Source organism: Pseudomonas sp. FP1762, assembly GCF_030687105.1.
GTDB classification, from domain to species: Bacteria; Pseudomonadota; Gammaproteobacteria; order Pseudomonadales; family Pseudomonadaceae; genus Aquipseudomonas; species Aquipseudomonas siliginis.
Genome location: NZ_CP117458.1, coordinates 4,056,233 through 4,511,651, shown reverse-complemented (window position 1 = coordinate 4,511,651; position 455,419 = coordinate 4,056,233). Strand labels below are relative to the sequence as shown.

Below are 455,419 nucleotides of genomic sequence, written 5' to 3'. Positions count from 1 at the left end.
CGCGATGCTCACGCACCGCAACCTGGTCGCCAACATGCTGCAATGCAAGGCGCTGATGGGCTCCAACCTCAACGAAGGCTGCGAGATCCTGATCACGCCGCTGCCGCTGTATCACATCTATGCGTTCACCTTTCATTGCATGGCGATGATGCTGATCGGCAACCACAACATCCTGATCAGCAACCCGCGCGACCTGCCGGCGATGGTCAAGGAACTGTCGAAGTGGAAGTTCAGCGGTTTCGTCGGTCTGAACACGCTGTTCGTGGCGCTGTGCAACAACGAAGGTTTCCGCAAGCTGGATTTCTCCGCGCTGAAAGTTACCCTGTCCGGCGGCATGGCCCTGCAACTGGCGGCGGCCGAGCGCTGGAAAGCCGTGACCGGTTGCGCCATCTGCGAAGGCTACGGCATGACCGAAACCAGCCCGGTGGCCACGGTAAACCCGATTCAGCACATCCAGATCGGCACCATCGGCATTCCGGTGCCGTCGACCCTGTGCAAAGTCATCGACGACGCCGGTGTCGAGCAGCCGCTGGGCGAAATCGGCGAGCTGTGCGTCAAAGGCCCGCAAGTGATGAAGGGCTACTGGCAGCGTCAGGAAGCCACCGATGAAATGCTCGACAGCGACGGCTGGCTGAAAACCGGTGACATCGCGCTGATCCAGCCGGACGGCTACATGCGCATCGTCGATCGCAAGAAAGACATGATTCTGGTGTCTGGCTTCAACGTCTATCCGAACGAACTGGAAGATGTGCTGGCGACTTTGCCGGGCGTGTTGCAGTGCGCGGCGATCGGTGTGCCGGACGAGAAATCGGGTGAGGCGATCAAGATTTTCATCGTCGCCAAACCGGGCGTGACCCTGACCAAAGAGCAGGTCATGGACCACATGCGCGCCAACGTCACCGGCTACAAGGTGCCGCGCTCGGTGGAATTCCGCGACGCACTGCCGACCACCAACGTCGGCAAGATCCTGCGCCGCGAGTTGCGGGATGAAGAGCTGAAGAAGATCAAGGCCAAGTCTGCCGCGTAAATAAAAAGCCCCGCAGATGCGGGGCTTTTTGTTGGGAAAGATTGGTGATTTGCAGCGTCTGGTAAATTCTACCCCCTCACCCCAACCCTCTCCCCCAAGGGGGCGAGGGGGAAGGGAGCCGATCTTCAAGCTTTTCAGAACCTGAGTTCGGCTCGATATTTCAGGTCGGCGTATTCCGTAAGAACAACCCGGTCGGTCCCCTCTCCCTCTGGGAGAGGGCTAGGGTGAGGGGAAGGGCTGACGCCACAAATCCTACTGACGAAACGGCGCAAAATTCACGTTGGTCCCCGCCGGTCGCATGTCCTGCAGATAAGAATCCTTGTCCGCACTCAATTCCAGGCTCAGCGCCGCCTTGCGCTTGCCTTCGTTGCGAATCACCAGCCCTTCGAGCTTTTCGCGCAGGAACACCGTCGGCACTTTCAGGTGCAGCAACTCATCGGTGGCCGGGGTGTGCAGCAGCAAGTGAATCCACTCGTACTGACCGATGGCCAGACGCGACACCGGCAGGTCGAACCACCAGATATTGCGGTTGCGGTTCAGTTCGGCGAAGTGGCAGTTGTTGGTGCCGAGCACGGCGCCGCCCAGTTCCTGGTTGCGACGGGCGATGGCCTGGGTTTTATTGAGCTTCATGACATTCCTGCGAATCGGTGTGCCGGGCTCAGCGCCCGTAGGCTGAGCATTCTCGGGGCAACGCCGGCAAACATAAAGCGCAACCTGCGCGCCACGACGAAATGCCGGCAAAATAAATGAAACTCGGCGCAAAGCGCACCGGTCAATCGTTACGTAATGACTTTTCTTCCCTATATGCATCACGGAGAAACACCATGAGTAGCACAGGCGATAAAGTAAAAGGCATGGCCAACGAAGCCGTCGGTAACGTCAAGCAAGGCGTCGGCAAGGTCACTGACAACGACAAGCTGCGCGCCGAAGGCAAGGTTCAAGAGAAAAAAGGCGAAGCCCAGCAAGCGGTTGGCAACGCCAAGGACGCTGTGAAAAAAGGCGTCGACAAGGCGTAAGCGAGCCTTGAACGAATCACACGAGCGGCCATCCAAGGATGGCCGTTTTTGTATCAGAACCCTGCGGTTATCCGCCGAAGGATCGCCAAGTAGGCTACCTTGAGGTAAAAAACGGCCCCTGAGTCGCCACGACTTCAACCTTTTGCGGCGCAAGGAGACGCGAATGATATTTCCGGACATGAAAGGTCTGCCCCTGCACCGGGTGATGGTGCGCACGGTCACTGAGTTCGTCGATGACGAAATGTCGACCTACGCCTCGGCGCTGGCCTACCAGATGCTGTTCTCGCTGTTTCCGTTCATTCTTTTCCTGATTGCCCTGATCGGTTTCCTGCACCTGCCGGACTTCTTTTCCTGGCTGCGTCTGCAATCTGAACTGGTGCTGCCACCGCAGGCACTGGAGCAGGTCAACCCGGTGATCGACCAGTTGCAGCAATCCAAGGGTGGCCTGCTGTCCATCGGTATCGTGATCGCGCTGTACACCGCGTCAGCCGGCGTGCGCCTGATGATGAGCGCAATGAATGCCGCCTACGACGTGGTTGAAGGCCGGCCGATCTGGAAGCGTTTCCCGTTGTCGATCGTCTACACCGTCGGCATCGCCGGCATGCTCTTGATCGCCGCTGCGCTGATGGTGCTCGGGCCACAGGTGATGGGCTGGATTGCCGCACAAGTGGGACTGGAATACTTCATCGTCACGGTGTGGACGATCGCCCGCTGGCCGGTGATCGTGATTCTGATGATGGTCGCGGTGGCGCTGATCTATTACGTGATGCCCGACGTCAAACAGGAATTCCGTTTTATCACCCCAGGTTCGGTGCTGGCTGTGGTGGTGTGGATCCTCGCCTCGCTGGGTTTTGCCTTCTACGTGAAAACCTTCGCCAACTACAACGCGATGTATGGCAGCATCGGGGCGATCATCGTGCTCTTGCTGTATTTCTACATTTCCTCCGCAGTCCTGTTGCTCGGCGCGGAGATGAATGCAGTGATCGAGCACATGTCCGCCGAAGGCAAGGAAAAGGGCGAAAAAGCCCCTGGCGAGCCTGACGAATCCCCCAAACAACACGTCTCGGGCCTGGGGCGCGATCATTCGCTCAAGCCGGACACTGATGAAGCGCGACCATGATTCGTGAAATTCTGAAAATGGGTGACGAGCGCCTGCTGCGCATCGCCGCGCCGGTACCACCGGAAATGTTCAACAGCGCCGAGCTCTGGCAACTGATCGATGACATGTTCCAGACCATGGAAAGCGTCGGCGGCGTTGGCCTCGCGGCGCCGCAGATCGGCGTCGACCTGCAACTGGTGATCTTCGGCTTCGAACACAGCGAGCGTTACCCGGATGCTGAAGCAGTGCCGCAGACGATCCTGATCAACCCGCTGATCACGCCGTTGAATCCGTTGATGGAAGAGGGCTTCGAAGGTTGTCTGTCGGTGCCGGGCCTGCGCGGCGCGGTGGAGCGTTATCAGCAGATTCGCTACGAAGGCTTTGATCCGAAGGGCGAGCCGATTGTGCGAGTGGCCTCGGGGTTTCATGCACGGGTGGTGCAGCATGAATGCGATCACCTGATCGGCCGGCTGTATCCGTCGCGGATTACCGATTTCAGCAAGTTCGGCTTTACCGAAGTGCTGTTTCCGGATCTTGATCCCAACGCTGACGACTGATTGTCAGAACACCATCAACCCCTGTGGGAGCGAGCCTGCTCGCGAACGCGGAGTATCAGAACCAAATTCGGCGCTGACACACCGCATTCGCGAGCAGGCTCGCTCCCACAGGGTTTCAGCGTAAATCTGCGGGATTGAGTCCCATCGCAATCATCGGCTTGCTCCGCGCGTACCGGCTCAACCGCTCGGCCATCGCCTGCGGCAGCGGCGGATCGAAGCTGAACCCGCGTCGCTCATAAAACCCGCGCAAATCCGGATGGCAAAACAGCCACACCGGCTCGTCCACCTGGGCAACCGCCGCTGCGATCAACTGCGCAGCGACACCTTGTTCCCGATACAGCGGATCAACAAACAACCCCGTCAGCCAGTGTCCGCCCGAGACTGGCCGCAGACACAGCGCCGCGACGATCTCGCCGCGCCTTGCCACCCACAACTGCGCCTCGCGCACGGCTTTCATCGACGATTGGTGGCGGCGGTAGAACTTGTTCATCAGCGGCCACAACGATTCGTCGAGCTGGCTGTAGTGGATGTCAGACATGGTTCGGGCTGTCGCTGCGAAAAGCGCCGATTATAAAAGAACGCGCGCTTCGGGATAGGTGTATACCTGAACTCACACCCCTGTGAGTGGAGTACCGATCATGTCCAAAGGTATGGATTCAAAGAAAGCCGCGAAGAAGAAGCCGGCCAAGACCGCGATTGAAAAACGCGCGGAGAAGAAAGCCAAGAAGGTCGATATTTTCGGCCATTGATCAAACCATGCGGAAGCCCGGTTCACGGGCTCCCGCCTCGCTGGCGAAAACGTCCGTTTTCACCACACTGTTTCCCGCGCTGAACCGTTTCTTGTGCAAAAAATGCCAGATACTGGCCGACTAGTGGCCTTGCGCCCGGCGTTCGGCTGGCTATGCTTGCAGGTAACTAACCATGTCGACCGTCATGCCACCAGGCCGACGGCACAGGTTGGTCCGTGATTCATGCTGCCAGAGTGCGCAATTCAAGGCACCAACACTGAACCAACAAGGAGCGTCACTTAAATGGAAGTTCTTCTACGCGTTAGGGCTGGCCCGCATGCGGGCTATCAAGAAAAGGATGTCTTGATCAGAGCGTCGCTGCACGACGCATCCGATTGATCATCATTTATCACCTGACAACTTCCTCCCGTGGGGGAAGGCGTGTGCCTGTTCTGTGGAACGTAGTGATGGATCTTGCAAGACCTGAACTTTCATCAAATCAAAAGAACGCGCGGAAGGTGATACAACCATGTTCAACCTACATCACAAGGCTGACCTGCGGGAAATCGAGCGCTTCAGCTGTGCGCTGACTGAGGCCAACGCGAAAATCGAAGCGATCAGCCGCTCGATGGCGATGATCGAGTTCACTCCGGACGGCATCGTTCTCGACGCCAACGAGAACTTCTGCAAGACCATGGGCTACAGCGCCGATGAAGTGCGCGGCAAACACCATCGGATCTTTTGCGAAGAAAGCTTTTATCGCAGCGAGGACTACGCGAAGTTGTGGCGCGACCTGGCCCGTGGTGAACCGCTCAGCGGTACTTTCCTGCGTCTGAACAAGAGTGGCCGGGAAATCTGGCTTGAAGCCAGTTACATGCCGGTATTCGGTCCCGACAAACAGGTCAGAAGTGTCATCAAGGTTGCGGCGGACATCACCGCACGCATCAACAAAGAACATGAAGAAGAAGCCATGCTCGCGGCGATCGGCCGTTCCATGGCGGTGATCGAGTTTACCCCCGAAGGCCATGTCATCCGCGCCAACGACAACTTCCTGCAAACCATGCAGTACGCGCACCCTGAAATTGTCGGCCAGCACCACAGCCTGTTCTGTCATCGCGCCGAAGCCGAATCCGCGCAGTACAAGGCGTTCTGGGCTTCGCTCAATCGCGGCGAATATCACTCGCACCGTTTCGAGCGCAAGAACAAGTCCGGGCAGATGGTTTATCTGGAGGCTTCGTATAACCCGCTGTTCGACGCCAAGGGCCGCTTGTACAAAGTGGTCAAGTTCGCCAGTGACATCACCAAGCAGATGACCACCCTGCAAAACGCTGCGGAATCGGCCCACAGCACCTCGGTACAAAACGACGCCTGCGCGCAAAAAGGCTCACAAGTCGTGCAGCAGACCGTGCAGATCATTCAGGACATTTCCCGCGATCTGAACGAAGCGGCGGTGAGCATCGATGCGGTCAGCAAACAGTCGGACATCATCGGCACCATCGTCCAGACCATTCGCGGCATTGCCGATCAGACCAACTTGCTGGCGCTCAACGCCGCGATCGAAGCCGCGCGTGCCGGTGAGCATGGACGCGGTTTTGCCGTCGTCGCCGATGAGGTACGCAGCCTCGCCGCGCGGACCAGTCAGGCCACTCTGGAAATTGTCGACGTGGTGCGCAAGAACCACGACCTGTCGCTGAGCGCAGTGTCGAGCATGCAGTCGAGTCTGAGCCGAACCGGGTTGGGCGTGGAGCTGGCGAACGAGGCGGGCGAGGTGATCCTCGAGATTCAGCAAGGCTCGCGGCATGTGGTGGATGCGATCAGTCAGTTCAATGAAACCCTGCAATTGAACTGAGCTGTTTCAACGTCACCAATAACCAATGTGGGAGCGAGCCTGCTCGCGAAAGCGTTATGTCAGCCAGCACATGCCTTTCTGACACGACGCCTTCGCGAGCAGGCTCGCTCCCACAGGTGAGTCCTGTGTAGGCCGTCAGCGATGCGCAATGTTCTCCAGCGCCAGATTACGCGTACGCGGGCCGAACCAGCCGATGGTCAGCATCACGATCAGCATGCTGCTGACGATGAACGCCAGTACCCCCGGCGTGCCGAAATTATCCAGGAACATGCCGATCAGCAGACTGCTGAACACCGTCGACAAGCGACTGAACGAATAGCAGAACCCGACCGCGCGGGCGCGGATGTTGGTCGGGAACAGCTCGCTTTGATAGGAGTGATAACTGAAGCTCAGCCAGGCGTTGCAGAAGGTGATCATCACCCCGCAGAAAATCAGCCCGAAGGCGCTGGTCTGCAGGGCGAACAGGGTGCCGAAGGTCATCGCGCCGAGCGCCGAGCCGACGATTTGCCATTTGTTCTCGAAACGGTTGGCGAACTTCACAAACAGCAACGGCCCGAGCGGGTAGGCGAGGGTGATGATGAAGGCGTACATCAAACTGTGGGTGACGCTTACGCCCTGGCCTGAAAGCAGCGCCGGCAACCAGTTGCCGAAACCGAAGAAACCGATCGCCTGAAAGATATGAAAAACGATCAGCATCAACGCGCGGCGGCGGTAGGGCGGCTGCCAGATATCGGCGAAACGGCCCTTGCCTTCGACATCGACCGGCACCGGTTCCGGCGCATCCAGCGCTTTGCCGTAATCCTTGGCGCAGCGCGCTTCGAGATGGTCGAGGATCCGATTGGCCTCATCGAAGCGACCGTGTTGCGCCAGCCAGCGCGGCGATTCCGGCAGACGCTTGCGCAGCCACCAGATAAACAGCGCAAACACCGCGCTGGCCAGCACCACCCAACGCCAGCCGGACACCCCGAACGGCGCTTGCGGCACCAGCCACCACGACATCAAGGCCACCGCCGGCACCGAGAGGAACTGCACGAAAAACGCAAAGGCGAACGCCGAGCTGCGCATGCGTTTAGGGACCAGTTCCGAGAGGTAGGCATCGATCGTCACCAATTCGATACCCAAGCCGATGCCGACCAGAAAACGCATGCCGATGATGCCCAGCGCTGAGGTCTGAATCCCCATCAGGACTGTCGCCACCGTGTACCAGATCAGCGCGAAGGTGAAGATTGCCCGGCGACCGAAGCGATCCGCCAACGGACTGAGCAGACTGGCGCCGAGGAACAGGCCGAGGAACGTCGCCGAGGCAAACGCCGCCTGATCGGAGAAGCCGAACACCCCCTGACTGCCAGTGGCGAACAGGCCGTCGCGAATCAGCCCGGGACTGATGTAGGCGGTCTGGAACAGATCGTAGAGTTCGAAAAATCCACCGATCGACAGCAGCGCCACCAGGCGCCAGATGGTGGCGACGGCGGGCAGACGGTCGATGCGGGCGGAAATCTCGGCGGCGCGTACCGGGTCGATGCCGTCGATGTGCGCGGCGGCGGAAGCGTGAGCAGTCATAAGCTGATCCATTTTTTATTGATGGAAAAGCTTAGCCTGCTATCGGAATTGATGGATTGTGAATATCAGCGGTTTACCCGGTCAAACCGCTGATTTCTCGCAATATCTGCTTACGAATTAGCGATTTATGCCGCCGCGGCAGAATCCGGCAGCGCCCAGTTCGGCAGGCCGAAGATCCGGTCGAACAGCCAGTTGAACACGAAGGTGTAGCACGGGATGAAAATGATCAGTGCCAGATCCAGCAGGAACGCCTGCACCAGACTGATGTTCATCCACCACGCGATCAACGGAATCAGAAACACGATCAGCGTCAGTTGAAAGCCGACGGCGTGGGCGATGCGCCGTTTGACCGTACGGGTGCGCGAGATCTGGCGACTTTCCCAGCGCTCGAACAACGAGGTGTAAATGAAATTCCAGGTCACGGCGATACTGGTGATGATCACCGCCAGCGGCCCGGTGCTGCCCGGCGACGTGCCCGATAACAGTGCCAGACCGAGGGCCGAGAAGGTCATCCCAATCACTTCGTAGAGCGACACGTAGAACAGTTTGCGTTTCACGCCTTGCATGCAGATTTGCCTCTTTCTTGCCGAATGTTGGCCAGCAGGGCTGGCGAAGGCGGCGAAAGATAGCTTCAATAGACCTGACAGAAAAAGTCGGTAGCTTTCAGTTTTATTGATAGGTGAGGCATTTGAATTTCAGCAGCGACAGCATCGAATTATTTCTCGCGGTGATCGAACGCGGCTCGTTCTCCGCTGCCGCGCGGCAGTTGGGCAAGGTGCCCTCCGCGGTGAGCATGGGCATTGCCAATCTTGAAGCGGAACTCGGTTACCCGCTGTTCGACCGCAGTCATCGCGAGCCGCAACCGACGGCGATGGCGCAGTCGTTGGTGCCCCACGCGCGACTGATCGCCGAGCAGCTCAAGCAGCTGCAGGTGCACGCGGTGGAGCTGTCGCTGGGGCTGGAAAGCAGGTTGTCGATTGGCGTGGTTGCGGACATGGATCGGCGCCGCTTGCTGGCAGCGATCAAGGTGATTGCCGAGCGGCATCCGTTGCTCGATATCGAAGTGCTGACTGCGCCACAGGATGATGTGCTGGCGATGTTGCACACTGGCCGGGTCAGCGTGTGTCTGGCGTTTGCCGGGTTAAGCGTCAATGCGCTGGAGCGGTTTCAGTTTGTCGGCAGCGAACGCATGATCGCGACGCTGGCGGCGGACAGCCCGTTGTTGCAGGGGCGGGATGTGTTTCTCGAAGATCTGGTGCAGGTGCGGCAGATCATCGTCGCCAGCCGCGACTTGCCGATCAGCGAAACGCGGCCATTGGTGGCTGAATCCTACTGGCGTACGGACAATCTCGAGACGGCGATGGAAATGGTTGAAGCGGGATTGGGCTGGGGGAATTTTCCGCTGTCGGTGGTGCAGCCTTGGCTGGACGCGGGACGCTTGAAGCGGCTGAATTTTCGCAACATCGAAAATGGCTTGGTGCTGCCGGTGCATGCGGTGTGGCTCAAGAGCCAGCCCTTGCAGAAGGGCGCCCAGGCGTTGGTCGACCTGCTCAGCCATTGAGTTTGGTAGAGATCCCCTGTGGGAGCGGGCCTGCTCGCGAAGGCGTCGTGTCAGCTGTATCAATGCTGACTGACCCACCGCTTTCGCGAGCAGGCTCGCTCCCACAAGGGTTGTGTTTCAATTCAGCATTTGTGAAGGGTCAGGTACTCTCGCGCACCTTCAGCTCAAACCCCATATCCTCCACCGGCCGCGCCACTTTGTTGCCCGCCATTAACGTGAGCATCTGCTCCGCCGCGCGCCGGCCGATCGCCTCGCGCGGGGTGTTGATGCTGCTCAGGCGCGGCACCATGTGTTCGGACATCGGCAAATCATTGAAACCGAGGATCGCCACCTGCTCGGGAATCTTGATGCCGTTACGCAACGCTTCCAGCAGCGCACCCTGGGCCAAGTCGTCGTTGCCGAAGAAAATCGCATCAACATCGGGATGCGCCGCCAGCAATTGCAAAAACAACTCGCCACCCAGACCCACAGACGAAGCACGCGGTGTCAGCACTTCCAGATCCGGGTCGTAACGGCCTGCCTTCTGCAACGCCTTGCGGAAACCCTCACCGCGCAGCAGGGTGCGCTGGTCCAACTGCGCGCCGATGTACGCCAGACGCTTGCGTCCACGAGACAGGAGATGTTCGGCGGCAGTTTCGCCCGCGCTCAATTGTGAAAAACCCACGCAATTGACTCCGGCAGCACTGTCCAGCTCCATCATGTACACGCAAGGAATGTTGCTGGCCTCGATCATCCGCCGCGAACTTTCCGTGCGATCAAACCCGGTCAGCAAAAAGCCGCGCGGCTGATAGGCCATGTAATTGCGCAGCAGGTTTTCTTCTTCATCGCGCGAATAGTGGAAGTTGCCGATCAGCACTTCGAAGCCTTTGGGCGTCAGCACCCGATGAATGGCTTCCAGCGTGTCGATGAACAGCAGGTTGGACAGTGACGGCACCAGCACCACCACCGAATGGCTCTGCGCCGAGGCCAGTGCGCGGGCGGCGGGGTTGACCACATAGTTGAGTTCAAGCGCAGCTTTCTGCACTTTTTCCACCAGTTCGGTGGCCACCGTGCTTACCCCGCGCAAGGCGCGCGAGGCAGTGATCGGGCTGACGCCGGCCAGGCGGGCTACTTCGTTGAGGGTCGGACGGCCGGTGGTGCGGGTATTTTTATCGTTCTTGGGGGAGGTCATCGGGCGGCTTGCCAAACAAAAATCAAGGCACTAAGGTAGCGCTGTCCTGATGCAGCTGCAAATGCGTGAGCGCGGTCCTGCCTGATCTGTGCTCTTTGGCGTCGGGAACAAACCTGCTGCAACCCAAAAAAACGACAAGAAGGCGTCGGCAACTTCTGCCTGTGCACTAGAGTCATAGCTAGCAAAGGTAGCGCTGTCTGCGCGCTGAGGTGTTATATGAGTCATCCCATCACCGCCCTGGTCATCATGGGCGTTGCCGGTTGCGGCAAGACGTGCGTCAGCCAGGCCCTGTGCCATTTGAGCGGCGCCACTGCCATTGAAGGCGATACTTTTCATCCGGCCGCGAACATCGAAAAGATGAGCGCGGGGATCCCCCTGAACGACGAAGACCGCGCCGGCTGGCTCGACAGCCTGTGCGATGAACTGCGTCGCGTCGATGCCCAAGGCCAGCGCCCGGTGTTGACCTGCTCGGCCCTTAAACACAGTTACCGCGAACGTCTGCGCAGTGCCTTGCCGGGCCTGGGTTTCGTGTTTCTTGAATTGACTCCGGAAGTCGCCGCCGAGCGCGTATCGCACCGCCCGGGCCACTTCATGCCGGCGACGTTGATCGAAAGCCAGTTCGCCACCCTCGAATCGCCCAAGGGCGAGCCGCTGACTCTGCCGCTCAATGCCTCGATTCACAGCGTTGAAGAGCTGGCCCTGCAGGCTCACGTCTGGTGGCAGGCCAACGGCCTGAAACAGGCGATATGAGCATGTTGAAAAAGACAGCGCTGTCCTCCCGACTTCTGTTCAACCCGCTTTAATAACAACAACAATCCAGGAGACACCCCCCATGTTCGGCATGTCCCACGAGACGTTCCTGCTGCTCGATGCAGTGGTCACGGTAATCGGCCTGATTATCCTGATCACCAAATTCAAGATTCACCCTTTTATCGCCCTGACCATCGCCGCCGCCTTCCTCGGCCTGACTTCCGGCATGCCGATCAATACCATCATCAAGGCGTTCCAGGACGGCTTCGGTGGCGTGCTCGGTTTTGTCGGCATCATCCTCGCCCTCGGCACCATGCTCGGCAAAATGATGGCCGAATCCGGCGGCGCCGATCAGATCGCCCAGACCCTGATCCGCGCCTTCGGCAAGGACAAGGTGCAGTGGGCGATGATGTTCGCTGCGTTCCTGGTGGGCATTCCGCTGTTCTTCGAAATCGGCTTCGTGCTGCTGATTCCGCTGGTGTTCATCGTCGCGCGCCGCACTGGCGTATCGATCATCAAGATCGGTATCCCGCTGCTCGCCGGCCTCTCTGCGGTGCACGGTCTGGTACCGCCGCACCCGGGCCCGCTGCTGGCCATCGGCGTGTTCGGCGCTGACATCGGCAAGACCATTCTGTACGGTCTGATCGTCGCGCTGCCGACCGCCATCATTGCCGGTCCGATCTTCGGTACCTTCATCGCCAAGCACATTCCTGGCCACCCGAATCAGGAGCTGGTCGATCAACTGGCCCGCGAAAACGATTCGGCCAACCTGCCGAGCTTCAGCATCACTCTGGTCACCGTGCTGTTGCCGGTGTTCCTGATGCTGCTGAAAACCTTCGCTGACGTAGCGCTGCCGGACGGCAACTTCTTCCGCATCTGGATGGACATGATCGGCCACCCGATCTCCGCACTGCTGCTGGCGCTGCTGCTGTCGCTGTACACCTTCGGCTACAAGCAGGGCATCGGTTCCAACCAGATGCTCAAATGGCTCGACGCAAGCCTGGCGCCTACCGCTGCGATCATTCTGATCATTGGTGCGGGCGGTGGCTTCAAGCAGATGCTGGTGACCAGTGGCGTGGGTGACGTGATCGGCCACATGGCGGTCAGCGCGCAGATCTCGCCGATCCTGCTGGCCTGGCTGGTGGCGGCGGTGATCCGTATTGCAACCGGTTCGGCGACCGTGGCGACCATCACTGGCGCCGGCATTGTGGTGCCGGTTGTCGGCATGATTCCGGGCGTCAACCGTGAGCTGCTGGTGCTGGCCACCGGCGCCGGTTCGCTGATCCTGTCCCACGTCAACGACGCCGGTTTCTGGCTGGTCAAGCAGTACTTCAACATGACCGTGGCCGAAACCTTCAAGACCTGGACCGCGATGGAAACCATTCTGTCGGTAGTGGGCCTGGGCTTTATCCTGCTGTTGTCGCTGTTCGTTTAAGCGGCAGTTTGCAGGCACAAAAAAACCGCAATGATGCGGTTTTTTTGTGGGTGGATTTCGTGGTTCACCCAAAACCAATGTGGGAGCGAGCCTGCTCGCGAAGGGGCCAGGTCAGCCAGCCAATATGCTGACTGACCCACCGCTTTCGCGAGCAGGCTCGCTCCCACAGGGGGCAGGTGTCAGGCAGGAGATTTCGGATTGAGGCCATCCGCGCGGAACATCCCGCGAATCCCGCGCACGGCCTGACGAATGCGGTCCTGATTTTCGATCAGGGCGAAGCGCACGTGATCATCGCCGTACTCACCAAAGCCAACACCCGGCGAGACGCAGACCTTGGCCTCGGCCAGCAGTTTCTTGGCGAACTCCAGCGAACCCAGATGCGCATACGCCTCGGGAATCTTCGCCCAGACATACATCGACGCTTTCGGATTCTCGACCATCCAGCCCAGCTCATGCAGGCCCTTGACCAGCACGTTGCGCCGCTGACGATACTGCTCGGCGATGTCGCGCACGCACTGTTGATCGCCTTCCAGCGCGGCAATCGCCGCCACTTGCAGCGGGGTGAACGTGCCGTAGTCGTGGTAGCTCTTGATCCGCGCCAGGGCGCTGACCAGTTCCGGGTTGCCGACCATGAAACCAATGCGCCAGCCGGCCATGTTGTAGCTCTTGGACAGGGTGAAAAACTCCACCGCAATGTCCTTGGCCCCTGGCACCTGCATGATCGACGGGGCTTTCCAGCCGTCGTAGACGATGTCGGCGTAAGCCAGATCGTGGATGACCAAAACGTCGTACTGCTTGGCGAGCGCGATCACCCGTTCGAAGAAATCCAGCTCCACGCACTGCGCGGTCGGATTGGACGGGAAACCGAGGATCATCATTTTCGGCTTGGGGATCGAGCCGCGAATGGCCCGCTCCAGCTCATCGAAGAAGTCCACCCCCGGCACCAGCGGCACCGAACGCACCTGAGCGCCGGCAATCACTGCGCCGTAAATGTGGATCGGATAGCTCGGGTTCGGCACCAGCACGGTGTCGCCCTGATCCAGGGTCGCCAGCATCAAATGCGCCAGGCCTTCCTTGGAACCGATGGTGACAATGGCTTCGCTTTCCGGGTCGATATCGACTTCGTAGCGCTGCTTGTACCAGTTGGAAATCGCCCGGCGCAGGCGCGGAATGCCCTTGGACGTCGAGTAACCGTGGGTGTCTTCACGCTGGGCGACCTGCACGAGTTTTTCGACAATGTGCGGCGGCGTGGCGCCGTCGGGATTACCCATGCTCAGGTCGATGATGTCTTCACCACGGCGGCGAGCGGCCATCTTCAGCTCGGCGGTGATGTTGAACACGTAAGGGGGGAGTCGATCTATGCGCGCAAAGCGGCGCGGCGAACCTTGTTCGGCCATTGTTGCCTCGGATAACGTAAGCGCCCGGAACCGTCCGAGCGACGCTGGTCACTGCGGTGACCTGTGGCGGAAGATAAGGGCAGTGATGGCATACTGTCCAGCGCGGTTGTAAACATTTTTTTCAAGGAAAATCGGTCAATGGAATTCACCAGCGGCTTCTTGCTGAGCCTTTCGCTGTGCCTGGATATCGGCGTAGCCAACATCGCGATGATCACCCTGGCCATGCAGCGCGGCTACTTTCAGGGCTTCGCTCTGGGCCTGGGCACCTGCGTCGGCGACCTGATTTACGCGGTGCTGGCCTTGGCCGGCATGACCGTTTTGCTGCAATACGAAACCGTGCGCTGGGTCCTGTGGATTGGCGGTTCGGCGCTGCTGATCTACTTCGCGGCGAAGATGATTTATTCGGCGATCCACCACGAAGCGTTGCTGGCGGAAACGGCGGAAGTGGGGCAGAACTCCCATCGCAAGGAATTCTTTCGCGGCATCTTCCTCGCGATGTCGTCGCCGAGTGCGATTCTCTGGTTTGCTGCGGTCGGCGGCACATTGATTGCGCGATCCGGTGGCGGTGGTCCGTTGAGTTCGGCGCTGTTTTTGGGCGGCTTTCTCTGCGCCGGGCTGCTGTGGTCGGCCGGTCTGTGCTTCGCGGCAAGCCACGGCGGCAAGCTGCTGGGCGACAAGCTTTTGCGCTACTCCTATCTGGCATCGGCGGCGATCTTCTGCTATTTCGCGGTCTACGTGATCGTTTCCGGGTACAACGAGTTTGTCGGCTCGGGCGCCGTCGAGCAGTTGCATGCGCTGTAAACGTGCGAAACGGATCGGGCTTTCTATACTCCCAGCCGAACCCACTTTTGCGTTCTGAGGAGTCGCGTCATGGATGAACAACCACGCGTCGAATTGGCTGGGCCGCGCTTCGAACACGGGCAATTTCTGCTGATTGCCGGTTTCGGCGGGCGATTCACTCAGGGGACCACCGACAACATTCCCGCGTTGTGGAAAAAACTGATCCCGCACTTGGGAAAAATCCCCGCGCAAGTCAATGAAGTGACCTACGGCGTTTGCTGCAACGCGGACGGCGAGGGCGGTTTCGAATACATCGCCGGGGTGCAGATCGACAAGCTCGACGACCTGCCGGAGAAGTATCGCTGGGTTGAAATCCAACCGCAGCAGTACGCAGTGTTCGAGCACAAAGGGCCACTGGCGCAACTCCCCGACACCTTCCAGTACATCTGGAACACCTGGCTGCCGCAGTCCGGCCACGAAGCGGCGGATGCCCCGGAATTCGAGCGCTATAGCGAGGATTTCAACCCGAAGCTCAATACCGGCACCCTGGAAATCTGGCTGCCGATCAAGGCCTGAGCGGTGTAACAATCGAGGCGGAGCATGTCCGCCCCGGTGGTTCTGCTTTATGCTGGCGGGCCTTGTTTCCACAGATTTTTGAGCTGCCATGAACACCGTGATCCGCAACGTCAGCGCCGCCGACCTCGACCGCTGCTACGCCATCGAAACCGACGCCTATGAAGGCGACGAAGCTGCTACCCGCGAAAAGATCGCCACGCGCATCGCCACCTGGCCGGACGGCTTCATCGTCGCCGAGGTGGACGGCGTGGTCGCCGGTTTCATCAATTCCGGCGCGGCGTTCGACGTGCAGATGTCCGACGAGGCCTTCAAGGAGCTGATCGGCCACGACCCGAAAGGGCCGAACGTGGTGATCATGTCGGTGGTGGTGCACCCGGATTACCAAGGGCAGGGCCTGGCCAAGCGCCTGCTCGGCGAATTCATCGAACGCATGCGTGCGATGGACAAAGCGACAATTCATCTGATGTGCAAAGAGCAACACATTGCGTTGTACGCCGGGTTTGGCTTTGCTTACATCAAACCGTCGGAGTCCGACCACGGCGGCATGGCGTGGCACGAGATGATCCTGACCCTCTGAAGCCAACACCTATCGAAACTGCCTGATCGTTCCCACGCTCCGCGTGGTAATGCAGCCGGGGACGCTCCGCGTCCCAAAACCGTGACGCAGAACGTCACAAAGAGGCGTTCCCACGCGGAGCGTGGGAACGATCAGGGGATACTCAGAAGAACAGCCCCATCCGCCGCTCGTAACCGATCCGGCCCTTGTACGCCTCGCCGCTGTCGACATAGCCATGCTTGGCGTACAGCGCAATCGCCGCCTCGTTATCAGCGTCCACCGACAATTCCAGTCCTTTGATTTCCGGCCATGCTTCACGGGCGACAGCGGGCAGCGCTTGCAGGCAAGCCTTGCCGTAACCCTTGCCCTGTGCTCGGCGATCGACCTGCAGCGCATGCAACGTGGCGCTGTGTTCGTCGGCCCAGTCGGGCAACACCGGCGGGCGCTTGAGCAGCAGAAACGCTACCGGTACGTCGTCCGCCAGGAGGGCAAAACCCTTTACGCCGGGGCCGGGTTTCGACAGCAGGGTGTGCAAGGCACCGTGGATGTCGCCGGAGAATCTGATCTGCTCGGGGTGGATTTCAATGGCCTCGACTTGCTGACGCTGCAAAGGGCTGAGGCTGTCGTAAGGCACGAGTTGGGCTGACACGGGAATTTCCTTTTTCCTACAAAGAGTGAGCCTCGGATTCTAGCGAGATTGTCGTCGGCGAAATTTTTTTGTTTGCCCTGTCGATCCGCGCATTGGGCAAACGACTAAGGGTGTCTTCACAACAAAAACCACGGAGAACACCATGAGCGCACAAAGCGAGATCCAGACTCTGATCAACACCTATCGCGAAGCGGTAATGGCCAAGGACGTCGAGAAAGTCATGGCCCTGTACGCCGACGACATCGTCTCGTTCGATGCGATCAAGGCCCTGCAATTCAAAGGCAAAGCGGCGTACCGCGCGCACTGGGTCGAGTGCATGGAAATGTGCCCCGGCCCGCACATCTTCGAGTTCCACGAAATCGCCATCGAAAGTGCCGACAACATCGCTTTCGCCCATTGGGTAGCCAACTGCGGCGGCACCAATGACAAAGGCGAAACCCAGAGTTGCTGGATGCGTGTCACCGCCTGTTACCGGCAAATCGGCGGGGCGTGGAAGATTGCCCACGAACACTGGTCGGCACCGTTCGATCCGATGAGCGGCGCGACGCTGTTCGATGTGCAGCCCTGATCTTCAGCCATAGTTGATCCGTTCGAATCAGGAGATCGCCATGAAATACCTATGCCTGGTCTACAGCGATGAACGCCTGCTGCACACCTCGCCCGACAGCCCGGAGGACGCCGAATGCTGGGCCTACGCCGAGTCGATTCAGGGCAGCGGGCGGATGATCGCCGCCGAAGCGCTGGAGTCGGTGCAGACTGCGACTACCGTGAGAATGCGCAACGGCAAGTTGTCGATCACCGATGGGCCTTTCGCTGAAACCAAGGAGCAACTGGCCGGTTTCTACCTGATCGATGCCAAGGATCTCAACGAAGCGATCCAGGTCGCCGGCAATATTCCGGCAGCGCGGGTGGGCAGCGTTGAAGTGCGCCCGGTGCGGCAGTTGAATGTCTGACGTCAGGGCGCGGGTCGAGCAGGTCTACCGCGAGGATTCGCGGCGGATTCTGGCCACGCTGATCCGCCTGCTCGGTGATTTCGACCTCGCCGAAGAAGCCTTGCACGAGGCGTTCTTCGTCGCGGTCGAGCGCTGGCAGCGCGACGGCGTGCCGGACAACCCGCGTACCTGGCTGGTCTCGACCGGACGTTTCAAAGCCATCGATGTGCTGCGCCGGCGCGCGCGGTTCAAGGCGTCGCAACCGTTGCTGCTGGCACAGCTCGATGAGCTGGAACAGGCTGACTGGAGTGGCGAAGACGTGGAAGACGATCGCTTGCGGCTGATCTTCACCTGCTGCCACCCGGCACTGGCGGCGGATGCGCAGGTGCCGCTGACCTTGCGCGAAGTCTGCGACCTCACCACCGAGGAAATCGCCCGCGCTTTTCTCTCGGCGCCTGCGGCGATTGCCCAGCGTATCGTCCGCGCGAAAGCGAAGATCCGCGACGCGAAAATCCCTTATCAAGTACCCACGCTGAACGAATTGCCCGAGCGCCTGGACAGCGTGTTGCGGGTGATTTATCTGGTGTTCAACGAGGGTTATTCGGTATCGGTCGGCACTGAGCTGACCCGCGAGGACCTGACGCGCGAAGCGATTCGCCTCGGGCGCCTGTTGATGGAGTTGCTGCCTGAGCCGGAAGTCATGGGGCTGCTGGCGCTGATGCTGCTGCACGAATCACGTCGACCGGCACGAACCTCGCCGAGCGGTGAACTGGTATTGCTCGACGATCAGGATCGCTCGTTGTGGGATGCCGGGTTGATGGCTGAAGGCTGCGCGCTGGTCGAGCGCGCGCTGAGTACGCGACGCTTCGGGCCATATTGCCTGCAAGCGGCGATTGCAGCGGTGCATGCGGAAGCGCCGTCGGCGGCGGAAACGGACTGGGAGCAGATTGTCGGTCTGTACGACGTCTTGCTGCGTGCAGTGCCGTCGCCGGTGATCGAGCTGAACCGCGCGGTGGCGGTGGCCAAGCGGGATGGGGCGTTGGCCGGGTTGTTGGTGATCGAAGGGATTCTGGCGCGGGGCGAGTTGCAGGATTACCACTTGGCGCATTCGGCGCGGGCGGAGTTTTGCCGGCAATTGGGCCGAGTGGAGCAGGCGCGGGCAGCGTATCAGCGGGCGCTGGAGCTGACGCGGCAGGAGCCGGAGCGGCGGTTTATCGAGGGGCGACTGAGGGACCTGGGTTGATCTGGAAGCTGCGTCGGTGCGGCTGGCCCTTTCGCGAGCAGGCTCGCTCCCACAGGTGAGCGCATTTCAAGTGTGGGAGCGAGCCTGCTCGCGAATGGCAGCACCGCTTATTCGAGCATCTTGCTGAGCAACCAGCTCCCCGCCGGCCCCGGCGGATACAAGCGCGACCACAAGGCGTCGACAAACACCGGTTTCGGCCAGCCGCGCACGTCGAGCTCTATCAGCAAGTCATTGGCATAGCGCTGTACCAGCCACCTCGGCAACGGTGCCCAGCCAAAGCCTTTTTCCGCCATTTCCAGCAGCATCAGATAACTCGGCGCCGACCACACCCGGCCTTTGCCACGACTGTCATACGGATTGACGATGGTCGCCAGGCGCAGCTCGCGATGTTGCTCGAGAATCTGCTGATCGACATGCTCAAGCTTCGCCAACGCATGCTCGCGGCTGACGAACAAGGCAATCTCCGTGCGCTCGGCCACCGTCGAGGTCACAAGGTCCGGCGGGTAGCTGTCCTGCATTTCCGCGAAGGCCAGATGCGCCCGGCCACGCTGGACCAGTTCGATCAGGTCTTCGCATTCGGCAATCAGGCACTCCAGCTCAAGCTCCGGATAACGCTGCTCGAAACCCACCAGTGCCGCCTCGAAACGATACGACTGATAAGTGTCGGAAATCGCCACGGTCAGCTTCGGCTCGATGCCCTGCGCTAATTGCCGCGCGCTCATTTCCAGACGACTGGTGGCGGCCAGAATCGCCTCGGCTTTTTGCAGCATGACGTGGCCGGCGGGAGTGAGTGTTGGTTTGCGGCTGCTGCGGTCGAACAGCTGCAAATCCAGATCAATCTCCAGACTGGCGACCGCCGCGCTGATGGTCGACTGACTGCGCCCCAACTTGCGCGCCGCCGCTGAGAACGAGCCTTGCGTCGCTGCCTGGACGAATGCCAACAGCACTTCCTGCGAAGCCATGAACTATCGCCTTGATCGATGGTTATTGGTTTTGAAGTATCGGTATTCAGTTGGATCATGGCAACCATCGTCAAACAAGGAGTCAGGCCATGACTGTCCACAAGTCCATTACCGAACGGGTTTTGCAGGCGGTTGGTTTCGAATTTCTCGCGATTCTGATCTGCACACCGTTGCTCGCCTGGATCATGCAAAAACCGCTGCTCGACATGGGCGCGGTGACCGTGTTGATCGCGCTGTTGGCGCTGGCGTGGAATGTGGTGTTCAACCGTTTTTTCGACCGTGCTCTGGCGCGGATGAATCTGGTGCACAACGCCTGGGTCCGTGTAGTGCATGCGCTGTTGTTCGAGGGTGGGCTGATCTTGATGGGCGTGCCGCTGATTGCCTGGTGGCTGTCGGTCAGCCTGTGGCAGGCGTTGTTGCTCGACATTGGCGTGTTGCTGTTCTTCCTGCCGTACACCTATGTCTATCACTGGGGTTATGACGTACTGCGCGAGCGCTTCATGACCCGCCGCGCATGTGAAAGCTGAGGTAAACCTGTGGTGAGGGGATAAATTTCCTCACCACAAAGGTGAGTCATCGGGCACAAAGTCAGAGAAACATGCCGCCGGATGCTTCGACCCGCTGACCGTTGATCCACTGTCCACCCTCTGACAGCAGCAGCGCCAATGCGCCGCCAATATCATCCGGCAGCCCCACACGACCCAGCGCAGTGTTGCTGGCAACCATCGCGTTGACCGCGCTGTTGTCGCGCACCGTGCCACCGCCGAAGTCGGTTTCAATCGCACCCGGCGCCAGGATATTCACGCCAATCTGCCGCGCCCCAAGCTCTTTCGCCTGATATCGCGTCAGCACTTCCATCGCACCTTTCATCGCCGCATAGGCGCCGTACCCCGGCAGGCTGAAGCGGGTCAGGCCGCTGGAGATATTGACGATGCGCCCACCGTCATTGATCAGCGACAACAGTTGCTGGGTCAGGAAAAACGGTCCTTTCAACTGCACGTTCATCAGCAGATCGAACTGCTCCGGGGTGGTTTCGCTGAACAGCGCATGCACGCCGACCCCGGCATTGTTGATCAGGAAATCAAAGCGCTGACGCTCAAAGGTTTGCCCCAATACCTGTTCAACCTGCGCGGCAAACGCGGCGAAGTGCTCGCTGCGGCCGACGTCCAGCTGCAGCATCGCCGCTTTTGCGCCGAGCGCCTGCAATTCAATGACCAGCGCCTGGGCCTCGTCGGCGCGGCTGTTGAAGGTGCCGATGATGTCGATGCCTTGCGCGGCGAGGTGCAGGGCGGCGCTGCGGCCCAGGCCACGACTGGCGCCAGTGATCAGTGCGATTTTGCGGTTCATGCTGACTTCCTCGATTGCGTTGAGTGGGGATGGAAGAAGTTTATTTATCCGCCCTGAGGTGATAAACACGGCAAAAGCGGAATCACTGATCGGCTCAGCCGAACAATCACCGGGGCTTGTCATGAACAAACTGGAACTGCTGCGCACCTTCGTCCGGGTCAGCGAACTGTCGAGTTTCACCCTCGCCGGGGAAAGCCTCGGCCTGCCGCGCTCCACGGTGTCCGAACAGGTGCAGGCGCTCGAAGCCTTGCTCGGCACGCGGCTGTTGCAGCGCACCACGCGCAAGGTGCAGGCCACTCAGGATGGACTGGTGCTGTATGAGCGCAGCAAGGACTTGCTTTCGCACATGGATGAGATCGAAGGGCTGTTCCGTCAGGACGAGGCTTCGCTGACCGGGCGCATCCGCGTCGACATGCCGAACATTCTCGCGCGACGTCTGATCCTGCCGCGCCTGCCGGAATTCATGGATCGCCACCCGAATCTGCAGATGGAAATCAGCAGCACCGATCGCCGTGTCGATCTGCTGAGCGAGGGTTTTGACTGCGTGTTACGCATCGGCGCGCAGCCGGATCAGTCAGTGGTCGCCCGGCATCTCGGCGACTTCCCGATGGTCAACTGCGCCAGTCCCGCTTATCTGCAACGCTACGGCGTGCCGCAGACCATCGAGGATCTGGCGCAGCATCGGCTGGTGCATTACGTCGGCGTACTGGGCTCGCGTTCGGAAGGGTTTGTCTATGAGGAGGGTGGCGAAGTGCGGCGCGTAGCGATGGCCGGCAGTGTCACGGTCAACAGCACCGACGCCTATGAAGCGGCGTGCCTTGGCGGCTTCGGGCTGACCCAGGTGCCACGTACCGGCATGCAGCCGCATCTGGAAAATGGCGAACTGGTGACCGTACTGCCGCAACACACCGCACCGCCGATGGCGATTTCGTTGTTGTACGCGCGGCAAAGGCATTTGCCGCTGCGGGTGCGGGTGTTTATGGATTGGCTCGGCGATGTCGTTCGTTCAACGCTCTGACTTCTCACCTTGGCCCGAACTGTGGGAGCGAGCCTGCTCGCGAAAGCGCCATGTCATTCAACATTGATTTATCTGACACACCGACTTCGCTAGCAGGCTCGCTCCCACAGGGAGGGCTGTGTTGTGTGTGGGATTTGCGCTCAATAATCCCCGCGCTTGCGAAACGCCCAACGCCCGGCAATCACGGTGAACGTCGCCACCAGCGCGACCAGCACCCAAAATCCATGCGGGTCCTGCGACAGCGGTACACCCCCCACATTCATGCCGAAAAAACCGGCGATGATGTTGATCGGCAAGGCCAGCACCGTCACCACCGTCAGGGTGAACAGCGTGCGGTTGCTTTGTTCGTTGAGGTTGGCGGCGATCTCTTCCTGCAGCAATTTGATCCGCTCGCCGAGGGCGGTGAGGTCGTTGATGATCAGCGCAAATTCCTCGGTGGATTTGCGCAACTCCTTGACGTCCTCCTTCTGCAACCACGGCGGCGGACGATTGAGCAAGCGCAGCAACGACCCCGGCTCCAACGCCAGCAGCCGTTGCAGGCGCACCAGCACGCGACGGTTGGCGCCAAGTTCGGCGCGGTTGGTCGACAGGCGTGAAGACAGCAATTCGTCTTCGACCTGATCGACACTCAGGCTGGTCTTGCGCACGATCTGCGTCAGCACCTCACCTTGATCGCGCAGCAGATGCACGAGCAATTCCGAGGGCGAGCGAAAGCACTCGCCGGCCTTTACCGACGAGCGCAATTTATCTACCGAATGCAGCGGTTGCAGGCGCGCGCTGACGATCAGTTTGCTGCGCACGCAGACCCACAGCGTCGACACGTCGGAGGAGACCATGCTGCTGAGGTTGAACACCACATCGTTGACCACCGCCAGCAGCGCCGAATCGACATGCTCGATGCGTGTCGAACGCGAACCTTCGTGCAACGCCTCGAAAAATTCCTCGGGCAATTGCAGATGACTTTTCATCCAGCGCTCGCACGCGGCGTGGGCCAGGTTCAGGTGCAGCCAGAGAAATTCATCGCTCTCACCGTCATCCTGCAAACAGCGCAACGCCGTCGCCGAATCGATCTCGCGACCGCGCTCCCCGGGCAGAAAACGAAAGCCGTAGAGCAAGCCAAACAGGTCCGGGTCGCGATGGCTGATATCGAGGCTGTGGTTCATGGCGGCTCGCTGCGAGGAGGGTGTCTGGGGCAGGATTTTCAGGTTCACCGGAGCGGCATCATCGCAAGCTCACATGACCGTTTTGTGACAGCAAAATGACTGCAAATCAAAGCGTTACCGGCTGTCGGAAGTTTCTCAAGGAAGGCTCTGGCATGCCGATCACAGGTGAGTTAGGTTGCGCGCCATTGGCCTTGGTCATGGTACGTCGACAGGGAGGTCCGGCCATTTTTCACGTCCGTTCGGGCGTGCCTCATCCCTGCTTCGAGTACCTTGCAATGCTGCAAAAATCCCTGAGAGCGCAAATTCTCGCCCTGTTGAGCGGCAGTCTGCTGGCGATGCTGTTGATCGCTCTGGCCTGCTTTCATTTCCTCTCCAACGGCGTGCAAAGCTACAGCCAGTTGATCGCCGGCCCGCTGCACACTTCGCAACTGATCGATGAAGCCAACCTGCAATTCAAGGTGCAGGTGCAAGAGTGGAAAAACGTTCTGCTGCGCGGCAAGCAACCAGCGGATCTGGCGAAATACTGGAGCCAGTTCGAAGAGCGTCAGCGCGACGTGCAGAACATTCTCGGCGAACTGGCCGGCCAGAAAGGCATCGAGGCCAATCTCAAATCCCGCATCGAACGCTTGCGCGACGAGCATCGCCAGTTGGGTACTGCCTACCAGAAAGGCCGCGATGCCTACGTGGCTGCCGGTGGTGATCCGAGCGCCGGCGACGCAGCTGTCAAAGGCGTCGACCGCGCCACCAGCGAGCAGATGAGTGCATTGGTTGCCGAACTGCGCGAGCAGGGCACCGCGCAGTCGGCATTGATCAGTGCCAGCGCTGAGCGTACCGTGTGGCTGGGCCTGTTGGTGATGCTCGCATCAGGCTTGCTGATCGGTCTGCTGAGCCTGTGGCTGGTCAGCCGCAACCTGATCGAGCCGATCCGCAAACTCATCGATTACGTCACCCGCTTGAGCCGTGGCCAGTTGGCTGAACGTGTTGTCAGCGAGCGTCGCGATGAGCTGGGCAACCTCGCGGCCGCAGCGAACACTCTGCGCGATTTTCTGGCGGACACCTTCACTCGCTTGCAACGCAGCGCCGGTGATCTGGACAGCGCCAGCGGCGAGTTGAACGCCATTGCCACGACCATGGCCGGCGGCACCAGCGAGCAATTCAACCGCACGGATCAAGTGGCCACGGCGATGAATGAAATGTCCGCCACGGCGCAGGAAGTCGCCCGTCACGCCGCCGATGCCGCGCGTGCTGCGGACGATGCCGATCAGTCGGCGCAGCAGGGTGAAAAGGTCATGCAGACCACCATCCATTCCATCACGCAGATGCGCGGCGAAATCGCCAACACCGCCACGGTGATCCGTCGCCTGGAAACCGACAGCGGTCGTATCGGCAAGGTGCTGGAAGTGATTCGTGGCATCGCCGAACAGACCAACCTGCTGGCGCTCAACGCGGCCATCGAAGCGGCGCGGGCGGGCGAGGCCGGGCGTGGTTTTGCCGTCGTCGCCGATGAGGTGCGCAACCTCGCTCAGCGCACGGCGGAGTCGATCATCGAGATCAACCAGATCATTCAGAACGTGCAGACCGGCGCTGTCGATGCCGCGCAGGCCATCGAGAGCGGCCAGGCACGCAGTGATGAAAGCGTCGAACAGGTGACCCAGGCCGGCGCGATGCTGGAGCGCATCACCCTGGCGGTGGAGGCGATTCGCGACATGAACCGGCAGATCGCCACGGCCGCTGAGGAGCAGACTTCAGTGGCCGAGGATATCTCGCGCAACCTGACTGAAATCACCGCGATTGCCAGCACCAACCTGGACAACGTGCAGCGCACCGAAAGTGCCAGTCAGAATTTGCATGGGTTGTCGGGGCAGTTGAATGAGGTGACGGCGCGGCTCAGTGCCTGATTTTGGCTGGCGGTTTGTCAGCCCCTCACCCTAACCCTCTCCCGGAGGGAGAGGGGACTGACCGTGTTGATTGTTCGAGATTCGCCGACCTGAAATGCCGAGGCGTACTCAGGCTGGTAGTCGTTTGTGATGGCTTTTTAATTTTGAGGCGAACTCAGGCTCCGAAATTTCCCCGATCTGCTCCCTTTCCCCCTCGCCCCCTTGGGGGAGAGGGCTGGGGTGAGGGGGATCGAGTTCACAGAACACACAAAGTTTGCGCCTCAATCCGCAACCACAAAAAAGCCGCACGATCGTTAAATCGTGCGGCTCTTTAACAGCGGTCTATCAAGTGTCTTGCTTGTCGCTCAGCACTTTACCGGTGGTGGCATCAAAGTCCACGTCGAACTCTTTGCCGTCAGCAGTTTTAAGTTCAACTTCATACTCATAACCATTGAAGTGGTTATCCAGGTCGGTGTCGGTAATCGTTGCGCCCGGGTGCAGTTTCAGTGCTTCGGCGTTCATCGATTCCAGCGACTTGATTTTGCCGTCCTTGACCAGTTGCGGGATCTGGTCGATGCGAACATCAGCCTGAGCCAGGCCAGCGGTGAGGGTCAGGGCAGCGGCGGTAAACAGGGCAGTCAAAGTTTTCATCGGTTCATTCCTTGGCAGTGCGTTGAAGTGGTTGATCTGTGTAAGTGGGTTCAGATTAACCAGCGCAACTTAATTCACCCTTAAATCTCTGCTCCGCGATAAAACTGCTCTTTGCGGGAGCGAGCCTGATCGTGAAGCAGGCGACTCGATAACAAGTCAGAAACCGTTCTTCTTCAAAACATCGTCAATGCTGCCAGCCGCCGGACGCTTATAAAACTTCAACAGTTCACTGGCGCGGTTGGTAAAGATGCCGTCGACACCCGCTGCCATGACTTTCTCGTAGTCCACCGGCTCGTCGACCGTATAAACATGCACCAGCATGCCCTGATCGTGGGTGTACTGATTCATCCACGGTTGCACCAGGTCGGAATAGCTCTGATCACCACCATGAGTCAGCTTCGCCGAAGGGCCGGTGCCGATCGCGCCCTGGGCCTTGGCGTAATCGACCCATTGCTTGAATTCCGCTTCTGACTTCGGTTCCTGCTTGCCGTAGAAAACGTTTTTGTCTTTCTCGCCGGACGCGGCAAACGTCACAGCGGATTTAGGTTCGATGCTGCCTTCGCCTACCCATAACAGGAGGATCTTCGGCACTTGCGGCATTTCCTTTTCCAGCAATTGCAGGCTGTTCTTATCGAAGGTCTGCAGGATCACCTTGCCTTTGCCCTGACCGACGCCCAGCGCACTTTTCGCCAGTTTCGAACCGGCCGGGCTCAGCCAGCCGCGATCCTGTAGTTTTTCCTTGAGGTCATGTTCTATGCCGGGAAACAGCTGCGGCTCTTTGGTTTCGATGTACAGGCCCGGCTTGTGCTGCGGGTTGGCGCGGGCGATGTCGATGATTTCATCGAGGGTAAGAATTTTCAGCCCGGCGTAGGAAGGTCGCGCGCGATCCGGGTATTTAGTGTTGAACCAGCTGCCGGCATCGAGGGTTTTCAGTTCGGCCATGGTGAACGCGGTGGCCGGGCTGTCCTTGCGCTCGGGGAATTTGCTGGCGACGTCGGTGGTGCGTTGCAGGTTGTCGTCGTGCAGGGCGAAGAGCACGCCGTCCTTGCTGCGCTGCAAATCCATTTCCAGGTAATCGGCGCCGAGGTCACGGGCCAGTTTGTAGGCCGCAGCGGTGGATTCCGGGGCATCGAACGACGCGCCACGGTGGGCAATCACCGCCGGATGCGGAATGCCATGGGCGGCAGCGATTGCCTTGGGCTCGGGGTGGCTGGCGGCATGCGCCTGACCGAGGCCGAACAACAGACTCAGCACCAGAGCGCTTCGGGTAAAAGTGGCAGGCATGGTCGAGTTCCTTTCGCAGGTTTTTTTCGAGACGTACCTTTTAACAATTGACGCGCCGCAGGGCTATCGCCAGACCGACATAAAGCGAGCAAAACGGAAATTTCCTGCACTTTTGTGGCGCTGTTTGCAGTACGCTTGCCCACGGCAGACGCCCCGGCAGAGGGCGCACCGCTGCGTTGCCCTGCGTGTAAACCATCATCATCTTTCGTGAGGTTTACCATGCGCATCACCTCCCAAATCATCTGCCAGGCCGCCGACGATCTCAAAGGCTTCGTTGGCCTCAACCGCAAGACCGGTCAGTACATCGTGCGCTTCAGCGAAGATTCGTTCGGCATGGACGTCGCCGACGACGGCATCATCCCCGCCAGTGAATTCGTCTGGGCACCGCTGTCGGACACCACCATGACGCTCAAGCGCGAGTTGATTCAGTTGCTGCTCGATCAACACATCGACGACCGCATCAACATCACCGAACCCTTACGGGTTTACATGAGCAAGGTTGAAGTGCCGGAGATTGTTGCGGTGCGGAGTCTGGTGCGCGGTTGAAGTTTTGCTGTGTGGTTGCGGGCCTCTTCGCGAGCAGGCTCGCTCCCACAGGGATTTCGTGAACGCCACAGATCCAATGTGGGAGCGAGCCTGCTCGCGAAGGCGACCTTAGTTCTGGCACACGTGAGCGTGCAACTCGCTGGTCAGTCCTTCGATGCGCTCGGTGAGGGTTTTCGTCATTTCGGTAAGGCGGGTGTTTTGTTCCAGCAATGCCAGCAATTGCGCGGAATTCTTCGCCGCCTCTGCCTGACGTTCGGTATTGGCCAATGCCAGAGCTTCGCGGTGCTGCGCATCGGCGTCGGCCTGCGCTTTGTCGCGCGCGGCCTGACGGGTTTGTGCAAGCAGGATCAATGGCGCGGCGTAGGCCGCCTGCAGGCTGAAGGCCAGGTTCAGCAGGATGAACGGGTAGACGTCGAATTGAGTCACGCCCCATGCGTTGAGGCCGATCCATACCGCAACGATCAAGGTTTGCGCGCCAAGGAACAGCGGCGTGCCGAAGAACCGCGCAAAGGCTTCGGCGCGCAGGGCGAAGGCATCGTTGCCGAAGGTCGTATTCAGGTGCGCGTGGGGGCGGTGAAAGCGCAGGTGATCGATGGGGGCGTTGGATACTTCGGGTTTTTCGTTATTCATGGGGCACTCGGCGGGGCTTGGGACGTGTCGTCACTATAGCTCTGCGTTGTGGCGGCCGATCTTCGCGGGCTGCCCACGAAGGTCGCGACTCGTTCTATCGACCCTGCACAAACCTCAATTTGGCACCCGCTCATTGGCAAACATGCTCACCGCATCCACCGCCTCACTGGCGCCGTCGCGAATCTGCAGAATCACCGTGCCGGCCTGATTGGCCAATTCCACACCTTCTGCGGCGCGGTCGCGGGTGCCTTGCATGCTTTTGATCGCTTGCCGCGTTTCACTCTGGATCAGACTGATCATGTTCGAGATCTCGGCAGTAGAGCCGCTGGTGCGCGCTGCCAGTTGCCGCACTTCATCGGCGACCACGGCAAAGCCGCGACCCTGTTCACCGGCGCGTGCCGCCTCGATGGCCGCGTTGAGGGCGAGCAGATTAGTCTGATCGGCGATCGCGCGGATGGTGTTGACGATGGCGGTGATCTGCTCGGAGCGGTCGCCCAGTTGCGCGATCAGCGTTGAGGACTGGCTGATGTCCTCGGCGATTTCGCGCATTTCGCTGGCTGCCTGTTGAATCACTTGCGTGCCTTGCTCGGCGACTTTTCGCGTTGCTACCGAGATGTGGTAAGCGGTGCTGGCACTGCGCGCGTCCTGCTCGTGCTGCTCGACACGAGCGGTGACGTCAGACGCGAACTTCACGACTTTGTACAAGCGCCCCGAAGCGTCATATACCGGGTTGTAGTTGGCCTCCAGCCAGACGATCTGACCGCGCTTATCCACGCGCTCGAACTGTCCGTGGAAGAACTCGCCCTGATTCAGGCGCCGCCAGAAATCCTGATAGGCGCCGCTGTTGACCAGCGCCGGAGTGCAGAACAGGCGGTGATGCTGGCCCTTGAGCTCTGCGAGGCTGTAACCCATGCGCGTGAGAAAATTCTGGTTGGCGGTAAGAATATTGCCGTCGAGATCGAACTCGATCACCGCCATCGCGCGATCGATCGCCTGCAGCTTGGCGTTGGCCTCGTTCTCCTGCTGCACCTTGGCGGTGACATCCATCGCGTACTTGACCACTTTGATCACCCGTCCCGACGCATCCTTGATCGGGTTGTAACTGGCCTCCAGCCAGATCGGCTGGCCTTTGCTGTCGACCCGTTCAAAAGTGCCGGACTGGAACTGACCGTTTTTCAGGCGCGACCACAACTCGGTGTATTGGGCACTGCGCCCGAACTCAGGTGTGCAGAAATGCCGGTGCGGCTGACCAATCGCTTGGGCAGCCGTGTAACCCATGGTCTTGAGGAAATTGTCATTGGCACGCAACACCACGCCATCAAGATCGAACTCGATCACCGCCATCGAACGGTTGATCGCTTCGAGCATCGCGGCCTGGTCAAAAACGGTGTGTTGCAGTTCAGCGAGGGCGGCTTTCTGGCGATTGAAAAACATGCTTGCGGTACTCGGGAAGTGGGGAAAATCAAAAGAATTCAGTCCCTATTCCTGCGCCGGCAAACCGAAATGCACAGGCGGCATTCGGTGGTGACTGCTCAATGCCAACGTTCCGTTACTGGCAGATGGCTACTTATACAAAACTTAATAAAGTTGTACAAGAAAGGAATTTTTCGCGAGTTTGTATAACTTTTTACGAAATTAGTTGTACACGGCTCGACGAGCCGGTGATTCACCGCTGATACAGTGCCAGGAACATCTCCAGCGCCGACTCGGCAACTGCATTCTGCGCGTCTGGATCAAGGGCCGCGCGACCCAGCGAGATCTGCGGCCAGAACGCGAATGCCTTGAGCAAACCTTGTACTTGATGCGCGGCAAATTCTGGATCGACCGGTTTGAGCCGTCCGTCGGCTTGCGCCGCGCGTATCCAGACAGTCAGTGCTTCCTCGCGCTCGCCCATGCGCTCGATCATGTTCTGCGCACGTTCAGGGGAGTGAATGGTTGCGGCAATCGCCACCCGGGCGAGGGTGAGAAAATTCTCGTCGGCCATCATCTGCACTTTTTCTCGCAGCATCTGGCGCAGTTGTTCGTGCAGTGGTTGCTCGCGGTTGTAGCTCACCGATGGCTCGGCAATGATCCGTGCCCACAACTGATTCAGGATCTCGGCGAACAGCTCTTCCTTGCTCGGGAAGTGGTTGTACACCGTCCGCTTCGACACGCCGGCCGTAGCTGCGATCTTGTCCATGCTGGTGATTTCGAAACCGTGGTCACGGAATTCGGCGATCGCCGCCTGGATGATGGCTTCGCGTTTGCGGTCAGTGAGGCGTTGTGGCGCGGTCATGAGCGGGCTTCGGCAGAGTGGAATGAAATTACACTCGGCAGTTTACTTGGCGCCGGCTTTGATGCAACCTAGAAACTACACCGCTCAGTGTAATGTTGCGTTAATCCTCGCACCTTACAAACCAGAGCGTTTGGCCTTTGCGTGCAGCTTGGCCATTTTCATTTCCCGTGGAATACCGTGCAGCACACGGTTTTTCGGAGTCGTTCAGTCATGGCCAATCCAGTCTCTCTCCCGGATAACACTCCCACGCCTGAAGCCTCGCGACAGGATCAAGGGCTGTTTCGCAATCATGCGCCGGTGCAGCGCGAAGGGCTACGCAAAATGCTGCGGATCATGTGGAACATGATTTTCCACAAACCGCGCAACACCCGTCCGACCGCCGCCATCCCTGTGCAGCCGCTGACCCGTGAAGATCTGCTCGCAGCGCCCAATCACAGCGTTTACCGCTTGGGGCACTCGACGCTGTTGCTGAAGATGCGCGACAAATTCTGGATCACCGACCCGGTCTTCGCCGAGCGCGCCTCGCCGGTGCAATGGGCGGGTCCGAAACGTTTTCATCAGCCACCGATCAGCATCGACGAACTGCCGCCGATCGAAGCGGTGATCCTCTCGCACAACCATTACGACCATCTCGACTACGAAGCGGTACTCAAACTCGCCGCCAAAACCACTTACTTCCTGACTCCGCTGGGCGTGGGCGACACCCTGATCAAATGGGGCATCGACGCCAGCAAGGTGCGCCAGTACGACTGGTGGCAGGGCACCGAGATCGCCGGTATCCGCTTCGTCGCCACCCCATCGCAGCACTTCTCCGGCCGTGGCCTGTTCGACGGTAACAGCACGCTGTGGGCGTCGTGGGTGATGATCGACGCCGACACACGAATCTTCTTCAGCGGCGACAGCGGTTACTTCGACGGCTTCAAACGCATCGGCGAACAATACGGCCCGTTCGACCTGACCCTGATGGAAACCGGCGCCTACAACGTCGAATGGCCCCACGTGCACATGCAACCGGAAGAAACCCTGCAAGCCCACATCGACCTCAAGGGCCGCTGGCTCTTCCCGATCCACAACGGCACCTTCGACCTGGCCATGCACGCCTGGCACGAACCCTTCGACCGCATCCTCGCCCTCGCGTGGGAACGCAGTATTGCGATTACCACACCGCGAATGGGGGAGGCGTTCAACATTGCGCATCCACAACGGGGGAGTGCGTGGTGGATGGCGGTTGAAGAGGAGAGTGATGCGGTGGTACAGAACGCATGAATCCGTTCAGTTGGTGAGGGGCGTCCCCCTCGCCAGCTTAATCAGCCATCGCAAAATCCCCACGCCCCACCGATTCCCCTGCCATACCCTGCGCCCTGACACTGCGCCCCGGTGCGAACCCCGGAAAGAACACCAACCCCTGCGCTTCAAACCGATAAGCCAGTGCCAGTCTCGCGGCGTCCGCCACTTCCTGCTGCGCTTCGAACCGCTGGATATCTGCCACCGCCACCTCGGCCTCGCGCGACAGTTGTTCAACGCTCCAGCCCAGCATGGCGCGGGCCTGGACGCAGTGGGTCGGGGTGAACTGGAAAAGGGCAATGCGTTCGAGGACGTGGTTCATCGCAAGAGAGGCCATGGTGTGCTCCGGGCTCAAAAGTGCTGATTGAAAATGTACTGTGTTTTTGTACAGTTGTTTTCGGCCGGGATCAAACGCATTTTTCGAATTTGCCTAGTTCGTCGGCTCCAACCAGACGGACGGTGCCTGTCCCAGCACACGCCGAAACATCGTCGAAAACGCCGCCGGGCTCTCGTAGCCGAAGTCCAGGGCAATCCGCGTCACCGCTTCCCCCGCCGCCAACCGTGCCAACGCCTGCACGACGCACGCCTGCTGGCGCCACTGACGAAAGCTGAGCCCGGTCTGCTGCCGAAACAATCTGTTAAAGGTACGCAAGCTTATGTGTAACTGGTCGGCCCAATCCTGCGGCGATTGATGGGTATTGGGCATGTTCAGAAAGGTCTGACACAGACTGAGGAGCTTTCCTTCGGCTGGCATGGGAATGTGTAGGGGAAGGGGCGCGCTGCGTGTCAGTTCATGCAACAGCAGGTTGATCAGCACACCGTCGCGTTCAGTCTCTTCGTACATGAGCGGCACTTCCGCCGCTTCCATCAACAAATGCCGCAGCAGCGGCGACACATTGAGCACTTGGCAGTCCGGCCCCAGATCCACTTTGCCCGGTTCGATATACACGCTGCGCGTGCTCACCCCGAGCATCAACACCTCATGGGCCACGCCCGGCGGAATCCACACCGCGCGTTGCGGCGGCACCACCCAATTACCGTTTCGGGTGCTGACCTGCATCACGCCCGTGGCGCCGTAGAGCAATTGCCCACGGCGATGCGTATGAAACGGGAGTAGGTGGCCGTGGGAATAATCGGTACCGATGGCCACGACCGGGCGAGGTGTGTCATCGAGCTGATTGATCGAAATATTGCGCATCAGGCGTGTTCCAGCGATTGGCGTAAACGCGAACATTATTGGCCCAACTACTGAAGCCGGCCAGTGCATCACGCTCTAATGTCCTGGGCTCCCCCGATCCTGGACGCCCACCATGTTCTACCTCCTGCTTACGCTGTTCGGTTGCCTCACCGGCATCAGCGCCGTGCTCTTCGGTTTCGGCGGCGGCTTCGTAATCGTGCCGCTGCTCTACCGCATGCTCACCGCCAGCCACGCAGCAGACGACCCCATCGCGCAATCGGCCATGCACATCGCCGTGGCCACCTCGACCTGCGTGATGATCGTCAACGCCCTGATCGCCACACGCAAACACCAACGCGCCGGCAATCTGCTCCGGGACTACCTCTGGCCATTGGGCGGGTTTATCGGCGTGGGCGCGGTCGTCGGCGCCATCGCTGCGATGTGGGTCAGCGGCCAAGTGATTCGCTACGCCTTCATCGCCTACCTGGGCGTGACCATCGTCGATTGCCTGCTGCGTCGCGGATTTCTCACCCAGTCCCAGACGACAATCCCACGGCGACTGACCTCAACAGAAACATCCGCCGGCGGCGTAGGCATCGGCGCCATCGCGACCTTCCTAGGTGTAGGAGGAAGCGTCATGACCGTGCCGCTGCTGCGCCGCTGCGGGCTGAGCATGTCGCAAGCGACGTCCATGGCCAATCCGCTCAGCGTGCCGGTAGCGCTGGCCGGGACGCTGACGTACATGGCGCTGGCCGGTTTCACCGAGGCTGATCTGGGGGGTTGGTATATCGGGTATGTCAATGTGCTGGCGTTTGCGCTGCTGACGGTTGGCTCGTTGCTGGGGATCAGATTGGCTGCGCGGTGGATTGGGCGGATACCGGATCGGGTGCATGCCTGGATCTATATTGGTTTGCTGATCGTGGTGCTGCTGAGCATTTCGCTCAAATGAATCGTTGATTGGCGCAGGCGAAAGAAATCAGAATCAGCGGCAGAGCGTTGCCTCCAGTCTTCAGCAGAGAACCAGGATGTTGATCTTCAATTGCACCGAAGCCGCCAGCAAGTTTTTCAGCCGTGTTCATAAAGGCCAAACGATCACGCCGGTGGACACCAAACCGCCGTCATCAGTTATTGAGGATGATGAGCTGAACGGCGCGGACGAACAGTGGTTGGTTCATGCGATCACTGTGCAGCGCAAACATGTGTTGTTGGTCCTGCACATCAAAACCCGCTATTGCGTGATCCTGGCTGATGCCAAAAAGGCCGACGCCGAAGGGTTTGTAGCGTGGTTTAACGAGCGTTGGCGCGAAGGTCTGATCCGCGATGCAATCAATCATGACCTCATGCAATGGGTTGATGCGGGGACAATGACCGATCGTCTCGAGCTGAGTCGCGAGTATCGTTTTTATCGCCGTGGCCATCGCAGCGCACAAAAGCACATCGAACAAGTCGCCTGGTTTTTCGAGGATTGCGCGGCAGAGTGGGGCTGTTTGCCCCAAGGCGAACGTGCAGCTATCGGTTTCGATGCGCGGATGAACTCGCAAATTCGAAACACCAAGGACCGAAAAGATTACTTTCGCCCTGATGAAGAAATGCTCGCTCATTGGCTGCGCCAGTATTGCGGAGTGGAAGATCTGGGCGTTCAGGCTGCAGTTGAGCGACGCAGGGAGGCGGAGCGGGAGATTCGAGCGTTTGAAGAAGGGGCACGCATCAACTGAGCGTCACTCCAACCCCGGCGCTTCACGAATAATGAAGTGATCCAGGTTCTCGATATTGGCATTGAAGACCTCGAAAGGTTTTTCGGGGTTCTTCTTGCCGGGCACCTGCTTCAACTCCGGCGTCACCCCATAGAAGAAACAGAACAACGTCTTGTCGCTATCCACCGCGTGCTTGATCTCCTCCAGAAAGGCCTTGCGCTTGCGGTAGTTGTCGATCAGCTTCTTGTTCAGATAAACGCTGACCGGATACGGCTTCTTCTTACTGTCCTCGGGCTTCTTGAACCAGACCTTGTCCTCGAAGTCGATCCGAAAACTGGCACTGTGGAAGTCCTCGATCTTCTTGATCCGCCCCCAGTAAATCAGCCCCTTGTTGTCCGTCAGATATTCGATCTTCTTGAAGAACGAACTGTACGGCGCCGTATGCTCGCCGACCTTCAACGGCATGCGCTTGAGCAAATCCTTGTCGGCGAAGTTGGAAACAAAACACTCCACCGGATGCGCAAACACACTGGTCTTGTCCGGCGCCGACTCACGACTCGCCGACTCTTTACCATTGCCCGCCGCCGCCCGCACCGAGTCATCGCGCAACACATCCGCCGCCCCCGCTGGCGCGACAGGCTTGCGCACATACTCACGCCGGGTCAGCAACAACTCCGATGGGAAATGCTCCTCACGCCCGTCATCCACCTCGCCATCCGCCGTCTCAACGCCAGAAGCCGACGCCTTCAAACTCACATACGGACAACCCGCCACATGCTGCGTGGTGGGCAGATTCTTGAAGTGCGGCGTGCGCACGTAATTCACATTCTTCGCGTTGAACGTACCCAACTCATTGGAAGCCTCGAACGCCGAACGACAAGCATCGCTGGGGCACTGGAAGTGTTCCTTCGCCGAGTCAAACGCCACCGTCTCATCGAAATTGAGATCGCGAACGTCATAGATCGACAACTTGTCGTCGAGGCTGAGGCAGTAGGCGAGATCGAATTTCATGGTGGGGCTCGGATCCTTGAGTGGGGGAGGGGTATTAATAGCGGGAGGCGGCGCGGGTTGCACTGATTGTTTTCAGGATGATGCGGGATTTGTGGGAGGTAGCGTGCTGGCGACTCCTAGCATCAACCAGATTTCAATACTCACACCGCCATTGCAGGTTACGCATCACCCTGTGGAGAGGGAGCGTGCTCCCGCTGGGCTGCGGAGCTGCCCCAAGAACAGCAAATACGGTTGGTCAGATAAACCGCGATTATTCCTTTTCGAGTCTTCCTACGTTGTCATACAGCAAAGCAGTGAAAGCCTCTCTGTCGTCAGAATGGTGGCAGCGTCGATGACAGTTTGGGCACAGCGCTACGGTGTTGCTCTTCAAGTCCGTCCCGTTGTCCGACAAATGCTTAACGTGGTGAACCTCAAGGTAAGGTTCTCCATTCATTTCAAAAGGACCTGTTTGTCCACATCCCTCACAGACACCCTTGGCGTTGAACAGAATCCAATCTTTGACTTGGGATATGCGGGCATAGGTTTTGATTGTCCTGACGATTTGCTGGGGTATCTGCGCACCCTCTGGCCCACTCACAAAATCACGATGTTTCGCTCGTTGTACATTTCGAAGTGATGATTCTTCTTGCGTGGAAGGTGTACCGGAATCCAGCGTAATAAGACCTTTCGATTCTAAGATTCTGATCAGGCGCGCAGTAATCCCTGAACCGAGATTCACCTTTGGTTTGTAGCTAGAGATCGTTTTCAGCCCAAGATCTTCGAACAGAGCGGTAATGTTCTGCAGTCGATAGTCGATCGACTTGGTGTTTCGCCCGGCGAGTACGCCGCTCTGCAGACGCCTGTGCTCCGAGGACTTATTAAATTTTTGATCATTTGCGTAGCGGGCCTGAATATCGAGATAGCCATCAACCGAAGCTTCAAGCTCCTCATCCGTCCAGCCACTATTTTCCTTTTCCGTATCCATAAAATCGCCGAGGGTTGAAAACCCTCGGACGATACTGAGTGGCCATTACTGTTGTCTACGAAAATTCCTACAAAAAATAGCGACGGATCTCGCATGTGATCCTACAAGCGTATCGCTTACCCCATTGAATGCTTCGACGACTGAAACGTCTAAGCGAACCTCCTTCACCAAGGTTTCGTCGCGGTAGCTTTTTGCGGTATTTGATCGCTCAACAGATAGGGCATGTCTCGCAGTCGAATCCAACCTTCGTTTTGCCAATGTAACAGACTCAGAGACATCTCTGGCCAATCTAATAAACTCAGCATCGGTCGATTTAAATGTCCCGAAGGTTCAGCATCGTGCAATGTCGGCACCACCTGATGAGTCAGCCACTCACGCAACAATTGATTCCCCGGAACATAGTGATACACCAATAATGCGTATACAACTGATTCGCTTATCATCAGTTGCTTGTCGGGTTGCTGGAAATACTCAATCCACAAAACGCGACGCTGATCTTAATCTAGTTTGTTGACCACGCGCTCACTCAAATGGATACCCATCAATCGACCAGTATCGCGGGCACAGAACAAGGGCTGATCTTCCAATAGGAAGGCGTGAAGAGCGAGATGGTGGCGGGAAAAGACGGTTACAGGCAGAGTATCAGAAATTACTGCGCCATGATTCTGGGTTGGGTGAAGCTTTGGTTGTTCAGGTATATCCATTACCTCTTCGCTAGATTTTGGCAGGCCTGACCCAACATAGATTACACATAAGAAATCCCAACAAGCAGTGCAACGACATAATTGACGCATGAACCTTCAAAGGCGATAGCGTGTATTGTAATTGGCAAAGCTCTCTACGGTAGGCGTTTCTTAGGCGCCTGTATAAAATAATATCAGTAAAATGGTTTTTTTGAAAGATAGGGCTTTTGTTCAAAACTTGTAGAAGTAATCATCTGTTGATGATGCTGGTTTGATGCTTAGAGTTAGGGGTTGTAAGATTAACGGTCTGTTTTTAGTTGCCAGTGAATCTGATACCTGGCGGTAGAAATTATCTCGTCAAAAGATCTCGCTTGAATATTGGGTTCGTTATTTTCCGTTGGGTAATTCGATGATTTTTTTCCGCCTATTATTAGTATTTCAATTTTTTTATTTATATTTTGTTTTAATGCGTGTCGGTAGCTCGCTGCTTGAATGTAGTCAGAGTGATTTATGGGGTGTGAAGGTCTTTTAAGCTCGATTAACAAATAGTCACCATACATATTTTCATGTAATAATAAATCTGGTCGAGAAGAACCATTTGTACCTGTAAAAGATTTTTCAAGATGGTTCTCTATTTGGCGCTTTAGTGTGATATTTGAGCTGAATAGGGAGTATGTCGAGCCTAGTATCCATAGGTTGTTTTCTATCGCGGTATGCATTTCTTTTTCAAGTGTTCTTGGATTTAGTGCGAGTGACTCCAGGTGATCGAGAAAAGTAAGGCGAGATTTTGCGTTTTTGATAAGTCTAGAGACTTCGTTCAGTCCAAAGTCGTTGAGGGATTCCGCGATGTTAACGATATCAGCTCTGTCAGTGGTTGCTATATGTTTTATGATCGCTTTGTAGTCTGTGTTTTCCAGTGCATATAATGTGGTTTTTATAATATTTTCTATTTCTTCTATTGGTGTTTTGAAGTGTTTTGTTAGTATCTCTTTAATTGCTAATCTGGCTATCTGGTGGTTGTCGTTCGGTAACGATGTTAGCCTGTTTTTAAGGATGGTTTCTAAACGGGTCTGTAAGTTTTTAGCGAGGTTTTTTGCCGGTAAGTATCCAGAGATTCGAGGGTGTTCGATTGATTCTAAGGCGTTTGATATACACTGCATGCGAAACTCTATCGACGCCTTGGTTCTGGCTGACAGTGCGCCCTCTCTTAACTCTCGGTTGAAGTTTGCTTTACTGTATGGTGTGGACGTTTTTTCAAAATCAAGCATTTTTAGATAAGCATCTATGGACGCTTCTAGTTCTAGGTCATTCCAATCATGTATGTTGTTAATCAAATTATTGTCTCAAGCAGTTTTTATTGATTCGGGCGAGGGCTGTAAGGCTTTTTTCTTGAGTCTTCACCGTTAACCCCCAAGTATCGCCACAGCATTGGATGCACGTAAAAAAAAGATGATCTTTTTACTTCGCTTTCTGAAATTTCAGGATCGTTATCTTGGCTCCATATAGTAGATGAGTAACTATCTCTTTTTACGCCGACTATTCCCACTTTGTAGAGGTTGCGCAACAGTTGATTCAGGAAGGTAGATCTAGATATAGTGTTGTCTTGGACAAGTGATCGCGCAAGTAGCGCCATTGGATCTTTCGGGGATTTTTCATTAATGGCTAATTCAATTGCAATTTCTTCAATTTGTTCTCTGGTGATTTCTGAATGTTTGAATCCATCTTTTCTTTTTTTAAGTATCTCGCAATAGCTTCCTAAGAGAGGGAAGTCACCAAACCATTCATGGCATAACGAGTTGAATCTCTTCTTCGAATAAGTTATTTCAGCGTCTCGTATCATTTTTGCAGTTATTTTTGGATGGCCTTGTGCTTGTTCCAAACATTCATTCATGAACAAAATCGCATCTCGAGGTCGCATTAGCGTTCTATCAAGCATGAAGTCTAATGATCTTTCGCTACCCACATGAGGTGGGAGTATGTCCTCGGATTTTACTCGGTCTTGGGTATATGCTTGTCGAATCATAAGGCTCGTGCGCTTGTCTAACATTTCCTCTATTTGTTCTTTGTTCCATTTTATCCGTAAAAACATATCCTCATATTTTTCTTCTTGGAAACCGGCATCTCTTGTTCGGTCAAATACTCGGCCAAGCAAATCAAGTCTGAGTGCGACAATGATTTTAACAGGACTTACTTTCCTGAAAGTCTTTATTGTTTCTATCAAGGCCCGAATAAGTCGGTAACGCATCTCGTCTTCGACCCAGTTATCATCTAGCTTGTCGATGATGATGAAAAATTTTTGTTGGCTGTCGTTAAATATATCTTGAGCTAATAAGTTTATGACGTTATTAAGGTCTTGGACTTGTACTTTGTTTACAATGGCCTGGGCGCGACTGCATATTTCTTGTTTTGACTCTCTCGTCAGTTTTTCTGCTCCTGAGGCGGTGATTGGGATTCCGAGTGCGTTTAGATCTATATCTCCTTTAAGTTCATTCTCCAGCTTGGTTGTTAGCTCTCTGATTCTTGTGTCTGTTTCAAGCCAAAATTTATCTCCCCATTGACGGAGGTAGTTGATGGCTTTTTCTTTCTTTTGGTCTCTTCTGAAAATTTCAGAAAGGCGTGCTAAAAACGTTCTGTTAGAGTTTTCGTTGGTGATTTTAAATTTGTTTTTTATTAACTCTACGGATAAAACGTGTCGCCATAGGAGTTGGTAGAATAAGTCGAGGTTTACTCCTAAGCTTTCAAAGAATGTAAGTATGTTTGAATTGGATATATAGCTGATAGATAGCTCTTCTGGAAGAAGTTCTATTACATGCTCTTCTTTTTGTTTTATTTTTTCCAATAAGGCACTTTTGCCGGCACCAGTTCTCCCAAGAGCAATGCATCTAGGATTATGAATCTCTGTTAAGACTTCAAAGTCACCGGTATCGAGAAAGCAGTCTTGCAGAAAGCGATGGTCGTCCTCTGCGCTCATAGCGCCTACAGACATATGCTTTTTATATTTGAACTGTGGAGCGGGGTCTTTTTTTTCGATGCCCATATCGTTCTCCAATAAAAAAGCCCCGCGTTTGCGGGGCTTTTTAGCTTTCCCGACAAAAAGTAAGGTTAGCTTTTATAGCATGGGGTCATATTGCCATCAATCCCAGCTCAACGCCCCACCAGTCTGATACTCAATAACCCGCGTCTCAAAGAAATTCTTCTCTTTCTTCAAGTCCATAATCTCACTCATCCAAGGGAACGGGTTAGTCGTCCCTGGATACTCTTCCTTCAAACCGATCTGCGACAAACGACGGTTAGCGATGAATTTCAGATAATCCTCCATCATCGCCGCATTCATACCCAACACCCCGCGAGGCATGGTGTCACGGGCGTATTCGATCTCCAGTTGCGTACCCTGCAGGATCATCTGGGTCGCTTCTTCCTTCATTTCGGCATCCCACAGGTGTGGGTTTTCGATTTTGATCTGGTTGATCACGTCGATGCCGAAGTTCAGGTGCATGGATTCGTCGCGCAGGATGTATTGGAACTGCTCGGCGACGCCGGTCATTTTGTTGCGGCGGCCCATGGAGAGGATTTGGGTGAAGCCGCAGTAGAAGAAGATGCCTTCCAGAACGCAGTAGTAGGCGATCAGGTTGCGCAGCAACTCTTTGTCGGTTTCCGGGGTGCCGGTTTCGAACTTCGGATCGGAGATCGAGCGGGTGTACTTCAGGCCCCAGGCTGCTTTCTTCGCGACCGATGGGATCTCGTGGTACATGTTGAAGATTTCGCCTTCATCCATGGCCAGCGATTCGATGCAGTACTGGTAGGCGTGGGTGTGGATCGCTTCTTCGAAAGCCTGGCGCAGGATGTACTGGCGGCATTCCGGGTTGGTGATCAGGCGGTACACGGCCAGGACCAGGTTGTTGGCAACCAGGGAGTCGGCGGTGGAGAAGAAGCCGAGGTTGCGCATCACGATGCGGCGCTCGTCGTCGGTCAGGCCTTCCGGGTTTTTCCAGAGGGCGATGTCGGCGGTCATGTTGACTTCTTGCGGCATCCAGTGGTTTGCGCAACCGTCCAGGTACTTCTGCCAGGCCCAGTCGTACTTGAAAGGTACGAGTTGGTTGAGGTCGGCGCGGCAGTTGATCATGCGCTTTTCGTCAACGGCGACACGGGCGGAGGCGCCTTCGAGTTCGGCGAGGCCTTCGGCGACGTCGAGGGAGTTCAGTGCAGCCTTGGCGCGGGCCACGGCGGCCGAGTCGTCGGCGGTGACGGCGCGGGCTTCCAGCGCTGCGGCGCCGCCGGCGTTGTCGAGGCGGTCCATGTTGGCTTCGCTTGCGTGGCCGGCGTTGGCGCCTTTCACGGTTGCGATTTCACTGTCTTCTTTATCGAATTCGTCCCAGCTCAGCATGACGTGTCGTCTCCTGCGTGAGGGCTTGTGCCCGTGTGAAACCTGATGGGTTGGTTTTTCACACGGCCAAACAAGCCGCGTTGGATGTCGTTTTTTGCAGCGCTGCACGCAGGCAAATAAACAGAAATTTTGACGGGTTCCGAGAGCCTCTGATGGGCGCAATCAGCGTCGGGCACTGTTGCGGGGCTTCAGAATGGCTTTTGCTCCCTGTAAGGGAATATTGCTGACCCGTATGGGGCGGCATTATAGGGAAATTTTTACCGGCGTGGTGCGGCGAATCGGCTCATGGCGAGGCCGAGGAGGGGGTGGATTTCGGTCCGACCGAGGGATTACAGGGCTTTGCGCGGAATCGACCCGAGCAGATTTTTTTTCGTTAATTTTTTGGCAGGTGGTTTTTTGTTTAAAAAATAGCCAGAAAATCGGGTTTTTCACTATATCTAGTGTTTTGCAAGCCTTTTTCGCGGTTCCAGACACAACTGAGCCCGACCGTAGCCGGGCTGGAATCGACCCTCAATGTAGCGCTGAGCGATCCGATTCGGTGCAGTCTGGTTCAGTTCGTGCAGCCATTGCCCATGATGCTGTAGCGCAGGATGTGGCGTTGGCCTTTGGAGTCGTCGTATTCCATTTTCGCCGGTACTACTTCGCAGACATTTGGTACTTCGCTCATCGATACAACTTTGGCGATGTCCAGATGTGTGGAGTAAGTGTATTCCTCGATTACCGGTTGTTGCTGTGCGACATCAGTCGGGACCTCGTCTGCCATGGCGGTTGCGCACAGACTGCTGAGGGCCAGAACCAATAAAGCTTTCATTTCTAATTCACCTTTTTGAGGTCGAGTGGGGTCACGCAACCTTTTTAGGGTTGCGTGTGGAGCTTGAGTAGTTGATGCGTTACTTGGAGCGCTGGATTAACGGCCTTCGTGGGGGCTGTAACGTTGTTAATCGCGGTTGCCTTGTTGGCGAGGTGAATTTTAGGGCGGTGGGGCCGGGGTAAACAGAGCGGGTTTTGATAAACACTTTTGGCATATTTGGTAACAATCCCCCAAACACCCCATTCCCTGTAGGAGCTGCCGAAGGCTGCGATCTTTTGACTTTGATCTTGAAAACAGATCAAAAGATCGCAGCCTTCGGCAGCTCCTACAGGGGGGGCGCGTGCAGGGGGAGGCTTGTTACTACCATCGTCGAATGGTTCTATGGGCCCCACCCGGCTACAACAGGGTCATACAAAAACAACTATTACACCGAGGTAGGAAAGATGAGTGCGGCTTCTCTGTATCCCGTTCGTCCCGAGGTTCTGGCAAACACGCTGACTGACGAGGCGACCTACAAAGCCATGTACCAGCAGTCGGTCGTCAACCCTGACGGCTTCTGGCGCGAGCAAGCCAAGCGTCTGGACTGGATCAAGCCCTTCACCACGGTGAAACAGACCTCGTTCGACGATCACCATGTCGACATCAAGTGGTTTGCCGACGGCACCCTGAACGTTTCCTACAACTGCCTCGACCGTCATCTGGCCGAGCGCGGCGATCAAGTCGCGATCATCTGGGAAGGCGACGATCCTTCCGAAAGCCGCAACATCACCTACCGCGAACTGCATGAGCAAGTGTGCAAACTGGCCAACGCCCTGCGTGGTCAGGACGTGCACCGTGGCGATGTGGTGACCATTTACATGCCGATGATTCCCGAAGCCGTGGTCGCCATGCTGGCCTGCACCCGGATCGGCGCGATTCACTCGGTGGTGTTCGGCGGTTTCTCGCCGGAAGCCCTGGCCGGTCGCATCATCGATTGCCGTTCGAAAGTGGTGATCACCGCTGACGAGGGTATTCGTGCCGGCAAGAAGATTTCCCTCAAGGCCAACGTCGACGACGCCCTGACCAACCCGGAAACCAGCAGCATCCAGAAAGTCATCGTGTGCAAGCGCACCGGTGGCGACATCAAGTGGAACCAGCATCGCGACATCTGGTACGAAGACCTGATGAAGGTCGCGGGCACCGTTTGCGCGCCGAAGGAGATGGGCGCCGAAGAAGCGTTGTTCATCCTTTATACCTCCGGCTCCACCGGCAAGCCGAAGGGCGTGCAGCACACCACCGGCGGTTATCTGCTGTATGCGGCGATGACCCACGAACGCGTGTTCGACTACCGTCCAGGCGAAATCTACTGGTGCACCGCCGACGTCGGCTGGGTCACCGGTCACAGTTACATCGTCTACGGCCCGCTGGCCAACGGCGCGACCACCGTGCTGTTCGAAGGTGTGCCGAACTACCCGGATATCACCCGGGTGGCGAAGATCATCGACAAGCACAAGGTCAACATCCTCTACACCGCGCCGACCGCGATCCGCGCGATGATGGCCTCGGGTCAGGCTGCCGTGGAAGGCGCCGATGGCAGCAGCCTGCGCCTGCTCGGTTCGGTAGGTGAGCCGATCAACCCGGAAGCCTGGGACTGGTACTACAAGAATGTCGGCAAGTCGCGTTGCCCGATCGTCGATACCTGGTGGCAGACCGAAACCGGCGGCAACATGATGAGCCCGCTGCCGGGTGCCCATGCGCTGAAGCCGGGGTCGGCGGCGCGTCCGTTCTTCGGTGTGGTGCCGGCGCTGGTCGACAACCTCGGCAACATCATCGAGGGCGAGGCTGAAGGCAATCTGGTGATTCTCGATTCGTGGCCAGGCCAGGCGCGTACGCTGTACGGCGATCATGATCGTTTCGTCGATACCTACTTCAAGACCTTCCGTGGCATGTACTTCACCGGTGACGGCGCGCGTCGCGATGCCGACGGTTACTACTGGATCACCGGGCGCGTAGACGACGTGCTCAACGTCTCCGGCCACCGCATGGGCACCGCCGAAATCGAAAGCGCGATGGTCGCGCATCCGAAGGTGGCCGAAGCTGCGGTGGTGGGTGTGCCGCATGACATCAAGGGGCAGGGCATCTATGTCTATGTGACCTTGAAGAACGGCGAGGAGCCGACCGAGCAATTGCGCCTGGAGCTGAAGAACTGGGTGCGCAAGGAGATCGGCCCGATTGCTTCGCCGGACGTGATCCAGTGGGCGCCGGGGCTGCCGAAGACCCGTTCGGGCAAGATCATGCGCCGCATCCTGCGCAAGATCGCCACGGCGGAATACGACGGGCTGGGCGATATCTCGACCCTGGCGGATCCGGGTGTGGTGCAGCATTTGATTGATACGCACAAGACCATGAATGTTGCTTAAGCGTTAGAAGCATAGGAGCCCTGTCCGGTAATGCCGGGCGGGGCTTTTTTATGGCTGTGAGGTTTGTGGTAGCTGGGAGGGCCTCTTCGCGAGCAGGCTCGCTCCCACAAGGAAACGGGCGCATTTCAAATGTGGGAGCGAGCCTGCTCGCGAAGGCGATCTGTCAGACACCGCAGTAGTCAGCTGTAGGAAACCGCAACACCCCAACCAATAATTATCGATCTCCCCCGTCAGACCTTTCCCGCTGTTACCCGCCACAACCCAATGTGTAACCGCCCGCGCCAAACCGGGGCGAAGGGAAACGCGGTGCGCCGTTTTAGAGCCTCCAAAGCCCTGCTGAAAAATAAGACATAACGCTGCGCTTGCCGGATTAGAAGGGTTTACGAATAATAGGCCCGCAACTTGCAATATGTATCGGTTCACTGTCTTTTGCTCTTGCATGAAATTGCAGGGCTGTCAATGAGCTCAAACCGCTTTCTCGGTGCATCTGTAATTAGTTGTCGCATTGAAGAAATATCGGCTTCGGGCCTGTCGTTAGAATGCCGATCACTCGCTCATCGTGGCTGACGTTGAAATCGCCTGCGGTTCCAATGGGAAATTTCCGTCGATGCGCAACCGATTTCCGATTCACCCATTCGCATATTGGGCTGTCGCTCACTCTGCCGTTTTTGCCCTTTACCGATGGAGTCCCAAGATGAAGAAACTTGTGCTGCTTGGCGCCCTGGCACTGTCCGTGCTGTCGATGAATGCCTTCGCTGACGAAAAACCGCTGAAGATCGGCATCGAAGCGGCTTACCCTCCATTCGCTTCGAAAGCACCGGACGGCAGCATCGTCGGTTTCGACTACGACATCGGCAACGCGCTGTGCGAAGAAATGAAGGTCAAGTGCGTGTGGGTCGAGCAAGAGTTCGACGGCCTGATCCCGGCTCTCAAAGTGCGCAAGATCGACGCGATCCTGTCGTCGATGTCGATCACCGAAGATCGCAAGAAGTCGGTCGACTTCACCAACAAGTACTACAACACCCCGGCGCGTCTGGTCATGAAGGCCGGTACTCAGGTCAGCGAAGGTCTGGCTGAGCTGAAAGGCAAGAACATCGGCGTACAGCGTGGCTCGATCCACGAGCGTTTCGCCCGCGAAGTTCTCGCTCCATTGGGCGCCGAGATCAAGCCGTACGGCTCGCAGAACGAAATCTACCTCGACGTGGCTGCCGGTCGCCTCGACGGTACCGTGGCTGACGCTACCCTGCTCGATGACGGCTTCCTGAAAACCGACGCCGGCAAAGGCTTCGCGTTCGTTGGCCCGGCCTTCACCGACGTCAAATACTTCGGCGACGGCGTAGGTATCGCGGTGCGCAAGGGCGACGCCCTGAAAGACAAGATCAACACTGCCATCGCGGCCATCCGCGAAAACGGCAAATACAAAGCAATCCAGGACAAGTACTTCGCCTTCGATATCTACGGCAAGTAACACGTCTCTGCGACAAGTCCGAAATGGCGCAAGCAACAGAATCTCTGCGGTTTGCGCCATTTTTTCATCCCAACTTTCGAGGACCTGAATCATGTTGAAAGGCTACGGGGCTGTCATCCTCGATGGCGCATGGCTGACGCTTCAGCTCGCCTTGTCGTCCATGGCTCTGGCCATCGTTCTCGGGCTGATCGGTGTCGCGTTGCGCCTGTCGCCGGTGCGCTGGCTGGCGTGGCTGGGCGATCTGTATTCGACGGTGATCCGCGGCATTCCCGATCTGGTGCTGATCCTGCTGATCTTCTACGGCGGTCAGGACTTGCTCAATCGCGTCGCACCGATGCTCGGCTATGACGACTACATCGACCTGAACCCGCTGGCCGCCGGTATCGGTACCCTCGGTTTCATCTTCGGTGCGTACCTCTCGGAAACCTTCCGTGGTGCGTTCATGGCGATCCCCAAGGGCCAGGCCGAAGCGGGCATGGCCTACGGCATGAGCAGTTTTCAGGTGTTCTTCCGGGTGATGGTGCCGCAGATGATTCGTCTGGCGATTCCCGGCTTCACCAACAACTGGCTGGTACTGACCAAGGCCACCGCGCTGATCTCCGTGGTCGGTCTGCAAGACATGATGTTCAAGGCCAAGCAGGCGGCGGATGCCACGCGTGAACCTTTCACCTTCTTCCTCGCAGTGGCGGCAATGTACCTGGTGATCACCAGTGTTTCGTTGCTGGCATTGCGTCACCTTGAGAAGCGCTACTCGGTAGGCGTAAGGGCGGCTGATCTATGATCTTCGACTACAACGTCATCTGGGAGGCACTGCCGCTGTACTTCAGCGGCCTGCTGACCACCCTCAAACTGCTCGCGCTGTCGCTGTTCTTCGGTTTGCTCGCGGCGTTGCCGCTGGGGCTGATGCGCGTCTCGAAAAACCCGTTCGTCAATGGCGCCGCGTGGCTGTACACCTACGTGATTCGCGGCACGCCGATGCTGGTTCAGCTGTTCCTGATCTACTACGGTCTGGCCCAGTTCGAAGCGGTACGCGAAAGCTTCCTGTGGCCGTGGCTGTCCAGCGCAACGTTCTGTGCCTGCCTGGCTTTTGCCGTGAACACCAGCGCCTATACCGCGGAAATTATCGCCGGCAGCCTGAAGGCCACGCCGAACGGTGAGATCGAAGCGGCCAAGGCCATGGGCATGTCGCGCTTCAAGCTGTACAAGCGCATCCTGCTGCCGTCGGCCCTGCGCCGGGCGCTGCCGCAGTACAGCAACGAAGTGATCATGATGCTGCAGACCACCAGTCTGGCGTCGATCGTGACCCTGATCGACATCACTGGCGCGGCACGTACCGTCAACGCGCAGTTCTACCTGCCGTTCGAGGCGTACATCACTGCCGGCGTGTTCTACCTGTGCCTGACCTTCATTCTGGTCAAGCTGTTCAAACTGGCCGAGCGTCGCTGGTTGAGCTACCTCGCGCCACGGAAGCACTGATATGCAACGCATCGACCACGTATTGCCGTGGAGCCACCTGGGCAGCGAGCGCAAGGTTTCGGTTTTCCGGTTCGGTGAGGGCGAGCGCAAGGCCTACATCCAGGCCAGCCTGCACGCCGATGAACTGCCGGGCATGCGCACCGCCTGGGAGCTGAAAAAGCGCCTCGGCGAACTCGAAGCCCAAGGCTTGCTCAACGGCGTGATCGAGCTGGTGCCGGTGGCCAATCCGATCGGCCTCGGGCAATTGCTGCAAGGCAATTTCCAGGGCCGCTTCGAGGCGGGCAGCGGCAAGAATTTCAATCGTGATTTCGTCGAGCTCAGCGCGCCGGTCGCGGCGGCGCTGGGCGAAAAACTCGGTGATGATCCCCATGCCAACGTGCGCCTGATCCGTCAGGCAATGGCCGACCACCTGGCCGGATTGCCTGAAGCAAGCAGCCAGTTGCAAGGCATGCAACGTGTGCTGCTCAGCCACGCCTGCACCGCCGATGTGGTGCTGGATCTGCACTGCGATGCCGAAGCCGCGCTGCACATGTATGCGCTGCCGCAGCACTGGCCGCAGTGGCGTTCGCTGTCGGCACACCTGAACGTCAAGGTAGGTTTGCTCGCGGAAGATTCCGGCGGCAGCTCCTTCGATGAAGCCTGCTCGTTGCCATGGCTGCGCCTGTCGCGGCAGTTCCCCGAGGCGCAGATTCCGCTGGCGTGTCTGGCGACGACGATCGAGCTGGGCGGGCAGGCCGACACCGGCCGCGTCGAAGCCGAGGCTTATGCTGAAGGCATTCTGGCGTTCCTTGCCGAGCAAGGTCTGATCACCGGCGAGTGGCCGGACCCGGCCTTCGAACCGTGCGAAGGCATGCCCTTCGAAGGCACCGAATTGTTGTTCGCACCGCACCCCGGTGTGGTGAGTTTTTCCCGCAGGCCTGGCGAATGGGTCGAGGCGGGCGATGAGATTTTTCAAGTGATCGACCCTGTGTCCGATCGGGTCAGCACGGTATGTGCTGGTACGTCCGGGGTGCTGTTTGCCATTGAACGGCTGCGCTATGCCCAACCCGGTTTCTGGCTGGCCAAGGTGGCGGGGCGCGAAGCGCTGCGTCACGGGCGCTTGCTCAACGACTGACTGACTGTTTTTGTGAGAACCGACCGCATGTACAAACTTGAAGTCCAAGACCTGCATAAACGCTATGGCAGTCACGAAGTGCTCAAGGGCGTGTCCCTGAAAGCCGCCGCCGGCGATGTGATCAGCATCATCGGCTCCAGTGGCTCCGGCAAAAGTACTTTCCTGCGTTGCATCAACCTGCTCGAGCAGCCGCACGCCGGCAAGATCCTGCTCAACAACGAAGAGCTGAAACTGGTGGCGAACAAGGATGGCGCGCTGAAAGCCGCTGATCCAAAACAGCTGCAACGCATGCGTTCGCGCCTGTCGATGGTGTTCCAGCATTTCAATCTGTGGTCGCACATGACCGCGATTGAAAACATCATGGAGGCACCGGTGCACGTGCTCGGCGTACCCAAGTACGAAGCGCGCGAAAAAGCCGAGTACTACCTGAACAAGGTTGGCGTGGCCCATCGCAAAGACGCGTTCCCGGGGCACATGTCCGGCGGCGAACAGCAGCGCGTGGCGATCGCCCGTGCGCTGGCAATGGAACCGGAAGTGATGCTGTTCGACGAACCGACTTCGGCCCTCGACCCGGAACTGGTCGGCGACGTGCTGAAAGTCATGCAGGCGCTGGCGCAGGAAGGCCGCACCATGGTCGTGGTGACCCACGAAATGGGCTTCGCCCGTGAAGTGTCGAACCAGTTGGTGTTCCTGCACAAAGGCGTCGTCGAAGAAAGCGGCAACCCGCGCGAAGTGCTGGTCAACCCGCAGTCGGAGCGCTTGCAGCAGTTCCTGTCGGGCAGCCTGAAATAAATCAGGGCTGCCGTTGTGCACCAGATTAGGTCATGCTTCGCGATCTTCTGGCTGGCTCAGATCCCTGTGGGAGCGAGCCTGCTCGCGAAAGCGGTACAACAGCCAGCAATTATGTTGACTGGTACACCGCCTTCGCGAGCAGGCTCGCTCCCACATTCTGATCTTCACCGGTTTCAGGATTTGTATTCATTTCCGGGCTAGCATTGGCCCATGCCTTCATCACCGTTGTTCGTTTCGGATTGCCCGCCCATGACTGCCCATCGAATTGGTTTCCTGATTTGGCCCAGCACTAAAGCGTTGACGCTGGCGCTGGCGGAGGAGGCCTTGCGTGTTGCGCAGCGGGTGCACCCGGACGTGGTTTACGAACTGTCGTTCTTGCAGGCCGAGCCGCAGAGCGAAGGTGCCTGGCAATTGCCCGGCGAGCCGTGGGCCGGCAAGCTCGAGAATTTCCAGAAACTGTTCCTGCTCGCTGACGAGCCACCGACCACGCTCGCGCCGGCGCTGAGCAGTGCGCTCAAGCAACTGGTGCGTGCCGGTTGCGTGATCGGTGGTCTCTCGGCCGGTGTCTATCCGCTGGCCCAGCTCGGTTTGCTCGACGGTTATCGCGCCGCCGTGCACTGGCGCTGGCAGGACGATTTCGCTGAGCGCTTCCCGAAAGTCATCGCCACCAGTCATCTGTTCGACTGGGATCGCGATCGTCTGACCGCTTGCGGTGGCATGTCGGTGCTCGACCTGTTGCTGGCGGTGCTGGCCCGCGATCACGGCGCGGAACTGGCCGGTGCGGTGTCGGAAGAACTGGTGGTCGAGCGCATCCGCGAGGGCGGTGAGCGTCAGCGCATCCCGTTGCAGAATCGCCTCGGCTCCAGCCATCCGAAGCTCACCCAAGCGGTGTTGCTGATGGAAGCCAACATCGAAGAGCCGCTGACCACCGACGAAATCGCCCAGCACGTGTGCGTATCCCGTCGGCAGCTGGAACGGATCTTCAAGCAATACCTCAACCGCGTGCCGAGCCAGTACTACCTGGAATTGCGCCTGAACAAGGCCCGGCAGATGTTGATGCAGACCAGCAAGTCGATCATCCAGATCGGCCTCTCGTGCGGCTTCTCCTCGGGGCCGCATTTCTCCAGCGCCTATCGCAATTTCTTCGGTGCCACGCCGCGCGAAGATCGCAACCAGCGGCGCAGCAGCAGCCCGTTCGAATTGTCGTCAGTGCCGCCGGAGCGTGGCTGAGCGCGGATCGACCCTCAATCGATTTCCATGCCGCCGGAGAAATCATGGAAATCCTCAATCGTCTGATACGCGGTGTCGTTGCTCGACTGCTGCTCCAGCAGGCGCAATTGATACGCCGCCTCATACCGCTGCAGGCGCTGCAAACTTTCGGCAGTCAGCGGGTTGTCGCTGAAGTCGTATTCGGTCAGCACGTCGCCGGGCTGTAAAGGAAACTCGCCCGGCAACTCGGTGATCGCGTTTCCGGACAAGTCCGCGTACATCAATCGAGGCAGTTCGAACAGGCCGTCAGGCACCTTGCTCAAGGCACAGTTGCCCAGACGCACATCGGTCATCTGCGGGAAATGACTCAGATCCGGAGCGATGTTGAGCGGATTGTCGCTCAGGTCCACCGAACTCAGGTTTCTCAGCGTTGCGAATGCTCCTGCGGTCTGCGCAGTCAACGTGATCTCACTGCCCGGCAGATATAGGCTGCGCAGCCTTTCCATGGCGAAAATCGGGGCGGGAATCTCGCCCAGCGGATAATTGCGGATGTCGATGCCTTTGAGCTTCGGGAACAGCTCCAGCAGACGATCGATCCGAGGCGCAGCGGACGCTGTGGTGGTCAGCTTCAATTGTTCGATGTGGTCGAAACGCGCGGTCAGCGGCGGCAGCTCACCGGTAAACGACAACTCGCAGCTGACCCTTGGCCCTGTCAGGAACGAGGGCGCACGGCGCAGGTCGTCTTCGAGGTTTTGCCTGAAGTGCTGGCGGTTGAGTCTTTCCCTGGCTGCCGCTTCGGTCGCAAGCGGCATCTGCGTGTCAGTATCGTTGGGAGTCTCGTTGGCCCAGGTATCCAGGCGTTCGAGCAGGCTGGTGAGCTCGGTTTTGCGGCGCATCAGCTCAACACGTCCATCGGCCAGCGTGCCCGCAAGCTTGTAGACCAGATCGTTGGCATCGAAGCCGAACAGCGATGGATAAAGGCTTTGCGCCAGATCGATGTCTTGCTGTTGGACCCAGACACCGAAGTTGTCAGCCTTGGCCTGAAATGCGGCCTTGATCCGTTCTCTGGAAGCAACCGACAACGGGTTGCCGCCCAATTCAATACCGCGATCGGAATACTGCGTCAGTTGCGCCGGCAATTCGCTGATGTTGTTGTCGCTCAGCAACGCGACTTCCAGGTGCGGCAGCTGTTCCAGCCCGGCGGGAACGCTATCGATGCCGGTGTTGATCAGGTCGATGAACGTCAGGTTCTGCAGGGTCGATAGATCGGGCGGCACCTGCAGAGGGTTGCTATACAAGTCCAGAGATTTCAATCGGGTCATCGTGGACAGGATCGCTTGTCCGGCAGGATCCAGAGTGATCTGGCACTTGCTCAGCATCAATCTCTCAAGCAACGGCAGGCTTGGCAACGATTGGGGTATCCGGCCCAAGGCGAAATCCTGCAGTTCCAGTCCGCGCAGGCCGCTGAAGCTTCGGAAAAACCCATCTGGAATGTTCAGCCCCGGATTGCCCTGAAGGTTGAGATGCGTGATGTGGCTGAAGTCAGCGGTCAGTTCCGGCAATTCGCCGGTGAATGTCGCATCGGCTTCGAAAGTATTGAACCGCAGGGCTGAGTTTTCGTTTTGCCGGCCGCGCCAGAGTTTCTCAAGGTCGCTGCTGAATCTTTGTCTGGCGGCGAGTTCTGCAAATCTTTCCGGCGCAGTCCAGGGCAGCTCTGTCGAAGGGTTGTTGACCGGCAAGCGCGCGCTCCATGTGTTGAGATCACTGGTCATGCGGGCGATTTCCGCCTCCCATCTGATCAGTTGCGCCGTGCCGGTCTGTAATGTCCCGGGCAGGCGATAAATCATGTTGATCGCAGCGTTTTCGCCCAGTCGCGGGAACAGTCTCTGCGCTATGGCAATGTCAGCCGATGCCGGCTTGATCCGGAAGTTGCGCCCTTGTGCGGCGTAGTAGCGCTTGACGCGCTCGCGGGCATTCATGGAGAGAGGATTGTCGTTCAGATAGACGCTGTCGGCCCGCTCGGGATGCAAACTGAAAACAGCGTCGGGCAGCACGGTTATCTGGTTGTTATTGAGATGGAGCTCTCGCAGCAGCGGATGCTCGGCGATGCCCTTCGGCACGCTCGTCAGTTCGCTATGGCCGAGCGAGAAGTTCGTCACCTTGGGCAGGATTGTCAGGTCTGGCGCGTTTGTCAGGGGGTTATGGCTCAGATCGAGCAACCGCAACTCGGGCAGCGCGCCAAGTACCTGCTGCCCGGCAGGGGTAAGCGTCAGCGCGCAGTCATTGAGTTTGAGCTCTTTGAGATAGTGCAGACGGCTGACGAATGAAGGGATGTCATAGAGTGTGAAAGCTTTCAGTTCCAACATCTGAAGATTCGGGAACAAGGCAGCGAACGGCTCCAGTCCCGCGATCGTCACGTTGCCCGCCAGCTTGAGGCTGGTAACGTGATCGAAGTTGACCGTCAGGCGCGGCATTTCGCCGAGGAACTTGAGGTCTGCCGCGAAAGAAGTCGTGCGCCTGCCGGTACCCATCGATCTTTCGCCCCAGAAATCCTTTATCAATTGCTTGAAGTCCGAGCGTGCGGATCGTTGCGCCAAACGCTCGCTTGCGCTCAAGGCCTGACCGGTAACCGGGTGCGCAGACGGCGTTGCCAAGGCCCAGCGGGTCAGGTCATCGCGCATCTGTTGCTGTTCTGCTTGCCAGCCAAGCAGCTGTTGGCGACCGTCGGCCAGGTCGCCGGGCAAGTCGTAAATCATCTCGCTGGCCTCTTGCTTGTTCAAACCGGGAAACAACTGCCGGGCGAGGCTCACGTCCGGCTCGGCCGCCAATACGTCGAAGTCGTTGCGATGGAGGCGGTAGTAGTTTTTGATCTGGTCGCGGGTGGCGGCCGATAGCGGGTTGTCGGCAAGGTCAATGCCGTCACTGCGCTCGGCGGGGAGGTCGAACAGCGCCTCGGGCAGTTGCGTGATGCGGTTGCCTGCGAGCACTGCGGTTCGCAACCCCGGATGGCTGGCCAGTCCTTCGGGAACGACGGTCAGCCCGCAGTTGGACAGATCGAGATAGATCAATTCGGGCAACAAATTCAGGTCGGGGAACGTACCCAACGGATTGTCGCTCAGGTCCAGTGAGTCGAGGCTGCCAAGTGACAGCAGCGCAGCCTGATTTTCCGGGGTCATGACCACGCCACAATTTTTCAGCTCCAGATCGCTCAGTTGAGGCAGTTTTGCTTCGCCCAGCGCAAGCGGTCCCAGTTCGAAACCGTTCATTTTCAGCTTGGCAAGGTTGGGGAAGCACTCCACGAAGCGCAGGGCAGCGGTGCTATTGGCGGTGCCGGTGAGGTTCAGCTGCGTCGCGCGCTCGAGACCGGCGCTGAGTATCGGCATATCCCCACTGAACGTCGCCGTTGCCCTGAGTTCTTCAAGGCGCGGGTACAGGGGCGGGCTGCGCCAGAATTGCTCGATCTGTTGCGCAAAGGATCGCCGGGCCTCCGGTTCGCGGGTTTGCGCCTCGAGGGGAAGACGTTCCCCCGACTCAGAGGCGGTCACGGTGGCCTGGTTGATCCATTGACTGAGTTCGAGATTCAGCACGCCGAGTTCATTTTCCCAGCGGGACAACTGTGCGCCGCACTCCGCCAATGGCCCGGGCAATCGGTACAACACCTGTGTTGCGCCTTCCGTGTCGAGGGATGGAAACAAGGCGATGGTGCGTTGCAGATCTTCCTGCACGGGCCGGACGCCGAAGTGCCTTCCGGTGTGCTCGTAGAACACTTTTACCCGCTCGCGAGAAGCCGCCGTCAACGGATTATCGGCGAAGGTATAACCATCGCTGAGGGAGCTTGCCAGGTTGAAAAAACTGTCCGGTATCCGCGTGATGCGGTTGCGATCGAATTGCGCCGAAATCAGGCGCGGATGATCCAGCAGATCGTCGGGCACCGTGTGAATGCCGGTATCCGACAGGTTCACGTAGCGCAATGAAGGCAGTGTGTGCAGGTCCGGAGGCAGGCCCAGCGCATTGCCTTGCAGATCGAGCAGGGTGAGCTGCGGCATGGCCGCGAGCACTGACTCTGTGACCGTCGTCAGACTGATCCGACAATTGCGTAAGCGCAATTCGCGCAGCGAGCGCATCGAAGTCAGTGCTTGCGGCAGGCTCGACAGATTGAGATTGCGCGCATCGATATTCTGCAACTGGCTGAAGGACTGCAGAAAGCTGTCGACGGAGGTGGTCATCGGGCTGCCATCAATGGCGAGCGAGGTGATATGACTGAAGTCTGCTGACAACACGGGCAACTCGCCCATCACCGCAGGTGTAAGGCGCAAGGCGTATCCGGCGGCAAAGCCCCGGTGATTGATACCCGTGACGTGCTCCCGTCTCCAGGCTTTGAGCAATTGCTCCCGTAGCAGCCTGCGATTCTGGATTTCGGCGCGCTTCTCCAGCGAGGTGAGCGCCGTGCCGGTTTCCGGGCGCACGGCGGGGGGATTGTTGGCCCAGACATGCAGTTCGTTCTGCAATTGCAGGTAGTCATTTTGCAAACGAAGCATTTCGGCGCGCGGGCCTGGGGGACTGCTTCGCATGCTTTCGGCGAGGAAGCGCACTTCATGGTTCGACATGCGTGGATAGAGCACCCGGATGTCTTCTTCGAGGGTGTGCGGCTGGTAAGCGGGGCGTGGCGGACGCGGAGCATGGGCGTAACCGTCGGTACCGAGCAGGCGCAGGGTGTCGACAGCCGGCGCTCGGGACGGCGCATCGGCAATCACCTGACGCCACTCGTTGCGCTCGAGCGTGCGTTCACGAATGGCCGCCTTCAGCGCCTGACCCTGGCCGATCCGCATGTCCAGGCTCTGGCGCTCGCTGTCGGGCAATGCGTACAACAGGCTGGAATAGAAATCAGCGAACGAATGCAGCTGCTGCCCACGATCGTCATAAGGTTGGTATTGGCCATCGTCGCGGCGAACCAGCACCTTGTATTCGGGCGCATCGTCACGGCCGATCGTGTCCAGTAACCGGCCCTCGTAGCGCCCGCCGCGGATTTCGATGCGTACATCGCCGCTCCAGCCCGGCAACAATTTGAGGCTGTGCAGCGCCAGAGAATCAGAGTCGTGATTGCTCACCGAATCCAGCTCAAGGCCCTCATATGCGCGGGCAACGCGCACCTCCTCACTGGCCATCTGCATGAGTGCCTGCTGGCGCGGGGGCAATCGTCCTTCGCTGATCTGCAACAATTCGCTGCCGGTCGCGGTATCGAGCAGTTCGCGGGTAATGCTGGCCGGCAATTGGGGAGGGTGGGTCTTGAGTCGTGCCGCCAGCGGGTCGTCGAGGTGCTGAAGGGCTTGATAGCGCGACTCGAACAGCGCGCTCGTGTTGCGTCTGGCGAGGTCGGCCACTTGCTTGCGCAGGTTCTGGCTGCGGACCTCGATGGACGGCGTCGGTCCGGCGAAGGGCTCGTCCAGCAAGGCTTTGATCTGCGTCTCGTCGAGGGCTTGGAGCAGGGTTTTGAGCACGTCGCCACCGGCCAGCGTGTCGTGGCGTAGTTCGATCACCGGCAGGCTTGTGTCGGCAGACGATTGCCACAGTTGCTCGCCTTGGCGATCGAGCAGACGCAGGCATGTGTCGCCTGGCCAGCGACCGTATTCGCTGAGCACCTGCAGTTGCATGGCCGGGTCGGCGCGCAGAAAAATTTCAGCGTCATCGCTGTCGAGCTGGTCGATGAAGCGTTGCAATTGCTGATCGATCTTGAAGCGCTGGATACTGTCGGCCAGCAGCGGCGGGACCTTTTCCTGCTCGACATGCATTTTGCGCAACGCGTCTTCGCTGGTTCCGCTGATCTGCAGCACGGTTTCGCGCTCGCTCGTGGACAAGCTCTCGACCGCAGGGCCGATTCGGCGCAGCGCAGTTGCGCCATCCCACTCCAGCGGTTGCTCCAGTTCAGTGTGCCAGGCACCTTCGCCATTGTGGCGCAGCACCGGTTGGTATGCGTCGGGGCGACTCGGATGTTCGATGCGGTACTGCCCCGGCACCTGACTTTCCGTGACCGCAAAGTGCGCATCCTCCAGTGGCAACAGGCGCTTGTCTTCATGGGTATGCAGACCCAGTGCATCGGGTTGCGAATCGGCACTCGGGCGCTGCGGATGTTTGTAGCGTTCGAGATCCGGTTGCCAGTAGCGGGTGTCACCATTGGCCAGTTGTACCGGTTTGAAGCGGTCGATGAACGCCACGATTTCCTTGGGCAATACCTTGCGAAACTCGGCCGCGCCAATCGCACCGCCGACGGCGAACATGCCCAACTGGATCATCGATTCCACGGTGCCCATCAAGTGTTCGACCGCTTCGGTCGTGCGCCCCTGCGCCCACTCGACAATGCCTTCGAATACTTCATCGAGCATCTGATAGGCCATGTACGCCATCATCGCTTCACCGAGCACCGGCACGAACGGCGCGACGATCATCGCCGCGGTCTGGGCGATGGAAGAGAGGATGTTGACCAGCGAATCCCAGAATGCCCAGCGCGCCCTTTGATCAACCAGGGCAGTCGGTACGGCAATGGTTCGGGCGTCATTGAAAATCTTGTTCAGCTTTGCCTGGTACAGGTGCTGCCAGACATCGTCGTAAAACGGCGTCAGCGCAGTCTGCAGGTCGGGCCGCTCCACCGGGGCTTCGCGCCACGCCGGCAGCGGGTCGCCGGGTTCGTGCGGATGCCAGCGGATTTCACTCAGCCGGCTGTTGAGAGTGCTGAAGAAGAAACCGCGCTGGTCGTGGTTGACGAAGCGGCTGAAGAACTGCTGATAGTCCCTGGAGCGCAACTGGCGCGTCAGTTCCACGACCATTTCCAATGGCGAGGCGTACTCCTTGAACGGATGTTCGGGGTCATCCGGGACATAGGCGACGACGCGCGCTGCATTGCGCGTCATGTACAGGTCCGGGGCGAATACCACGATGCCGGTCAGCGGTGCGCAAAGCATCGTCATGTCATGACACAGCAGCGGGGCGCCATGCACATGCAGGCCTTTCATGCCGTCTAGCATGGCCTCGATCATGCGCACCGCGTTTTCCGAGACATCGCGGTTCATCCTCGCCCATTGCAGGGCAGACTTCATCGCGGCCTTCTGGCTGGCGTCGATCTTGCCGCGCAAGACCGACGCGACCATCGGATCGGAATAGCCCAGATTGTCTTCCAGACTGGCTTTGTATTTCGCGCCGATATCCAGTCGACGGCACAGTTTTGTGAAAGCGGAAATGCTCAGTTTCGCCTTGATCTCGGGCAGTGTTTCAAACTGTCCCGTAGCCGAGGGCGCGCGGGTGAATGTCGACTCGGCTTCGAAGGCGTCGTCTTCGGTTTCCCTGTCTTCGAAGTTATGCAGCGCCGCCTCAAGCAGTGACACGGACCAGGCGCGGGCGCCGGTGCGGATCGGAAACCACGGGGTGGTGGCGGGAATGTACAGGCGCACGTAGGTGTTTCTGACATCCAGCTCCAGATCGAAGCAGCGTTTCAGCTCGGCCTTGAGCAGGGGCTCGGCGAAAGCCGCAGCGTCCTGCAAGTGTTCCAGGCTTTTATCGACCCGGCTCTGCGCGCTGATATGCGCCGCCCCAAGGCTTTTCATCAGCGCGTGCTGTTCGGCTGGCGCGTTCTTGAGCGCGGCCGGCTGTTGCGGGAGGCTGCTTTTCAGTGCTTCTCGCCGAATGGCTGAGGTGTCGCCCAGCCAAGCGGGAATCGCGTTTTTCAGTGGTTGGTAATGTTCGTCCGCATGTTGCGCGTCATGTGCGGCATCCGGGGTTGCCGATGGGGGTGCTTCAGACAAATGCATGGCCATTCCTTGGCGTTGGGAAGAACCCTCAGCAAATCAGCAGCAAGCGCCCCCCGTGCGGTAGATATTTATGTCTTTGCCGTGGGGGCTGGCTTGGTATCCTGCGCGGCCTGCCGCAAATCGGCCGCGCCCGGTAAACTGCGCCTTTGCGACGCTATATGTCGCATTGCCGTAAACCCGGGAAAATCCGGGGTTTGCGCTATAAGAAGTTGTCGCTTGGCGACAAGGCCGGGCACCCAACTGTCCTTACAATCCCCTCATCGCTCGCCAGTTCCAGGCGGGTGTTCCTCTTCAGGAGACTCCGATGTCCGTTGAGCACGCTGCGGTACAACGCGCCGATTTCGACCAGGTAATGGTTCCCAACTACGCGCCTGCCGCTTTCATTCCGGTGCGTGGCGCCGGTTCCCGGGTCTGGGATCAGGCCGGCCGCGAGCTGATCGACTTCGCCGGCGGGATTGCCGTCAACGTCCTGGGCCACGCGCATCCGGCGCTGGTCGGCGCGTTGACCGAACAGGCGAACAAGCTGTGGCACGTGTCCAACGTGTTCACCAACGAACCGGCCCTGCGTCTGGCGCACAAGCTGATCGACGCCACGTTTGCCGAGCGCGTGTTCTTCTGCAACTCCGGCGCCGAAGCCAACGAGGCCGCATTCAAGCTGGCCCGTCGCGTCGCATTCGACCGTTTCGGCACCGAGAAATACGAAATCATCGCCGCGCTGAACAGCTTCCACGGCCGTACCCTGTTCACCGTCAACGTCGGTGGCCAGTCGAAGTACTCCGACGGTTTCGGCCCGAAAATCACCGGTATCACCCACGTTCCCTACAACGATCTGGCCGCGCTGAAAGCCGCGGTGTCCGAGAAGACCTGCGCGGTCGTGCTGGAACCGATCCAGGGCGAGGGCGGCGTACTGCCGGCCGAACTGGCTTACCTGCAAGGCGCCCGCGAACTGTGCGACGCGAACAACGCGCTGCTGGTGTTCGACGAAGTGCAGACCGGCATGGGCCGCAGCGGCAAGCTGTTTGCCTACCAGCATTACGGCGTGACCCCGGACATCCTCACCAGCGCCAAGAGCCTGGGCGGCGGTTTCCCGATCGCGGCAATGATGACCACCGAAGCGCTGGCCAAACATCTGGTCGTCGGCACCCACGGCACCACTTACGGCGGCAACCCGCTGGCCTGCGCCGTCGCCGAAGCGGTGATCGACGTGGTCAACACCCCTGAGGTGCTGAACGGCGTGAACGCCAAGCACGACAAGTTCAAGACCCGCCTGCAACAGATCGGCGAGAAATACGGCCTGTTCACTCAGGTGCGTGGTCTCGGTCTGCTGATCGGTTGCGTGCTGAGCGAAGCGTGGAAAGGCAAGGCCAAGGACATCTTCAACGCCGCCGAGCAGGAAGGCCTGATGATTCTCCAGGCTGGCCCGGACGTGATCCGTTTCGCCCCGAGCCTGGTGGTGGAAGACGCCGATATCGACGCCGGTCTCGACCGCTTCGAACGTGCTGCAGCGAAGTTGACGCAAGCCTGATGGACCTTTCGGCGCCTGGAGTTTTCCGGCGCCGAACCAATTTTTGATACCGGGCACATCCACCTGTTGGATTGAACCTGTGGTGAGGGGATTTATCCCCGATGGGCTGCGCAGCGGCCCCAGATTTTTGGGGGTGCTTCGCCCCCCAGCGGGGATAAATCCCCTCGCCACAAGTCCCATTCCTGCATCGATCTTTATGTGGGCCCGGTTTTTTCTGTGAATATTGAAGAGAAAGGAGTGACACCATGCTGGTGATGCGCCCCGCGCAAATGGCTGATCTGGGCGAGGTACAGCGTCTGGCTGCGGACAGCCCGATTGGTGTCACTTCCTTGCCGGATGACGTGGAACGTCTGAGCGACAAGATCGCCGCGAGCGAAGCCTCGTTCGCCGCCGAAGTGAGCTTCAACGGTGAAGAGAGTTACTTCTTCGTCCTCGAAGACTCGAGCACCGGCAAACTGGTCGGCTGCTCGGCCATTGTCGCTTCCGCCGGTTATTCGGAGCCGTTCTACAGCTTCCGCAACGAGACTTTCGTCCACGCCTCCCGCGAGCTGAAGATCCACAACAAGATCCACGTGCTCTCGCAGTGCCACGACCTGACCGGCAACAGCCTGCTGACCAGTTTCTATGTGCAGCGCGAACTGGTCGGATCGCCGTGGGCCGAGCTCAATTCCCGTGGCCGTCTGCTGTTCGTCGCCAGCCATCCTGAGCGTTTTGCCGATTCGGTGGTGACCGAGATCGTCGGTTACAGCGACGAGAATGGCGACTCGCCGTTCTGGGATGCGATCGGACGTAATTTCTTCGACCTCAACTACGCCGAGGCCGAGCGCCTGTGCGGGCTGAAAAGCCGCACCTTCCTCGCCGAGCTGATGCCGCATTACCCGATCTATGTGCCGCTGCTGCCGGACTCCGCCCAAGAGGCGATGGGCCAGGTGCACCCGCGTGCGCAGATCACTTTCGACATCCTGATGCGCGAAGGCTTCGAAACCGATCACTACATCGACATCTTCGACGGCGGCCCGACCCTGCATGCACGGGTTTCCGGGATCCGTTCGATCGCCCAGAGCCGCGTGGTGCCGGTGAAGATCGGCGAGCCAGTGAAGGGTGCCGGGCGTCAGTACCTGGTGGCCAACGCGCAGTTGCAGGATTACCGCGCGGTGTTGCTTGAGCTGGATTACGCGCCGGGCAAACCGGTGACGCTGGATATGGAAGCGGCCGAAGCCCTGGGCGTCGGTGAAGGTGCCAGCGTGCGCCTGGTGGCGGTTTAACGCCTTAGCGAGTTTCACGGGTGGCGCGAGCGGCCCGTTTGAGGAGATAGCATGATTGTTCGTCCCGTACGCAGCAGCGATTTATCCGCGCTGATCGACCTGGCCCGCAGCACCGGCACCGGCCTGACCACATTGCCGGCCAACGAAGAGCGCCTGACCCACCGGGTCGGCTGGGCCGAGAAGACCTTTCGCGGCGAAGCCGGGCGTGGCGATGCGGACTATCTGTTCGTGCTCGAAGACGATGACGGCCGCGTGGTGGGGATTTCCGCCATCGCCGGCGCGGTTGGTCTGCGCGAGCCCTGGTACAACTTCCGCGTCGGACTGACGGTCAGCGCTTCGCAAGAGCTGAACATCTACCGCGAAATCCCGACGCTGTTTCTGGCCAACGACCTGACCGGCAATTCCGAGCTGTGCTCGCTGTTCCTGCACGCCGATTATCGCAACGGCTTGAACGGCCGGATGCTATCCAAGGCGCGCATGCTGTTCATCGCTGAGTTCCCGGCGCTGTTCGGTAACAAGATCATCGCCGAAATGCGTGGCGTGTCCGATGACGCCGGGCGCTCGCCGTTCTGGGAAAGCCTCGGCCGGCACTTCTTCAAGATGGAATTCAGCCAGGCCGATTACCTGACCGGCGTCGGCAACAAGGCGTTCATCGCCGAACTGATGCCGAAATTCCCGCTGTACACCTGCTTCCTTTCGCCGGACGCGCGCAACGTCATCGGCCAGGTGCACCCGGACACCGAGCCGGCACTGGCCATGCTCAAGAGCGAAGGCTTCAGCTATCAGGGTTACGTCGACATCTTCGACGCCGGGCCGGCCATCGAATGCGAAACCAGCAAGATCCGCGCGGTGCGTGACAGCGAAGCGCTGGTGCTGGCCGTCGGCACGCCGGGCGATGACGCCACGCCGTTCATCATCCACAACCGCAAGCGCGAGGATTGCCGCATCACGGCTGCCCCAGCGCGCTTGGCTGCGGGCACCCTGGTGGTCGATCCGCAGACCGCGAAACGTCTTCAACTCAGCGCCGGCGATCAGGTTCGCGCCGTGGCGCTGTCCGCTGCACGGGAGTCGAAATAATGAATTCGCTATACATCGCAGGTGAGTGGTTGGCCGGTCAGGGCGAGGCCTTTCAATCTTTGAACCCGGTGACCCAGCAAGTGCTGTGGGCGGGCGAGGGCGCCACTGTCGCGCAGGTCGAATCGGCGGTGCAGGCCGCTCGTCAGGCCTTTCCCGGCTGGGCGCGCCGTACGCTCGAAGAGCGCATCAGCGTCCTCGAAGCTTTCGCCGCGTCGTTGAAAAACCACGCTGACGAACTGGCTCGCACCATCGGCGAAGAAACCGGCAAACCGCTATGGGAAGCTGCGACCGAAGTCACCAGTATGGTCAACAAGATCGCGATTTCGGTGCAGAGCTACCGCGAGCGCACCGGGGAAAAGAGCGGCCCATTGGGCGACGCCACCGCCGTGTTGCGCCACAAGCCGCACGGCGTGGTCGCGGTCTTCGGCCCTTACAACTTCCCCGGTCACCTGCCTAACGGTCATATCGTCCCGGCGCTGCTGGCCGGTAACAGCGTGCTGTTCAAGCCCAGCGAACTGACACCGAAAGTCGCCGAGCTGACGGTCAAGTGCTGGATCGAAGCCGGCCTGCCGGCAGGCGTGTTGAACCTGCTGCAAGGCGCGCGGGAAACCGGTATCGCTCTGGCGGCGAACCCGGGCATCGACGGTCTGTTCTTCACCGGTTCGAGCCGCACCGGCAATCACCTGCACCAGCAATTCGCCGGGCGTCCGGACAAGATTCTTGCGCTGGAGATGGGCGGTAACAACCCGCTGGTGGTCGATCAGGTCGCTGATCTGGACGCGGCGGTGTACACCATCATTCAGTCGGCATTCATTTCCGCCGGCCAGCGCTGCACCTGCGCCCGGCGTCTGCTGGTGCCGCAAGGCGCGTGGGGCGACAGCCTGCTCAAGCGTCTGGTTGAAGTCAGTTCGACCATTGAAGTCGGTGCCTTCGATCAGCAACCGGCGCCGTTCATGGGCTCGGTGATTTCCCTCGGCGCGGCAAAAGCGCTGATGGATGCGCAAGAGCAATTGCTGGCCAACGGCGCGGTGGCGCTGCTGGAAATGACTCAGCCACAGGCGCAGTCGGCCTTGCTGACTCCGGGCATTGTCGATGTGACGGCCGTGGCTGAGCGTCCGGACGAAGAACTGTTCGGGCCGCTGCTGCAAGTGATCCGCTATACCGATTTCGGCGCGGCGATCACTGAAGCCAACAACACTGCTTATGGACTGGCCGCCGGTTTGCTCTCCGATTCCGAAGCGCGTTACCAGCAGTTCTGGCTGGAAAGCCGCGCCGGCATCGTCAACTGGAACAAACAGCTGACCGGTGCCGCGAGCAGCGCGCCATTCGGCGGTGTCGGCGCCTCGGGCAACCACCGCGCCAGCGCCTATTACGCAGCGGACTACTGCGCATACCCGGTGGCGTCGCTGGAAACCCCGAGCCTGGTGTTGCCATCGGCTCTGACGCCTGGCGTGAAAATGGCGTAGCGCCCATTCGCGAGCAGGCTCGCTCCCACAGGTTCAGTGGTGTTCACACATTTTGTGTCCAACCTAAATCCTGTGGGAGCGAGCCTGCTCGCGAAGGCCGCGCCTCGGTCGCAAAGAATAGTTACTGAAGCCTATAACAACAGATTCTCGTGGAGCCTCGCTGATGAAATCCTATGAAGTCAATTTTGACGGTCTAGTGGGGCCGACCCATAACTACGGTGGTCTGTCCTACGGCAACGTCGCCTCGCAGAGCAACAGTCAGCAATCCTCGAACCCGAAGGAAGCGGCGCTGCAAGGTCTGGCAAAAATGAAAGCGCTGATGGACATGGGCTTTCAGCAAGGCGTGCTGGCTCCGCAGGAACGTCCCGACGTGGCGGCGCTGCGCCGTCTGGGCTTCAGCGGCACTGACGCGCAGGTGATCGAGCGCGCCGCCAAGGAAGCGATGCCGCTGCTGGTCGCCAGTTGCTCGGCGTCGAGCATGTGGGTGGCCAACGCCGCCACGGTCAGCCCGAGTGCCGACACCGCTGACGGCCGCGTGCACTTCACCGCCGCCAACCTCAATTGCAAATATCACCGCAGCATCGAACACCCGACCACCAGCCGCGTGCTCGGCGCGATGTTCGCCAATCAACAGCACTTCGCCCATCACGCCGCTTTGCCGGCAGTGGCGCAGTTTGGCGACGAAGGCGCGGCCAACCACACGCGTTTCTGCCGTGAGTACGGCGAGGCGGGCGTCGAGTTCTTCGTGTTCGGCCGCAGTGCGTTCGACAACCGCTTCCCGGCGCCGCAGAAATACCCAGCACGCCAGACCCTCGAAGCCTCGCAAGCCGTGGCGCGTCTGCACGGTCTGCGTGACGAAGGCGTGGTCTACGCGCAGCAGAACCCCAACGTCATCGATCAGGGTGTGTTCCACAACGACGTGATCGCCGTGGGCAACGGTGAAGTGCTGTTCTATCACGAGGACGCGTTCCTTGAGACCGACAAGATGCTCGCCGAACTGCAAGCCAAACTGGCCAAGGTCGGCGGTAACTTCCAGTCCGTTTGCGTGCTGCGTTCGGCAGTCACCGTGGATGACGCGGTGCGTTCCTACCTGTTCAACAGCCAGTTGCTGTCGCGTGCCGATGGTTCGATGCTGCTGATCGTGCCGCAGGAATGCCAGGCCAACGAACGCGTCTGGGCTTATCTGCAAAGCCTGACCAGCTCCGGCGGAATGATCCGCGAAGTTAAAGTCTTCGATCTCAAGCAAAGCATGCAGAACGGCGGTGGCCCAGCGTGCCTGCGTCTGCGCGTGGCGCTGAATGAAACCGAACTGGCGGCGGTCAACCCAGGCGTTATCATGACGGCCCCGTTGTACGGTTCGTTGACCGCATGGGTTGAAAAGCACTACCGCGACCGCCTGAGCGAAACCGATCTGGCGGACCCGCAGTTGCTGCTTGAATGCCGGACGGCACTGGATGAACTGACGCAAATCCTTAAACTGGGCGCGGTTTATCCCTTCCAGATCAATTGATCGCCAGCGCGCTGCCTGAACGTGGCGCGCGGCGTGTCACCCCAAGAGAGTAAAAACATGAGCGATTCCCTGCAGCTGATCCTTGAAGACACCGACGGCACGCAATTGCAAACCTCGTGCACCCGCGTTGCGGTCATGTGGCAAGGCAAAGAGCTGTGGATCCAGCAGGACGGCCGTGGCCAGCTGCTGATCGGCGTGGACGTCGAGGAAGGTGACGAAGAGTACGCCAACCTGCTGCTGCGCCCATTGGCGACTAATCTGGTAAGTCTGCAACTGGAAATGGAACCGGCTGACCTCGGCGCTGACGAGGATCACGTACACGGCCCGGATTGCAACCACGACCACTAAGGAAACCGCTCTATGCTCGCCCTCGGCAAACTGCTTGAACTGACCCTCGCCGGCCGCGAACCGGCGGAGAAGACTCAACTGACTGTCGAAGGCGTGCGCATGCGCTGGTTGAGCGAAGGGGCGCTGGAAGTCCGGCCCCCGGAAGCGCGCGACAATGGCCTGGACCTGCTGCTGTCGGCAGGCATCCATGGCAATGAAACGGCACCGATCGAGTTGCTCGATCGGCTGCTGCACGACATCGCACGCGGCGATCTCAAGCCGCGCGCACGCATTCTGTTCCTGTTCGGCAACCCGGAAGCGATTCGCAAGGGCGAGCGTTTCGTCGAGCAGGACGTCAATCGACTGTTCAACGGTCGCCACGAACAAAGCAGCGGCTCGGAAGCGTTGCGCGCCTGTGAGCTGGAACGGCTGGCGGCGAGTTTCTTCAGCAAGCCCGAGCGCCAGCGTCTGCACTACGACCTGCACACGGCGATTCGTGGGTCGAAGATCGAACAGTTCGCCTTGTACCCGTGGAAGGAAGGGCGCCAGCATTCCCGTCGCGAACTGGCGCGCCTGCGCGCCGCCGGCATGGAAGCAGTGCTGTTGCAGAACAAGCCATCCATCGTCTTCAGTTCGTACACCTACGACAAACTCGACGCCGAAGCTTTCACTCTGGAACTGGGCAAGGCGCGGCCGTTCGGGCAGAACGATGGCGTCAACGTCTCACTGCTGGAAACCCGTCTGAAGCAGATCATCGAAGGCACTGAGCCGGATACAGAAGAAGGGCTGGACGGTTTGCAGCTGTTCAGCGTGGCGCGGGAAATCATCAAGCACAGCGATGCGTTCCGCCTGAATCTGCCGGCGGATATCGAGAACTTTTCCGAGCTGGAGCCGGGTTATGTGTTGGCCGAGGATCTGGCCAATACCCGCTGGGTGATCGAAGAGCAGGGCGCGCGGATCATCTTCCCCAACCCCAAGGTCAAGAACGGCCTGCGCGCCGGCATTCTGATCGTCCCGACCACCGACGAAAACCTCGCCTGACGTTCCGATTAACGCGAAGCACTGTGGGAGCGAGCCTGCTCGCGAATGCTGACTGTCTGCCAACTTCTTTGGTGGCTGACACGGCGCCTTCGCGAGCAGGCTCGCTCCCACATTTGAATTCGGGTGGGGCTTAAGTCCCCACCCGGCCTGGTGCAGTCAGACCGCTACAGCGCGCGGCTCCGTGCGACGCAACGCGCGAATCTTCTGCAACGTATCCGCGCAAGTCCGCGCCGCTTCCTGACCCTTGTGCACAAAGTGCTCGAAGAAGAACTTCTGATGCTCTTCGCCCGAATGGAAGTGATGCGGGGTCAGCGACACCGAGAACACCGGCACTTCGGTTTCCAGCTGCACCTGCATAAGGCCGCTGACCACCGATTGCGCGACGAACTCGTGGCGATAAATGCCGCCGTCCACCACCAAAGCGGCGGCGACGATGCCGGCGTAACGGCCAGATTTGGCCAGCAGCTTTGCGTGCAGCGGCATTTCAAAGGCGCCGCCGACTTCAAAAAAATCGATGTCCGCTTCCTGATAACCCTGCACCAGCATTTCAGCGACGAAGCCTTTGCGGCTCTGGTCGACGATTTCCTTGTGCCAGCAGGCCTGGATGAACGCGACGCGCTCGCCTTGTGGGTGTTTGCTTTTGCTGTCGATAGCGGTGGGTTGCATGTTCTGACTCCTGTTTGTGTGAAAAACAGGGCGTTATGAATCGAAAGGGATGCAAGGGTGCGAACGCAGGCACGGATGCACGCGGACGGCCCTTTGGCGTCGATCCCGTTCTCTCTTCATCCGGACTATGACCGTCGGCCCCGGAATCACACCGGGTCTGCTGACCTTGCCGACGCACCCGACTCAAGTCGTGTGCAGCGCCAAGCGCTCGCGGGCTATGCGCATTGCGCGCAATTACCGCCGGTGGGGAATTGCACCCCGCCCTGAGAACGTTTCGCCGCCCATAGGCGGGCGGCGGCAAGTTTGTAACACATATTTCCCGGCCATGCACATGACACTGCGGGAGCGAGCCCGCTCGCGAAAGCGGCTTCACATTCAACGAATATGCTGACTGTTACTCCGCTCTCGCGAGCAGGCTCGCTCCCACATGGGCTTTGTCTGCTCGAGGAAGAATGGGGTTTTTCCGCGTTCAAGGGTTGATTAATCTGCGCGATGACCGCAGTAATCCCACTTCACAAAGGGATTTCCCCATCTGACCAGAGGCCAGGTTCATGAGCGTTATCGATCTTCGCAGCGACACCGTCACCCAACCGACTCCCGCCATGCTCGACGCGATGACCGCAGCGGACACCGGCGACGATGTGTACGGCGAAGATCCGACGGTCAATCGCCTCGAGGCTGAACTGGCCAAACGCCTGGGTTTTGCCGCCGCGCTATTCGTGCCGACCGGGACCATGAGCAACCTGCTCGGCCTGATGGCGCACTGCGAGCGTGGCGACGAATACATCGTCGGTCAGCAGGCGCACACCTATAAGTACGAAGGTGGCGGGGCGGCGGTGCTCGGTTCGATTCAGCCGCAGCCGCTGGAGGTGCAGGCCGACGGTTCACTGGATCTGGATCAGGTTGCGGCCGCGATCAAACCGGACGATTTCCACTTCGCCCGCACGCGTTTGCTGGCGCTGGAAAACACCATGCAGGGTAAAGTGCTGCCGCTGGAATATCTGGCGCGCGCGCGACGCTTTACTCAGGAACACGGCCTGCAATTGCACCTGGACGGGGCGCGTTTGTACAACGCGGCGGTCAAGCTTGGCGTCGATGCCCGGGAGATCACCCAGCATTTCGATTCGGTGTCGGTGTGCCTGTCCAAAGGCCTCGGCGCACCGGTCGGTTCGGTGCTGTGCGGTTCCGAGCAACTGATCGGCAAAGCGCGGCGTTTGCGCAAAATGGTCGGTGGCGGCATGCGTCAGGCCGGGTTGCTCGCGGCGGCTGGCTTGTACGCGCTGGATCATCACGTCGAACGGCTGGCGGATGACCATGCCAACGCGCAGTTGCTCGCCGAGGGTCTGCGTGAGGCCGGTTTCGTCGTCGAACCCGTGCAAACCAACATGGTTTATGTGCAAATGGGCGACAAGGCCGCAGCACTCAAGGACTTTGCCGGCGAACGCGGGATCAGGCTCAGCGCCGCTGCGCGCTTGCGCATGGTCACGCACATGGACGTCAGCCGCGCGCAAATCGAGCAAGTGATCGCGACATTCGTCGAGTTTTCACGCAAGTGACAGCGTCAGCCGTCCAATTGACCGTTTCTATCGTATAAACACGCTGTACCCCGCGCGCAGGGCCGATATAATGCGGCCCTTTGCCGTCGCTTCGTCTCATGACGTTTCGAACAGGCCTTTGGCCGCAGCCTCCGTGGAAGAACCTAATGAAAAGCGCAGAAATCCGTGAAGCCTTCCTTCGCTTCTTCGAAGAGCAAGGCCACACCCGTGTAGCCTCCAGCTCTTTGATTCCGGGCAACGACCCAACCCTGCTGTTCACCAACGCGGGGATGAACCAGTTCAAGGACTGCTTCCTGGGCCAGGAAAAACGTGCGTACACCCGTGCCACCAGCAGCCAGAAATGCGTGCGCGCCGGCGGCAAGAACAGTGACCTGGAAAACGTCGGTTATACCGCGCGTCACCACACGTTCTTCGAAATGCTCGGCAACTTCAGCTTCGGCGACTACTTCAAGCACGACGCGATCACCTTCGCCTGGACCTTCCTCACTGGCGTGCTCAAGCTGCCGAAGGAAAAGCTCTGGGTCACCGTCTACGCTACCGACGACGAAGCGTATGACATCTGGACACAGAAAATCGGTGTGCCGGCCGAGCGCATGATCCGCATCGGCGACAACAAGGGTGCGCCGTACGCTTCCGATAACTTCTGGACCATGGGCGATACCGGCCCGTGCGGCCCGTGCACCGAGATTTTCTACGATCACGGCGAGCACATCTGGGGCGGCCCGCCGGGCTCGCCGGAAGAAGATGGCGATCGCTACATCGAAATCTGGAACAACGTGTTCATGCAGTTCAACCGCACCGCCGACGGTGTGTTGCATCCGTTGCCAGCGCCGTCGGTGGACACCGGCATGGGCCTGGAGCGGATCAGTGCGGTGATGCAGCACGTCAACTCCAACTACGACATCGACCTGTTCAAGAACCTGCTCAAGGCTTCGGCTGAAGCGATCGGCTGCGAAAACGGCGATCAGTCGTCGCTCAAAGTCGTTTCCGACCACATCCGTTCCTGCGGTTTCCTGATCGCCGACGGCGTGCTGCCGTCCAACGAAGGTCGCGGTTACGTGCTGCGCCGGATCATCCGTCGCGCCTGCCGTCACGGCAACAAGCTCGGCGCCACCGGCAGCTTTTTCTACAAGATCGTCGCGGCGCTGGTCGCCGAAATGGGCGAAGCCTTCCCGGAACTGAAGAAGCAGCAAAGCAACATCGAGCGCGTCCTCAAGGCTGAAGAAGAGCAGTTCTCCAAGACACTGGAGCACGGCCTGAAAATCCTCGAGCAGGATCTGGCCGAACTCAAAGGCACCGTGGTGCCGGGCGACGTGGTGTTCAAACTCTACGACACCTACGGCTTCCCGATGGACCTGACCGCCGACATCGCCCGCGAACGCGGCTTGACCGTTGACGAAGCCGGCTTCGAGCGCGAGATGGAAGCGCAGCGTGTTCGCGCGCGTTCGGCCAGCTCTTTCGGTCTGGATTACAACACCCTGGTCAAGGTTGACGTGGCCACCGAGTTCACCGGCTATGCCGCCACTCGCGGCTCGGCGAAAATCGTTGCCATCTATAAGGATGGCCAGTCGGTCGACGTGCTGAGCGAAGGTCAGGAAGGCGTGATCGTGCTCAACCAGACGCCGTTCTACGCCGAATCCGGTGGCCAGATCGGCGACTGCGGTTTCATTCAGGCCGGCGACAGCCGGTTTGACGTGCGCGATACCACCAAGACCGGCGGCGCATTCCTGCACCACGGTGTGCTGGCCTCGGGCAGTCTGACCATCGGCGCACCGGTGGAAACTCACGTCGACGCCGAAGTACGTCACGCCACCGCGCTGAACCACTCGGCTACTCACTTGCTGCACGCCGCGCTGCGTCAGGTGCTGGGCGAGCATGTGCAGCAGAAAGGTTCGTTGGTCGACAGTCAGCGCCTGCGTTTCGACTTCAGCCACTTCGAAGCAATCAAGCCAGAGCAGATCAAGCAGCTGGAAGACATCGTCAACGCCGAGATTCGCAAGAACTCCGCCGTTGAAACCGAAGAAACCGACATCGAAACCGCTAAGAACAAAGGCGCCATGGCGCTGTTCGGCGAGAAGTATGGCGACAGCGTGCGCGTGCTGAGCATGGGCGACTTCTCGGTCGAACTGTGCGGCGGTATCCACGCCAACCGTACCGGCGACATCGGCCTGCTGAAAATCATCAGCGAAGGCGGTGTGGCATCGGGCGTGCGTCGTATCGAGGCAGTCACCGGTGCTGCGGCGCTGGCCTACTTGAACGCGGCAGAAGAACAACTCAAGGAAGCGGCCAGCCTGGTCAAGGGCAGCCGCGACAACCTGATCGACAAGCTCTCGGCGGTACTGGAGCGCAACCGTCTGCTGGAGAAACAACTCGAGCAGTTGCAGGCCAAGGCAGCCAGCGCGGCGGGCGACGATCTGTCGGCCTCGGCGGTGGACGTAAAGGATGTGAAGGTGCTGGCTGCCCGTCTGGACGGTCAGGATGGCAAGGCGCTGCTGGCGCTGGTCGATCAGCTGAAAAACAAACTCGGCCGCGCAGTGATCCTGCTCGGCGGTGTCCATGAGGAAAAGGTCGTACTGGTTGCAGGCGTAACCAAGGACCTGACTGGCCAACTCAAAGCCGGTGATTTGATGAAACAGGCTGCTGCGGCAGTGGGCGGGAAGGGCGGTGGTCGTCCGGACATGGCGCAGGGCGGTGGTGTCGATGCCGCTGCGCTGGATGGCGCACTGGCGCTGACCGTTCCATTCGTCGAGCAGGCTTTATAAGACGGCTCGCCAGGCCCGCAGTCTAGTGGCGGGCCTGGCGACTGTTCGAAAGATTATTGGGCGCCCTTCATGGGCAGAGGCGGCTTTGAAATGGCTTTGATCGTACAGAAATTTGGAGGCACCTCGGTCGGCACTGTCGAGAGAATCGAGCAGGTCGCCGACAAGGTTAAGAAATTCCGCGATGCCGGCGATGACCTGGTGGTTGTGCTGTCTGCAATGAGCGGCGAAACCAACCGTCTGATCGATCTGGCCAAGCAAATCAGTGGCGAGGCGCAACCGGTTCCGCGCGAGCTGGACGTGATCGTCTCCACCGGTGAGCAGGTGACGATTGCCCTGTTGGCCATGGCGCTGATCAAGCGCGGTGTGCCGGCGGTGTCGTACACCGGTAATCAGGTGCGGATCCTGACCGACAGTGCGCACAATAAAGCGCGTATCTTGCAGATTGATGACCAGAAGATTCGCGGTGATCTAAAGGCTGGTCGCGTGGTGGTTGTCGCCGGTTTCCAGGGTGTCGACGAGCACGGCAACATCACCACCCTCGGTCGCGGCGGTTCCGATACCACCGGCGTGGCACTGGCTGCGGCCTTGAAAGCGGATGAATGCCAGATCTACACCGACGTCGACGGTGTCTACACCACCGACCCGCGTGTGGTGCCGGTCGCTCAGCGTCTGGACAAGATCACCTTCGAAGAGATGCTGGAAATGGCCAGCCTCGGTTCCAAGGTCCTGCAGATCCGTGCGGTGGAATTCGCCGGCAAGTACAACGTTCCGCTGCGCGTACTGCACAGCTTCAAGGAGGGTCCGGGCACCCTCATTACTATTGATGAAGAGGAAACCATGGAACAGCCGATCATTTCCGGCATCGCTTTCAACCGCGATGAAGCCAAGCTGACCATCCGTGGCGTGCCAGACACCCCGGGCGTGGCGTTCAAGATTCTCGGCCCGATCAGTGCCGCGAACATCGAAGTCGACATGATCGTGCAGAACGTCGCGCACGATAACACCACCGACTTCACCTTCACCGTGCACCGCAACGACTACCAGGCTGCACAGACCGTGCTGGAAAACACCGCTCGCGAGATCGGTGCCCGTGAAGTGGTTGGCGACACCAAGATCGCCAAGGTCTCGATCGTCGGCGTCGGCATGCGTTCTCACGCAGGCGTGGCCAGCCGCATGTTCGAATCCCTGGCAAAAGAAAGCATCAACATCCAGATGATCTCGACTTCGGAAATCAAGGTTTCCGTAGTGATCGAAGAGAAGTACCTGGAACTGGCCGTGCGCGCGCTGCACACGGCTTTCGAACTGGATGCTCCGGCCCGTCAGGGCGAGTAATCCGATTCTGTGAAGGGCGCGGTCTGACCGCGCCCTTTATTTTTGAATGGCGCGAGCCCCGGAACTGTTCTTTTGCTCGCGCTGGTCAATACTCAGGCATGTAGGGCTACGATCGCTGCGGTTGTAGGTCGGGTGCCTTTTTTTTGCAGACTGTTGTCCCTGAAATGAATGGCGTAAGGAGAAAGGTATGCTGATTCTGACTCGTCGGTGCGCGGAAAGCCTGATTATCGGTGACGGCGAAATCACCGTGACCGTGCTCGGCGTCAAAGGAAACCAGGTGCGTATCGGCGTCAACGCTCCGAAAGAGGTTGCGGTGCACCGTGAGGAAATTTACCTGCGTATAAAGAAAGAGAAGGACGAAGAACCAAGCCATTAATTTTTATCGATTTTTATGTTTGCAAACGGGGAAGAAGCTGGTTAATATACGCCCCGTGTTGCGGAGAGCTGGCCGAGTGGCCGAAGGCGCTCCCCTGCTAAGGGAGTACACCTCAAAAGGGTGTCGGGGGTTCGAATCCCCCGTTCTCCGCCATTATTTGCTTAGTACGTCGTAATCTGGCTTCTTCTGTAAGTTGTTGAAATTACTAGAAAAAGTGTTTGACATAGAGATTAGACGGCCTATAATGCGCGGCAACAAATGCACTCGTAGCTCAGCTGGATAGAGTACTCGGCTACGAACCGAGCGGTCACAGGTTCGAATCCTGTCGAGTGCACCATTTAAGAGTTATTTGCTGTAAGGTGAGTAACTCGGCTTCAGCCAGTTGTGGTCTGGTCTAAAAACACAAAATGCACTCGTAGCTCAGCTGGATAGAGTACTCGGCTACGAACCGAGCGGTCACAGGTTCGAATCCTGTCGAGTGCACCATATACCAAGAAGCCCGCGTTTAACGCGGGCTTTTTGCTGTCCGGGATTTGGCTTTTCCCTTCACGCAGCCTCTTTCATCAAAATCAATTTGAGCACTGCGGCCTCGCTTGAGGTCGTAACGATAGCTCGTGGTCGATGTGCGGGTGTTGATCTTGTCGGGCTTGCCCAGTGCGCTTTCGACGTCCCGCTGACTCATGCCGGCAATCACTCGACGGTTGATGATCGCTTCGCGCCGCTGTCTGTTGTCGATCAGGTTTCCACATTTATGTTCAGTGCCGCCGACGATGCCCGGTTCGCGTCCGCTGTCTTTCATGCCGGTCACAGCTTCGTGATTGAACTCCGGCATGATTGCGACCCAGCCGGGTGAATACGGGTGGACCTCCTGAGTTGAGAGTTGCTCGCCAGTTGCGCAGCTCATCGACGTAAACGTGACGCTGCCGTCAGCAGCCTGGCAGCGATGAAGTGTGGTGGCGTTGGCAGGCGTGATGTGGAGCAGGGCGGTCAGTAGAAAAAGCGCTGGTTTTGCTGGCATTCGATGTCCTCCATGACGATCTAAGCTCAAGGGTAGTCGCTGCTTTTTGCATTGCCGGTGTGTTTTCTTTTCAAGATGAGTCGTCGCATTTGCACGGGTCAGGCAGGCGCTCAGGTTTGTTTCGCAAGCGCTTGTTTCAGCCGTGATTTTTTCAACGTTTTAAACCGTCAGGCGTGTATCATTGCGCCCGTCAGCCCCGCCGGGGCTTATGGAAAACCTCCATGGACTTACCCAGTAGTTGTTCAGTAAACCGTTTCACCAATCATGAATTGACTGATTGATCCTTCCGGCGTGCCCCGCTGCTGGGAGTGGAGTTCGCCTATGTCCGAAATCGAAGTAAAAAAAACACAGGAAAGCCTGCAGGACCGCCTGGCTCAGGTCGTCGAGTTGCTGCAGCGCCAGCGTGTCGTTGAAGACCTGACTCATCGCCAGGAAGGTCCGCACCACGACCGCGTGGAAAACCTGGTTCACCGGCAAAACCTCGTCGAGCTGCAACGCAAGCTCGATGATCTGCACTCCGCCGACGTCGCCTACATTCTCGAAGCCTTGCCGCTGGACGATCGCCTGACGCTCTGGCAACTGGTCAAGGCCGACCGCGACGGCGACATTCTTCTCGAAGTATCCGATTCCGTCCGTGAAACGCTGATCGCCGACATGGACGATCACGAGCTCCTGGCTGCCGCCAAGGACATGGACGCCGACGAACTCGCTGACCTGGCCTCCGAGCTGCCGCGAGACGTTGTCCATGAGCTGATGGAGAGTCTGGATAACCAGCAGCGCGAACGCGTGCGCTCGGCGCTGTCCTATGACGAGGATCAGGTCGGTGCGCTGATGGACTTCGAGATGGTGACGATCCGTGAGGACGTCAGCCTTGAAGTGGTTCTGCGCTATCTGCGTCGCCTCAAAGAGCTGCCCGGTCATACCGATAAATTGTTCGTGGTCGATTACGACGGCGTGCTCAAGGGCGTGCTGCCTATCAAACGTCTGCTGGTCAACGATCCGGAGAAGCAGGTCGCGGAAGTGATGGCCAGCGATCCGGTGAGCTTCCACCCGGACGAAGATGCCTACGACGCTGCTCAGGCGTTCGAGCGTTACGACTTGATCTCGGCGCCGGTGGTCGACAAGAACGGCAAGCTGATCGGCCGTCTGACCATCGATGAAATGGTCGACCTGATCCGTGAGGAAAGCGAAAGCGAAGTCCTCAACATGGCCGGTCTGCGCGAAGAGGAAGATATCTTCGCCTCGGTGTGGAAATCCCTGCGTAACCGTTGGGCGTGGCTGGCGGTGAACCTGATCACTGCATTTGTGGCATCGCGGGTGATCGGTCTGTTCGAAGGTTCGATCGAGAAATTGGTGGCACTGGCGGCGCTCATGCCGATCGTGGCGGGTATCGGTGGCAACTCCGGTAACCAGACCATCACCATGATCGTGCGCGCCATGGCGCTGGATCAGGTCAGCACCGGCAACACTTCGCGCTTGATGCGCAAAGAGCTGGCGGTCGGTTTGATCAATGGTCTGGTCTGGGGCGGGGTGATCGGTGTGGTCGCGTACATGCTCTACGGCAGTTGGTCACTCGGCGTGGTAATGACGGCGGCGATGACACTCAACCTGTTGCTGGCGGCGTTGATGGGGGTGTTGATTCCGATGACGCTGGCGAAGATGGGCCGCGATCCGGCGATGGGTGCCAGTGTGATGATCACCGCAATGACCGACAGCGGTGGCTTCTTCATCTTCCTCGGGTTGGCGACAATCTTCCTGCTCTGACCTTGTGCAATGAAAAGCCCGTCAAATCGACGGGCTTTTTTGTGCCTGCCAAACAAATACGGGCGCAAGTACAAGTAACGGTGGCGAGGGGATTTATCCCCGCTGGACTGCGCAGCAGTCCCATTGTTTTTGGGGCTGCCATGCAGCCCAGCGGGGATAAATCCCCTCGCCACACTCCATTGCCAAGCGGCCATCTGTCATATCGCGGGCAAAAAAAAGCCAGCAATCATGCTGGCTTCAATATGTTCGGTATAACTCAGGACGCGTCTGCGGCCATTTCAGCGTCGTGGGCGATCAGCGACACCAGGGCGTTCTGCTGACGGTGCGACAGCTGACGGAAGCGCTGCAACAGCTCGCGCTCGTGCAGCGACAGCTCCGGGCTGTCCAGGCGCATGCTCAGCTCTTCGCCCAGTGCGCCTTCCTGAATAAGACTCTGCTCAAGGCGCGCAATGATTTCGGAGTTCATGCTGCGATGATGATTGCGAGCCACCTCGGCAATGCGTTCACGCATTCCGTCTGGCAGACGTACGACAAACTTGTCAGCCGTACGGCTGGAATAAATTGCCTGTTTCAATGGGCGCATATATTTAACCGGTTAGTTCAGGGGAGCGGTTCTCGGGATTGGCCGCAGGATGTGTGGTAGGACAAGCATCCGGACCAATTGGTTCAACCTGAATTGTTAAGAGGCCGGCATCATGCCTCAAAATTGCCAGATCATTGGCGTCAATTCTGTGACAAATATTGAGCCGGGTAAAGGCGTAATGCCAGCACCAGTTGTCAGAAATGCGGACTGGTTGGAAAACTTTCCATCCTTCCGTATCGCTGCCCGCTTTCGCATGCACATCTGTTGATGTCCGAAGACCTTAGAACGTGCATGCTATGCGGCTCGCTATTCTTGATCCCTATGTGTACAGGATAGTGGCAATTTGCCGATTTACTAGAGGCAGGACCCGTCGGAGGGCGTTTTCGGGATGGATGGCAAGCTTTTTTACCTGATGGGGCCGTCCGGTTCGGGCAAGGACAGCCTGATCGAAGCAGCGCGTGAGCCACTGCGTGAGTTGAACTGTGAAGTGATGCGCCGGGTGATTACCCGATCGGCGGAGTCAGTCGGCGAAGATGCAATCGGCGTGACGCCTGAAGAGTTCGACCGGCGACAGCACGCTGGCGCTTTTTCCTTGGCTTGGCAAGCCAACGGCCTCTCATACGGCATTCCAACGGAAATGGATGAATGGTTGCAAGCGGGCCGGCACGTACTGGTTAACGGGTCGAGAGCGAACCTGCGTCAAGCAATGGAGAAATATCCAACGCTGGTGCCGGTTCTGCTGACAGTCAACGATGAGGTCCTGCGCAAGCGCTTGCTCAGCCGTGGTCGGGAAACCCCTGAGCAAATTGACGCCAGACTCGCGCGTAACGCACTGTTCAAAGACCGAAGATCCAGCGACAGCCCCGTTAATCAGATCGACAATTCGGTTGATCTTGCTGAAGCTGTCTCTGCATTGATTGAGCTGATCCGGCTCAACGCAGAACCGGATCGAACTTGATCTTGCGCCCTGCAATCAGCGCCAGCACAAACAGCACCGCAAACACGCCACAGCCAACCAGAGGCAAGGTGACTTCCGTCTCCTCGAACAGCGCCAGGTGGGTAACGCCACTCAGTAAAGCGAGGATGAGAAATCCTGTCGCCGATTTGGACATGTTGTACTCCTGAAGATATTTCAAAAAACCAGACGTTCGGTGATTGGCGCCGAGGCTTGCTCAGGCTCGCTGACCATTTGTGTAGAAGCGTCGCTGCGCTCACTCAACACTGCCCACTGCGGTGCTTTCTGCACTTGCAGGTAATGCGGCATGCGCTGCGCCACTCGCTGCTCAACGTCAGCCTTGGGAAAAAAATGTGATCCGAGCAAGAAAGCCAATGCCGCTGCGTTTGCAAGCAAGAGGGTGCTGTTCATGGCACGACGCTCCAAATTGTTCTTTTTGATAGAACAGTCATAGCAGTCGCCGTGCCAACAGTGTAACGGCTGATAAGTCCTTTAAAAACAAGGGTTTGTTAAGGTTTTTCGGGCGGCGCTGATTGCAATCTGCAATGACCGCATTTCCGCGCAGTGCAATTTGCCCGGTAAAAGTTCCCGCAATCTTCCAGGGCGCTTGCCTACACTTAAAAAGCCCTACGGACGACATGACAAAACAGGGGCCGGCCGTTAACATGCACGCCGTCTGTCGCGCCGCGTACAGCCCGCTTCAATCAGTGTCTCAGTAGCTCAATTGGATAGAGCATCCCCCTCCTAAGGGGAAGGTTGCAGGTTCGAACCCCGCCTGGGACACCACTTCTTGAAAACGGAAAGCCCCGTCGCATTTATCCATTGCGACGGGGCTTTTTGGTTTGGTCGACGAACAGGCGTTTTGCACTGTTACAAACTCCGGGGTTCCACCTCTGCGGTTGCAGCGGATCATTCTGCGCCGGTGCTGACTGACGATCAGTCGCCGTTCAGTTCGACTTTGCCGAGAGTGCTGCTGACGTCGGTGACATGCCGACGGCCGTGGACTTCGTAAGTAGTCCCGCTCGCCTCGACGCCCGGCTTGCGCACGGCCAGTTGGGCGAATAACCCCGTCTTTTCGCTGTAACTGCCGAACCAGTCAATCAGCGCCCCGATGTAGCATTCGCCGCCGATCATTACCGGCAAATCGGCGATCTTTTCGATGGTGTAGTGCCTTGGACCGTAGCTGTAGTAATCGTCGTCTCCGGCACCCGTGGGAGGAATTGGGCAAAGGGGCGCGTCAGGGTTTGAGTCCGATGCGATTTTCATTGCCTGGGTGATGGCTTGGTTGAGTGCCCCGTGCAGATCCGCGTCAAGCTCGTAGGTGCTGGTGCCATCCTCTTTATGTTGAGTCGTGGGCACCTGCAGGGCGTAACTGTAACGCACGGACACCGTCGGCACCTGACGGTTGACCTTCAGCGGATTGAGCAGATACAGGTTGTCGACACCGTAGGCGCCGTTTCGGTAGGCGGCATAGATTCTGTCGTGAAGCTTGATCCAGCTGATTGCCTGATTGGCGCCACGGTCGTTGGTGTAGAACAGCGAGCTTTCCGGCTCGACCGATCTCTTGACGAACCGCTCGCCCTTGCGGCGCCAGGTTTCCACGTAGGTGAACAAGCCGGTGCCGCCTGCGTATGTGTCGACGATAAGGTCGCGCTGGCCATCATGGTCCAGATCCAGCAGTGCGTAGGAAGACCGTCCGGTCTCGGCGGCGCCGTCGATGCTTGAGGCGTTCAATGCTTTCCATTCGTCCTCGCTCACGCCTTTGGGACGCGACTTGGGGAAGTTGGTTTGCTCGCCGTAGCTGTCGACTGGATCGCCCGCGAAAGATGTCTGCGAAGACTCGAAAGCCCGTGCGGCCAAGGCATGTTCCAGGGCAAATTCCGGGTGGTTTTTGCTCTCGGCACGAATGCTTTCCTGCAGATCGTTCATCGCCTGAACATCCACGGCGTCCGGCTGCCACATTGCGGCTTGCGTCCACTGTGCCTGCAATGCTTGCAGGCGCTGGCGGTAGCTGCCATCCAGGCAAGCGACATCGACTGCGCAGGCATTGCGGGTTTTCAGCCAGGCGCGCTGGGTGCGCTTGAGCTCAGGTTGCGTCGCTGTGGCAGTTGTCAGCAGTTGGCGATACAGCGTGCCCATCTGCGCGTCTAGCTCATACAGCGATTTATTCGCGCAAATCATGTTTTCCACGTCGTTCGACGCTTTTTTGCAATCCATCGCCGCCGCTGTCGCTTGCTGGATAAAGACAAGCAAACACGCTGACAGGATGTAGCGTCCCTTGATGTACACGATTCAGTCCTTATGCAAATCCTTGAGCAGGCGCGCAGAGTAATACTCCAGGCAACATTCTTGAAGCACCACCCTCAGGCCCGGGCATTTTTGGCCGATAACCCGAACGGTGAGTTCAGACTCCAGCGAAATCGCTTGATGGCGCATGGCCTCCGGCTATCATCTGCGCGCCTGAAATCGCCTCGGTTCGTTTTCTTCAATTGCCTGGAAATCCTTGATGTCGTCGTATCACCAAAAAAGCTTTCTGATCGTCGATGATTTTTCCGATTTCCGCAGTTCCGTGCGTTCGATGTTGCGTGAGCTCGGCGTCAAGGATGTCGATACTGCCGACACTGGCGAGCAGGCGCTGAAGATGTGTTCGCAGAAGTCCTACGATTTCATTCTTCAGGACTTCCACCTCGGCGACGGCAAGAAGAACGGCCAGCAGGTGCTCGAAGACCTGATGTCGGAAAAGCTCATCAGCCACGAAGCCGTTTTCGTCATGGTCACCGCCGAGACCAGTCAGGCGATGGTGCTCAGCGCGCTGGAGCACGAGCCGGATGCGTACCTGACCAAGCCGTTCAACCGTTCCGGGCTGGCCCAGCGCCTTGAGCGTCTGGAGCAACGCAAGACTTTGCTCAAACCGATTCTTCAGGCCCTTGATCGCGGTAAGCCGGTCGAGGTGCTCAATGCCTGTATTGCCTTGTGCAAGCAGGACATCCGCTATTCGCCGCTGTGCCTGCGTTACCGCGCCGATGCGCTGCGCGACATGAATCAGAACGAAGCGCTGGAGCGACTCTACGACGGCATCATTGCCGACCGGCCGTTGCCGTGGGCCTTCGCCGGATTGGGCAAATTATTGTTCAAGCGCGGGCAGGTCTCGCAGGCCAAAGAAGTTTATGAAAAAGCCTTGAAAGTCTTTCCGATGATGCCGGCGCTGTATGACGGCATGGCTGATGTGCTGGTGGCCGAAGGCGACAGCAAAGGCGCGCAGCGAGTGCTGGAAGAAGCGATCCGTCTGTCGCCGCTGGCGGTGCGCCGTCAGGCTCTGCTGGGCAAACTGGCGATGGCCAACGAAGATTTCGAAACCGCCTCGCGGGCTTATCGTCAGGCCGTGGCGCAGGGCGCGCAGTCGCGTTTCAAGGACCCGGAAAGCAATCTCGGCCTGGCGCACGCGCTGATCAGCAAGGGTAGCGATCGCGGGCTCGACACGCGTACGCGACTGGAGATCAACACCACCCTCAGCGCTGTGGCCAAAGAAAACCCGAGCGACCCCGGTCTGCAGATTCGCGCGCGTTTGATGAAAGCCACCAGCCTGTTGCTCAACGACGCCGAAACCGCCGACAAGCTCACCGAACAGGCGCTGATGCGCCTCGATGGCATGGAGCAATTCATGAGTCCCGAGGCGGCGTTGCTGGTGGCCAAGCAGTTGCAGATGCTCGGTCAGGCCGAGGCGGGCACTTCGATGCTCAAGAGTTGCGCGGAGATCTACGGTGATGACCCGGCGGTGATGAAAGACATTGCCAAGCTCACCGACGATCCGACGATTCTCAGTTCGAGCAACGCTGCGGCCGACCTCAACCGCCAGGGCGTGCGCGTGTACAAGACCGGCAATCTGGTCGAGGCACGCGAAGTGTTCCGCAAGGCGCTCAAGCTGCAACCGAAAAACATCAGTATCGCGCTGAACCTGGCCCAGTCGCTGCTGCACGGCACTGACACCAGTGTGCCGTCGGCGGAGCTGGAAGAATGTCGGGCCTGCCTGAAACTGGTGGGCCTGATGCCCGACACCGACGCGCGGTTTGCGCGTTATCAGAAGCTGAAAAGCAAGGCGTTTGGCGAATGAACTCAATAGATCCGGCGCTGGATTTTTCCACGGTGATTGCCTCCACCGTTCACGACATGAAGAACTCTCTGGCCATGCTGATGCAGGCGCACAGCCAATGGCTGGCGCGTCTGCCGAAAGAGCTGCGCGACGGCTCGGAGCAGGGCGTGATCGACTTCGAGTTCGCCCACCTCAACGGCATGCTCGTGCAGTTGCTGGGGCTGTACAAACTTGGCGTGAATCAGTTGCCGCTGCAGCCGGCGTATCACGAACTCGACGATTTCATCGAGGCGCAACTGGCCGCGCATCAGGAAGTGTTTGCCAGTCGCGGCATCATCGCCACCTATGAAGTCGATCCGTTGAGCCCGCTGGGTTTCTTCGATCGCGAGCTGATCGCCTCGGTGCTCGGCAACTGCATCAACAATGCGATTCGCTACGCCCGCGAGTCGTTGCTGATTACTGTCAGCGACGAAGCCGGGCAACTGGTGTTGAGCATCAACGACGATGGCGACGGCTATCCGGCAGAGATGCTCGAGCGTCAGGCCGATTATGTGCAGGGCATCAATCACAGCAGCGGCAGCACCGGCCTCGGTCTGTATTTCGCCAATCGCATCGCGGCGCTGCATCAGCGCAACGGCGTGGAAGGGCGCACCGAAATCAGCAATGGCGGGCCGTTGGGCGGTGGGGTGTTCAGCCTCTACTTGCCCTGAGGTCTGGTGTAGGAGCTGCCGAAGGCTGCGATCTTTTGATTTTAAAAAGCAAGATCAAAAGATCGCAGCCTCGTTGCACTCGTCAGCTCCTACGTCTCCTGCACAAGATCGGGATTTTTGTGGGCGCTGCTTGATATTCCGAACAGCCGCAGCCTATTTTGTCCGGGTCGCCGTTCGCGGCTCGCACAACAACAAGGATTGCGTCATGACAACCGATGGCCAGGGTTCACTCGCGCAGCGATTGACCGGCATTGATGAGATTGAATGTGTCACCCCGGATCTGAACGGTGTGCCACGGGGCAAGGTGATGACCGCCGAGGGTTTCCTCGAAGGGCGGCGTTTGCAGTTGGCGCGGGGTGTGCTGCTGCAATGCATCATGGGCGGCTATCCGCCGGCGCGGTTCTATGGCAGCGATGACGGCGATCTGGCGCTGGTCGCCGATCCTGCGCAGATTCACCGTTTGCCCTGGAGCGACGAGCCGCGTGCCATGGCGATTTGCGACGCCGACGAACTGAGCGGGGGGAGCTCAAGTCTCTCGACCCGTGGCCAGCTCAAAGCGGTCATCGCCCGTTACGCCGCGCACGGTCTGGCGCCGGTGGTGGCGACCGAACTGGAATTTTTTGTCTTCGCACCGAACACCGATCCGACTCAGCCGTTCCGTCCGCCGGTGGGCCTCGACGGCCGCCGCGAGGATGGCCAGTCGGCCTTCAGCGTCAGTTCCAACAACGGCCTGCGGCAGTTCTTCAGCGAAGTGTATAAATGCATGGCCGCCCTCGGCCTGCCGCGCGACACGTTCATGCATGAAATGGGCGTCAGCCAGTTCGAGATCAATCTGCTGCACGGCGATCCGCTGCTGCTGGCCGATCAGACGTTCCTGTTCAAGCACCTGCTCAAGGAGGTCGCGCTCAAGCATGGCCTGAGCGTGGTGTGCATGGCCAAACCGCTGGCGCACACGCCGGGCAGTTCGATGCATATTCACCAGAGCATCGTTGAGATCGGCAGCGGCAAGAATGTCTTCACTGACTCGAACGGCGAGCCGACGTCGATGTTCCGCCACTTCATCGGCGGGCAACAGGCAGGCCTCGCCGATTTCACCGCACTGTTTGCGCCCAACGTGAATTCCTATCAGCGCCTGTGTCATCCGTACGCGTCGCCGAACAATGCCTGCTGGTCCCATGACAATCGCGCCGCCGGCTTGCGTATTCCCGCCAGCTCGCCGGCCGCACGTCGGGTCGAAAACCGCTTGCCGGGCGCCGACGCCAATCCGTATCTGGCGATCGCCGCCAGTCTGGCCGCGGGTTTGCACGGCATCGAACAGGAGCTGGAGCCGAGCGCGGCAATCCAGGGGGAGTTCGCCGTGCCGGATAATCTGGCCTTGCCGTGTACCTTGCACGCCGCGCTGGAGCGTCTGAAACGTAGCCAGTTGGCGAGGGAACTGTTCGGGTCGGAGTTCATCGAAGGCTACATCGCTTCGAAGACCATGGAGTTGACCAGCTTCTTTGATGAAATCACTCCCTGGGAGCGCCGTGTGCTGGCTGCCCAGGCCTGACGTATCGCTGCTGCCGGGCTGTCGTTCTGACCGCCCGGTATTTACTGCAAGGAGCCGCTCGGAACGCCGATGCGCCAAATCTGGAAATCCTTTCGAGCGCTGTATTTCGCCTCGCTGATGATGTTGATCGGCTCAGGCCTTCTTTCTACTTATCTGGCTTTGCGTCTGGCCGCCGACAATGTCGACGGGCTGTGGGTCGGTGCGCTGATGGCGGCCAACTATTTCGGTCTGGTGCTGGGCGGCAAGATCGGCCATCGCCTGATCGCCCGGGTCGGGCATATCCGTGCCTACTCGGCGTGTGCGGGGATCGTCGGCGCGGCGGTGCTCGGTCATGGTCTGGTGGACTGGCTGCCGGCGTGGCTGGTGCTGCGGACGATCGTCGGTCTGGGCATGATGTGTCAGTACATGGTCATCGAGAGCTGGCTCAACGAGCAGGCCGATGCCAATCAGCGTGGCCTGGTGTTCAGCGGTTACATGATCGCCTCTTATCTGGGCCTGGTGCTGGGCCAGCTGATTCTGGTCATGCATCCCGGCCTCGGGCTGGAACTGCTGATGCTGGTGGCGCTGTGCTTTGCCCTGTGCCTGGTGCCCGTGACGCTGACTCGACGGATTCACCCGGCGCCTCTGCACCCCGCGCCGATGGAGCCGCGCTTCTTTATCAAACGTGTGCCGCAATCGCTGAGCACGGTGCTCGGCGCCGGTTTGATCATCGGTTCGTTCTACGGTCTGGCGCCGCTGTACGCCTCGCAACAGGGGCTGACGACCGAACAGGTCGGTCTGTTCATGGGTAGCTGCATTTTTGCCGGCTTGCTGGTGCAGTGGCCGTTGGGCTGGTTGTCCGACCGTTATGACCGCGCGCTGCTGATCCGCTGCTTTGCCGGGTTTCTGGCGGTGGCGGCGTTGCCGTTGGCGATCATGCCGCAGGTGCCACTGGAGGTGCTGTTCGTCGTCGGCTTCTTCTGTTCGCTGGTGCAGTTCTGCCTGTATCCGCTGGCGGTGGCGTTTTCCAACGACCACGTCGAAGGCGATCGCCGGGTGTCGCTGACCGCGATGTTGCTGGTGACCTATGGCGTCGGCGCGAGCATCGGGCCGCTGCTCGCGGGTGTGCTGATGAAGTTTCTCGGCAGTCAGAGCCTGTATGCGTTCTTCAGTTTCTTCGCGCTGGTGCTGGTCTGGCGGATTCGTCCGAAAGCAGTGACCAACCTGCATCAGGTCGACGACGCACCGCTGCATCACGTGGCAATGCCGGACAGCATGTCGAGTTCGCCGCTGGTGGCGGCGCTCGATCCGCGTGTTGATGAGCAGGTGGTGCAGGAGCAGATGGTGCAGGATCCGGCGCCGGTCACTCCTGAGCCTGAGCCCGAAGTGCAGCCGGATGCAGTCGTTGAAACCGAGCAGGACAGCGGCGATGACGACAAGCCTGCGCCGGATATCAGTGGTGGCAGGCCCTGAGCCGAAGATAAACACCGGCGCATAAAAAAGGGCAGTCCCGCACAGGACTGCCCTTTTTATTTGTCGCTGCGACTCAGAGATCGTCTTTGTCGAAACGCCGTGCTTCACGCTGCAACTGGTAAACGAAACGCTCGACGTTGCGCGCAGCCTGGCCACTGATGTTGTGGAAGCGCAGACCGGCGAAGGTGATGTTGAGTTTTTCTTCGAAGTGCAGGTAGCGCAGCTCGACCGATGTTGGCTGATTGCCGAACAGCGGCGGGGCGATCAGGCGGTCGTAGACCTGGCCCAGTTGCAGGCGGTCAGTGATGTCGCCTTCGAAGCGGAATTTGCAGCCAGTGGCGGAGATATCCAGCAGCTTGCCGTGCAGAGGAACCTTGAGCTTTTCGCCGCCCAGTTCAACGCTGACCAGGTCGGTGAGTTTCAACGCAGCGCGGAAGGCGTTGCGGCGCTGGTGGTAGACCACTTCGCTCGGCAGGTCGCCGGTGTAGAAACGGTCACCGTCGGATTCTTCGATGTTCAGCGTGCCGTTGCATTCCCAGGCGATGCGCACGCCGTCATGAAAGCCTTCGACCTTGAACGGCTCGCCAGCCTGGAGGAAGCGTTCGCCATCGCGTGGGATCATTTCGTCCAGCGCGATCGTTGCGGTTTCGCGGTCAACCTTGATCAGGTAACTCTGAAAGCGCTGGCTGCGTTCATGGAAGGTGATGATCAGCGGATCGTGGCTGTCTTGCAGCTGGCGCAGGTTGCTGGAGATTTCCAGTGGCGTGGTGAGCACCTTCGGAGGCTGCGGAGCATCATCCGCGCTTAGGGTGTTGGACACGGTTCTTCAATCTCCAGACAAAATAAGACGACTGGCCAGTATTTTGCCAGCATGTTGCGCAGGTGGATAGTGCAGGGTCAGCGAATGGCTCATGCCTGGCTGAGCGTTCGCGGCTTGACCGGTTTGGCAAAGGTCCCGCTGGCGTCGTAAAGCGCTGGCGGCTCACCGCCGGTGAGGATCTTCAGCTGGTTGGCCGTAGTCGCCTGCTGGATCTGTATCGACTGGCCATTCTTGATGTTGGCCGCCTGGCATTGAGCGATCAGCGCGGTCAGGGCATCGCCCTGGGTCAGCAACTGGTCGCCAATGCTCGACTGGCTGGCCAGTTGCTCAAGACCTGTGCGATCGGTCGGCAGGTTGAGGCTGGCGAGGATTTCGCTGCGCTTGCGGCCATGCTGCTCGAGCAGAATGATCAACGCTTGCTTGGTCGCCAGAATTTCTTCCAGCAACGGCATGTCACGACCATGCAAAGCGAGGGATTCGGTTTGCAATAACTCCAGCAATTGTTGCGCTGGAGCAAAGTCGTCGTTGATCAGTTGCAATAAGTTAGTGTCGTGCATGGCTGGCCTTGGGGTTTAAGCGTCCAAAAGCCTGGCGCCGGCAAAAGCCTAGCGCTGGGCTTCGAAGTTGAGCAGTTTGCTGGCTACACGGTTGCTGTCGACTTTATAGCTGCCATCGGCAATCGCGGCTTTCAACTCGGCCACACGGGCTTTGTCGACAGCAGGCTGATCGCGCAGCTTGTCAGTGACCTTCTGCAACTGTTGAGCCTCATTGCTGAGGTGTACCGACTCCCCGCTTTTGGCGACATTGGCCTGTTCGGCCTGGGTATTCAGCGGCGCGGAGGGGCTGTTTTCAGCGCTTTCCTTGGCGTTGCTGGTACGTGTGCTGCCGGTTAGTGACGAGGAACTGTTCAATCGGTTGAAATCGATAACCATGATAAAAAACCTCTGGGAATTTGGACGCTTGCCATGTTTTCGGCTATCCCCTGAAAAACTTTAGGCCCAATCAACCATAAGCTTGCATGCGCCGTTGCGAGACCTGCTGCGGCACAGTTTAGGGAAGCGACGGGATCGGCGCCAGTTTTCTCCACGAGGCTTTTACATGGCCACTTCGACCTGTCCCGGCGCAATCACCTGCGCCTTGATAACTCTTTGAGAATTAAGGTTTTTTACTCGAATCTGTTCTTTCATGCCGCCATTGGAGAGCGCTTCCCCCGGCATGCGTACGGCAAGGGTGCCGCTGCGCGCAGTGATCACCACCTGGTCACCCTTGCGGACCACTTCGGCCTGTTCCAGATGCACCAGTGTGATGACCTGATCGGCGACCGTTGGTCGGGTAAGTTTCTGCCCGATCGCTTCGTCGACGGAGGTCAGGAAACCCTGGTTGATCGTGCTGACGTCGCGCTCGCGCAAGGTCACATCCTGCGGCTCGATAATGCCGGCGCGTTTCAGCGGACGAGTGGTCGTCACGATCTCGCGAAACAGGCGGACTTGAGCGGGTACGAACACCGTCCAGGGCGAACTGCCTTCGCAGCGAACCTTCACCGTGACGCGGCCCAGCGGGCGTGCCGGGCTCTCCAGCGTGGCTGTCAATTCCTTGTCGCACATGGGCATGCGCATGCGCGGGTCGAGCTGGTTGACTTCGATTTCGTAGCGGCCTTCGGTTTGACTGGAAGCCAAATAGTCTTCTACGGTGAATTCAAGAAAGCCCTGAGTCACGCCGATAAGCATATCAGGCAAGGTAACCGCATCTGCATGGGCAGGACTGCCAGCAAGCAAGCAGCAAACGGCGGACACCGCGCAAAGCCCTTTGCGAAGGGAAGATGTCAGGCGTCGGGAAAATGTCGTTTGAGCGTTCATACGAGTTAAAAAGCAAGCGCCGTGCCGTTTAGCAATGAATGTGCGTCGCAACAACACTTGGCGTTGGTGTAGGAGTCTGGGCATGGCTGGTGTAATGGATTCGGTGAACCAGCGCACGCAACTGGTAGGGCAGAATCGCCTCGAGCTGCTGTTGTTCCGTCTCGACGGGCCGCAGCTCTATGGGATCAACGTGTTCAAGGTACGGGAAGTGTTGCAATGCCCGTCCCTGACGTTGATGCCCAAATCCAGTCCTGTCGTGTGCGGGGTAGCGAATATACGGGGAGCGACCATTCCGATCCTGGATCTGGCAATGGCAACGGGCTCCGGTGCGTTGAAAGACAAGAACAGTCCGTTCGTGATCATCACGGAGTACAACACCAAGACCCAGGGTTTCCTGGTCCGCTCGGTGGAGCGCATCGTCAACATGAACTGGGAAGAGATCCATCCGCCACCCAAGGGTACCGGTCGCGATCACTACCTGACCGCTGTGACGCGGGTCGACAACCAGTTGGTCGAAATCATCGACGTCGAGAAGGTGCTGGCCGAAGTGGCGCCGACGCCGGAAGCGATTTCGGTGGGCGTGGTCGATGTCGAGACGCAGACCAAGGCGTTGTCGCTGCGGGTGCTGACGGTCGATGACTCGTCGGTGGCGCGCAAGCAGGTCACGCGTTGTCTGCAGACCATCGGTGTCGAAGTGGTGGCGCTGAACGACGGCAAGCAGGCGCTGGATTACCTGCGCAAGCTGGTCGACGAGGGCAAGAAGCCGGAAGAAGAGTTCCTGATGATGATTTCCGACATCGAGATGCCGGAGATGGACGGGTACACCCTGACGGCGGAAATCCGCGGCGACGCACGCATGCAAAAGCTCCATATCATCCTGCATACTTCGTTGTCGGGGGTATTCAATCAGGCGATGGTGAAGAAAGTCGGTGCTGATGACTTCCTGGCCAAATTCCGTCCTGATGACCTCGCATCCCGGGTAGTCGACCGGATCAAAGCAGCAGATATCAGCTAGGGACCTTCTGTCCCTGGCGGTCAACACGATTTAAGAGGCGGCATCATTGTCTACGGGTAATTTGGATTTCGAACAGTTCCGGGTCTTCCTGGAAAAAGCCTGTGGCATTCTGCTCGGTGAAAACAAGCAGTATCTGGTCTCGAGCCGTCTCAACAAACTGATGGAGCAGCAAGGCATCAAGTCCCTGGGTGAGCTGGTGCAGCGCATCCAGACCCAGCCGCGCAGCGGTTTGCGCGAGCAGGTGGTCGATGCCATGACGACTAACGAAACCCTGTGGTTTCGCGACACCTATCCGTTTGAAGTCTTGAAGAACAAGGTACTGCCGGAAGCGATCAAGGCCAGCCCCAACCAGCGTCTGCGGATCTGGTCGGCGGCCTGCTCGTCGGGACAGGAACCGTACTCGCTGTCGATGTCGATCGACGAGTTCGAGCGCAGCAACCTGGGTCAGTTGAAGATGGGTGTGCAGATCGTTGCCACCGATCTGTCGGGCCTGATGCTCAACAACTGCAAGACCGGCGAGTACGACAGCCTGGCGATCGGTCGCGGTCTGTCGCCGGAACGCCTGCAACGCTACTTCGACCCGAAAGGGCCGGGGCGCTGGGTGGTCAAGGCGCCGATCAAGAGCCGGGTGGAATTCCGCTCGTTCAACCTGCTCGACAGCTATGCGGCGCTGGGCAAGTTCGACATCGTGTTCTGCCGCAACGTACTGATCTACTTCTCTGCCGAAGTGAAGAAGGACATCCTGTTGCGCATTCACAGCACGTTGAAGCCGGGCGGGTATCTGTTCCTTGGCGCTTCGGAAGCGCTGAACGGATTGCCGGATCATTACCAGATGGTTCAGTGCAGCCCGGGGATTATTTACAAGGCGAAATAAGCGGTTTGCGCTGATACAAAAACGGGAGGCCCGCAAAGGCCTCCTTTTTTTATGCCCGAATTTTTTTCCACGAAACCCCTGTGGGAGCGAGCCTGCTCGCGAAAGCGGTCTGTCCATAAGACAGTTGGCGCCTGACACGCCGCCTTCGCGAGCAGGCTCGCTCCCACAGGGATCTGCGCTGACCTGGCAACGACGGCAAGCGGCAGAAAAGCGGCATCCGGCGGTAACCGGTTGCCGCTTTTCTGGCATTGCCGCTTTGCCTGTCAGGCGCAAAGCCCCGGAATACGGGGCTTTGATCATTTGGCACGGCGCTTGCTAAAGCTCAGATACGAAAAACCGGTCACCTGAAGGTTCCCGACATGAGCATCAGCTTCGACAAAGCGCTGGGCATTCACGAAAAGGCATTGGGCTTCCGCGCCCAGCGTGCCGAAGTGCTGGCCAACAACATCGCCAACGCCGACACCCCGAACTACAAAGCGCGGGATCTGGATTTCTCCAAAGTGCTCGAAGCACAGACCGAGAAGACCAAGACCGGCGGCCACTTTGCCCTGAACATGACCAACAGCCGGCACATCGAGGCTGAAGGGCTGGGCAATGGCGACGAGTCGCTGATGTATCGCACGCCGATGCAGCCTTCGATCGACCAGAACACCGTCGACGCTCAACTGGAACAGTCGAACTACGCGGAAAACGCTGTCGGCTTCCAGGCCAGCTTCACCTTGCTCAACAGCAAATTCAAAGGGCTGGTGTCAGCCCTGCGCGGAGAATAATCCATGTCCCTGTCCAGCGTTTTCAACATTGCCGGCAGCGGCATGAGCGCGCAGACCACGCGTCTGAACACCGTGGCTTCGAACATCGCCAACGCCGAAACCGTTTCGTCGAGCATCGACCAGACCTACCGCGCCCGTCATCCGGTGTTCGCCACCATGTTCCAGGGCGGCCAGGCCGGCGGCAGCAATTCGCTGTTCCAGAACCAGGACGCGGCCGGGCAGGGCGTGCAGGTGCTTGGCGTCGTCGAAGACCAGAGCAATCTTGAAGCGCGCTACGAGCCGAACCATCCGGCCGCCGACGCCAAGGGCTACGTCTACTACCCGAACGTCAACGTGGTGGAAGAAATGGCTGACATGATTTCCGCGAGCCGCTCGTTCCAGACCAACGCGGAAATGATGAACACCGCCAAAACCATGATGCAGAAAGTACTGACCCTCGGTCAGTAATAAGGGGCGACTGCCATGAGCGTTACGGATACCACCAGCAGCCTGAGCATGAACGACATCCTGGCCAACTCGTCGAAGAAGGCCAGCAGCACTACGTCGGGCGGCATCGCTTCGGCGACCAACAGTGCCACCGGCGGCCAGGCGCTGGGCAAGGATGCATTCCTGCAATTGCTGGTCACCCAGCTGAAAAACCAGAACCCGCTCGACCCGCAGGACAACAGCGCCTTCGTCGCGCAGTTGGCGCAGTTCAGCAGCCTTGAAGGCATCACCACGCTGAACTCCACTGTCAGTGGCCTTGCCGGCAACTACAACTCGTCGCAGGCGCTGCAAGCGTCGTCGCTGGTCGGTCGCAACGTGATCGTGCAGACCAACACCGCCCAGCTCGATGACCCGAGCAAAGGCCTGACCGGTTCGGTCACCGTGCCTTCGTCGATTGCCGGCGGCACCGTGACCATCACCGACAAGGACGGCAAGACCGTGCGCACCATCGACCTGGGCAGCCGCGCTGCCGGCGATGCCAGTTTCACTTGGGACGGCAAGGACACCGCCGGCACCGTGGTTCCGGTCGGCACTTACACGTTCAAGGCCAACGCACCGATCAACGGCACCGCGACCGACCTGGCGACCTACCTGCCGGCGACCGTCAACAGCGTGACGATCAGCCAGACCGGTGGCGAGCTGATGCTCAACCTGGCCGGCAAGGGCACCGTTGCCCTGTCCAAAGTACAAACCATTGGTATATAGAGCCGACTAACCCGGCACGAAGGAGTGGAACATGTCTTTTAACATCGGCCTTAGCGGTCTCTATGCCGCCAACAAACAACTCGACGTCACCGGCAACAACATCGCCAACGTCGCCACCGCCGGTTTCAAATCCTCGCGCGCAGAATTCGAAGACGTCTATTCGTCGACTCGTCTGGGCAGCGGCAGCAAAGTGATCGGCAACGGCGTGCGCCTGGCCAACGTTTCCCAGCAGTTCACCCAGGGTGACATCAACAACACTGGCAACGTGCTGGACATGGGCATCAACGGTTCCGGTTTCTTCACCATGAGCAACAACGGCTCGATTTCGTACACCCGTGCCGGTACGTTCAAGGTCGACAACGCCGGTTACATCACCAACACCGACTACACCTCGCGTCTGCAGGGTTACGGTGTGGATGCCAACGGCAAGATCATCAACGGCGTGTTGACCGATCTGAAGATCGACACTTCGAACCTGGCGCCGAAGTCGTCTTCTGCGGTGACCTCGAGCATCAACCTCAATTCGTCTTCGCCAGTGATCGTTGATACCGGCGCCAGCGCCGTCAAGTTTGATCCGTCGAAGCCTGAGACTTACACCAAGTCCTTCAGCACACCGATCTATGACACCCAGGGCAACGCCCACGTCATGGACCAGTACATGGTCAAGACTGGCGGGAACACCTGGAAGGTTTACACCCTGGTCGATGGCCGTAACCCGGACGCTACCGGCAGCAACCCTGTGACCACTGCGCCGGTTGCTTCGACATTGTCGTTCGACAGCTCCGGCAAGCTGGTTCAGGTGAGCACGCCTAACCCGGCGGATCCAGCCAACCCGATCATCAGCAGCGATCTGAAGATGACTGGCTGGGTGCCGGGCACTGTGACCAATGGCGTGTTTACGCCTAACGGCGCGGCAGCGAATCCGAATGGCGTGACCATCTCGATGGCCAACACCACTCAGTACAACGCTGATACCTCGCGTACGATCCCGACTCAGGATGGTTACGCCACTGGCCAGATCACTAACCTGACCATCGACGGCACCGGTACGCTGTTTGCCAACTTCAGCAACAACCAGAGCAAAGCGATTGGTCAGGTTGCACTGGCCAGCTTCACCAACGAACAGGGCTTGCAGGCTGTCGGTGGCACCAGCTGGAAAGAGACGTTCGCTTCGGGTATTCCGGGCTACGACGCGCCGAAGACCGGTACGTTGGGTGAGGTGGTGTCCAACTCGCTGGAAGAGTCGAACGTTAACCTGACCAATGAGCTGGTTGATCTGATCAAGGGTCAGAGCAACTATCAGGCGAACGCCAAGACCATTTCGACGCAGAGCACGATTATGCAGACCATTATTCAGATGACCTGATTCGGGTTTCTGACTGGTTTTTTGGGCCCCTCGGTTTTGAGGGGCTTTTTTTTTGGTCGTGGCGGCCTTTGGGCCGACCAGGCTGTTGGGTTTTGGGTGAATATCCGTTGCTTCGGTAGCGGCTGCTGGCGGTTTCGCCTGACGGCGACTTACTTTTTTACAAGCGCCTAAAAAAGTAAGCAAAAAACGCTAGCTCCTGCGTTCGGCCCTCGCAGGCTCGGGTTCCTTCGCTGCGGGATCGATCCGGGCGCAGCGGCTCCGGTTTGCTTCGCTGCACCTACTTCCGCTGTGTCTGGCTGCGCCAGACGGTCGCTGCGCTCCCACGCCCGGATCAATCCCTCCGCTCAGCCTTCCGACGTCGCCCGTAGATCAAAAGCACTCGAGCTTGCGCTCATTGTTGAGTGGGGCGGCTTTGCCGCGGGCAGCTGCGCTGCTTTGCCTTTTTGTGGGAGCGAGCTTGCTCGCGAAGGCGGCCTGTCAGCCGACCTGTTCTTGAAGTGGTACCCAATCCAACTGTAGGAGCTGCCGAAGGCTGCGATCTTTTGATCTGGCTTTTGCTTTTGCTTTTGCTTTTGCTTTTGCTTCGGCTTTGGCTTTTGATCCGGCTTTTGATCTTTTGCCCCTTCGGCAGGCTTCGTTACGGGATCGATCCGGGGGTGGGAGCGCAGCGACCGTACGACGCAGTCGTACACAGCGAGTGTAGGTGCAGCGAAGCCAACCGGAGCCGCTGCGCCCGGATCGGTCCCGTAACGAAGGTACCCCGAGCCCCAGCGAGCGGGCCGTACGCCGGGGCAAAGCCTTTTGGGTTACCTTTTTGGCGTCTGAAAAAGGTGACTCGCTGTAAGAGCGAAACCGCCAGCCGCAGCACCGAGAAAACGGATATTCACCCAAAACCCCAAGAGCCTGGTCGGCCCAGAGGCCGCCAAGGCCGCCAAAAAACAAAACCCCCAACAAACCTGAAGTCTGTCGGGGGTTTTCTTTTGTCTCGAGATCCCAGGCGTCTCGCAACGCCTGGTCTCAGCTCAGCTTATTGGCAAGCTTCGCAATCCGGCTCGTCGATCGCGCAGGCCTTTGGCACTGGCGCCGGACCTGCCGGAGCGGCCAGGACCGAATCGTCGCCGTGGTTGCCGCCGCTGGAAACAGCGTTCAGCTTACCGGTGTTGATGGTCGACTTCTCGGTGCTGGTCGCGGCCAGGGCACGGAGGTAGTAAGTGGTTTTCAGACCACGGTACCAGGCCATGCGGTAGGTCACGTCGAGCTTCTTGCCCGATGCGCCGGCGATGTACAGGTTCAGCGACTGGGCCTGGTCGATCCACTTCTGACGACGGCTGGCGGCGTCAACGATCCACTTGGTGTCCACTTCGAACGCGGTCGCATAGAGCTCTTTGAGTTCTTGCGGAATGCGCTCGATCTGCTGCACCGAACCGTCGTAGTACTTCAGGTCGTTGATCATCACCGAGTCCCACAGACCGCGAGCCTTCAGGTCGCGAACCAGGTACGGGTTGATCACGGTGAATTCGCCAGACAGGTTCGATTTCACGTACAGGTTCTGGTAGGTCGGTTCGATCGACTGCGAAACGCCAGTGATGTTGGCGATGGTCGCGGTCGGTGCGATGGCCATGATGTTCGAGTTACGGATGCCTTTCTGTACACGGGCGCGAACCGGTGCCCAGTCAAGGGTTTCCTTCAGGTCGACATCGATGTACTTCTCGCCGCGCTGTTCGATCAGGATCTGTTGCGAATCCAGCGGCAGGATGCCCTTGGACCACAGCGAACCGTTGAACGTCTCGTAGGCGCCGCGCTCGTCGGCCAGGTCGCAGGAAGCCTGGATCGCGTAGTAGCTGACCGCTTCCATCGACTTGTCGGCAAACTCGACGGCAGCGTCGGAGCCGTAGGCGATGTGCTGCAGGTACAGAGCGTCCTGGAAGCCCATGATGCCCAGACCGACCGGGCGGTGGCGGAAGTTGGAGTTCTTCGCTTGCGGCACCGAGTAGTAGTTGATGTCGATCACGTTATCGAGCATGCGCACGGCGGTGTTCACGGTGCGTTGCAGCTTGGCGGTATCGAGCTTGCCGTCGACGATGTGGTTCGGCAGGTTGATCGAGCCCAGGTTGCAAACGGCGATTTCGTCCTTGTTGGTGTTCAAGGTGATCTCGGTGCACAGGTTCGAGCTGTGGACCACGCCGACGTGCTGCTGCGGGCTGCGCAGGTTGCACGGGTCCTTAAAAGTCAGCCATGGGTGGCCGGTTTCGAACAGCATGGACAGCATCTTGCGCCACAGGTCTTTGGCCTGGATGGTCTTGAACAGCTTGACCTTGCCCGGGTACTCGGTCAGCGCTTCGTAATACTCGTAGCGCTCTTCGAAGGCTTTACCGGTCAGGTCGTGCAGGTCCGGTACTTCGGATGGCGAGAACAGGGTCCACTTGCCGTCATCGAAGACACGCTTCATGAACAGGTCAGGGATCCAGTTGGCGGTGTTCATGTCGTGGGTACGACGACGATCGTCACCGGTGTTCTTGCGCAGCTCGATGAACTCTTCGATGTCCATGTGCCAGGTTTCCAGGTAGGCACACACAGCGCCTTTGCGCTTGCCACCCTGGTTCACGGCCACAGCGGTGTCGTTCACTACTTTGAGGAACGGCACAACGCCTTGCGACTTGCCGTTGGTGCCCTTGATGTACGAACCCAACGCACGAACAGGCGTCCAGTCGTTGCCCAGACCGCCGGCAAATTTCGACAGCATGGCGTTGTCGTGGATCGCGTGATAGATGCCCGACAGGTCATCCGGCACGGTGGTCAGGTAGCAGCTCGACAGCTGTGGACGCAGGGTACCGGCGTTGAACAGGGTCGGGGTCGAAGCCATATAGTCGAACGAGGACAGCAGGTTGTAGAACTCGATCGCACGGTCTTCTTTCTGCTTCTCTTCGATCGCAAGGCCCATGGCCACGCGCATGAAGAAGATCTGCGGCAGCTCGAAACGTACGCCATCCTTGTGGATGAAGTAACGGTCGTACAGGGTCTGCAGGCCCAGGTAGGTGAATTGCTGATCGCGCTCGTGGTTGATCGCCTTGCCCAGTTTTTCCAGGTCGAAGGTGGCCAGCACAGGGTTCAGCAGTTCGAACTCGATACCTTTGGCGATGTAGGCCGGCAGTGCCTTGGCGTACAGGTCGGCCATTTCGTGATGGGTGGCACTTTCGGCGACTTCGAGGAAGTTCAGGCCTTCGGCACGCAGGGTGTCCATCAGCAGGCGGGCGGTAACGAACGAGTAGTTCGGCTCGCGCTCAACCAGGGTACGGGCGGTCATCACCAGGGCGGTGTTGACGTCGGTCAGGGCCACGCCGTCGTACAGGTTCTTCAGGGTTTCGCGCTGGATCAGGTCGCCGTCGACTTCTTCCAGGCCTTCGCAGGCTTCGGTAACGATGGTGTTCAGGCGGCCCATGTCCAGCGGCGCGAGGCTGCCGTCGGCGCGGGTGATGCGGATCGACGGGTGAGCGTTGACCGCAGCTTCGGCCGGAGCGTGGGCAGCGCGTTCTTTCGAACGGCCGTCACGGTAGATCACGTAGTCGCGAGCGACTTTCTGCTCGCCGGCACGCATCAGGGCCAGTTCGACCTGGTCCTGGATTTCTTCGATGTGGATGGTGCCGCCCGATGGCATGCGACGCTTGAAGGTCGCAGTGACCTGTTCGGTCAGGCGCGCAACGGTGTCGTGGATTCGCGACGAAGCGGCAGCGGTGCCGCCCTCAACTGCGAGGAACGCTTTGGTGATAGCGACGGTGATCTTGTCATCGGTGTAAGGAACGACAGTGCCATTACGCTTGATCACGCGCAGCTGGCCAGGCGCGGTGGCTGCCAGATCCGAAGTCGAATCGGCGGCCTGCGGCAAGGTGCCCTGCGGGTTCTCGCGAGTTGTGTCGGTTTGCATGGGGGGTGGTCTCCACATTCTCTATGTTTGTTTGGCACCGTCATGGTGCTCACCGTTCTGTACCGAAGCACTGCAACCGACGGGCGTCGGCATTACAAACTTCGGAACAGTAGGAAAAAGGCTGCAACGCCGCATCCTTGCCGAAGTTTTGGTTACGAGCCGAAGCTCGCCACCGGATTCCTTCGCGGGTGGCAGTCATGACTGCAACACCCATACCGTTTTGTCCGTTTCGGACCAAATAAAACGGTGCCATCCGCCAGTGCGGTTTGGGCTTGAAAAAACTCGCTTGTTCTACCGGAAACCGGCCATAAAGCACTTGAGTTTCAGGTCTGAAATGTGGTTGGGCGTTTTAGGTGAAAACCCTATATGTAGGGTCTCCGTTTTCGCCGTGCTACAAGATAATGCGTTTCAGGGGGGGATTGCAACGTACTACCTGTGGATAAGCCTGTGCGTAATTTGTGTAAGAAACAGGGAAAACGCGTGTAGGCCGCGAACCTGCTGAGCCAGACCGTTTGTCACTGTTTTTTTGCCTGGAAAAACGCTTCAGCGGTTTTTTAAGGGCGCGAACCCTATCACAGAATTCCGCCTTGTCCGAACGCATTTACCGACTTGTTTTCCGGGTGGCCGGCGTTTATACAATCGCTGGGTGCACGGGCATTTTTATCCTCCTGAAACATGACAGATGATCGGGAGATACACGCAGGATTGTGGGAGCGAGCCTGCTCGCGAATCGGTTGACCACTGAGCATTCAGGTTGAAGCAACAGACGCTTTCGCGAGCAGGCTCGCTCCCACAGGTTTTGTCCGTGTCAGGCGATTGTCTTTCTTCTTTTAATAAAAACAGCAAGCAGAGGTCACCGGTGGAGCAACAAACCTGGCAGGTATTGATCGTCGAGGATGACCAGCGACTGGCCGAGCTCACCCGCGATTACCTGCAAGCCAATGGCCTGCGCGTGGAGATCGAAGGCAACGGTGCGCTGGCGGCGGCGCGGATCATCAAGGAGCAGCCGGATCTGGTGATCCTCGATCTGATGCTGCCCGGCGAAGATGGCCTGAGCATCTGCCGCAAGGTGCGCAGCCAGTACGACGGGCCGATCCTGATGCTCACCGCGCGCACCGATGACGCTGATCAGATCCACGGCCTCGACCTCGGTGCCGACGACTATGTGTGCAAACCGGTGCGCCCGCGCTTGTTGCTGGCGCGCATCCAGGCGTTGCTGCGACGCAGTGACACACCGGAGCCGGTCGCGGAAAAATCCCGGCGGTTGCAATTCGGTCCACTGGTGGTCGACAACGCATTGCGCGAAGCCTGGCTGAGCGACAACGGCATCGAGCTGACCAGCGCCGAGTTCGACCTGCTCTGGCTGCTGGTGTCCAATGCCGGGCGGATTCTTTCCCGGGAAGAAATCTTCACTGCATTACGCGGCATCGGCTATGACGGCCAGGACCGCTCGATCGACGTGCGCATCTCGCGCATCCGCCCGAAAATCGGCGACGACCCCGATCATCCGCGCCTGATCAAGACCATTCGCAGCAAAGGCTACCTGTTCGTCCCTGAGGCCTGCGCAGACCTGGCGCTGTGAATTCGATCTTCCTGCGCATCTACGGCGGCATGTGCGCCGCGCTGATTCTGGTGGCGGTGCTCGGCGTGCTGGCGCTGAACCTGCTCAATCAGGTGCGCAGCGAGCAATATCGCGAACGCCTGGCCCACGGCACCTTCTCGCTGATGGCCGACAACCTGCAACCGATGAACCAGACCGAACGCCATCGCGCGCTGCTGGTGTGGGAGCGGCTGCTCGGTATACCGCTGACGCTGAAGAAATTCTCTGAAACCGACCTTGATCTGGCCCAGCGCACCCGTGTCCTGCGCGGTCAGGCGCTGGTCGAGCAAACCGGGCCACATGCCGCCAAGGTCTATCGGCTGATCAGCGAAAAAGAGCAGCTTGTACTGGTAGGAGAGGTGCAGCAGATCAGCGAGCAACTGGCTCGGGCGACTATTTACCTGCTGGCCGATGAACTGGTGCGGGTGCCGGTGGGTGAGCAGCCCAAACGTCTGGCGCAGATAAAACAGGAAAAGGGTTTTGGCTTCGATCTGCGACTGGTCACGGTAAATGACGCCGACATGGACGAAGACCAGAGCCGCCGCGTGGCCGAGGGCGATACGGTGATGGCGCTGGGCAAGGGCGGCGATTCGATCCGCGTGTTCGCCGGCATGGTTGGTACGCCGTGGGTGCTGGAAATCGGCCCGCTGTACCAGATGAATCCGTACCCGCCGGAATGGCTGGTATTGATTGCCGCGCTCGGTCTGACGCTGATCGGTCTCATCGTTTATCTGCTGGTGCGTCAGCTTGAGCGACGTTTGCGCGGCCTCGAAGCAGCGGCCACGCGCATTGCCAAGGGCAGCCTGGAAACCCGTGTGCCGGCGCGCGGCGCTGACTCTGTCGGGCGGCTTGCGTCGGCGTTCAATGGCATGGCTGAGCACTTGCAACAGTTGCTGGCGATCCAGCGTGAACTGGTGCGCGCGGTGTCTCATGAACTGCGTACCCCAGTGGCACGGTTGCGTTTCGGGCTGGAAATGATCGGCACGGCCACCACCCCGCAGGCACTGGAGAAATACCGTGAAGGCATGGATCACGACATCGAGGACCTCGACAAGCTGGTCGACGAAATGCTCACCTACGCACGACTGGAGCAAGGCTCGCCGGCGCTGACTTTCCAGCGAATCGATCTGGATGCGCTGGTCAATCAGGTGATCGCAGAATTGGCGCCGCTGCGCGCCGAGGTCACGGTGCAGCGCGGTTTGTGTCTTTCATCTGCCGACAATGACGGCGCCTGGGTCGAGGCCGAACCGCGTTATCTGCACCGAGCGCTGCAGAATCTGGTGGGCAACGCGATGCGCCATGCGCATTCGCAGGTGACGGTGAGTTATCAGGTCGGCCAGTTGCGCTGCCGGATCGACGTCGAGGACGACGGGCCGGGCGTGCCGGAAGTGGCTTGGGAGCGGATCTTCACGCCGTTTCTGCGCCTCGACGATAGCCGCACGCGCGCCTCGGGCGGGCATGGTCTGGGGTTGTCGATTGTGCGGCGGATCATTCACTGGCACGACGGCCGCGCGATCATTGGCAAGAGCAAGAGCCTGGGTGGGGCGTGTTTCAGTCTGAGTTGGCCGAGGAATCAGGAGCGCCGCTGAGATTCGGTATACCGCCTTCGCGAGCAGGCTCGCTCCCACATTTGAAATGCAATCCCCTGTGGGAGCGAGCCTGCTCGCGAAGGCGCCATAACAGACAATGCAAATCCTCAGGCTTGAATACTGACCAGGCTCAACAACTGCCCATCCTGCACTCCGAACTGCGCTTCCAGCTCCGATCCGTTGCGCCATTCGCTGGACAGATCCGTCAACAACCGCAGCCTGACCTGTCCCGCCTCAGTCCATTCCAGCACTTCGGCATGCTCGAAATAAAAGCGCTGCTGCACGATCGGGTACAGCGCCTTGAACAAACTCTCTTTCACCGAAAACGTCAGGGTCACCCGCAGCGCCAGTTGCTCCTGAGAACCCGCCGCCATGCGTTGCAGTTCCGCTGGCGTGAGGATTTCCCCGGCCAAGCGTTCGGCGCGCTCATGGCTCAACAGGTTTTCCAGATCCATGCCCAAGCCGCGCCAGTGCTGCTTGTTGGCAACAATCGCCGCCGCACGGCCGGTGCTGTGAGTGATCGAACCGCAGATATGCGCCGGCCACACCGGGGCGCGGTCTTCGCCGATCGGCGGGACGATATACAGGCCTTCGAGTTGTTGCAGCGCGGCCCGGGCGCAGATGCGTCCAGCGAGAAACTCGGCCTGGCGCTTGGCCACCGAGCGCTGAATGCTCGGCGGCGCCAGCACAGCGCTGCGCTGGAAGTCATCGCCAAGCAGGCGTGCCGGGTCGAAGTGAGTACTGAGCAGCACGGTATCGGCCAATACCGTCGGCAACGGCCAGTGGCTGTCGAGCGCAGTGCAGCAGGCGGGCAGGGCGGGGGTGAAGTTCATGGCGGGCATTTTGCCGGTTAGTCGGGGCGAGGTCGAGATCGGCGGTGAAGCCTTCGCGAGCAGGCTCGCTCCCACAAGGGATCTTCTGGGCGACAGATATCCGGTGTGGGAGCGAGCCTGCTCGCGAAAGCCGCGCCTCGGTCGTTACTGACTCAACCGAAAATCTTCTTGAAGAACGCCTGCATATCCGCCCACGACTTCTCATCCGCCGCCTTGTTGTAACCAATGTCCGGCCCGCCATGCTCGCCATGGCTCAAACGATCGGCATCCGGATTGCTGAAACCATGCTTGGCGCCATCCAGACTGACGAACTTGTAGTCCGCCCCGGCCTTGTCCATTTCTGCCTTGAACGCGGTGACATTGTCCTGAGTGACCATGCTGTCCAGCGCCCCATGCTCGACGAGGATTTTCGCCTTCACACTGCCCGGAGTCGCCGGGGTCTTGGTCGCCAGCGCGCCATGGAAACTCACCACACCGGCCAGCGGCACACCCTGACGCGCCGCATTCAGCACCACGGCGCCACCGAAGCAATAGCCGACGGCGGCGATTTTGTTCGGGTCGGTCTGCTTTTGCTTCTTCAACAGATCGAGCCCGGCGGCGAACCGTTTACTGGCGGCATCGGCATCCTTGGTCGCTGCCTGCATGAAGGCCATGGCGTCTTTCGGGTGCTCGGTGTTCTTGCCTTCGCCATACATGTCGATGGCCAGCGCGCTGTAGCCGAGTTCGGCGAGATCCCGCGCGCGGCGCTTGGCGTAATCGTTCAGCCCCCACCATTCGTGGACCACGACAACGCCGGGGCGTGGGCCTTTGATCGCGTCGTCATAGGCGTAGTAGCCGATCAGTTGGCTGCCGTCGGCGCTTTGGTAGGGGATTTCTTCAGTCTTGATCGCAGCCTGGGTAAGGCTGCTGACTGCCAGCAAAGTGAGGGCGAGGAACAGGCGCATGGTCGGGTGTCCTTATTGAAAGTGGTCAGAACAGCCTAGTCGATCTGGTTCAGGTCAGGTTCAGAGACGGTTCAGGGGCCGTACAGGGGCGGCTCAGTAACCTTGCGCCATACCCAAACAGCACTGTGAAAGAGGAAATACCCATGACTCGTTTAAACAAATTGCTGCTGGCTTTTACCCTGTTAGGCTCCAGCATCGCGGCGAATGCCGACGACACCAGCAACTTCGCCGGCCTGACATTCGGCCAGACCAGCGACAAGATCGACAAGTCCCACGCGCTCAACAACAACCTCGGCAACCCCAACGTCACTGGGGCCATCGACGGCAACAACACCTACGGCATGCGCCTCGGTCAGCAAAACAGCCAGGGCCGCTACTACGCCACCTATGACAACGTTTCCGGCTCGCACAATGGCGTTAAACTGCGCCAGGAAAATCTGCTCGGCAGCTATGACCTGTTCTATCCAGTAGGCGGCAGCACCAAATTGTTCGGTGGCGCCACGGCCGGTCTGACCAAACTGACGCAGGATTCGCCCGGCTTCAGCCGTGACAGCGACATCGGTTACGCCATCGGTGGCCAAGTCGGTGTGTTGCAGCAAGTTTCGCAGAACACCTCGGTGGAACTCGGTTACCGTTACCTTCGCAGCAACGCCAGCACCGAAATGAAAGAAAGCGGCGGCAGCAAACAGGGCTCGCTGGACTTGACCGGCAGCGCGCAGACCTACCTGTCGGCCAACTACTATTTCTAAGCGGTTGTCGCAGTTTGAAGTGTGGGAGCGAGCCTGCTCGCGAAAGGGGTGTATCGGCCGACACTTGCTTGGCTGATCCACCGTATTCGCGAGCAGGCTCGCTCCCACAGGTAGTTGCCTGGAGAGTTCAAGTGATAGGGAGAAAGGCATGAAACTGTTGGTCGTCGAAGACGAGGCGCTGTTGCGTCATCACCTGCAAACCCGTCTGACGGAGAGCGGTCATGTGGTCGAGTCCGTGGCCAATGCCGAGGAGGCGCTGTACCAGACCGGCCAGTACAACTTCGATCTGGCGGTGATTGATCTCGGCCTGCCGGGCATGGGCGGCCTCGACCTGATCCGCCAGTTGCGCTCGGGCGGCAAGACCTTCCCGATCCTGATCCTCACCGCGCGCGGCAACTGGCAGGACAAGGTCGAAGGGCTCGCCGCCGGTGCCGACGATTACGTGGTCAAGCCGTTCCAGTTCGAAGAACTCGATGCGCGCCTGAACGCATTGCTGCGGCGCTCCAGCGGCTTCACCCAGTCGACCATCGTCGCCGGGCCGTTGCTGCTCGACCTCAATCGCAAACAGGCCAGCCTCGATGAACAACCGCTGGCGCTGACCGCTTACGAATACCGCATCCTCGAATACCTCATGCGCCACCATCAGCAGGTGGTGCCCAAGGATCGCTTGATGGAGCAGCTCTATCCGGACGATGACGAGCGCGATCCGAATGTCATCGAAGTGCTGGTCGGCCGTCTGCGCCGCAAGCTCGAAGGCCCGGCCGGGTTCAAGCCGATCGACACCGTGCGCGGCCTCGGCTACCTGTTCAATGAGCGCTGCACTTGATCCGTTCCCTTCGCGTACGCTTGATGCTCGCCGCCACCACGTTGGCGGTGTTGTTCATGCTTGCCTTGCTGCCGGCGATGCAGGGTGCCTTCAGCCTTGCCTTGCAGGACTCGATCGAGCAACGTCTGGCCTCCGATGTCACCACATTGATCTCCGCCGCCCGGGTGGAAAACGGTCGGCTGGTGATGCCGTCGCAATTGCCGGACGAACGCTTCAACCTCACCGACTTCCGTTTGCTCGGCTATATCTACGACCGCGACGGCAAACTGGTGTGGCGCTCGAAAGCCACCCAGGAAGAGCAGATCAACTACAAACCGCGCTACGACGGTCTCGGCAATGAGTTCGCGCGGATTCGTGAAGCCAGCGGTCAGGAGTTCTTCGTCTACGACGTCGAAGTCAAATTGCTCGGCGGCAAAAGCGCGGCATTCAGCATCGTCGCTCTGCAACCGGTGCGTGAATACGAAACCACCCTCGAAGGCCTGCGGGAAAATCTCTATCTGGGCTTCGGTGCGGCGTTGCTGGTATTGCTGGCGCTGCTATGGATCGGCCTGACCTGGGGCCTCAAGGCCTTGCGCCGTTTGAGCCAGGAACTCGACGAAATCGAAGGCGGCACCCGCGAAAGCCTGACGGAAAAACACCCGCGTGAACTGCTGCGCCTGACCGGCTCGCTCAACCGCTTGCTGCTCAGCGAACGCCAGCAACGCAGCCGCTACCGCGACTCCCTCGACGACCTCGCCCACAGCCTGAAAACCCCGTTGGCGGTGCTGCAAGGCGTCAGCGAAGACATGGCCCAGCGCCCCGAAGACCGCGACCAGGCCTGGGTTCTGCAAAGTCAGATCGAACGCATGAGCCAGCAGATCAGCTACCAACTGCAACGGGCCAGCCTGCGCAAAAGCGGCCTGGTGCGCCATCAGGTGCGCCTGCAACCGGTGCTCAAAAGCCTTTGCGACACGCTGGACAAGGTCTACCGCGACAAACACGTACGCGTCACCTTTGATCTGCCGGAGCACTGCTACGTGCCGATCGAGCAGGGCGCCTTGCTGGAAATGCTCGGCAACCTGCTGGAAAACGCCTATCGCCTGTGCCTCGGCGCAGTGCGGGTCAGCGTGCGCGAGTCCTTGGCCGGGATCGAATTGTGCGTCGAGGACGATGGGCCGGGTGTGCCACTCGATCAGCGCGCGCGGATTCTCGAACGCGGCGAACGCCTGGATGCCCAGCATCCGGGGCAGGGCATCGGGCTGGCGGTGGTCAAGGACATCATCGAAAGCTACAACGCCCGTTTGGCCTTGGGTGATTCACCGATGGGCGGGGCGGCGTTCAGGATTGATTTTCCTGCGGTGTGATTGCGAGCTGCCCTCACCCTAACCCTCTCCCAGAGGTAGAGGGGACTGACCGAAGTGTCTTTGGAAAATTATCGACCTGAGCGGTTTGCAGCGAATATGGATTCAATAGAGAGCTTGCAGGTCGGCGTATTTCTCAAGCATCCCCCAATCAGTCCCCTCTCCCTCCGGGAGAGGGTTAGGGTGAGGGGCTTTTGATTTAGCGCCTCATTGCTCCTGCGCCCGATAAGCCCCCGGTGTCAGCCCCGTCCATTTCTTGAACGCCCGATGAAACGCCGAAGGCTCAGAGAACCCGAGCTGCTCGGCAATCTGTTGCAACGACAGCTCCGCCCGACCCAGATGGTAGATGGCGATATCCCGCCGCAGCTGATCCTTGAGTTCCTGAAAACTGCTGCCTTCCTCGCGCAAATGCCGGCGCAAGGTTTGCGGGCTGATATGCAGATGCGCGGCGACGGCTTCCAGATCCGGCCAACTCGCAGCGTCGCGACTGAGCAAGCGGCGCAGACGGCTGCTCAGGCTGTCGCCGTCGTCCGGGCGTGAGAGCAGGTCGGCGGGGGAGCGTTCGAGAAAATGCTTGAGCGTGCGTTCGTCCTGCAACAGCGGCATGGCCAGATAGCGACTGTGAAACAGCAGGCTGCTTTGCTCGGCATCAAAGGTCAGCGGGCAGGGGAACAGCAGGTCATATTCGCTGCCGTGCTCGGGGCGCGGATAGCTGAAGGTTGCCTGCTCCAGGCGTATCCGCTGGCCGATCAGCCAACTGCCGAGGCGGTGCCAGATCACCAACAAACTCTCGCTGAGAAAATGATCCGGGTCCCACCACTGCGCGTCGTCCAGACTCAAACGCACCCATTCGTCTTCGCGACGCAGGGTCAGGCGTGGAGCGTCGGGGAACAGGCTGTAAAACAACAAGCCACGTTGCAGAGCTTTCTCCAGGTTACGGCAGTGAATCGAGGCGTGGCACATCATGGCGAAGCTGCCGGGCTTGCTCGGGGCGTTACCGAAACCCAGGTATTCGTCGTCCAGCGCCAGCCACAGCCCTTGAATCAGCCGGGTGAACTGCTCAGGGGCAATCCGCGCGCGGGGCTCGTCGAGCAACTCCGGGCTGATCCCCAGTTGCTGTAACAGGCCTGAATAATCCAGGCCGCGCCGGCGCGCACCGCCAAGGGCGGCACGGGCGAAATGGCTGGCGATGGTGCGTTCGCGCATAAGCGGCAATCCTTGTTCAGGCACCGATCGTAATGGCGGGCCGGCAACGCCACAAGGCGGATTTCCGCCAAATTGCAGGACGCTGAACGCTCAGTTGGCGGAAATCCGCCATGCCTCAAGTCGCTGATTGGTGACAGGGAACTCCCGCAGGCCCTGATATCAAAAGGCTTGCTGCCATTTGCACCAATCTGGCACGACGTTTGCGATACAAGCCACAGAAGCGTGCACTTCTTCCGCCCGGGAGGATGCCGTTCCAACAACAAATCCCTCCAGTGCAGGAGGGTTCGCAATTAAGGTTCGGCGCTCGACAGATGGATGTTGCCGCTGGACGCTTGAGGAAACCTGCAATGACGACTCGTCAGCCACTGTACAAATCCCTGTATTTCCAGGTGATCGTTGCCATCGCCATCGGCATCCTGCTCGGTCACTTCTATCCGCAGACCGGTGTGGCCCTCAAGCCACTGGGTGACGGCTTCATCAAGCTGATCAAAATGGTCATCGCCCCGATCATCTTCTGTACTGTTGTCAGCGGCATCGCCGGCATGCAGAACATGAAGTCGGTAGGCAAGACCGGCGGCTACGCGCTGCTGTACTTCGAAATCGTTTCGACCATTGCCCTGCTGATCGGTCTGGTCGTGGTCAACGTTGTGCAACCGGGCGCCGGCATGCACATCGACGTCACCACCCTGGACGCCTCGAAAATCGCCACCTACGTGACGGCCAGTAAAGACCAGAGCATTGTCGGTTTCCTCCTCAATGTGATCCCGAACACCATCGTCGGCGCGTTCGCCACCGGTGACATCCTGCAAGTGCTGATGTTCTCGGTGATCTTCGGCTACGCCCTGCATCGCCTCGGCTCGTACGGCCGTCCGCTGCTGGACATGATCGATCGCTTCGCCCACGTGATGTTCAACATCATCAACATGATCATGAAACTGGCGCCACTGGGTGCGTTCGGTGCCATGGCGTTCACCATCGGTGCCTACGGTGTCGGGTCGCTGGTGCAACTGGGCCAGTTGATGATCTGCTTCTACATCACCTGCGTCCTGTTCGTCGTGCTGGTGCTGGGTGCGATCTGCCGGGCTCACGGTTTCAGCGTGTTCAAACTGGTGCGCTACATCCGTGAAGAGCTGTTGATCGTACTGGGTACGTCCTCGTCGGAATCGGCACTGCCACGCATGCTGATCAAGATGGAGCGTCTGGGCGCGAAGAAATCCGTCGTGGGTCTGGTGATCCCGACCGGTTACTCGTTCAACCTCGACGGTACTTCGATCTACCTGACCATGGCCGCCGTGTTCATCGCTCAGGCGACTGATACGCACATGGACATCACCCACCAGATCACTCTGCTGCTGGTGCTGCTGCTGTCCTCCAAAGGCGCGGCAGGTGTGACCGGTTCGGGCTTCATCGTTCTGGCCGCGACGCTGTCGGCCGTAGGTCACCTGCCGGTTGCCGGTCTGGCGCTGATCCTCGGTATCGACCGTTTCATGTCTGAAGCCCGCGCGCTGACCAATCTGGTCGGTAACGCTGTAGCGACCATCGTCGTGGCCAAGTGGGTCAAGGAGCTGGACACCGATCAACTGCAGACCGAGCTGGCTTCCGGCGGTCGCGGTATCTCCGATGAGCGTGAAGAAGACGACCTGGGTGTGGCTGAAGGCCCAACCCCGAGCAATGTGAAGTAAGCATCGCTTGCACAGAAAAACCCGCTTCGGCGGGTTTTTTCTTGCCCGGAATTTGAGCGCAACGGTCACACCTGCTGACATTTGCGGTGATTGCCGCATCGCCGATGGCTGCCTAGGCTGAGTACATCGCCCAAGGAGTTCGCCCATGTCTGCACCGCTGGCCTCACTGAAGATTCTCGATTTCTCGACCTTGCTGCCGGGGCCGTTCGCCTCGCTGCTGCTGGCGGACATGGGCGCCGAGGTGCTGCGCATCGAATCGCCGACGCGAATGGATCTGCTGCGGGTGCTGCCGCCGCATGATGGCGGGGTCTCAGCCAGCCACGCTTATCTGAACCGCAACAAGCGCAGTCTGGCGCTGGACCTGAAACAGCCCGAAGCGCTGCAGATCATCAAGCAACTGCTGGGCGAGTACGACATCGTCCTCGAGCAGTTTCGCCCCGGGGTGATGGAGCGTCTGGGCCTGGGTTATGAAGCGTTGAAAGCGATCAATCCAAAGCTGATTTATGTGTCGATCAGCGGTTACGGCCAGACCGGGCCGTACAAGGAGCGCGCCGGGCATGACATCAACTATCTGGCGCTGGCCGGGCTGGCTAGCTACACCGGTCGCGCCGACAGCGGGCCGTTGCCGCTGGGCATGCAGGTGGCAGACGTGGCGGGCGGCTCGCTACACGGCGTGATCGGCTTGCTGGCAGCGGTGATTGCCCGTCAGCAAACCGGGCAGGGCACCCATCTGGATGTGAGCATGACCGACTGCGCGTTCAGCCTGAACGCCATGGCCGGCGCTGGCTATCTGGCCTGCGGCGCGGAACCGGGCCGCGAAGATCAGATGCTCAATGGCGGCAGCTTTTACGATTATTACCGCACCCGGGATGGGCGCTGGATGTCGGTGGGCAGTCTGGAGCCGGCCTTCATGCAGCAATTGTGCACGGCGCTGGGCCGGCCGGAGCTGGCGGCGCAAGGGTTGTCGCCCAGGCCCGAGCAACAACAAGCCTTGAAAGAGGCGTTGCGCATCGAATTCGAGCGGCACGATTTTGCAGAACTGTGTGAATTGTTCGCCGGGGTCGATGCCTGTGTCGAGCCGGCACTGAGTCTGGGCGAGGCGTTGCGCCATCCGCAGTTGCAGGCGCGGGAGCTGGTGACTCAGGTGCCGCGCGGCGATGGCACGACGCAGGCGCAGATGGCGTGTCCGTTGAAATTTTCTGAGGCGTTGCCGGAGCCAAGGCATGTTGGCGCGGGGTTGGGGCAGCATACGGACGAGGTGTTGGGGGAGTTAGGGTTGAGTGCTGAGCGGATCGCCGAGTTGCGTTCGGCCAGGGTGATTCTGTAGCGCTCATGCCGCCGCCTTCGCGAGCAGGCTCGCTCCCACATTGAAATGCATTCCCCTGTGGGAGCGAGCCTGCTCGCGAAGGGGCCCGCCGATACTCTACAAAACTGTCATTCCACCCGCATTTCACCACTGAACACCAGCGTACTGCGGCAGCGCCGGCACAGATACCGCCGCCCTTGCCGCACCAGGCCATGACGCTGGGCGGTAAACGGGAAATCACTGTCGGGGCACGGGCATTTGTAGATATAGCGGGTCACGCTGCGCCGCTTGATTTCATAGGTGTGGCAGCGATCCGGCGGCAGTTCGTAGACGCCGCGCATGATCAGTTGCCACTCCTCGCCATGGGGCTGGATGCGGTCGCCGAACAGTTGATGAGCGATCAGGTGGGCGACTTCGTGGGCCACGGTCTGCTTGAGGAAGTGTTCGGTGTTTTCCCGGTACAGCTGCGGGTTGAAGCGCAGCAGGTTCTCGTGCAGATGCGCGACACCGGCTTTCTGCCCGCGCAGCTTGAGACTGACCACGGGGCGTTTGAAGGAGCGTTTGAAAAAGGATTCAGCGAGTTGGTAACAATCTTCGACGCGGGTATTGAGTTGCTCGGGCATGCTTGATGGATCTCCAGAGACGCCGAGTATGCCGCAACCCCGGCGACTTGCGAATCGCCGACCTGCCGAATGGTCGTCGCTCCAACGAGAAGGCCGCCTTGCGGCGGCCTGTATTGGCAGATGTTGTTTTTCTCAGGGAGGAAACAGGTCAGTTGGTATAGACCGGCCCGACACCCAGGCCCCAGACAATCACGGTGAACGCCATGATCGCCACCAGCACCACCAGCCCAACCGCGAGCACCGAGCTGGAAAACAGAAAGCCTTCATCCGAAGGGATGTTCATGAACGTCGGCAAGCCGACATACAAAAGATAGACCGTGTAGCAGATGGCCGCCGTACCGACGATCATCCCCAGCCACATGTGCGGATACAGCGCCGCCAAGCCGCCGACGAACAACGGTGTCGCCGTGTAAGTGGCGAATGCCACGCAACGGGCCAGGCTTGGATTGGCGTCATAGGTGCGCGCCATCCAGTGCACGAAGGCGCCCATCACCGCGACCCCGCCGAGCATCGCCAGGTACGACATGATGGTCATCCACAGAGCGCTTTCAAACGTGAGCATTACCGGCGCGCGGTTGCCGATCACCCAGCCGACCTGGGTCGTGCCGATGAACGCCGAGACAGCGGGGATCGCCGCCAGAATCAGCGTATGCGTCAGGTACATGTGGCTGATGCTTTCCTCTTGGTCGCCACGGATCTCCTTCCATTCCTGATCGGGGTGGGTAAACAGTCCCACTACGTGATGGATCATGCCATTCACTCCTCTTGTCATTGCCATCGCCCCCCAACGGAGCGCCTACGGGCCAAGATGGCCGAGCAAATACAGGTCTTCAGATGTGTGCGACCTTATGTCGCAGTATAGAAAGGACTCCAACGCACCGGTATGCCGGGCTTAGAGCAAATCGCGCTGTAAACGGGATGGATAATCGCCTCGGGGTCTTGCGCGGGAAGGCATTTTTGGGGTTGAAACACTTTTTGTGGCGAGGGGATTTATCCCCGTTCGGCTGCGCAGCAGTCGCCAGCCCATTCAGCGCGCAGTGTCAGGCATTACGAGTTCCCAGGTTTTGGGGCTGCTTCGCAACCCAGCGGGGATAATTCCCCTCGCCACAGATGCTTCGCGCTACCAGGGTTTTTGCGTAAAATGCCGGCCTTTCGTCACACCTCACGGATTTCGCGTCATGGGCACTCTTACGGTCAACCAGAACAAACTGCAAAAGCGCCTGCGCCGCCTGGCCGGCGAAGCGGTCGCCGATTTCAACATGATCGAAGATGGCGACAAGGTCATGGTCTGCCTGTCCGGGGGCAAGGACAGCTACACCATGCTCGACGTGCTGATGCACCTGCAGAAGGTTGCACCGATCAAGTTCGACATCGTCGCGGTGAACATGGACCAGAAACAGCCGGGCTTTCCCGAGCACGTGCTGCCGGCCTACCTGAAAGAACTGGGCATCGAGTACCACATCGTCGAGAAGGACACTTACTCGGTGGTCAAGGAACTGGTGCCGGAAGGCAAGACCACCTGCTCGCTGTGCTCGCGTTTGCGTCGCGGCACCCTGTACACCTTTGCTGACGAAATCGGCGCGACGAAAATGGCCCTCGGTCATCACCGCGACGACATCGTCGAAACGTTCTTCCTCAACATGTTCTTCAACGGCACCCTCAAAGCGATGCCGCCGAAGCTGCGCGCCGACGATGGCCGCAACGTGGTGATTCGCCCGCTGGCTTACTGCAACGAGAAGGACATTCAGGCCTACTCGGACTTGAAGCAATTCCCGATCATCCCGTGCAACCTTTGCGGCTCGCAGGAAAACCTGCAGCGCCAGGTGGTCAAGGAAATGCTTCAGGACTGGGATCGCAAGACCCCGGGCCGTACCGAATCGATTTTCCGCAGCCTGCAGAACGTGGTGCCGTCGCAACTGGCCGACCGCAACCTGTTCGACTTCACCAGCCTGAAGATCGACGAAACCGCGGCTTCGCGTTTCGTCAATGTCGTCAATCTGTAAACACCTTCAAATGTGGGAGCGAGCCTGCTCGCGAAAGCGGTGTGTCATTCAACTGATTGGTTGACTGAGACTCCCTCTTCGCGAGCAGGCTCGCTCCCACATTGGTTTCTTCGCTTCATTCAATAGGAGAGGGCATGCGCGATTACAAGTGGCTGCACGAATACTGTCTGAACCGTTTCGGTTCGGCGGCTGAACTGGAAGCCCATCTGCCCGTTCCCAAGACCCCCGCACAACTGCGCAAGATCCGCGACGACCGCTACCTCTCGACCATGGCCCTGCGGGTTTTTCGCGCCGGGCTCAAGCACAGCCTGGTCGACGCCAAGTGGCCGGCGTTCGAAGAAGTGTTCTTCAAGTTCGATCCGGAAAAAGTCGTGCTGATGAGCGCCGAGCACCTTGAGCGGCTGATGCAGGATGCGCGGATCATCCGCCATCTGGGCAAGCTGAAAAGTGTGCCGCGCAATGCGCAGTTCATTCTCGATGTGGAAAAGGACAAGGGCAGCTTCGGCGCATTGATCGCCGACTGGCCGGTGACCGATATCGTCGGCCTGTGGACGTACCTGAAAAAGCACGGCCACCAACTTGGCGGGCTGTCGGCGCCACGCTTTTTGCGCATGGTCGGCAAGGACACGTTCGTGCCGAGCTACGACGTGGTCGCGGCGCTTAATGCGCAGAAGATCGTCGACAAAGTGCCGACCAGCCAGCGCGATCTGGCGACGGTGCAGAACGCGTTCAACCAGTGGCATGAGCAGAGTGGCGGACGGCCGATGAGCCAGATTTCGATGATGCTCGCCTATACCGTCAACCATTAAAACCGCGTCGCTGCATTCGCGAGCAGGCTCGCTCCCACCTCTGGAATGCATTCCCTGTGGGAGCGAGCCTGCTCGCGAAAGCGGTTGGTCAGGCGACGCTGATCTCGCCTTCGCCAGCCAATTTGCGATTCAACTGATAGCGCCAGCGCACATACAGCAGCGCCGAGCAGAACACCGCCAGGCTCGCGGCCATTTCCAGCAGGCCGAACAGCTGCCGGTTGGGGTCGTACGCCGCCAGAGCGCCTTTGATGAAGTACAGGTTCACCACAAAACACATCCACGAATGGCCACGGGCGCTGCCCATGATCATCGCCGGGGCGAGGACCAGCCACGGGATCAGTTCGACCAGCAGAATCACCCAAGGCCGCGCGCCATGCAGATCGGCGAACAGCAGGTAATAAACAGCGAGCAGACCGGCGAGGGCGAAAAAGCTCAGCAGGCTGAGCACGCGCATCGCCTTCACCCGTGGCTCTAGCCACTCTATCGAGGGCAGGACTTTCGGCTTCTTCGCCATCAGCCCACCAGCTTCTGTGCGGTTTTCGCCAGGCGCAGACCAAGTGCGCGACACAGCGCCACTTCGTGCTGATCAAGACCGTTCTTGCCGTCGGCACCGGCGTGATGGCTGGCCCCGTAAGGCGTGCCGCCACCTTCGGTTTCGAGCAGGGCCGATTCGCTGTAGGGCAGGCCGGTGATCAACATGCCGTGATGCAACAGCGGCAACATCATCGACAGCAGCGTGGTTTCCTGACCGCCGTGCAGGCTGGCGGTGGAGGTGAACACGCCGGCCGGTTTGCCGACCAGCGCGCCGGTCAGCCAGAGGTTGCTGGTGCCGTCGAGGAAGTACTTGAGCGGCGCGGCCATGTTGCCGAAACGCGTCGGACTGCCCAAGGCGAGGCCGGCGCAGTTCTTCAGATCATCGAGGCTGGCGTAGAGCGCGCCTTCAGCGGGAATCTCCGCCGCTACCGCTTCGCATTCGGTGGAAATCGCCGGCACTGTGCGCAGACGCGCTTCCATTCCGGCCTGCTCGATGCCACGGGCGATTTGCCGGGCCATCTCGTTGGTCGAACCGTTGCGGCTGTAATAGAGAACCAGAATGTACGGCGTGCTCATGGCAACAACTCCAGCACGTTTTCCGGTGGGCGACCGATGACGGCTTTGTCGCCTGCTTCAAGAATCGGCCGCTCCATGAGTTTCGGGTGCGTGGCGATGGCGTCGATCAGCTGCTGCTCGCTGAGGCTGGCGTCGGCCAGGTTCAGGGTTTTGTATTCGTCTTCACCGCTGCGCAGCAGCTGTCGCGCGCTGATCCCGAGCTTGCCGAGCAGGGCCTTGATCTGCGCGGCGCTGAGCGGCGTTTCCAGGTAGCGCACGACATTCGGATGCAAGCCGCGGGCTTCGAGCAGTTCCAGCGCGCCGCGGGATTTCGAGCAGCGCGGATTGTGATAAAGCGTCAGATCGGTCATGGCGGGTCGCTTCTGGCGTAAAGTGGCGGCTATTCTAACTGTGCGGCGCGCAATCCAGAACCGTCAGAGGCGATGGGTCGCAGGCGCTTTCGAATTTTCACAAGGAACACGACATGACACGGCGATTGGCAGCGGCATTGACGATTCTCGGGGCGTTGATGCTGGGGGGCTGCGGTAATGATTACGGCATCGACCAGAACGGCCAGAAGGTAGCGTCCGAACGTCTGGACAAGCAGTGGGTGGTGCTCAATTACTGGGCCGAATGGTGTGGCCCATGCCGCACGGAAATTCCCGAGCTGAATCATTTGGCTGATGAGCTCAAGAGCAAGAACGTCGGGGTGTTCGGGGTCAATTTCGACAACGTGCAGGGCGCGGAATTGAAAGAGGCGAGTGAAAAGCTCGGCATCAAATTCACCGTGCTGGCGCAGGATCCGGCCGAGCTGTTCGACCTGCCGCGCAGTGAGGCGCTGCCGGTGACGTTCATCATTGATGACAAGGGCAAGGTGCGTGAGCAGTTGCTGGGTGAGCAGACGGCGGCGGGGGTAATGGCGAAGCTGGAGGCGTTGCAGGCTACGAAGTAAACCGCCAGAAGCCCCTCACCCCAGCCCTCTCCCGGGGGGAGAGGGGGCCGACCGAGGTGTCTTTCGTCGTACATCGACCTGAGACACCGAGTTGATTATGGTCCCGTCAGACAGGATCCAGTCGATTATGGATTCGGCGAAGAATTACCACGTCGACATAACTCTTCAATATCCCCCAATCAGTCCCCTCTCCCTCTGGGAGAGGGCTAGGGTGAGGGCCTTGGCGATCCAGGGCGGATCAACCCTCTTCCAGCCACCAGCGCAACGGTTTGCCTTGAGCCGGCCAGAAGCGTATCTGCTCGATTGGCGAAATGTCCCAGCGCTCGACTTTTTCCAGCGCCTGCAAGAAGCGTTGTTCCTGCTCCATCAGCGCCGGGGCGCAGAGCTTGCGGGTCTTGCCGATCTTGCCGAAGCTCAGCTTGTCGCCGTCCTGCGTGTACGGCGCGAACCAATGATTACAGCCGCCGTTGCCGTAGGCGCGGCCGTCATCGCCGAGGGTCACGGTCAAATGGCTGTAATCCATCAGTGGCCGCTCGCCGATCCATTCCAGAATGTAGCTGCGGTTGTGCTGCAGTTGTACCGGCTCTGCGGCGCAACCAGCCAGGCCGACACCGATCAGTGCGGTCAGGGCGAGGCGTTTCATCATGCAGGCTCCTGGCATTTCGGGCACAGGTGCTTGTCGCCAGCGGTTTTCCAGCCGAGCTCGGCGATGCGCGCAGTGGCGGCGGGTTTCTCGGCGGTTTTGCCGAGTTTGGCATCCACGGCGAATTCGAAACTCAGCTCTTTCGCGCAGCTGTCGCAGTTGACCTGCCAGGTGTGAATGGCCAGTTCGCCAAACACCGGGCCTGTGGTCATTGCGGTCCATTGGCCTGGCGGATTGATCAAGTGGCGGACCGTGTCGACGGTCAGGCGCATGGACAAATCCTTGCTGCCTTTGAGGGTGACCAACAGGGCATCGCCGATGCGGATCGAGCCACCGTTACCGGTCACCTGATAGCGGCCCGGAACGAGGGCGCGGCATTCGGTGAGGGTGTGTTGCGGGTTCATCAGGGTGTAGCGGAAATCGTGTTCGACCATGGGTCCTCCAAATATGCGCGACATGCTAGCACGGGCTCGATTGCAGAATGATGCACGCGTGCGACCTTCGATCCGGTTCAAATGCGCCGACAGTCATGGCACACTGCCGGCCCCCGAATCTGAAGGAACGGAACATGGCGCTGATCGAATGTTATGAATGCAAGCGGAGCATCAGTTCCGAAGCGCTGGTGTGCATTCACTGCGGCGCGCCGATGGCCGAACATGTCGCCATGCAGGCGCAATCGACGGCGGCACCGGTGCAAGCCGCGACGATTTCCTTCGGCAGCCTGCCACGCAACAACGCAGTGCCCGAGGCGGTTGTGCCGCCAGTGTCCGAGCCTTTACCCAAAGTGATGCCGGCAGCGGCGGGGCGTCGCCGTCGTCAGCAGGCTGCGGAACAGGCGCGCCAGGAACAACAACCGCTCAACGCCGATGGCAGTCGCCCGGTGGAGGGCTGGCTGAAAATCATGGTGTTTCTGTTGCCAGCGTTTTTCGTCTGGTTCCTGCTGCGCAACGGCCATTCGAGCAAGCAGCGCCTGCTCGGTTTTGGCTGGCTGGGCTTGCTGATCCTGGCGTCTTCGCTGTCCAAGTAAAACGGTTCAACCCTCGACCTGGTTCTGCGGCGCACCTGCCGCCCAGGTCGCGATGTTGTGCAGGGTGGTCGCGGCAATCGCGCCCAGTGCTTCGCGGGTCAGAAACGCCTGATGCGCGGTGATGATCACGTTGGGAAACGTCAGCAGACGCGCCAGCACATCGTCCTGCAACGGCAGGTCGGAGCGATCCTCGAAAAACAGCTGCGCCTCTTCCTCGTAAACATCCAGCCCCAGATACCCGAGTTGACCGTCCTTGAGCGCGTCGATCAGCGCCGGCGTGTCCACCAGCCCGCCACGCCCGGTGTTGATCAGCATCGCCCCCGCCTGCATGTGCGCCAGTGAATCGCGATTGATCAGGTGCTTGCTCTGCTCGTTGAGCGGGCAATGCAGGCTGATGATCCGCGACTGCGCGAGCAACTCCGGCAGGCTCAGATAACGTGCGCCCAACGCCAGCACCTCGGGATTGGGATACGGATCGTAGGCCAGCAATTCACAGCCGAAGCCGTGCATGATTTTCGCGAAGGTCGCACCAATCTGCCCAGTGCCGACGATGCCGACGGTTTTGCCGACCAGATCGAAACCGGTCAGGCCATGCAGGCTGAAATCGCCTTCGCGGGTGCGGTTGTAGGCACGGTGCAAGCGACGATTGAGGGCGAGGATCAGCGCCACCGCATGTTCGGCCACGGCATGCGGCGAGTAGGCCGGCACACGCACGACGGCCAGGCCGAGGCGTTTCGCCGCCGGCAGGTCGACATGGTTGTAACCGGCCGAACGCAGGGCAATCAGCCGCGTACCGCCAGCCGCGAGGCGTTCGAGCACCGGGGCGCTGAGGTCGTCATTGATGAACGCGCAGACCACCTCGTGCTGCTCGGCCAGCGCCGCCGTATCGAGGCTCAGTCGCGCAGCTTGAAAATGCAATTCGAGCCCGGCCGGGCAGTCGGCGCCGAGAAAGCTGTCGCGATCGTAGGTCTGACTGCTGAAAAAGATTGTGCGCATGAATCCTCCTGGAACATCGACGCGGGCCGCAATGGCCCGCGACAACTGTAGCGCTTTGCGCGTGCAGCGCCTTGCCGTGGATCAGGCGCTGATGCGCGCCTGCGCCGCGAGTCGATTGATCGAGCGCTCCAGTTCATCCAGCGCGGCGGCGGCTTTCGGATCGTCCTGCTTGAGCAGGGTTTCGCTGCGCTGGCAGGCGGCGCGCAGTTGTGGCACGCCGCAATAACGGGTGGCGCCATGCAAACGGTGCACGCGTTCGAGCAGGGCATTCTGGTCGTGGCTGTCACGGGCGGCGCGAATCGCTTCGCGGTCGGCTTCCAGCGAGGCCAGCAGCATGGCGAGCATGTCTGCCGCCAGATCCGCTTTGCCCGCCGCCAGGCGCAAGCCTTCTTCGTGATCGAGCACCGGCAGTTCCTGCTGACTCGCCGCGCTGTCGCCGTTGCGCTCCGGCGCCTGATTGCGCAGGGCCAGTCCGGTCCACTTCAACACCACCTGCGCCAGTTGCCGCTCGCTGATCGGTTTGGTCAGGTAGTCGTCCATGCCGCTTTGCAGCAGCGCGCGTTTTTCGTTGGCCATGGCGTGGGCAGTGAGGGCGACGATCGGCAGCGGCGTGCAATGCCGCTCGCTTTCCCACTGGCGAATGGTTTCGGTGGTCTGGCGACCGTCCATGCCCGGCATCTGCACGTCCATCAGCACCAGATCGAAAGATTCGCTCTGCACGGCTTTGACGGCCGCGTAACCGCTTTCCACCGCGAGCACTCGAGCGCCCATGTCTTCGAGCAGGGTCTGCACCAGCAACAGATTGGCCGGGTTGTCGTCGACACACAGCACGCGCGGCGCACGGCTGGACAGCGGCTCGCCCGGTTCGCTGCGGGTCTGGCGCGGATTGACCAGATCGGACAACGCCCGGCGCAGCTTGCGCGTACACGCCGGTTTGGCTTGCAGCTGGCTGTGCGGGTTGGGCACCGACAGATGAAACAGCGTCTGTTCGGTGGTCGGGCACAGCACCAGCACTTTGCAGCCCAGATGTTCAAGGTCCCAGATGTGCTGATTCAAACGCTCCGGGAGCATGTCGTTGCTGGTGATGCCGATCACCGCCAGATCGATCGCCTGATCGGTCTGATGCGCGCCGGTAACGCCATTGCTCAGGCTTTCCAGGGTATTGAACGGCGTAACTTGCAGTCCGCAGTCTTCCAACTGATGTTGCAAGGCCTGACGCGCCAGTTCGTGATTTTCCAGCACCGCCACGCGGCGTCCGAGCAATGGCGCGGCGGGCAGGTCTTCGGCGTCGTCGCGAGTCTTGGGCAGGCTCAGGCTGATCCAGAATTCCGAACCTTCGCCCGGGGTGCTGTCGACGCCGATCTCGCCGCCCATCTGTTCGATCAGACGCTTGGAAATCACCAGCCCCAGCCCGGTGCCGCCGGGTTGACGCGACAGCGAATTGTCGGCCTGACTGAAAGCCTGGAACAGCGCGCGGACATCCTGACTCGACAGACCGATGCCGGTGTCCTGAATGCTGATGCGCAGTTGCACGCTGTCTTCGTGTTCGTCTTCGAGCATCGCCCGGGCGACGATGGTGCCTTCGCGGGTGAACTTGATCGCGTTGCTGACCAGATTGGTGAGGATCTGCTTCAGGCGCAGCGGATCGCCGACCAGCGACAGCGGCGTATCGCGATAGACCAGGCTGACCAGCTCGAGCTGCTTGGCATGCGCTGCCGGGGCGAGAATGGTCAGGGTGTCTTGCAGCAGGTCGCGCAGGTTGAACGGAATGTGATCGAGCACCAGTTTGCCGGCCTCGATCTTCGAGAAGTCGAGAATCTCGTTGATGATTCCCAACAGGCTGTCGGCAGACTTTTCGATGGTGCCCAGATAGTCGAGCTGGCGCGGGGTCAGTTCGCTTTTCTGCAACAGGTGAGTGAAACCGAGAATGCCGTTGAGCGGCGTGCGGATCTCGTGGCTCATGTTGGCGAGGAATTCGGATTTGATCCGGCTGGCTTCCAGCGCTTCTTTGCGTGCCAGGTCCAGTTCGATGTTCTGGATCTCGATGGTTTCCAGATTCTGCCGCACGTCTTCGGTGGCCTGATCGACGCTGTGCTGCAATTCTTCGCGAGCATTCTGCAGGGTGCCGGCCATGCGGTTGATGCCCGAGGCCAGTTCGTCCAGCTCCTGGCTGCCGAGGGGCGGCAAGCGGGTTTCCAGATGACCGTCCTTGAGCTGCGCAACTGCTTGTTTGATCTGGCTCAGCGGACGGTTGATGGTGCGGCCCATGCGCAACGCGAGGAGGGCGGCGCCGGCAAGTCCGGCGGCGATCAGCAGCAGGCTGGCGAACAGGCTGCGATAGCCGCGCAGCAACATGCCGTTGTGCGACAGCTCCAGCTCGACCCAGCCGAGCAGCCGTTCGGATTCTTCGGGAATGATTTCACCGGCGAGGTTGCGGTGCTTGCCGAACACCGGCATCAGATAGCGCGTTGCGTCATTGCCGCTGCGTCGTTGCAGCAGCGCGCTGTCGCCGCTCGGGGCCTGATTGAGCATGGTCGGGCCGGCGTGGGCCAGTGGCGAGCGGTCCGCCGCGAGGAAGGTCACCGCGCGCACGTCGGGTTGTTCAAGGGACTGGGTGGCGATGCGTTCAAGTAGATCGGCGTCGCCGTGGCCCATCGCCGGCGCCACCAGTGGCGCCAGTTGCTCGGCGATCATTTCGCCGCGCTGCATCAATTGGCTGTGCAGGTCGGTCTGCTGCGTCCAGGTGAAATAGCCACCCAGCACCAGCGCCATCAGGCTGGTCGGCAACAAGGTCAGCAACAGCACGCGACCTTTGATTCCCAGTTTCTTGAGCACGCCTATCTCCCGCATCCCGCTGATCTGTTGACACATGCGTGCATCCGGCACGCGACATGGGCGCAGTGTAGCGATTTGCAGGCGGGCAATCTTGCGGAAAATGCAGCGCCGCCGACGCACTCGTTCGTCCGACAGGCCAAGCTTGTGTTGCCCGCTGTCGGACAATCTTGAATAATCCGCCAACTGAGAATTACTTGCAGATACTCATGACTCCTGTTTCCGTTGGCCAGCCACGCATCCTTTCCATTGAAGACGACCCGGTCCTCGGCGCGTATGTGCACGAGCATCTGGGCCGCAGCGGTTTTCAGGTGACCTGGTGCCAGAACGGCCAGGAAGGTCTGAACATCGCCCAGCGCCAGCCTTTCGACGTGGTGCTGATGGATATTCTGCTGCCGGGGCTCGATGGTCTGCAGTTGTTGACGCAATTGCGGCAGAGCCATTCGACGCCAGTGTTGCTGATGTCGGCGCTGGGTGCCGAGGCCGACCGCATCAGCGGTTTCCGCCTCGGCGCCGATGACTATTTGCCCAAACCGTTCAGCATGGCCGAGTTGCATGTGCGCATCGAAGCGATCCTGCGCCGGGTGGCCCTGGATCGGCGCCCGCCTGCGGTTACCGCTGCGGTGGTCAGCGGCACCCTGCGTTTCGATGACGAACACTGCGACGTGTTCTTCGGCGAGCAAGCGGCCGGGTTGACCCGCAGCGAATTCCGTCTGCTGGAAACCCTGCATCGCAACAACGAGGAGGTGCTGAGCAAAGCCTTCCTTTATCAGCATGTCCTGCAACGCGGCTTTGCGGCGCACGACCGCAGCCTCGACATGCACATCAGCCAGATCCGCCGCAAACTCAAAGCCATCGGTTACACCGAGCGCGAAGTGCGCACGGTGTGGGGCAAGGGCTATGTCTTGAGCGGCGCCGATGAAACTGTCTGAACTGCCGGGGCGGCATTCGCTGTTCTGGAAACTGGCGTGCCTGCTGGTGGCGTTCTGTCTGCTGATGATCTGGTTGAGCTGGTCGTGGGGCCGCTACATGGAGGAGCGCAATCAGTTCCTCTCCAGTGACGCCCGCAGCACCCTCAGCCGTTATGCCGCGCAAGCCGAACAGGCGTGGCAGCGCGGCGGGCGCAATGGCGTCGATGACTGGTTGCAGAGCATGGAATTGCGCGAGGCAAGTTGGGTCGGCGTGATCGGCGCTGATTTGCAGTCGCTGAGCAATCAGCCGTTGAACGCCGCGGAGGTGCAGCACCTGACCTTCCTGCGCGGCCTCGACTGGCCGATCCACAAGAAGGGCCGACCTTGGCTGCGGGTACCGTTCCCGCAGGATCCGGCCGCCGGCATTCTGGTCATCGAGTTGCCCGAGCGCTTTGTTCCGGGCAAGTACCGGGTGTTCTGGCGGGTGATCACCAACGGCGTGATTCCCGGGCTGTTCACCCTGTTGCTCTGTGTCGGCCTGTATCGCCTGCTGGTGGTGCCGCTGAACAACCTGCGCGAACAGGCCAACGCCTGGCGCGCCGATCAGTTGAACGTGCGCCTGTCGAGCGGCATCACCCAGCGCCCGGATGAACTCGGTGAGCTGGCGCGGGCCTTCGATTCCATGTCCGAGCGCCTGCAAAGCACAGTCGCCTTGCAGCAGCAGTTATTGCGCGACTTGTCCCACGAACTGCGCACGCCGCTGAGCCGTCTGCGTGTGGCCAGCGAAAGCGAACAAGGTCTGCCGCAGCTACGCGAGCGCATCGGCCGCGAGGTCGACGGCATGCAGCGGCTGGTCGAAGACACCCTGCAACTGGCCTGGCTCGACACCGACCGCTCGCCGTTACCAAATGAAGCGATCCAGATTCAGGCACTGTGGGAAATGCTCACCGACAACGCCTGTTATGAAAGCGGCTGGCCGAGCCTGCAATTGCAATGCTCGGTCGAAGCTTCGTGTTGGGTGCGCGGCAACCTCAATACCCTCGCGCAAGCGCTGGAAAACATCCTGCGCAACGCCATTCGTCACTCGCCCGAGGGCGGCATCGTGCGTCTCGATGCACGGCGCGATGGCGAGTATTGGCATTTGTGGCTGGAGGATGAGGGCGGCGGCGTGGCTGACGAAGATCTGCAGCGGATCTTTTCGCCGTTCATTCGATTGGACGGATCGAGACCCGGGGATGGTGGCTTTGGCCTGGGCTTGAGCATTGCGCGTAATGCGGTGCAGCGCCAGGGCGGGTTGCTCTGGGCGCAAAACACCGGGGCGGGGCTGCGGTTGAATTTGCGCTTGCTGGCGGATGATGGCGTCGCCCATGCGGACGCCTTCGCGAGCAGGCTCGCTCCCACAATGGCTGTGCATTCACCGCAGATCGCATAAGCAAAATTCATCCCCTGTGGGAGCGAGCCTGCTCGCGAATTCAAGCATCACCACAAGAACTGAGTGTTACTCAAATAAAAGTCGCACCACTGGCGCGACTTTTATTTGCTTATTCCCATAAACCATAAGCACCGCACTTTGCGTGATATGGCCTGCGCGGGTTTGCCGGTATGATAGGCGCCCCCGCACGTCTGGATTGCGAATACGCCATGACCTTGCAGTACCCAACCATCGCCGATTGCGTCGGCAACACGCCGCTGGTGCGTTTGCAGCGCCTGCCCGGCGCCACCAGCAACACCCTTTTGCTCAAGCTCGAAGGGAACAACCCGGCGGGTTCGGTCAAGGACCGCCCGGCGTTGTCGATGATCACTCGCGCCGAGTTGCGCGGGCAGATCAATCCCGGCGATACGCTGATCGAGGCGACCTCCGGCAACACCGGCATCGCGCTGGCGATGGCCGCTGCGATCAAGGGTTACAAGATGATCCTGATCATGCCGGACAACTCCAGCGCTGAGCGTAAAGCGGCGATGACTGCTTATGGCGCCGAGCTGATTCTGGTGACTCAGGAAGAGGGCATGGAAGGCGCCCGTGATCTGGCCCAGCGTATGGAAGCCGAAGGCCGTGGCAAGGTGCTCGACCAGTTCGCCAATGGCGACAACCCCGAAGCGCACTACACCACCACCGGCCCGGAAATCTGGCGTCAGACCCAGGGCAGCATCACCCATTTCGTCAGTTCGATGGGCACCACCGGCACCATCATGGGCGTGTCGCGCTACCTCAAAGAGCAGAGCGACAGCGTGCAGATCGTCGGTCTGCAACCGATGGAAGGCTCGGCCATTCCCGGCATCCGCCGCTGGCCGCAGGAATACCTGCCGAAGATCTATCAGGCTGACCGCGTCGATCGCATCGTCGACATGGCGCAAAGCGAAGCCGAAGACGTTACGCGGCGTCTGGCCCGCGAAGAAGGCATCTTCTGCGGCGTGTCCTCGGGCGGCGCGGTGGCAGCGATGCTGCGCCTGTCCAGAGAAGTTGAAAACGCGGTGATCGTCGCGATCATCTGCGACCGTGGCGACCGTTACCTGTCGACCGGCATTTTCGACGCGCCGAACTGATGGCCAAACACGAGAGAGGCCTGCGCTTCCAGCCCACCGGCGGCAGCAAGGCGCCACAGATCCCGACCGGCAAAAAGCAGCGCTTGAACATCGAGCGCCTGGCCAATGACGGTCGCGGTATCGCGTTTTTCGAAGGCAAAACCTGGTTCGTCCTCGGCGCCCTTGCCGGTGAAGAGGTCGAAGCGCGGGTGCTCGGCGCCCACGGCAAAGTGGTCGAGGCGCGCACCGAACGCGTGTTCAAGGCCAGCGAGTTGCGGCGCCCGGCAGCATGCCCGCACTTTGGCCGCTGTGGCGGTTGCAGCGTTCAGCACTTGCCCCACGACGAACAGCTCGCCCTGAAACAGCGCATGCTCGCCGAGCAATTGTCGCGGGTGGCCGGTCTCGAACCTGAAGAGTGGGCGGCGCCGCTGAGCGGCCCGGAATTCGGTTACCGTCGGCGCGCGCGCATCGCCGTGCGCTGGGACATGAAGGCAAAAAAACTCGAAGTGGGTTTCCGCGCTGCCGGCAGTCAGGACATCGTCGCGATCAGCGAATGCCCGGTGCTGGTACAGCCTTTGCAACCGATCATGACCCGCTTGCCAGAGATGCTGCGGCGCTTGAGCAAACCGCAGGCGCTGGGCCATGTCGAGTTGTTCAGCGGCTCATCTCTGGCGCTATTGCTGCGGCACATGGCGCCGTTGTCCGAAGCGGATCTGAGCATTCTCAAGGATTTCTGCCAGTTCCATGAAGCGCAGTTGTGGCTGCATGGCGAAGGTGAACCGCAACCGGTCGAAGCCGGTCAGAGCCTCGGCTATCGCCTGGAACAGTGGGATCTCGAGCTGGCGTACCGGCCGGGTGACTTCGTTCAGGTCAACGCCGGGGTCAACGAAGCGATGATCGCTCAGGCTCTGGACTGGCTTAAACCGACGGCTGAAGAACGCGTGCTCGACCTGTTTTGCGGGTTGGGAAATTTTGCGCTACCGCTGGCCAAAAGCGTCCGTGAAGTGGTGGCGGTGGAGGGTGTGCAGACCATGGTCGAGCGTGCCGCTGCAAATGCCATCAGTAACAATTTGCATAACACAAAGTTTTTTCAAGCCGATTTATCCCAGCCTTTGAGCGATGCCCAGTGGATCGGAAACGGCTTTTCTGCGGTACTCTTGGACCCACCGCGTGACGGTGCTTTCGAGGTGGTGCGCAAGCTCGCGACCCTGGGTGCCAAACGGTTGGTATATGTGTCGTGCAATCCGGCCACGCTGGCGCGCGACACGCAGGAATTGATCAAGCAGGGCTACCGGTTAAAACGTGCCGGGATTCTCGATATGTTTCCTCAGACGGCACATGTCGAGGCCATGGCGTTATTTGAAGCGAGCCAGGACGGCTCGTCTGAATCCGTCTGATCTGTCCGCGCAGCGCTCGCCTGAGCCCCGCGAGCGCGAACGGACGCTGAGGATCAGCGATTTGACGCATTGAATCTGCGTCGTAGGGAAGGTAAAGCAGCATGGTACAGGTGAGAGCACACCAGCCGATCAACACCGACGGCAGTATCAATCTCGAGGCCTGGCTCGATCACGCGGTCAGTGTCGATCTGGCACTGGATCGCGAGGCCTTGAAAGAGGCCTGCGAGTTCGCTCGCGAGGCCGAACAGCAGTCCAACGCGAAGAAGAATCTGTGGGCCGAAGGCTCCGGCAGTTTCAGCACTGGCCTTGAGATCGCCGAGATCCTCGCCGACCTCAAGCTCGACCAGGATTCGCTGGTCGCCGCCGTTTTGTATCGCGGCGTGCGCGAAGGCCAGATCGAGCTGGCGGCCATCGGCCAGCGCTTCGGTCCGGTGGTGGCCAAGCTGATCGACGGCGTGCAGCGCATGGCGGCCATCAGCGCCAGTCTCAGCCCACGGCAATCTATGGTCATGGGCACCCAAGGGCAGGTCGAGAACCTGCGCAAGATGCTCGTGGCGATGGTCGATGACGTACGCGTTGCGCTGATCAAACTGGCCGAACGCACCTGCGCCATCCGTGCGGTGAAAACCGCCGACGATGAAAAGCGCAACCGCGTCGCTCGCGAAGTCTTCGACATCTATGCGCCGCTGGCCCATCGCCTCGGCATCGGTCACATCAAATGGGAACTGGAGGACCTGTCCTTCCGCTATCTCGAACCCGATCAATACAAGCAGATCGCCAAGTTGCTCCACGAGCGGCGGCTGGACCGCGAGCGCTTCATCAGCGACGTGATGACCCAGCTCAAGGACGAACTGCAGGCCACTGGTGTCGATGCCGACATCAGCGGCCGGGCGAAACACATCTACTCGATCTGGCGCAAAATGCAGCGCAAGGGTCTGGAATTCAGCCAGATCTATGACGTTCGCGCCGTGCGCGTGCTGGTGCCGGAAATGCGCGACTGCTACACCGCGCTCGGTATCGTCCACACCCTGTGGCGCCACATCCCGAAAGAATTCGACGACTACATCGCCAACCCGAAAGAGAACGGCTATCGCTCGCTGCACACGGCGGTGATCGGCCCGGAGGGCAAGGTCCTCGAGGTGCAGATCCGCACCCACTCCATGCACGAAGAAGCCGAACTCGGCGTCTGCGCGCACTGGCGCTACAAGGGCACCGACGTCAAATCCGGCTCGAACCATTACGAAGAGAAAATTTCCTGGCTGCGTCAGGTGCTCGAATGGCATGAAGAGCTGGGTGATATCGGCGGTCTGGCCGAACAGTTGCGCGTCGACATCGAGCCCGATCGGGTTTACATCTTCACTCCCGACGGACACGCCATCGACTTGCCGAAAGGCGCGACGCCGCTGGATTTCGCCTATCGGGTGCACACCGAAATCGGCCACAACTGCCGGGGCGCGAAGATCAACGGGCGTATCGTGCCGTTGAACTACAGCCTGCAGACCGGCGAGCAGGTCGAGATCATCACTAGCAAGCACGGCACGCCGAGCCGCGACTGGCTGAACCCGAACCTCGGTTACGTCACCACCTCGCGCGCGCGGGCGAAGATCGTTCACTGGTTCAAATTGCAGGCTCGCGATCAGAACGTTGCGGCCGGTAAAACCCTGATCGAGCGCGAACTCAATCGCCTCGGCCTGCCGGCGGTGGATTTCGACAAGCTGGCCGAAAAGGCCAACATGAAAACCGCCGAAGACATGTTCGCCGCCCTAGGTGCCGGCGACCTGCGTCAGGCGCATCTGGTCAACCTTGCGCAGCAACTGGTTGAACCGGAGCGCGGCAACGAGCAACTGGAACTGATCCCGCGCAAGGCGACCGGTTACAAGCCGGGCAAGCGCGGCGATATCCAGATCCAAGGCGTCGGCAACCTGATGACGCAGATGGCCGGCTGCTGCCAGCCGCTGCCGGGCGATGCGATTGTCGGTTACATCACCCAGGGCCGGGGCGTGAGCATTCACCGTCAGGACTGCGCCTCGGTGCTGCAACTGGGCGGGCGCGAGCCGGAGCGGATCATCCAGGTCAGCTGGGGGCCGGTGCCGGTGCTCACCTATCCGGTGGACATCATCATCCGCGCCTACGACCGTTCCGGGCTGCTGCGTGACGTCTCGCAGGTGCTGCTCAACGAGCGCATCAACGTGCTGGCGGTCAACACCCGCTCGAACAAGGAAGACAACACTGCGCTGATGTCGCTGACCATCGAGATCCCCGGTCTGGATGCGCTGGGGCGGTTGCTGGGGCGGATTTCGCAATTGCCGAACATCATCGAAACGCGGCGTAACCGTACCCCGTGATGCAATTGATTGTTCCCTGTGGGAGCGAGCCTGCTCGCGAAGAGGGCGTGTCAGTCGACATCTTTGTTGCAGACACAGCGCTTTCGCGAGCAGGCTCGCTCCCACAATGGTTTTGTGGTGAGACAGAAAAATGATGTACAGCCTCGAAGACCTGCTCCATCTGATGTCCCGTCTGCGCGATCCGCAGTTCGGTTGTCCGTGGGACATCAAGCAAACCTACGCGACCATCGTCCCACACACCCTCGAAGAAGCCTATGAAGTGGCCGATGCCATCGAGCGTGGCGATCTCGACCATTTGCAAGGCGAGTTGGGCGATCTGTTGTTTCAGGTGGTGTATTACAGCCAGTTGGCCAAGGAAGAAGGGCGGTTCGAATTTGCCGGGGTGATCGACAGCATCACGCGTAAACTGATCCGCCGTCATCCGCATGTGTTCCCGACGGGCGACCTGTACGCGCCGCTCGACGTGCCGCGCTTGAGCGAAGAGCAGGTCAAGCAGCGCTGGGAAGAGATCAAGGCCGAAGAGCGTGCCGAGAAAGCCTCGGCGCCCGAGCAGTTGTCCTTGCTCGACGACGTGCCGGCCACCTTGCCGGCACTGTCGCGCTCAGCCAAGTTGCAGAAGCGCGCCGGGCAGGTCGGTTTTGACTGGCCGGACGCTTTGCCGGTGCTCGACAAGGTGCGCGAAGAGCTCGATGAAGTGCTCGAAGCCATGTCCGAAAACGATCCGGTGGCGGTGGCCGACGAGATCGGCGATCTGCTGTTTTCCGTGGTCAATCTGGCCCGGCATCTGAAGGTCGATCCGGAAACCGCCTTGCGCGGCGCCAACGGCAAGTTTGAAAGACGTTTCCGTTTTATCGAACAGGCATTGCGCGACACCCACCGTCCCATGGAAGATTGCACCCTCGAAGAGTTGGACGCCCTGTGGGGCGAAGCCAAACGCCAGGAAAAGAATGAGCCCAGCTGCGGCTGAGCCGTTGCCCAAGTGAGTAAGCATTGATGAGCCTTTCCCTTCGCGACCAGTTGCTCAAAGCAGGCCTGGTCAACCAAAAGCAGGCCAAGCAGGTCAGCAAAGACAAGCAGAAGCAACAGCGCCTGGCCCACAAAGGCCAGGCCGAGCTGGACGATTCGCAGCAGCGCGCCGCCCAGGAAGCCATGGCCGAGAAGGTCAAGCGCGACCAGGAGCTGAACCGTCAGCAGCAGGAAAAAGCCGAGGCCAAGGCTCGTGCCGCGCAGGTCAAGCAGTTGATCGAAGTCTCGCGTCTGCCCAAGCTGACCACCGAGGACTACTACAACTTCGTCGACGACAAGAAGGTCAAGCGCATCTCGGTCAACACGCTGATGCGCAACAAGCTCAGCAGCGGTTCGCTGGCGATCGTGCACCACAACGGCGGCTATGAAGTGATTCCCCGTGAAGCGGCGCTGAAGATCCAGGAGCGCGACCCGCAGCGCATCGTCCAGCTCAACGTGCAGACTGAAGAGGTCAACGCTGAGGACGATCCGTACGCGGCGTACCAGATCCCTGACGATCTGATGTGGTAAATCCACGGCTGTAAAAACGACGAACCCCGCTCATGGCGGGGTTTGTCGTTTTCAATGCTGTGGTTGCCTCAGGCAGACTTCAGCTCTCGTTGCTGTTCTTGCATTTCCAACTCGGCCTTGTAGTTATGCGCATCGATCTCGTTGTGGAACATGCCGACCAGCAAGTCTTGTTGATGCACATCCCAGATACGGATGCCGGCGGCCAGGCCTTCGTGGGACATGTGTGAATCGTCGCGTTCAGTTACTTTTACAGTCATCTGCTAGCTCCAGATCTCAAGTTACTGCACCAAGGCGTGTGCAGGACTCTGTTATAGGATTTGTTAGTCAGCTAAGTAAACTGCCGATTGGCGCAAGGTGTTGTTGCGGAATTCGCAACAAAGCTGCAGGCCGCGTAAACCGCGACATTCGGTCGCAGGGTAGTAAGTTTCATGACAGAAGTTTCATCTCCAGAACACACTGAAACCCACTGTGGGAGCGAGCCTGCTCGCGAATTCGGTGGGTCAGACGACGACAGGGTGACTGGAATATCGCCTTCGCGAGCAGGCTCGCTCCCACAGGTTTTATCTTGAAATGCGGGGAGTTTTTGACCTGCCAAAAAAAACGCCCCGAACCAGTCGGGGCGTTTTCATGTGTGGCTCAGCAGCGGGAAATTATTTGCCTTCCCAGCGCTTCAGCACCAGCGTGGCGTTGGTGCCGCCGAAGCCGAAGCTGTTGCTCATCACGGTGTTGATGGTGGCGTTCTCGCGGGTCTTGGTCAGCACCGGCAGATCGGCCACTTCCGGGTCGAGCTCGTCGATGTTGGCGGAGCCGGCGATGAAGTTGCCTTCCATCATCAGCATGCAGTAGATCGCTTCGTGCACGCCGGCGGCGCCCAGGGAGTGACCGGACAGGCTCTTGGTCGAGCTGATCGCTGGAGCCTTGTCGCCGAACACTTCACGCACACCTTTCATTTCCGCAACGTCGCCGACCGGAGTCGAAGTGCCGTGGGTGTTCAGGTAGTCGATCGGGGTGTCGACGGTGGACAGCGCCTGCTGCATGCAGCGGATCGCGCCTTCGCCGCTCGGGGCAACCATGTCGTAGCCATCGGACGTTGCGCCGTAGCCAACGATCTCGGCGTAGATCTTCGCGCCACGGGCCAGAGCGTGTTCCAGCTCTTCAACGACAACCATGCCGCCGCCGCCAGCGATGACGAAACCGTCGCGGTCCTTGTCGTAGGCGCGGGAAGCTTGTTCCGGGGTGTCGTTACGCTTGCTGGACAGGGCGCCCATCGCGTCGAACAGGAACGACTGGCTCCAGTGCTCTTCTTCACCGCCACCGGCGAAGACGATGTCCTGCTTGCCCATCTGGATCTGTTCCATGGCGGTACCGATGCAGTGAGCACTGGTGGCGCAGGCAGAAGCGATGGAGTAGTTCAGGCCCTTGATCTTGAATGGCGTGGCCAGGCAAGCGGAAACGGTGCTGCTCATGGTCCGCGTTACACGGTACGGGCCAACGCGTTTCACGCCTTTCTCGCGCAGGATGTCCAGCGCTTCCATCTGGTTCAGCGTGGAAGCACCACCGGAACCAGCGATCAGGCCGGTACGCGGGTTGGACACTTGCTCTTCGGTCAGGCCGGAGTCAGTGATGGCGTCTTTCATGGCCAGGTAGGCGTAAGCCGCTGCATGACCGACGAAGCGATAGATCTTGCGATCGATCAGCTCTTCAAGGTTGAGGTCGATGGAGCCGGAAACCTGGCTACGCAGACCCATTTCAGCATATTCCGGGTTGAACCGGATGCCAGGGCGGCTTGCACGCAGGTTAGCGGAGACGGTCTCTTTGTCATTGCCCAGGCACGAAACGATGCCCAGACCAGTGATAACGACGCGGCGCATGCGAATAACCCTTAGAAGTTGTCAGTGGAGGTGAACACGCCGACGCGCAGGCCTTCGGCGGTGTAGATTTCGCGTCCGTCGACACTGACCGAACCATCGGCGATGGCCATGTTCAGCTTGCCCTTGAGGACGCGTTTGATATGAATGTTGTAAGTGACTTTCTTGGCGGTCGGCAGCACCTGACCGAAGAATTTCACCTCGCCCGAACCCAGCGCACGGCCGCGGCCCGGCAGGCCTTGCCAGCCCAGGAAAAAGCCGACCAGTTGCCACATGGCATCCAGACCCAGGCAGCCCGGCATTACCGGATCGCCTTCGAAATGGCAGGCGAAGAACCACAGGTCAGGGTTGATATCCAGCTCGGCGACCAATTCACCTTTGCCGTACTTGCCGCCTTCTTCGCTGATATGGGTGATGCGATCCACCATCAGCATGTTCGGGGCGGGCAGTTGCGCGTTACCTGGGCCGAACAGCTCACCGCGACTGCAGCGCAGCAGGTCTTCCCGAGTAAAGGCGTTTTGTTTGGTCATGCGAGCTCCTCAATAATCCCATGCGGCAGGTGGGGCAGATCTTCCCGACCGTTCAAGGCATTCATGCCTCGAACCGGCAGCCTACTCATAGACTATTGCGTTGTGGTGAAAGTCACAGCACCAAGGACATGAATGTACACTTGTGCACTGAAATTTTTAATCAAGCCCCTTTTGGGGCTCGTTCGGGTGCCTAAGACTGCCGCACTTTCGCTTTTCACGCCAGTCGCAGATGGTCGAAAGGCCCACACTACGACACCCAGCGCTGCAAAATCTGCTGCAGGTCATTGCGTTTGAACGGCTTGGCCAGGTAATCGTTCATCCCCGCTGCCAGACAGGTTTCGCGATCGCCCTGCAAGGCGTTGGCGGTCAGCGCGATGATCGGCACATCGCGGCGTCCGGGCAGGTCGCGGATCTGCCGTGTGGCCTCGTAGCCGTCGATGATCGGCAGCCGGCAGTCCATCAAAATCACTTCGAACTCGCTGCCCTCGGCACTGCGCACCGCCTGCGCGCCATCGGTCGCCACACTGACGGCAAAACCCAGACTGCGCAGCATCGCTTCGATCACGGTCTGGTTGACCGGGTTGTCTTCGACCAGCAACACATGGCGTCCTTCACCCTGACCACTACCGTTCGGCGCTCGCGGCGCGGCCAGCGCTGGCATTGCCTGCTTATATAGCGCCAATGGAATTTCCAGAGTGAATACCGAACCGCGTCCTTCCTCACTCTGCGCGCGCAACGTACCGCCCATGCGTTCGGCCAGAGTCCGTGCGATCGGCAGACCAAGACCGGTGCCACCGTAACGACGGGAGATCGAACTGTCGGCCTGCTGGAAGGCATTGAACATCAGCTCCAGACTTTCCGAAGAAATGCCGATGCCGCTGTCACGCACCGAGCAGGTGAACCACAGCAGTTCATGGTCCAGCGACTGCCATTGCGCCTCGATGCTGACCCGGCCCTGCTCGGTGAACTTCAAGGCATTGCCAACCAGGTTGACCAGAATCTGCCGGATCCGCGTCGGATCGCCCTGCACCTGCAAGCCGCGCATGTCGTCGGGAATGCGCAGATTCAGTGCCAGGCCTCGCTGCACCGCGCTGTGCTGGAACGATTGCGCGCAGGCGCCGATCAGCTCGGCGAGATTGAACGGGATGTGCTCCAGCTCCAGCTCCGAACGCTCGATTCGCGAGAAGTCGAGAATGTCATTGATGACCTTGAGCAAGTGCTCGGTCGACTCCGAAGCAAGCGCGGCGTATTCGACCTGCTCCTCGGTCATCTCGGTGGTTTCAAGCAACTGCAACATGCCCAGCACGCCGTTCATGGGCGTGCGCAGTTCATGGCTCATCATCGCCAGAAAGTCGGATTTGGCGTTGTTGGCCTTCTCCGCTTCTTCGCGGGTCTGGATCAGTTGCGCCATCGCTTGCTGCTGTTCGCGACTGGCCTGCTCCAGCGCTTGGGCGAGGTTGTTGATGTGTTGTGACAGTGCGCCCAGTTCGGTGTCGTCGACAATCGGCAGCGGGGTTTTGTAATCGCCTTCCTGAATCGCCTTGACCGCATCGCCAATGTCACGGATCGGCTGCGACAGACTGCCGGCCAGACGACGGGCGACGACGAAGGTGAAGAGCAGGGCGAACAGCGCGAGAATCCCGGCCTTGAACAGGATCTCCTGCTGGCGCTGACTGAAAGCGTCATTGGACAGCCCGACGATCACTCGCCCGAGATAATCCTCGCCGGCGGCGCTGTTGCTGACTTTGCCGTCCTGGAAGAAATCGTTGTGCAAGGCGATTCGTTGCAAACGCACTGGTGCCTGGAACACTTCGACCTGATGCGGGCGACTGTGGCTATCGGCCGGTTGTTCGACGTACACCAGAATCCGGTTGGCGCTGTCCTGCACTTCGAGAAAACGCACGATGGGCGTGGCGAGTGTCGCCTTGAGCAGGCTTTCCAGCACTTCGTTGTTGCCGGAGATCACCCCGTATTCCGTGGCAGGCGCCAGTTGGTTGGCAATCAACTGGCCAGTGTGGTTCAGCTCCTGACGCAAATCCTGAATGCGGACGAAGGTAAAGAAACTGATCAACAGCAACGTCAGCAGCAGCGCCGGGCCGAGGCTGATCATCTGCGTGCGGGTGTTGATGTCCCAACGGCGGCGAAAATTCATGGGCGGCGCTCTCCTTCGGCCAAGGCACTGGCGACAGATGCTTCATTCAACGGTTCGATGCCTAAGGAACGAGCCACCTGCGTATTACTTGAGACTTTGAAACGAGCGGGGTAAAGCGCTCGCGGCCAGGCGCTGGTGGGCTGATCGAGCAAATGGTCGAGGACCGCCAGCCAGTCGCTCTGGTCGCTGTAGGTACTGGCGAGGCTGCCAGCGCGAACGAATGCAATGTTGGGGCCGATCAGCGCAACCTGACGCGAGTAGCTGCTGAGCAGGAGGTTTTTCGCCGTCTGCGAGTTGTACAGGTCGGGATCGTCGAGGCCGAGCAAGACATCGCTGCTTTTCAGCACCGCTTGCAGCGGACGGCTGTCGTGAATGTTGTCCCAGCGCTGACTGACAATCTCCAGGTTCAATGGCCGCGCAGCCACGCGCAATTCGTCGAGCAGGAACTCGCCGTGTTCATCGAACAGCACACCGACCCGCCGGGCCTGCGGCAAGATCCGCCGGATCAGTTGCAATTGCCGGCTCAGCGGTGGGTCGCTCCAGAGCAGACTCAGGCGCGCCGGTTGGGCATCGGCGAAACGCTGGCGCGCCTGCAAGCGGCTGATGCGCAACACCAGTGTCGATGGGCCTTGTGAGTCTTGCAGACGCCAGTCGAGGCTGGGCAGGTCGAGCAGAATCAAGCGCAGACTGGCCGGTAATTTGCCCGGTGCCGGCAAACTGGCCAGCGGCTGGAACCGCACATTGTCGGTCGGGCGCAGTTCACTCAGTGCTTGTACGAAAGCCTGCACGCCGGGGCTTTCCTCGGCGCCGGTCAACAAAATATCCGCCGCTTGCACCGCGACCCCGTGCAGCCACGCGGTCAAGAACAGGCAGAGCCCCGCCAGCCAGTGGCCAAGGGTTGGCGTCTTCCGTGACGGGCCGTTGCGCATCCTAGAACTCCAGCTCGGCACTGAAATACATTACCCGGCGTTCATCGTAATTATTGTCGACGAAGGTATTCGGCTGATGATCGAGGCGCTGTTGCAGCACGCCGGCCAATTGCAGCTGAGCTTTGCCAATGGCGATGCGTTTGGCGATGCGCGTGTCGACGCGTTCGAAGCGATAGCCGTTGAGCGCGTTGTCACCGTAATAGAAGAGGGCGCTGTTCCAGCCATGGCCCCAATTGCGCAGCCAACCGGCGGAACCGCTGTTGCGCGAGGTCAACTGCTGATCCAGCGGATTGCTCGCCTCGGCGTCGACGAAGGCGTAGGTCAAACGCAAACGGTCGGCGCTATTGAGGCGCCAGTCGAGTTGCGTTTCGGTGCCGCGAAAGCGCGAGCTGTTGGCATTGCTGGCGATGTACTGATTGTTGCGCAGCGGCTCGCTGATCATCCCAGTGATTTCGTCGTAGAACAGCTTCACGTCGACGGCCAGTCCGAGCTCGGCGAAGTAGCCGTTGTAGCCCAATTCCCGCGAGCGCATGTGTTCCTGATCGAGATCGCCGGGGCCGCGGGTCTTGACGAAATAACGCGCCGACGACTGGCCATAGGCCGAGGGTCGCAGGTTGCTGACCTGATAGCTCCAGTTGACGTTGTTTTCGAACATGTCCGGCGAACGGATCGCCTCCGAGTACACCGCGCGCAGGCCGTGACGCGGGTTGATCAGGTAGTTGACCGCGAAGCGCGGGGTCAGCGAACTGCCGATCAGTTGCGTGTCTTCGAACATCGCACCGCCCTGCACCAGCCAGTGCTCGGTAGCGCGCCATTCCAGTTGGCCGAAGGCGCGCCAGGTGGTGTCGTCGAGGGTGCCGTTGAAGTAGGTTTCGGAGTCGGCGCGGTCGTAGCGGTAATTCAGGCCGCTGACCAGACGCAGGCTGTCTGCCAGGCTGAGGGTGTCCTGCAGTTCGAGGTCGTAACGCGACTCGCGGGCGCTCTGGTCGATATCGCCGCACAAGGTCTGGCTGGCGCCGTTGCGCCATTGCTCGAGCACTTGATTGGCCAGCGCCATTTCCTGCGGCGTGCCGGGCGCCGCGCCGGGGCCGGTGAACCGGGTGATGTTGCGCGCCAGCCGTTCGGTGTAATTCGGGTTGAGCTGCCACAGCTGCGTCAGTTCAGGACTGAACGACACTTCGGCATCGCAGGCGCGCCAGACCTGCTGGCGATCCCAGTGCTGCGCCGAACCTTGCACATAGAGGCTGTGTTCGGGATTGATGTCGAGGTTCCAGCGCACCGAACCGGCGTAATCCTTGGCCACCACGTCGGAATTGTTCCCGGCGTCGGTAATCCCAGAGAACACCGGGCGGTAGGTATAAGGCCGCTGATTGCTGCCGTCTTTGGCGTTGAGCTGCCATTCGAGTCTTTGATCTTCATTGAGATCATGGCTGACCGCCAAGCTCAGACGGTTCAAGCGCCGACTGTCGCGATAATCGGCGCCGTTGCGGTCGCTGTCGAAACCGTCGTCTTCCTGGCCGGACAGCGACAGGCGCAGATCGCCGCCATCCCAACCGGTGCCCTGACTGGCATAAAAGTCGTTGATGCCACGCTGGCCACGGGTGATCTTCAGGCGCGTGCCGTGGCTGTCGGCCGGGTGGCGAGTGATGATGTTGATCACCGCCATCAATGCGTTGGCGCCGTAGCTGACAGTGTTCGGACCGCGAAACACCTCGATCCGCTCGATATCTTCCATCGCGACCGGAATATCGCTCCAGTCCACCGTCGCCAGCCCGGCGCGATAGACCGAACGGCCATCGATCAACACCTGCATGCGCCGTGCTTCGCTGGCGTTGGTGCCGTGGTAATTCACCGCCGGCTGATTGCCGTTGATGCTGCCAACCATCATCCCCGGCACCAGTCGCAGTAGCTCGCTGATGTCGCGGGCACCGCTGGCGCTGATCAATTCGCTGTCGAGAACGGTCATGCTCCCGGGCACTTCCGCCGGCGTCTGCTTCAGCCGCGTGGCCGTGAGTACCTGCGGCAGCGTCTGGCTGTCGACGAACAGATCGTCCGCCAGCACTAGCGGGCTGAACAGCAGCGCCAGGAGCAGCGGCGAGCGCGGGGGAGGAGGGCCAGAAAACACGACACAGCCTGCAGAGAGAAGAATTGGCGCGCATGTTAACCGAGGGCGGCGACTTTTCCAGTGACGTTGCAGGCATTTTCCTAGGTTTTATTGGTCTTCTTCCTACAAATGTCGGTAATTGTTGCTGGGGCTGGCCGCCATCGGGTCGCCCCGTATAATGCCCGGCATCGCCACTGGTATGGATTAACGGATTGCATATGACTGAACAGCGCCCGATTGCGGTCCTGGGAGGCGGAAGTTTTGGTACCGCCGTGGCCAATCTGCTGGCCGAGAACGGCCATCAAGTCCTTCAGTGGATGCGTGACCCCGAGCAGGCCGAGGCCATCCGGGTCAATCGCGAAAACCCGCGTTACCTCAAAGGCATCAAGATTCTCCCGGGCGTGACTGCTGTCACCGACCTGCAAGCCACTCTCGATGCCTGCGATCTGTGCTTTGTCGCGCTGCCATCCAGCGCGTTGCGCACGGTACTCGCCGCCCACGCCGAGCGCTTGAGCGGCAAGATGCTGGTCAGCCTGACCAAAGGCATCGAAGCGCAGACCTTCAAGCTGATGAGCCAGATTCTCGAAGAGATCGCCCCGCAGGCGCGCATCGGCGTGTTGTCCGGGCCGAACCTGGCGCGGGAAATCGCCGAGCACGCACTGACCGCCACGGTGGTCGCCAGCGAAGACGAAGAACTGTGCAAAGCGGTGCAAGCCGCCCTGCACGGTCGTACCTTCCGCGTTTACGCCAGCGCCGACCGTTTCGGTGTCGAGCTGGGCGGGGCGTTGAAAAACGTTTACGCGATCATCGCCGGCATGGCGGTGGCGCTGGAAATGGGCGAGAACACCAAGAGCATGCTGATCACCCGCGCCTTGGCCGAGATGACCCGCTTTGCGGTGAATCAGGGCGCCAACCCGATGACCTTCCTTGGTCTGGCCGGGGTTGGCGATCTGATCGTCACCTGTTCATCGCCCAAGAGCCGCAACTATCAGGTCGGCTTCGCCCTCGGTCAGGGCTTGAGCCTCGACGAAGCGGTGTCGCGTCTCGGCGAGGTCGCCGAAGGGGTCAACACCCTCAAGGTGCTCAAGGCCAAGTCCCAGGAAGTCGGCGTGTACATGCCGCTGGTCGCCGGGCTGCACGCGATCCTGTTCGAAGGACGCACGCTGGAGCAGGTGATCGGTCTACTGATGCGTGCCGAGCCGAAAACCGACGTCGACTTTATTTCCACCAGCGGTTTCAACTGATTCAGCTGTTACACGGACAGGAAGCAAGCCATGAACGATCCGAAAAGCGAAACCCAGTACGAATCCATCCTCCTGCGGGTGTTGTGGATGATCGTTTATCTGCTGGTCTGGCAAGTCGCGCAATTCATCCTCGGCGCGGTGGTATTGGTGCAACTGATCTACCGCCTGATCTACGGCGCACCGAGCGCCAGCCTGATGAATTTCGGCGACAGCCTCAGCCAGTTCCTCGCGCAGATTGGCCGCTTCGGCACGTTTCACAGTGACCAGAAGCCCTGGCCGTTCGCCGACTGGCCGGCGCCGCGCACCCCGGAAGGTGAAGCGCCGCACACCGTCGCCCCGGCCGCGCATCCGGTGCGCGATGAGGAGCCCAAACTATGAAACTGTGGGTATTGCGTCATGGTGAGGCGGTGCCTCACTCGAAGATCGATTCCGAGCGCGAGTTGACCGAGCATGGTCGTAAAGAAGTCCTGAGCAGCGCCGCGCATCTCATGGGCCAGCCGCTGACGGCGATTTACGCCAGCCCTTATCTGCGCGCGCAGCAAACCGCGCAGATCGTGCGCGACGCATTGGGTTTCGAGCCGGAGATTCGCACGGTCGAGTGGCTGACGCCGGATAGCGATCCGGACAAGGTCGCCGAGCAATTGGTGTCCGTCAGTAATGTTTTGCTGGTCAGCCACAACCCGTTGGTGGGCAACCTGCTCAGCTATCTGCAGCACGGCGCCGGACATCCGCCGGAGCGGGTGAGTACGGCGGGGCTGGCGGAGCTTGAGCACAGCGAGCTGCTGATTGGCTCGATGAAGCTCAATAGCCTCAAGCACCCTTAACGCCATATCCCTGTGGGAGCGAGCCTGCTCGCGAAGGCGGCGTGTCATTCACCCTTTTTTGGGGCTGACATACTGCATTCGCGAGCAGGCTCGCTCGATGAAGCTCAACAGCCTCAAGCACCCTTAAAAGCAAAGATCGCAGCCTTCGGCAGCTCCTGCATTGGAATGCATTCCTCTGTAGGAGCTGCCGAAGGCTGCGATCTTTTGATCTTGTTTCTTTTGGTAAAAAATTCAACCAAGCACTTGCTTGGTTGACTACGCTTGCTCCAGACCAAAAAAACAGGAGCGAGTCGCATGTCTGCCGCCTTCCGTTTGCCGCTGGACGTGTTCTACGAACGGGAAGCCCGGCACCCGCGCCAGCGCTTTCTTGTGCAGCCCATCGGCGGCGGTCAGGTCGAGACGCTGACGTGGGCCGATGTCGGCCATCAGGCCCGCTGCGCCGCGCACTGGTTGCGCGCGCGGGAGCTGCCGCCCGGCAGCCACATTGCGCTGATCTCGAAAAATTGCGCGCACTGGATCATCGCCGACCTGGCGATCTGGATGGCCGGGCATGTGTCGGTGCCGCTGTACCCCAATCTCACCGCCGAGTCCGTGGCGCAAGTGCTGACTCATTCGGAAAGTGCGCTGGCGTTCATCGGCAAGCTCGATGACTGGGCAGGCATGGCGCAAGGCGTGCCGGCGGGCCTGCCGACCATCAGCCTGCCGCTGCATCCGCCAGGCGAGTTCGATTACAGCTGGGCGGACCTGCAGAGCTGTTCGCCAATCCAGGACGATCCACGCCCCGCCGCCGGACAATTGGCGACGATCATCTACACCTCCGGCACCACGGGCCTGCCTAAAGGCGTGATGCACAGTTTCGCCAATCTCGGTTTCGCCACCAGTCGCGGCACGCAGCTGTTCGGGCTCAACGAGAACGATCGGCTGCTGTCGTATCTGCCGCTGTGCCACGTTGCCGAGCGCATGTTTGTCGAATTGGCCTCGATCTATACCGGGCAGACAGTGTTCTTCGCCGAAAGCCTCGAGACTTTCATCACCGATCTGCAGCGCGCGCGGCCTACGGCAATGTTCGGCGTGCCGCGTATCTGGACCAAATTCCAGATGGGTGTTTACAGCAAGATCCCGGCGCAGCGCCTGGATTTTCTCCTCGGGCTGCCCTTCATCGGCAAGCGGGTCGGGCACAAAGTGCTCGCCGGGCTCGGCCTGGATGCCTTGCGCGTAGCGTTGTCCGGCGCCGCGCCGGTACCGCAGACCTTGCTCGCCTGGTATCAGAAACTTGGCCTCGATGTGCTGGAGGTGTACGGCATGACCGAGGGCTGCGGCTATTCGCATATCTGTCTGCCGGGGCGATACAAACAGGGCTGGATCGGCCAGCCGTGCCCGGAAGTCGAGGTGCGCATCGATGAGTCCGGCGAAGTGCAGGTGCGCAGCCAGGCCAACATGCTCGGCTATTTCAAGGAACCGCAGAAAACCGCCGAGACGCTGACCGCAGACGGCTTTCTGCGCACCGGCGACAAGGGTGAGCAGGACAGCGAAGGGCGCCTGCGCCTGACCGGGCGACTCAAGGAAATCTTCAAGACCAGCAAGGGCAAATACGTCGCGCCAGCGCCGATCGAAAACCGTCTGGCCGTGCATTCACGCATCGAGCAAGTATGCGTGGTGGGCGATGGCCTGAGTGCACCGCTGGGGTTGTGCGTGCTGTCGGCGGTCAATCAGCAAGAGCCTCGTGCCAGCCTGCACGCGAGCCTGGAAAAATTGCTGCAGGAGGTCAACGCCGCCCTCGACAAGCACGAACGCCTGCACCGACTGGTAGTGGTCAAGGACAGTTGGGCGGTGGACAACGGCTTCCTCACGCCGACCCTGAAAATCAAACGCAACGTCATCGAAGACCGCTACGGCGCGCGTTTCGAAGAATGGAGCGCGCGCAGCGAGGCAGTGCTGTGGCAGGATTGAGCGTCGATTACAACAACAAAGGAAGTCTGCGATGAGCTTGTGGCGTACTACTCCCGACATTGAACAGTTGAACGCAATCCAGAAGAACACCATTGGCGAAGTGCTGGATATTCGCTTCGAAGCCTTCGACGAACAGTCGCTGACCGCGAGCATGGTCATCGACCATCGCACCCACCAGCCTTACGGTCTGCTGCATGGCGGCGCATCGGTGGTGCTGGCGGAAACCGTCGGCTCGATGGCCAGTTATCTGTGCATCGATGCCAGCAAATTCTATTGCGTCGGCCTGGAGATCAACGCCAACCACTTGCGCGGCTTGCGCAGCGGAAGGGTGACGGCGGTGGCCACGCCAATTCATATCGGCCGCACCACGCATGTCTGGGACATCCGTTTGACCAGCGACGAAGGCAAGGCCAGTTGCGTGTCGCGCCTGACCATGGCGGTGGTGCCGCTGGGGGAACAGCCGCCGCTGCGTTGACAGGTTGTAGATCAAAAGATCGCAGCCTTCGGTGTTGTGGTCTTTTGCTTGCGAAGCGTCTCCACCACCATTTCTGGCAGTTATGGTCATTGCTGCGACGCCGGCTCTTGCGGACAATCATCGCCACGATTCCCGCTCATGGATTTGCCCGCATGTCGCAACCGATCTTTTTCGCCCACGCCAACGGCTTCCCTTCGGGGACCTATGGCAAGTTGTTCGCGGCGCTGGCGCCGGAGTATCGGGTCGCGCATCTGGAGCAGCATGCCCATGACCCGCGTTTTCCGGCGGACGACAACTGGTACAACCTGGTCGATGAACTGATCCATCACCTCGAGCAGCAGGAGCAGCCGGTGTGGGGCGTCGGCCATTCTTTTGGCGGTCTGCTGCATTTGCACGCGGCGTTGCGTTGTCCCGAGCTGTATCGCGGCGTGGTCATGCTCGACTCGCCAGTACTGACCCGCACTGATCAGTGGGTGATTCGCGCGGCCAAGCGCTTTGGTTTCATCGACCGGCTGACACCCGCCGGGCGCACCCTCGGGCGGCGTGAAGAATTCGCCGATCTCGACAGTGCACGCAGTTACTTTTCCGGCAAAACCCTGTTTCGCGGCTTCGATCCGGAATGCTTCGATGCCTACCTGCAACACGGTTTGCATCAGGTCGACGACAAGCTGCGTCTGCGTTTTGACCCGGCCACCGAAATCAGCATTTATCGCGGCGTGCCGCACACCAGTCCCGGGCGCACCCGCCAGTTGCAGGTGCCGCTGGCCATCGTGCGCGGGCACAAGAGCCGCGTGGTCATGCGCCATCACACACGTTTCGTCTCGCGTCTGCCCCAGGGCGAGGCGCTGAGCATGCCTGGGGGGCATATGTTCCCGCTGGAGCGCCCGCAGGACACGGCTCGGCTGCTCAAGAATCTGTTCATGCGCTGGGAACAGCGACAGAACAAGGATTGCGCATGAGCCCGACCTGCGAAGAAGTGCGCCTGAACCTGCCGCACATCGAATTGGCCGCGCATATGTTCGGCCCCGAGGACGGCTTGCCGGTGATCGCGTTGCACGGCTGGCTCGACAACGCCAATAGCTTCGCCCGGCTGGCGCCCAAGCTTGATGGCTTGCGCATCGTCGCGCTGGACATGGCCGGCCACGGTCATTCCGCTCATCGACCAAGCGGCGCCGGTTATGCCTTGTGGGACTACGCCCATGATGTGTTGCAAGTCGCTGAACAACTGGGCTGGAAGCGTTTCGGCCTGCTCGGGCATTCGATGGGCGCGATTGTCTCGATGGTGCTGGCCGGTTCGCTGCCCGAGCGCATCAGCCATCTCGCGCTGATCGACGGCGTGATTCCTCCGACAGACAAGGGCGAAAACGCTGCCGAACGCATGGGCATGGCCCTGCAGGCGCAACTTGATCTGCGGGAAAAGCGCAAACCGGTCTACACCACCCTCGAGCGTGCCATCGAGGCGCGGATGAAAGGCCTGGTGGCGGTCAGTCGCGAAGCCGCTGAACTGTTGGCCCAGCGCGGGTTGATGCCGGTGCCCGGCGGTTACACCTGGCGCACCGACAATCGCCTGACTCTGCCATCGCCGCTGCGCCTTACTGAAGAACAGGCGATGGCGTTTGCCTCGCGCGTCAGTTGCCCGGCGCGTCTGGTGGTCGCGGCGGATGGCATGCTGGCCAGGCATCCTGAGTTGCTGGAGCGTCTACCCTTCAGCCACGAACAGTTGCCGGGCGGGCATCATTTGCACTTGAATGACGAGGCTGGCGCAGGTCTTGTAGCAGACTGTTTCAATCGCTTCTTCGCCATGCCTTGACTTGCAGCGGGCAACTGTCGAGGCTGGGCGGGTTGAAATGGGAGACAAACTCGATGGATTTCTATACCGCTGCGACCCCGACCCGCCCAGCCATGACCGTCCGGTGAGGCTGACTATGCGGTCACTCAGTCTCTTCGCGCTGTGCTGCTTCAGCTCCTTGTCCTTCGCTGCCGATGTGCCGGGCAGCCAGGATCTGCAAATCGTGCCGCGTCTGGCCGATGCTCAGATCGTCGACTATCGCCCGGCGGCCGAGCTGGAGCGCATCTACCCGCTGGGCTCGATCCGCAAGATCAGCGGCCAGTTGCGGTTCGACGGTCAGGTCACCGCCCGCGGCCAGACTACCTCGGTGACCTACGAGTTGCCGCCGGAACATTCCGCCACCGAAGCCTTTACTGCCGCCCGCGAAGCCCTGCAACAGCAGGATGCCGAATTGCTGTTCTGGTGCCAGGCCCGCGATTGCGGCGAAAGCAGCCTGTGGGCCAACGAGGTCTTCGGCAACGCCAAGCTGTATGGCTCTGACGAGCAACAGGCTTATCTGTTGTTGAGGCTGGCGGCGCCAAAGGACAACACGCTGGTGGCGCTCTACAGCATCACTCGCGGCAATCGCAAAGCCTATCTGCATGTCGAGCAATTCGAGGCTGCGGCGCCCTTGGGCGAATTGCTGCCGACCTCGGCGACCCTGCTGCGTCAGTTGAAAAGCACCGGCGAGCTGGATTTTCCGAAACTGGTCGATGAACCGGATGCCACCTGGCTGCGCCTGATTTCCCGTGGTCTGAATCTCGACACGACCTTGCGGGTTACGGTTTCCGGGCCCAAGGCCGAAGCCTGGCGCCAGGCGCTGATCAATCAGGGCGTACGGGCGGCACGTCTGGAAGCCGGCAATCTCGAAGGCTCTGGCCTGCGCATCGACTTGTTGCGATAAGCTGTGCCGGGCGAGCACGCACACAGTGTTCGCCTACTCTTTCGCTGACTGACTTTGCCGGGACTTCCCATGCTCAATAACGATCGCCTGCTGGTGCAGATTCTGCTGCTGGTGTTGTTTGGTGCCAGCCTTTGGGTGATGGCGCCGTTCTGGTCGGCGCTGTTCTGGGGCGCGGTGCTGGCGTTTGCCAGTTGGCCGCTGATGCGTTTGCTCACGCGCTGGCTCAATGGCCGCGAATCGCTGGCCGCGTTGATCCTGACACTGGGCTGGATGTTGCTGGTGGCGGCGCCACTGGTGTGGCTGGGTTTCAACCTCGCCGATCATGTGCGCGATGCCACGGCATTCATCAAGGATGTGCAGGTCGACGGTTTGCCGGAAGCACCGACCTGGCTTGGCAGCGTGCCTTTGGTTGGTGAGCGGCTGGTGTCGATGTGGGATAGCATCGATCAACAGGGCGCGGCGTTGATGGTCTCGATCAAGCCGTATCTGGGGCAGGTCGGCAACTGGTTGCTGGCACGCAGCGCGCAGATCGGCGGGGGGATTCTCGAGCTGACGCTGAGTCTGGTGTTCGTGTTCTTTTTCTACCGTGACGGGCCGCGACTGGCGGCGTTTGTGCACAGTCTGCTGCAGCGCTTGATTGGTGATCGTGCTGGCTATTACATCGAACTTGTCGCCGGTACGGTGCAGCGGGTGGTCAACGGTGTGATTGGTACAGCGGCGGCGCAGGCAGTGCTGGCGTTGATCGGCTTTTTCATTGCCGGGGTTCCCGGGGCGCTGGTGCTGGGGATCGTCACGTTTCTGCTGAGTCTGATTCCGATGGGGCCACCGCTGGTGTGGGTGCCGGCCACGGCGTGGTTGGCGTGGAAGGGCGAGTACGGGATGGCGGTGTTTCTCGGGATCTGGGGGACGTTCATCATCAGTGGCGTGGACAACGTGCTCAAGCCGTATCTGATCAGCCGTGGCGGTAATCTGCCGTTGGTGATTGTGTTGCTCGGGGTGTTTGGCGGGTTGATTGCGTTTGGCTTTATCGGGTTGTTTATTGGGCCTACGTTGTTGGCTGTGGCTTATAGTCTTTTGACGGATTGGAGTAAGAGTCAGGCTCGGGTCTAGGGGGGGGCTTGGCGGCCTTTGGGCCGACCATGCTTGGGTTTGTTTGGTGTGAATATCCGAATGTTTCGCTGCGGCGGCTGGCGGTTCCGCCCTTACGGCGGGTCACCTTTTTCAAACGCCAAAAAGGTAACCCAAAAGGCTTGCTCCTGCGTTCGGCCCTCGCAGGCTCGGGTTCCTTCGCTGCGGGATCGATCTGGGCGCAGCGGCTCCGGTTTGCTTCGCTGCACCTACACTCGCTGTGTACGACTGCGTCGTACGGTCGCTGCGCTCCCACGCCCGGATCAATCCCTCCGCTCAGCCTTCCGACGTCGCCGGTGGATCAAGATCAAAAGCAGTACTCGAGCTTGCGCTCATTGTTGAGTGGGGCGGCTTCGCCGCGGGCAGCTGCGCTGCTTTGCTTTTGCTTTTGCTTTTGCTTTTGCTTTTGCTTTTGTGGGAGCGAGCCTGCTCGCGAAGGCGGCCTGACAGCCGACCTGTTTCTTGAGGTTGTACCCAGTCCAAGTGTAGGAGTGAGCCTGCTCGCGATGACGTCCTCACTGCCAACCCATCGCCCTCTGAGATCACTCGATCCCCTGTGGGAGCTGGCTTGCCAGCGATAGCGCCCTCACAGCCAACCCATTATCCCGGATGAACACCACTCCAATGTGGGAGCGAGCACCGCGGCAACCGAACAATTGCGGTCAACCCGCCGCCCGGTGTGTCTTCCAGCGTCAATTGCCCACCCAGCCGCTGCGCGGCTTCGCGGGCGATGGTCATGCCCAGCCCTACGCCGCCGGAGTTGCGATTACGCGATCCCTCCAGTCGATAGAACGGCTCAAAAACCGCTTCCCGCTGTTCTTCAGCAATACCCGGTCCGTGATCAATCACCCGAATCAGCAGTTCTTCGCGCTGTTCCAGCAGTTCAATCCGTGCCTGTCCGGCGTAACGCAGCGCGTTGTCCAGCAGGTTGTTGATGCACGAACGCAGCGCCATCGGTTGCACTGGCAAAGGCGCGCAGTGGCCGCTGGCCTGTACATCGGCGCCCTGGTCCTGGGCGTTCTCGCACAGCGATTCGACCAGCGCCTGCACGTCCAGCAACTGCAAGGCTTCGCTGGTGCGTTGTTCGTGCAGATAGGTGAGGGTGGCGTCGAGCATGCCGATCATGTCGTCCAGGTCCTGGCGCATCTGGCTTTGCAGTTTGTCGTCGCTGATGTTTTCCAGACGCAGTTTCAGGCGTGACAGTGGCGTGCGCAGGTCGTGGGAGACGGCGCCGAGCATGCGCGCGCGTTGCTGGACCTGTTCGCGGATGCGCCGTTGCATGAGGTTGAAGGTGTGCGCCGCTTGCCGGGCTTCGCGCGGGCCGGATTCGTCGAGGGGGGCGCTGTCGAGGTCTTCGCTCAGGCGCTCGGCGGCGTCGCTCAGGCGCTGGATCGGCCGGGTGAGCAGCTTGGCACCGTACCAGGCGGCGATCATCAGCGTGATGAATTGAAAGGTCAGCGGCACCACCGGGCCACCGAACCAGGGCCGCGCTTGCCTCGGTGGATAAGCGGCGTCGTGCATGGGCGGTTGGCCGTCGATGTTCGCTGAGAACTCGGGCGGTGGTGGGGGCGGAGGAGGGCCGTAGAGCCTGAACCAGGCGAAGGCCAGCAGGTGCGCCAGGACAATTGCCGCGAACAGCACCCCGAACAGGCGACCGAACAGGGTGTCGAAGCGCGCCTTCATCAGCCTATGTCCCGCGCGTCGAACAGGTAACCCTCGCCGCGCACGGTCTTGATCAACTGCGGGGCTTTCGGGTCGTCGCCGAGTTTTTGCCGCAGGCGCGAGACCAGCAGGTCGATGCTGCGGTCGAAGGCTTCGATCGAGCGACCGCGAGCGGCGTCAAGCAGTTGTTCGCGGCTGAGCACGCGGCGCGGGCGTTCGATGAAGACCCAGAGCAGGCGGAATTCGGCGTTGGACAAGGGCACTACCAGGCCGTTGTCGGCGACCACTTGGCGCAGGACGCTGTTGAGGCGCCAGTTGTCGAAGCGAATGTTGGCGCGCTGGTCAGTGCGGTCGTCGCGCACGCGGCGCAGGATGGTCTGGATGCGGGCGACCAGTTCGCGTGGTTCGAACGGTTTGGCCATGTAATCGTCGGCGCCCAGTTCCAGGCCGATGATGCGGTCGGTGGGTTCGCAGCGGGCGGTGAGCATCAGGATCGGGATGTCCGATTCGGCGCGCAGCCAGCGACACAGCGACAGACCGTCTTCGCCGGGTAGCATCAGGTCGAGGACGATGACGTCGAAATGTTCGCCCTGCAGCGCCTGGCGCATCGCTGCGCCGTCGGTGACGCCGCTGGCGTGGATGTTGAAGCGGGCGAGGTAATCGATCATCAGCTCACGGATCGGCACGTCATCGTCGACGATCAGCGCGCGGATGCTCCAGCGCTTGTCGTCTTTGCTTTCATCCGTCACGGTTGTCGGGGCGTTGTGCATGGGGCTGTTCACTGCCAGGGGTGGTTTCAGCATAGGCGTCCGGCCGGGGGGCGGGAAGTGCTGTTGTAAGGACGTGTTGCGCCGGGCGAGGCTAACCCGGGTGCGTGTTGCCGGCGTGTCGGTTGTGTATCGGAGTCGACACAATAGCCGCGCCGGCTAAGCTGATAACCGCCAGCGCGACGATTTACCGATCATCGGGTGCCGCGCCGCCGCCGGTTCCGCTACAATGCGCGCCGTTTTCGACCAGCCTGAGAGCCCATCCATGTCCGCCTGCCAGACTCCTATCATCGTCGCCCTGGATTTCCCCACCCGTGACGCCGCACTGAAGCTGGCCGACCAGTTGGACCCGAAACTGTGCCGGGTCAAAGTGGGCAAGGAACTGTTCACCAGTTGCGCGGCGGAAATCGTCGGCACCCTGCGTGACAAGGGTTTTGAAGTGTTTCTGGATCTCAAATTCCACGACATCCCCAACACCACTGCGATGGCTGTGAAAGCCGCTGCCGAGATGGGTGTGTGGATGGTCAACGTGCACTGCTCGGGCGGTCTGCGCATGATGGCCGCCTGCCGTGAAGAGCTGGACAAGCGCAGTGGTCCGCAACCGTTGCTGATTGGTGTGACCGTGCTGACCAGCATGGAGCGCGAGGATCTGGCCGGTATCGGTCTGGATATCGAGCCGCAGGAACAAGTGCTGCGTCTGGCGGCACTGGCCGAGAAGGCCGGGATGGACGGTCTGGTGTGTTCGGCGCTGGAAGCGTCGGCGCTGAAAACCGCGCACCCGTCGCTGCAACTGGTGACGCCGGGGATTCGCCCGGCGGGCAGCGCGCAGGATGATCAACGGCGCATTCTGACCCCGCGTCAGGCGCTGGATGCCGGTTCCGATTATCTGGTGATCGGCCGTCCGATCAGCCAGGCGACAGATCCGGCGCAGGCGTTGGCCGCAGTCGTAGCCGAAATCGCCTAAAGCTTATTGAAGATCCAACTGTGGGAGCGAGCCTGCTCGCGAAGAGGGAGTGTCAGTCGGCATCATTATCGACTGATCCACCGCTTTCGCGAGCAGGCTCGCTCCCACATTGGTTTCAGGCTGGCCTTAAACCTTCAGAACCAACTTGCCAAAGTTCTCGCCGTTGAACAGTTTCATCAGCGTCTCGGGGAACGTCTCCAGCCCATCAACCACATCTTCCTTGCTCTTGAGCTGCCCGTTGGCCATCCAGCCGGCCATCTCCTGCGCGGCGCTGGCGAACTGCGCGGCGTAGTCCATCACCACAAAACCTTCCATGCGCGCGCGATTGACCAGCAGTGACAGGTAATTGGCCGGGCCTTTGACCGCTTCTTTATTGTTGTACTGGCTGATGGCGCCGCAGATCACCACCCGCGCTTTCATGTTCAAGCGGCTCAGCACCGCGTCGAGAATGTCGCCGCCGACGTTATCGAAATACACGTCCACGCCCTTCGGGCATTCGCGCTTCAGACCGGCCACGACGTCTTCGGCCTTGTAATCAATGGCGCCGTCGAAGCCCAATTCGTCGATGAGGAATTTGCACTTGTCGGCCCCGCCGGCAATGCCAACGACGCGGCAGCCTTTGATTTTGGCGATCTGCCCGGCCACGCTGCCCACCGCACCGGCCGCGCCGGACAGCACCACGGTGTCACCGGTTTTCGGTGCGCCGACGTCGAGCAGGGCGAAGTAGGCGGTCATGCCGGTCATGCCCAGTGCAGACAGATAGCGTGGCAATGGCGCGAGTTTCGGGTCGACCTTGTAGAAACCGCGCGGCTCGCCGAGGAAATAATCCTGCACACCGAGGGCGCCATTGACGTAATCGCCGACGGCGAAGCCAGGATTGTTCGAAGCGATGACTTTTCCCACGCCCAGTGCGCGCATGACCTCACCGAGACCGACCGGCGGGATGTAGGACTTGCCTTCGTTCATCCAGCCGCGCATGGCCGGGTCGAGGGATAGGTATTCGTTTTTCACCAGAATCTGTCCCGCCTGTGGCTCGCCGACCGGTACTTCCTGGTAAGTGAAAGTCTCGCGGGTCGCGGCGCCCACCGGGCGTTTGGCGAGCAGGAACTGGCGATTGGTCTGGTTGGTCATGACAGGCACTCGAATGGAATGAAGCCTTGTTGATAGCTCTTCAACGGCGATGTCGCAAGGTTGGCTGATACGGCGAATGCGAGTCGATCCAGTGCAGTGATGGTTACGGGGCGGGTTTCATCACTGCGGCGCATGCGCCGGTAAACAGCGATTGCATAGTGCTGACGTGCTTTCGCTGCCCTTGGCTATGCTGCGACGCCAACATCTTCCAGTTTTTGCGTTCGAGGACATACCCATGAGCATGACGTTTTCCGGTCAGGTGGTTGTAATCACGGGGGCCGCCCACGGCATCGGCCGCGCGACAGCCCTGGCGTTTGCCGCCGAGGGCCTGAAAGTGGTGGTGGCTGACCTGGACGCGGCCGGCGGCGAAGGCACGGTGGCGCTGATTCGTACAGCCGGTGGCGAAGCGTCCTTCGTGCGCTGCGACGTGACATTGGAAAGCGATGTGAAAAATCTGATGGATGAGGTGATCAATACCTACGGTCGTCTCGACTATGCCTTCAACAACGCCGGGATCGAAATCGAGAAGGGCAAACTGGCCGACGGTACGCTGGACGAATTCGACGCGATCATGGGCGTCAACGTCAAAGGCGTCTGGCTGTGCATGAAGTATCAGTTGCCGCTGCTGTTGGTGCAGGGCGGTGGCGCGATTGTCAACACGGCGTCGGTGGCCGGGCTGGGTGCGGCGCCGAAGATGAGCATCTACGCGGCGTCGAAACATGCGGTGATCGGCCTGACCAAATCGGCGGCGATCGAATACGCGAAGAAGAAAATCCGCGTCAACGCAGTGTGCCCGGCGGTAATCGACACAGACATGTTCCGCCGCGCCTACGAAGCTGACCCGAAGAAAGGCGAATTCGCCAATGCCATGCATCCGGTCGGACGCATCGGCAAGGTCGAGGAAATCGCCAGCGCGGTGCTGTATCTGTGCAGCGATGGCGCAGCGTTCACCACTGGGCACTCATTGGCGGTGGACGGCGGCGTGACAGCGTTCTGAAAGTTGCCGAAATACAAAGAACCCGCCTGCGTGCGGTTTTTTTTGTACCTCGCGGTCGGTCCCTGTGAATACCGTTAAACAATGTGTATCAAACCGTTAGAACTGGCGCATTTGGCGGTGTTGTCGCACAGCCTCGGCGGTGCGGCTGTGATTTACTGCTGCCAGCAAAACTGACAGGAGTTTGCGAGCTCATGGAACTGAGAATTGACCGACAGGCAATGGTGCCGGTCGTGCAGCAGATCGTCGACGGAATGACTGACTGGATTGTGCAAAGCGGCATCCCGCCGGCCACCCGGTTACCCTCCGTACGGCAAATCGCCCGGGGGAATCTGCTCAGCCAGTCGTGCGTTGTCGAAGCCTGCGAGCGCCTGGTCTCGCAAGGCGTATTGACCACGCGCCAGGGCGCGGGATTCATCGTCGCGGCCTCGCCGGCATTGCGCGAAGCGGACTCGGAATGGGCAGCGTGCGAGGGCCGCCCCGCATGGCGTGATGAGGTGGACGCCGCAACGAGTCGCTTGATTTTGGGGCAAGGAGGCTTGCCGCCGAGCTGGCGTGAGCCCGACGACCTCAGCTACGCGCTGCGCGAGGTGGCACGCACCGACATGGCCAGCCTGTTCAATTACAGCTCGCCACTGGGGTTGCCAGCGTTGCGCGAGCAAATTGCCAAGCGTCTGAAACTGCTGAATATCGACGCCTGCAATACCCGGCTTATGAGCACCAGCGGTGCCAGTCATGCGCTTGACCTGATCGTGCGCACCCTGTTCAAGGCTGGCGATTGCGTGGTGGTGGAAACGCCCGGTTATGCACCGTTGTTTGACCTGTTGCGTCTGCACGGCGTACAGATGCTCGAAGTTCGTCGTACGCCGAGCGGGCCGGACATCGACATGCTCGAGTCGGTGCTGCGTCAGTTTCGTCCCGGCGCCCTGTTCATCGGCAGTCATCACCACAATCCCACCGGCAGTTGCCTGACGCCTGCGGTGGCCCAGCGTATCGTGCAGTTGAGCAAGACCTACGACCTGCGCGTGATCGAAGATGACGTCTACGCTGATCTGCACACCGGCAACGGTACGCGGTTGGCGGCGCTGGACCATGGCGGCCGGGTCATTTATGTCGGCAGCTTCTCCAAGACACTGAGCAGCTCGTTGCGGGTCGGTTTTGTCCTGGCGGACAGCGAACTGCTGAAGCGCCTGGCGGAGGTCAAGATGATCAGCGGCCTGGGCTGTTCGAGGCTGGCCGAGGCGGTATTGGCCAGACTGATGGCGACCGGCGCCTATCGCAAACTGGTGCAGCGCCAGCGTCAGCGCTTGAATGCCGATCGCGCGGCGGCCTTGCAGGCCCTGGAAGATGCCGAGTGGGAAGTGTTCGGCAAGCCGGTTGGCGGGCTGTTCATCTGGGCGCGGGCACGCTTGCGCGACCAGACGTCGGTGCGCAGGCAGGCCCAGCACTGCGGGCTGGAGTTGTCAGCAGCGGACGCCTTCAGTCCCAGCGGTGAGTGCGGTGACTGGCAGCGCATCAATGTGGCCTGTGCCTGCGACCCACGGGCCCGGCAGTTTTTTCGCAATACTTGCGCGGATCGACCTCCAGCATTCTGAAAACGACGCGGGCGTAGCTTTTTGCCATTATTCCGACGCCAGAGTCTTGTGCTGGTTCGAGCCCGTTGCGAATCTTCGGCAATAGACTTTGGCAGGGGACTACGCGCAATGATTTCGGCCGTGCAAGGACGTTTTGCCAACCTCGGTATGGCGAAAAAACTGGGTATCGGATTTGTGCTGGTCTTGTTGCTGACTGCGTTGGTGGCGGCGATCGGCGTCTGGTCGCTGCAGACCATCAGTCTGCGTTTCGACGGCTTGAAGCAGATGTCCGCGCTCAACAGCGGCCTGCTCAAGGTGCGCCTCCTCGAGCAGGAATACGCCCTGCGCGGCAATCCGAAAACCGCCGATGCCTTGCGCGAAGGCGTCGATGGGCTGATCGTTCTTGCCGGCGAGCTCAAGGCACATTCCCCGGCCAATGTGCCGGTGATGAGCGATGTCGAGCAAGCGCTGGGCGCGTATCGCAAGGCCTTCGATGAATTCGTCTCGCTGAGCCAGGCCAAGGACCTCGCGCTGGAGATGGCCAGTTGGTCGGTGTCCAGCGTGGCCAATAACCTCGACGTGTTGCAGAGCGGCCTGGCCGATGATGGCGCCTACACGTTGAAAGACACCGAGGGCAAGGACGGCGCCCAGTTCATCGAACAGGCGAATCAGGTCAGTCAGGTCTCGCGACTGATGCTGCAGGCGATGAACGAAGCGCGGGTGCGGCTGGATCAAAGCCGCAAGGGCGATGCCGACAATGCCGGCCAAGGCAACATCGAGCAGGCCGCGCAAGCGCAGGAGCAGGCCGAGGCGCTGAAAACCACGATCAAGGACGAGGGATATCTGACGGTGCTCAACGAAATGTCAGGGCATATCGCCGGATTCAACGAGAAACTGGCTGAATACACCGGTTTGCTGGCGCAAGAAAAAACGGTTTATGACCAACTGCATCAGCGCGCGGCGCAGGTGGTGGACCGGGTCAATCAGGCCTACGTCGCCGAAGATGCTTCGATGCAGGCGGAGCTGAAAAAGAACACGGTATTGATCATTGGCTCTTCGGCGCTGGCCTTGTTGGTCGGATTGCTCGCCGCGTGGGTGATCACGCGCCTGATCGTGGCGCCGCTGCGCAGTGTGATTCGCGTGGCGCAGCAGATTGCTGCGGGTGATCTGACGGCGAAGGTCGAGGTGACGCGCCGCGATGAAATGGGTCAGCTGATGTTGGCGATGCAGCAGATGGCTGCCGGCCTCGGCACGATTGTCAGCGGCTTGCAGGCCGGTATCGAGCGCTTGGCCGGTTCCGCGCAATCGCTGTCGGCAGTGACCGAGCAGACCAATCTGGAGGTCAACAGCCAGAAGGAGGAAACCGAGCAGGTCGCCACCGCCATGAACCAGATGACCGCCACGGTACATGACGTCGCGCGCAATGCCGAAGAGGCGGCGCTGGCGGCGCAGACGGCGGATGACAAGGTCGAGAGCGGCCAGCAGGTGGTGCGTCAAAGCATGGCGCGGATCGAGCAGTTGGCGGATTCAGCGACCTCGGCCAGTTCCAGCATCGAGAGCCTCAGTGCCGAGATTCAGAATATCGGCACGGTACTGGAGGTGATCAAAAGCGTGGCCGAGCAGACCAATCTGTTGGCGCTGAACGCGGCAATCGAAGCGGCGCGGGCCGGGGAGCAGGGCAGGGGATTCGCGGTGGTGGCCGATGAAGTGCGTGCGCTGGCACGGCGCACGCAGCAATCGACCGAGGAGATCGAGCGCTTGGTCAGTGCCTTGCGCGCGGCGGCGCAGTCGTCGGTGCAGCAGATTCGCAGCAGTGGCGAGCTGGTGAAGCTGGCGGTCAGTGATGCGTTGCAGACCGAGAGTGCGCTGGGGAGTATTGCCGCGGCGGTGTCGTTGATTCAGCAGATGAATCAGCAGATCGCGGCGGCGGCGGAGGAGCAGAGTTCGGTGGCGGAGGAGATCAACCGCAGTGTTACGCAGATTCGTGCGAGTGCGGATCACTCTTCCGTGGCGATGCGCGGGAATGCGGCTTCGAGTGTTGAGCTGGCGCAGTTGGGCGGCGAGTTGCGCTCGATGGTTGGGCATTTTCGGCTTTGAGCCTTGGCGGCCCTTGGGCCGACCAGGCTCTCGGCTTCGCCGCGTGGGGATGGCCCGGGTTTGCTTTTGCTGTTCTGTGGGAGCTGGCTTGCCAGCGAAGGCGGCCTGACAGCCGACCGATTTTTACCTGAGAACACTACTTCCCAATGCGGGAGCGAGCCTGCTCGCGAAAGCGATCTTCAATTCACACCCTCTTTCAATTCGCCCACAAAAAAGCCACCAATAAAGGTGGCTTTTTTATCAGTATTCCCGCCTCAGTCGTAAATCACTTTCTTCTTCCAGTCCGCATCGGCTTCGACATCCTTCAAACCGGCAGTCAGTTGGTTTTCTTCACCTTCAACCGGGGCAATCTTGTCCATGACCTGGGCGTTCGCTCGGGCGAGGAGTTTTTCCAGGTATTGCAGTTGCTCCGCGTACATCTGCGGGTCCTGCTGTTTGCGCAGATATTGCACGCCGCGTTCGAAGGCGAGGCGGGCCTGGCCGGGTTGGTTTTGTTGCAGGGACTGTTGGCCGAGGTTGTTGAAGAATTCGATGTGCAGCAGCACGAGGATGTGGCGCACCTCGCGGATCCATTGTTTGGCTTCGTTCGGTGGCAGGAAGCCGTCGTGGGCGGCGCGGGTGATCTGGCCGTGCAGGGCTTCGAGGAGGAAGCGCACGTCTTTGGCTTTGGCTTCGGTCAGGATCGGCGCGGGCGGGTTGTTCACCGGGATCGATTCGCCTTGGGCAACGAGGGCGCTCAGTTCGGTGATGCGGGCCTTGGTGGTTGCGCTGGTCTTTTCCAGATTGAGCAGGCGCTGGCAGACGTTGAGTTCCAGGCGGGTCAGCAGCAACTTGAGCGCCGGGGTCATGAACTGGCCGGGGAAGGTTTCGGTCAGTTCGCCGCAGCGGCGCAGGCGGTCGTTGAGTTCGACTTTAGTGCGGGCCTTCTCCAGTTTGTTGTTTTCCACCACATGGTTCATGTAGCCAATGGCGATCAGAATTGCGATCCCGGCTACGACTAGCAGGGTGATCATGAGTGGTGTCACCGGTAAGACCTCTTTATAGGGTTCGCATGCGAGTGTAGTGGCTGGGCATTTAGGCGCCTAGCGCCGCTCGACGGGTTTGATCGGCTGCTGCAATCTGTATCGGCTGCCAGCGGTATAGATGAATGCTGGCGCTTGATGTGCAGATTGCCATCACTGTGCGGTGGACTATAACGTCTTGGCGAGTGGCGGAATATAGGCGTCAGGTTTCGGACGACGGAAAAGCCCTACGCGGCCCGTAATCCAGGTCGAAGTCATTGATTTAAATAAATTTATATCAGGGGGTTGACGACCCTTCAATCCATCCATAGAATGCGCGCCACTTGCAGCGTAAAGCACACAGCGAAACGCGGCAGGGAGTGAATGTTGTAGTGTGTCCCCTTCGTCTAGTGGCCTAGGACACCGCCCTTTCACGGCGGTAACAGGGGTTCGAGTCCCCTAGGGGACGCCAATGCGGGAATAGCTCAGTTGGTAGAGCACGACCTTGCCAAGGTCGGGGTCGCGAGTTCGAGTCTCGTTTCCCGCTCCAATTTTAAACAGCAGTGCTTTCGGGCGGTGCTGAGTGAAACCAGAACCAAATCTTCGGATGCGGATCTGGACACCGAAACACACACCATGTGTTCCGGGTAGCGTGTCCCCTTCGTCTAGTGGCCTAGGACACCGCCCTTTCACGGCGGTAACAGGGGTTCGAGTCCCCTAGGGGACGCCATTTGCGGGAATAGCTCAGTTGGTAGAGCACGACCTTGCCAAGGTCGGGGTCGCGAGTTCGAGTCTCGTTTCCCGCTCCAATTTCACAAAAACGCCGATCAGTGATGATCGACGTTTTTGTTTGTGCGCGTTTTGTGGTGGCAATAAAAAAGGACCTTTCACAGGTCCTTTTTCATTTTGAGCCCGGTCATCGGTGACTGGGCTCAGGCAGGGCTTTACAGCTTCGGCAACTGCCCGACACGCCCCATCATTTCCGTGACGATCTGCAGATCCAGCAGGAACTGGTCGACGGTCTTGAATTCGCCATCGGTGTGGCCGGTGTATTTGGCTTCCGGTCGCGCCAGGCCGAATTGCACACCGTTCGGCAATTCGTGAACCGAAGTCGCGCCAGCGGAAGTACCGAATTCCGACTTCATGCCGAGGTTTTCGCTGGCTACGGCAAGTAGCGCCTTGACCCACTCACCCTCGGGGTTGCGATACATCGGTTCGGCCACTGAGTAGTCGAACGCCACGGCAACGTGAGTCTTCTTGCTCCAGGCGTCCAGTTTCTCAGCGATCTCAGCCTTGAGCTTTTCCGGGGATTTACCCTTCGGTACGCGCAGATTCACCGCCAGTTTGAAGGCTTTGTCGCCCTCGCCGACATAGGTCAGCGAGGTGGTCAGCGGCCCCATGAACGAATCGGAGAAGCCCACGCCGAGTTTTTTGCCCAGGTAGTCCAGGCCCCAGTTGTCATCGGCATAACGCGCGGCATCGGTGAACTGGTTGTGCTTGAGCGCGACTTTGCCTTCCAGGCTGTTGATGAAGCTCAGCATCCGCGCGACCGGGTTGACGCCGGACTCTGGTTCGGAGGAGTGCGCAGAAACCCCCGTCACGGTCAGTTTGACGTCTTTGCCATCAACCTTTGCCGCGACTTCGAAGTCGCCGCCGTTGGCTTTGGCGTAGGCGTCGCCGGCTTTTTGCAGACTGGCGGCGAGCTCGGCAGGCTTGTCGGTTACCAGCGTGACCACCGAAGCCGATGGGATCTGGTTGGTCGCCTTGCCGCCGGTCATCGAAATGATTTCCGCGCCGTTGCCTTCGCCTTTGCGTTTGGCAAAGTTGGCCATGACGGTGCCGTAACCTTTTTCGGCGATCACTACCGGATAACCGCCGTCCAGCGCCATGTTGTAGTTCGGCGTCGGGTTGCGTTCGAAGTAATAGGGAATGGCATCGCCGCTGGTTTCTTCGGTGGTGTCGACCAGCAGCTTGAAGTTACGCGCCAGTGGCAGTTTCTCGTCCTTGATCACTTTCATGGCGTACAGCGCCACGACGATCGCATTCTTGTCATCCTCTGTGCCACGACCGTACATGCGATCGCCAATCAGCGTGACTTTGAACGGGTCGAGTTTGGTGCCATCTTTCAGCACCCAGTTTTCCGGCGTTACCGGCACCACATCGGCGTGGGCATGAATGCCAACGACTTCGTCGCCTTTGCCATCCAGAGAGATTTCGTAGACACGGTTATCGATGTTGCGGAATTTCAAACCGAAGGATTCGGCGAGTTTCTGGATCTCGCCGGCAATCTTGATGAATTCCGGGTTGTCGTGTTGCTCCACGCCGTCCTTGCGGAAGGTCGGGATCTCGACGAGTTGGCTCAGGGTTTCCAGCGCGGCCTTGCCATATTTCACGCGGGTATAAATGCCCAGCAGACGGTGAATTCCATTCTGCTGTTCGGCGTTCAGGGTCTTGTTGTCGAGGAAGGCGCTGATGGACGGGGTGAGATTATCCGTTTTGGCCAGGTCGCTTTTCGCCAGGCTGCCAAGGAAGCTGCGGAAATCCGTCAAGCTCTTGCCGTCAAAGGATTTCAGGATCGCTGCACTTTGCTCGGCAGTGATGTTGGCTTGTGCGGCGCTGGTAAACGCGGTGAGGCTGGCCATGACCAGAGTGGCGGCGGCCAGTTTTTTCAGGGAAAAGACCATGGAACAGGCATTCCTTTGCAAAGGATTGGGAAAGTATTTCTGACGCTTGTGACAGAAACATTTTGTAAACCTAACACTGCGAGCGCTGGGAAAGGGAGTCACAAACTTGATCTGTCGCACAGAAATGCAAAAGAGACGCACAAATGAAAAAGTCCCGGCGGGTGATGGCCGGGACTTTTTTGTGTGGGTTACATCGACAGCATCAGGCGGCCGGCAAATAGAATGAGGATGACGCCCATGCTGCGCTCGAACCAGTGTCCAAGGCGCATGAACAGCAGGCGCACTTTGTTGCTGGAGAAAAACAGCGCGACGATCACAAACCACAGCGCGTTGACGAAGCACATCCACAATCCGTAGAACGCCTGGATCTGCAGCGGTGTGCTGGCGCTGATGATCGTGGTGAAGATCGCCAGGAAGAACAGCGTGGCTTTGGGGTTGGTCGCGTTGGTCAGAAAACCGGTGCTGAATGCCTTGAACAGTGACTGTTCAACCAGCGGCTCATCGGCGGTTTTTTCACCTTCGACGCTGCTCTTCGGTTTGCTGCGGATCAGGCTGACGCCCAGATAGAGGATGTAAGCCCCACCGACCACTTTGGCCACAGTCAGCAGCCACGGCGTGGTGTGCATCAGGGCGCCGACGCCGAGCAGGGTATACAGCACGTGCACGGAAATCCCCGCGCCGATGCCCAGCGCAGTGCAGATACCGACGAGCCGGCCGAAGCGCACGCTTTGACGGATGGTCACGGCGAAGTCCGGGCCGGGTGCTACCACGGCGAGAAAGTGGATGGTGGCCAATGCGAGAAACTCGCCCAGGTAATTGGAAAGCATGTCAGCTCCAGAAAGTCAGAGGGGAGGCATTGCCGCGATAGCCAACAAAGAACGACAGGCTCAAACGCGGATCCGCGACGCCCGGAGTGACCGAGTGCATGCGCCGCGAATTGAACATGATGAAATCGCCGGGCTGCGGTCGTACTTCGAGGGCGGGCGGCCCCAGCAGCGACGGCTCGATGCCATAACTGTCGCCGCGCATTTCGTCGAATTGATCGGGGGTGATGTGGTCATTCCACATCTGCAAGGCGCCACCCTCGGCGGGCATGTTCAGGTAGACGTTGCAGGCAAATTGCGCCTCGAGACTGCGCGCCTGAAAACTGTCCGGGGCGTCCTTGGCGAAGATGTCGTGATGAGCAAGAAAGCACACGCCCGGTTTGACCACCCGCGACAAACCGACATACATCTTGCGCCCGTAGAGATTTTCCAGATGCGCGCCGGCAGGCCAGGACTCGTCGAGCATGCAGCGCAGGGTGTCGATCGGCGAAGAGTAGGGCGCGCAGCGCTGGCGCAGTTCGTCGATGTTGCGGGTGGCGCGTTCGAAGTAATCCTCGATCAGCAGCGGCTGGTTTTCCGCCTCGTAGAAGGCCATGCCGATGCGGCCGATGCTCGGTGCGTTGATGTAGCCTTCAAAGCCCGGGGCGAGGATCTTGTCGCCAATTTCGATCGCCAGCGGCTCGGGCAGAAAGCGTTTGACGCGGATGGCGAGGACTTCTTCGTTGGCCAGTTTTTTTATGCACGTCTCATCGAGACGCTCGACGTCTAGCATCATTTGTTTTAGGTCCATCTATCGATAGTCAACGGAACCGGCGAGTGCGGTTCCCCGGCGTCGGACGCTGCGCGATGGCAATGTCCGAAATGCTCAATCCACGCTGTAGTGGACGGACAGCGTGCCCTTCTTCTGCGAAAGGGACGCGATCGTGACTGTGCCTAGATCCTTCAGGCTGCGTACGTGGGTGCCACCGCAGCCATAGGCTGGCAGCTCACCGAAACTGATTTCCCGCGCGCCTTCGCGCAGCGAGGTCAGGCGCGGCAGATCATGTTCGATCCACTGCTCGATACCGGTTTGCACGGTCGGCGCATCGACTTCTTCAGCGCTATCGCCCGGCTTGAATTGCACCCGACCTTCGTCCGGCCAGTGGTGCGCCTTGATCGGCATCCAGCCCATGGCCTGAATGAAATGACCGATCAGGTGCCCGGCCGAGTGCATGCGCGTATTGAAGCGGCGGCGCTCTTCATCGATACGGATGACGGTCATGCCCAGCGGCAGCGGGCGGTCGACGAAATGCACAATGCGCTCAGGTTCCTGCACCACGCGCGACACCCGGCTTTCACCGATCCAGCCGGTGTCGCAAGGCTGACCGCCGCCCTGGGGGTGAAACAGGGTGGCGCGCAGCACTATGGCGAATTCGTTCTCGTGGGGTGTGCAGTCGAGGACTTCGACATTCGCCTTGAGGTCGTCACTGTGAAAAAACAGGCGAAGCGTCATATTCCATGCCCTGATCGAAGTTCTGTTTTTATTATATGAATCGTGCAATAACGTGATAATCCATTCGAACATCAAAGGACTTGTGCGTCGTGAGCATCAATCTTCCGCTGCCGCTGCTGGGTGAAATGGCGATTTTCGTCAAGGTTGTCGAGACCGGCAGCTTCTCTGAAGCGGCGCGGCAGATGGGTTCCTCACCCTCGGCGGTCAGTCGCAGTATTTCCCGATTGGAAAAGGCGTTGGCCACGCGCTTGCTGCAACGCACCACACGCAAACTGCGCTTGAGCGATGGTGGTGAGGAGGTGTTCAAGCGTTGCCAGGAAATGGTCAGCGCGGCCAGGTCGGTGATGGAAATCAGCGGCCAGTTCACCCACGAAGCCGAAGGCCTGGTGCGGGTCAGCGTGCCGAAAGCGGTGGGGCGCTTTGTGATTCATCCGCACATGCCGGAGTTTCTGCGCCGCTATCCCAAGGTCGACGTCGAGTTGTTGCTGGAGGATCGTCAGGTCGACTTGATCGATGATCATGTCGATCTGGCGATTCGCATCACTGATCGTCCACCGGCCGGTCTGGTCGGGCGGCAGTTGCTGACCATCGATCATTTGCTTTGCGCCACGCCGCAATACCTGGCCGAACATGGCACGCCGACGCATCCTCATGATTTGCTCAATCACAGTTGTATTTATCTGGGCGAAACGCCGAGCGATGCGCGCTGGAAGTTCAAGAAGGGCAGTAAAGCTGTCACGGTCGGGGTGCGTGGGCGTTATGCCGCCAATCACACGGGCGTGCGCTTGGGGGCGGTGTTGCAGCACATCGGGATTGGCAGTCTGCCGTATTTCACGGCGCGTTATGCGTTGGAGCAGAAGTTGATTGTGCAGGTGTTGCCGGACTGGACGTTTCTTGCCTCTTATCATGGTGGGTTGTGGTTGCTGCATTCGCCGACGCGTTATCTGCCACCGAAGTTGCGGGTGTTTATTGATTATCTGGTGGAGTGTTTGCAGAAGGAGCCGACGTTGGGTAGGCCCGGGAAATCTGCCGGTGGGAGCAATGCGGCTGTGGCGTATGAGCTGCCGGAGAGTGAGGGGTTGCTTTGAGGTTTTTTTGGTGGGACTTGGCGGCCTTTGGGCCGACCAGGCTCTGGTGGTTTGGGTGAATATCCGTTTCTGCGGTAACGGCTGCTTAGGGTTTCGCCCTTACGGCGACTTACTTTTTTACAAGCGCCTAAAAAAGTACGCAAAAAACGCTAGCTCCTACGTTCGGCCCTCGCAGGCTCGGGTTCCTTCGCTGCGGGATCGATCCGGGCGCAGCGGCTACGGTTTGCTTCGCTGCACCTACACTCGCTGTGTACGACTGCGTCGTACGGTCGCTGCGCTCCCACGCCCGGATCAATCCCTCCGCTCAGCCTTCCGACGTCGCCTGTGAATCAAGATCAAAAGCGGTACTCGAGCTTGCGCTCATTGTTTTGAGTGGTGAGGGGCGGGTGGTGTCTGGCTGTTTTTGTGGTGAATTCTCCCCTCACCCCAGCCCTCTCCCCGAGGAGAGGGAGCTGATTTGTGTGCTTTTCAAATCCTGAGTTCAACTCGGACTTTCACATCGACGTAACTCGCCCAAACACCTCGGTCAGTCCCCTCTCCCTCTGGGAGAGGGCTAGGGTGAGGGGGCTTTTGATCTTGAAAAAAAGGCCCGCATGGAATCACCAGTGCGGGCCTTTCATTATCGTTTGAAAAATCAGTGCTTGCTGTCCTGCGCCGACATGGCCAGCAGTTGTTTTTCCTGGTTCCAGTCGAACGGTTCGTCGTTCTGTTCGGCTTCGTAGCGGCGTTCTTCGAGGGCCTGGTAGAGGTCGATTTCTTCGTCGGAGAGGTAGTGCAGGCAGTCGCCGGCGAAGAACCACAGCAGGTCGCGTGGGATCAGGTGGGCGATTTGCGGGTAGCGGGTGATGACTTGGGTGAGGATGTCCTGGCCCAGGTATTGGCTTTCGATAGGGTCGATAGGCAGGGAGGCCAGCAGTTCGTCGAAGCGCTCGAGGAACAGGGCATGGCTTTCTTCGGGCACTTGTTCGGCCTCACCTACGGCGACCAGGATACTGCGCAGGTGGTCGAGCAACACGAGATGATCGGCAACGACGTTGGACACGAGATAAGTCCTCAAGAGCAAAACGGGCGCGGGAGTATAAAGCCCTCGCGCCGTTTTTTCACATAAACCGGGTTCAGCGGACTTTGCCCTCTGCCTGGGTCAGTTCTTCTTTGGCGAAATCGTCGACGTCGATCACCTTGCGGCGGGCCGCTTCGGCGTCGCGCAGGCTTTGCGCTTCGACGGCTTGCAGCACGCCGGCTTCCAGCGCGGCATCGATGGCGTGTTCGCCGGCTGCCGGTTTGACCTGGCCGCTCTTCAGTGCGGTGTGCAGTTTCTTGTGGAGCGGTTGCGCGGCATTGAGCAGGTCGCTGGCGTGTTGCAGCGCGCCCACGGCATCGTCCGCCGATTGCGGGCGGTAGCAGCCGGCGAGCAGTTCTTCGAGAGCCGGATCGCCTTTGGCGCGACCGATGACCGCAGCGACTTCGGCACCAAGTTTGTCCGATGGGCCTTTGTGCCGGCGACCGAACGGGAAGACGATGACCCGCAGCAGGCAGCCGAAGACTTTGTTCGGAAAGTTGCTCAGCAGTTCATCCAGTGCGCGCTCCGACTGGCCGAGGCTTTCTTCCATGGCCCAGCGGAACAGCGGCTCCATGTACGCCGGCGAATCCAGGTCGTGATAACGCTTGAGCGCCGCAGAGGCCAGATACAGGTTGCTCAGCACGTCGCCGAGGCGCGCCGACAGGCGTTCGCGGCGTTTCAGTTCGCCGCCCAGGAGCATCATGCTGAAGTCGGCGAGCATGGCAAATGCGGCGGCCTGACGGTTCAGCGCGCGGAAGTAGCCTTGGCTGATCCTGTCACCCGGCGCATGTTCGAAATGGCCAAGGCCGAGGTTTAGCACCAGTGTGCTGGCCGCATTGCTGACGGCGAAACCGATGTGCTTGAGCAGCAGGCCATCGAATTCCTTGAGTGCCTGGTCTTTATCCTGGCGACCGGCCAAGGCCATTTCCTTGAGTACGAACGGATGGCAACGGATCGCGCCCTGACCGAAGATCATCAGGTTGCGCGACAGGATGTTCGCGCCTTCGACGGTGATGAAGATCGGCGCGCCGTTCCAGCTGCGGCCGAGGTAGTTGTTCGGCCCCATGATGATGGCTTTGCCGCCGTGCACATCCATGGCGTGGCTGATGCATTCGCGGCCGCGTTCGGTGAGGTGGTATTTGAGGATCGCCGACAGCACCGATGGTTTTTCACCCAGGTCCACCGCGTTGGCGGTGAGCATGCGGGCGGCGTCCATCATCCACGCGTTACCGCCGATGCGCGCCATGGCTTCCTGGATGCCCTCGAAAGCGGACAGCGGTACATTGAATTGCTCGCGAATCTGCGCGTATTGGCCAGTGACCAGACTGGTGAACTTGGCCGCACCGGTACCGACGGCTGGCAGCGAGATCGAACGCCCGACGGACAGGCAGTTCATCAGCATCATCCAGCCCTTGCCGAGCATTTCCTGACCACCGATGAGGTAGTCCAGAGGAATGAACACGTCCTTGCCGGAGTTCGGGCCGTTCATGAACGCGGCGCCCAGCGGCAGGTGCCGACGACCGATTTCCACACCTGCGGTATCGGTCGGGATCAGCGCCAGGCTGATGCCGAGGTCTTCTTCTTCACCGAGCAGGTGATCCGGGTCATAAGCCTTGAATGCCAGGCCAAGCAGGGTTGCTACCGGGCCGAGGGTGATGTAGCGCTTTTCCCAGTTCAGGCGCAGGCCGATGACTTCCTGTCCTTCCCACTGGCCTTTGCAGATGATCCCGGTGTCGGGCATCGCGCCGGCATCGGAACCGGCCAGCGGACCGGTCAATGCGAAGCACGGAATATCGTCGCCACGGGCCAGGCGCGGCAGGTAGTGATTACGTTGTTCGTCGGTGCCGTAATGCAGCAATAGTTCGGCAGGGCCGAGGGAGTTGGGCACCATCACGGTGGAGGCGAGGTCGCCGCTGCGTGTCGCCAGTTTCATTGCCACTTGTGAGTGAGCGTAGGCCGAGAAGCCTTTGCCGCCGTATTCCTTGGGAATGATCAGGGCGAAAAAGCCATGTTCCTTGATGTGCGTCCAGGCCTCGGGCGGCAGGTCCATGGACTGGCCGATCTGCCAGTCGCTGACCATTGCGCAGAGTTCTTCGGTCGGGCCGTCGATGAAGGCTTGTTCTTCTTCGCTCAGTTGCACTTTTGGATAGGACAGCAGTTTGTCCCAGTCCGGACGGCCGCTGAACAGCTCGCCGTCCCACCATACGGTGCCAGCATCGATCGCGTCGCGTTCGGTCTGTGACATGGGCGGCAGGGTTTTCTGGAACCAGTTGAACAGCGGCGCGGTGAAGTGCTTGCGGCGCAGGTCAGGCAGCAACAATGGCGCGGCGACCACCGCCAACAGGACCCAGAAGACAAACAGCAGCCAGCCCGGCGCGTGACTGAAAATCCCCATGGCGACCAGATAGGCCGCAACGATGCCCAACGCGGGCAGCGGGGCGATGCGTCGATGGGCGAGATACGCCACGCCGACGATCAAAACCAGTATCCACAACAACAGCATATTCAGTCCTCCGTGAACCAAGGCAAATCGACCCTCCACAGCTTAGACGGCATCTGCAAATAAGGGTGGTCAGAGCATGGTGATTGAAATCGTGGGAAACCCCGGATGGTTTTCGTAGGTTCGGTGGGCAACACGTGTGGGAAATCGTTCGTTGCTGCGCAGCTTTGCTTTCAGGTTTGGCCGAAACGTCGTTATCTCTGTGCTCAGGCTGTCGCTAGACTCGTGGCTTACCCAGGAGATTGCCGTCATGCACGAGTATCTGAGCCCCGGCCGCTTCATCGATAGTGACCACCCGGCGGTGGTGGAGTTCGCCGAGCAGCATCGCGGCGCCAGTAACGATCCGCGTGAGCAGGCGATCAGTCTGTATTACGCCGTGCGCGAGGCGGTGCGCTACAACCCCTACACCTTCAGTCGTGATCCGCAAACTTTGTGTGGCAGTTACGCACTGGCGGCGGGGGAGAGTTATTGCGTGCCGAAAGCTACGCTGCTCGCCGGTTGTGCCCGGCATTGCGGGATCCCGGCGCGCATCGGTCTGGCCGATGTGCGCAATCATTTGTCGACGCCGCGTCTGCTCGAGTTGCTGAAAAGCGACGTGTTCGCCATGCATGGCTACACCGAGCTGTTTCTCGACGGCCGCTGGGTCAAGGCGACGCCGGCGTTCAACCAGCAACTGTGCGAGCTGTTCAACGTCGCAGCGCTGGAATTCGACGGGGTCAACGACAGCGTTTTCCACCCGTTCAACCGTGATGGCGCGCAGTTGATGGAATATCTGCTCGATCACGGCCAGTTCACCGATGTGCCGGAAACGTTCTTCTTCGAGCACCTGCAAAAGTGCTATCCGCATCTGTTCAGTGAGCAACTGCCGGTGCTGTTGGGCGACATGCAGACTGATTTGAGTCGCACCTGATCCGGCGTATGCTGGCCGTCCACTCACTTGCAAAGAGGCGGTCATGCTGAAGATCTGGGGACGAAAAAATTCATCGAACGTCAGAAAGCCCTTGTGGGCTGCCGAAGAGTTGGGCCTGGCTTACGAGGCCATCGATGCCGGCGGCGCGTTCGGTGTGGTCGATACGCCCGAGTACCGCGCGATGAACCCCAATGGCCGGGTGCCGGTGATCGAGGATGACGGTTTCGTGCTTTGGGAATCCAACGCCATCGTTCGCTACCTGCTGGCCAAGCACGCCCCAGACAGCGCTTGGTACCCGGCGGATGCGCAAGCCCGCGCCACGGCGGACAAATGGATGGACTGGACCACGTCGAGTTTCGCCGGGCCGTTTCGCACGGTGTTCTGGGGTGTGCTGCGCACGCCTGCCGAGAAGCAGGACTGGAAGGCGATCAACGCCGCGATCAAGGAATGCGATGAACTGCTGAACATGGCCGACCACGCCTTGATCAGCCAGCCTTATCTCTCCGGCAATGACATCGGCATGGGCGACATCCCGTTGGGCAGCTTCATCTATGCCTGGTTCGAAATGCCCATCGAGCGCGCCCCGCAACCGCATCTGCAAGCCTGGTATGAACGTTTGAAGCAGCGTGTGGCCTATCAGAAAGCGGTCATGACCGCGTTGACTTGATAATTACTATCGACACACTTGACTGTACTTGTTCGGCGGCGGCAAGCACCATTGCGAACTTGCGCCGCGGTTGTTTCCCTCGCCGCCCGCCCTTATTTACTTCTTTCCTTCCTTCTTGGTGCGTAAATCCGATATGAGTTCCGCTCTGTCCATCCGGCAGCTAACCAAAACCTACGGCAACGGGTTCCAGGCCTTGAGTGGTATCGATCTGGACGTCGCCGAAGGTGATTTTTTCGCCTTGCTCGGCCCCAACGGCGCCGGCAAATCCACAACCATCGGCATCCTCTCGACCCTGGTCAACAAAACCAGCGGCACCGTGAATATTTTCGGCCATGACCTGGACAAGAACCCGGCGGCGCTCAAGCGCTCGATCGGCGTGGTGCCGCAGGAATTCAACTTCAACCAGTTCGAAAAGACCTTCGACATCGTCGTGACCCAGGCCGGCTACTACGGCATTCCGGCGAAAGTCGCCAAGGAACGCGCCGAGCAGTACCTGACCCAGCTGGGGCTGTGGGACAAGCGTGATGTGCCATCGCGTTCGCTGTCCGGCGGCATGAAACGGCGTCTGATGATCGCCCGTGCACTGGTGCACGAACCGCGTCTGCTGATCCTCGATGAGCCGACTGCGGGCGTCGATATCGAACTGCGCCGTTCGATGTGGACCTTCCTCACCGAGCTGAATCAGAAGGGCATCACCATCATTCTGACCACGCATTATCTGGAAGAGGCCGAGCAGCTGTGCCGCAATATCGGCATCATCGACCACGGCACCATCGTCGAAAACACCAGCATGAAACAGTTGCTGGGCCAGTTGCACGTGGAAACCTTTTTGCTCGACCTGAAACACGACTTGCACGTTGCGCCGCAATTGCTCGGCTACCCGGCCCGATTGCTCGACGGCCACACCCTGGAAGTGCAGGTCGATAAATCCATGGGCATCACGGCGTTGTTCACCCAGTTGGCGCAGCAGAACATCGAAGTGCTGAGCCTGCGTAACAAAACCAATCGCCTCGAGGAGTTGTTCGTGTCCCTGGTGGAGAAAAATCTGTCGAAGGTGGCGGTATGAGTTCCGAGTTCGGTCCCAACCTCGTCGCCCTGCAAACCATCGTCTACCGCGAGGTCAAACGCTTCATGCGGATCTGGCCGCAGACGCTGCTGCCGCCGGCGATCACCATGGTTCTGTACTTCGTGATCTTCGGCAACCTGATCGGCCGACAGATCGGCGACATGGGTGGCTTCACCTACATGGAGTACATCGTGCCGGGTCTGATCATGATGTCAGTGATCACCAACTCCTACGGCAACGTGGTCTCAAGTTTCTTCGGCAGCAAGTTCCAGCGCTCGATCGAAGAGCTGATGGTCTCGCCGGTGTCACCGCACACGATCCTGATCGGCTTCACCATTGGTGGGGTATTGCGCGGTCTGGCGGTGGGTCTGATCGTGACGATCCTGTCGCTGTTCTTCACCCATCTGCAGGTGCATCACCTCGGCGTGACCATTCTGGTAGTGGTGCTGACCGCGACGATCTTTTCGCTGCTGGGCTTCATCAACGCGGTGTTTGCGCGCAACTTCGATGATATTTCGATCATTCCGACCTTTGTGCTGACCCCGCTGACTTACCTGGGCGGCGTGTTCTACTCGATCACTTTGCTGCCACCGTTCTGGCAGACCGTGTCGCTGGCCAACCCGGTGCTGCACATGGTCAACGCCTTCCGCTACGGCATCCTTGGTGTCTCGGATATCCGTATCGGCATCGCCATCACCTTCATGCTGGTGGCGACCGTGGTGCTTTATCTCGGCTGTGCGCGGTTGCTGGTGAGCGGGCGCGGGATGCGCACCTGATCCCGACCGTGTCACCTTCTTCGCGAGCAGGCTCGCTCCCACATTGGAATGATGTTCTCTGTGGGAGCGAGCCTGCTCGCGAATGGGCCAGCCCAGACACAACAAAAAACGGCCTCCCATCGCGGAGGCCGTTTTGCATTCATTTCTGCCGACTTTGCTTGCGCCGCCGCCATTGCCGCGCCACCCACCAGCGCCAGTAAAGCATCACCAGAAAATAGGCGAGGACGCCCAGCACCAGGCCAACAACCACCGAGCCCAATAAAAACGGCTGCCACAATGTCGACAGCTCACCGCTGATCCATTCCCAGGTCAACTCGTCCGGCAGATGCCGCGCCGGCACATCCATCAGGAACGCCCCGGCCTGGTAGGTGCAGAAAAACACCGCCGGCATGGTGATCGGATTGGTCAGCCAGACCAGGCTCACCGCGATTGGCATATTGCCGCGCACCATCACCGCCAATGCCGCCGCTACCAGCATCTGTGCCGGGATCGGCAGGAACGCCGCAAACAGGCCGACCGCCATCGCCCGGGCGACCGAGTGGCGGTTGAGATGCCAGAGGTTAGGGTCATGCAGCAACGTGCCGAGAAAGCGTAAGGATTTGTGTTCCCTGATGCTCGTCGGGTCGGGCATGTAACGTTTGAATAAGCGCCGGGGCATAGGGCTTCTCGGTCGGTTAAGGCGGCAAGTATGTCTGGATTCTACGAACCGCCCATTCAGACTTTGTGACAATTGTTAACGACGGTGGTGCCGCAGACCGGCTATGCCTAGTGGGGGGACTCTCAAGGACGGGCATATGCGCACAGGGATGATGGCGCTGGCAGTCGGTCTGCTGGCCCCGGTTTTTTTGCCGGCCTTGCCGCCGGTCGGTTGGTTGCTGGTGCTGCCAATGGTGGCGCTGATGTTGCTGCCGTTTCGCAGCTTTCCATTGGCGTTTTTGCTGTTTGGCTTTACCTGGGCCTGCGTTGGCGCGCAGTGGGCGCTAAATGACCGCTTGCCACCGAGCCTCGACGGCGAAACCCGTTGGCTCGAAGGGCGCGTGGTCGGTTTGCCGCAACACAGCGATGGCGTGGTGCGTTTCGAGCTGGCTGATGCGCGCTCACGCCACGAAAAACTGCCATCGCTGCTGCGCCTGGCCTGGTACGCCGGGCCGCCGGTCAACAGCGGCGAACGCTGGCGACTGGCGGTGAAGTTGAAGCGCCCGGGTGGCTTGCTCAACCCGGACGCCTTCGATTACGAGGCCTGGCTGCTGGCGCAACGGATTGGGGCGACCGGCACGATCAAGGATGGCCAGCGCTTGGCTGAGGCTCGGCATGCATGGCGCGACGGCGTTCGCCAACGCCTGCTGGCGGTGGATGCGCAAGGACGCGAGGGCGCGCTGGCGGCGCTGGTGCTTGGCGACGGTTCGGGGCTGAGTCGCGAGGACTGGCAGATTCTGCAAGACACCGGCACCGTGCATTTGCTGGTGATCTCCGGACAGCACATCGGTTTGCTGGCGGCTGTAATGTATCTGCTGGTCGCCGGGCTGGCGCGTTTCGGAATCTGGCCGGTGCGCTGGCCATGGTTGCCGTGGGCGTGTGGCCTGGCATTCGCGGCGGCGCTGGGTTACGGCTTGCTCGCCGGGTTCGATGTGCCGGTGCAGCGCGCCTGCGTGATGGTGGCGCTGGTGCTGCTGTGGCGGCTGCGTTTTCGCCATCTCGGCGCGTGGTGGCCGTTATTGCTGGCGTTCAATGGCGTGCTGTTGTTCGATCCGCTGGCCAGTTTGCGTCCAGGTTTCTGGCTGTCCTTCGCAGCCGTTGCAGTACTGATTTTCACCTTCGGCGGGCGGCTTGGGGCCTGGCGGTGGTGGCAGACCTGGACCCGCGCGCAGTGGCTGATCGCGATCGGCTTGTGTCCGGTGTTGCTGGCGTTGAGCTTGCCCATCAGCGTCAGCGGGCCTGTAGCCAATCTGCTGGCGGTACCGTGGGTCAGCCTCGTGGTGCTGCCGCCGGCATTGCTCGGCACGCTATTGCTGCCCGTGCCTTATGTTGGCGAAGGACTGTTGTGGCTGGCCGGTGGTTTGATCGACTGGCTGTTTATCGGGCTGGCGCTGATTGCCGGGCAATGGCCGGCGTGGATACCGGCCGCCATTCCATGGTGGGCTTTGGTCCTGGGCAGCCTTGGCGCCATTTTATTGCTGTTGCCCCGTGGCGTGCCAATGCGTCCGTTGGGCTGGCCGCTGCTGTTGCTCTTGGCACTGCCGCCTCAAGAGCGAATAGAGGAAGGGCGAGCCGATGTCTGGCAAATCGACGTCGGCCAAGGCTTGGCGATTTTTGTGCGCACGCGACATCACGCATTGCTCTATGACGCCGGCCCGCGTTTCGGCGAGTTCGATCTCGGCGAGCGAGTGGTATTGCCAGCGTTACGTAAACTCAATGTGCAAGCGCTCGACTTGATGCTGCTCAGCCACGCTGACGCCGATCACGCTGGCGGCGCCCGGGCGGTCATGCGTGGATTGAACGTGCACCGCGTGGTCAGCGGCGATCCGCCAAACCTGCCGCCGGAGCTGAACGCCGAAGCCTGCGCAAGTGGCGAACAATGGCAGTGGGACGGCGTGCGGTTCCAGCTCTGGCAATGGTCGGCGGCAGATGACAGCAACCAGCGTTCCTGTGTGTTGCAGATCGAAGCCAACGGCGAACGCCTGCTGCTCACTGGCGATATCGACACTCATGCCGAGCGCGTCCTGCTCGACAGCGCCTTGGCCGTGCCGACGCAGTGGCTGCAATCGCCCCATCACGGCAGTCGCAGTTCATCGTCGATGGCCCTGCTCAAAACCTTGCAGCCCGAAGCGGTGCTGATCTCCCGTGGCCACGGCAACTCCTTCGGTCATCCGCATCCCACCGTGCTGGCGCGCTACCGCAAGCAAGGTCTGCCCATCTACGACAGCGCCGAACAAGGTGCCATTCATTTGCAACTGGGCAGCTTCAAGCCGCCGTGGACGATGCGGCAACAGCGGCGTTTCTGGCGCGATCCGCCGGTCCCGGGCCGTTGATCGGTGCCAGCATGGGTGCCACCTCACGGTCGTCGGGGCGGCGGGTCTTAATCGCGGATCGGTATGGTAAAGTGGCGCACTTTTTCGAGGGGACTGTCACTGTGTGGGAATTGGTCAAATCCGGCGGCTGGATGATGTTGCCGATCATTCTGAGTTCCATCGCGGCCATGGCGATCGTCGCCGAGCGCCTGTGGACACTGCGCGCCAGTCGCGTCACCCCCGAGCATCTGCTGGGTCAGGTCTGGGTCTGGATCAAGGACAAGCAGCTCAACAAGGAAAAACTCAAGGAATTGCGCGCCAACTCGCCGCTGGGGGAAATCCTCGCCGCAGGCCTGGCCAACTCCAAGCATGGTCGCGAGATCATGAAAGAGTGCATCGAAGAGGCCGCCGCGCGGGTCATTCATGAACTCGAACGCTACATCAACGCCCTCGGCACCATCGCCGCCATGGCGCCGCTGCTCGGCCTGCTCGGCACCGTGCTGGGCATGATCGACATTTTCAGTGCCTTCACCGGCTCTGGCATGACCACCAATGCCTCGGTACTGGCCGGCGGTATTTCCAAAGCGCTGATCACGACCGCAGCGGGCCTGATGGTCGGTATTCCGGCGGTGTTCTTCCACCGCTTCCTGCAACGTCGTATCGACGAGCTGGTGGTCGGCATGGAGCAGGAAGCGATCAAACTGGTGGAAGTGGTGCAGGGCGACCGTGATGTCGATCTGGCCGAGGGCAAAGCGTGAAATTCCGTCGAAAGCCCCGGGAAACCGTAGACATCAACCTCGCGTCGCTGATTGACGTGGTGTTCATTCTGCTGCTGTTTTTCGTGGTCACTACCACCTTCACTCGGGAAACCCAGTTGCGCGTGGATCTGCCGGAAGCGGTCAGCGGTTCGCCTGCCGAAGATCAGCAGGTCAAACAGCTGGACGTCGCGATCAGTGCCGAAGGCGTGTTCTCGGTGAACAACAAGATTCTGCCGAAGAATGATCTGGCGACGCTGATGGAAGCGATGCAGAAAGAATCCAACGGCGACACCAACATGCCGCTGTCGATCAGTGCCGATGGCAAGGCCCAGCATCAATCGGTGATCACCGCCATGGACGCGGCCGGCAAGCTCGGTTTCAGCCATCTGCGCATGACCACGGTCGAGGCGGCGCCGAAATCCTGATGAGCCTGTCCGATCGCCTGCTCGCCGCGTGGTATCAGGGGCATCCGGCCCTGACGCTGCTGCGGCCGCTGGAAATGCTGTATCGCCGCGTGGTGATCAACAAGCGTCAGCGCTTTCTCGACGGTGACGGAGAGATCTACCAATCGCCCGTGCCGCTGATCGTGGTCGGCAATATCACCGTCGGTGGCACCGGCAAGACGCCGATGATTCTCTGGCTGATCGAACATTGCCGACGCCGTGGACTGCGCGTTGGCGTGGTCAGTCGTGGTTATGGCGCCAAACCGCCGCAATTGCCATGGCGGGTTGAGGCCAAGCACAGCGCCGAGATTGCCGGTGACGAGCCGTTGCTGATCGTCCAGCGCACCGGTGTGCCGCTGATGATCGACCCTGATCGCAGCGCCGCCGTCAAAGCCTTGATCGCCAGTGAACCGCTGGACCTGATTCTGTCCGACGATGGCATGCAGCATTATCGCCTCGCGCGGGATCTGGAGCTGGTGCTGATCGATGCCGCGCGCGGGCTGGGCAATCAGCGCTGTCTGCCGGCCGGGCCGTTGCGTGAGCCGGTCGAGCGCCTGCAAAGTGTCGATGGCGTGCTGTTCAACGGTGCCTTTGATGATCGCGACGATGGTTTCGCCTTCCGCCTGCAACCCACCGCGCTGGTCAATCTGCGCAGTGGCGAACGTCAGTCGCTCGAGCATTTTCCGCCCGGGCAAGCGCTGCACGCGGTGGCCGGTATCGGCAATCCACAACGTTTCTTCAATACCCTTGAAGCGCTAGACTGGCGCCCAGTCCCGCACGCGTTCGCCGATCACGCCGAGTACAGCGTGCAGGCGTTGAATTTCACCCCGTCATTGCCCTTGGTGATGACCGAAAAGGACGCGGTGAAGTGCCGTGCCTTTGCTGCTGCCGACTGGTGGTATCTGGCGGTCGATGCCGTGCCGTCGCCAGCCTTCGTGGCCTGGTTCGACACTCAGCTGATGCGCCTGCTGCCGGATCGTCTGCTGCCTTAACTCTTTTATTTCTGGGAATGTTCATGGACACCAAATTGCTCGACATCCTCGCTTGCCCCGTGTGCAAAGGTCCGCTCAAGCTCAGTGCCGACAAGACCGAGCTGATCAGCAAGGGCGCTGGTCTGGCGTACCCGATCCGCGACGGCATCCCGGTGATGCTGGAAAGCGAAGCGCGCACCCTGACCACCGACGAGCGCCTGGATAAATGACCACAGCCTTCACCGTTGTCATCCCATCGCGGTTCGCCTCGACCCGTCTGCCGGGCAAGCCGTTGCTGGATATTGCCGGCAAGCCGATGATCCAGCATGTCTGGGAACAGGCGAGCAAAAGCAGCGCGACCCGCGTCGTGGTTGCCACCGATGACGCGCGCATCGTCGAGGCCTGCAGAAGCTTCGGCGCCGAAGTGGTGCTGACCCGTGAAGATCACAATTCCGGCACCGATCGTCTGGCCGAGGTCGCAGCGAAACTCGGTCTTGCGCCTGATGCGATCGTGGTCAACGTCCAGGGCGATGAGCCGTTGATTCCGCCGAGCGTGATCGACCAGGTCGCCGCCAACCTTGCTGCCCATACCCAAGCGCGCATGGCCACGCTGGCCGAGCCGATCGAAGACGTGGAAACCCTGTTCAACCCGAACGTTGTGAAGGTTTCCAGCGATATCAACGGTCTGGCCCTGACGTTCAGTCGTGCAACCTTGCCATGGGCACGCGATGCATTTGCCAAGAGCCGCGAGCAGCTGCCGGAAGGCGTGCCCTATCGCCGCCACATCGGTATTTATGCCTATCGCGCCGGGTTCCTCCACGACTTCGTGAGCTGGGGGCCGTGCTGGCTGGAAAACACCGAATCCCTCGAGCAACTGCGTGCCTTGTGGCATGGCGTGCGCATTCATGTCGCTGACGCGCTGATCGCGCCGCCGACCGGTGTCGACACCGTCGAAGACCTTGAGCGGGTTCGTCACCTGCTGGGGGCCTGATGCGCGTTCTGTTTGTGTGCCTGGGCAACATCTGCCGTTCGCCCACCGCCGAAGGCGTGTTGCGCCACAAGTTGCGTGAAGCCGGGCTGGCAAATGTGGTCGAAGTAGCCTCCGCCGGCACCGGTGACTGGCACGTCGGTAACCCGCCGGACAAGCGCAGCCAGGCGGCGGCGAAACTGCGCGGTTATGACCTGTCGACGCAACGCGCGCAGCAGGTCAGCCGGGCCGATTTCGCCAGCTACGACCTGATTCTCGCCATGGACAACAGCAATCTGCGCAACCTCAAGGCTTTGCAGCCATCCACCGGCAGGGCCGAGCTGGATCTGTTCCTGCGTCGTTATGCCGGGCTGGTCGATGAAGTGCCGGACCCGTATTACGACGGTGATCAGGGTTTCGAGCAGGTGCTGGATCTGATCGAAGCGGCCTGCGACCAGTTGCTGGTCGAAGTGAAGGGCCGTTTATGAGTTTGCAGGTGCAACCGCAAGTATCGTTGCAGGCCTTCAATACGTTCGGCGTCGATGTGCGCGCGCAGCTGTTTGCCGAAGCCCACAACGATGACGATGTCCGCGAAGCGCTGGCCTATGCCGCGTCCCATGACGTGCCGTTGCTGGTGATCGGCGGCGGTAGCAACTTGCTGCTGACGGCGGATATTCCGGCGTTGGTGCTGCGCATGGTCACGCGCGGCATCCGCGTGCTCAGCGATGATGGCAGTCGCGTGGTGGTCGAGGCGGAAGCGGGCGAACCGTGGCATCCATTCGTGCAGCACACGCTGGCCCAAGGTTTGGCCGGGCTGGAAAACCTCAGCCTGATTCCTGGCACCGTTGGCGCCGCGCCGATGCAGAACATCGGCGCCTATGGCGTCGAGATCAAGGACGTGTTTGCTGGCCTGACCGCGCTGGACCGCGAGAGCGGCGAGCTGCGTGATTTCAGTCTGGAAGACTGCAATTTCGGCTACCGCGACAGCCTGTTCAAGCAGCAGCCGGGACGTTGGCTGATTCTGCGGGTGCGCTTCAAGCTTGATCGCGCCGCGCACCTGCATCTGGAATACGGCCCGGTGCGTCAGCGCTTGAGCGAGCAGGGCATCGAGCAGCCAACGCCCACCGATGTCAGCCGCGCCATCTGCAGCATCCGCAGCGAAAAACTGCCGGACCCGGCGGTGCTCGGCAACGCCGGCAGCTTCTTCAAAAACCCGCTGGTGCCCGCCGCTGTGGTCACGCAGATCAAAACGCAGCACCCGGATCTGGTGGCTTACCCGCAAGCCGATGGGCAGATGAAACTGGCCGCTGGCTGGCTGATCGAACGCGCCGGCTGGAAAGGCTTCCGCGATGGCGATGCCGGCGTGCACAAGTTGCAGGCGCTGGTGCTGGTCAACTACGGCACGGCCACCGGCCTGCAACTGCTCGACCTGGCGCAACGTATCCAGAAAGACATCGCCGAGCGCTTCCATGTCGAACTGGAAATGGAGCCCAATCGGTATTGAGGCTACGCTTGCCTGACGCCATCCAAAGCCCTGCACTGATGAAAAAAGTGCAGGGCTTTTTTGTTAATGCTGGGTTAACTTAGCGACCTAACGATACCTACCATTTGCTCCACCCAAAGGCCCGGTGCAGACGTTCCCGTCGGCGCAAGAGAGCCTGATTAGCCTGAGTCGATCTGCGCGAACCCACCGCTGATTTTCCGGCGGCAGATTGCTCGACCCCATAACCACTAAAAAATATGCGGGCGTGCCCATGATTACCCTGAAACTCAACGGTCAAGACCACTCCCTCGATGTCACCGAAGACATGCCGCTGTTGTGGGCGATTCGTGACGTCGCCGGATACAACGGCACCAAATTCGGTTGCGGCATGGGCCTGTGCGGCGCCTGCACCATCCATATCGACGGCTTGCCGGCACGCAGTTGCATCACGCCGATCGGCTCGGTGATCGGTCAGAACGTGACCACCATCGATAATCTCCACGCCGACCCGGTAGGCAAGGTCGTGCAGCAGGCCTGGCTCGACAGCGCTGTGGCTCAATGCGGTTATTGCCAGGGCGGGCAGATCATGTCGGCCACCGCTCTGCTGAAAACCAATCCGAACCCGAGCGACGAGCAGATCGAAGAAGCCATGGTGGGCAACATCTGCCGCTGCGGCACCTACAACCGGATCAAAACCGCGATCCGCCAGGCCTCCACTCAACTGAAGGAGGTGAAGGCATGAGCCGCGTCCCGAATGATTTCGCCCTGAGCAACCTCAGCCGCCGTGGTTTTCTCAAAGGCGTCGGCGCCACCAGTGCGCTGGTCCTCGCCGCGAGCTGGGGCTGGCAGGATGCGCTGGCCGATGACGCTGCGAAGAAGTTTGGCGCCGATGGCATGCCCAATGGCTGGATCGACGATCCCAAGGTTTACGTGAGCATTGCTGCCGATGGCAGCGTCACCGTGGTGTGCAACCGTTCGGAAATGGGCCAGGGCGTGCGCACCAGCCTGAGTATGGTGGTTGCCGATGAGCTTGAGGCCGATTGGGCGCAGGTCAAAGTGCAGCAGGCGCCGGGTGACGAAGTGCGCTTCGGCAACCAGGACACCGATGGTTCGCGCAGCATGCGTCACTGGTACGAGCCGATGCGTCGTTGCGGCGCCGCCGCGCGGACCATGCTCGAACAGGCGGCCGCTGCGCAGTGGAAAGTGCCGGTTGGCGAATGCCATGCGCAACTGCACAAGGTCATTCACAAACCGTCCGGCCGTGAATTGGGTTACGGCGAACTCGCCGCTGCGGCCAGTGCGCTGGCAGTACCGGCGCGTGACAGCCTGCGTCTCAAGCAGCCGTCGGAATTTCGCTACATCGGCAAGGAAGGCACCAAGGCCATCGACGGTGCCGATATCGTCAATGGCCGCGCAGTGTACGGCGCCGATGTGCATTTCGATGCCATGCTCTACGCCACCATCGCTCGCCCGGCGGTTTATGGAGGCAAGGTCAAAAGCCTCGATGACAGCGCCGCACTGAAAGTCCCTGGCGTGCTAAAAGTCATGCAGATCGAAGGCCGGCCATTGCCGTCGGAGTTCCAGCCACTAGGCGGCGTCGCGGTTGTGGCCAGCAATACCTGGGCGGCGATCAAGGGCCGCGAGGCGCTGAAGATCGAGTGGGATGACGGCCCGAATGCCAGTTATGACTCGATTGCCTATCGCAAAGAGCTTGAAGCCGCGTCGCTGAAGGCCGGCAAAGTGGTGCGCAACACCGGTGATATCGACAAAGCCTTGAGCGGTGCCGCCAGCACCCTCGAAGCCTCGTACTACCTGCCGCATCTGGCGCAGGCGCCGATGGAACCGATGGTTGCCATTGCCCGTTACAAGGACGGCGTGTGCGAAGCCTGGGCGCCGAGTCAGGCACCGCAGGTCACCCGCGAGCGCATCGCCGAGCGCCTGGGCGTACCGTTCGAAAAGGTCACCTTCAACGTAACGCTGCTGGGCGGTGGTTTCGGGCGCAAGTCGAAGCCGGACTTTGTCGTTGAAGCGGCGATCCTCGCCAAGGAATTTCCGGGCAAGGCTGTACGGGTGCAGTGGACGCGCGAAGACGACATCCACAATTCGTATTTCCACACCGTGTCGGCGGAATATCTGAAGGCCGGCATCGACAAGAACGGCATGCCGTCCGGTTGGCTGCATCGCACCGTGGCGCCGAGCATCACCGCGTTGTTTGCGCCGGACATGAACCATGAGGCGGCGTTCGAGCTGGGCATGGGCTTTACCAACATGGCCTATGCGATTCCCAACGTGCGCCTGGAAAACCCCGAAGCCAAGGTACACACGCGGGTCGGCTGGTACCGCTCGGTGTCGAACATTCCCCACGGCTTTGCGATTCAGAGCTTCGTCGACGAACTGGCGCACAAGGCCGGGGAAGATCCGCTCAAGTACCAGATCAAATTGCTCGGCCCGGACCGGCAGATCGATCCACGCACCTTGAGCGAAGAGTGGAACTACGGCGAATCGCCCGAGCGTTATCCGATCGACACCGGGCGCATGCGCACCGTGCTGGAAACCGCCGCCAAGGCAGCCGGATGGGGACGCAAACTGCCCAAGGGTCGTGGCCTCGGTCTGGCAGTGCATTACAGCTTCGTCACCTATGTGGCGGCAGTGATCGAAGTCGAGGTCAAGGACGACGGTTCGCTGATCGTGCACAAGGCCGACATCGCCGTGGACTGCGGGCCGCAGATCAACCCTGAGCGCATCCGTTCGCAGTTCGAAGGCGCGTGCGTCATGGGCCTGGGCAACGCTGTGCTCGGTGAGATCAGCTTCAAGGACGGCAAAGTCCAGCAGGACAACTTCCATATGTACGAGGTCGCGCGCATGTCGCTGGCGCCCAAGGAAGTTGCGGTGCATCTGGTCACGCCGCCGGGTGACGTGCCGCTGGGTGGCGTTGGTGAACCGGGCGTGCCGCCGATTGCTCCGGCGCTGTGCAATGCGATCTTCGCCGCCACCGGCAAGCGCATCCGCAATCTGCCGGTGCGGTATCAGTTGCAAGGCTGGCAGAAGGCGGAGGCGTAAATGGACAGCGTCGATCTCAACGTCCTGCGCAGCGTCCTCGAGTGGCGCCGTGCCGGGCAGCGGGTGGTGCTGTTCAGCGTGGTGCAGACCTGGGGCACCGCGCCGCGCTCGCCCGGCGCCATGCTCGCCTTGCGCGAGGACGGCGTGGTGATCGGTTCGGTGTCAGGCGGCTGTGTCGAAGATGACCTGATCGCGCGGCTGCACGACGGCCGCATTGCCACCGATGGTCCGCCAGTGCAGATGATTACCTACGGCGTGACCCGCGAAGAGGCCGCGCGTTTCGGCCTGCCTTGCGGCGGCACCCTGCGCCTGACCGAAGAGCGCGTCGGTGACCCGGCGTGGGTCGCCGAGCTGCTGCAGCGTTGCGAAAACCATGAAATCGTCGCCCGAGAACTGAACATCGAAACCGGCGAGGTGCGGCTGGCTCCGGCGAGCAAGTCCGATTCGCTGGTGTTCGACGGCAAGACTCTGCGAGCGATTTACGGCCCGCGCTGGCGCTTGTTGCTGATCGGTGCCGGGCAGCTGTCGCGCTACGTCGCCGACATGGCGCGGCTGCTGGATTTCGAAGTGCTGATCTGCGATCCGCGCACCGAGTTCGTTTACGGCTGGGAAGAGCAGCATGGCCGTTTCGTCCCCGGCATGCCGGATGAAGCTGTGCTGAACATCCAGACCGACGAGCGCACGGCGATTGTCGCCTTGACTCACGATCCACGCCTGGATGACATGGCTTTGCTCACCGCGCTCGACTCGCCGGCGTTTTACGTCGGCGCGCTCGGTTCGCGGGTCAACAGCCAGAAGCGCCGGGAAAACCTCGCTCAGCTAGGCTTGTCGCAAGCGTCGATTGATCGCTTGCACGGGCCGATCGGCCTGCACATCGGTAGTCATTCGCCGGCAGAGATCGCTTTGTCCTTGCTGGCGGAAATTGTCGCGATCAAGAACGGTGTGGAGTTGAAGCAGAAAAAAACGCTGGAGGGTGCATGAGCCAATCCATCGCAGTGATCGTGCTGGCAGCAGGCGAGGGCAAACGCTTTCGCCAGATCGCCGGTCCCGACAAAGACAAATTGCTCGCTGATTGCACCGGGCGTGACGGCGCGGTGCGCTCGGTAATCGAGCAGGTGCTGGTGAACCTGCCGGCCAGTCTCGACAAGCGCGTACTGGTCACCACCGAAGCGCGACCACAGGCGATGCGCATGGCCCAGGCATATGGCTGCGACGTGGTGTCAATCGAGTCGACCGGCATGGGCGACAGCATTGCCGCAGGTGTTGCTGCTTGTCCTGACGCGAATGGCTGGCTGATTGTTCTCGGCGATATGCCGTTTATCTTGCCTTCGAGTATCGAGAGAGTGGTCGCGGCGATGGCTGATGATGCGGTGAGCGTGCCGGTGCTGGGTGGCGAGTTTGGCCATCCGGTGGGGTTTGGCCGCTCGTTTGGCGCGCAGTTGCAGGCGCTGACCGGCGATCGTGGCGCACGGCCGTTGTTTGCGCAGGGTAGGGTGGTTGAGGTGGCGGTAGATGACCCGGGGATGTTGTGGGATATCGATGTGCCTGAATCTCTGGTATTTCCTCAGCCCTGAGCCGTGTTGAAATTCCTTGTGGGAGCGAGCCTGCTCGCGAATGCGCTGGTTCAGCTACATGAATATTGTCTGACCTAGCGCTTTCGCGAGCAGGCTCGCTCCCACAAAGGTTGTGGATGATGCTGGTATTTCAGGCAATAAAAAGCCCCGCCAGGCTTTCACCGGGCGGGGCTTTTTAATGGCTTCAGGAATTACACGAGTGGTTTAGGCTCGTGCTCTTTTTCCTGGGCTTCTTCGCGCTGTTCAACCGCGTCCTGAACGGAGCGTGGTGCTTCAGCGATCACCGCTTCAACCGATGCTTCTTCCGCGACCGGGGCAGGGGCTGCCTCGACCACTTCAGCCGCAGCGGCTGGTTCGGCAGCCACTGGCGCTGCAGCGGCAGCCAGTTCGGCTTCCTTCTGCAGACGCTCGGCTTCACGCTTGCGACGACGCACTTCACGCGGGTCGTTTGGCGCACGGCCGTTTGGCGTCAGGGCGCTGACCGGAGCCGGAGCTTCAACTGCGGCTGGTGCTTCTTCAGCCTGAGCTTTTGCAACTGGTGCTTCGACAGCTGGTGCTTCAACCACTGGCTCTGGAGCCGGTTCGGCCGCTACAACTACTGGTTCGGAAACCATGGCCTGCGGTACTTCGGCTTCAGTGACTGGCGCTGGAGCTTCGGTCACAGCTGGCTCGGCAACCCAGTTGAACGCAGTCTGCTCTTCGCGAACTTCACGCACGGTTTTGGTCACGTTTTCGCTGACGGTTTCGGTCGCTGGTTCGGATTCAGCAACTGGCGCTTCAACGACAGCTTCCGGTTCGGCAGGCGCTTCAACCTGAGGCTGAGCTTCGCGGACCGGGGCGACTTCGATTTCCGGTGCAGCAGTCACTTCCACTGGAGTGGTGGCTTCGACAACCGGCGCTTCGACTGGAGCGGTTTCCAGTGTGGCGGCAGTGGCGCGTTCAGCCTGCTCGTGAGCTTCGGCTTCTGCCGGAGCGCTGATGGTGCTGCTGGCTACGGCGGCGGTGACGGCCAGGCCAGCGGCCAGATCGGCAGTGCTTGGCTCGCCAGCGTTTTCAGCGGACTCGGATTCTTCCGAACCTTCGATCACGTTGCCGTTGGCATCACGTTGACGCTCGCGACGGTTGCTGCGACGACGCTGGCCACGGGAGCGACGACGTGGACGATCGCCTTCGGCGTTGTCCTGACCGTCTTCCGGCAGTTGCTCTTCGTTGTTGCTGTTCACTTCTTCTTCAGCAACGGCAGCAGCGGCCTGCTCGGCACGCGGTTGACGCTCTTCACGCGGCGGACGCGGGGCGCGTTCTTCGCGTGGCTGACGGGCCGGACGCTCTTCAGCGGTCACGGCAGCAACAGCTGCGGCTGCGGCTGGCGCGGCGTCCAGCGGCTCGCGCAGTTCACGCACGCGTTCTTCACGCTCGCCACGCGGCTTGCGATCTTCACGCGGTGCACGCGGTGCACGTTCTTCACGCGGGGCACGTGGTGCGCGCTCTTCGCGGGCTACCGGCGCTTCGCTGCGGGTTTCACGCGGCTCGCGGGCTTCGCGTGGCTGGCGCTCTTCGCGCGGCTCGCGTGGTGCGCGCTCTTCACGTGGAGCACGGTCTTCGCGCGGCTTGCGTTCTTCATCGCGGCGACCGTTGCGGTTGCGGCTCTGCTGACGACCGTTGCGACGCTCTTCGTTGCGGGCAGGACGCTCGGTGGCAGCCGGTTTCGCGACAGCGACCGGTGCGGCTGGCTCTTCCTTGGTGGCGAACAGGCTGACCAGCGACTTCACCAGGCCCTTGAACAGGCTTGGCTCAGGTGCGGCAACCGATGCCGGAGCAGGTGCGGCAGGTGCAACTTCAGTCGGCACCGGTGCGTTGGCACGGGCCGGCGCAGTTTTCACTGCAGCTTCCTGGCGAACCAGAGTGCGGGTCGCAGCGGCTGGCTGGACTTCTTCGACTTCGGCAGCGGCCGCAGCGATTTCGTAGCTGGACTGGTTGGTCGCGGCTTCCGGGCTGTCGTCACGCAGGCGCTGAACTTCGAAGTGCGGCGTCTCGAGGTGATCGTTCGGCAGAATGACGATACGGGCACGGGTGCGCAGTTCGATCTTGGTGATCGAGTTGCGTTTTTCGTTGAGCAGGAACGCAGCGACCGGGATCGGCACTTGCGCGCGAACTTCGGCGGTGCGGTCTTTCAGGGCTTCTTCTTCGATCAGGCGCAAGATGGCCAGCGACAGCGATTCAACGTCACGGATGATGCCGGTGCCGTTGCAACGCGGGCAGACGATGCCGCTGCTTTCGCCCAGCGATGGACGCAGGCGCTGACGGGACATTTCCAGCAGACCGAAACGCGAGATGCGGCCGATCTGCACACGGGCGCGGTCAGCTTCCAGGCATTCGCGGACTTTCTCTTCCACGGCGCGCTGGTTCTTGGCCGGGGTCATGTCGATGAAGTCGATGACGATCAGGCCGCCGATGTCGCGCAGGCGCAACTGACGGGCGATTTCTTCGGCGGCTTCAAGGTTGGTCTGCAGCGCGGTTTCTTCGATATCGCTGCCTTTGGTGGCGCGCGCCGAGTTGATGTCGATGGACACCAGGGCTTCGGTCGGATCGATGACGATGGAGCCGCCGGAAGGCAGTTCGACGACGCGCTGGAACGCGGTCTCGATCTGGCTTTCGATCTGGAAACGGTTGAACAGTGGCACGCTGTCTTCGTACAGCTTGATCTTGCTGGCGTACTGCGGCATCACCTGGCGGATGAAGGTCAGGGCTTCGTCCTGGGCTTCAACGCTGTCGATCAGCACTTCGCCGATGTCCTGGCGCAGGTAATCGCGGATGGCGCGGATGATCACGTTGCTTTCCTGGTAGATCAGGAATGGCGCGGAGCGATCCAGCGAGGCTTCTTTGATGGCGGTCCACAGTTGCAGCAGGTAATCAAGGTCCCACTGCATTTCTTCGCTGCTGCGGCCCAGGCCGGCAGTGCGCACGATCAGACCCATGTCGGCCGGAGCAACCAGACCGTTCAGCGCTTCACGCAGTTCGTTGCGTTCTTCGCCTTCGATGCGACGGGAGATGCCGCCGGCACGCGGGTTGTTCGGCATCAGTACGAGGTAACGACCGGCCAGGCTGATGAAGGTGGTCAGGGCGGCGCCCTTGTTCCCACGTTCTTCTTTCTCGACCTGAACGATGACTTCCTGGCCTTCGCTCAGGACGTCCTTGATGTTGACGCGGCCTTCTGGGGCTTTCTTGAAGTATTCGCGGGAGATTTCTTTGAGGGGCAGGAAGCCGTGGCGCTCGGAGCCGAAATCGACAAAGGCAGCCTCAAGGCTTGGTTCGATGCGAGTGATACGGCCTTTATAGATGTTGGCCTTTTTCTGCTCGCGTGCACCGGATTCGATGTCCAGGTCGTAGAGGCGTTGGCCATCTACCAGTGCAACACGCAACTCTTCGGGTTGAGTTGCGTTAATCAGCATTCTTTTCATGTAGTACCGTCGGTTTCCGGGCTGCCGGAAACGGCGTTCGGCACACACGACTTCTCACGGTCGGTGTCAGGTGCGTCGGGAGTGGTTGGCCATTCCCGTGTCCAGCGATGTGCGGCCAATTGGGCCGATACCGCGACGTACGCGTCCTGCTTGCTGTGGCTACTTAAGCACTCAGTCAGGAGGAGGAATCAACCAGCGGCTGTGGACGAGATGAAGCGTCTTGATCAAAGCTTGTTGCTACACAGTCCGGCGGTTGTGCATCTCCACCCTACACGTATCCCTGATAATTCGGGTGCTGCCGCGCGCAGAATCCGCAGCGGGTTGGCATTTACCGTGAGCTCCGAAAGGGGAGGTCACGCATCATGGCTATTCAGGCGATGTTTCCGAAGCAATCGCTCGGGGTCATTCGCAGTCGACTGCACTTTGTGAACTGGCCTCGAATGTCGCCTGCCTGGCGAGTCAGAACTCTGCCCGGCGGTGTAATTCAGGCCTCATGTCACCTGCGCTCGTTACAACCGCAAACTCCACCGTTACGTAGCGAAAGCCCCGTAGGACGGCCTCGCGCCCTGGTGAATTGCGTTGGTCAGGGCCGGTCTTTGACCGTGGTTCCGCTGTCCAGGCCGCTTTTGGCGGCGTTCGCGACTATAGCAGCAATGATTAAGTGCTTCAATTCCATAAAAATTGTTATCATCCGCGGCATGACAACTACTGCCCCTTCGACTCCAGGCGTTCAACTGCTTGAAGTCTCGCCGGAGTATGCCGGCCAACGAATCGACAACTTTCTCCTCGCCCGGCTCAAAGGCGTGCCCAAGACCTTGATTTACCGCATTTTGCGCAAAGGCGAAGTGCGCGTGAACAAAGGTCGGATCAAGCCCGAATACAAGCTGCAGGCCGGCGATATCGTGCGCGTGCCGCCGGTTCGCGTGCCTGAGCGCGACGAACCGGTACCGCTGGCCCAGGGGCTGTTGCAGCGCCTGGAAGCCTCGATTGTCTTCGAAGACAAGGCCCTGATCGTGATCAACAAGCCCGCCGGCATTGCGGTTCATGGCGGCAGCGGGCTGAATTTCGGCGTGATCGAAGCCTTTCGTCAGTTGCGTCCCGACGCCAAGGAACTGGAGCTGGTTCACCGTCTTGACCGTGACACCTCCGGCCTGCTGATGATCGCCAAGAAGCGCAGCATGTTGCGCCACCTGCACGAGCAGTTGCGCGGCGATGGCGTCGACAAGCGCTACATGGCGCTGGTCCGTGGCAACTGGGCAACCTCGATCAAGCAGGTTCGCGCTCCGCTGCTCAAGAGCAATCTGCGTTCCGGCGAGCGCATGGTCGAAGTCAATGACGAGGGCAAAGAAGCCCTGACGCTGTTCAAGGTGCTGCGCCGCTTCGGTGATTTTGCCACCATGGTCGAAGCTAAACCGGTTACCGGTCGTACCCACCAGATTCGCGTGCACACCTTGCATGCTGGCCATTGCATTGCCGGTGACAGTAAGTATGGCGACGAGGATTTCACCAAGGAAATCCGCGATCTGGGCGGTAAGCGCCTGTTCCTGCACGCTTACATGCTGACCGTGCCGCTACCCGACGGCGGCAAGCTGAATCTGCAAGCGCCCGTCGATGAAATGTGGGCCAAGACCGTGGAGCGATTGAGTGCGCCCATCTGATTACAAGCTGCTGATTTTCGACTGGGACGGCACCCTTGCCGATTCCATCCATCGGATCGTCGAGGCCATGCACTCGGCGTCCGGGCGTTCCGGTTTCGAGCTGCGCGATGACTTCGCTGTCAAAGGCATCATCGGTCTCGGCTTGCCGGAGGCGATTCGCACGCTGTACCCCGAAATCAGCGACGCAGAAATGCTCGCGTTTCGTGAGTATTACGCCGATCACTACATCGCTGCCGAAGCCGTGCCGTCGCCGCTGTTCGAGGGCGTGGTCGAGTCGATGGCATCGTTTCGCGAGCAGGGTTATCACCTGGCGGTAGCGACGGGCAAGAACCGTCGCGGACTGGATCGGGTGCTCAAGGCCAATGGCTGGGAAGATTATTTCGATATCACCCGCGCCGCCGATGAAACTGCCAGCAAGCCACACCCTCTGATGCTTGAGCAGATCGTCAGCCACTGCGGCGTACGTCCGGAGCAGGCGTTGATGGTCGGCGATTCGTCGTTCGACCTGCTGATGGCACGCAACGCGGGGATGGATTCGGTGGCGGTCAGTTACGGCGCGCAATCGATCGAGTCCCTGCAACAGTTCGAGCCGCGCCTGTCGATCGACCGTTTTTCTGAATTGCACGCCTGGCTGGGTCAGCAGGCTTAATACGTTTTTGCTGGGGTAGATGGCATGACCGACGAATGGAAAGCACCGGCCAAGGCAAGTGCCGACGACGGTGACGCGAAAAGCTGGAAGCTGTTGGAAAAGACTTTGCTGGCCGGCGTGCAGGAACAACGCCGTTCGCGGCGCTGGGGGATTTTCTTCAAGCTGCTGACGTTTGTTTATCTGTTTGTTGCGCTGCTGCTGTTCACGCCGCTGATGGACATGGAAAAAACCGCCACCCGCGGCCCGAACTACACGGCGTTGATCGAGATCGACGGCGTAATCGCCGACAAGGAGCCGGCCAGCGCCGACAATATCGTTGGCAGCCTGCGTGCGGCGTTCGAAGACAAGAAGGTCAAGGGCGTGGTCCTGCGCATCAATAGCCCGGGTGGCAGTCCGGTGCAGTCTGGCTATGTCTATGAAGAGATCAAGCGTCTGCGTGGGTTGCATCCGGAGATCAAGCTCTACGCAGTGATTTCCGATCTTGGTGCTTCGGGCGCCTATTACATCGCCAGCGCGGCGGATCAGATCTATGCCGACAAGGCCAGTCTGGTCGGCTCGATCGGCGTGACGGCGGCGGGTTACGGTTTCGTTGGCACCATGGAAAAACTCGGGGTTGAGCGCCGCACCTATACCTCGGGCGAGCACAAGGCATTCCTGGATCCGTTCCAGCCGCAAAAGCCTGAAGAAACCGCATTCTGGCAAAGCGTGCTGGACACCACGCACAAGCAGTTCATCAACAGCGTCAAGCAGGGCCGTGGCGATCGTCTGAAGGACAAAGAGCATCCGGAGCTGTTTTCCGGGCTGGTCTGGTCGGGTGAGCAGGCGCTGCCGCTAGGCCTGATCGATGGCTTGGGCAATGCCAGTTCGGTGGCGCGTGATGTGATTGGCGAGAAGGAGCTGGTGGACTTCACCGTGCAGGAATCGCCGTTCGATCGCTTCTCGAAAAAGCTCGGCGCCAGCGTGGCCGAGCAGTTGGCGATGTGGATGGGTTTCCACGGGCCTTCGTTGCGGTAAATCGTTTCAAGGTCAGAAGATCGCAGGTCAACGGCAGCTCTTGCACAATCGGTGTAGGAGCTGCCGAAGGCTGCGATCTTTTGCTTTCAAGGGATTTGCACACCCTCGACCAACAACATATCGATCAGGCGAATCAGCGGCAGGCCGATCAGGCTGGTGGCATCCGGGCCTTCGGTCGATTGAAACAGGCTCACGCCCAGTCCCTCGGCCTTGAAGCTGCCGGCGCAGTCGTACGGCTGCTCGATGCGCAGATAGCGCTCGATGCTTGCCTGATCCAGCTGGCGCATGTGCACGGTAAACGGCACGCAGTCGACCTGGCATTGCCCGGTCTGGCTGTTGAGCAGCGCCAGGCCGGTCAGGAAGGTCACGCTCGCGCCGCTCGCCGCCATTAATTGCTCGCGAGCCTTCTCGAAGGTGTGCGGCTTGCCGATGATCTGTTCGCCGAGGACGGCAACCTGATCCGAGCCAATGATCAGATGAGCAGGGTGGCTGTCCGCCAAGGCCCGGGCCTTTTCTTCGGCGAGACGTTTGACCAGATCGATCGCGGATTCGCCCGGGCGGTGGCTTTCGTCGATGTCCGGCGAGCTGCAGACGAACGGCAGGTGCAGGCGGGCGAGCAATTCGCGGCGATAAGTCGAGCTTGAAGCGAGTAATAAAGGCAGCATGGACGTCTCCTGAGGCAGGTGCGGATTCTAGCGGAGGCGCGCAAGTGACGGACAGGGCACAATTTCCTTTGACATGGTTGGGTGCATCCCTATAATGCTGCGCCTATGTTGAATGACCCGATTCCACCTCACGTTGACCCGCGCAAATTGGCTGACCGTGGCACCACCCTTCAAGGTGAACTGCTGCTGGCCGATTTGAAGAGACTCTGCGACCCGCTTTCCGACGATGTCGGTACGGTGCAGGCCAAATTCGTTTTTGAACGAGATGAACGTAAGTCTGTGGTCATCCACAGCTTTATCGACACCGAAGTCAAAATGGTTTGCCAGCGTTGTCTTGAGCTGGTCACCCTGCCGATCCACAGCGAATGCAGTTACGCGGTGGTGAAGGAGGGTGCGAATACCCAGTCGTTGCCGAAAGGTTATGACGTGCTGGAACTGGGCGAAGATCCATTGGATCTGCAGTCACTGATCGAGGAGGAGCTTCTGCTCGCCTTGCCCATTGTGCCTGCTCATCATCCGGAAGAATGCCAGCAGCCGGCGGGAGCAGATGAGCCCGAACCGAGCGAGGACGAGGTAACGCGGTCCAACCCGTTCAGTGTATTGGCGCAGTTAAAGCGTGACCCAAACGTTTAGGAGTTAATCAATTATGGCTGTTCAGCAGAACAAAAAATCCCGCTCTGCCCGTGATATGCGCCGTTCGCACGACGCTCTCGAGGCTAGCACCCTGTCTGTAGAAAAAACCACTGGTGAAGTTCACCTGCGTCACCACGTATCGCCAGAAGGCGTTTACCGTGGCCGTAAAGTGATCGACAAGGGCGCTGACGAGTAATCACTTGTCTGCTCAAGTCATCGCGATTGACGCAATGGGCGGGGACTTCGGTCCCCGCAGCATTGTTCAGGCCAGTCTCGCTTGCCTGTCTGCTACACCCTCGCTGCACCTGACCCTCGTCGGTCAACCCTCCCTTCTTGAAGAACTGATCCACGGCCAGTCGGCTGCCGATCGCGCGCGCCTGACGATTGTCGCGGCGAGCGAAGTCATCACCATGGACGAAAAACCCGCCCAAGCCCTGCGTGGCAAGCCGGATTCGTCGATGCGTGTAGCCCTTGAACTGCTGCGCGATGGCAAGGTGCAGGCCTGTGTCAGCGCCGGCAATACCGGTGCGTTGATGGCCTTGTCACGATTCGTGCTGAAGACATTGCCCGGCATTGATCGTCCGGCCATGGTCGCGGCGATTCCGACGCAGACCGGTTATTGCCAGCTGCTCGATCTGGGCGCCAACGTCGATTGCAGTGCCGAGCACCTGTTGCAGTTCGCGGTGATGGGCTCGGTCGCTGCGCAGACCCTGGGTATCGCCCGTCCGCGTGTGGCACTGCTGAACATCGGCACCGAAGACATCAAGGGCAATCAGCAGGTCAAACTGGCCGCAACGTTGTTGCAGGCCGCGCGCGGGATCAACTACATCGGTTTTATCGAAGGCGACGGCTTGTATCGCGGCGAGGCCGATGTGGTGGTGTGTGACGGCTTCGTCGGCAACATCCTGCTCAAGTCCAGCGAAGGTCTGGCGACGATGATTGCTGCGCGGATCGAGGCTTTGTTCAAGAAAAACTTCGCTTCGCGCGCTGTCGGCGTTCTCGCGCTGCCGTTGATGAAGCGTCTGCAGGCCGACCTGGCCCCGGCGCGACATAATGGCGCAAGCTTTCTCGGCTTGCAGGGCATCGTCGTGAAAAGCCACGGATCGGCGGGGGTTCAGGGCTTTCAGAGTGCGATTCAACGGGCGCTGATCGAGATTCAGGAGAACTTGCCCGAGCGTCTCCACGGTCGTCTGGAGGAACTGTTGTCTTAGGCGTTTTCGTCGGACAATGCTTAAATGTGACCGCCCGGTTCAAAGGGCCATCCAAACTGTCAGTTTCTGGCGTCCCCAACGGGGCGTTATTTTCCGACGACAAGATCATTAGGGGCTTGTTACATGTCTGCTTCCCTCGCATTCGTCTTTCCAGGACAGGGTTCGCAGTCCCTCGGCATGCTGGCCGAGCTGGGCGCGCAACATCCGCTGATCCTCGAAACCTTTCAAGAAGCCTCTGCTGCGCTGGGCTACGACCTGTGGGCACTGACCCAGCAGGGCCCGGAAGAGCTGCTCAATCAAACCGACAAAACCCAACCAGCCATTCTGACCGCTTCGATCGCCCTGTGGCGTCTGTGGCTGGCCGAAGGCGGCGCGCGTCCGGCGTTCGTCGCCGGCCATAGCCTGGGTGAATACAGCGCGCTGGTTGCTGCCGGCAGCCTGACCCTGGCTGACGCGGTCAAGCTCGTCGAGCGCCGTGGCCAGTTGATGCAGGAAGCGGTGCCGGCCGGGCAGGGCGGCATGGCTGCGATCCTCGGTCTGGAAGATGCCGACGTGCTGGCTGCCTGCGCCGAAGCGGCGCAAGGCGAAGTCGTCAGCGCAGTGAATTTCAACTCGCCGGGCCAAGTGGTGATCGCCGGTGCCAAGGCAGCCGTCGAGCGCGCCATCGAAGGCTGCAAGGCCCGTGGTGCCAAACGCGCCATGCCGTTGCCGGTGAGCGTGCCGTCGCACTGCGAGCTGATGCGTCCGGCTGCCGAGCGTTTCGCCGAATCCATCGCCGCCATCGACTGGCAGGCGCCGCAGATCCCGGTGGTGCAGAACGTCAGCGCACAAGTGCCGGCCGATCTGGAAACCCTCAAGCGCGATCTGCTCGAACAGCTCTACAAGCCAGTGCGCTGGGTTGAATCGGTGCAGACTTTGGCCGCCAAGGGCGCGACCAATCTGGTCGAATGCGGCCCGGGCAAAGTCCTCGCTGGCCTGAACAAACGTTGCGCCGAAGGCGTTTCGACTTCCAATCTCAATACCCCAGACGCCTTCGCTGCCGCTCGCGCAGCGCAGGCCTGAATCAGGAGAAACTTGCATGAGTCTGCAAGGTAAAGTTGCACTGGTTACCGGTGCAAGCCGCGGCATCGGCCAGGCCATCGCGCTGGAACTGGGTCGTCAGGGCGCCATCGTTGTCGGCACCGCGACCTCCGCGTCGGGCGCCGAGCGCATTGCCGCGACCCTGAAGGAAAACGGTATCCAGGGCGCCGGTTTCGAACTCAATGTCACCAGCGACGAATCGGTCAGCGCCGTGCTGGCAGGCATTCAGGAGCAGTTCGGTGCGCCGGTGGCGATTCTGGTCAATAATGCCGGTATCACCCGCGATAACCTGATGATGCGCATGAAAGACGACGAGTGGTACGACGTGATCGATACCAACTTGAACAGTCTGTATCGCCTGTCCAAGGGCGTTTTGCGTGGCATGACCAAGGCGCGCTGGGGTCGAATTATCAGTATTGGCTCGGTGGTGGGTGCCATGGGCAACGCCGGCCAAGTAAACTATGCAGCCGCCAAGGCCGGTCTGGAAGGTTTCAGCCGGGCGATGGCGCGTGAAGTCGGTTCGCGTTCGATTACGGTCAACTCGGTAACCCCAGGGTTCATCGACACCGATATGACCCGCGAGCTGCCTGAAGCACAGCGTGAAGCCTTGCAGACGCAGATTCCGCTGGGTCGTCTGGGGCAAGCTCAAGAGATCGCGTCCGTGGTCGCTTTTCTTGCATCCGACGGTGCGGCATACGTTACCGGGGCTACAATCCCGGTGAACGGTGGGATGTACATGTAAGTAAAATGTGACGGATTGCTTCAAAAAAATGTCATACGAGCTGTCTAAAATCCGTTATAAAGCTGCAATCTATTTATAGGCAGAGGGCCGCAGGGTTTGAGGAGTGAAGCTTTCAGTTGAAAAACTGAAAAGGCTTTCTATACACTTACCCACTGGCCAGCTGCCTGAATTTGTCCATTAGGAGTGAAAACAAGGTATGAGCACCATCGAAGAGCGCGTCAAGAAAATCGTTGCCGAGCAACTGGGTGTTAAAGAAGAAGAAGTGGTCAACACCGCTTCCTTCGTAGAAGACCTGGGTGCCGACTCCCTTGACACCGTTGAGCTGGTGATGGCTCTGGAAGAGGAATTCGAGACCGAAATCCCTGACGAAGAAGCTGAAAAGATCACTACTGTACAAGCTGCAATCGACTACGTTACCAGCCACCAGGCGTAATAGTTTGTAATCGTTGCTTGCTGTCATGGAAAAACCGCACTGCCATCATGGCGTGCGGTTTTTTCTTTAGGCCTGATGCAAAGTCGTCATTTGAAAAAGGAGAGTGCTGTGTCGCGTAGACGCGTCGTAGTCACCGGTATGGGTATGTTGTCGCCACTGGGCACGGATGTGCCGAGCAGTTGGCAGGGCATTCTGGCTGGCCGCAGTGGCATTGGTCTGATCGAACACACCGACCTTTCTGCCTATTCGACCCGCTTCGGTGGTTCGGTCAAAGGCTTCAATGTCGAGGAATACCTGTCGGTCAAGGAAGCGCGCAAGCTCGACCTGTTCATTCAGTACGGCCTCGCCGCAGGCTTTCAAGCCGTGCGCAACGCCGGTCTGGAAGTCACCGATGCCAACCGTGAACGCATTGGCGTGGCCATGGGTTCGGGGATTGGCGGTCTGACCAACATCGAAGAGACCAGCCGCACCCTGCACGAGACCGGTCCGCGACGGATCTCGCCGTTCTTTGTGCCTGGCTCGATCATCAATATGATTTCCGGTTTCCTGTCCATCCACCTAGGTGCACAGGGGCCTAACTACGCCATCGCTACTGCATGTACCACCGGTACGCACTGTATCGGCATGGCCGCGCGCAACATCATGTACGACGAAGCCGACGTGATGATTGCCGGCGGTGCGGAAATGGCTGCCTGCGGTCTGGGCATGGGCGGCTTCGGCGCATCCCGTGCGCTGTCGACCCGCAACGACGAGCCAACCCGCGCCAGCCGTCCGTGGGACAAGGGCCGCGACGGCTTCGTTCTGTCCGATGGTGCTGGCGCTCTGGTTCTCGAAGAGCTGGAGCACGCCAAGGCCCGTGGCGCCACGATCTACGCCGAGCTGATCGGTTTCGGCACCAGTGGCGATGCGTTCCACATGACCTCGCCACCCGCCGATGGCGCCGGTGCCGCGCGCTGCATCACCAATGCCCTGCGCGACGCGAAGATCAATGTCGATCAAGTGCAGTACATCAACGCCCACGGCACCTCGACCCCGGCCGGCGACCTTGCCGAAGCCAATGCGATCAAGTCGGTGTTCGGCGATCACGCCTACAAGCTGGCCGTCAGCTCGACCAAGTCGATGACCGGCCACCTGTTGGGTGCGGCGGGCGCGGTCGAAGCGATTTTCAGCGTGCTGGCGATCAACAGCCAGGTGGCACCGCCGACCATCAACCTCGATGAACCGGACGAAGGCTGCGATCTCGATTTCGTTGCGCACACCGCGCGTAACATGGACATCGATGTCGTGCTGTCCAACTCCTTCGGTTTTGGCGGCACCAACGGCACTCTGGCGTTTCGCCGGTTCGCCGGCTGATGGACAGCTGGGTCGACGGTCAACCGGCTGACGTGCTGTCGCTGAAAGATCGCGGCCTGGCTTATGGCGATGGTCTGTTCGAGACCATTGCCGTGCGCAGTGGTCAGCCCGTCCTGCTGGATCGGCACCTGACGCGCCTGGCTGATGGCTGCGCGCGTCTGGCCATTGCGACCGATCTCGAGCTGGTTCGCCATGAGCTGCTCGGCTATGCCGCTGCGATGGGCGAGGGCGTGCTCAAGCTTATCCTCACTCGGGGTGACGGCTTGCGTGGTTATGCGCCCGATCCTGCGGCGCAGGGCCGACGCATCCTGCAAGGCAATCCGCCGGCAGCGTATCCCGCTGCCCATGCCGAGCACGGCATCCGCCTGTTTCCCTGCAACACGCGTTTATCTACGCAGCCGTTGTTGGCCGGGCTCAAACATCTGAATCGACTGGAACAGGTGCTCGCCCGCGCCGAATGGCAGGACAGCGAGCATGCCGAAGGCTTGATGCTCGATCAGGCCGGGCGCGTCGTCGAAGGTGTGTACAGCAATATTTTCCTGGTGCGCGACGGTGGTCTGATTACGCCCGACTTGAAGCGCTGCGGCGTCGCTGGGGTGATGCGCGCGGAAATATTGTTTCAGGCCGAGTCGCTGGCCATCCCCACGCAAATCGCCGATATCAGCCTCGAACAGCTGCAATGGGCTGATGAAGTGTTTGTCTGCAACAGCGTTTATGGCGTCTGGCCGGTACGCGCCTGTGCTGCACTGAGCTGGCCGGTTGGCCCGCTCACCCGTAAACTGCAAACCATTGCCCGCGCGCTACTGGATGCTTGATTCGTGAGACGTAAACTTTTGCTGCTGCTGGAAACCGGACTGGTTCTGGCAGGGCTGCTGTTGGGCGCCAGCGCCTGGAAAATTCATTCGGCGCTGGAACAGCCCCTGAACATTCCGCAGGAACAACTGCTGGATGTGCCGAAAGGCTCTACACCGACCCGTACCTTCCTTGAACTCGAAACCGATGGCGTCATCAAGGACGCGTTCTGGCTGCGCGTCTACTGGCGCTTCAATCTCGCCGGCACACCGATTCACAGCGGCGAATACCGCATGCAGCCGGGCATGACCGTCAACGGTCTGATCGATTCGTGGAAGCGCGGCGACGTGGTTCAGTACAGCCTGACCCTGGTCGAAGGCTGGACTTTCCATCAAGTGCGCGCCGCCCTGGCCAAGGACGACAAGCTCGAGCAGACCCTCACCGGCCTGAGCGACAGCGACGTGATGGCGAAGATCGGCCACAAAGGCTTGTTCCCGGAAGGTCGGTTTTTCCCGGATACCTATCGCTTCGTGCGTGGCATGTCCGATGCCGAGCTGCTGAAAAAGGCCTTTGATCGTCTCGATGAAGTGCTCGCCAAAGAATGGGCGCAGCGTTCTGCCGATGTGCCTTACAGCGAACCTTATCAAGCTCTGATCATGGCCTCGCTGGTCGAGAAAGAGACCGGCGTTCCGCAGGAGCGCGGGCAGATTGCCGGAGTGTTCGTACGGCGCATGGCGCTGGGCATGCAGTTGCAGACCGATCCAACGGTGATTTATGGCCTCGGTGATCGCTACACCGGCAAACTGACCCGCGCACATTTGAAAGAGCCGACGCCTTACAACACCTACGTGATTCCAGGCTTGCCGCCGACGCCGATTGCGATGGTCGGGCGCGAAGCGATTCATGCTGCGCTCAACCCGGTGGAGGGCAGCAGCCTGTATTTCGTCGCCCGTGGCGATGGCAGCCATGTGTTCTCCGATGATCTGGATGCGCACAACAACGCGGTGCGCGAATACCAGCTCAAGCGCCGTGCCGATTACCGTTCCAGCCCGGCACCAGTAACCGCGCCGGCCACCGATGAGGCCATTCCGGCGGCCTCGCCGAACACCGCGCCCGAGGCGCTGCCGCAAGTGCCGCCGCAAGAACTTGCGCCAGCCCCGGAACCGGACGCCGCTGCACCGCAGAACGCGCAATGACTTTGATGAAGGACTGCCTGTGACTGGCTTGTTTATTACCCTGGAAGGCCCGGAAGGCGCGGGCAAGAGCACCAATCGCGAATACCTCGCCGAGCGCCTGCGCGCCGCCGGTATCGAAGTGCTGCTCACCCGTGAGCCCGGCGGTACGCCGCTGGCCGAGCGGATTCGTGACGTGTTGCTGACCCCGGCCGACGAAGTGATGCACCCGGACGCCGAGCTGTTGCTGGTGTTCGCCGCGCGCGCCCAGCATCTGGCAGAGGTGATTCGCCCGGCGCTGGCGCGTGGCGCCGTGGTGCTGTGTGATCGTTTCACCGATTCAACATACGCCTATCAGGGCGGCGGTCGTGGTTTGTCACTCGAGCGCATCGCCACGCTCGAGACTTTCGTGCAGGGCGACTTGCGGCCCGATCTGACCTTGATTTTCGACCTGCCCGTTGAAATCGGCCTGGCCCGCGCCAGTGCCCGTGGTCGGCTGGACCGGTTCGAACTCGAAGGCCGGGCGTTTTTCGAGAACGTGCGCAATGCGTTCCTGAAACGCGCCGAAGCCGACCCGTCGCGCTACGTGCGCATCGATGCCGGTCAGCCATTGGCCAAGGTGCAGCAATCGCTGGACACCTTGCTACCGAATTTGCTGGAGCTGGCCCGTGGCTGAGGCCTATCCATGGCAGGACAGCCTCTGGCAGCAACTGGCCGGCCGCAGTCAGCATGCTCACGCGTACCTGCTGCACGGTCCGGCCGGTATCGGCAAGCGTGCGCTGGCCGAGCGCTTGATGGCCAGCCTGCTGTGTCAGCGCCCTACGCCTGAGGCGTGCGGCGAGTGCAAATCCTGTCTGCTGCTCAAGGCCGGCAGTCATCCGGACAATTACATCCTGGAGCCGGAAGAGGCGGACAAGGCGATCAAGGTCGATCAGGTTCGTGATCTGGTCAGTTTCGTCGTGCAGACCGCGCAGCTCGGGGGGCGCAAAGTGGTGTTGATCGAGCCGGTCGAGTCGATGAACATCAACGCTGCCAACGCCTTGCTCAAAAGCCTTGAAGAGCCGTCCGGCGATACCGTGCTGCTATTGGTCAGCCACCAGCCGAGCCGTTTGTTGCCAACCATCAAGAGCCGTTGCGTGCAGCAGGCCTGCCCGCTGCCGGGCGAGGCGATGAGCCTGCAATGGCTGGCCCAGGCGCTGCCGGATTGCGCGGAGGAAGAGCGCGTCGAACTGCTGACCCTCGCCGCCGGGTCGCCGCTGATGGCGGTCAGCCTGCAATCGCAAGGTGTGCGTGAACAGCGCGCGCAAGTGGTCGAAGGCGTGAAGAAGTTGCTCAAGGGCCAGCAATCGCCGACGCAACTGGCGGAAGAGTGGAAAAGCATTCCGATGCTGCGTCTGTTCGACTGGTTCTGCGACTGGTCGAGCCTGATCTTGCGCTATCAACTGACTCAGGACGAAGCCGGCCTCGGCCTGGCCGATATGCGCAAGGTCGTGCAGTACCTGGCGCAGAAAAGCGCGCAGGGTAAAGTGCTGGATATTCAAGACTGGATTCTCGCCCAGCGACAGAAAGTGCTGAGCAAGGCCAACCTCAATCCGGCCCTGTTGCTGGAAGCATTGTTGGTGCAATGGGTGGGATTGCCTGGTCAAAGATAAGAATGTGTACCTAGACTCTGAAGATCAGCAGTGGAGGTGAACATGATTGAGCCTGTCAGCCCGGGGCCGCGTAACGGCATCTTGTCCCTGACCATCAAGGACAAGTCGGTGCTCTACGCCGCCTACATGCCGTTCATCAAGAATGGCGGACTGTTCATCCCGACCAACAAAAGCTACCGGTTGGGCGACGAGGTGTTCATGCTGTTGCACCTGATGGATGAAGCGGAAAAAATTCCGGTCGCCGGCAAAGTCGCCTGGATCACCCCCAAAGGCGCACAAGGCAATCGCGCCGCCGGTGTCGGTGTGCAATTCAACGACGGCGACGACACCGCGCGCAGTCGCATCGAAACTCATCTGGCCGGAGCGCTGAAATCCGACCGTCCCACTCATACGATGTAAGTTGCAGTCCTTTTTATGCTCGTAGATTCCCATTGTCACCTTGACCGTCTCGACCTCGCCGCCCATGACGGCTCGCTGGATGCCGCACTCGCTGCGGCCCGTGAGCGCGGGGTCGGACACTTTTTGTGCATCGGCGTCAGCGCCGACAACGCCGCCGACGTCAAAGGCCTCGCCGAGCGGTATGCCGATGTTGATTGTTCGGTCGGCGTGCATCCGCTGGATGTGCATCCGGGCGCGGCACCGGCGCTGGATTGGCTGCTGCACGAACTCGATCACCCGAAAGTGGTGGCGATCGGCGAAACCGGTCTCGACTATCACTACGAGCCGGAAGCTGCCGAGTTGCAGCAGGAGTCGTTTCGCCTGCATCTGCAAGCGGCGCAGCAGACCGGCAAGCCGGTGATCATCCACACTCGCGGCGCCCGTGCCGACACCCTCCAACTGCTGCGCGAAGCGGCGCTGCCCCAGGCCGGTGTGTTGCATTGCTTCACCGAGGATTGGGACATGGCCAAAGCGGCGCTGGACATGGGTTATTACATTTCCCTGTCGGGCATCGTCACGTTCCGCAATGCCGACGCTCTGCGCGATGTGGCGAGCAAAGTGCCGGCCGATCGCCTGCTGGTGGAAACCGATTCGCCGTATCTGGCGCCGATTCCGTATCGCGGCAAGCCGAACCTGCCGCAGTACGTGCGCGAAGTGGCGGAGTTTCTGGCGATGCTGCGTGGTGAGAACTACGAGCGCTTTGCCGAGCAGACCACGGAAAACTTCAAGCGCTTGTTCCCGCTGGCGAGTGTTAAATCTGCCGTATGACGGCAGGCCAAATCGCAGGCAAAAAAAACCCGGGTTCTGGGGGGTGAATCCGGGTTAAGACCATTAGGAGTAAAACAAAGGCACGCGGTCCGTTGGTACCTTTACCGGCACGACACTTGGGGGAGATGTCGCCCGACAGTTCAAGTATTGATCAGTCTGGCGTGCAGTCCAGTGAGCGGGTCGGGGTTTTTAAACAAATTTGGAATACGTTTGCTTCAGTTGAGTTCTCATTGCACCCGATTCGTTCTCGAAATGAACAAGAAACACAGATTTGGTCGATGAACCGTGCTTTTTTGCGCAAGTTAGGCATAATACGCGGCTTCGAATTTTGACCCTTCAGACCTTTTTCTTATGCATAAAGAACCTCGTAAGGTCCGTGAATTTCGTCGCCGCGAGCAGGAAATTCTCGATACCGCGCTCAAGCTGTTCCTCGACCAGGGTGAAGACAGTGTCACCGTCGAGATGATTGCTGATGCCGTGGGTATCGGCAAAGGCACGATCTACAAGCACTTCAAATCCAAGGCCGAGATCTACTTGCGCCTGATGCTCGATTACGAGCGCGATCTGAACGAGCTGCTGCATTCGGCCGATGTCGACAAGGACAAGGAAGCGCTGTCCCGCGCCTACTTCGAATTCCGCATGCGCGACCCGCAGCGCTATCGCCTGTTCGACCGTCTCGAAGAGAAAGTGGTCAAGGGCAATCAGGTGCCGGAGATGGTCGAGGAACTGCACAAGATCCGTGCCTCGAACTTCGAACGCCTGACCCTGCTGATCAAGGGTCGCATCAGCGAAGGCAAGCTCGAAGACGTGCCGCCGTACTTCCACTACTGCGCATCCTGGGCGTTGGTACACGGCGCGGTGGCGCTGTATCACTCGCCGTTCTGGAGCAACGTGCTGGAAGATCAGGAAGGCTTCTTCCAGTTCCTGATGGACATCGGCGTGCGCATGGGCAACAAGCGCAAGCGCGACCCGGAAACGCCGAGCACATAAGTCATTCAGCGGGCTGATTGCGCCGTGTTTTCACAACATGGCGCAATAGCACAGGAATATACTCAGGCATAGGGCTTGCTAAAACCTGATTTCTCAGTCAAGTTTTGCTCGCTCGATTTTCTTTCGCCGGAGTGTTTCATGATCGTTGACCGTCAAGGCAGGCGTTTTCGCAATCTGCGCATCAGCCTGACCTCTGCCTGCAATTACGCCTGTACCTACTGCGTGCCCAACGGCAAGCGGTTGGTCGCTGCGCAGGATGAGCTGTCGGCCGAAGCCATGGCGCGCGGCGTCGAATACCTGATCGAAGCGGCCGGCATCGAGCGCCTGCGCATCACTGGCGGCGAGCCACTGGTCAGCCCCAAACTCGAATCGTTCATGACTGCCGTCGGCCAGATGGGCCTCGACGACATCAGCCTGACCACCAATGGTCAACTCCTCGCGAAAAAACTGCCGCTGCTGGTCGATGCCGGTCTGCGTCGAATCAACGTTTCCCTCGATACCCTTGATGCCGCTGCGTTTCGCAGCATCGCTCGTGGCGGCGATCTGGCCAGCGTGCTCGATGGCATGGATCAGGCTGCCGCCGCCGGGATGAAGATCAAGGTCAACATGGTGCCGTTGCGCGGGCAGAACCTCGATCAGGTCATGCCGCTGCTTGATTACTGTCTGGAGCGCGGCTTCGAACTGCGCTTCATCGAGCTGATGCGCATGGGACACCTGGCCAAGGATTCCAATGCCTTCCTGCAGCAGTTCGTCAGCCTTGAGCAGTTGCTCGGCCTGATCGGCGAACGTTATGAATACGCCCAGACCGACGCACCGGTGGACGCCACGGCTGTGCGCTATGCGATTCCCGGTCGCGGCAATTTCGGAGTAATCGCCAACGAAAGCGTGCCGTTCTGCCGCACCTGCTCGCGCTTGCGCCTGTCATCGACCGGTTGGCTGCATGGCTGCCTGTCGTCGAGCAACCGCCACTATGTCGGCGATCTGCTCGACAAGCCGCGTCATCAGGCGTTGCCGGCGCTGCAACGTTTGCTGGTCAAGGCGTTGGGTGACAAACAGGAGGTGGCGTTCTCTGGCGGCGCTACTGTCATGAAGATTATTGGCGGTTGAACAACGGCTTTCGCGAGCAGGCTCGCTCCCACATTTGGAATGCATTTCAATTGTGGGAGCGAGCCTGCTCGCGAATGCCTTTATCACTGAATTTGTCGAGCTGGCGCAAAAGCTGCATTCAACGGCCATTCGCCGGTTTTCCGACACCGGCTTCTGGAGGAATAGGATGCGTAGCCTGGTTTTGCTGCTGGCCGTTTTGGCGCTTGGCGGCTGCATGAATGTCAGCGATATGGCCGAAGGCACTCGCTATCACATGAGCGATGCGGGGCTTCTGGACCATAGCGACAGCCGCCGGGTGAACAATCTCCGCATTCAGCCGGACTCGTTCATCTTTATCGCCCAGGGCGCGTTCGCGCCACCGGGTGGTTCCTATCCACGGCCGAACGTGGTCGCCGAAGAAGCCTTCAAGGGCTTTGTCGAATACTTCCCGATGGTCCGCCGCGCCCGTGCGCCGGAAGGCCTCGACCAAGCCATGGGCGAAGCCCGTGATGCCGGGGCGCATTACCTGCTCTACACACGTTTCGCCAAGGCTGATGACCGCATCGGCAACTCCGACGAGTGGCTGGACCAGGAAGCCGTGGATCGCCTCGGTATCGATGGCGGCGTGATTCAGATCATGTTGATCGAGACCAGCACCCAGTATTTGATTGATACTGCACGGATCAAGAGTCGTGGCGGTTTACTGACGTTCCATGATTCCAAACCCGAAGACCTCATCGGTCCGCCGCTGGCGCAATACGCACGCAGCCTGCTGGGGATCGGCGACCAGTAATCAAGGAGTACGCCATGAGTGACCCGCAAACAGCCAATGACCTGCTGGGGCAGATCCCCAAGACCAAAGGCCTGCCACCGGTGCATTTGTGGAACCCGGATTTCTGCGGCGACATCGACATGCGCATTGCCCGTGACGGCACCTGGTACTACCTGGGTACGCCGATCGGGCGCAAGCCGATGGTGAAACTGTTCTCCACCATCATCCGCCGCGACGGCGATGATTATTTCCTGATCACCCCGGTCGAGAAGGTCGGGATCAAGGTCGATGACGCGCCGTTCGTGGCGGTTGCCGTTGACGTGGAGGGGGAGGGCGAGGCGCAGGTTTTGCGCTTTACCACCAACGTCGAGGAAAACACCGAAGCGGGGACTGAGCATCCGCTGCGTGTCGAGATCGATCCTGAGACCCAGGAGCCTGCGCCCTATGTGCATGTGCGCAGCAACCTTGAAGCGCTGATTCACCGCAATGTGTTTTACCAGTTGGTGGAACTGGCGGTGAGCCGCGAGATCGATGGTCAGCGCTGGTTGGGCGTGTGGAGCGGCGGCGAGTTCTTTCGCATCGGCCTGGAACCCTGACACAACATCAAAATGTGGGAGCGAGCCTGCTCGCGAATGCGCTGTATAAGTCGCCAGCAATGTTGACTGACACGACGCTTTCGCGAGCAGGCTCGCTCCCACAATGGTTTGCGCAAGCTGAAAAAATCCGATTGACTGTTATTCGTATGATGATTAGCGTAGGCACCCATCGCGATTCGCCTTGAGGTGTATATGTCCAGCAGCTTTCATGCGTCGACCGTTGACTGGCTGGGCAGTTGGATTGCGGCCGGTCAGGTCAAGCCGGGGCAGACCATCAAGGTCGAGGCGGATCTGGGCGAGCAGCTTGGCGTCAGCCGCACGGTGATCCGCGAAGCAATCAAAACCCTCGTCGCCAAAGGCATGCTCGAAGTCGGACCGAAGGTCGGCACGCGGGTGTTGCCAGTACGGCGCTGGAATCTGTTCGATCCGCAGGTGGTGGGTTGGCTATCGCGCAATGGGTTGCCGGAAAACTTCGTAGATGACCTGCTGGATTTGCGCCGCACCATTGAGCCGATGGCGGTGCGCTGGGCCTGTGAGCGGGCGACACCGGAGCAGATCGAAGCGGTACAACTGGCTTTCAATGCGCTGGAACGTGCAGTCGACAGCGGCGTTGATTACAACCGTGCCGACCAGGCTTTCCACGAATGCATCCTGGCCGCCAGCCATAATCAGTTCATCGAACAAATGGTCCCGGCCCTCGGCGCGTTACTGGCGGTGTCGTTCGAAGTCTCCGCCGCCGACCCCGATGAACTGCGCCGCACCTTGCCGATCCATAAAGACATGGCCGATGCCATCGCCGCGCGCGATTCGACCCGTGGCGTGTGGGCGTGCATGACCTTGATCGACAATGCCGATCTGGCGATAAAACGCTTTTACCCGAAAGTCATGGCCGACCGCAAAGCCAGCTAAGACCGAAAATTCTCTGTGGGAGCGAGCCTGCTCGCGAATGCGTCAGGTCAGATGCATCATCATTGACTGACACGCCGCCTTCGCGAGCAGGCTCGCTCCCACATTGGAAACAACAAGAACATGAAGGATTCCAGATGACCTGCACCGCCCTGACCCAACACCGCGCGCAACTCGGCGAAGGCCCGTTCTGGGATGCGCCGACCCAAGCGCTTTACTGGGTCGATATCGCCGGTAAACAAGCGTTGCGCCTGATTGGTCAGAACGTGCAGATCTGGCAGATGCCCGAGCACATCTCCGCCTTCATTCCCTGCGCCAGCGGCGATGCGCTGGTGACATTGAGCAGTGGTGTCTACCGGCTCGATCTCGATTCGCCCGGCCTCGAGCCACGCTTGACGCTGTTCTGCGTCGCCGACCCGCAACCGGGCAACCGCCCCAACGAAGCCCGTTGCGATGCCTTGGGCCGGTTGTGGTTGGGCACCATGCAGAACAACATCGGCGAGCACGGCGAGGATCTGCCGCTGGCGCGCCGTTCCGGCGGCCTGTTCCGTATCGATCCCGATCAACGCGTCACACCGCTGCTGCTCGGCCTGGGCATCCCCAACACCCTGCTGTGGAGTGACGACGGCACCACGCTGCTGTTTGGTGAAAGTCTCGACAGCACGCTCAATCGATATTTCATCCGCACCGACGGCAGTCTCGATGCTCCGCAGGTGTTCTACTCGTCCGATCAACACGGTGGTCCCGATGGCTCGGCGATGGACGCCGAAGGCTACGTGTGGAATGCACGCTGGGACGGCAGTTGCCTGCTGCGCCTGACGCCGGACGGGCAGGTGGACCGCAAGATCGATCTGCCGGTCAGTCGCCCGACCAGTTGCGTGTTCGGTGGCGAAGACTTGAAAAACTTATTCATCACCAGCGCCAAAAGTCCACTGAATCATCCATTGGATGGCGCGGTGCTGAGCATGCGCGTCGACGTTGCAGGAAAACTCTGTACGCGTTTTGCTGGCTAGATCCCAAAATATGGGATGCAAAATTATATATTGAGATTATTTGGCGGTCGGGTTTATAGTCGGCTCCAGCAGTAACACGCACTCACACTTAAAAAGAACAAAACAGGTGAAGTGATGCAGCGAATTCTTGTTGCCCGCGCCAGCGGGATCCGCCTTTCGTCACGGCTCAATGCCGTTGACGACGCATGCCTGTCTGTTTTTCCCAGCCGTCAGAACCGGACATCCACCGATGGCCGGTTTTTTTGCGCCTGCGTGCGGGAGGCCTGAGCCATGGCTGAAGCGCTGACATTGCCGCAAGTGTCGGCCCCGCCGAAAGGCGAGCGTCTGAAAAACAAGGTCGTGCTGTTGACCGGGGCCGCTCAGGGCATCGGCGAAGCCATCGTCGCCGCCTTCGCCTCGCAGCAAGCCAGATTACTCATCAGCGATATCCAGGCCGACAAGGTCGAGCAGGTCGCCGCTCACTGGCGCGATCAGGGCCATGACGTGCAGGCGCTCAAGGTCGACGTATCGAATCAGCAGGATCTGCATGCCCTGGCCCGACGCGCCGTGGAATTGCATGGCCGCATCGATGTGCTGGTCAACTGCGCCGGGGTCAATGTGTTCCGCGATCCTTTGCAGATGACCGAAGAGGACTGGCGCCGCTGCTTCGCCATCGATCTGGACGGCGCCTGGTATGGCTGCAAAGCCGTGCTGCCGCAGATGCTCGAGCAGGGCGTGGGCAGCATCATCAACATCGCCTCGACCCATTCCAGCCACATCATTCCCGGCTGCTTCCCGTACCCGGTGGCCAAGCACGGCTTGCTCGGCCTGACCCGTGCACTCGGCATCGAATACGCGGCCAAAGGCATTCGCGTCAACGCCATCGCGCCGGGCTACATCGAAACGCAGCTGAACGTTGATTACTGGAATGGCTTTGCCGATCCGCACGCCGAGCGGCAGCGCGCCTTTGACCTGCACCCGCCCAAGCGCATCGGCCAGCCGATCGAAGTGGCGATGACGGCGGTGTTTCTGGCCAGCGATGAGGCACCGTTTATCAATGCTTCGTGCATCACCATCGATGGCGGCCGCTCGGTGATGTACCACGACTGAATAAAACGGATTTCCAGCGCTGAACTACGTTTGAAATCCAATCATCATACGATATGACTATTTTCAAACAGCTTCACTGAGAACACGCTTCAACGCTTTTCAAACCTTGCTCAAAAAAAATAACAAGGAGTCATCTGATGAAACGTCGTTTCGGGATTCGTACCCTGTGCAGCACTGCCCTGGCGGTCACTGCGTTCAGCCTGAGCAGTGCGCTGCTCGCCGCCGACGCGGTGAAGATCGGTTTTCTGGTCAAGCAGGCCGAAGAACCGTGGTTCCAGACCGAATGGGCTTTTGCCGAAAAAGCCGCCAAGGACAAAGGCTTTGAACTGATCAAGATCGCCGTGCCGGATGGCGAGAAGACCCTTTCGGCCATCGACAGCCTGGCCGCCAACGGCGCCAAGGGTTTTGTGATCTGCCCGCCGGACGTGTCCCTCGGCCCGGCCATCATGGCCAAAGCCAAGATCAATGACCTGAAAGTGATTGCCGTCGACGACCGTTTTGTCGACGCCAACGGCAAATTCATGGAAGACGTGCCGTACCTGGGCATGGCCGCGTTTGAAGTGGGCCAGAAGCAGGGCGCCGCGATGGCCGCCGAAGCGAAAAAGCGTAACTGGGAATGGAAAGACACCTACGCGGTGGTCAACACCTACAACGAACTCGACACCGGCAAGAAGCGCACCGACGGTTCGGTCGATGCCCTGAAGAAGGCCGGCATGCCGGAGGACCACATCCTCTTCGCCGCGCTGAAAACCCTCGACGTACCGGGCAGCATGGACGCCACCAACTCGGCGCTGGTGAAACTGCCGAGCGCGGCGAAGAACCTGATCATCGGCGGCATGAACGACAACACCGTGCTCGGCGGCGTGCGCGCCACCGAAGCGGCCGGTTTTGCCGCGAGCAACGTGATCGGCATCGGCATCAACGGCACCGACGCCATCGGCGAGTTGAAAAAGCCTAACAGCGGCTTCTTCGGTTCGATGCTGCCAAGTCCGCACATCGAAGGCTACAAGACCGCCGAGATGATGTACGAGTGGATCACCGCCGGCAAAGAGCCGCCGAAGTACACCGCCATGGATGACGTCACCCTGATCACCCGCGAAAACTTCAAGCAAGAGCTGGAAAAAATCGGCTTGTGGAACTGAGGCAGCGACGGCCCGGGCAGCCGGGCCGTTTTTCGGTGTGAAGAGGTGGCTTTATGCACGCGCAAGTACAGACACAAGAACAACACGGCGCCAGCGGCAGCCTGCGCTTCAACGGGATCGGCAAGACCTTTCCCGGCGTGAAAGCGCTCGACGGCATCAGCTTCGTCGCCCACCCCGGTCAGGTTCATGCCTTGATGGGCGAGAACGGCGCGGGCAAATCGACCCTGCTGAAAATCCTCGGTGGCGCTTACATCCCAAGCAGCGGCGAACTGCAGATCGGCGAGCAGGCGATGGCGTTCAAGTCCACCGCCGACAGCATCGGCAGCGGCGTCGCGGTGATTCACCAGGAACTGCATCTGGTCCCGGAAATGACCGTGGCCGAGAACCTGTTTCTCGGCCATCTGCCGGCCAGTTTCGGCTTGATCAATCGCGGTGAGCTGCGTCAGAAGGCCTTGAATTGCCTGAAGGGTCTGGCGGACGAAATCGATCCGCAAACCAAGGTCGGACGCTTGTCGCTGGGTCAGCGGCAACTGGTGGAAATCGCCAAAGCGCTGTCGCGCGGCGCACACGTCATCGCTTTCGACGAACCGACCAGCAGCCTTTCGGCGCGGGAGATCGATCGCTTGATGGCGATCATCGGTCGTCTGCGCGACGAAGGCAAAGTGGTGCTCTACGTTTCCCATCGCATGGAAGAAGTCTTCCGCATTTGCGACGCCGTCACCGTGTTCAAGGACGGCCGCTACGTTCGTACATTCGACGACATGAGCCAGTTGACCCACGATCAACTGGTGACCTGCATGGTCGGTCGCGACATTCAGGATATCTACGATTACCGCCATCGCCCGCGTGGCGCCGTGGCGTTGAAGGTCGATGGTTTGCTCGGCCCGGGCCTGCGTGAGCCGATCAGTTTCGAAGCGCACAAGGGCGAAATCCTTGGCCTGTTCGGGCTGGTCGGGGCAGGGCGCACCGAGCTGTTTCGCCTGCTCAGCGGCCTGGAGCGCAACACCGCTGGCCGTCTCGAACTGCGCGGCCATGAGCTGAAACTGCGCTCGCCGCGTGACGCGATCGCCGCCGGCATTTTGCTCTGCCCGGAAGATCGCAAGAAGGAAGGCATCATCCCCCTGGCCAGCGTCGCCGAGAACATCAACATCAGTGCCCGCGGTGCGCATTCCGGGCTCGGCTGCCTGATCCGCGGCCTGTGGGAAAAGGGCAATGCTGACAAGCAGATCAAGGCCCTGAAAGTGAAAACCCCGCACGCCGGCCAGCAGATCAAGTTCCTTTCCGGCGGCAACCAGCAGAAAGCCATTCTCGGCCGCTGGCTGTCGATGCCGATGAAAGTCCTGCTGCTCGACGAACCGACCCGTGGCATCGACATCGGCGCCAAGGCCGAGATCTACCAGATCATTCATAACCTCGCTGCCGACGGTATTTCGGTGATCGTGGTGTCCAGCGATCTGATGGAAGTGATGGGCATTTCCGACCGCATCCTGGTGCTGTGCGAAGGCGCTCTGCGCGGCGAAGTCAGCCGCGACCAGGCCAATGAATCCAACCTGCTGCAACTGGCTTTGCCACGCCACCGCGCTGACGGCGTGGCGAACTGAGAGGTGACTATGATGACTACGCAAAACGAAACCCTGCCGACCGAGCGCAAACCGCTGGACATGCGGCGCTTCCTCGATGACTGGGTCATGCTGCTGGCGGCGATCGGCATCTTTGTCGCCTGCACACTGCTGATCGACAACTTCCTCTCGCCGCTGAACATGCGTGGCCTGGGTCTGGCGATTTCCACCACCGGCATCGCCGCGTGCACCATGCTTTATTGCCTGGCATCCGGACACTTCGACCTCTCGGTCGGCTCAGTGATCGCCTGTGCCGGCGTGGTCGCGGCAGTGGTAATGCGTGACACCAACAGTGTATTTCTCGGGGTCAGCGCGGCGTTGGCGATGGGCCTGATCGTCGGGCTGATCAACGGCATCGTGATCGCCAAGTTGCGCGTCAATGCCTTGATTACAACGCTGGCGACCATGCAGATTGTGCGCGGCCTGGCCTATATCTTTGCCAACGGCAAGGCAGTCGGCGTTTCGCAGGAATCGTTCTTTGTTTTCGGCAATGGCCAGCTGTTCGGTGTGCCGGTGCCGATCCTGATCACTATTGTCTGCTTCCTGTTTTTCGGCTGGCTGCTGAACTACACCACCTATGGGCGCAACACCATGGCCATCGGTGGCAACCAGGAAGCGGCGCTGCTGGCGGGCGTCAACGTCGACCGCACCAAGATCATCATCTTCGCCGTGCACGGTGTGATCGGCGCGCTGGCGGGTGTGATTCTGGCCTCGCGGATGACTTCCGGGCAGCCAATGATTGGTCAGGGTTTTGAACTGACAGTGATCTCGGCTTGCGTGCTGGGCGGAGTTTCGTTGAGTGGCGGCATCGGCATGATTCGTCATGTGATTGCCGGGGTGTTGATTCTGGCGATCATCGAGAATGCGATGAACCTGAAGAACATCGACACGTTTTATCAGTATGTGATTCGGGGTTCGATTCTGTTGCTGGCCGTGGTCATTGACCGCTTGAAACAACGGTAACGTCAAAAGCTACCCCTCACCCCAGCCCTCTCCCAAAGGGAGTGGGGGCCGACCGAGGTGTCTTGCGTTCTACATCGACCTGAAAGTTCGGGTCGATTGTGGATTCGCTGAAGCAACATCATTTCGGCGCATTTCCTGAGCACTCCCCAATCAGTTCCCTCTCCCAAAGGGAGTGGGGGCCGACCGAGGTGTCTTGCGTTCTACATCGACCTGAAATATCGGGTCGATTGTGGATTCGCTAAAGCAACATCATTTCGGCGCATTTCCTGAGCACTCCCCAATCAGTTCCCTCTCCCTCCGGGAGAGGGCTAGGGTGAGGGGCTCTTGATTTTGCTCTCTCCACCGGTCACCTCCCTCAAATTTTTGTTGCCCGCCACGCCTCGTTTCGGTTATCAATTTGTACATGATTAGACAGGTACGATTCGACAAGAAACAACGGGTGGTCGACGAGCTCGTCCGACGCATCGAAAGCGGCCTCATGGAGGACGGCTTTCTGTTGCCCGGCGAACATCAGTTGGCTCAAGAATTCCAGGTCAGCCGTGGCACCTTGCGTGAGGCGCTGGCCGAACTGAAGCGGCGTAATTACATCGCCACGCAGAGCGGTGTCGGTTCCATCGTCACTTTCGACGGTGTCGCGCTGGATCAGCGCAGCGGCTGGGCGCAGGCATTGGCCGACAGCGGGGCGCTGATCAATACCGAAGTGTTGCGCCTCGAAGCCGTGACTCGCCCGGATCTGCTGGTGCGTTTCGGCACCGATCAATTCATCACCCTCGACCGTCGCCGGCGCGCCACCGACGGTACGCTGGTGTCTCTGGAACGATCCTTGATGCCGGCCAACGGCGGCCTGGAAAGCCTGCCTCGCGTCGGCCTGATCGACAATTCCCTAACCATCACCCTGGCCGCCTACGGCTATATCGGTGAGCGCGGCGATCAGTGGATCGGCGCCGAGCCGCTGAATGCCGAAGACGCTGAGCTGCTTGGTCGACCGGTCGGCACGGTGTTTCTCAAAGCCCTGCGCACCACCTACGACCGGCAGAACCGTTTCATGGAACAGGTCGAAAGCCTGCTTGACCCGGTGCACTTTCGTCTGCACCTGCAATTCGGAGAATCGAAATGACCGCGCTCAACCGTGCGCTTGGCGCTTTCTATGGTCTGGCTCTGGGTGATGCGTTGGGCATGCCGACGCAGTCGCTTGATCGTGAAACGATCAAGGCGCGCTTCGGCCAGATCACTGATTTGCAGGACGCAGGTCCCTTGCAACCGATCGCCGCGAACATGCCCAAAGGCTCGATCACCGATGACACCGAGCAGGCGATCCTGGTCGGCGAATTATTGGTCGAAGGTCACGGCCGTATCGAGCCGGCGGTCCTCGCCCAGCGCTTGATCGAATGGGAAGCCGAGATGCAGGCCAAAGGCTCGCAGGACTTGCTCGGCCCCTCGACCAAACGCGCCATTGAAATGATCCTCGCCGGGCATTCCCCGGAAGAAGCCGGGCGCTACGGCACCACCAATGGCGCGGCGATGCGCATCACCCCGGTGGGGATCGCCGCGAATGTGGCCGACCCGCAGCGCTTCACCGCGGCGGTCGTGCAGGCTTGCCAGGTGACGCATAACACCACGCTGGGGATTTCCAGTGCGGCGGCGGTGGCGGCGGTGGTTTCCGCTGGCATCAATGGCGTCGATCTGGGCGAGGCGCTGAATCTTGGCCAGCAGATTGCCCAGCAAGCCGAAGCCCACGGGCATTGGGTCGCTGGCGGGCGCATCGCCTCGCGCATCAGTTGGGCGCGCAGTATCAGCGTCGACAGTGACAAAGCACTGCTCGCCGATCTGCTCTACGACGTGATCGGTACATCGGTGGCGTCGCAGGAGTCGGTGGTGGTTTCATTCGCACTGGCGCAGCAAGTGGCCATCGGTGAAATGACGGCATTCGAAGCGTTGTGCATGGCTGCCAGCCTGGGCGGCGACACGGATACCATCGCGGCGATTCTCGGCGCCATGCTCGGCGCTTGCCTGGGTCTTGAGTGCTGGCCGGAGCCGATGATCGAAACGGTGAAAGTCGTTAATCAACTTGAGCTGGAACCGTTAGTGCAGGGGCTGTTGGCCTTGCGTTGACTGGCTGGCCTCTTCGCGAGCAGGCTCGCTCCCACAATTGGAATGCATTTGCTTGTGGGAGCAAGCCTGCTCGCGAAAGGGGCGGCGCATTTCTAAAGAATTCACACAGCAATGGATCGCACAGACAGGCCTCGGAAGGCCGGTTGTCTTGTCGTTTTGCATCATTGCCACAACCACAAAAAAGGCAAACAGGAGCATCTTCATGAGTTCATCAACCGCCGGGCAAAGCGTCGGGCAACTGGAAACCCGGGGCATCGAGCCGGTGCCGGAAGCCGAGTGCAACGGCCATCCGCTGCAACTGTTCTGGGTCTGGTTTGCGGCCAATATTTCCATCCTTGGCCTGCCGCTGGGAGCCACGCTGGTGGCGTTTCGCGGGCTGGCGATCTGGCAGGCGATCATCGTCGCCATCCTCGGTGCCGCCGGTTCGTTTGCCGTGGTCGGGATCATTTCGATTGCCGGGCGCCGTGGCCGCGCGCCGAGTCTGACGCTGTCCCGGGCAATCTTCGGCGTACGCGGCAACATCGGCCCGACGCTGGTTTCGCTGATGTCGCGTCTGGGTTGGGAAACCGTCAACACCACCACCGCAGCCTTCGTCCTGCTGTCGCTGTGCTCGATCCTGTTCGGCTCGCCGGTCGAGGCGAAAAGTGCGCCGATACTGACGCTGATCTTTATCGCCATCTTCGTCCTGCTGACCTTGTCGGTGTCCGGCCTCGGCCACGCGACTTTGCTGGTGATCCAGAAGTGGGCGACCTATGTGTTCGGTGCGCTGAACATTCTCGTCGGTGGTTTCCTCTGCGCGACGATCGACTGGAGTGCGGTGTTCAACGCCACGCCAGCACCGCTGAGCGCAATGATCATCGGCATCGGCACCATGGCCGCCGGCACCGGCATCGGCTGGGCCAACGCTGGTGCTGACATGTCGCGCTATCAGCATCGCAGCGTCAAGGCAGTGCGCCTGGTGGCGTCGGCGGCGTTCGGCGCAGGGATCCCGCTGGTGCTGCTGATCACCCTCGGCGGCTTGTTGTCGGTGGGCAACAATGATCTGGCGTCGGCGACTGACCCGATCGTGGCGATCCGCGACATGCTGCCGACGTGGATGGCCGTGCCGTACTTGATCACCGCGTTCGGTGGCCTGCTACTGTCGAACAACCTGTCGGTGTACTCCGCCGGCCTGACCACGCTGACCCTGGGCCTCAAGGTCAAACGCGTCTACGCGGTAGTGGTGGATATCGTCGCGATCTTCGCCGGCTCGATCTACTTCATGCTGATCGCCGACAGTTTCTACGGCCCGTTCATTACCTTCATTTCCCTGCTGGCAGTGCCGATCACCGCATGGGTGGGGATTTTCGTCGTCGATCTGATTCACCGTCACTACTACAGCCCCAAAGACCTGCTCGACGTCAGCCCGAGCAGCGCCTACTGGTATCGCGGCGGCATCGAGTGGCGCGCGTTTGGCGCCTGGGCGATCGCTATCGTCCTTGGTTTCAGCTTCACCACCATCGGCACCACGGCAGAAAACGTCTGGTTCAAGGGCTTGCTGTCCGACTCCTGGCTGGGCCACAACGGCCTCGGCTGGATCGTGACCTTCGTCGTCGCCGGTGGCATTTACCTGATACTTGGCGGTGCGAAAGATCGCCGCGCCGCGCAACCCGGGAATGCTCATGCCTAAGATGTTGCACACCGGCCAGGTCATCATCGACCTGGTCATGGCCGTGGATAAACTGCCGCAGATTGGCGGTGATGTGCTGGCGCAGTCGGCCGGTTTCGAAGCGGGCGGCGGTTTCAACGTGATGGCCGCTGCGGTGCGTAACGGTCTGCCGGTGGTTTACCTCGGTCGCCATGGCACGGGGCGTTTCGGTGACCTGGCGCGCCAAGCGATGCAGGCGGAAGGTATCTGCATCGGCATCCGCGCACCGGCCGAGCGCGACACCGGTCTGTGCGTGGCGCTGACCGATGCGTCGGCTGAACGCAGTTTCATTTCCTACATCGGCGCTGAAGGCGAGGTGACCGAAGACGATTTGAACAGTGTGGCTGCCGAGCCCGGCGATTACGTTTATCTCAGCGGTTACAGTCTGCTGCACGAGGGCAAGGCGCAGGCGTTGCTCGACTGGACGCTGGCGCTGCCGGCGTCGGTCAATGTGGTGTTCGACCCGGGGCCGTTGGTGGAGTCACCTGACGCGCCGATGATGCAGGCGTTGCTACCGCGCATCAATGTGTGGACCAGCAACAGTGTCGAGGCGCTGCGGTTTACAGGAGCTGATGAAATTGGCGCAGCAATGGATCTGCTCGCGAAGCTGCTGCCGGAAAATGTGCTGATGGTGGTGCGCGACGGGCCGCAGGGTTGCTGGATTCAGCAGCGTGGCGAGCGTCGACAAGTGCCGGGGTTTGCTGTCAAAGCAGTGGACAGCAATGGCGCCGGTGATGCACATGCCGGGGTGTTTGTGGCCGGATTGGCGCAGGGGCTGGATGCACTGGAAGCGGCGCGGCGGGCCAATGCAGCGGCGGCGCTGGCGGTGACTCGCTGGGGGCCGGCGACATCGCCGGGGGCGGGTGAGGTGGATGCGTTTATCTATCAGTACTGCGGCGATTGAGCCGAAGCCTTCGCGAGCAGGCTCGCTCCCACATTGGATCTACGTCGTACACAAATCTTCTGTAGGAGCTGCCGAAGGCTGCGATCTTTTGATCTTGAAAAGCAAAAGATCGCAGCCTTCGGCAGCTCCTACAGTGGGCGTCGTTCTAGCTCGCCTTGCGCAACGCCTCAATCAACTCCTGCTTGCGCATCGAAGAGCGTCCCGGAATATTCTTCGCCCGGGCTTCCTTCATCAGGCTATCGACAGTCTGCGTGTCCTTCGAAGTTTCGCTGTTACGCGAATGACCCTTGCGACTGGCCACCGCGCGGCGCGATGACTCTTTGCGCTCTTCCGACTTGGCACTTGCGGGCTTCTTGCGCCCCGAGCCACCGGACTTCTCGCCACCGCCGGATTGTTTGTTCACCGTCGCCCAGGCACGCGCCTCAGCCTCATCTTTCGACACGCCCTTTTTCTCGTAGCTGTCTTCGATGTGCTCGGCTTTGCGCTTCTGTTCGCTGGTGTATTTGTCTTTGCTTCCACGAGGCATGGGATTTCTCCTCAAGTTGCGGATCCGGCCGCTCGCCGCTTCGACGGCGAGCGGCTTGGCACTACTGCATATCCAGTTTGCGCGCCGCTTCGACGCCGGCAGAACTGAGCTTGATCGGCAGGTTCAGCGAGTGTTCGCCCGCTTCGCTGCAGGTCACATGACCATGGTGAATCAGCCCGCGATCCTGCAGGGCGGCGAGGGCGCTGGCCACGACTTTCTCGCCCCGGTAATTGTCCAGCACCTCCTTGCCCAAGCCGTTGGGATGCGCGTGCAGCAGGCGGGTGAGAACTTCTTTTTCCAGGTCTTTGTCGACGTTCATGGTTACCTCTTCATGGGAGTGAATAGGGCGCTCGCGTCGGCGAACTACTGACCGGCACCTTCGGAACCGGAGCCACCGGTGGTGGTTTTCGAGCCGACACCGGGGCCGGCATTGTCAGGCGGAGTGGCAGGAGAGTCAGGCGTGTTCATGCCACCCTGACGGCCCGGATCGCTGCCTTGTGTGCGCGGATCGGTGCCGGTGGCGGGTGGCTGATTGATCAGCGGCACGCCGGAACCATCGGTATTCATACCGGGGGCACTGTTAATGGCGGGCGCGCGTGGCGGGGTCGGATCGGTAGGGCCAGTGCCCGCTGCCGTAGACGAGGCGGCGAACACCGCAGGGCAGAGCAGGGCGCTGAAGACTAAAGCGGTCAACCTTGACGGGATCATAGGGCTTCTCCAGTGATTGGAATCCTTACACTGGGTTGGTCAGCCCTGATGACGGATTGGTGCCTGATGATCGACGAACGGTCTTCTCCGGGGTCACGTGGCTGCTGTTCAGACGATGCCAATCTTTAGTGTTTCCATCGGTGCAAAACAGTTAACGGTCATAAGCATCCTTTCAGAATGTGCGCTATCAACTGTGGGAGCGAGCCTGCTCGCGAAGGCATTCTGTCAGTTGACTCGAGGCTGACTGGAAGGACGCATTCGCGAGCAGGCTCGCTCCCACAGGGGCAACGGCGTTCGCCCGATCGGGCAGGTCAGTATGTTTGCCATGTGACGAGCGCCGCTGCGCGCCTTAGTATGGCGCTTTAATTTGCACACAAGGCCCGTCCATGACGATCGAAATCCGCCCGGCGACCCCCAGCGATGCGCCGCAAATCCTCGCCTTCATCACCGAACTGGCAGATTTCGAAAAGGCCCGTCACGAAGTCATCGCCAGCGTCGCCGACATCGAACGCAGCCTGTTCGGCGAAGGCGCCACCGCCCATGGCCTGATCTGCCTGCGCGACGGCTTGCCGATCGGCTTCGCGGTGTTCTTCTTCAGTTATTCAACGTGGCTGGGCAGCAATTGCCTGTACCTCGAAGACCTCTACATTACCCCCGAACAACGTGGCGGCGGCGCCGGCAAAACCCTGCTGCGCCACCTGGCGAAAATCGCCTGCGCCAACGACTGCGGCCGCTTCGAATGGAGCGTGCTGGAATGGAACACCCCAGCCATCGAATTCTACAAATCTCTCGGCGCACAACCGCAGGAGGAATGGGTGCGGTATCGCATGGATGGCAAGGTGTTGCTAGAGTTTGCCGAGGGCTGAGCACAATGATGGCAATCTACTGCTGATTCAGTTGTCGCCACCGCTCTGGTCCGGCATTCTGTGCGCCATTTTTGCGCGCTCACGGACGACACCTGCAATGCATCTGGCAAAATTTCTCCGCGCCTCTGGAGCCCTCGCTGCGTCAATGAGTGACCAGCTATGAGCGGACTGCAGGCGTCTATGCGTCTGTATGGTCTGGTGAAAACTACCGGCTCTTCTGACGACCCCAATCGACAGGCTGTCGAAATTCTCTGCATGGCCCAGCGCCCCGGCGGCCTGGCTATTCGGGCTTTCGTGTCGCGGCTCGACGCCGAGTTGATGACGCGCAGTGCCGACCTTGGCGACTACCGCGTGGTAGCGCTGAGAACCTTTGATCCCACAGCGATTATCGACGCCCATCAAGGCTGGCTGATGCTGCACATCTGTTGCGGCTTCGTCGCTCTCGCCGGCCATTCTCTGTTGAAAAACGGTGCGTTGATCCCGATGGGCTGGCACGTCTACTCCGAAGTGGGGCGCTGGACCTCCAGGCATCATCTGGACCTTGGCGTGGAAATGGTCGAGTTGCTGCAATCGACTTTCGAGCGCAATCACCTGCGCAACTACAACGCCTGGCTCAACGAACTTGATGATGCAACGCCTGCCGAGTTGAGTTGGCAAGCCAACGAAGCCTGGCGTGCCATACAAACCGCGACATCACCTGAAAGCCGTGAGCATTGTCATGCTCTGTTCGACCCGGTCGATAATCGCTGGCGCTTTGCCGCGACCGACATCGACATCTATCAGCCATCCCCGGCACCCCTTAAGCAAGGAGCTTTGAATTGAGTGGTAAACCCGCAGCTCGCGTCACCGACCCAACCGCCTGCCCACTGCCAGGTCACGGCACCAACCCGATTGTCTCCGGCTCGCCGGACGTATTCTTCGACGGCCTCGCTGCTGCACGCATGACCGATAAATCAGCGTGTGGCAGCCCTATCACCGGAGCGGTCTCCGGCACTGTTTTCATTAACGGCCTGAATGCCGCGATGCTCGATAGCACTGGTGGGCATGGCAATGTCGTGATCGGTGGCTCGGGCACGGTGATCATCGGCCAAAGTGGGGGAGGGGCCGCATTTAGTGGGCTGTTGCCGATGCCGGTGCATTTCACTGACAGGTTGCAAGTGACGAATGATGCGACTGGACAGCCAGTGCCTTATCACGCCTACACCATTCAACGAGGCGACGGAAGTGAGGAACACGGTGTTACTGATGCGAACGGATTCACTCATATGGTCAGTTCGCACGTGGCAGAAACCATCAAACTATTCGTGGAATGATTGCTTATGTCCGAAGTCAATGCACCTACTGAAGTACCTCATGCGAAAAGGGAAGTCAAAGCACATACACTTACATGCAAGACCGATCAGACCAATAAGCAGGTGGCCATATCTCTGCGGAATTTTGTGGTTTTTTTTATTGGTGGTGCTGGAGACCAGGAAAGTTATTACTTCAGTGGGCCAAATAATAATGTCGACGCGGTGCGCGAAATCTTTATCAGAGATGCCAAGGCGTTGAAATTTCCTGTGGGAAAATTTGAGTCGTGGCCTCTTGGCTATAATGATTTCATTAGCGATAAAGACCTATCTGAAAAGGTACTGGCGAAGATCCCTGACTGCTCAACCGCTGTGTACATTGTGGGTCATAGTCTGGGAGGCTGGAATGGCGCCCACCTTTCAGCCACTCTCACGGAGAAGGGCTATACAGTGAGAATGTTATTGACCATCGATCCGGTTGGCGAAGGTGTAATGGTCTGGGGTATTTCCAATATCTACCGGTTGCCACCCAAGCCCAAGGCTCAGTACTGGGTTAATATTCGCGCTGCGCCGAAGATAACGAACGTATCAGATACGGTTGCTAGTTTTGGTGAACAATGGGAGGTTTCTACCGGGCCTAATGTAATGGGGCGCGTAGATGTGAATCATGCGGATGCAAATATTATGTATTTGCGGCCGTTGGATAACGGCAAGACTGCTCGTCAGATTTTTAACGAGTCGGTCTTGAGTTTTTTCAAGGAATGAACATCGTGTCTCGATTTTTTTTGATGGGTTTATTGGTCATATGTTCTGGATGTTCAATGAATCACGAAAAGCCGGCTGCGAAGCTTTTTTATTCCGGTGTTGATGAGTTGGAAGACACCGGAATCTATCAGGTTCACTTTCTCGCCGATGTGGAATTACTCGAGTTGTTCACATCACATATAAGCCAAGGGTTGGTATGTACTGTGGATGATGATGTGGACTTTTCTGTTGGGCACCAGATAAAACGCTCCGGTTTTGGCCTTGTTGAGCGCGATGAGAGTGGCGCTGCAAACGAGTACAAAGCCGACGTGATTTTCAGAGAGTCGACTGGCGAAAAGGGCGCGGAAATCTTTCCGGAGGGGCCGGTGCTCAATCGTTGGTTTACGAACAGACGGTTTATTTCCTGCGTGTTCCGCGTTCATACGACTCCTTACAAAACGTATTTTTCCCAAATCATGCGTGTGCCAACTGCCGACCTGGCGCGAGCTATCAACAGGGAGTGAATCCTTCATTCATCCAGGCTCCTTTTCTGGCGGGAGGGAGCCTGATCTCGATTGCTCCTCTGCCGCCTTTCAATGTCCGCTGAGCAGATGCATGCAGCGCCTTTCGCAGAGAATCCTTAATACCTTGGCTTTTTCTCCGTTGATCCTTACGGAGCACGATTTGTACCCGCGACAAGACAAGCTTGCCACTTGCGCTAATCCCAAAATATGGGATTGATATTTATATATTGAGATTTTAGCCCGCCCGGGTTTATAGTCCGTCGCACTCACTGCCAAAAACAAAACAGGTGAAGCGATGCAGGCGCAATTGATCGCGCTCGATTGGGGGACGACCTCATTACGTGCTTACAAACTCGCGGCGGACGGTGTGGTGCTGGAGCAGCGTGCGCTGTCGTCCGGGATCATGCAGTTGCCCAAGACCCCGCGAATCATCCACGGCCGTGAATGCGCCGATGGTTTTGAACTGGCCTTCGACGAGGCCTGTGGTGACTGGCTCGATGCGCAGCCGGATCTGCCGGTGATCGCTTGCGGCATGGTCGGCAGTGCGCAGGGCTGGCGCGAAGCGGCTTACTGCGAGACGCCGGCGGACGTCGCCCATCTCGGAAATTCCCTACAAACCGTTGTCAGTCTGCGCGGTACGCCGGTGCATATCGTCCCGGGCGTGATCCAGCGTTCGCGTCTGCCGAATGTAATGCGCGGCGAAGAAACCCAAGTCCTCGGCGTGCTGCAAAGTCTGCCGGCCGAGGCAGGTAACGACCTGCTGATCGGCCTGCCCGGCAGCCATTCGAAGTGGGTGGAGGTGGTCGATGGCCGCATCACCCATTTCGACACGTTCATGACCGGCGAAGTGTTTGCCGTGCTCAGCGAGCACAGCATTCTCGGCCGTACCCAACAACCGAGCGCGACCTTCGATGCGCAGGCGTTCGATCGCGGCGTGCAAATCGCGCTGTCGACAGATGCCGAGTTAGGTGTGCTGTCGACCTTGTTCAGCGCCCGTACCCTCGGCCTGACCGGTGAACTGAGCCCGAGCGCTCAGGCGGATTATCTGTCCGGTCTGATGATCGGCCATGAGCTGGCCGCGCTCGCCAATGTGCAGCGGCGCCGGCGCAATCAAGCGAATCTTCCAGCGATCGTGCTCATCGGCAATGCGCTTCTGTGCGCACGCTATCAACGCGCGCTCGATGCCTGCGGCTTTGCTCGGGTAACGCTGGCCGAGCAGGCGACCGAGCGTGGCCTGTGGCAACTGGCGCGTGCCGCCGGACTGATCGATTCCTCATCCCGTTAACCCTGACTGGAGGCCTGACATGCTCAAGCAAGCACTGGCACAAAACGGTCTGATCGCGATTCTGCGTGGCCTGCAACCGCAGGAAGCGGCGGCTGTCGGAGAAGTCCTGTATTCCGCCGGATTTCGCGTCATCGAAGTACCGCTCAATTCCCCATCGCCGTACGAAAGCATCCGCATCCTGCGTGATGCGCTGCCCGCCGATTGCCTGATCGGTGCCGGCACGGTGCTCAGCCCCGAGCAGGTCGAGCAGGTCAAAGCGGCTGGCGGCCAAGTGATCGTCATGCCGCACAGCGATGCCAAGGTATTGCGCGCGGCGAAAGCGGCGGGGCTGTTCCTGTCGCCGGGTGTGGCCACGCCGACCGAAGCCTTCGCCGCACTGGCTGAGGGCGCGGACATTCTCAAGCTGTTTCCGGCCGAACAAATGAACCCGGCGGTCGTCAAGGCCTGGCTGGCGGTGTTGCCAGCCGGCACGGTGCTGGCGCCGGTCGGCGGGATCACACCGGACAACATGCAGGCCTTTATCGATGCCGGTGTGAAAGGTTTCGGCCTCGGTTCCGGTCTGTTCAAACCGGGCATGACGCCCGAGCAGGTGGCGGTCAATGCCAAGGCCTACGTGGCTGCCTGGAAAGCCCTGCGTTAAGACTTTTTGGCGCTGTGTGCGCTGCATCTAATAAAAGCTGCATTTACAAAAGAGAGCAGAGATGAAAATCACCAAACTCACGACCTTCATCGTTCCGCCGCGCTGGTGCTTCCTCAAGGTCGAAACCGACGAGGGCGTGACCGGTTGGGGCGAGCCTGTGGTCGAAGGGCGCGCGCATACCGTAGCTGCTGCGGTGGAAGAATTGTCCGACTACCTGATCGGCAAAGACCCACGCAATATCGAAGACATCTGGACCGTGCTCTATCGCGGTGGCTTCTACCGTGGCGGCGCGATTCACATGAGCGCGCTGGCCGGTATCGACCAAGCGCTGTGGGACATCAAGGGCAAGGCCCTCGGCGTGTCGGTCAGCGATCTGCTCGGTGGCCAGGTGCGCGACAAGATTCGTGTGTATTCGTGGATCGGCGGCGACCGTCCGGCCGACACCGCGCGTGCGGCGAAAGAAGCAGTGAGCCGTGGTTTCACTGCGGTAAAAATGAACGGCACCGAAGAACTGCAGTTCCTCGACACTTTCGAGAAAGTCGACCTCGCCTTGGCCAACGTTGCCGCCGTGCGTGATGCGGTGGGGCCGAACGTCGGTATCGGCGTCGATTTCCACGGCCGCGTGCACAAGCCGATGGCCAAGGTGCTGATGAAGGAGCTCGACCCGTACAAACTGATGTTCATCGAAGAACCGGTGCTCAGCGAAAACTACGAAGCATTGAAAGAACTGGCGCCGCTGACCAGCACGCCGATTGCCCTCGGCGAGCGGCTGTTCTCGCGCTGGGACTTTAAACGGGTGTTGAGCGAAGGCTACGTCGACATTATCCAGCCGGATGCCTCCCACGCTGGCGGCATCACCGAAACCCGCAAGATCGCCAACATGGCCGAAGCCTACGACGTCGCGCTGGCGCTGCATTGCCCGCTGGGACCGATCGCGCTGGCTGCCTGTTTGCAACTCGACGCGGCTTGTTACAACGCGTTTATCCAAGAGCAGAGCCTGGGCATCCATTACAACGAGAGCAACGACTTGCTCGACTATGTGAAGGATCCGCGCGTGTTCGACTACGACCAAGGCTTCGTGAAGATTCCGAACGGCCCGGGGCTGGGCATCGAGATCAACGAGGAATACGTGATCGAACGCGCCGCCGTCGGCCACCGCTGGCGCAACCCGATCTGGCGTCATGCCGATGGCAGCTTTGCCGAGTGGTGATCTCCTGATTCAGCACTGATCCCTGTGGGAGCGAGCCTGCTCGCGAATGCAATGTCACATCCGCCATCCATGTGACTGACCCGACGCTTTCGCGAGCAGGCTCGCTCCCACAGTTTGATCTCCAGGGAGAGGAGATCTGCGTCATGACCTCAACAAACATAAAAAGAGGCTCTCCTCATGCAAACGCATACCCTCTCCGGGCAGGCGTCTTTAGTCACGCCTAGCCGCAAGCGATTTTTCATCATGGTGTTGCTGTTCATCACCGTGGTCATCAACTACCTGGACCGCAGCAACCTGTCGATTGCCGCGCCGGCGCTGACCAGTGAGCTGGGCATCGATCCGGTTCACGTCGGTCTGATCTTCTCCGCCTTCGGCTGGACTTACGCTGCCATGCAGATCCCCGGCGGCTGGCTGGTCGATCGCGTGCCGCCGCGCATCCTTTACAGCGTCGCGCTGCTGCTGTGGTCGGTGGCCACGGTGATGCTCGGTTTCGTCAGCAGCTTCATCGCCCTGTTCGCGCTGCGCATGGCCGTCGGTGCGCTGGAAGCGCCGGCCTATCCGATCAACAGCCGCGTGGTCACCACTTGGTTCCCTGAGCGCGAGCGCGCCACGGCGATCGGTTTCTACACTTCCGGACAGTTTGTCGGTCTGGCTTTCCTGACCCCGGTGCTGGCGTGGCTGCAACATGAATTCGGCTGGCACATGGTGTTCGTCGCCACCGGCGCGGTGGGCATTCTCTGGGCGCTGATCTGGTACGCGGTGTATCGCGAGCCGCGCGATTTCAAAGGCACTAACCAGGCGGAAATCGACCTGATCCGCGAAGGCGGCGGGCTGGTCGATATCCAGGCCGAGGCGGCCAAGGTCAAAGCCAAATTCAGCTGGACCGATCTCGGCATCGTCCTCAGCAAACGCAAGTTGTGGGGCATTTACCTCGGCCAGTTCTGTCTGAACTCGACGCTGTGGTTCTTCCTCACCTGGTTCCCGACCTATCTGGTGAAATACCGCGGCATGGACTTCATCAAGTCCGGCCTGCTTGCATCGCTGCCGTTTCTCGCCGCGTTCGTCGGCGTGTTGTGCTCGGGATTCTTTTCCGACTTCCTGATCCGGCGCGGCTACACCGTGGGCTTCGCACGCAAGTTGCCGATCATTGGCGGGCTGCTGATTTCGACTTCGATCATCGGCGCCAACTTTGTCGAGTCGACGCCGCTGGTGATTGCATTCCTCGCCCTGGCATTTTTCGGCAACGGGCTGGCGTCGATCACCTGGTCGCTGGTCTCGACGCTAGCGCCGGCGCGTTTGCTCGGCCTGACCGGTGGCGTGTTCAACTTCATCGGCAATCTTTCGGCGATTGCTACGCCGATCGTGATCGGCTTCCTCGCCAGCGGTGATTCGTTCGCGCCGGCGATCACCTACATCGCGGTGCTCGCGCTGGTCGGTGCCTTGTCCTACGTGCTGCTGGTGGGCAAGGTCGAGCGTATCGAGTTGTAGTGCTCTGCGTCGGGCGACCATAATGCCGCCCGTTCCTTCGCTCAACGGTAAAAGGCTGGATATGCAGGAAGACGCCCCGGAAAAAACCAAGGACGCCGCGCCCACCGGCACCCAGACGCTGCTGCGCGGCCTCGGTGTGGTGCAGGCGGTGGCCAGTGGCGCGCGTGATCTCAAGGAGATTGCCCGGCTGATCGGTACCACGCGCAGCACTACCCATCGTCTGGCCAGCTGTCTGGTCGACGAGCGTTATCTGCGCGTAGTGCCGCAAATCGGTTATCTGCTCGGGCCGAAGCTGATCGAACTGGGCTTTCAGGCCCGCGAAGAGTTGCCGCTGGTGACGTTGGCCGGACCGTATCTGGATGAGTTGTCGGCGCTGACCGGCGATACCGTGCACCTCGGAATCCGCGAAGGCGACGAAGTGCTGTACCTATTGAAGAACCCCGGGCGCAACGGGCCGGAAATGCGCTCGCGGGTTGGCCATCGCATGCCGCTGGTACGCACCGGGATCGGCAAGGCCTTGATGCTCGACGATTCGCCGCAGGACTGGCGGCGGCTGTACGACATCAGCCTGCCGGCGGGTGGCAAAAGTCAGTTCTGGCCGCAGCATCCACAGCAGTCGTGGGAACAGCTTGAGCAGCGCATGGGCGAATACGTTGCCGGTGGCTACGCGTTCGATCTGGAAGACAACGAACCGTCGATCCGCTGTGTGGCGGCGCCAATTCGTGATGCGAGCAAGGGCATAGTCGCGGCGATCAGTATCGCCAGCACCGTGCCGTACATGCCGCTGGAAAAAATGGCCGAGTTGATCCCCCTGCTCAAAGGGGTCACAACCCGGCTGTCGGCGGAGCTTGGTTTGAAGGTATAGCCCTAAGGTTTAGGCCTTCAGCGTCGCCATGTCGATGACGAAGCGGTACTTCACATCACCGGCAATCATCCGCGCATAGGCTTCATTGATATTGCGGATGTCGAGCATTTCGATGTCGCAGGTGATGTTGTGTTCGGCGCAGAAATCCAGCACTTCCTGGGTTTCGGCGATACCACCGATCAAGGAACCGGCCAGCACACGGCGGCTCATCACCAGTTTGCCGGCGTGCACGGGTGGGTTCACCGGCTCGATCAGGCCGACCAGAATGTGCACACCGTCGAAACGCAAGGTGTCGAGGTACGGGTTCAAGTCGTGTTGCACCGGAATGGTATCGAGCAGGAAGTCGAAGTAGCCGGCCGCGGCCTTCATCTGCTCGGCATCGGTGGAGACGATGACGTGATCAGCGCCCTGACGGCGACCTTCTTCAGCCTTGCTCGCCGAGCGGGTGAACAGCGTGACTTCCGCGCCCATGGCCTTGGCGAACTTGATGCCCATGTGGCCGAGGCCGCCCATGCCGAGAATCCCGACCTTGTCACCGGCCTTGACGCCGTAGTGCTTGAGCGGCGAGTAAGTGGTGATGCCGGCGCAGAGAATCGGTGCGGCGCTGGCCAGAGCGAGTTTCTCGGGGATGCGCACAACGAAGTGTTCGCTGACCACGATGCTGTCCGAATAACCGCCCATGGTGTTGCTGCCATCAACCCGATCCGGGGTGGCGTAGGTCATGGTCGGGCCTTCGAGGCAATATTGCTCGAGGTTCGCCTGACAGGCTTCGCAGCTGCGGCAGGAATCGACCATGCAGCCTACGCCAACCAGATCGCCTATCTTGTGACGGGTGACATTCGCACCGACTGCGGTGACTTTTCCGACGATCTCATGGCCAGGCATCAGCGGATAAACGGCGATGCCCCATTCGTTGCGTGCCTGATGGATGTCGGAATGGCAGACGCCGCAGTAGAGAATTTCGATCGCCACGTCGTCGGCGCGCGGGCTGCGGCGTTCGAATTTCATCGGGGCGAGGGGAGTGGTGGCCGATTGGGCGGCATAGCCGATGGCGGTGTACATGAAGGACCTCGCAAAAACAGTGACAAGTGAGGCGGTGAATTCTGGCCGTCAGACGCGGGTGCGGCCATGACGATTTCTCCGGGTCTCATGCCTAATCCTCCGGCATGCGGGTTTCGGCGATCGCATTGGTCAGCGGATCTGCGATGATGTTTTCATCCACTTTTCCGTGAATTTTACGAAGACCTATTCGATGCAGTTGACCCGTCATCTTGATGCCAATGCCCGGCTGGTTTCGCTGATCGAACCGCTGGCGCTGCGCGATGGCTACAGCCAGACCGGCCTGCCCGGTGTGCAGATCCTGCGCGCCAGTTGCGACGTCGCCCGTGGCCCGCACATTTACGAGCCGAGCCTGATGATCATCGCCCAGGGCAGCAAACTGGCGTTCCTCGGCCCACGAACCATGGAATACGGCGCCGGGCATTACCTGATCCAGGCGCTGCCGGTGCCGTTCGAATGTGAAACCTTTGCCTTGCCCGACGCGCCATTGCTCGGTGTGTCGGTGGCGATCGATCGCGTCCTGCTCGGCGAACTGGTGCTGGCCATGGGGCTGGCGCCGGGGCGGCATATTCCGGCGCAGACGCCGGAGTCGATGACCTCGGTGGTGCTCGACGATGGCATGCGCGGTTGTGTCGAACGGCTGCTCAGCTGTCTGCACGATCCGCTGGAATGCCAGATTCTCGGCCCGGCGCGGGTCCGCGAGTTGTTGTTCGTTGCGTTGCGCGGGCCGCAGGCGGATGTATTGCGTGCGTTGGTCGAGCAACAAGGGCAATTCGCCCGGGTGGCGGCGTCGATCAGCCATCTGCATGCGCATTACACCGAGCCGCTGAATGTCGAGACACTGGCCGGTTGCGCGAACATGAGCGTGTCGACGTTTCATGAGCATTTCAAGCGCAGCACGTTGTTGTCGCCGGTGCAGTATCTCAAGCGTTTGCGCTTGTTGAAGGCGCAGACGCTGCTGGTGGCGGAGGGGCTGGGCGTGGCGCAGGTGGCGCATCGGGTGGGGTATCAGAGCACGTCGCAGTTCAGCCGCGAGTACAAGCGCTACTTCGAACGCAGTCCGGGGGATGAGCGCGCTGCCTGATCCGCCGTTATTCCCTGTGGGAGCGAGCCTGCTCGCGAAGGCGCTGGATCAGTCGACATCATCTTCATATGACACACCGCTTTCGCAAGCAGGCTCGCTCCCACAGTTGTTTTGTGGTGTCAGGGGAATTTTGGGCAACAAAAAGGCCCCCATTTCGGGAGCCTTGTTGTTCAGCGTTTCGTCTTACATGTTCGGGTAAGTCGGGCCGCCGGCACCTTCCGGCGCCACCCAGGTGATGTTCTGCGCAGGGTCCTTGATGTCACAGGTCTTGCAGTGCACGCAGTTCTGGGCGTTGATCTGGAAGCGCTTCTCGCCGTCTTCCTTGGTGATCACTTCGTATACGCCGGCCGGGCAGTAACGCTGCGCCGGTTCGTCGTACAACGGCAGGTTTTTGCTGATCGGGATGCTCGGATCAGTCAGCTTCAAGTGGCATGGCTGCTCTTCTTCGTGGTTGGTACCGGAGATGAACACCGAGCTGAGTTTGTCGAAACTCAGTTTGCCGTCAGGTTTCGGGTAATCGATCTTCTTGCAGTCGGCCGCGAGCTTGAGGCAGGCGTAATCCGGCTTGGTGTCGCGCAGGGTGAACGGCAGTTTGCCGCCGAAGATGTTCTGGTCCAGCCAGTTGAAACCACCGCCGATGATCGCGCCGTACTTGTGGATCGCCGGGCCGAAGTTACGGCTGGCGAACAGTTCTTCATGCAGCCAGCTATTCTTGAATGCGTCGACGTAAGTGGTCAGTTCGACGGTGCAATCCTGCTCGGCGAACAGCGCATCTGCCACCGATTCCGCCGCGAGCATGCCGGACTTCATCGCGGTGTGGCTGCCTTTGATCTTGGCGAAGTTCAGGGTGCCGAGATCGCAACCGATCAGCGCGCCGCCCTTGAAGACCATTTTCGGCAGCGAGTTCAGGCCGCCCTTGGCGATGGCGCGAGCGCCGTAGCTGACGCGCTTGCCGCCTTCCAGATATTGCTTGAGCACCGGGTGATGCTTGAGGCGCTGGAACTCATCGAACGGCGACAGGTAAGTGTTGCTGTAGGACAGGTCGACGATCAGACCGACCACCACCTGATTGTTTTCCAGGTGATAGAGGAACGAGCCGCCGGTGTTCTCGGTGCCCATGATGTCCAGCGGCCAGCCGGCGGTGTGCACCACCAGGCCTGGCTGATGCTTGGCCGGGTCGATTTCCCAGATTTCTTTCAGACCAATGCCGTAGTGCTGAACGTCGGCATCGCTGTCGAGGTTGTAGCGCTTGATCAGTTGCTTGCCGATGTGGCCACGGCAGCCTTCGGCGAACAGCGTGTATTTGCCACGCAGTTCCATGCCAGGGGTGTACAGGCCTTCTTTCGGGTTGCCTTCACGGTCGACGCCCAGATCACCGGTGATGATCCCGCGCACTACGCCGTTTTCATCGATCAGCGCTTCCTGAGCGGCGAAGCCCGGATAGATTTCCACACCCAGATTCTCGGCCTGCTGAGCCAGCCAGCGGCACAGGTTGCCCAGGGAGATAATGTAGTTGCCTTCGTTGTGCATGGTCTTGGGCACAAAGAAGTCGGGAATCTTCTGCGCGCTGTCGGCGTTTTTCAGTACGAAAATGTCATCGCGCGTGACGGGCGTGTTCAGCGGCGCGCCGAGTTCTTTCCAGTCCGGGAACAGTTCGTTCAGGGCGCGGGGTTCGAACACCGCACCGGAGAGGATGTGTGCGCCGACTTCGGAGCCTTTTTCGACCACGCAGACGCTGATTTCCTTACCGGCGTCAGCGGCCTTCTGCTTCAAGCGGCAGGCGGCGGACAGACCAGCGGGGCCGGCACCGACGATGACGACGTCGAATTCCATGTATTCGCGTTCCACAGGCTATCTCCTACTCAAGGCTCAACAGTTTTTTTTCTAATATGGAGGTTTGATCTCGCATCCGTATTGCCTTTACGTTAACGTCAAAGGGAATATTGGCGAATCCACCTTTCTCTCTAGGCGGCGCATTATATCTACACCACTCCTAGCGTCCAATACAAACGTTTGTTTGAATCGCCTCCAGCCCTGATAAATCAAAGAAGCGCGGCTTATGACAGGGCATTTTGGCGTATTGACCAGAATGGGCGTTCCGGTCAAGATACGGGCGGTTTTGCGCTCGCCGTAGGCAGACTGGCGGTTTCAAGAGCACCTCTAAAGACAGGGCACAGGCAGTAGACGGTGATGCGCAGCGCAAGTCCGGCGCGCAGTTTACACAGCGTGAGAATGAATGACCCGACAGTCACCCCTGACGAACGGTCACCGCTCTTCGCGAAGTGAATCACCTCACATTCAAGCCGGCGTTTTTAGAGGTGCCCTTGTCGCCCGATGAGCATCATCCGCCAGGTTCGCCTAGGCGACTTTCTTTTCACCGGAGAGTAACGAGGAATCCATGAAGGTTCTTGTAGCTGTCAAACGCGTTGTGGATTACAACGTCAAGGTCCGCGTCAAGGCGGACAATTCCGGCGTCGACCTCGCCAACGTCAAGATGTCGATGAACCCGTTCTGCGAAATCGCCGTGGAAGAAGCCGTACGCCTGAAAGAGAAGGGCGTTGCGACTGAAATCGTCGTCGTCTCGATCGGCCCGACCACCGCTCAGGAGCAGCTGCGTACCGCACTGGCTCTGGGTGCCGACCGCGCCATCCTCGTCGAATCCGCTGAAGACCTGACCTCGCTGGCCGTGGCCAAGCTGCTCAAGGCCGTTGTCGACAAGGAACAGCCGCAGTTGGTGATCCTTGGCAAACAGGCGATCGACAGCGACAACAACCAGACCGGCCAGATGCTCGCGGCACTGAGCGGCTACGGTCAGGGCACCTTCGCGTCGAAAGTCGAAGTCTCCGGCGACAGCGTTGCCGTGACTCGCGAAATCGACGGCGGCGCGCAGACCGTTTCGCTGAAACTGCCGGCCATCGTCACCACCGACCTGCGTTTGAACGAGCCGCGCTATGCGTCCCTGCCAAACATCATGAAAGCCAAGAAGAAGCCTCTCGAAGTGCTGACTCCGGACGCTTTGGGCGTTTCCACCGCCTCCACCAACAAGACCCTGAAAGTCGAAGCGCCGGCTGCACGCAGCGCGGGCATCAAGGTCAAGTCGGTGGCTGAACTGGTTGAAAAACTCAAGAACGAAGCGAAGGTAATCTAAATGACTATCTTGGTTATTGCTGAACACGACAACAAAGTGCTGGCCCCGGCCACACTGAACACCGTGGCCGCTGCTGCCAAAATCGGTGGCGACATCCACGTTCTGGTAGCAGGTCAGGGCGCTGGCCCGGTGGCCGAAGCCGCAGCGAAAATCGCTGGCGTGAGCAAAGTCCTGAATGCTGACAACGCCGCTTACGCGCATCAGCTGCCAGAGAACGTAGCTCCGCTGGTTGCTGCTCTTGCCCATGAAGGCGGGGGCGCTGGCTACAGCCACATCCTGGCTGCCGCGACCTCCAACGGCAAAAACATCCTGCCGCGCGTTGCTGCTGCGCTGGACGTTGACCAGATCTCCGAGATCATCTCGGTAGAAAGCGCTGACACTTTCAAGCGTCCGATCTACGCCGGTAACGCCATCGCCACCGTGCAATCGACCGCCGCGATCAAAGTGATCACCGTGCGTGCCACCGGTTTCGATCCGGTTGCTGCTGAAGGTGGTTCGGCTGCCGTTGAAGCCGTTGGCGCTGCCCACGACGCCGGTACTTCGAGCTTCGTCAGCGAAGAGCTGGCCAAGTCCGACCGTCCCGAGCTGACCGCTGCCAAGATCGTCGTTTCCGGCGGCCGCGGCATGCAGAACGGTGACAACTTCAAACACCTGTACGCGCTGGCCGACAAGCTCGGCGCTGCTGTTGGCGCTTCGCGCGCTGCGGTCGACGCAGGTTTCGTACCGAACGACATGCAGGTCGGTCAGACCGGCAAGATCGTTGCGCCACAGCTGTACATTGCCGTCGGTATCTCCGGCGCGATCCAGCATCTGGCCGGTATGAAAGACTCCAAAGTGATCGTTGCGATCAACAAGGACGAAGAAGCGCCGATCTTCCAGGTGGCCGATTACGGCCTTGTGGCGGATCTGTTCGAAGCAGTACCTGAGCTGGAGAAGCTGGTCTAATCCGGCGTCTTCACTTATAAAGAGCCCGGCCTGTTGGTCGGGCTTTTTTTTGTCTCGAATTTCAAGCGGGAGCGTTTTGCCATGGATCTGCGCTGCGGATGGTTGTTGGGATGGGTGCTGTTGCCAGGTCTGGCCACGGCCGCTGGCAAGTGCGAGCGCCTGGTTGTCACCGGCAGCCCGGATGCGCCGCCCTATCTGTGGCAGGACCCGCAAAACCCCAAGCGCCTGATCGGCGCCAGTGCCGATCTGTTGCAGCAAGTGGCCAAGGATCTGGGCATCAAAGTTGACCTGCTCTACGCCGGCAAACGCTCGCAGGCCCTCGATGAAGTGCGCAGCGGGCGCATGGACATGCTGGCCGACGCGCCGTTGACCGTGAATGAGCTGGAAAACCTCGACTACATCCATCCGCCACTGCTGGAAAACGACTATCTGGTGTGGACGCGCAAAGGCTCGACGCTGGCCTACGGCGAGGCCAGCGACCTGAAGGGCCATGCCGGCGCGGTGTCGGAAAAGTCTCGGATGACCCAGGCATTCGGCACTTTCGCCGAACAGAATCTGACCCTGACGCGGACAGCCAATCTTACCCAGGCCCTGCAGAAACTTCTTTTGGGCGAGGTGGAATATGTTCTCGCCGGACGGTATTCAGGCCTGGCCGCCGCGCAGACATTGGGCATGACCAGCGATCTGTTGGCGTTCGAACAACCCATCGACCGGCCGGGTCTGTTCCTCGCGGTTTCGCATAACTCGGCCTGCAACGATCCGTGGTTGCGCGGACAGCTCGCCAAAAAGATGACAGAATTGCCCGCGTCCGGACTGACGGAAGCCGCGCTGCAACGCAACATCGAGCGCTGGAAGGCGCAACAGCAACAGTCGCCACAACCTGTCAGTGCCCCAAAACAGTAGGGATTCTTAGTGAGTATTCGACCTTTTTTCGCGGCTGTGGCCGTTCTGGCCCTGGCCGGGTGCGCATCCGATCCGGCACCCAGTGAACAAATGCGTTTGACCGAACAAGCCATCGTGCAGGCCAAGGCAGTCGGCGCTACCGCCGACGAAGTGCCGGAAATGCAGCTGGCCGAAACCAAGTACAACCGCGCCAAAGGCAGCATGGCCGACGAGTCCTATCGCAACGCGCGCATGCGTGCCGAGCAGGCCGAACTGGATGCACGTCTGGCCGAAGCCAAGGTGCTGACGAAAAAAAGTGAAGAGCAACTCAATGTGCTCAATACCCGCATTGTCCGCCTGCGCAAGCAGCTGCAACTGGGGGAAGCGCAATGAGCCTCAAGTCCAACGCTTTCGGTATCCTGCTCCTCGCCGGTTGCGCCAGCCTGTACGGCTGCGCTGGCCAGCACAGTGAGGCGGCGCTGCAACAGGCCGGCGCTGATTTCCAGAAGGTCAAGGAAGATTCCAACGTCCTGCGCATTGCGCCGAAAGACGTGATCCGCGCCGGCGAATCCCTGGCCCGTGCCGATCGGCTGTCGACCTATTGGGGCAGCGGTGCCGACGTGGTGCATTACGCCTACTTGAGCCAGCGCTACAGCGAAATCGCCCGCGAGCACACCAACCAGGCGCTCAACGAGGAACGCGCAGCCAAGCTCGAGCTTGAGCGTCAGCGTCTGCAACTGGCTCTGCGCGAGTCGAAGCTGCTCAGTGTGCAGCAGCAGGGCAAGTGGCTGGAGGAACAGATCGAGGCGCTGGCCACCACACAGACCGACCGGGGGCTGGTCATGACCCTCGGCGACGTGTTGTTCGACACCGGCCAGGCGGAACTGAAAAACTCGGCCAACCGTGTCGTGCTGAAGATCGTCCAGTTCCTGCAACTCAACCCCAAGCGCGTGGTGCGCATCGAGGGCTACACCGACAGCACCGGTGGCAAACAGGAAAACCTCAAACTGTCCCGCGATCGTGCGCAGTCGGTAGCTGACGTGCTGGTCGATCTGGGCATCGATGAAAAACGCATTCAGGTCGAAGGTTATGGCGACCAGTTCCCGGTTGACGCCAACGCCTCCGAGCGCGGCAGGGCGCAGAACCGCCGGGTGGAAATCGTGTTCTCTGACGAAAAAGGCCAGCTCGGCGCCGCCCGTTGAGGGTTGCGTCTCTGGAAAGCCCGGACTGTCATGCAGTGCCGGGCTTTTTTATGTCTGTCGATTGCTGCGCAAAACCGTACAGATGGGGCAGACACCCCACTGTACGGTCGAGTAATCTGGCAACTGTCCCAGTACACTTCTAAACTGTTCCGGTATTGTTTCACACAAGAATAAAACGCCCGTGAAATCGAGTGCTGCGTCATGACCAATCTCTTGCTCTACCAACGTATTGCTCAGCAACTGGCCGAAGACATCCGCCGTGGTGTCTATCAACCGGGGGAGCGCGTGCCTTCGGTGCGCAAGATGAGTTCGCAGCTCAACGTCAGTCATGCGACGGTGTTGCAGGCTTACGCCAACCTTGAAGATCAGGGCCTGATCCGCGCTCGGCCGCAGTCGGGTTACTACGTGCACCAGACCCCAGCGCTGACCGCGCCGACGCCGGATATTGCCCGGGTCGAACGGCCGGGGCTGGTGACGCGCAGCAGCATCATTCAGCAGGTATTGGTCGAATCCCGCCGCGAAGGCGTGTTTCCGCTGGGCGCTGCGGTGCCGAGCGTCGATTATCTGCCGGTGCGCGCGCTGCATCAGCAACTGGCCAAGGTCACCCGGTTTCACAGTCCACGGGCGTTCAGCTACATGTTCAGCCCCGGCTTCGAACCGCTGCGTCGGCAAGTCGCGATCCGCATGCGTGACGCCGGCGTGGTGGTCGATCCGTCGGAAGTGGTGATTACCCACGGCTGTGTCGACGCCTTGCAGATGTCATTGCGTGTGCTGACCCGGCCGGGGGATCTGATCGCTGCCGAATCACCGACCTATTACGGCCTGCTGCAACTGGCCGATCTGCTTGGCCTGAAGGTCATCGAAATCCCCAGCGACCCCGCCACCGGCATGAGCCTGGAAGCCTTGCAACTGGCCGCCAACCAATGGTCGATCAAGGCGTTGGTGCTGACCACGCGCCTGAGCAATCCCCTCGGCGGAACCATGCCGGAAGAGCGGCAGAAACAGTTGCTGCGGCTGGCCTCGGATTTCGACATTCAGATTGTCGAAGACGATATCTACGGCGAACTGATGTTCGAGCAGGGCCGTACCAAGGCGCTGAAGGCTTACGACAGGCTGGATCGGGTGATCTACTGCTCGAGCTTCTCCAAAACCTTGTCGCCAGGTGTGCGTATCGGCTGGATGATCGCCGGCAAATACCAACAGGAAATCCAGCGCCTGCAAACCTTCAGCACCCATTCGGCCTGCAGCGTCACGCAGATGGCGATTGCCGCCTATCTGGAAAACGGCGGTTATGACCGGCATTTACGCTACATTCGCCAGGAATACCGGAAAAACCTCAGCGCGTTCCAGCTGGCGGTTCAACAGCATTTCCCTGAAGGCACGCAGATGTCCCGGCCAACGGGCGGTTTCATCCTTTGGGTGAGCTTGCCGGGGCGGGTCAACACCCAGGAATTGCATGTCCGCGCACTGCAACAAGGCATCAGCATCGCGCCGGGTCTGATCTTCAGCAATACCGAGCAGTTCAACCACTGTATCCGCCTCAACTGCGGCATTCCGTGGAACCGCGAAGCGGAGCGCGCGCTGATGACGCTGGGTCTGTTGGCCACCCAACTGTGTCAGGAAATGGCTGGCGGATTCTGAACGAGGAGGGCGGTGGTGCTTGTCATGTGACGCACAACAAGCGAGCATGTGGCCCTCTGCCGTTAGTTCGTTGGGTCCATGAAAGCCATTGTTCCTGCCGCGTGGGTATTGCTGGGTTTGTTGATGATCGGTCAGGCACCGGGTGTCATGGCGGCCGCAGCCCAGGAAAAACCGGCAGCGACCAGTACGACGAAGAAAGCCGTCAAAACCGTGGCTCCGGCAAAAACAGCCCAGGCCAAAAAAAACGCCACGGTGAAGAAGCGCCGCCCGGTTGCCTCGAAGTCGAAATCCGCCAGCGAAGTGGCCAAGACCAAATTGCCGCCGGCAAAACTCGATCTCAGCCTGCCCAAGGATATGGTTGAAGACCTGAAGCCACAGGGCACCGTAGAACTGCCCAAACGCGAGGCGATCCTGCCGCAGATGTTTGGCGAAAAAGATAACGGCTTCCAGCTCAACGGCCGCTTGCTCAGCAATGAAATGGAGTTGCAATTGCGCAACGAAGCGCGACGCGATGTGGAAGGCGCGGCGCTGGATTTCGAATTCAAGCAATAGATGCAGGCCTCTGCGACGCGCAGAGCAGACGCTTCGTCGGAGACTGCCCGGTCACTTTTACTTATCGTTGAAAAGCCGCTTGTAGCAATTTGAAACAGCTGTTTTAGCGGTTACTCTGTCCCCCGTCTCTTTACACATCGCCCGTCGCGAGGATCTGTTCGTCATGAAATGCCGTGAAGGCTGTGGCGCTTGCTGCATTGCCCCCTCCATCAGTTCGCCGATCCCCGGCATGCCCGATGGCAAACCCGCCGGCGAACGTTGCGTGCAACTGTCGGTCGATAACCTGTGCAGCATTTTCGGCCGTCCGGAACGTCCGGCTGTGTGCTCGGGTTTCGCTGCGGATGTCGAGGTTTGCGGCAGCAGTTCAGAAGAAGCGATCAGATTGATCGGCTGGTGGGAGCAGATGACGGCGGCATGATGTGTTCACGAACGGAACTTCAACAATAAGGAATAACACTATGGGTTCGCTGCACCGTATCGCTGTGTTGTGTGGTCTGACTGCCGTACTTGCCACTTCGGTCGTCCACGCGGAAGACTGGAAAGTTGCCAAGAACGAAGACGGCATCAAGGTTTCCCTGAGCGAAATACCCGGTTCGGATTACAAGTCCTACCAAGGCGTTGCGCTGATGAAAACCACCGTTGCCAAACTGCGCGCCTTGCAGGAAGACGTCTCCGGCGCCTGCGCGTGGATTCACGAATGCAAGAGCCAGAAACTGCTCAAGCACGAAGGCGATCTGAGCTGGACCTATTCGCAATTCAATACGCCATGGCCGGTGACCCCGCGTGATTCGGTGTTGAAGATCACCACTGTTGAGGGCGCCGATGGCAGCCTGACCCGTAATCTTGAGGGCGTGCCGACCTATCTGCCGGAAGAAAAAGGCTTCGTGCGGGTCCAGCAAGTCAAAGGCTTCTGGAAGTTCGTGCCTAAAGGCGATCAGGTTGAAGTGACTTACCAGGTGCACACCGAGCCGGGCGGTAGCGTGCCGGCCATGGTCGCCAACAAGTTTGTGGTGGATGCGCCATTCAATACCCTGAAAGCGCTGAAAGAACGCGCCGAGAAATAATCAATTGGCTGTAAGCAAAACGCCCCGATCGCTTCGGGGCGTTTTGTTTCGTCTCTAAATTGTATTTCCAGATATGCGTTGCACGAAATTTTCACAAAGTCTCCAAGACAATTCGCCCGCACTTGTTGACTGCCATTGCGTTGCCAGCCTTCGAATGAAAGTCTCGAAGGGCTGGGCAGTAATCAATGGCAATGGTGTGAACGATCGTGCAACATTTGCGCACCGCGCACGCCCCGGGGTCTGGATTGACCAATAGAGGGCATGGCGCCGCTGTATTTTTGCAACTTCAACTTCCAATGGGTCCTAAAACGACATGGCAAACCCGGACGCCCTGAGTCAGCAGCGATCTTCTGCTCGTCTGCTGCAACCGACCGTCAAATCGCATCTGGCCTACACGCTGCTGTGCGCGCTGGTCATGATGGTGATGTTTTCCGCGCTGCGCCTCGCGCTGCTGGTCTACAACCGCGAGATGATCCTCGACACCCCGGCCGCGACCTTCCTTGAAGCGTTTGTCAACGGTCTGCGTTTCGACCTGCGCCTGGTGGTCTACCTGTGCATTCCGCTGGTGCTGGCGCTGTTCAGTGCCCGGGCCATGGCCGCGCGCGGTTTCTTCCGTCTGTGGCTGACCGTCGCCTCGAGCATCGCGCTGTTCCTCGGCCTGATGGAAATGGACTTCTACCGCGAGTTTCACCAGCGCCTCAATGGTCTGGTGTTCCAGTACGTGAAGGAAGACCCGAAAACCGTAATGAGCATGCTCTGGTACGGTTTCCCGGTGGTGCGCTACGTGCTGGCGTGGGTAATCGGCACGGTCATTCTGACCCTGGCGTTCAAAGGTGCCGACCGCGCCACCCGCCCGCGCGGACCGTTCAGCGGGGGCAGCGTCAGCTCCCGTCAGGTTGCGCCGTGGTACACCCGCCTGGCGGTGTTCGTGGTCTGCCTGCTGATCTGCGTGGTCGCCGCTCGCGGCACCCTGCGTCAAGGCCCGCCGATGCGTTGGGGTGACGTCTACACCACCGATTCCAACTTCGCCAACCAGCTCGGCCTCAACGGCACGCTGTCGCTGGTCGCCGCAGCCAAGGCGCGCATGGGCGAAGACCGCGACAATATCTGGAAAGCCACGCTGCCTCAGGAACAGGCGCAGCAAGTGGTGCGCGACATGCTGCTGATGCCGGACGACAAACTGGTCGATGCCGACATCGCCGCTGTTCGCCGCGACTACATGCCGCCGGCCGACAAGACCCTGCCGATCAAGAACGTCGTGGTGATCCTGATGGAAAGCATGGCCGGTCACTCGGTCGGTGCTTTGGGCGCGCCGGGCAATATCACCCCGTACCTGGACAAGCTGTCGAAGGAAGGTCTGCTGTTCGACCGTTTCTTCTCCAACGGCACCCACACCCATCAGGGCATGTTCGCGACCATGGCCTGCTTCCCCAACCTGCCAGGTTTCGAATACCTGATGCAGACCCCGGAAGGCAGCCACAAACTGTCCGGCCTGCCGCAGTTGCTCAGCGCCCGCGACTATGACGACGTCTATGTCTACAACGGCGATTTCGCCTGGGATAACCAGTCGGGCTTCTTCAGCAACCAGGGCATGACCAACTTCGTTGGCCGCAATGACTTCGTCAACCCGGTGTTCTCCGATCCGACCTGGGGCGTGTCCGACCAGGACATGTTCGATCGTGGCCTGCAAGAACTGAAGGCGCGGGAAAACGGCAAGCCGTTCTACGCGCTGCTGCAAACCCTGTCCAACCACACACCGTACGCCTTGCCGACGCCATTGCCGGTCGAGCGCGTGACTGACCGTGGCAGCCTCAACGAACACCTGACCGCCATGCGCTACTCCGATTGGGCGCTCGGCCAGTTCTTCGAGAAGGCGCGCAAAGAGAAGTACTTCAACGAAACCCTGTTCGTCATCGTCGGCGACCATGGCTTCGGCAACGAGCGCCAGATCACTGAAATGGACCTGGGCCGCTTCAACGTGCCGATGCTGATGATTGCCCCGGGCATTCAGCAGAAGTTCGGTACCCGCGACCACACCGTGGGCACGCAGATCGACATCGTACCGACCATCATGGGCCGTCTCGGTGGCGAAGTGCGTCACCAGTGCTGGGGCCGTGATCTGCTCAACCTGCCGCAGGGCGATACCGGTTTCGGTGTGATCAAGCCATCGGGCAGCGAACAGACCACCGCCATTGTCACCGCCGACCAGATTCTGGTGCTGCCGCGTGACAAGGACATGGGCCCGAAAATCTGGCAATACCAGCTCGGCGCCAACCCGCACGCCGAAGTAGTGCCGGACGCGCCGCGCACTGCCGAACTCAAACTCAAACTTGAGGCGTTCCTGCAAACCGCGACCAAGAGCCTGCTCGATAACACCGCCGGTGTTATTCATGGCAAGCCGGACTGATCACTTCTTAAAGTCCACGCAATAAAAAAGAGGCCCTTGAACAAGGGCCTCTTTTTTTACCGCGTCAAATCGTCATATCTTGCCGAGTAACAACAGCACCAGCAGCACGACCAACACCACGCCGATAATGCCCGACGGGCCATAACCCCAACTTCTGGAGTGCGGGAAGACCGGCAGACCACCGATCAGCAACAGGATCAGGATGATGATTAGAATTGTGCCCATGGGTGATTTCCTTGTTCAGAGTCTGGAAGAGTCTTGATGCTCAGTGGGCAGCTGGAGAGCAACTAAATTCCAGCCGGCTTACATGTTCCGACTTGCGCCGATGAAAAAAAATTCAATGTTTTTTTAATGTATTTGGATTGCTCGGTTATTTCCTTTCCAGCAAAAAGATCGCAGCCTCGTTGCACTCGTCAGCTCCTGCATGAGACCAACCGGAAAACAATGACGGCTGGAATCTTTTGATCCTCCATTCAGCAACTGGATGGAGCGTGGGCGAACGAAGTTCCTTCGCTACACTCGGCGCATCTCTCCCGGAACAACAAGGCTGTCCGCTATGCAAAATCGCATGATGATCACTGGTGCAGGCTCAGGCCTGGGTCGCGAAATCGCGCTGCGCTGGGCCCGTGAAGGCTGGCGGCTGGCCTTGTCCGATGTCAGTGAGCCCGGCCTGCAGGAAACCCTGAAGCTGGTGCGCGAGGCGGGCGGTGACGGTTTCATCCAGCGCTGCGACGTGCGCGATTACAGCCAGCTCACCGCCTTCGCCCAAGCCTGCGAAGAGAAGCTCGGCGGCATCGACATCATCGTCAACAATGCCGGCGTCGCCTCGGGCGGGTTTTTCAGCGAGTTGTCGCTGGAAGACTGGGACTGGCAGATCGCGATCAACCTGATGGGCGTGGTCAAAGGCTGCAAGGCGTTCCTGCCGCTGCTGGAAGAGAGCAAGGGCAAGATCATCAACATCGCCTCCATGGCCGCGTTGATGCAGGGCCCGGCAATGAGTAACTACAACGTGGCCAAGGCCGGCGTAGTGGCGTTGTCGGAGAGTCTGCTGATCGAACTGGCACATCAGGAAGTGGCGGTGCATGTGGTTTGCCCGTCGTTCTTCCAGACCAACTTGCTCGATTCTTTCCGTGGCCCGACCCCGGCCATGAAAGCCCAGGTCGGCAAGTTGCTGGAAAGTTCGCCGATCAGCGCCGCCGACATCGCTGACTACATCTATCAGCAAGTCGCCGCCGGTGAATTCTTGATTCTGCCCCACGAACAAGGGCGCATGGCCTGGGCAATCAAGCAAAAGAATCCGCAACTGCTCTACAACGAAATGACTTCCATGGCCGAGAAAATGCGCGCCAAGGCCAAACAAAACAACGCTTGATCTTGTTCGATTCCCGCCGCGTCGTTAGGGTGGCCGCCACGGTCACCCTGTCGAGACGCCTCCATGCTCAATTACTTGTGGTTCTTCCTTGCGGCGCTGTTTGAAATCGCCGGCTGTTTTGCCTTCTACATGTGGCTGCGTCAGGGCAAGAGTGCGTTGTGGGTGATTCCCGCGTTGCTCAGCCTGACCCTGTTCGCGCTGTTGCTGACCCGTGTTGAAGCGGCCTACGCCGGGCGCGCCTATGCCGCGTATGGCGGGATCTACATCGTTGCTTCGATTGGCTGGCTGGCGGTGGTCGAGCGGGTGCGTCCGCTGGGCTCGGACTGGATTGGCATGGCCCTGTGCGTGGTCGGTGCCAGCATCATTCTGTTCGGGCCGCGCTTTTCCGCTGCCTGAGGCTTTTGTGCGAAGCGTCTGACAGCTGCGGGCGTGGGCGCCTGTAGGGCAAGACTGATTTGCTCGTCGTGGATTGTGAAGACGCTGTAAGCCGCGCATCTTCAGGGTTTGCCAGTCCTGAAGGATGAATCCCATGCTTGTACTCAGCCGTGTGGTCGGTGAGTTGATTTCAATCGGAGACGACATCACCCTGCGTGTTCTGTCGGTCAACGGCTCCAGCGTGCGCTTCGGCGTCGAGGCGCCGAAAAAGGTCCATGTACACCGCGCCGAGGTCTATGACCGGATCAAGCGCAAGGAGGCTGCGGCGAAGGCTGGCTGACGGCTTCAGTCGAACAGATGCTTGGGTACGTCGTGCTTGAGCATCAGCTGGCACTGTTCGCTTTCCGGATCGAACACGATCAATGCCTGGCCTTTGGTCAGTGCCTGACGCACGCGCAGGACGCGGGTTTCCAGCGGGGTGTCATCGCCGTTGTCGGTACCGTCGCGGGTGACGAAATCCTCGATCAGGCGGGTGAGGGTGTCGACTTCAAGCGCGTCGTGGGGAATGAGCATGGGCACCTCGGTCAAATCAATGTCGGGATGCTACGGGGATTGGGTTTTGTCTGCCAGTTCTGTATCGGTCTTGCCGACCCATTCGCGAGCAGGCTCGCTCCCACCTTTGAAATGCGATCCCTGTGGGAGCGAGCCTGCTCGCGAAAGCGGTTATCTATTCACCGAAGGCTCAACTGTCAGAACGCTGCCCCACCAGACTGTCCACCGGCGGCACCCGGGTTTCGCTTTCCATCTGCGTGTCATGCTCGATCTGATGGCTGAAGCGATCCAGTGAGGCATTGGCCGGCGCCGCATCGCTGGCAAAGACCGGCGGACTCAGAATGTACGCGCCAAGCAGTCGGCTGAGCGCCGCCAGGCTGTCGATGTGCGTACGCTCGTAGCCGTGGGTGGCATCGCAGCCGAAAGCGAGCAGGGCAGTACGAATGTCGTGGCCGGCGGTGACCGCCGAGTGCGCATCGCTGAAGTAATAGCGGAACATGTCACGGCGCACCGGCAATTCGTGTTCATCGGCCAGACGCAACAGATGCCGCGACAGGTGATAGTCATACGGCCCGCCGGAGTCCTGCATCGCCACGCTCACCGCGTGTTCGCTGGAGTGTTGGCCGGGGGCGACGGGTGCGATGTCGATGCCGACAAATTCGCTGACGTCCCACGGCAATGCCGCCGCTGCACCGCTGCCGGTTTCCTCGGTGATGGTGAACAGTGGATGGCAATCGATGTTCAGTTCCTGGCCACTGTCGACAATCGCCTTGAGCGCGGCGAGCATTGCGGCAACGCCGGCCTTGTCGTCGAGGTGGCGGGCGCTGATATGACCGCTTTCGGTGAACTCGGGCAGCGGGTCGAAGGCCACCACGTCGCCGACATGAATGCCCAGCGACTCGCAATCGGCCTTGGTCGTGCAGTAGGCGTCCAGACGCAGCTCGACATGGTCCCAACTGATCGGCATTTCATCGACCTGGGTGTTGAAGGCGTGCCCGGACGCCATCAGCGGCAACACGCTGCCGCGAATCACCCCGGTGTCGGTAAACAGGCTGACCCGGCTACCCTCGGCAAAGCGGCTCGACCAGCAGCCGACCGGGGCGAGGGTCAGGCGACCGTTGTCTTTCACCGCACGCACAGCAGCGCCGATGGTGTCCAGGTGCGCAGACACCGCGCGGTCAGGGCTGCTCTTTTTGCCCTTCAACGTCGCGCGGATGGTCCCGCGCCGGGTCATTTCAAACGGAATGCCCAGTTCTTCGAGACGCTCGGCGACATAGCGCACGATGGTGTCGGTGAAACCGGTAGGGCTGGGAATGGCGAGCATTTCCAGCAGGACTTTTTGCAGGTAAGCCAGATCCGGTTCAGGGATTTGTGTGGTCATGGTCATGGAAACTCCTGATGGGTTGAGCACATCGATGGTTTCGATGAGGAAAATTGGTGGTGACGTTCAGGGCCTCTTCGCGAGCAGGCTCGCTCCCACATTTGGAATGCATTCACCCTGTGGGAGCGAGCCTGCTCGCGAAGGCGTCAGTAGAGGCGCTTCATAATCACGAAACAGCCGGCTGACTATGCGGAAACAACAGATCGACAAAGCGTTCCGCCGTCGGCTGCGGTTCATGGTTGGCCAGGCCGGCGCGTTCGTTGGCTTCGATGAACACGTACTCGGGCTGATCCGCCGCCGGCACCATCAGATCGAGCCCGACCATCGGAATGTCCAGCGCCCGCGCCGCACGCACTGCCGCGTCGATCAGGGTCGGATGAAGAATGTCGGTCACGTCTTCCAGCGTACCGCCGGTGTGCAGATTGGCCGTGCGCCGCACGAACAGATGCTCGCCGGCCGGCAGGATGCTGCTGTAGTCATAGCCGGCAGCGTGCAGCGTGCGTTGGGTTTCGTGGTCCAGCGGAATCTTGCTTTCGCCACTGGTGGCGGCTTGCCGGCGGCGGCTCTGCGCTTCGATCAGCGCACCGATCGAATGCTGACCATCGCCAACCACTTCCGCCGGACGGCGAATCGCCGCCGCAACCACTTCAAAGCCGATCACCACGATGCGCAGATCAAGGCCTTCGTGGAAACTTTCCAGCAGCACGCGACTGTCGAACTGCTTGGCGGTTTCGATGGCTTTCTGCACTTCTTCGATGGTGCGCAGATCCACCGCGACGCCGTGGCCCTGTTCGCCATCGAGAGGTTTGACCACCACCCGTTGGTGCTCATCGAGGAAGGCCAGGTTGTCGTCGGCGTTGCCCGCCAGTTGCTGCGCGGGCAGTTTCAGACCTGCGCCTTTCAGCACCTTGTGGGTCAGGCTTTTGTCCTGGCACAAGGTCATGCTGATCGCACTGGTCAGGTCGCTCAGCGACTCGCGGCAACGCACGCGACGGCCGCCGTGGCTGAGGGTGAACAGCCCGGCGTCGGCGTCATCCACTTGCACGTCGATACCGCGCCGATGGGCTTCTTCGACGATGATCCGCGCGTAAGGATTGAAATTCGCCTCCGGGCCCGGGCCGAGAAACAGCGGCTGGTTGATGCCGTTCTTGCGCTTGATGGCGAACGTCGGCAGGTTGCGGAAACCCAGTTTGGCGTAAAGGTTTTTCGCCTGGCGGTTGTCGTGCAGCACCGACAGATCCAGATAAGCCAGACCACGACTCATGAAGTGCTCTACCAGATGTCGCACCAGCACTTCGCCGACGCCCGGGCGTGAGCAATGCGGGTCGACCGCCAGGCACCACAGGCTGCTGCCGTGTTCCGGGTCGTTGAAGGCTTTTTCATGATTGAGACCCATGACACTGCCGATCACCGCGCCGCTGTCCTCGTCTTCCGCCAGCCAGTACACCGGGCCGCCCTGATGATGTGGGGTGAGCAGCTCCTGATCGATCGGCAACATGCCGCGCGCCTGGTACAAACGGTTGATGCCCTGCCAGTCGGTTTCGCTTTGCGCACGACGAATGCGGAAGCCGCGAAACACCCGCGTGGCCTGCCGGTAATCGCTGAACCATAAACGCAGGGTGTCGGATGGATCGAGAAACAGCTGCGTCGGCTCGAGGCCGAGAATCTGCTGCGGTGCGGCGACGTACAGGGCGATGTCGCGCTCGCCGGGCTGCTCGTTGAGCAGCTCCTGCGCCAGTGACGCCGGGTCGGGAAAGGTATGGCCGATCAGCAGCCGGCCCCAGCCGCAATGCACGGCAATCGGGGCGGTGGCAGGCTCGCTGCCGTCTTCGGCCAGGCGCGCCTGCAAACGTTCATACGAGGGGGCCTGACCACGCAACAGGCGTTGGTTGATGGACGTGGCATGGGGTTTCATCAATCAGATTCCTTGTTCACTGAGCCACAGGTTCAGGGCCGCCAGTTGCCACAGTTTCGAACCGCGCAACGGGGTCAGTTGGCCTTGCGGATCAGTCAGAAGCTTGTCGAGCATGGTCGGGTTGAACAGGCCGCGATCCTGGCTCGGATCCAACAGCAGTTCGCGCACCCAGTTGAGCGTGTCGCCCTGCAAGTGCTTGAGACCCGGCACCGGGAAATAGCCTTTCTTGCGATCGATCACTTCGCTTGGAATGACCCGGCGCGCAGCTTCTTTCAGCACTTGCTTGCCGCCATCGGGCAGCTTGAATTGGCCTGGTACACGAGCCGACAGCTCGACCAGTCGATAGTCGAGGAACGGCGTGCGCGCTTCCAGACCCCAGGCCATGGTCATGTTGTCGACACGTTTGACCGGGTCATCGACCAGCATCACCGTGCTGTCCAGGCGCAGCGCCTTGTCCACGGCAGCCTCGGCGCCGGGCTGGGCAAAGTGCTGTTTGACGAAGTCGCCCGCCGCATCGTGGTCGACCAGCCATTTCGGCTGCACAGTCGCTGCGTAGTCGTCGTAGCTGCGATCGAAGAACGCATCGCGGTAGGCCGCGTATGGGTCCGCCGCGCCGTCGACTTGCGGGTACCAGTGGTAACCGGCAAACAGCTCGTCCGCACCTTGGCCGCTTTGCACCACTTTGCAGTGCTTGGCCACTTCACGGGACAACAGATAAAAAGCGATGCAGTCGTGGCTGACCATCGGCTCGCTCATCGCCCGGAAGGCGGCGGGCAGTTGCTCGATGATTTCTTTCTCGTCGATGCGCAACTGATGGTGGCGCGTGCCGTAGTGCTTGGCGATCAGGTCGGAATACTGGAATTCGTCGCCGCGCTCGCCGCCGGCATCCTGGAAGCCGATTGAGAAGGTCGACAGATTCTCTACACCAACTTCGCGCAACAGGCCGACGAGCATGCTCGAGTCGACACCGCCGGACAGCAACACACCGACATCCACCGCCGCACGCTGACGAATCGCCACCGCTTCGCGGGTGCTGTCGAGGACGCGATCGACCCAGTCTTCCAGATTGAGGTTTTTCTCGTCTTCATTCGGGCCGTAGGGCAGGGTCCACCAGGTTTTCTGCTCGGTGCGGCCATCGGCTTCAACGCGCATCCAGGTGGCGGGCGGCAGTTTTTCGATACCGGCCAGCAAGGTGCGCGGCGCGGGTACGACCGCGTGGAAATTCAGATAGTGATTGAGCGCCACCGGATCGAGGATCGGGTTGATGTCGCCGCCCTTGAGCAGCGCCGGCAGTGCTGAGGCAAAACGCAAGCGTTGGCCAGTGCGCGACAGGTACAACGGCTTTACGCCGAGACGGTCACGAGCGATGAACAGGCGCTGGGCATCACGCTCCCAGATAGCGAAAGCAAACATGCCATTGAGCTTCGGCAGCAGCGCCTCGCCCCAGGCGTGATAACCCTTGAGCAGCACTTCGGTGTCGCCACCCGAATAGAAGGCATAACCCAGCGCTTCAAGCTCTGCGCGCAATTCCGGGAAGTTGTAGATCGCACCGTTGAACGCCAGGGACAGGCCCAGTTGGCTGTCGATCATCGGCTGCGCAGAGCCGTCCGACAGGTCCATGATTTTCAGGCGTCGATGACCCAGGGCAATCGGCCCTTGGGCATGGAAGCCCCACGCGTCAGGGCCGCGAGGGGCCAGGTGATGGGTGATTCTCTCGATCGCTGCAAGGTCTGCAGGTTGTTGATCAAAACGTAACTCGCCAGCTAATCCGCACATAAAGTCCTTACCGGTTTTTCCGTTGGGGAAGGTCAAGCCGTACCGCGCGAAAAGTGCGGGTACTCAGAAACTGACCTGTCTCGGTAGGTGGAGTTTTAGATCGATAAGTTATAAGGCGGCCACGCTGGCTCCGGCCGTAACGCTATCGGTGCGGATCGAGTCTCGGGATGTACCCCTGCGCCGTTACGCTTTTTTTGCATAAGCCCTCACGTGCACGGACGTCCCGGGTGGGGTGGTGCAGGGCTGTTTTTTCCATACAAAAAAGCGTTTGATCTGCGTGGATTTTGTCCAGCATTTTGAACTGTTATCGGCTGCCCGGCAGCGCTAGGGTCAAGGCTTCAAATCGCAATAAAGGACTATTGCCATGCCCACCCAAGACAAGACGAATCCACAGATTCAGGCCTCGGTCCTGAGCACCTTGTACGACGCGACCGGTGATCTCGATACCGCTGAAAGCCTGAAAAAAAGCCTGCCGGCGCATCTGCTCACGGCTTCTGCGGCCACGCTGAACAAGCTGGACGAAATCACTCGTGAACTGCACACCCTGCAAGTCAAAGTCGACAAGGATCTGACCCGGCTCAAACCCTTGCACAGCTTCTGCATCAGCGAACTCAACGCGGCGCTGAGCGAGAAATGGCCAGCGGTCTATGACGTGAGCGAGGATCTGCTCAGCCTGCCCGGCGTCGATTGTAGCTGCGATGTGAAGGCGACGGATCAGGCCGAGATCGGCTTGGTCAGACACGCGACGCAAAGCCTGTTGCAGGCAGCCATGCAAAACTTCACCGCAGACGAGGAGCAGGCCGACGGTTTCCCCGCCGGCAGCCTGGTGCGCGTCAAGAGTGTGCCCGCTGGCGTGAAGGATCTGACGCCGGCAGCGTTCGCAGCGTTGTGCCGCAAGCTGGATCTGGGCAAGAAATACCAGGAGCATCTGCAGCAAGTGTTCGGTCTGCGTGAGGAGTGCGGCAAAGTCGTGGCGACCAGTGCCATGACCCGCAATATCGCCGCATTGAAGCAATCGCTGCTGGAGCTGGACGCTCATCTTGCGGAGCTCAAGGGCGATATCACCGCAGCTGGTTTGCGCATGCTGCAGGATCTGATGCTGGCCGAAGGCGTCGCTTCGGCGCAGCACCTGCGCTACGGCAAAGACCCGATGATCATGCAGGGCATCAGAATTCTCGACAGTTGCGTTTGGGGCGTGGTGGTATTTTCCAAACGCTCCGTGGAACAACACCCTGAGGACGGATGCATGGTGTATATGCCCGGCGAGCCCGAGCGCGCCGTGTATGAGTACCCGAGTTTCAATGCGTTCAAGCGCTACCTCGCGCAACAACTCAAGAGCACGGAATATCAGGGGTATTTCGCCGGCAGCCTCGATGAAGATGACAAGGCTGACTTCTTCAAGGCGTTGGCTGAGAAACCCGATCTGGGCGTCGTCGAACAATGGCCGATCAATGTGGCGCTTTTTGATTTCATGGTGCAAAGCCATGTCGGCAAGTTGCAGATCGACGCGCGCAAACTGGCGGTGCCAACCGCTGATATCGATGAAGAGATCCGACAGAAACGCCTGTTGGATTTCGTTCAGCGCGGGGTGACCGTGGCATCGGTGGCGGGGCTGTTCGTGCCGGTCCTGGGGCAATTGATGATGGGCGTCGCGGTCGGGCAATTGCTCGGTGAAGTGTATGACGGCGTCGCGGACTGGCGCCGCGGTGATCATCAGGAAGCACTGTCACATCTGCTCAGTGTGGTAGAGAACATCGCATTGATGGGCGTTTTCGCCGGCGGTCAGAAGGTGCTGGGAACTGTGGGCAAAAAACTGCTGCGCACGCATCCGGAGTTCTTCGCGCAGTTCACCGCGATACTCGATCGGGCCGGCAAGCCACGCCTGTGGAAGTCCGATTTGAGCCCGTACGAGCATGCTTTGCCGGCCGGATTCACCATCGGTGCCGGTTCAAAGGAGTTCTACCAGATCGGCAACAAGACCATCGCCCGCTTTGAGCACCGCCTGTTGGCTGGCAACTTTGATATCGACACTCAGCACTGGCGCCTGGAACACCCCGCACGCGCGCAAGCCTATGCTCCGGAACTGATCCGCCACGTCGAGGGCGGCTGGCGGTTCCCCGCTGAACAGCCCGAAGAATGGGGCAGCAGCGCCTATACGCTCAAGCGCATCGATCCGCAGTTGAGCGAATTTGCCGACAGCGACCTGGACATCCTTCGCCGGCTGAGCAACACCTCGCAGCAGACCTTGCTGGAGACCTTCAACGACAATCTGAGCCTGCCGGTACGCCTGCGCGATACCGTCGAGCGCGTGCGCATCGAGCGCCAGCTGCGTGAGTTGACCACGGAACTGGAAAACGGCGAGATCCACTCCGAGCAACCTCTTGAAGAACAGATGCACGCCTTGACGCAACTGCCGGGCTGGCCGACTGACCGATACCTTGAGGTCATCGGTCATGAAGGAGACGTCGAAACCACTTATCCTGCAAACAGCACGCTCGACGAAACCCTGGGAGTGCCGGTCACCCAAGGCCAGTTGGCACTCGGGCGCTTGCTGCAAACCGTCATCGATGGCCTCTACGAGCATGAAGTCGAGGCCTTGCTCGGCGGCAAAGTCGCGAAAAGCACGCAAGCCACCGGGCTGGCAAGAAAACTGGGTGCTGCGCTCAAATCCGATTACCGCGCGGCGTTCGAGCGGATGTACAAGCGCTATGACCACAGTGACGCGCAGGATCTGGGTAAATTACGCCAGGTCTTCGCCGACATTCCGGCGCGCGATGGTCAAAGGCTGATCGACCGCGCTTCGAGTGTCGAGCGCCTGCACTTGCGCTCGACCGGGAGCGCGCCCTTGCGGTTGGGACAGCGGGCTCGGGCCGGTATTGCCGAGGTGCGGCTTGACCGGGCGCTGAGCGGGTTGCACTGGTCGTGGCTGGCCAATGCCGACACCGACAGGCTGGCCATGAAATTACTGCCGCGCCTGAGCGGCTGGAACGCACAGCTGCGTCTGCAAATGCGCGACAAGGCCTTGACCGGACCGATACTCGAAGACATCGGCGATGCGTCGGCGACCTCGGAAAATACCGGCTATCTGGTGAAGTCCACGCAGGGCTATGAGGCGTTTGGCGGCGACAAAAAATCCTTGGGCAAGGTGGCATCCGGCCCCGACGCTTTGTACATGGCCATCCTCAAGGCATTGCCGCCACGTCAGCGGACCGCACTCGGGTTTGCCGATGCCGGACAGCTCAGTACGCAACAGTTACGCAAAAAGCTGCTCAACGTTGCCCTCGACGAACGCGAGGTCACTGCGCGGGCATTGCGCGGCGGCAGTACGGAATCACTTCCCGTCGAGCCGGCCTGTGTGCAAGGCGATCAGGTCCCCGCGACAGCTCATTCACGCACACTGCTGCGCAAAGCGCGCAGGCTTTATCCGCGTCTGAGCGAGCCGCAGCTCAGTCAATTGCTCGATGCACTGGGCGATGATCCGTTGAGCCGTGCGACCCGCATCAAAGCCCTGCGTCAGGATCTGCAAACCCTGCGTGACGCTCTGTTTGTCTGGAGTGAAGATGCCGCCGCCCTGCAAGCCATTGGGGGCGATCTGGCCGAAGCGCGGCACAGTCGGAAAATGGCTGCCGAGCTGATCGAGGAAGCGTTTCGACGCTTTCATTGGGCCACCAACGAAGAGGGAAAAAACCTCTGTACCCTTGACCTTGACGGCATGCGCATCGGTAAGGTGCCGACGTTACCGTCGTCGGTGAGCTTCGACCATGTCGAGCAATTGTCGATGCGGAACATGGCGCTGGGGGATGATGTGGCGTACTTCCTCAAGTCCTTCAAACAGCTCGACTCACTGGAACTGGGCAGCAACGCGATCACCCGGCTACCTGAAATGTTGTCGCACATGCCGCGTCTGCAACGGCTGAGCCTGGCAAACAATCAGCTCAAGCTCACCGAGCAGACCCTGGCGAAGCTGAACAGGCTGAGCACTTTACGCTACCTGAATCTGGACAAGAATCCGTTGGGTGCCACCCCTGATTTCAGCCGAATGTCGCAACTGCGTCGCTTGTCGCTGAACGATACCGGCATCACCGAACTGCCAGAAGGCCTCGACCATTCTGCGCACATTGAACTGATGGATCTGACCGCCAACAGCATCACGGAGCTGCCCGAGTGGTTGTTCGAGAAATCACGACGTTTCACCGGCGCACTCAAGCTTGGGCTGAACCCCTTTTCGGAAACGGCCAAAACGCATCTGGAGAACTATCGCGATAATTTCGGCGTTGGGATGGACTATGTCGCCGATGACATCGCACGGCTGAACGAGCAAACGGCGCGCTCGCTCTGGTTGACGAAGGTCAGTGGCGAAGAGTGGGCAGAGCAGTCGCGCATCTGGGCGGCATTGCGCAGCGAGCGGACGGCCGATGGCTTGTTCACTTTGCTGGCGCAACTGGGCGATACCGCAGACGGCAAACAGGGCAGCGCTGACATGCAGCGACGCGTCTGGGCGGTACTGAAGGCGGCGGAAGCTGACGAGCCGCTGGGCCGTCAACTGCTCGACATCGCGGCCGATCCGCTGCACTGCACCGATAACGCGGCGCTGGTTTTCAGTCGCCTTGAAGTCGCAGTGGAAGTCGAGCGGGTGAGCAGGGCTGCAAGCGGGAGCAGGGGTACTGCCAAGGCGTTGTTGGAACTGGGCCGCAGCCTGTTCAGGCTGGACAGGCTGGAAGAAATCGCCCGGGAGCATTCGCTCCGGGCGCCAAAGGTCGATGCGCTGGAAATGAACCTCGCTTACCGCATCGGTCTCACCGATGCGCTGGGGCTGCGCGGTCAACCGAAAGATATGCTGTTCAGTGCCCAGAGTGGCGTGACGGCCGCTGATCTTGAGGTCGCAAAAAATCGCGTCTTCACCGCTGAACTCTCCCCGCAATGGCTGGAATACATGCAGGGGCGAACGTTCTGGCGTGACTATCTGCGACGCATATTTGTCCGCAAGTTTGCGCTGATCGATGACCTGTACGACCCGCAAATGAGCGCACTGTTCGACAAGAAGGACACGCTGCCCTCTGGCGATTATTTGAGTCAGAACCAGGCACTCAAGCTTGAAAAGGACCAGGCTGAAGACGTGCTGTTCAAGAGCCTGACGGAAGACGCGATACGGCTGATGGATCTGGGCATCTGCGAAATGCCCGATACGTGAAATTCACTTGCCGCGAATCAACTGCCGTAAGGCGAAACGATTGGGATGGCAGGCTTCGGCCACACTGCGTGGCAATGGCAGCGGCTCGTTGTCCAGCCACGCGGCAAGCAGCTCGCCGGACAGCGGCGCGGTGATCAGCCCGCGAGAACCGTGGCCGCTGTTGACGTACAGACCATCGAGCCACGGGCAGGCGAGGTCCGGTACTTGCCGGGCGTCTTTGCTCAACGCTGCGTAGGTCTGATTGAAGGTTTGCAGATCAGCGAGCGGGCCGACAATCGGCAGGTAATCGGGGCTGGTGCAGCGGAAAGCTGCCCGGCCCTCAAGGTTCGCAAGTGGCTGCTCGCTGATGTTGAGGCGTGTCAGCAGGTCGCTGGAAATTTCTTCGAGCATCGCCAGATTGCCTTGGTGCTCGGCAGTCGTGGGTGTCAGATCGTCATTGTTGAAGTCGAAACTGGCACCCAGCGTGTGCTCGCCCAGGCGCGCCGGGGCGACGTAGCCCTCGGCGCACACCACCGTAGCCAGCGCATGACTTTCTGCAGTCTCGGCCAGACGCGTGATTTGGCCGCGAATGCGCTTGAGCGGTAGGTCGGCACTCTGGGCAAAACGTTTGATTTCGGCGGCACCGGCCAGGATCACCACCGGCGCACTGGCGAGCAAACGTTCGCCGTCGAAGGCTTGCCACAGGTCTGCGACTTTGCGCAGTTCCAAAGCTTCGTGATGGCTGAGCAACTCAATGTTGGTGTGGGTTGCCTGGGCCTGACACAACGCCGGCGGATGCACCCAGCCGCCTTCGGGGTAGAACAAACCGCCGTGGGCCACGCCGACACCGGCGCGGGCCTGGGCTTCAGGTTGCTCCAGCCACTGCAAAAGATCTTCAGGAAACGCCGCCGCCAGTTGCGCGTGGCGCTCGGCTTCCTTGGCGTTGAACGCCAGTTGCAGCACGCCGCAGTCATCCCAGTCGCTGCCGCGTTGCAGGCTTTCCAGCAGGCGCCGGGTGTAACCGAAGCCGCTGACGATCAACTGCGACAACGCCGTGCCATGGGCGGACAGCTTGAGATAGAGCACACCTTGCGGGTTGCCCGAGGCTTCTTGCGCGACGGCCGCGTGACGCTCCAGCAGACTCACTTGCCAGCCGCGCGCCGCCAGGCTCGACGCTGTCGCGCAGCCAGCCAGGCCGGCGCCGATCACCAGCGCCCGGCGTCCACCGCACAACGGAGCAGGGCGGGCGAACCAGGGTTTCGCCGGTAGGGGCGCCGTCACCTCGGCGGGCCAGCCGAGAAATTCGCCACGCAGGATTTCCCACTTGTGGCCGATGCCCGGCGTGCGCTTCATCTTGAACCCGGCAGCATTGAGCAGACGGCGGACCCAACCGGTGCTGGTGAAGGTGCTGATGGTCGAGCCCGGCGCAGCCAGCCGCGCCAGTTCGACGAACAGTTCAGCAGTCCACATGTCCGGATTTTTCGCCGGGGCGAAACCGTCGAGAAACCACGCGTCGATCTGTGCGTCGAGATGCGGCAATTGCTCCAGCGCATCGCCGATCAGCAAGGTCAGCGTCACGCGGCCGTTGGCCAGAGTGATGCGTTGAAAGCCTTGATGAATCGCCACGTAATGCCTCAGCAACTGATCCGCCAACGGCATGAGTTCTGGCCACAGTGCCAAGGCCCGGCGCAGATCCGCAGGCGCCAGCGGGTACTTCTCGACGCTGACAAAATGCAAGCGCGCGCCGGCCACCGCGTGCTGTTCGAACAACTGCCAGGCACAGAGAAAATTCAACCCGGTGCCGAAACCGGTTTCGCCAATCACCAGACGTCCATCCGCCGGCAGCGCAGCGAAACGCTCGGCCAGACGGTTCTGTTCGAGAAACACGTAACGGGTTTCCTCCAGCCCCGACTGGTCGGAAAAATACACGTCATCGAACACCCGCGAACGTGGGCGTCCCTGGTCGTCCCAGTCGAGTTGGGCGTGGGGCATTTCGGCTTTCATGGCAGGCTCGGCAAACACAAGGCGGCCATTCTAGCCGATCGCGCCGATACTACCGATCCAGCACAAGACTCGCGGTGAAAAGAACCCTGTGGCGAGGGGATTTATCCCCGCTGGACTGCGAAGCAGTCCCAGAACCAACCACCCCGTTTTCCCGAGTTAAACCGTGCTTCCGGGATTTACGACTGCTGCGCAGCCGGTCGGGGATAAATCCCCTCACCACAAAGTTCTCATCCCGTCCTGAGTTCGTGGGAATTTCTGCCCTGCGCCCGTGCCCAATCCGCTAGTCTTGCTGAACCCTGGAAGGAGCCGTCCCATGTTTGAATCCGCTGAAATCGGTCACGCCATCGACAAAGACACTTACGAGGCGGCCGTCCCTGCGCTGCGTGAAGCCTTGCTGGAAGCGCAGTTCGAGTTGCAGCAGCAGAAGCGCTTTCCGGTGATCATCCTGATCAACGGCATCGAAGGGGCGGGCAAGGGCGAGACGGTCAAGCTGCTCAATGAATGGATGGATCCGCGCCTGATCGAAGTGCGCACCTTCGACCAGCAAACCGATGAAGAACTGGCGCGGCCACCGGCCTGGCGCTACTGGCGGATGCTGCCGGCCAAGGGGCGGATGGGCGTGTTCTTCGGCAACTGGTACAGCCAGATGCTCCAGGGCCGGGTGCACGGACTGTTCAAGGATCCGCGTCTGGACCAGGCCATCGCCGGCGCTGAGCGTCTGGAAAAGATGCTCTGCGATGAAGGCGCGTTAATCTTCAAGTTCTGGTTTCACTTGTCCAAGAAGCAGATGAAAGCGCGGCTCAAATCGCTGGCCGACGACCCGTTGCACAGTTGGCGCATCAGTCCGCTGGACTGGCAGCAATCACAGACTTACGACAAATTCGTCAAATACGGCGAGCGGGTGCTGCGCCGCACCAGCCGCGATTACGCGCCGTGGCATGTCATCGAAGGCGTCGATGCCAATTACCGCAGCCTGGCGGTGGGCAAGATTCTCCTCGAAGGTCTGCAAAACGCGCTCAAGCGTGCCGACGTCAATCCACACGAAGTCAGTGCCGCGCCGCTGGGTACGCCGGTCGATCAGTTGAACCTGCTCGACAGCCTCGACCTGACGCAGCGTCTGGACAAGAAAGACTATGAAGAGCAACTGATCACCGAGCAGGCGCGCCTGTCCGGGCTGATGCGCGACAAACGCATGCGTCGCCATGCGCTGATCGCGGTGTTCGAGGGTAACGACGCGGCGGGCAAGGGCGGGGCGATTCGCCGCGTGGCAGCGGCGCTCGATCCGCGTCAGTACAGCATCGTCCCGATTGCCGCACCGACCGAAGAAGAGCGCGCACAACCGTATCTGTGGCGGTTCTGGCGACACCTTCCGGCGCGGGGCAAATTCACCGTGTTCGACCGCTCGTGGTACGGGCGGGTGCTGGTCGAGCGGATCGAAGGCTTCTGCACCCCGGCCGACTGGCTGCGCGCCTACGGCGAAATCAATGACTTCGAAGAGCAACTGGCCGATGCCGGCGTCATCGTGGTCAAGTTCTGGCTGGCGATCGACAAGGACACGCAGATGGAGCGCTTTCAGGAGCGCGAGGAGATTTCCTTCAAGCGTTTCAAGATCACCGAGGACGACTGGCGCAATCGGGAAAAGTGGGACGACTATCGCCGGGCGGTCGGCGACATGGTCGATCGCACCAGCACAGAGATCGCGCCGTGGACGCTGGTCGAGGCTAACGACAAACGCTGGGCACGAGTGAAAGTATTGCGCACCATCAACCGCGCGCTGGAAGACGCGTTCGAGAAATCCGACAAGAAGGCCAAGAAGCACAAGGACTGAAGCGATGGCCGCGCATACGCCGGGTGAATGATCCTCGCGGTCGGCAAGAAGGTGGACTTATGCTCAAGTCCACTTTCAACCTACAACAACAATGAGGTATGCCATGCGTGAAGTGGTGATCGTCGACAGCGTGCGGACCGGCCTGGCCAAATCCTTTCGCGGCAAGTTCAACCAGACCCGCCCCGATGACATGGCGGCCCACTGCGTCAATGCGCTGCTGACCCGCAACGATATCGACCCGGCCAGCGTCGAGGACTGCATCGTCGGCGCCGGCTCCAACGAGGGCGCGCAGGGCTACAACATCGGCCGCAACGTCGCGGTACTGTCGCGCCTGGGCACCGGCACCGCCGGCATGACCCTCAACCGTTTCTGCTCGTCGGGTTTGCAGGCGATCGCGATTGCCGCCAACCAGATCGCCTCCGGTTGCAGCGACATCATCGTCGCCGGCGGCGTCGAGTCGATCAGCCTGACCCTGAAGAGCGTCAACACCGATCACCTGATCAACCCGCTGCTCAAGCAACAGACTCCCGGCATCTACTACACCATGGGCCAGACCGCCGAAGTGGTGGCACGACGTTATGGTGTCAGTCGTGAGGCGCAGGATCGCTATGCGCTGCAAAGCCAGATCCGTACCGCGCAGGCCCAGGCTGCCGGTCTGTTCGACGATGAAATCGTGCCGATGGCGGTGAAATATCGGGTCGAGGACAAGAACAGCGGTGAAGTGCAGATTGTCGACGGCGTCGTCGAGCGCGACGATTGCAACCGCCCGGACACCACCTACGAAAGCCTTGCCGGACTGAAACCGGTGTTCGCCGACGACGGTTCGGTGACGGCGGGCAATTCCTCGCAGCTGTCCGACGGTGCCTCGATGACACTGGTGATGAGTCTGGACAAAGCGCTGGAGCTGGGGCTCAAACCGAAAGCGTTTTTCCGTGGCTTTACCGTCGCCGGTTGCGAGCCGGACGAAATGGGCATCGGCCCGGTGTTCTCGGTGCCGAAACTGCTCAAGGCCAAGGGCTTGCAAGTGGCGGATATCGATCTGTGGGAATTGAACGAGGCGTTCGCTTCGCAGTGCCTGTACAGCCGCGACCGGCTGGAGATCGACAACGACAAATACAACGTCAATGGCGGCTCGATTTCCATCGGCCACCCGTTCGGCATGACCGGCTCGCGTCAGGTAGGGCATCTGATCCGGGAATTGCAGCGGCGCAACCTGCGTTACGGCATCGTCACCATGTGCGTGGGTGGCGGGATGGGGGCGAGTGGGTTGTTTGAGGCGGTGCGCTAAAGGATTGGTTGCCCGTTCAGGCCCCTTCGCGAGCAGGCTCGCTCCCACAGGTGATCGCATTCCCCTGTGGGAGCGAGCCTGCTCGCGAAGGCAGCGCCACGGTTCAGCGGCTGGAATCCCGCCGCTGCATCCGCGCTATATAAGCCTGAATCTCCCGCTCGATCACCTGACCGTCAAACGGCCCCTCAAGGGTATTTTCCCGGGTGCTGAAATACAGCTCGCCATTGACCCGGCACACGCGGTCGCTGCGAAAACGGGTGGCGGGGGCGCTGTCCTCGGCGCGCATGGCGTGCATGTCGGTCTCCCTGATCAATGCGTTGAAAAGTCTGCAATCAGCTTATGCCTGAAGCACTTGGCGCGCCTGCCCGGCCGATCAACGGCGGCGCGCCGGTTTACTGCTGCGACCTGCACAGTTTCATTCGCGGCCTGGCGGCAACTGTCCCTGTGTTGTGCGCAGCCGGACGCCTAGAATGAGTGTCCTTGTCAGCAGGCTTCTGAGGTTCGCATGCACATTTCATCGGGGCGCTGGGTGTACGGACTGTTCCTGGCGCTGCTGACCGCGTTTCTGTGGGGCATCCTGCCGATCAAGCTCAAACAGGTGTTGCTGGTGATGGACCCGGTCACGGTGACCTGGTTTCGTCTGATGGTTTCCGGCGGCTGCCTGTTCATTTATCTGGCTTCGGTCAAGCGCCTGCCAAGTCGCAAGGTGCTCGGGCCGAAGGGCGGCTGGCTGGTGCTGATGGCGGTACTGGGGCTGGTCGGCAATTACGTGCTGTACCTGATGGGCCTCAACCTGCTCAGCCCCGGCACCGCGCAATTGGTGGTGCAAATGGGTCCGATCATGCTGCTGATCGCCAGTCTGTTCGTGTTCAAGGAGCGCTTCAGCATTGGCCAGGGCATCGGCTTGCTGGTGTTGCTGATCGGCTTCGGCCTGTTCTTCAATCAGCGCCTGGCCGAGCTGCTGACTTCGCTGTCCGATTACACCGCCGGCGTGTTGTTGGTGCTACTGGCGTCGACGGTGTGGACCTTTTATGCGCTGGGCCAGAAGCAATTGCTGACTGTGTGGAATTCGTTGCAGGTGATGATGGTGATCTACCTGTTCTGCGCGCTGTTGCTGACGCCGTGGGTACATCCGCTGAAAGCGCTCAACCTGAGCCCGTTGCAGGGCTGGCTGTTGCTGGCGTGCTGCATGAACACCTTGATCGCTTACGGCGCATTCGCCGAAGCGCTGGCGCACTGGGAAGCCTCGCGAGTCAGTGCGACGCTGGCGATCACGCCGTTGGTGACATTCGTTGCGGTGGCGATTGCGGCGCGGATCTGGCCGGACTACGTGCATGCCGAGGAGATCAACGCCCTGGGCTATGGCGGGGCGGTGCTGGTGGTGCTGGGTTCGGCGCTGGTGGCGTTGGGGCCATCGTTGATTGCCGGGCTCAGGGCGCGGCGGGCCAGGGTTGTGCCTGGCTGACGATCGGCGGCGCCTGAATTCGCGAGCAGGCTCGCTCCCACTTTGCAATGCAATTTTCCTGTGGGAGCGAGCCTGCTCGCGAAGACGGACTTTCAGGCGCTACATGACTCAGCCCTTGGCGCCAGCCTCGATCATGTTCTCCGGGCGCACCCAGGCATCGAACTCTTCATCAGTGAGATAACCCAGCTGCAACGCAGCCTCACGCAAAGTCAGCCCTTCGCTGTAAGCCTTCTTGGCGATCTCCGCCGACTTGTCATAACCGATGTGCGGGTTCAGCGCCGTCACCAGCATCAATCCACGTTCCAGATGCTTGGCCATGACCTCGGCATCCGGTTCGAGCCCGGCGATGCAGTGCTGCTGGAAGTTGCTGCAACCGTCGCCGAGCAGACGGATCGATTGCAGCAGGTTGTGGATGATCACCGGTTTGAACACGTTCAACTGCAAGTGCCCCTGACTGGCGGCAAAACCGATCGCCACATCGTTGCCGAGCACTTGGCAGGCGAGCATCGACAGCGCTTCGCACTGGGTCGGGTTGACCTTGCCGGGCATGATCGAGCTGCCCGGTTCGTTGGCCGGCAGCTTCACTTCAGCAAAACCTGCGCGAGGACCTGAGCCCAGCAGACGCAGGTCGTTGGCGATCTTCATCAAGGCCACAGCGAGGGTTTTCAGCGCACCTGAAAGCGTTACCAGCGGTTCATGACCGGCCAGTGCAGCGAACTTGTTCGGCGCGGTGACGAACGGCAAGCCGGACAGCGCGGCCAGCTCGGCGGCAATCGCCTCGCCGAAGCCGTGCGGCGAATTCAGCCCGGTGCCGACCGCAGTGCCGCCCTGCGCCAGTTCGCAGACCGCCGGCAGCGCGGCGCGGATGGCGCGCTCGGCATAATCCAGTTGCGCGATGAAGCCGGACAATTCCTGACCGAAGGTGATCGGCGTCGCGTCCATCATGTGCGTGCGCCCGGTCTTCACCAGTTTCATGTGCCGTGCCGCCAGTTCAGCGAGGCCGCCGGACAGCTCGGCAATCGCCGGCAGCAGTTGTTCCTGCACCGCTTTGGCGGTGGCGATGCTCATGGCGGTGGGGAAGCAGTCGTTGGAACTTTGCGAGCGATTGACGTGATCGTTCGGGTGCACCGGCGACTTGCCGCCGCGCGGGTTGCCGGCCAGTTCGTTGGCGCGACCGGCGATCACTTCGTTGACGTTCATGTTGCTCTGGGTACCGCTGCCGGTCTGCCAGACCACCAGCGGGAACTGCTCGTCATGCTCGCCGGCGAGCACTTCATCGGCGGCCTGTTCGATCAGGCGAGCGATGTCGGCGGGCAGGTCGCCGTTGCGGTCGTTGACCCGTGCGGCGGCTTTCTTGATCAGCGCCAGGGCGTGCAGCACCGGTAGCGGCATGCGTTCCTGACCGATTGCGAAGTTGATCAGCGAGCGTTGCGTCTGAGCACCCCAGTAAGCGTCGTCCGGGACCTCGATCTGGCCCAGGCTGTCGGTTTCGATACGGCTCATCGTGCACACTCCTGTTGGTCTGTTGGCGCAATTTAGGCCGGCATCGGCCCGGGTGGTTCCATCGGCTCGATTGTTGACCGCAAAACCCCGCCAATCAAGCGCGGCAAGGGCCGGGGGTTGAGCCATAGCGATTGTTAGGCGCAGAATGGTCGCCCTTGGGGTTCGACCTCGCTTTGCTTAAAGGAAACTCGATGACTCGTCTTCGCGCCATCTGTACCGCGGTTGCACTGGTTTGCGCCAGCGGCCAGGTGCTTGCCGATACCGCCAGCCACAACGCCAGTGCCGAAGCTTTCCTGACGCTGGCTCACGCTGACAAGCTGGGTACCCCGGTGTACATGCAAGTGCAGCAAATGTTCGCCCAGCGCTTTGAACAGACCAAAGCCCCTGAGTCGAAGAAAGCCGTGCTCGAAACCTACCAGGCCAAGGCCAACGCCGCGCTGGACCAGGCCATCGGCTGGAACAAGCTCAAGCCCGACATGGTCAAGCTCTACACCAGCAACTTCAGCGAATCCGAGCTGAAAGATCTGGTTGCCTTCTACCAGTCGCCACTGGGCAAGAAAGTCCTGGAAAAAATGCCGCAGCTGACCCAGCAGTCGGCGCAGATGACCCAGGGCAAACTGGAAAGCGCGGTGCCAGTGGTCAACAAGCTGCTCGACGACATGACCAAAGAGCTGACCCCGGCCGCGGCGCCAGCCAAGAAGAAGTAAGCGGAGTTCGTGATGACCATGCAACAACGCATCGAATCGACGCTGGCTCTGTTACAGCCTGAGCACCTGCAAGTGCTGGACGAAAGCCACATGCACAGTCGCGGGTCACAGACCCACTACAAGGCGGTGGTGGTCAGCGCGCAGTTCGAAGGCCTGAACCGGGTCAAGCGCCACCAGAAAGTCTACGGCACGCTCGGCGAGCTGATGGGCGAGTTCCATGCGTTGGCGCTGCACACCTACACCCCGCAGGAATGGGCAGAGATCGACGGCGCTCCGGCGTCGCCGACCTGTGCCGGCGGTAGCAAACATTAAGATCAAAAGATCGCAGCCTTCGGCAGCTCCTACAGGGCACAGCCGCAGGCGGTGATGTTTTTTGCTAGAATCCGCAACGCGCCGCTTAGCCGGCGCGTTTTTTATTGAATCCGGTTCACCCTTTGCGAGGGTAGCCACCTGGAGAACTACCCATGACACAACCGATTGTCGTGGCGGCACTGTACAAGTTCGTCACCCTCGAAGATTACGTTGACCTGCGCGAGCCACTGCTGCAAGCGATGGTCGACAACGGCATCAAAGGCACTCTGCTGATCGCCGAAGAAGGCATCAACGGCACGGTTTCCGGCAGCCGCGAAGGCATCGACGGCCTGCTCGCCTGGCTCAAGAACGATCCACGCATGGTAGACATTGACCACAAGGAATCGTACTGCGACGAGCAGCCGTTCTATCGCACCAAGGTCAAGCTGAAGAAAGAGATCGTCACCCTCGGCGTCGAGGGCGTCGACCCGAACAAAAAGGTCGGCACTTACGTCGAGCCGCAAGACTGGAACGCGCTGATCAGCGACCCGGAAGTGCTGCTGATCGACACGCGCAACGATTACGAAGTGTCGATCGGCACTTTCGAAGGTGCAATCGATCCGAAAACCACCAGTTTTCGCGAGTTTCCCGACTACATCAAAGAACACTTCGACCCGGCCGTGCACAAGAAGGTCGCGATGTTCTGCACCGGCGGCATTCGCTGCGAGAAAGCCTCGAGCTACATGCTCGGCGAGGGCTTCGAAGAGGTTTACCACCTCAAGGGCGGCATCCTGAAGTACCTCGAAGAGGTGCCGCAGGAAGAAACCAAATGGCGCGGCGACTGCTTCGTCTTCGACAACCGCGTCACCGTGCGTCACGACCTGACGGAAGGCGACTACGATCAATGTCATGCCTGCCGCACGCCGGTCAGCGTTGAAGATCGCGCCTCCGAGCACTACGTCGCCGGCATCAGTTGCCCGCATTGCTGGGACAAGCTCAGCGAGAAAACCCGGCGCAGCGCCATCGATCGGCAAAAGCAGATCGAACTGGCCAAGGCACGCAATCAGCCGCACCCGATCGGCTACAACTATAAGCAAGCATCTTCCGAGGCTTAATCATGTCTGCGCGCCTGCTCTATGTGATGGATCCGATGTGTTCATGGTGCTGGGGGTTTGCTCCGGTGGCCAAGGCACTGGTCGAGCAGGCGCAGGCAGCCGGGGTCGAGCTGCATCTGGTGGTCGGCGGTCTGCGCACCGGCAGCGGTTCGGCGCTGGAGCCGACCACGCGGCGCTACATTCTCGAGCACTGGCAAGCGGTCACCGAGGCCACCGGCCAGCCGTTCAAGTTCGACGGCGCGTTGCCTGACGGTTTTGTCTACGACACCGAGCCTGCCTGTCGCGCCATTGTCACCGCGCGCAGTCTGGCGCCGGATTGCGCGTGGACATTGGTCGGGCTGATCCAGCAGGCGTTTTACGCCGAAGGTCGCGATGTCACCCAGGCCAGCGTGCTGGTCGAGTTGGCGGAGCAGGCCGGTGTGCCGCGTATCGAATTCGCGGCGTTGTTCGATCATGCCGATCAGCACAAGGCGACCCAGGCCGATTTCACTTGGGTGCAGGACTTGGGCATCGCCGGTTTTCCGACCCTGCTGGCCGAGCGCAACGGGCAACTGGCGCTGCTCACCAATGGTTATCAACCGCTCAGCGAGCTGTCGCCGTTGCTCGGCCGCTGGCTGGAGCGCGCGGCCTGTGTCTGACCGCGCCGATGACACGCCAGCCGTAGAGCGTGTCGACCGGCTGAGCTGGGCTGAAGTGCGGCGTCTGGCACTGCATCACAAGAAATCCCTGTGGATCGCCAACGGCGTGGCCGTGCTGGCGACGCTGTGCAGCGTGCCGATCCCGTTGCTGCTGCCGTTGCTGGTCGACGAAGTGCTGCTCGGCCACGGCGATGCCGCACTGAAAGTCATGAATCATTTTCTGCCAAGCATGTGGCAGCAGGCGGCGGGTTATATCGGCCTGATGTTGGTAGTGACCCTGACCTTGCGTTGCAGCGCCCTGTGTTTTGGCGTGTTGCAGTCGCGGCTGTTTGCGCGCCTGGCCAAGGACATCGTCTACCGCATTCGCGTACGCCTGATCGAGCGGCTCAAGCGCATTTCCCTCGGCGAATACGAAAGCCTCGGCAGCGGCACGGTAACCACGCATTTGGTCACCGATCTGGATACCCTCGACAAATTCGTCGGCGAAACCCTCAGCCGCTTCCTCGTCGCCATGCTGACCCTGGTCGGCACCGCCAGCATCCTCATGTGGATGCACTGGAAGCTGGCGCTGCTGATTCTGCTGTTCAACCCGTTGGTGATCTATGCCACGGTGCAGTTGGGCAAACGCGTCAAGCATCTGAAGAAGCTGGAAAACGACAGCACCTCGCGTTTCACCCAGGCCCTGAGCGAAACCCTCGATGCGATTCAGGAAGTGCGCGCGGGCAATCGTCAGGGCTATTTCCTCGGGCGCCTCGGTGTGCGCGCGCAGGAAGTACGCAACTACGCAGTCAACTCGCAGTGGAAAACCGACGCCTCGAACCGCGCCAGTGGTTTGCTGTTCCAGTTCGGCATCGACATCTTCCGCGCGGCGGCGATGCTCACCGTACTGTTTTCCGATCTTTCGATCGGGCAGATGCTCGCGGTGTTCAGCTACCTGTGGTTCATGATCGGCCCGGTCGAACAACTGCTCAATCTGCAATACGCCTACTACGCAGCGGGCGGTGCGCTGACGCGGATCAATGAACTGCTGGCGCGTGCCGACGAGCCGCAGTATCCCGGCGGCGTCGATCCGTTCAAGGGGCGCGACACCGTCGGCATCGAGGTGCAAGGCCTGAGCTTCGGTTATGGCGACGAGCTGGTGCTGGATCAGATGAACCTGTCGATCCTGCCCGGCGAAAAAGTCGCGATCGTCGGGGCGAGCGGCGGCGGCAAAAGTACCTTGGTGCAGTTGCTGTTGGGCCTGTACACGCCAGCGGCCGGGACCATCCGCTTCGGCGGATCGACCCAGCAGGAGATCGGCCTGGAGACGGTACGCGAGAACGTCGCGGTGGTGCTGCAGCATCCGGCGCTGTTCAACGACAGCGTGCGCGCCAACCTGACCATGGGCCGCATGCGTAGCGACGAAGCCTGCTGGCAGGCGCTGGAAATCGCGCAAATGGCCGCGACCATCCGCGCGCTGCCCGATGGCCTCGATAGCATCGTCGGGCGTTCCGGCGTGCGTTTGTCCGGCGGCCAGCGCCAGCGTCTGGCGATTGCGCGGATGATTCTCGCCGAGCCGAAAGTGGTGATTCTCGACGAAGCCACCTCGGCCCTCGACGCTGCCACCGAGTACAACCTGCACCAGGCGATGGCGAAGTTTCTCCATGGCCGCACCACGCTGATCATTGCCCATCGCCTGTCGGCGGTGAAGCAGGCCGACCGCGTACTGGTGTTCGACGGCGGGCAGATCGCCGAGGACGGCGACCATCGCCAACTGATCGCCGACGGCGGTCTGTACGCCAAGCTCTACGGCAACTTGCAACAGCACTGATCGAAACCCTTGCCGACCTGTCAGAGGTTCTGCGCGCGGTGTAACGCCGCGCCTTGCCTTGAACGAGAACCCCACCTAGTCTCGTCATAGCGAATTCGCCCGGAAGGCGAGCGGGCAGTGCTCATGCAAGGAATCTCATGAAGCAAAAGCAGACTCTGGGAACACCACGGTTGTTGGGTATCGTCTGGCCCTTTATTGCTGTCGTGGTGTTCCAGGCATTACTGGGGGGCGTGAGCCTTTACGTGCTTTCGGCCGTGCGTGGCTACGTAGCTGGCGAAAGCCTGTGGTCCAAGGGCCAGAAAGACGCCATCTATTACCTCAACCTCTACGCCGATAGCCGTGACGAGGCGATCTACCGCAAATATCTGACGGCGATCGCCGTGCCCCAGGGCGGGCACCAATTGCGCCTGGCACTGGATCGTCAGCCGCCGGATCTGCAAGCGGCGCGCGAAGGCATTCTCAAGGGCGGTAATCATCCAGACGATGTCTCCAGCGTCATCTGGCTGTACCTCAATTTCCGCCACTACAGTTATCTGGAAACCGCGATCGATCGCTGGACGATTGGCGATGCCTATCTCGACCGATTGCACGAAGTCGCGCAGGAGATGCATCAAGGCATTGCGCAGAACCAGGCCAGCCCCGGCGATGTGCAGCGCTGGAAGTTACAGATCTTCGCCATCAACGATGCAGTCACCCCAGCCGCCAGAGCCTTCAGCGATGCCTTGGGCGAAGGCTCGCGGGTGATCATGCGCCTGCTGTTGTTCACCAACCTGGCCACCGCGCTGGGTCTGATCGCGCTGGCGCTGTGGCGCACGCACAAACTGCTCAGGCAACGGCATGAATTTGCCCAGGCGCTGCAACTGGAAAAGGATCGCGCGCACATCACCTTGCAATCGATTGGCGATGGCGTGATCACCACCGACGTCAACGGCGCGATCGATTACATGAACCCCGCCGCCGAGGCCATGACGCACTGGAAGGCCGAGCAGGCGGCGGGGCTGCCGTTGTCGGCGCTGTTCAACCTGCTCGACGATAACGCCCAGACCGAAGGGCTGACGTTGATCGAGCACATTCTCAGTGGCCAGCTCAGCGGCGGCAGCGAACATTCCAAGCTGATCCAGCGGCTGGACGGCAGCACCCTGTCGGTGACCCTGGTCGGAGCGCCGATCCGCAATGCCGGCAACGTCAGCGGCACAGTGCTGGTGCTGCACGACATGACTCAGGAGCGGCAATACATCGCCAACCTGTCCTGGCAGGCGACCCACGATGCGCTGACCGGTCTGGCGAACCGCCGCGAATTCGAATATCGCCTCGAACAGGCCTTGCACAACCTGACGCGCCAGCCCGGCCGGCATGCCCTGATGTTCCTCGATCTGGACCAGTTCAAACTGGTCAACGACACCTGTGGTCATGCGGCGGGCGATGAGTTGCTGCGGCATATCTGCACGCTGCTGCAATCAGACCTGCGCGAGGGCGACACCCTGGCGCGACTGGGCGGCGACGAATTCGGGATTTTGCTCGAGAACTGCCCGCCGGACATCGCGGAGAAGATTGCCGAAAGCCTGCGTCAGACCGTGCAGAATCTGCATTTTGTCTGGAAAGGACGGCCGTTCCTGACCACCGTCAGTATTGGCCTGGTGCATGTCGCGCAGAATCCGACCACTCTCGAAGCCTCCCTGCGTGCGGCGGACATGGCTTGCTACATGGCCAAGGAAAAGGGCCGCAACCGCGTGCAGGTCTATCATGCGGACGACTCCGAACTGTCCATGCGCTTCGGTGAAATGGCTTGGGTGCAACGGCTGCACATGGCGCTGGAAGAAAACCGCTTTTGCCTTTATGCCCAGCAGATCGCGCCGCTCAAGCCGCAACCCGGCCAGGCCGGACACATCGAAATTCTCCTGCGCCTGCATGATGAATCCGGACGAATGATTTTGCCTGACAGCTTTATTCCGGCGGCGGAGCGTTATGGTTTGATGACCCAGTTAGATCGCTGGGTAGTTCAAAACGTTTTCAAGGTTATTGCCCAGTGTATTGAACAGGAACATGAACTTCCTTTGGCAATGTGTGCGATTAATCTGTCAGGCATTACTATAGGAGATGACGCGTTTTTGCACTTCCTGCGGGAACAGTTTGTTAACTACGCTATACCGCCTGAAATGATTTGTTTTGAAATTACCGAAACCAGTGCAATTGCAAATCTTGGCAGTGCAATTCGTTTTATCAATGAACTCAAAGGCTTAGGTTGTCACTTTTCTCTGGATGACTTTTGTGCCGGAATGTCTTCATTCGCTTACTTGAAACATTTGCCTGTAGACTTCCTGAAGATCGACGGGAGTTTCGTAAAGGATATGCTGGACGACCCGATTAATCGGGCAATGGTCGAAGTGATCAATCACATCGGTCATGTTATGGGTAAGCAGACAATTGCCGAGTTTGTTGAAACTAACCAGATCGAACAGGCGTTGCTTGAAATAGGTGTGGATTACGCTCAGGGGTATGTCATCGAGCGTCCGCAGTTGTTTACCTGTGACAGTTTGCAAAGTCGTCCTGCCAGACCGCAGCCGTTGTTGTTCAAAGCGCCTGGCACGTTCCGTTGAAGTCTCTCGCCGATCCTTGCCATCACAACTCAAAAGGAGCCGAACAGTGATCGACACATTCAACCGAACCGGACCCCTCATGGAAGCTGCAAGTTATCCTGCCTGGGCGCAACAGCTCATCAAGGATTGCAGCGAGAGCAAGCGCCGGGTTGTCGAACATGAACTTTATCAGCGCATGCGCGACAACAGACTCAGCGCGAAAACCATGCGCCAGTACCTGATCGGTGGCTGGCCGGTGGTCGAGCAGTTTGCCTTGTACATGGCGCAGAACCTCACCAAGACCCGCTTTGCACGCCATCCCGGCGAAGACATGGCGCGGCGCTGGCTGATGCGCAACATCCGCGTCGAACTCAATCACGCCGACTACTGGATGCACTGGAGTCGCGCCCATGGCGTCAGTCTCGAAGATCTCCAGGCCCAGCAAGTGCCGCCGGAGCTGCATGCTCTGAGTCACTGGTGCTGGCACACCAGCTCGGCGGATTCGCTGATCGTGGCGATTGCCGCGACCAACTATGCGATCGAAGGGGCGACCGGGGAGTGGTCAGCGGTGGTCTGCTCGACCGGGGTCTACGCGGCGGCGTTTCCGGAAGAAGATCGCAAGCGCGCGATGAAGTGGTTGAAGATGCATGCCCAGTACGACGATGCCCATCCGTGGGAAGCGCTGGAAATCATCTGCACCCTGGCCGGCATGAACCCGAGCAAGGCCTTGCAGGCCGAGCTGCGGCAGGCGATCTGCAAGAGTTATGACTACATGTACCTGTTCCTGGAGCGGTGCATGCAGCTGGAGACTTCGGAGCGCTTGCTGGTCAACCGCGAGCGCCGGACCGTAACCGAAAGCTGATCGAACTGTGGGAGCGAGCCTGCTCGCGAAAGCGGTGGGTCATGCAACGAATCGTTGTCTGACACTCCCTCTTCGCGAGCAGGCTCGCTCTCACAATGATTTTTAGCCGGCCATCGCCAGCCGGTTCCGCCCCTCGCGCTTTGCGACATATAACGCACTGTCGGCCCGGCGCAGCAAGCTGTCTGCCGACTCGCCCGGCAACAACGTCGAGCATCCCAGGCTCACGGTGATCTCGATCAACTGGCCATCGGCAAAGTATTCCTCCGACTGCGTCGCCTGGCGCAAACGCTCGCCAACCATCGCCGCCGCTTCGCGACCGGTGTTGGACAGCAGGATCAGAAACTCCTCGCCGCCATAACGGAACACCATGTCGACGTTGCGCAGTTGCGCCTTGATCGACGCGGCAATGGCTCTGAGCACGTCATCACCGGCGCCATGCCCGTGGTCATCATTGACCCGTTTGAAGTGGTCGATATCGAGCATCAGTACCGACAGCGGCTGCGCATGGCGGCGCGACATGTCGATCTCGCGCTGCAAGGTCTGCTCCATGGCTACCCGGTTGCCAGCACCGGTCAACGGGTCGCGCAAGGCACTTTGCGTCGCGGCGCGATAGAGCAAGGCGTTGCGCATCGGGTACAGCAGACAGGACAGTAGCGACTCGAGGTCGCCCTGTTCCTTGTCGTTGAAACGCTGATTGCGGCGGAAGACCAGTTCGCCCATGTGCTCGCCTTCGTGGCTCAGAATGTAGCTGACCGAGTGGTGGCCGCGTGTGCCGAACTCCAGGCGCAAGTCGCTGGCCTGATGCACATAGCTCAGGGCGTCCAGTGGCACCAGGCGTTGGATTTCGCGGAAGAACAGGCCAAGGATGCGCTGTGGCTCAAGGCTGGTTTGCAGTTGCAGGCTCATTTGCTGACGCAATTGCGCCAGGCTGGTCGGGCGCTCGATCAGCGCCGGTAGTTGACCGAAGCCCAGGCGCTGCAATTTGGCACTGTCAAAGTCAATTGCATGGGTCTGGGAAGGAGATTTCATATGGCGTGAGCCCCTAAGCAGTAAGTCTGTCTTACAGGCTGGGTGAGAGCGGCTATGGGCTGCGCGTCGTACTGATCCATCAGTCCCGTAGGACATTTGGCGTAAGTTTAGTCTGCCGCAAGACGATCAGTCAGCTATCGAAATCGGCGTTTGCCCCATGGCCATCACACGGCATGTTTTGAGGGAATTTAGAGCGAAAGGCGTGCCATTCGGTTCGATTTTATTTAAAGCTTTTCGAATCAATGACTTGCTGGCGAATGCCAAGCTGCCGCGCTGGGTTATTGGCGGCTTTGTGACGGTTATCAGCGGCAATGGCTTGCCGCGACAGCATTCTGCCGCGGCAACAAATGCGACGTATGGCGTTATTGGGCGTTGAACGCCTGGCCATTAACGCCTGCGCTGTCGGGGCCCATCAGGTACAGATAGACCGGCATGATCTCTTCCGGTGTCGGGTTATTCAGCGGATTTTCCCCCGGATACGCCTGCGCGCGCATGCTGGTGCGCGTGCCGCCCGGGTTGATGCTGTTGGAGCGTACCGGCGCAACGCCTTCCACTTCATCGGCCAGGGTTTGCATCAGGCCCTCGGTGGCAAATTTCGACACACCGTAAGCGCCCCAGTACGCGCGACCCTTGCGCCCGACGCTGCTGGAGGTGAACACCACCGAAGCATCCTGGGACAGCTTGAGCAACGGCAGCAGGGTGCTGGTCAGCATGAACATCGCGTTGACGTTGACCTGCATGACACGCATGAAGTTTTCGCCGGACAGTTGCTCGATCGGCGTGCGCGGGCCGATGATCGAAGCGTTGTGCAGCAGGCCGTCGAGGTGGCCGAACTCGGTTTCGATCATCGCCGCCAGCTCATCGTACTGATGGGGCAGGGCGGTCTCGAGGTTGAACGGGATCACCGCTGGTTGCGGATGACCGGCAGCCTCGATTTCGTCGTAGACCTCCGTCAGATTGGCTTCGGTCTTGCCTAGCAGCAGCACGGTGGCACCGTGGGCGGCATAGGTTTTCGCCGCAGCTGCGCCAATGCCACGGCCGGCACCGGTGACCAGAATGACCCGATCCTTGAGCAATTCGGGGCGAGCGGTGTAATCAAACATAAAAACCTCATAGTCCATTTCATGAAGACCTGCTTCACCCAGTGGCGAGGGGATTTATCCCCGTTCGGCGGCGAAGCCGTCGCAAAACCTGTGTGTCACATCGCCTGGATAAAAGCGGGGGCCGCTTCGCAGCCCAGCGGGGATAAATCCCCTCGCCACACAGGGAATTTGCAACAGTCAGGTCAGCAACTGCACAGCGCGCTATCGAGCACCTTGCGCAACTCCAGCGGGTGATCTACCACAACGTCCGCGCCCCAGTGCCGTGGGTTGTCGTCCGGGTGGATATAGCCGTAAGTCACCGCAGCGGTCTTGGTGCCGGCATCGCGGCCCGATTCGATATCGCGCAGATCATCGCCGATAAACAGCACGGTCGACGGATCCAGATCAAGCATCTTGCAGGCGAGGATCAGCGGCTCCGGATCCGGCTTGCTGTTCTTCACATGATCCGGGCAGATCAGCAGCGCCGAACGCTCGGCCAGCCCCAGACGCTGCATGATCGGCTCGGCGAAACGCAACGGTTTGTTGGTGACCACGCCCCAGATCAGGTTGGCCTTTTCGATGTCAGCGAGAAGTTCGCCCATGCCGTCGAACAGCTTGCTGTGCACTGCGCAGCCGACCAGATAGCGCTCGAGAAACTCCAGACGCAGCTCCTCAAAGCCCGGCGATTCCGGATCCATCGAGAACGTCACCGCGACCATGGCCTTGGCGCCGCCGGAAATCTCGTCGCGGATATGCTTGTCGTTGATCGGCGGCAGACCGCGATCGGCGCGCATCGCCTGGCAGATGGCGATGAAGTCCGGCGCGGTGTCGAGCAGGGTGCCGTCCATGTCGAAAAGTACCGCTCTGATGGCCATCGGCTTATTCCTCGCGCAGGGTCTGGATCATGTAGTTGACGTCAACGTCGTTGGCCAGCTTGTAGTGCTTGGTCAGCGGGTTGTAGGTCAGGCCGATGATGTCCTTGACGGTCAGGCCAGCCATGCGGCTCCACGCGCCGAGCTCGGAGGGGCGGATGAATTTCTTGAAGTCGTGGGTGCCGCGCGGCAGCAGCTTCATGATGTATTCGGCGCCGATGATCGCGAACAGATACGCCTTCGGGTTGCGGTTGATGGTCGAAAAGAACACCTGGCCGCCCGGCTTGACCATGCGGAAGCAGGCGCGGATCACCGAGGATGGATCCGGCACGTGCTCGAGCATTTCCAGGCAGGTGACCACGTCGAACTGCTCGGGCATTTCGTCGGCGAGGGCTTCGGCGGTGATCTGCCGGTATTCGACGCTGACCCCGGATTCCAGCTGATGCAGTTGCGCGACCGCCAGCGGCGCTTCGCCCATGTCGATGCCCATCACGGTGGCGCCGCGCTGGGCCATGGCTTCGCTGAGGATGCCGCCGCCGCAACCGACGTCGAGGACTTTCTTGCCGGCCAGATTGACCCGCTCGTCGATCCAGTTGACCCGCAGCGGGTTGATGTCGTGCAGCGGCTTGAATTCGCTTTCACGGTCCCACCAGCGATGGGCCAGGGCCTCGAATTTGGCGATTTCGGCGTGGTCGACGTTGCTCATGTTCAATTCCTCGAAAAACCTGAAAAGGGCTGTAGCCGCAGATATTGCGCCGCGGTGTTTACGATTCGGTGTGGCCGCTGATGCGCTGGCCCCAGTGGCGAGCGGTCTCGCCCAGCTGTTGTTCGTCCATGCGGGTCAGACGCCGGTCGTCGAGCAGTTGCTTGCCGGCGACCCACAGGTGTTTCACGCAATCACGCCCGGTCGCATAAATCAGCTGCGACACCGGGTCATACACCGGTTGCTGCGCCAGACCGGACAGGTCGAAAGCGACGATGTCTGCGGCTTTGCCGATCTCCAGCGAGCCGACCTGCGCCTCGATCCCCAGCGCACGGGCGCCATTGAGGGTGGCCATGCGCAAGGCGCGATGAGCGTCCAGCGCTGTGGCAGAACCGGCCACGGCTTTGGCCAGCAGGGCGGCGGTGCGGGTTTCGCCGAGCAGGTCGAGATCATTGTTGCTCGCCGCGCCATCGGTACCGACAGCGACGTTCACCCCAGCCTGCCACAAACGTTCGACCGGGCAGAAGCCGCTGGCCAGTTTCAGATTGGATTCCGGGCAGTGGATCACGCTGCTGTTGCTTTCTACCAGCAGCGCGAGGTCGTCATCGCTGATCTGGGTCATGTGCACCGCCTGGAAGCGCGGGCCGAGCAGGCCAAGGCGACCCAGGCGCGCCAGTGGCCGTTCGCCGGTCTGCTCGACAGCCTGCTGCACTTCGAACGCGGTTTCATGCACATGCATATGGATCGAAGCGTCCAGCTCCTCGGCGATCACCCTGATTTTCTCCAGGTTCTCATCACCGACGGTGTAGGGTGCGTGAGGGCCGAAAGTAATCTTGATGCGTTCGTGATGCTTGAGATCCCCGAACAATTCGACGCCCTGACGAATGGCTTCGTCGGCACTGCTGGCGCCGGGGATCGGGAAATCGAGGATCGGAATGGCGATCTGCGCGCGGATACCGCTGTTGTGTACGCGCTCGCTGGCGACTTTCGGGAAGAAATACATGTCAGAGAAGCAGGTGATGCCGCCCTTGATCTGCTCGGCGATGGCCAGATCGGTGCCGTCGCGGACGAAATCCTCATCGACCCATTTGCCTTCGGCCGGCCAGATGTGGTTTTCCAGCCAGGTCATCAGCGGCAGATCGTCAGCCAGGCCACGGAACAGTGTCATCGCCGCGTGGCCGTGGGCATTGATCAGTCCCGGCGCCAACAGAACATCCGGCAGTTCACGGATTTCTGTCGCGTTACACTTCAACGCTTCGGCGCGCGGGCCTATAAACACGATGCAACCGTCACGGATGCCCAGGCCGTGCTCCTTGAGCACCACGCCTGCAGGTTCGACGGGGACCAGCCAGGTCGGCAGCAATAACAGGTCGAGCGCAATGGCAGGTTTCGGCATCGAGGGTCGGTTCCAGTGCTTTTGTAAAGGATGGCGAAGTATACCCGAGCGTCTTCGCGGGGGGATCGCTATAATCGGCGGCTTTTGTTCATGAGTGCGGGGTGTGGGATGCGCGATCGACTGTTGGCTGCGGAGAAAGTGAAGGCCATCGATTGGCGTGATGGCGCGCTGCACCTGCTGGATCAGCGTATTTTGCCGTTCGAGGAAAACTGGATCGCCTACACCAGCGCCGCCGGCGTGGCCGAAGCGATTCGCTCGATGGTCGTGCGTGGCGCACCGGCCATCGGCATCAGTGCGGCTTATGGCATCGTCCTCGCGGCGCGGGCGCGGATTGCCGAGGGCGGCGACTGGTACACGGCACTGGAAGAGGATTTCGCGCTGTTGGCAGATTCGCGTCCGACCGCGGTCAATCTGTTCTGGGCGCTGGGCCGCATGCACGATCGCCTGGATCGCCTGAAAAGCAACGCCGATCCGCTGGCGGCGCTGGAAGCCGAAGCTATCGCCATTCATGAAAGCGACCGCGAGGCCAACCTGACCATGGCGCAGCTTGGCGTCGATCTGATTCGCAAGCATCAGGGCAACGCTCAAGCCATCCTGACCCACTGCAACACCGGCGCGCTGGCCACCGGCGGGTTCGGTACTGCGCTGGGGGTGATCCGCGCTGCTTATATAGAAGGCATGGTCGAACGCGTCTATGCCGACGAGACCCGGCCGTGGCTGCAGGGCTCGCGGCTGACCGCGTGGGAACTGGCCAACGAAGGCATCCCGGTGACCCTGAATGCCGACTCCGCCGCCGCGCACATCATGAAAACCAAAGGCGTGACCTGGGTGATCGTCGGCGCCGACCGCATCACCGCCAATGGCGACGTGGCGAACAAGATCGGCACCTATCAACTGGCGGTCAACGCCATGCACCACGGCGTGCGCTTCATGGTCGTGGCGCCAAGTTCGACCATCGACATGAACCTCGCCAGCGGCGATGACATCCCGATCGAAGAACGTGATGGCGCCGAACTGCTCGAAGTCGGCGGTAAACGCGTCGGTGCCGATGTTGAAGCGTTCAACCCGGTGTTTGATGTCACCCCGGCGGACCTGATCGATGCGATCGTCACCGAGAAAGGCATCGTCGAGCGCCCGGACACCGCGAAAATGGCCCTGCTGATGTGTCGCAAGCGCCTGCATTGACAGGCTTTGGTGTTGTGTTGAGCCATTCGCGAGCAGGCTCGCTCCCACAGGTTTTGTGAACGCCACTGGCCTGTGTGGGAGCGAGCCTGCTCGCGAAGAGGTCGGTAATGTCAATAAACATCGCTAATTCAGACCCCGATTTCACATTCAACCAAGCTCTGAGCCTCTCTCGTCCCCCTCAAGCCTGTCATCGGTCAACTAACTATGCTCCATGCGCATCTGGGGGATAGGTGCGTGGCGGCCTTTGTGATAACATCCGGCGTTTTCCGAGGCGGCTCCACGGAGCTGTCTTTACTGCGCAAATCCGCGATCCAATGTTGATTTGTCGTAAGTCGGCGCATGGCACTCGGCCGGCCCCGACGAGCTTCGTTGCTCCCACATGGATATGACGAAGTTTCACCAGAAAAAGGAATCAGGCTTCTCATGGGCGAACTGGCCAAAGAAATCCTCCCGGTCAATATCGAAGACGAGCTGAAACAGTCCTACCTCGACTACGCAATGAGCGTGATCGTCGGCCGTGCACTGCCGGATGCGCGCGATGGCCTCAAGCCCGTGCACCGTCGCGTACTGTTCGCGATGAGCGAGCTGGGCAACGACTACAACAAGCCGTACAAGAAATCTGCCCGTGTCGTCGGCGACGTGATCGGTAAGTATCACCCGCACGGTGACACTGCCGTATACGACACCATCGTTCGTATGGCCCAGCCTTTCTCCCTGCGCTACCTGCTGGTCGACGGCCAGGGCAACTTCGGTTCGGTCGACGGCGACAACGCTGCGGCCATGCGATACACCGAAGTGCGCATGACCAAGCTGGCGCACGAGCTGCTGGCTGACCTGCACAAGGAAACCGTGGACTGGGTGCCGAACTACGACGGCACCGAACTGATCCCGGCAGTCATGCCGACCCGCGTGCCGAACCTGCTGGTCAACGGTTCCAGCGGTATCGCCGTGGGCATGGCGACCAACATTCCGCCGCACAACCTCGGTGAAGTCATCGACGGTTGCCTGGCCCTCATCGACAACCCCGAGCTGACCGTCGATGAGCTGATGCAATACATTCCCGGTCCGGACTTCCCGACGGCTGCGATCATCAACGGTCGCGCCGGCATCATCGAAGCCTACCGCACCGGTCGCGGGCGCATTTACATGCGTGCCCGCTCGATCATCGAAGACATCGACAAGGTCGGTGGCCGTCAGCAGATCGTCATCACAGAACTCCCTTACCAGCTGAACAAGGCGCGTCTGATCGAGAAGATCGCCGAGCTGGTCAAAGAGAAGAAGCTCGAAGGCATCACCGAGCTGCGCGACGAGTCCGACAAGGACGGTATGCGCGTCGTGATCGAGCTGCGTCGCGGCGAAGTGCCTGAGGTGATCCTCAACAACCTCTACGCCCAGACCCAGCTGCAATCGGTATTCGGCATCAACATCGTCGCGCTGATCGACGGCCGCCCACGCATCCTCAACCTCAAGGATCTGCTGGAAGCCTTCGTCCGTCACCGTCGCGAAGTGGTTACCCGTCGTACCGTGTTCGAACTGCGCAAGGCGCGCGAGCGTGGGCACATTCTCGAAGGCCAGGCCGTTGCGCTGTCGAACATCGACCCGGTGATCGCCCTGATCAAGGCTTCGCCAACGCCGTCGGAAGCCAAGGAAGCGCTGATCAGCACGCCTTGGGAGTCTTCCGCCGTGGTGGCGATGGTTGAACGCGCCGGTGCCGATTCGTGCCGTCCGGAAAACCTCGATCCGCAATACGGTCTGCGTGAAGGCAAGTACTTCCTCTCGCCAGAACAGGCGCAAGCCATTCTGGAACTGCGCCTGCACCGTCTGACCGGTCTGGAGCACGAGAAGCTGCTGGCCGAGTATCAAGAGATCCTCAACCAGATCGGCGAGCTGATCCGCATCCTCAACAGTGCCGTGCGCCTGATGGAAGTGATCCGCGAAGAGCTGGAAGTGATCCGCGCCGAATACGGCGACGTGCGTCGCACCGAAATTCTCGATGCCCGTCTCGACCTGACCCTGGGTGACATGATCCCGGAAGAAGAGCGCGTCGTGACCATTTCCCACGGTGGCTACGCCAAGACCCAGCCGCTGGCTGCGTACCAGGCTCAGCGTCGTGGCGGCAAAGGCAAGTCGGCCACCGGCGTCAAGGACGAGGACTACATCGCTCACCTGCTGGTCGCCAACAGCCACACCACGCTGCTGCTGTTCTCCAGCAAGGGCAAGGTGTACTGGCTCAAGACCTACGAGATTCCGGAAGCATCCCGCGCGGCCCGTGGTCGTCCGCTGGTCAATCTGCTGCCGCTGGATGATGGTGAATACATCACCACCATGCTGCCGGTCGAGGAATACACCGAAGGTCACTACATCTTCATGGCCACCGCCAACGGCACCGTGAAGAAGACCCCGCTGGAATCCTTCAGCCGTCAGCGCAGCGTCGGTCTGATCGCGCTGGAGCTGGACGAAGGCGACGTGCTGATCTCTGCAGCCATCACCGATGGCGAGCGCGAAGTGATGCTGTTCTCCGACGGCGGCAAGGTCACCCGTTTCAAAGAGTCCGACGTGCGTGCCATGGGCCGTACCGCTCGCGGCGTGCGCGGCATGCGTCTGCCGGAAGGGCAGAAGCTGATTTCCATGCTGATCCCGGAAGAAGGCAGCCAGATCCTCACCGCTTCCGAGCGTGGTTATGGCAAGCGCACCGCGATCACCGAGTTCCCTGAGTACAAGCGTGGCGGTCAGGGCGTGATCGCCATGGTCAGCAACGAGCGTAACGGCCGTCTGGTCGGCGCGGTACAGGTGCTCGACGGCGAAGAAATCATGCTGATCTCCGATCAGGGCACCCTGGTGCGTACCCGTGTCGGCGAAGTGTCGAGCCTGGGCCGTAATACTCAGGGCGTGACGCTGATCAAGCTGGCCAAGGATGAAACCCTGGTCGGCCTGGAACGGGTTCAGGAGCCTTCGGAAATCGAAGGCGAGGAGCTCGAAGGTGAAGAGGGCGAGGAAATCGCAGGCACCGTCGGTATCGACGAGGCCGCAGACGACCAGCAACTCGACGCCGCAGCAGACGAAGAACCGCAGGAATAAGCGGACAAACGAGGGGGCGGATGAGAATTCGCCCCCTTGTTATTTGTCCGGTATGAATTTTCGACATCATGGAGATCCCCTGTGGGAGCGAGCCTGCTCGCGAAAGCAGGCGCTGCGGTACCTCTGAAGCACCGCGGTGATGCATTCGCGAGCAGGCTCGCTCCCACAGGGCCATGTTGATCGGTAGTGTGATTTATTGCGTGATACCACCAAATCAGAGCGAGATTGGATGTGAGCAAGCGAGCCTATAACTTCTGCGCCGGTCCGGCGGCGCTGCCTGAAGCTGTCCTGCAGCGCGCCCAGGGTGAACTCCTTGATTGGCACGGCAAGGGTCTGTCGGTCATGGAAATGAGCCATCGCAGCGATGAGTTCGTGTCCATCGCCACCCAGGCCGAGCAGGATCTGCGTGACCTGCTGAATATCCCGTCGAACTACAAAGTGCTGTTTCTGCAGGGCGGCGCCAGTCAGCAGTTTGCGCAGATCCCGCTGAACCTGTTGCCTGAAGGCGGCTCGGCCGACTACATCGACACCGGTATCTGGTCGCAGAAAGCCATCGAAGAAGCCTCGCGCTATGGCCACGTCAACGTTGCTGCCACTGCCAAGCCTTACGACTATTTCGCCATCCCAGCCCAGAACGAGTGGAACCTGTCGAAAGACGCCGCGTACGTTCACTACGCGCCGAACGAAACCATCGGCGGTCTGGAATTTCAGTGGATCCCGCAAACCGGTGACGTACCGCTGGTGGCGGACATGTCTTCGGACATCCTCTCGCGCCCGGTCGATATTTCGCGTTTCGGCATGATCTACGCTGGCGCGCAGAAAAACATCGGCCCGAGCGGCATCGTCGTCAACATCATCCGCGAAGACCTGCTCGGCAAAGCGCGCTCGCTGTGCCCGACCATGCTTAATTACAAGGTCGCGGCCGATAACGGCTCGATGTACAACACCCCGCCGACCCTCGCCTGGTACTTGTCCGGTCTGGTGTTCCAGTGGCTGAAAGAGCAGGGCGGCGTCGAAGCGATCGCCAGGCTCAACGACGTCAAGCAGCGCACCCTGTACGACTTCATCGACGCCAGTGGCCTCTACAGCAACCCGATCAACAAGTCGGATCGCTCGTGGATGAACGTTCCGTTCCGTCTGGCTGATGATCGTCTGGACAAGCCGTTCCTCGCCGGTGCCGACGAGCGCGGCCTGCTCAATCTCAAGGGCCACCGCTCGGTGGGCGGCATGCGCGCCTCCATCTACAACGCCGTCGACATCACCGCGGTCAACGCGCTGGTGGCGTACATGGCGGAATTCGAGAAGGAACACGGCTGATGTCCGAGCAAGAACTCAAGGCACTGCGCGTTCGCATCGACGCTCTGGACACCAAAGTCCTCGAGCTGATCAGTGAGCGTGCGCGTTGCGCCCAGGAAGTCGCCCGCGTGAAGATGGCCTCGCTGGCCGAAGGCGAAGTGCCGGTGTTCTATCGTCCCGAGCGCGAAGCTCAGGTGCTCAAGCGCGTGATGGAGCGCAACCAGGGGCCACTGGGCAACGAAGAGATGGCGCGGTTGTTCCGCGAAATCATGTCGTCGTGCCTGGCGCTGGAGCAGCCACTGAAAGTGGCTTACCTTGGTCCTGAGGGCACTTTCACCCAAGCGGCAGCGATGAAACACTTCGGCCACGCGGTGATCAGCAAGCCGATGGCGGCGATCGACGAAGTGTTCCGTGAAGTCGCCGCCGGTGCGGTGAATTTCGGCGTGGTGCCGGTGGAAAACTCCACCGAAGGCGCGGTCAATCACACGCTGGACAGCTTCCTCGAGCACGACATGGTGATCTGTGGCGAAGTCGAGTTGCGCATCCACCATCATCTGCTGGTCGGCGAAAATACCAAGACCGACAGTATCAGCCGCATCTACTCCCACGCGCAGTCGCTGGCTCAGTGCCGCAAGTGGCTGGACGCGCATTACCCGAATGTCGAACGCGTCGCGGTGTCGAGCAACGCCGAAGCTGCCAAACGGGTCAAGGGCGAGTGGAACTCGGCGGCGATTGCCGGCGACATGGCGGCCGGTCTGTATGGCCTGACCCGTCTGGCCGAGAAGATCGAAGACCGTCCGGACAATTCGACGCGCTTCCTGATGATCGGTAATCAGGAAGTGCCGCCGACCGGCGACGACAAGACCTCGATCATCGTATCGATGAGCAACAAGCCGGGCGCGCTCCACGAGCTGCTGGTGCCGTTCCATGACAACGGGATCGACCTGACCCGGATCGAGACCCGTCCGTCGCGCAGCGGCAAATGGACCTACGTGTTCTTCATCGACTTCGTCGGCCACCACCGTGATCCGTTGATCAAAGGTGTGCTGGAAAAGATCAGTCAGGAAGCAGTAGCACTCAAAGTGCTGGGTTCCTACCCGAAAGCAGTTCTCTAAGGGGCGGTAGCAAATGAGTGGCAACTTCCTCGCTCTGGCACAGCCGGGCGTGCAACAACTTTCGCCGTACGTTCCGGGCAAGCCTGTGGACGAACTGGCGCGCGAGCTGGATCTGGATCCGGCAAAAATCGTCAAACTGGCGAGCAACGAAAACCCATTGGGCGCCAGCCCGAAGGCATTGGCGGCGATCCGCGAAGAGCTGGCCGAGCTGACCCGCTACCCGGACGGTAATGGTTTCGCCCTGAAGTCGCTGCTCGCCGAACAGTGCCGCGTCGAGCTGAATCAGGTCACGCTGGGCAATGGCTCCAACGACATTCTTGAGCTGGTTGCGCGTGCCTATCTGGCGCCGGGCCTGAATGCGGTGTTCAGTGAGCACGCCTTCGCGGTGTATCCGATCGCTACCCAAGCTGTCGGTGCGCAGGCCAAAGTCGTTCCAGCCAAAGACTGGGGCCATGACCTGCCGGCGATGCTTGCGGCCATCGATGCCAACACTCGCGTGGTGTTCATCGCCAACCCGAACAACCCGACCGGCACCTGGTTCGGCGCCGAAGCGCTGGACGAATTCCTGCAGGACGTTCCCGAGCATGTGCTGGTAGTCCTCGACGAGGCTTACATCGAGTACGCCGAAGGCAGTGATTTGCCGGACGGTCTCGACTTCCTCGCGGCGTACCCGAACCTGCTGGTGTCGCGCACCTTCTCCAAGGCCTATGGTCTGGCCGCGCTGCGCGTCGGTTATGGCTTGTCGACGCCTGTGGTGGCAGACGTGCTGAACCGCGTTCGCCAGCCGTTCAATGTCAACAGCCTCGCCTTGGCGGCGGCCTGTGCGGCATTGAAAGATGATGAATATCTGGCGCAAAGCCGTCAGCTCAACGAAGCCGGCATGCAGCAGTTGCAGGCGGGTTTCCGTGAGCTGGGGCTGAGCTGGATCGAGTCCAAAGGCAACTTCATTTGTGTCGATCTCGGCCAGGTCGCGGCGCCGATTTTCCAGGGCTTGCTGCGCGAAGGCGTGATCGTGCGTCCGGTGGCCAATTACGGCATGCCGAACCACCTGCGGGTGACCATCGGTCTGCCGGCCGAAAACAGCCGTTTCCTCGAGGCGTTGCGCAAGGTTCTGGCTCGTGGTTGATGTCACTGCGCTGCAACCTGCTGCACCTATGATCGGTCGCCTTGTGGTGGTCGGTCTTGGGTTGATCGGTGGTTCGTTTGCCAAGGGTTTGCGTGAAAGCGGCCTGTGCCGTGAGGTGGTTGGTGTTGATCTCGACCCGCAATCGCGCAAGCTCGCGGTCGAATTGGGTGTGGTCGATCGCTGCGAAGACGACTTGGCGGCGGCTTGCGTCGGTGCCGATGTGATTCAGCTGGCGGTGCCGATTCTGGCCATGGAAAAACTGCTCGCGCGTCTGGCTGTCATGGATCTGGGGCAGGCGATTCTTACGGATGTCGGCAGTGCCAAAGGCAACGTGGTGCGCGCCGCGACCGAGGTGTTCGGCGGCATGCCGGCGCGTTTCGTGCCGGGGCACCCGATTGCCGGTTCCGAGCAGAGCGGGGTGGAAGCCTCGAATGCCGAGCTGTTCCGCCGGCACAAGGTGATCCTGACGCCGCTCGAGCAGACCGATCCTGCCGCACTGGCGCTGGTCGATCGGCTCTGGCGCGAACTGGGCGCCGATGTCGAGCACATGCAGGTCGAGCGTCACGATGAAGTGCTGGCCGCGACCAGTCATCTGCCGCACCTGCTGGCCTTCGGCCTGGTCGATTCATTGGCCAAGCGCAATGAAAATCTGGAGATCTTCCGTTACGCTGCCGGTGGTTTTCGCGATTTCACAAGAATCGCCGGAAGCGACCCGGTGATGTGGCACGACATCTTCCTCGCCAACCGCGAGGCTGTCCTGCGCACACTCGATACATTTCGCAGCGACCTCGACGCCTTGCGCGACGCGGTCGATGCAGGGGATGGGCACCAATTGTTGGGCGTTTTCACGCGCGCCCGGGTTGCCCGCGAGCATTTCAGTAAAATCCTGGCCCGCAGGGCCTATGTGGACGCTATGAATTCCAACGATCTGATCTTCCTGGCTCAACCTGGTGGCCGCCTGTCCGGTCGGATTCGCGTACCGGGTGACAAATCGATTTCCCACCGTTCGATCATGCTCGGCTCGCTGGCCGAAGGCGTCACCGAAGTCGAAGGCTTCCTTGAGGGCGAAGACGCCCTGGCGACCTTGCAGGCGTTTCGCGACATGGGCGTGGTCATCGAAGGCCCGCACCACGGCCGCGTGACCATCCACGGTGTCGGCCTGCACGGCCTGAAACCTGCGCCGGGCCCGATCTATCTGGGCAACTCTGGCACCTCGATGCGTCTGCTCTCTGGCCTGCTGGCGGCGCAGAACTTCGACAGCACCTTGACCGGCGACGCTTCGCTGTCCAAGCGTCCGATGAACCGCGTGGCTAATCCTCTGCGAGAAATGGGCGCCGTGATCGAAACCGCTGCCGAAGGTCGTCCACCGATGACCATTCGCGGTGGCCACAAGCTCAAGGGTCTGACCTACACCATGCCGATGGCCAGTGCCCAGGTGAAATCCTGCCTGCTGCTTGCCGGTCTCTATGCTGAAGGCAAGACCACGGTGACCGAGCCGGCACCGACCCGCGATCACACCGAGCGCATGCTGCGTGGCTTCGGCTACCCGGTCAGCGTCGACGGCGCCACGGCTTCGGTCGAGTCCGGCGGCAAGCTCACCGCGACTCACATCGAAGTGCCGGGCGATATCTCGTCGTCGGCGTTTTTCCTGGTCGCGGCCTCGATCGCCGAGGGCTCCGAGCTGGTGCTCGAGCACGTCGGCATCAACCCGACCCGTACTGGTGTGATCGATATCCTGCGTCTGATGGGTGCCGATATCACTCTGGAAAACCAGCGTGAAGTGGGCGGCGAGCCAGTGGCTGACTTGCGCGTGCGGGCAGCTAAACTCAAAGGTATCGAGATTCCGGAGGAACTGGTGCCGCTGGCCATCGACGAATTCCCGGTCCTGTTCATCGCTGCTGCATGCGCCGAAGGGCGGACCGTGCTGACCGGCGCCGAAGAGCTGCGAGTCAAGGAATCCGACCGGATTCAGGTCATGGCGGACGGCTTGCTGGCGCTGGGCGTCAAGTGCGAACCGACCCCGGACGGCATCATCATCGACGGCGGCCAGATCGGCGGCGGTGAAGTGCACGGTCACGGCGACCACCGTATCGCCATGGCCTTCAGCGTTGCCTCGTTGCGCGCTACCGCACCGATCCGCATCCATGATTGCGCCAACGTCGCGACCTCGTTCCCCAACTTCCTCGCGCTGTGCGGGCAAGTCGGCATTCGTGTGGCACAAGAGGCTCAGTCGTGAAAAACATTGCACCGGTCATCACCATCGATGGGCCAAGCGGCTCCGGCAAAGGCACGGTCGCCGGGATTCTGGCCAAGCGTCTGGGCTGGAACCTGCTGGATTCCGGTGCGCTTTATCGCTTGCTCGCGTTTGCTGCGCATAACCATGGCGTCGACCTGACCAATGAAGAGCTGCTGAAGACATTGGCCGCTCATCTGGATGTGCAGTTCATCGCCGCGACCGAAGGTCAGCTGCAGCGGATTATTCTCGAAGGCGACGAAGTCAGCGATGTCATTCGCACCGAAAGCGTCGGTTCCGGGGCCTCGCAAGTGGCTGCGCTGCCCGCCGTACGCGAGGCGCTGCTGCAGCGCCAGCGTGCGTTTCAGGAAGCGCCGGGTCTGGTGGCGGACGGTCGCGACATGGGCACGGTGGTATTTCCGGGTGCACCGCTGAAGATTTTCCTCACCGCCAGTGCCGAGGAGCGGGCGCGCCGTCGATATTTGCAGTTGAAGGGCAAAGTCGAGGGTGTTAGTCTGTCGAGTCTGCTAGATGAGATCCGTGCACGCGATGAGCGTGACACCCAGCGCGCAGTAGCCCCGCTCAAGCCGGCGGCCGACGCGATTCAGCTGGATTCAACGGAGCTTTCCATCGATCAGGTGCTTGAACGCATCATGAGCGAGATCGCCATTCGCGATATCGCCGGGTGACCAAGAAGGTCGCAGGGGACCAGTCATAGTCCTGCGGTGCTTCTTTTAAATGAAACTAACCCACACCGTCTGGGGTGTGGAGATGGGCGTTTACTTCGCCCTCATCTACAGGAATTAAAATGAGCGAAAGCTTTGCGGAACTCTTTGAAGAAAGCCTGAAAACCCTGAACCTTCAGGCAGGCTCCATCATCACCGGTGTTATCGTTGATATCGATTACCAGGCTCGCTGGGTAACCGTTCACGCTGGTCTGAAGTCTGAAGCACTCATCCCGCTTGAGCAGTTCTACAACGATGCTGGCGAACTGAACATCAACGTTGGTGATGAAGTTCACGTTGCTCTGGATTCGGTTGAAGACGGCTTTGGCGAAACCAAGCTGTCCCGTGAAAAAGCCAAGCGCGCTGAATGCTGGATCGTTCTGGAAGCAGCCTTCGCAGCCGAGGAAGTGGTCAAGGGCGTTATCAACGGTAAGGTTAAAGGCGGCTTCACTGTCGACGTTAACGGCATCCGTGCGTTCCTGCCAGGTTCCCTGGTTGACGTCCGTCCAGTGCGCGACACCACGCACCTGGAAGGCAAAGAGCTGGAATTCAAGGTCATCAAGCTGGACCAGAAGCGCAACAACGTTGTCGTTTCCCGTCGCAGCGTCCTCGAAGCCGAGAACTCCGCCGAGCGTGAAGCTCTGCTGGAATCCCTGCAGGAAGGCCAGCAAGTCAAAGGTATCGTCAAAAACCTCACCGATTACGGCGCATTCGTCGATCTGGGTGGCGTGGACGGCCTGCTGCACATCACCGACATGGCCTGGAAGCGCATCAAGCATCCTTCCGAGATCGTCAACGTTGGTGACGAGATTGACGTCAAGGTTCTGAAATACGATCGCGAACGCAACCGTGTTTCCCTGGGCCTGAAGCAACTGGGCGAAGATCCATGGGTTGCTATCAAAGCCCGTTACCCAGAAGGCACTCGCGTAACTGCTCGTGTTACCAACCTGACCGACTACGGCTGCTTCGCTGAGCTGGAAGAAGGCGTTGAAGGTCTGGTGCACGTTTCGGAAATGGACTGGACCAACAAGAACATCCACCCTTCGAAAGTCGTACAAGTCGGCGACGAAGTGGAAGTCATGGTTCTGGACATCGACGAAGAGCGTCGTCGTATCTCCTTGGGCATCAAGCAGTGCAAGTCGAACCCATGGGAAGACTTCTCTGGCCAGTTCAACAAGGGCGACAAGATCTCCGGCACCATCAAGTCGATCACCGATTTCGGTATCTTCATTGGTCTGGACGGCGGCATCGACGGTCTGGTTCACCTGTCCGACATCTCCTGGAACGAAGTGGGCGAAGAAGCCGTACGTCGTTTCAAGAAGGGCGACGAGCTGGACACCGTCATCCTGTCGGTTGACCCAGAGCGCGAGCGCATCTCCCTGGGCATCAAGCAACTGGAAAGCGATCCGTTCTCCGAGTACGTCTCGGTTAACGACAAGGGCGCTATCGTGACCGGTACCGTGAAAGAAGTTGACGCCAAAGGCGCCATCATCGTTCTGGCCGACGACATCGAAGCTACCCTGAAAGCCTCCGAAATCAGCCGTGACCGCGTTGAAGACGCGCGCAACGTTCTGAAAGAAGGCCAGGAAGTTGAAGCCAAGATCATCAGCGTTGATCGCAAGAGCCGCGTAATCCAGCTCTCGATCAAGTCGAAAGACGACGCTGAAGAGAAAGAAGCCATCCAGAGCCTGAAAGCAGCTCCGGAAGGCGAAGCAGCTGACACCACTATGGCGGCACTGCTGCGTCAAGCAATGGCCAAACAGAACTGAGTTCTGCTTGATCATTAAAAAGGGCGACTTCGGTCGCCCTTTTTTGTGCCTGCAATTTGGTCTTTGTACGTGCGTGCATGAAACCATTGGCTTCCCCTGCGGGTCTGTTTCTTTAATCGGATCAATCGCCTATTCGCGACTAAGCTTGATCTTGAGTATTAGTCGTCAGGCTTGCCTGGCATAAGGAAGTGGATGAACAAGTTATTTGTTGTTGCGGTGGTATTGGCGCTGGCAGGTTGCACCACTAGTGCGAAAACCCATGCGGTGCGCGGCGTCAGTGGTATCGAGGTCGATTGCTCCGGGTTGGGTTCCGGTTGGGAAAAGTGCCAGAAGCGTGCAGCGAAGGAGTGTAAAGGCAAGGGCTATAAGGTCATCACCCGCTCTGATGATGCGAAAGATGAAGACGAATACCCGTTCGGCTTCAATCCGGCAGGCTTTGTAACCCGGACCATGCTGGTGATGTGTCGTTAGGTGAGCAGCGATCCGACTCGCCACTGGAGTGCCCTGAAAATGGGCGTTTTGACCCCGGGAAAGATATGTCAATCCCTGGGCTGTTCAAATTCTTCCGGGCATGCTAAAACCTTTCAAGCGCTGATCTAGCTGCTTGAAAAAGAAGGGAAAAATATGACGAAGTCGGAGTTGATCGAACGAATTGTCACCCATCAAGGGCTACTCTCATCCAAGGATGTGGAGCTGGCCATCAAGACCATGCTTGAACAAATGTCTCAGTGCCTCGCCACCGGTGATCGTATCGAGATCCGTGGATTTGGCAGCTTCTCCCTGCACTATCGCGCACCGCGCGTCGGCCGCAACCCGAAAACCGGCCAGTCGGTAAGTCTGGACGGTAAATTCGTGCCGCATTTCAAGCCGGGCAAGGAATTGCGTGATCGCGTGAACGAGGAAGAGGAGGAGGGCGCTTGATCTTCGCTATTCAAATTCAAGGGGGCGTGAATGCGTAACCTGAAACGCATACTGCTTGGCGTTTTTCTTCTGCTGATGGTTCTGGTTGTGCTGGCGTTTGTGCTGGAAAACCAGCAATCGGTTTCGCTTTTGTTTCTGGGTTTTTCCGGCCCGCAGTTGCCGGTGTCGGTTGTTGCGGTGTTGGCGTTGCTGATCGGTATGCTTATCGGTCCTGTATTGGGCTGGTTTCTGGGGCGCTCGTCCAGAGCTGCACGCAAGCGAGTGGTCTGATAGGGACGGCTGGGGGGCGCAGCCCTGAAATTGCGTTGCTTCCTGTCCGCGTCCATTAGTAAAAAGTCTATTAAGCTGTAAAATGCAACCCTTGTTCGATAGTGTCTAGATCGCACTTCGGCACAGACTGATTCCGGCAATGCCCCTCATCTTCAGACGGCTTGCGCATCCATGGATTGTACGGTGCTCCGATCGGTGCCGTCAGTGACTCAAGGGTATGTTCTTTCGTGAAAATTCTAGTGACTGGTGGTGCAGGATTTATCGGCTCGGCAGTAGTTCGGCATATTATAGCCAATACTTCTGATGCGGTTGTAAACGTCGATAAGTTGACCTACGCCGGCAATCTTGAGTCATTGGCCGAAGTTTGCGATAGCCCTCGTTATGCGTTTGAGCAGGTCGACATCTGTGATCGGGAGCAAATTGACCGTGTTTTGTGTGAGCATCAGCCTGATGCGATCATGCATCTCGCCGCGGAGTCCCATGTAGATCGTTCGATCTCCGGTCCTTCGGAATTTATTCAGACCAACATCATCGGCACTTTCAATCTGCTCGAAGCGTCGCGTCTGTATTGGCAGGGTCTGGGGCAGGATCGCAAGTCGCTGTTTCGTTTTCACCACATTTCGACCGATGAAGTGTACGGTGATCTTGAGGGGGTGGATGATCTGTTTACTGAAATCACGCCTTATCAGCCAAGTTCTCCTTACTCTGCCAGTAAGGCAAGTTCCGATCACCTTGTGCGCGCTTGGGGTCGCACCTACGGGTTACCGGTTCTGATTACCAATTGCTCGAACAATTATGGGCCGTGCCATTTCCCGGAAAAACTTATTCCCCTGGTTATTCTCAATGCCCTTGAAGGCAAGGCCTTGCCTGTCTATGGCAAAGGTAATCAAGTGCGTGATTGGTTGTATGTCGAGGATCACGCTCGAGCGTTGTACAAAGTTGTGACTGAAGGTGTTGCAGGAGAGACCTATAACATTGGTGGGCACAATCAGAAGCAGAATATCGAAGTCGTTAAAATACTCTGTACGTTGCTCGACGAATTGTGCCCGGAGTCGCCACATCGTCCTCACGCTGGCTTGATCACGTACGTCCAGGACCGCCCTGGGCACGATCAACGCTACGCGATAGATGCGCGCAAGATCCAGCGCGAGTTGGGCTGGGTACCATCGGAAACTTTCGAAAGCGGGATTCGCAAGACTGTCGAGTGGTATCTGAAAAATACCCAGTGGGTAGCGCACGTGAAGAACGGCAGCTATCAGCAGTACATCGACCAGCATTACAGTAATCGCCCGGTTCAACCATGAAAATTCTGTTGCTTGGAAAAAATGGTCAGGTCGGTTGGGAGTTGCAGCGTTCGCTTGCCCCATTGGGGGAATTGATCGCGCTTGACCGGCTTGGCCAGGTTGACTTGTCCGGGGATCTTTCGGATCTGCAGGCGTTGCGTGCCATGATTCGCCAGGTTGCTCCCGATGTTGTGGTCAATGCTGCGGCCTATACCTCAGTGGACAAGGCTGAATCCGATACCGAAATGGCTGACAGAATTAATGCTCGTGCAAGTCAGGTCATTGCCGAAGAAGTCGAATCCCTGGGTGCCTGGCTGGTTCTTTACTCTACCGACTATGTATTTAACGGGCAGGGTGATGCACCTTGGCGCGAGACGGATCAGGCAGCCCCTCTCAACTACTACGGCTTGAGCAAGTTGAATGGTGAGAACGCCATTATTGCCAGCGGCTGTCGCTATCTGATTTTTCGCACGAGTTGGGTTTACGCGGCACGAGGCAATAATTTCGCGAAAACCATGCTTCGGCTCGCCGCAGAGCGAGAGACGCTGAACGTTGTCGCTGACCAGGTCGGTGCGCCTACAGGGGCTGACCTGATTGCCGACGTGACTGCCTTGGCGCTGCAAAAAGCACTGCGGCAGCCAGAATTGGCAGGTGTCTATCATCTGGTGGCTGCAGGTCAGGCTTCGTGGTACCAATATGCTAGCTATGTAATCGATTTCGCCCGAGCCCACGGCGAGGGTGTTCTGGTCAAGAGCGTTGTCCCTGTGCCTAGTACTTCGTTTCCGACTCCCGCTCGACGCCCCCTTAATTCCCGTCTGGATACTCGGAAAATCCGGGAGAGTTTTTCTCTGAGCTTGCCGGAGTGGGAAGTCGGAGTTACTAGAATGCTGATGGAAGTTTTGAATAAATGATGGCTACTACTCGTAAGGGAATTATTCTGGCCGGCGGCTCGGGGACACGTTTGCATCCACTGACGCTGGGTGTATCCAAACAGATGCTACCGATTTACGACAAGCCGATGATCTTTTATCCGCTGTCAGTGCTAATGCTTTCGGGAATACGCGAGATCCTGATTATTTCCACGCCTGAAGATTTGCCGAGCTTTCGCAAGTTGCTGGGCGATGGTAGTCGATACGGTATTTCGCTTTCGTTTGCCGAGCAGCCTAGTCCTGATGGATTGGCGCAGGCTTTCATCATCGCTGAGGAGTTCATTGGCGATAGTTCGTGCTGCTTGATCCTCGGCGACAATATTTTTTACGGTCAGCATTTCTCCGACAAACTGCGTTCGGCAACTCGTCAGGAGTCGGGAGCGACGGTATTTGGTTATCACGTTTCTGATCCAGAGCGTTTCGGTGTAGTCGAATTCGATGCCGAAGGTCGTGCGCTGAGCATTGAAGAAAAACCGGCCCAGCCAAAGTCCAATTACGCGGTCACGGGGTTGTATTTTTACGATAATCGGGTCGTTGAAATCGCCAAAAGCATCCAGCCTTCTGCGCGTGGTGAACTTGAGATCACCGATGTTAACCTGGCTTATCTGCAGCGGGATGCGTTGAAAGTCGAGTTGCTGGGGCGTGGTTTTGCCTGGCTGGATACCGGAACTCATGACTCGTTACTGGAAGCCAGTCACTTCGTTCATACCATCGAGCAGCGCCAAGGTCTGAAGGTGGCCTGTCTGGAAGAGATCGCCTACTACAACGGTTGGATGAGCACCGATCAGTTGCGCAGTCAGGCACAGGCTCTCGGTAAAACCGGTTACGGTCAGTATTTAAGCAAACTCCTGCCTCCTGCTGGCATTAAAGTAAATGCTCCGCCGAAACTTTCGAAGTGATTGCATATTGATTCGGGACGGACACAGGCGCAGCTTCAGGATGAATATAGCGGGGGATTGAGTGAATAAATCTAGGGTGCTTGTGACGGGTGCAAACGGATTTGTAGGGCGTGCGCTAACTGAAAAACTGCTGGCGAGTGATAGTTTCCTCCCTGTTGGCGCTGTTCGTGACCCGGCTTCGGGACCCTTGCAGGCCGAGCGAATTTTCTACGAGTTGGAAAATGGGCTTTCGGTGGAGGCGCTACGCGACGTCGATACAATCGTTCATGCCGCTGCACGCGTACATGTCATGAAGGTCTCGCAGTCCGATGATCTGACTGCGTTTCGCAAAGCAAATGTCGAAGGCACTTTGAAGCTGGCGCACAGTGCTGCACAGGCGGGGGTTCGGCGGTTCATTTTTATCAGCTCGGTAAAGGTCAACGGTGAGCAGACCCTTCCCGGCAAACCCTATCTGGCCACTGATACACCCGCACCGGTAGATGCATACGGCATTTCCAAGTCGGAAGCGGAAACCGCGTTGCGCGATTTGGCCGCAGAGACCGGACTGGAAATCGTGATTATTCGACCGCCACTGGTCTATGGGCCTGGTGTGAAGGCCAACTTTCAAAAGTTGCTGGGCTGGGTTCATTCCAGGCTGCCATTGCCGTTCGGCTCGATTACCAATCGGCGCAGTCTCGTTGCGCTGGAGAATCTTGTGGACCTGATCTTGCACTGTATCAGCCATCCTGCTGCGCCGGGCAACATATTTCTTGTCAGTGACGGCACAGATTTCTCCACGACTCAATTGTTTCAGGGAGTGGCTCGGGCGCTAGACGTGCGTTCGTCGTTGATACCTGTTCCTCAGCGATTATTAGCTGCCGGGCTGATCGTTCTGGGGCGGCGAGCGCTGGCGACACGCTTGTGTGGGTCGCTGCAGGTCGATATCAAGCGCACCTGCGAATTGTTGGGGTGGGCGCCGCCGGTTGGAAGTCAGCAGGCGTTGGATCGTGTAGCCAAAGATTATCTGGAAACTAAAAAGAAATGAGTTGGTTATTGCTGGTTGGGGTATTCCTCGCGTCTTGGTCGCTAACGCTCGTCCTGCGCGGCTACGCACTGCGCAACAAACTCATGGATGTACCTAATGCGCGCAGTTCCCACAGCATCCCGACGCCCAGAGGCGGTGGTGTGGCCATCGTGGTTTCATTTTTGACGGCGTTGTCGGTCTGTGTGCTGACGGGAGTGTTGCCTCAAGGGCAATTCATTGGTCTGTTTGGTGCGGGTATAGCTGTCGCTCTGATTGGTTTTGCCGATGATCATGGGCATATTGCCGCGCGCTGGCGATTGCTTGGGCATTTTGCTGCGGCTATCTGGATTCTGATTTGTTTGGGAGGGTTGGCGCCGCTGGATATGTTCGGTTTCAAAGTCGACCTCGGATGGTTCGGGGCGGTTCTGGCGTCGATTTATCTGGTCTGGGTGCTCAATCTCTACAATTTCATGGATGGCATTGACGGCATCGCCGGCGCCGTGGCGATTTGCGTGACGGTGGCCGGAGCCATTTTATATTGGTTGTGTGGGTTTACTCAGGAAGTCTGGGCACCGCTGCTGCTCGCGAGTGCCTGTGCCGGATTTCTGGTCTGGAATTTCCCGCCAGCGAAGATTTTCATGGGCGATGCAGGCAGCGGTTTTCTCGGCATAGTGCTCGCAGGTATGGCGCTTCAAGCTGGCTGGGTCGAGCCGCACCTATTCTGGAGCTGGTTGATATTGATGGGGGTGTTCATCGTTGATGCCACCTACACCATGCTGCACCGGCTGATTCGTGGCGAGAAAGTCTACGAGGCTCATCGCAGTCATGCCTATCAATATGCTTCTCGCCAACACCTCAGCCACAAGAAGGTGACGGTGGCGGTCATTCTGATCAACGTCCTTTGGCTGACGCCTCTGGCTTTTTGGGTGGGGAAGGGCGGAATTGATGGCGTAAGCGGCCTTTTGCTCGCCTATCTGCCATTGATTGCGCTCGCGATCCGATACAACGCCGGCAAAGCGGAAGCTTGAGCGGGAGCGAAGGGTCTGGCCGCCTCTTCTTGATGCGCTGCAATGGGTGTAACTGCCATGCAACACGGTGTGCCGCATGAATGGCAAGCGGTCGCCCGACGCTCAATAATAGAAAATTGTATGGTAAACTTCGCGAGTTTTTATAAGGTGATGGCATAAAGCTAGCAGCTGGTGCGATTTTTTCCTTGTAAGACCCCGGCAGCGCCGCTGCCGACATGGGTTTATGTGCGTGTTCGGCAGTACCTCTTTGCAGGCGTACTCGAAGCCTGAACCGCATTTCCTGGGCTGCATGGATGAACAGCGGGTTCCTGGCAGGCGTTTCCGTGGTGTGATTGACCTGAGTTCTGGTGCTTCTGGAACTATGTCGATTTTTTGCTCACCGGAGTTGCCGAGGGGTTCTGCCTCGCATTGAGTAGAGATTCGCGATACGCCCTCCTTTGGAAGCAGCGCATCAAGACGTCCAACCGATGAGTAGGAACCAGGTCACGAACAGCAGTTCTGGCCTGGGAAGTGAGGAGTAAGGTAATGAAAGTTTTGGTGTTGGGTGTTTCCGGAATGCTGGGTAACGCAGCCTACCGAGTCTTGTCCGCTAACCCCGAGTTGAGGGTTTTCGGTACGGCTCGAAGTGAAGGTGCCCGCAAGTTTTTTTCACCGGCCTTGGCCGAGAACATTGTACTGGGCGTAGACGTCGAAAGTCAGGACTCTCTTATCAAGGCTTTCGGTACGGTCCGTCCCGATGTCGTGATCAACTGCGTAGGTCTGGTCAAGCAACTGTCCGATGCCAACGACCCGCTGATGGCCGTGCCGATCAATACGATGCTCCCGCATCGTCTGGCCGCATTGTGCAAGGCCAGTGGCGCCCGACTGGTGCATATCAGTACCGATTGCGTCTTCTCCGGGAAGAAGGGCGGCTACCTCGAATCCGATTTCCCGGATGCCTACGACCTCTATGGTCGCTCCAAATTGTTGGGCGAAGTGGATTACCCACACGCGATTACTTTGCGCACATCGATCATCGGTCGCGAATTGTCCGGCGCCCGCAGCCTTGTCGGCTGGTTTCTCGCGCAGCAAGGCAAGGTTGACGGTTTTACCGGTGCCGTGTTCTCCGGTTTGCCGACCATGGAGCTGGCCCGAGTGATCAACGAGTTCGTCCTGCCTCGACCTCACTTGCACGGCTTGTACCATGTAGCTGCCAAACCGATTAATAAGTACGACTTGCTAAAGCTTGTAGCGAGCACTTATGGGAAAGACACGGAGATTGTCCCTTCCGATAGGCTGACAATTGATCGTTCGTTGAATGCAGACCGTTTCGCGGAGGCGACAGGCTACGTTGCCCCGGAATGGCCTGTATTGATCAAAAACATGCATGACTTCAATTAAGCGCAAGGTTTAGATAATGTTTGATAATAAAGTATTAATGATTACTGGTGGCACAGGTTCATTCGGTAATGCTGTTCTTAATCGTTTTTTGAAAACCGATGTCAAAGAAATCCGTATTTTCAGTCGTGACGAGAAAAAGCAAGAGGATATGCGGATTGCTCTGAACAATCCGAAACTCAAGTTTTACATTGGTGACGTTCGCGACTACGCAAGCATTCGTGACGCTATGAAAGGCGTTGACTACGTTTTTCACGCAGCAGCGTTGAAACAGGTTCCATCGTGCGAGTTCTATCCGATGGAAGCTGTGCGCACCAACGTACTCGGTGCAGACAACGTCATGCAGGCAGCGATCGAGAACAAGGTTGATCGCGTTATCGTGCTCAGCACGGACAAGGCTGTCTACCCGATCAACGCGATGGGCATTTCCAAGGCAATGATGGAAAAGCTTATGGTTGCCAAGGCTCGCATGCAGTCGGAAGGTGAAACCGTTTTCTGCGCTACTCGTTATGGCAACGTCATGGCTTCCCGTGGCTCAGTGATTCCGCTGTTTATCGAACAACTGCGCGAAGGCAAGCCGATCACCATCACCGATCCGACCATGACGCGTTTCCTGATGTCCCTGGAAGACTCCGTCGATCTGGTACTGCATGCTTTCGAACACGGCCGACAGGGCGATATCTTCATTCAGAAAGCTCCTGCATCGACCATCGAAGTGCTCGCGCAGGCGCTTAAGGAACTGTTCCAGAAAGACAACGAAATTCGCATCATCGGTACTCGTCACGGTGAAAAACTCTTCGAGTCGCTGGTTGCACGTGAAGAGTTGGCGAAAGCCGAAGACATGGGTCAGTACTACCGTGTGCCTGCCGACAATCGCGACCTGAACTACGCAAAATTCGTCGTGGAAGGCGAAACCGAGATTTCTGCTTTCGAAGATTACACTTCCCACAATACCGAGCGCTTGGATATCGAAGGCGTGAAGAAGTTGCTGTTGAAGCTTTCCTATATTCAGGAGCAACTTAATGCTTAAGGTAATGACGATTGTAGGGACCCGTCCTGAGCTGATCAAGATGTCGCGTGTTATCGCGGAATTCGACGAGCACACAAACCATATCCTCGTGCACACCGGACAAAACTTCGACTACGAGTTGAACGAGGTTTTTTTTGAGGAAATGGGTATCCGCAAACCGGATCACTTCCTCGGGGCAGTCGGCGCGAATGCCGCGCAAACCATCGCTCGGGTCATCGAAAAAGCCGATGAAGTCCTGGAGGCCGAAAAGCCGGACGCCTTGATGCTCTACGGCGACACCAATTCCTGCCTGGCGGTCATTGCTGCAAAACGCAGAAAAATCCCCGTCTTCCACATGGAAGCCGGTAACCGCTGCTTCGACCAGCGTGTCCCGGAAGAGCTGAATCGCAAGGTGCTCGACCATTTGAGCGACATCAATCTGGTGTTGACTGAGCATGCTCGTCGCTATCTCCTCGACGAAGGCATTCCGCCGGATCGCATCATCAAATCCGGCTCCCACATGGAAGAAGTGCTTGGGCACTTCATGCCAAAGATCGAGGCATCGCCGATCCTCGACGAGCTGGGTCTGAAATCGAGGCAATTCTTCGTCGTGAGTACCCACCGCGAAGAAAACGTCGACACCCCGGCCAACTTGCAGGATTTGCTGGACACTTTGCAGGCATTGGTAAAAACCTACGACATGCCGGTTATCGTTTCCACCCACCCGCGTACTCGTCAGCGTCTGGAGGCTCTGGGCCTCGACGGCCTGGATTCGCGAATCCGGTTCCTCAAGCCGTTCGGTTTCTTTGCCTACATCAAGCTGCAGAAGGAAGCGTTCTGCATCCTGTCCGACAGCGGCACCATCACCGAAGAAGCTTCGCTGCTCGGTTTGACCGCGGTCACCATCCGCAACGCTCATGAGCGTCCGGAAGGCATGGACCAGGGCACGCTGATCATGAGCGGCCTGAAGTCGGAGCGGGTTCTTGATGCCGTGCGTATCGTGACCAGCCAGGATCAGGCAGGTGCCGTGCGTCGCGTGGTTCCAGACTACGAAGGTGGCCTGGTATCGCAGAAAGTGCTGCGGATTGTTTTGAGTTATACAGATTTTATCAATCGGACTGTTTGGTCCAAGTAATCCGAATTTAGCGCAAGCACAAGAATTAGTGAGATTTGAAATGAGCACGAATAATCGGACGTTAGACGCAATTTATAATGAAGGTGAGCGTCTGGTGCCGGGTGAGACTCACGGCCGGGATGAAGTAGTCCGCCATAAAAGTAGTTATAAGCTGTTTCGTGCTGTCATCGAAGCCGACATCCTGCGCGATCCGTCGATGCTGGAAGCCGGTATCAAGATTCTTGATATTGGCTGTGGCACTGGCCACGGTACTTTCATGCTTGGTGAAATCCTCGGCGCCAAGATTGTAGGTATCGATCCGAGCATCGAGTCGGTTCAATACGCGAAAGACAATTACGGTTCGAAGAACATCGAGTACGTGAATGGTGACGCCGAGTCGTTTGTTCGCGACGCTCATACTTTCGATTACGTTGTTTCACGCCATGCGCTGGAGCACGTAGTCGATGGTCTGAACTTTGCGCTGAAGGTGGATTGCCGGAAGCGTCTAATGGTCAACGTTCCCTTCAACGAAGCGGATGGCAACCCTCATCACCTTGTTCACTGGATCAAGGAAGAGCATTTCGACGCCTATCCGAATAAAGAGTTTTTCTATGAGGGGCTGGACGGCGTTACCGAGCTTACGCGTAATGATGAAACTCCACCCAATTCGATTCTGTGCATTTCCAGCGCTACGGAACTGAAGCCGGTACGTGAACTCTTCGAGTTCCCGATTGCCGAGTGGAAGCCGGAGTTCTTGCAAAACCTGGGTATCGAAGCGCTTGAGTCCGATCTGGAGCAGCGTGAACAGCAAGTACAGCAACGTCTGCAGTATTTCATCGAAAAAGAAGCTCAACTTGACGCGCATTACTCCAATCTACGTGATCTTGAAAACGATGTTCGTCGTCGCGAAGACTGGGTTGCAGAGAAAGAAGGTCAGCTGGCTAATCATGAAACGAACTTGAACGGCATTCAGGCTGATCTCGTTCGCCGCGAAAAGATTATTGCCGAGAGCCTCATTGCACGTCTTGCACTGAAACTAGGTTCTTCCAAGAAATGAAGGTTCTTCAGGTCAATGGCTACGAGTCCCCTGGTCGTCGTTTTAATGGTCTTTCCATTACGCCGCTTCTAAAAAAATACGATGTCGAATCCCGGCATCTTATTTGGGAAAAGGACACTCAGAACCCGGACGTGCTGACGTTCGAGGGGAAAAATACAAGGAAAATCAACCGGATCCTAAATCGGGTTGAGCGTTTGACCTCGATGCAATCAGTGCTCTACACGAATGCCAGGCAGATGATGAAAATGCCTGCGTTCGAGGAAGCGGATGTGTTGCACCTGCACATTATCCATTCGGGCTACATGAGCCTTGGCGACCTGCCCGAAATCACTCGTCGCAAGCCAACGGTGTGGACACTGCATGACCCGTGGGCCATGACAGGGCATTGCGTCTATCCGTTCGAGTGCAAGCGCTGGATGACCGGTTGTGGCAAGTGCCCCGACTTGGACATCCACTTCCCGCTGTTAATGGACACGACACGTTTTCTGTTTCAGTACAAAAAACGTGCGTACAACAAATCGAAGTTCGACGTAATCGTGGCGTCTAAATGGATGCGCGATATGGTTGAGGCTTCGCCTCTGTTCGAGGATGTTGATATTCATCAAGTGCCTTTTGGCTTGGACCTGAACTTCTTTAACCCGAATGCTTCGCCGGATGCGCGCAAGCGCTTTGGCATTCCTGACGACGCGTTGGTCATCTGCTTCCGGGCAGTCGATAACCAGTTCAAGGGTTTGCCTTACATCATCCAGGCGCTGGAGCGTATCAGCGCCAAGCAGCCGGTTTGCCTGTTGACGCTTAACAGTAAAGGGTTGATGGAGCAGTTCAAGGATCGATTCCAGCTCGTTGAATTAGGCTGGACCAATGACGAAGAGCTGGCCCGTGATGCGTTTGTTGCGTCCGACATCTTCCTCATGCCATCGATTGTGGAAGCCTTTGGTGTAATGGCCATTGAAGCGTTCGCCTGCGGCAAACCGGTGATCGTGTTCGAAGGTACATCGCTGCCGGAAGTGACATTTGCTCCGGAAGTAGGGGTGTCAGTGCCGATGCACGATGGCGAAGGGCTTTATCGCGCTCTGCAGCATCTGATCGACAATCCGGCGGAGCGTGAAGAACGCGGTCGCAAAGGACGAGAGATTGCCGAAAAACATTATGGCGACGACTTGTACGCACAGCGGCTGGCGGAGATCTATAAAACGGTTGCTGCTAAATGAAAGTACTGCTTTTAACTGATATACCACCGTGCCGTAACTTTACCGCCGGTCTGGTGCTGGATCGGTTGGTTGGCTTTTTGCCCAAGGATCAGGTTGCCATCTGCGCGGTGGTCAACCCTGCGTTGAATCCGGAGATCCCTGCGGAGCTCGACGAAGTCCCCAAGCTTCTTCTACGCAAGCCGCGGGAAGCTGCGGTACGTGTCTTGCCGCGCAAAGCCGGGATTCTGTCGGCTTTTCCGTTCGAGTTGGTCCAGGCCAACCGTGTTCAACGGGAGTTGCTTCCGCAAATCGTCGAATTTGCCAAAGCACAGAAAGTTGATGCGGTCTGGGTCGTTCTGCAAGGCCAGACCATGGTGCGCCTGGCTCGCCAGGTGACCCAGGCACTCAATGTGCCACTCCTGACTCAGGTCTGGGACCCGTTCGGCTGGTGGCTACAAGCGAATCTCATCGACGGTTTTACCCGTCGTCGCTTGCTCAAGGAGTTTGACCAGGTCATCAAAGGCAGTGCGTCGTGCGCCACCGCATCGTGGGCGATGTCCGAGAATTACACGAACAAATACCGTGTCGTGAATGCTCCGGTGATTGCGGGGTTGCCTCGTGAACTGGCCTTGCAGCCAGCAACGAAAGTGCATGATCGCGATGAGTTCATCATCGCCATGGCCGGCCAGTTCTATGCGCAAGCGGAATGGGAATGTCTTCAATACGCCTTGAATGCCTGTAACTGGAAAGTTGCCGGCAAGCGTATTCGTGTGCGGGTGATGGGGGGCGCGTTCAAAGTGTTTACCCAAAGTCCTTCGAACTTTGAATATCTTGGCTGGCAAAGTCAGGATGAGACGATTCGACTGCTAGCCGATTCTGATCTTCTCTACATGCCTTACTGGTTCTCCGGTGAGTACCACGAAGAGTCGAGCAACAGTTTTCCATCGAAGCTTGTTACCTATTTCGCTTCAGGCCGGCCGGTGTTTTGTCATGCGCCGAGTTACGCCTCTCCGGCGAAGTACATCAAGGCCAATGATGCTGGTTTCCTGTGCGAATCGCTGGATACCTCCGTCATCATCAATCAGCTGGAAAGGGCTGTGCAGGACAGCGAGGCTTACGCTCGCTTTGCCGCCAACGGCTATTCATGCTTCATGAAGGATTTCACGCTGGAGCGCATGAAAGAGTCATTTCTTGCGTTTCTGGGAAATCACACCAAAGCATCAATAGGGCTTTCTAATTGAGTCAGAATATCTTTACTGCTCATCTCCGACATTTCGATCTCATCAAGCAACTCATCAAGCGGGATGTGGACATGCGATTCAAGGGTGCCCTGCTGGGCGTCCTGTGGCCACTGATCACGCCGCTGTTGACGTTGGCGATGTACGCGGTGGTGTTCGGATATTTCCTGCCTTCCCGCTGGCCTGGCGTTGAGGGTATTACCGGTTTTGCATTAATGCTGTTTCCCGGTCTGATCGTCTTTACGTTCTTTGCCGAATGCGTGAACCGTGCGCCCAACCTGATCACTTCGAATCCCAATTTCGTCAAGAAAGTGGTGTTTCCGGTCGAGTTGCTGGTCTGGGTACCTATCGGCTCGGCGGTTTTTCAGTTATGTCTCAGCATCGTTGCATGGGCGGCCATTGCACTGTTCGTCAACGGCAGCCTTCAATGGACCATCGTGTTTCTGCCAGTCGTCATTGCGCCGCTGGTGCTTTGCCTGTTGGGCATTACCTGGTTCCTGAGCGCGCTTGGAGTATTCCTGAGAGATATTGCGCAACTGACGATTGTTATCACCCAGGCATTGATGTTCTTCTCGCCGGTTCTGTATCCGCTCGACAAGCTGCCGCAATGGGCCAGTCATCTGATCATGCTCAATCCGCTGTCGTTCATTGTTGAACAGGCGCGGTTGGTGATGATCAACGGTGCGATTCCCAATTTCCCGGGCTTGTTGATCTACACCTGTGTCAGTCTGGCTGTCTGCTGGCTCGGGCTGCGTTTCTTCAGATCTGTCAGACACGGCTTTGCGGACGTTTTATGAGTATGGACATGACTACAGAAATAAAGCCGCAGCCCGTCATCGAGGTGGTTGGCCTGGAAAAGGCATACCACATCTACGATGCGCCACATGATCGTCTGAAACAGATCTTTCTGGGCTGGAAGCGCAACTACTATCGCGACTTCCTGGCGCTGAAGGATGTCAATTTCGAAGTCCTCAAAGGGCAGTCGGTGGGTGTTATCGGTCGAAATGGTGCCGGTAAAAGTACTCTCTTGCAGCTGTTGACCGGCACCCTGACACCCACTAAGGGCTCGGTGAAGATCAACGGCAAAGTCGCCGCAGTCCTTGAACTGGGTTCGGGTTTCAACCCTGAATTCAGCGGGCGCGAGAACATCTATCTGTATGCCAGTCTGTTCGAGCTGAAGAAGTCGTGCATCGAAGAGCGCTTTCAGAAGATTGTCGATTTTTCCGAACTTGGCGACTTTATCGACCAGCCGGTAAAGGCTTATTCCAGTGGCATGCAGGCGCGTCTGGCGTTTTCGGTCATTGCCCATGTCGATGCCGATATTCTGATCATTGACGAAGCGTTGTCCGTAGGGGACGCATTTTTCGCACAGAAGTGCATGCGTTTCCTGCGTCAGTTCCAGGAGCGCGGCACGATTCTTTTCGTCAGCCATGACCTGGCCGCTGTCACCGCTTTCTGCGATCACGCGATCTGGCTGGAAGGTGGGGTTGTGCGCGATGCAGGCTCTGCGAAAGATGTCTGCGAAAAATATTTCGCCCAGCTTTACATGCAGCATACCGGCGCCGAGGGCGCGGCCGCTGTTGCGGAAGTTGCCGTAGAAGACGAAGAGACCGAAGAAGTCATCGAGGAAGAGCCAGAAGGCGAGATCATCGAGCAACGGGTTGTCATGCGCGATGATGAGACGATTTGTAACGGTGCTCAGGAAATCGAGTCTTTCGGCTTCAATCCGCAGTCATCGACTTTTGGCACAGGTGGCGCAGAAATTCTCAACGTCAGCTTTATCAATGCAAAAGGTCGTCCGCTGACCGTTTGTGAAGGTGGTGCGGACGTTGTTGTGAAAGTTACGGCCAAAGCCATTCATGACGTTGATTTGCCGATTATCGGTTTCATCATCAAAGATCGGCTGGGGCAGCCGTTGATCGGTGGCAACACCTATCACTCCTACAAGGAGTCGCCTGTCAGAGTCCGGGCCGGTAAACGGGTCGACGCTGCGTTTCATTTCAAGTTGCCAATACTGGCGGTGGGTGATTATTCGATCGTTGCAGCCATTGCCAATGGTACGTTGCATGAACATGTGCAACTGCACTGGATGCATGACGCGGTCTTGTTCAAAGTAGTTGCTACCAGCATCGATGGCGTGATCGTCGGCGCGCCACTGGAAAAAATCATTCTTACCTCCAAGGATTGAGCCACCCATGACTCAACAACAAGATCCAGGTCGTTTAGCCTGGGCGGACGCATGTCGATTGATAGCAATGTTCGGCGTGTTGATCATTCATATTTCGGCGCCGATTTTCTACGACTTTAGAAATATCGAACTGAACAGTTTTCTGGTGGCCAACGCACTTGACTCGATAGCACGTGTAGCTGTTCCTCTGTTTGCGATGCTTTCTGGTGCGCTGCTACTGGGCCGAGACATGTCCAAAGGATTGGGAGGGATTGTTTCCAGAGTTCTAAAGGTTGCTATTCCATTAGCCTTCTGGAGCGTATTGCACGTTTTCTGGATCAACTACTGGACCGGCAAACCGATGGATATTCCAAATGCGCTGGCGCAAGCCCTGCGCGGGCCTGTGATGTATCACCTGTGGTTTGTCTACATGACTATCGGTGTCTACATCCTCCTGCCGGTTCTGCAACCAATTTCCGTGGCACTGTTGAGCAGCAAGAGGTTGGCCGCTTACTTCTTCAGTGTGTGGTTCTTGATCAACTCGGTGACGGTCTATTTCCCGCTCAGTATCCTGCCTCACCTGACGTTGACGAGCTTCCTCAATTGGCCGGGTTATTTCCTGCTGGGGTTCTACATCGTACGTTCGGATATCCTGAACAAGATTCCCGCGTGGTGCAGTGCTGTGGTCTTTTGTCTGGCAAGCCTGGCGACATTCCTGCTCAGTTGGCGCTTCAACTCGCTGTCGCCGAAGCCGGACGAAACCGCGTTCCTGTACTTTAGCCCTAACGTGCTGATTGCATCGTGTGCAGCGTTCCATTTGATCCGGAAAATTCGCGTTGCCCCGCTACTGGTGCGGCCGGTTGCGTTTTTGTCCAGCATCGTTTTCCCGGTCTACTTCATGCACCTGCTGGTTATTGAACTAATCAAGGCAGGGATGTTCGGGTTTACGTTGAATCTTGCATCAATGTCGGCATTCTCCGCGATTTTCAGCCTGTCGTTGTCCACGTTTGCGGTGTGCCTGATTTTGGCTGCACTGACTCGTGTGATACCGTACTCGGCAAAACTGGTTGGTTAACTATTTAATTCTGATAAAAGCCGCGCTTAGACGGCTTTATTTGAGAGAGCAAAATGACCGTAAACGCAGCTATTCCTTCATCGCCCGAAAACGTCCAGTCACCGAGCGCTTCGGTAGAAGACCCGATCGACCTCACGATCGTTATTCCGTGCCTGAACGAAGCGGAAAACATCGTGGGTATCCTCGATAGCGTGAAGGCCGCGGTCGCCAATCAGGCGTTCACTACCGAAGTCATCGTTGTCGACGATAAAAGCGATGACGAGACCTACAACCTGGCCATCGCATGGGGCGATGCAAACAGAAACGAGTTGCCGGTTCGAGTGATCAGCCGTTCTCTGCATCGCCGCGGTTATGGCGCAGTAGTCCGTTTCGGCGCAGCGCACGGCATCGGTCGCTATTGCATCTTTGTCTCGGCTGATGCCGTTGACCCAATTCATTTGATCCCGGCGCTTTACAACGAGATGGAGAAAGGGGCAATTCTTGCCCAATGCTCCCGATATATTCAGGCGGGCGATGACGGAACCATTCCGTTCAAATACAAATTCTTCCAGTTCTTCTTCCGTATTGGTGTACGTATCGCACTCGGCCAATACATTCCCGATTCGACTTACGCATTCAAGATGTTCCGTCGCCGGGAGACGCTGGGTGTAGGTCTGAGCCAGAACCGCTTCAGCATCAGTCCTGAGATTACTTTCAAGTCGATCTTGATGGGCGGAGAAGTCAAGTACATCGCTGGTGCTCAAGGTGTGCGTGAGCGTGGTGTATCGAAGTTTATCTTCCGCAAGGAAGGTCTTGGTTTCGGGTATTGCTTGATCCGGGCTTTTTTGCATAAAACCAAATTGGTTTACTGGTTCTGATACCTATAAATTAAGAAAATGGAAGTCTCGTGTATAATTTTTTTGCTGCTGTAAAAGATCGAGTCAAGATTAATCGTAAAACTGCTGAAGCTTACTTGGTGGCCTTGCTGTTGTTGGTGGCAGCATTTCCAGACGTGATATTCAAGGATGCCAGTCTGCGATTGACCGATCAGATTACGGGAGCGTATACGGCAGTTCCCCTTAAACCCTTCTACACCATCCCCAATACAACGGGATGGTGGGCTGGGTACAACGATAATGGTGGCGCGACCTATCAATCTGAGCCCATGATGCAATTCATGGTTAACAGTATCCGCGATGGCCAAACCCCTTATTGGAACCCGTATTCAGCAGCCGGAGCACTGGGGCCAGAGGCGCTTGTAGATCAGAAATTTTCTGCAATGACGCTGGTAAATGCTCTGCTGGGAGGCGGGTCGCTTACCTATAATATTGTTATCTTGTTGGCACTTTATTTCGGGGTGTTTTTCACTTACCGAATTGTCAGGGAGTTATTGGGGCTTTCCGCAGTTGCAGCATTCGCCGCGAGCGTCTTTTATCTGTTAAACGGATACATAACGGCGAATCTCGGTTCGAACGTAACGCAAAGTTATCTGTATGTACCGATCTGCCTGTATGCGGCGATGGCGTTTGTTTCGCGGCTCTCGGTACTACGCTGGTGCATGGCGGTTCTCGCGTTTTCGCTGTTTTTCTCCTGTACTTTCATGCCGACTACCATTACCTCCCTGATTGCAATGGGCTGCATCATTCTCGGCTTCCTGGTCAACTGCTTGCAAAGTGGAAAGTACTCCGCGAAAACCGCGTTAGCTGCTTCGTTTTTCCTGGGTATGAGCCTGCTCGGGGCATTTCTGCTACTTGCACCACTCTACTTTCCATTTCTGGAAAACCTGAAAAGCCTTGGCACTCTTGAGGACTATTCCAAGCGTTATTTCTGGGGATTGCGTTACCCCAACGCCATCATGTCGTTCTTTTCGTCGTCGCATCTGTTCGAATCGTATAACGCAGCTGAACCGCTGGCCGCGTCCTTCAATGGACACGGTTCGTTCATCGGTAATACTGTTTTCCACAGTGGTGTTGTTGCAATCGGGCTCGGAGGGTGTGCGCTTGCCAAGCGCATGCCGCAATTCAAGTGTCTGGTCGCGATCTGCATTGCCGTGGCAGGTTTCGTCGCCGTACGGCTTTTTGATCCGGTCTGGATTCAGGAATTGTTTGTCCATCTACCCATCATTGGGCATATCGGGAGCCAATACTGGTGGCCGGTCATCATGTTCCCGCTGATCATCCTGGTAGCATTCGGGGCACATAACCTGCAGGCGAAGAATGTTCGCATTCTGCCTTGTCTGGCGCTGATGGCGTTTGGCATCTGGGCGTTTATCAAGATCTACGGCGTTTTCGGCCTCCAGGAGCCACGCCTCGAATACAAAACTCAATCACTGGAGTTATTGGCAGCGGCGGTGACATTTATCGTGGCTGTAGCGTTGTTCGCGAGATTCATATCGAGTCCGACTATTCTGCGCGCGGTGCTGGGTAGCGTAGTGGTCGTCATGTTCGTTGAACTTATGCTCATGGGTAAGATGGTACGTTTCGAAAGAAATGACCTGTTTTCAAACATGCCGCCCGCTCTGCAGTTTGTAAAAGACAACATTGGCAATTACCGGACAATGAACTTCGGCCAAGGTGGCCTCTATCCGGAGTTGGGTTCGGCATTCAAAATCCAGGAAGTCAGCACACTCAATCAGGGCGGCTTGCCGGAATTTCGAGATTTCTTCTACGCGTCGATCAATCTCGAGAACTCGCAGCGACTGGGTTATCACGAAACCACCCCGCTGGGCTCGTTTCCATCTCTGATTCTGATTCAGGACAAGCCGCAAACCAATACGATCAATTGGGATGCGATGAATTTTCTCGGGGTCAAGTATGCGCTTTTGCCTTTGACTTACACGGCATACGAAACGGAACTGAAAGCGCGCGGTTTCGAGGAGGTTTATCACAGCTTGGCCACTCGAGTGATGGAGAACAAGCGTGTGTTGCCGCGTGCATTTGCCATTAGCGCAGACGATATGGCGGGGAATGATAGTGTTGATCTGCCTTCCGACTACGCACAGCACCTTGCTCCGGTTTCCATAGATTCCTATCGAAATGGCGAGGTGATTCTTTCCGGGGAAACGGACCAGGAGTCGCTGGTGGTTCTTTCGGACACCTGGCACTCCAACTGGACTGCGGTTCTGAATGGAAATAAAGTGCCGATTCTCAAGGTGGACAAGGCATTCCGTGGAGTAGTCGTGCCTGCCGGCAGCTTCGTTATTCGAATGGAATATCAACCCAAGTCACTGCCCTGGGCGATCGGCTCTTCAATCATGATGATTGCGTTGATGTTGTTCCTGACGTTACGCCGCAAGCGCGTCAACTCTAAAATCAACGCGCTGTTGCTTAAAACTGTCTGATTCTGGATTTATCTCACCTCGTGTCGCCGAGAACGCCGTACACGGGAAAGACAACAAGGTTAAGAATGATGTTTCGTTCGCTGTTCAAGAAGAGTCATGTTTTGCTTCTGATCAAACTATCGCTTGCGGTGGTTCTGGTCTGGGTTTTGCTGAACAGCGGGCAACTCGACTTTCGTTCGATCCTGGTGGTTTTTGATAATCTGGATTTGTTCATTCCGGCGCTGGTCTGTCTTTTTCTGGGTATCGTCATCAGTGGCTTTCGCTGGTGGTTATTGCTGCGCGCGACGGGCAACAATATTCCTCTGGGCACGGTTCTGAATCTCCAGCTGATTGGTAGCTTCTTCTCTACCTGGTTGCCTGGCGCGGCGGGTGGGGATGCGATCAGGGGCGTACAGGTTTTTCGCTTGTTGAAGAATGGTAGATCCACCGCGTTGCTGTCGATTGTCGCTGATCGTGTTTTTGCGATGATCGGATTGATTTCCATCGCCGTGCTGGTTTCGTTTCTTCTGCCGAAGGCCATATCACCAGACGCCGACATCTTTCAGTATGCAGGGCTGATCCACATGTTGGCTTACGTATTGATTGGCGGGATGGTTTTCGGGTTGGTGGGGATCTATCTGGCTCTCCGTTATTCCGTCATTGACTATCTGCCCATCAAGATTCGTCATTACCTGCATCCATTCGGGGTTACGACTCTCATGTACCTTCGTGCATGGCCGACTTTGCTCCTGTGCCTGGCGGTGTCGGTGCTTGCAACAGGTATTGTGATTATCGGCATGATCACCATTGCTTCGATATTTCCCTATGCGGCCAATCCCCAGATAACTGCCATCGCCGGGGTGTTTGGCAACCTGTTTTCCGTGATTCCGATTACGCCCGGCGGAGTAGGCGTGGGTGAGTCGGTTTTTTCCAGAGTCTGTGCAGAGCTCGCCGCTCGGGCCGCGCCGTTCGCTACCATCTACTTCAGCTTTCGAGTCGGCATGTTGATCGTCAATATTCCAGGCATGATCGTATCGTTGTTCTACAGCACCGCGAGGCACCGCAAGAAAGCGGACACACTGAATTGATCATTGTGTACGCTGATTACGAAATGCGGTAAAAAATACGGGTGCCGTTATGAGTCTATCCAATAACGATAAGTCGATAACTGAAGAGTTCAAGCCTCGGGTGTCGATCGTTATACCTGTCTACAACGGTGCGGATTTTTTGGCCGAGGCAATCCAGAGCGCCCTTGACCAGACGTATGCTGATGTTGAAGTGATCGTTGTCAATGATGGTAGCAACGATGGCGGTGCGACCGAGCGCATTGCCCGGTCTTTTGGCAGTGCGATACGTTATCTTGAGAAAAACAATGGTGGTGTAGCGTCTGCGCTGAATCTGGCAATCCAGCATATGACAGGCGAGTACTTTTCCTGGCTAAGCCACGATGACCTATATGTCGAGGATAAAATTGCCAGACAGATTGCTTTCCTGTCCGGTCGTGAGCCTGAGCACACAATTGTCTATTCGGATTATTTTATTTTTACGGGGCTCGAAAAGAACAGGGCCGCCCGGATATGCATGCCGAGTGTGCAACCCGAGTTTTTTCGGTACTGGATCACTGCGCAAAGTGCATTACATGGCTGCAGCCTGCTGATTCCGCGGACTGCATTTGATGTGGCCGGCTCATTTCACGAAGGATTGCGAACCACTCAAGACTACGAGTTGTGGTTCCGGATGGCCGGCAAATATCGTTTCCTTCATCTACCTGAAGCACTGATCAGTGCCCGCAGTCATGAGAATCAGGATACCAACAGAATCGCCGACGTTGCGTTCCGTGAGGCGGGAGATCTTTATCTCGGGTTCGTGAAGTCGATGAATCCTTCAGAAATTCCAGGGAAGTCGCCTTCAGAGATTGGAGCCAGCTACCTGCTTCTGGCCTCGGGCCTATGGCAGCGAGGATTTAACGATGCGGCGGCTTACAGCGTCAAAAAGGCGCGTCAGTACGGCGTTTCTTTCGCGCATGTGCTTGCCTCACAATTGATCGCGGTTTTTGCCAGGAGCTTGCGGCGATACGCCCGTGCCATGCTTACGCCTCAGAGCCGGCAGGTCATTCGCAAAGCCGTCACGTGTTTAGTGCCCTCCCACAGAGGCCGTTAGTTCTCTTGAATATTCCTAAAAGACTGTTTCTCCATGCACCGAATGTTCATGTCGGCGGGGGCCTGAACTTATTGCAGGCGTTCTATGGCGCGGCGGAGTCGAGTATTGATTTCGAGCAACTGGATGTCCGGGCAAAAGCCGACCTGAAAGCGGGTCGCGCTGAACGGCATTGGGTGCGACCGACGTTATTGTCCCGGTTGGCTGCTGAGTGGCGTCTGCGCAACCGCGTGAAAGTGGGCGATGCAGTCTTGTGCTTTCACGGGTTGGTGCCACTGTTTCCTTTGAAAGGGAATGTGACGGTTTTCCTGCAGAACAGGATCCTGCTCTCGTCAGACACCCTCAAATCCTACTCAATCAAAACCAGAGTTCGCCTCTGGGGCGAGCGCTTGATGCTGAAAGCGTTTGCCAGGCGTATCGAAAAATTCGTTGTACAGACGCCATCCATGGCGGAGCAGGTTCGCGGGTTTCTGGGGGAGCAAACCCCGGTGATCGTCTGCCCGTTTGTGCTTGCGGAAGTTGATCAGGCTGATGTGTCTGCTGAAAAAATCTACGATTTTGTCTATGTGGCCAGTGCCGAACCCCATAAAAATCACCAGAAACTGATTGCCGCGTGGTGCCTGCTTGCAGAACAGGGCCTGCGCCCGAGCCTCGCGTTGACCGTACCGTGCGATACTGCCTTGTCATTCCAGATCGAGGAATTGAAGCGGACGTGGAACTTGAATATTTTCAATCTTGGGCAGTTGAGTTCTGACGCTGTTGGCGCGTTGTACGACCAATCGAGCGCATTGATTTATCCCTCAACCACCGAGTCCTTGGGATTACCACTGATCGAAGCCAATGCACGCCAATTGCCGATCATCGCCGCCGAGCTCGATTATGTCCGGGATATCATTGAGCCAGCGCAAACGTTCGATCCAGCCTCGCGCACGTCGATTGCCCGCGCGGTCAGGCGCCATCTGGGATCTGACGAGCCTGCACAGTTGATACATGGGCCCGAGGTGTTTCTGAGAGAAGTCATGCAATGAAGGTTCTGGTATGGACGCAGTATTTCTGGCCAGAAAACTTCCATATAAATGAAGTGGTGGCGGAGCTGACAAACCAGGGAGCGGAAGTCACTGTGCTGACAGGGAAGCCAAACTATCCCGAAGGCAGGATTTTTCCCGGATATCGTTCTCTGGGTTGTCAAACCGAGGACTACAAGGGCGCGAAGGTCATACGTTTGCCTCTTTGTCCGCGCGGGAAAAATTCGGCCAAGGGACTGATACTGAATTACCTGTCCTTTATTCTTTCAGGCTACTTGCTGGCTCCTTGGGCATTGCGCGGATTAAAGTTCGACGTTGTCTTCGTTTATGCGCCGTCTCCTTTGCTGCAGGCGTTGCCGGCCATTTACGTGTCATGGCTCAAACGTGCACGTCTGGTCTTGTGGGTTCAGGACATCTGGCCCGAATCCTTGAAGGCGACCGGGTTCATTAACAATCGCAAGGTCCTCAAGGGTATCGAGTACGTTGTACGTTACATATATCGATACTCCGCCTCGATCCTCATCCAGTCAGAAGGCTTTCGTGATTCTGTTCAACGCCTCTGCCGTGATTGGTCGAAGATCAGGTTCTTCCCTAACTCTGCGCTGGAACCGGTTACCTCAAAGACGCCGGACAACTTCAATGTCAGTCGTCTATGCGGTCATTTTTCTGTGGTCTTTGCCGGCAATATTGGTGTGGCACAGTCTTGCCAGACGATTGTCGAGGCGGCGAAGATTTTGCGGGAATACTCCGATATCCGCTTCTTTCTGGTCGGAAGCGGCAGTATGGAAGTCACCGTCGCGGAAAAGATTCGTGATGAAAGTCTGGATAACGTCGAGCTGACGGGGCGCGTTTCTTCTGAAGAAATCACCAGCGTTTATGCTGCGTCCTCTGTTTTGCTGCTAACGCTGCGAGACGATCCTATTTTCGCTCAAACCATCCCCAGCAAGTTCCAAAGCTACTTGGCCGCTGGCAAACCCATTATTGCTAGTTGCAATGGTCAGACTGCGTTGATGCTGGCAGAGGCAGATGCCGGTTTGAGTTGTACCGCGCAGGATCCACAAGCGCTGGCTGATGCAGTTCTGGCGCTGTATGGCACCGATCAGCAATGTCTTGCCGAGATGGGACAGCGCGGGCGCGAGTTTTTCTTCGAACACTTTTACCTTCCAGGTCGAGTCTCGCAACTGATCGAGTACTTCAATGATCTTTCGCGGCACGAGTCCCGCTGAGCTTCGAGGAGCTGCCTTGCTTGTTCGGGCGACGGAATATCGGCGGCCTCGACCTCTTGTCATAATATATCTGTGACGTCGATCCTTACCTACGTACAATGCGTTGACCGATTGATGCAAGGAGTGGGGCACATTGGAACAGGGGTTTATGGATAGACTGCGCATGTTTTTGCTGGAACTGCCGCGGCGACAAAAGCGGTTGATCCAGGTGCTGACGGACGTCGTTCTTGTCTGGATGGCGCTGTGGATGGCATTTATCGTGCGTCTGGGCATTGATGAAATGATCAATCCCTTCAAAGTCCATGTCTGGCTGTTCATCTGCGCGCCGATCGTCGCGATCCCCCTGTTTATACGCTTCGGCATGTATCGCGCGGTAATGCGCTACTTCGGCAATGACGCGCTGGTGGCCATCATCAAGGCGGTCAGTCTGTCATCGCTGATTCTCGCGTTGGTGGTGTATTGGTACAGCAACCACGAAGCCGTGGTTCCGCGCTCGATCATTTTCAATTACTGGTGGCTGAGCCTGGTCATCATCGGTGGCTTGCGCCTGTGCATGCGACAGTACTTCATGGGTGACTGGTTCACGGCTGCCCAGCATGTGCCTTTCACCAATCGCGATGACGGGCTGACCAAAGTCGCGATCTATGGTGCGGGCGTGGCCGGCAACCAGTTGGTGGCGGCGTTGCGGATGGGGCGCGTCATGCGTCCTGTCGCCTTCATCGATGATGACTCGAGCATTGCCGATCGCTCCATTTCTGGATTGCAGGTCTACAAACCCAAGCATATCCAGCAGATGATCGATGTGACAGGCGCGCAGGAAATTCTCCTCGCATTGCCATCTTCCACTCGCGCGCGGCGCAGGGAAATTCTCAATCTGCTGGAAGGCTTTCCGCTCCACGTGCGCAGTGTGCCCAATTTCACCGATCTGGCCAGCGGCCGAGTCAAGGTGGAAGATATCCAGGAAGTCGATATTGCCGATTTACTCGGCCGCGATGCGGTGCCCGCGCAACATGATCTGCTGGAACACTGTATCAAGGGCAAGATCGTCATGGTGACAGGGGCGGGAGGCTCAATTGGCTCGGAGCTTTGCCGACAGATATTTTCACTTGGCCCGACCTCGTTGATTTTGTTCGAGCACAGTGAATTCAATCTTTACAACATTCTTTCCGAACTTGAGCAGCGCGCGATTCGAGAGTCGATAAGTGTTCGCTTGTTGCCGATCCTCGGTTCCATTCGGCACGCGGACAAGTTGCAGGATGTCATGAAGACATGGCGTGTCGATACTGTTTATCACGCTGCTGCTTATAAACACGTGCCAATGGTTGAACACAATATTGCCGAAGGTGTGTTGAACAATGTCATTGGCACGTTGAATACAGCGCAGTCGGCCCTCAAGAGTGGCGTTGCCAATTTTGTGTTGATCTCCACTGACAAGGCGGTACGTCCGACCAATGTCATGGGAAGTACCAAGCGATTGGCCGAACTGACTCTGCAGGCGCTGAGCCGTGAAATCGCTCCGGTGCTGTTCGGCGACAAGGCTAATGTCTCCCGGGTCAACAAGACCCGTTTCACCATGGTCCGTTTTGGCAACGTTCTGGGATCTTCCGGATCGGTCATTCCGCTTTTTCACAAGCAGATCCGCTCTGGAGGGCCATTGACGGTCACTCATCCGAAGATTACCCGATACTTCATGACGATCCCGGAGGCCGCGCAGTTGGTGATTCAGGCAGGCTCAATGGGGCAGGGCGGGGATGTGTTCGTCCTGGACATGGGCGAGCCGGTGAAAATTGTCGAACTCGCAGAGAAAATGATCCATCTTTCAGGCCTGAGCGTGCGTTCCGAGCGCAATCCTCAGGGCGATATCGCAATCGATTTCACAGGATTGCGTCCAGGGGAGAAGCTCTACGAAGAGCTGCTGATCGGCGATAATGTTTCGGCCACGGATCATCCGATGATCATGAGCGCCAATGAGGATTTCCTTTCCTGGGACGTATTGAAGGGCCGTTTGAGCGAATTGCTCGACGCGGTCGAGCTTGATGATTATTCGCGTGTCCGCCAACTCCTGCGCGAAACCGTCTCCGGCTACACCCCCGATGGCGAAATCGTCGACTGGATCTACCAGCAACGCCGCCTCGAACCCTGATTATTTCACATCCTGTAACGCTCGCATTTTTGACTTCGCTCTATCATGACCTACGTTTGGAGAGCAGCTTCGGAAAAGCTGCTTTCTAAAACGATGATGGAGCGTCACTTATGCGTACCGGTTATTTCTACTCGCTGATCTTTGCTTTCCTCACCAGCGCCTCGATCGCTGCCATTGCTGCGCCTGTAGCGCCGACCGAGTCAACAAAAGCGCCGTTGCTGATGGATGCAGCTGCGCCCTCGGCAAGCGCCAAGGTCGATCTCAACGGCGCGGATGCGGCAACGTTGCAGAAGGAGTTGGCGGGTGTGGGGGAGGCCAAGGCGCAGGCCATTGTTGCGTATCGTGATACAAATGGGCCGTTCGCGTCGGTGGATGAGTTGCTGGAAGTGAAGGGGATTGGCAAGGCGATTCTGGATCGCAACCGTGACAAGCTGGAAGTGAACTAAGCTGACAGTTCAACGCCGAGAGGCCGGTCATTGACCGGCCTTTTTATTGGGTGTCGATCTGGTGAATGCCTGAACGCTTAAAATTACGGCTATCATATTGCGCTTTGATTATGCCTATAATAATTTCGCTCGGGACTCATTCAGCAGTCGAGTCGCAGCACACCGGTGCACGTCGAATTTTGAATTGATAAGGGGTAACCACGGTATGAACCAACGTCGAGTCGTCGTCACGGGCATGGGCCTGGTTTCACCCTTGGGCAGTGATGTTGAAATCGTCTGGCAGCGTTTGCTGGCCGGTCGTTCCGGGTTGCGCAACTTGCCAGATGCAGTCGTGGCTGATCTGCCGACCCGGGTCGGCGGCAGTGTGCCGACGGTGGAGGAGGATGCCGAGGCCGGGTTTGATCCGGATCGTGCGACGCCGCCCAAGGAACAGAAGAAGATGGATCGCTTCATCATGTTTGCCATGGAAGCGGCGCGGCAGGCGCTGGAGCAGGCCGGCTGGCATCCGGCGGACGCTGAAAGCCAGGAGCGCACTGCAACAATCATCGGCTCGGGTGTCGGTGGTTTCGGTGCGATTGCCGATGCGGTGCGTACCACTGACAGCCGTGGTCCTCGGCGTTTGTCGCCGTTCACCATTCCATCGTTTTTGGTCAATCTCGCGGCGGGTCATGTCTCGATCCAGCATGGCCTCAAAGGGCCGTTGGGCGCTCCGGTTACCGCATGTGCCGCCGGGGTTCAGGCGATCGGCGATGCAGCGCGGTTGATCAGGGCGGGGGAGGCGGACATCGCTGTATGTGGCGGTGCGGAGGCGTCGATCGATCGCGTCAGTCTCGCCGGTTTCGCGGCGGCGCGGGCGTTGTCCAGCGGCTACAACGACACCCCGGAAAAAGCTTCGCGTCCCTTCGACAGTGCGCGCGATGGTTTCGTGATGGGCGAGGGCGCCGGTCTATTGGTCATCGAGTCGCTGGAGCATGCGCTCGCACGGGGTGCGAAGCCGTTGGCCGAACTGGTTGGCTACGGCACCACGGCCGATGCCTACCATCTGACCGCCGGGCCGGAAGACGGCAGTGGCGCTCGCCGGGCGATGCAATTGGCACTGGCTCAGGGCGGTGTAACGCCGGAGCAGGTGCAGCATCTCAACGCACATGCGACGTCGACGCCGGTCGGTGACCTGGGCGAGTTGGCGGCGATCAAGGCGTTGTTTGGCACGCAGAACAAGATCGCCGTGACTTCGACCAAATCCGCTACCGGTCATTTGCTCGGCGCGGCGGGTGGGCTGGAGGCGATTTTCACGCTGCTGGCGATTCGTGATCAGGTGGTGCCACCAACGCTCAACTTCGAAAACCCGGATCCGGCGAGCGAAGGGGTGGACATCGTGCATGGCGAGGCGCGCTCCATGTCGATCGAATATGCCTTGTCCAACGGCTTCGGTTTTGGCGGGGTCAATGCGAGCGTGTTGTTCAAACGCTGGGAAGGTTAATCGCTCGATTGCTTGAGATGCTCGCGGGTGACGTCGAGGATGCGCTGAGCGAAGTCGGCATCCGCGACGCTGCGTGACAGCAGCAGGGCACCGGCCAGGGTGGCCATGATGACAATGCTGCGATCGGCGCTGTTCTCGCCTTCGAGCGTGCCTTGAATTTGTTCGAGGCGAGCATTGAGAACTTCGTCGCTGGTGGGGCTTGGCTGGCCACGCAGGCCCAGCTCCGAGGAAATGGTCAGCAGCGGGCAGCCTTCGTCGGGCGAGGTCTGATGCCACTCTGACAGGTAGGTGTCGATGAACACTTGCAGAGGGTTTTCCTGCGCGAAGATTTCTTCGCACAGGCCCGCGACTTGCTCGCCGGCCTCTTGCAGGGCTTTTTCGACCAGCTCTTCCTTGGATTTGAAGTGCGAGTAGAAACCGCCATGGGTCAAGCCCAGGGCTTTCATCAAAGGCTGCAGGCCGGTGCCGCCGATACCGTCCTTGCGAAATCGGGCGGAAGCCTCCTTGATGATGCGTTGATGGGTCTGGGCTTTGTGATCTGGCGAGTAACGCATGTGGAGCTCTCCGCGACGATGCTGCCATCTTAACCACGGAAGATTAAATGGTGACTGTACTTCTAAAATCTAAACAGCCTGCGGGTACGTCCGATTGTGCTGAAAAAACCAACCCCGCCATTGCGGCGGGGTTGGTATCAGCGGTCTTGTGCATCCTTGGCATCCGCTTCGGCATTGCGCTGTGCGACGCGCTTGCGTTCTTCATCGGTCAGTTCGACCTTGTTGGCGGTGTCGCGCAACATCATCAATCCGCCGACAATCGAGCCGATCGCAACGACCAGAATCAACCAGGCATACCAGGGCATAACGGCTCTCCTTAATGGCAGCTCGACGGGCGAGGACTTCGCCGTGCAATGCTGCATACCACCTTTGAGCGAAACGACTTCGCGGTGGTTCCATTCTAGGCCGCTTATGCCCGGCACACCCGAATCGTGTTACAGACCGGTCAACATCGCATCCGCCGGCGCATCGGCGCGCAGTTGTCCAGTCAGCATGAAGTAGCAGAACCCCACCGCCATGAAGCCGAGGAAAATCAGCCCGATCAGCGTGTTGAACCACGCCATCGCCACCAGGCACACCACCGCCAGCACCAGCGCGATCAGCGGAACCAGCGGATAGCACGGCGCGCGGAAAGTACGCTCCAGATTCGGTTCCGATTTACGCAGTTTGAACAGGCTGAGCATGCTCATGATGTACATCACGATGGCGCCGAACACGGCCATGGTGATCATCGCGGCGGTGAGTGTCATGCCGCCGAGGTTGATCAGTCCGTCGCTGTAGATCGCCGCGATGCCGATAAGGCCGCCAGCGATGATTGCGCGGTGCGGGGTCTGGAAGCGCGACAGTTTTGCCAATGAGGCGGGCAGGTAACCGGCGCGGGCGAGGGCGAAGAATTGCCGCGAATAACCAAGGATGATGCCGTGGAAACTGGCGACCAGGCCGAACAGGCCGATCCAGACCAGCATGTGCAGCCAGCCGGAGTTGTCGCCGACCACGGTTTTCATCGCCTGCGGCAGTGGGTCGTTGATGTTGGACAAGGTGCGCCAGTCGCCGACGCCGCCAGCGAAGAACATCACGCCCATTGCCAGCAGCACCAGCGTCAGGATGCCGCTTATGTAGGCTTTTGGGATCGTGCGTTTCGGGTCCTTGGCTTCCTCGGCGGCCATGGCGGCGCCTTCGATGGCGAGGAAGAACCAGATTGCAAATGGAATTGCCGCGAACATCCCGGCAATTGCCGGCGCGCCGAAGACGTCGGAACCGGCCCAACCATTCAGCGCGAAGTTGCTGAAGCTGAACGCCGGCGCGACCACGCCCATGAACACCAGCAACTCAGCCACCGCCAGCACGCAGACGATCAGCTCGAACGTCGCGGCCAGTTTCACCCCGAGAATGTTCAGGCCCATGAACACGATGTACGCCCCGACCGCCGCGTGTTTCGGGTCGAGTGCCGGAAATTGCACATTGAGATACGCGCCAATCGCCAAGGCAATCGCTGGCGGGGCGAAGACGAATTCGATCAGTGTGGCCAGTCCGGCGATCAATCCGCCTTTTTCGCCAAACGCGCGGCGGCTGTAGGCAAACGGCCCGCCGGCATGGGGAATCGCGGTGGTCAGTTCGGTGAAACTGAAGATGAAGCAGGTGTACATGGTCGCGACCATGAATGAGGTCACCAGAAAACCCAGCGTACCGGCCACGCCCCAGCCGTAACTCCAGCCGAAATATTCCCCGGAAATCACCAGCCCCACGGCAATACCCCACAGGTGCAACGTGCCCAGCGTGGGTTTGAGTTGTGTGTTCATGCGCTTGCTCCCGCAATGGTTGGAAAGCTCAAGGGAGGGCGTGTGCAGTGGGCGTGCCACTATCGTGAAACAAGTCGTAATGAGTTCAAAGCTGTCGCAGGGGGGATGTCCGGGTGGGGATAGCTGCTTTTTGTGCGCCAGTTGGGTGCGATGTTGTCGGTGATGCCGTCTTCGCGAGCAGGCTCGCTCCCACATTTTGAAATGCGTTGCCCCGGTGGGAGCGAGCCTGCTCGCGAAGGCGCAGCCCAAACACCACGAAACTCAGCCGTAAAGCCCGCATAAACCCACTCTTTACGCTTTCTTTATGACCCACGCCGGGCCTCGCTCTCGTTCCTTTACAGCCTCCTTCCCGACAATCGCTGCACACACGGCAATACGCCGTTACACGGAGATCTTCCATGAGCGTTCTGGACGGGGTGTCACTGCTGTTGGCAGTGGGGCTGTTCATTTATCTGTTGGTTGCGCTGTTGCGCGCGGACCGGAACTAGGAGCGGCTATGCACAGTTATGACTATTGGCTGATCCTCGGGTTTTTTGCGCTGGTCCTGCTGCCGGCGCCGTTCCTTGGGCGCTTCTATTACAAGGTGATGGAGGGCCAGCGCACCTGGCTGACGCCGATTCTCGGCCCGGTCGAGCGCGGTTGCTATCGTCTTGCCGGGGTCGATGCGCAGGCGGAGCAGAGCTGGCAGAAGTACACGCTGGCGCTGCTGGCGTTCAACCTTGCCGGTTTCCTGCTGCTGTTTGCGATTCTGCTGTTCCAGGATCACCTGCCGCTGAACCCGCAAAATCTGCCAGGCCAGGAATGGACCCAGGCGTTCAACACTGCGGTCAGTTTCATGACCAATACCAACTGGCAGTCCTACAGCGGCGAAGCGACCCTCAGCTACCTGAGCCAGATGGTCGGTCTCACCGTGCAGAACTTCGTCAGCGCCGCTACCGGCCTCGCCGTGCTGGTCGCGCTGTGCCGTGGCATCGGCCGTAAATCAGCGCAGACCCTCGGCAACTTCTGGGTCGACATGACCCGCGCCACCCTCTATGGCCTGCTGCCGCTGTGCCTGCTGCTGGCGCTGTATCTGGTCTGGCAGGGCGTACCGCAAACTTTCGCTCAGTATGTAAATGCCGTGACGCTGCAGGGTGTTGATCAGGTAATTCCGCTCGGCCCGGCGGCCAGCCAGATTGCGATCAAGCAGCTGGGCACCAACGGTGGCGGTTTCTTCGGGGTCAACTCGGCGCATCCGTTCGAGAACCCGACCGCGTGGAGCAACCTGTTCGAAGTCGCCTCGATCATTCTGATCCCGGTGGCGCTGGTGTTCACCTTCGGCCACTACGTCAAGGACCTGCGTCAGAGCCGCGCGATCATCGCCTGCATGCTGGCGTTGTTCCTGATCGGCGGTGCGACGTCGTTGTGGGCCGAGTATCAGCCGAATCCGACCCTGAACAATGCCGCCGTCGAGCAGACCGCGCCGCTGGAAGGCAAGGAAGCGCGCTTCGGTACTACCGCGACGGTGCTGTGGTCGGTGACTACCACGGCGGCGTCGAACGGCTCGGTGAACGGCATGCACGATAGCCTCAACCCGCTGAGCGGCATGGTCGCGCTGGTCAACATGATGGTCGGCGAAGTGATCTTCGGCGGTGTCGGTGCCGGGCTCTACGGCATGTTGCTCAACGTGCTGATCGCGGTGTTCCTCGCCGGTCTGATGATCGGTCGTACGCCGGAATACCTCGGCAAGAAACTCCAGGCCCGCGAAGTGCAATTGCTGGTGGTGACGCTGCTGGTGATGCCCGTCGGCGTGCTGGTGCTCGGCGCCATTGCCGCCACGGTTCCCAGCGCTGCGGCAACCATCAGCAACCCCGGCGCGCACGGTTTCAGTCAGTTGCTCTATGCCTACACCTCGGCGAGCGCCAACAACGGTTCGGCATTCGGTGGCCTGAGCGCGAACACGCCGTTCCACAACCTGATGCTCGGTCTGGGCATGTTGATCGGTCGCTTCGGCTACATCCTGCCGGTGCTGGCACTGGCCGGTAGCCTGGCGATGAAGAAAAGCGCACCGGTCGGCCAGAACAGCTTTCCGACTCACGGCCCGCTGTTCGTGACCCTGTTGACCGTGACCATTCTACTGGTGGGCGGCCTGACGTTCTTGCCGACGCTGGCGCTCGGTCCTATCGCCGAACATTTAAGTATGGGCTTCTAAGGAATCCATCATGAATATGCCTGCAATCAAACCCGCCGCCGTCAAAGCGCCGGAACAAGCCAAAACCGCGATCTCGGCCCTGTGGCGTCCGGCGCTGGTGCAAGCCTTCGTCAAGCTCGACCCTCGGCAATTGGCGCGTTCGCCAGTGATGCTGGTGGTCGAACTGACGGCGATTTTCACCACCGTGCTGTGCTTCCTTCCGGACGCTGATGTGCCAACCTTCGTCGCCGCGCAAATCGCCCTGTGGCTGTGGTTCACCGTGCTGTTCGCCAACTTCGCCGAAGCCTTGGCCGAAGGTCGTGGCAAGGCCCGCGCCGACAGCCTCAAGGCCGGCAGCGAAGGCCTCAGCGCCCGCTGCCGCCAAGCCGATGGCAGCTTCAAGATCGTGCCGGCTGCCAATCTGCGCAAGGGCGACGTGGTGCGAGTCGAAGCCGGGGAGATGATCCCCGGTGACGGCGAAGTCATCGAAGGTATTGCGGCGGTCAACGAAGCGGCGATCACTGGCGAATCGGCGCCGGTGATCCGCGAGTCCGGCGGCGACCGTTCCGCCGTCACCGGCAACACGCGGCTGGTGTCTGACTGGCTGCTGGTGAAGATCACCACCAACCCTGGTGAATCGACCCTCGACCGCATGATCGCCCTGGTCGAAGGCGCCAAGCGTCAGAAGACCCCGAACGAAGTCGCGCTGGATATCCTGCTGATCGGCCTGACCCTGATCTTTCTGCTGGTGGTCGTCACCCTGCAACCGTTCGCGCACTTTGCCAATGGCAGCCTGCCGCTGGTGTTCCTCGTGGCGTTATTGGTCACGCTGATCCCGACCACCATCGGCGGTCTGCTGTCGGCCATCGGTATCGCCGGGATGGATCGGCTGGTACGCCTCAACGTCATCGCCAAATCCGGCCGCGCGGTGGAAGCGGCGGGTGACGTGCATGTACTGTTGCTCGACAAGACCGGCACCATCACCTTCGGCAACCGTCGTTGCAGCGCGGTGTATGCCGCGCCGGGTGTGACCGGCCGTGAGCTGGCCGAAGGCGCGTTGTTTGCCTCGCTGGCCGATGAAACCGCTGAGGGCAAATCGATCGTCGAGTTCCTCCGTGGCCTGCATCCGCAACCGGAGCCGGCCCCGGAAACCCTGACCGCCGTGCCGTTCAGCGCGGAAACCCGCTTGTCTGGCGTCGATTATCAGGGCCGCGTGTATCGCAAAGGGGCGGTGGATTCGCTGCTGGCGTTTCTCGGTCAACAACGTAGCGATCTGGCCCCGGCGCTGGCGCGGGAAATCGACAAGATTGCGCAGAGCGGTGGCACGCCGTTGCTGGTCTGTGCAGACGGTAAGTTGCTTGGCGCGATCCATCTCAAGGACGTGGTCAAACCAGGCATCCGCGAGCGTTTTGCCGAGTTGCGCAAACTGGGAATTCGTACGGTGATGGTCACCGGCGACAACCCGCTGACCGCTGCTGCGATCGCCGCTGAAGCCGGCGTCGATGATGTGCTTGCCGAAGCCACGCCGGAGAAGAAACTCGCGCGCATCCGTCACGAGCAGAACGACGGTCGCCTGGTTGCCATGTGCGGCGACGGCGCCAACGACGCCCCGGCGCTGGCCCAGGCCGACGTCGGCATGGCGATGAACGATGGCACACAAGCAGCACGTGAAGCGGCGAACATGGTCGACCTGGACAGCGACCCGACCAAGCTGCTCGACGTGGTGCAGATCGGCAAGGAATTGCTGGTGACCCGTGGCGCGCTGACGACCTTTTCCATCGCCAACGACATCGCCAAATACTTCGCGATTCTGCCGGCGCTGTTCGCCTCGATTTACCCGCAGTTGGGCGTGCTGAACATCATGCATCTGAGCAGTCCGCAGAGCGCGATTCTCTCGGCCATTGTGTTCAACGCGCTGATCATCGTTGTGCTGATTCCACTGGCATTGCGCGGCGTCCGTGTGCAAGCAGCGAGTGCGGCGGCGTTGCTGCGGCGCAATCTGCTGATCTATGGCGTCGGCGGGATTGTCGTGCCGTTCGTGGGGATCAAGGTGATCGACATGCTGCTTACGGCGTTGCATCTGGTGTGAGGCTGAAAAGAGCCCCTCACCCTAGCCCTCTCCCGGGGGGAGAGGGGGCTGACCGAGGTGTTTGTGCGAGGTTCGCCGACCTGAAATTCCGAGCCGAACTCAGGTCTTGAACAGCATGAAGATCGGCTCCCTTTCTCCCTCGCCCCCTTGGGGGAGAGGGCTGGGGTGAGGGGGAAAAGATCTCCCTGACACCCGGCAAAAGTTTGTCCAACGAATTCGAGGATCTTGAAATGTCCACAATGATACGCCCGGCCCTGACCCTGTTGGCGCTGATGACCCTGATCACCGGCGTCGCCTATCCACTCGCGGTCACCGGCATTGCCCAGGTCGCTTTCCCGGATCAGGCCAATGGCAGCCTGATCCACGACGCCGACGGCAAAGTCCGCGGCTCGGCGCTGATTGCGCAGGATTTCAGCGGCGACAACTGGTTCCACCCGCGCCCGTCCGCCGGGGCTTTTGCCACGGTCGCCAGCGGCGCCAGCAACCTCGCGCCGAGCAATCCGGCCCTGGCGACCCGCGTAATCGAAGACGCGCAAAAACAACAAGTCGCTGGGCAGGGGCCGGTGCCATTGGCCTTGCTGACCACCTCCGCCAGCGGCCTCGATCCGCACTTGCCACCGGCGGCAATTGCCTATCAACTGGCGCGTGTCGCAGCAGCGCGCAATCTGCCGGTGTCGACCGTGCAGCAATTGCTCGATAAGCACATCGAACAGCCGCTGGTTGGGCCGCCGGTGGTGAATGTGCTGGAGCTGAATCTGGCACTGCAAAACCTGTAATTCAGTTGATACCGATCGTTCCCACGCTCTGCGTGGGAATGCATCAATAGACGCTCTGCGTCTGCTTTTATGGGACGCAGAGCGTCCCGGACTGCATTCCCACGCAGAGCGTGGGAACGATCATTCGTAAGAGAGAACATCAAGCATGAGCGACTCCGGCCGCGCCGACGCACTGTTAGCAGACCTGCCCCGCGATGGCCGTGGCCGGCTCAAGGTTTTTCTCGGCGCCGCCCCCGGGGTCGGCAAGACCTACGCCATGCTCCAGGCTGCCCACACGCAACTGCGCCAGGGCGTGAAGGTCCTGGCCGGCGTGGTCGAAACCCATGGCCGCGCCGAAACCGAAGCCTTGCTCGGTGGCCTGCCGCAGCAGCCGTTGGTGCGCAGCGAATACCGTGGCGTGCTGCTTGAGGAAATGGACCTCGACGGCATTCTCGCCGCCAAGCCGAAGCTTGTGCTGGTCGATGAACTGGCCCACAGCAACGCCCCCGGCAGTCGTCACGCCAAGCGCTGGCAAGACATTCAGGAACTGCTCGCCGCCGGCATCGACGTGTTCACCACGGTCAACGTCCAGCACCTGGAAAGCCTCAACGATCAGGTGCGCGGCATCACCGGCGTACAGGTGCGCGAAACCCTGCCGGACTGGGTCCTGCAGGAAGCCTTCGAGCTGCTGCTGATCGACCTGCCGCCGCGTGAATTGCTCGAGCGTCTGCGCGAAGGCAAGGTCTACGTGCCGGAACAGGCCCGCGCTGCGATCGACGCGTTTTTCACCCAGACCAACCTTACCGCCCTGCGTGAACTGGCGATGCAGACCGCCGCCGCGCAGGTCGACAACGATCTGGCCCAAGGCTATCGCCAACTCGGGCAGGCCGCGCCGGCGGTACGCGGGCGTTTGCTGGTCGGTATCGATGGCGATGCGCAGGCCGAACGGCTGGTGCGTCACGCCAGCCGCGTCGCCCAGCGCCGGCATCTGCCGTGGAGTCTGGTGCATGTCGACAACGGCAGCGCCCGTGACGAGCAATCGCGTTTGCGTTTGCAAAGCGCCCAGCAACTGGCCGAACGCCTCGGTGGCGAAGTGGTGCTGTTGCGGGCCGGCGAAGTGGCGAAAACCCTGATTCAACACGCCGCCGAACGCCGCGCCAGTCTGTTGCTGGTCGGCCAGTCGCGGCCACGTCTGCGCCGTCGACTGTTCGGCGGTGGCTTGGCGGCGCGCCTGCTGCGTCAGGCGCACGGTCTGGAAATCAACGTGCTCGACAGTGACCACGAGCAGCGCCAACCGCGCCCGCGCAATTCAGTCACGCTGGTGTGGTTCGACTACGCGCTGGCGCTGATCGCGACGTTGTTGGCCACGGCCCTGGCCTGGGCGGTGTCGAGTGTGTTGCCGCTGCCGAACATCTCGCTGGTTTTTCTCGCGGCGGTGTTGCTGGTGGCGGTGCGCAGTAGCCTCGGCCCGGCGCTGGCCTGTGCGGCGCTGTCGTTTCTGACCTACGATTTTCTGTTCATTCCACCGAATTTCTCCTTCAGCATTCAGCGCGAAGAAGACGTGCTGACGCTGCTGTTCTTCCTGTTGATGGCGGCGCTCACCGGCAACCTCGCGGCGCGTCAGCGGCGGCAGTTGCAGGCCTTGCGCGATACGCAGGAAGAGACCAGCGAACTGCTCGACCTGTCGCGCAAACTCACCGCCGCGACGGATCGCCAAGCCGTGATCAGCGCTGCCGCGCAACACCTCGAAGGCTGGAGCGATGTGCAATTGTGCTTGCTCAACCGCGACGGCCAGGGCGGCTGGAAAGTCGAAACCGGCGGGCCGCTGCAATTCACCGAGGCCGAACGCGCCGCCGCCGATTGGGCCTGGCAACACGATCAACCGGCGGGCAAGGGCACCGGCACCTTGCCGCTGGGGCGTTGGTGGTGGTGGCCGTTGTCGGTCGAGGACGGGCCGCTGGCGTTGCTTGGTGTTTGCGCCAAGGAAGGCCAGAGCTTGAGCGGTCAGCGCCGGCGCTTGCTCACTGCGCTAAGTCAGCCGCTGGCGCAAGCCTTGGCTCGTGCGCAATTGGCCGATGACCTCGAAGCGGCGCGTCTGCACGGCGAAACCGAACAATTGCGCAGCGCCTTGCTGGCCTCGGTGTCCCACGATTTGCGCACGCCGCTGACGGCCATGCGCGGCAGCATCGACAGCCTGCTGGCCCTCGGCGAAGCGATCCCGCTGGAGGATCGCCGCGAGCTGCTCGAAGGCACCCGCGATGAGGCCGAACGCCTCGACCGCTACATCCAGAACCTGCTCGACATGACCCGCCTCGGCCACGGCGCCTTGAAGCTGGCGCGCGACTGGGTATCGCCGGCCGATATCGTCGGCAGCTCGCTCAATCGCCTTCGCGCCGTGCTGGCGCCGCTGCAGGTCAGCACCGAAGTGCCGGCCGAGTTGCCGCTGCTGTATGTGCACGCGGCGCTGATCGAACAGGCGCTGGTTAACGTGCTGGAAAACGCCGCGCGATTTTCGCCCAGCCACGGTCGCCTGCAACTGCGCGCGGGTGCCGATGAGCAGGAGATTTTCTTTTCGGTCAGCGATGAAGGCCCGGGGATCCCTGAAGAGGACCGAGCGAAGATTTTCGACATGTTCTACACCGCCGCGCGCGGTGATCGCGGCGGGCAGGGCACGGGGTTGGGGCTGGCGATCTGTCAGGGCATGGTCGGCGCGCACGGCGGGCGTATTTCTGTGGCTGACGGCATCGACGGGCGCGGCACCTGCATCACCTTGCACCTGCCGTTGCAGGCGCAACCGGGGATGGACGGTGAAGCTTGAAGTCGACTGCGCTACTCTCTTGCCAATCTATTGTGTTGATGTGAATTCATGAGCCAGACCGCGACCATTTTGGTCATCGACGACGAACCGCAGATCCGCAAATTCCTGCGCATCAGCCTCGCTTCACAAGGCTACAAAGTGCTCGAAGCCGGCACTGGCGCTGAAGGCCTGGCACAAGCCGCGCTGAGCAAACCTGACCTGGTGGTGCTCGACCTCGGGTTGCCGGACATGGACGGTCAGCAGGTCCTGCGCGAGTTGCGCGAATGGGCGACCACGCCGGTACTGGTGCTGTCGGTGCGCGCCAGTGAAGGGCAGAAGGTCGAAGCGCTGGATGGCGGCGCGAACGACTACGTGACCAAACCGTTCGGCATTCAGGAATTTCTCGCCCGGGTTCGCGCGTTGTTGCGCCAGGCACCGGCGGGGGAGGCGCAGCCAGCGGCGCTGAGTTTCGGCCCTCTGACCGTGGATCTGGCCTATCGGCGCGTGCTGCTCGATGGCGCCGAAGTCGCCCTGACCCGCAAGGAATATGCGGTGCTCGCGCAACTGGCGCGGCATCCGGGGCGGGTGATCACCCAGCAGCAATTGCTCAAGGATATCTGGGGGCCGACGCACACCGAGGACAGTCATTATCTGCGCATCGTGGTCGGGCACCTGCGGCAGAAACTGGCGGATGACCCGACCCGGCCACGGTTTATTGTGACTGAGGCGGGGGTGGGGTATCGGTTGTTGAGTGAAGCTGGCTGAGCTGACGCTTTCGCGAGCAGGCTCGCTCCCACAGGGGAATGCATTTCAAATGTGGGAGCGAGCCAGCTCGCGAAGAGGCCATCAAATACTCCGAAAAATCCGCATCAGTTCAACCCTGCTCCTGCTCATACCGATCCAGCGTATCACTGGCAATCTCCCGCCCCAGCGCGATCAACTCCGGCGCTTTGTAGAACTCGAAAAACCGGCACACCCGCTTCGGCACGTTGATCAGGATATCCGGCGGATACCCGGCAATCTTGTACTGCGCCAGTGAGGTCTGCATCACCTCGAAACTCTGGTTGATCAGATCCAGCAGCGACGCCGGCCCGACGTTATCGATGATGAACGAGCCGGTGGCGGATTTCGGCGCGCCTTCGCGTTCCGGGGCGGAGGCCGGTTGCTGGCTTTCCGGCTCGACGCCCTCAAGCCACGGATTGATCTCCGCCGCCTCGGCGCGCAAGGCTTCCTGTTCCAGCTTCAACAATTGCTCGGCCTGTTTACGGCGGAACGGCAACTTCGAACCCATGGATTTGATCAGACTGTCGAAGCGCGAACGGAACGCCGCCGGCCGCTCGATCACCGGCAACTTGTACTGGCGCTGATTGGTGGCGTTGAGGTTGACCGCGATGATCAGGTCGCAATGGCTCGACACCACCGGAACGATCGGCAACGGATTGAGAATGCCGCCGTCGACCAGCATGCGGTTGCCCTGCATCACCGGGGTAAACAGGCTGGGAATCGCCGCCGAGGCGCGCATGGCCTGATGCAGGCAGCCTTCCTGAAACCAGATTTCCTGCTGATTGGTCAGGTCGGCGGCGACGGCGGTGTAGGGAATGCGCAGGTCTTCGATGTTGATCTCGCCGACGATCTTGCGAATCTGCCCGAAGACCTTTTCGCCGCGAATCGCGCCGAGACGGAAACTCACATCGACCAGACGCAGCACGTCGAGGTAATCGAGGCTTTCGATCCAGCGCCGGTATTCATCCAGTTTGCCGGCGGCATAGATCCCGCCGACCACCGCGCCCATCGAACAACCGGCAATGCAGGCGATGTCGTAGCCGCGTTTTTCAATTTCTTCGATAACGCCGATATGGGCATAGCCCCGGGCGCCACCGGAGCCCAGCACCAGTGCGACACGCTTTTTCATCAAACTTCCTCCGGACAAGCCTGCACAATGCACGCATCGGCCAAGCGGCTCAATCGCCAAGGTCGTTGCGCGAAGCGGTGACGTCGTTTTTCGTTCGCGGCGCACGCTTGCGCGCTATGCTCTGCGCCACGTGGTTTGACCGATCAGCGAGGCACTTTTTCACCGCTTGACCGTCTTACCTGCACGACTGTTGACCTACCTTGAGGTGTGAGTGATGAAAGCCTGGATCTGTGTACCGTTGATGGCTCTGGTTCTGGCCGGTTGCGCCGGCAAAACCGCGTACCGCGACAGCTGCGGCAGCCAACTCGACGCGGCCTGGCACGAACTGGACCTGGCCAAGGCTGAAGGCTTCGCCGGCACCGTCAGCTATTCCAAAGCGCTGTCGCTGCTGACCGCCGCCAAGACCCAGCAACAATTCGAAGGCTTCGAAGGCTGCAGCAAGAAAGCCGAAAAAGCCCGCTTCTACATTCGCGAGTCCCGCGCAGGACGTTAACAGCAGCTGCAAGTTTCTAGCTGCAAGCCGCAAGCTTTTAAGCAATCACATTCAGCTTGAAGCTTGTAGCTAGAAGCTTGCAGCTGCCTACGGAGTAGACCCCCATGATCGATCGCTTGGTGGCTCATGTGTTGAGCCTGGATGTGCGGCTGCTGGCATGTCAGGCGCGCTTGACTGCGCGCACTGATCCCGAGGCGTTGCATGATTTGCGCACTACGGTGCGGCGCCTGCGCAGCCTGTTGCGGCCGTTGCGCGGGTTGCCGGGTGTCGAGCAACTGGAGGCGGCGGCGTCTGCGGTGGGCGAGTTGACCACACCGTGGCGTGATCGCGAAGTGCTCGCGGCGTATCTGCTCGAGCATGATCAGCCCGAGGCTGCGCAGCGGCGTCTGGCGCAAATGGCCGAAGCGTATCCGGCGCTGGCGGCGAGTGCGGAAGTGGCTTCGTTGCTGATGATTCTTGACGCCTTTCCACGATTTTTGCGCGCGTCCCAGCGTCAGGGGCTGCTCAAGGATCTGGATAAACGCATCGAAAAACGCCTGGGCAAACAATGGCAGAAACTCGACGAAGCGCTGCACGATCCCGCCCATGACCGCCATCGTCTGCGCCTGCTGATCAAGCGCGTACGCTATGGCATCGAAGCCTATCCCGAGCTCGATCGCTTGCCGAAACCGGCTTACAAACGCCTGAAATCGGCGCAAGGCGCATTGGGCGACTGGCACGATTGCTGGCAATGGCTGGCCCGGGCCGAGCAGGAAGCCGATCTGCAACCGTGCGTGGCGACTTGGCAGGCGGGGTTGATCAAGGCAGAGCTGAAGGCCGATCAAGTGCTGGAAAAGCTCAGCGTGACCTGTTTCAAACATTCCTGAAGATGACTCCGTTCCCTGTGGGAGCGAGCCTGCTCGCGAAGAGGCCGTGTCAGTCGCAATCGTTGTCGACTGATCGACCGCTTTCGCGAGCAGGCTCGCTCCTAGAAGGTGATTTGTCGCTTGAAGGAATCGGGCCAAGGCCTATCTGTCAGCCCATTTGACCGGAATAGACGCTGCGCCGCCGCCCGGGGCTCGGTAAGATCCGCGCATTCCTTTCACGCTTCCGAGGTTGCCATGCGCTTTTGCGATCTGCTCGATGCTGTCCGCCAACAACCTGAAGTGACCATCCCCGCCGAATGGGGGCAGGGCCGCGCCAGTTTTGGCGGGCTGGTGGCCGCGCTGCAATTTGAAGCCATGCGCGCCAGGGTGCCGACGGAGCGCCCGGTGCGTTCGCTGGCGATTACCTTTGTCGGCCCGGTCGAGTCGGAAGTGCCGGTGAGTTTCGAAGTCGACGTGCTGCGTGAAGGCAAAGCGGTCAGCCAGGTGTTGGGCCGCGCCATGCAAAATGGCCAAGTGGTGACGATCATTCAGGGCAGCTTCGGTGCCTCGCGGCCTTCGGAAGTCGCCGTCGAAGCCTACCCGGCGCCGACCATGAAACACTGGGACGAATGCCAGGAGCTGCCCTACATCAAAGGCGTGACCCCGGAATTCATGCGCCATCTGGCGATGCGCTGGAGCGTCGGCGGTATTCCGTTCTCCGGCACGGCGTCGCGCTTGATGGGCGGCTGGGTGCGGTTGCGTGGGGATGTCAAAGAGGAGCCGGTAAACGAGGCGCATCTGCTGGCGCTGGTGGATGCCTGGCCGCCGGCGCTGTTGCCGTATCTGAAGAAACCGGCGCCGGGTAGCACGCTGACCTGGACCATCGAATTCGTGCAGCCGTTACACGACTTGAGCACGCTGGACTGGTGCCAATACCTGGCCGACATCGAATACGCGGCCGACGGTTACGGCCATGTCGCCGCGAAGTTGTGGAGTGCGAAAGGGGAGTTGATTGCCATGAGTCGGCAGACCGTGACGATCTTCGCCTGACTCAAGGCCGACGGTGGCGCTCACGCCAGGCGCGCCACCAGCCACCGCTGAGAAAGAACCGCGGAAAGGTAAGAAATTGCTCTACCAGCAAACGTGACACGGCATCTCTGCGATCACTGAACGGCTCGGAGGCCTGCGCCTCCAGGCCGTGGCCGTGGCGCTGCAGACCCAGCGCCGCGATGATACCGATCACGCCGATGGCGACGCTGGCCAGACTCAGGCTGAACACCCCCGACACGATCAGCAGAAACGCCACGATAAACAGCGGCACGGCAATCAGGTGCAGGACCAGATTGGTCGGATGCTGATGATTGCCCGGATAGGCGCGCCATTGCCACGCGGGAAGGTTGGGGTGACGTTTGCCCATGTTTGCTACTCCTCGATCCATGTTGAACTTCATGGTTGAAGAATAGGCCCGGGCGCGGAGGGCGGCGAATCAAGGTTGGCTATTGAAGTGATAGCCGTCATCGCAGGATTCGATGTAGGTGCCTCTGACGCCTTCGCGAGCAGGCTCGCTCCCACATTGATTCTATGGCGCATGTGGGAGCGAGCCTGCTCGCGAAAGCGGATTCACAATTTCAACTGGCCTATCGCCTTGTTAAGCGCCCCGGCCAGCGCCGCCAGCTCATTACTGGTCGTCGCCGAATCCACCGTCTGCTGCACGGTGTTCTCGGTCACGTCACGAATACTCACCACCGCGCGATTCATCTCCTCGGCAACCTGACTCTGCTGTTCCGCCGCCACGGCAATCTGCGTGTTGCTTTCGCGCATCTGCGCCACCGCTCCGGTGATTTCCGCCAGCGCCGCGCCAGCCTCCTGCGCCTGCTGCACGCAGTCGTCGGCTTTGTACGAACTCTCCTGCATGAAATCCACCGCATCGCGGGTGCCGGCCTGCAACGCGGCGATCATGCCGGTGATCTCGTCGGTCGACGCCTGCACGCGCTTGGCGAGATTGCGCACTTCATCGGCGACCACGGCAAAGCCGCGACCCATCTCCCCGGCGCGGGCCGCTTCGATCGCCGCATTCAGCGCGAGCAGATTGGTCTGTTCGGCAATGCTGTGAATCACGCTGACCACGCCGTTGATCTTCTGGCTGTCCTCGGCCAGGCGTTGAATCATTTCTGCCGTCTGCTGCACGCCGTTGGACAACCCGGCAATCGATTGCTGCACCCGCGCCACCACCTGCTGACCGCTGCCGGCGAGGCCATCGGCGGTTTTCGACAGATCGCGTGTGGCGCCGGCGTGTTGCGCGATGTGATAAACGGTGGCGGTCATTTCGTTGATCGCGGTGGCAGCCTGGTCGGTTTCGCTTTGTTGGCCGAGCATGCCGTGGCGCACGTCGTTCATGCTCGAGGCCAGCCGCGCTGCACCGTCATCCAGTTGTCGCGCGGTGCTGGCAACGGTGGTCACGACGCGTTGATAACCGGCCTGCATGGCGTTGAAGGCATTGGCCATCTGCCCGACTTCGTCCCTGCCCACCAGCGGCACGCGAGCGGAGAGGTCGCCGGTTTTTTCAACGTGCAGCATCACGTCTTTCAACGTGTTGAGCTGGCTGAGCAGAAAGCGGATCAACAGTTGCGAGGCGCCGAGCATCGCCAGCATCAGGATGAATACCGCCAGCGCATAGTTGGCGAAACGCTCGCTGAACACCTGGCTCAGGCTCGGGGCATAGGCGATGACCGCCACTTGCTCGCCGTCGGCACGGCTGAACACTTCGGCGCCGATCAACGGATTCTCGCCAAACAGCGGCATTTCATTGATGGCGTTCCAGCCGTTGCTGCCGGTGATTTCCAGCAGCGGTTGATCATTGAGACGCGGCGCTTCACTGCGCTTGAATGTCAGCACTTGGGCGGACTTGGGCAACGGTTGCCCGAGCGGCCAGGCCTTGAGCAACTGCGCCTGCGCTTGTGCGGATGCCTGCGCGGCGTGGCTGCGGGCCTGCTGTTCGAGATGTACGGCGTACAAAACCAGCAGCAGAGTGGTGACAAAGGCGACCGCGTTGACCGCCCAGAATTTGTATTTCAGCGAGATGTTGCTAAGCCAGGCACCCATGGAGGTCTTCTCTGATAGCGGAAACAGTTTTGGCAAGGTGCCATTATTGTGCCGCTATGCAGATTCGGGAGTTTTGATATGAATCAACAGATGCCGAGATCTATTGTGGGAGCGAGCCTGCTCGCGAAAGCGTTGCGTCCTTCAGCCCATTTGTAGCTGATCCACCGCCTTCGCGAGCAGGCTCGCTCCCACAGGGGAAGTGTGCAGTCAGATGAGAATGGGGAGTTTAAAAAACGCCCGGGCACATGCGGTGCTATGCGCGGCCAGCGCTTCCTCGGTCTCGCCGCGATGCAACGCCACTTCGCGCAACACTTCGGTCAGATACGCCGGTTCGTTGCGACCGTTTTTCGGCTTCGGCCGCAACGTGCGCGGCAGCAGATACGGCGCGTCGCTTTCCAGCATCAGCCGTCCCGCTTTGATCTCTTTGACCAGAGGATGCAGATGCGTGCCCCGGCGTTCGTCGCAGATCCAGCCGGTGATGCCGATGTGCAGATCCAGATCGAGGTAGCTGAACAAGGCCTTTTGCTCGCCAGTGAAGCAGTGCACCACCGCCGCTGGCAGTTGATCGCGGAAGTCCTTGAGGATTTCCAGCAGGCGCTGGCTTGCATCGCGCTCATGCAGGAACACCGGCAATTGCAGTTCGACGGCCAGCGCCAGGTGTTCTTCGAGAACCTTTTCCTGTTGCGGGCGCGGGGAGAAGTCGCGGTTGAAATCCAGCCCGCATTCGCCCACCGCGACGACGCTGGATTCGTTCAACAGACTGCGCAGGCTACGCGCGCTGTCAGCGTTCCAGTCGCTGGCCGAATGGGGGTGAATGCCGGCGGTGGCGAACAGCCGTTGGCCGCTTTCATCCAGTTGCTGGCACAGTTCCAGCGCCTGCTCGCTGCCCTCGACGCTGGTGCCGGTCAGCACCAGTTGGCAGACGCCGGCGGCGTAGGCGCGGTCGAGCACAGCCTGGTGTTTGTCGGCGAAACTGGGGTTGGTCAGGTTGACGCCGATATCGATGAGTTGCATGGTGCTACCTCGGGCCGAAGGCCGGAAAGCATATCAGAGCTGTAGATTTATAAGAAAAGCCAAGAACTACAAAGACTTATGGCTGTCTGTTGAGGCCGCGGGGGACTCCGGGGTGGCGACAATGCCATCACTGTGCCAGTCTCACGCACTTTATCAGCGCGCAAAGCGCTCTGTTTTCGTCGGTGATGTCGTCTTTTTTGCGACGAATCGCCCCGTATTCTTTTCGGAGAGTGGATGCATCGTCCCTCGGTTCTGCTGCTGTTGTGTGCTGCGTTGCTGCTGCCGATGACGGCGGTCGCGCGCCTGCCCGGGCCGCTGCAAGCCGTGCCGGCGAGCAAGGTTCGCGACCTCTCGGACATTCGCAGCAGCCGCGTGTTGCGGGTGTTGGTCAATCAGAGCCGCAACAGCTCCGGCGAGGTCCAGGGCCAGGCCATCGGTGTCGAGTACCACCGATTGCGCGCGTTCGAGCAATACCTCAATGGCCATGCTCGTGACGGCCAGGAAGTCACCCTCAAAATCATTCCCAAAGCCAAGGATCAATTGCTCGGCGCCTTGCAACGCGGCGAAGGCGATATGGTCGCGCCCGGTGAATTGCTCGACTTGCCATCGGGCTACGCGGTCGCCAGCAGTGAGCCGATTGCCAGCAACGTGCCGCTGGTGCTGGTCGGCATCAAGGGCCAGCGCCGTTACACCAAGGTCGAGCAACTGTCCGGCAAGACCCTGGCCTTGCCCACCGGCAGTGCGGCGGGGGAGGTGGTCAGCCAGCTCAACCAGAAACTGGCGCTGCACAAACTGGCGCCGATCAATATCGAGTGGGTCGATCCGACGCTGGCGGTCGAAGATGTGCTGGAGATGGTTCAGGGCGGGATTTTCCACCTGACCATTGTCGAGCAACCGATTGCCGAGCGTTGGGGCAAAATCCTGCCGAAGCTGCGTCTCGATCGGCAGCTGAGCCTCGGCGAGCCGGGCGAAGAACATTGGTTCGTGCGCCGCGATGCGTCGATGTTGCGCGCGAGCATCGATCGCTTCCTCACCGGTTACAAGAGACCGTCGGATGAAGACGCCGCTTTCCTGCGCATCTATCGACGCCTGTATCAGGTGCACAATCCGCTGGCCAAGGCCGATCGCCAGCGTCTGGAAAAACTCCGTCCAACCCTGCAGAAGCACGCCGATGCGCAGAACATGGACTGGCTTAACCTGGCGGCGCTGGCGTTCAAGGAATCGCGTCTGCAGCCCAACGCTCGCAGCGGCAGCGGCCCGACCGGGCTGATGCAGATCACTCCGTCCGCCGCGCAACGGGTCGGCGTGAACAATATCCAGAATCTCGATGCGAATGTGCAGGCCGGCGCCAAGTACCTGGCGATGATCCGCCGCAAGTTCTTCAGCAGCCCGAAACTCAACGAGCGTGAGCGCATGGCGTTCACCCTCGCCGCGTACAACATCGGCCCCGAGCGCGTGCAGGGCATGCGCGCGGAAGCCCGCCGCCGTGGCCTCAATCCCAACCAGTGGTTCTTCCAGGTCGAGCGCATTGCCATGGAGCAGGTGGGGATGGGCGCCGTCAGCTATGTTAATAGCGTGAACAAGTATTACTTGGCATTCGACCGGGAGCGAGAGTCGCTCGAGCCCCGGCAGCAGAAAGTGGTCACACGGAAATAATCTAACAATTCGATTGTTATGGCGAAATTTTTGCGCTTTAAACATGAAATAAACTGATTAATATAGAGACCAACCCAAACACACAAACACTTCTGCACAACAAGGAATGCACCATGAGCTCTCTGATCAACAAGGTTCTGTTCACCCGCGCCGGTTACGGCCTGACTGTCCTGCGCATTGCTGTCGGCGTGATCTTCGCCGCCCACGGTTCGCAGAAACTCTTTGGTCTGTTCGGTGGTTACGGCCTGGCCGGCACTGCGCAATGGATGGAAAGCATCGGCCTGACCCCCGGCTATCTGATGGCCTCGCTGGCCGGCGGTACCGAGTTCTTTGCGGGTCTGGCGCTGATCATCGGCCTGCTGGCACGCCCGGCGGCACTCGGTCTGGCGTTCCTCTCGCTGGTGGCGATCTTCTCGGTGCACATCGGTAACGGTCTGTTCATGGCCAACAACGGTTACGAGTTCGCCCTGGCTTTGTTGGCCGGCAGCATTGCGGTCCTGATCGAAGGCGCCGGCAAGCTCTCGGCGGATCGCGCCATCGCCGGTTGAAGGCTCTGGCTCAAGGCAAAGGCCCGCATTGCGCGGGCCTTTTTTTGTTGCGGGGGATTCTTGACACTGGTCGGTCACGTTCTCTAGGATGTTGCCCATGCGCCGATTTAAACAGCTACTTGCGGGGCGCCAGGTGACTTCTACAGTTACCGTCAGAAGCCGGAACAGGGCTTCGAAATACCGCTAAAGCGCTGGTTCGGTGTTGCCTCTCACCTGCCATGCAGACTTTTGAGGCAGAGACACGACACGATGAACGCACTACGCCCTCCAGCACGTCCCGCGCCGATCACGGCACATGTCACCCAGCGCAACCCGAAAATCCTTCTTGGCGGCAAACACCAGCCGACGCTGTTGCGTTATCTCGATGGCTGGCCACGTCGCAGCGGCGGTCCTGCCGCGTTCCTGATCCAGTTTGTCGATGACGGCGAGTCGCTGGCGCGTTTTGCTACGGACAGCTTCGATCTGGCGGTGATTCAGGCGCCGAGCGCAGAAGATGCGCCGGACATGATCAAGCAACTGACCCGCGTAGCGCGGCAGGGCCTGATCACTCGGCGCTGATCAGTCTTACGGGTATTCAATCGCAACGATGTAAACGAACTGCTCGCCGGTCGGCGTTTGCACCCGCACTTCCGCGTCGAGTGCCTTGCCGATCAGCGCGCGGGCCAGCGGCGAGTCGATGCTGATCAAACCCTGTTTGAGGTCCAGTTCATCGGGGCCGACAATGCGGTAGCGCGACTGCTTGCCGTCTTCGTCTTCGATGGTCACCCAGGCGCCGAAATACACCTTGTTTGGATCGCTGGGTTTTTCGCTGACTACCTTGAGCGCTTCCAGGCGTTTGGTGAGAAAACGCACGCGACTGTCGATTTCGCGCAGCATCTTCTTGCCGTAGGTGTATTCGGCGTTTTCCGAACGATCACCCTGCGCCGCCGCTTCACTCACCGCTTGGGTGACCTGCGGGCGACGCACATGCCACAACTCATGGAATTCGGCGCGCATCCGCGCTTCACCCTCGGGGGTGATCAGCGCGGTGCCGGCGGTGCGGGGAGGGCGATAACGGCTCATGGCGACTTCTTGTGATTAAGACCGCTTGAGTCTATCAACCCTCGCGCAACACTGTCAGTGGGCTCGCATTCAGAGCGCGACGCGTGCCGAACACACCGGCGCCACCAATCAGCGCGGCGCCAATCAACGGCAGCACCAGCAGCCATGGATGCGGATGCCATGGCAGATCGAAGGCGAAGCGGTACAGCACCAGACTGACCACCTCCGAACCGATCGCCGCGAGCAGACCGCTGACCGCACCCAACAGACCGAATTCGATACGCCGCGCCTTGACCAGCAATTGCCGCTCGGCACCCAGCGCGCGCAACAGCGCACCCTGGCGGATGCGTTCATCCAGCGTCGCTTGCAGGCCGGAGAACAGCACCGCCATCCCCGCAGCCAGAACAAACAACAATACATATTCCACCGCCAGAGTGACCTGAGCGAGGATGCTACGCAGCTGTTCGAGCAACGCTTCGACCTGCAGGATGGTCACCGCCGGGAAGGTCCGCGACAACTCGACGATCTGCTGATCATGCCCCGGAGCCAGATAGAAACTGGTCAGGTAAGTCGCCGGCAGATCCTTCAAGGTACCGGGCTGGAAGATCATGAAGAAGTTCGGCTGGAAGTTGTCCCAGTTGATCTCGCGCAGGCTGGTGACCTTCGCTTCGCGATTGACGCCGCCGACGCTGAATACCATGTGATCGCCGAGTTTGAGTTTCAGGCTTTCGGCAACCTTGCCTTCCACCGAGACCCCCGGCACATCATCGGACGGCTGGCCGCTCCACCACGAGCCGGCGGTGAGCTTGTTGCCGGCCGGCAGATCCGCCGCCCAGGTCAGGCTCAGGTCACGCTGAATGGCGCGGTCACCGGCCGAGTCCTTGCTGACGATCTGTTGTACCGCTTCGCCATTGATGCTGATCAACCGACCCGGCACCACCGGATACAACGGCGCCGCTTGCGCGGACACCTTGATCAGGTGATCGGCGAAAGCCTGTTTGTCCGCCGGGAGGATATTCAGCGCGAAGTAGTTCGGCGCATTTTTCGGTAGCTGGTTCTGCCAGGTGTCGAGCAATTCGCCGCGCAGCAGTGCGATCAGCGCCATCGACAACAGGATCAGACCGAACGCCAGCGACTGCCCGGCCGCCGCCAATGGATGCCGCAACAACTGGCCAAGGCCCAGACGCCATGGCAACGAGGCGCGGGCCAGCATGCGGCGCAGGCTTTGCAGCAGCAACAACAGCAGGCCGCCCAGCACCAGCGCGGCGACTACGCCACCGCCAAGCAGGGCGAAGGTCAGCAGCAGGTCGAGGCTCAGACGCCACATGATCAGGCCCAGCGCACCCAGCGCCGCGCCGTAGACCATCCATGTGCTCGAGGGGATCGGCAGCATGTCGCGGCGCAACACCCGTAGCGGCGGCACGCGACCCAGTGCAGCCAAAGGCGGCAGGGCAAAACCGGCCAGCGCCACCAGCCCGGTGCCAATCCCGGCCATCGCCGGAAACAGGCCGCCCGGCGGTACGTCACTTGGCAGCAAATCATGCAGCAACGCGAACAGCCCCAGTTGCGCCAGCCAGCCGAGCAGGGCGCCACTGATGGCGGCAATCAGGCCGAGCACGGTCAGTTGCAGGCTGAACAGCACCATGGTTTCCCGGCGTGACAAGCCGAGGCAGCGCAGCAAGGCACTGGCGTCGAAACGCCGACTGGCGAAACGATTGGCCGACAGCGCCACGGCCACGCCAGCCAACAACACCGCGACCAGACTGGCCATGTTCAGATAGCGCTCGGCCTTGCCCAGCGCACCGCCAATCTGCCGGTTACCGTCACGGGCATCCTGGATTCGCTGGTTTGCAGCGAGGCCCGGTTTGATCAGCTCGCGATAAGTTTCCAGCGCCTGCGGTTCGCCGCGCCACAGTTCGCGATAACTCACCCGGCTGCCCGGTTGCACCACGCCGGTGGCGGCGAGGTCCTCAAAATTGATCAACACCCGTGGCGTCAGGCTGTAGAAGTTGCCGGCGCGATCCGGCTCGTAGGTCAGCACGCGGGTCAGCTTGAGCGTCTTCATGCCGACGTCGATGCTGTCGCCGATCTTCAGATCCAGCGCGGTCAGCAGACGCGCCTCGACCCAGGCTTCACCGGGTTGCGGTTCGCCGCCGACTTCTTCATTGGCAAATGGCGCGGGCGCGCTTTTCAGCTCGCCGCGCAAAGGATACGCGCGGTCGACGGCTTTGATGCTGGATAACTGAATGCCATTGTCAGTGGCGATGACGCTGGAGAACTCCACCACTTGCGCATGATTCAGGCGCAGTTCGGTGCCGCTGCGGATTTGCTCCTCGCGGGCCGGCGAGCTGCCTTCAAGGACCAGATCGGCACCGAGAAACTCGGTAGCGCGCAGCATCATTGCGCCATTGAGGCGGGCGCCGAAGTAGCCGATCGCGGTGCTCGCCGCGACGGCCACCACCAGCGCGAAGAACAACACGCGCAATTCTCCGGCGCGGGCATCGCGCATGAGCTGGCGCAGGGCAAGGCTGAACAGACGCAACAGCGGCAGACGTGCCATCAAGGCTCCAGAGGGGCGACCAGCAGCCCGGCTTCAAGACGGATCAGGCGCCGGCAGCGATGGGCCAGGCGTTCGTCGTGGGTCACCAGCACCAGGGTGGTGCCGCGTTCCTTGTTCAATTCGAACAGCAAGTCGCTGATGCGCTCGCCGGTGTGGCTGTCGAGGTTGCCGGTCGGCTCGTCGGCGAACAGCACGTCCGGTTCGGCGGCGAAGGCGCGGGCGATGGCCACGCGCTGCTGTTCACCACCTGAGAGCTGGCGCGGCGAGTGGGTCAGGCGCTGGCCGAGGCCGACGCGCTGAAGCAATTGCGTAGCGCGCTCGCGGGCATCTTTGCGGCCATCGAGTTCAAGCGGCAACATGACGTTCTCCAGCGCATTGAGACTGTCGAGCAACTGAAATGACTGGAAGACAAACCCGACATGCTCGGCGCGGATTCGCGCGCGCTGGTCTTCGTCGAGATTGCTCAGGCCCTGGCCGGCGAGGGTGACTTCGCCGCTGCTCGGCAGGTCGAGGCCGGCGAGCAGGCCGAGCAGAGTGGATTTGCCGGAACCGGACGCGCCGACGATGGCCAGGCTGTCGCCCTTGTTCAGTTCCAGGCTGAGTTCGTGCAGGATAGTCAGTTCACCTTCCGCGCTAGGGACCACTTTGCTGAGGTTCTTCGCGGTGAGAATGCTTGCGCCCATGGAGAATCCGATGCGTGTATGGTTTTTGAGTGCTGGCCTGGCCTTGATGTGCATGGCCCAGAACGCAGCGGCGGGTACTGTCCTGATCGTTGGCGATAGTATCAGCGCCGGTTTCGGCCTGGATACCCGTCTGGGGTGGGTCTCGCTGCTCGAGCAGCGCCTCAAACAAGAGGGTTTCGACGATAAAGTGGTCAACGCCTCGATCAGTGGCGACACCAGTGCCGGAGGCCTGGCGCGGCTGCCGGCGCTGCTTGCAGAGCATAAGCCTGAGCTGGTAATCCTCGAGTTGGGTGGCAACGACGGCCTGCGCGGGATGCCGCCAACGCAATTGCAACAAAATCTTGCTTCGATGATCGACAGCTCGCGGCAGAGCGGCGCGAAAGTGCTGCTGCTCGGCATGCAGTTGCCACCCAATTATGGCAAGCGCTACACCGATTCGTTCGCCGAGGTTTACGGCAAGCTCGCCGATGAGAAAAACATCCCGTTGGTGCCGTTTTTTCTCGAAGGTGTCGGTGGTCATCCGGACCTGATGCAGGCCGACGGTCTGCACCCGGCTGCCGGGGCTCAGGGCAAGTTGCTGGAAAATGTCTGGCCGACGCTAAAACCGCTGTTATGAGGCTTTTCTAGAGGCAGGCTTTCGGCTAATGTGGCGCCCCCTAATTTGGAGCCCCCGATGCCGCGTCCTGCCTGGTCCCTGTTTGCCTACCAACTGATCGAGCCTGACGAGCAGCTGGATCTGTTCGCCTGCCAGGAAGTGCGGGTGCATCTGGTGACGCGTCAGCTGGAACTCGGTGGCTCTGCCGATCGCACGCTGTGCGGCACGCTGCTGCCAGCGCAACCGCGCTGGTCGAATGTTGATCGCCGGGTGTTCCAGGATCAGCGTCTGTGCTCGCTGTGCCGGGCGATTCTCGAATCGCAGAAGCGCGGTACGTCGCCGATCTGGCCTGAGCTGCGTTTCGAACTTTAAGATCAAAAGATCGCAGCCTCGTTGCACTCGTCAGCTCCTACAGGGAATGCGTTGCAAATGTAGGAGCTGACGAGTGCAACGAGGCTGCGATCTTTCAGGGCGCGACACGGTCTATCGGCGTGTCTCCCGAATCCCCAAGCCGCGGTGTACAATCGCGCCCTTATACCCTTGATGATCATGCGAAGGATTTTCCGGATGTTGCCGCGCTTTCCTGCCGTCACCCGCTGCCTGTCACTTGCCGCCCTGTGTGTGGCCGGTCCCGTTGCTGCATTGGAGCTTCCCCTGCCACCACCCGGCGAAGACATCGTCGGTCAGGTGCAGGTGATCAAAGCCAAGTACGAAGACACCTTCGCCGACCTGGGCACCACCTACGATCTGGGCTATTCGGAAATGGTTGCGGCCAACCCGGGCATCGATGCCTGGCTGCCGGGGGCCGGTACCGAGATCGTCCTGCCGACGCGCTTCATCCTGCCGCCTGGCCCGCGTGAAGGCATCGTCATCAACCTCGCCGAATACCGTCTCTATTACTATCCGAAAGGCCGCGACGTGGTGTACACCTTCCCGCTGGGTATCGGCCGTGAAGGCTGGGGCTCGCCGATCGCGCACACCTCGATCATCGCCAAGACACCGAACCCGACGTGGACGCCTCCGGCTTCGATCAAGGCCGAACACGCCGCTGACGGTGATCCGCTGCCCAATGTGGTGCCGGCCGGTCCTGATAACCCGCTGGGCCCGTTCAAGTTCACCCTCGGCACGCCGGGCTATCTGATCCATGGTTCGAACAAGAAGTTCGGCATCGGCATGCGTACCAGCCACGGCTGCTTCCGCATGTTCAACAACAACGTGCTGGAAATGGCCGGCATGGTCCCGGTCGGCACCTCGGTACGCATCATCAACGACCCGTACAAGTTCGGTCGCAGTGGCGGCAAGGTCTATCTGGAAGCGCACACGCCGCTCGACGACAAGGGCAACCCGTCGGTGGTCGACAAGCACACCGCGGTAATCAACGCGATGCTCAAGCGTGAGGACATCACCAGCAACCTGCGCATGAACTGGGATGTGGTGCGTGATGTGGTCGCCGCCGAAGACGGCCTGCCGGTAGAGATCGCCGTGCCGAATACCTCGGCGCCAATGGTGAGCAGTGCACCGATCGACCTGCAGCAATAAGCGCTGATTGAAAACCCGCCGATGCGAGCAGCGTCGGCGGGTTTTTTATTGCCCGGAGAAAAGCACCGGGCACAAAAAAGCCGACCCGGAAAACCGGATCGGCTCGATAACAATCCCGAGGGATTATTACTTGCGGCTAGCTTTTTCCAGCATGCGCAGAGCACGCTCGTTAGCTTCGTCAGCAGTCTGTTGTGCTTTTTGAGCAGCAGCCAGAGCTTCATCAGCTTTACGGTAAGCTTCGTCTGCACGAGCCTGGGAGCGAGCAGCTGCGTCTTCAGTAGCGGTCAGACGTGCTTCGGTTTCTTTCGATGCGCTGCTGCAACCGGTAGCCAGAACTGCGGCCAGAGCCAGAGCAGAGAATTTCAGAACGTTGTTCATCGTGTTCCCCTTCAAGGACTTTCAAATTAAGTGGCTGTCTCCTCACGATTGAGGAAATAGCCGGCGTACATACTACCCATTACTTGTAGTAAGTAAACTGACGTAGCGCAAGAAGCAAAAAAAATTGTAGGCGTTGATTCTTTTTCGAGCAACTTTTAACTGCGCTGTATAAAAAATATCCAGCTGCAAGCCCCGGCGTGAGCGACTCAAACGGGAAAAGTTCCCGCGCTCGCGCGCTGTTTTTGCGACTTCGGCTAAAGTCTTTCTAAATGAATTCGTCCACACTTTTGTTCAGGTTCTGCGAAGCGCTTCGCGTATCTTTGTTGATGTACAGGTGACTTTAAAAAAGGTCGCACGTCTTAAGTCTCAACATTCCGGCAATGTTCAGGCAAACGGCACGCAAAGATTGTCTTGCGGCCGAACCTGCGACCATCGATGCCAATGCACGCAAACCATCCGATGACGAGCGTACCTTGAGCATTTTCGCCATTGGTGCCTACTATTCAGCAGGTGTCAGATTGCGCGAGATCGGTGTGGCTCTTCTCAGTGTCCATCCGGCACGGGGTGGCGTAGATGTTCCTTCGCCGGAAAAACATCGGTAAGGTAGGGGTCACAATTCAAGACCCGCGAGGAGTAGTGATGAGCGAGGCGTTGTCCATCCACCATGACCAGGCTGGTCATCAATTCGAGACCACTGTGGACGGTCATCGTGCTTACCTGACCTACATGGATCTGGGCAAGCAGACCCTGGATATCTACCGCACCTTCGTGCCCAATGCCCTGCGCGGCCGTGGCATTGCCGCAGCGCTGACCGAACGCGCGCTGCAATACGCCGAAGAAATGGGCTACACGGTGATCCCGTCGTGCTCGTACGTCGAGCGCTACATGGAACGCCATCAGCGCCGCGCTGCGAAGATCTGAATCGCACACACAAAAACGCCGGACAATGTCCGGCGTTTTTTTATGCCCGCAAAACGCAGCTTACGTGCGCTGGCGTTTCGGCAATACGTCCTTGAGCTTGGCGTGCATGCTGCGCAAGGTGTTTTCGGTGGCGGACCAATCGATGCAGGCATCGGTGATCGACACGCCGTATTGCAGGTCGGCGAGATCCTTTGGAATCGCCTGGCAGCCCCAGTTCAGGTGGCTTTCGACCATCAGGCCGATGATCGACTGGTTGCCTTCAAGAATCTGGTTGGCGACGTTTTCCATTACCAGCGGTTGCAGCGCCGGGTCCTTGTTGGAGTTGGCGTGGCTGCAATCGACCATGATGTTCGGCTTGATCTTCGCCTTGTTCAGCGCCTGCTCGCACAGGGCTACGCTGACCGAATCATAGTTCGGCTTGCCATTACCGCCGCGCAGCACCACGTGACCGTAGGCGTTGCCTTTGGTGGTGACGATCGACACGCCACCTTCCTGGTTGATGCCGAGGAAACGGTGCGGGCTGGACACCGACTGCAAGGCGTTGATCGCCACGGTCAGGCCGCCGTCGGTGCCGTTCTTGAAGCCGACCGCCGAGGACAGGCCGGAAGCCATTTCGCGGTGAGTCTGCGATTCGGTGGTACGCGCGCCGATGGCCGACCAGCTGATCAGATCCTGCAGATACTGCGGGGAGATCGGGTCGAGGGCTTCGGTCGCGGTCGGCAGGCCTTTCTCGGCCAGGTCGAGCAGCAACTGACGACCGATGTGCAGACCGTCCTGGATCTTGAACGAGTCGTCCAGATACGGATCGTTGATCAGACCTTTCCAGCCGACGGTGGTACGCGGCTTTTCGAAATACACGCGCATGACCAGGTACAGAGTGTCCGAGACTTCCTCGGCCAGCACCTTGAGGCGATCGGCGTATTCGTGGGCAGCCTTGATGTCGTGAATCGAGCACGGGCCGATCACGACGAACAGACGGTGGTCGGTGCCATCGAGAATGTTGCGAATGACTTCGCGGCCCTTGGTGACGGTGCGCAGGGCGGCGTCGCTCAGGGGGATATCACGCTTGAGCTGATCGGGAGTGATCAGGGTCTCGTTAGAGGCGACGTTTAGGTCGTTGATCGGTAAATCAGCCATCGTTTACTCGTCAGGTCACGGGTGCCGGCCGCCAGCGATCCCCGCGCGGCGGAGCACAGCAGATTTAGCGCGTCGGGGGAGCCGAACCTTAGCGCGTCAGAGGCGGCTCGACAATGGGCAAACCGTGCTTTAGTCCAGCGCTGGCTGCACGAAAGCCTTGCGCAAGTTGTCGTGGGAGAACTCTTCGGCGTGCTCCTCGACCCATTGCAGGGCCAGCGCCTGACTATCCTGCAGGTCGTCGTGGCTGTCCTGCATGCGCGAATAGCGTTCGATCTGACACACCTGCTCACCCATTCGCGCGCTGAACAGGGTCTGTTCGTCAGTGAAGGCGATGCCCACCAGATAGCCTTTTTTACGGCGCAGACACCAGGCCACATAGCCCGGGCAACAGAAGTCGGCATTCAGCGTCGGCATGCGTACTTGCAGTGCAGTGCCGTAGCGCCAGGCGCGGTGGTAATTGCAAGCGATGCCGCCGAGGCTGATAGTGTGCAACTGTTGTCTGGAAATGCATTCAGGCTTGAGTAACGTCAATTCAACCGGCACTTCGTCCGGATGAGGAATGAAACGTCCCATGAGCACAGACTCCCTGTGTCGGCCATCTGACATTGTTTCCCCCAGTATAGTGGTCGAATCCGAGCTGACCGACTTCGACGCCGACCAGCGGCTGCTGGCGATGCGCGGGGTCTCTCTGGTGATCTTCACCAGCGTCGGCTGCGCCAGTTGTCGTTATGCCCGCGAGGTGTTGCCGGGATTGCCGCTGGCTATCGATCGGCTGTGCTGGATTGACGCCGGCGACAATGGCGGGCTGGTCGAGCGTTATCAGGTGTTTCATTTGCCGGCGCTGTTTGTGGTGCGCGACGGCGAGTTCTTTGGCGCAGTGCACACACGTCTGACGGTTGATCAACTCAACCAGGCGGTGGCGCAATCGCTGAGTCGAATTGCAGAGGAGTTGCCATGAGCGAGACAGTCAGCAAACCGGTGGTGGGGATTATCGGCACCGGTGCAATCGGCGGGTTCTACGGGGTGATGCTGGCGCGTGCCGGTTTCGACGTGCACTTTTTGTTGCGCAGCGAATTCTCGGCGGTGGCTGAGCGCGGTTTGCAGATCAACAGTGCGGTGCACGGGCCGTTGACGCTGCATCCGGCCAATGCCTATTCCGCTGCCGAAGACATGCCACCCTGTGACTGGCTGCTGGTCGGCACCAAGACCACCAGCAACGCCGGGCTGGCCCCGGCGATCATTCAGGCCGCCAAACCTGACGCAAAAGTGCTGTTGCTGCAGAACGGTCTGGATGTCGAGGACAGCCTGCGGCCACTGTTGCCGGATTCGCTGCATCTGCTCGGTGGTCTGTGCCTGATCTGCGTGCACCGCGAGGGGCCGGGGCAGATTACCCATCAGGCCCTTGGCGCGGTGAATGTCGGTTATCACAGCGGCTCGGCCATTGATGAAGTAGCGCGCATGGCGATCGTGGAGGAGGGAGCCGGACTGTTCCGTGCCGCCGGCATCGACTCGCAGGCGATGGCCAACCTGCATCAGGCGCGCTGGCAGAAACTGGTGTGGAATATTCCCTATAACGGCCTTTCGGTATTGCTCGGCGCGGGAACCGAAGCGCTGATGGCTGATGCTGACAGCCGCGTGTCGATTCAGGCACTGATGGCGGAAGTGGTGCTGGGCGCCAAGGCCTGTGGATACGAGATCCCGCCCGGCTATGCCGAGTACCTGTTCACCATGACCGAGAAAATGCCCGATTACTGGCCGAGCATGTACCACGACTTTGCACACAAACGCCCGCTGGAGCTGGAGGCGATCTACGCCCGGCCACTGGCGGCGGCGAAAGCGGCGGGCTGCGAGTTGCCGCGCATCGAGGCGCTGTATCGCCATTTGGGTTTTATCGACCGACGCAACACCTGAGTCGGTTGTTCTGGGGGAAGGCATGGCCAATAACATCGATGACAAACTGGTGCTGGCGATTTCCTCGCGCGCCTTGTTCGACCTGAGCGAAAGCCACAAGGTCTACCTGTCGAGCGGCGTCGAAGCCTATCGGCAATATCAGATCGAGCACGAGGACGAAATCCTCGCGCCGGGCGATGCGTTCCCGCTGGTGGAAAAACTCCTGAGCCTGAACAGCCGCCTCGGCCGCGCGCGGGTCGAGGTGATTCTGGTTTCCCGTAACAGCGCCGACACCGGGCTGCGCGTGTTCAATTCGATTCATCATTACGGTCTGGCGATTTCTCGTGCGGCGTTCGTCGGTGGGCGCAGTCCGTACCCTTATCTGAAAGCGTTTGGCTGCGACCTGTTTCTCTCGACCCACGCCGAAGACGTGCGTGCGGCGCTGGACGCCGGATTCGCCGCCGCCACGATTCTGTCCGGTGGCGCGAGCCGTGCGGCCAGTGATGAATTGCGTATCGCCTTCGACGGTGACGCGGTGATCTTCTCGGACGAGTCCGAGCGCGTTTATCAGTCCGGCGGCCTGGAAGCGTTTCAGGCCAAGGAACGCGAATCGGCACGCGAGCCTTTGCGCGGTGGGCCGTTCAAGGGCTTTCTGGCAGCGCTCAATCTGTTGCAGCGCGAGTTTCCCGATGACGATTGCCCGATCCGCACGGCGCTGGTGACCGCCCGTTCGGCGCCGGCCCATGAGCGGGTGATTCGCACCTTGCGGGAATGGGATATCCGCCTCGATGAGTCGCTGTTTCTCGGTGGCCTGACCAAATCGGCGTTCCTCGAAGCCTTCGCCGCTGACGTGTTCTTCGATGACCAGACCGGTCATTGCGAGCTGGCTCGCGAAGTGGTTGCCACCGGCCACGTGCCCCATGGCATCAGCAACGAACAGCCGATCTAGAGCCTTTTCATTCAGGACGTTGCGTCGCACGTCGTACTCGCCAAGGCACTGCTAAGCTGAATCAATCTCCGCCATCGTTGGCTCGCGAGGAGGTCCCATGATTCGCTCAATGCTGTATGCCACCGACCTCGGTCTGTACGCACCGTTCGTGATGCAGCATGCCCTGGCCTTGGCGCGCACCTTCAATGCCGATCTGTATGTAGTACACGCGGTGGAACCCATGGGCCTGTTTGCCGAGTCAGTGCTGCAAAGCTATCTCGACGAACAGGCATTGAACGAATTCCATAGTCAGGGTCTGAAAACAGTCATTGCCAATATCGAACAACGGGTGCTCGACAGCTTTCGTGAAGAACTGGGGGACGACGGCGAACAGGATCTGCAGCGCATACGCGCGGTGCGCGTGCTGCAGGGTGATCCGTCGCAGGTGATTCTCGACCAGGTGCACAAGCTCTCGGTCGATCTGCTGATCGTCGGCAGTCACAGCCATGGTGTCGGTGCGGAAACACCGTTGGGGCGCACGGCGGCGCGGGTCCTGCAATTGGCCAAGGTGCCGGTCTATCTGGTGCCGCTGATGGAACGCCGGCGGCGTGAGGATCGCTGAAGCAGGAATAATGGCGTTTTGATAAAAAAGTTCTAGATTTATTCTTCGAACCATTAATATAGTTATATACCGTCGCTGATGCCCGTGGCGTCTACCTGCTTTGAGGGATTGATATGAAGCTTCAACAACTGCGCTACATCTGGGAAGTGGCGCACCACGACCTCAACGTTTCCGCTACCGCTCAAAGCCTGTACACCTCGCAACCGGGCATCAGTAAGCAGATCCGCCTGCTGGAAGACGAGCTGGGCGTCGAAGTCTTCGCCCGCAGCGGCAAGCACCTGACCCGCGTCACCCCGGCCGGCGAGCGCATCATCACCACCGCTGGCGAGATCCTGCGCAAAGTCGAAAGCATCAAGCAGATTGCCCAGGAATTCTCCAACGAGAAAAAGGGCACCCTGTCGATCGCCACCACCCACACCCAGGCGCGTTATGCGCTGCCGCCGGTGATCAGCAATTTCATCAAGCAATACCCGGACGTGGCCCTGCACATGCATCAGGGCTCGCCGATGCAGATCGCCGAAATGGCCGCTGACGGCACCGTCGATTTCGCTATTGCCACTGAAGCGCTGGAGCTATTCGGTGATCTGGTGATGATGCCGTGCTATCGCTGGAACCGCTGCGTGGTCGTACCCCACGGCCACCCGCTGACCAAGCTGCCGAAGCTGACCCTCGAAGCGCTGGCCGAATATCCGATTGTTACTTACGTGTTCGGTTTCACCGGCCGTTCCAAGCTCGACGAAGCCTTCAGCCATCGTGGCCTGACGCCGAAAGTGGTGTTCACCGCTGCTGACGCCGACGTGATCAAAACCTACGTGCGTCTGGGGCTGGGCGTAGGCATCGTGGCTAAAATGGCGGTCGATACCAAACTCGATAACGACCTGGTGGTGCTGGATGCCAGCGAGCTGTTCGAGTCGAGCATCACCAAGATCGGTTTCCGTCGTGGCACTTTCCTGCGTGGCTTCATGTGCGACTTCATCGAGAAATTCGCCCCGCACCTGACCCGCGAAGTCATGGCCAAGGCCATTCAGTGCCACAACAAGCAAGAGCTGGAAGAATTGTTCGACGGCGTCGAACTGCCCGTTCACTAAGCACCCGCTTCAGAGCACCTCGGTGACAGCAAATTGTTGCCGGGTGCCCGCCACCAGAATCTCCACCTCATCGCCCTCGAACTTGCCCAGCAGGCTTTTGCCCAGCGGCGAGCGCGGGGTGATGACAGTAACCGGCTGACCCACCACGTCGACTTTCAACCCCGCCGCATCGGGCGCTAGAAACAGCCATTGCTCGCGACCCTTTTCGTCCTCCAGACCGAGCAGGGCGCCGACTTCGATGCCGCGATTTTCGTCGTAGGCACGCAACGTCAGGTTCTGGCACAGCGCCAGGGACTGACGGATTTCCTCAACCCGCTTCGCCTGACCCGCCGCCAGATACGACGCCTCCAGCCCCAGCGTGTCGTATTTGTTTTCGGCGATGTTTTCTTCGTGAGTTGCGGTTTCGTAAGCGGTTTGCGCGGCGCGCTCGGCGATGTCGAGGTCGATGCGCAGCTTGTCGAGAATCAACTGGTGGACGCTGTGTTTGTTCATTATCAATCGCAGAATTGCAAAACGTTGGCGCGGCTCTTTTCGGTCGGCGCGGTCTGGTCCTGCTGCAGCCAGAACTGGCATTTCGGGTTCGACGCATTGCGCGAATTGGCGCGCGCCTGGTCCAGTCGGGCCTGCTGTTCATTCTTGCGCAGGTTTTCTTCGTACTGTTGGAACAGCGGCGTTGGCGGCGGTGCGACGTCCGGCTGTGGCTCGACTGCAACTGGCGGATTGGCCAATTGCTGCACCGCTTGAGCCACCGGGGCCAATTGCTCGGGAAAGATGAAGCGCGATAGCAGCCAGCAGGTCAGCGCAATCGCCAGGAACCCCAGCCACAGGCCCAGCGCAATGCTGCCGGTCAGATGCAGCGCGCTAAGCTGAACAGGCAAGGGACGACGCGGATTCGGACGGTAGGGCATGGCGGCCTCCTGGCGGATGGTTGCGGGCAAGTGGCGATTGTCGCACGAAGATTAATCGCCGTCGGCTCTTCTGCGCGAGCGCATTTATGCGGACAATCGAGGTCTTTTGCCAACGGGAGAACGGCATGCCTGAAGCGAAACCCCGCTGGGACATTTTCTGCACCGTGGTCGATAACTTCGGTGACATCGGCGTGACCTGGCGCCTGGCCCGGCAACTGGTGGCCGAACATGCCTTGCCGGTGCGCCTGTGGGTGGATGATCTACGCGCGTTCGAGCGCCTCTGTCCTGAGATCGATGTCGATGTTGTGCAGCAATGGCAGCAGGGCGTCGAGGTGCGTCAGTGGCCGAGCGAATGGCCGCACGCCGAGGCGGCCGACGTAGTCATCGCCGCCTTCGCCTGTCAGTTGCCCACTGATTACATGGACAGCATGGCTGCGCGGGAAACGCCGCCGCTGTGGCTCAACCTCGATTATCTCAGCGCCGAAGACTGGGTCACCGGCTGCCATGGCTTGCCGTCGGTGAAATACAAATCGGTGCAGAAGTTCTTCTTCTTTCCGGGCTTCAAGCCGGGCACCGGTGGCCTGCTGCGCGAATGCGGACTGCTCGAACAGCGTCGGCAGTTTCAGAAGGATCGGCCGGCTCAGCAACATTTCCTGCAAGACCTGGGTATTGATCCCGCGCCCGATGCGCAACTGATCTCGCTGTTTGCTTATGAAAATGCCGGGTTGGCCAGTTGGCTGGATGTGCTGGCGGCCGACGCACAGGCGACTCACCTGCTGGTGCCGGAAGGGCGGATCCTCGGCGATGTGGCGCGCTGGCTGGGCGTGGAAACCTTGATGGTCGGTGCGATTCATGTGCGCGAGTCCCTGACCGTGCAAGTGCTGCCGTTCGTCCGTCAGGATCAATACGACCATCTGCTGTGGTGCTGCGATTTCAACGCGGTGCGCGGTGAAGACTCATTCGTGCGCGCGCAATGGGCGGGGCGGCCGATGCTCTGGCACATCTATCAGCAGGACGATGACATCCATCTGGACAAGCTCGACGCTTTCCTCGCGCTCTACACTCACGGCCTTTCCCCCGCTGCGGCGCAGGCGATGAACGGTCTGTGGCGAGCGTGGAGCGCCGGGCAACCGATCGGCGAGCACTGGCTGGCGGTGCGAAGTCATCGGCCGGAACTCGAGAAAAATGCCGAGGCATGGTGTCTGGAACAGGCCTTGCAGGCGGATCTTGCCACGGCGCTGGTACAGTTTTATGTAAATTGGATATGATACGCGGCCTAGATTTTTGTAAATCCCATCCAAATTCGGATATTCGCAATGAAAACTGGTAAAGAACTCAAACCCGGTACCGTGATCCGTATCGACAACGATCCTTGGCTGGTTCAGAAAGCTGAATTCACCAAGTCGGGCCGTAACAGCGCGATCATGAAGACCAAGCTGAAGAACCTGCTGACCGGTTACAAGACCGAAACCGTTTACGGTGCGGACGACAAACTGGACGACGTGATCCTGGATCGTAAAGAAGCCACCCTGTCGTTCATCAGCGGTGACACCTACACGTTCATGGACACCACTGACTACACCATGTACGAGCTGAACGCCGAAGACATCGAAAGCGTTCTGCCTTTCGTTGAAGAAGGCATGACCGACGTTTGCGAAGCCGTGTTCTTCGAAGAGCGTCTGGTTTCCGTAGAACTGCCGACCACCATCGTGCGTCAGGTTGACTACACCGAAGGCTCCGCTCGCGGTGACACTTCCGGCAAGGTGATGAAGCCTGCCAAACTGAAGAACGGTACCGAGCTGTCGGTTGCCGACTTCATCGAAATCGGCGACATGATCGAGATCGATACCCGCGAAGGCGGTTCCTACAAAGGCCGTGCGAAATAAGCACTGCTTTTTGCGGAAAGAAAAAACCCGACCATTGAGTCGGGTTTTTTTGTGCCTGCGCTTTGAGTTTCACACCTGTCCCATGTGGGAGCGAGCCTGCTCGCGAATGCGGTGTGTCATTCAATGAAGCGCTGTCTGACGGGACGCTTTCGCGAGCAGGCTCGCTCCCACAATGGGACTGTGGTTATTTCAAGTGTTGCTTCAGTTCTTCAGACGCCTGCAACATCGCCGACCGCACCGCCGGTACCTGGCTGACCACGTTGAGCAAACCGTAATCGTGAATCATGCCGTTGTAGCGCACCGACGTAACCGGTACTCCGGCTTCATCGAGTTTGCGTGCGTAAGCTTCACCTTCATCACGCAGCACGTCGGCGCTGGCAGTCTGCACCAGTGCAGGTGGCAGACCTTTGAGTTGCGCGGTGGTGGCGCGCAGCGGTGAAGCGTAGATCTCGTTACGCTGTTTGGCGTCGGTGGTGTAGTTGTCCCAGAACCACTTCATCATGTTGCGGGTGAGGAAGTGCCCTTCGGCGTACTGGTTGTACGAACCGGTGTCGAAGTTGGCATCGGTCACCGGCCACAGCAGTACCTGGAATTTGATCGCCGGGGTGCCCTTGTCCTTGGCCATCAGTGCAACCACTGCGGCCATGTTGCCGCCGACGCTGTTGCCGGCCACGGCCAGGCGCTTGCCATCGACGTTGATCTCTTTGCCGTGTTCCGCCACCCATTTGGTCGCAGCGTAGGCCTGGTTGATCGCCACCGGGTAATGCGCTTCCGGCGAAGGGGTGTAATTGACGAACACCGCCGCCGCACCCGAACCGACCACGAGATCGCGCACCAGACGTTCGTGAGTCGGGAAGTCCCCCAGCACCCAGCCGCCGCCGTGGAAGAACATGAACACCGGCAGCTCACCCTTGACCCCGGCCGGCCGGACGATGGTCAGGCTCAGCGGTTGACCATCGACCTGCACCGTTTTCTCGCTGACATCGGCTTTGGGCAGCGTCAACTTGACCCCGGACTGCGCGCCGACCAGCACGGCGCGGGCATCCTTGGGCGACAGCTGCTCGATCGGCTTGCCGCTGCCTGAGTTCAGCGCATCGAGAAATGCCTGGGTGTTGTGTTCGACATCACCGGCGAAAGCGCTGTGTACCGACAGGGCGAGAAGGGTGCCGGTCAAGACTTTGCTGAAAGTGTTCATGTTCAATTTCCTTGTTCGGGCCGGAGACTTGAGTGATTACACGGTTACGTGCAGGCGCACATCTACGTTGCCACGGGTGGCGTTGGAGTACGGGCAGACCTGGTGAGCGGCGTCGACCAGCGACTGCGCATCGGCTTGTTCCAGACCTGGCAGGCTGATGTGCAAATCGATGTCCAGACCGAAACCGCCAGGGATCTGGCCGATGCCGACATGGGCGGTAATCGACGCGTCGTCAGGAATCTTGCGCTTGGTCTGGCTGGCGACGAACTTCAGCGCGCCGATGAAGCAGGCCGAGTAACCGGCAGCGAACAGTTGCTCAGGGTTGGTCGCCGCGCCGCCAGCACCGCCGAGTTCTTTCGGGGTGGCCAGTTTGACGTCCAGTACGTTGTCGCTGGAGATCGCACGACCGTCACGGCCGCCAGTGGAAGTTGCGATTGCGGTGTAGAGAGTTTGCATGGTGTGAGCCTCATTGGTTGTGGTTTTGCGCGCTAATTGTTTGCGCGCTAAGTAGGTGTGAAGAGAATGTATAGCGCTAATGTTTAGCGCGCAAGATAAATTTTTAATAAAAATCGCGTTTTGCTCAAGGGCATAGCGTGGAAGGGGCGGGTAAGGCCTGATTTAGAGCGCTTGACGAGGGAATTCAGGCGGGACAAATATTTTTGTTGGCGCTGAAATCACTGTGGGAGCGAGCCTGCTCGCGAAGGCGGTGGAACATTCAACGACTCGCTGTCTGATCGGACGCTTTCGCGAGCAGGCTCGCTCCCACAGGGGGATGTAGCGGGGCTTAATTCAGGCTGTCTTGCAGATGTCCGCGCAGCGCTTGCAGCTCGGCCTGCAATTTCTGCAGACGTTCAAGGGTGAAGCCACTGGCGCCGAGAATGCACTGTGGCACGGTCTGCGCCTTGTCGCGCAAGGCGCGGCCCGCTGCGGTCAGTTCGACAATCACCACCCGCTCATCTTCGCGACTGCGGGTGCGGCTGAGCAGGCCTTCGGCTTCCAGGCGTTTGAGCAATGGCGTCAGCGATCCCGGATCGGTCAGCAGGCGTGCGCTGATTTCTCCAACAGTCAGACCGTCCTTCTCCCACAGCACCATCATCGCCAGATATTGCGGATAGGTCAGGCCCAGCGCCTGCAACAGCGGCTTGTAGACCTTGGTCATCATCAGCGAGGTCGAGTGCAGGGCGAAGCACGCCTGATTGTCGAGCAGAAGGTCGTCGCAGTTGTCGCGTTCGGAGGTCATGTCAAAGCCTTGATCGTTGATCGTTTTTTAATCTAGCGCTCGAATCTTTAAGGCGCCAGATAAATATGTCCGGCCTCAGTGCCGGGCGAATTGCCGTTGCAACGCCAGATCCCACGGCGGCACCGGACTGAAGCGGGTTTTCAGATATTCCAGCAATAACCGACTGCGCGAATGGACCTGCTGTTCCATGCGCAGCGCGTAAATGCCGGTGGACTCCGGCGGCGGCAGGCCATTTTCGCAGAACAGTGGCACCAGTTCGCCACGCAGCAGGTATTCGCTGGCCAGCCAGGTCGGCAAGTGTGCGACGCCCAGACCCGCCGCCGCGCCACACGCCAGAGCTTCGGCATTGTTGGCGCTCAGACGTACGCGCGATGGCCGGTGCAATTGCATTTGCCCGTCCACTTCGAATTTCCAGGCAAAGGGCGGCGCGAGGCCTTCCCAGTCGAGCCCGTCGTGTTCACTCAACTGCGCCGGACGCTCGGGCACGCCGCGCTGCTTGAGATAGTCAGGGCTGGCGCAGGCGACGCGGACCATGCTCGCCAATGGCGTGGCGACCAGGCGCGAGTCGGCCAACTGTCCGGTGCGCAGCACCAGATCGACCTTGCCCAGGCTGCTGCCGGCCATGTCGCTGAAGCTGTCGATCAGGTGCATCTGCACGTCCAGTCCAGGGTACAGCAGGAGAAAATCGGCAATTACCGGCGCCAGATGTCGCCGCCCAAAAGCTGCTGGCGCATCGATGCGGATCAGACCTTCCGGTGCACTGCTCAACGACACCGCTTCGGCACGCGCCAGTTGCAACTCGGCGATGATCCGGCGCGCCCGCTCGGCAAAGGCCAGGCCGGCCGAAGTCGGCAGCACGGCATGGGTGCTGCGCACGAACAGCTGACTGCCGACGGCACTTTCCAGGCTGTCGATGCGCCGCGCCACGGCGGAAGGTGTCAGCGGATGGCGGCGCGAAGCGGCAGAAAAGCTGCCACTCTCCAGCACATCGAGAAACAGGCCGAGTTGATCGGTCAATTGGTTGGGATTCATGGAAACCACGCTTGTGCAAAATCGGCATAGCCATTGTGCGTTGCTATGCGTTTCCCCGCTAGGCGCGAGTGCGTAGCATTGGCCGCCTGTCGTTAGAGGATTACCGTTGTGATGGATTTTCTGTTGTACCTGCTGTTCGGCGCCGCCCTTGGCACATTGGGCGGGATCTTTGGCATTGGCGGTGGCTTGATTGCGATCCCGTTGCTTGGCGTGTGGTTTGGGCTTGATCAGCAGATCGCCCAAGGCACGGCGCTGGTGATGGTGGTACCGAACGTGATGCTGGCGCTGTGGCGTTATCACCAGCGCAATCGCATCGAATTGCGCCATGCGCTGCCGCTGGCGGTGATGGGTTTCTGCTTTGCCTGGCTCGGCTCGATCTGGGCGGTGGGCATCGACGCGCAGACCATGCGCATCGGCTTTGTTGCCTTTCTGGTGGCGCTGTCGGCCTACAATCTATTGAAAATGTTCGGCCCACGACCAGCGCCGACTGCCGAGATGCGCTATTCGTGGCCGTGGCTGGGCGTGCTCGGCGCCGCCTCGGGGACCATGGGCGGCTTGTTCGGCGTCGGCGGCGCGGTGGTGGCCACACCAGTGTTGACCAGCCTGTTCGGCACCAGCCAAGTGGTTGCTCAGGGCTTGTCGCTGGCGCTGGCCCTGCCGAGCACTGGTGTAACCCTGGTGACCTACGCCGTGCACCATGAAGTCGACTGGATGATCGGTCTGCCTCTGGCGATCGGTGGTCTGCTCAGCATCAGTTGGGGCGTGAAAGTTGCCCACGCCATGCCGGAAAAAATTCTGCGCGGGCTGTTTTGCGGCTTCCTCGTGCTGTGTGCGGTGATGCTCGCGTTTAAAGTTTGAAGCCCTCGACGATGTGCTCGGCCAGGCACTCGGTGATCGGCGACGGGTTGTTCAGGTTTCGGATCAGCATGATGCTTGCCTCGGGCAGCAGCGGCAGGTCTTCGGCGGCGCCAAGGATGCGCATGTCCGGGGTGATCAGACTCTCCAGTTGCGCGGTGATCGCCAGCCCTGCGCTGACCACAGCCATCAGCGCCGACAGGCTGCTGCTGTTGTAGGCGATGCGGTAATCGCGGCCCATCGCGTCCAGCGCATTGCACGCCCACAAGCGGCAGAAACAATCACTGTTGAACATCGCCAGGGGCAGCGGCGTCTGTTCGTGGGCGCTGAAGTTCTGCGCCTCGGCCCAGACAAAGCGCTCCTTGCGCAGCAACTGGCCGATCTCGTTGCCCGGCTCACGGGTGACGATCGACAAGTCCAGATCAGTGCGCTGCAACAGTTGTTTGGTCGATTCGCAATGCACTTCGATCTGGATCAGCGGATAGAACTGCGCAAACCGCGACAGGATTCCCGGCAGAAAACGCATCACATAATCATCCGGCGTACCGATGCGCACGGTGCCGACCATGTGCGGCTCGCGCAGGGTGTTGAACACCTCACTGTGCAGTTTGAGGATGCGCCGTGCATAACCGAGCAGCACCTGGCCTTCGGCCGTCAAGCGCACCTGGCGCCCATCACGCTCGAACAGCTGGCGCTGCAACACGTCTTCTTCCAGGCGTTTCATCTGCATGCTCACCGCCGACTGGGTGCGGTTGACCATCTCGCCAGCACGGGTGAAACCGCCCTGATCGGCAATCGCGACAAAGGTGCGCAGGACATCGGTATCGATACTGGGGTAGGCGGACAATTGATGAATCTCCGTGATGCATGCCATCAGAAACATTCGTTGGATTGATCTTAGCGCCAGCGCGAGACTTGAGCCATCCACAAAAGGAGGCAAGACGATGAAAGGTCAAAGAGAGTATGCAAGCGAAGAACAGCTGTCCGGCCATGGCCATATCGTGTCCGATCTGCTGCACAAATTCAGTCGCTGGTATGAGCTGCATCGCGAGCGGGAAATGCTCGCCGGGCTCAGCGACGAAGCGCTGAAGGACATCGGCATCAGCCGCGCCGATGTGGAGCATGAAACCGTGCGGCCGTTCTGGGACGACCCGATGCATAAATGATGAGGCTATCGCTACACAAACCCCTTTCAGGTGAGGTAGGTTGCGAGCAGACATGGAGGAATAAATGCCCGCGACAGTGTCCTTTTCCCTCAAACAGGCGCGACGTCTGGCGCTGGCTGCCCAAGGGTTCAACGGGCGCCAGCCGCCGAACGTCAATGCCAGTCATCTCAACCGACTGATCGAACGGCTGGGTCTGCTGCAAATCGATTCCGTCAATGCCGTGGTGCGCTCGCACTACCTGCCGCTGTTTTCCCGTCTCGGTTGCTATTCATCTGACTTGCTCGACCAGGCTGCCTGGAGTTCGGGCCGGCGGCGCACGCTGTTCGAATACTGGGGCCATGAAGCGTCGCTGTTGCCGTTGTCGATGTACCCGTTGCTGGGCTGGCGCATGCAACGCGCCAAGCGTGGCGAAGACATCTATCAGCAACTGGCAAAGTTTGGTCGCGAACAGCAGGAAACCATCCGCCGCGTGCTGACTGCGGTTGAGGAGCGGGGCGCGCTTGGCGCCGGCAGTCTGTCGACCCGCGAAGACAAGGCCGGGCCATGGTGGGACTGGAGTGCCGAGAAACATGCGCTGGAATGGTTGTTCGCCGCCGGTGAGGTCACAGTGGCGGGGCGACGCGGTTTCGAGCGTTTGTACGATTTGCCCGAGCGGGTGATTCCGGCAGCGATTCTGCAGCAGCCCCAACCGGGTGAGGCCGAGGCGCAACGCAGTTTACTGTTGCATGCGGCGCAAGCGTTGGGCGTTGGTACGGAAAGAGACCTGCGTGATTACTTTCGCCTGAGCCCTGCGGATGCGCGGCCGCGTCTGGCTGAACTGGTTGAGGCGGGGCAATTGCAGATGTGCGAAGTCGCCGACTGGCGGCAGATCGCCTATTGCCTGCCGGAGCCCAAAGTGCCGCGCAAGGTCATTGCCAGTGCGCTGCTGTCGCCGTTCGACTCGCTGATCTGGGAGCGCAGCCGCACCGAGCGCCTGTTTGATTTCCGCTATCGCCTGGAAATCTACACACCGCAGCCCAAGCGCGTGTATGGCTATTACGTGCTGCCGTTTTTGCACAACGAGCGGATCGCCGCGCGGGTTGATCTGCGTGCCGAACGGGCGGCAGGGCAGTTGGCGGTGCATGCGGTGCATGAGGAAGAATCGGGACTGGACGAGGAGGGGATGCTGGCGCTGGCGCTGAATTTGCGGCGGATGGCGGGTTGGCTGGGTTTGGCGCGGGTGCAGTTGAATTGTCAGCGCGAGAGTGCGGGCCGGTTGCGGGGAGCATTGGCGCAGATGGAGGGGGCCTGAGCTGGCGCCTTCGCGAGCAGGCTCGCTCCCACAGGGAAACGCATTGCAAATGTGGGAGCGAGCCTGCTCGCGAAGGGAGGCGACGCGGTCTAACGGCGGACTTGCTTCAGGGTCTCGGCAATCAAAAACGCCAATTCCAGCGACTGATCGGCATTCATCCGTGGATCGCAGTGGGTGTGATAACGGTCGGACAAGCCATCCTCGGTAATCGGTCGGGCGCCGCCGATGCACTCGGTGACATTCTGCCCGGTCATCTCGATATGAATGCCGCCGGCATAACTGCCTTCCGCTTCGTGCACCTGGAAAAACTGCTTCACCTCGCCAAGGATCTGCGCGAAGTCACGGGTCTTGTAGCCGCTGCTGGCCTTGATGGTGTTGCCGTGCATCGGATCGGAGCTCCACAGCACCTGCTTGCCTTCGCGCTGGACCGCGCGGATCAGTGCCGGCAGATGATCGCCGACCTTGTTCGCGCCCATCCGCGCGATCAGGTTCAAGCGGCCCGGATCGTTGTCCGGGTTGAGCACGTCGATCAGGCGGATCAGGTCATCGGGGTTCATGCTCGGGCCGACCTTGACGCCGATCGGGTTGTTCACCCCGCGCAGGAACTCAACGTGCGCGCCGTCGAGCTGGCGGGTGCGGTCGCCGATCCACAGCATGTGCGCCGAGCAATCGTAGTAATCGTTGGTCAGGCTGTCGCGGCGCACGAAGGCTTCTTCGTAGTTCAGCAGCAACGCTTCGTGGGCAGTGAAGAAACTGGTTTCGCGCAGTTGCGGCGAGCTGTCCATGCCGCAGGCGCGCATGAATGCCAGGGTTTCATCGATGCGGTCGGCGAGGTGGCTGTACTTCTCGGCCAGCGCCGAGTTGGCGATGAAATCCAGGTTCCACTTGTGCACTTGGTGCAGGTCGGCAAAACCGCCCTGAGCGAAAGCGCGTAACAGATTCAGAGTCGCTGTGGACTGATGATAGGACTGCAGCAAACGCTCTGGATCCGGCACGCGGCTCTTTTCGTCGAAGCCGATGCCGTTGACGATGTCGCCGCGATAGGCCGGCAGGGTCACGCCGCCGATGGTTTCGTCGTTGGCCGAACGCGGCTTGGCGAACTGACCCGCCATGCGCCCGACCTTGACCACTGGGCAACCGGCAGCGAAGGTCATGACGATCGCCATCTGCAGCAACACTTTGAAGGTGTCGCGAATCTTCGCTGCGGAGAATTCAGCGAAGCTTTCCGCGCAATCGCCGCCCTGCAACAGAAACGCGCGACCCTGGGTAACTTCGGCGAACTGGCGGCGCAGCTCGCGCGCTTCGCCGGCGAACACCAGCGGCGGATAGCTGGCCAGGGTTTGCTCGACCTGGCGCAGGTGCGCGGCGTCGGGGTATTGCGGTTGTTGCTGGATCGGCAGGGCGCGCCAGCTGTCAGGGCTCCACGGTTGGCTCATCACGGTCTCGAAGTTCGTACGCAGGGAAGCGCCATGTTAGCAGCAATTAGTGCGTGACCTGCTCCCGCCCCATCGCCGACAATCGCCGCTTTGCCACGGCGCCACAGCGGTGCCATCGCGTCACCGCGCCCGGTGACCATCAGGAGACGAAATGACTGAGGAGCGCGTCGAGCATCTGCTCGCCGAAGTACAGGATGAGTTCGGCGTGATTCGCGTGCTGGAAGTGGCCGATTACCGCTTTCTCGAGTTCGGCGATGCGATCGAGCAGAGCTGCGTGTTCACTGCCGACCCGAGCTGGCTGGAGTACGACTACACCCGCGCCATGCTGATCGGTGCGCTGTGCCACGAGCAGCCGGAGAGCGCGCTGTTTCTCGGTTTGGGTGCGGGCACACTGACCCAGGCTTGCCTGAAGTTTCTGCCGCTCGAAGACGTCGAGGCCATCGAACTGCGCCCGGACGTGCCGCGCCTGGCCATTGAATACCTCGGTCTGGATGATGATCCGCGTTTGTACATCCGCGTCGGCGATGCGCTGGAATTGCTGCCGACTGCCGAGCCGGCGGATCTGATTTTCGTCGACCTCTATACCGATGTCGGCCCCGGGGTCGGGCATCTGGCCTGGAGTTTTCTCGGCGATTGTCAGAAGCGCCTGAATCCGGGCGGCTGGCTGGTGATCAACCAGTGGGCCACCGACGATGGCAAGCCGCTCGGCGCGGCATTGTTGCGCGGCCTCTATCACCGGCATTACTGGGAATTGCCGGTGAAGGAGGGCAACGTGATTCTGATTATCCCGGCGGATCTCGATCAGGCGCTGGACATGCAGGCGCTGACCCAGCGGGCCGAAGCGCTGGCGCCGCAGTTGGGGTACTCGTTGCAGTCGTTGATCAACGCGATTCGCCCGGCGACCTGAGCCGGTAGTACCGCCCCCTTCGCGAGCAGGCTCGCTCCCACATTTGAAATGCGTTCGACCTGTGGGAGCGAGCCTGCTCGCGAAAAGGCCCTGACAGGCAGCAGATTCTTCACACCCCTTTGAAAATCCCTGGCCGCCGCTCCACCAGCGATCTCACCCCCTCCCGGGCATCTTCAGTGGCGAGCAACTTCTTCACCAGCGCCGGTAACGCTTGCGCCGCCGCTGTCTCACCCTCATAGCGCGCCTGCCGCGCTGACATCAAGGTCGCCTGCACGCCCAGCGGTGCTTGCCGGGCAATCCGTTCGGCCAGCTCGATCGCGCGGGGCAGCAAGTCTTCACTGGCCATCACTTCCTGGACCAAGCCCAGATGCAACGCATCGTGTGCATCAAACTCGTCGCCGGTGAGCAACCAGCGCATCGCATTGCCCCAGCCGGCGATCTGCTGGAAACGCAAAGTCGCCCCGCCAAACGGAAAAATCCCACGTTGCACTTCCATCTGCGCGAAGCGGGTATTGCTCGCGCACAGATTGATGTCCGCCGCCAGCATCAGCTCGATGCCGATAGTCAGGCAGTAACCCTGCGCGGCGACGATTACCGGCTTGCTCACCCGTGGCCCGACGAAAACGCCCCAGGGATCGCACCCGCCTGTCGGAACCTGCCAGCCTTCGGCCAGAGCCGCGCTGGCATTGACCAGATCAAGCCCGGCGGTGAAGTGCTCGCCGTGGCCGAACACCACGGCGACCCGCGCTTCGCGGTCGGCTTCGAACTCGCCGTAGGCCAGGCTCAGGTCGTTGAGCAGGTCGATATCGAAAGCGTTGCGCTTGGCCGCCCGATCGAGGCCGATCAAGTGCACATGACCACGACGTTCTCGGCTGACGCGGCCGGCGCAGGGCTGATTCATGGCTAAATCCTCAAGCGGGAAGGGCGGATGCGCGGCGCTTTGCCGCAGGTCGGTGAACCGTTTAAGCGTCATCGCCCGCAGGGCCGGGCCTTTGCAAAATAGACCGTTGCGCGATTATCCGCAAAACCCCGTTACACGGCGGTGACACACGGATAGGGGCCACAAAAAAAGCTCCCTTTTCGGGCGAAATCCGGTATAGTGCGCGCCGGCCTTTAACCGGGCCGCGTTTAGGTAGCGCATTTCCCGAAGTCAGCTTCGGCTGCACGTCCGCATTGCGGGCTCTTCCTTGACGATTCATCTTCATTCATTCGTTTTCGCAAATCCCCGCCGACAAAGCTGCCAGGGCGACTCTTGAGTCTCAACACGGCATGCGCAGCTTTGGAGCATGGGTCTTTGCGGATGCACTTAGAGGCAGACCCATGACCCAGGAAACCGGCGGATTCGCCGCTTTTAATCTCAACCCGAATATTCTTGCAGCCGTCGCAGCGACTGGCTACGAAGAGCCTTCGGCGATTCAGCAGCAATCGATCCCGATCATCATGGCCGGCCAGGACATGATTGGCCAGGCGCAAACCGGTACCGGTAAAACCGCCGCGTTCGCACTGCCTATCCTGCACCGCATCGATCCTGCCAAGCGCGAACCGCAAGCCCTGATCCTGGCGCCAACCCGAGAGTTGGCGCTGCAAGTAGCAACCGCTTTTGAAACCTACGCCAAGCAAATGCCAGGCGTCACCGTCGTGGCTGTCTACGGCGGCGCGCCGATGGGCCCGCAACTCAAGGCAATCCGTAATGGCGCACAGATTGTTGTCGCTACTCCGGGTCGTCTGTGCGATCACTTGCGTCGCGACGAGAAAGTCCTGTCGACCGTGAACCATCTGGTTCTCGACGAAGCTGACGAAATGTTGAAGCTGGGCTTCATGGATGACCTGGAAGTCATCTTCAAGGCTCTGCCATCGACCCGCCAGACCGTGCTGTTCTCGGCGACCCTGCCGCAGTCGATCCGCGCCATTGCCGAACGCCATCTGCGCGATCCGCAACACGTCAAGATCCAGACCAAGACCCAGACCGTTACCGCGATCGAACAGGCTCACCTGTTGGTTCACGCTGACCAGAAAACCTCGGCCGTGCTCAGCCTGCTGGAAGTCGAAGACTTCGACGCCCTGATCATGTTCGTGCGCACCAAGCAAGCCACTCTGGACCTGGCCAGCGCCCTCGACGCCAAAGGCTACAAAGCCGCCGCGTTGAACGGTGACATCGCCCAGAACCAGCGTGAGCGCGTCATCGACTCGCTGAAAGATGGCCGTCTGGACATCGTTGTCGCCACCGACGTTGCTGCCCGTGGTCTGGACGTTCCGCGCATCACTCACGTGTTCAACGTTGACATGCCGTACGACCCGGAATCCTACGTGCACCGTATCGGCCGTACCGGCCGTGCCGGTCGCGAAGGTCGCGCCCTGCTGCTGGTGACTCCACGTGAGCGCCGCATGCTGCAAGTGATCGAGCGCGTAACCGGTCAGAAAGTTGCCGAAGTACGCCTGCCAGACGCTCAAGCCGTTCTCGATGCACGCATCAAGAAACTGACCAACAGCCTGTCGCCGCTGGTCGCTGATGCCGAATCGACTCACGGTGAGCTGCTTGATCGCCTGACTGCCGACATCGGTTGCACCCCGCGTGCACTGGCCGCTGCGCTGCTGCGCAAGGCTACCAACGGTCAAGCGCTGAACCTGGCCGCGATCGAGAAGGAACGTCCACTGGTGCCGAACAACGCACCGCGTGGCGACCGTCCTGAGCGTTCCGGTGATCGTCCTGATCGTGGTGACCGCGAGCGTCGCGCGCCAATGCCTTTGGGCGAAGGCCGTGCTCGTTGCCGTACCGCGCTGGGTGCGCGTGACGGTATCGCTGCGAAAAACCTGCTGGGCGCCATCCTCAACGAAGGCGGTCTGGCCCGCGAAGCGATCGGTCGCATCCAGGTGCGTGACAGCTTCAGCCTCGTCGAGCTGCCGGAAGAAGGTCTGGAAAAACTCCTGACCAAACTGAAGGACACTCGCGTGGCCGGTAAGCAGCTCAAGCTGCGTCGCTACCGCGAAGATTGATCCGCCCTTGGGCTGATTGATCGCACATAAAAAATCCCCGACTGGTTCGGGGATTTTTTTTGCCTGCTCTCAAGATCAAAAGATCGCAGCCTTCGGCAGCTCCTACATTTTGGAATGTGTTCCACTGTAGGAGCTGCCGAAGGCTGCGATCTTTTGCTGTTAACCGAAACGATAGATATCCATGCCCAGCGCGCCCATCGTGAAGCCTTGATGAGCAATACTGAAATCGCCGCCAGCACCGCGAGCAAAGTACAGCGGCAACAAATGCTCATCACTGGGGTGACTGCGCACGGCATTCGGCGCCTGCTGGCGATAATCATGCAGCGCCGTTTCATCGTCGGCCGCCAGCTTGTCGATCATCCAGTCACGAAAATCCCGCGCCCACGGTTCAATGCTTTCCGGGCCGGCATGCCAATCCAGCTCCCGGAGGTTGTGGGTGATGCTGCCGGAGCCGATCAACAGAATGCCGTGTTCGCGCAGGCTCGCCAGTGCACGGCCAACTCGCGTCTGCAATGCCGGTCCGCCGCGACTCGGCAACGAAACCTGCACCACCGGAATATCGGCCTGCGGATACATCAACGACAGCGGCACCCAGACACCATGATCGAACGGTCGTTGCGGATCGAGCCGCGCCGGCAGGTCATTGGCGTTCAGCAGTTCAGCCACCTCGGCGGCCAGCTGCGGATTGCCCGGTGCCGGGTACTGCACTTCAAACAGCGCACGGGGGAAACCGCCGAAGTCGTGCCAGGTTTCCGGGTGCGGGTGGCTGCTGACCAGCAGTTCCTGGCTTTCCCAGTGCGCCGAGACGATGACAACGGCTTTGGGGCGCGGCAGTTCGGCGGCCAGTCGCGCCAGTGCCGGGCCGCTGGCACCGGGCTCCAGCGCCAGCATCGGTGAACCGTGGGAGATAAACAGGCTGGGCAACATGGACGGGCTCCTGAGCGCTAAGATGAACCATCTTCAGTCAGATCATCGATCTGAATCCAATATAAGTTTCTGCGGTTTTTCATCGGTTTTTCGGGAGTGATCCATGCAGCCTGAGTTTTGGTACAAGAAATGGGATTCGAACCAGATCGGCTTTCATCAGGCCGAGGCCAACCCGTATTTGCAGCGCTATTGGCCGGAGCTGGCGATTGCACCGTCGGCACGCGTGCTGGTGCCGCTGTGCGGCAAGAGTCTGGACCTGCTCTGGCTTGCCGGGCAGGGTCACCAGGTGATTGGGGTTGAGCTAGCGGAAAAGGCTGTCGAGGAGTTTTTCAGCGAACATCAGTTGCAACCGCAGATCAGCGAGCAGGGCGCATTCAAGGTTTATCGCAGTGTTGCGTTCGAATTGTGGTGCGGTGATTTTTTTGCGCTGACGGCCGAGGACGTCGCAGATTGTACTGCGCTGTATGACCGCGCCGCGCTGATTGCCTTGCCGGACGCAATGCGCCAGCGCTACGCGGCGCATTTGCAGCACTTGCTGGCGCCGGAGATGAAAGGGCTGGTGATTACCCTGGATTACGATCAGACGCAGATCCCGGGACCGCCGTTTGCGGTGAATGATGATGAGGCGCAGTGGCTGCTGGGCCAGGGTTGGCAGCTGGAGAAACTGGAAGAGCGAGATATTCTGGCTGAGAGCCCCAAGTTTCAGCAGGGCGGGGTTAAGTGGTTGGTGGAGCGGGTTTATCGGGTTTCTGCCTGATGGTTTTCTGTTAGCAGATCCGGCGTCTTCGCGAGCAGGCTCGCTCCCACACGGGAATGCGTTTCAAAGGTGGGAGCGAGCCTGCTCGCGAATGGGACTTTGCTGACAACGCATGATCTGAAGATACAAAAAAAGGCCCGCATCACTGCGGGCCTTCTTTTTTATTGCGATCAAATCAACCGCGACGACGCAGTGCGTCAATACGCTCTTCCAGCGGCGGGTGGCTCATGAACATACGGGCGAAGCCCTGTTTGATGCCACCGTTGATGCCGAAGGCGTTCAGGGTGTCGGGCATATGCACCGGCAGGCCCTGTTCGGCGCGCAGACGTTGCAGAGCACCAATCATCGCGCTGGTACCGGCCAGGCGGGCGCCGGCTTCGTCGGCACGGAATTCGCGCTTGCGCGAGAACCACATGACGATTGCGCTGGCGAGGATGCCCAGCACCAGTTCGGCGAAGATGGTCGCCACGTAATAGGCGATGCCCTGGCCTTCTTCGTTCTTGAAGATGACCTTGTCGACGAAGTTGCCGATGATCCGCGCGAAGAACATCACGAAGGTGTTCACCACGCCCTGGATCAGAGCCAGCGTGACCATGTCGCCGTTGGCGACGTGACCGATTTCGTGGGCCAGTACGGCTTTCACTTCATCGGGCGAGAATCGCTCGAGCAGGCCCTGGCTGACCGCGACCAGCGCGTCGTTCTTGTTCCAGCCGGTAGCGAAAGCATTCGCTTCGTAGGCCGGGAAAATCCCGACTTCAGGCATCTTGATCCCGGCTTCGCGGGACAATTGCTCGACCGTTTGCAGCAGCCATTGCTCATGACGAGTGCGTGGCTGGCTGATGATTTGCGTACCGGTGCTCATCTTCGCCATCCACTTGGAGATGAACAGCGAGAACAGCGAGCCGGCGAAACCAAAGACCGCACAGAAGACCAGCAGCTGACTGAGGTCGAGGTCGACCCCGTTGGCCGCCATGAACCCGTTGAAGCCGAACAGGCTCAGGGTGATGCTGGCTATCAGCACGACCGCCAGGTTAGTGGCCAAAAACAGCAGGATGCGCATCATGGTTGTAGAACTCTCCTCAAGCTAAAGATGTAGCGTACTGCGGGGTATATAAGGTGCGGCACCGGGCTATTCAACCGAGTGACTATTTCAAACTGTGTCCTACAGCGGTTTCTTGAGGAAAAAGAAAATTCCCACCCTCGATTCCGACACGGATGACACAGCCTTTCGCCCCGCCGCCATTAGGTCAGACACGTCTGTACGGCTCGCATCGCAAGTGTAGAAGGGCTGCAAAGGCGCGGAACAAAGATGTGTTGCTGAATCAGACAGTGCGCAACAGTCAATCCGTTGCGCACTGCTGGCCATTACTGGCGGTAGGACTTGAGGAAGTTGCCGATGCGGCCGATGGCCATTTCCAGATCATCGACGCGGGGCAGGGTGACCACGCGGAAGTGATCCGGCCACGGCCAGTTGAATGCCGTGCCCTGCACCACCAGCAGCTTCTCGGAAAGCAGCAGATCAAGCACGAACTTCTCGTCGTTGTGGATCGGGCAGACCTTCGGGTCGATTTTCGGGAACGCGTACAACGCGCCCATCGGCTTCACGCAGCTGACGCCGGGAATATCGTTGAGCAACTCCCAAGTGCGATTGCGCTGCTCCAGCAGGCGACCCTGCGGCAGCACCAGATCGTTGATGCTCTGGTAGCCGCCCAGCGCGGTCTGGATTGCGTGCTGGCTCGGCACGTTGGCGCACAGGCGCATGTTGGCCAGCATGTCGATGCCTTCGATGTAGCTCTGCGCGTTGTGTTTCGGCCCGGAGATGGCGATCCAGCCGGAGCGGAAACCGGCCACGCGGTAGGATTTCGACAGGCCGTTGAACGTCAGGCAGAGCAGATCCGGCGCCAGCGAGGCAGTGCAGATATGCACGGCGTCGTCATAAAGAATCTTGTCGTAGATCTCGTCCGAGAACACCACCAGGTTGTGCGCGCGGGCGATTTCCAGCATGCCCAGCAACACTTCCTTCGAGTACACCGCACCGGTCGGGTTGTTCGGGTTGATGATCACCATGGCCTTGGTGTTCGGGGTGATCTTGGCCTTGATGTCGGCCAGATCCGGAAACCAGTCGGCGCCTTCGTCGCACAGATAATGCACGGCGTTACCGCCAGCGAGGCTGACGGCAGCGGTCCACAGCGGATAGTCCGGGGCTGGCACCAGCACTTCGTCGCCATTATTGAGCAGCGCCTGCAGCGACATCACGATCAGCTCGGAAACGCCGTTGCCCAAGTAGATGTCTTCGATGCCGACACCTTCAACCTGCTTCTGCTGGTAGTACTGCATCACCGCCTTGCGCGCGCTGAACAGGCCTTTGGAGTCGCTGTAACCTTGCGCGGTCGGCAGGTTGCGGATCACGTCCTGGAGGATTTCGTCCGGCGCTTCGAAACCAAACGGCGCCGGGTTGCCGATGTTCAGCTTGAGGATGCGCTGGCCTTCCTCTTCCAGTCGTTTGGCGTGCTTGAGCACCGGGCCGCGAATGTCATAGCAGACGTTGGCGAGCTTGTTCGATTTGCTGAACTGCATGGCGATGTGATCCCGAAAATGAACGATCCAGGCGGCAAATGGACAACCGTACTGGGATTGCTGCGTCTTCGCACAGGCGGAGGTCTGGCGCTTTAGCGCTCAGAATCCGTTTGAATGCGCCCGGTCTGGCTGCCAGACTGGCGCGTGACGAGGCGCAATCATACGTGCCGCCCGATCCGTGGAAAAGGTACAGATCGGGCTTTTTCAGCCGCTGAGGTGTGATGATGGAAAAGTTGCAGAAAACCCTGGAAGAATGGCGTGCCATGCTCGACCCCGAGCAGTACAACGTCTGCCGTCTGAGTGCCACCGAGCGTCCGTTTTCGGGCAAATACAACAACACCAAAACCGACGGTGTCTACCACTGTGTCTGCTGCAACGAGCCGCTGTTCGACTCCAAGACCAAATTCGACTCCGGCTGCGGCTGGCCGAGCTTTTACGCGCCGATCGGCGATAGCGCGATGACTGAGATCCGCGACACCAGCCACGGCATGATCCGCACCGAAGTGAAATGCGCGCGCTGTGATGCGCACTTGGGCCACGTGTTCCCGGATGGCCCACCACCGACCGGCCTGCGTTATTGCATCAACTCGGTGTGCCTGAATCTCGAGCCCCGGGAATAACCGAAACAGGCGACATCGCGTCGCCTTTTTATCGGTCAATTAGATTGCACACAATTCAATTGCTCGTTATGTTTGCGCCTTCCTGACCATTGCGGAGCCGACCCATGAGCGACAACCTGCTGAATATCCCCTGCACCACCATCAAGGGTGAGCAAAAGACCTTGGCCGATTTCGCCGGCAAAGCAGTGCTGGTGGTCAATACCGCGAGCAAGTGTGGCTTCACTCCGCAATACAAGGGCCTCGAAGAACTCTGGCAGACCTACAAAGACCAGGGGTTGGTGGTATTGGGTTTCCCCTGCAACCAGTTCGGCAAACAGGAGCCGGGCAATGAGGGCGCCATCAGCGAGTTCTGCGAGCTGAATTTCGGCGTCAGCTTCCCGCTGTTCAAGAAGATCGACGTCAACGGCGCCGATGCTCATCCGCTGTTCGTGCAGTTGAAGAAGCGCGCCCCGGGCCTGCTCGGCTCGCAGGGCATCAAGTGGAATTTCACCAAGTTCCTGATCGGCAAGGATGGCCAGTTGGTCAAGCGTTTCGCCCCGACGACCAAGCCGCAGGACCTGAGCGGCGAGATCGAAGCTTTGCTGAAATGAGCCTGGCGGTTGATTCGCTGAAGCTCGACAGCCAGTTGTGCTTCAAGCTGTACGCGGCCTCGCGGGCGGTGATTCGCGCCTACAAGCCGATGCTCGATCAGTTGGGCCTGACCTACCCGCAGTACCTGGCGATGCTGGTGCTGTGGGAATGGCAGGATGCTGCGCCGGAGCAACCGACGGTCAAGGCCTTGGGCGAACGCTTGGCCCTGGACTCGGGGACGTTGACGCCTTTGCTCAAACGTCTGGAGCAGAGCGATCTGGTCCAGCGTCGGCGCTCGGCGCGGGATGAACGCGAGATGCACCTGAGCCTGACGCCTGCCGGAACAGCACTGCGCGAGCAGGTCGGGCCACTCAAGGCGCGCCTGCTGTGCGACAGTGGCGTAGATCTCGACCGGCTCAATGATTTGCGCGCCGGCCTCGATCATTTGCTCGGGCAGATCAAAGGGCTTTCGTAGTCGGCATCCACTGATCGAGCAACGCGGCGAGTTCTTCGCGGCGAAACGGTTTGGCCAGATAGTCGCTCATGCCGGCCGCGCGGCAACGTTCGCGTTCCTCGGACATGGCATTGGCGGTCAGCGCGACAATCGGCAGATTCGGCCAGCGCCCGCTCTGGCGAATCTGCCGACTGGCTTCATAGCCATCCATCACCGGCATGTTGCAGTCCATCAGCACCAGATCGAAATCGGCAAACTCCAGTTGATCCAGCGCCTCGGCACCATGGCCCGCCACCACTACATCGCAGCCAAGCTTGCCGAGCATGCCTTTGGCGACCAGTTGATTGACCGGGTTGTCCTCGACCAGCAGCACCTTGCCCCGGCGCGCGGACGGCAAGGCATCCGCTTGTGCTTCGTTGAGGGTGGCGGCGTCCGGTTGCAGAATCCGTCGCAGATGCTGGTACAGCGCGTTGCGCGCCAGCGGCCGGGCTTGCTGCTGCAAGGGGGCGAGGGCGGCGGCTTCTTCGCTGGGCAGAAAACTGCCGTAAGCAGTCACCAGCAGAATCGGCGCGGTGATGCTAGGGCGCAGACCGAACAGGCATTCCGGGCAATCGGTGATCAGCACATCCGGACTCAGGCCCAGCAGCGAATCATCAATAGTGCGCTGCGTGTATTCCAGGCCCCACACCGGCAACAGGCTTTTCAGCAATTCCGCCAGACCACTGCTGGCAGCGGTGATGGCGAGAACCTTGCCGCGTAACGGTATCGGCGGCAGCGCGCGGGTGTGAGAGGGCAGTGGCAGTTCGGCGCAGAACTGGCTGCCGAAGCCGCTTTCGGAACTGATGGTCAGCCGACCCTGCATCGCTTCGCACAGGTTGTACGTCAGCGCCAGTCCCAGCCCGGTGCCGCCGTACTGACGGGTGATACCGGCGCCGGCCTGGGTGAACGGCTGGAAGATTTTCACCTGCGCTTCCTGGGCGATGCCTATGCCGGTGTCGCAGACTTCGATGCGCACGCCACCCTTGTACGCCGACAGACGCACATCGACCCGACCGAAGCGGGTGAATTTCAGCGCGTTGGACAGCAGGTTGCTGACGATCTGCCGCACCCGGGTCGGGTCGCCCAGCACCAGCGCCGGGAAGTGCGGCTCGATCAGACAGGTCAGCTCGACGCTTGGCGCGGCGTTCTGCGAGAGCAGGTTGGCGGTGTCTTCGATCAGCGAGCCGAGGTCGAACGGGATGTTTTCCAGCTCCAGTTGCCCGGCGTCGAATTTCGACAGGTCGAGAATATCGTTGAGCAGTTCCACCAGCACCTTGCCCGAGTCGTGGGCGATCGACAGTTGTTGCTGCTGCTCGGCGTTGAGCGGGCCGTCCAGTGACAGCGCGATCATCCCCAGCAGACCGTTGAGTGGTGTACGGATTTCATGGCTCATGTTGGCCAGAAACGCCGAACGCGCTTCGGCCATGTCCAGTGCAGTACGGCGTGCCACTTCCAGTTCTTCGTTGGACTGGCTGAGGCGGGCGTTGATTGCCTTGAGTTCGGCGGTGCGCGCCGAGACGATGTCTTCCAGTTGCGCGAGGTATTCGGTCAGGCGATTTTCCGCGGTGCGCCGTTGCTGGATTTCGGTGGCGATGTTCTCGAACTGCTGATTGGCGACCTTGACCAGCACGCCGATTTCATCGTTGCCGTGGCCGGCCGGGCACTCGAGCGTGGTCGGCTCGGCGCTGCGCGGGTCGCGACCGCTGAGCTCACGGATGACCCGCACCAACGGCTTGGTCAGCATCACGTAGAACAGCGCCAGGAGGATCCCGGTCAGCAGCAGGCTGCGGGCAAAACCGTTGAGCAGGGTGACTTCCGCGCGGCGCAGGAAGCGGCTGCCGAAGGCATAAGTGTCGACTTCAAGCTTGAGGACGCCGAGGGATTCGTTGGGCAAGTGGTCGAGGTACAGACGATCTTCGAAATGACGCTTGGCGCCGAACAGGAAGTCGCTGATCAGCCGATAGCTGCTCTGCAGTTCCGGGCGTTTGACGCTGGCCAGCACGGTCTCGTTGTTGTCGATCAGTTGCGCGGCGATGATCGCCGGCGAGCGCAGCAGGCCGAGGGTGAGCTCCTGCGCGAGCTCGGCGTCGATGTTATAGGCGATGCGCGAGGCCGGATTGTGGCTGATTTCCAGCAGCGCGAGGATTTCACGGTTGATGGAAGCGTCTTCGCTGGCATAATCGATGCCGATCTGCAGCAGACTGAGCAGGGTGCCCAGAATGAACCCGACCAGCACGGTAAGCCTGGCTTGCTTGTAAGACAGCCGGTGGGTGAATTTGATATCCATGGGTTGTTGAACCACTTCCGTTTCCCTTCGCTGCTCAAGCATAGTCGATCATGCAGGGATACCGAGGTTCCCGAATCGCCTTGTAACAAGGCTTGCTGAGGCGATTTTATCTGTGTGTCGTCGCTGGATCGTCATCATCACTGTGAAAGTGCCCGAGGAGAAGACGTGGATTCCCGATTGAATGCTTTTCTTGAACGCGCCGAGTCGGTTCTGGCGCGAATCGAACCACTGTTGCCGGCACCGCGCCCCGTCATTGACTGGAACACATGCCTGGCAGCGCGCTGGCAGCGTGACGGTCGCAGCGGTTACCTGTTGCCGCTGGAAGTCAGCCTCGACATGCGTCTGTCCGACCTGATCGGCGTCGACCGGCAGTTGGAGCAGTTGGGGCGCAACACACAACAATTTCTTGATGGCATGCCGGCCAACCACGCCTTGCTCTGGGGTTCACGCGGTACCGGCAAGTCTTCGCTGGTGCGTGCGTTGCTGGCCGAGCACGCCGGTGCCGGCCTGCGTCTGATCGAGATCGAACGCGATCACTTGGCTGACCTGCCACGCGTGGTCGAGCAAGTCGCCAAATTGCCGCAACGATTCGTGCTGTTCTGCGATGACCTGTCGTTCGAATCCGGCGAAGGCGACTACCGCGTGCTGAAAAGCGTGCTCGACGGTTCGCTCGAGCAGGCCCCCGACAATGTCTTGTTGTACGCCACTTCCAACCGCCGCCACCTGGTGCCGGAAAAGGAAAGCGACAACGAAAACTGGAAGCGCGTCGACGGCGAACTGCACCCGAGCGAAGCGGTGGAAGACAAGATCGCCCTGTCCGACCGTTTCGGCCTGTGGCTGTCGTTCTACCCGTTTACCCAAGAACATTTTCTCGACGTCGTCGAGCACTGGATCGGCCAGTTGGCCGCCAAGGCCGGCCTGAGCTGGCAGCGCGACGAAGCACTGGACATCCTCGCCGTGCGCTGGGCCACCGGCCGCGGTAATCGCAACGGACGTTGCGCGTATCAATTCGCCCGCTACTGGGTGGGACTGAAATTGCTGGAGCACAAGGCATGATTGATTTGCAACAAAGCGGCCAGGGCCTCGAAGGCTACGGTATGTTGGCCGCACAACTGGAATCGCTACTGGCGGACGAACGCGACTTCATCGCCAATGCCGCGCAGTTTTCCGCATTCCTGTTCAACCAGCTCGATGATCTGAACTGGGCCGGTTTCTACCTCAATCGCAACGAAGAGCTGGTACTCGGCCCGTTTCAGGGCCAGATCGCTTGCGTGCGCATCCCGTTCGGGCGCGGTGTTTGCGGCGCTGCTGCTGCCAGCCTGCAAACCCAGCGCGTCGAGGATGTGCATGCTTTCCCCGGTCACATCGCCTGCGACAGCGCGTCCAACAGCGAACTGGTAGTGCCCTTGGTCAAGGACGGTCGCCTGATCGGCGTGCTCGACCTCGACAGCCCGAAGCTGGCGCGTTTCGGCGCCGAAGATCAGGCCGGCATCGAACAACTGGCGGCGATTTTCCTGCGCCTGACCGACTGCTGATCAACCGCCGAGGCCAGCCTTGTGCAACAGGCTGGCCGTATCCACGCTGTCGATTTGCGCGGGATCAAGAAACCGCGTCGCGTACTGCATGTACACACCCTCATTGATGAACAGGCCGAACAGCGGCGCATCGATGTGCGCTTCACGGCACATGGTCGCCATGATCCCCAGCGCCTCGCTCAACGACTTGGCTTTCTTGTAAGGGCGATCGGCGGCGGTCAGCGCTTCGAAAATATCGGCAATCGCCATCATCCTCGCCGGCAGGCTCATCTCCTCGCGTTTCAGCCGTTTCGGATACCCGGTGCCGTCCATTTTTTCATGATGACCGCCGGCGATCTCGGCAATGCTGTCCAGGTGGCCGGGGAAGGGCAGGTGGCTGAGCATCATGATCGTCTGCACCATGTGATGGTTGATGATGTAGCGCTCTTCGCGAGTCAGCGTGCCGCGGCCGATCTTCAGGTTGTACAACTCGCCGCGGTTGTACTTGTGCGCGGGCACATCGAGTTTGAAGCCCCAGGGGTTGTCCTCGGGGATCAGTTCGCTCTTGTCGCGTTCGATCAGATGCTCGGGTTTGTCGGCCAGCAGACTTTCACTGACGGGCAGCAGCGGCGCAGGGGTTTTCGCCTGGCGGCGGTTTTCTTCCCAGGACACACCGACGCGATCATCAAGTGTGCGCAGCCATCTGCGTTGCGCCACTCGCTCGAGGCGTTGCAGATCAGCCTCGGCCATGGCCTCGCCACCGAGATTGCAGCGGGCGACAAAGGCGAAGTCGTCGTCGAGCATCAGCAACTCACTATCACGGGCGCGGGCCAGCGCCGCTTCGTCTGCACCGCTTGCCAGGGTCTGCCAGTAGTTGATCCACACGTCACGCTTGAGCACTTCGAAGCGGGTGCGGATTTCATGGATGCGGTCGTTGATGGTCTCGAGCTTGGTGGCTTTGTCGACCACGTATTCCGGCGTCGTGACCTTGCCGCAATCGTGCAGCCACGCGGCGATGTGCAACGCCTCCCATTCATCCTCGCTCGGTTGGTAAGCGCTGAACGCCGGGTCCTGGCTTGCCGCAGCAGCCTGGGCGAGCATCAACGTCAGTTCCGGCACCCGCTGGCAATGGCCGCCGGTGTAGGGGCTCTTGGCGTCGATCGCGCTGGCCAGCAGTTGGATGAAGGCGTCGAGCAGTTGTTTTTGCCGCGCTTGCAGACGCTGACTTTCGATGCTCACCGCCGCCGCGCCGGACACCGCCTGCAAGAAGGCAATTCGGTCAGGCCGCAGCTTTTCCAGATCACTCGGCTCACCACTGTCATTGACCAGCAGAATCAGCAGGCCGATGGTTTCATCGTGCTGGTTGTGCAGGCGGATGCCGATCAGGTGAATGCGCGGTGATTCCATGGCCAGGAGGATTTTCTGCAAGTCGCCGGCCTGATCGAAGCCCAGATGGCTGACGGTATTGTTGGCGCTGGCCAGTTGCTCGAACCACGCCGGCCCGGTGTTTTTATGCAGCTCTCGTCCCTGAATGTCGAACGCCTCCAGCTTCTGCGGCACGCCATCAATCACCAGTCCATAGGGTTCCATGCGCGCGCCGTCGGCTTCGCGCAGGTAGATCAGACCGGCCTGCGCCTGAGCAATCTGTACGGTTTCGAACAGCACACGTTCGAGCAGCGGGGCAAAACGGGTTTCGGCGCACAGGCTGTCGGTGATGCGGAAGAAACTGCCCAGGGTTTCTTTCATCCGCGCCATCGACAGGCTTAATTGATCGACTTCCAGTACGGGCGAGCGGCGCGCCAGCGGAGAACTGAAGTCGAAGCTGCGGATCGCGTCGGCTTCTTTGACCAAGGCATGCAGCGGCTTGACCAGAATCCGCGAAATCACCCAGCCCAATGGCAGGCACAGCAACAGGATGGCCAGGGTGATCAGCGCGCCTTGCCAGCGCATCCGGAACGCATCCACCAGTAATTCGTCTTCCGGCACCAGTAGCGCCAGTTGCAGACCTTTCGGCCCGCCTTCCTCGATGCCGGTGCGTGCGACGATCCATTGCCGGTCGTTTACTTGCAGACGCTTGCCGATAGTGTCGGAGCTGAGCAGCGCGTTCAGCTCAGGGCTGAGATCGGCCGCTCTGGCCAGCCGCGCAGTGCGGTCATCGACGATCAGGCGATGGCTGTCGGGGTAAGCCACGGCGTTGCCGTCGGTGTCGTACAGCGCGATCTCTGTCGAAGGCGTGACCTGGTGCTTGCCCAGGGCGGTCGACAGCGAAGCGAGGGTCAGGTCGGCGCCGATCACCGCGTTCTCGCCGCTGCGCCGGGCCAGCGTGGTGCCGACATTGTGGGTCGAGAAAAATACATAGGGCTCGGTGGTGATTTGCCCGGCCTGTTGCAGGGCGTCGCTGAACCAGGTCCGGCTGCGCGGATCGTACGGCTCTTGGGGATGCTCGCGGCGGTTGATCGGTGTCAGGGCCTGATCAAAGAACAATGATTGCGAGCGTATGGCGCCTTGTGGAGCATGCTCGATGCTCCAGACTTGATAGGCCGCCGCTTCCGGCGCCTGAAGCTGTGCCTTCAGAGCCGGAGTACGCAGCGCGCGCACCATGAAGAAATCGCCATTGGCGTAACCCAGATACAGCGACGCCAGCGCCGGGTTGTCGGTGAGCGACTGGCTGAAGGGTTTGAGCAAGGGCAGGCGTTGTTCCAGATCACTAGCCTGGGCTGCCGGGGTATCCGCCAGCAGGCTCAACAGGTTGCGGATCGGCTGATAGGTTGCCTGCAGATCGAGGCGTACATCCTGCTCGATGCGGTCAAACAGCTTTTCGCTGCTCGACAGGATGATCTGCGTGGTCTGGTGGTAATTGAACAGGCCCAGCACCACGCCGGTGAGCAATAAAAGAAAGGTGAACATGACGCTGATGTGCACGTGCAGCGGCAACCGGCGTTGCTTGGGGCGCAGTGGGCTGTGCATTGCAGGCTCTCCATGAATGTTTAACTCACTGCTCAGCGTCCAAGCATAGTTAAGACTCGCTCACTGCGCCTTGATCGGCCAGGGACAATTGCTGCTGCAGGGCCTGCGCCAGTTCGAGCATCGCCTGGCTGGTTGCCGCCCAGCGACGGGCAATCTCCTGTGACGCGAGCGCTCGCTGGCAGGCGTCCTCGAGCTCATCGCAGCATTCGATCAACCGCGAGGCCTGCGCGATGCGGGCTGCGCCCTTGATCTTGTGCGCAACCACTGCCAGCGCTTCGCGATCATCCTCGGGCGACAGCCTCAGCAGTTCTTCGCGGTCGAGACGGCTGCTCTTGAGCAGTTCCACCAGCATGCGCCGGGTTTGCCCGGGGTTGTTGCCGGTCAGCAGGCTCAGACTTTGCAGGTCGAAGACCGAGGCCGGTGATGCCGGCGTGATGCCGTCGATCCATTGTCCGAGCAAGGTCAGACTCAACGGTTTGAACAGGCAGTCGTCCATGCCGGCGAGCTTGCAGCGCTGGACTTCTTCGGGCTGGGCATTGGCGGTGAAACCCAGCACGGTGCACGGCGGGCGGTGGTTTTGCAGTTCAAGCTGACGAATCCCACGGGTCATGTCATAGCCGTTCATCAAGGGCATGTTGCAGTCGACGATCACCAGATCGAAATGATCGGCCTTCCACCGCTCGAGGCCGCTGCAGCCATCTTCGGCAATGCTGAAGCGATGACCGAGAAACTCCAGTTGCTGACACATGAGCAAACGGTTGGCCGGATGGTCGTCGACAACCAGGACATGTAACGGCGTTGTCGCAGGCTTGATCAACGGTTCGCTTTTCGGCGGATTCGCCTTCGCCGGCAGGCTGTCCAGCGGCAGCGATATGCAAACCTGAGTGCCGATGCCGGGCTGGCTGCTCAACTGCAGTTGTCCGCCCATCATTTCGCACAGGTTGCGACTGATGACCAGCCCGAGTCCGGCGCCGTTTTTTGCCTGCCTACTGCCGTTATCCGCCTGCGAGAAAGGTTCGAACAAGCGCTGTTGATCTTCGGCGCTGATGCCTGAGCCGCTGTCCTGCACGGTCAGCTGCATCAATGTTCGCCCAGCAGCGTCTGCCGGGATCAGGTCGAGGGTGATCCGCACGTGGCCGCTTTCGGTGAACTTGATGGCATTGCTGACCAGGTTGGACAGCACTTGCTTGAAGCGCAGCGGATCCAGGTGCACATCCACAGCCGGGTTCGGCGGGTTGAAGACGACTTGCAAGGCAAGGTTTTTCTGCCGCGCTAGGCCGTCGAAGATGCGCGCAACGGAGGTCACCGTGTCGACCAGATTGATCCACTCCGGGGACAGGCTCAGGCGCCCGGATTCGATACGGGCAATGTCGAGAATATCGCCGATCAGCCCGAGCAGATCCTTGGCCGAATGGTAGGCCGTGTCGATCGAAGCGCGATCGGGGTGTTGCGGATCGATGCGTCGCAGGGTCAGTTCGAGCATGCCGATCACGGCGTTCATCGGTGTACGGATCTCGTGGCTCATAGTTGCCAGGAAGGTACTTTTGGCCCGGTTCGCCTCGTCTGCCTGTTCTTTGGCCGCACGCAGTTTTTCAAACAATTGGCGGCGTTCACTGATATCGATCCAGCCGCCAATGATGCCCTGAACGGCACCGCTGGAGTCGCGGTAGGGAAGTATCCAGTGGTAAATCGTCAGGCGGCGGCTGCCGATGTGCAGAGGCCGGTCGAGTATCAAGGGAATGCCTTCGGCAATGACTCTCTGGTAATCGGCCTGGAACGCCTCGGCCTCGAACGCATTGCTCAGAGTGCCTTGCACGACGCCTTTGCCGATGATGTCCTCGCGTCTGGCGTTGAACGCTTCGAGATAACTGTCGTTGCAACTTTGCAGCAGACCCTGGCGATCTCGCACGTAGATCGGGTGTGGTGTGCCGTTGACCAGCGAGCGCATGAACTCCAGTTGATCGTTCAGCGCGCGTTCGGCGGCCTGACGTTGCTTGATCTGGTGGCGCATGTAGGCGTTCCAGGTCAGTAACAGCAGCAGGATCAGGCCGGCGGCCGCGACTACTTGATAGAACAGGCGCTGATAGTTTTGCCAGATGTTCTGGGAGGCGGTGGAGTAACCGCGCCAGCGACCGTTGATCACGCCGAGCTCCTCGGGAGCGATGCTCAGCAGCGCCTTGTTGATGATCGAGGCCAGTTCGGTGTTGTCACGGGCGGTCGCCAGCGAGAAGGCTGCCTGACTGGTGCCGATCGTGGTGGTGATTTGCAGTGGCCGATCGAATATGCGCGATGAGATGAAATAGTTGGCGATTACCAGCGAGTTCACCGCGCCGTCGACGTGATTGTCGGCCAGCATCGACACGGCGCTGAAGGTGTCGGGGGTTTCGATCAGTTCGATGCCCGGAAAATTCTCATGCAAGTAGGCGACCAGCGGATTGCCTTGGGCGATCGCCAGACGCTTGCCTTTGAGTTGGGCCAGGTTGGTCGGGCTGTCGGCGCTTTTGCGGGTCAGCAGCACGTAGGAATTTTCCAGATAGGGACGACTGAAACTCAGGTTTTTTTCACGTTCGGCGCTGGGCAGCAGGGCGGCAATCAGATCGGCTTTGTGATTGTCGATCTGCCTGATCATTTCCGCATCGTTACGGCTGCGCTGGATTTCGAAACGCAGGCCGGTACGCAAGCGGATCAGCTCGAGCAGGTCGGCACTGATGCCGCGGAAATTGCCGGCGCTGTCGAAGAAGGTCAACGGTGCGTACGCCTCATTGACCACTACGCTGACGACGGGATGCTGCTTGAGCCAGTTCTCCTCACGATCCGTCAGCTGGAGTTTACTGTCGGTGAGCAGCAGGTCGCTGCCGGCGCTCCAGCGTTTGGCGATGTCATCGCGCTGGCTGCGCGGGATCGCTGCTAGCACGGTGTCGATGATGCCCAGCAACTGCGGATTGCTGCGCCGCACGGCGAAGCTGAAGCCATGGGCTTCCTGCTTGCCGAAGTTGGCCATGCGGACGTTATTGAGATAGCCCTTGTTGATCATGTAATGGGTGGAGAGGGTGTCGCCGAGAAACACATCGGCCTGGTCGAAGGCCACCGCGTTGATTGCGTTCTGATAGGACGGATAGCAGGTGATCAGCGCTTTGGGATACAGCGCCTTGATCTCCGGCAGCGGCAAATAGTGATACACCATGCTCAGGCGCAGGCCGGCGAGGCCTTCGGTTAGCGAGCGGGTTTCATCTTCGCGGGTCACCAGTACCGGCTGATCGACCGCGTAAGGTGTGGAGAGCGCGAGGTTGGCATTGCCTGCTTCGTAGCCGTTGGCTGTGCCAAGCAGGTCGATCTGGCCATCGATCAAGGCGCGAATGGCAGCCTCGCGCGAGGGAAAGCGTTGCACGCGAATCGGCAAACCGGTGGCTTGACCGAGAATCCCTGCGTAATCGGCGGTCAGTCCCTCGTAGTCCTGGCCACTGACGGTCATGTCGAATGGCGGGTAATCAGGTGCGGAGGTACCCAGTTTCAGTTCGCTGCGAGTCTGTAGCCATTGCCGTTGTGACGATTGCAGGACAATCCCGACAGCCTCGGTTGCCGAGCGGCTGAGCAACGCATAGTCGGGTGAGGGGCTTGGCGAGGCGAAGGCATTGGCGCTCAGATACAGAACGGCGCTCAAGGTGATCAGGTAGTCCTTCAGACGGCTGGGCATGTGGGGTCTCACACGAGTGCGTTGCGTTTGGCCATCTCGATAAGTTCTACAAGGGATCTGGCTTTGAGTTTTTGCATCAGACGCTTTTTATAAGTGCTGACGGTCTTGTTGCTCAGAAACATGCCCTTGGCAATTTCCTTGTTGGTGCGTCCTTGTGCAAATAACTGCAATACCATCAGCTCGCGATCATTAACGGATTTGAATAGTTCAAGTTCTGCATATCGAGTGTCATCGCTGCGCACCGGATTAAGTGCCTGACTGGGGAAGTAGTTGTAACCGGAAAGTACCGCTTTGATTGCGCTGACCAATTCGCTCAAGTCTTCCTGCTTGCAGACATATCCCGATGCACCGGATTGCATGCAGCGGATACCGAACAGCGTAGGACACTGCGCCGTCAGAATCAGAATCTTGAAATTGGAACCCATGGTGTTGAAGCGGGCCAGTACTTCGAGGCCGTCCAGCTTGGGGATGCTGATATCGAGAATGACCAGGTCGGGCATGCATTCACGGACCATCTGCATGGCATCGACACCGTTATCGGTCTCACCGACGACCTTGTAGCCTTCATGTTCCAGGAGCATTCGCACGGCGAGGCGGATGACCGGATGATCGTCCACAATAAAAACGGAGTTCATAAATAGAGTCCCATGCAAGCATGAATAAAGCGCGCACCTTAGCTCAGATGCATGAGCACTCGCATGGACTGGTAGTGTCGCGACTACGTTATCGGATTAATCCTACGCGTAATGAAGAAATGGACTACGTTGAAATTAGGGTTGGCGTAAGGAAGCACGAGCGTTCAATTCGCCGAAGATGGAAATTATCCGAGAGCCAATATTGATCTCTAATTATTTACTGGTGTTTAAAGTTGTGTTTAACAAGTGCGGTTCGTTTTGTTTGGTTGCCTGGGTCAGCGCGATCCAGTCTGACCAGTTTAAAGAACGCGTATAACGTTCGTGGCGAAAACTCACCGGGCATCAGCCGGCCAGACCAATGGCCGGCTGATGCGGGACGATCAATGACTTGAGCGGCCGGTCATTTCCAGTGCCATGTCACTGGCGTAACTGTCGGTCATGCCGGCGATGAAATCGATCATGCGCAGAAACGAACGGTGCAGCGAACCTTGAGGGTCCGGCGCATTGTTGCCGAGCAAATCGAGAATACGCCGGCTCTTGAACGACGGCGTGCGGCCGTTGTGCTGCTCCAGCGCGGCACCGCAGAACGAATTGAGCAGAATCTCCAGCGTGGTATACGCGCCGATCTCATGCAGCGTCTTGCGCTTGTCCTGGAAGATCTTCTTGCGCGCGATGTCCTTGGCGTTCAACACGCAGCGCTTTGCCGGCCCGTGCATGTGTTCGACCAGATCGCCGTGCAGTGTGCCGGCGAGCAGGGCATCCTGCTGTTCGACAAATGCTCGCGCTGCCGCGTTGGTCAGGTGCTCGATGGCCTTGCCGCGCAGGATCGCCAGTTTGCGCCGCCGGGAATCCTGCGGGCCGAGCTGGCGATAGGTTTCCGGCAAGTCGTCGCCGACCAGACCGAGCAGCAGTGACTCGACTTCGGCGTATTCGAGCAGCTCCATTTCCAGACCGTCTTCGAGATCGATCAGCGCATAGCAGATGTCATCGGCAGCCTCCATCAAGTACACCAATGGATGGCGTGCCCAGCGCTGGTCTTCGATTTGCGGGAGACCGAGTTTGTGCGCGATCTGTTCGAGCAGCGGCAGTTCGCTTTGGTAGCAGCCGAATTTGTGTTTCTTGTAGCCGAGGGAGTCGGCGTGGCGCGCGGTCCACGGGTACTTCAGATAGGTGCCCAGCGTCGCGTAAGTCAGGCGCGTGCCGCCATCGAACTGGTGATATTCCAGCTGCGTCAGCACGCGAAAGCCTTGAGCATTGCCTTCGAAATTGAGGAAATCACCACGCTCGGCCTCGCTCATGCCGTCCAGCCAGCCACGTCCGGCGGCTTGTTGAAACCAGTGGCGAATCGCGTCTTCGCCGGAATGGCCGAATGGCGGATTGCCGATGTCATGGGCCAGGCAGGCCGACTGCACGACCATGCCGAGGTCGGCCGGGTCGCACCAGTCTGGCAGCGCGCTGCGCAAGGTTTCACCGACACGCATGCCCAGCGAACGGCCGACACAACTGACTTCCAGCGAATGGGTCAGGCGCGTGTGAATGTGATCGTTGCTGGTGACCGGATGCACTTGGGTCTTGCGCCCGAGGCGGCGGAAGGCCCCGGAGAAAATGATGCGGTCATGGTCTTTGTGAAAAGGGCTGCGGCCGAGTTCTTGGGGGCTGTGCAGCGGCTTGCCGAGGCGTTCGCGGTTGAGCAGGGTTGGCCAATCCAAGGCTGAATCTCTCCGTCTGGTGACTGATCGCCCTAGCTTCCCGGTTCGGCTGCGCGCCTGCAAGCGGAACTACAGGCCTGCTGCGTCGATATCGATCAACAGCAAGCGTTCACCGTTATCGAAAAACTGCCCCGCAGTCAGGCAATACTGGTTGCTGGTGGCATCGCGATAGGTGTTCGACAGGGTCAGGCGGCGTTCTTCCCAGCCTTCGGCCAGCAGATGATAGAAATACGGTCGCCACGACCAGTTGTGCCCCAGATAGCGGTCATCGGCAAACCAGCCGTCATGGCGCCATTCGAGGTTGGGAGTCAGTTGCGTGCCGTGGCGGTCGCACTGATAAAAGCGCAGCAGCCAGGGAAACGCCTGCAATTGCGGCAACGCACTGAGCGGGGCGCGGGCCTGCGCCCATTGCTGCAGAATCGCCATCAGTTCGCTGAGCTGCTGACGCATTTGCATCAGCCGCCCGCGCTCGCTGAGTTTCTGCTTCACGTAGCGTTGCCGCAATTGCGCGAAATGCGCGACGAAGGCATCGGTAGCGAAGAATTCTTCTTGTGCTCGGGCGAAGAGAAATCCCTGCACATAGCGCGAGCCGCACTCCAGCGCGAAATTCAGCTGCGCTTCGGTTTCGACGCCTTCGGCGATGATCCAGCAGCCGGTTTTCTCGGCCATCTGGGCGAGAGCCTTGACCACATCGCTGCTCGGTCCGCCGAGGGCTGCAGCCTGAAACAGGCGCATATCGAGCTTGAGAATGTCCGGTTGCAGGGCCAGGACCCGATCCAGCTGCGAATAGCCTGCGCCGAAATCATCAATGGCGATTCTCGCCCCTGCGTCACGGTAGCGCCCGACCACGTGGGCCAGGCGTTCGCTGTTACCACCCAGTTCGGTGATTTCAAATACGATGCGCTGCGGATCAACCTCGTGTCGCGCCAGTTGTTTGAGACTTGGCAGCGCTTGATCGGCGCGCAGGCGGCTGATCCAGCGTGGCGACATGTTCAGGCTGAGAAACCACTCGGCCGGCGCTTCATGCAGGCGGCTGAGGGCGTGATCACGGATTTGCCGGTCGAGACGGCGCAAGGCAGTGGCCGGCGTGCGCGGATCGGCGAACAACGGTCCTACCGAGGTCAGTTGACCATCGCTCTGACGCAGGCGACCCAATGCTTCGACGCCTGCAATGCGGCCGGTGGCGGTATCGATGAAAGGCTGAAAACAGGCGAGCGGTTGCCCGTCGATCACGGCAAGTCCTTAATCTCGTTTTTGGTTTGGCCGCGCTTGCCGGATAGGCACGCGGGATGGAATCTCCCGATAAGGAGATTCATCCCGGCGCTACTGCAAGAATGTAGCCAGAAGGGCGATTCAGCGTTTGCCCGAGCTGTGCATGACCAGTCTGATCAGCGGCCCAAGCGTCGTGCCCAGACGCAGCAGTCGCGTCAAACCGCCACCACTGCTGCGTTTCGAGCCTTTGCCGGTGAGGAAACCCAGAAGCGTCACCGCCGCCACGCCCCACAACGGCGCATGCTTGATGCCGAAACCGTCCTGCACGTTCTGCTTCATGCCACGCATGCGCTGCAACGGTTGCAGCACTTGCGCGGTTTCGTGGCGGATTTCCTGACGGTGCATTTCCATGCGCAGACGGATCAGCGCCTTGCGCATTTCCCGGCGCGAGCTGTTGTGCGGAAGTTCAGGCAGGCTCATGGCAGCAGGCGCTCCCGGTCATTGGCCAGCTCTTCGAGCGTGCCGTGGAAAGGCGAGGACTCATCGAAAATCGCCGCTTTGAGGCGCAGACCGCAGAAGATCGACGCCAGCGTGTAAAACACGCACAGGCCGATGATCGCCGCCAGGCGGTAGGTGTCCCAGAAGATGATCATCACCAGCGTCGACAGACCTACCAGCAACAGCAGGGCAAAAACCAGCGCCAGGCCGGCGAACAGCAGCAGGCTGACAGTGCGTGATTTCTGCTCCTGCAGTTCGATGCCGAACAGTTCGACATGACTGTGCAGCAGGCCCAGAACGGCAGCGCCGAGGCGACGCGTGGAGGAGGCGGTGCCCGCAGTCGGGCCGGATTCACCGATCGACATGATCAGCGCCGAGTTGCCAGCAGGCCGATCAGAAAACCGACGCCGGCAGCGATGCCCACCGACTGCCATGGGTTGGCCGACACATAGTCTTCAGTAGCGGTTACGGCCGCCTGACCGCGCTCACGCAGGGTGTCTTCGGTCACCTTCAGGGTTTCCCGGGCACGCAGCAGGCTGTCATGAATCTGGGCACGCAGCTCATCGGCCTGATCACCCGCGAGGGTCTTGGTGTGTTCGAGCAAGCGTTCGGTGTCGGCGACCAGAGTCTGGAAGTCGTTCATCAGGATTTCTTGAGCAGTCTTTGCCTTGATGCTGGCCATGGGTGGATCTCCGTAGGTGGCTTTGAAGCGTTCGAGTATGAGCCTTGCGCGAAGGTTCAGTGCAAATGCCTGGTACAACTTTTGCTGTGTCGTGGTGCGTCGCTCGGCGTATGTGCGCTGTTGCCGGGCGTACAAGCAGAAAAACTCTAATTAATTTACTAGCAGTTCGTGATCGGACATCGATAAATGCGCCAAATCAGTTCATCAACCCCTCCCGTTGCATGACTGGTGAGTCTTGATTTGGTGCATGAAATGCCCGCATGAACCGCTTTGGTGCCTTTCAGCCTTGGGTCTGCCTCCTCATGGAAAATCTGCAAAGCGCTGTGGACACGCTGGTTCACAGCTCCAACACGTTGTTCATTCTGATCGGTGCGGTGATGGTACTGGCGATGCACGCCGGTTTCGCCTTTCTGGAGGTCGGCACGGTCCGGCAGAAGAACCAGGTCAACGCGCTGGCGAAAATCCTCAGCGACTTCGCCGTCTCGACCCTGGCCTATTTCTTTATAGGCTATTGGATCTCCTATGGCGTCACCTTCATGCAACCGGCGGCGGTGCTCACGGCTGACCATGGCTATGGACTGGTGAAGTTTTTCTTTCTGCTGACCTTCGCTGCCGCGATCCCGGCGATCATTTCCGGCGGCATTGCCGAACGCGCGCGGTTTGTCCCGCAGTTGTGCGCGACGGCGCTGATCGTGGCGTTTATCTATCCGTTCTTCGAAGGGCTGATCTGGAACGGCAACTTCGGTTTGCAAAGCTGGCTGGCGGCGCAGTTTGGCGCGGCATTCCATGATTTCGCCGGCTCGGTGGTGGTGCATGCCGTGGGCGGTTGGCTGGCGTTGGCCGCTGTTCTGCTGCTCGGCCCGCGCAATGGTCGCTATCGCGATGGGCGCCTGGTCGCGTTCGCGCCGTCGAGCATTCCGTTTCTCGCACTGGGCTCGTGGATCCTGATTGTCGGCTGGTTCGGCTTCAACGTGATGAGCGCGCAAACGCTGCAAGGCGTCAGTGGCCTGGTCGCGGTCAACTCGCTGATGGCCATGGTCGGCGGTACCGTCGCGGCGTTGATCGTTGGGCGCAATGACCCGGGCTTTCTGCATAACGGTCCGTTGGCGGGATTGGTGGCGGTTTGTGCCGGATCCGACCTGATGCATCCGGTCGGTGCGCTGGTAACGGGCGCGATTGCCGGAGCCTTGTTTGTCTGGTGCTTTACCGCTGCGCAAGTCAAATGGCGTATCGATGATGTCTTGGGTGTCTGGCCGTTGCATGGTTTGTGTGGCGTGTGGGGCGGGATTGCCTGCGGCATCTTCGGTCAGTCTGCGCTGGGTGGCCTGGGCGGCGTCAGCCTGATCAGCCAGTTGATCGGCACTGCGCTTGGCGTCGCGGTGGCGCTGGTCGGCGGCTTCGTCGTCTACGGCGCGATCAAGGCATTGCATGGGCTGCGCCTGAGTCAGGAACAAGAGTATTACGGCGCCGACCTGTCGCTGCACAAGATCGGCGCGGTGAGTCAGGACTAGATTTCCTCATCATTGGCTCCGGGATAGAAACCGTGGAGCAGGCGATAGCGATCGATACGCACTTGATCGACCTTCTCCTGCACTTTGTGCGCGGGCAGGCCAAGCATGATCAGCGCGTGTGAAGCGAGCATCAGGCTCGACTCCAGAAGCTCCGGCACCACCTCGGTGGCGCCGGCAGCTCTGAGTTCCGCCGATTGGCTGTCGTCACGGGTGCGTACCAGAATCGGCACCTGTCGGTTGAGGCGGCGGGCTTCACGCAGAATGCGCAACGCCACATCACTTTGATCCACGGCAATCACCAGCAGCCTGGCGCGCAACAGGCCGACGGCTGTAAGCAGATCGCCACGCGCCGAGTCGCCGTAATGCACGTCGCTTTCCGCGGATGCGGCTTCCTGCACCCGCACCGGATCGTTGTCCAGCGCAACATAGGCTTGCCCCGCATTGCCCATGAAGCGGCCGATGGATTGGCCGACGCGACCGTAGCCGCAGATCACCACGTGCTGGTCGAGGTCGGCGTTGAGCGCGCTGATCTGTTCGATCTGCGCTTCCTGATTGGGCTTGCGGTGCAGCACGGCCGCAATGCGCGGCGCCGCACGCAACAGCAGTGGCGTGAGCAGCATCGAACAGAACGTCGCCGCGAGCAGCAGCGCCCCCGGCTCGGCCGGCAACAGACTGTTCTGCTGCATCTGCGCCATCAAGGCAAAACAGAACTCCCCGCCCTGGGCCAGGGCCAGACCGCTGCGCCACGCGGTTTCGCTGTCACTGCCGCGCCACTTCACCAGCAGCGCGACCACGGTGCCCTTGATCAGCATCAGGCCAAGCGTCAGGCCGATGATCAACAGGCTGTGACTGACGAACAGTTGCAGGTCGATGAGCATGCCGATGCTGACGAAGAACACGCCGAGCAGAATGTCGCGAAAGGGCCGGATGTCAGCTTCGATCTGGTGCCGGTAATGGCTTTCCCCGAGCAACATGCCGGCAAGGAAAGCGCCGAGTGCAGGCGACAGCCCCAGCAAGTGCGTGAGCCAGGCAGTCAGCAGCACGATCACCAGCGCCAGCAGGACGAACAGCTCCGCCGAACGCGAGGCCGCCACTTCATGAAACAGCCGTGGCAATAACCAGCGACTGGCGAGCAGCAGGCCGAAGAACAGCACCAAGGTTTTGCCCAGGGTCAACGGCAAGGCCCAATACCAGGCCTGCTCGCTGGTGCCGGCGAAGACCGGAACCAGTGTCAGCAGCAATACCGCGACAACGTCCTGAAACAGCAGCACGCCGACCGCGTTCTGGCCGTGGCTGCTGAACACTTCACCAAGACTGCCCAGCTCCTTGGTCACGATCGCCGTGGATGACAGCGATAATCCGCCACCGAGCAACAGCGCCGGCATCAGCGGCATGCCCAGGCCCATCAACAGGGTGCCGAGCAGCGCTGCGCTGATCAGCACTTGCTGACTGCCGAGGCGAAACACCACCTGACGCAGCGCAATCATCTTCGACAGGGAGAACTCCAGGCCTAGCGAAAACAGCAGAAACACCACGCCCAGCTCGGCGACATCCGGCAGATGTTCGCTCTCGTTGACCCAGTCGAATGCGTTCGGCCCGACCAGTAATCCCACGCACAGGTAACCCAGCACCGGCGGCAGTCGCAGGCGCCGGAACAGGGCAATCACCACCAGGGATGAGGCGAGGATGATCAACAGATTTGCAAACACGGGACACTCCGCTGTCAGGGCGTTGGCCTCTGAAGCGTAGAGGCAAAAAGTCCGCGAGGATGACGCATTTGCAATTTGCGCTGAATGATTTGCGTCAGGATTTTGCGCCGGGAGCGTTGGGTCCTTTGAGCGGCGCTGGGTCGACGAGGGTTTAGTGGCGTCCTAGAATGGGCTCACTTGTTTTCCGGTAATGCCGTCATGCCTCCTGAATGTCAGCTGTTCGGCACCCTCGGGTGTCATCTGTGTGAAGTCGCCGAAGCCGAGCTGATGCCCTTCGTCGAGCATGGTCTGCTGGTTGAACTGGTGGACATTGCCGAAGACGAATCGTGGTTCGAAAAATACAGCTTGCGCATCCCGGTACTGCGGCGCGTTGACACTGGCGCGGAGCTGGATTGGCCGTTCAGTGGCGATGAAATCGCGGCGTTTTTACGATGATGAGCTTTACTACCGTTCTCCCGCTTGTCGCAGCAATACATCCTTGCGTTGGCGCTCGCTGACTTCTTCGGTTACTGTATGTCCATACAGCAATCGAGTCAGAGGGATGAACCGTGGTCAATGTCGAACAGTTGAAGAGCAGCGTTAACCGGATGTCGGTCGACGTGGTGCGCGAGGCCGTCCTCGAATTGCGCCTGGACGGGCTGGTCACGGAAGGCAAGACGCCGTTCAACAAGCTGCATTTCAACACCTGCTTTGCCGAAATCGAAGCCCTGTTTCAACGCGCCGGGTATCACAAGCAACTGGATGTGGTCGGTTATCAGGGCCTGCTGTATGCCTTGTACGATCCGGGTCGCTGGGAGGCGGTCGATGTGTTGCGCTGGCTGAAGGAGTTCACCGAAGCGGCGGCCCTCAAATCGATTCCGGCCTGATGAAACTGCGCTAGGTGGCTTTGCCTCACTGTTGGATAATGCCGGCCTGCATTGAGGATTTCTGTTTCGTATGACCAGCCCCGTATTTTCCGCTGCGCACAATCAGGCCAGCACCTTGTATTTGCCGCCCGGTCCCTGGCTGACGGTACTCGATTGCCTGTGCGAGCACTTCAGCGCTATCGGCCGCGAACAGTGGCTCGACCGGATTGCTCGCGGGCGGGTGCTGGATGCGCAGGGCCAGCCGATTGCGCTGGACTTGCCGTACAGGGAAGGTCTGCGCATTCACTACTTTCGCGAAGTGCCGGACGAGAAGCCGATCCCGGTGCTCGAGTCGATTCTCTACGCTGACGAACATCTGGTAGTGGCCGACAAACCTCATTTTCTGCCAGTCACCCCGGCCGGGGAATATGTCGAACAAACCCTGCTGCGCCGGCTGATCCGTCGGCTGGACAATCCGCATCTGGTGCCGCTGCACCGCATCGACCGGCACACGGCAGGTTTGGTGATCTTCTCGGCCAACCCGCAAACCCGCTCGGCCTATCAGTCGTTGTTCCCGACGCGGCAGATCGACAAGCGCTATGAAGCGATCGCCCCGGCGCTGCCCGAGCTGAATTTCCCTTTGGTGCACAAGAGCCGGTTGGTCGATGGCGAGCCGTTTTTCCGCATGCAAGAAGGGCCTGGCGCCAGCAATACCGAAACGGCGGTCGAGGTGCGTGAGAAAAATGGTGATCTGTGGCGCTATGGCCTGTATCCCGTGACGGGCAAGAAGCATCAGTTGCGGGTGCACATGACGTCGCTGGGAGCGAGTATTTGCAACGATCCGTTTTATCCGACTGTGTTGAAAGATGTCGAGGACGACTACGCCAATCCGTTGAAGCTGCTTGCGCAGGGCCTGCGCTTCATTGACCCGGTGACCGGGGAATTGCGGGAGTTCGAGAGTCGAATCACCTTGCAGTGGTAATGCTGAAACTGCTTTCCGAGCGCCCATGAAAAAGCCCGCATGACAATGCGGGCTTTTCTGTATCCGGTAACGACGCGGAGCCTTACAGCTCTTTAACGGTACGAACCTGATCCTTGTTGATGCGGGTCTCTTTGCCGTCCAGCTGCTGGAACTCGTAGAAGCCCGAATCATCATCGTATTTCGGGGTGTCGACGGCCTGGATTTCGCGACCGTCATTCAAGGTGATCACTGTCGGCGAGGAGCAACCGGCGAGGGTTGCCAGGCCCAGTGCGAGCATGAAAGTGGCGAGGGTCCGTTGAGTCATGAGTGTGTCTCCGAATGGGAAATCTTCTGGTTACTGAGCTTGAGACGTAAACAAGGCGTGAGAGTTCCTTGGATAGTGTCAGTCTGACACAGTGTTGTGCAGATGTAACAATTCGGGGGTGTTGAGGTTGGCCAGTCGCGGGTCGTTGTCAGGGCATTGCAATGCGACGGCGCCGAGACTGCGCATCACCCTGCCCGGGCTGCGCTCGCCTGCATTCCAGGCTGCTTCGAACGCTGGCAACAGCGCCACCGGAATCACGCACAACAGCGGTTCCCAGTGCTCGCCGTGGCGCAGCATTAAAGGTTTTTCACGTTGCAGATCGGCAGTGGTCAGCATGGCTTCCAGCAACGCCGTGTCGATTCGCGGCACATCGCATGGCAACACCAGCAAATGCGCATGGCGCGCCGCTTTCAGTCCAGCACGAATACCGGCCAGCGGCCCGGGGAAATCGCCTTCATCATCCATTACCAACTGATCGGCAAACCCGGCATAACGCTCGCGATTGCGGTTGCAAGAGATGATCAGGTCGTCGGTCAACGGCCGCACCTTGCGCTGCAGATGCGCGATCAAAGGCTCGCCCAGCCACTCGATGAGGCCCTTGTCCTGACCGCCCATGCGTTGACCGCGCCCACCGGCCAGAAGCAGGACGGAGCAGGGTGGCAACGGGTTGTTCGAGGGCATGACGACTCTCCAGAGGGGCGGCGGAAAAATGAGCCGCTGTGATATAACACCGGGCTGTTTCCCCTACAACTGGAAGAGCCTATGAAAGCCAAGGCTGATGTACCTTTCGTGCCGCTCAATATTGCGGTGCTGACTGTCAGCGACACCCGAACCCTGGAAACCGATACCTCCGGCCAGGTCTTCGTCGATCGCTTGATCGCGGCCGGTCACGCGCTGGCCGAGCGTGTTTTGCTTAAAGATGATCTCTACAAAATTCGCGCGCAAGTCGCCAATTGGATTGCCGACGATGTGGTCCAGGTTGTGCTGATCACCGGCGGCACTGGCTTTACCGGGCGTGACAGCACGCCGGAAGCGGTGGCTTGCCTGCTCGACAAACAGGTCGACGGATTCGGCGAACTGTTCCGCCAGATCTCCGTGGCCGATATCGGCACTTCGACCGTGCAGTCCCGGGCCTTGGCTGGTCTGGCCAACGGCACGCTGGTGTGCTGCCTGCCGGGTTCGACCAATGCAGTGCGCACCGGCTGGGACGGCATTCTCGCTGAGCAGCTGGACGCCCGTCATCGTCCGTGCAACTTCGTCACCCACCTGAAGCAGGCGGCGCCTTGTGAATCCCGTGGGTAAGCCGGGCAAGACCGGCAGTCTGCTGCCTGTCGAAACGGCGCTCGAGCGTTTGCTGGCCATGGCCGATGCGTCGCGCATTGTCGAGCGCGAATACTTGCCGCTGTCTCAAGTCGAAGGGCGGGTGCTGGCTGAAGATCTGATCTCGACGCTGGATCTGCCGCCGTGGCCGAACAGCGCCATGGACGGCTACGCCTTGAACCTGGCGGATTGGCAGGGCGAGCCGCTGCCGGTCAGCCAAAAAGTTTTTGCCGGGCAGTCTCCGCAGCCGTTGGAACCAGGCAGCTGCGCACGCATCTTTACCGGGGCACCGCTGCCGCCGGGCGCTGACTGTGTCGAGATGCAGGAAAATGCCGAAGTTCAGGCCGACGGCCGAGTGCGCTTTCTTGAGCCTTTGAAGGCCGGGCAGAACATTCGTCCGCAAGGGCAGGAAACCACGGTCGGCGAATTGGTACTGCAAGCTGGAACCCGGCTCGGACCGATTGAGCAAGGCCTGGCTGCTTCGCTTGGCTGTGCCGGGGTTAACGTCGTGCGCAAGCCGCGGGTGGCGGTTCTGTCCACTGGGGACGAGCTGGTTGAACCCGGTCAGGCATTGGGTCCGGGCCAGATCTACAACAGCAATCGCGTACTTCTGTGCAGCTGGTTGCAGCGTCTGGGCTGCGAAGTGATCGATGGCGGAATTCTTCTGGACGATCTGCCCGCGACGCGGGCGCGGCTGGGTGAGCTGCAAAATGTCGATCTGGTCCTCTCTACCGGCGGGGTCTCGGTCGGTGAAGCGGATTTCCTCGGCATTGCCTTGCGTGAAGAAGGCGAGCTGGACCTGTGGAAACTGGCGATCAAGCCCGGAAAACCATTGACGTTCGGTCATTTCCGCAACGTGCCGGTGATTGGCCTGCCCGGCAATCCCGCCTCTACGCTGGTGACGTTCGCCTTGCTGACGCGGCCTTATCTGTTGCGACGCCTGGGTGTGCAAGATGTCGAGCCGCTCAAGTTTGCAGTGCCAGCAGGCTTTGTCTGGCCGGTGGCCGGCAACCGTCGTGAATATCTGCGCGGGCGCTTGGAGCAGGGGCGGGCGATCATTTACCGCAACCAAAGTTCGGGTGTGCTGCGTAGCGCGGCGTGGGCCGACGGATTGGTGGAAGTCCGAGAAGGCCGCACGCTGAGCGAGGGTGATGAAGTGAGCTTCATTCCCCTCAGTGACCTTCTGGGGTAGACCATCTCGCCCATGCACGCGTCGGCTGATACGCACGGCGCGTGCAACGAATGATTCGGTCAGTTGCTGATCAATGTCACCAACTGGTCGAATCGGCTGTTGGCCACCCATCCCAGCAGTCCGAGGATGACAGCGGTGGCACCCGCCGAATACGCCAGACGGTGTTTGATCGTCCGGACATCATTGAGCACTTCGTCCATATCGCGGCGCATGTATTTGAAGTGAGTCTCCAGCTCGCTGACTCGGGGTTCCATATCAAACTCTCCAGGGGTCTTGGCGCTGTTACAGAAGTCTGGTTTCTTGCTGGCACGACTTTCGGCGAGAGCGGCGACCGGGCTCACCGGTGCCTTGGTTTCATGGTTGTGCATGGAAGTTCTCGCCGATCGTATCAACTGCACGCTTGCTGGTTTTGCCATTGCTCGATTCATGGAAATAAATCGGGGGGTATCCGTTCATTACCGGCACATCCTTGTGTTATTGGGTTGAAGGTTGATGCTGCTGGCACACGGTGACCCAATGGTCGGACGGGGTCAATTAAGCCGATTCCTCTTGTTTCGTAAGAAAAAATACCGCTGTGTAGGACGCCAGCAGTTGGACGAAGAATTAATTGCCAGCTCGGTGGCTTTTTTAAGGCGCACAGTGGTCAAGATGTTTCAATCGATTTCAATTCTTGGAGTGACGTTATGAGTGAACGCCGGGCACTGCTGATCTTGCATGGCAAACAGGCACTCAACGAGGATGTCCGCGCTGCCGTCGAAGCCAAGCGTGAGCAAGGCTGGGAGCTGGCTGTGCGAGTGACCTGGGAGGCCGGCGACGCCCAGCGTCTGGTCGAGGAAGCGTTGGCGGCCGGCTACAGCAAAATCATCGCCGGTGGCGGTGATGGCACGTTGCGCGATATTGCCGAGGCGCTGGCTCAGCATCCGCAAAAAGCCAGTCTTGTGTTGCTGCCGCTGGGAACCGCCAACGATTTCTCCCGCGCCGCCGGTATTTCCCTGGAGCCTGCCGAAGCCCTTGAGCTACTGGATGTTCAGCCCTCGGATATCGATCTGGGCGAAGTGGGCGGGCAGATTTTCCTGAACATGGCGACCGGCGGATTCGGCAGCCAGGTGACCGCCAATACTTCGGAAGATCTGAAGAAGGTCTTGGGCGGCGCCGCGTATCTGTTTACCGGCCTGACCCGGTTCAGCGAACTGCATGCCGCTTACGGCGAGTTGCAAGGCCCGGATTTCCATTGGCAGGGTGAGCTGCTGGCGCTGGGCATCGGTAACGGGCGGCAGGCGGGTGGCGGCCATGTGCTGTGCCCCGAGGCACAGGTCGATGATGGTTTGCTGGACATCAGTATCCTGCCGGCACCGCAAGAACTGGTCGGCACGCTGAAGAATCTGCTGAGCGAGGGCTTCGGCCTCGACAACATGTTCGTGCGGGCGCGATTGCCGTGGGTCGAGATCAAGGTCGCCGAAGGGCTGAGCATCAATCTCGACGGCGAGCCACTGGAAGGTGACAGTCTGCGTTTTGTTGCGAAACCCGCAGCGTTGCAGGTGCACTTGCCAAAGGACTCGCCGCTATTGAGTCAACTGACGCCAGTCAGTCATCAAGACTGATGATCTGCTCGCGCACGGCGAACAGCACCAGGCCCGCCACGTCATAGATCTGCAGGCGTTTCATGATCTGTGCGCGGTGGGTTTCCACGGTCTTGACGCTCAAGCCCAGGCCATTGGCGATTTCCCGGGTCGATTTGCCGCGCACGATCAGGCGAAGGATTTCCAGCTGGCGCGCGGTCAGATTGTGCGAATCGGCGATGTCCGGCTGGCTTTTCTGGTTGCGGGTCAGTGCCTGATTGATCACGGTGTGAGCGATGGCCGGGCTGAGATAGCGTTCGTTGTTGCGCAGGGCTTCCAGCGCGTGCTCGAGCTCGGTGGCCGTGGTGTCCTTGAGCAGGTAGCCATGGGCACCGGACTCCAGCGCCTGCATGATCAGCGCCGGGTCGGTGTGCATCGACAGAATCAGCACTTTGCTCTGCGGCCGCACACGCTTGAGGCGTTGCAGCGCTTCCAGGCCACCGGTTTCCCGCATCGAGATGTCCAGCAATACGATGTCGGGGCTCAGTTGCTCGACCATTTCGAGCAATTGCGAACCATCACTGGCTTCGCCGATTACCGCGTAACCGGGAATATCCAGAACCAGAGCACGCACGCCGGCTCTGATCAGCGAGTGGTCATCCACCAGAAGTAAGTTACAAGTCAACGCATAACCTTATTCGTACTGGCCCGTTCGAGCGCTCGCGGCGCCCACGGGAAAAGTGCTTCGATTCGAGTGCCTTTGCCCGGCTCGCTGATAACGCTCAATGTGCCGCCCAACTGTTCGATGCGCTCGGCCATTCCGGCCATGCCGCGTTGACCTTCTCTGGCCGGGTCGGCCGCCGGGGCAAAACCCAGGCCGTCATCACTGATCAATAGCGTCAGACCTTGCGGCAATCGCTGTACCCGAATCAACAGGTTTTTTGCCTGTGCGTGCCGGAGGATGTTGGTCACGGCTTCCTGGGCAATGCGAAACGCGGCGACGGCCATTTCCTCGGGGATGCCGTTGAGCCGCTGCTGGCAATCGAGACTCCAGTTGACCGGCGTGTTGGCCAGTGTCTTGAGCAAGTGCGCACGCAGGCTGGCTTCGAGGCCCAGACTGGTCAATTGACGTGGATTGAGAATCGCCGAGACGTCACGCACCTTTGTCAGGGTTTCATCCAGTGTGTCGCAGAGCACCTTGCATTGTTCCTGCAGATCCTCCGGCAGGCGGCGTTTGAGCCAGTCACTTTGCAGTTTGGCGGCGGTGAGCAACTGGCCGATATCGTCGTGCAATTCCCGGCTGAGGCGATGGCGCTCGTTTTCCTGAACTTGCAACAGTCGATCAGCCAGCTCTTGTGGTTGAAACTTGATCGATTTGCGTGACAAGCGATATTGCACCCAGACGCACGCGGTGGCGGCGATGTCGAGCGCCAGCAATCCCAAAGGAAGGCGTGCGGAAACAACATACGCCAGCAGACTGCCCAAGGTCGCCAGAACACACAGGACAAGTGTGAAGCGCCGGGCGTTTTCCCGAGAAGGTGGCCATGTAATGAGTGACTTGAGACTGGCGTACATAACGGATGGAGCCAATGGATGTTCGCTGCGGGCAGACCGACCGGTGACTGGCGGATCTCTGTGTGGAAATACTGTCATTTATGTTATTGATTCAAACCGCATTCATTAAGCGATCATTGACCGGCAATAACATCGAAAAGGTAACACTGAAGTCAGTATGCCATTAACCGGCAGGCAACTAACCGGCGGCATAATACCACTTAACATACCGTTGGTCGCGGTTGCTATATATGTCCATTCAGTCAGGAAATATCGGATCGTGGACGCAAGTTCCATATTGGAAAAAGCTGGAGTTGTTGTATTTGGGCCACTTCGATTTGCCTGGAAGTGTCGCTCGGTGGGCACAGGGAAAACCCTGATGGCAGCACCTGAAAATTAGCCGTTGGTCGGGCTGATTATTTGCCCCGGATTGTCGCTTTCAGGCACGAAGTATTCATTTACGACAATATCGCGACTTACCGGCTCAAGCCTGGCGCGCGGTAAAGGATGAAGAGAGCAAACGTTTGCTCACCCTCTTGGGCTCGAACGAGGTTTGGCCCATTTGTGCCGCGAAGGCCTCGAGCAGATCAGTCTGTTCGCTTTTATCCAGGGTCAGCTGTCCGGTCCTGGGATCGACCAGCTCGAGCTGCCACGCCATCAAGGTCAGGCAGTCACGTAACGCATCGAGGGCCTGCTCGTGCAGATCGACGTGGTCCTGCTGCAAATTGAGCAGGCTGTAGATGTGCAGGGAAAACTCGGAGATCGCTTCAAGCGCCAGCGCTTCGGCCCGACCCGCCAGCTTCAGCAGAGTGCCGAGCATGCAGTCGATGGCATCCTTGTCATTGCTGATCAGTTGCAGATGGCTCAGGCATTCTTCGGACTTGGCGAGAAGCGTTTCGGCCTCGACCAGAAATTCGGGGAAGCGTTGCGCCCAGTCTTTACGGTCGATTGGCATGTTCATCTCCACCACGTCGTGTTGGTTGACGGATGGCCGTGTGTGGCGACGATCGTGAATCGTCGGCAGATCGCGCCCGGCGGTGCAGGTGCACGGACCGAGGGGTTCCAGAGGGTGGGTTGCCACTGAATTGCGATCGCACACAATAGCCTGACTCCGTTCATGCAATGAGAATGGCGTCACAGTAATGGCTATTGGAAATGGCGAATATCAGGTTGGGCCTGATTGATCCTAGGGGAATCCCTTAGGCGCGGGAACCTAACGTGCAAACCGAGGTCGCGCCGCAATGAATCTAGCAGATGAAATCACGATTGCCAGTAAAGCATGATGTCAGTGTGACATCAATGGCCGTTTGTGGCATTTTTAGCGACGCGCTTTACAGCAATCAAGATTAGCTGAATGCAGCCGATAAACCCCCATAGTGAATTCATCAGAACAAGCCCAGGAGTCATTGATGGCCGGCATTCTCGACACGGTAGACCAACGCACGCAACTGGTGGGTGAGAATCGCCTGGAAATCCTCATGTTTCGCCTGGCCGGACGCCAGCTGTTCGCGATCAACGTGTTCAAGGTTCAGGAAGTGCTGCAACTGCCCAAGCTGACCCTGATGCCGCAGCGTCATCCTTTCGTCTGCGGCGTGGTCAATCTGCGCGGACAGACCTTGCCGGTGATCGACCTGTCGCAGGCAATCGGTATGCGCCCACTGGTGCCGGGCCCGAACAGCACGATCATCGTCACCGAATACAACCGTTCGGTGCAGGCCTTCCTCGTCGGCGGTGTCGACCGCATCGTCAACATGAACTGGGAAGCCATTCTGCCGCCGCCGACCAGTGCCGGCCGTCAGCATTATCTGACCGCGATCAGCAAGGTCGACGATCAACTGGTGGAGATCATCGACGTCGAGAAAGTCCTCGCGGAAATCGTCCCGTACAACGCCAAGGTCTCGCGCGAGAAACTCGACGATCCGGTACTCGAGCGCGCCCGTGGCCGCGAAGTGTTGCTGGTGGATGATTCCAACGTGGCGCTTTCGCAATTGCGCGATACCCTCGGCCAGCTCGGGGTGAAAATGCACATTGCCAGCGACGGTCTGAAAGCCTTGAACATGCTCAAGGCCTGGGCCGATACCGGCGTGCATATGACCGATAAACTGCTGATGATCTTCACCGATGCGGAAATGCCGGAAATGGACGGCTATCGCCTGACCACGGAGATCCGCAACGACCCTCGCCTGCGTGGCCTGTACGTCGTGCTGCACACCTCGCTGTCCGGCAGTTTCAACGACTCGATGGTGAAGAAGGTCGGTTGCGACAACTTCCTTTCCAAATTCCAGCCGGACAAACTGGTCGACGTGGTGCGCCAGCGTCTGATGCTCGACGCCGTGCCGGCCTGAAACACGCACATTTTGCTTCCTGTGGGAGCGAGCCTGCTCGCGGAAGCGCAGGGTCGGACACATTGATGGTGAATGTGCCGGCCTCTTCGCGAGCAGGCTCGCTCCCACAGAAGTGTATTTACATTAATGACGGCTTTGATTCGCTATTGAAGCTCGTATAGGGTGGCGTTTTTCCTCCAAGGAAGCTGGCCATGCTGCGTCTGAGCGCGCTTTATCGTTACCCGTTGAAATCCGGCAAGGGCGAAATCCTGCAAAGCATTGAGCTGGACAAGCTCGGGCTGGCGGGCGACCGACGCTGGATGCTGGTGGACGAGGCCAGCGGGCGCTTTCTGACCCAGCGTGCCGAAGCGAAGATGAGTCAGCTGTCGGCGTTATGGAATGCCGGCGGCGGTCTGACCCTCAGCGCTCCCGAGCAGGGTGCTATCGAAGTCGCGCTGCCCGCTGCCGACGCCGAGCTGCGCGGTGTGACGATCTGGCGTGACACCCTGCGGGTGCCGGACGCTGGTGATCAAGCCGCGCGTTTTGTCAGTGACTTCCTCGGCAAGCCGACACGTCTGGTGCAAATGCCACTTGAGCGGGCGCGCACCACGCAGTCGGGTTTCGGCAAGGACGACGATCAAGTGGCGTTCGCCGACGGTTATCCATTGCTGCTGATCGGCGAAGCCTCGCGGCTGGCACTCTCGGAAACGGTAGGGCGAGAGCTGGAGATGCTGCGCTTCCGTCCGAATCTGGTCATCGAAGGCAGCGCGCCTTACGCCGAGGACAACTGGAAGCGTATTCGCATTGGCGACATCGAATTCCGCGTGGTCAAGCCGTGCGCGCGTTGCATCATGACCACTGTCGACCCGCAAACCGGTGAGCGTAGCGCCGATCGCGAGCCGTTCGCGACGTTACAGAAACATCGCTCAACCGCCGATGGCGCGATGTTCGGGCAGAATCTGGTCAACGACGGCAACGGACGCCTGGAAGTCGGCATGCCGGTGGAAATCCTCGAATAGGTTGTCGCTGAAACGAAAAATGCCCGGGTCTTTTGGACGCGGGCATTTTTTTGCGCAGTGAAACCGGCGGGATCAGCCGCGGTATTCGCACAGGTAAGCGGTATCAACGGCGACTTTCAGTTGGAACTTGCTGTTGGCCGGGACGTTGAACTGGCTGCCGGCGGCGAAGGTTTCCCAGTCGCTGCTGTCTGGCAGTTTTACGCTCAGCGCGCCGGAAACCACATGCATGATCTCGCGCTGGCTGGTGCCGAATTCGTATTCGCCCGGGGCCATGACGCCAATGGTCGCCGGACCTTCAGCGGTGCCAAAGGCGATCGACTTGACGGTGCCGTCGAAGTACTCGTTGACTTTAAACATGGGCGGATTCCTCGAAAAGGGCTTAAAAGGGGGCGGCCAGTATGCACAAGGCTTTTCGCGCCGTCACGCGTCTAAAGCGGCAGGACCAGCGGCAATAACCGTGCGGTATTGCGGGCATCTTCCAGTGCGCGATGTTGTTGGCCGTTGAACTGCATGCCCGCCAGTTGCAACGCGCCGTTGAGCCCCAGCGGTCGTTCCAGGCGCCGGGCCTTGGCGAAGCGCTGTTTGAGGTTCATGTGCGGGACTTTGCTCAGGCCGCTGTCGATGTTCAGGCGCTGCCACTCCTGGAGCAACTGCTGGCGATCGTAACCGCCCCAACTGGCCCAGCCTTCAAGGCGAGCCTGATGCTGCGCCAGCCAACGCTCAAAGGCCGGCCAGACTTCGCTCAGCGGTTGCGCCGAATCGATGTTGGCCTGAGTGATGTGCGTCAGCTCCCGACAGAATGGCGTCAGCAATGGCCGGCGGGTCGGTTTGACGAAGCGCTGGAAGTGATCCTGCTCGCGCCCGGCGCGGTCGACCAGGGTCGCACCGATCTCGATTATTTCCATCTCCGTGACCGGCCAGCCACCCTCGTCTGTGGTGGCTTCCAGATCTATGACCAGCCAATGGGGCATCGCAGGGTTCCTGATTTCCGCGTTCTGATTTATCAGAGCGTAGTCAAACCCCGCGCTTGTGCCCGGGCGACTACTCGACCTGCAACAGAACCTGACGATTTTTTACCTGATCGCCGACCTTCACTTGCACCCGTTTGAGCACGCCATCGATGCCGGCCTTCAACGGATGCTCCATTTTCATTGCCTCCAGTACCACCAGCAATTGACCCTTGCTGACGGTACTGCCTTCGCTGACCAGCACGTCGACAATAGCACCGTCCATCGGCGCTTTGAGGGTGCCGGAAGCGACGCTGGTCTGACTGTCGATCGGCGCATGAGTTCGATCCTCCAGGCGCAGGCTGCCCGGATGGGTGAACAGCCATAGCTGCCCATCGTGCAGACGGTAGGCATAACGCTGGCGCAGGCCGTGGATTTCCATGGTTACCGATTGCGCGGTGTGCTCAATGATTTTCACCGCCACAGTGCTTTCGCCAGCCTGCACGACCAACTCGCCGGATTTGCGCGCCAGCACCGACAGCGTCCAGTCCTGCTCGTCACTGCCGAGTCGATAGTGCAACGGCACGCTCGCGTTGTTGCGCCAGCCATTCAACGGGGCGCGATGGGGCAGGGCGCTGGCCTGATAGAACAACACCACAGCAATCGCCAGTTGCTCCGTCGTCGGCACATAAGTGTTGAGGCTGGCATGGCTGGAAAAATGGTGCTGGATGAAGGCGGTGCTGAAATCGCCGCTGATGAACTGCGGATGTTGCAACAGGCCCTCGAGCAAACGTTGATTGCTTTGCACGCCGAGCAGCACGGTGTCCTGCACCGCACGCAACAGCTTGCGCCGCGCCTCTTCGCGGGTTGCACCGTGGGCGATCAGTTTGCCCAGCATCGGATCGTAGAACGGGCTCACCGACTGACCTTCAAGCAGACCATGATCGATCCGCGCACCGTGATCCGAAGCCGGTTGCCATGCCGCAATTCGGCCGGTTTGCGGGAGAAAATCCGCAGCGGGATCTTCGGCGTAGAGGCGCACTTCCATGGCGTGTCCGTCGAGACGGATCTGCTCCTGGGTCAGCGGCAGCGGCTGGCCCTCGGCAACCAGCAGTTGCCACGCGACCAGATCGAGGCCGGTGATCATTTCCGTTACCGGGTGTTCGACCTGCAGGCGGGTGTTCATTTCCAGAAAGTAGAATTGCCCGCGCGCGTCGAGCAGGAACTCCACGGTGCCGGCGCCGACGTAATCCACCGCGCGCCCGGCCTTGAGTGCTGCTTGGCCCATGGCCTGGCGCAGCTCGGCGGTCATCACCGGGCACGGCGCTTCTTCGATGACTTTCTGATGGCGGCGCTGGATCGAGCAATCGCGTTCGCCGAGGTAGACCAGATGGCCATGCTGGTCGCCGAACAGTTGCACTTCGACGTGGCGCGGTTCGATCAAGGCCTGCTCGAGAATCAACTCGTCACTGCCGAAACCGTTCATTGCTTCGGACCGCGCGGTGCGCAGTTGCGCCGTCAGTTCGCTGGCCTCGTGCACCAGGCGCATGCCACGTCCGCCGCCACCGGCGCTGGCCTTGATCATCAGCGGATAACCGATCCGCGCGGCTTCGGCCAATAGGGTCGCGTCGTCCTGCGCTGCGCCTTGATAGCCGGCAATGCATGGCACGCCCGCGTCGAGCATGGCAATTTTCGACAGGCGTTTGCTGCCCATCAGTTCGATAGCTTTGACGCTGGGACCGATGAAAATCAGCCCGGCTTCGGCGCAGGCGCGGGCGAAATCGGCGTTTTCCGAGAGAAAGCCGTAGCCCGGGTGAATCGCATCGGCGCCGCAGCGTCGGGCGGCGTCGAGGATCGCCGCAATGTTGAGGTACGACTGCTGCACCGGCGCCGGGCCGATGTGCACGGCCTGATCGGCCATTTGCACGTGTAGCGCATCGGCGTCGGCGTCGCTGAACACGGCGACGGTGCGATAGCCCCGCGCCTGGGCCGTGCGCTGGATGCGGCAGGCGATTTCACCGCGGTTGGCGATCAGGATTTTGTGGAGGGTGGGCATGGTGGGGTTCCTGAGTTTTTTGGCGTTGAATGTGATGGCCTCATCGCTGGCAAGCCAGCTCCCACAGGTTTTTTGAGCGAATGAAAATCCGTGTGGGAGCGGGCTTGCCCGCGATGCTTTTTCAGGCCCACCCCGGTTTGCGTTTCTGCATGAATGCCATGGTCCCCTCGATTCCCTCGTCTCCAGTCACCGCCGCGCTGAACCACTGCGCCGCCTCATCGAGCAATGCGCTCGACGGCTGTCCGGCACTCGCCAGCAACAATTTTTTCGTCATCGCATTCGCTTCCGGTGCGCAGCGCAGCACCTGTTGCAACACCTCATCCAGTCGCTCGGCCAACGCTTGCGCATCCTGTTCAACGAAATGCACCAGCCCCAATCGCTGCGCCTCAGGGCCATCGAAACGCGCCGCCGTCAGCGCGAGTCGGCGGGTTTCGGTCAGACCGATCCGTTGCACTACAAACGGTGCGATTTGCGCCGGGATCAGGCCAAGGCTGGTTTCCGGCAAGCCGAACTGCGCCTTGTGATCGCTGATCGCAATATCGCTGACGCAAGCCAGGCCGAAGCCGCCGCCGAGCACGGCGCCTTGCAGCACAGTGATCAGCACTTGCGGCGTGTGTTGGGCTTGCACCAGCAACGCACCGAACACCCGGTTCAACTCGCGGTAAGCGTCCGCGCCCTGAGCCCGGGCATTGGCCATGTCCTTGATGTCGCCACCGGCGCAGAAATGCCCGCCGGCACCGCTGAGCACCAAGGCCCGCACTGTGCGGTCATCACGCACCGCCGCCAGCACCGCGCGCAGTTCGGCGACCATTTGCAGGCTCATCGCGTTGCGGCTGTCCGGGCGGTTGAGGGTGATGTGCAGTACGCCACCATGCAGTTCCAGCAACAGCGCCTGGCAATCGGGCAGGTTGCTCATTTCTTTTTCCCCGGCAGGATGCCCATCAGTTTGCAGATGATCCCCAGCATGATTTCGTCGGCGCCGCCGCCAATCGAGACCAGGCGCACATCGCGATAGGCGCGGGCCACCGGGTTGTCCCACATGAAGCCCATGCCGCCCCAATATTGCAGGCAGCTGTCGCTGACTTCACGGCCGAGGCGTCCGGCCTTGAGCTTGGCCATCGATGCCAGGCGCGTGACGTCCTGACCTTTGATGTACTGCTCGGTGGCCTGATAGACCAGCGCGCGCAGGCATTCGATTTCGGTCTGCAATTCGGCGAAGCGGAAGTGGATCACCTGGTTGTCGATCAGCGCGTTGCCGAAGGTCTTGCGCTCCTTGCAGTACTCGATGGTGCTGTCGATGCAATATTCCAGGCCCTTGATCATGTTCGCCGCGCCGAACAGACGTTCTTCCTGAAACTGCAGCATCTGCATCATGAACCCGGCGCCTTCGTGGCCGATGCGATTGCGCTGGGGCACGCGCACGTTGTCGAAGAACACCTGCGCGGTTTCCGAGCTGCGCATGCCGAGCTTGTCCAGGTGCGAACTGAGGCTGATTCCCGGGGTGTTCATCGGCACCATGATCAGCGACTTGTTGATGTGCGGCTTGTCGTCCGAGGTGTTGGCCAGCAGGCAGATGAAGTCGGCGCTCGGCGAGTTGGTGATCCACATCTTGCTGCCGTTGATCACGTAGTCATCGCCGTCCTTGCGTGCCGTGGTTTTCAGCCCGGCGACATCGGAGCCGGCGCCGACTTCGGAAACGCCGATGCAACCGACCTGTTCGCCCGTGATGGCCGGGCGCAGGAATTCTTCGCGCAATTCATCGGAGCCGAAGCGGGCGAGGGCGGGTGTGCACATGTCGGTCTGCACGCCGATCGACATCGGAATCCCGCCGCAATGAATGGTGCCGAACTCTTCAGCGGCGACGATCGAATAGCTGTAATCAAGGCCCATGCCGCCGAATTTTTCCGGCTTGGAAATGCCCAGCAGGCCCAGCTCACCGGCCTTGCGGAAAATTTCGTGGATGGGAAAGCGTCCGGCCTTTTCCCACTCTTCGACGTGCGGGTTGATCTCGTGGGTGACGAACTGGCGAACGGTGCGGCGCAGGGCTTCGTGTTCCGGGGTGAAGATCATTGTTGTTGTTCTCCGTAGGATCCGTGGCGGTCAGAAGCGGCTGACGCCGAAGCTGTTGGGTTGCAGCGTGCGCATGTCGGCTTCGTGGCAGATATCCAGCAAGTAACCGAGCAGGGTGCGGGTGTCGCGCGGGTCGATCAGGCCGTCGTCCCACAGGTTGGCGCTGCCGTACAGTGCGGTGGACTGGCTGTCGAGTTTCTGCGCGGTCATCTGTTCGAGCATGTCGAGCATTTTCGGATCGGGCTCGATGCCGTCCTTGAGCTGTTTGGCCTCAGTGACGATGCGCAGAACCTTGCCGGCCTGAGCGCCGCCCATCACCGCTGTGCGGCTGTTGGGCCAGGCGAAGATGAAGCGCGGATCGAGCCCGCGCCCGCACATGGCGTAGTTGCCGGCGCCGTAGGAACCGCCGACGACAATGGTCAGTTTAGGCACTCGTGCGTTGGCCACCGCCTGGATCAGTTTCGAGCCGTGCTTGATCACCCCTTGCTGTTCCGATTCGGTGCCGACCATGAAACCCGTGGTGTTATGAAAAAACAGCAGTGGTGTCTGGCTCTGGTCGCACAACTGGATGAACTGCGCCGCCTTGCTCGCACCTTGCGGGGTGATCGGGCCGTTGTTGCCAATGAAGCCGCAGGCGCGGCCCTGGATTTTCAGTTGGCCGCAAAGGGTTTGCTGATCGAACTCGCCTTTGAATTCGAGAAAGTCCGACTCGTCAGCAATCCGCGCGATGATTTCGCGCACGTCGTAGGGCTTTTTTGCATCGTCCGGGATCAGCCCGAGCAGTTCGTCGATGGGGTAGTGCGGTTCTTTGAATTGCGGCTCCGGCAGCCACGGCAACTGCTCGTTCCATGGCAGCATGCGCATGATGTCGCGGACCTGGCGTATGCCGTCAGCGTCGTTTTCAGCGAGATATTCGGCAGTGCCGGCGACTTGCGCGTGCATTTCGGCGCCTCCGAGTTCTTCATCGGTGGCCACTTCGCCGGTCGCCGCTTTGAGCAATGGTGGGCCAGCGAGAAACAGCTTGGCCTTGCCGCGCACCACCACCACGTAATCCGACAACCCCGGTTGATAGGCGCCGCCTGCGGTGGCCGAGCCGTGCACCACGGTGATCTGCGGCAAACCCATCGCTGACATGCGCGCCTGATTGGCGAAACTGCGCGCACCTTCGACAAAAATCTCCGCCGCGTAGTTGAGATTGGCACCGCCGCTTTCGGCGAGGGTGATCATCGGCAGTTTGTTTTCCCGAGCAATCTGTTGCAGGCGCAGGGATTTTTTCAGGCCGCTCGGCGAGATCGTGCCACCCTTGATCGCGCTGTTGTTGGCGACCACCATCGCGCGGATGCCGCAGACATAACCGATGCCGGCAATCAGCCCGCCACCGGCCGAACTGCCGTCCTTGTCGTCGTGCAACTTGTAGCCGGCGAGGCTGGCCAGTTCGAGAAACGGCGCGCCGGGGTCGAGCAACAGGTTCAAGCGCTCGCGGGGCAACAGTTGCCCGCGTTTGCTGAATTTTTCTTTGGCTTCGGCGGCCTTGTTCAACAGGTTCTGTTCAAGCTGCTGCACCTGCTCGATGGCGGCGAGCATGGCCGCGCGGTTGCGCGCGAACGCTTCGCTGTGCGGATCGAGTTGCGACTGAATCTGCGCCATGGCTTATTCCTTGTCCTTGAGCACGTCGGGACGCAACACTTCTGGTAAATACGCGCGGTGGAAACCATTGAACGATTCGCTGTGGCTGGCCTTGTGCAGCGGCCAGGCGCGACTGCCGAGGCTGGCGGCGCCGTCGATTTTCACTGTGGTGCCGCTGATGAATGCCGCCGCCGGGCTGAGCAGAAACACGATCGCCGCACTGACTTCCGATTCGGTGCCGATACGCTTGAGCGGCACATGCTCGCGCAGGGTCGGAATCACCGCTTTGAATGCGCCCTCGTAAGTGTCCATGCCGCTGGACGCAATCCAGCCCGGCGCCACGGCGTTGACCCGGACCCCGGCGTAACCCCACTCGAACGCGGCGGTCTTGGTGAAATTGTCCATGCCCGAACGCGCTGCCCCCGAGTGGCCCATGCCGGGCATGCCGCCCCACATGTCAGCGAGCATGTTGACGATGCTGCCGCCGTGTTTGCTCATCGACTGGTTGAACACTTCGCGGGCCATCAGAAAGCCGCCGACCAGGTTGGTCCGCAGCACGGTTTCAAAGCCCTTCTGATTGATCGAGGCCAAGGGCGACGGGTACTGGCCGCCGGCATTGTTGACCAGACCGTGGATCGGCCCGTGTTCGGCGATCAGCTCTTTGACCAGTTGCTTGACCGCTTCTTCATCGCGGATATCGCAGGCCTTCCAGTGCGCGCGGCCGCCGTCGTCGGTGATTTCGGCGGCGACTTTTTCCAGCTTTTCCGGCTTGCGCCCGACCAGCAGCACATTGGCGCCGAGGGCCGCCAGTTCATGGGCGGTGCAGCGACCGATGCCGCTGCCGCCACCGGTGACAATCAGGTTCTGGCCGCTGAACAGATCGGCGCGAAAAATCGACGCGTAAGCCATGCACACCATCCTCTAGTCGAGCTGTTCGGCGATGCTCTGCGGCACCGGGATCTGGATTTCCAATAATTGCTGAGCGAAGGCTTTGCCTTGCGGGTCGATGCGCAGACTGGCGACACCGCCACCGCCGAGGGCGTTTTCCAAAAGGAAGTTGAGGCTGTGGGTGCCGGGCAGATACCAGCGTTCGACACGCCCGAGAAGCGGATCGAGGACGTGGCGCATCCAGTCGACCACCACCGAAGGGGTCAGCGCTTCGGCGATCCACGGCAGGTAATCGGGATGGCGCGGCATCACGCCGATGTTGCTGTGGTTGCCCTTGTCGCCGGAGCGCGCCACCGCCAGTTTCACCAGCGGCACACTGGCATCGGCGCGGCCCTGGGGTTTGGGTGGCTGATGGGCGATCGGCAAATCTGCGCTGTCGAGGGCCACTGGGTCGGGGAGGGCGCACGGATGGCGCTCACCGGCCATATCGATTTGCAGGGTGCAGGCGCTTTTATCGATGAGGAAAGAGAACAGACGGATGAGGGGGTATACGGTCGGACGACCGCCGACGATGCCGGTCAAACCCGGCGCCATGCCGGTCGCGGCCTGGGCGATCTCTCTGGAAAACAGTACCAGTGCGTGTTTGTCGGGATGGCGCACGGCGATTTTGATCACCACTTCACGGCTGTCGCGGCGCTGGCCGTGGGGGCCGTAGGTGGCTTCGCTGCCGAGCAGTTCGACATGGGTTTCGCTGTACGGCGCCCAGCCGCGCAGGCTGAACATCTCGGCGGTCTTGTCGATGATTGCCTGACTGACCCGCCGTGCCTTGTCCACTGCGTCGATGCCGGCCATCAGGCAACTGGCGGTGCAGCGGAAACCGTCCGGGTACGTGGCGCTGACCTTGTATTTGTCGTTGGGCGGCAGGCCTTTGGCACCGTGCACGTGCACGACGTTTTTGCCCTGTTGCTGGAGTTTGACCTGGCTGAAATCGCAGATCACGTCGGGTAACAGATAGGCCTGCGGATCGCCGATTTCGTAGAGCATCTGCTCGCCGACCGTCAACGGCGTGACCAGTCCGCCGGAGCCTTCGGGTTTGCTGACGAGGAACTGGCTATCGGCGCTGACCTCGACGATCGGAAAACCGATGTGCTCGTAATCCGGCACCTCGCGCCAGTCGGTGAAATTACCGCCCGTGCACTGCGCGCCGCATTCGATGATGTGCCCGGCCAGTGCGGCCTGGGCGAGTTTGTCGTAGTCATGCCACGACCAGCCGAATTCGTGAACCAGCGCCGCACTGACCACGGCGCTGTCGACCACCCGGCCGGTGATGACAATGTCGGCACCCAGGCGCAACGCTTCGACAATCCCCGGCGCGCCGAGGTAGGCGTTGGTCGACACGCACATGCGCGGAAGCGGCGCGCCGCTGAACATTTCCCGGATGTCGGCGGGGTTTTTGAGTTGTCCTTGCAGGTCATCGCCGAGCAACACGGCAATCTTCAGCTGGACCCCAGCCTGGTCGCAGGCCGCTTGCAGGGCCGCCGCGCAAGCCTGCGGATTGACCCCGCCGGCATTGCTGATCACGCGGATGTTCTGTTCGGCCAGTTGCGTCAGCAGCGGCGCCAGCACTTCAACGAAGTCACCCGCGAACCCGGCCTGCGGGTCTTTCAGGCGCGCACCGGCCATAAGCGACATGGTGATCTCGGCCAGATAATCGAACACCAGATAATCCAGGTTTCCGCCGGAGACAAGCTGGGCGGCAGCGGTGGAGGTGTCGCCCCAAAAAGCACTGGCGCAGCCGATTCGCACGGTGGTTGGCATTTTTATCTCCGACTCAGGGACCTGCGACAGAAGTGTCTGGAGGCTACCAAGCAAGCGCTTGGTTTGTAAACAGGCGAAACATTCTTCTGCCCAAGCGCTTGCTTGGTGCCCGCGCGCGGCTTAAATTGCGCGCAACCCTGCGGTTACAGGGGGCAACACACTGATCGACTGTAGGAGAGAACGGGTGGACGAGCAAAAAGCCCTGCGGGTCATGCGCGAACTGGTCGACCAAGGCCAGTTGACCGACCCGGACAGCGCCCGTGGCAAATTGCTGCAAGTGGCGGCTCACCTGTTTCGCAACAAAGGCTATGAGCGCACCACAGTGCGTGATCTGGCCAGTGCTGTGGGCATTCAGTCGGGAAGCATTTTTCATCACTTCAAAAGCAAGGATGAAATTCTCCGCGCGGTGATGGAGGAAACCATCCGCTACAACACCGCTTTGATGCGCGCAGCCTTGGCCGAGGCGAGCGATGTGCGCGAAAGGGTGCTGGCACTGATTCGTTGCGAGTTGCAGTCGATCATGGGCGGCAGTGGCGAAGCGATGGCCGTGCTGGTATACGAATGGCGCTCATTGTCCGAAGACGGCCAGGCTAAAGTCCTCGCTTTGCGTGATGTTTATGAAGACCTCTGGCTGCAGGTTCTGGGCGAGGCCAAGGACGCGGGCTTTATTCGCGGTGACGTTTTTATTACCCGACGTTTCCTTACCGGCGCACTGTCCTGGACCACCACCTGGTTCCGTGCCGGCGGCAGTTTGAGCCTCGATCAACTCGCCGATGAAGCGTTGATTCTGGTCCTCGAAGCGCGTTGAACGGTTGTCGGACCGGCCGGGAAACTGGCTAAGTCGGCGAAACCGCCTAGCTTGAATGCATTGATCGCTATTTTTTTCGGGGAGTGGGGTGTTTTGAAGTCTTCGCCAATTCGGACAGCCGCCGGGCTGCTGCTCGCTGCGCTGGCTGCGTTATGGGTATTGCCCGCTCAGTCAGCGCAATTGGTCCGGGTCGGCGCCGCGCATTTCCCGCCTTATACGATTCGCCCGGAAAACGGCGCCGACACCGGCCTGTTGCCGCAATTGGTCGAGGCGCTGAACCGCTCGCAGAGCGACTATCAATTTGTTCTGGTGCCGACGTCGATCCCGCGCCGCTTCGGTGATTTCAAGCAGGGCCGCATCGATATGGCGATCTTCGAGAACCCCGAGTGGGGCTGGAAGGACATTCCCCACGACGACGTCGACATGGGCCTGGAAGACGCCGAGATTTTCGTCGCGCAACGCGAAGACGGCCGCCAGCAAAACTATTTCTCGAGCCTGTCGGGCAAACGTCTGGCGCTGTTCAGCGGTTATCACTACGAATTCGCCGACTTCAACGCCGACCCGAAATATCTCGCAAAAAACTACAACGCGACGCTGACCTATTCCCACGACAGCAACCTGCTGATGGTCCTGCGCGGGCGCGCCGACATTGCCCTGGTCACCCGTTCCTATCTGTTCGATTACCTGCTGCGCAACGAGAAGGTCCGCGATGAGCTGTTGGCGTCGCAGCGTACCGATCAGATCTATCACCATTACGCGATTCTGCGGCCAAGCGCTCCTATCACCGGCGAAGCCTTCGGCAACCTGTTGCAGCGTTTGCGCGACAACGGCGAATTGCTGAGGATTTTCGAGCCCTACAGGATTGCCGTGATGCCGGCGCCTCATCACTGAAGCGCTAATTGCCTCTCGCGCTTAAATTTCCCCTCCCGGCTCACGTCACTTCGTTGAACTGTCGACGATTACGTGAGCCCGACCCATGTCCAATCTGAATGACCTGACTGCCTTGGCGTTGCCCTCGGGCAGTCGATTGATCGCTGATGCTACCGAGAGCCGGCTGAGCCTGAGCCTGGACGGGCAACCGCTGATTCGGCTGCGCCTGGACCGCGAGGCCAATGGCCCGATCCAGCTTGATGAGCGTTTTGCCCTGCCGCCCGGCCAAGCCTTGTGGGCGGCCTGTTATTGGCTGTTCGCCCGTGACCCGGCGTGTCAGCAGTTGATCTGGCAACTCGATCAGCCACCGACCGAAGCCTTGCGCAGTGGTTTGCTGATCAATACCGAAGTCGCCGGCGAGTATCGCTGCGAGCGCACGCTGTTCTGGCAACTGCCGCAGCCGTGGCTGGGCACTTCACTGACCGGCAGCTATCCGCAGCAAATGGTCATCAGCCAGGGCAAGCGCCATCCGCTGCGACCGGTGAAGCCGCGCGGTGAAGTCTATCGGCGTTTCGATGCACGTCTCGGCGCGTGGATTTCCTTGCGAACGCTCGAAATCGAGGAAGATCTGTCGCGCTTCAATCGCTGGCAGAACAGCCCGCGCGTGGCGAGTTTCTGGCAGGAGGAGGGCAGCCTTGAGCAGCATCGCGAATACCTCGGCAAGCTCGAGGCCGATCCGCACACGCTGACGCTGATTGGCTGTTTCGATGACCAGCCTTTCGCTTACTTCGAAGCCTACTGGGCCAAGGAAGATCGCATCGCGCCGTTCTACGATGCCGGCGATTACGACCGTGGCATTCACATGCTGGTCGGCGAGGAAAGTCATCGCGGCCCGCACAAAGTGGCGAGCTGGTTATCGGCGCTGGTGCATTACCTGTTTCTCGATGATCCACGCACCCAGCGCGTGGTCGCCGAGCCACGTGCCGACAACGCGAAGATGATCGGGCATATGCACAACCAATGCTTTCACTGCGAGAAGGAATTCGATTTTCCGCACAAGCGCGCGGCGCTGATGATTCTGGGGCGGGAGCGGTTTTTTGATCGGTGCAGCCTGGCCTGATGCGTTCGGCCTCGGCTTTCGTTTGAAGCTGAGGCCGCTTTCGCGAGCAGGCTCGCTCCCACAGGGTTTGATGAACGACACAAATCCAGTGTGGGAGCGAGCCTGCTCGCGAATGGCTTGACGCAAAATCCGAATCCTAACGACGACCCGCAATCACCGCATCCCGCCGACTGCCCGAGACCTTGCGGCAGTGCACCAAAGCATCACGAATCATGAAGTTGACCAGGGTGGGCGATACGCCCAGTTCCTTGGCGATGTCTTTCTGCGGCACGCCGTGCAGACGGTACATCTCGAAGGCATAGCGGGTGCGGCTGGGCAGCTCGGTCAGTGCATCGGCGATGTGTTCCAGAGTCGAGAAGTTGATGTGCGAAGTTTCCGGCGAAGCGCCCTGAATCACCACGTTCAAGCCTTCCTCTTCCGGGCCTGAGTATTTCTGTTCGAGCGCCTGCTTGCGGTAGTGATCGATGGCGAGGTTGCGCACGATCTGGAACAGGTAGCTCAGCTGAGCCTTGATCGACGACGTGATCGGCGGGGCCGATTGCAGTCGGAAAAACGCATCCTGAACCACGTCTTCGGCACGAGACCTGCAACCGGTAATACGGGCTGCAATCTTGACCAGAATCAGTCGATTGTCGACGAATGCCTGAAGTAGCGGTGAATCGCACCTGCTTGTGGATACTTGTTCCGTCATGGAAATCACCTTGCTGCCAATAGGTTAGTGGGAGGGCCTCGGGGGACGGCGCCGTCCTACACATCGAGCGACAAATTATGTTGAATGATAATGATTGTCAAATGAGAAAGAGAAGTAGTGCTGTAAGTCGATGTGTTTTGCCAACTGCGACACGCCGCCGCACCTTGGCCCCGGTGGACGTCGCCTCTGCCGACTAATTATTTCCACACTCCATCCGTTCTCATTGGTGAATGGCCCGGGTGCAGATCCCCGGCCTCAGCGCATTCCGATGCCTTGCGCGGTCGGCACAGACCGCGCACCGCACGCCTCTCGACAGGTGTGACGCAGCCACCCGATTCCACTTGCAAGCCGAATTCAGGCAGGAAACCTCATGACCGACGCGTTCGAACTCCCCAGCACCCTGGTCCATGCCCTCAAGCGTCGCGCAGTCCTGACGCCGGACCGACTGGCCTTGCGTTTTCTCGCCGAAAACCCGGAGCAGACCGTGGTGCTCAACTATCGCGAACTGGATCAACGCGCGCGCACCATCGCCGCTGCGTTGCAGGCTCAGGCTGGATTCGGTGAGCGTGCGGTACTGCTGTTTCCCAGCGGCGCAGATTACGTCGCGGCGTTTTTCGGCTGCCTGTATGCCGGTGTGATTGCGGTACCGGCCTATCCGCCGGAATCCGCGCGTCGTCATCATCAGGAGCGATTGCTGTCGATCATCGCCGACGCCGAGCCCAAGCTGCTGTTGACCAGCGCCGATCTGCGCGATGCCTTGCAACAAATCGACGGCGCGCCGCCGCTGCTGTGTGTCGATACCCTCGACAGCGCACTGGCCGAAAGCTGGATTGAACCGAGCCTGCCGCCCGAACACATCGCCTTTTTGCAATACACCTCCGGCTCCACCGCGCTGCCCAAGGGCGTGCAAGTCAGCCACGGCAATCTGGTCGCCAATGAACTGCTGATCCGTCGCGGCTTCGGCATCGACGTCAACCCGGACGATGTCATCGTCAGCTGGTTGCCGCTGTATCACGACATGGGTTTGATCGGCGGTCTGCTGCAACCGATTTTCAGCGGCGTACCGTGCATTCTGATGTCGCCGGCGTACTTCCTCGGCCGGCCGTTGCGCTGGCTGGAAGCGATTGCCGAATACGGCGGCACCATCAGCGGCGGCCCGGATTTCGCCTACCGTTTGTGCAGTGAGCGGGTCAGCGAGTCGGCCCTTGAGCGCCTCGATCTCAGTCGATGGCGCGTGGCCTATTCTGGCTCCGAGCCGATTCGCCTCGACACCCTTGAACGCTTCGCGGAAAAGTTCGCTGCTTGCGGTTTCAGCGAAAACAGCTTCATGGCTTCGTACGGTCTGGCCGAGGCGACCCTGTTTGTCGCCGGCACGCCGCGCGGCACCGGCATCCCGGCGCTGCGCGTGGACGATCAGGCGCTGGCGCAAAACCGCGCCGAGCCGGGCGACGGCAGCGCGATCATGAGCTGCGGCATCAGTCAGCCTGAGCACGCGGTGCTGATTGTCGATCCCAACACGCTCGAGGAACTGACCGACAATGCCGTCGGTGAAGTCTGGGCCGCCGGCCCGAGCATCGCCCACGGTTACTGGCGCAACCCCGAAGCCAGCGCCAAGACTTTTGTCCAGCACGTCGGGCGCACCTGGTTGCGCACCGGCGACCTGGGTTTTATCCGTGACGGCGAACTGTTCGTCACCGGGCGCCTGAAAGACATGCTCATCGTCCGTGGCCATAACCTGTATCCGCAGGACATCGAGCAGACTGTCGAGCGCGAAGTCGAAGTGGTGCGCAAGGGGCGTGTGGCGGCGTTTGCGGTCACTCACAACGGCGAAGAGGGCATCGGCGTCGCTGCGGAAATCAGCCGCAGCGTGCAGAAAATCCTTGCGCCAGATGCGCTGATCAAAGCCATTCGCCAAGCCGTGGCCGAGGCCTGTCAGGAGGCGCCAAGCGTGGTGGTGCTGCTCAATCCGGGCGCGTTGCCGAAAACCTCCAGTGGCAAACTGCAGCGCTCGGCGTGCCGCAATCGTCTGGCTGATGGCAGCCTCGACAGTTACGCGCAGTTCCCTTCGATTACAGCGGCAACGGAAACCGCGACCAGCAGCACTTCGGATCTTGAAGCGTTGATCGGGCAAATCTGGGCCGAGCAACTCAACGTCAAGCAGGTCAGTGGCGACGACCATTTCTTCCTGCTCGGCGGCAACTCGATCGCCGCCACGCAAGTGGTTGCGCGGGTTCGCGAAGCACTCGGTGTCGAGCTGAGCCTGCGCCTGCTGTTCGAAGCGCCAACCTTGTCCGCCTTCGCCGCCTTCGCCGCCGCCGTGGCGCAGCAGCAACAGACTGGCGGCAGCGCCCAAGGTGCAATCAGCACGTTGCCGCGCAGTGAGCCGATGCCGCAGTCGCTGGCACAAAATCGTCTGTGGATCACTTGGCAACTCGATCCACAGAGCAGCGCCTACAACATTCCCGGCGGCCTGCGCTTGCGTGGCGAACTCGACGAAGACGCCGTGCGCAAAAGCTTCCAGCAACTGATCGAACGCCATGAATCTTTGCGCACACGTTTCTTCGAGCGTGACGGCGTGGCATTGCAGCAAGTGCTCGCTGATGCCGAATTCAACCTGCAACTGATCGACATCAGCGACCTGCCAATGTCCGAGCGTGAAGCCCGTGCCGAGCAGATTCGCGAAGACGAGGCGCGCACTCGGTTCGATCTGGAAAAAGGCCCGTTGCTGGCGGTGACACTGGTGCGTCTCGATGACGAAGAACATCAACTGCTGGTGACCCTGCACCACATCATCGCTGACGGCTGGTCGCTGAATATCCTGCTCGACGAATTCTCGCGTCTCTACGCGGCGGCAACCCAAGGGACGCCGGCGACACTGGCAGCGCTGCCCACGCAATACGCCGATTACGGCAACTGGCAGCGGCAATGGCTGGCGCAAGGCGAGGGCGAGCGGCAACTGGCGTACTGGAAAGCGCAGTTGGGCGAAGAACATCCGCCACTGGAACTGGCCACCGATCACCCGCGCTCGGCCAGACACAACCACAGCGCCGCGCGCCACAGCGTGCGCTTGAGTACCGAACTCAGCGAGGCGATCCGCCAGACTGCGCAGGCTCACGAAGCCACGCCGTTCATGCTTCTGCTCGCTGCGTTGCAAAGTTTGCTGCACCGCTACAGTGGTCAGCGCGACATTCGCATCGGCGTGCCCAACGCCAACCGTCCGCGCCTGGAAACCCAAGGCCTGATCGGCTTCTTCATCAATACCCAGGTGTTGCGTGCGCAGATCGATTCGCGCCTGACATTTGCCGAGTTGCTGAACCAGACCCGCCAAGCCGCACTCGGCGCCCAGGCCCATCAGGATCTGCCCTTCGAACAACTGCTCGAAGCGTTCCCGCAGGCCCGCGAACAGGGACTGTTCCAGGTCATGTTCAACCATCAGCAGCGCGACCTCAGTGCACTCAAGCGCCTGCCCGGTCTGCTCGCCGAAGAACTGCCGTGGCACAGCCGCGAGGCCAAGTTCGATCTGCAATTGCACAGCGAAGAGGATCGCAACGGTCGTCTGAGCTTGGCGTTCGACTACGCCAGCGAACTGTTCGACGCCGCGACCATCGAGCGCCTGGCCGAGCATTTCCACAATCTGCTCAGCGAGGTCTGCGAACGGCCTCAGCAGGCCATTGGCGATCTGCGCTTGCTGACCGCCAGCGAGCAGAATCAGCAGAAGGACTGGAGCGTCGCTCCGTGCACCCCGGCGCAACACTGGCTGCCGGAACTGCTCGAGCAACAATTGCGCAACACCCCGCAACGCACCGCGCTGGTGTGGGACGGCGGTCGTCTGGATTTTGCCGAGCTGCACGCGCAAGCCAACCGGCTCGCCCATTACCTGCGCGACAAAGGTGTTGGTCCGGACGTGTGCGTGGCCATCGCCGCCGAGCGTTCGCCGCAACTGTTGATCGGCCTGCTGGCGATCATCAAGGCTGGCGGCGCCTATGTGCCGCTTGATCCGGATTATCCGGCCGAACGACTTGCATACATGCTCCGCGACAGCGGCGTCGAACTGCTCCTGACCCAGACGCAATTGCTCGAGCGTTTGCCGGCCAGCGATGGCGTCAGCGTGATCGCCATGGATGCGCTGCACCTGGATAAATGGCCGAGCCAGGCACCGGGACTGCGAGTGCACGGCGACAACCTCGCCTACGTGATTTACACCTCGGGTTCCACCGGGCAACCGAAAGGCGTCGGTAACACCCACGCCGCGCTGGCCGAGCGCCTGCAATGGATGCAGGACACTTACCGTCTCGACGAAACCGACGTGCTGATGCAAAAAGCGCCGATCAGTTTCGACGTCTCGGTGTGGGAATGCTTCTGGCCGCTGATCACCGGCGCGCGGCTGTTGCTTGCCGCGCCCGGCGAGCACCGCGACCCGCATCGCATCGCGCAACTGGTCCAGCAATACGGCGTGACCACGCTGCACTTCGTGCCGCCGCTGCTGGCGCTGTTCATCGACGAGCCGCTGAGTGCCGAGTGCACCAGCCTGCGCCGGGTGTTTTCCGGCGGTGAAGCTTTGCCCGCCGAGTTGCGCAACCGTGTGCTGACGCAACTGCCGGCGGTGCAGTTACACAACCGCTACGGCCCGACCGAAACCGCGATCAACGTCACCCATTGGCACTGCACAACTGTCGATGGCGAGCGCTCGCCGATTGGCCGGCCGTTGGGCAATGTGATCTGCCGCATCCTTGATGCCGATCTCAATCCAGTGCCGGCGGGCGTGCCGGGCGAGCTATGCATCAGCGGTATTGGTCTGGCTCGCGGTTACCTGGGTCGTCCGGCGTTGACCGCCGAGCGTTTTGTCGTCGATCCACTGGGCGAGCAGGGCGCCCGTTTGTACCGCACCGGCGACCGTGCGCGCTGGTCCTCGGATGGCGTGATCGAATATCTCGGCCGTCTCGATCAGCAGGTCAAGCTGCGCGGCTTTCGCGTCGAACCTGAAGAAATCCAGGCGCGACTGCTGGCGCAAAATGGCGTCGCCCAGGCCGTGGTGCTGGTGCGGGAAACCGCTGCCGGCGCGCGACTGATCGGCTACTTCACGGCGAGCGATGCGCAGGAAAATGCCGATGAGCAAATTATTCGGCTGAAAGCTGCCCTCGCTGCCGAGCTGCCGGAATACATGGTGCCCGCACAATTGCTGCGCCTTGACGCGATGCCGCTGAGTCCCAGCGGCAAACTCGACCGCCGCGCCTTGCCCGAGCCGCAATGGCAGGTGCGTGAACATGTCGAGCCGGTCAGCGAACTGGAGCAACAAATCGCCGCGATCTGGCGCGAAGTGCTGGGTCTGAAGCAGATCGGCCTGCGCGATGATTTCTTCGCCCTCGGCGGTCATTCGCTGCTGGCCACGCAAATCATTTCGCGCACACGTCAGGCCTGTGACGTCGAACTGCCGCTGCGCACATTGTTCGAGCACAGCGAACTGGGCGATTACGCCGAACAGATTCGCCTGATCCAGGTCAGCGGCCGCACCAACCCACAGCTACCGATCAGCAAAGTCGACCGCAGCCAAGCGGTGCCGTTGTCCTATTCGCAGCAGCGCATGTGGTTCCTCTGGCAGATGGAGCCGGACAGCCCGGCGTACAACGTCGGCGGCATGGCGCGCTTGCGCGGCGTGCTGCACGTCGAGCATTTCGAGGCGGCGTTGCAGGCGCTGATCCTGCGCCACGAAACCCTGCGCACAATATTCCCCAGTGTCGACGGCATTGCCCGCCAACAGGTGCATGCCGAGACCGGCGTGCGCATGGGCTGGAAAGATTTCTCCAGCCTGCCGGCAGAAGTCCGGGAGCTACAAGTCCAGCAACTGGCCGATGCAGAAGCGCACCAGCCGTTCGATCTGGAAACCGGTCCGTTGCTGCGTGCCTGTCTGGTCAAGACCGCCGAGCACGAGCATTACTTCGTCCTGACCCTGCACCACATCGTCACCGAAGGCTGGGCGATGGACATCTTTGCCCGTGAACTCAGCGCGCTGTATGAAGCGTTCGTCGATGAGCGCGCCTCGCCGCTTGAGCCGCTGCCGGTGCAATACCTCGACTACAGCGTCTGGCAGCGCCAGTGGCTGGAATCCGGCGAGCGCCAGCGCCAGCTCGATTACTGGACCGCGCAGCTCGGTCGCGAACATCCGCTCCTCGAACTGCCCGGCGACCGTCCGCGTCCACCGGTGCAGAGCCATCAGGGCGAGCTGTTCCGTTTCGATCTGAGTGACGATCTCGCCGCGCGGGTGCGGGCATTCAATGCACAAAACGGTCTGACGTTGTTCATGACCATGACCGCCGCGCTCGCCACATTGCTGTACCGCTACAGCGGCCAGACCGACCTGCGCATCGGCGCGCCGGTGGCCAACCGCATTCGCCCGGAAAGCGAAGGGCTGATCGGGGCGTTTCTCAACACCCAGGTGCTGCGTTGCCGGCTCGACGGGCAGATGTCGGTCGGCGAACTGTTCGAGCAGGTGCGCCACACCGTGATCGAAGGCCAGTCCCATCAGGATCTGCCGTTCGATCATCTGGTCGAAGCCTTGCAGCCGCCACGCAGCGCGGCTTACAACCCGCTGTTCCAGGTGATGTGCAACGTGCAGCGCTGGGAATTCCAGCAGAGCCGCGCGCTCGCTGGGATGACTGTCGAGTACCTGGCCAACGATGCGCGGGCGACCAAGTTCGATCTCAATCTGGAAGTCACCGACCTCGACCATCGCCTCGGCTGCTGCCTGACTTACAGCACCGATCTGTTCGACGAGCCGACCATCGAACGCATGGCCAGGCACTGGCGCAACCTGCTTGAAGCGTTGATCGCTGATCCGCAGCAACGGCTCAGTGAACTGCCGCTGCTCGATAAGCCTGAGCAACAGCAGCTGCTCGACAGCCTCGGCATCGAGCCGGGCGAGCATCGTCTCGATCAGTGCATCCATCATCTTTTCGCCGAACAGGCACTGGCGCGCAAAGACGCGCCAGCACTGACTTTCGCCGGGCAGACCCTGAGCTACGCCGAGCTCGATGCCCGTGCCAATCGTCTGGCCTGGGCGCTGCGGGAACGCGGGGTCGGCCCGCAAGTGCGCGTTGGCCTGGCGCTGGAGCGTTCGCTGGAAATGGTCATCGGCCTGCTGGCGATTCTCAAGGCCGGTGGTGCGTACGTGCCGCTGGATCCGGAATACCCGCTCGACCGTCTGCATTACATGATCGAAGACAGCCGCATCGGTCTGCTGCTCAGCGATCGCGCGATGTTCAAAGCCCTCGGTGATCTGCCGCCAAGCGTGGCGCGCTGGTGCCTGGAAGAGGACAGCGCGGCACTCGCCGCTTACCCGGCCAGTGAGCTGCCATTTATCAGCCTGCCGCAGCATCAGGCCTACCTGATTTACACCTCGGGCTCGACCGGTAAACCGAAAGGCGTGGTGGTCTCCCACGGCGAAATCGCCATGCACTGCCAAGCCGTGATCGAGCGTTTCGGCATGCGCCCGGACGACTGTGAACTGCATTTCTATTCGATCAACTTCGACGCTGCCACCGAACGTCTACTGGTGCCGCTGCTCAGCGGTGCGCAGGTGGTACTGCGGGCGCAAGGGCAGTGGGACGCGGAAGAAATCTGCGGCTTGATTCGCACGCATCGAATCAACGTCCTCGGTTTCACGCCGAGCTACGGCAGCCAGTTGGCGCAGTTCCTCGCGACCCAAAATGAAGTCCTGCCGGTGCGCATGATCATCACCGGCGGTGAAGCGCTGACCGGCGAGCATCTGCAGCGCATTCGCGCGGCATTCCAACCGGCGCAGTTTTTCAATGCTTACGGCCCGACCGAAACCGTGGTCATGCCGCTGGCCAGTCTGGCGCCGCAGGTACTGGAAGAGGGCGCCGGCAGTGTGCCGATCGGCAGCGTGATCGGGGCGCGAGTCGCCTACATTCTCGATGCCGATCTGGCCTTGGTGCCGCAAGGCGCGACCGGTGAATTGTTTGTCGGCGGCGCCGGTCTGGCCCAGGCCTATCACGACCGTCCGGGCATCAGCGCCGAGCGTTTTGTCGCTGACCCGTTTGCCGCTGATGGCGGACGCATGTATCGCACCGGCGATTTGGTGCGCCAGCGTGCCGATGGTCTGGTCGAGTATCTGGGGCGGATCGACCATCAAGTGAAAATCCGTGGCTTCCGCATCGAGCTGGGCGAAATCGAAACGCGCCTGCTCGATCACCCTTCGATCCGCGAAGCGGTGGTGCTGGCTCTGGATGCGCCGAGTGGCAAGCAGTTGGTGGGTTACCTCGTTACGGAGGTCGCCGGGCAAGGCGAAGCGCAACAGGCTGAACTTCGCGAAGCGCTCAAGTCGCACCTCAAGGCGCAACTGCCGGACTACATGGTGCCGACCCACCTGATGCTGCTGGCAAGCATGCCGCTGACCGCCAACGGCAAACTCGACCGCCGCGCCTTGCCGGCGCCGGATCTGGAGCTCAATCGTCAGGACTATGTCGCGCCAAGCAACGAGCTTGAGCAGACCCTGGCGCAGATCTGGTGCGACGTGCTCAACGTCAGGCAGGTCGGCCTCAACGACAACTTCTTCGAACTCGGCGGCGACTCGATTCTGTCGATTCAAGTGGTCAGCCGCGCGCGTCAGCAGGGCATTCATTTCAGTCCGCGCGACCTGTTCCAGCACCAGACCGTGCAGACCCTCGCCGCCGTTGCCAGTCGCACCCAGCAAGTGACGGCCGAGCAAGGCCTGGTGGATGGCGAATCGCGCCTGACACCGATTCAGCACTGGTTCTTCGATACGGACATTCCCCAGCGTCAGCACTGGAATCAGGCGCTGTTGCTGGAACCGACTGTGCGCCTCGAGCCGCAACGATTGCAGCAAGCCTTGCTGGCAGTGATCGAACAGCACGATGCGCTGCGTCTGCGTTTCACTGAAACCGATGATGCATGGCAAGCGACGCATCAAGCGCTGACGAATGAGGATGTGCTCTGGCAAGTCAGCGTCGATTCGCTGGATCAGTGCGAAGCCCTGTTCGCCGACGCGCAACGCAGTCTGCATCTGCACAACGGCCCGTTACTGCGCGCGGTGCTGGTCGATGTTGCGGATGTTCAGCAACGCCTGTTCATCGCCATCCACCACTTGGTGGTCGACGGTGTTTCCTGGCGCGTGTTGCTGGATGATCTGCAAACCGCCTATCGCCAACTCGACACTGCGCAGCCGCTGAAACTGCCGGCGAAAACCAGCGCCTTCAAGGACTGGGCCGCGCGTTTGCAGGCCTACGCCGGCAGCGAATCGCTGCGTGAGGAATTGAGCTGGTGGCAGGCGCAACTGGCCGGGCCGAGCGCTGATCTGCCTTGCGAAAACCCGCAGGGCGGCAGGCAGAATCGCCATGCGCAAACCGTCAGCGTACGGCTCGATGCCGAGCGCACCCGACAGCTGCTGCAACAGGCACCGAGCGCTTACCGCACTCAGGTCAACGACCTGCTGCTGACCGCACTGGCTCGTGTGCTGTGCCGCTGGAGCGGCCAGCCCTCGGCACTGATTCAACTGGAAGGCCACGGTCGCGAAACCCTGTTCGACGAGATCGATCTGACCCGCACCGTCGGTTGGTTCACCAGCGCTTATCCGCTGCGCCTGACTCCGCACAATGTCGAAGAGGCCGCCGGGCAGGGCGCTTCGATCAAGGCGATCAAAGAACAATTGCGCGCCGTGCCGCACAAAGGTCTCGGTTATGGCGTGTTGCGTTATCTGGCCGATGACGGCTGCCGCCAGAGCATGGCCGCGCTGCCACAGGCGCCGATCACCTTTAACTACCTCGGCCAGTTCGACCAGAGCTTCGGCGCCGATGCGCTGTTCCGTCCGCTGGATGAAGCGGTCGGTGCCGCCCACGATCCGCAGGCGCCGTTGCCCAACGAGCTGAGTGTCGACAGTCAGATTTACGGTGGTGAACTGCTGCTGCGCTGGACGTTCAGTGCCGAGCGTTACGAGGCGCAAACCATTAACGATCTGGCCGCCGCCTACCTCGGTGAGTTGCAAAGCCTGATCGCCCACTGTCTGCAAGACGAGGCCGGCGGCCTGACACCGTCGGACTTCCCGCTGGCGAAACTGACTCAGGCACAACTCGATGCCTTGCCGGTACCGGCCGCGCACATCGAAGATGTCTATCCGCTGACGCCGATGCAGGAAGGCATGTTGCTGCACACCTTGCTCGAGCCGGGCACCGGTCTGTACTACATGCAGGATCGTTATCGCATCAACAGCGAGCTCGATCCCGAACGTTTCGCCCAGGCCTGGCAAGCGGTGGTCGCCCGTCATGAAGCACTGCGCGCGTCGTTCTGCTGGAACGTCGGCGAAGACATGCTGCAAGTGATTCACACCCCGGGTCGCACGCCGATCGAATATCTGGACTGGAGCGCCATCGCCGAAACCGAGCAGGAACCAAAACTGCAAGCGCTGCTGAAAAGCGAGCGCGAGGCCGGCTTCGATCTGCTCAATCAGGCGCCGTTTCACCTGCGCCTGATCAAGGTCGGCGCAGCGCGTTACTGGTTCATGATGAGCAACCACCACATCCTCATCGATGCCTGGTGCCGTTCGCTGCTGATGAACGACTTTTTCGAGATCTACAGCGCCCTCGGTGAAGGTCGTGAAGCGCAGTTGAGCGTGCCGCCGCGTTATCGCGATTACATCGGCTGGCTGCAACGCCAGAGCCTGGCCGAGGCGCGGCAGTGGTGGCGGCAGAATCTGCAAGGCTTCGAGCGCACCACGCCGATCCCGAGCGACCGGCCGTTCCTGCGCGAACATGCCGGTGAAAGCGGCGGCATGATCGTCGGCGACCGCTACACCCGCCTGAATGTCGAGGACGGTGCACGGCTGCGGGAACTGGCGCAGGCCCATCAACTGACCGTCAACACATTCGCCCAGGCTGCGTGGGCTCTGGTTTTGCGGCGTCTGAGCGGCGATCGCGACGTGCTCTTCGGCGTCACCGTGGCCGGGCGTCCGGTGGAGATGCCGGAAATGCAGCGCACTGTCGGCCTGTTCATCAACAGCATCGCCCTGCGGGTGAAGATGCCGGCGGACGATCAGCGCAGCAGCGTGCGCCAGTGGCTCAGCGCTTTGCTCGACAGCAACATGCAACTGCGCGAGTACGAATACCTGCCGCTGGTGAACATCCAGGAACAGAGCGAATTGCCTAAAGGCCAGCCGCTGTTCGACAGCCTCTTCGTCTTCGAAAACGCCCCGGTGGAAGTCTCGGTGCTTGATCGTGCACAGAGCCTGAATGCGACCTCGGATTCCGGTCGCACCCATACCAACTTCCCGCTGACAGCGGTGTGCTACCCGGGCGATGACCTTGGCTTGCACCTGTCCTATGACCAGCGTTACTTCGACGAGGCGACGGTCGAGCGCATGCTCAGTGAGTTCAAGCGCCTGCTGCTGGCGCTGGTCGACGGCTTCCATGGCGACATGGCCGATTTGCCGCTGCTAGGCGACGAAGAACGCGATTTCCTCCTGCACGGTTGCAACCAGAGCGGCCACGACTATCCGCTGGAGCAAAGCTATGTGGCGCTGTTCGAAGCGCAGGTCGCGGCGCATCCGCAGCGCATCGCCGCCAGTTGCCTCGACGAGCAATTGAGCTACGCCGAGCTGAACCACAACGCCAACCGCCTCGGCCATGCCCTGGTCGCCGCCGGGGTGCGAATGGATCAACCGGTGGCGCTGCTCGCCGAGCGTAATCTCGACCTGCTCGGCATGATCATCGGCAGCTTCAAGGCCGGCGCTGGTTATCTGCCGCTGGACCCGGGCCTGCCGAGCCAGCGTCTGAGCCGCATCATCGAGCTGAGCCGCACGCCGTTGCTGGTGTGCAGCGCCGCTTGCCGTGAACAGGCGCAGACCTTGCTCGAGGAGTTTGGCTGTTCGAATCGTCCGCGCCTGCTGGTGTGGGAAGAGGTGCAGGCGTCGGCGGCAGCGACGCACAATCCGGGCATCCACAGTGGCCCGGATAATCTCGCCTATGTGATCTACACCTCGGGTTCGACCGGGCTGCCTAAAGGCGTGATGGTCGAGCAGCGCGGCATGCTCAACAACCAGTTGAGCAAACGTCCGTACCTCGACTTGAGCGAGGCCGATGTGATCGCGCAGACCGCCTCGCAAAGCTTCGATATTTCCGTCTGGCAGTTCCTCGCCGCGCCGTTGTTCGGCGCGCGGGTCGACATCGTGCCGAATACGATTGCCCACGATCCGCAAGGTTTGCTGGCGCATGTACAGGCGCAGGGCATCACCGTGCTGGAGAGTGTGCCGTCGCTGATTCAGGGCATGCTCGGCTCCGAGCGTCTGAGCCTCGACGGCTTGCGCTGGATGCTGCCGACCGGTGAAGCGATGCCGCCGGAACTGGCGCATCAATGGCTGCTGCGTTACCCGGATATTGGTCTGGTCAATGCTTACGGCCCAGCGGAATGCTCGGATGACGTGGCGTTCTTCCGTGTCGACATGGCCTCGACGCGCGGCAGTTACTTGCCGATCGGCACGCCGACCGACAATAACTTGCTGTATCTGCTCGATGGCGCGCTGGATCTGGTGCCTTTGGGCGCGGTGGGTGAGTTATGTGTTGCCGGCACCGGTGTCGGTCGCGGTTACGTCAGCGATCCGCTGCGCACCGCGCCGGTGTTTGTGCCGAATCCGTTCGGCGCGCCGGGCGAACGCTTGTACCGCACCGGTGACCTGGCGCGGCGCCGCGCTGACGGCGTGCTGGAATACGTCGGCCGCGTCGATCATCAAGTGAAGATTCGCGGTTACCGCATCGAGCTCGGTGAAATCGAAGCGCGCCTGCACGAACAACCGGAAGTGCGCGACGCGGCGGTTGGTGTGCAGGAGGGCGTCAACGGCAAGCATCTGGTCGGTTATCTGGTCGCGGCCGATGCAGCGCTCAATCCGGGCGAACGCCTGGAGCGGATCAAGCAGCGCCTGCGTGCCGAACTCCCCGAATACATGGTGCCGCTGCACTGGCTATGGCTGGAGCAGATGCCGCTCAATGCCAACGGCAAACTCGACCGCAAAGCCTTGCCGGCCTTGGAGATCGGTCAGTTGCAGAGCGAGGATTATCTGGCCCCGCGCAACGAACTGGAGCAGACCCTGGCTGATATCTGGGCTGAGGTGCTGAAAGTGGAAAAGGTCGGCATGCGCGACAACTTCTTCGAACTGGGCGGGCATTCCTTGCTGGCTACGCAAATTGCATCGCGGGTACAAAAAGCCCTGCAACGCAACGTGCCGCTGCGCGCGATGTTCGAATGCAGCACGGTGGAGGAACTGGCCGAGTACATCGATGGGCTGGCGGCCAGTGATATTACGGAGGAGAAGGTTGATCGGTTGAATGATCTGATGGCGGAGCTGGAGGGGCTGTAGTTCTCCGGCGCCTGGGCCGGCCTCTTCGCTGGCAAGCCAGCTCCCACAGTTTTTGCGGTGAGCACAAATCTTGTGAACGACGTTGAACCCTGTGGGAGCTGGCTTGCCAGCGATGGCGTCGGTGAATTCAACACAAATCACCAGTACATGACTGTACATTTCCATCCTTGACGATCACCAACCGGCAGCTCAGTCTGCCGGTTCTGTTTTTTCTCGCGGAGGTGGTCGATGCCCTTTTTCACGGTTGACGGACAAGCACTGCACTACATTGATCAAGGCACCGGCCCCGCCGTGTTGCTGGCCGGCAGTTACCTTTGGGACCAAGCGATGTGGGCGCCGCAGATCGCCGCGCTGACCCCGCATTATCGCGTCATCGCCCTGGATCTGTGGGGCCATGGCGATTCCGGCAAGTTACCTGAAGGCACCACATCGCTGGACGACATCGCCCGACAGGCGCAGGCCTTGCTCGATCACCTGGACATCGACCGCGTCACCCTCGTCGGGCTTTCGGTCGGCGGCATGTGGGGCACGCGCCTGGCACTGTCCGCACCGCAACGTCTCAACGGTCTGGTGCTGATGGACACCTACGTCGGTGTCGAGCCGGAACCGACGCGCCAGTATTACTTCTCGTTGTTCAAGCAGATCGAAGACAGCGGCACCATCTCCGAACAATTGCTCGACGTCGTTGTGCCAATCTTCTTCCGCCCGGGCATCGACCCGCAGTCGGCGCTGTATCAGGACTTTCGCGCGAAATTGAAGGGCTATTCGCCCGAGCGTCTGCGCGAAAGCATCGTGCCGATGGGGCGCATCACGTTTGGCCGCAACGACCTGTTGCCACGGCTGGGCGAGCTGAACCCGGCGACGACGCTGGTGCTGTGCGGTGACCAGGACAAACCCCGGCCACCCTCGGAAGCCCGGGAAATGGCTGAATTGATTGGTTGCCCGTGCGTGCTGGTACCGGAGGCGGGGCATATCTCAAATCTGGAGAATCCCGGGTTTGTCACTGAGGCGCTGCTGGCGTTTCTGGCCGAGCGCAACCGCTAGACCGAGTGAGCTTCATTCGCGAGCAGGCTCACTCCCACAGTTAATCGCATTCTGGCTGAGGGAATGCAGTCAACTGTGGGAGCGAGCCTGCTCGCGAAAGAGCCGGTCCAAGCAATGAAAAAACTACTTAGGCCCGAGAATCTTCACCAACTTGTCCGGCGAAGGCGCGCCTTGCTGTTGTTGCAGTTCGCCTTTGTCATCCATGTAGAAAATCGCCGGGGTGGCTTGCAGTTCGAGGTCTTCCATCAATTGCATGTTCGCCGCGAGTTTGCTCTGCACGGCGACCGGAATGTCTTTGAGAGCCTTGAGCGCGCTGCCCTTGCCGGCCTTTTCGTGATCTTCCAGGGCCTTGGCCGGGTCTTTCGCCGCCAGCAGCGCGGCTGATTTGCCCGGGCTGTCTTCGCGGATGATGCCGACCATGATGTGGCGCAACTGCACTTTGCCGGCCTTGACCCATGGCCGCGCCTGTTCCCAGAACATGTTGCAGTAGGGGCAATTCGGATCGCTGAACAGGTACACCGTGCGCGGTGCATCCTTGTTGCCGTCCTGAATCCAGTTGCTCGCCTCGAACTTGGCCCAGACTTCCTTGGACATCGGCGCGTAGACCAGTTTCTGCAAAGGCTCGCTGCTCAGATCCTTGCCGTCGGCGTCGTACAGATTACCCACCACGACGTGTTTGCCGTCCGGGGTCAGGTACAGCGCCATGCCGCGATTCTGGTATTGCGCGGCGTACCCGCGCAGGCCATCGGGGGCGTCGAACTGGCCGACGATTTTCGCGCCCTTGGCTTCGATCTTTTTGATTGCGGCGGGCAGTTCTTCAGCAGCCTGTACCGACGGCAAGTGCAGCAGGGCAGTGCCCAGGGTCAGCGTCAGCAGGTGGCGGAGGCGGGGCATGGCAGTTTCCTTGCAGAGTTGGCCGGGGCAACGGCCTGATTCGGGCTTGAAGGTGAAGTGTCGAAGGTTTCCAGGGCGCGGGCGAGGCTGGCGTTCGACAGTTCACCGAGGTGACTGGTCAGCAAGCGACCGTCCGGGCTATAGAACAGCGTAGTCGGTAACGCCATGGAACCCACGGCCTGACCGAGACGGCCATTGCGGTCGAACAGCACGTTGTTCAGGCTCAGGCCCTGGGTTTCCAGGAACGTGGCCACGCTTTGCATGCTTTCGGCCTGATTGACGAACAAGAACGTCAGATCAGGGCGCTGTTGCTGGGCGTTTTCCAGCACCGGCATTTCTCGCCGGCACGGCGGGCACCAGGTCGCCCACAGGTTGATCACCAGCGGGCCGCCCTGATAGTCGCTGAGCTTGATCTTTTCCCCGGCGGCGTTGCGCAGGGCAATATCCGGCAGCCGGGTGCCCTGTTCGTAGATATTCAGCGACAGGGTGGCAAGCAGCCAGAACGCCACGCCACTGACCACGCCGAAGCCCAGCGGACGGCGCAAAGCGGGCCGGCGCCAGCCGCGATACAACGCCGCCAGCAGCAGCACGATCACTCCGGGCCAGGCGAGGAAACCGCCGTCGCGCAGATCGATGATCTGCCACGGGTCATTGCGATAGTGCGACCAGTACAGCGCGACAAACGCAATGCGCGCCGCGAGCATGCCCAGCAAGAACAGGCTGAACAGCGCTGACTCGGGGTTATCGCCGCCGCGCTTGGCCACTCGCCAGCCGACAAATGTCGCCAGCGCCAGAGCACTGATCAGCAGCAGGTGGTTGAGCGCGATGGCGAAGGTGCCGAGGGTGAACGTCAGCATCAGTTGGCATCTCGGGTGGCGGACCAGCGTTGCAGGAAGGTGTCGGCATCGACCTCGCCGGTGATGCGCTGGCTGCGGCGTTCTTCGCCGTCAGCGCCGATCCAGATGAACGTCGGCGGCCCCGGCACTTTATAGCGACTGAGCAGCTCGCGGCTGGCAGCGTTGTCGGCGGTCACATCCAGGCGCAGCAGGCGCACATCGCTCAGGGCCTGCATGACCTTGGCTTCACCGAACACCTTCTTCTCCATGACCTTGCACGACACGCACCAGTCGGCGTAGTAATCGAGCAGTACCCACTGGCCTTGAGCCTTGGCCGCATCGAGTTCGCGTTGCAGGGCGGCAGGTTCCTTGATCGTGGTGAAGGAATCGTGACCCGTCGGCGCCGCGCTGGCGACAGGGCCGGCGCTGTAGACCTGCAATGGCTGATACGGATCATCACTGCCGCCCGCCGCACCGATCACCAACAAGCTGCCCCACAAACCGAGCAACAGGGACAGCGCGCCAAACATCTGTGCGACGCGGCCAAAACCTTCGGATTGTTTCCAAGCGCTGTAAGCGGCGATCAACAGCAGAGCGCCGCACAGCCCCAGCCACAACGACGGGTCCAGTACCGGGCGCAGCATCAACAATGCAGTGGCAAGAAAGAGGAAGCCGAATATGCCCTTGAGCAGATTCATCCACGCGCCGGGTTTCGGCAGGAAACGGTTGCCCACAGTGACCAGCAGCAACAGCGGCACACCGATGCCGATGCCCAGTGCAAACAGAATCAGACCGCCGTGCAACGCGTTACCGCTCTGCGCGATGTACAGCAGCGCGCCGGCCAGTGGCGCGGTCATGCACGGCCCGACCAACAGACCGGACAATGCGCCCAGCACGCCGGCGCCGATCAGGCTGCCGCCGCTGCGGCTGCGCGACGCATGTTCAAGGCGATCACGCAGGGCCACCGGCAGTTGCAGTTCGAAGAAGCCGAACATCGGCAATGCCAGCACCACGAAAATGGCGGCAAATGCGCCGAGCAACCAAGGATTCTGCAACCACGCCTGCAGGTTTGCACCGAGCAGCGCAGCAATCACGCCCATCGCCGCATAGACCAGTGCCATGCAGATCACGTAGCTGCTGGCCAAGGCAAACCCGCGCCGTGGTGTGGCGCCACTGCCGACGATCATCCCCGCCAGAATCGGCAGCATCGGCAGCGAACACGGGGTAAACGCCAACAGCAGGCCGAGTCCGAAGAACACCAGCAGACTCCAGCCCAGCGCCCGTTGTTGCAGACTGCTGGCCAAAGCCTGATCCGGGGCTTCAGCGCCCGTTACTGCTGCGGCTTTGCCACCCAGATCGATCACCCTGGTTTGCGGTGGATAACACAGACCGGCATCGGCGCAGCCCTGATAACTGACTTTGATCTGACCGCTGGCCGCCGCCGGGATTTTCACTTCAAGCCCTTGGCGATAGACCGGCTGCTCGCCGAAGAACTCATCGCTGTGGGATTCGCCTTCAGGCAACACCGGCTGCTGATCGGCGGCCAGTCCATCGAATTTCAGGCGTTTCTGATACAGGTAGTAGCCGTCAGTGATCTGCCAGAACAGCTGGGTTTCGCCTGAATCCAGACGCTCGGAAGTCAACACGAACGCTTGGTCGACCGGCAAGAAGTCCGGTTTCGTATCGAAAGGATTGTTTCCAGCCTGGGCCAGGCCCGAGATCAGTAACGCAAACAAAACAAAAAAATGACGCATGGAGAAGCCTTGTCCCTGTGCAAGTGAGGTGCACAATGGGCAGCGGCGATTAACCGATGATTAACCGCCATGCCCTTGTCGCAGTGACGTTGGGCGCCATAATGTCAGCTTAATCGGCCAACTGCCTAATCCGCCTTTTTCCTGTGGGATTCACCATGCACGTACTGGTTTGCGAAGACGACGAGCTGATTGCCAGCGGCATCGTTGCCGGCCTCACCGCCCAGGGCCTGACCGTCGAGCACGTCAACACCGCGTCCAAGGCGCGGGCGATGCTCAAGGTCGCCGAATTCGACGTGATGGTTCTCGATCTCGGGTTGCCCGACGAAGATGGCCTAAAGTTGCTCCAGCAATTGCGGCAGAGCGGCCTGGAAATCCCGGTTCTCATCCTTACTGCCCGTGACTCGGTGACCGATCGTGTCGACGGTCTGCAGGCCGGCGCTGACGACTACCTGCTCAAGCCTTTCGACCTGCGCGAACTGTTCGCTCGCCTGCAAACGCTGTTGCGCCGCGTGGCCGGGCGCAGTGTCAATCTGATCGAGCATGGCGCGCTTACTTACGACCCGAGCAGCCGCGAAACCCGCCTCGCCGGGCAACCGGTGGACCTGTCGCGCCGCGAGCAGTCGCTGTTGCAGGCATTGCTGCACAATCGCGGCCGGGTGCTGTCCACCGAGCAACTGAAGGACAGCGTCTACGGCTTCAACGACGAACTGGAAAGCAACGCACTGAACGTGCATATCCATCATCTGCGCAGCAAGCTTGGCAAAGGCATCGTCGAAACCGTGCGTGGTCTGGGCTATCGCCTCGGGCCTGCCGATGGCGGAGAGCAAGGCAAGTGATGAGTCTGCGCCTGCGCCTGAGTCTGACGCTCGGCGCTGCCTTCGCGCTGATCTGGGCGCTGGCGGCGGCGTGGATGCTCAGCGATCTGCGCAATCAGATGATGTTCTCCCTCGACCAGCGTCTGGTCGCTTCGGCGCGCATGGTCGCCGGTTTGCTTGAGCAATTGCCGACGCTGCCGAGCAAAGGCGAGGGCACCCACTTCAGTGCTGAACAGCTGAACATTCCCGGCGGCATGGCCTGTCAGGTCAGCTCATTGCGCGGCGAGATTCTCGCGCGCAGCCACAACAACCCCGAGCAAGCGCTGGAAGCCGAGAAAATGGGCTTCCACGATCAAATGATCGACGGCGCCCCGTGGCGCAGTTTCACCCTGGCCCGGGGCGATGTGCGCATCACTACGGCGGATCGGCAGATCGAGCGCGAAGCCTTGAACATGTCGATTCTGCTCGCTGCTTCGGTGCCGGTCGGTGTGGCCTTGCTGGGCTGCCTGTGCCTGCTGTGGCTGGGCATCGGTCAGGGTCTTGCACCACTCAATCGTCTGCGCGAGGCGCTGATGCGGCGCAATGCCGATTCCCTTGAGCCATTGCAGCTGCAGGCGTTTCCCAGCGAATTGAAGCCGTTGCTGGAAACCCAGAATCAGTTGTTCCAGCGCATCGGCAAGACCATTGAGCGTGAGCGTCGCCTCACTGGTGACGCCGCGCATGAACTGCGCAGTCCGCTGACGGCGATCAAGACCCACCTGCAAGTCGCGCGCATGACCGACGGCAGCGCCCGCGATCAATCGCTGGCCCGCGCCGAGGAGGGCGCCGATCGCCTCCACCGCACCCTTGAACAGTTGCTGCTGCTGGCGCGGGTCGAAGGCAGCCTGTCGTTCGATGACGGCTCGCAATGCAGCGCCGAGCAAGTGGCCAGACTGGCGATCCAGGACGCCACCGGCGGCGAGCGGCTGCGGATCAAACTGCACGTGCCGGACGACTTGTCCGCCGCGCCGCTGCAAATGCCTGCCGTGCTGGCGATTGCTGCACTGCGCAACCTGCTCGACAACGCCTTGCGTCACACACCTGAAGATTGCGCGGTCGAGGTCCATCTGGAAAACATCGGCAATCGCGTGCGTTTTGTCGTGCGTGACCATGGCCCCGGCATTGCGCCAGATGATTTGCAGCATCTGACCCAACGCTTCTGGCGCAACGGGCAGAGCACCGGCTGCGGGCTGGGTCTGGCGATTGTCCAGGCGATTGTTCAGCGCTGTGACTGCGCCCTGCATTTCGACAGCCGCCCGGATGGCTTGCGGGTCGAACTGACCATGCCGTTGCAAACCCTCTGATCTCACCTTGGATCCCCTGTGGGAGCGAGCCTGCTCGCGAATGCGGAAGTCATTCAACATCGACGTTGACTGGCCTGACGCTTTCGCGAGCAGGCTCGCTCTCACAAAAGAACATGTTCTGCCACATCAAATGTAACTTCTCGGCGTTCGCTATCCGCCAGGGTTGGGGCTAAGGTCAACGCAGCTTTGACTCAATGGATTGAGGGAACTGCGCCATGAAAGCACCCATCTGCGTACGTTCGGCCACTCTGGCCGACACCGGCATCATCAACCGTATTGTCGAGCGCTCGATCCGTATCGGATGTGCACTCGATCACCGCAACCATCCACTTCTGGTCAGCGACTGGCTCAACCACTCCTCCGCCGATTTCATCAGTAGCCGGCTCGCCGACCCACACTTTTATCTCTGTATCGCTTCGTTCGAAGACAAACCGGTCGGTGTCGGCATGGCCCGGGTCAGTGGCGAAATCCTGCTGTGTTACGTCCAGCCTGAATCCTTTCGTCGCGGCGTCGGCCGGGCGCTGATGCACAATCTCGAGGGCTGGTTGCGCATTCGTGGTGTGCAGCATGTGCACCTCAACAGCACCCGCACCGCCGAGGCGTTCTATCGGCACCTGGGTTACCAACAGGCAGCGCCACCGGGCCTCTCCACCGGCTTGCAAACCGTGCCACTGCACAAACCTTTGTCCTCACTGCCGTGACAACTCGATCAAGGGTGTAAATCCGCACCGCGCTGAAGCGTTTCCAGAACAGGAAAACCTGCAAGTGCGCCCCGCGACCGGAACGCGCACCTGTCGGTGTGCTGTTTTGGTCACTATCCATAGCAAATTGAGGGGTCGAGAGATGTCAGTCGCCACCAGTCTTATCGAAGCGTCGTCGGCCCGGGTCGCCTCGGCGCCGGCAGAAACGTTATACGAATTCAACGAATCCCCGTTACTGGCGCGCCAGAGTCGTCAGGAGTCCAACGCGCGCAGCTATCCTCGGCGTATTCCGCTGGCGCTCAAGCGTGCCAAGGGCCTGTATGTCGAGGATGTCGAAGGGCGTACCTTCATCGACTGCCTGGCTGGGGCCGGCACGTTGGCGCTGGGGCATAACCATCCGGTGGTAATCGAGGCGATCCAGCAAGTGCTCGCCGATGAGTTGCCGCTGCACACCCTCGACCTGACCACGCCGGTCAAGGATCAATTCGTCCAGGATCTGTTCGGACTGCTGCCGACGGAGCTGGCGGCGCAGGCGAAAATCCAGTTCTGCGGCCCGACCGGCACCGACGCCGTGGAAGCAGCGCTGAAACTGGTGCGCACGGCCACTGGCCGCAGTACTGTGCTGTCATTTTCCGGCGGTTATCACGGCATGAGTCAGGGTGCGTTGAGCCTGATGGGCAGCCTGGGGCCGAAAAAACCACTGGGTGCCTTGCTCAGCAATGGCGTGCAGTTCATGCCGTTCCCCTACGACTACCGTTGCCCGTTCGGCCTCGGCGGCGCGGCGGGCGTCAACGCCAATCTGAGTTATCTGGAAAGCCTGCTCAACGATCCCGAGGCCGGGGTGCAATTGCCGGCGGCGGTGATCGTCGAAGCGGTGCAGGGCGAGGGCGGGGTGATTCCGGCCGATATCGAGTGGTTGCGTGGCTTGCGCCGAATTACCGAAAGGGCCGGGGTGGCGCTGATCGTTGATGAGATCCAGAGCGGGTTCGCCCGCACCGGCAAGATGTTTGCCTTTGAACATGCGGGCATCGTTCCGGATGTGGTGGTGTTGTCCAAAGCCATCGGTGGCAGCCTGCCCTTGGCGGTGGTGGTGTACCGCGACTGGCTCGACACCTGGCAACCGGGCGCCCACGCCGGCACGTTCCGTGGCAATCAGATGGCCATGGCCGCCGGTTCAGCGGTGATGCGTTATCTGGTAGAGCACAAGGTCTGTGAACACGCCGCTGCCATGGGGGAGCGGCTCAGCGAACATCTGCACATTCTGCAGCGCGACTTCCCGCAACTGGGCGATATCCGTGGGCGTGGCCTGATGCTCGGCGTCGAACTGGTCGACCCGAACGGCGCGCCCGATGCGCTCGGTCATCCGCCAGCATTTGCGCGTCTGGCGCCGTTGGTGCAACGCGAATGTCTCAAGCGCGGGCTGATTCTGGAACTCGGCGGCCGCCATGGCGCAGTGGTGCGCTTCCTGCCGCCGCTGGTGATCACTGCCGCGGAGATTGATCGGGTGGCCGAGATCTTTGGTCGCGCATTGGCCGCTGCCGCCGCCACGCTGTAAATTTTTCCGCGCGGCGAACGTTCTTTCTACATACCCCGGCTGCATCCGTTATGCAGCCGACCTTACAACGATGGAGAACCAGCATGACGTCAGTATTCGACCGCGAGGACATCCTCTTTCAGGTCGTGGTCAACCACGAAGAGCAATACTCGATCTGGCCCGATTACAAAGCTGTGCCGCAAGGCTGGCGCACCGTGGGCAAGAGCGGCCTGAAAAAGGAATGCCTGGCCTATATCGAAGAAGTCTGGACCGACATGCGCCCATTGAGCCTGCGCCAGAAGATGGATGCGCAAGTCGCGGCGCAATAAGCGACCGGGCATAAAAAACCCGCTGGACCAGTGAGGGTCAGCGGGTTTTTTCATGTCTGGAGAGTGACGTTGTGGGTGCGGGCCTCTTCGCGAGCAGGCTCGCTCCCACAGGGGATCGCATTTCAACTGTGGGAGCGAGCCTGCTCGCGAAGAACGATTACGCGGACTTACTGAAACTACGCTCCGCTCAACCCCTTGAGCAACAAATCCACATTCCCCTCCAGCTCCGCCAGCGGATCCGCCGCGTCGGTACTCAACACCACCAGACGGCTGCCGGATTCAGCAATCGCCGCTTTCACCGGCTCCGCTGGCTGGCGATGGTGCAGCACCACCGCCACGTCATTGTCCTTGAGCGTCGCTGTCAGCTTCTTTAATTCATCTGGCGTCCACTCGGCATCAGGCCGTGCGTCCTGTCCAGCCAGTTCAAGGTTGAGGCTGCCAATCAGATAGCCGAAGTGATCGCTCAAGCTCATCACACTCAGGTTGTCCGCCTCGGCCAGACGCGCTTCGGTGTCTGCGCTGAGTTTCAGCAGACGCTGTTTCAACGCCGCCAGGTTGGCTTCGATCGCAGGTTTGGCGCTCGGTGCCAGGCGCACCAGGTCCGCGGCCATCACATCGGCCATGCGCCCCATGTTGTTGCTCGCCAGCCATGGCTGACTGTTCAGGCCATCAACCTGCAGGCCCGGCTGTACGGCGATGCCGGGCAGGGCGCCGTCGACCGGGCGCGCAGCATCGACTTCGACGATACGGATGTTGCTGCGCCGCGCGATCGGGTACAGCGGATCATCGGCCCACAGCGAACGCAGACCGATTACCGCGTCCGCGTCGGTGGCCAGTTTGCTCAGCGCCGGAGCGCCACGGCCGGTGAAATACGCAGTCTGACGGCTACCCGGAAGGTTGGCCGGCGCCGCACGTTCAAGTTTGACGTCGGTACCCTTGAGCAATGCTTCGCCCAATCCATAGGTGATCGGTAACGAGGCCAGAACGCGCAACGGTTTCGCAGTTTCAGCCGCCATCAACGGAGTGCAGACCACGCCACACAGGGCCATGGCCAGAGTCAGGTTACGCAATGAAAAAGCCATTTATCCAAGGTTCCCTTTCAGGCTGGGGACGACGCCGCGCGCAATGGCGGCGAGGGCGAAAGCGATGCCGGCGACCAGAATGATCGCGGCGCCGGACGGGATCGGCAGATCGAATACGATCGGCGCAAGAATCCCGCACAGGGTGCTGACGGTAGCGATCAGCACCGAGCACCAGAAAAACCCTTTCAGCGACTGACTGAGCAAGCGCGCCGCTGCCGCCGGAATCACCAGCAAGGCACCGACCAGAATCGCGCCAATCACCTTCACTGCCGCGACGGTGATCAAGGTCACCAGGATCACGAACAGGTAATCCAGGGTCTTCACCGCTACGCCACGCACCGCCGCCAGTTGCGGATTGAAACTGGCGAGCATGATGCGGTTGTACAGCGGCAGGGCGAGGGCCATGACCAGCGAACCGACGATCGCCAGCACCGCCAGATCATTGCCGTTGACGGTCAACACCGAACCGAACAGCACGTTTTCCAGAATGTGCACGTTGATCTTGCCGGCGAGAATCAGCAGCAGGCTCGCGCCCAGTGCCAGTGACACCGAGAGAAACACGCCGATCAGCGTATCCGGTGCCAGCCCGGTGCGGTTGCGCAGGTAGTTGAGCAGGATGCCGAACAGCAGGCAGTAGCCGAACAGGCTGCCGTACGGGCCGGTGTAGGGTTCGCCGAGCAGGATGCCGATGGCGACACCGGTCAACGCGGCATGGCCGACTGCTTCGGAAAAGAACGCGAAGCGCTTGACCACCACCAGCGTGCCGAGCCCGCCCAGCACCGGGCCGATCAGCAGGCCGGCGAGCAGGGCGTTGACGACAAAACCGTAGGCCAGCGCTTCCGGCAGATAACCGGAAGACGCCCAACCCTGGACCATCAAACGAAAGGCTTCGTAACTCATCAGACCGCGCTCCGTGGATGGGTGGAAAACAGCGTCAGCAGACGCTCCGGAGTCAGTGCCTGTTGCGGTGTGGCATCGAACAGCACGCGGCGGTTGAGACCGGTGACCCGATCGGCCAGCCGACCCACCGCTTCCAGATCATGCTCGATCCACAGCACGGTGATGCCCGCCGCGCGCCAGTCAGTGAGCAGACGTTCGAACACCTGGATCCCGGCCTCATCGAGGGCCGACATCGGCTCGTCGAGCACCAGCAATTGCGGTGCCGGGATCAAGCCCTGCGCGAGCAGTACCCGCTGCCGCTCACCACCGGACAGCGCGCCCATGCGCCGCTTGCGCTTGTCCTGCATGCCGACGCGCTCCAGTGCCTCGCCGATGGCACCGGCGTAGTGTTTGCTCAAACCGAGAAAGGCCGGACGGCGTTGACACATGGCGGCCATGAAATCGTCGACGGTCATCGGCAAGCCGCGATCGAACTCCAGCGCCTGCGGAACGTAACCAATGGTGCCGGGCTCGCCGTGCCAGTGCAGGCTGAGCCGGCCCTGATGCGGCATCTGCCCGAGCAGGGTCTTGATCAGCGAACTCTTGCCACCACCATTGGGGCCGACCAGCGCATGCACGCTGCCGGGCTGCACCTGGAAAGTGACCTTGTCGAGAATCGTCGTGCGCCCCAAGGTCAGGCTGATATCCGCAAACTCCAGCGCCGGCCCGGTTATCCCCTGTGGGAGCGAGCCTGCTCGCGAATGCGGTGTGTCATTCAACGAAGATGTTGCCTGATCCGGCGCCTTCGCGAGCAGGCTCGCTCCCACCGGGTTATTGGTGTTGTCAGGGATCAGGGTTTCTTTCGACGTCATGCCCCCGACTCCTGAATCGCCCGAACTACGGTGTTGAGGTTGCCGGTCATTTCCTTTTCGTACTTGTCGGCGGTGTATTCGCCGTAGGAAATGTGCGACAGCGGGTACAGCTTCACCCCGGATTCACGCTGGATGGTGTCGACGTAGCTGGATGGGAAATCCATCTCCGAGAAGATCACTTTGACGTCGAGTTCACGCAACTGGTCGATGGTCTTTTTCAGCTGACTCGGGCTTGGCTCGATGCCGTGGGCGGGCTCGACCACGGCCGTCACTTCCAGACCGAATTCACGCAACAGATAGTCGTAAGCCGCGTGCACCGTGGCCACGCGCAGTTCGGCGTTGGGTGCCTGGGTCAGTTTGGCCAAAGCGTCAGCGCGCATCTGCCGCAGGCGTTTGCCATAGGCACGCGCGTTCTGGGTGTAGGTCTTGGCGTTGTCCGGATCGATCTTGCCCAGCTCGCGGGCGATATTGTTGACCTGGGCGATGGAGGCGCTGATCGACAGGAACGTGTGCGGATTGACCACTTTGCCGGCGCCGCGCGCAGCGACACCGGTGGCCGCCAGCAATGGCACGTTCTCGTTGGCTTCGATGGTTTTGACGTTGGGTGTTTCGCTGGCGGCGATCATCCGGTCGGCGAAGTCGTCATGGCCGACGCCATTGAGCACGATCACGTCCAGCCCGCTGATGCGCTTGATGTCTTCGGCGCGCGGCTCGTAGGCGTGCGGATTGAACCCAGCAGGAATCAGCGGCACTACTTCGGCCTTGTCGCCGACGATGTTGGCGACGTAGCTGTAATACGGATGCAGAGTGATGCCGATACGCAGGCGTTTGCCTTGCTCGGCGCTGGCCAGTGGGCTCAACAGGCAGGCGCACAGGCCAAGCAGAAACAGGCGTAACAATGGACGGCGAGGAGATGAAATGGACATGGGCAAGCAGTCTTCTCTCGGATAAAGGCGAGGAATCAATGGCGATGTTCGCGGGTAACCCCGGCATCGAATTGCGCGACGATCTGTTTCCAGCCAGCGGCGGACAGCGCCGCGTCGGACAGATCCTCCGCAGGCGCGAGGTCGGCGCTGCGGTTCAGCCAGATGTCCGGCGCCGTGTTGGCGTCAGTGCCGACACGCATCAAAAACGAACCGGCGACATCAGGCGTCGCACTACGGCCGAAATAGGCACGATCGGCGAACATCTGCCATGCGTGACCGCCACGGCTGACCGAACTGGCATCCTGCGCGAACGGCGCGAAACCTTCGTCGGCCAGCACCTGTGGCGTCGGCAGGGCTTGTTGCTCTTCGCGCAGCAAGCGGATTTCGTCGAGGGTCACGCGCAGGTCGGCATAGATGCCTTGCTCAGCGGCGCTGAGATCGCGGCGGGCGTCGTACTGGTTGCTGGCGACCGGCTCCGGTTCATGGGAAACCCCGCGCCACGCCACCACCGAGCCGGCGACCGCGAGGATCAGCAGGCACAACAGCAGCACATTGAGGGTTTCATGACCGGCACCGGCCGGACGTACCACTTGCGTCGTCGGGGTGCTCATGGGGCTTCGATATCCGCCTGGTCGATTTCCACAACGTGGCCGGGGCCAGCGTCGAACAGCACATAGAACTCGCTGCCGGGCTTCTTGAACGTCAGGGTCGAGTCTTCTCCCAGTTTGCCCGGCACCAGAATGGTTTCGTCGTAGCCGATCACATCAAGGGTCACCCCCGGCGCGCCGCTGCCGTCGGAGAAACCGCCGGTGCATTTGATCTGTTCGGCATCGATGGCTTTGCATTCGCACATCGGGTTGTGCGCCAGGGCGCTGGCGCTGAAACCGGCGCTCAGCAGCAGCGCGGCGCTGGCGAGCAAACGGGTATGAAGGGGTGAGCGAGTCATGGTTTGGCTCCTTGTTTGTTCAGCCACGCAACCGTGGCAGGGGAGGCTTGGCTCAGGGGAATCGCGGCTTGGTGCATGCTGCCGTCCCAGCCTTCCATGGTGATCCACAGCTCGGCGTCAGGTTTGGTCTTTGCCGGGATCGGCATCTGCGTGCCCATGCGGTAAGGGGTGCCGAAGAAGATCGTGCCGGCGGCACGCAGGCTGCGCGGCTTGCCGATGCGCAGGTAAGTGGCCTTGACCTGTTCGACGCAGGTATCACAAACGGCGGCAGTGAAATCCTTCATATAGCCGGCCGGGCCGCTCAGGTGCGGCGCCTCTTCGCGTAACTCGGCCAGACGCAGGCTCCACGGGCCGACCTGAACCGTGCCTATTTCACGCTGGCCCAGGCCGCTGTCGCCGCGAAACAGCGAAGCATCGGCAAAGTATTTCGGCATGAAGCCCAGCGGGATCAGCAACAGCAGAACATTGATATGGAAGCGCCACTTGTGCCAGAAACGCGACAGGCGCGACGGCGGTGTGACCGAGATGGCTTTGTTCACAGGCTCGCCTCCGAAGTTTCACGGCGCAGCGCCGGTTGGGCGGTGACGCGGTTTTTCTTGTCCTCGCGTTTCAGCGCATTGGCGGTGGCCAACGCGGTGCGCTTGGTCCAGATCAGCAGACCGCTGAGGATCATCATGCTCAGCAACAGACCGAAGAAGAACCAGATCAACTTGATCCAGATTCCACCGAAGTCACCGGTGTGCAGCGGGCGCATGGATTCGGTGACGAATTCCAGCGAGGACCGATCGGACAGCAACCGTGAGGAAGCCATTTCGCCGTTGTACGGGTTGAGAGTCGCGGTCTGATACATCAGCGGATACCAGCCACGGCCGCTGACGCTCATGTGCGAGTAGGCATTGCCCGGCAGGTTGACGTAACTGGCCTCCAGCCCCGGAATCTTCTGCTGGGCGATTTCTATTGCGCGATCCAGGCTGATGCGCGGCGGCGGGGTGCCGGCTGCCGAGATCGGCACACTTTCGCGGGACATCGCCGGAATGATCGGCTCGCTGGAAATGGAAATCTGGTTATCGAACAGGATCGCTTTGATCAGGAACCAGATGCCGGTGATGGAAATCACCGCGATGAACCAGATCGACCAGATGCCGCACAGGCGATGGAAGTCGCCCCAGAAGATCCGCGCACCATGGCGTACACGCAGGGTCGGGCGCAAAAAACCTTTCCAGAAGCGCTTGTAGACCACCAGCCCGGTAATCAGCGACACCAGCATCGGCACGCCGAGCAATGACACCAGATACCAGCCCCAGCTGTAGCCGTTGGTGAACGGCACCAGCCACCAGCCGTGCAGGGCGCGGGTGAACGCCTTGAAATCGAAGGCCGGCGCGGTGCCCTGAATGACCCCCGTGTACGGATTGACATAGACCGTCAACGAGCGCCCGTCGGGGTAGCTGACTTCGACGTCGAGGGCAAAGTGCGACTCGTCCGGACGATTGATGCTCTGCACCAGGGTTTGCGGCTCGGCCTGTTTGATCGCGGCGAGGATCTGGTCGTAGCTCAGTCGCGGCGCGTCGTCCGACGGCTGACTGGCGCGCATTTGCGGGTTGGCCAGCCAGACAATCTCCTGGCTGACCACCGCCAGCGTGCCGGTGACACAGACGATCAGCACAAAGAACCAGATCGGCAACGCCAGCCAGCTATGCACCAGGAACCACAGTTTGGAACGGGATTTCTTCGACATGATTGCGCGTCTTGATTGCGGTGGAAGGGGCCGGGCTACGGGCTTCGCAGCACGGAACTCCCCCGGGAGACCGTTCGTGGCTTTTGCCTACGCGAACGGCCTGCATTCCTATAAGACGGATGAGCGAAGAAAATCCCGAAAGCGGATATGAAAGTAAATGTTTCGCAATTACATCGGCAGTGTATTTCTGCCGGTTGATCCGAGGTAAAAAACCCTCAACCTTGGTTAAACATCTCCATCGCCCGCTGGCGAATCTGCTCTTCGCTCAGATCCTCTTTGTGCGTGGCGAGAAACCACAGATGGCCGAACGGATCTATGAGCGTGCCGCTGCGATCACCATAAAACTGGTCTTTGACCTCGGAGACGCTTTGCGCCCCGGCATCCAGCGCTTGTTGAAAGGACTGGTCGACATCGGTGACATACAGGTGCAAGCCGATCGACACCGCCTGCTGCGGATTGCTCAACGGCCCCTGATCACAAGGGGTGCCAAGCATGATCGCGCTGTCGCCGATGCGCAGTTCGGCGTGGCCGATATTGCCGTCGGGCATGGTCAGGCGCATGACTTCGGTGGCGTTGAAGGCTTTTTTGTAGAACTCGATGGCCTCGGCAGCCTGTTGGATGCCGAGATACGGGGTAATGCTGTGATACCCCTCGGGAATGGGTTTGACGCTCATGACGTTCTCCCTGTTTTTGTTTTCAACAGATGTGGTTACACCGGACTTACCCGGAGCAATCACTATAGAACCGTCCTTACTGCACAGATTTTCCGCCGACGAGCAGCAATCATCATTCATCGCGAAAGTGCGGGCCTGGGCCTCGGTCACCGAGCATGTCGCCTTTATTGCGTAACGGACACGCTTCCATGGATAGACAGCCGCAGCCGATGCACCCGGTGAGCTGATCGCGCATCAGCGTCAATTGCCTGATTCGTTCGTCGAGCTCGCGCTGCCATTGTTCAGACAGCATTTTCCAGTCCGCCGCCGATGGCGCGCGATCCTGCGGCAGGATCTTCAGCGCTTCGCCGATTTCCGCCAGCGGTATTCCCAGCCGTTGCGCGACTTTGATCAACGCCACCCGGCGCAGGACGGCGCGCGGATAGCGGCGCTGATTGCCGGCATTGCGCTCACTCTTGATCAAACCTTTGGCTTCATAAAAGTGCAGCGCCGTGACCGCGACGCCACTGCGCGCCGAGACCTCCCCAACGGTGAGAGGCTTGTGCACCTGGTCTTTGCTGATCATGCTGAAAATACCCTTGACCTTGACTTAACTAGAGGTTTTACCCTGCAGCTCTTCGGGTCGCAAGGCTCGCTTCAAGATGAGTGGGGGCTTTCCATGAGCAATCGCAGCTTTACCCAATTGATCGAATTCGAAATCGAACCCCGCCAGCAAGCGGCGCTGGTCTCGGCACTGGCGACGCAGACCGAGGGTCTGGCTCTGCGTTACGACGGATTTCTCAGCGCCAGCGTGCAAGCCAGCGACGACGGCCGCCGAGTGTTGAGCTTTTTGCAGTGGCAAAGTCGCGAAGCGGGGGAGGCGGCATTTCGCAGTTTCGAACGCGGCGAAGAGGATTTCTGGCAGTTGATCCGTACGCATCGGGCGAAAACCGTGACCTTCAACTCGTTCCAGGTGCACAGCAGCATTGCCCGCAGCCACGACGACGCGCTGCACTGCCGTCTGCCGGTCAGCCAGTATTAGTGCCAACCTGATAGCCACTATTGAGAGCGTTGATTTCTGCGCGAGCGTGCCCGGGCGTAGCCTTTCTCCATCGACCCCACATTGCTCGCCAGGACGCTCCCATGAACCGTTTACTGACTGTTTCGCTGATGCTCGCTGTTTCCGTACTCGCCGGTTGTGCTGGCCATGTTTCGCCAGAGCTGCGTCCTTACACCGCTGAAGAATCCCGCGAGCTGGCGCTGGAGGCCCTGAACCGCAGCGGCTTGTCGTTCGACGAATACCACGCCAAAAAAGCCCAATTGCTCGGCCAGCCGCAGAAGACTTTCGGCTTCGATCAGCAGGGTGAGATGAGCGCCGAACGTGCCATACAGCTGCACGGCCGTCCAAGCTGACAGCAAACTGTACTGCTTGAAGTTTTCCCTAACTGTCCGTGGGTTTGCCGGGCCGTGTGGGATAGGGTCAACAGCTGAATGACCCTGGATGGACTGCCTCGATGAACCTCTCGCTTGATCTGCTGTTGGCCTTTGCCCTGTTTGCGCTTGTCACCTCGATCACACCGGGGCCGAACAACACCATGTTGCTGGCGTCCGGAGTGAATTTCGGTTTCAACCGCACCATTCCACACATGCTCGGCATCAGCTGCGGCTTCTTCCTGTTGGTGGTAGCGGTAGGCTTCGGCCTTGGCGCGGTGTTTCAGGCCTACCCGATTCTGTATACGGTGCTGCGTTATGTCGGCGCGGCGTATTTGTTGTATCTGGCGTGGAAAATCGCCCACTCCGGCCCGGTCGGCGACAGTGCCCACGGCGAGGCGAAACCGATCAGCTATCTGGGCGCCGCAGCGTTCCAGTGGGTCAATCCCAAAGCGTGGATCATGGCAATCGGTGCCATCAGCACGTACACGCCGATGCAGGGTTATTTCTATAACGTCGTGATCATCGCGGCGGTGTTCGCCATCATCAATCTGCCCAGTGTCGGCCTGTGGGCGGCGTGCGGCACGCTGTTGCGCAATGTGCTGAAAGATCCGCGCTGGTTGCGCGTGTTCAATTGGGGCATGGCAGCGCTGTTGGTGATCTCGCTGTATCCGTTACTTCTGGAAAGCTTTCACTGACGCATTGCTTCAATCGCCGGCCCGATGCCTGTTAAGCTCGGTTTCAGGAGCGTTCCTACGCACTTTTAAATGAAGCCCTACTTCTTTAACGGCATCCGATCAGGTATTGATGACGCTCTCGAACCCATGCACAGCCCACGAGGCTGTGCATTGTCGTTTGCAGACACGAGCCTCCTGATCCCGGAACACGCTCTGCGAGTCCTTTATGAACACACGTCCGTTGTATTTCGATTACGCCGCCACCACTCCGGTGGACGAGCGGGTCATCCAGGTGATGATCGAATGTCTGGGTTTTCACGGTAACTTCGGTAACCCGGCGTCCAGCTCCCACGCTTTCGGCCAGCAGGCCCGGCAGACGGTCGAGCAGGCGCGTCGGCAAGTAGCCGATCTGGTCGGCGCGCAGCCTGAGCAGATTGTCTGGACCTCCGGTGCCACCGAGTCCAACAACCTCGCCCTCAAAGGCGTCTCCCAGGCCCGTGGCATTTCCGGCGGGCACATCATTACCAGTCAGATCGAACACAAGGCCATTCTCGACACCGCGCGGCAATTGCAGGACTCAGGCATTGCCGTGACCTATCTGGTGCCGGACGCCCAAGGCTTGATCACGCCGCAAGCGGTCAGCGAAGCGATGCGTGATGACACCTTTCTGGTCTCGCTGATGCTGGTCAACAACGAGTTGGGCACGGTCAACGATGTCGAGGCGATTGGCGAGGTGGTGCGCAGTCGGCAGGCGTTGTTTCATGTGGATGCGGCGCAAGGCGCGGGCAAAGTCGCGATCAATCTGAGCCGCTGGCCGGTGGATCTGATGTCGTTTTCCGCACACAAACTCTACGGCCCCAAAGGCATCGGCGCTTTGTATGTCGGCCCGCAGGCGCAGCAACGCTTGCAGGCGCAGATTCACGGTGGTGGTCATGAAGGTGGCCTGCGCTCCGGGACCCTGGCGACTCATCAGATTGCCGGTATGGGCGCCGCATTCGCGCTGGCCGCCGACGCATTCGATGAAGAGAAAAAATCCATCATCGCTTTGCGCGAACGCTTGCTCGAACAGCTTTTGAAGTTGCCAGGCGTGCGCCTCAATGGCAGTGCCTCGCAACGTATTCCGCACACCCTGAGCCTGACCTTCAGCGAGGGCGAGTTCAACAGCGCCGCATTGAGCCATTCGATCGCGTTTTCCGCGACGTCGGCGTGTAATTCCGCAAGCAATGCGCCGTCCCACGTGCTGCTCGCGCTCGGGCACGATGCGCGGCTGGCGGGGCGCACCATTCGCTTGAGCCTCGGGCGGTTTACCAAAGTCGAGGATGTCGACAAGGCCGTTGACCTGATCACAACCGCCTGCGCCAGTGCTCCGGCATTCTGGGCGACAGGGCTCTAAACAGCAGACGCTTTCCATGGCCGCGAAGGCTACGAACAATAACGATGACGCGATTAGCAGGAGACATGATGAGTTCCCACACCTTGACCGAAGGATCGGTGCCTCAGCGCCTGGCGCATACCCGTGAACTGATGCGCCGCGAAGGCATCCATGCGCTGCTGGTGCCGTCCGCCGACCCGCATCTTTCGGAATACCTGCCGGGTTACTGGCAGGGCCGGCAATGGCTGTCGGGTTTCCACGGTTCGGTCGGTACGCTGATCGTCACCGCTGATTTCGCCGGTGTGTGGGCCGACAGTCGTTACTGGGAACAGGCGACGAAAGAGCTCAACGGCAGCGGCATCGAACTGGTCAAACTGCAACCGGGGCAGCCGAGCCCGCTGGACTGGCTGGCCGAACAAACCCCTGAGGGCGGCGTGGTTGCGGTCGACGGCGCGGTAATGGCAGTGGCTTCGGCGCGCACACTGAGCAGCAAGCTCGAGGCACGCGGCGCTCGCCTGCGCACCGATATCGACCTGTTAGAGGAAGTCTGGCGTGATCGCCCGAGCCTGCCGAACGCGCCGATCTATCAGCATCTGCCGCCGCAAGCGACTATCAGTCGTGGCGAGAAACTGGCGAAACTGCGCGAAACCTTGCAAGAACGTGGTGCCGACTGGCACTTCATCGCCACCCTGGATGACATCGCCTGGCTGTTCAACCTGCGCGGCGGAGATGTCTCCTTCAATCCTGTGTTTGTTTCGTTCGCTTTGATCAATCAGCAACAGGCCACGCTGTTTGTGGCGCTGAGCAAGGTCGATGCCGATCTGCGTGCCGTGCTCGAACAGGATGGCGTAACGCTACGTGATTACAGCGAAGTGGCCGATGCGTTGCGGTCTGTGCCGGGTGGCGCCAGCCTTCTGGTCGATCCGGCGCGAGTGACCACGGGGTTGCTGGATAACCTCGACAGTGGCGTGAAACTGGTCCAGGGCCTCAACCCGACTACGTTGGCCAAATCGCAGAAAAGCGAAGCCGACGCTCAACACATCCGTAAAGCGATGGAGCAGGATGGCGCGGCGTTGTGCGAATTCTTTGCCTGGCTGGAATCGGCGTGGGGACGCGAGCGCATCACCGAACTGACCATCGACGAGAAACTTACCGCTGCCCGTGAACGTCGTCCCGATTACGTTTCGCTGAGCTTCAACACGATTGCCGCGTTCAACGCCAATGGTGCGATGCCGCACTATCACGCTACCGAAGAGGAGCATGCGTTGATCGAGGGTGATGGTCTGTTGCTCATCGATTCCGGTGGTCAATACCTCGGAGGTACCACAGACATCACGCGCATGGTCCCGGTGGGTACGCCGACCCAGGAGCAGAAACAGGATTGCACGCGCGTGTTGAAAGGCGTGATTGCGCTGTCGCGGGCACGATTCCCGAAAGGCATTCTGTCCCCGCTGCTCGACGCCATCGCTCGTGCGCCGATCTGGGCTGACAACGTCGACTACGGCCACGGCACCGGTCACGGCGTGGGCTATTTCCTCAACGTTCACGAAGGTCCGCAGGTAATTGCTTATCAGGCGGCACCGGCACCGCAAACGGCAATGCAGCCGGGGATGATCACCTCGATCGAACCCGGCACCTATCGTCCGGGCCGCTGGGGTGTGCGCATCGAGAACCTGGCGATGAACCGTGAGGCCGGCAGCAGCGAATTCGGCGACTTCCTCAAGTTCGAAACCCTGACGCTGTGCCCGATCGATACCCGCTGCCTGATTGCTGACCTGCTGACTTACGAAGAAAAGCAGTGGCTGAACGACTACCACCGCGAAGTGCGTGAGCGACTCAGTCCATTGCTGGATGGCGCGGCGTTGAGCTGGTTGAACGAGCGCACTGTGGCCATTTGATCGATTTACCCAAGGCGCCGCTCGCGGTGCCTTGGGGCTTGGCTTCAGTCCTGGCGCAATGCCTCTTCCACGAAGTCGAGTCGATCCTGACCGAAGAACAACTGATCGCCGATAAACATGCTGGGGGCACCGAAAACGCCGCGTTTGATTGCGGCTTCGGTGTTTTCCTTGAGTGCGGCTTTTACTGATTCGTCGTTGGTCAGCGCGATTATCTCTTGGGGGTCGAAGCCGTTTTCAGTCAGCACGGCAGCAATGGTTTGCGGATCGTTGAGGTTACGACCTTCTACCCAAAGCGCCCTGAACAGGCAATCGACGAATTCGGCGAAACGCTGCGGCTGGCGCATCTGCATGCCAGTAACGGCACGCATCAATATCAGCGTGTTGATTGGAAAGTGCGGATTGAATCTGAGCTGTACGCCGTAGCGTTTGGCGAAGCGATCGAGGTCCTGAAACATGTAGCGGCCCTTGGCCGGAATCATTGCCGGCGAAGCGTTGCCGGTGGCTTTGAACACGCCACCCAACAGCATCGGGATGTAGATCAGTTCGCTCTGGGTATCGGCGCAGATTTTCGCTAGCTGGGTGTGCGCCAGATAGGTGGTGGGGCTGCCGAGGTCGAAATAGAATTCCACGGTTTTCGTCATGATCAAATCGCTCTCTTATTGTTGTAATGAGGGGGGAGGGCTTACCAGCGTTCGTTCCAAGGACGCAGGTCCAGCTCAAAAGTCCAGGCATCCCGTGGCTGACTGTGCAGAAACCAATAGTTTTCGGCGATGTGCTCTGGATCGAGAATGCCGTCCTGATCCTTGGTCGCGTATTTCTCGGGAAAGCTGTTGCGGATGAAGTCGGTATCGATCGCACCATCAACCACGACGTGGGCGACATGAATGTTCATCGGCCCCAACTCTCTCGCCATGCTTTGCGCGAGTGCGCGGATGCCATGTTTGGCTCCAGCGAAAGCGGCAAATCCAGAGGCGCCGCGCAGCCCGGCCGTGGCACCAGTGAACAGAATCGTACCGCGCTGCCGAGTCACCATGCGCTTGGCCACTTCACGGGCATTGAGAAAGCCGGAGAAGCAGGCCATCTCCCAGATCTTGAAATATTTGCGCGCGGTTTCTTCGAGAATGCTGCAGGGCACGTTGGCGCCGATGTTGAAGACAAAGGCCTCGATCGGGCCGACGCGGGTTTCGATGTCTTCGATCAAGGCGATGACGTCTTCTTCCTTGCGCGCATCGCAGGCAAAACCATGGGCCTCACCGCCCTCAGCGATGATTGCGTCAACCAGTGGCTGCAGCTTGTCGGCGCTGCGACGGGTTACGCAGGCAATGAACCCTTCACTGGCAAAGCGCTTGGCGATGGCCCCGCCCGTGGCATCGCCGGCACCGACAACCAACACGACCTTCTTGTTATTCATGGTTGAATCCCTTTGGGTTAACGATCGTTTAGTTAACGAACGTTATGCTAGGATCCGGGCAGCGTCAAGGCGATCTATTTTCAGGAGAGGACATGCGTTATTCACCCGGGCACAAATCGGAAACCCGCGAACGATTGCTGCAAAGCAGCGCAGTGTCGGCAAAAAAATCGGGGTTTTCCACGGTGGGCGTGGATGGCTTGATGAAAGCCATCGGCTTGAGTGGCGCGGCGTTCTATAGCCACTTTTCATCCAAGGATGCGTTGTTCGCTGCCATCGTCGAGCGAGAGTTGAGTGAAAGTCTTGAGCGCCTTGGTGGCCAGGGTGGTGCAGATAGGCAGCGGCTGGAGCGTTGTCTGAAGCAGTACCTGAGCATGGCCCACGTCGAGCAACCAGAGTCCGGTTGCGCGCTGCCGACATTGGGCGCAGAGGTTGCCCGTGCCGATATGCAGGTGCGTGAGCAGGCTGAACAGTGGATCTGCCGTCTTCAGCAGGGCTGGGCTGAGATCCTGGAAAGCGAGAGTCTGGCCTGGTCGGTGCTGTCGCAATGTGTGGGTGCGTTGGTGGTCGCGCGAATGCTGGCAACACCGGACGTGCAGCGTACGGTGTTGCGCTCGAGTCATGAGCAAATCACTCGTCAGCTCGCTTTGCCACGAGCCGAGTAGTTATTTGCAGATGACGATCATGCTGCGGCTGGTATAACCGGCGGGGTTCAGGCCGAACGGATAATCGCCAGGTTCCTCGACGGCATCCCCGGATTTGGCGATCACCTTGTAACCCTTGGGGGCGCAGGAGTTGGCTGCGCTGCTGTAGCACTTGTCCCATGAGGATGAAAGACCGGAACAGTTGATGTGCAGTCCCTTCTTGCCGCGTTTGACCTGGGTTTCCGAAGTCGCCGCGCAACTCGCGATCGCCAGCAGGGCGATCATTAGCAAAATTCGTTTCATTACCATCCTTAATAGCGGCCGCGAGTCTGGTGCTCGGGTCTGCCTGTATTCGCTCGCGTTTGCAGCGTGGTGCCGTCCTTTGCGAAAAAATCCATGCCTGGCGATGGGTTACGCAGCTAAACATGGCCTAAATGAGCGCCAATTACCAGAGCCACTTTCGCTACGCTTCAGTCAGCCGCGACAGCAGGCTTTGCTCCGCTACCCATGGTCATGGTTGCGCCCACTGAAGCCAGAATAATGCACAGGATGGCCAGCCATTGTGACAATGAAAGGTATTCCTGGAGAAAAAGCAGACCTGATAGTGCTCCGAAGGCCGGTTCGATACTCATGAGCGTGCCGAAGGTGCGCGCGGGCATACGCGTCAGCGCGACCATCTCCAGGGTGTAGGGCAGGGCGGTGGACAGAATGGCGACGCCGATAGCGACTGGAATCAACGATGGTGTAAGCAGCGCAGCACCGGCATGAACGATTCCGATCGGTGCCACGAACAGCGCGGCGATCATTACGCCGAGGGCTGCCGTCGTCACCCCGTTATCGGCGCCGGCCTTTTGCCCGAACAAAATGTACAGCGCCCAGCAGACCCCGGCGCCCAGCGCATAGCCCGCTCCGACCAGATCAATGCCGGCAGTGGTAGCGCCGGTGGGTATCAAGAGAAGCAAGCCGGCTGCAGCGAGCGCGATCCAGACAAAATCGATGGCGCGGCGGGAGGCATATATAGCTACCGCCAATGGGCCGGTGAATTCCAGCGCAACGGCGATGCCCAGCGGCACTGTGCGCAGCGACATATAAAAGAGGAAGTTCATTCCTCCCAGTGCCATCCCATAGACGATGACGGTACGAAGGGATTTGGCGGTCAACTTTGCGCGCCATGGGCGGAGCAACAGCAGCATGATGACGCTGGCAAAGATCAGGCGCAGCGTGGTTGTTCCTTGTGCGCCGATAATGGGGAACATGCTTTTGGCCAGAGAAGCGCCCGACTGGATGGACGCCATGGCTATCATGAGCAGGCAAACCGGAAACAATGTGGAAGCAAGGGAGCGGGGTTGATCATTCATTGCGCGGCAGCATCCAAGGCAAAAACACAGTATTGTTGTGGTAGTGGGCAATATACTGCGCATTGGATGGGGTCGCGTCTATATATAGAAAGCGTTTTTGCTGATTTGAAAGAAAAGCGAAATTAACGGTTGACGGCAGATTCCAGAGGTCTATAATTCGCCCCACTTCCGGCGCAGTCGAAACGGAAAACTCCTTGAGATTCAAAGAGTTACGCAGTTTTCGACAGCGGCTTGCTTCAGATCATCGAGGCCTGGGAGGAGTTGAAAGAGCAGCGATGTGTAGCTCTTTTAATGGTTCGATCTTCTCGGTCGAAAGCGGAGAAAAAGAGGTGTTGACAGCAGCGATTAACGCTGTAGAATTCGCCTCCCGCTAACGAGAGATCGGAAGCGCAAGTGGTTGAAGTTGTTGAAGAATTCTTCGAAAACTTCTGAAAATAATCACTTGACAGCAAATGAGGCTGCTGTAGAATGCGCGCCTCGGTTGAGACGAAAGATCTTAACCAACCGCTCTTTAACAACTGAATCAAGCAATTCGTGTGGGTGCTTGTGCAGTCAGACTGATAGTCAACAAGATTATCAGCATCACAAGTTACTCCGCGAGAAATCAAAGATGTAACCAACGATTGCTGAGCCAAGTTTAGGGTTTCTTAAAAACCCAAAGATGTTTGAACTGAAGAGTTTGATCATGGCTCAGATTGAACGCTGGCGGCAGGCCTAACACATGCAAGTCGAGCGGATGAGAGGAGCTTGCTCCTGGATTCAGCGGCGGACGGGTGAGTAATGCCTAGGAATCTGCCTGGTAGTGGGGGACAACGTTTCGAAAGGAACGCTAATACCGCATACGTCCTACGGGAGAAAGCAGGGGACCTTCGGGCCTTGCGCTATCAGATGAGCCTAGGTCGGATTAGCTAGTTGGTGAGGTAATGGCTCACCAAGGCGACGATCCGTAACTGGTCTGAGAGGATGATCAGTCACACTGGAACTGAGACACGGTCCAGACTCCTACGGGAGGCAGCAGTGGGGAATATTGGACAATGGGCGAAAGCCTGATCCAGCCATGCCGCGTGTGTGAAGAAGGTCTTCGGATTGTAAAGCACTTTAAGTTGGGAGGAAGGGTTGTAGATTAATACTCTGCAATTTTGACGTTACCGACAGAATAAGCACCGGCTAACTCTGTGCCAGCAGCCGCGGTAATACAGAGGGTGCAAGCGTTAATCGGAATTACTGGGCGTAAAGCGCGCGTAGGTGGTTTGTTAAGTTGGATGTGAAATCCCCGGGCTCAACCTGGGAACTGCATCCAAAACTGGCAAGCTAGAGTATGGTAGAGGGTGGTGGAATTTCCTGTGTAGCGGTGAAATGCGTAGATATAGGAAGGAACACCAGTGGCGAAGGCGACCACCTGGACTGATACTGACACTGAGGTGCGAAAGCGTGGGGAGCAAACAGGATTAGATACCCTGGTAGTCCACGCCGTAAACGATGTCAACTAGCCGTTGGGAGCCTTGAGCTCTTAGTGGCGCAGCTAACGCATTAAGTTGACCGCCTGGGGAGTACGGCCGCAAGGTTAAAACTCAAATGAATTGACGGGGGCCCGCACAAGCGGTGGAGCATGTGGTTTAATTCGAAGCAACGCGAAGAACCTTACCAGGCCTTGACATCCAATGAACTTTCCAGAGATGGATTGGTGCCTTCGGGAACATTGAGACAGGTGCTGCATGGCTGTCGTCAGCTCGTGTCGTGAGATGTTGGGTTAAGTCCCGTAACGAGCGCAACCCTTGTCCTTAGTTACCAGCACGTAATGGTGGGCACTCTAAGGAGACTGCCGGTGACAAACCGGAGGAAGGTGGGGATGACGTCAAGTCATCATGGCCCTTACGGCCTGGGCTACACACGTGCTACAATGGTCGGTACAAAGGGTTGCCAAGCCGCGAGGTGGAGCTAATCCCATAAAACCGATCGTAGTCCGGATCGCAGTCTGCAACTCGACTGCGTGAAGTCGGAATCGCTAGTAATCGCGAATCAGAATGTCGCGGTGAATACGTTCCCGGGCCTTGTACACACCGCCCGTCACACCATGGGAGTGGGTTGCACCAGAAGTAGCTAGTCTAACCTTCGGGGGGACGGTTACCACGGTGTGATTCATGACTGGGGTGAAGTCGTAACAAGGTAGCCGTAGGGGAACCTGCGGCTGGATCACCTCCTTAATCGACGACATCAGCTGCTGCATGAGCTCCCACACGAATTGCTTGATTCATTGAAGAAGACGATAGAAGCAGCCCGAAATTGGGTCTGTAGCTCAGTTGGTTAGAGCGCACCCCTGATAAGGGTGAGGTCGGCAGTTCGAATCTGCCCAGACCCACCAATTTTGTGTGGGAAACGCCTGTAGAAATACGGGGCCATAGCTCAGCTGGGAGAGCGCCTGCCTTGCACGCAGGAGGTCAGCGGTTCGATCCCGCTTGGCTCCACCACTACTGCTTCTGAAGTTTGAAAGCTTAGAAATGAGCATTCCACCGGTTTGGTGATGAATGTTGATTTCTAGTCTTTGACTAGATCGTTCTTTAAAAATTTGGGTATGTGATAGAAAGATAGACTGAACGTTACTTTCACTGGTAACGGATCAGGCTAAGGTAAAATTTGTGAGTTCTCTTAGTTGAGAAATTCGAATTTTCGGCGAATGTCGTCTTCACAGTATAACCAGATTGCTTGGGGTTATATGGTCAAGTGAAGAAGCGCATACGGTGGATGCCTTGGCAGTCAGAGGCGATGAAAGACGTGGTAGCCTGCGAAAAGCTTCGGGGAGTCGGCAAACAGACTTTGATCCGGAGATGTCTGAATGGGGGAACCCAGCCATCATAAGATGGTTATCTTGTACTGAATACATAGGTGCAAGAGGCGAACCAGGGGAACTGAAACATCTAAGTACCCTGAGGAAAAGAAATCAACCGAGATTCCCTTAGTAGTGGCGAGCGAACGGGGACTAGCCCTTAAGTGGCTTTGAGATTAGCGGAACGCTCTGGAAAGTGCGGCCATAGTGGGTGATAGCCCTGTACGCGAAAATCTCTTAGTCATGAAATCGAGTAGGACGGAGCACGAGAAACTTTGTCTGAATATGGGGGGACCATCCTCCAAGGCTAAATACTACTGACTGACCGATAGTGAACTAGTACCGTGAGGGAAAGGCGAAAAGAACCCCGGAGAGGGGAGTGAAATAGATCCTGAAACCGTATGCGTACAAGCAGTGGGAGCAGACTTTGTTCTGTGACTGCGTACCTTTTGTATAATGGGTCAGCGACTTATTTTCAGTGGCGAGCTTAACCGAATAGGGGAGGCGTAGCGAAAGCGAGTCTTAATAGGGCGTCTAGTCGCTGGGAATAGACCCGAAACCGGGCGATCTATCCATGGGCAGGTTGAAGGTTAGGTAACACTGACTGGAGGACCGAACCGACTACCGTTGAAAAGTTAGCGGATGACCTGTGGATCGGAGTGAAAGGCTAATCAAGCTCGGAGATAGCTGGTTCTCCTCGAAAGCTATTTAGGTAGCGCCTCATGTATCACTGTAGGGGGTAGAGCACTGTTTCGGCTAGGGGGTCATCCCGACTTACCAAACCGATGCAAACTCCGAATACCTACAAGTGCCGAGCATGGGACACACGGCGGGTGCTAACGTCCGTCGTGAAAAGGGAAACAACCCAGACCGTCAGCTAAGGTCCCAAAGTTATGGTTAAGTGGGAAACGATGTGGGAAGGCTTAGACAGCTAGGAGGTTGGCTTAGAAGCAGCCACCCTTTAAAGAAAGCGTAATAGCTCACTAGTCGAGTCGGCCTGCGCGGAAGATGTAACGGGGCTCAAACCATACACCGAAGCTACGGGTATCATCTTCGGATGATGCGGTAGAGGAGCGTTCTGTAAGCCTGTGAAGGTGAGTTGAGAAGCTTGCTGGAGGTATCAGAAGTGCGAATGCTGACATGAGTAACGACAATGGGTGTGAAAAACACCCACGCCGAAAGACCAAGGTTTCCTGCGCAACGTTAATCGACGCAGGGTTAGTCGGTCCCTAAGGCGAGGCTGAAAAGCGTAGTCGATGGAAAACAGGTTAATATTCCTGTACTTCTGGTTATTGCGATGGAGGGACGGAGAAGGCTAGGCCAGCTTGGCGTTGGTTGTCCAAGTTTAAGGTGGTAGGCTGAGATCTTAGGTAAATCCGGGATCTTAAGGCCGAGAGCTGATGACGAGTGTTCTTTTAGAACACGAAGTGGTTGATGCCATGCTTCCAAGAAAAGCTTCTAAGCTTCAGGTAACCAGGAACCGTACCCCAAACCGACACAGGTGGTTGGGTAGAGAATACCAAGGCGCTTGAGAGAACTCGGGTGAAGGAACTAGGCAAAATGGCACCGTAACTTCGGGAGAAGGTGCGCCGGTGAGGGTGAAGGACTTGCTCCGTAAGCTCATGCCGGTCGAAGATACCAGGCCGCTGCGACTGTTTATTAAAAACACAGCACTCTGCAAACACGAAAGTGGACGTATAGGGTGTGACGCCTGCCCGGTGCCGGAAGGTTAATTGATGGGGTTAGCTAACGCGAAGCTCTTGATCGAAGCCCCGGTAAACGGCGGCCGTAACTATAACGGTCCTAAGGTAGCGAAATTCCTTGTCGGGTAAGTTCCGACCTGCACGAATGGCGTAACGATGGCGGCGCTGTCTCCACCCGAGACTCAGTGAAATTGAAATCGCTGTGAAGATGCAGTGTATCCGCGGCTAGACGGAAAGACCCCGTGAACCTTTACTATAGCTTTGCACTGGACTTTGAATTTGCTTGTGTAGGATAGGTGGGAGGCTTTGAAGCGTGGACGCCAGTTCGCGTGGAGCCATCCTTGAAATACCACCCTGGCAACTTTGAGGTTCTAACTCAGGTCCGTTATCCGGATCGAGGACAGTGTATGGTGGGTAGTTTGACTGGGGCGGTCTCCTCCTAAAGAGTAACGGAGGAGTACGAAGGTGCGCTCAGACCGGTCGGAAATCGGTCGTAGAGTATAAAGGCAAAAGCGCGCTTGACTGCGAGACAGACACGTCGAGCAGGTACGAAAGTAGGTCTTAGTGATCCGGTGGTTCTGTATGGAAGGGCCATCGCTCAACGGATAAAAGGTACTCCGGGGATAACAGGCTGATACCGCCCAAGAGTTCATATCGACGGCGGTGTTTGGCACCTCGATGTCGGCTCATCACATCCTGGGGCTGAAGCCGGTCCCAAGGGTATGGCTGTTCGCCATTTAAAGTGGTACGCGAGCTGGGTTTAGAACGTCGTGAGACAGTTCGGTCCCTATCTGCCGTGGACGTTTGAGATTTGAGAGGGGCTGCTCCTAGTACGAGAGGACCGGAGTGGACGAACCTCTGGTGTTCCGGTTGTCACGCCAGTGGCATTGCCGGGTAGCTATGTTCGGGAAAGATAACCGCTGAAAGCATCTAAGCGGGAAACTTGCCTCAAGATGAGATCTCACTGGAACCTTGAGTTCCCTGAAGGGCCGTCGAAGACTACGACGTTGATAGGTTGGGTGTGTAAGCGCTGTGAGGCGTTGAGCTAACCAATACTAATTGCCCGTGAGGCTTGACCATATAACACCCAAGCAATTTGCTGACCTGAAAAGGCACCAGATTGCGGTGTGTGAAGACGAAACGAACCGAAAGTTCGAAACGCACAAACACCAGCTGTCACATACCCAATTTGCTGAAGCGAGGCCATCCGGTCCCGAGTCAGTACCCGAATTTCTTGACGACCATAGAGCGTTGGAACCACCTGATCCCATCCCGAACTCAGCAGTGAAACGATGCATCGCCGATGGTAGTGTGGGGTTTCCCCATGTGAGAGTAGGTCATCGTCAAGATTAAATTCCGAAACCCCAATTGCGAAAGCAGTTGGGGTTTTGTTTTGCCTGCGAGAAAGTTTTTAGCCTGCCACCGGGGAAATTCATCCTGAAGTGGATGGCGAGTTTTGGTATGGTGCAGCTCGTTTTTTAACGGACTGATGTCCTGCCCACGGATCGGCACTCATTTACGTCTAAGAGTTGCTGTAGAAATGCCTGAACCAATCCCGATCAAGGACCATGAAAAAGAGACGAGGCTGGTCAACAAACGCTTGATTGCCTGTGCTCTGTTCGTGTTCGCCATCAGCTGCGCTTTGGTGGTGCGCCTGTACATTCTCCAGGTCGTGGAATTCGATTACCACTCGACCATCTCCGAAAACAACCGTGTCCATGTCCTGCCGATACCGCCGACGCGGGGATTGATCTACGACCGCAACGGCGTATTACTCGCCGACAACCGTCCCAGCTACAACCTGACCATCACCCGTGAGCGTGCAACCGACGTCAATCAAGAATTGGACGAAGTCATCAACTTGCTGCACTTGCCTGCTGAAGACCGTACGGTATTCGACAAGGCGATGAAGCAATCCCGGCATCCATTCACACCGGTCACACTGTTTTATGAGCTGACGGAAGAGCAGATCGCCGTCCTGGCGGTGAACGAATTTCGCCTGCCGGGGATTGATGTCGAACCGCAGTTTGTCCGGCACTATCCTCTCGGCGCACATTTCGCTCATTCGATCGGTTATGTCGGTCGGATCAATGAAAAGGAAGCTAAAACCCTCGACTCCGTGGAGTACCGAGGTACGCAGTCCATTGGTAAAACCGGTATCGAGCGTTTCTATGAGGCGCAGTTACACGGCCATGTCGGTTACGAAGAAGTCGAGACCAATGCTCAAGGCCGCGTGCTGCGGGTGCTCAAACATACCGATCCGGTGCCAGGTAAAAACATCGTCCTCAGTCTTGACGTCAAACTGCAGGAAGCCGCCGAAGCTGCTTTGGGCGACCGTCGTGGTTCAGTGGTAGCTCTCGACCCGTCCACCGGAGAAGTGCTGGCGATGGTCAGCAATCCGAGTTTCGATCCGAATCTGTTCGTCACCGGGATCAGTTCGAAGGAATATTCAGCGCTGCGGGATTCCATCGATCGGCCATTGTTCAACCGCGTGTTGCGTGGTCTGTACGCCCCGGGCTCGACGATCAAGCCGGAAGTCGCTATCGCTGGTCTGGACGCCGGCGTCGTGACCCCGCAGACCCGCGTATTCGATCCCGGCTATTACCAATTACCGGACTTCGACCACAAGTATCGCAACTGGAACCACAGCGGTGATGGTTGGGTGGACATGGACGCGGCGATCATGCGCTCGAACGACACCTACTTCTATGATCTGGCGCACAAGCTTGGCATCGATCGTCTGCACGACTACATGGCGATGTTCGGCCTTGGTGAAAAAGTCTCGCTGGACATGTTTGAAGAGTCCCCCGGTCTGATGCCGTCGCAAGCGTGGAAACGCGCTACACGGCGACAGGCCTGGTATCCCGGCGAGACGGTTATTCTCGGCATCGGCCAGGGATACATGCAGGTCACACCGCTGCAATTGGCCCAGGCCACTGCCCTGATCGCCAATAAGGGGATATGGAATCGGCCGCATTTGGCCAAGTCGGTCGACGGTGTAGCACCGGTCGACGAGCATCCAATGCCAAATATCCTGCTTAAAGATCCGCGCGATTGGGAGCAGGTCAACCACGGTATGCAGATGGTCATGCACGATGCTCGAGGCATTGCCCGTGCGGCCGCTGCGGGGGCGCAATATCGCATCGCCGGCAAGAGTGGTACGGCGCAGGTGGTGGCGATCAAGCAGGGTGAGCGTTACAACCGTGAGAAAACCCTCGAGCGCCACCGTGACAACGCCCTGTTTGTAGGATTCGCACCGGCCGAGCATCCGAAGATCGCCATCTCGGTAATGATCGAGAACGGCGAGGCGGGTGGTCGTGTTGCCGGTCCAGTAGTGCGGCAGATCATGGACGCCTGGTTACTCGATCAGGATGGTCACCTTAAACCTCAATACGCTGCGCCGAGCAAAGCGCCGGGCGATCCTCACGTCTGAGGCGTAACGGTTCACAGCACAGGCTCCGTAAGCGGCGCCTGTGATTACGCACCGGGTACCGGGCAGCTCATATCACCTTCCTCACATTTCAAATACTGCTTGAGGGTTTCTACTCTGGCCTTGGTTACGTCTGTAAGACAACTACTGTAAACCAATGGATACACACTCCCGCCTGCCACCCCAGAAGCCGAAAACTTGCACTCGGCATCCCGAAAGCTGACCCACGCCCGCTGCGCGTTGACCAGCAGCTTCTTTCCGTCCGGGTTGTCCTTCAGGCGTCCGGTGATCTGCTGATAGAGCGTATTCAGTTC

Annotated in this window: 410 protein-coding genes, 10 tRNA genes, 3 rRNA genes, 5 pseudogenes and 1 riboswitch (2 of these 429 cut by a window edge); of the genes and pseudogenes, 274 read left to right on the top strand and 154 right to left on the bottom strand. The window is 59.8% G+C overall.

From position 1 onward, the window contains the following. Positions 1-1,027, top strand: partial view of a long-chain-fatty-acid--CoA ligase FadD1 gene (gene fadD1 / locus PSH90_RS20085; protein WP_305381384.1) — the 3' portion only. It extends 671 nt beyond the left edge of the window; 1,027 of the gene's 1,698 nt are visible here — the last part of the coding sequence; its start codon lies beyond the left edge, outside the window; it ends in the stop codon at positions 1,025-1,027. 252 nt (positions 1,028-1,279) lie between these two features. Here fadD1 and PSH90_RS20080 read toward each other — a convergent pair whose 3' ends face one another. After that, positions 1,280-1,657 (bottom strand): hypothetical protein, encoded by a 378-nt coding sequence (locus tag PSH90_RS20080; RefSeq protein ID WP_016775519.1) that lies wholly within the window; start codon positions 1,655-1,657, stop codon positions 1,280-1,282. A gap of 194 nt (positions 1,658-1,851) precedes the next feature. On the opposite strand from PSH90_RS20080, the gene PSH90_RS20075 reads away from it, so the two are divergent. The 3 genes from PSH90_RS20075 (at position 1,852) to def (ending at position 3,699) form a co-directional block, all read left to right on the top strand. Further along, entirely contained in the window at positions 1,852-2,043 is a 192-nt protein-coding gene (locus PSH90_RS20075) for a CsbD family protein (protein ID WP_041479186.1), read from the top strand. Between the two features lie 163 nt (positions 2,044-2,206). After that, positions 2,207-3,163 carry a YihY/virulence factor BrkB family protein gene (locus tag PSH90_RS20070; RefSeq protein ID WP_041479188.1) on the top strand — a complete coding sequence of 319 codons (957 nt, stop codon included), beginning with the start codon at positions 2,207-2,209 and terminating at the stop codon, positions 3,161-3,163. After that, complete coding sequence (gene def, locus PSH90_RS20065) at positions 3,160-3,699, top strand: peptide deformylase (protein ID WP_076563914.1); 540 nt, start codon at positions 3,160-3,162, stop codon at positions 3,697-3,699. The genes PSH90_RS20070 and def overlap by 4 nt, the downstream gene beginning before the upstream one ends. A 115-nt stretch (positions 3,700-3,814) precedes the next feature. Here def and PSH90_RS20060 read toward each other — a convergent pair whose 3' ends face one another. Then, positions 3,815-4,237 carry a GNAT family N-acetyltransferase gene (locus PSH90_RS20060; protein WP_236168337.1) on the bottom strand — a complete coding sequence of 141 codons (423 nt, stop codon included), beginning with the start codon at positions 4,235-4,237 and terminating at the stop codon, positions 3,815-3,817. A 719-nt stretch (positions 4,238-4,956) separates the two neighbouring features. Here PSH90_RS20060 and PSH90_RS27600 point away from each other — a divergent pair. Together PSH90_RS27600 and PSH90_RS27595 are read left to right on the top strand one after the other, a co-directional pair. Beyond that, positions 4,957-5,685, top strand: a pseudogene (locus tag PSH90_RS27600) (PAS domain-containing protein); the annotation flags it as partial. A gap of 51 nt (positions 5,686-5,736) precedes the next feature. After that, entirely contained in the window at positions 5,737-6,276 is a 540-nt protein-coding gene (locus PSH90_RS27595) for a methyl-accepting chemotaxis protein (RefSeq protein ID WP_223259141.1), read from the top strand. A 135-nt stretch (positions 6,277-6,411) separates the two neighbouring features. On the opposite strand, the gene PSH90_RS20050 is transcribed toward PSH90_RS27595, so the two are convergent. Then, complete coding sequence (locus tag PSH90_RS20050) at positions 6,412-7,836, bottom strand: MFS transporter (protein ID WP_258707100.1); 1,425 nt, start codon at positions 7,834-7,836, stop codon at positions 6,412-6,414. Between the two features lie 125 nt (positions 7,837-7,961). Continuing rightward, the gene (locus PSH90_RS20045; protein WP_305381381.1) at positions 7,962-8,402 is read right to left on the bottom strand and encodes a PACE efflux transporter; all 441 of its coding nucleotides are present in this window, start codon (positions 8,400-8,402) and stop codon (positions 7,962-7,964) included. Positions 8,403-8,524: 122 nt separating this feature from the next. Between PSH90_RS20045 and PSH90_RS20040 the strand changes: the two genes are divergently transcribed. Then, positions 8,525-9,397 (top strand): LysR family transcriptional regulator, encoded by an 873-nt coding sequence (locus PSH90_RS20040; RefSeq protein WP_150637513.1) that lies wholly within the window; start codon positions 8,525-8,527, stop codon positions 9,395-9,397. Between the two features lie 139 nt (positions 9,398-9,536). On the opposite strand, the gene PSH90_RS20035 is transcribed toward PSH90_RS20040, so the two are convergent. Beyond that, positions 9,537-10,568, bottom strand: coding sequence for a LacI family DNA-binding transcriptional regulator (locus PSH90_RS20035; protein ID WP_024014046.1), 1,032 nt, complete (start codon positions 10,566-10,568; stop codon positions 9,537-9,539). 216 nt (positions 10,569-10,784) lie between these two features. Between PSH90_RS20035 and PSH90_RS20030 the strand changes: the two genes are divergently transcribed. Further along, a complete protein-coding gene (locus PSH90_RS20030; protein WP_041479197.1) occupies positions 10,785-11,318 on the top strand; it encodes a gluconokinase in 534 nt (177 codons plus the stop codon). 82 nt (positions 11,319-11,400) lie between these two features. Next, positions 11,401-12,753, top strand: a complete 1,353-nt coding sequence (locus PSH90_RS20025; protein WP_016773551.1) for a GntP family permease — start codon at positions 11,401-11,403, stop codon at positions 12,751-12,753. Positions 12,754-12,932: 179 nt separating this feature from the next. On the opposite strand, the gene alaC is transcribed toward PSH90_RS20025, so the two are convergent. Further along, a complete protein-coding gene (alaC, locus tag PSH90_RS20020; RefSeq protein WP_305381379.1) occupies positions 12,933-14,150 on the bottom strand; it encodes an alanine transaminase in 1,218 nt (405 codons plus the stop codon). Between the two features lie 138 nt (positions 14,151-14,288). On the opposite strand from alaC, the gene PSH90_RS20015 reads away from it, so the two are divergent. The 3 genes from PSH90_RS20015 (at position 14,289) to PSH90_RS20005 (ending at position 16,083) form a co-directional block, all read left to right on the top strand. After that, positions 14,289-14,951: a LysE family translocator gene (locus PSH90_RS20015; RefSeq protein ID WP_041479200.1), complete on the top strand. Its 663-nt coding sequence runs from the start codon at positions 14,289-14,291 to the stop codon at positions 14,949-14,951. A gap of 69 nt (positions 14,952-15,020) precedes the next feature. Beyond that, on the top strand, positions 15,021-15,506 hold the full coding sequence (locus tag PSH90_RS20010; RefSeq protein WP_236168341.1) for a GyrI-like domain-containing protein: 486 nt from the start codon (positions 15,021-15,023) through the stop codon (positions 15,504-15,506). Between the two features lie 88 nt (positions 15,507-15,594). Next, positions 15,595-16,083, top strand: coding sequence for a GNAT family N-acetyltransferase (locus tag PSH90_RS20005; RefSeq protein WP_150741966.1), 489 nt, complete (start codon positions 15,595-15,597; stop codon positions 16,081-16,083). A gap of 142 nt (positions 16,084-16,225) precedes the next feature. On the opposite strand, the gene PSH90_RS20000 is transcribed toward PSH90_RS20005, so the two are convergent. Then, entirely contained in the window at positions 16,226-16,711 is a 486-nt protein-coding gene (locus tag PSH90_RS20000; protein ID WP_236168343.1) for an N-acetyltransferase, read from the bottom strand. Positions 16,712-16,853: 142 nt separating this feature from the next. Here PSH90_RS20000 and PSH90_RS19995 point away from each other — a divergent pair, with 142 nt between their 5' ends. From PSH90_RS19995 to PSH90_RS19985, 3 genes are read left to right on the top strand one after another with little or no spacing between them, the layout of a single operon-like run. Then, positions 16,854-17,279 (top strand): nuclear transport factor 2 family protein, encoded by a 426-nt coding sequence (locus PSH90_RS19995; RefSeq protein ID WP_056788004.1) that lies wholly within the window; start codon positions 16,854-16,856, stop codon positions 17,277-17,279. A 40-nt stretch (positions 17,280-17,319) separates the two neighbouring features. Next, complete coding sequence (locus PSH90_RS19990; protein ID WP_095181502.1) at positions 17,320-17,664, top strand: YciI family protein; 345 nt, start codon at positions 17,320-17,322, stop codon at positions 17,662-17,664. Continuing rightward, positions 17,657-18,886, top strand: a complete 1,230-nt coding sequence (locus PSH90_RS19985) for an RNA polymerase sigma factor (RefSeq protein WP_305381377.1) — start codon at positions 17,657-17,659, stop codon at positions 18,884-18,886. The genes PSH90_RS19990 and PSH90_RS19985 overlap by 8 nt, the downstream gene beginning before the upstream one ends. A gap of 107 nt (positions 18,887-18,993) precedes the next feature. On the opposite strand, the gene PSH90_RS19980 is transcribed toward PSH90_RS19985, so the two are convergent. Further along, positions 18,994-19,848 carry a LysR family transcriptional regulator gene (locus PSH90_RS19980; RefSeq protein WP_236168346.1) on the bottom strand — a complete coding sequence of 285 codons (855 nt, stop codon included), beginning with the start codon at positions 19,846-19,848 and terminating at the stop codon, positions 18,994-18,996. An 89-nt stretch (positions 19,849-19,937) separates the two neighbouring features. On the opposite strand from PSH90_RS19980, the gene PSH90_RS19975 reads away from it, so the two are divergent. After that, a complete protein-coding gene (locus tag PSH90_RS19975) occupies positions 19,938-20,375 on the top strand; it encodes a multidrug/biocide efflux PACE transporter (RefSeq protein WP_305381376.1) in 438 nt (145 codons plus the stop codon). Between the two features lie 61 nt (positions 20,376-20,436). Here PSH90_RS19975 and PSH90_RS19970 read toward each other — a convergent pair whose 3' ends face one another. Beyond that, positions 20,437-21,195 carry an SDR family NAD(P)-dependent oxidoreductase gene (locus PSH90_RS19970; RefSeq protein ID WP_305381374.1) on the bottom strand — a complete coding sequence of 253 codons (759 nt, stop codon included), beginning with the start codon at positions 21,193-21,195 and terminating at the stop codon, positions 20,437-20,439. A gap of 121 nt (positions 21,196-21,316) precedes the next feature. Here PSH90_RS19970 and PSH90_RS19965 point away from each other — a divergent pair, with 121 nt between their 5' ends. Then, on the top strand, positions 21,317-22,213 hold the full coding sequence (locus tag PSH90_RS19965) for a LysR family transcriptional regulator (protein ID WP_095181506.1): 897 nt from the start codon (positions 21,317-21,319) through the stop codon (positions 22,211-22,213). A gap of 140 nt (positions 22,214-22,353) precedes the next feature. Here the strand turns inward: PSH90_RS19965 and PSH90_RS19960 are convergent, their stop codons facing one another. Continuing rightward, complete coding sequence (locus PSH90_RS19960) at positions 22,354-23,376, bottom strand: transporter (RefSeq protein ID WP_095181507.1); 1,023 nt, start codon at positions 23,374-23,376, stop codon at positions 22,354-22,356. A 275-nt stretch (positions 23,377-23,651) separates the two neighbouring features. On the opposite strand from PSH90_RS19960, the gene PSH90_RS19955 reads away from it, so the two are divergent. Beyond that, entirely contained in the window at positions 23,652-25,274 is a 1,623-nt protein-coding gene (locus PSH90_RS19955; RefSeq protein ID WP_305381372.1) for a methyl-accepting chemotaxis protein, read from the top strand. Between the two features lie 324 nt (positions 25,275-25,598). On the opposite strand, the gene PSH90_RS19950 is transcribed toward PSH90_RS19955, so the two are convergent. After that, positions 25,599-25,904 carry a PepSY domain-containing protein gene (locus tag PSH90_RS19950; RefSeq protein ID WP_016773566.1) on the bottom strand — a complete coding sequence of 102 codons (306 nt, stop codon included), beginning with the start codon at positions 25,902-25,904 and terminating at the stop codon, positions 25,599-25,601. A gap of 156 nt (positions 25,905-26,060) precedes the next feature. Further along, the gene (locus PSH90_RS19945) at positions 26,061-27,188 is read right to left on the bottom strand and encodes a glycerophosphodiester phosphodiesterase (RefSeq protein WP_041479218.1); all 1,128 of its coding nucleotides are present in this window, start codon (positions 27,186-27,188) and stop codon (positions 26,061-26,063) included. A gap of 219 nt (positions 27,189-27,407) precedes the next feature. Between PSH90_RS19945 and PSH90_RS19940 the strand changes: the two genes are divergently transcribed. Then, a complete protein-coding gene (locus PSH90_RS19940; protein WP_305381371.1) occupies positions 27,408-27,734 on the top strand; it encodes a DUF2025 family protein in 327 nt (108 codons plus the stop codon). A gap of 108 nt (positions 27,735-27,842) precedes the next feature. Here PSH90_RS19940 and PSH90_RS19935 read toward each other — a convergent pair whose 3' ends face one another. The 3 genes from PSH90_RS19935 to PSH90_RS19925 all read right to left on the bottom strand — a co-directional run bounded on the left by PSH90_RS19935 (position 27,843) and on the right by PSH90_RS19925 (position 30,639). After that, entirely contained in the window at positions 27,843-28,364 is a 522-nt protein-coding gene (locus PSH90_RS19935; RefSeq protein ID WP_305381369.1) for a DUF1003 domain-containing protein, read from the bottom strand. A gap of 114 nt (positions 28,365-28,478) precedes the next feature. Further along, entirely contained in the window at positions 28,479-29,798 is a 1,320-nt protein-coding gene (locus tag PSH90_RS19930; RefSeq protein ID WP_056788027.1) for a PAS domain-containing methyl-accepting chemotaxis protein, read from the bottom strand. Positions 29,799-30,030: 232 nt separating this feature from the next. Next, positions 30,031-30,639: a TetR/AcrR family transcriptional regulator gene (locus tag PSH90_RS19925; RefSeq protein ID WP_305381367.1), complete on the bottom strand. Its 609-nt coding sequence runs from the start codon at positions 30,637-30,639 to the stop codon at positions 30,031-30,033. Between the two features lie 210 nt (positions 30,640-30,849). On the opposite strand from PSH90_RS19925, the gene PSH90_RS19920 reads away from it, so the two are divergent. After that, positions 30,850-31,905 carry an MBL fold metallo-hydrolase gene (locus PSH90_RS19920; protein WP_150637533.1) on the top strand — a complete coding sequence of 352 codons (1,056 nt, stop codon included), beginning with the start codon at positions 30,850-30,852 and terminating at the stop codon, positions 31,903-31,905. 37 nt (positions 31,906-31,942) lie between these two features. On the opposite strand, the gene PSH90_RS19915 is transcribed toward PSH90_RS19920, so the two are convergent. Then, positions 31,943-32,260, bottom strand: coding sequence for an XRE family transcriptional regulator (locus tag PSH90_RS19915; protein WP_305381365.1), 318 nt, complete (start codon positions 32,258-32,260; stop codon positions 31,943-31,945). A 93-nt stretch (positions 32,261-32,353) separates the two neighbouring features. After that, positions 32,354-33,121: a helix-turn-helix domain-containing protein gene (locus PSH90_RS19910; protein ID WP_305381364.1), complete on the bottom strand. Its 768-nt coding sequence runs from the start codon at positions 33,119-33,121 to the stop codon at positions 32,354-32,356. A gap of 112 nt (positions 33,122-33,233) precedes the next feature. On the opposite strand from PSH90_RS19910, the gene PSH90_RS19905 reads away from it, so the two are divergent. Beyond that, positions 33,234-34,049 (top strand): sulfite exporter TauE/SafE family protein, encoded by an 816-nt coding sequence (locus PSH90_RS19905; RefSeq protein WP_305381362.1) that lies wholly within the window; start codon positions 33,234-33,236, stop codon positions 34,047-34,049. A 76-nt stretch (positions 34,050-34,125) separates the two neighbouring features. After that, positions 34,126-34,815, top strand: a complete 690-nt coding sequence (locus PSH90_RS19900; protein ID WP_256808948.1) for a hypothetical protein — start codon at positions 34,126-34,128, stop codon at positions 34,813-34,815. A gap of 3 nt (positions 34,816-34,818) precedes the next feature. Here the strand turns inward: PSH90_RS19900 and PSH90_RS19895 are convergent, their stop codons facing one another. From PSH90_RS19895 to PSH90_RS19865, 7 genes and pseudogenes are all read right to left on the bottom strand, one after another. Then, the gene (locus PSH90_RS19895) at positions 34,819-35,805 is read right to left on the bottom strand and encodes a hypothetical protein (RefSeq protein WP_305381361.1); all 987 of its coding nucleotides are present in this window, start codon (positions 35,803-35,805) and stop codon (positions 34,819-34,821) included. 250 nt (positions 35,806-36,055) lie between these two features. Beyond that, positions 36,056-36,769 (bottom strand): HNH endonuclease, encoded by a 714-nt coding sequence (locus PSH90_RS19890; protein ID WP_305381359.1) that lies wholly within the window; start codon positions 36,767-36,769, stop codon positions 36,056-36,058. A gap of 164 nt (positions 36,770-36,933) precedes the next feature. After that, positions 36,934-37,419: pseudogene (locus PSH90_RS19885) on the bottom strand (Bro-N domain-containing protein). A gap of 332 nt (positions 37,420-37,751) precedes the next feature. Then, complete coding sequence (locus PSH90_RS19880) at positions 37,752-38,786, bottom strand: hypothetical protein (RefSeq protein WP_305381357.1); 1,035 nt, start codon at positions 38,784-38,786, stop codon at positions 37,752-37,754. A gap of 20 nt (positions 38,787-38,806) precedes the next feature. Further along, a complete protein-coding gene (locus PSH90_RS19875) occupies positions 38,807-40,489 on the bottom strand; it encodes a P-loop ATPase, Sll1717 family (protein ID WP_305381356.1) in 1,683 nt (560 codons plus the stop codon). Positions 40,490-40,585: 96 nt separating this feature from the next. Next, on the bottom strand, positions 40,586-41,836 hold the full coding sequence (locus PSH90_RS19870; protein WP_236168353.1) for a ribonucleotide-diphosphate reductase subunit beta: 1,251 nt from the start codon (positions 41,834-41,836) through the stop codon (positions 40,586-40,588). A gap of 550 nt (positions 41,837-42,386) precedes the next feature. After that, positions 42,387-42,647 (bottom strand): DUF2790 domain-containing protein, encoded by a 261-nt coding sequence (locus PSH90_RS19865; protein ID WP_007912695.1) that lies wholly within the window; start codon positions 42,645-42,647, stop codon positions 42,387-42,389. 443 nt (positions 42,648-43,090) lie between these two features. On the opposite strand from PSH90_RS19865, the gene acs reads away from it, so the two are divergent. The 7 genes from acs (at position 43,091) to argR (ending at position 51,126) form a co-directional block, all read left to right on the top strand. Continuing rightward, positions 43,091-45,046: an acetate--CoA ligase gene (acs, locus tag PSH90_RS19860; protein ID WP_016773581.1), complete on the top strand. Its 1,956-nt coding sequence runs from the start codon at positions 43,091-43,093 to the stop codon at positions 45,044-45,046. 694 nt (positions 45,047-45,740) lie between these two features. Next, on the top strand, positions 45,741-46,514 hold the full coding sequence (locus PSH90_RS19855) for an ABC transporter substrate-binding protein (RefSeq protein ID WP_041479236.1): 774 nt from the start codon (positions 45,741-45,743) through the stop codon (positions 46,512-46,514). Between the two features lie 91 nt (positions 46,515-46,605). Continuing rightward, on the top strand, positions 46,606-47,295 hold the full coding sequence (locus PSH90_RS19850; RefSeq protein ID WP_016773583.1) for an ABC transporter permease: 690 nt from the start codon (positions 46,606-46,608) through the stop codon (positions 47,293-47,295). Next, on the top strand, positions 47,292-47,990 hold the full coding sequence (locus PSH90_RS19845; RefSeq protein ID WP_024014019.1) for an ABC transporter permease: 699 nt from the start codon (positions 47,292-47,294) through the stop codon (positions 47,988-47,990). The genes PSH90_RS19850 and PSH90_RS19845 overlap by 4 nt, the downstream gene beginning before the upstream one ends. 1 nt (position 47,991) lies before the next feature. Next, on the top strand, positions 47,992-49,104 hold the full coding sequence (locus tag PSH90_RS19840) for a succinylglutamate desuccinylase/aspartoacylase family protein (protein WP_056788052.1): 1,113 nt from the start codon (positions 47,992-47,994) through the stop codon (positions 49,102-49,104). 27 nt (positions 49,105-49,131) lie between these two features. Further along, entirely contained in the window at positions 49,132-49,896 is a 765-nt protein-coding gene (locus PSH90_RS19835) for an ABC transporter ATP-binding protein (RefSeq protein WP_007912705.1), read from the top strand. 249 nt (positions 49,897-50,145) lie between these two features. Further along, positions 50,146-51,126, top strand: a complete 981-nt coding sequence (gene argR / locus PSH90_RS19830; protein ID WP_024014018.1) for a transcriptional regulator ArgR — start codon at positions 50,146-50,148, stop codon at positions 51,124-51,126. 14 nt (positions 51,127-51,140) lie between these two features. Here the strand turns inward: argR and PSH90_RS19825 are convergent, their stop codons facing one another. Then, complete coding sequence (locus PSH90_RS19825) at positions 51,141-58,904, bottom strand: dermonecrotic toxin domain-containing protein (RefSeq protein WP_305381354.1); 7,764 nt, start codon at positions 58,902-58,904, stop codon at positions 51,141-51,143. Between the two features lie 304 nt (positions 58,905-59,208). On the opposite strand from PSH90_RS19825, the gene PSH90_RS19820 reads away from it, so the two are divergent. The 7 genes from PSH90_RS19820 to astE all read left to right on the top strand — a co-directional run bounded on the left by PSH90_RS19820 (position 59,209) and on the right by astE (position 67,115). Continuing rightward, on the top strand, positions 59,209-60,429 hold the full coding sequence (locus tag PSH90_RS19820) for an aspartate aminotransferase family protein (protein ID WP_016773586.1): 1,221 nt from the start codon (positions 59,209-59,211) through the stop codon (positions 60,427-60,429). Between the two features lie 245 nt (positions 60,430-60,674). Next, on the top strand, positions 60,675-61,694 hold the full coding sequence (gene aruF, locus PSH90_RS19815; protein ID WP_024014015.1) for an arginine/ornithine succinyltransferase subunit alpha: 1,020 nt from the start codon (positions 60,675-60,677) through the stop codon (positions 61,692-61,694). 51 nt (positions 61,695-61,745) lie between these two features. Next, positions 61,746-62,771, top strand: coding sequence for an arginine N-succinyltransferase (astA, locus tag PSH90_RS19810; RefSeq protein ID WP_305381352.1), 1,026 nt, complete (start codon positions 61,746-61,748; stop codon positions 62,769-62,771). Then, entirely contained in the window at positions 62,768-64,237 is a 1,470-nt protein-coding gene (gene astD / locus PSH90_RS19805; protein WP_177434224.1) for a succinylglutamate-semialdehyde dehydrogenase, read from the top strand. Before astA ends, astD begins: the two co-directional genes overlap by 4 nt. Positions 64,238-64,400: 163 nt before the next feature. Next, a complete protein-coding gene (gene astB / locus PSH90_RS19800; protein ID WP_305381351.1) occupies positions 64,401-65,747 on the top strand; it encodes an N-succinylarginine dihydrolase in 1,347 nt (448 codons plus the stop codon). 57 nt (positions 65,748-65,804) lie between these two features. After that, on the top strand, positions 65,805-66,095 hold the full coding sequence (locus PSH90_RS19795) for a hypothetical protein (protein WP_016773591.1): 291 nt from the start codon (positions 65,805-65,807) through the stop codon (positions 66,093-66,095). Between the two features lie 12 nt (positions 66,096-66,107). Further along, positions 66,108-67,115 (top strand): succinylglutamate desuccinylase, encoded by a 1,008-nt coding sequence (gene astE / locus PSH90_RS19790; protein WP_305381349.1) that lies wholly within the window; start codon positions 66,108-66,110, stop codon positions 67,113-67,115. A 156-nt stretch (positions 67,116-67,271) separates the two neighbouring features. On the opposite strand, the gene PSH90_RS19785 is transcribed toward astE, so the two are convergent. After that, positions 67,272-67,781: a 6,7-dimethyl-8-ribityllumazine synthase gene (locus PSH90_RS19785; protein ID WP_024014011.1), complete on the bottom strand. Its 510-nt coding sequence runs from the start codon at positions 67,779-67,781 to the stop codon at positions 67,272-67,274. Between the two features lie 103 nt (positions 67,782-67,884). Next, positions 67,885-68,056: riboswitch (FMN riboswitch) on the bottom strand. A 276-nt stretch (positions 68,057-68,332) separates the two neighbouring features. Between PSH90_RS19785 and ltaE the strand changes: the two genes are divergently transcribed. The 7 genes from ltaE to PSH90_RS19750 all read left to right on the top strand — a co-directional run bounded on the left by ltaE (position 68,333) and on the right by PSH90_RS19750 (position 74,293). Continuing rightward, positions 68,333-69,337, top strand: coding sequence for a low-specificity L-threonine aldolase (gene ltaE, locus PSH90_RS19780; protein ID WP_073472127.1), 1,005 nt, complete (start codon positions 68,333-68,335; stop codon positions 69,335-69,337). Between the two features lie 146 nt (positions 69,338-69,483). After that, positions 69,484-72,099 (top strand): alanine--tRNA ligase, encoded by a 2,616-nt coding sequence (gene alaS, locus PSH90_RS19775; RefSeq protein WP_236168361.1) that lies wholly within the window; start codon positions 69,484-69,486, stop codon positions 72,097-72,099. A 90-nt stretch (positions 72,100-72,189) separates the two neighbouring features. Beyond that, entirely contained in the window at positions 72,190-73,431 is a 1,242-nt protein-coding gene (locus PSH90_RS19770; RefSeq protein WP_016773595.1) for an aspartate kinase, read from the top strand. A 187-nt stretch (positions 73,432-73,618) separates the two neighbouring features. Next, complete coding sequence (gene csrA / locus PSH90_RS19765; RefSeq protein WP_002554426.1) at positions 73,619-73,807, top strand: carbon storage regulator CsrA; 189 nt, start codon at positions 73,619-73,621, stop codon at positions 73,805-73,807. Between the two features lie 62 nt (positions 73,808-73,869). Next, positions 73,870-73,960 (top strand) — tRNA-Ser (locus PSH90_RS19760). 107 nt (positions 73,961-74,067) lie between these two features. Beyond that, positions 74,068-74,144 (top strand) — tRNA-Arg (locus PSH90_RS19755). Between the two features lie 72 nt (positions 74,145-74,216). Beyond that, a tRNA-Arg gene (locus tag PSH90_RS19750) sits at positions 74,217-74,293 on the top strand. A gap of 19 nt (positions 74,294-74,312) precedes the next feature. Here the strand turns inward: PSH90_RS19750 and PSH90_RS19745 are convergent. Next, positions 74,313-74,825, bottom strand: coding sequence for a cell envelope protein SmpA (locus PSH90_RS19745; RefSeq protein ID WP_095181529.1), 513 nt, complete (start codon positions 74,823-74,825; stop codon positions 74,313-74,315). Between the two features lie 321 nt (positions 74,826-75,146). Between PSH90_RS19745 and mgtE the strand changes: the two genes are divergently transcribed. Beyond that, positions 75,147-76,589, top strand: a complete 1,443-nt coding sequence (gene mgtE, locus PSH90_RS19740; RefSeq protein WP_016773597.1) for a magnesium transporter — start codon at positions 75,147-75,149, stop codon at positions 76,587-76,589. 256 nt (positions 76,590-76,845) lie between these two features. Here mgtE and PSH90_RS19735 read toward each other — a convergent pair whose 3' ends face one another. After that, entirely contained in the window at positions 76,846-77,172 is a 327-nt protein-coding gene (locus PSH90_RS19735) for an Arc family DNA-binding protein (RefSeq protein WP_003178899.1), read from the bottom strand. A 388-nt stretch (positions 77,173-77,560) separates the two neighbouring features. Here PSH90_RS19735 and phnN point away from each other — a divergent pair, with 388 nt between their 5' ends. Then, positions 77,561-78,130: a phosphonate metabolism protein/1,5-bisphosphokinase (PRPP-forming) PhnN gene (phnN, locus tag PSH90_RS19730; protein WP_305381348.1), complete on the top strand. Its 570-nt coding sequence runs from the start codon at positions 77,561-77,563 to the stop codon at positions 78,128-78,130. Here phnN and PSH90_RS19725 read toward each other — a convergent pair. Both PSH90_RS19725 and PSH90_RS19720 read right to left on the bottom strand, forming a co-directional pair. Next, positions 78,105-78,284, bottom strand: coding sequence for a PA3371 family protein (locus PSH90_RS19725; protein ID WP_016773599.1), 180 nt, complete (start codon positions 78,282-78,284; stop codon positions 78,105-78,107). The genes phnN and PSH90_RS19725 overlap by 26 nt on opposite strands. A gap of 20 nt (positions 78,285-78,304) precedes the next feature. Then, positions 78,305-78,538, bottom strand: a complete 234-nt coding sequence (locus PSH90_RS19720) for a hypothetical protein (protein WP_305381347.1) — start codon at positions 78,536-78,538, stop codon at positions 78,305-78,307. Positions 78,539-78,836: 298 nt separating this feature from the next. Here PSH90_RS19720 and PSH90_RS19715 point away from each other — a divergent pair. Next, positions 78,837-78,913, top strand: a tRNA-Arg gene (locus tag PSH90_RS19715). 150 nt (positions 78,914-79,063) lie between these two features. Here the strand turns inward: PSH90_RS19715 and PSH90_RS19710 are convergent. After that, on the bottom strand, positions 79,064-80,416 hold the full coding sequence (locus PSH90_RS19710; protein WP_305381345.1) for a lysozyme inhibitor LprI family protein: 1,353 nt from the start codon (positions 80,414-80,416) through the stop codon (positions 79,064-79,066). 217 nt (positions 80,417-80,633) lie between these two features. On the opposite strand from PSH90_RS19710, the gene PSH90_RS19705 reads away from it, so the two are divergent. From PSH90_RS19705 to PSH90_RS19690, 4 genes are all read left to right on the top strand, one after another. Next, complete coding sequence (locus tag PSH90_RS19705; RefSeq protein ID WP_016773603.1) at positions 80,634-82,238, top strand: tetratricopeptide repeat-containing response regulator; 1,605 nt, start codon at positions 80,634-80,636, stop codon at positions 82,236-82,238. Continuing rightward, a complete protein-coding gene (locus tag PSH90_RS19700; RefSeq protein WP_076563863.1) occupies positions 82,235-82,927 on the top strand; it encodes a sensor histidine kinase KdpD in 693 nt (230 codons plus the stop codon). Before PSH90_RS19705 ends, PSH90_RS19700 begins: the two co-directional genes overlap by 4 nt. A 307-nt stretch (positions 82,928-83,234) precedes the next feature. Then, positions 83,235-84,476: a glutamine synthetase family protein gene (locus PSH90_RS19695; protein WP_305383141.1), complete on the top strand. Its 1,242-nt coding sequence runs from the start codon at positions 83,235-83,237 to the stop codon at positions 84,474-84,476. A gap of 69 nt (positions 84,477-84,545) precedes the next feature. After that, the gene (locus PSH90_RS19690; protein WP_252878729.1) at positions 84,546-85,928 is read left to right on the top strand and encodes an MFS transporter; all 1,383 of its coding nucleotides are present in this window, start codon (positions 84,546-84,548) and stop codon (positions 85,926-85,928) included. Between the two features lie 73 nt (positions 85,929-86,001). Here the strand turns inward: PSH90_RS19690 and PSH90_RS19685 are convergent, their stop codons facing one another. The 4 genes from PSH90_RS19685 to flgA form a co-directional block, all read right to left on the bottom strand. Next, on the bottom strand, positions 86,002-86,748 hold the full coding sequence (locus tag PSH90_RS19685) for a flagellar brake protein (RefSeq protein WP_041479276.1): 747 nt from the start codon (positions 86,746-86,748) through the stop codon (positions 86,002-86,004). A gap of 89 nt (positions 86,749-86,837) precedes the next feature. Then, positions 86,838-87,305: a flagella synthesis protein FlgN gene (locus PSH90_RS19680; protein WP_016773608.1), complete on the bottom strand. Its 468-nt coding sequence runs from the start codon at positions 87,303-87,305 to the stop codon at positions 86,838-86,840. Between the two features lie 48 nt (positions 87,306-87,353). Further along, complete coding sequence (gene flgM, locus PSH90_RS19675; RefSeq protein WP_016773609.1) at positions 87,354-87,680, bottom strand: flagellar biosynthesis anti-sigma factor FlgM; 327 nt, start codon at positions 87,678-87,680, stop codon at positions 87,354-87,356. A 162-nt stretch (positions 87,681-87,842) separates the two neighbouring features. Then, positions 87,843-88,604: a flagellar basal body P-ring formation chaperone FlgA gene (gene flgA, locus PSH90_RS19670; RefSeq protein WP_073472167.1), complete on the bottom strand. Its 762-nt coding sequence runs from the start codon at positions 88,602-88,604 to the stop codon at positions 87,843-87,845. An 82-nt stretch (positions 88,605-88,686) separates the two neighbouring features. Between flgA and PSH90_RS19665 the strand changes: the two genes are divergently transcribed. From PSH90_RS19665 to flgE, 6 genes are all read left to right on the top strand, one after another. Then, positions 88,687-89,619 carry a chemotaxis protein CheV gene (locus tag PSH90_RS19665; RefSeq protein WP_016773611.1) on the top strand — a complete coding sequence of 311 codons (933 nt, stop codon included), beginning with the start codon at positions 88,687-88,689 and terminating at the stop codon, positions 89,617-89,619. A 46-nt stretch (positions 89,620-89,665) separates the two neighbouring features. After that, a complete protein-coding gene (cheR, locus tag PSH90_RS19660; RefSeq protein WP_016773612.1) occupies positions 89,666-90,493 on the top strand; it encodes a protein-glutamate O-methyltransferase CheR in 828 nt (275 codons plus the stop codon). A 359-nt stretch (positions 90,494-90,852) separates the two neighbouring features. Then, positions 90,853-91,263 (top strand): flagellar basal body rod protein FlgB, encoded by a 411-nt coding sequence (gene flgB / locus PSH90_RS19655; RefSeq protein ID WP_016773613.1) that lies wholly within the window; start codon positions 90,853-90,855, stop codon positions 91,261-91,263. A 3-nt stretch (positions 91,264-91,266) separates the two neighbouring features. Then, positions 91,267-91,710 (top strand): flagellar basal body rod protein FlgC, encoded by a 444-nt coding sequence (gene flgC, locus PSH90_RS19650; RefSeq protein WP_016773614.1) that lies wholly within the window; start codon positions 91,267-91,269, stop codon positions 91,708-91,710. 15 nt (positions 91,711-91,725) lie between these two features. Beyond that, positions 91,726-92,454 carry a flagellar hook assembly protein FlgD gene (gene flgD / locus PSH90_RS19645; protein WP_016773615.1) on the top strand — a complete coding sequence of 243 codons (729 nt, stop codon included), beginning with the start codon at positions 91,726-91,728 and terminating at the stop codon, positions 92,452-92,454. A 31-nt stretch (positions 92,455-92,485) separates the two neighbouring features. Next, a complete protein-coding gene (gene flgE / locus PSH90_RS19640) occupies positions 92,486-93,820 on the top strand; it encodes a flagellar hook protein FlgE (RefSeq protein ID WP_041479563.1) in 1,335 nt (444 codons plus the stop codon). Positions 93,821-94,847: 1,027 nt separating this feature from the next. Here flgE and PSH90_RS19635 read toward each other — a convergent pair. Beyond that, a complete protein-coding gene (locus tag PSH90_RS19635; protein ID WP_024013986.1) occupies positions 94,848-97,742 on the bottom strand; it encodes a ribonucleoside-diphosphate reductase subunit alpha in 2,895 nt (964 codons plus the stop codon). A gap of 859 nt (positions 97,743-98,601) precedes the next feature. Here PSH90_RS19635 and PSH90_RS19630 point away from each other — a divergent pair. Both PSH90_RS19630 and PSH90_RS19625 read left to right on the top strand, forming a co-directional pair. Continuing rightward, the gene (locus tag PSH90_RS19630; protein WP_056788095.1) at positions 98,602-99,324 is read left to right on the top strand and encodes a response regulator; all 723 of its coding nucleotides are present in this window, start codon (positions 98,602-98,604) and stop codon (positions 99,322-99,324) included. After that, positions 99,321-100,931, top strand: coding sequence for an ATP-binding protein (locus PSH90_RS19625; RefSeq protein WP_041479566.1), 1,611 nt, complete (start codon positions 99,321-99,323; stop codon positions 100,929-100,931). The genes PSH90_RS19630 and PSH90_RS19625 overlap by 4 nt, the downstream gene beginning before the upstream one ends. A gap of 107 nt (positions 100,932-101,038) precedes the next feature. Here the strand turns inward: PSH90_RS19625 and PSH90_RS19620 are convergent, their stop codons facing one another. Together PSH90_RS19620 and PSH90_RS19615 are read right to left on the bottom strand one after the other, a co-directional pair. Next, on the bottom strand, positions 101,039-101,764 hold the full coding sequence (locus PSH90_RS19620; RefSeq protein WP_095181574.1) for a 4'-phosphopantetheinyl transferase: 726 nt from the start codon (positions 101,762-101,764) through the stop codon (positions 101,039-101,041). A gap of 152 nt (positions 101,765-101,916) precedes the next feature. Beyond that, the gene (locus PSH90_RS19615) at positions 101,917-102,708 is read right to left on the bottom strand and encodes a dienelactone hydrolase family protein (protein WP_056788101.1); all 792 of its coding nucleotides are present in this window, start codon (positions 102,706-102,708) and stop codon (positions 101,917-101,919) included. Positions 102,709-102,851: 143 nt separating this feature from the next. Here PSH90_RS19615 and PSH90_RS19610 point away from each other — a divergent pair, with 143 nt between their 5' ends. From PSH90_RS19610 to PSH90_RS19600, 3 genes are all read left to right on the top strand, one after another. After that, complete coding sequence (locus tag PSH90_RS19610) at positions 102,852-103,457, top strand: hypothetical protein (protein WP_305381344.1); 606 nt, start codon at positions 102,852-102,854, stop codon at positions 103,455-103,457. A 148-nt stretch (positions 103,458-103,605) separates the two neighbouring features. Further along, positions 103,606-104,283, top strand: coding sequence for a response regulator transcription factor (locus PSH90_RS19605; protein ID WP_016773623.1), 678 nt, complete (start codon positions 103,606-103,608; stop codon positions 104,281-104,283). After that, positions 104,280-105,626 (top strand): ATP-binding protein, encoded by a 1,347-nt coding sequence (locus tag PSH90_RS19600; protein WP_305381342.1) that lies wholly within the window; start codon positions 104,280-104,282, stop codon positions 105,624-105,626. The genes PSH90_RS19605 and PSH90_RS19600 overlap by 4 nt, the downstream gene beginning before the upstream one ends. A gap of 204 nt (positions 105,627-105,830) precedes the next feature. On the opposite strand, the gene PSH90_RS19595 is transcribed toward PSH90_RS19600, so the two are convergent. After that, positions 105,831-106,829 (bottom strand): AraC family transcriptional regulator, encoded by a 999-nt coding sequence (locus PSH90_RS19595; protein ID WP_305381341.1) that lies wholly within the window; start codon positions 106,827-106,829, stop codon positions 105,831-105,833. 347 nt (positions 106,830-107,176) lie between these two features. On the opposite strand from PSH90_RS19595, the gene PSH90_RS19590 reads away from it, so the two are divergent. Together PSH90_RS19590 and PSH90_RS19585 are read left to right on the top strand one after the other, a co-directional pair. Beyond that, positions 107,177-108,511, top strand: a complete 1,335-nt coding sequence (locus PSH90_RS19590) for a dicarboxylate/amino acid:cation symporter (RefSeq protein ID WP_024013978.1) — start codon at positions 107,177-107,179, stop codon at positions 108,509-108,511. Between the two features lie 145 nt (positions 108,512-108,656). After that, entirely contained in the window at positions 108,657-109,838 is a 1,182-nt protein-coding gene (locus PSH90_RS19585) for a CaiB/BaiF CoA-transferase family protein (RefSeq protein ID WP_305381340.1), read from the top strand. Positions 109,839-109,945: 107 nt separating this feature from the next. On the opposite strand, the gene PSH90_RS19580 is transcribed toward PSH90_RS19585, so the two are convergent. Then, entirely contained in the window at positions 109,946-110,440 is a 495-nt protein-coding gene (locus tag PSH90_RS19580) for a SprT family zinc-dependent metalloprotease (protein WP_024013976.1), read from the bottom strand. 148 nt (positions 110,441-110,588) lie between these two features. Next, entirely contained in the window at positions 110,589-111,191 is a 603-nt protein-coding gene (locus PSH90_RS19575) for a Yip1 family protein (protein ID WP_016773629.1), read from the bottom strand. Between the two features lie 427 nt (positions 111,192-111,618). Here PSH90_RS19575 and ttcA point away from each other — a divergent pair, with 427 nt between their 5' ends. Further along, positions 111,619-112,443, top strand: coding sequence for a tRNA 2-thiocytidine(32) synthetase TtcA (gene ttcA, locus PSH90_RS19570; RefSeq protein ID WP_024013975.1), 825 nt, complete (start codon positions 111,619-111,621; stop codon positions 112,441-112,443). 134 nt (positions 112,444-112,577) lie between these two features. Then, positions 112,578-113,252 (top strand): DNA-3-methyladenine glycosylase I, encoded by a 675-nt coding sequence (locus PSH90_RS19565; RefSeq protein WP_016773632.1) that lies wholly within the window; start codon positions 112,578-112,580, stop codon positions 113,250-113,252. An 88-nt stretch (positions 113,253-113,340) separates the two neighbouring features. On the opposite strand, the gene PSH90_RS19560 is transcribed toward PSH90_RS19565, so the two are convergent. From PSH90_RS19560 to arsC, 3 genes are read right to left on the bottom strand one after another with little or no spacing between them, the layout of a single operon-like run. Then, positions 113,341-113,766 (bottom strand): DUF2069 domain-containing protein, encoded by a 426-nt coding sequence (locus PSH90_RS19560; RefSeq protein ID WP_016773633.1) that lies wholly within the window; start codon positions 113,764-113,766, stop codon positions 113,341-113,343. Beyond that, positions 113,766-114,362 (bottom strand): NAD(P)H:quinone oxidoreductase, encoded by a 597-nt coding sequence (gene wrbA, locus PSH90_RS19555; protein ID WP_041479575.1) that lies wholly within the window; start codon positions 114,360-114,362, stop codon positions 113,766-113,768. The genes PSH90_RS19560 and wrbA overlap by 1 nt, the downstream gene beginning before the upstream one ends. Then, positions 114,359-114,712 (bottom strand): arsenate reductase (glutaredoxin), encoded by a 354-nt coding sequence (arsC, locus tag PSH90_RS19550; RefSeq protein WP_056788121.1) that lies wholly within the window; start codon positions 114,710-114,712, stop codon positions 114,359-114,361. Before arsC ends, wrbA begins: the two co-directional genes overlap by 4 nt. 113 nt (positions 114,713-114,825) lie before the next feature. On the opposite strand from arsC, the gene PSH90_RS19545 reads away from it, so the two are divergent. Further along, the gene (locus PSH90_RS19545; RefSeq protein ID WP_095181582.1) at positions 114,826-115,293 is read left to right on the top strand and encodes a TlpA disulfide reductase family protein; all 468 of its coding nucleotides are present in this window, start codon (positions 114,826-114,828) and stop codon (positions 115,291-115,293) included. 238 nt (positions 115,294-115,531) lie between these two features. On the opposite strand, the gene PSH90_RS19540 is transcribed toward PSH90_RS19545, so the two are convergent. After that, on the bottom strand, positions 115,532-115,936 hold the full coding sequence (locus tag PSH90_RS19540; protein ID WP_073472192.1) for an META domain-containing protein: 405 nt from the start codon (positions 115,934-115,936) through the stop codon (positions 115,532-115,534). Continuing rightward, on the bottom strand, positions 115,936-116,370 hold the full coding sequence (locus PSH90_RS19535) for a hypothetical protein (RefSeq protein WP_095181583.1): 435 nt from the start codon (positions 116,368-116,370) through the stop codon (positions 115,936-115,938). The genes PSH90_RS19540 and PSH90_RS19535 overlap by 1 nt, the downstream gene beginning before the upstream one ends. Positions 116,371-116,504: 134 nt before the next feature. Between PSH90_RS19535 and PSH90_RS19530 the strand changes: the two genes are divergently transcribed. After that, the gene (locus PSH90_RS19530) at positions 116,505-116,963 is read left to right on the top strand and encodes a hypothetical protein (RefSeq protein WP_305381339.1); all 459 of its coding nucleotides are present in this window, start codon (positions 116,505-116,507) and stop codon (positions 116,961-116,963) included. 6 nt (positions 116,964-116,969) lie between these two features. On the opposite strand, the gene PSH90_RS19525 is transcribed toward PSH90_RS19530, so the two are convergent. Together PSH90_RS19525 and PSH90_RS19520 are read right to left on the bottom strand one after the other, a co-directional pair. Beyond that, positions 116,970-117,959, bottom strand: a complete 990-nt coding sequence (locus PSH90_RS19525) for a 2-hydroxyacid dehydrogenase (protein ID WP_150637580.1) — start codon at positions 117,957-117,959, stop codon at positions 116,970-116,972. An 81-nt stretch (positions 117,960-118,040) separates the two neighbouring features. Further along, positions 118,041-120,794: a response regulator gene (locus tag PSH90_RS19520; RefSeq protein ID WP_122752293.1), complete on the bottom strand. Its 2,754-nt coding sequence runs from the start codon at positions 120,792-120,794 to the stop codon at positions 118,041-118,043. Between the two features lie 206 nt (positions 120,795-121,000). On the opposite strand from PSH90_RS19520, the gene PSH90_RS19515 reads away from it, so the two are divergent. The 7 genes from PSH90_RS19515 (at position 121,001) to PSH90_RS19485 (ending at position 129,503) form a co-directional block, all read left to right on the top strand. After that, positions 121,001-121,723, top strand: coding sequence for a response regulator transcription factor (locus PSH90_RS19515; RefSeq protein WP_056788132.1), 723 nt, complete (start codon positions 121,001-121,003; stop codon positions 121,721-121,723). Further along, a complete protein-coding gene (locus PSH90_RS19510) occupies positions 121,710-123,134 on the top strand; it encodes a sensor histidine kinase (RefSeq protein WP_305381337.1) in 1,425 nt (474 codons plus the stop codon). The genes PSH90_RS19515 and PSH90_RS19510 overlap by 14 nt, the downstream gene beginning before the upstream one ends. A 209-nt stretch (positions 123,135-123,343) precedes the next feature. Next, positions 123,344-124,246, top strand: coding sequence for a cysteine synthase CysM (gene cysM, locus PSH90_RS19505; RefSeq protein ID WP_041479583.1), 903 nt, complete (start codon positions 123,344-123,346; stop codon positions 124,244-124,246). Continuing rightward, positions 124,246-125,622: a 23S rRNA (uracil(1939)-C(5))-methyltransferase RlmD gene (gene rlmD / locus PSH90_RS19500; protein ID WP_305381336.1), complete on the top strand. Its 1,377-nt coding sequence runs from the start codon at positions 124,246-124,248 to the stop codon at positions 125,620-125,622. The genes cysM and rlmD overlap by 1 nt, the downstream gene beginning before the upstream one ends. A 101-nt stretch (positions 125,623-125,723) precedes the next feature. Further along, positions 125,724-127,967, top strand: coding sequence for a GTP diphosphokinase (relA, locus tag PSH90_RS19495; protein WP_041479585.1), 2,244 nt, complete (start codon positions 125,724-125,726; stop codon positions 127,965-127,967). Positions 127,968-128,100: 133 nt separating this feature from the next. Further along, positions 128,101-128,934 carry a nucleoside triphosphate pyrophosphohydrolase gene (mazG, locus tag PSH90_RS19490; protein WP_024013963.1) on the top strand — a complete coding sequence of 278 codons (834 nt, stop codon included), beginning with the start codon at positions 128,101-128,103 and terminating at the stop codon, positions 128,932-128,934. A gap of 26 nt (positions 128,935-128,960) precedes the next feature. Continuing rightward, positions 128,961-129,503: a DUF2058 domain-containing protein gene (locus tag PSH90_RS19485; RefSeq protein ID WP_016773645.1), complete on the top strand. Its 543-nt coding sequence runs from the start codon at positions 128,961-128,963 to the stop codon at positions 129,501-129,503. A 68-nt stretch (positions 129,504-129,571) separates the two neighbouring features. Here the strand turns inward: PSH90_RS19485 and PSH90_RS19480 are convergent, their stop codons facing one another. The 6 genes from PSH90_RS19480 to PSH90_RS19455 form a co-directional block, all read right to left on the bottom strand. Then, entirely contained in the window at positions 129,572-129,760 is a 189-nt protein-coding gene (locus PSH90_RS19480; protein WP_042607160.1) for a hypothetical protein, read from the bottom strand. A gap of 393 nt (positions 129,761-130,153) precedes the next feature. After that, the gene (gene fabB / locus PSH90_RS19475; protein ID WP_016773647.1) at positions 130,154-131,374 is read right to left on the bottom strand and encodes a beta-ketoacyl-ACP synthase I; all 1,221 of its coding nucleotides are present in this window, start codon (positions 131,372-131,374) and stop codon (positions 130,154-130,156) included. An 11-nt stretch (positions 131,375-131,385) separates the two neighbouring features. Next, positions 131,386-131,901 carry a 3-hydroxyacyl-[acyl-carrier-protein] dehydratase FabA gene (fabA, locus tag PSH90_RS19470; RefSeq protein WP_024013962.1) on the bottom strand — a complete coding sequence of 172 codons (516 nt, stop codon included), beginning with the start codon at positions 131,899-131,901 and terminating at the stop codon, positions 131,386-131,388. A gap of 247 nt (positions 131,902-132,148) precedes the next feature. Next, positions 132,149-134,053 carry an ATP-binding protein gene (locus PSH90_RS19465; RefSeq protein ID WP_305381335.1) on the bottom strand — a complete coding sequence of 635 codons (1,905 nt, stop codon included), beginning with the start codon at positions 134,051-134,053 and terminating at the stop codon, positions 132,149-132,151. After that, positions 134,050-134,982 (bottom strand): ABC transporter substrate-binding protein, encoded by a 933-nt coding sequence (locus PSH90_RS19460; protein ID WP_305381333.1) that lies wholly within the window; start codon positions 134,980-134,982, stop codon positions 134,050-134,052. Before PSH90_RS19460 ends, PSH90_RS19465 begins: the two co-directional genes overlap by 4 nt. 1 nt (position 134,983) lies before the next feature. Then, a complete protein-coding gene (locus PSH90_RS19455; RefSeq protein ID WP_305381331.1) occupies positions 134,984-137,107 on the bottom strand; it encodes a TonB-dependent siderophore receptor in 2,124 nt (707 codons plus the stop codon). Positions 137,108-137,304: 197 nt separating this feature from the next. Between PSH90_RS19455 and PSH90_RS19450 the strand changes: the two genes are divergently transcribed. The 9 genes from PSH90_RS19450 to PSH90_RS19410 all read left to right on the top strand — a co-directional run bounded on the left by PSH90_RS19450 (position 137,305) and on the right by PSH90_RS19410 (position 145,421). Continuing rightward, entirely contained in the window at positions 137,305-138,330 is a 1,026-nt protein-coding gene (locus PSH90_RS19450; protein WP_024013958.1) for an NAD(P)H-dependent glycerol-3-phosphate dehydrogenase, read from the top strand. Between the two features lie 30 nt (positions 138,331-138,360). After that, positions 138,361-138,708: a DUF4389 domain-containing protein gene (locus PSH90_RS19445; RefSeq protein ID WP_016773653.1), complete on the top strand. Its 348-nt coding sequence runs from the start codon at positions 138,361-138,363 to the stop codon at positions 138,706-138,708. After that, a complete protein-coding gene (sixA, locus tag PSH90_RS19440) occupies positions 138,705-139,154 on the top strand; it encodes a phosphohistidine phosphatase SixA (RefSeq protein WP_150637596.1) in 450 nt (149 codons plus the stop codon). The genes PSH90_RS19445 and sixA overlap by 4 nt, the downstream gene beginning before the upstream one ends. Before the next feature lie 294 nt (positions 139,155-139,448). Further along, positions 139,449-141,104 carry an AMP-binding protein gene (locus tag PSH90_RS19435; RefSeq protein WP_305381330.1) on the top strand — a complete coding sequence of 552 codons (1,656 nt, stop codon included), beginning with the start codon at positions 139,449-139,451 and terminating at the stop codon, positions 141,102-141,104. 31 nt (positions 141,105-141,135) lie between these two features. Then, the gene (locus tag PSH90_RS19430; RefSeq protein WP_016773655.1) at positions 141,136-141,579 is read left to right on the top strand and encodes a hotdog fold thioesterase; all 444 of its coding nucleotides are present in this window, start codon (positions 141,136-141,138) and stop codon (positions 141,577-141,579) included. Between the two features lie 152 nt (positions 141,580-141,731). Continuing rightward, positions 141,732-142,538, top strand: a complete 807-nt coding sequence (locus tag PSH90_RS19425) for an alpha/beta fold hydrolase (protein WP_041479594.1) — start codon at positions 141,732-141,734, stop codon at positions 142,536-142,538. After that, a complete protein-coding gene (locus PSH90_RS19420) occupies positions 142,535-143,389 on the top strand; it encodes an alpha/beta hydrolase (RefSeq protein ID WP_095181598.1) in 855 nt (284 codons plus the stop codon). The genes PSH90_RS19425 and PSH90_RS19420 overlap by 4 nt, the downstream gene beginning before the upstream one ends. A gap of 115 nt (positions 143,390-143,504) precedes the next feature. Then, positions 143,505-144,311 carry a DUF4892 domain-containing protein gene (locus PSH90_RS19415; RefSeq protein WP_056788158.1) on the top strand — a complete coding sequence of 269 codons (807 nt, stop codon included), beginning with the start codon at positions 143,505-143,507 and terminating at the stop codon, positions 144,309-144,311. A gap of 69 nt (positions 144,312-144,380) precedes the next feature. Next, complete coding sequence (locus PSH90_RS19410; RefSeq protein WP_041479597.1) at positions 144,381-145,421, top strand: AI-2E family transporter; 1,041 nt, start codon at positions 144,381-144,383, stop codon at positions 145,419-145,421. 618 nt (positions 145,422-146,039) lie between these two features. On the opposite strand, the gene PSH90_RS19405 is transcribed toward PSH90_RS19410, so the two are convergent. Beyond that, positions 146,040-147,122, bottom strand: coding sequence for an ATP-binding protein (locus PSH90_RS19405; protein WP_305381328.1), 1,083 nt, complete (start codon positions 147,120-147,122; stop codon positions 146,040-146,042). Further along, complete coding sequence (locus PSH90_RS19400; RefSeq protein WP_041479472.1) at positions 147,122-147,871, bottom strand: response regulator; 750 nt, start codon at positions 147,869-147,871, stop codon at positions 147,122-147,124. The genes PSH90_RS19405 and PSH90_RS19400 overlap by 1 nt, the downstream gene beginning before the upstream one ends. A 262-nt stretch (positions 147,872-148,133) precedes the next feature. Here PSH90_RS19400 and pyrF point away from each other — a divergent pair, with 262 nt between their 5' ends. Continuing rightward, complete coding sequence (pyrF, locus tag PSH90_RS19395; RefSeq protein WP_122746841.1) at positions 148,134-148,832, top strand: orotidine-5'-phosphate decarboxylase; 699 nt, start codon at positions 148,134-148,136, stop codon at positions 148,830-148,832. Between the two features lie 126 nt (positions 148,833-148,958). On the opposite strand, the gene PSH90_RS19390 is transcribed toward pyrF, so the two are convergent. Further along, the gene (locus tag PSH90_RS19390; RefSeq protein WP_305381326.1) at positions 148,959-149,963 is read right to left on the bottom strand and encodes an NADP-dependent oxidoreductase; all 1,005 of its coding nucleotides are present in this window, start codon (positions 149,961-149,963) and stop codon (positions 148,959-148,961) included. A gap of 235 nt (positions 149,964-150,198) precedes the next feature. On the opposite strand from PSH90_RS19390, the gene PSH90_RS19385 reads away from it, so the two are divergent. From PSH90_RS19385 to PSH90_RS27585, 4 genes and pseudogenes are all read left to right on the top strand, one after another. Further along, on the top strand, positions 150,199-150,960 hold the full coding sequence (locus tag PSH90_RS19385) for an SDR family oxidoreductase (protein ID WP_305381325.1): 762 nt from the start codon (positions 150,199-150,201) through the stop codon (positions 150,958-150,960). A 191-nt stretch (positions 150,961-151,151) separates the two neighbouring features. Next, the gene (locus PSH90_RS19380) at positions 151,152-152,552 is read left to right on the top strand and encodes a PLP-dependent aminotransferase family protein (protein ID WP_256811508.1); all 1,401 of its coding nucleotides are present in this window, start codon (positions 151,152-151,154) and stop codon (positions 152,550-152,552) included. 108 nt (positions 152,553-152,660) lie between these two features. Then, a pseudogene (locus PSH90_RS27590) lies at positions 152,661-153,719 on the top strand (HAMP domain-containing protein); the annotation flags it as partial. 15 nt (positions 153,720-153,734) lie between these two features. Next, a complete protein-coding gene (locus PSH90_RS27585; protein ID WP_370695148.1) occupies positions 153,735-154,628 on the top strand; it encodes a methyl-accepting chemotaxis protein in 894 nt (297 codons plus the stop codon). Between the two features lie 254 nt (positions 154,629-154,882). Here the strand turns inward: PSH90_RS27585 and PSH90_RS19370 are convergent, their stop codons facing one another. Further along, complete coding sequence (locus PSH90_RS19370) at positions 154,883-155,641, bottom strand: hypothetical protein (protein ID WP_039764159.1); 759 nt, start codon at positions 155,639-155,641, stop codon at positions 154,883-154,885. Between the two features lie 384 nt (positions 155,642-156,025). On the opposite strand from PSH90_RS19370, the gene PSH90_RS19365 reads away from it, so the two are divergent. The 4 genes from PSH90_RS19365 (at position 156,026) to PSH90_RS19350 (ending at position 156,438) form a co-directional block, all read left to right on the top strand. Further along, positions 156,026-156,101: transfer RNA gene (locus PSH90_RS19365), tRNA-Glu, on the top strand. Between the two features lie 2 nt (positions 156,102-156,103). After that, positions 156,104-156,179, top strand: a tRNA-Gly gene (locus tag PSH90_RS19360). 104 nt (positions 156,180-156,283) lie between these two features. Further along, positions 156,284-156,359, top strand: a tRNA-Glu gene (locus tag PSH90_RS19355). Between the two features lie 3 nt (positions 156,360-156,362). After that, positions 156,363-156,438, top strand: a tRNA-Gly gene (locus tag PSH90_RS19350). Positions 156,439-156,573: 135 nt separating this feature from the next. Here the strand turns inward: PSH90_RS19350 and PSH90_RS19345 are convergent. The 4 genes from PSH90_RS19345 to PSH90_RS19330 all read right to left on the bottom strand — a co-directional run bounded on the left by PSH90_RS19345 (position 156,574) and on the right by PSH90_RS19330 (position 160,629). After that, entirely contained in the window at positions 156,574-158,313 is a 1,740-nt protein-coding gene (locus tag PSH90_RS19345) for a dipeptidase (RefSeq protein ID WP_305381322.1), read from the bottom strand. Between the two features lie 188 nt (positions 158,314-158,501). Then, positions 158,502-159,140 carry a LysE family translocator gene (locus tag PSH90_RS19340; RefSeq protein ID WP_016773667.1) on the bottom strand — a complete coding sequence of 213 codons (639 nt, stop codon included), beginning with the start codon at positions 159,138-159,140 and terminating at the stop codon, positions 158,502-158,504. A 1-nt stretch (position 159,141) separates the two neighbouring features. Beyond that, positions 159,142-159,912 (bottom strand): 2OG-Fe(II) oxygenase, encoded by a 771-nt coding sequence (locus PSH90_RS19335; protein ID WP_095181606.1) that lies wholly within the window; start codon positions 159,910-159,912, stop codon positions 159,142-159,144. A gap of 90 nt (positions 159,913-160,002) precedes the next feature. Next, positions 160,003-160,629, bottom strand: coding sequence for an alanyl-tRNA editing protein (locus PSH90_RS19330; RefSeq protein ID WP_305381321.1), 627 nt, complete (start codon positions 160,627-160,629; stop codon positions 160,003-160,005). Between the two features lie 89 nt (positions 160,630-160,718). On the opposite strand from PSH90_RS19330, the gene PSH90_RS19325 reads away from it, so the two are divergent. Beyond that, complete coding sequence (locus PSH90_RS19325; protein WP_024013940.1) at positions 160,719-161,717, top strand: LysR family transcriptional regulator; 999 nt, start codon at positions 160,719-160,721, stop codon at positions 161,715-161,717. Between the two features lie 634 nt (positions 161,718-162,351). On the opposite strand, the gene PSH90_RS19320 is transcribed toward PSH90_RS19325, so the two are convergent. Then, positions 162,352-162,759: a PA2817 family protein gene (locus tag PSH90_RS19320; protein WP_007967565.1), complete on the bottom strand. Its 408-nt coding sequence runs from the start codon at positions 162,757-162,759 to the stop codon at positions 162,352-162,354. Positions 162,760-162,832: 73 nt separating this feature from the next. Next, on the bottom strand, positions 162,833-165,280 hold the full coding sequence (locus PSH90_RS19315; RefSeq protein WP_150637617.1) for an acyl-CoA dehydrogenase: 2,448 nt from the start codon (positions 165,278-165,280) through the stop codon (positions 162,833-162,835). Between the two features lie 247 nt (positions 165,281-165,527). Here PSH90_RS19315 and PSH90_RS19310 point away from each other — a divergent pair, with 247 nt between their 5' ends. The 4 genes from PSH90_RS19310 to PSH90_RS19295 all read left to right on the top strand — a co-directional run bounded on the left by PSH90_RS19310 (position 165,528) and on the right by PSH90_RS19295 (position 168,696). After that, positions 165,528-166,187 carry a transglutaminase family protein gene (locus PSH90_RS19310; protein WP_122507604.1) on the top strand — a complete coding sequence of 220 codons (660 nt, stop codon included), beginning with the start codon at positions 165,528-165,530 and terminating at the stop codon, positions 166,185-166,187. A gap of 43 nt (positions 166,188-166,230) precedes the next feature. Next, positions 166,231-166,854 carry a glutathione S-transferase family protein gene (locus PSH90_RS19305; protein WP_305381319.1) on the top strand — a complete coding sequence of 208 codons (624 nt, stop codon included), beginning with the start codon at positions 166,231-166,233 and terminating at the stop codon, positions 166,852-166,854. Positions 166,855-166,987: 133 nt separating this feature from the next. Beyond that, a complete protein-coding gene (locus PSH90_RS19300; protein ID WP_076563818.1) occupies positions 166,988-167,920 on the top strand; it encodes an ABC transporter ATP-binding protein in 933 nt (310 codons plus the stop codon). After that, positions 167,917-168,696, top strand: coding sequence for an ABC transporter permease (locus tag PSH90_RS19295; RefSeq protein WP_056788203.1), 780 nt, complete (start codon positions 167,917-167,919; stop codon positions 168,694-168,696). The genes PSH90_RS19300 and PSH90_RS19295 overlap by 4 nt, the downstream gene beginning before the upstream one ends. A gap of 139 nt (positions 168,697-168,835) precedes the next feature. Here PSH90_RS19295 and PSH90_RS19290 read toward each other — a convergent pair whose 3' ends face one another. Beyond that, positions 168,836-169,354, bottom strand: coding sequence for a DUF2062 domain-containing protein (locus PSH90_RS19290; RefSeq protein WP_039760200.1), 519 nt, complete (start codon positions 169,352-169,354; stop codon positions 168,836-168,838). Positions 169,355-169,490: 136 nt separating this feature from the next. Here PSH90_RS19290 and PSH90_RS19285 point away from each other — a divergent pair, with 136 nt between their 5' ends. The 12 genes from PSH90_RS19285 to PSH90_RS19230 all read left to right on the top strand — a co-directional run bounded on the left by PSH90_RS19285 (position 169,491) and on the right by PSH90_RS19230 (position 180,960). Then, entirely contained in the window at positions 169,491-171,725 is a 2,235-nt protein-coding gene (locus PSH90_RS19285; protein WP_305381318.1) for a DNA internalization-related competence protein ComEC/Rec2, read from the top strand. Positions 171,726-171,826: 101 nt separating this feature from the next. Then, positions 171,827-172,462 carry a MotA/TolQ/ExbB proton channel family protein gene (locus PSH90_RS19280; protein ID WP_016771007.1) on the top strand — a complete coding sequence of 212 codons (636 nt, stop codon included), beginning with the start codon at positions 171,827-171,829 and terminating at the stop codon, positions 172,460-172,462. Then, entirely contained in the window at positions 172,459-172,887 is a 429-nt protein-coding gene (locus tag PSH90_RS19275) for a biopolymer transporter ExbD (RefSeq protein WP_016771006.1), read from the top strand. The genes PSH90_RS19280 and PSH90_RS19275 overlap by 4 nt, the downstream gene beginning before the upstream one ends. Beyond that, a complete protein-coding gene (gene lpxK / locus PSH90_RS19270; RefSeq protein WP_305381316.1) occupies positions 172,887-173,897 on the top strand; it encodes a tetraacyldisaccharide 4'-kinase in 1,011 nt (336 codons plus the stop codon). The genes PSH90_RS19275 and lpxK overlap by 1 nt, the downstream gene beginning before the upstream one ends. 23 nt (positions 173,898-173,920) lie before the next feature. Beyond that, the gene (locus PSH90_RS19265) at positions 173,921-174,106 is read left to right on the top strand and encodes a Trm112 family protein (RefSeq protein WP_003179363.1); all 186 of its coding nucleotides are present in this window, start codon (positions 173,921-173,923) and stop codon (positions 174,104-174,106) included. Further along, positions 174,103-174,867, top strand: coding sequence for a 3-deoxy-manno-octulosonate cytidylyltransferase (gene kdsB / locus PSH90_RS19260; protein WP_305381314.1), 765 nt, complete (start codon positions 174,103-174,105; stop codon positions 174,865-174,867). Before PSH90_RS19265 ends, kdsB begins: the two co-directional genes overlap by 4 nt. Then, a complete protein-coding gene (locus tag PSH90_RS19255) occupies positions 174,867-175,331 on the top strand; it encodes a low molecular weight protein-tyrosine-phosphatase (RefSeq protein ID WP_056788214.1) in 465 nt (154 codons plus the stop codon). Before kdsB ends, PSH90_RS19255 begins: the two co-directional genes overlap by 1 nt. Then, the gene (murB, locus tag PSH90_RS19250) at positions 175,328-176,347 is read left to right on the top strand and encodes a UDP-N-acetylmuramate dehydrogenase (protein ID WP_056788218.1); all 1,020 of its coding nucleotides are present in this window, start codon (positions 175,328-175,330) and stop codon (positions 176,345-176,347) included. The genes PSH90_RS19255 and murB overlap by 4 nt, the downstream gene beginning before the upstream one ends. A 250-nt stretch (positions 176,348-176,597) precedes the next feature. Beyond that, positions 176,598-177,068 (top strand): (2Fe-2S)-binding protein, encoded by a 471-nt coding sequence (locus PSH90_RS19245; RefSeq protein ID WP_041479453.1) that lies wholly within the window; start codon positions 176,598-176,600, stop codon positions 177,066-177,068. Then, on the top strand, positions 177,065-179,386 hold the full coding sequence (locus PSH90_RS19240) for a xanthine dehydrogenase family protein molybdopterin-binding subunit (RefSeq protein WP_056788220.1): 2,322 nt from the start codon (positions 177,065-177,067) through the stop codon (positions 179,384-179,386). The genes PSH90_RS19245 and PSH90_RS19240 overlap by 4 nt, the downstream gene beginning before the upstream one ends. After that, positions 179,387-180,367 (top strand): XdhC family protein, encoded by a 981-nt coding sequence (locus tag PSH90_RS19235; RefSeq protein ID WP_056788224.1) that lies wholly within the window; start codon positions 179,387-179,389, stop codon positions 180,365-180,367. Further along, entirely contained in the window at positions 180,364-180,960 is a 597-nt protein-coding gene (locus PSH90_RS19230) for a nucleotidyltransferase family protein (protein ID WP_236168397.1), read from the top strand. The genes PSH90_RS19235 and PSH90_RS19230 overlap by 4 nt, the downstream gene beginning before the upstream one ends. 191 nt (positions 180,961-181,151) lie before the next feature. Here PSH90_RS19230 and rne read toward each other — a convergent pair whose 3' ends face one another. After that, entirely contained in the window at positions 181,152-184,418 is a 3,267-nt protein-coding gene (rne, locus tag PSH90_RS19225) for a ribonuclease E (RefSeq protein WP_305381312.1), read from the bottom strand. Positions 184,419-185,116: 698 nt separating this feature from the next. Here rne and rluC point away from each other — a divergent pair. From rluC to sppA, 3 genes are read left to right on the top strand one after another with little or no spacing between them, the layout of a single operon-like run. Next, positions 185,117-186,076, top strand: a complete 960-nt coding sequence (gene rluC / locus PSH90_RS19220) for a 23S rRNA pseudouridine(955/2504/2580) synthase RluC (protein WP_016770994.1) — start codon at positions 185,117-185,119, stop codon at positions 186,074-186,076. Further along, complete coding sequence (locus PSH90_RS19215; protein WP_236168399.1) at positions 186,063-186,725, top strand: HAD-IA family hydrolase; 663 nt, start codon at positions 186,063-186,065, stop codon at positions 186,723-186,725. Before rluC ends, PSH90_RS19215 begins: the two co-directional genes overlap by 14 nt. A 24-nt stretch (positions 186,726-186,749) precedes the next feature. Continuing rightward, positions 186,750-187,739 carry a signal peptide peptidase SppA gene (sppA, locus tag PSH90_RS19210; RefSeq protein WP_305381311.1) on the top strand — a complete coding sequence of 330 codons (990 nt, stop codon included), beginning with the start codon at positions 186,750-186,752 and terminating at the stop codon, positions 187,737-187,739. Between the two features lie 86 nt (positions 187,740-187,825). On the opposite strand, the gene PSH90_RS19205 is transcribed toward sppA, so the two are convergent. Continuing rightward, positions 187,826-188,404 carry a nucleoside triphosphate pyrophosphatase gene (locus tag PSH90_RS19205; RefSeq protein ID WP_056788239.1) on the bottom strand — a complete coding sequence of 193 codons (579 nt, stop codon included), beginning with the start codon at positions 188,402-188,404 and terminating at the stop codon, positions 187,826-187,828. Positions 188,405-188,509: 105 nt separating this feature from the next. Here PSH90_RS19205 and PSH90_RS19200 point away from each other — a divergent pair, with 105 nt between their 5' ends. The 27 genes from PSH90_RS19200 to PSH90_RS19070 all read left to right on the top strand — a co-directional run bounded on the left by PSH90_RS19200 (position 188,510) and on the right by PSH90_RS19070 (position 213,557). Next, positions 188,510-189,037 (top strand): YceD family protein, encoded by a 528-nt coding sequence (locus tag PSH90_RS19200; RefSeq protein ID WP_003204262.1) that lies wholly within the window; start codon positions 188,510-188,512, stop codon positions 189,035-189,037. Positions 189,038-189,050: 13 nt separating this feature from the next. After that, the gene (gene rpmF / locus PSH90_RS19195; protein ID WP_003179396.1) at positions 189,051-189,233 is read left to right on the top strand and encodes a 50S ribosomal protein L32; all 183 of its coding nucleotides are present in this window, start codon (positions 189,051-189,053) and stop codon (positions 189,231-189,233) included. Positions 189,234-189,237: 4 nt separating this feature from the next. After that, positions 189,238-190,248 (top strand): phosphate acyltransferase PlsX, encoded by a 1,011-nt coding sequence (plsX, locus tag PSH90_RS19190; protein ID WP_082530305.1) that lies wholly within the window; start codon positions 189,238-189,240, stop codon positions 190,246-190,248. A 123-nt stretch (positions 190,249-190,371) separates the two neighbouring features. Next, complete coding sequence (fabD, locus tag PSH90_RS19185; RefSeq protein ID WP_056788244.1) at positions 190,372-191,310, top strand: ACP S-malonyltransferase; 939 nt, start codon at positions 190,372-190,374, stop codon at positions 191,308-191,310. A 16-nt stretch (positions 191,311-191,326) separates the two neighbouring features. Further along, positions 191,327-192,070 (top strand): 3-oxoacyl-ACP reductase FabG, encoded by a 744-nt coding sequence (fabG, locus tag PSH90_RS19180; protein WP_016770989.1) that lies wholly within the window; start codon positions 191,327-191,329, stop codon positions 192,068-192,070. 196 nt (positions 192,071-192,266) lie between these two features. Next, complete coding sequence (gene acpP, locus PSH90_RS19175; protein ID WP_003175607.1) at positions 192,267-192,503, top strand: acyl carrier protein; 237 nt, start codon at positions 192,267-192,269, stop codon at positions 192,501-192,503. A gap of 108 nt (positions 192,504-192,611) precedes the next feature. Next, positions 192,612-193,856: a beta-ketoacyl-ACP synthase II gene (gene fabF / locus PSH90_RS19170; RefSeq protein ID WP_038860467.1), complete on the top strand. Its 1,245-nt coding sequence runs from the start codon at positions 192,612-192,614 to the stop codon at positions 193,854-193,856. Beyond that, entirely contained in the window at positions 193,856-194,671 is an 816-nt protein-coding gene (gene pabC / locus PSH90_RS19165; protein WP_095181623.1) for an aminodeoxychorismate lyase, read from the top strand. The genes fabF (PSH90_RS19170) and pabC overlap by 1 nt, the downstream gene beginning before the upstream one ends. A gap of 3 nt (positions 194,672-194,674) precedes the next feature. Continuing rightward, entirely contained in the window at positions 194,675-195,844 is a 1,170-nt protein-coding gene (gene mltG, locus PSH90_RS19160) for an endolytic transglycosylase MltG (protein WP_305381310.1), read from the top strand. Positions 195,845-195,863: 19 nt separating this feature from the next. Next, the gene (tmk, locus tag PSH90_RS19155) at positions 195,864-196,496 is read left to right on the top strand and encodes a dTMP kinase (RefSeq protein WP_016770985.1); all 633 of its coding nucleotides are present in this window, start codon (positions 195,864-195,866) and stop codon (positions 196,494-196,496) included. Beyond that, positions 196,489-197,472, top strand: a complete 984-nt coding sequence (locus PSH90_RS19150) for a DNA polymerase III subunit delta' (RefSeq protein WP_256809747.1) — start codon at positions 196,489-196,491, stop codon at positions 197,470-197,472. The genes tmk and PSH90_RS19150 overlap by 8 nt, the downstream gene beginning before the upstream one ends. A 42-nt stretch (positions 197,473-197,514) precedes the next feature. Then, positions 197,515-197,871 (top strand): PilZ domain-containing protein, encoded by a 357-nt coding sequence (locus tag PSH90_RS19145; protein WP_016770983.1) that lies wholly within the window; start codon positions 197,515-197,517, stop codon positions 197,869-197,871. A gap of 15 nt (positions 197,872-197,886) precedes the next feature. Continuing rightward, positions 197,887-198,678, top strand: coding sequence for a TatD family hydrolase (locus PSH90_RS19140; protein WP_305381309.1), 792 nt, complete (start codon positions 197,887-197,889; stop codon positions 198,676-198,678). A gap of 351 nt (positions 198,679-199,029) precedes the next feature. Next, positions 199,030-199,668: a TetR/AcrR family transcriptional regulator gene (locus tag PSH90_RS19135; protein ID WP_016770981.1), complete on the top strand. Its 639-nt coding sequence runs from the start codon at positions 199,030-199,032 to the stop codon at positions 199,666-199,668. Positions 199,669-199,806: 138 nt separating this feature from the next. Then, entirely contained in the window at positions 199,807-200,775 is a 969-nt protein-coding gene (locus PSH90_RS19130; RefSeq protein WP_076563802.1) for a GTP 3',8-cyclase MoaA, read from the top strand. Positions 200,776-200,941: 166 nt separating this feature from the next. Continuing rightward, positions 200,942-201,547 (top strand): DUF4823 domain-containing protein, encoded by a 606-nt coding sequence (locus PSH90_RS19125; protein ID WP_016770979.1) that lies wholly within the window; start codon positions 200,942-200,944, stop codon positions 201,545-201,547. A 14-nt stretch (positions 201,548-201,561) separates the two neighbouring features. Then, positions 201,562-202,122 carry a DUF1285 domain-containing protein gene (locus PSH90_RS19120; RefSeq protein WP_305381307.1) on the top strand — a complete coding sequence of 187 codons (561 nt, stop codon included), beginning with the start codon at positions 201,562-201,564 and terminating at the stop codon, positions 202,120-202,122. A gap of 192 nt (positions 202,123-202,314) precedes the next feature. Then, complete coding sequence (locus tag PSH90_RS19115) at positions 202,315-203,031, top strand: FadR/GntR family transcriptional regulator (RefSeq protein ID WP_041479437.1); 717 nt, start codon at positions 202,315-202,317, stop codon at positions 203,029-203,031. 134 nt (positions 203,032-203,165) lie between these two features. Continuing rightward, the gene (locus tag PSH90_RS19110) at positions 203,166-204,041 is read left to right on the top strand and encodes an SMP-30/gluconolactonase/LRE family protein (protein WP_305381306.1); all 876 of its coding nucleotides are present in this window, start codon (positions 203,166-203,168) and stop codon (positions 204,039-204,041) included. Positions 204,042-204,311: 270 nt separating this feature from the next. Then, on the top strand, positions 204,312-205,130 hold the full coding sequence (locus tag PSH90_RS19105) for an SDR family oxidoreductase (protein WP_305381305.1): 819 nt from the start codon (positions 204,312-204,314) through the stop codon (positions 205,128-205,130). Between the two features lie 137 nt (positions 205,131-205,267). Then, on the top strand, positions 205,268-206,272 hold the full coding sequence (locus PSH90_RS19100; protein WP_056788271.1) for a substrate-binding domain-containing protein: 1,005 nt from the start codon (positions 205,268-205,270) through the stop codon (positions 206,270-206,272). A gap of 53 nt (positions 206,273-206,325) precedes the next feature. Continuing rightward, positions 206,326-207,873 (top strand): L-arabinose ABC transporter ATP-binding protein AraG, encoded by a 1,548-nt coding sequence (araG, locus tag PSH90_RS19095; RefSeq protein WP_236168407.1) that lies wholly within the window; start codon positions 206,326-206,328, stop codon positions 207,871-207,873. A 12-nt stretch (positions 207,874-207,885) separates the two neighbouring features. After that, a complete protein-coding gene (gene araH / locus PSH90_RS19090) occupies positions 207,886-208,854 on the top strand; it encodes an L-arabinose ABC transporter permease AraH (RefSeq protein ID WP_056788625.1) in 969 nt (322 codons plus the stop codon). Positions 208,855-209,257: 403 nt separating this feature from the next. After that, positions 209,258-209,971 carry a GntR family transcriptional regulator gene (locus PSH90_RS19085; RefSeq protein WP_016770970.1) on the top strand — a complete coding sequence of 238 codons (714 nt, stop codon included), beginning with the start codon at positions 209,258-209,260 and terminating at the stop codon, positions 209,969-209,971. Continuing rightward, on the top strand, positions 209,968-210,966 hold the full coding sequence (locus PSH90_RS19080) for an ADP-ribosylglycohydrolase family protein (protein WP_252886636.1): 999 nt from the start codon (positions 209,968-209,970) through the stop codon (positions 210,964-210,966). Before PSH90_RS19085 ends, PSH90_RS19080 begins: the two co-directional genes overlap by 4 nt. 202 nt (positions 210,967-211,168) lie before the next feature. Continuing rightward, positions 211,169-212,635, top strand: coding sequence for a cytosine permease (locus tag PSH90_RS19075; RefSeq protein WP_305381303.1), 1,467 nt, complete (start codon positions 211,169-211,171; stop codon positions 212,633-212,635). Then, on the top strand, positions 212,628-213,557 hold the full coding sequence (locus PSH90_RS19070; RefSeq protein WP_305381301.1) for a PfkB family carbohydrate kinase: 930 nt from the start codon (positions 212,628-212,630) through the stop codon (positions 213,555-213,557). Before PSH90_RS19075 ends, PSH90_RS19070 begins: the two co-directional genes overlap by 8 nt. A gap of 145 nt (positions 213,558-213,702) precedes the next feature. On the opposite strand, the gene PSH90_RS19065 is transcribed toward PSH90_RS19070, so the two are convergent. The 3 genes from PSH90_RS19065 to PSH90_RS19055 all read right to left on the bottom strand — a co-directional run bounded on the left by PSH90_RS19065 (position 213,703) and on the right by PSH90_RS19055 (position 214,791). Continuing rightward, positions 213,703-214,083 carry a Rho termination factor N-terminal domain-containing protein gene (locus PSH90_RS19065; protein WP_305381299.1) on the bottom strand — a complete coding sequence of 127 codons (381 nt, stop codon included), beginning with the start codon at positions 214,081-214,083 and terminating at the stop codon, positions 213,703-213,705. A gap of 61 nt (positions 214,084-214,144) precedes the next feature. Beyond that, complete coding sequence (locus PSH90_RS19060) at positions 214,145-214,402, bottom strand: hypothetical protein (RefSeq protein WP_076563794.1); 258 nt, start codon at positions 214,400-214,402, stop codon at positions 214,145-214,147. 44 nt (positions 214,403-214,446) lie between these two features. Then, a complete protein-coding gene (locus tag PSH90_RS19055; protein WP_076563793.1) occupies positions 214,447-214,791 on the bottom strand; it encodes a hypothetical protein in 345 nt (114 codons plus the stop codon). 386 nt (positions 214,792-215,177) lie between these two features. Between PSH90_RS19055 and PSH90_RS19050 the strand changes: the two genes are divergently transcribed. The 10 genes from PSH90_RS19050 to PSH90_RS19005 all read left to right on the top strand — a co-directional run bounded on the left by PSH90_RS19050 (position 215,178) and on the right by PSH90_RS19005 (position 223,702). Beyond that, the gene (locus PSH90_RS19050; RefSeq protein WP_305381297.1) at positions 215,178-215,657 is read left to right on the top strand and encodes a GNAT family N-acetyltransferase; all 480 of its coding nucleotides are present in this window, start codon (positions 215,178-215,180) and stop codon (positions 215,655-215,657) included. 159 nt (positions 215,658-215,816) lie between these two features. Further along, positions 215,817-216,479 carry a hypothetical protein gene (locus tag PSH90_RS19045; RefSeq protein WP_150637661.1) on the top strand — a complete coding sequence of 221 codons (663 nt, stop codon included), beginning with the start codon at positions 215,817-215,819 and terminating at the stop codon, positions 216,477-216,479. Next, a complete protein-coding gene (locus PSH90_RS19040) occupies positions 216,476-216,970 on the top strand; it encodes a PAAR domain-containing protein (RefSeq protein ID WP_305381296.1) in 495 nt (164 codons plus the stop codon). The genes PSH90_RS19045 and PSH90_RS19040 overlap by 4 nt, the downstream gene beginning before the upstream one ends. Before the next feature lie 6 nt (positions 216,971-216,976). Continuing rightward, the gene (locus PSH90_RS19035; protein ID WP_252868078.1) at positions 216,977-217,711 is read left to right on the top strand and encodes an alpha/beta hydrolase; all 735 of its coding nucleotides are present in this window, start codon (positions 216,977-216,979) and stop codon (positions 217,709-217,711) included. A 56-nt stretch (positions 217,712-217,767) separates the two neighbouring features. Beyond that, positions 217,768-218,214: a hypothetical protein gene (locus PSH90_RS19030; RefSeq protein ID WP_236168413.1), complete on the top strand. Its 447-nt coding sequence runs from the start codon at positions 217,768-217,770 to the stop codon at positions 218,212-218,214. A gap of 295 nt (positions 218,215-218,509) precedes the next feature. Further along, positions 218,510-219,499 carry a 2-dehydro-3-deoxygalactonokinase gene (locus PSH90_RS19025; protein WP_056788285.1) on the top strand — a complete coding sequence of 330 codons (990 nt, stop codon included), beginning with the start codon at positions 218,510-218,512 and terminating at the stop codon, positions 219,497-219,499. 19 nt (positions 219,500-219,518) lie between these two features. Next, positions 219,519-220,139: a 2-dehydro-3-deoxy-6-phosphogalactonate aldolase gene (locus tag PSH90_RS19020; RefSeq protein ID WP_095182255.1), complete on the top strand. Its 621-nt coding sequence runs from the start codon at positions 219,519-219,521 to the stop codon at positions 220,137-220,139. A gap of 61 nt (positions 220,140-220,200) precedes the next feature. Next, positions 220,201-221,349: a galactonate dehydratase gene (gene dgoD / locus PSH90_RS19015; RefSeq protein WP_016770960.1), complete on the top strand. Its 1,149-nt coding sequence runs from the start codon at positions 220,201-220,203 to the stop codon at positions 221,347-221,349. Between the two features lie 177 nt (positions 221,350-221,526). Then, positions 221,527-222,837: an MFS transporter gene (locus PSH90_RS19010; RefSeq protein ID WP_305381295.1), complete on the top strand. Its 1,311-nt coding sequence runs from the start codon at positions 221,527-221,529 to the stop codon at positions 222,835-222,837. A 61-nt stretch (positions 222,838-222,898) separates the two neighbouring features. Continuing rightward, positions 222,899-223,702 carry an IclR family transcriptional regulator gene (locus PSH90_RS19005; RefSeq protein ID WP_016770958.1) on the top strand — a complete coding sequence of 268 codons (804 nt, stop codon included), beginning with the start codon at positions 222,899-222,901 and terminating at the stop codon, positions 223,700-223,702. Positions 223,703-223,711: 9 nt separating this feature from the next. On the opposite strand, the gene PSH90_RS19000 is transcribed toward PSH90_RS19005, so the two are convergent. Beyond that, on the bottom strand, positions 223,712-224,764 hold the full coding sequence (locus tag PSH90_RS19000; RefSeq protein ID WP_041479403.1) for an NAD(P)-dependent alcohol dehydrogenase: 1,053 nt from the start codon (positions 224,762-224,764) through the stop codon (positions 223,712-223,714). 190 nt (positions 224,765-224,954) lie between these two features. Between PSH90_RS19000 and PSH90_RS18995 the strand changes: the two genes are divergently transcribed. Then, positions 224,955-225,845 carry an AraC family transcriptional regulator gene (locus PSH90_RS18995; protein WP_016770956.1) on the top strand — a complete coding sequence of 297 codons (891 nt, stop codon included), beginning with the start codon at positions 224,955-224,957 and terminating at the stop codon, positions 225,843-225,845. A 183-nt stretch (positions 225,846-226,028) separates the two neighbouring features. Here PSH90_RS18995 and PSH90_RS18990 read toward each other — a convergent pair whose 3' ends face one another. Beyond that, on the bottom strand, positions 226,029-227,693 hold the full coding sequence (locus PSH90_RS18990; protein ID WP_016770955.1) for an electron transfer flavoprotein-ubiquinone oxidoreductase: 1,665 nt from the start codon (positions 227,691-227,693) through the stop codon (positions 226,029-226,031). Positions 227,694-228,243: 550 nt separating this feature from the next. On the opposite strand from PSH90_RS18990, the gene PSH90_RS18985 reads away from it, so the two are divergent. The 10 genes from PSH90_RS18985 (at position 228,244) to PSH90_RS18940 (ending at position 237,686) form a co-directional block, all read left to right on the top strand. Next, positions 228,244-228,993: an electron transfer flavoprotein subunit beta/FixA family protein gene (locus PSH90_RS18985; RefSeq protein WP_007908338.1), complete on the top strand. Its 750-nt coding sequence runs from the start codon at positions 228,244-228,246 to the stop codon at positions 228,991-228,993. Further along, on the top strand, positions 228,994-229,938 hold the full coding sequence (locus tag PSH90_RS18980; RefSeq protein ID WP_258707056.1) for an electron transfer flavoprotein subunit alpha/FixB family protein: 945 nt from the start codon (positions 228,994-228,996) through the stop codon (positions 229,936-229,938). It begins immediately after the preceding gene. 81 nt (positions 229,939-230,019) lie between these two features. Continuing rightward, complete coding sequence (locus PSH90_RS18975) at positions 230,020-230,841, top strand: ABC transporter substrate-binding protein (protein WP_252882480.1); 822 nt, start codon at positions 230,020-230,022, stop codon at positions 230,839-230,841. 9 nt (positions 230,842-230,850) lie between these two features. Next, the gene (locus tag PSH90_RS18970) at positions 230,851-231,213 is read left to right on the top strand and encodes a DUF4398 domain-containing protein (RefSeq protein WP_150742565.1); all 363 of its coding nucleotides are present in this window, start codon (positions 230,851-230,853) and stop codon (positions 231,211-231,213) included. Beyond that, entirely contained in the window at positions 231,210-232,022 is an 813-nt protein-coding gene (locus tag PSH90_RS18965) for an OmpA family protein (RefSeq protein WP_041478241.1), read from the top strand. Before PSH90_RS18970 ends, PSH90_RS18965 begins: the two co-directional genes overlap by 4 nt. A gap of 201 nt (positions 232,023-232,223) precedes the next feature. Beyond that, complete coding sequence (locus PSH90_RS18960) at positions 232,224-233,663, top strand: PLP-dependent aminotransferase family protein (RefSeq protein ID WP_041478242.1); 1,440 nt, start codon at positions 232,224-232,226, stop codon at positions 233,661-233,663. Between the two features lie 78 nt (positions 233,664-233,741). Next, positions 233,742-234,215, top strand: a complete 474-nt coding sequence (locus PSH90_RS18955; protein ID WP_252878688.1) for a translation initiation factor 2 — start codon at positions 233,742-233,744, stop codon at positions 234,213-234,215. A 163-nt stretch (positions 234,216-234,378) separates the two neighbouring features. Then, positions 234,379-234,633, top strand: coding sequence for a YkgJ family cysteine cluster protein (locus PSH90_RS18950; RefSeq protein WP_016770949.1), 255 nt, complete (start codon positions 234,379-234,381; stop codon positions 234,631-234,633). A gap of 40 nt (positions 234,634-234,673) precedes the next feature. Continuing rightward, on the top strand, positions 234,674-235,279 hold the full coding sequence (locus PSH90_RS18945) for an START domain-containing protein (protein WP_071173184.1): 606 nt from the start codon (positions 234,674-234,676) through the stop codon (positions 235,277-235,279). A gap of 313 nt (positions 235,280-235,592) precedes the next feature. Continuing rightward, entirely contained in the window at positions 235,593-237,686 is a 2,094-nt protein-coding gene (locus PSH90_RS18940; RefSeq protein ID WP_041478246.1) for an LTA synthase family protein, read from the top strand. A 72-nt stretch (positions 237,687-237,758) separates the two neighbouring features. Here the strand turns inward: PSH90_RS18940 and PSH90_RS18935 are convergent, their stop codons facing one another. Further along, positions 237,759-237,911 carry a DUF3309 family protein gene (locus PSH90_RS18935; protein ID WP_003183939.1) on the bottom strand — a complete coding sequence of 51 codons (153 nt, stop codon included), beginning with the start codon at positions 237,909-237,911 and terminating at the stop codon, positions 237,759-237,761. A 331-nt stretch (positions 237,912-238,242) separates the two neighbouring features. On the opposite strand from PSH90_RS18935, the gene PSH90_RS18930 reads away from it, so the two are divergent. The 3 genes from PSH90_RS18930 (at position 238,243) to csrA (PSH90_RS18920) (ending at position 239,773) form a co-directional block, all read left to right on the top strand. Next, positions 238,243-239,058: an SDR family oxidoreductase gene (locus PSH90_RS18930; RefSeq protein WP_305381293.1), complete on the top strand. Its 816-nt coding sequence runs from the start codon at positions 238,243-238,245 to the stop codon at positions 239,056-239,058. A 63-nt stretch (positions 239,059-239,121) separates the two neighbouring features. Then, positions 239,122-239,454, top strand: a complete 333-nt coding sequence (locus PSH90_RS18925) for a YnfA family protein (RefSeq protein WP_016770946.1) — start codon at positions 239,122-239,124, stop codon at positions 239,452-239,454. A gap of 133 nt (positions 239,455-239,587) precedes the next feature. Further along, positions 239,588-239,773, top strand: coding sequence for a carbon storage regulator CsrA (csrA, locus tag PSH90_RS18920; protein WP_024013891.1), 186 nt, complete (start codon positions 239,588-239,590; stop codon positions 239,771-239,773). A gap of 5 nt (positions 239,774-239,778) precedes the next feature. Here csrA (PSH90_RS18920) and PSH90_RS18915 read toward each other — a convergent pair whose 3' ends face one another. The 4 genes from PSH90_RS18915 to PSH90_RS18900 all read right to left on the bottom strand — a co-directional run bounded on the left by PSH90_RS18915 (position 239,779) and on the right by PSH90_RS18900 (position 245,057). After that, positions 239,779-240,006, bottom strand: a complete 228-nt coding sequence (locus tag PSH90_RS18915; RefSeq protein ID WP_003172962.1) for a YheU family protein — start codon at positions 240,004-240,006, stop codon at positions 239,779-239,781. Positions 240,007-240,175: 169 nt separating this feature from the next. Continuing rightward, entirely contained in the window at positions 240,176-241,366 is a 1,191-nt protein-coding gene (locus PSH90_RS18910) for an osmoprotectant NAGGN system M42 family peptidase (RefSeq protein ID WP_305381292.1), read from the bottom strand. A gap of 166 nt (positions 241,367-241,532) precedes the next feature. Beyond that, positions 241,533-243,281, bottom strand: a complete 1,749-nt coding sequence (gene ngg / locus PSH90_RS18905; protein ID WP_305381291.1) for an N-acetylglutaminylglutamine synthetase — start codon at positions 243,279-243,281, stop codon at positions 241,533-241,535. A 3-nt stretch (positions 243,282-243,284) separates the two neighbouring features. Further along, on the bottom strand, positions 243,285-245,057 hold the full coding sequence (locus PSH90_RS18900; protein ID WP_150637682.1) for an N-acetylglutaminylglutamine amidotransferase: 1,773 nt from the start codon (positions 245,055-245,057) through the stop codon (positions 243,285-243,287). A gap of 364 nt (positions 245,058-245,421) precedes the next feature. Between PSH90_RS18900 and PSH90_RS18895 the strand changes: the two genes are divergently transcribed. After that, on the top strand, positions 245,422-250,248 hold the full coding sequence (locus PSH90_RS18895; RefSeq protein ID WP_305381290.1) for an NEL-type E3 ubiquitin ligase domain-containing protein: 4,827 nt from the start codon (positions 245,422-245,424) through the stop codon (positions 250,246-250,248). 3 nt (positions 250,249-250,251) lie between these two features. Here PSH90_RS18895 and mnmC read toward each other — a convergent pair whose 3' ends face one another. Next, positions 250,252-252,231 carry a bifunctional tRNA (5-methylaminomethyl-2-thiouridine)(34)-methyltransferase MnmD/FAD-dependent 5-carboxymethylaminomethyl-2-thiouridine(34) oxidoreductase MnmC gene (mnmC, locus tag PSH90_RS18890; protein WP_305381289.1) on the bottom strand — a complete coding sequence of 660 codons (1,980 nt, stop codon included), beginning with the start codon at positions 252,229-252,231 and terminating at the stop codon, positions 250,252-250,254. Between the two features lie 313 nt (positions 252,232-252,544). Between mnmC and pap the strand changes: the two genes are divergently transcribed. After that, positions 252,545-254,059, top strand: coding sequence for a polyphosphate:AMP phosphotransferase (gene pap / locus PSH90_RS18885; protein ID WP_041478254.1), 1,515 nt, complete (start codon positions 252,545-252,547; stop codon positions 254,057-254,059). A 103-nt stretch (positions 254,060-254,162) separates the two neighbouring features. Further along, positions 254,163-255,347 carry a thiolase family protein gene (locus PSH90_RS18880; RefSeq protein WP_016770940.1) on the top strand — a complete coding sequence of 395 codons (1,185 nt, stop codon included), beginning with the start codon at positions 254,163-254,165 and terminating at the stop codon, positions 255,345-255,347. A gap of 103 nt (positions 255,348-255,450) precedes the next feature. Here the strand turns inward: PSH90_RS18880 and PSH90_RS18875 are convergent, their stop codons facing one another. Beyond that, positions 255,451-255,642 carry a DUF6316 family protein gene (locus PSH90_RS18875; protein WP_252868070.1) on the bottom strand — a complete coding sequence of 64 codons (192 nt, stop codon included), beginning with the start codon at positions 255,640-255,642 and terminating at the stop codon, positions 255,451-255,453. Between the two features lie 210 nt (positions 255,643-255,852). Here PSH90_RS18875 and PSH90_RS18870 point away from each other — a divergent pair, with 210 nt between their 5' ends. Then, entirely contained in the window at positions 255,853-256,812 is a 960-nt protein-coding gene (locus tag PSH90_RS18870; protein WP_305381287.1) for a DMT family transporter, read from the top strand. Positions 256,813-256,920: 108 nt separating this feature from the next. Here the strand turns inward: PSH90_RS18870 and PSH90_RS18865 are convergent, their stop codons facing one another. Further along, positions 256,921-258,315 (bottom strand): class II fumarate hydratase, encoded by a 1,395-nt coding sequence (locus PSH90_RS18865; protein WP_016770937.1) that lies wholly within the window; start codon positions 258,313-258,315, stop codon positions 256,921-256,923. A 191-nt stretch (positions 258,316-258,506) separates the two neighbouring features. Between PSH90_RS18865 and PSH90_RS18860 the strand changes: the two genes are divergently transcribed. The 7 genes from PSH90_RS18860 (at position 258,507) to PSH90_RS18830 (ending at position 266,314) form a co-directional block, all read left to right on the top strand. Then, a complete protein-coding gene (locus PSH90_RS18860; protein ID WP_016770936.1) occupies positions 258,507-259,022 on the top strand; it encodes a DUF2059 domain-containing protein in 516 nt (171 codons plus the stop codon). Positions 259,023-259,034: 12 nt separating this feature from the next. Then, entirely contained in the window at positions 259,035-259,334 is a 300-nt protein-coding gene (locus tag PSH90_RS18855; RefSeq protein ID WP_016770935.1) for a BolA family transcriptional regulator, read from the top strand. A gap of 152 nt (positions 259,335-259,486) precedes the next feature. Further along, the gene (locus PSH90_RS18850; protein WP_041478261.1) at positions 259,487-260,428 is read left to right on the top strand and encodes a rhodanese-related sulfurtransferase; all 942 of its coding nucleotides are present in this window, start codon (positions 259,487-259,489) and stop codon (positions 260,426-260,428) included. 35 nt (positions 260,429-260,463) lie between these two features. Then, positions 260,464-261,066, top strand: a complete 603-nt coding sequence (locus tag PSH90_RS18845) for a DsbA family protein (RefSeq protein ID WP_177180902.1) — start codon at positions 260,464-260,466, stop codon at positions 261,064-261,066. After that, positions 261,059-262,876 carry an ABC transporter ATP-binding protein gene (locus tag PSH90_RS18840; RefSeq protein ID WP_252882471.1) on the top strand — a complete coding sequence of 606 codons (1,818 nt, stop codon included), beginning with the start codon at positions 261,059-261,061 and terminating at the stop codon, positions 262,874-262,876. Before PSH90_RS18845 ends, PSH90_RS18840 begins: the two co-directional genes overlap by 8 nt. 137 nt (positions 262,877-263,013) lie before the next feature. Continuing rightward, a complete protein-coding gene (locus tag PSH90_RS18835) occupies positions 263,014-265,473 on the top strand; it encodes an EAL domain-containing protein (protein WP_041478266.1) in 2,460 nt (819 codons plus the stop codon). Between the two features lie 79 nt (positions 265,474-265,552). Continuing rightward, positions 265,553-266,314 carry a TenA family transcriptional regulator gene (locus tag PSH90_RS18830; protein ID WP_166554491.1) on the top strand — a complete coding sequence of 254 codons (762 nt, stop codon included), beginning with the start codon at positions 265,553-265,555 and terminating at the stop codon, positions 266,312-266,314. Between the two features lie 102 nt (positions 266,315-266,416). Here PSH90_RS18830 and PSH90_RS18825 read toward each other — a convergent pair whose 3' ends face one another. Further along, entirely contained in the window at positions 266,417-267,343 is a 927-nt protein-coding gene (locus PSH90_RS18825; protein WP_151552915.1) for a GGDEF domain-containing protein, read from the bottom strand. A 157-nt stretch (positions 267,344-267,500) separates the two neighbouring features. Between PSH90_RS18825 and PSH90_RS18820 the strand changes: the two genes are divergently transcribed. Beyond that, positions 267,501-267,719: a hypothetical protein gene (locus PSH90_RS18820; protein WP_305381285.1), complete on the top strand. Its 219-nt coding sequence runs from the start codon at positions 267,501-267,503 to the stop codon at positions 267,717-267,719. On the opposite strand, the gene PSH90_RS18815 is transcribed toward PSH90_RS18820, so the two are convergent. From PSH90_RS18815 to PSH90_RS18800, 4 genes are all read right to left on the bottom strand, one after another. Beyond that, positions 267,706-268,446 carry a YciK family oxidoreductase gene (locus PSH90_RS18815; protein WP_024013876.1) on the bottom strand — a complete coding sequence of 247 codons (741 nt, stop codon included), beginning with the start codon at positions 268,444-268,446 and terminating at the stop codon, positions 267,706-267,708. The genes PSH90_RS18820 and PSH90_RS18815 overlap by 14 nt on opposite strands. Before the next feature lie 182 nt (positions 268,447-268,628). After that, positions 268,629-269,300: an N-acetylmuramic acid 6-phosphate phosphatase MupP gene (mupP, locus tag PSH90_RS18810; protein ID WP_041478269.1), complete on the bottom strand. Its 672-nt coding sequence runs from the start codon at positions 269,298-269,300 to the stop codon at positions 268,629-268,631. 4 nt (positions 269,301-269,304) lie between these two features. Further along, a complete protein-coding gene (gene ubiG / locus PSH90_RS18805; protein ID WP_024013875.1) occupies positions 269,305-270,003 on the bottom strand; it encodes a bifunctional 2-polyprenyl-6-hydroxyphenol methylase/3-demethylubiquinol 3-O-methyltransferase UbiG in 699 nt (232 codons plus the stop codon). Between the two features lie 58 nt (positions 270,004-270,061). Further along, positions 270,062-271,396: a TRZ/ATZ family hydrolase gene (locus PSH90_RS18800; protein ID WP_041478271.1), complete on the bottom strand. Its 1,335-nt coding sequence runs from the start codon at positions 271,394-271,396 to the stop codon at positions 270,062-270,064. A gap of 108 nt (positions 271,397-271,504) precedes the next feature. Here PSH90_RS18800 and mtnA point away from each other — a divergent pair, with 108 nt between their 5' ends. From mtnA to fabF (PSH90_RS18630), 34 genes are all read left to right on the top strand, one after another. Continuing rightward, a complete protein-coding gene (gene mtnA, locus PSH90_RS18795; RefSeq protein ID WP_258707045.1) occupies positions 271,505-272,581 on the top strand; it encodes an S-methyl-5-thioribose-1-phosphate isomerase in 1,077 nt (358 codons plus the stop codon). A gap of 423 nt (positions 272,582-273,004) precedes the next feature. Next, positions 273,005-275,659: a DNA gyrase subunit A gene (gene gyrA, locus PSH90_RS18790; protein ID WP_095182243.1), complete on the top strand. Its 2,655-nt coding sequence runs from the start codon at positions 273,005-273,007 to the stop codon at positions 275,657-275,659. Between the two features lie 231 nt (positions 275,660-275,890). Continuing rightward, positions 275,891-276,976 carry a 3-phosphoserine/phosphohydroxythreonine transaminase gene (gene serC / locus PSH90_RS18785; RefSeq protein ID WP_095182242.1) on the top strand — a complete coding sequence of 362 codons (1,086 nt, stop codon included), beginning with the start codon at positions 275,891-275,893 and terminating at the stop codon, positions 276,974-276,976. Beyond that, the gene (gene pheA / locus PSH90_RS18780) at positions 276,976-278,070 is read left to right on the top strand and encodes a prephenate dehydratase (RefSeq protein WP_016770924.1); all 1,095 of its coding nucleotides are present in this window, start codon (positions 276,976-276,978) and stop codon (positions 278,068-278,070) included. The genes serC and pheA overlap by 1 nt, the downstream gene beginning before the upstream one ends. Before the next feature lie 13 nt (positions 278,071-278,083). Continuing rightward, positions 278,084-279,196 carry a histidinol-phosphate transaminase gene (hisC, locus tag PSH90_RS18775; protein WP_252878672.1) on the top strand — a complete coding sequence of 371 codons (1,113 nt, stop codon included), beginning with the start codon at positions 278,084-278,086 and terminating at the stop codon, positions 279,194-279,196. 28 nt (positions 279,197-279,224) lie between these two features. Next, on the top strand, positions 279,225-281,432 hold the full coding sequence (locus tag PSH90_RS18770; protein WP_305383140.1) for a bifunctional prephenate dehydrogenase/3-phosphoshikimate 1-carboxyvinyltransferase: 2,208 nt from the start codon (positions 279,225-279,227) through the stop codon (positions 281,430-281,432). Then, positions 281,429-282,118, top strand: coding sequence for a (d)CMP kinase (gene cmk, locus PSH90_RS18765; protein ID WP_056788351.1), 690 nt, complete (start codon positions 281,429-281,431; stop codon positions 282,116-282,118). The genes PSH90_RS18770 and cmk overlap by 4 nt, the downstream gene beginning before the upstream one ends. A gap of 119 nt (positions 282,119-282,237) precedes the next feature. Beyond that, positions 282,238-283,923 (top strand): 30S ribosomal protein S1, encoded by a 1,686-nt coding sequence (gene rpsA, locus PSH90_RS18760; RefSeq protein ID WP_016770920.1) that lies wholly within the window; start codon positions 282,238-282,240, stop codon positions 283,921-283,923. A gap of 192 nt (positions 283,924-284,115) precedes the next feature. Then, positions 284,116-284,394 (top strand): hypothetical protein, encoded by a 279-nt coding sequence (locus tag PSH90_RS18755; protein ID WP_073472356.1) that lies wholly within the window; start codon positions 284,116-284,118, stop codon positions 284,392-284,394. Between the two features lie 153 nt (positions 284,395-284,547). Further along, positions 284,548-284,844 carry an integration host factor subunit beta gene (gene ihfB, locus PSH90_RS18750; protein WP_007950920.1) on the top strand — a complete coding sequence of 99 codons (297 nt, stop codon included), beginning with the start codon at positions 284,548-284,550 and terminating at the stop codon, positions 284,842-284,844. Positions 284,845-284,874: 30 nt separating this feature from the next. Then, on the top strand, positions 284,875-285,114 hold the full coding sequence (locus tag PSH90_RS18745; protein ID WP_056788354.1) for a LapA family protein: 240 nt from the start codon (positions 284,875-284,877) through the stop codon (positions 285,112-285,114). 227 nt (positions 285,115-285,341) lie between these two features. Next, positions 285,342-286,418, top strand: a complete 1,077-nt coding sequence (rfbB, locus tag PSH90_RS18740; RefSeq protein ID WP_305381283.1) for a dTDP-glucose 4,6-dehydratase — start codon at positions 285,342-285,344, stop codon at positions 286,416-286,418. Continuing rightward, the gene (gene rfbD / locus PSH90_RS18735) at positions 286,415-287,308 is read left to right on the top strand and encodes a dTDP-4-dehydrorhamnose reductase (RefSeq protein WP_305381281.1); all 894 of its coding nucleotides are present in this window, start codon (positions 286,415-286,417) and stop codon (positions 287,306-287,308) included. Before rfbB ends, rfbD begins: the two co-directional genes overlap by 4 nt. Further along, positions 287,305-288,225 (top strand): glucose-1-phosphate thymidylyltransferase RfbA, encoded by a 921-nt coding sequence (rfbA, locus tag PSH90_RS18730; RefSeq protein ID WP_305381279.1) that lies wholly within the window; start codon positions 287,305-287,307, stop codon positions 288,223-288,225. The genes rfbD and rfbA overlap by 4 nt, the downstream gene beginning before the upstream one ends. Before the next feature lie 61 nt (positions 288,226-288,286). Further along, positions 288,287-289,249: an SDR family oxidoreductase gene (locus tag PSH90_RS18725; protein WP_305381278.1), complete on the top strand. Its 963-nt coding sequence runs from the start codon at positions 288,287-288,289 to the stop codon at positions 289,247-289,249. Beyond that, the gene (locus tag PSH90_RS18720) at positions 289,246-290,256 is read left to right on the top strand and encodes a glycosyltransferase family 4 protein (protein ID WP_305381277.1); all 1,011 of its coding nucleotides are present in this window, start codon (positions 289,246-289,248) and stop codon (positions 290,254-290,256) included. Before PSH90_RS18725 ends, PSH90_RS18720 begins: the two co-directional genes overlap by 4 nt. A 525-nt stretch (positions 290,257-290,781) precedes the next feature. Next, complete coding sequence (locus PSH90_RS18715; RefSeq protein WP_305381276.1) at positions 290,782-291,636, top strand: SDR family oxidoreductase; 855 nt, start codon at positions 290,782-290,784, stop codon at positions 291,634-291,636. Positions 291,637-291,652: 16 nt separating this feature from the next. After that, positions 291,653-292,663 (top strand): polysaccharide biosynthesis protein, encoded by a 1,011-nt coding sequence (locus PSH90_RS18710; RefSeq protein WP_305381275.1) that lies wholly within the window; start codon positions 291,653-291,655, stop codon positions 292,661-292,663. Then, positions 292,656-293,777, top strand: a complete 1,122-nt coding sequence (gene wecB, locus PSH90_RS18705) for a non-hydrolyzing UDP-N-acetylglucosamine 2-epimerase (protein ID WP_305381273.1) — start codon at positions 292,656-292,658, stop codon at positions 293,775-293,777. The genes PSH90_RS18710 and wecB overlap by 8 nt, the downstream gene beginning before the upstream one ends. Before the next feature lie 40 nt (positions 293,778-293,817). After that, positions 293,818-294,813, top strand: coding sequence for a bifunctional 2-polyprenyl-6-hydroxyphenol methylase/3-demethylubiquinol 3-O-methyltransferase UbiG (locus PSH90_RS18700; RefSeq protein ID WP_305381271.1), 996 nt, complete (start codon positions 293,818-293,820; stop codon positions 294,811-294,813). Continuing rightward, on the top strand, positions 294,810-296,024 hold the full coding sequence (locus PSH90_RS18695) for a glycosyltransferase family 4 protein (RefSeq protein WP_305381270.1): 1,215 nt from the start codon (positions 294,810-294,812) through the stop codon (positions 296,022-296,024). The genes PSH90_RS18700 and PSH90_RS18695 overlap by 4 nt, the downstream gene beginning before the upstream one ends. Next, positions 296,021-297,244: a glycosyltransferase gene (locus tag PSH90_RS18690; RefSeq protein ID WP_305381269.1), complete on the top strand. Its 1,224-nt coding sequence runs from the start codon at positions 296,021-296,023 to the stop codon at positions 297,242-297,244. The genes PSH90_RS18695 and PSH90_RS18690 overlap by 4 nt, the downstream gene beginning before the upstream one ends. Next, positions 297,241-298,038 (top strand): ABC transporter permease, encoded by a 798-nt coding sequence (locus PSH90_RS18685; protein ID WP_305381267.1) that lies wholly within the window; start codon positions 297,241-297,243, stop codon positions 298,036-298,038. Before PSH90_RS18690 ends, PSH90_RS18685 begins: the two co-directional genes overlap by 4 nt. Beyond that, positions 298,035-299,429: an ABC transporter ATP-binding protein gene (locus PSH90_RS18680; RefSeq protein WP_305381265.1), complete on the top strand. Its 1,395-nt coding sequence runs from the start codon at positions 298,035-298,037 to the stop codon at positions 299,427-299,429. Before PSH90_RS18685 ends, PSH90_RS18680 begins: the two co-directional genes overlap by 4 nt. A 7-nt stretch (positions 299,430-299,436) precedes the next feature. Beyond that, positions 299,437-300,483: an acyltransferase gene (locus tag PSH90_RS18675; RefSeq protein WP_305381264.1), complete on the top strand. Its 1,047-nt coding sequence runs from the start codon at positions 299,437-299,439 to the stop codon at positions 300,481-300,483. A 53-nt stretch (positions 300,484-300,536) separates the two neighbouring features. Beyond that, positions 300,537-301,340, top strand: a complete 804-nt coding sequence (locus tag PSH90_RS18670) for a glycosyltransferase family 2 protein (RefSeq protein WP_305381263.1) — start codon at positions 300,537-300,539, stop codon at positions 301,338-301,340. Positions 301,341-301,369: 29 nt separating this feature from the next. Continuing rightward, positions 301,370-303,802, top strand: coding sequence for a hypothetical protein (locus PSH90_RS18665; RefSeq protein ID WP_305381261.1), 2,433 nt, complete (start codon positions 301,370-301,372; stop codon positions 303,800-303,802). Between the two features lie 68 nt (positions 303,803-303,870). After that, a complete protein-coding gene (locus PSH90_RS18660) occupies positions 303,871-304,869 on the top strand; it encodes a lysylphosphatidylglycerol synthase transmembrane domain-containing protein (protein WP_305381259.1) in 999 nt (332 codons plus the stop codon). Between the two features lie 49 nt (positions 304,870-304,918). Next, positions 304,919-305,941: a glycosyltransferase gene (locus PSH90_RS18655; protein WP_305381257.1), complete on the top strand. Its 1,023-nt coding sequence runs from the start codon at positions 304,919-304,921 to the stop codon at positions 305,939-305,941. A gap of 5 nt (positions 305,942-305,946) precedes the next feature. Next, entirely contained in the window at positions 305,947-306,966 is a 1,020-nt protein-coding gene (locus PSH90_RS18650) for a glycosyltransferase (protein WP_305381254.1), read from the top strand. Further along, positions 306,963-308,189, top strand: a complete 1,227-nt coding sequence (locus tag PSH90_RS18645) for a glycosyltransferase family 4 protein (RefSeq protein ID WP_305381252.1) — start codon at positions 306,963-306,965, stop codon at positions 308,187-308,189. Before PSH90_RS18650 ends, PSH90_RS18645 begins: the two co-directional genes overlap by 4 nt. Before the next feature lie 148 nt (positions 308,190-308,337). Then, positions 308,338-310,332 carry a nucleoside-diphosphate sugar epimerase/dehydratase gene (locus PSH90_RS18640; protein WP_305381251.1) on the top strand — a complete coding sequence of 665 codons (1,995 nt, stop codon included), beginning with the start codon at positions 308,338-308,340 and terminating at the stop codon, positions 310,330-310,332. A 110-nt stretch (positions 310,333-310,442) separates the two neighbouring features. Next, positions 310,443-310,778, top strand: coding sequence for a helix-hairpin-helix domain-containing protein (locus PSH90_RS18635; RefSeq protein WP_305381250.1), 336 nt, complete (start codon positions 310,443-310,445; stop codon positions 310,776-310,778). A 205-nt stretch (positions 310,779-310,983) separates the two neighbouring features. Next, a complete protein-coding gene (fabF, locus tag PSH90_RS18630) occupies positions 310,984-312,258 on the top strand; it encodes a beta-ketoacyl-ACP synthase II (protein WP_305381248.1) in 1,275 nt (424 codons plus the stop codon). Here the strand turns inward: fabF (PSH90_RS18630) and PSH90_RS18625 are convergent. The 3 genes from PSH90_RS18625 to eat all read right to left on the bottom strand — a co-directional run bounded on the left by PSH90_RS18625 (position 312,255) and on the right by eat (position 314,611). Further along, on the bottom strand, positions 312,255-312,812 hold the full coding sequence (locus PSH90_RS18625; protein ID WP_041478311.1) for a TetR/AcrR family transcriptional regulator: 558 nt from the start codon (positions 312,810-312,812) through the stop codon (positions 312,255-312,257). The genes fabF (PSH90_RS18630) and PSH90_RS18625 overlap by 4 nt on opposite strands. A gap of 137 nt (positions 312,813-312,949) precedes the next feature. Next, positions 312,950-313,117, bottom strand: coding sequence for a DUF2897 family protein (locus tag PSH90_RS18620; RefSeq protein WP_016770901.1), 168 nt, complete (start codon positions 313,115-313,117; stop codon positions 312,950-312,952). 129 nt (positions 313,118-313,246) lie between these two features. Next, positions 313,247-314,611, bottom strand: coding sequence for an ethanolamine permease (eat, locus tag PSH90_RS18615; RefSeq protein WP_016770900.1), 1,365 nt, complete (start codon positions 314,609-314,611; stop codon positions 313,247-313,249). A gap of 398 nt (positions 314,612-315,009) precedes the next feature. Between eat and kdpF the strand changes: the two genes are divergently transcribed. The 6 genes from kdpF to PSH90_RS18585 all read left to right on the top strand — a co-directional run bounded on the left by kdpF (position 315,010) and on the right by PSH90_RS18585 (position 323,187). Further along, positions 315,010-315,099 (top strand): K(+)-transporting ATPase subunit F, encoded by a 90-nt coding sequence (gene kdpF / locus PSH90_RS18610; protein ID WP_007899818.1) that lies wholly within the window; start codon positions 315,010-315,012, stop codon positions 315,097-315,099. Between the two features lie 8 nt (positions 315,100-315,107). Next, positions 315,108-316,802, top strand: coding sequence for a potassium-transporting ATPase subunit KdpA (gene kdpA, locus PSH90_RS18605; protein ID WP_305381247.1), 1,695 nt, complete (start codon positions 315,108-315,110; stop codon positions 316,800-316,802). A gap of 10 nt (positions 316,803-316,812) precedes the next feature. Beyond that, positions 316,813-318,870 (top strand): potassium-transporting ATPase subunit KdpB, encoded by a 2,058-nt coding sequence (gene kdpB, locus PSH90_RS18600; protein ID WP_122611496.1) that lies wholly within the window; start codon positions 316,813-316,815, stop codon positions 318,868-318,870. A 230-nt stretch (positions 318,871-319,100) separates the two neighbouring features. Next, positions 319,101-319,646, top strand: coding sequence for a potassium-transporting ATPase subunit KdpC (kdpC, locus tag PSH90_RS18595; protein ID WP_252876702.1), 546 nt, complete (start codon positions 319,101-319,103; stop codon positions 319,644-319,646). Between the two features lie 145 nt (positions 319,647-319,791). After that, on the top strand, positions 319,792-322,443 hold the full coding sequence (locus PSH90_RS18590) for a sensor histidine kinase KdpD (RefSeq protein WP_305381245.1): 2,652 nt from the start codon (positions 319,792-319,794) through the stop codon (positions 322,441-322,443). A 48-nt stretch (positions 322,444-322,491) separates the two neighbouring features. Continuing rightward, complete coding sequence (locus PSH90_RS18585; protein WP_016770895.1) at positions 322,492-323,187, top strand: response regulator; 696 nt, start codon at positions 322,492-322,494, stop codon at positions 323,185-323,187. A gap of 109 nt (positions 323,188-323,296) precedes the next feature. On the opposite strand, the gene PSH90_RS18580 is transcribed toward PSH90_RS18585, so the two are convergent. Continuing rightward, complete coding sequence (locus tag PSH90_RS18580; RefSeq protein WP_305381244.1) at positions 323,297-324,334, bottom strand: patatin-like phospholipase family protein; 1,038 nt, start codon at positions 324,332-324,334, stop codon at positions 323,297-323,299. A 214-nt stretch (positions 324,335-324,548) separates the two neighbouring features. Here PSH90_RS18580 and PSH90_RS18575 point away from each other — a divergent pair, with 214 nt between their 5' ends. The 3 genes from PSH90_RS18575 to PSH90_RS18565 all read left to right on the top strand — a co-directional run bounded on the left by PSH90_RS18575 (position 324,549) and on the right by PSH90_RS18565 (position 326,722). After that, positions 324,549-324,827, top strand: coding sequence for a hypothetical protein (locus PSH90_RS18575; RefSeq protein WP_016770894.1), 279 nt, complete (start codon positions 324,549-324,551; stop codon positions 324,825-324,827). Positions 324,828-324,931: 104 nt separating this feature from the next. Continuing rightward, complete coding sequence (locus tag PSH90_RS18570; protein WP_305381243.1) at positions 324,932-325,693, top strand: CHAD domain-containing protein; 762 nt, start codon at positions 324,932-324,934, stop codon at positions 325,691-325,693. A gap of 234 nt (positions 325,694-325,927) precedes the next feature. Continuing rightward, on the top strand, positions 325,928-326,722 hold the full coding sequence (locus PSH90_RS18565; protein ID WP_305381242.1) for an acyl-CoA thioesterase II: 795 nt from the start codon (positions 325,928-325,930) through the stop codon (positions 326,720-326,722). Between the two features lies 1 nt (position 326,723). Here PSH90_RS18565 and PSH90_RS18560 read toward each other — a convergent pair whose 3' ends face one another. The 3 genes from PSH90_RS18560 to PSH90_RS18550 all read right to left on the bottom strand — a co-directional run bounded on the left by PSH90_RS18560 (position 326,724) and on the right by PSH90_RS18550 (position 329,788). Then, entirely contained in the window at positions 326,724-327,089 is a 366-nt protein-coding gene (locus tag PSH90_RS18560) for an Mpo1-like protein (protein WP_305381240.1), read from the bottom strand. A gap of 203 nt (positions 327,090-327,292) precedes the next feature. Beyond that, a complete protein-coding gene (locus tag PSH90_RS18555; protein ID WP_305381239.1) occupies positions 327,293-328,774 on the bottom strand; it encodes a methyl-accepting chemotaxis protein in 1,482 nt (493 codons plus the stop codon). Positions 328,775-328,981: 207 nt separating this feature from the next. After that, complete coding sequence (locus PSH90_RS18550; RefSeq protein WP_056788454.1) at positions 328,982-329,788, bottom strand: TatD family hydrolase; 807 nt, start codon at positions 329,786-329,788, stop codon at positions 328,982-328,984. A 234-nt stretch (positions 329,789-330,022) separates the two neighbouring features. Between PSH90_RS18550 and PSH90_RS18545 the strand changes: the two genes are divergently transcribed. From PSH90_RS18545 to PSH90_RS18535, 3 genes are all read left to right on the top strand, one after another. Beyond that, positions 330,023-331,444, top strand: a complete 1,422-nt coding sequence (locus tag PSH90_RS18545; RefSeq protein WP_305381238.1) for a transglycosylase SLT domain-containing protein — start codon at positions 330,023-330,025, stop codon at positions 331,442-331,444. 113 nt (positions 331,445-331,557) lie between these two features. After that, entirely contained in the window at positions 331,558-331,992 is a 435-nt protein-coding gene (locus PSH90_RS18540; RefSeq protein ID WP_016770887.1) for a DoxX family protein, read from the top strand. A 249-nt stretch (positions 331,993-332,241) separates the two neighbouring features. Continuing rightward, the gene (locus PSH90_RS18535; RefSeq protein ID WP_095182213.1) at positions 332,242-332,550 is read left to right on the top strand and encodes a hypothetical protein; all 309 of its coding nucleotides are present in this window, start codon (positions 332,242-332,244) and stop codon (positions 332,548-332,550) included. Between the two features lie 6 nt (positions 332,551-332,556). Here the strand turns inward: PSH90_RS18535 and greB are convergent, their stop codons facing one another. The 3 genes from greB to PSH90_RS18520 are packed head-to-tail and all read right to left on the bottom strand — an operon-like array spanning position 332,557 to position 336,276. Next, positions 332,557-333,054 (bottom strand): transcription elongation factor GreB, encoded by a 498-nt coding sequence (greB, locus tag PSH90_RS18530; RefSeq protein ID WP_071173132.1) that lies wholly within the window; start codon positions 333,052-333,054, stop codon positions 332,557-332,559. A gap of 34 nt (positions 333,055-333,088) precedes the next feature. Next, on the bottom strand, positions 333,089-335,593 hold the full coding sequence (locus tag PSH90_RS18525; RefSeq protein ID WP_305381237.1) for an ABC transporter permease: 2,505 nt from the start codon (positions 335,591-335,593) through the stop codon (positions 333,089-333,091). After that, a complete protein-coding gene (locus PSH90_RS18520; protein WP_016770883.1) occupies positions 335,593-336,276 on the bottom strand; it encodes an ABC transporter ATP-binding protein in 684 nt (227 codons plus the stop codon). Before PSH90_RS18520 ends, PSH90_RS18525 begins: the two co-directional genes overlap by 1 nt. A 10-nt stretch (positions 336,277-336,286) precedes the next feature. On the opposite strand from PSH90_RS18520, the gene PSH90_RS18515 reads away from it, so the two are divergent. The 3 genes from PSH90_RS18515 to PSH90_RS18505 all read left to right on the top strand — a co-directional run bounded on the left by PSH90_RS18515 (position 336,287) and on the right by PSH90_RS18505 (position 338,410). Further along, complete coding sequence (locus PSH90_RS18515; protein WP_095182211.1) at positions 336,287-336,892, top strand: arylesterase; 606 nt, start codon at positions 336,287-336,289, stop codon at positions 336,890-336,892. Between the two features lie 57 nt (positions 336,893-336,949). After that, positions 336,950-337,243, top strand: a complete 294-nt coding sequence (locus tag PSH90_RS18510; RefSeq protein ID WP_016770881.1) for a hypothetical protein — start codon at positions 336,950-336,952, stop codon at positions 337,241-337,243. 195 nt (positions 337,244-337,438) lie between these two features. Beyond that, the gene (locus PSH90_RS18505; protein WP_024013783.1) at positions 337,439-338,410 is read left to right on the top strand and encodes a L,D-transpeptidase family protein; all 972 of its coding nucleotides are present in this window, start codon (positions 337,439-337,441) and stop codon (positions 338,408-338,410) included. Between the two features lie 126 nt (positions 338,411-338,536). Here the strand turns inward: PSH90_RS18505 and oprI are convergent, their stop codons facing one another. Continuing rightward, positions 338,537-338,788 carry an outer membrane lipoprotei OprI gene (oprI, locus tag PSH90_RS18500; RefSeq protein WP_003183784.1) on the bottom strand — a complete coding sequence of 84 codons (252 nt, stop codon included), beginning with the start codon at positions 338,786-338,788 and terminating at the stop codon, positions 338,537-338,539. 639 nt (positions 338,789-339,427) lie between these two features. Here oprI and PSH90_RS18495 point away from each other — a divergent pair. Further along, entirely contained in the window at positions 339,428-339,709 is a 282-nt protein-coding gene (locus PSH90_RS18495) for a GNAT family N-acetyltransferase (RefSeq protein WP_016770879.1), read from the top strand. 60 nt (positions 339,710-339,769) lie between these two features. Here the strand turns inward: PSH90_RS18495 and PSH90_RS18490 are convergent, their stop codons facing one another. Next, positions 339,770-340,846 (bottom strand): 3-deoxy-7-phosphoheptulonate synthase, encoded by a 1,077-nt coding sequence (locus PSH90_RS18490; protein WP_016770878.1) that lies wholly within the window; start codon positions 340,844-340,846, stop codon positions 339,770-339,772. Between the two features lie 129 nt (positions 340,847-340,975). Further along, entirely contained in the window at positions 340,976-341,419 is a 444-nt protein-coding gene (locus tag PSH90_RS18485; RefSeq protein WP_305381236.1) for a PilZ domain-containing protein, read from the bottom strand. Between PSH90_RS18485 and PSH90_RS18480 the strand changes: the two genes are divergently transcribed. The 5 genes from PSH90_RS18480 to cysB all read left to right on the top strand — a co-directional run bounded on the left by PSH90_RS18480 (position 341,418) and on the right by cysB (position 345,374). After that, complete coding sequence (locus PSH90_RS18480; RefSeq protein WP_041478405.1) at positions 341,418-341,804, top strand: co-chaperone YbbN; 387 nt, start codon at positions 341,418-341,420, stop codon at positions 341,802-341,804. The genes PSH90_RS18485 and PSH90_RS18480 overlap by 2 nt on opposite strands. After that, complete coding sequence (locus tag PSH90_RS18475) at positions 341,801-342,757, top strand: putative 2-dehydropantoate 2-reductase (protein WP_150742517.1); 957 nt, start codon at positions 341,801-341,803, stop codon at positions 342,755-342,757. The genes PSH90_RS18480 and PSH90_RS18475 overlap by 4 nt, the downstream gene beginning before the upstream one ends. Positions 342,758-342,779: 22 nt before the next feature. Further along, positions 342,780-343,685, top strand: coding sequence for a 5'-nucleotidase (locus PSH90_RS18470; protein ID WP_122611508.1), 906 nt, complete (start codon positions 342,780-342,782; stop codon positions 343,683-343,685). Positions 343,686-343,782: 97 nt separating this feature from the next. Further along, positions 343,783-344,286: a universal stress protein gene (locus PSH90_RS18465; RefSeq protein ID WP_016770874.1), complete on the top strand. Its 504-nt coding sequence runs from the start codon at positions 343,783-343,785 to the stop codon at positions 344,284-344,286. Between the two features lie 113 nt (positions 344,287-344,399). After that, entirely contained in the window at positions 344,400-345,374 is a 975-nt protein-coding gene (gene cysB / locus PSH90_RS18460; protein ID WP_016770873.1) for an HTH-type transcriptional regulator CysB, read from the top strand. Positions 345,375-345,383: 9 nt separating this feature from the next. Here cysB and PSH90_RS18455 read toward each other — a convergent pair whose 3' ends face one another. Both PSH90_RS18455 and PSH90_RS18450 read right to left on the bottom strand, forming a co-directional pair. Next, positions 345,384-345,866, bottom strand: a complete 483-nt coding sequence (locus PSH90_RS18455) for a GreA/GreB family elongation factor (RefSeq protein WP_071173126.1) — start codon at positions 345,864-345,866, stop codon at positions 345,384-345,386. 2 nt (positions 345,867-345,868) lie between these two features. Next, entirely contained in the window at positions 345,869-346,282 is a 414-nt protein-coding gene (locus tag PSH90_RS18450; protein ID WP_041478413.1) for a hypothetical protein, read from the bottom strand. 125 nt (positions 346,283-346,407) lie between these two features. Here PSH90_RS18450 and earP point away from each other — a divergent pair, with 125 nt between their 5' ends. Then, positions 346,408-347,550, top strand: coding sequence for an elongation factor P maturation arginine rhamnosyltransferase EarP (earP, locus tag PSH90_RS18445; RefSeq protein WP_056788480.1), 1,143 nt, complete (start codon positions 346,408-346,410; stop codon positions 347,548-347,550). A 48-nt stretch (positions 347,551-347,598) separates the two neighbouring features. Further along, positions 347,599-348,168, top strand: a complete 570-nt coding sequence (locus tag PSH90_RS18440; RefSeq protein ID WP_003226785.1) for an elongation factor P — start codon at positions 347,599-347,601, stop codon at positions 348,166-348,168. A 184-nt stretch (positions 348,169-348,352) separates the two neighbouring features. Here PSH90_RS18440 and PSH90_RS18435 read toward each other — a convergent pair whose 3' ends face one another. The 4 genes from PSH90_RS18435 to PSH90_RS18420 form a co-directional block, all read right to left on the bottom strand. Beyond that, positions 348,353-349,363, bottom strand: coding sequence for an alpha/beta hydrolase (locus PSH90_RS18435; RefSeq protein WP_056788483.1), 1,011 nt, complete (start codon positions 349,361-349,363; stop codon positions 348,353-348,355). A 36-nt stretch (positions 349,364-349,399) separates the two neighbouring features. Further along, positions 349,400-349,819 carry an organic hydroperoxide resistance protein gene (locus PSH90_RS18430; protein WP_007940002.1) on the bottom strand — a complete coding sequence of 140 codons (420 nt, stop codon included), beginning with the start codon at positions 349,817-349,819 and terminating at the stop codon, positions 349,400-349,402. Positions 349,820-350,147: 328 nt separating this feature from the next. Beyond that, the gene (locus PSH90_RS18425) at positions 350,148-350,603 is read right to left on the bottom strand and encodes a MarR family winged helix-turn-helix transcriptional regulator (RefSeq protein ID WP_042607887.1); all 456 of its coding nucleotides are present in this window, start codon (positions 350,601-350,603) and stop codon (positions 350,148-350,150) included. A gap of 75 nt (positions 350,604-350,678) precedes the next feature. Beyond that, entirely contained in the window at positions 350,679-351,635 is a 957-nt protein-coding gene (locus tag PSH90_RS18420) for a LysR substrate-binding domain-containing protein (protein WP_150637763.1), read from the bottom strand. A 111-nt stretch (positions 351,636-351,746) separates the two neighbouring features. Here PSH90_RS18420 and PSH90_RS18415 point away from each other — a divergent pair, with 111 nt between their 5' ends. Beyond that, a complete protein-coding gene (locus PSH90_RS18415) occupies positions 351,747-352,493 on the top strand; it encodes a sulfite exporter TauE/SafE family protein (protein WP_370695107.1) in 747 nt (248 codons plus the stop codon). Here the strand turns inward: PSH90_RS18415 and PSH90_RS18410 are convergent. Continuing rightward, positions 352,483-353,337, bottom strand: coding sequence for a LysR substrate-binding domain-containing protein (locus tag PSH90_RS18410; protein WP_174823892.1), 855 nt, complete (start codon positions 353,335-353,337; stop codon positions 352,483-352,485). The genes PSH90_RS18415 and PSH90_RS18410 overlap by 11 nt on opposite strands. A 97-nt stretch (positions 353,338-353,434) precedes the next feature. Between PSH90_RS18410 and PSH90_RS18405 the strand changes: the two genes are divergently transcribed. Beyond that, positions 353,435-353,656: a DUF1127 domain-containing protein gene (locus tag PSH90_RS18405; protein ID WP_024013770.1), complete on the top strand. Its 222-nt coding sequence runs from the start codon at positions 353,435-353,437 to the stop codon at positions 353,654-353,656. Between the two features lie 64 nt (positions 353,657-353,720). Next, a complete protein-coding gene (locus PSH90_RS18400; protein WP_056788489.1) occupies positions 353,721-354,947 on the top strand; it encodes a winged helix-turn-helix domain-containing protein in 1,227 nt (408 codons plus the stop codon). A gap of 89 nt (positions 354,948-355,036) precedes the next feature. Here the strand turns inward: PSH90_RS18400 and PSH90_RS18395 are convergent, their stop codons facing one another. Then, positions 355,037-356,383 (bottom strand): class II 3-deoxy-7-phosphoheptulonate synthase, encoded by a 1,347-nt coding sequence (locus PSH90_RS18395; protein ID WP_038861070.1) that lies wholly within the window; start codon positions 356,381-356,383, stop codon positions 355,037-355,039. A 151-nt stretch (positions 356,384-356,534) separates the two neighbouring features. Between PSH90_RS18395 and PSH90_RS18390 the strand changes: the two genes are divergently transcribed. Beyond that, positions 356,535-357,290, top strand: a complete 756-nt coding sequence (locus PSH90_RS18390) for a spermidine synthase (protein ID WP_056788491.1) — start codon at positions 356,535-356,537, stop codon at positions 357,288-357,290. Between the two features lie 109 nt (positions 357,291-357,399). Here the strand turns inward: PSH90_RS18390 and PSH90_RS18385 are convergent, their stop codons facing one another. Further along, positions 357,400-358,191 (bottom strand): crotonase/enoyl-CoA hydratase family protein, encoded by a 792-nt coding sequence (locus PSH90_RS18385; RefSeq protein WP_056788494.1) that lies wholly within the window; start codon positions 358,189-358,191, stop codon positions 357,400-357,402. A 419-nt stretch (positions 358,192-358,610) separates the two neighbouring features. Here PSH90_RS18385 and PSH90_RS18380 point away from each other — a divergent pair, with 419 nt between their 5' ends. After that, positions 358,611-360,284 carry a DEAD/DEAH box helicase gene (locus tag PSH90_RS18380; RefSeq protein ID WP_016770859.1) on the top strand — a complete coding sequence of 558 codons (1,674 nt, stop codon included), beginning with the start codon at positions 358,611-358,613 and terminating at the stop codon, positions 360,282-360,284. A 159-nt stretch (positions 360,285-360,443) separates the two neighbouring features. Here PSH90_RS18380 and PSH90_RS18375 read toward each other — a convergent pair whose 3' ends face one another. Beyond that, a complete protein-coding gene (locus tag PSH90_RS18375) occupies positions 360,444-361,211 on the bottom strand; it encodes a class III extradiol ring-cleavage dioxygenase (protein ID WP_305381232.1) in 768 nt (255 codons plus the stop codon). Between the two features lie 103 nt (positions 361,212-361,314). Between PSH90_RS18375 and PSH90_RS18370 the strand changes: the two genes are divergently transcribed. Next, entirely contained in the window at positions 361,315-361,968 is a 654-nt protein-coding gene (locus PSH90_RS18370; protein WP_305381230.1) for a thiopurine S-methyltransferase, read from the top strand. A gap of 175 nt (positions 361,969-362,143) precedes the next feature. Here the strand turns inward: PSH90_RS18370 and htpX are convergent, their stop codons facing one another. Together htpX and PSH90_RS18360 are read right to left on the bottom strand one after the other, a co-directional pair. Then, positions 362,144-363,031 (bottom strand): protease HtpX, encoded by an 888-nt coding sequence (htpX, locus tag PSH90_RS18365; protein ID WP_007908619.1) that lies wholly within the window; start codon positions 363,029-363,031, stop codon positions 362,144-362,146. A 302-nt stretch (positions 363,032-363,333) separates the two neighbouring features. Continuing rightward, positions 363,334-364,545, bottom strand: a complete 1,212-nt coding sequence (locus PSH90_RS18360; protein WP_016770856.1) for a pyridoxal phosphate-dependent aminotransferase — start codon at positions 364,543-364,545, stop codon at positions 363,334-363,336. 224 nt (positions 364,546-364,769) lie between these two features. Between PSH90_RS18360 and msrB the strand changes: the two genes are divergently transcribed. The 3 genes from msrB to PSH90_RS18345 all read left to right on the top strand — a co-directional run bounded on the left by msrB (position 364,770) and on the right by PSH90_RS18345 (position 366,210). Next, positions 364,770-365,165 carry a peptide-methionine (R)-S-oxide reductase MsrB gene (gene msrB, locus PSH90_RS18355; protein ID WP_041478500.1) on the top strand — a complete coding sequence of 132 codons (396 nt, stop codon included), beginning with the start codon at positions 364,770-364,772 and terminating at the stop codon, positions 365,163-365,165. A gap of 104 nt (positions 365,166-365,269) precedes the next feature. Next, the gene (locus PSH90_RS18350; protein WP_016770854.1) at positions 365,270-365,755 is read left to right on the top strand and encodes a glutathione peroxidase; all 486 of its coding nucleotides are present in this window, start codon (positions 365,270-365,272) and stop codon (positions 365,753-365,755) included. Further along, entirely contained in the window at positions 365,752-366,210 is a 459-nt protein-coding gene (locus tag PSH90_RS18345) for a MarR family winged helix-turn-helix transcriptional regulator (RefSeq protein ID WP_095182197.1), read from the top strand. Before PSH90_RS18350 ends, PSH90_RS18345 begins: the two co-directional genes overlap by 4 nt. Here the strand turns inward: PSH90_RS18345 and PSH90_RS18340 are convergent. Next, positions 366,194-368,515: a response regulator gene (locus PSH90_RS18340; protein WP_305381229.1), complete on the bottom strand. Its 2,322-nt coding sequence runs from the start codon at positions 368,513-368,515 to the stop codon at positions 366,194-366,196. The two genes, PSH90_RS18345 and PSH90_RS18340, sit on opposite strands and share 17 nt — an antisense overlap. A gap of 165 nt (positions 368,516-368,680) precedes the next feature. Between PSH90_RS18340 and PSH90_RS18335 the strand changes: the two genes are divergently transcribed. Then, complete coding sequence (locus tag PSH90_RS18335; RefSeq protein ID WP_095182195.1) at positions 368,681-369,571, top strand: ATP-binding protein; 891 nt, start codon at positions 368,681-368,683, stop codon at positions 369,569-369,571. Beyond that, positions 369,568-370,050 (top strand): GAF domain-containing protein, encoded by a 483-nt coding sequence (locus tag PSH90_RS18330; RefSeq protein ID WP_016770850.1) that lies wholly within the window; start codon positions 369,568-369,570, stop codon positions 370,048-370,050. The genes PSH90_RS18335 and PSH90_RS18330 overlap by 4 nt, the downstream gene beginning before the upstream one ends. Here PSH90_RS18330 and PSH90_RS18325 read toward each other — a convergent pair whose 3' ends face one another. The 8 genes from PSH90_RS18325 to PSH90_RS18290 form a co-directional block, all read right to left on the bottom strand. After that, positions 370,051-372,996: an HD domain-containing phosphohydrolase gene (locus PSH90_RS18325; RefSeq protein ID WP_305381228.1), complete on the bottom strand. Its 2,946-nt coding sequence runs from the start codon at positions 372,994-372,996 to the stop codon at positions 370,051-370,053. It abuts the gene before it with no gap. A 49-nt stretch (positions 372,997-373,045) separates the two neighbouring features. Continuing rightward, on the bottom strand, positions 373,046-376,690 hold the full coding sequence (locus PSH90_RS18320; RefSeq protein WP_305381227.1) for a transporter substrate-binding domain-containing protein: 3,645 nt from the start codon (positions 376,688-376,690) through the stop codon (positions 373,046-373,048). 8 nt (positions 376,691-376,698) lie between these two features. Beyond that, a complete protein-coding gene (locus tag PSH90_RS18315; protein ID WP_041478434.1) occupies positions 376,699-377,325 on the bottom strand; it encodes a response regulator transcription factor in 627 nt (208 codons plus the stop codon). 380 nt (positions 377,326-377,705) lie between these two features. Continuing rightward, positions 377,706-379,034 carry a deoxyguanosinetriphosphate triphosphohydrolase gene (locus tag PSH90_RS18310; RefSeq protein WP_252868034.1) on the bottom strand — a complete coding sequence of 443 codons (1,329 nt, stop codon included), beginning with the start codon at positions 379,032-379,034 and terminating at the stop codon, positions 377,706-377,708. Positions 379,035-379,103: 69 nt separating this feature from the next. Then, the gene (locus PSH90_RS18305; protein WP_041478435.1) at positions 379,104-380,267 is read right to left on the bottom strand and encodes an EAL domain-containing protein; all 1,164 of its coding nucleotides are present in this window, start codon (positions 380,265-380,267) and stop codon (positions 379,104-379,106) included. Between the two features lie 120 nt (positions 380,268-380,387). Continuing rightward, positions 380,388-380,726 carry a hypothetical protein gene (locus PSH90_RS18300; RefSeq protein ID WP_016770844.1) on the bottom strand — a complete coding sequence of 113 codons (339 nt, stop codon included), beginning with the start codon at positions 380,724-380,726 and terminating at the stop codon, positions 380,388-380,390. Beyond that, the gene (locus PSH90_RS18295; protein ID WP_008079909.1) at positions 380,723-381,109 is read right to left on the bottom strand and encodes a phage holin family protein; all 387 of its coding nucleotides are present in this window, start codon (positions 381,107-381,109) and stop codon (positions 380,723-380,725) included. The genes PSH90_RS18300 and PSH90_RS18295 overlap by 4 nt, the downstream gene beginning before the upstream one ends. A 2-nt stretch (positions 381,110-381,111) precedes the next feature. After that, positions 381,112-381,426, bottom strand: coding sequence for a YqjD family protein (locus tag PSH90_RS18290; protein WP_016770842.1), 315 nt, complete (start codon positions 381,424-381,426; stop codon positions 381,112-381,114). A gap of 302 nt (positions 381,427-381,728) precedes the next feature. Between PSH90_RS18290 and PSH90_RS18285 the strand changes: the two genes are divergently transcribed. Continuing rightward, positions 381,729-382,937 (top strand): ammonium transporter, encoded by a 1,209-nt coding sequence (locus tag PSH90_RS18285; RefSeq protein WP_305381226.1) that lies wholly within the window; start codon positions 381,729-381,731, stop codon positions 382,935-382,937. On the opposite strand, the gene PSH90_RS18280 is transcribed toward PSH90_RS18285, so the two are convergent. After that, positions 382,934-384,646: a monovalent cation:proton antiporter-2 (CPA2) family protein gene (locus tag PSH90_RS18280; RefSeq protein ID WP_305381225.1), complete on the bottom strand. Its 1,713-nt coding sequence runs from the start codon at positions 384,644-384,646 to the stop codon at positions 382,934-382,936. The two genes, PSH90_RS18285 and PSH90_RS18280, sit on opposite strands and share 4 nt — an antisense overlap. A gap of 198 nt (positions 384,647-384,844) precedes the next feature. On the opposite strand from PSH90_RS18280, the gene PSH90_RS18275 reads away from it, so the two are divergent. The 3 genes from PSH90_RS18275 to PSH90_RS18265 all read left to right on the top strand — a co-directional run bounded on the left by PSH90_RS18275 (position 384,845) and on the right by PSH90_RS18265 (position 386,473). Continuing rightward, positions 384,845-385,081 carry a glutaredoxin family protein gene (locus tag PSH90_RS18275; RefSeq protein ID WP_016770838.1) on the top strand — a complete coding sequence of 79 codons (237 nt, stop codon included), beginning with the start codon at positions 384,845-384,847 and terminating at the stop codon, positions 385,079-385,081. Between the two features lie 113 nt (positions 385,082-385,194). Continuing rightward, positions 385,195-385,512, top strand: a complete 318-nt coding sequence (locus PSH90_RS18270; RefSeq protein WP_016770837.1) for a hypothetical protein — start codon at positions 385,195-385,197, stop codon at positions 385,510-385,512. A gap of 70 nt (positions 385,513-385,582) precedes the next feature. Further along, on the top strand, positions 385,583-386,473 hold the full coding sequence (locus tag PSH90_RS18265) for a pseudouridine synthase (protein WP_305381223.1): 891 nt from the start codon (positions 385,583-385,585) through the stop codon (positions 386,471-386,473). 82 nt (positions 386,474-386,555) lie between these two features. Here PSH90_RS18265 and PSH90_RS18260 read toward each other — a convergent pair whose 3' ends face one another. Together PSH90_RS18260 and mobA are read right to left on the bottom strand one after the other, a co-directional pair. Continuing rightward, positions 386,556-386,777, bottom strand: coding sequence for a YgdI/YgdR family lipoprotein (locus PSH90_RS18260; RefSeq protein WP_016770600.1), 222 nt, complete (start codon positions 386,775-386,777; stop codon positions 386,556-386,558). 78 nt (positions 386,778-386,855) lie between these two features. Further along, positions 386,856-387,458 carry a molybdenum cofactor guanylyltransferase MobA gene (gene mobA, locus PSH90_RS18255; protein WP_041478442.1) on the bottom strand — a complete coding sequence of 201 codons (603 nt, stop codon included), beginning with the start codon at positions 387,456-387,458 and terminating at the stop codon, positions 386,856-386,858. Positions 387,459-387,539: 81 nt separating this feature from the next. Here mobA and moaB point away from each other — a divergent pair, with 81 nt between their 5' ends. Then, on the top strand, positions 387,540-388,079 hold the full coding sequence (gene moaB, locus PSH90_RS18250) for a molybdenum cofactor biosynthesis protein B (protein WP_016770598.1): 540 nt from the start codon (positions 387,540-387,542) through the stop codon (positions 388,077-388,079). Further along, positions 388,063-389,289 (top strand): gephyrin-like molybdotransferase Glp, encoded by a 1,227-nt coding sequence (glp, locus tag PSH90_RS18245; protein WP_305381221.1) that lies wholly within the window; start codon positions 388,063-388,065, stop codon positions 389,287-389,289. Before moaB ends, glp begins: the two co-directional genes overlap by 17 nt. Positions 389,290-389,348: 59 nt before the next feature. On the opposite strand, the gene PSH90_RS18240 is transcribed toward glp, so the two are convergent. Next, complete coding sequence (locus PSH90_RS18240; RefSeq protein WP_172834003.1) at positions 389,349-389,657, bottom strand: hypothetical protein; 309 nt, start codon at positions 389,655-389,657, stop codon at positions 389,349-389,351. 315 nt (positions 389,658-389,972) lie between these two features. Between PSH90_RS18240 and yegS the strand changes: the two genes are divergently transcribed. Further along, the gene (gene yegS, locus PSH90_RS18235) at positions 389,973-390,890 is read left to right on the top strand and encodes a lipid kinase YegS (RefSeq protein ID WP_041478444.1); all 918 of its coding nucleotides are present in this window, start codon (positions 389,973-389,975) and stop codon (positions 390,888-390,890) included. Here the strand turns inward: yegS and PSH90_RS18230 are convergent. The 3 genes from PSH90_RS18230 to PSH90_RS18220 all read right to left on the bottom strand — a co-directional run bounded on the left by PSH90_RS18230 (position 390,874) and on the right by PSH90_RS18220 (position 393,357). After that, positions 390,874-391,533 carry a response regulator transcription factor gene (locus tag PSH90_RS18230; RefSeq protein ID WP_041478445.1) on the bottom strand — a complete coding sequence of 220 codons (660 nt, stop codon included), beginning with the start codon at positions 391,531-391,533 and terminating at the stop codon, positions 390,874-390,876. The genes yegS and PSH90_RS18230 overlap by 17 nt on opposite strands. Further along, entirely contained in the window at positions 391,530-392,423 is an 894-nt protein-coding gene (locus tag PSH90_RS18225; protein WP_024013690.1) for a sensor histidine kinase, read from the bottom strand. The genes PSH90_RS18230 and PSH90_RS18225 overlap by 4 nt, the downstream gene beginning before the upstream one ends. Before the next feature lie 463 nt (positions 392,424-392,886). Next, positions 392,887-393,357, bottom strand: coding sequence for a hypothetical protein (locus PSH90_RS18220; RefSeq protein WP_150637816.1), 471 nt, complete (start codon positions 393,355-393,357; stop codon positions 392,887-392,889). 454 nt (positions 393,358-393,811) lie between these two features. On the opposite strand from PSH90_RS18220, the gene PSH90_RS18215 reads away from it, so the two are divergent. Both PSH90_RS18215 and PSH90_RS18210 read left to right on the top strand, forming a co-directional pair. Beyond that, on the top strand, positions 393,812-394,747 hold the full coding sequence (locus PSH90_RS18215; protein WP_016770829.1) for a chemotaxis protein CheV: 936 nt from the start codon (positions 393,812-393,814) through the stop codon (positions 394,745-394,747). A 191-nt stretch (positions 394,748-394,938) separates the two neighbouring features. After that, positions 394,939-395,745 (top strand): MOSC domain-containing protein, encoded by an 807-nt coding sequence (locus PSH90_RS18210; protein WP_095182186.1) that lies wholly within the window; start codon positions 394,939-394,941, stop codon positions 395,743-395,745. Positions 395,746-395,817: 72 nt separating this feature from the next. Here PSH90_RS18210 and PSH90_RS18205 read toward each other — a convergent pair whose 3' ends face one another. The 9 genes and pseudogenes from PSH90_RS18205 to PSH90_RS18170 all read right to left on the bottom strand — a co-directional run bounded on the left by PSH90_RS18205 (position 395,818) and on the right by PSH90_RS18170 (position 405,150). Next, complete coding sequence (locus PSH90_RS18205) at positions 395,818-396,102, bottom strand: pyrimidine/purine nucleoside phosphorylase (RefSeq protein WP_039759849.1); 285 nt, start codon at positions 396,100-396,102, stop codon at positions 395,818-395,820. A gap of 71 nt (positions 396,103-396,173) precedes the next feature. Continuing rightward, a complete protein-coding gene (locus PSH90_RS18200) occupies positions 396,174-396,716 on the bottom strand; it encodes an exonuclease domain-containing protein (RefSeq protein WP_024013686.1) in 543 nt (180 codons plus the stop codon). Between the two features lie 70 nt (positions 396,717-396,786). Then, positions 396,787-397,137, bottom strand: a pseudogene (locus tag PSH90_RS27580) (acetyl-CoA carboxylase biotin carboxyl carrier protein subunit); the annotation flags it as partial. Positions 397,138-397,232: 95 nt separating this feature from the next. Further along, positions 397,233-398,748: pseudogene (locus PSH90_RS18195) on the bottom strand (acetyl/propionyl/methylcrotonyl-CoA carboxylase subunit alpha); the annotation flags it as partial. A gap of 121 nt (positions 398,749-398,869) precedes the next feature. Continuing rightward, positions 398,870-399,664 (bottom strand): enoyl-CoA hydratase/isomerase family protein, encoded by a 795-nt coding sequence (locus PSH90_RS18190; protein WP_305381218.1) that lies wholly within the window; start codon positions 399,662-399,664, stop codon positions 398,870-398,872. Then, entirely contained in the window at positions 399,661-400,818 is a 1,158-nt protein-coding gene (atuD, locus tag PSH90_RS18185; RefSeq protein ID WP_305381216.1) for a citronellyl-CoA dehydrogenase, read from the bottom strand. The genes PSH90_RS18190 and atuD overlap by 4 nt, the downstream gene beginning before the upstream one ends. A gap of 30 nt (positions 400,819-400,848) precedes the next feature. Further along, positions 400,849-402,465 (bottom strand): acyl-CoA carboxylase subunit beta, encoded by a 1,617-nt coding sequence (locus PSH90_RS18180; RefSeq protein ID WP_305381215.1) that lies wholly within the window; start codon positions 402,463-402,465, stop codon positions 400,849-400,851. Positions 402,466-402,468: 3 nt separating this feature from the next. Then, the gene (locus PSH90_RS18175) at positions 402,469-403,353 is read right to left on the bottom strand and encodes an SDR family oxidoreductase (RefSeq protein ID WP_056788538.1); all 885 of its coding nucleotides are present in this window, start codon (positions 403,351-403,353) and stop codon (positions 402,469-402,471) included. Between the two features lie 12 nt (positions 403,354-403,365). Continuing rightward, positions 403,366-405,150 carry an acyclic terpene utilization AtuA family protein gene (locus PSH90_RS18170; RefSeq protein WP_305381213.1) on the bottom strand — a complete coding sequence of 595 codons (1,785 nt, stop codon included), beginning with the start codon at positions 405,148-405,150 and terminating at the stop codon, positions 403,366-403,368. A gap of 184 nt (positions 405,151-405,334) precedes the next feature. On the opposite strand from PSH90_RS18170, the gene PSH90_RS18165 reads away from it, so the two are divergent. From PSH90_RS18165 to PSH90_RS18155, 3 genes are all read left to right on the top strand, one after another. Beyond that, a complete protein-coding gene (locus PSH90_RS18165) occupies positions 405,335-405,958 on the top strand; it encodes a TetR/AcrR family transcriptional regulator (protein WP_305381211.1) in 624 nt (207 codons plus the stop codon). A gap of 93 nt (positions 405,959-406,051) precedes the next feature. Next, positions 406,052-406,849: an ABC transporter substrate-binding protein gene (locus PSH90_RS18160; RefSeq protein WP_041478456.1), complete on the top strand. Its 798-nt coding sequence runs from the start codon at positions 406,052-406,054 to the stop codon at positions 406,847-406,849. A gap of 85 nt (positions 406,850-406,934) precedes the next feature. Then, positions 406,935-407,948 carry a GNAT family N-acetyltransferase gene (locus tag PSH90_RS18155; protein ID WP_305381210.1) on the top strand — a complete coding sequence of 338 codons (1,014 nt, stop codon included), beginning with the start codon at positions 406,935-406,937 and terminating at the stop codon, positions 407,946-407,948. 136 nt (positions 407,949-408,084) lie between these two features. Here the strand turns inward: PSH90_RS18155 and PSH90_RS18150 are convergent, their stop codons facing one another. Next, positions 408,085-408,639 carry an RNA polymerase factor sigma-70 gene (locus PSH90_RS18150; protein WP_008088195.1) on the bottom strand — a complete coding sequence of 185 codons (555 nt, stop codon included), beginning with the start codon at positions 408,637-408,639 and terminating at the stop codon, positions 408,085-408,087. Between the two features lie 370 nt (positions 408,640-409,009). On the opposite strand from PSH90_RS18150, the gene PSH90_RS18145 reads away from it, so the two are divergent. Both PSH90_RS18145 and PSH90_RS18140 read left to right on the top strand, forming a co-directional pair. Continuing rightward, on the top strand, positions 409,010-422,017 hold the full coding sequence (locus tag PSH90_RS18145; RefSeq protein ID WP_305381208.1) for a non-ribosomal peptide synthetase: 13,008 nt from the start codon (positions 409,010-409,012) through the stop codon (positions 422,015-422,017). 228 nt (positions 422,018-422,245) lie between these two features. Beyond that, positions 422,246-423,061, top strand: a complete 816-nt coding sequence (locus PSH90_RS18140; RefSeq protein WP_305381207.1) for an alpha/beta fold hydrolase — start codon at positions 422,246-422,248, stop codon at positions 423,059-423,061. Between the two features lie 123 nt (positions 423,062-423,184). On the opposite strand, the gene dsbG is transcribed toward PSH90_RS18140, so the two are convergent. Genes dsbG through dsbD form a run of 3 tightly spaced genes read right to left on the bottom strand, consistent with a single transcriptional unit; the run spans position 423,185 to position 426,545 of the window. After that, a complete protein-coding gene (gene dsbG / locus PSH90_RS18135) occupies positions 423,185-423,955 on the bottom strand; it encodes a thiol:disulfide interchange protein DsbG (protein ID WP_252868026.1) in 771 nt (256 codons plus the stop codon). Further along, complete coding sequence (locus PSH90_RS18130) at positions 423,931-424,812, bottom strand: TlpA disulfide reductase family protein (protein ID WP_110646813.1); 882 nt, start codon at positions 424,810-424,812, stop codon at positions 423,931-423,933. Before PSH90_RS18130 ends, dsbG begins: the two co-directional genes overlap by 25 nt. Continuing rightward, positions 424,812-426,545 carry a protein-disulfide reductase DsbD gene (gene dsbD / locus PSH90_RS18125; protein ID WP_305381206.1) on the bottom strand — a complete coding sequence of 578 codons (1,734 nt, stop codon included), beginning with the start codon at positions 426,543-426,545 and terminating at the stop codon, positions 424,812-424,814. Before dsbD ends, PSH90_RS18130 begins: the two co-directional genes overlap by 1 nt. 155 nt (positions 426,546-426,700) lie before the next feature. Between dsbD and PSH90_RS18120 the strand changes: the two genes are divergently transcribed. The 5 genes from PSH90_RS18120 (at position 426,701) to PSH90_RS18100 (ending at position 431,267) form a co-directional block, all read left to right on the top strand. After that, positions 426,701-427,381 carry a response regulator gene (locus PSH90_RS18120; RefSeq protein WP_042607836.1) on the top strand — a complete coding sequence of 227 codons (681 nt, stop codon included), beginning with the start codon at positions 426,701-426,703 and terminating at the stop codon, positions 427,379-427,381. Further along, positions 427,381-428,703 carry an ATP-binding protein gene (locus PSH90_RS18115; protein ID WP_038860405.1) on the top strand — a complete coding sequence of 441 codons (1,323 nt, stop codon included), beginning with the start codon at positions 427,381-427,383 and terminating at the stop codon, positions 428,701-428,703. Before PSH90_RS18120 ends, PSH90_RS18115 begins: the two co-directional genes overlap by 1 nt. Positions 428,704-428,918: 215 nt before the next feature. Beyond that, complete coding sequence (locus PSH90_RS18110; protein ID WP_305381205.1) at positions 428,919-429,404, top strand: GNAT family N-acetyltransferase; 486 nt, start codon at positions 428,919-428,921, stop codon at positions 429,402-429,404. Between the two features lie 142 nt (positions 429,405-429,546). Then, complete coding sequence (locus PSH90_RS18105) at positions 429,547-430,959, top strand: aspartate aminotransferase family protein (RefSeq protein ID WP_305381204.1); 1,413 nt, start codon at positions 429,547-429,549, stop codon at positions 430,957-430,959. An 83-nt stretch (positions 430,960-431,042) separates the two neighbouring features. Beyond that, entirely contained in the window at positions 431,043-431,267 is a 225-nt protein-coding gene (locus PSH90_RS18100) for an MbtH family protein (protein WP_016770808.1), read from the top strand. Positions 431,268-431,443: 176 nt separating this feature from the next. On the opposite strand, the gene PSH90_RS18095 is transcribed toward PSH90_RS18100, so the two are convergent. The 10 genes from PSH90_RS18095 to soxR form a co-directional block, all read right to left on the bottom strand. Further along, entirely contained in the window at positions 431,444-432,349 is a 906-nt protein-coding gene (locus PSH90_RS18095) for a metal ABC transporter solute-binding protein, Zn/Mn family (protein ID WP_305381202.1), read from the bottom strand. Further along, positions 432,350-433,249, bottom strand: a complete 900-nt coding sequence (locus PSH90_RS18090) for a metal ABC transporter permease (protein WP_007917717.1) — start codon at positions 433,247-433,249, stop codon at positions 432,350-432,352. After that, positions 433,249-434,100, bottom strand: a complete 852-nt coding sequence (locus PSH90_RS18085; protein ID WP_056788577.1) for a metal ABC transporter ATP-binding protein — start codon at positions 434,098-434,100, stop codon at positions 433,249-433,251. The genes PSH90_RS18090 and PSH90_RS18085 overlap by 1 nt, the downstream gene beginning before the upstream one ends. Then, positions 434,097-435,026, bottom strand: a complete 930-nt coding sequence (locus tag PSH90_RS18080) for a metal ABC transporter substrate-binding protein (RefSeq protein ID WP_056788579.1) — start codon at positions 435,024-435,026, stop codon at positions 434,097-434,099. The genes PSH90_RS18085 and PSH90_RS18080 overlap by 4 nt, the downstream gene beginning before the upstream one ends. A gap of 35 nt (positions 435,027-435,061) precedes the next feature. After that, complete coding sequence (locus PSH90_RS18075) at positions 435,062-435,637, bottom strand: DUF6162 family protein (protein WP_305381201.1); 576 nt, start codon at positions 435,635-435,637, stop codon at positions 435,062-435,064. Next, positions 435,634-435,972 (bottom strand): hypothetical protein, encoded by a 339-nt coding sequence (locus tag PSH90_RS18070; protein WP_064361226.1) that lies wholly within the window; start codon positions 435,970-435,972, stop codon positions 435,634-435,636. Before PSH90_RS18070 ends, PSH90_RS18075 begins: the two co-directional genes overlap by 4 nt. After that, entirely contained in the window at positions 435,969-436,511 is a 543-nt protein-coding gene (locus tag PSH90_RS18065) for a hypothetical protein (protein WP_064361579.1), read from the bottom strand. Before PSH90_RS18065 ends, PSH90_RS18070 begins: the two co-directional genes overlap by 4 nt. Beyond that, a complete protein-coding gene (locus tag PSH90_RS18060; protein ID WP_041478473.1) occupies positions 436,508-437,707 on the bottom strand; it encodes a PepSY domain-containing protein in 1,200 nt (399 codons plus the stop codon). Before PSH90_RS18060 ends, PSH90_RS18065 begins: the two co-directional genes overlap by 4 nt. 215 nt (positions 437,708-437,922) lie before the next feature. Continuing rightward, positions 437,923-438,381 (bottom strand): VOC family protein, encoded by a 459-nt coding sequence (locus PSH90_RS18055; protein ID WP_256809679.1) that lies wholly within the window; start codon positions 438,379-438,381, stop codon positions 437,923-437,925. A 112-nt stretch (positions 438,382-438,493) separates the two neighbouring features. After that, positions 438,494-438,946 (bottom strand): redox-sensitive transcriptional activator SoxR, encoded by a 453-nt coding sequence (gene soxR / locus PSH90_RS18050; RefSeq protein ID WP_150638863.1) that lies wholly within the window; start codon positions 438,944-438,946, stop codon positions 438,494-438,496. 93 nt (positions 438,947-439,039) lie between these two features. Here soxR and PSH90_RS18045 point away from each other — a divergent pair, with 93 nt between their 5' ends. The 5 genes from PSH90_RS18045 to PSH90_RS18025 all read left to right on the top strand — a co-directional run bounded on the left by PSH90_RS18045 (position 439,040) and on the right by PSH90_RS18025 (position 443,738). Further along, positions 439,040-439,402, top strand: coding sequence for an antibiotic biosynthesis monooxygenase (locus tag PSH90_RS18045; protein WP_041478476.1), 363 nt, complete (start codon positions 439,040-439,042; stop codon positions 439,400-439,402). A gap of 101 nt (positions 439,403-439,503) precedes the next feature. Next, positions 439,504-439,773 carry a hypothetical protein gene (locus tag PSH90_RS18040; RefSeq protein ID WP_016770723.1) on the top strand — a complete coding sequence of 90 codons (270 nt, stop codon included), beginning with the start codon at positions 439,504-439,506 and terminating at the stop codon, positions 439,771-439,773. Between the two features lie 101 nt (positions 439,774-439,874). Further along, positions 439,875-440,489 (top strand): LysE family translocator, encoded by a 615-nt coding sequence (locus tag PSH90_RS18035; protein ID WP_076563682.1) that lies wholly within the window; start codon positions 439,875-439,877, stop codon positions 440,487-440,489. Positions 440,490-440,694: 205 nt separating this feature from the next. Continuing rightward, complete coding sequence (locus PSH90_RS18030; protein WP_305381200.1) at positions 440,695-441,861, top strand: aminotransferase class V-fold PLP-dependent enzyme; 1,167 nt, start codon at positions 440,695-440,697, stop codon at positions 441,859-441,861. A gap of 68 nt (positions 441,862-441,929) precedes the next feature. Further along, positions 441,930-443,738 (top strand): aminopeptidase P family protein, encoded by a 1,809-nt coding sequence (locus PSH90_RS18025; protein ID WP_305381199.1) that lies wholly within the window; start codon positions 441,930-441,932, stop codon positions 443,736-443,738. Positions 443,739-443,782: 44 nt separating this feature from the next. Here the strand turns inward: PSH90_RS18025 and PSH90_RS18020 are convergent, their stop codons facing one another. Further along, positions 443,783-444,379 carry a 2-hydroxychromene-2-carboxylate isomerase gene (locus PSH90_RS18020; RefSeq protein ID WP_305381198.1) on the bottom strand — a complete coding sequence of 199 codons (597 nt, stop codon included), beginning with the start codon at positions 444,377-444,379 and terminating at the stop codon, positions 443,783-443,785. A 41-nt stretch (positions 444,380-444,420) separates the two neighbouring features. Then, positions 444,421-445,149 (bottom strand): SDR family oxidoreductase, encoded by a 729-nt coding sequence (locus PSH90_RS18015; RefSeq protein ID WP_041478480.1) that lies wholly within the window; start codon positions 445,147-445,149, stop codon positions 444,421-444,423. 92 nt (positions 445,150-445,241) lie between these two features. Here PSH90_RS18015 and PSH90_RS18010 point away from each other — a divergent pair, with 92 nt between their 5' ends. Then, positions 445,242-445,811, top strand: a complete 570-nt coding sequence (locus tag PSH90_RS18010; protein ID WP_056788606.1) for a TetR/AcrR family transcriptional regulator — start codon at positions 445,242-445,244, stop codon at positions 445,809-445,811. On the opposite strand, the gene PSH90_RS18005 is transcribed toward PSH90_RS18010, so the two are convergent. Both PSH90_RS18005 and rhtA read right to left on the bottom strand, forming a co-directional pair. Next, on the bottom strand, positions 445,812-446,093 hold the full coding sequence (locus tag PSH90_RS18005; protein WP_056788609.1) for a hypothetical protein: 282 nt from the start codon (positions 446,091-446,093) through the stop codon (positions 445,812-445,814). Positions 446,094-446,260: 167 nt separating this feature from the next. Continuing rightward, complete coding sequence (gene rhtA / locus PSH90_RS18000; RefSeq protein ID WP_150638876.1) at positions 446,261-447,148, bottom strand: threonine/homoserine exporter RhtA; 888 nt, start codon at positions 447,146-447,148, stop codon at positions 446,261-446,263. 667 nt (positions 447,149-447,815) lie between these two features. On the opposite strand from rhtA, the gene PSH90_RS17995 reads away from it, so the two are divergent. The 6 genes from PSH90_RS17995 (at position 447,816) to mrdA (ending at position 455,108) form a co-directional block, all read left to right on the top strand. Beyond that, positions 447,816-449,352: ribosomal RNA gene (locus PSH90_RS17995) — 16S ribosomal RNA — on the top strand. A gap of 81 nt (positions 449,353-449,433) precedes the next feature. Then, a tRNA-Ile gene (locus PSH90_RS17990) sits at positions 449,434-449,510 on the top strand. A gap of 30 nt (positions 449,511-449,540) precedes the next feature. Further along, positions 449,541-449,616, top strand: a tRNA-Ala gene (locus tag PSH90_RS17985). Positions 449,617-449,863: 247 nt separating this feature from the next. Continuing rightward, positions 449,864-452,755 (top strand): 23S ribosomal RNA (locus PSH90_RS17980). Positions 452,756-452,908: 153 nt separating this feature from the next. Then, positions 452,909-453,024, top strand: a 5S ribosomal RNA gene (rrf, locus tag PSH90_RS17975). Together the 16S, 23S and 5S rRNA genes with 2 tRNA genes alongside form the textbook arrangement of a ribosomal RNA operon. Positions 453,025-453,215: 191 nt before the next feature. Beyond that, entirely contained in the window at positions 453,216-455,108 is a 1,893-nt protein-coding gene (gene mrdA, locus PSH90_RS17970) for a penicillin-binding protein 2 (protein WP_056791554.1), read from the top strand. A 44-nt stretch (positions 455,109-455,152) separates the two neighbouring features. Here mrdA and PSH90_RS17965 read toward each other — a convergent pair whose 3' ends face one another. Next, positions 455,153-455,419: the 3' portion of a lysozyme inhibitor LprI family protein gene (locus PSH90_RS17965; protein WP_056791550.1), read on the bottom strand. Its footprint extends 138 nt past the window's final position; the window shows 267 of its 405 coding nt (coding positions 139-405); its start codon lies off the right edge, out of view; the stop codon is at positions 455,153-455,155.

Excerpts from the sequence above, each read along its gene's own strand:
- PSH90_RS20080 (WP_016775519.1), bottom strand. The coding sequence starts at position 1,657 with ATGAAGCTCAATAAAACCCAGGCCATCGCCCGTCGCAACCAGGAACTG.
- PSH90_RS20075 (WP_041479186.1), top strand. The coding sequence starts at position 1,852 with ATGAGTAGCACAGGCGATAAAGTAAAAGGCATGGCCAACGAAGCCGTC.
- PSH90_RS20070 (WP_041479188.1), top strand. The coding sequence starts at position 2,207 with ATGATATTTCCGGACATGAAAGGTCTGCCCCTGCACCGGGTGATGGTG.
- def (WP_076563914.1), top strand. The coding sequence starts at position 3,160 with ATGATTCGTGAAATTCTGAAAATGGGTGACGAGCGCCTGCTGCGCATC.
- PSH90_RS20060 (WP_236168337.1), bottom strand. The coding sequence starts at position 4,237 with ATGTCTGACATCCACTACAGCCAGCTCGACGAATCGTTGTGGCCGCTG.
- PSH90_RS27595 (WP_223259141.1), top strand. The coding sequence starts at position 5,737 with ATGACCACCCTGCAAAACGCTGCGGAATCGGCCCACAGCACCTCGGTA.
- PSH90_RS20050 (WP_258707100.1), bottom strand. The coding sequence starts at position 7,836 with ATGACTGCTCACGCTTCCGCCGCCGCGCACATCGACGGCATCGACCCG.
- PSH90_RS20045 (WP_305381381.1), bottom strand. The coding sequence starts at position 8,402 with ATGCAAGGCGTGAAACGCAAACTGTTCTACGTGTCGCTCTACGAAGTG.
- PSH90_RS20035 (WP_024014046.1), bottom strand. The coding sequence starts at position 10,568 with ATGACCTCCCCCAAGAACGATAAAAATACCCGCACCACCGGCCGTCCG.
- PSH90_RS20030 (WP_041479197.1), top strand. The coding sequence starts at position 10,785 with ATGAGTCATCCCATCACCGCCCTGGTCATCATGGGCGTTGCCGGTTGC.
- PSH90_RS20025 (WP_016773551.1), top strand. The coding sequence starts at position 11,401 with ATGTTCGGCATGTCCCACGAGACGTTCCTGCTGCTCGATGCAGTGGTC.
- alaC (WP_305381379.1), bottom strand. The coding sequence starts at position 14,150 with ATGGCCGAACAAGGTTCGCCGCGCCGCTTTGCGCGCATAGATCGACTC.
- PSH90_RS20015 (WP_041479200.1), top strand. The coding sequence starts at position 14,289 with ATGGAATTCACCAGCGGCTTCTTGCTGAGCCTTTCGCTGTGCCTGGAT.
- PSH90_RS20010 (WP_236168341.1), top strand. The coding sequence starts at position 15,021 with ATGGATGAACAACCACGCGTCGAATTGGCTGGGCCGCGCTTCGAACAC.
- PSH90_RS20005 (WP_150741966.1), top strand. The coding sequence starts at position 15,595 with ATGAACACCGTGATCCGCAACGTCAGCGCCGCCGACCTCGACCGCTGC.
- PSH90_RS19995 (WP_056788004.1), top strand. The coding sequence starts at position 16,854 with ATGAGCGCACAAAGCGAGATCCAGACTCTGATCAACACCTATCGCGAA.
- PSH90_RS19990 (WP_095181502.1), top strand. The coding sequence starts at position 17,320 with ATGAAATACCTATGCCTGGTCTACAGCGATGAACGCCTGCTGCACACC.
- PSH90_RS19985 (WP_305381377.1), top strand. The coding sequence starts at position 17,657 with ATGTCTGACGTCAGGGCGCGGGTCGAGCAGGTCTACCGCGAGGATTCG.
- PSH90_RS19980 (WP_236168346.1), bottom strand. The coding sequence starts at position 19,848 with ATGGCTTCGCAGGAAGTGCTGTTGGCATTCGTCCAGGCAGCGACGCAA.
- PSH90_RS19975 (WP_305381376.1), top strand. The coding sequence starts at position 19,938 with ATGACTGTCCACAAGTCCATTACCGAACGGGTTTTGCAGGCGGTTGGT.
- PSH90_RS19970 (WP_305381374.1), bottom strand. The coding sequence starts at position 21,195 with ATGAACCGCAAAATCGCACTGATCACTGGCGCCAGTCGTGGCCTGGGC.
- PSH90_RS19965 (WP_095181506.1), top strand. The coding sequence starts at position 21,317 with ATGAACAAACTGGAACTGCTGCGCACCTTCGTCCGGGTCAGCGAACTG.
- PSH90_RS19960 (WP_095181507.1), bottom strand. The coding sequence starts at position 23,376 with ATGAACCACAGCCTCGATATCAGCCATCGCGACCCGGACCTGTTTGGC.
- PSH90_RS19955 (WP_305381372.1), top strand. The coding sequence starts at position 23,652 with ATGCTGCAAAAATCCCTGAGAGCGCAAATTCTCGCCCTGTTGAGCGGC.
- PSH90_RS19950 (WP_016773566.1), bottom strand. The coding sequence starts at position 25,904 with ATGAAAACTTTGACTGCCCTGTTTACCGCCGCTGCCCTGACCCTCACC.
- PSH90_RS19945 (WP_041479218.1), bottom strand. The coding sequence starts at position 27,188 with ATGCCTGCCACTTTTACCCGAAGCGCTCTGGTGCTGAGTCTGTTGTTC.
- PSH90_RS19940 (WP_305381371.1), top strand. The coding sequence starts at position 27,408 with ATGCGCATCACCTCCCAAATCATCTGCCAGGCCGCCGACGATCTCAAA.
- PSH90_RS19935 (WP_305381369.1), bottom strand. The coding sequence starts at position 28,364 with ATGAATAACGAAAAACCCGAAGTATCCAACGCCCCCATCGATCACCTG.
- PSH90_RS19930 (WP_056788027.1), bottom strand. The coding sequence starts at position 29,798 with ATGTTTTTCAATCGCCAGAAAGCCGCCCTCGCTGAACTGCAACACACC.
- PSH90_RS19925 (WP_305381367.1), bottom strand. The coding sequence starts at position 30,639 with ATGACCGCGCCACAACGCCTCACTGACCGCAAACGCGAAGCCATCATC.
- PSH90_RS19920 (WP_150637533.1), top strand. The coding sequence starts at position 30,850 with ATGGCCAATCCAGTCTCTCTCCCGGATAACACTCCCACGCCTGAAGCC.
- PSH90_RS19915 (WP_305381365.1), bottom strand. The coding sequence starts at position 32,260 with ATGGCCTCTCTTGCGATGAACCACGTCCTCGAACGCATTGCCCTTTTC.
- PSH90_RS19910 (WP_305381364.1), bottom strand. The coding sequence starts at position 33,121 with ATGCGCAATATTTCGATCAATCAGCTCGATGACACACCTCGCCCGGTC.
- PSH90_RS19905 (WP_305381362.1), top strand. The coding sequence starts at position 33,234 with ATGTTCTACCTCCTGCTTACGCTGTTCGGTTGCCTCACCGGCATCAGC.
- PSH90_RS19900 (WP_256808948.1), top strand. The coding sequence starts at position 34,126 with ATGTTGATCTTCAATTGCACCGAAGCCGCCAGCAAGTTTTTCAGCCGT.
- PSH90_RS19895 (WP_305381361.1), bottom strand. The coding sequence starts at position 35,805 with ATGAAATTCGATCTCGCCTACTGCCTCAGCCTCGACGACAAGTTGTCG.
- PSH90_RS19890 (WP_305381359.1), bottom strand. The coding sequence starts at position 36,769 with ATGGATACGGAAAAGGAAAATAGTGGCTGGACGGATGAGGAGCTTGAA.
- PSH90_RS19875 (WP_305381356.1), bottom strand. The coding sequence starts at position 40,489 with ATGGGCATCGAAAAAAAAGACCCCGCTCCACAGTTCAAATATAAAAAG.
- PSH90_RS19870 (WP_236168353.1), bottom strand. The coding sequence starts at position 41,836 with ATGCTGAGCTGGGACGAATTCGATAAAGAAGACAGTGAAATCGCAACC.
- PSH90_RS19865 (WP_007912695.1), bottom strand. The coding sequence starts at position 42,647 with ATGAAAGCTTTATTGGTTCTGGCCCTCAGCAGTCTGTGCGCAACCGCC.
- acs (WP_016773581.1), top strand. The coding sequence starts at position 43,091 with ATGAGTGCGGCTTCTCTGTATCCCGTTCGTCCCGAGGTTCTGGCAAAC.
- PSH90_RS19855 (WP_041479236.1), top strand. The coding sequence starts at position 45,741 with ATGAAGAAACTTGTGCTGCTTGGCGCCCTGGCACTGTCCGTGCTGTCG.
- PSH90_RS19850 (WP_016773583.1), top strand. The coding sequence starts at position 46,606 with ATGTTGAAAGGCTACGGGGCTGTCATCCTCGATGGCGCATGGCTGACG.
- PSH90_RS19845 (WP_024014019.1), top strand. The coding sequence starts at position 47,292 with ATGATCTTCGACTACAACGTCATCTGGGAGGCACTGCCGCTGTACTTC.
- PSH90_RS19840 (WP_056788052.1), top strand. The coding sequence starts at position 47,992 with ATGCAACGCATCGACCACGTATTGCCGTGGAGCCACCTGGGCAGCGAG.
- PSH90_RS19835 (WP_007912705.1), top strand. The coding sequence starts at position 49,132 with ATGTACAAACTTGAAGTCCAAGACCTGCATAAACGCTATGGCAGTCAC.
- argR (WP_024014018.1), top strand. The coding sequence starts at position 50,146 with ATGACTGCCCATCGAATTGGTTTCCTGATTTGGCCCAGCACTAAAGCG.
- PSH90_RS19825 (WP_305381354.1), bottom strand. The coding sequence starts at position 58,904 with ATGCATTTGTCTGAAGCACCCCCATCGGCAACCCCGGATGCCGCACAT.
- PSH90_RS19820 (WP_016773586.1), top strand. The coding sequence starts at position 59,209 with ATGTCCGTTGAGCACGCTGCGGTACAACGCGCCGATTTCGACCAGGTA.
- aruF (WP_024014015.1), top strand. The coding sequence starts at position 60,675 with ATGCTGGTGATGCGCCCCGCGCAAATGGCTGATCTGGGCGAGGTACAG.
- astA (WP_305381352.1), top strand. The coding sequence starts at position 61,746 with ATGATTGTTCGTCCCGTACGCAGCAGCGATTTATCCGCGCTGATCGAC.
- astB (WP_305381351.1), top strand. The coding sequence starts at position 64,401 with ATGAAATCCTATGAAGTCAATTTTGACGGTCTAGTGGGGCCGACCCAT.
- PSH90_RS19795 (WP_016773591.1), top strand. The coding sequence starts at position 65,805 with ATGAGCGATTCCCTGCAGCTGATCCTTGAAGACACCGACGGCACGCAA.
- astE (WP_305381349.1), top strand. The coding sequence starts at position 66,108 with ATGCTCGCCCTCGGCAAACTGCTTGAACTGACCCTCGCCGGCCGCGAA.
- PSH90_RS19785 (WP_024014011.1), bottom strand. The coding sequence starts at position 67,781 with ATGCAACCCACCGCTATCGACAGCAAAAGCAAACACCCACAAGGCGAG.
- ltaE (WP_073472127.1), top strand. The coding sequence starts at position 68,333 with ATGAGCGTTATCGATCTTCGCAGCGACACCGTCACCCAACCGACTCCC.
- alaS (WP_236168361.1), top strand. The coding sequence starts at position 69,484 with ATGAAAAGCGCAGAAATCCGTGAAGCCTTCCTTCGCTTCTTCGAAGAG.
- PSH90_RS19770 (WP_016773595.1), top strand. The coding sequence starts at position 72,190 with ATGGCTTTGATCGTACAGAAATTTGGAGGCACCTCGGTCGGCACTGTC.
- csrA (WP_002554426.1), top strand. The coding sequence starts at position 73,619 with ATGCTGATTCTGACTCGTCGGTGCGCGGAAAGCCTGATTATCGGTGAC.
- PSH90_RS19745 (WP_095181529.1), bottom strand. The coding sequence starts at position 74,825 with ATGCCAGCAAAACCAGCGCTTTTTCTACTGACCGCCCTGCTCCACATC.
- mgtE (WP_016773597.1), top strand. The coding sequence starts at position 75,147 with ATGTCCGAAATCGAAGTAAAAAAAACACAGGAAAGCCTGCAGGACCGC.
- PSH90_RS19735 (WP_003178899.1), bottom strand. The coding sequence starts at position 77,172 with ATGCGCCCATTGAAACAGGCAATTTATTCCAGCCGTACGGCTGACAAG.
- phnN (WP_305381348.1), top strand. The coding sequence starts at position 77,561 with ATGGATGGCAAGCTTTTTTACCTGATGGGGCCGTCCGGTTCGGGCAAG.
- PSH90_RS19725 (WP_016773599.1), bottom strand. The coding sequence starts at position 78,284 with ATGTCCAAATCGGCGACAGGATTTCTCATCCTCGCTTTACTGAGTGGC.
- PSH90_RS19720 (WP_305381347.1), bottom strand. The coding sequence starts at position 78,538 with ATGAACAGCACCCTCTTGCTTGCAAACGCAGCGGCATTGGCTTTCTTG.
- PSH90_RS19705 (WP_016773603.1), top strand. The coding sequence starts at position 80,634 with ATGTCGTCGTATCACCAAAAAAGCTTTCTGATCGTCGATGATTTTTCC.
- PSH90_RS19700 (WP_076563863.1), top strand. The coding sequence starts at position 82,235 with ATGAACTCAATAGATCCGGCGCTGGATTTTTCCACGGTGATTGCCTCC.
- PSH90_RS19695 (WP_305383141.1), top strand. The coding sequence starts at position 83,235 with ATGACCGCCGAGGGTTTCCTCGAAGGGCGGCGTTTGCAGTTGGCGCGG.
- PSH90_RS19690 (WP_252878729.1), top strand. The coding sequence starts at position 84,546 with ATGCGCCAAATCTGGAAATCCTTTCGAGCGCTGTATTTCGCCTCGCTG.
- PSH90_RS19680 (WP_016773608.1), bottom strand. The coding sequence starts at position 87,305 with ATGCACGACACTAACTTATTGCAACTGATCAACGACGACTTTGCTCCA.
- flgM (WP_016773609.1), bottom strand. The coding sequence starts at position 87,680 with ATGGTTATCGATTTCAACCGATTGAACAGTTCCTCGTCACTAACCGGC.
- flgA (WP_073472167.1), bottom strand. The coding sequence starts at position 88,604 with ATGAACGCTCAAACGACATTTTCCCGACGCCTGACATCTTCCCTTCGC.
- PSH90_RS19665 (WP_016773611.1), top strand. The coding sequence starts at position 88,687 with ATGGCTGGTGTAATGGATTCGGTGAACCAGCGCACGCAACTGGTAGGG.
- flgB (WP_016773613.1), top strand. The coding sequence starts at position 90,853 with ATGAGCATCAGCTTCGACAAAGCGCTGGGCATTCACGAAAAGGCATTG.
- flgC (WP_016773614.1), top strand. The coding sequence starts at position 91,267 with ATGTCCCTGTCCAGCGTTTTCAACATTGCCGGCAGCGGCATGAGCGCG.
- flgD (WP_016773615.1), top strand. The coding sequence starts at position 91,726 with ATGAGCGTTACGGATACCACCAGCAGCCTGAGCATGAACGACATCCTG.
- flgE (WP_041479563.1), top strand. The coding sequence starts at position 92,486 with ATGTCTTTTAACATCGGCCTTAGCGGTCTCTATGCCGCCAACAAACAA.
- PSH90_RS19635 (WP_024013986.1), bottom strand. The coding sequence starts at position 97,742 with ATGCAAACCGACACAACTCGCGAGAACCCGCAGGGCACCTTGCCGCAG.
- PSH90_RS19620 (WP_095181574.1), bottom strand. The coding sequence starts at position 101,764 with ATGAACTTCACCCCCGCCCTGCCCGCCTGCTGCACTGCGCTCGACAGC.
- PSH90_RS19615 (WP_056788101.1), bottom strand. The coding sequence starts at position 102,708 with ATGCGCCTGTTCCTCGCCCTCACTTTGCTGGCAGTCAGCAGCCTTACC.
- PSH90_RS19610 (WP_305381344.1), top strand. The coding sequence starts at position 102,852 with ATGACTCGTTTAAACAAATTGCTGCTGGCTTTTACCCTGTTAGGCTCC.
- PSH90_RS19605 (WP_016773623.1), top strand. The coding sequence starts at position 103,606 with ATGAAACTGTTGGTCGTCGAAGACGAGGCGCTGTTGCGTCATCACCTG.
- PSH90_RS19595 (WP_305381341.1), bottom strand. The coding sequence starts at position 106,829 with ATGCGCGAACGCACCATCGCCAGCCATTTCGCCCGTGCCGCCCTTGGC.
- PSH90_RS19590 (WP_024013978.1), top strand. The coding sequence starts at position 107,177 with ATGACGACTCGTCAGCCACTGTACAAATCCCTGTATTTCCAGGTGATC.
- PSH90_RS19585 (WP_305381340.1), top strand. The coding sequence starts at position 108,657 with ATGTCTGCACCGCTGGCCTCACTGAAGATTCTCGATTTCTCGACCTTG.
- PSH90_RS19580 (WP_024013976.1), bottom strand. The coding sequence starts at position 110,440 with ATGCCCGAGCAACTCAATACCCGCGTCGAAGATTGTTACCAACTCGCT.
- PSH90_RS19575 (WP_016773629.1), bottom strand. The coding sequence starts at position 111,191 with ATGATCCATCACGTAGTGGGACTGTTTACCCACCCCGATCAGGAATGG.
- ttcA (WP_024013975.1), top strand. The coding sequence starts at position 111,619 with ATGGGCACTCTTACGGTCAACCAGAACAAACTGCAAAAGCGCCTGCGC.
- PSH90_RS19565 (WP_016773632.1), top strand. The coding sequence starts at position 112,578 with ATGCGCGATTACAAGTGGCTGCACGAATACTGTCTGAACCGTTTCGGT.
- PSH90_RS19560 (WP_016773633.1), bottom strand. The coding sequence starts at position 113,766 with ATGGCGAAGAAGCCGAAAGTCCTGCCCTCGATAGAGTGGCTAGAGCCA.
- wrbA (WP_041479575.1), bottom strand. The coding sequence starts at position 114,362 with ATGAGCACGCCGTACATTCTGGTTCTCTATTACAGCCGCAACGGTTCG.
- arsC (WP_056788121.1), bottom strand. The coding sequence starts at position 114,712 with ATGACCGATCTGACGCTTTATCACAATCCGCGCTGCTCGAAATCCCGC.
- PSH90_RS19545 (WP_095181582.1), top strand. The coding sequence starts at position 114,826 with ATGACACGGCGATTGGCAGCGGCATTGACGATTCTCGGGGCGTTGATG.
- PSH90_RS19540 (WP_073472192.1), bottom strand. The coding sequence starts at position 115,936 with ATGAAACGCCTCGCCCTGACCGCACTGATCGGTGTCGGCCTGGCTGGT.
- PSH90_RS19535 (WP_095181583.1), bottom strand. The coding sequence starts at position 116,370 with ATGGTCGAACACGATTTCCGCTACACCCTGATGAACCCGCAACACACC.
- PSH90_RS19530 (WP_305381339.1), top strand. The coding sequence starts at position 116,505 with ATGGCGCTGATCGAATGTTATGAATGCAAGCGGAGCATCAGTTCCGAA.
- PSH90_RS19525 (WP_150637580.1), bottom strand. The coding sequence starts at position 117,959 with ATGCGCACAATCTTTTTCAGCAGTCAGACCTACGATCGCGACAGCTTT.
- PSH90_RS19515 (WP_056788132.1), top strand. The coding sequence starts at position 121,001 with ATGACTCCTGTTTCCGTTGGCCAGCCACGCATCCTTTCCATTGAAGAC.
- PSH90_RS19510 (WP_305381337.1), top strand. The coding sequence starts at position 121,710 with ATGAAACTGTCTGAACTGCCGGGGCGGCATTCGCTGTTCTGGAAACTG.
- cysM (WP_041479583.1), top strand. The coding sequence starts at position 123,344 with ATGACCTTGCAGTACCCAACCATCGCCGATTGCGTCGGCAACACGCCG.
- rlmD (WP_305381336.1), top strand. The coding sequence starts at position 124,246 with ATGGCCAAACACGAGAGAGGCCTGCGCTTCCAGCCCACCGGCGGCAGC.
- relA (WP_041479585.1), top strand. The coding sequence starts at position 125,724 with ATGGTACAGGTGAGAGCACACCAGCCGATCAACACCGACGGCAGTATC.
- mazG (WP_024013963.1), top strand. The coding sequence starts at position 128,101 with ATGTACAGCCTCGAAGACCTGCTCCATCTGATGTCCCGTCTGCGCGAT.
- PSH90_RS19485 (WP_016773645.1), top strand. The coding sequence starts at position 128,961 with ATGAGCCTTTCCCTTCGCGACCAGTTGCTCAAAGCAGGCCTGGTCAAC.
- PSH90_RS19480 (WP_042607160.1), bottom strand. The coding sequence starts at position 129,760 with ATGACTGTAAAAGTAACTGAACGCGACGATTCACACATGTCCCACGAA.
- fabB (WP_016773647.1), bottom strand. The coding sequence starts at position 131,374 with ATGCGCCGCGTCGTTATCACTGGTCTGGGCATCGTTTCGTGCCTGGGC.
- fabA (WP_024013962.1), bottom strand. The coding sequence starts at position 131,901 with ATGACCAAACAAAACGCCTTTACTCGGGAAGACCTGCTGCGCTGCAGT.
- PSH90_RS19465 (WP_305381335.1), bottom strand. The coding sequence starts at position 134,053 with ATGAATTTTCGCCGCCGTTGGGACATCAACACCCGCACGCAGATGATC.
- PSH90_RS19460 (WP_305381333.1), bottom strand. The coding sequence starts at position 134,982 with ATGCGCAACGGCCCGTCACGGAAGACGCCAACCCTTGGCCACTGGCTG.
- PSH90_RS19450 (WP_024013958.1), top strand. The coding sequence starts at position 137,305 with ATGACTGAACAGCGCCCGATTGCGGTCCTGGGAGGCGGAAGTTTTGGT.
- PSH90_RS19445 (WP_016773653.1), top strand. The coding sequence starts at position 138,361 with ATGAACGATCCGAAAAGCGAAACCCAGTACGAATCCATCCTCCTGCGG.
- sixA (WP_150637596.1), top strand. The coding sequence starts at position 138,705 with ATGAAACTGTGGGTATTGCGTCATGGTGAGGCGGTGCCTCACTCGAAG.
- PSH90_RS19435 (WP_305381330.1), top strand. The coding sequence starts at position 139,449 with ATGTCTGCCGCCTTCCGTTTGCCGCTGGACGTGTTCTACGAACGGGAA.
- PSH90_RS19430 (WP_016773655.1), top strand. The coding sequence starts at position 141,136 with ATGAGCTTGTGGCGTACTACTCCCGACATTGAACAGTTGAACGCAATC.
- PSH90_RS19425 (WP_041479594.1), top strand. The coding sequence starts at position 141,732 with ATGTCGCAACCGATCTTTTTCGCCCACGCCAACGGCTTCCCTTCGGGG.
- PSH90_RS19420 (WP_095181598.1), top strand. The coding sequence starts at position 142,535 with ATGAGCCCGACCTGCGAAGAAGTGCGCCTGAACCTGCCGCACATCGAA.
- PSH90_RS19415 (WP_056788158.1), top strand. The coding sequence starts at position 143,505 with ATGCGGTCACTCAGTCTCTTCGCGCTGTGCTGCTTCAGCTCCTTGTCC.
- PSH90_RS19410 (WP_041479597.1), top strand. The coding sequence starts at position 144,381 with ATGCTCAATAACGATCGCCTGCTGGTGCAGATTCTGCTGCTGGTGTTG.
- PSH90_RS19405 (WP_305381328.1), bottom strand. The coding sequence starts at position 147,122 with ATGAAGGCGCGCTTCGACACCCTGTTCGGTCGCCTGTTCGGGGTGCTG.
- PSH90_RS19400 (WP_041479472.1), bottom strand. The coding sequence starts at position 147,871 with ATGCACAACGCCCCGACAACCGTGACGGATGAAAGCAAAGACGACAAG.
- pyrF (WP_122746841.1), top strand. The coding sequence starts at position 148,134 with ATGTCCGCCTGCCAGACTCCTATCATCGTCGCCCTGGATTTCCCCACC.
- PSH90_RS19390 (WP_305381326.1), bottom strand. The coding sequence starts at position 149,963 with ATGACCAACCAGACCAATCGCCAGTTCCTGCTCGCCAAACGCCCGGTG.
- PSH90_RS19385 (WP_305381325.1), top strand. The coding sequence starts at position 150,199 with ATGAGCATGACGTTTTCCGGTCAGGTGGTTGTAATCACGGGGGCCGCC.
- PSH90_RS19380 (WP_256811508.1), top strand. The coding sequence starts at position 151,152 with ATGGAACTGAGAATTGACCGACAGGCAATGGTGCCGGTCGTGCAGCAG.
- PSH90_RS27585 (WP_370695148.1), top strand. The coding sequence starts at position 153,735 with ATGGGTCAGCTGATGTTGGCGATGCAGCAGATGGCTGCCGGCCTCGGC.
- PSH90_RS19370 (WP_039764159.1), bottom strand. The coding sequence starts at position 155,641 with ATGATCACCCTGCTAGTCGTAGCCGGGATCGCAATTCTGATCGCCATT.
- PSH90_RS19345 (WP_305381322.1), bottom strand. The coding sequence starts at position 158,313 with ATGGTCTTTTCCCTGAAAAAACTGGCCGCCGCCACTCTGGTCATGGCC.
- PSH90_RS19340 (WP_016773667.1), bottom strand. The coding sequence starts at position 159,140 with ATGCTTTCCAATTACCTGGGCGAGTTTCTCGCATTGGCCACCATCCAC.
- PSH90_RS19335 (WP_095181606.1), bottom strand. The coding sequence starts at position 159,912 with ATGATGCTAGACGTCGAGCGTCTCGATGAGACGTGCATAAAAAAACTG.
- PSH90_RS19330 (WP_305381321.1), bottom strand. The coding sequence starts at position 160,629 with ATGACGCTTCGCCTGTTTTTTCACAGTGACGACCTCAAGGCGAATGTC.
- PSH90_RS19315 (WP_150637617.1), bottom strand. The coding sequence starts at position 165,280 with ATGCTGTTGTTGTGGATACTGGTTTTGATCGTCGGCGTGGCGTATCTC.
- PSH90_RS19310 (WP_122507604.1), top strand. The coding sequence starts at position 165,528 with ATGCACGAGTATCTGAGCCCCGGCCGCTTCATCGATAGTGACCACCCG.
- PSH90_RS19305 (WP_305381319.1), top strand. The coding sequence starts at position 166,231 with ATGCTGAAGATCTGGGGACGAAAAAATTCATCGAACGTCAGAAAGCCC.
- PSH90_RS19300 (WP_076563818.1), top strand. The coding sequence starts at position 166,988 with ATGAGTTCCGCTCTGTCCATCCGGCAGCTAACCAAAACCTACGGCAAC.
- PSH90_RS19295 (WP_056788203.1), top strand. The coding sequence starts at position 167,917 with ATGAGTTCCGAGTTCGGTCCCAACCTCGTCGCCCTGCAAACCATCGTC.
- PSH90_RS19290 (WP_039760200.1), bottom strand. The coding sequence starts at position 169,354 with ATGCCCCGGCGCTTATTCAAACGTTACATGCCCGACCCGACGAGCATC.
- PSH90_RS19285 (WP_305381318.1), top strand. The coding sequence starts at position 169,491 with ATGCGCACAGGGATGATGGCGCTGGCAGTCGGTCTGCTGGCCCCGGTT.
- lpxK (WP_305381316.1), top strand. The coding sequence starts at position 172,887 with ATGAGCCTGTCCGATCGCCTGCTCGCCGCGTGGTATCAGGGGCATCCG.
- PSH90_RS19265 (WP_003179363.1), top strand. The coding sequence starts at position 173,921 with ATGGACACCAAATTGCTCGACATCCTCGCTTGCCCCGTGTGCAAAGGT.
- kdsB (WP_305381314.1), top strand. The coding sequence starts at position 174,103 with ATGACCACAGCCTTCACCGTTGTCATCCCATCGCGGTTCGCCTCGACC.
- PSH90_RS19255 (WP_056788214.1), top strand. The coding sequence starts at position 174,867 with ATGCGCGTTCTGTTTGTGTGCCTGGGCAACATCTGCCGTTCGCCCACC.
- murB (WP_056788218.1), top strand. The coding sequence starts at position 175,328 with ATGAGTTTGCAGGTGCAACCGCAAGTATCGTTGCAGGCCTTCAATACG.
- PSH90_RS19245 (WP_041479453.1), top strand. The coding sequence starts at position 176,598 with ATGATTACCCTGAAACTCAACGGTCAAGACCACTCCCTCGATGTCACC.
- PSH90_RS19240 (WP_056788220.1), top strand. The coding sequence starts at position 177,065 with ATGAGCCGCGTCCCGAATGATTTCGCCCTGAGCAACCTCAGCCGCCGT.
- PSH90_RS19235 (WP_056788224.1), top strand. The coding sequence starts at position 179,387 with ATGGACAGCGTCGATCTCAACGTCCTGCGCAGCGTCCTCGAGTGGCGC.
- PSH90_RS19230 (WP_236168397.1), top strand. The coding sequence starts at position 180,364 with ATGAGCCAATCCATCGCAGTGATCGTGCTGGCAGCAGGCGAGGGCAAA.
- rne (WP_305381312.1), bottom strand. The coding sequence starts at position 184,418 with ATGAAAAGAATGCTGATTAACGCAACTCAACCCGAAGAGTTGCGTGTT.
- rluC (WP_016770994.1), top strand. The coding sequence starts at position 185,117 with ATGACAACTACTGCCCCTTCGACTCCAGGCGTTCAACTGCTTGAAGTC.
- sppA (WP_305381311.1), top strand. The coding sequence starts at position 186,750 with ATGACCGACGAATGGAAAGCACCGGCCAAGGCAAGTGCCGACGACGGT.
- PSH90_RS19205 (WP_056788239.1), bottom strand. The coding sequence starts at position 188,404 with ATGCTGCCTTTATTACTCGCTTCAAGCTCGACTTATCGCCGCGAATTG.
- PSH90_RS19200 (WP_003204262.1), top strand. The coding sequence starts at position 188,510 with ATGTTGAATGACCCGATTCCACCTCACGTTGACCCGCGCAAATTGGCT.
- rpmF (WP_003179396.1), top strand. The coding sequence starts at position 189,051 with ATGGCTGTTCAGCAGAACAAAAAATCCCGCTCTGCCCGTGATATGCGC.
- fabD (WP_056788244.1), top strand. The coding sequence starts at position 190,372 with ATGTCTGCTTCCCTCGCATTCGTCTTTCCAGGACAGGGTTCGCAGTCC.
- fabG (WP_016770989.1), top strand. The coding sequence starts at position 191,327 with ATGAGTCTGCAAGGTAAAGTTGCACTGGTTACCGGTGCAAGCCGCGGC.
- acpP (WP_003175607.1), top strand. The coding sequence starts at position 192,267 with ATGAGCACCATCGAAGAGCGCGTCAAGAAAATCGTTGCCGAGCAACTG.
- pabC (WP_095181623.1), top strand. The coding sequence starts at position 193,856 with ATGGACAGCTGGGTCGACGGTCAACCGGCTGACGTGCTGTCGCTGAAA.
- PSH90_RS19145 (WP_016770983.1), top strand. The coding sequence starts at position 197,515 with ATGATTGAGCCTGTCAGCCCGGGGCCGCGTAACGGCATCTTGTCCCTG.
- PSH90_RS19140 (WP_305381309.1), top strand. The coding sequence starts at position 197,887 with ATGCTCGTAGATTCCCATTGTCACCTTGACCGTCTCGACCTCGCCGCC.
- PSH90_RS19135 (WP_016770981.1), top strand. The coding sequence starts at position 199,030 with ATGCATAAAGAACCTCGTAAGGTCCGTGAATTTCGTCGCCGCGAGCAG.
- PSH90_RS19130 (WP_076563802.1), top strand. The coding sequence starts at position 199,807 with ATGATCGTTGACCGTCAAGGCAGGCGTTTTCGCAATCTGCGCATCAGC.
- PSH90_RS19125 (WP_016770979.1), top strand. The coding sequence starts at position 200,942 with ATGCGTAGCCTGGTTTTGCTGCTGGCCGTTTTGGCGCTTGGCGGCTGC.
- PSH90_RS19120 (WP_305381307.1), top strand. The coding sequence starts at position 201,562 with ATGAGTGACCCGCAAACAGCCAATGACCTGCTGGGGCAGATCCCCAAG.
- PSH90_RS19115 (WP_041479437.1), top strand. The coding sequence starts at position 202,315 with ATGTCCAGCAGCTTTCATGCGTCGACCGTTGACTGGCTGGGCAGTTGG.
- PSH90_RS19110 (WP_305381306.1), top strand. The coding sequence starts at position 203,166 with ATGACCTGCACCGCCCTGACCCAACACCGCGCGCAACTCGGCGAAGGC.
- PSH90_RS19105 (WP_305381305.1), top strand. The coding sequence starts at position 204,312 with ATGGCTGAAGCGCTGACATTGCCGCAAGTGTCGGCCCCGCCGAAAGGC.
- PSH90_RS19100 (WP_056788271.1), top strand. The coding sequence starts at position 205,268 with ATGAAACGTCGTTTCGGGATTCGTACCCTGTGCAGCACTGCCCTGGCG.
- araG (WP_236168407.1), top strand. The coding sequence starts at position 206,326 with ATGCACGCGCAAGTACAGACACAAGAACAACACGGCGCCAGCGGCAGC.
- araH (WP_056788625.1), top strand. The coding sequence starts at position 207,886 with ATGACTACGCAAAACGAAACCCTGCCGACCGAGCGCAAACCGCTGGAC.
- PSH90_RS19085 (WP_016770970.1), top strand. The coding sequence starts at position 209,258 with ATGATTAGACAGGTACGATTCGACAAGAAACAACGGGTGGTCGACGAG.
- PSH90_RS19080 (WP_252886636.1), top strand. The coding sequence starts at position 209,968 with ATGACCGCGCTCAACCGTGCGCTTGGCGCTTTCTATGGTCTGGCTCTG.
- PSH90_RS19075 (WP_305381303.1), top strand. The coding sequence starts at position 211,169 with ATGAGTTCATCAACCGCCGGGCAAAGCGTCGGGCAACTGGAAACCCGG.
- PSH90_RS19070 (WP_305381301.1), top strand. The coding sequence starts at position 212,628 with ATGCCTAAGATGTTGCACACCGGCCAGGTCATCATCGACCTGGTCATG.
- PSH90_RS19065 (WP_305381299.1), bottom strand. The coding sequence starts at position 214,083 with ATGCCTCGTGGAAGCAAAGACAAATACACCAGCGAACAGAAGCGCAAA.
- PSH90_RS19060 (WP_076563794.1), bottom strand. The coding sequence starts at position 214,402 with ATGAACGTCGACAAAGACCTGGAAAAAGAAGTTCTCACCCGCCTGCTG.
- PSH90_RS19055 (WP_076563793.1), bottom strand. The coding sequence starts at position 214,791 with ATGATCCCGTCAAGGTTGACCGCTTTAGTCTTCAGCGCCCTGCTCTGC.
- PSH90_RS19050 (WP_305381297.1), top strand. The coding sequence starts at position 215,178 with ATGACGATCGAAATCCGCCCGGCGACCCCCAGCGATGCGCCGCAAATC.
- PSH90_RS19045 (WP_150637661.1), top strand. The coding sequence starts at position 215,817 with ATGAGCGGACTGCAGGCGTCTATGCGTCTGTATGGTCTGGTGAAAACT.
- PSH90_RS19035 (WP_252868078.1), top strand. The coding sequence starts at position 216,977 with ATGTCCGAAGTCAATGCACCTACTGAAGTACCTCATGCGAAAAGGGAA.
- PSH90_RS19030 (WP_236168413.1), top strand. The coding sequence starts at position 217,768 with ATGAATCACGAAAAGCCGGCTGCGAAGCTTTTTTATTCCGGTGTTGAT.
- PSH90_RS19025 (WP_056788285.1), top strand. The coding sequence starts at position 218,510 with ATGCAGGCGCAATTGATCGCGCTCGATTGGGGGACGACCTCATTACGT.
- PSH90_RS19020 (WP_095182255.1), top strand. The coding sequence starts at position 219,519 with ATGCTCAAGCAAGCACTGGCACAAAACGGTCTGATCGCGATTCTGCGT.
- dgoD (WP_016770960.1), top strand. The coding sequence starts at position 220,201 with ATGAAAATCACCAAACTCACGACCTTCATCGTTCCGCCGCGCTGGTGC.
- PSH90_RS19010 (WP_305381295.1), top strand. The coding sequence starts at position 221,527 with ATGCAAACGCATACCCTCTCCGGGCAGGCGTCTTTAGTCACGCCTAGC.
- PSH90_RS19005 (WP_016770958.1), top strand. The coding sequence starts at position 222,899 with ATGCAGGAAGACGCCCCGGAAAAAACCAAGGACGCCGCGCCCACCGGC.
- PSH90_RS19000 (WP_041479403.1), bottom strand. The coding sequence starts at position 224,764 with ATGTACACCGCCATCGGCTATGCCGCCCAATCGGCCACCACTCCCCTC.
- PSH90_RS18995 (WP_016770956.1), top strand. The coding sequence starts at position 224,955 with ATGCAGTTGACCCGTCATCTTGATGCCAATGCCCGGCTGGTTTCGCTG.
- PSH90_RS18985 (WP_007908338.1), top strand. The coding sequence starts at position 228,244 with ATGAAGGTTCTTGTAGCTGTCAAACGCGTTGTGGATTACAACGTCAAG.
- PSH90_RS18980 (WP_258707056.1), top strand. The coding sequence starts at position 228,994 with ATGACTATCTTGGTTATTGCTGAACACGACAACAAAGTGCTGGCCCCG.
- PSH90_RS18975 (WP_252882480.1), top strand. The coding sequence starts at position 230,020 with ATGGATCTGCGCTGCGGATGGTTGTTGGGATGGGTGCTGTTGCCAGGT.
- PSH90_RS18965 (WP_041478241.1), top strand. The coding sequence starts at position 231,210 with ATGAGCCTCAAGTCCAACGCTTTCGGTATCCTGCTCCTCGCCGGTTGC.
- PSH90_RS18960 (WP_041478242.1), top strand. The coding sequence starts at position 232,224 with ATGACCAATCTCTTGCTCTACCAACGTATTGCTCAGCAACTGGCCGAA.
- PSH90_RS18955 (WP_252878688.1), top strand. The coding sequence starts at position 233,742 with ATGAAAGCCATTGTTCCTGCCGCGTGGGTATTGCTGGGTTTGTTGATG.
- PSH90_RS18950 (WP_016770949.1), top strand. The coding sequence starts at position 234,379 with ATGAAATGCCGTGAAGGCTGTGGCGCTTGCTGCATTGCCCCCTCCATC.
- PSH90_RS18945 (WP_071173184.1), top strand. The coding sequence starts at position 234,674 with ATGGGTTCGCTGCACCGTATCGCTGTGTTGTGTGGTCTGACTGCCGTA.
- PSH90_RS18940 (WP_041478246.1), top strand. The coding sequence starts at position 235,593 with ATGGCAAACCCGGACGCCCTGAGTCAGCAGCGATCTTCTGCTCGTCTG.
- PSH90_RS18935 (WP_003183939.1), bottom strand. The coding sequence starts at position 237,911 with ATGGGCACAATTCTAATCATCATCCTGATCCTGTTGCTGATCGGTGGT.
- PSH90_RS18930 (WP_305381293.1), top strand. The coding sequence starts at position 238,243 with ATGCAAAATCGCATGATGATCACTGGTGCAGGCTCAGGCCTGGGTCGC.
- PSH90_RS18925 (WP_016770946.1), top strand. The coding sequence starts at position 239,122 with ATGCTCAATTACTTGTGGTTCTTCCTTGCGGCGCTGTTTGAAATCGCC.
- csrA (WP_024013891.1), top strand. The coding sequence starts at position 239,588 with ATGCTTGTACTCAGCCGTGTGGTCGGTGAGTTGATTTCAATCGGAGAC.
- PSH90_RS18915 (WP_003172962.1), bottom strand. The coding sequence starts at position 240,006 with ATGCTCATTCCCCACGACGCGCTTGAAGTCGACACCCTCACCCGCCTG.
- PSH90_RS18910 (WP_305381292.1), bottom strand. The coding sequence starts at position 241,366 with ATGACCACACAAATCCCTGAACCGGATCTGGCTTACCTGCAAAAAGTC.
- ngg (WP_305381291.1), bottom strand. The coding sequence starts at position 243,281 with ATGAAACCCCATGCCACGTCCATCAACCAACGCCTGTTGCGTGGTCAG.
- PSH90_RS18900 (WP_150637682.1), bottom strand. The coding sequence starts at position 245,057 with ATGTGCGGATTAGCTGGCGAGTTACGTTTTGATCAACAACCTGCAGAC.
- PSH90_RS18895 (WP_305381290.1), top strand. The coding sequence starts at position 245,422 with ATGCCCACCCAAGACAAGACGAATCCACAGATTCAGGCCTCGGTCCTG.
- mnmC (WP_305381289.1), bottom strand. The coding sequence starts at position 252,231 with ATGAAAGCCGAAATGCCCCACGCCCAACTCGACTGGGACGACCAGGGA.
- pap (WP_041478254.1), top strand. The coding sequence starts at position 252,545 with ATGTTTGAATCCGCTGAAATCGGTCACGCCATCGACAAAGACACTTAC.
- PSH90_RS18880 (WP_016770940.1), top strand. The coding sequence starts at position 254,163 with ATGCGTGAAGTGGTGATCGTCGACAGCGTGCGGACCGGCCTGGCCAAA.
- PSH90_RS18875 (WP_252868070.1), bottom strand. The coding sequence starts at position 255,642 with ATGCACGCCATGCGCGCCGAGGACAGCGCCCCCGCCACCCGTTTTCGC.
- PSH90_RS18870 (WP_305381287.1), top strand. The coding sequence starts at position 255,853 with ATGCACATTTCATCGGGGCGCTGGGTGTACGGACTGTTCCTGGCGCTG.
- PSH90_RS18865 (WP_016770937.1), bottom strand. The coding sequence starts at position 258,315 with ATGAGCCGTATCGAAACCGACAGCCTGGGCCAGATCGAGGTCCCGGAC.
- PSH90_RS18860 (WP_016770936.1), top strand. The coding sequence starts at position 258,507 with ATGACTCGTCTTCGCGCCATCTGTACCGCGGTTGCACTGGTTTGCGCC.
- PSH90_RS18855 (WP_016770935.1), top strand. The coding sequence starts at position 259,035 with ATGACCATGCAACAACGCATCGAATCGACGCTGGCTCTGTTACAGCCT.
- PSH90_RS18850 (WP_041478261.1), top strand. The coding sequence starts at position 259,487 with ATGACACAACCGATTGTCGTGGCGGCACTGTACAAGTTCGTCACCCTC.
- PSH90_RS18845 (WP_177180902.1), top strand. The coding sequence starts at position 260,464 with ATGTGTTCATGGTGCTGGGGGTTTGCTCCGGTGGCCAAGGCACTGGTC.
- PSH90_RS18835 (WP_041478266.1), top strand. The coding sequence starts at position 263,014 with ATGAAGCAAAAGCAGACTCTGGGAACACCACGGTTGTTGGGTATCGTC.
- PSH90_RS18830 (WP_166554491.1), top strand. The coding sequence starts at position 265,553 with ATGGAAGCTGCAAGTTATCCTGCCTGGGCGCAACAGCTCATCAAGGAT.
- PSH90_RS18825 (WP_151552915.1), bottom strand. The coding sequence starts at position 267,343 with ATGAAATCTCCTTCCCAGACCCATGCAATTGACTTTGACAGTGCCAAA.
- PSH90_RS18820 (WP_305381285.1), top strand. The coding sequence starts at position 267,501 with ATGGCCATCACACGGCATGTTTTGAGGGAATTTAGAGCGAAAGGCGTG.
- PSH90_RS18815 (WP_024013876.1), bottom strand. The coding sequence starts at position 268,446 with ATGTTTGATTACACCGCTCGCCCCGAATTGCTCAAGGATCGGGTCATT.
- mupP (WP_041478269.1), bottom strand. The coding sequence starts at position 269,300 with ATGGCCATCAGAGCGGTACTTTTCGACATGGACGGCACCCTGCTCGAC.
- ubiG (WP_024013875.1), bottom strand. The coding sequence starts at position 270,003 with ATGAGCAACGTCGACCACGCCGAAATCGCCAAATTCGAGGCCCTGGCC.
- PSH90_RS18800 (WP_041478271.1), bottom strand. The coding sequence starts at position 271,396 with ATGCCGAAACCTGCCATTGCGCTCGACCTGTTATTGCTGCCGACCTGG.
- mtnA (WP_258707045.1), top strand. The coding sequence starts at position 271,505 with ATGCGCGATCGACTGTTGGCTGCGGAGAAAGTGAAGGCCATCGATTGG.
- gyrA (WP_095182243.1), top strand. The coding sequence starts at position 273,005 with ATGGGCGAACTGGCCAAAGAAATCCTCCCGGTCAATATCGAAGACGAG.
- pheA (WP_016770924.1), top strand. The coding sequence starts at position 276,976 with ATGTCCGAGCAAGAACTCAAGGCACTGCGCGTTCGCATCGACGCTCTG.
- hisC (WP_252878672.1), top strand. The coding sequence starts at position 278,084 with ATGAGTGGCAACTTCCTCGCTCTGGCACAGCCGGGCGTGCAACAACTT.
- PSH90_RS18770 (WP_305383140.1), top strand. The coding sequence starts at position 279,225 with ATGATCGGTCGCCTTGTGGTGGTCGGTCTTGGGTTGATCGGTGGTTCG.
- rpsA (WP_016770920.1), top strand. The coding sequence starts at position 282,238 with ATGAGCGAAAGCTTTGCGGAACTCTTTGAAGAAAGCCTGAAAACCCTG.
- PSH90_RS18755 (WP_073472356.1), top strand. The coding sequence starts at position 284,116 with ATGAACAAGTTATTTGTTGTTGCGGTGGTATTGGCGCTGGCAGGTTGC.
- ihfB (WP_007950920.1), top strand. The coding sequence starts at position 284,548 with ATGACGAAGTCGGAGTTGATCGAACGAATTGTCACCCATCAAGGGCTA.
- PSH90_RS18745 (WP_056788354.1), top strand. The coding sequence starts at position 284,875 with ATGCGTAACCTGAAACGCATACTGCTTGGCGTTTTTCTTCTGCTGATG.
- rfbD (WP_305381281.1), top strand. The coding sequence starts at position 286,415 with ATGAAAATTCTGTTGCTTGGAAAAAATGGTCAGGTCGGTTGGGAGTTG.
- rfbA (WP_305381279.1), top strand. The coding sequence starts at position 287,305 with ATGATGGCTACTACTCGTAAGGGAATTATTCTGGCCGGCGGCTCGGGG.
- PSH90_RS18720 (WP_305381277.1), top strand. The coding sequence starts at position 289,246 with ATGAGTTGGTTATTGCTGGTTGGGGTATTCCTCGCGTCTTGGTCGCTA.
- PSH90_RS18715 (WP_305381276.1), top strand. The coding sequence starts at position 290,782 with ATGAAAGTTTTGGTGTTGGGTGTTTCCGGAATGCTGGGTAACGCAGCC.
- PSH90_RS18710 (WP_305381275.1), top strand. The coding sequence starts at position 291,653 with ATGTTTGATAATAAAGTATTAATGATTACTGGTGGCACAGGTTCATTC.
- wecB (WP_305381273.1), top strand. The coding sequence starts at position 292,656 with ATGCTTAAGGTAATGACGATTGTAGGGACCCGTCCTGAGCTGATCAAG.
- PSH90_RS18700 (WP_305381271.1), top strand. The coding sequence starts at position 293,818 with ATGAGCACGAATAATCGGACGTTAGACGCAATTTATAATGAAGGTGAG.
- PSH90_RS18695 (WP_305381270.1), top strand. The coding sequence starts at position 294,810 with ATGAAGGTTCTTCAGGTCAATGGCTACGAGTCCCCTGGTCGTCGTTTT.
- PSH90_RS18690 (WP_305381269.1), top strand. The coding sequence starts at position 296,021 with ATGAAAGTACTGCTTTTAACTGATATACCACCGTGCCGTAACTTTACC.
- PSH90_RS18680 (WP_305381265.1), top strand. The coding sequence starts at position 298,035 with ATGAGTATGGACATGACTACAGAAATAAAGCCGCAGCCCGTCATCGAG.
- PSH90_RS18675 (WP_305381264.1), top strand. The coding sequence starts at position 299,437 with ATGACTCAACAACAAGATCCAGGTCGTTTAGCCTGGGCGGACGCATGT.
- PSH90_RS18670 (WP_305381263.1), top strand. The coding sequence starts at position 300,537 with ATGACCGTAAACGCAGCTATTCCTTCATCGCCCGAAAACGTCCAGTCA.
- PSH90_RS18660 (WP_305381259.1), top strand. The coding sequence starts at position 303,871 with ATGTTTCGTTCGCTGTTCAAGAAGAGTCATGTTTTGCTTCTGATCAAA.
- PSH90_RS18655 (WP_305381257.1), top strand. The coding sequence starts at position 304,919 with ATGAGTCTATCCAATAACGATAAGTCGATAACTGAAGAGTTCAAGCCT.
- PSH90_RS18645 (WP_305381252.1), top strand. The coding sequence starts at position 306,963 with ATGAAGGTTCTGGTATGGACGCAGTATTTCTGGCCAGAAAACTTCCAT.
- PSH90_RS18640 (WP_305381251.1), top strand. The coding sequence starts at position 308,338 with ATGGATAGACTGCGCATGTTTTTGCTGGAACTGCCGCGGCGACAAAAG.
- PSH90_RS18635 (WP_305381250.1), top strand. The coding sequence starts at position 310,443 with ATGCGTACCGGTTATTTCTACTCGCTGATCTTTGCTTTCCTCACCAGC.
- fabF (WP_305381248.1), top strand. The coding sequence starts at position 310,984 with ATGAACCAACGTCGAGTCGTCGTCACGGGCATGGGCCTGGTTTCACCC.
- PSH90_RS18625 (WP_041478311.1), bottom strand. The coding sequence starts at position 312,812 with ATGCGTTACTCGCCAGATCACAAAGCCCAGACCCATCAACGCATCATC.
- PSH90_RS18620 (WP_016770901.1), bottom strand. The coding sequence starts at position 313,117 with ATGCCCTGGTATGCCTGGTTGATTCTGGTCGTTGCGATCGGCTCGATT.
- eat (WP_016770900.1), bottom strand. The coding sequence starts at position 314,611 with ATGAACACACAACTCAAACCCACGCTGGGCACGTTGCACCTGTGGGGT.
- kdpF (WP_007899818.1), top strand. The coding sequence starts at position 315,010 with ATGAGCGTTCTGGACGGGGTGTCACTGCTGTTGGCAGTGGGGCTGTTC.
- kdpA (WP_305381247.1), top strand. The coding sequence starts at position 315,108 with ATGCACAGTTATGACTATTGGCTGATCCTCGGGTTTTTTGCGCTGGTC.
- kdpB (WP_122611496.1), top strand. The coding sequence starts at position 316,813 with ATGAATATGCCTGCAATCAAACCCGCCGCCGTCAAAGCGCCGGAACAA.
- kdpC (WP_252876702.1), top strand. The coding sequence starts at position 319,101 with ATGTCCACAATGATACGCCCGGCCCTGACCCTGTTGGCGCTGATGACC.
- PSH90_RS18590 (WP_305381245.1), top strand. The coding sequence starts at position 319,792 with ATGAGCGACTCCGGCCGCGCCGACGCACTGTTAGCAGACCTGCCCCGC.
- PSH90_RS18585 (WP_016770895.1), top strand. The coding sequence starts at position 322,492 with ATGAGCCAGACCGCGACCATTTTGGTCATCGACGACGAACCGCAGATC.
- PSH90_RS18580 (WP_305381244.1), bottom strand. The coding sequence starts at position 324,334 with ATGAAAAAGCGTGTCGCACTGGTGCTGGGCTCCGGTGGCGCCCGGGGC.
- PSH90_RS18575 (WP_016770894.1), top strand. The coding sequence starts at position 324,549 with ATGAAAGCCTGGATCTGTGTACCGTTGATGGCTCTGGTTCTGGCCGGT.
- PSH90_RS18570 (WP_305381243.1), top strand. The coding sequence starts at position 324,932 with ATGATCGATCGCTTGGTGGCTCATGTGTTGAGCCTGGATGTGCGGCTG.
- PSH90_RS18565 (WP_305381242.1), top strand. The coding sequence starts at position 325,928 with ATGCGCTTTTGCGATCTGCTCGATGCTGTCCGCCAACAACCTGAAGTG.
- PSH90_RS18560 (WP_305381240.1), bottom strand. The coding sequence starts at position 327,089 with ATGGGCAAACGTCACCCCAACCTTCCCGCGTGGCAATGGCGCGCCTAT.
- PSH90_RS18555 (WP_305381239.1), bottom strand. The coding sequence starts at position 328,774 with ATGGGTGCCTGGCTTAGCAACATCTCGCTGAAATACAAATTCTGGGCG.
- PSH90_RS18550 (WP_056788454.1), bottom strand. The coding sequence starts at position 329,788 with ATGCAACTCATCGATATCGGCGTCAACCTGACCAACCCCAGTTTCGCC.
- PSH90_RS18545 (WP_305381238.1), top strand. The coding sequence starts at position 330,023 with ATGCATCGTCCCTCGGTTCTGCTGCTGTTGTGTGCTGCGTTGCTGCTG.
- PSH90_RS18540 (WP_016770887.1), top strand. The coding sequence starts at position 331,558 with ATGAGCTCTCTGATCAACAAGGTTCTGTTCACCCGCGCCGGTTACGGC.
- PSH90_RS18535 (WP_095182213.1), top strand. The coding sequence starts at position 332,242 with ATGAACGCACTACGCCCTCCAGCACGTCCCGCGCCGATCACGGCACAT.
- greB (WP_071173132.1), bottom strand. The coding sequence starts at position 333,054 with ATGAGCCGTTATCGCCCTCCCCGCACCGCCGGCACCGCGCTGATCACC.
- PSH90_RS18525 (WP_305381237.1), bottom strand. The coding sequence starts at position 335,593 with ATGGCACGTCTGCCGCTGTTGCGTCTGTTCAGCCTTGCCCTGCGCCAG.
- PSH90_RS18520 (WP_016770883.1), bottom strand. The coding sequence starts at position 336,276 with ATGGGCGCAAGCATTCTCACCGCGAAGAACCTCAGCAAAGTGGTCCCT.
- PSH90_RS18515 (WP_095182211.1), top strand. The coding sequence starts at position 336,287 with ATGCGTGTATGGTTTTTGAGTGCTGGCCTGGCCTTGATGTGCATGGCC.
- PSH90_RS18510 (WP_016770881.1), top strand. The coding sequence starts at position 336,950 with ATGCCGCGTCCTGCCTGGTCCCTGTTTGCCTACCAACTGATCGAGCCT.
- PSH90_RS18505 (WP_024013783.1), top strand. The coding sequence starts at position 337,439 with ATGTTGCCGCGCTTTCCTGCCGTCACCCGCTGCCTGTCACTTGCCGCC.
- oprI (WP_003183784.1), bottom strand. The coding sequence starts at position 338,788 with ATGAACAACGTTCTGAAATTCTCTGCTCTGGCTCTGGCCGCAGTTCTG.
- PSH90_RS18495 (WP_016770879.1), top strand. The coding sequence starts at position 339,428 with ATGAGCGAGGCGTTGTCCATCCACCATGACCAGGCTGGTCATCAATTC.
- PSH90_RS18490 (WP_016770878.1), bottom strand. The coding sequence starts at position 340,846 with ATGGCTGATTTACCGATCAACGACCTAAACGTCGCCTCTAACGAGACC.
- PSH90_RS18480 (WP_041478405.1), top strand. The coding sequence starts at position 341,418 with ATGAGCACAGACTCCCTGTGTCGGCCATCTGACATTGTTTCCCCCAGT.
- PSH90_RS18485 (WP_305381236.1), bottom strand. The coding sequence starts at position 341,419 with ATGGGACGTTTCATTCCTCATCCGGACGAAGTGCCGGTTGAATTGACG.
- PSH90_RS18475 (WP_150742517.1), top strand. The coding sequence starts at position 341,801 with ATGAGCGAGACAGTCAGCAAACCGGTGGTGGGGATTATCGGCACCGGT.
- PSH90_RS18470 (WP_122611508.1), top strand. The coding sequence starts at position 342,780 with ATGGCCAATAACATCGATGACAAACTGGTGCTGGCGATTTCCTCGCGC.
- PSH90_RS18465 (WP_016770874.1), top strand. The coding sequence starts at position 343,783 with ATGATTCGCTCAATGCTGTATGCCACCGACCTCGGTCTGTACGCACCG.
- cysB (WP_016770873.1), top strand. The coding sequence starts at position 344,400 with ATGAAGCTTCAACAACTGCGCTACATCTGGGAAGTGGCGCACCACGAC.
- PSH90_RS18455 (WP_071173126.1), bottom strand. The coding sequence starts at position 345,866 with ATGAACAAACACAGCGTCCACCAGTTGATTCTCGACAAGCTGCGCATC.
- PSH90_RS18450 (WP_041478413.1), bottom strand. The coding sequence starts at position 346,282 with ATGCCCTACCGTCCGAATCCGCGTCGTCCCTTGCCTGTTCAGCTTAGC.
- earP (WP_056788480.1), top strand. The coding sequence starts at position 346,408 with ATGCCTGAAGCGAAACCCCGCTGGGACATTTTCTGCACCGTGGTCGAT.
- PSH90_RS18440 (WP_003226785.1), top strand. The coding sequence starts at position 347,599 with ATGAAAACTGGTAAAGAACTCAAACCCGGTACCGTGATCCGTATCGAC.
- PSH90_RS18435 (WP_056788483.1), bottom strand. The coding sequence starts at position 349,363 with ATGAACACTTTCAGCAAAGTCTTGACCGGCACCCTTCTCGCCCTGTCG.
- PSH90_RS18430 (WP_007940002.1), bottom strand. The coding sequence starts at position 349,819 with ATGCAAACTCTCTACACCGCAATCGCAACTTCCACTGGCGGCCGTGAC.
- PSH90_RS18425 (WP_042607887.1), bottom strand. The coding sequence starts at position 350,603 with ATGACCTCCGAACGCGACAACTGCGACGACCTTCTGCTCGACAATCAG.
- PSH90_RS18420 (WP_150637763.1), bottom strand. The coding sequence starts at position 351,635 with ATGAATCCCAACCAATTGACCGATCAACTCGGCCTGTTTCTCGATGTG.
- PSH90_RS18415 (WP_370695107.1), top strand. The coding sequence starts at position 351,747 with ATGGATTTTCTGTTGTACCTGCTGTTCGGCGCCGCCCTTGGCACATTG.
- PSH90_RS18405 (WP_024013770.1), top strand. The coding sequence starts at position 353,435 with ATGAAAGGTCAAAGAGAGTATGCAAGCGAAGAACAGCTGTCCGGCCAT.
- PSH90_RS18400 (WP_056788489.1), top strand. The coding sequence starts at position 353,721 with ATGCCCGCGACAGTGTCCTTTTCCCTCAAACAGGCGCGACGTCTGGCG.
- PSH90_RS18395 (WP_038861070.1), bottom strand. The coding sequence starts at position 356,383 with ATGAGCCAACCGTGGAGCCCTGACAGCTGGCGCGCCCTGCCGATCCAG.
- PSH90_RS18390 (WP_056788491.1), top strand. The coding sequence starts at position 356,535 with ATGACTGAGGAGCGCGTCGAGCATCTGCTCGCCGAAGTACAGGATGAG.
- PSH90_RS18385 (WP_056788494.1), bottom strand. The coding sequence starts at position 358,191 with ATGAATCAGCCCTGCGCCGGCCGCGTCAGCCGAGAACGTCGTGGTCAT.
- PSH90_RS18380 (WP_016770859.1), top strand. The coding sequence starts at position 358,611 with ATGACCCAGGAAACCGGCGGATTCGCCGCTTTTAATCTCAACCCGAAT.
- PSH90_RS18375 (WP_305381232.1), bottom strand. The coding sequence starts at position 361,211 with ATGTTGCCCAGCCTGTTTATCTCCCACGGTTCACCGATGCTGGCGCTG.
- PSH90_RS18370 (WP_305381230.1), top strand. The coding sequence starts at position 361,315 with ATGCAGCCTGAGTTTTGGTACAAGAAATGGGATTCGAACCAGATCGGC.
- htpX (WP_007908619.1), bottom strand. The coding sequence starts at position 363,031 with ATGATGCGCATCCTGCTGTTTTTGGCCACTAACCTGGCGGTCGTGCTG.
- PSH90_RS18360 (WP_016770856.1), bottom strand. The coding sequence starts at position 364,545 with ATGCAGTTCAGCAAATCGAACAAGCTCGCCAACGTCTGCTATGACATT.
- msrB (WP_041478500.1), top strand. The coding sequence starts at position 364,770 with ATGGAAAAGTTGCAGAAAACCCTGGAAGAATGGCGTGCCATGCTCGAC.
- PSH90_RS18350 (WP_016770854.1), top strand. The coding sequence starts at position 365,270 with ATGAGCGACAACCTGCTGAATATCCCCTGCACCACCATCAAGGGTGAG.
- PSH90_RS18345 (WP_095182197.1), top strand. The coding sequence starts at position 365,752 with ATGAGCCTGGCGGTTGATTCGCTGAAGCTCGACAGCCAGTTGTGCTTC.
- PSH90_RS18340 (WP_305381229.1), bottom strand. The coding sequence starts at position 368,515 with ATGGATATCAAATTCACCCACCGGCTGTCTTACAAGCAAGCCAGGCTT.
- PSH90_RS18330 (WP_016770850.1), top strand. The coding sequence starts at position 369,568 with ATGATTGATTTGCAACAAAGCGGCCAGGGCCTCGAAGGCTACGGTATG.
- PSH90_RS18325 (WP_305381228.1), bottom strand. The coding sequence starts at position 372,996 with ATGCACAGCCCACTGCGCCCCAAGCAACGCCGGTTGCCGCTGCACGTG.
- PSH90_RS18320 (WP_305381227.1), bottom strand. The coding sequence starts at position 376,690 with ATGCCCAGCCGTCTGAAGGACTACCTGATCACCTTGAGCGCCGTTCTG.
- PSH90_RS18315 (WP_041478434.1), bottom strand. The coding sequence starts at position 377,325 with ATGAACTCCGTTTTTATTGTGGACGATCATCCGGTCATCCGCCTCGCC.
- PSH90_RS18300 (WP_016770844.1), bottom strand. The coding sequence starts at position 380,726 with ATGAGCCTGCCTGAACTTCCGCACAACAGCTCGCGCCGGGAAATGCGC.
- PSH90_RS18295 (WP_008079909.1), bottom strand. The coding sequence starts at position 381,109 with ATGTCGATCGGTGAATCCGGCCCGACTGCGGGCACCGCCTCCTCCACG.
- PSH90_RS18290 (WP_016770842.1), bottom strand. The coding sequence starts at position 381,426 with ATGGCCAGCATCAAGGCAAAGACTGCTCAAGAAATCCTGATGAACGAC.
- PSH90_RS18285 (WP_305381226.1), top strand. The coding sequence starts at position 381,729 with ATGGAAAATCTGCAAAGCGCTGTGGACACGCTGGTTCACAGCTCCAAC.
- PSH90_RS18275 (WP_016770838.1), top strand. The coding sequence starts at position 384,845 with ATGCCTCCTGAATGTCAGCTGTTCGGCACCCTCGGGTGTCATCTGTGT.
- PSH90_RS18265 (WP_305381223.1), top strand. The coding sequence starts at position 385,583 with ATGACCAGCCCCGTATTTTCCGCTGCGCACAATCAGGCCAGCACCTTG.
- PSH90_RS18260 (WP_016770600.1), bottom strand. The coding sequence starts at position 386,777 with ATGACTCAACGGACCCTCGCCACTTTCATGCTCGCACTGGGCCTGGCA.
- mobA (WP_041478442.1), bottom strand. The coding sequence starts at position 387,458 with ATGCCCTCGAACAACCCGTTGCCACCCTGCTCCGTCCTGCTTCTGGCC.
- moaB (WP_016770598.1), top strand. The coding sequence starts at position 387,540 with ATGAAAGCCAAGGCTGATGTACCTTTCGTGCCGCTCAATATTGCGGTG.
- PSH90_RS18240 (WP_172834003.1), bottom strand. The coding sequence starts at position 389,657 with ATGCACAACCATGAAACCAAGGCACCGGTGAGCCCGGTCGCCGCTCTC.
- yegS (WP_041478444.1), top strand. The coding sequence starts at position 389,973 with ATGAGTGAACGCCGGGCACTGCTGATCTTGCATGGCAAACAGGCACTC.
- PSH90_RS18225 (WP_024013690.1), bottom strand. The coding sequence starts at position 392,423 with ATGTACGCCAGTCTCAAGTCACTCATTACATGGCCACCTTCTCGGGAA.
- PSH90_RS18220 (WP_150637816.1), bottom strand. The coding sequence starts at position 393,357 with ATGCCAATCGACCGTAAAGACTGGGCGCAACGCTTCCCCGAATTTCTG.
- PSH90_RS18215 (WP_016770829.1), top strand. The coding sequence starts at position 393,812 with ATGGCCGGCATTCTCGACACGGTAGACCAACGCACGCAACTGGTGGGT.
- PSH90_RS18210 (WP_095182186.1), top strand. The coding sequence starts at position 394,939 with ATGCTGCGTCTGAGCGCGCTTTATCGTTACCCGTTGAAATCCGGCAAG.
- PSH90_RS18205 (WP_039759849.1), bottom strand. The coding sequence starts at position 396,102 with ATGTTTAAAGTCAACGAGTACTTCGACGGCACCGTCAAGTCGATCGCC.
- PSH90_RS18200 (WP_024013686.1), bottom strand. The coding sequence starts at position 396,716 with ATGCCCCATTGGCTGGTCATAGATCTGGAAGCCACCACAGACGAGGGT.
- PSH90_RS18190 (WP_305381218.1), bottom strand. The coding sequence starts at position 399,664 with ATGAGCAACCTGCCCGATTGCCAGGCGCTGTTGCTGGAACTGCATGGT.
- atuD (WP_305381216.1), bottom strand. The coding sequence starts at position 400,818 with ATGATCTTCACCCCGGAACACGAAGCCCTGCGCCGCACCGTTCGCCAG.
- PSH90_RS18180 (WP_305381215.1), bottom strand. The coding sequence starts at position 402,465 with ATGGCGCAGATTCAGTCGCAACTCGATCCGCACAGCGAAGCGTTCGCG.
- PSH90_RS18175 (WP_056788538.1), bottom strand. The coding sequence starts at position 403,353 with ATGGCTTACGCGTCGATTTTTCGCGCCGATCTGTTCAGCGGCCAGAAC.
- PSH90_RS18170 (WP_305381213.1), bottom strand. The coding sequence starts at position 405,150 with ATGCCAACCACCGTGCGAATCGGCTGCGCCAGTGCTTTTTGGGGCGAC.
- PSH90_RS18155 (WP_305381210.1), top strand. The coding sequence starts at position 406,935 with ATGTCCAATCTGAATGACCTGACTGCCTTGGCGTTGCCCTCGGGCAGT.
- PSH90_RS18150 (WP_008088195.1), bottom strand. The coding sequence starts at position 408,639 with ATGACGGAACAAGTATCCACAAGCAGGTGCGATTCACCGCTACTTCAG.
- PSH90_RS18145 (WP_305381208.1), top strand. The coding sequence starts at position 409,010 with ATGACCGACGCGTTCGAACTCCCCAGCACCCTGGTCCATGCCCTCAAG.
- PSH90_RS18140 (WP_305381207.1), top strand. The coding sequence starts at position 422,246 with ATGCCCTTTTTCACGGTTGACGGACAAGCACTGCACTACATTGATCAA.
- dsbG (WP_252868026.1), bottom strand. The coding sequence starts at position 423,955 with ATGCCCCGCCTCCGCCACCTGCTGACGCTGACCCTGGGCACTGCCCTG.
- PSH90_RS18130 (WP_110646813.1), bottom strand. The coding sequence starts at position 424,812 with ATGCTGACGTTCACCCTCGGCACCTTCGCCATCGCGCTCAACCACCTG.
- dsbD (WP_305381206.1), bottom strand. The coding sequence starts at position 426,545 with ATGCGTCATTTTTTTGTTTTGTTTGCGTTACTGATCTCGGGCCTGGCC.
- PSH90_RS18120 (WP_042607836.1), top strand. The coding sequence starts at position 426,701 with ATGCACGTACTGGTTTGCGAAGACGACGAGCTGATTGCCAGCGGCATC.
- PSH90_RS18115 (WP_038860405.1), top strand. The coding sequence starts at position 427,381 with ATGAGTCTGCGCCTGCGCCTGAGTCTGACGCTCGGCGCTGCCTTCGCG.
- PSH90_RS18110 (WP_305381205.1), top strand. The coding sequence starts at position 428,919 with ATGAAAGCACCCATCTGCGTACGTTCGGCCACTCTGGCCGACACCGGC.
- PSH90_RS18105 (WP_305381204.1), top strand. The coding sequence starts at position 429,547 with ATGTCAGTCGCCACCAGTCTTATCGAAGCGTCGTCGGCCCGGGTCGCC.
- PSH90_RS18100 (WP_016770808.1), top strand. The coding sequence starts at position 431,043 with ATGACGTCAGTATTCGACCGCGAGGACATCCTCTTTCAGGTCGTGGTC.
- PSH90_RS18095 (WP_305381202.1), bottom strand. The coding sequence starts at position 432,349 with ATGGCTTTTTCATTGCGTAACCTGACTCTGGCCATGGCCCTGTGTGGC.
- PSH90_RS18090 (WP_007917717.1), bottom strand. The coding sequence starts at position 433,249 with ATGAGTTACGAAGCCTTTCGTTTGATGGTCCAGGGTTGGGCGTCTTCC.
- PSH90_RS18085 (WP_056788577.1), bottom strand. The coding sequence starts at position 434,100 with ATGACGTCGAAAGAAACCCTGATCCCTGACAACACCAATAACCCGGTG.
- PSH90_RS18080 (WP_056788579.1), bottom strand. The coding sequence starts at position 435,026 with ATGTCCATTTCATCTCCTCGCCGTCCATTGTTACGCCTGTTTCTGCTT.
- PSH90_RS18075 (WP_305381201.1), bottom strand. The coding sequence starts at position 435,637 with ATGAGCACCCCGACGACGCAAGTGGTACGTCCGGCCGGTGCCGGTCAT.
- PSH90_RS18070 (WP_064361226.1), bottom strand. The coding sequence starts at position 435,972 with ATGACTCGCTCACCCCTTCATACCCGTTTGCTCGCCAGCGCCGCGCTG.
- PSH90_RS18060 (WP_041478473.1), bottom strand. The coding sequence starts at position 437,707 with ATGTCGAAGAAATCCCGTTCCAAACTGTGGTTCCTGGTGCATAGCTGG.
- PSH90_RS18055 (WP_256809679.1), bottom strand. The coding sequence starts at position 438,381 with ATGAGCGTCAAACCCATTCCCGAGGGGTATCACAGCATTACCCCGTAT.
- soxR (WP_150638863.1), bottom strand. The coding sequence starts at position 438,946 with ATGATCAGCAAAGACCAGGTGCACAAGCCTCTCACCGTTGGGGAGGTC.
- PSH90_RS18045 (WP_041478476.1), top strand. The coding sequence starts at position 439,040 with ATGAGCAATCGCAGCTTTACCCAATTGATCGAATTCGAAATCGAACCC.
- PSH90_RS18040 (WP_016770723.1), top strand. The coding sequence starts at position 439,504 with ATGAACCGTTTACTGACTGTTTCGCTGATGCTCGCTGTTTCCGTACTC.
- PSH90_RS18035 (WP_076563682.1), top strand. The coding sequence starts at position 439,875 with ATGAACCTCTCGCTTGATCTGCTGTTGGCCTTTGCCCTGTTTGCGCTT.
- PSH90_RS18030 (WP_305381200.1), top strand. The coding sequence starts at position 440,695 with ATGAACACACGTCCGTTGTATTTCGATTACGCCGCCACCACTCCGGTG.
- PSH90_RS18025 (WP_305381199.1), top strand. The coding sequence starts at position 441,930 with ATGAGTTCCCACACCTTGACCGAAGGATCGGTGCCTCAGCGCCTGGCG.
- PSH90_RS18020 (WP_305381198.1), bottom strand. The coding sequence starts at position 444,379 with ATGACGAAAACCGTGGAATTCTATTTCGACCTCGGCAGCCCCACCACC.
- PSH90_RS18015 (WP_041478480.1), bottom strand. The coding sequence starts at position 445,149 with ATGAATAACAAGAAGGTCGTGTTGGTTGTCGGTGCCGGCGATGCCACG.
- PSH90_RS18010 (WP_056788606.1), top strand. The coding sequence starts at position 445,242 with ATGCGTTATTCACCCGGGCACAAATCGGAAACCCGCGAACGATTGCTG.
- PSH90_RS18005 (WP_056788609.1), bottom strand. The coding sequence starts at position 446,093 with ATGAAACGAATTTTGCTAATGATCGCCCTGCTGGCGATCGCGAGTTGC.
- rhtA (WP_150638876.1), bottom strand. The coding sequence starts at position 447,148 with ATGAATGATCAACCCCGCTCCCTTGCTTCCACATTGTTTCCGGTTTGC.
- mrdA (WP_056791554.1), top strand. The coding sequence starts at position 453,216 with ATGCCTGAACCAATCCCGATCAAGGACCATGAAAAAGAGACGAGGCTG.